At 42.0% G+C, this 351,905-nt stretch carries 321 protein-coding genes, 12 tRNA genes, 1 pseudogene and 1 riboswitch (1 of these 335 running past the window's edge); of the genes and pseudogenes, 152 read left to right on the forward strand and 182 right to left on the reverse strand.

The features are described 5' to 3' along the window. From ACFSJY_RS11465 to ACFSJY_RS11480, 4 genes are all read right to left on the reverse strand, one after another. Positions 1–273, reverse strand: the 5' portion of a protein-coding gene (locus ACFSJY_RS11465; protein ID WP_386034351.1) for a PilZ domain-containing protein. The gene continues 27 nt to the left of window position 1, outside the view; 273 of the gene's 300 nt are visible here — the first part of the coding sequence; it begins with the start codon at positions 271–273; its stop codon lies beyond the left edge, outside the window. Positions 274–369: 96 nt separating this feature from the next. Beyond that, a complete protein-coding gene (gene hrpA / locus ACFSJY_RS11470; protein WP_386034353.1) occupies positions 370–4,260 on the reverse strand; it encodes an ATP-dependent RNA helicase HrpA in 3,891 nt (1,296 codons plus the stop codon). A 175-nt stretch (positions 4,261–4,435) separates the two neighbouring features. Then, positions 4,436–4,858 carry a CBS domain-containing protein gene (locus ACFSJY_RS11475; protein ID WP_386034355.1) on the reverse strand — a complete coding sequence of 141 codons (423 nt, stop codon included), beginning with the start codon at positions 4,856–4,858 and terminating at the stop codon, positions 4,436–4,438. Positions 4,859–4,974: 116 nt separating this feature from the next. Further along, positions 4,975–6,003, reverse strand: a complete 1,029-nt coding sequence (locus ACFSJY_RS11480; protein WP_386034357.1) for an isoaspartyl peptidase/L-asparaginase family protein — start codon at positions 6,001–6,003, stop codon at positions 4,975–4,977. Positions 6,004–6,153: 150 nt separating this feature from the next. On the opposite strand from ACFSJY_RS11480, the gene ACFSJY_RS11485 reads away from it, so the two are divergent. After that, positions 6,154–6,957, forward strand: coding sequence for a crotonase/enoyl-CoA hydratase family protein (locus ACFSJY_RS11485; protein WP_386034359.1), 804 nt, complete (start codon positions 6,154–6,156; stop codon positions 6,955–6,957). A 184-nt stretch (positions 6,958–7,141) separates the two neighbouring features. Here ACFSJY_RS11485 and ACFSJY_RS11490 read toward each other — a convergent pair whose 3' ends face one another. From ACFSJY_RS11490 to ACFSJY_RS11535, 10 genes are all read right to left on the reverse strand, one after another. After that, a complete protein-coding gene (locus ACFSJY_RS11490; RefSeq protein WP_386034361.1) occupies positions 7,142–7,831 on the reverse strand; it encodes a hypothetical protein in 690 nt (229 codons plus the stop codon). Between the two features lie 134 nt (positions 7,832–7,965). Beyond that, positions 7,966–8,463, reverse strand: a complete 498-nt coding sequence (locus ACFSJY_RS11495; protein WP_386034363.1) for a hypothetical protein — start codon at positions 8,461–8,463, stop codon at positions 7,966–7,968. Between the two features lie 734 nt (positions 8,464–9,197). After that, positions 9,198–9,704, reverse strand: a complete 507-nt coding sequence (locus ACFSJY_RS11500; RefSeq protein ID WP_386034365.1) for a nuclear transport factor 2 family protein — start codon at positions 9,702–9,704, stop codon at positions 9,198–9,200. A 6-nt stretch (positions 9,705–9,710) separates the two neighbouring features. Beyond that, positions 9,711–10,553, reverse strand: a complete 843-nt coding sequence (locus ACFSJY_RS11505) for a substrate-binding domain-containing protein (protein ID WP_386034367.1) — start codon at positions 10,551–10,553, stop codon at positions 9,711–9,713. Positions 10,554–10,736: 183 nt separating this feature from the next. Further along, positions 10,737–11,123 carry a VOC family protein gene (locus ACFSJY_RS11510; RefSeq protein ID WP_386034369.1) on the reverse strand — a complete coding sequence of 129 codons (387 nt, stop codon included), beginning with the start codon at positions 11,121–11,123 and terminating at the stop codon, positions 10,737–10,739. A gap of 69 nt (positions 11,124–11,192) precedes the next feature. Next, entirely contained in the window at positions 11,193–11,714 is a 522-nt protein-coding gene (locus tag ACFSJY_RS11515; protein WP_386034371.1) for a DUF3087 family protein, read from the reverse strand. A 46-nt stretch (positions 11,715–11,760) separates the two neighbouring features. Continuing rightward, positions 11,761–13,770, reverse strand: a complete 2,010-nt coding sequence (gene recD, locus ACFSJY_RS11520; protein ID WP_386034373.1) for an exodeoxyribonuclease V subunit alpha — start codon at positions 13,768–13,770, stop codon at positions 11,761–11,763. Continuing rightward, complete coding sequence (gene recB, locus ACFSJY_RS11525; protein WP_386034375.1) at positions 13,770–17,357, reverse strand: exodeoxyribonuclease V subunit beta; 3,588 nt, start codon at positions 17,355–17,357, stop codon at positions 13,770–13,772. The genes recD and recB overlap by 1 nt, the downstream gene beginning before the upstream one ends. Beyond that, entirely contained in the window at positions 17,354–20,641 is a 3,288-nt protein-coding gene (gene recC, locus ACFSJY_RS11530; protein ID WP_386034377.1) for an exodeoxyribonuclease V subunit gamma, read from the reverse strand. The genes recB and recC overlap by 4 nt, the downstream gene beginning before the upstream one ends. 123 nt (positions 20,642–20,764) lie before the next feature. Continuing rightward, a complete protein-coding gene (locus tag ACFSJY_RS11535; protein WP_386034379.1) occupies positions 20,765–21,091 on the reverse strand; it encodes a hypothetical protein in 327 nt (108 codons plus the stop codon). Positions 21,092–21,210: 119 nt separating this feature from the next. Between ACFSJY_RS11535 and ACFSJY_RS11540 the strand changes: the two genes are divergently transcribed. Then, positions 21,211–21,879 carry a DUF2982 domain-containing protein gene (locus ACFSJY_RS11540; RefSeq protein ID WP_386034381.1) on the forward strand — a complete coding sequence of 223 codons (669 nt, stop codon included), beginning with the start codon at positions 21,211–21,213 and terminating at the stop codon, positions 21,877–21,879. Between the two features lie 14 nt (positions 21,880–21,893). On the opposite strand, the gene ACFSJY_RS11545 is transcribed toward ACFSJY_RS11540, so the two are convergent. The 5 genes and pseudogenes from ACFSJY_RS11545 to ACFSJY_RS11565 all read right to left on the reverse strand — a co-directional run bounded on the left by ACFSJY_RS11545 (position 21,894) and on the right by ACFSJY_RS11565 (position 28,034). After that, positions 21,894–22,883, reverse strand: a complete 990-nt coding sequence (locus ACFSJY_RS11545; RefSeq protein WP_386035027.1) for a transglutaminase-like domain-containing protein — start codon at positions 22,881–22,883, stop codon at positions 21,894–21,896. A gap of 39 nt (positions 22,884–22,922) precedes the next feature. Continuing rightward, positions 22,923–23,903, reverse strand: a pseudogene (locus tag ACFSJY_RS11550) (TgpA N-terminal domain-containing protein); the annotation flags it as partial. Between the two features lies 1 nt (position 23,904). Beyond that, the gene (locus tag ACFSJY_RS11555) at positions 23,905–24,870 is read right to left on the reverse strand and encodes a DUF58 domain-containing protein (RefSeq protein WP_386034383.1); all 966 of its coding nucleotides are present in this window, start codon (positions 24,868–24,870) and stop codon (positions 23,905–23,907) included. A 14-nt stretch (positions 24,871–24,884) separates the two neighbouring features. Then, the gene (locus ACFSJY_RS11560; protein WP_386034385.1) at positions 24,885–25,814 is read right to left on the reverse strand and encodes an AAA family ATPase; all 930 of its coding nucleotides are present in this window, start codon (positions 25,812–25,814) and stop codon (positions 24,885–24,887) included. 165 nt (positions 25,815–25,979) lie between these two features. Continuing rightward, entirely contained in the window at positions 25,980–28,034 is a 2,055-nt protein-coding gene (locus ACFSJY_RS11565; RefSeq protein WP_386034387.1) for a trypsin-like serine protease, read from the reverse strand. 305 nt (positions 28,035–28,339) lie between these two features. Here ACFSJY_RS11565 and ACFSJY_RS11570 point away from each other — a divergent pair, with 305 nt between their 5' ends. Together ACFSJY_RS11570 and ACFSJY_RS11575 are read left to right on the forward strand one after the other, a co-directional pair. Then, positions 28,340–28,696, forward strand: a complete 357-nt coding sequence (locus ACFSJY_RS11570) for a hypothetical protein (protein ID WP_386034389.1) — start codon at positions 28,340–28,342, stop codon at positions 28,694–28,696. Positions 28,697–28,732: 36 nt separating this feature from the next. Continuing rightward, a complete protein-coding gene (locus tag ACFSJY_RS11575; RefSeq protein ID WP_386034391.1) occupies positions 28,733–29,197 on the forward strand; it encodes a YchJ family protein in 465 nt (154 codons plus the stop codon). A 10-nt stretch (positions 29,198–29,207) separates the two neighbouring features. Here the strand turns inward: ACFSJY_RS11575 and ACFSJY_RS11580 are convergent, their stop codons facing one another. From ACFSJY_RS11580 to ACFSJY_RS11590, 3 genes are all read right to left on the reverse strand, one after another. After that, a complete protein-coding gene (locus tag ACFSJY_RS11580; RefSeq protein ID WP_386034393.1) occupies positions 29,208–29,717 on the reverse strand; it encodes a VC2046/SO_2500 family protein in 510 nt (169 codons plus the stop codon). Between the two features lie 62 nt (positions 29,718–29,779). Then, complete coding sequence (locus tag ACFSJY_RS11585) at positions 29,780–31,075, reverse strand: ATP-binding protein (protein WP_386034395.1); 1,296 nt, start codon at positions 31,073–31,075, stop codon at positions 29,780–29,782. A 65-nt stretch (positions 31,076–31,140) separates the two neighbouring features. Further along, on the reverse strand, positions 31,141–31,857 hold the full coding sequence (locus ACFSJY_RS11590) for a winged helix-turn-helix domain-containing protein (protein ID WP_386034397.1): 717 nt from the start codon (positions 31,855–31,857) through the stop codon (positions 31,141–31,143). A gap of 338 nt (positions 31,858–32,195) precedes the next feature. On the opposite strand from ACFSJY_RS11590, the gene xthA reads away from it, so the two are divergent. Together xthA and rlmA are read left to right on the forward strand one after the other, a co-directional pair. Then, the gene (gene xthA / locus ACFSJY_RS11595) at positions 32,196–33,005 is read left to right on the forward strand and encodes an exodeoxyribonuclease III (RefSeq protein WP_386034399.1); all 810 of its coding nucleotides are present in this window, start codon (positions 32,196–32,198) and stop codon (positions 33,003–33,005) included. Positions 33,006–33,059: 54 nt separating this feature from the next. Further along, the gene (gene rlmA, locus ACFSJY_RS11600) at positions 33,060–33,878 is read left to right on the forward strand and encodes a 23S rRNA (guanine(745)-N(1))-methyltransferase (protein WP_386034401.1); all 819 of its coding nucleotides are present in this window, start codon (positions 33,060–33,062) and stop codon (positions 33,876–33,878) included. On the opposite strand, the gene yfbV is transcribed toward rlmA, so the two are convergent. Then, a complete protein-coding gene (gene yfbV / locus ACFSJY_RS11605) occupies positions 33,871–34,293 on the reverse strand; it encodes a terminus macrodomain insulation protein YfbV (protein WP_386034403.1) in 423 nt (140 codons plus the stop codon). The genes rlmA and yfbV overlap by 8 nt on opposite strands. Positions 34,294–34,444: 151 nt before the next feature. Here yfbV and ACFSJY_RS11610 point away from each other — a divergent pair, with 151 nt between their 5' ends. From ACFSJY_RS11610 to ACFSJY_RS11640, 7 genes are all read left to right on the forward strand, one after another. Continuing rightward, a complete protein-coding gene (locus ACFSJY_RS11610) occupies positions 34,445–35,644 on the forward strand; it encodes an acetate kinase (RefSeq protein WP_386034405.1) in 1,200 nt (399 codons plus the stop codon). Between the two features lie 2 nt (positions 35,645–35,646). After that, the gene (pta, locus tag ACFSJY_RS11615) at positions 35,647–37,758 is read left to right on the forward strand and encodes a phosphate acetyltransferase (protein WP_386034407.1); all 2,112 of its coding nucleotides are present in this window, start codon (positions 35,647–35,649) and stop codon (positions 37,756–37,758) included. A gap of 419 nt (positions 37,759–38,177) precedes the next feature. Further along, a complete protein-coding gene (locus tag ACFSJY_RS11620; protein WP_386034409.1) occupies positions 38,178–38,570 on the forward strand; it encodes an ACT domain-containing protein in 393 nt (130 codons plus the stop codon). A 5-nt stretch (positions 38,571–38,575) separates the two neighbouring features. Then, a complete protein-coding gene (locus ACFSJY_RS11625; RefSeq protein ID WP_386034411.1) occupies positions 38,576–38,920 on the forward strand; it encodes an ArsC family reductase in 345 nt (114 codons plus the stop codon). 2 nt (positions 38,921–38,922) lie between these two features. Further along, positions 38,923–40,053, forward strand: a complete 1,131-nt coding sequence (gene dapE / locus ACFSJY_RS11630; protein WP_386034413.1) for a succinyl-diaminopimelate desuccinylase — start codon at positions 38,923–38,925, stop codon at positions 40,051–40,053. After that, on the forward strand, positions 40,047–40,727 hold the full coding sequence (locus tag ACFSJY_RS11635) for a M15 family metallopeptidase (RefSeq protein WP_386034415.1): 681 nt from the start codon (positions 40,047–40,049) through the stop codon (positions 40,725–40,727). Before dapE ends, ACFSJY_RS11635 begins: the two co-directional genes overlap by 7 nt. Further along, positions 40,727–40,909 carry a hypothetical protein gene (locus ACFSJY_RS11640; RefSeq protein ID WP_386034417.1) on the forward strand — a complete coding sequence of 61 codons (183 nt, stop codon included), beginning with the start codon at positions 40,727–40,729 and terminating at the stop codon, positions 40,907–40,909. Before ACFSJY_RS11635 ends, ACFSJY_RS11640 begins: the two co-directional genes overlap by 1 nt. An 84-nt stretch (positions 40,910–40,993) precedes the next feature. On the opposite strand, the gene bamC is transcribed toward ACFSJY_RS11640, so the two are convergent. Then, positions 40,994–42,076, reverse strand: coding sequence for an outer membrane protein assembly factor BamC (gene bamC, locus ACFSJY_RS11645; RefSeq protein WP_386034419.1), 1,083 nt, complete (start codon positions 42,074–42,076; stop codon positions 40,994–40,996). Next, positions 42,063–42,965 (reverse strand): 4-hydroxy-tetrahydrodipicolinate synthase, encoded by a 903-nt coding sequence (gene dapA, locus ACFSJY_RS11650; protein ID WP_386034421.1) that lies wholly within the window; start codon positions 42,963–42,965, stop codon positions 42,063–42,065. The genes bamC and dapA overlap by 14 nt, the downstream gene beginning before the upstream one ends. A gap of 181 nt (positions 42,966–43,146) precedes the next feature. Here dapA and ACFSJY_RS11655 point away from each other — a divergent pair, with 181 nt between their 5' ends. Beyond that, a complete protein-coding gene (locus ACFSJY_RS11655; protein ID WP_386034423.1) occupies positions 43,147–43,659 on the forward strand; it encodes a glycine cleavage system transcriptional repressor in 513 nt (170 codons plus the stop codon). Between the two features lie 14 nt (positions 43,660–43,673). Continuing rightward, positions 43,674–44,144, forward strand: a complete 471-nt coding sequence (gene bcp, locus ACFSJY_RS11660; protein WP_386034425.1) for a thioredoxin-dependent thiol peroxidase — start codon at positions 43,674–43,676, stop codon at positions 44,142–44,144. A 46-nt stretch (positions 44,145–44,190) separates the two neighbouring features. Here the strand turns inward: bcp and ACFSJY_RS11665 are convergent, their stop codons facing one another. Continuing rightward, on the reverse strand, positions 44,191–45,279 hold the full coding sequence (locus ACFSJY_RS11665) for an AI-2E family transporter (RefSeq protein ID WP_386034427.1): 1,089 nt from the start codon (positions 45,277–45,279) through the stop codon (positions 44,191–44,193). A 9-nt stretch (positions 45,280–45,288) separates the two neighbouring features. Next, positions 45,289–45,510, reverse strand: a complete 222-nt coding sequence (locus tag ACFSJY_RS11670; protein ID WP_386034429.1) for a sulfurtransferase TusA family protein — start codon at positions 45,508–45,510, stop codon at positions 45,289–45,291. Between the two features lie 98 nt (positions 45,511–45,608). Between ACFSJY_RS11670 and ACFSJY_RS11675 the strand changes: the two genes are divergently transcribed. Genes ACFSJY_RS11675 through ACFSJY_RS11690 form a run of 4 tightly spaced genes read left to right on the forward strand, consistent with a single transcriptional unit; the run spans position 45,609 to position 48,449 of the window. Continuing rightward, positions 45,609–46,247, forward strand: coding sequence for a hypothetical protein (locus tag ACFSJY_RS11675; protein ID WP_386034431.1), 639 nt, complete (start codon positions 45,609–45,611; stop codon positions 46,245–46,247). 5 nt (positions 46,248–46,252) lie between these two features. Continuing rightward, positions 46,253–47,701: a beta-barrel assembly-enhancing protease gene (bepA, locus tag ACFSJY_RS11680; RefSeq protein WP_465323547.1), complete on the forward strand. Its 1,449-nt coding sequence runs from the start codon at positions 46,253–46,255 to the stop codon at positions 47,699–47,701. Positions 47,702–47,715: 14 nt separating this feature from the next. Continuing rightward, positions 47,716–48,054, forward strand: coding sequence for an arsenate reductase (glutaredoxin) (gene arsC / locus ACFSJY_RS11685; RefSeq protein ID WP_386034433.1), 339 nt, complete (start codon positions 47,716–47,718; stop codon positions 48,052–48,054). A 2-nt stretch (positions 48,055–48,056) separates the two neighbouring features. Then, a complete protein-coding gene (locus ACFSJY_RS11690; RefSeq protein ID WP_386034435.1) occupies positions 48,057–48,449 on the forward strand; it encodes a DUF2069 domain-containing protein in 393 nt (130 codons plus the stop codon). A 104-nt stretch (positions 48,450–48,553) separates the two neighbouring features. Here the strand turns inward: ACFSJY_RS11690 and hda are convergent, their stop codons facing one another. Then, positions 48,554–49,255 carry a DnaA regulatory inactivator Hda gene (gene hda / locus ACFSJY_RS11695; RefSeq protein WP_386034437.1) on the reverse strand — a complete coding sequence of 234 codons (702 nt, stop codon included), beginning with the start codon at positions 49,253–49,255 and terminating at the stop codon, positions 48,554–48,556. Beyond that, the gene (locus tag ACFSJY_RS11700; protein ID WP_386034439.1) at positions 49,252–50,364 is read right to left on the reverse strand and encodes a DUF2066 domain-containing protein; all 1,113 of its coding nucleotides are present in this window, start codon (positions 50,362–50,364) and stop codon (positions 49,252–49,254) included. Before ACFSJY_RS11700 ends, hda begins: the two co-directional genes overlap by 4 nt. A 131-nt stretch (positions 50,365–50,495) precedes the next feature. Between ACFSJY_RS11700 and purM the strand changes: the two genes are divergently transcribed. From purM to ACFSJY_RS11715, 3 genes are read left to right on the forward strand one after another with little or no spacing between them, the layout of a single operon-like run. Further along, positions 50,496–51,536 (forward strand): phosphoribosylformylglycinamidine cyclo-ligase, encoded by a 1,041-nt coding sequence (gene purM, locus ACFSJY_RS11705; RefSeq protein WP_386034441.1) that lies wholly within the window; start codon positions 50,496–50,498, stop codon positions 51,534–51,536. Positions 51,537–51,544: 8 nt separating this feature from the next. Further along, the gene (purN, locus tag ACFSJY_RS11710; RefSeq protein WP_386034443.1) at positions 51,545–52,192 is read left to right on the forward strand and encodes a phosphoribosylglycinamide formyltransferase; all 648 of its coding nucleotides are present in this window, start codon (positions 51,545–51,547) and stop codon (positions 52,190–52,192) included. Between the two features lie 24 nt (positions 52,193–52,216). Then, the gene (locus ACFSJY_RS11715; RefSeq protein WP_386034445.1) at positions 52,217–52,951 is read left to right on the forward strand and encodes a DUF3108 domain-containing protein; all 735 of its coding nucleotides are present in this window, start codon (positions 52,217–52,219) and stop codon (positions 52,949–52,951) included. A gap of 437 nt (positions 52,952–53,388) precedes the next feature. On the opposite strand, the gene ACFSJY_RS11720 is transcribed toward ACFSJY_RS11715, so the two are convergent. Next, positions 53,389–54,207 (reverse strand): class II glutamine amidotransferase, encoded by an 819-nt coding sequence (locus tag ACFSJY_RS11720; RefSeq protein WP_386034447.1) that lies wholly within the window; start codon positions 54,205–54,207, stop codon positions 53,389–53,391. Between the two features lie 173 nt (positions 54,208–54,380). On the opposite strand from ACFSJY_RS11720, the gene fadE reads away from it, so the two are divergent. Continuing rightward, complete coding sequence (gene fadE, locus ACFSJY_RS11725; protein ID WP_386034449.1) at positions 54,381–56,843, forward strand: acyl-CoA dehydrogenase FadE; 2,463 nt, start codon at positions 54,381–54,383, stop codon at positions 56,841–56,843. Positions 56,844–57,075: 232 nt separating this feature from the next. Next, positions 57,076–58,023, forward strand: coding sequence for an acyltransferase (locus tag ACFSJY_RS11730; protein ID WP_386034451.1), 948 nt, complete (start codon positions 57,076–57,078; stop codon positions 58,021–58,023). 102 nt (positions 58,024–58,125) lie between these two features. On the opposite strand, the gene ACFSJY_RS11735 is transcribed toward ACFSJY_RS11730, so the two are convergent. The 7 genes from ACFSJY_RS11735 to dnaQ form a co-directional block, all read right to left on the reverse strand. Next, positions 58,126–58,878, reverse strand: a complete 753-nt coding sequence (locus tag ACFSJY_RS11735) for an SDR family oxidoreductase (protein WP_386035031.1) — start codon at positions 58,876–58,878, stop codon at positions 58,126–58,128. 115 nt (positions 58,879–58,993) lie between these two features. Further along, positions 58,994–59,070: transfer RNA gene (locus ACFSJY_RS11740), tRNA-Asp, on the reverse strand. Between the two features lie 42 nt (positions 59,071–59,112). Then, a tRNA-Asp gene (locus ACFSJY_RS11745) sits at positions 59,113–59,189 on the reverse strand. Positions 59,190–59,215: 26 nt separating this feature from the next. Next, a tRNA-Asp gene (locus ACFSJY_RS11750) sits at positions 59,216–59,292 on the reverse strand. Between the two features lie 27 nt (positions 59,293–59,319). Continuing rightward, positions 59,320–59,396: transfer RNA gene (locus tag ACFSJY_RS11755), tRNA-Asp, on the reverse strand. A 148-nt stretch (positions 59,397–59,544) separates the two neighbouring features. Next, complete coding sequence (locus ACFSJY_RS11760; protein WP_386034453.1) at positions 59,545–60,891, reverse strand: TIGR03503 family protein; 1,347 nt, start codon at positions 60,889–60,891, stop codon at positions 59,545–59,547. Beyond that, positions 60,879–61,604, reverse strand: coding sequence for a DNA polymerase III subunit epsilon (dnaQ, locus tag ACFSJY_RS11765; protein ID WP_386034455.1), 726 nt, complete (start codon positions 61,602–61,604; stop codon positions 60,879–60,881). The genes ACFSJY_RS11760 and dnaQ overlap by 13 nt, the downstream gene beginning before the upstream one ends. Positions 61,605–61,733: 129 nt before the next feature. Here dnaQ and rnhA point away from each other — a divergent pair, with 129 nt between their 5' ends. Continuing rightward, positions 61,734–62,198: a ribonuclease HI gene (gene rnhA / locus ACFSJY_RS11770; RefSeq protein ID WP_386034457.1), complete on the forward strand. Its 465-nt coding sequence runs from the start codon at positions 61,734–61,736 to the stop codon at positions 62,196–62,198. A 103-nt stretch (positions 62,199–62,301) separates the two neighbouring features. Continuing rightward, positions 62,302–63,168 carry an MBL fold metallo-hydrolase gene (locus ACFSJY_RS11775; RefSeq protein ID WP_386034459.1) on the forward strand — a complete coding sequence of 289 codons (867 nt, stop codon included), beginning with the start codon at positions 62,302–62,304 and terminating at the stop codon, positions 63,166–63,168. A gap of 29 nt (positions 63,169–63,197) precedes the next feature. Here ACFSJY_RS11775 and ACFSJY_RS11780 read toward each other — a convergent pair whose 3' ends face one another. Continuing rightward, the gene (locus ACFSJY_RS11780; protein ID WP_386034461.1) at positions 63,198–63,686 is read right to left on the reverse strand and encodes a DUF2919 family protein; all 489 of its coding nucleotides are present in this window, start codon (positions 63,684–63,686) and stop codon (positions 63,198–63,200) included. A 9-nt stretch (positions 63,687–63,695) separates the two neighbouring features. Next, positions 63,696–64,412 (reverse strand): DUF599 domain-containing protein, encoded by a 717-nt coding sequence (locus ACFSJY_RS11785; RefSeq protein WP_386034463.1) that lies wholly within the window; start codon positions 64,410–64,412, stop codon positions 63,696–63,698. Positions 64,413–64,671: 259 nt separating this feature from the next. On the opposite strand from ACFSJY_RS11785, the gene ACFSJY_RS11790 reads away from it, so the two are divergent. The 3 genes from ACFSJY_RS11790 to ACFSJY_RS11800 all read left to right on the forward strand — a co-directional run bounded on the left by ACFSJY_RS11790 (position 64,672) and on the right by ACFSJY_RS11800 (position 70,340). Further along, entirely contained in the window at positions 64,672–67,032 is a 2,361-nt protein-coding gene (locus tag ACFSJY_RS11790) for a carbohydrate binding family 9 domain-containing protein (RefSeq protein WP_386034465.1), read from the forward strand. Positions 67,033–67,163: 131 nt separating this feature from the next. Next, positions 67,164–69,518 (forward strand): carbohydrate binding family 9 domain-containing protein, encoded by a 2,355-nt coding sequence (locus ACFSJY_RS11795; protein ID WP_386034467.1) that lies wholly within the window; start codon positions 67,164–67,166, stop codon positions 69,516–69,518. Positions 69,519–69,575: 57 nt separating this feature from the next. Continuing rightward, a complete protein-coding gene (locus ACFSJY_RS11800; protein WP_386034469.1) occupies positions 69,576–70,340 on the forward strand; it encodes a substrate-binding periplasmic protein in 765 nt (254 codons plus the stop codon). 38 nt (positions 70,341–70,378) lie between these two features. On the opposite strand, the gene ACFSJY_RS11805 is transcribed toward ACFSJY_RS11800, so the two are convergent. Genes ACFSJY_RS11805 through ACFSJY_RS11820 form a run of 4 tightly spaced genes read right to left on the reverse strand, consistent with a single transcriptional unit; the run spans position 70,379 to position 74,178 of the window. After that, entirely contained in the window at positions 70,379–70,909 is a 531-nt protein-coding gene (locus tag ACFSJY_RS11805) for a hypothetical protein (RefSeq protein WP_386034471.1), read from the reverse strand. Between the two features lie 2 nt (positions 70,910–70,911). Then, on the reverse strand, positions 70,912–72,126 hold the full coding sequence (locus ACFSJY_RS11810; protein WP_386034473.1) for an RDD family protein: 1,215 nt from the start codon (positions 72,124–72,126) through the stop codon (positions 70,912–70,914). Positions 72,127–72,156: 30 nt separating this feature from the next. Further along, the gene (locus ACFSJY_RS11815; RefSeq protein WP_386034477.1) at positions 72,157–73,329 is read right to left on the reverse strand and encodes a vWA domain-containing protein; all 1,173 of its coding nucleotides are present in this window, start codon (positions 73,327–73,329) and stop codon (positions 72,157–72,159) included. A 3-nt stretch (positions 73,330–73,332) separates the two neighbouring features. Further along, positions 73,333–74,178 (reverse strand): AAA family ATPase, encoded by an 846-nt coding sequence (locus tag ACFSJY_RS11820; protein ID WP_386034479.1) that lies wholly within the window; start codon positions 74,176–74,178, stop codon positions 73,333–73,335. Positions 74,179–74,340: 162 nt separating this feature from the next. Between ACFSJY_RS11820 and cysK the strand changes: the two genes are divergently transcribed. Both cysK and ACFSJY_RS11830 read left to right on the forward strand, forming a co-directional pair. Then, complete coding sequence (gene cysK, locus ACFSJY_RS11825) at positions 74,341–75,309, forward strand: cysteine synthase A (protein ID WP_386034481.1); 969 nt, start codon at positions 74,341–74,343, stop codon at positions 75,307–75,309. Between the two features lie 108 nt (positions 75,310–75,417). Further along, complete coding sequence (locus tag ACFSJY_RS11830) at positions 75,418–75,846, forward strand: hypothetical protein (protein WP_386034483.1); 429 nt, start codon at positions 75,418–75,420, stop codon at positions 75,844–75,846. A gap of 62 nt (positions 75,847–75,908) precedes the next feature. On the opposite strand, the gene ggt is transcribed toward ACFSJY_RS11830, so the two are convergent. Beyond that, positions 75,909–77,675: a gamma-glutamyltransferase gene (gene ggt / locus ACFSJY_RS11835; protein WP_386034485.1), complete on the reverse strand. Its 1,767-nt coding sequence runs from the start codon at positions 77,673–77,675 to the stop codon at positions 75,909–75,911. A 9-nt stretch (positions 77,676–77,684) separates the two neighbouring features. Further along, positions 77,685–78,275: a tRNA-uridine aminocarboxypropyltransferase gene (locus ACFSJY_RS11840; RefSeq protein WP_386034487.1), complete on the reverse strand. Its 591-nt coding sequence runs from the start codon at positions 78,273–78,275 to the stop codon at positions 77,685–77,687. A 67-nt stretch (positions 78,276–78,342) separates the two neighbouring features. Here ACFSJY_RS11840 and rrtA point away from each other — a divergent pair, with 67 nt between their 5' ends. Both rrtA and ACFSJY_RS11850 read left to right on the forward strand, forming a co-directional pair. Beyond that, on the forward strand, positions 78,343–78,924 hold the full coding sequence (gene rrtA / locus ACFSJY_RS11845) for a rhombosortase (protein WP_386034489.1): 582 nt from the start codon (positions 78,343–78,345) through the stop codon (positions 78,922–78,924). Positions 78,925–78,930: 6 nt separating this feature from the next. Beyond that, positions 78,931–79,704 (forward strand): substrate-binding periplasmic protein, encoded by a 774-nt coding sequence (locus ACFSJY_RS11850; RefSeq protein ID WP_386034491.1) that lies wholly within the window; start codon positions 78,931–78,933, stop codon positions 79,702–79,704. Here ACFSJY_RS11850 and ACFSJY_RS11855 read toward each other — a convergent pair. The 4 genes from ACFSJY_RS11855 to ACFSJY_RS11870 all read right to left on the reverse strand — a co-directional run bounded on the left by ACFSJY_RS11855 (position 79,667) and on the right by ACFSJY_RS11870 (position 84,758). After that, a complete protein-coding gene (locus ACFSJY_RS11855; RefSeq protein WP_386034493.1) occupies positions 79,667–80,380 on the reverse strand; it encodes an LrgB family protein in 714 nt (237 codons plus the stop codon). The genes ACFSJY_RS11850 and ACFSJY_RS11855 overlap by 38 nt on opposite strands. Further along, a complete protein-coding gene (locus tag ACFSJY_RS11860; protein ID WP_386034495.1) occupies positions 80,373–80,735 on the reverse strand; it encodes a CidA/LrgA family protein in 363 nt (120 codons plus the stop codon). The genes ACFSJY_RS11855 and ACFSJY_RS11860 overlap by 8 nt, the downstream gene beginning before the upstream one ends. A gap of 212 nt (positions 80,736–80,947) precedes the next feature. Beyond that, positions 80,948–83,425: a S9 family peptidase gene (locus ACFSJY_RS11865; protein ID WP_386034496.1), complete on the reverse strand. Its 2,478-nt coding sequence runs from the start codon at positions 83,423–83,425 to the stop codon at positions 80,948–80,950. A 118-nt stretch (positions 83,426–83,543) separates the two neighbouring features. Continuing rightward, positions 83,544–84,758: an EAL and HDOD domain-containing protein gene (locus ACFSJY_RS11870; RefSeq protein WP_386034498.1), complete on the reverse strand. Its 1,215-nt coding sequence runs from the start codon at positions 84,756–84,758 to the stop codon at positions 83,544–83,546. A 235-nt stretch (positions 84,759–84,993) separates the two neighbouring features. Here ACFSJY_RS11870 and ACFSJY_RS11875 point away from each other — a divergent pair, with 235 nt between their 5' ends. Next, on the forward strand, positions 84,994–87,279 hold the full coding sequence (locus tag ACFSJY_RS11875) for a YgiQ family radical SAM protein (protein ID WP_386034500.1): 2,286 nt from the start codon (positions 84,994–84,996) through the stop codon (positions 87,277–87,279). An 88-nt stretch (positions 87,280–87,367) separates the two neighbouring features. Here ACFSJY_RS11875 and ACFSJY_RS11880 read toward each other — a convergent pair whose 3' ends face one another. After that, positions 87,368–87,742 (reverse strand): hypothetical protein, encoded by a 375-nt coding sequence (locus ACFSJY_RS11880; RefSeq protein ID WP_386034502.1) that lies wholly within the window; start codon positions 87,740–87,742, stop codon positions 87,368–87,370. A 641-nt stretch (positions 87,743–88,383) separates the two neighbouring features. Here ACFSJY_RS11880 and ACFSJY_RS11885 point away from each other — a divergent pair. Then, the gene (locus tag ACFSJY_RS11885) at positions 88,384–89,997 is read left to right on the forward strand and encodes a putative bifunctional diguanylate cyclase/phosphodiesterase (RefSeq protein WP_386034504.1); all 1,614 of its coding nucleotides are present in this window, start codon (positions 88,384–88,386) and stop codon (positions 89,995–89,997) included. 88 nt (positions 89,998–90,085) lie between these two features. Next, positions 90,086–91,672: an ABC-F family ATPase gene (locus tag ACFSJY_RS11890; RefSeq protein WP_386034506.1), complete on the forward strand. Its 1,587-nt coding sequence runs from the start codon at positions 90,086–90,088 to the stop codon at positions 91,670–91,672. Positions 91,673–91,744: 72 nt separating this feature from the next. On the opposite strand, the gene ACFSJY_RS11895 is transcribed toward ACFSJY_RS11890, so the two are convergent. Then, the gene (locus ACFSJY_RS11895) at positions 91,745–92,392 is read right to left on the reverse strand and encodes a DsbA family oxidoreductase (protein ID WP_386034508.1); all 648 of its coding nucleotides are present in this window, start codon (positions 92,390–92,392) and stop codon (positions 91,745–91,747) included. Between the two features lie 24 nt (positions 92,393–92,416). After that, positions 92,417–92,965, reverse strand: a complete 549-nt coding sequence (locus ACFSJY_RS11900; RefSeq protein WP_386034510.1) for a carboxymuconolactone decarboxylase family protein — start codon at positions 92,963–92,965, stop codon at positions 92,417–92,419. A 288-nt stretch (positions 92,966–93,253) separates the two neighbouring features. Here ACFSJY_RS11900 and ACFSJY_RS11905 point away from each other — a divergent pair, with 288 nt between their 5' ends. Together ACFSJY_RS11905 and ACFSJY_RS11910 are read left to right on the forward strand one after the other, a co-directional pair. Further along, positions 93,254–93,841, forward strand: coding sequence for a TetR/AcrR family transcriptional regulator (locus ACFSJY_RS11905; protein WP_386034512.1), 588 nt, complete (start codon positions 93,254–93,256; stop codon positions 93,839–93,841). A gap of 130 nt (positions 93,842–93,971) precedes the next feature. Further along, a complete protein-coding gene (locus tag ACFSJY_RS11910) occupies positions 93,972–95,969 on the forward strand; it encodes a winged helix-turn-helix domain-containing protein (RefSeq protein ID WP_386034514.1) in 1,998 nt (665 codons plus the stop codon). 121 nt (positions 95,970–96,090) lie between these two features. Here the strand turns inward: ACFSJY_RS11910 and ACFSJY_RS11915 are convergent, their stop codons facing one another. The 6 genes from ACFSJY_RS11915 to ACFSJY_RS11940 form a co-directional block, all read right to left on the reverse strand. Then, the gene (locus ACFSJY_RS11915) at positions 96,091–96,546 is read right to left on the reverse strand and encodes a DUF7919 family protein (protein WP_386034516.1); all 456 of its coding nucleotides are present in this window, start codon (positions 96,544–96,546) and stop codon (positions 96,091–96,093) included. A 52-nt stretch (positions 96,547–96,598) separates the two neighbouring features. Then, complete coding sequence (locus tag ACFSJY_RS11920; protein WP_386034518.1) at positions 96,599–97,153, reverse strand: hypothetical protein; 555 nt, start codon at positions 97,151–97,153, stop codon at positions 96,599–96,601. Positions 97,154–97,455: 302 nt separating this feature from the next. Further along, positions 97,456–99,165: an SUMF1/EgtB/PvdO family nonheme iron enzyme gene (locus ACFSJY_RS11925; RefSeq protein ID WP_386034520.1), complete on the reverse strand. Its 1,710-nt coding sequence runs from the start codon at positions 99,163–99,165 to the stop codon at positions 97,456–97,458. Between the two features lie 477 nt (positions 99,166–99,642). Then, positions 99,643–100,452, reverse strand: coding sequence for a thioesterase family protein (locus ACFSJY_RS11930; protein ID WP_386034522.1), 810 nt, complete (start codon positions 100,450–100,452; stop codon positions 99,643–99,645). A gap of 63 nt (positions 100,453–100,515) precedes the next feature. Then, positions 100,516–101,349 carry a hypothetical protein gene (locus tag ACFSJY_RS11935; RefSeq protein WP_386034524.1) on the reverse strand — a complete coding sequence of 278 codons (834 nt, stop codon included), beginning with the start codon at positions 101,347–101,349 and terminating at the stop codon, positions 100,516–100,518. 285 nt (positions 101,350–101,634) lie between these two features. Further along, positions 101,635–103,659 carry an AMP-binding protein gene (locus tag ACFSJY_RS11940; RefSeq protein ID WP_386034526.1) on the reverse strand — a complete coding sequence of 675 codons (2,025 nt, stop codon included), beginning with the start codon at positions 103,657–103,659 and terminating at the stop codon, positions 101,635–101,637. Between the two features lie 102 nt (positions 103,660–103,761). On the opposite strand from ACFSJY_RS11940, the gene ACFSJY_RS11945 reads away from it, so the two are divergent. Further along, a complete protein-coding gene (locus tag ACFSJY_RS11945; RefSeq protein ID WP_386034528.1) occupies positions 103,762–104,688 on the forward strand; it encodes a LysR family transcriptional regulator in 927 nt (308 codons plus the stop codon). On the opposite strand, the gene ACFSJY_RS11950 is transcribed toward ACFSJY_RS11945, so the two are convergent. Continuing rightward, positions 104,685–107,048 carry a TonB-dependent receptor gene (locus tag ACFSJY_RS11950; RefSeq protein WP_386034530.1) on the reverse strand — a complete coding sequence of 788 codons (2,364 nt, stop codon included), beginning with the start codon at positions 107,046–107,048 and terminating at the stop codon, positions 104,685–104,687. The genes ACFSJY_RS11945 and ACFSJY_RS11950 overlap by 4 nt on opposite strands. Positions 107,049–107,494: 446 nt before the next feature. Between ACFSJY_RS11950 and ACFSJY_RS11955 the strand changes: the two genes are divergently transcribed. Then, a complete protein-coding gene (locus ACFSJY_RS11955) occupies positions 107,495–109,702 on the forward strand; it encodes a DUF5916 domain-containing protein (RefSeq protein ID WP_386034532.1) in 2,208 nt (735 codons plus the stop codon). Positions 109,703–109,745: 43 nt separating this feature from the next. Here the strand turns inward: ACFSJY_RS11955 and ACFSJY_RS11960 are convergent, their stop codons facing one another. Together ACFSJY_RS11960 and ACFSJY_RS11965 are read right to left on the reverse strand one after the other, a co-directional pair. Then, positions 109,746–111,731, reverse strand: coding sequence for a winged helix-turn-helix domain-containing protein (locus ACFSJY_RS11960; protein WP_386034534.1), 1,986 nt, complete (start codon positions 111,729–111,731; stop codon positions 109,746–109,748). Positions 111,732–111,821: 90 nt separating this feature from the next. After that, complete coding sequence (locus ACFSJY_RS11965) at positions 111,822–112,958, reverse strand: BaiN/RdsA family NAD(P)/FAD-dependent oxidoreductase (protein WP_386035033.1); 1,137 nt, start codon at positions 112,956–112,958, stop codon at positions 111,822–111,824. A 191-nt stretch (positions 112,959–113,149) separates the two neighbouring features. Here ACFSJY_RS11965 and ACFSJY_RS11970 point away from each other — a divergent pair, with 191 nt between their 5' ends. The 9 genes from ACFSJY_RS11970 to ACFSJY_RS12010 all read left to right on the forward strand — a co-directional run bounded on the left by ACFSJY_RS11970 (position 113,150) and on the right by ACFSJY_RS12010 (position 118,696). Continuing rightward, on the forward strand, positions 113,150–113,668 hold the full coding sequence (locus ACFSJY_RS11970; RefSeq protein WP_386034536.1) for a methyltransferase family protein: 519 nt from the start codon (positions 113,150–113,152) through the stop codon (positions 113,666–113,668). Between the two features lie 72 nt (positions 113,669–113,740). Next, positions 113,741–114,301 (forward strand): type II secretion system protein, encoded by a 561-nt coding sequence (locus ACFSJY_RS11975; RefSeq protein ID WP_386034538.1) that lies wholly within the window; start codon positions 113,741–113,743, stop codon positions 114,299–114,301. After that, complete coding sequence (locus ACFSJY_RS11980; protein ID WP_386034540.1) at positions 114,291–114,923, forward strand: sulfotransferase; 633 nt, start codon at positions 114,291–114,293, stop codon at positions 114,921–114,923. The genes ACFSJY_RS11975 and ACFSJY_RS11980 overlap by 11 nt, the downstream gene beginning before the upstream one ends. A gap of 54 nt (positions 114,924–114,977) precedes the next feature. Beyond that, positions 114,978–115,550 (forward strand): MiaE family protein, encoded by a 573-nt coding sequence (locus ACFSJY_RS11985; RefSeq protein WP_386034542.1) that lies wholly within the window; start codon positions 114,978–114,980, stop codon positions 115,548–115,550. Positions 115,551–115,588: 38 nt separating this feature from the next. Further along, positions 115,589–116,419, forward strand: a complete 831-nt coding sequence (locus tag ACFSJY_RS11990) for a penicillin-binding transpeptidase domain-containing protein (protein WP_386034544.1) — start codon at positions 115,589–115,591, stop codon at positions 116,417–116,419. An 8-nt stretch (positions 116,420–116,427) separates the two neighbouring features. Then, positions 116,428–117,267 (forward strand): 23S rRNA (adenine(2030)-N(6))-methyltransferase RlmJ, encoded by an 840-nt coding sequence (locus tag ACFSJY_RS11995; RefSeq protein WP_386034546.1) that lies wholly within the window; start codon positions 116,428–116,430, stop codon positions 117,265–117,267. 142 nt (positions 117,268–117,409) lie between these two features. Next, positions 117,410–117,787 carry a hypothetical protein gene (locus ACFSJY_RS12000; protein WP_386034548.1) on the forward strand — a complete coding sequence of 126 codons (378 nt, stop codon included), beginning with the start codon at positions 117,410–117,412 and terminating at the stop codon, positions 117,785–117,787. A 40-nt stretch (positions 117,788–117,827) separates the two neighbouring features. Next, a complete protein-coding gene (locus tag ACFSJY_RS12005; RefSeq protein WP_386034550.1) occupies positions 117,828–118,226 on the forward strand; it encodes a VOC family protein in 399 nt (132 codons plus the stop codon). Further along, positions 118,223–118,696: a nuclear transport factor 2 family protein gene (locus ACFSJY_RS12010; RefSeq protein ID WP_386034552.1), complete on the forward strand. Its 474-nt coding sequence runs from the start codon at positions 118,223–118,225 to the stop codon at positions 118,694–118,696. The genes ACFSJY_RS12005 and ACFSJY_RS12010 overlap by 4 nt, the downstream gene beginning before the upstream one ends. Before the next feature lie 69 nt (positions 118,697–118,765). Here ACFSJY_RS12010 and ACFSJY_RS12015 read toward each other — a convergent pair whose 3' ends face one another. Then, positions 118,766–121,234 carry a TonB-dependent receptor plug domain-containing protein gene (locus tag ACFSJY_RS12015; RefSeq protein WP_386034554.1) on the reverse strand — a complete coding sequence of 823 codons (2,469 nt, stop codon included), beginning with the start codon at positions 121,232–121,234 and terminating at the stop codon, positions 118,766–118,768. Positions 121,235–121,455: 221 nt separating this feature from the next. After that, a complete protein-coding gene (locus ACFSJY_RS12020; protein WP_386034556.1) occupies positions 121,456–121,704 on the reverse strand; it encodes a hypothetical protein in 249 nt (82 codons plus the stop codon). 47 nt (positions 121,705–121,751) lie between these two features. Between ACFSJY_RS12020 and ACFSJY_RS12025 the strand changes: the two genes are divergently transcribed. Next, entirely contained in the window at positions 121,752–122,192 is a 441-nt protein-coding gene (locus ACFSJY_RS12025; protein ID WP_386034558.1) for a VOC family protein, read from the forward strand. A gap of 34 nt (positions 122,193–122,226) precedes the next feature. After that, the gene (locus tag ACFSJY_RS12030; RefSeq protein WP_386034560.1) at positions 122,227–122,646 is read left to right on the forward strand and encodes a DUF1801 domain-containing protein; all 420 of its coding nucleotides are present in this window, start codon (positions 122,227–122,229) and stop codon (positions 122,644–122,646) included. A gap of 32 nt (positions 122,647–122,678) precedes the next feature. Here ACFSJY_RS12030 and ACFSJY_RS12035 read toward each other — a convergent pair whose 3' ends face one another. Continuing rightward, a complete protein-coding gene (locus tag ACFSJY_RS12035) occupies positions 122,679–123,572 on the reverse strand; it encodes a DUF2306 domain-containing protein (protein WP_386034562.1) in 894 nt (297 codons plus the stop codon). A 115-nt stretch (positions 123,573–123,687) separates the two neighbouring features. Then, a complete protein-coding gene (locus ACFSJY_RS12040) occupies positions 123,688–124,812 on the reverse strand; it encodes a helix-turn-helix domain-containing protein (RefSeq protein ID WP_386034564.1) in 1,125 nt (374 codons plus the stop codon). A gap of 348 nt (positions 124,813–125,160) precedes the next feature. Between ACFSJY_RS12040 and ACFSJY_RS12045 the strand changes: the two genes are divergently transcribed. Next, a complete protein-coding gene (locus ACFSJY_RS12045) occupies positions 125,161–125,364 on the forward strand; it encodes a hypothetical protein (protein WP_386034566.1) in 204 nt (67 codons plus the stop codon). Positions 125,365–125,439: 75 nt separating this feature from the next. On the opposite strand, the gene ACFSJY_RS12050 is transcribed toward ACFSJY_RS12045, so the two are convergent. The 3 genes from ACFSJY_RS12050 to ACFSJY_RS12060 all read right to left on the reverse strand — a co-directional run bounded on the left by ACFSJY_RS12050 (position 125,440) and on the right by ACFSJY_RS12060 (position 129,005). After that, complete coding sequence (locus ACFSJY_RS12050; RefSeq protein ID WP_386034568.1) at positions 125,440–127,428, reverse strand: methyl-accepting chemotaxis protein; 1,989 nt, start codon at positions 127,426–127,428, stop codon at positions 125,440–125,442. Between the two features lie 256 nt (positions 127,429–127,684). Next, positions 127,685–127,978 (reverse strand): DUF1330 domain-containing protein, encoded by a 294-nt coding sequence (locus ACFSJY_RS12055; protein ID WP_386034570.1) that lies wholly within the window; start codon positions 127,976–127,978, stop codon positions 127,685–127,687. Between the two features lie 55 nt (positions 127,979–128,033). Beyond that, a complete protein-coding gene (locus tag ACFSJY_RS12060) occupies positions 128,034–129,005 on the reverse strand; it encodes a threonine dehydratase (protein WP_386034572.1) in 972 nt (323 codons plus the stop codon). 152 nt (positions 129,006–129,157) lie between these two features. Between ACFSJY_RS12060 and ACFSJY_RS12065 the strand changes: the two genes are divergently transcribed. Together ACFSJY_RS12065 and ACFSJY_RS12070 are read left to right on the forward strand one after the other, a co-directional pair. Then, positions 129,158–130,534 carry an aminotransferase-like domain-containing protein gene (locus ACFSJY_RS12065; RefSeq protein WP_386034574.1) on the forward strand — a complete coding sequence of 459 codons (1,377 nt, stop codon included), beginning with the start codon at positions 129,158–129,160 and terminating at the stop codon, positions 130,532–130,534. Between the two features lie 209 nt (positions 130,535–130,743). Further along, the gene (locus tag ACFSJY_RS12070) at positions 130,744–131,376 is read left to right on the forward strand and encodes a CPBP family glutamic-type intramembrane protease (protein ID WP_386034576.1); all 633 of its coding nucleotides are present in this window, start codon (positions 130,744–130,746) and stop codon (positions 131,374–131,376) included. Here ACFSJY_RS12070 and ACFSJY_RS12075 read toward each other — a convergent pair. The 4 genes from ACFSJY_RS12075 to ACFSJY_RS12090 all read right to left on the reverse strand — a co-directional run bounded on the left by ACFSJY_RS12075 (position 131,269) and on the right by ACFSJY_RS12090 (position 135,875). Beyond that, the gene (locus ACFSJY_RS12075) at positions 131,269–131,877 is read right to left on the reverse strand and encodes a hypothetical protein (RefSeq protein ID WP_386034578.1); all 609 of its coding nucleotides are present in this window, start codon (positions 131,875–131,877) and stop codon (positions 131,269–131,271) included. The two genes, ACFSJY_RS12070 and ACFSJY_RS12075, sit on opposite strands and share 108 nt — an antisense overlap. Before the next feature lie 5 nt (positions 131,878–131,882). Next, positions 131,883–133,229: a DEAD/DEAH box helicase gene (locus ACFSJY_RS12080; RefSeq protein WP_386034580.1), complete on the reverse strand. Its 1,347-nt coding sequence runs from the start codon at positions 133,227–133,229 to the stop codon at positions 131,883–131,885. A 106-nt stretch (positions 133,230–133,335) separates the two neighbouring features. Beyond that, complete coding sequence (locus tag ACFSJY_RS12085) at positions 133,336–134,295, reverse strand: Gfo/Idh/MocA family protein (RefSeq protein ID WP_386034582.1); 960 nt, start codon at positions 134,293–134,295, stop codon at positions 133,336–133,338. An 11-nt stretch (positions 134,296–134,306) separates the two neighbouring features. After that, a complete protein-coding gene (locus ACFSJY_RS12090; protein WP_386034584.1) occupies positions 134,307–135,875 on the reverse strand; it encodes a sugar porter family MFS transporter in 1,569 nt (522 codons plus the stop codon). A gap of 276 nt (positions 135,876–136,151) precedes the next feature. Between ACFSJY_RS12090 and xylB the strand changes: the two genes are divergently transcribed. The 3 genes from xylB to tal are packed head-to-tail and all read left to right on the forward strand — an operon-like array spanning position 136,152 to position 139,934. Then, positions 136,152–137,609, forward strand: a complete 1,458-nt coding sequence (xylB, locus tag ACFSJY_RS12095) for a xylulokinase (RefSeq protein WP_386035035.1) — start codon at positions 136,152–136,154, stop codon at positions 137,607–137,609. Between the two features lie 42 nt (positions 137,610–137,651). Continuing rightward, positions 137,652–138,968, forward strand: coding sequence for a xylose isomerase (gene xylA, locus ACFSJY_RS12100; protein WP_386034586.1), 1,317 nt, complete (start codon positions 137,652–137,654; stop codon positions 138,966–138,968). Between the two features lie 24 nt (positions 138,969–138,992). After that, the gene (gene tal, locus ACFSJY_RS12105) at positions 138,993–139,934 is read left to right on the forward strand and encodes a transaldolase (RefSeq protein WP_386034588.1); all 942 of its coding nucleotides are present in this window, start codon (positions 138,993–138,995) and stop codon (positions 139,932–139,934) included. A gap of 95 nt (positions 139,935–140,029) precedes the next feature. Here the strand turns inward: tal and ACFSJY_RS12110 are convergent, their stop codons facing one another. Next, entirely contained in the window at positions 140,030–140,542 is a 513-nt protein-coding gene (locus tag ACFSJY_RS12110; protein WP_386034590.1) for a nuclear transport factor 2 family protein, read from the reverse strand. A gap of 52 nt (positions 140,543–140,594) precedes the next feature. Beyond that, positions 140,595–141,587: an alpha/beta hydrolase gene (locus tag ACFSJY_RS12115; protein WP_386034592.1), complete on the reverse strand. Its 993-nt coding sequence runs from the start codon at positions 141,585–141,587 to the stop codon at positions 140,595–140,597. A 247-nt stretch (positions 141,588–141,834) separates the two neighbouring features. On the opposite strand from ACFSJY_RS12115, the gene ACFSJY_RS12120 reads away from it, so the two are divergent. Continuing rightward, positions 141,835–142,734, forward strand: a complete 900-nt coding sequence (locus ACFSJY_RS12120) for a helix-turn-helix domain-containing protein (protein WP_386034594.1) — start codon at positions 141,835–141,837, stop codon at positions 142,732–142,734. Positions 142,735–142,909: 175 nt separating this feature from the next. Next, a complete protein-coding gene (locus ACFSJY_RS12125; RefSeq protein ID WP_386034596.1) occupies positions 142,910–144,271 on the forward strand; it encodes a glycerophosphodiester phosphodiesterase family protein in 1,362 nt (453 codons plus the stop codon). Positions 144,272–144,366: 95 nt separating this feature from the next. Here ACFSJY_RS12125 and ACFSJY_RS12130 read toward each other — a convergent pair whose 3' ends face one another. From ACFSJY_RS12130 to ACFSJY_RS12150, 5 genes are all read right to left on the reverse strand, one after another. Then, the gene (locus ACFSJY_RS12130; RefSeq protein ID WP_386034598.1) at positions 144,367–144,807 is read right to left on the reverse strand and encodes an acyltransferase; all 441 of its coding nucleotides are present in this window, start codon (positions 144,805–144,807) and stop codon (positions 144,367–144,369) included. 66 nt (positions 144,808–144,873) lie between these two features. Then, positions 144,874–145,233, reverse strand: coding sequence for a VOC family protein (locus tag ACFSJY_RS12135; protein WP_386034600.1), 360 nt, complete (start codon positions 145,231–145,233; stop codon positions 144,874–144,876). 182 nt (positions 145,234–145,415) lie between these two features. Then, positions 145,416–146,459 carry a LacI family DNA-binding transcriptional regulator gene (locus tag ACFSJY_RS12140; protein WP_386034602.1) on the reverse strand — a complete coding sequence of 348 codons (1,044 nt, stop codon included), beginning with the start codon at positions 146,457–146,459 and terminating at the stop codon, positions 145,416–145,418. Positions 146,460–146,563: 104 nt separating this feature from the next. Beyond that, on the reverse strand, positions 146,564–147,595 hold the full coding sequence (locus ACFSJY_RS12145) for a LacI family DNA-binding transcriptional regulator (protein WP_386034604.1): 1,032 nt from the start codon (positions 147,593–147,595) through the stop codon (positions 146,564–146,566). Positions 147,596–147,671: 76 nt separating this feature from the next. Beyond that, positions 147,672–150,626, reverse strand: a complete 2,955-nt coding sequence (locus ACFSJY_RS12150) for a TonB-dependent receptor (protein WP_386034606.1) — start codon at positions 150,624–150,626, stop codon at positions 147,672–147,674. A gap of 518 nt (positions 150,627–151,144) precedes the next feature. On the opposite strand from ACFSJY_RS12150, the gene ACFSJY_RS12155 reads away from it, so the two are divergent. The 4 genes from ACFSJY_RS12155 (at position 151,145) to ACFSJY_RS12170 (ending at position 155,093) form a co-directional block, all read left to right on the forward strand. Continuing rightward, positions 151,145–152,365: a glycoside hydrolase family 26 protein gene (locus ACFSJY_RS12155; RefSeq protein WP_386034608.1), complete on the forward strand. Its 1,221-nt coding sequence runs from the start codon at positions 151,145–151,147 to the stop codon at positions 152,363–152,365. 8 nt (positions 152,366–152,373) lie between these two features. After that, positions 152,374–154,014, forward strand: coding sequence for a glycoside hydrolase family 43 protein (locus ACFSJY_RS12160; RefSeq protein WP_386034610.1), 1,641 nt, complete (start codon positions 152,374–152,376; stop codon positions 154,012–154,014). Further along, a complete protein-coding gene (locus ACFSJY_RS12165; protein ID WP_386034612.1) occupies positions 154,011–154,730 on the forward strand; it encodes a phytanoyl-CoA dioxygenase family protein in 720 nt (239 codons plus the stop codon). Before ACFSJY_RS12160 ends, ACFSJY_RS12165 begins: the two co-directional genes overlap by 4 nt. A gap of 99 nt (positions 154,731–154,829) precedes the next feature. Continuing rightward, positions 154,830–155,093 (forward strand): hypothetical protein, encoded by a 264-nt coding sequence (locus ACFSJY_RS12170; protein ID WP_386034614.1) that lies wholly within the window; start codon positions 154,830–154,832, stop codon positions 155,091–155,093. A 53-nt stretch (positions 155,094–155,146) separates the two neighbouring features. On the opposite strand, the gene gltX is transcribed toward ACFSJY_RS12170, so the two are convergent. Continuing rightward, complete coding sequence (gene gltX, locus ACFSJY_RS12175) at positions 155,147–156,559, reverse strand: glutamate--tRNA ligase (RefSeq protein ID WP_386034616.1); 1,413 nt, start codon at positions 156,557–156,559, stop codon at positions 155,147–155,149. A 256-nt stretch (positions 156,560–156,815) separates the two neighbouring features. On the opposite strand from gltX, the gene ACFSJY_RS12180 reads away from it, so the two are divergent. The 9 genes from ACFSJY_RS12180 (at position 156,816) to ACFSJY_RS12220 (ending at position 159,711) form a co-directional block, all read left to right on the forward strand. Then, positions 156,816–156,891: transfer RNA gene (locus ACFSJY_RS12180), tRNA-Val, on the forward strand. 47 nt (positions 156,892–156,938) lie between these two features. Next, a tRNA-Val gene (locus tag ACFSJY_RS12185) sits at positions 156,939–157,014 on the forward strand. Positions 157,015–157,044: 30 nt separating this feature from the next. After that, positions 157,045–157,120 (forward strand) — tRNA-Val (locus ACFSJY_RS12190). 42 nt (positions 157,121–157,162) lie between these two features. Further along, positions 157,163–157,238 (forward strand) — tRNA-Val (locus ACFSJY_RS12195). 440 nt (positions 157,239–157,678) lie between these two features. Then, positions 157,679–158,038: a hypothetical protein gene (locus tag ACFSJY_RS12200; protein ID WP_386034618.1), complete on the forward strand. Its 360-nt coding sequence runs from the start codon at positions 157,679–157,681 to the stop codon at positions 158,036–158,038. A gap of 163 nt (positions 158,039–158,201) precedes the next feature. Further along, positions 158,202–158,495: an ArsR/SmtB family transcription factor gene (locus tag ACFSJY_RS12205; RefSeq protein ID WP_386034620.1), complete on the forward strand. Its 294-nt coding sequence runs from the start codon at positions 158,202–158,204 to the stop codon at positions 158,493–158,495. 11 nt (positions 158,496–158,506) lie between these two features. Then, positions 158,507–158,872, forward strand: coding sequence for a rhodanese-like domain-containing protein (locus tag ACFSJY_RS12210; RefSeq protein WP_386034622.1), 366 nt, complete (start codon positions 158,507–158,509; stop codon positions 158,870–158,872). Continuing rightward, positions 158,854–159,282: a YeeE/YedE family protein gene (locus tag ACFSJY_RS12215; protein ID WP_386034624.1), complete on the forward strand. Its 429-nt coding sequence runs from the start codon at positions 158,854–158,856 to the stop codon at positions 159,280–159,282. The genes ACFSJY_RS12210 and ACFSJY_RS12215 overlap by 19 nt, the downstream gene beginning before the upstream one ends. A 9-nt stretch (positions 159,283–159,291) precedes the next feature. Further along, positions 159,292–159,711 carry a DUF6691 family protein gene (locus ACFSJY_RS12220; RefSeq protein WP_386034626.1) on the forward strand — a complete coding sequence of 140 codons (420 nt, stop codon included), beginning with the start codon at positions 159,292–159,294 and terminating at the stop codon, positions 159,709–159,711. A 102-nt stretch (positions 159,712–159,813) separates the two neighbouring features. Here ACFSJY_RS12220 and ACFSJY_RS12225 read toward each other — a convergent pair whose 3' ends face one another. After that, complete coding sequence (locus tag ACFSJY_RS12225; RefSeq protein WP_386034628.1) at positions 159,814–160,164, reverse strand: DUF3718 domain-containing protein; 351 nt, start codon at positions 160,162–160,164, stop codon at positions 159,814–159,816. 73 nt (positions 160,165–160,237) lie between these two features. Beyond that, a riboswitch (cyclic di-GMP riboswitch) is annotated at positions 160,238–160,320 on the reverse strand. Between the two features lie 181 nt (positions 160,321–160,501). Between ACFSJY_RS12225 and ACFSJY_RS12230 the strand changes: the two genes are divergently transcribed. Further along, positions 160,502–160,960, forward strand: a complete 459-nt coding sequence (locus ACFSJY_RS12230; protein WP_386034630.1) for an RNA-binding S4 domain-containing protein — start codon at positions 160,502–160,504, stop codon at positions 160,958–160,960. 11 nt (positions 160,961–160,971) lie between these two features. On the opposite strand, the gene ACFSJY_RS12235 is transcribed toward ACFSJY_RS12230, so the two are convergent. Then, entirely contained in the window at positions 160,972–161,457 is a 486-nt protein-coding gene (locus tag ACFSJY_RS12235; RefSeq protein WP_386034632.1) for a GNAT family N-acetyltransferase, read from the reverse strand. A gap of 49 nt (positions 161,458–161,506) precedes the next feature. On the opposite strand from ACFSJY_RS12235, the gene ACFSJY_RS12240 reads away from it, so the two are divergent. The 3 genes from ACFSJY_RS12240 (at position 161,507) to ACFSJY_RS12250 (ending at position 165,428) form a co-directional block, all read left to right on the forward strand. Next, entirely contained in the window at positions 161,507–162,490 is a 984-nt protein-coding gene (locus ACFSJY_RS12240; RefSeq protein ID WP_386034634.1) for an ion channel, read from the forward strand. Positions 162,491–162,503: 13 nt separating this feature from the next. Next, positions 162,504–163,577 (forward strand): Kelch repeat-containing protein, encoded by a 1,074-nt coding sequence (locus tag ACFSJY_RS12245; protein WP_386034636.1) that lies wholly within the window; start codon positions 162,504–162,506, stop codon positions 163,575–163,577. Positions 163,578–163,715: 138 nt separating this feature from the next. Continuing rightward, entirely contained in the window at positions 163,716–165,428 is a 1,713-nt protein-coding gene (locus tag ACFSJY_RS12250; RefSeq protein WP_386034638.1) for a proline--tRNA ligase, read from the forward strand. A gap of 82 nt (positions 165,429–165,510) precedes the next feature. Here ACFSJY_RS12250 and ACFSJY_RS12255 read toward each other — a convergent pair whose 3' ends face one another. The 3 genes from ACFSJY_RS12255 to ACFSJY_RS12265 are packed head-to-tail and all read right to left on the reverse strand — an operon-like array spanning position 165,511 to position 169,012. Then, the gene (locus ACFSJY_RS12255; protein WP_386034639.1) at positions 165,511–166,593 is read right to left on the reverse strand and encodes an ATP-binding protein; all 1,083 of its coding nucleotides are present in this window, start codon (positions 166,591–166,593) and stop codon (positions 165,511–165,513) included. 12 nt (positions 166,594–166,605) lie between these two features. Next, entirely contained in the window at positions 166,606–167,046 is a 441-nt protein-coding gene (locus tag ACFSJY_RS12260; protein ID WP_386034641.1) for a response regulator, read from the reverse strand. Continuing rightward, a complete protein-coding gene (locus tag ACFSJY_RS12265; RefSeq protein WP_386034643.1) occupies positions 167,036–169,012 on the reverse strand; it encodes a PAS domain S-box protein in 1,977 nt (658 codons plus the stop codon). Before ACFSJY_RS12265 ends, ACFSJY_RS12260 begins: the two co-directional genes overlap by 11 nt. Before the next feature lie 148 nt (positions 169,013–169,160). Between ACFSJY_RS12265 and ACFSJY_RS12270 the strand changes: the two genes are divergently transcribed. Beyond that, positions 169,161–170,849, forward strand: a complete 1,689-nt coding sequence (locus ACFSJY_RS12270) for a two-component system response regulator (protein ID WP_386034648.1) — start codon at positions 169,161–169,163, stop codon at positions 170,847–170,849. An 87-nt stretch (positions 170,850–170,936) separates the two neighbouring features. On the opposite strand, the gene ACFSJY_RS12275 is transcribed toward ACFSJY_RS12270, so the two are convergent. The 5 genes from ACFSJY_RS12275 to ACFSJY_RS12295 form a co-directional block, all read right to left on the reverse strand. After that, positions 170,937–171,314 carry an SgcJ/EcaC family oxidoreductase gene (locus ACFSJY_RS12275; RefSeq protein ID WP_386034650.1) on the reverse strand — a complete coding sequence of 126 codons (378 nt, stop codon included), beginning with the start codon at positions 171,312–171,314 and terminating at the stop codon, positions 170,937–170,939. A 130-nt stretch (positions 171,315–171,444) separates the two neighbouring features. Next, positions 171,445–171,870, reverse strand: a complete 426-nt coding sequence (locus tag ACFSJY_RS12280) for a GNAT family N-acetyltransferase (RefSeq protein WP_386034652.1) — start codon at positions 171,868–171,870, stop codon at positions 171,445–171,447. 50 nt (positions 171,871–171,920) lie between these two features. After that, on the reverse strand, positions 171,921–172,241 hold the full coding sequence (locus ACFSJY_RS12285) for a hypothetical protein (protein ID WP_386034654.1): 321 nt from the start codon (positions 172,239–172,241) through the stop codon (positions 171,921–171,923). A gap of 33 nt (positions 172,242–172,274) precedes the next feature. Continuing rightward, positions 172,275–173,549 carry a hypothetical protein gene (locus tag ACFSJY_RS12290; RefSeq protein ID WP_386034656.1) on the reverse strand — a complete coding sequence of 425 codons (1,275 nt, stop codon included), beginning with the start codon at positions 173,547–173,549 and terminating at the stop codon, positions 172,275–172,277. A 148-nt stretch (positions 173,550–173,697) separates the two neighbouring features. Further along, the gene (locus ACFSJY_RS12295) at positions 173,698–174,300 is read right to left on the reverse strand and encodes a hypothetical protein (protein ID WP_386034658.1); all 603 of its coding nucleotides are present in this window, start codon (positions 174,298–174,300) and stop codon (positions 173,698–173,700) included. Between the two features lie 200 nt (positions 174,301–174,500). On the opposite strand from ACFSJY_RS12295, the gene ACFSJY_RS12300 reads away from it, so the two are divergent. From ACFSJY_RS12300 to ACFSJY_RS12320, 5 genes are all read left to right on the forward strand, one after another. After that, entirely contained in the window at positions 174,501–175,718 is a 1,218-nt protein-coding gene (locus ACFSJY_RS12300) for a pyridoxal phosphate-dependent aminotransferase (protein ID WP_386034660.1), read from the forward strand. Then, positions 175,715–176,320, forward strand: coding sequence for a 5'-deoxynucleotidase (gene yfbR, locus ACFSJY_RS12305; protein WP_386034662.1), 606 nt, complete (start codon positions 175,715–175,717; stop codon positions 176,318–176,320). Before ACFSJY_RS12300 ends, yfbR begins: the two co-directional genes overlap by 4 nt. Before the next feature lie 187 nt (positions 176,321–176,507). Beyond that, positions 176,508–177,233, forward strand: coding sequence for a TetR/AcrR family transcriptional regulator (locus ACFSJY_RS12310; protein WP_386034664.1), 726 nt, complete (start codon positions 176,508–176,510; stop codon positions 177,231–177,233). Positions 177,234–177,255: 22 nt separating this feature from the next. Continuing rightward, complete coding sequence (locus ACFSJY_RS12315) at positions 177,256–178,377, forward strand: efflux RND transporter periplasmic adaptor subunit (RefSeq protein ID WP_386034666.1); 1,122 nt, start codon at positions 177,256–177,258, stop codon at positions 178,375–178,377. A 2-nt stretch (positions 178,378–178,379) separates the two neighbouring features. Then, complete coding sequence (locus ACFSJY_RS12320; protein ID WP_386034667.1) at positions 178,380–181,487, forward strand: efflux RND transporter permease subunit; 3,108 nt, start codon at positions 178,380–178,382, stop codon at positions 181,485–181,487. Between the two features lie 7 nt (positions 181,488–181,494). On the opposite strand, the gene ACFSJY_RS12325 is transcribed toward ACFSJY_RS12320, so the two are convergent. The 3 genes from ACFSJY_RS12325 to ACFSJY_RS12335 form a co-directional block, all read right to left on the reverse strand. Further along, the gene (locus ACFSJY_RS12325) at positions 181,495–182,820 is read right to left on the reverse strand and encodes a GAF domain-containing sensor histidine kinase (protein WP_386034669.1); all 1,326 of its coding nucleotides are present in this window, start codon (positions 182,818–182,820) and stop codon (positions 181,495–181,497) included. Positions 182,821–182,826: 6 nt separating this feature from the next. Beyond that, positions 182,827–184,371: an HD domain-containing phosphohydrolase gene (locus ACFSJY_RS12330; protein ID WP_386034671.1), complete on the reverse strand. Its 1,545-nt coding sequence runs from the start codon at positions 184,369–184,371 to the stop codon at positions 182,827–182,829. A gap of 137 nt (positions 184,372–184,508) precedes the next feature. Beyond that, a complete protein-coding gene (locus tag ACFSJY_RS12335; protein ID WP_386034673.1) occupies positions 184,509–185,081 on the reverse strand; it encodes a DUF4136 domain-containing protein in 573 nt (190 codons plus the stop codon). 595 nt (positions 185,082–185,676) lie between these two features. Between ACFSJY_RS12335 and ACFSJY_RS12340 the strand changes: the two genes are divergently transcribed. The 5 genes from ACFSJY_RS12340 (at position 185,677) to ACFSJY_RS12360 (ending at position 189,549) form a co-directional block, all read left to right on the forward strand. After that, positions 185,677–187,401, forward strand: a complete 1,725-nt coding sequence (locus tag ACFSJY_RS12340; protein ID WP_386034675.1) for an acetolactate synthase 3 large subunit — start codon at positions 185,677–185,679, stop codon at positions 187,399–187,401. Further along, the gene (gene ilvN / locus ACFSJY_RS12345) at positions 187,401–187,898 is read left to right on the forward strand and encodes an acetolactate synthase small subunit (protein ID WP_386034677.1); all 498 of its coding nucleotides are present in this window, start codon (positions 187,401–187,403) and stop codon (positions 187,896–187,898) included. The genes ACFSJY_RS12340 and ilvN overlap by 1 nt, the downstream gene beginning before the upstream one ends. 148 nt (positions 187,899–188,046) lie before the next feature. Then, complete coding sequence (locus ACFSJY_RS12350; RefSeq protein ID WP_386034679.1) at positions 188,047–188,763, forward strand: substrate-binding periplasmic protein; 717 nt, start codon at positions 188,047–188,049, stop codon at positions 188,761–188,763. Positions 188,764–188,788: 25 nt separating this feature from the next. Then, positions 188,789–189,109 carry a putative signal transducing protein gene (locus ACFSJY_RS12355; RefSeq protein ID WP_386034681.1) on the forward strand — a complete coding sequence of 107 codons (321 nt, stop codon included), beginning with the start codon at positions 188,789–188,791 and terminating at the stop codon, positions 189,107–189,109. Next, positions 189,106–189,549 carry a GNAT family N-acetyltransferase gene (locus ACFSJY_RS12360; RefSeq protein WP_386034683.1) on the forward strand — a complete coding sequence of 148 codons (444 nt, stop codon included), beginning with the start codon at positions 189,106–189,108 and terminating at the stop codon, positions 189,547–189,549. Before ACFSJY_RS12355 ends, ACFSJY_RS12360 begins: the two co-directional genes overlap by 4 nt. A 23-nt stretch (positions 189,550–189,572) precedes the next feature. Here the strand turns inward: ACFSJY_RS12360 and ACFSJY_RS12365 are convergent, their stop codons facing one another. From ACFSJY_RS12365 to ACFSJY_RS12375, 3 genes are all read right to left on the reverse strand, one after another. Further along, on the reverse strand, positions 189,573–190,271 hold the full coding sequence (locus tag ACFSJY_RS12365) for an SIR2 family NAD-dependent protein deacylase (protein ID WP_386034686.1): 699 nt from the start codon (positions 190,269–190,271) through the stop codon (positions 189,573–189,575). A 131-nt stretch (positions 190,272–190,402) separates the two neighbouring features. Next, on the reverse strand, positions 190,403–190,984 hold the full coding sequence (locus ACFSJY_RS12370) for a cohesin domain-containing protein (protein ID WP_386034688.1): 582 nt from the start codon (positions 190,982–190,984) through the stop codon (positions 190,403–190,405). Positions 190,985–190,996: 12 nt separating this feature from the next. Continuing rightward, positions 190,997–194,113, reverse strand: coding sequence for an ExeM/NucH family extracellular endonuclease (locus ACFSJY_RS12375; protein WP_386034690.1), 3,117 nt, complete (start codon positions 194,111–194,113; stop codon positions 190,997–190,999). A gap of 435 nt (positions 194,114–194,548) precedes the next feature. Here ACFSJY_RS12375 and ACFSJY_RS12380 point away from each other — a divergent pair, with 435 nt between their 5' ends. From ACFSJY_RS12380 to ACFSJY_RS12390, 3 genes are all read left to right on the forward strand, one after another. After that, on the forward strand, positions 194,549–196,015 hold the full coding sequence (locus tag ACFSJY_RS12380; protein WP_386034692.1) for a methyl-accepting chemotaxis protein: 1,467 nt from the start codon (positions 194,549–194,551) through the stop codon (positions 196,013–196,015). Continuing rightward, complete coding sequence (locus ACFSJY_RS12385) at positions 195,999–196,535, forward strand: DUF6436 domain-containing protein (protein WP_386034694.1); 537 nt, start codon at positions 195,999–196,001, stop codon at positions 196,533–196,535. The genes ACFSJY_RS12380 and ACFSJY_RS12385 overlap by 17 nt, the downstream gene beginning before the upstream one ends. 61 nt (positions 196,536–196,596) lie before the next feature. Next, a complete protein-coding gene (locus tag ACFSJY_RS12390; RefSeq protein ID WP_386034696.1) occupies positions 196,597–197,166 on the forward strand; it encodes an SOS response-associated peptidase in 570 nt (189 codons plus the stop codon). A 34-nt stretch (positions 197,167–197,200) separates the two neighbouring features. On the opposite strand, the gene ACFSJY_RS12395 is transcribed toward ACFSJY_RS12390, so the two are convergent. The 8 genes from ACFSJY_RS12395 to ACFSJY_RS12430 form a co-directional block, all read right to left on the reverse strand. After that, a complete protein-coding gene (locus ACFSJY_RS12395) occupies positions 197,201–197,818 on the reverse strand; it encodes a bifunctional 4-hydroxy-2-oxoglutarate aldolase/2-dehydro-3-deoxy-phosphogluconate aldolase (protein ID WP_386034698.1) in 618 nt (205 codons plus the stop codon). A 324-nt stretch (positions 197,819–198,142) separates the two neighbouring features. Next, positions 198,143–198,808, reverse strand: coding sequence for a PEP-CTERM sorting domain-containing protein (locus tag ACFSJY_RS12400; RefSeq protein ID WP_386034700.1), 666 nt, complete (start codon positions 198,806–198,808; stop codon positions 198,143–198,145). Between the two features lie 346 nt (positions 198,809–199,154). Then, the gene (locus ACFSJY_RS12405) at positions 199,155–201,761 is read right to left on the reverse strand and encodes a DUF3857 domain-containing protein (protein WP_386034702.1); all 2,607 of its coding nucleotides are present in this window, start codon (positions 201,759–201,761) and stop codon (positions 199,155–199,157) included. Positions 201,762–201,831: 70 nt separating this feature from the next. Further along, complete coding sequence (locus ACFSJY_RS12410; RefSeq protein ID WP_386034704.1) at positions 201,832–202,059, reverse strand: DUF350 domain-containing protein; 228 nt, start codon at positions 202,057–202,059, stop codon at positions 201,832–201,834. Positions 202,060–202,062: 3 nt separating this feature from the next. Then, positions 202,063–203,151, reverse strand: coding sequence for a hypothetical protein (locus ACFSJY_RS12415; RefSeq protein ID WP_386034706.1), 1,089 nt, complete (start codon positions 203,149–203,151; stop codon positions 202,063–202,065). 122 nt (positions 203,152–203,273) lie between these two features. After that, the gene (locus ACFSJY_RS12420; protein ID WP_386034708.1) at positions 203,274–203,501 is read right to left on the reverse strand and encodes a glutaredoxin family protein; all 228 of its coding nucleotides are present in this window, start codon (positions 203,499–203,501) and stop codon (positions 203,274–203,276) included. A 185-nt stretch (positions 203,502–203,686) separates the two neighbouring features. Continuing rightward, positions 203,687–204,199 carry a hypothetical protein gene (locus ACFSJY_RS12425; protein ID WP_386034710.1) on the reverse strand — a complete coding sequence of 171 codons (513 nt, stop codon included), beginning with the start codon at positions 204,197–204,199 and terminating at the stop codon, positions 203,687–203,689. Positions 204,200–204,411: 212 nt separating this feature from the next. Further along, on the reverse strand, positions 204,412–206,442 hold the full coding sequence (locus tag ACFSJY_RS12430) for a TonB-dependent receptor (protein ID WP_386034712.1): 2,031 nt from the start codon (positions 206,440–206,442) through the stop codon (positions 204,412–204,414). A 279-nt stretch (positions 206,443–206,721) separates the two neighbouring features. Here ACFSJY_RS12430 and ACFSJY_RS12435 point away from each other — a divergent pair, with 279 nt between their 5' ends. Beyond that, on the forward strand, positions 206,722–207,147 hold the full coding sequence (locus ACFSJY_RS12435; RefSeq protein WP_386034714.1) for a hypothetical protein: 426 nt from the start codon (positions 206,722–206,724) through the stop codon (positions 207,145–207,147). An 87-nt stretch (positions 207,148–207,234) separates the two neighbouring features. On the opposite strand, the gene ACFSJY_RS12440 is transcribed toward ACFSJY_RS12435, so the two are convergent. The 18 genes from ACFSJY_RS12440 to ACFSJY_RS12525 form a co-directional block, all read right to left on the reverse strand. Then, positions 207,235–207,663, reverse strand: a complete 429-nt coding sequence (locus ACFSJY_RS12440; protein ID WP_386034715.1) for a hypothetical protein — start codon at positions 207,661–207,663, stop codon at positions 207,235–207,237. Positions 207,664–207,925: 262 nt separating this feature from the next. Then, positions 207,926–208,013, reverse strand: a tRNA-Ser gene (locus ACFSJY_RS12445). A gap of 243 nt (positions 208,014–208,256) precedes the next feature. Continuing rightward, the gene (nadA, locus tag ACFSJY_RS12450) at positions 208,257–209,297 is read right to left on the reverse strand and encodes a quinolinate synthase NadA (protein ID WP_386034717.1); all 1,041 of its coding nucleotides are present in this window, start codon (positions 209,295–209,297) and stop codon (positions 208,257–208,259) included. A gap of 221 nt (positions 209,298–209,518) precedes the next feature. After that, a tRNA-Lys gene (locus ACFSJY_RS12455) sits at positions 209,519–209,594 on the reverse strand. 33 nt (positions 209,595–209,627) lie between these two features. After that, positions 209,628–209,703: transfer RNA gene (locus tag ACFSJY_RS12460), tRNA-Lys, on the reverse strand. Positions 209,704–209,748: 45 nt separating this feature from the next. Next, positions 209,749–209,824: transfer RNA gene (locus ACFSJY_RS12465), tRNA-Lys, on the reverse strand. Between the two features lie 146 nt (positions 209,825–209,970). Next, on the reverse strand, positions 209,971–210,744 hold the full coding sequence (gene ybgF / locus ACFSJY_RS12470) for a tol-pal system protein YbgF (RefSeq protein WP_386034719.1): 774 nt from the start codon (positions 210,742–210,744) through the stop codon (positions 209,971–209,973). A 15-nt stretch (positions 210,745–210,759) separates the two neighbouring features. Beyond that, the gene (gene pal, locus ACFSJY_RS12475; RefSeq protein ID WP_386034721.1) at positions 210,760–211,299 is read right to left on the reverse strand and encodes a peptidoglycan-associated lipoprotein Pal; all 540 of its coding nucleotides are present in this window, start codon (positions 211,297–211,299) and stop codon (positions 210,760–210,762) included. Positions 211,300–211,344: 45 nt separating this feature from the next. Beyond that, positions 211,345–212,712 (reverse strand): Tol-Pal system beta propeller repeat protein TolB, encoded by a 1,368-nt coding sequence (gene tolB / locus ACFSJY_RS12480; RefSeq protein WP_386034723.1) that lies wholly within the window; start codon positions 212,710–212,712, stop codon positions 211,345–211,347. Between the two features lie 16 nt (positions 212,713–212,728). Beyond that, complete coding sequence (tolA, locus tag ACFSJY_RS12485; RefSeq protein WP_386034725.1) at positions 212,729–213,628, reverse strand: cell envelope integrity protein TolA; 900 nt, start codon at positions 213,626–213,628, stop codon at positions 212,729–212,731. A gap of 3 nt (positions 213,629–213,631) precedes the next feature. After that, positions 213,632–214,054 carry a protein TolR gene (gene tolR / locus ACFSJY_RS12490; protein ID WP_386034727.1) on the reverse strand — a complete coding sequence of 141 codons (423 nt, stop codon included), beginning with the start codon at positions 214,052–214,054 and terminating at the stop codon, positions 213,632–213,634. A 13-nt stretch (positions 214,055–214,067) separates the two neighbouring features. Continuing rightward, a complete protein-coding gene (tolQ, locus tag ACFSJY_RS12495; protein WP_386034729.1) occupies positions 214,068–214,745 on the reverse strand; it encodes a protein TolQ in 678 nt (225 codons plus the stop codon). Continuing rightward, the gene (gene ybgC / locus ACFSJY_RS12500) at positions 214,735–215,145 is read right to left on the reverse strand and encodes a tol-pal system-associated acyl-CoA thioesterase (RefSeq protein WP_386034731.1); all 411 of its coding nucleotides are present in this window, start codon (positions 215,143–215,145) and stop codon (positions 214,735–214,737) included. The genes tolQ and ybgC overlap by 11 nt, the downstream gene beginning before the upstream one ends. A 554-nt stretch (positions 215,146–215,699) precedes the next feature. Then, positions 215,700–216,704, reverse strand: coding sequence for a Holliday junction branch migration DNA helicase RuvB (gene ruvB, locus ACFSJY_RS12505; RefSeq protein ID WP_386034733.1), 1,005 nt, complete (start codon positions 216,702–216,704; stop codon positions 215,700–215,702). An 11-nt stretch (positions 216,705–216,715) separates the two neighbouring features. Beyond that, a complete protein-coding gene (ruvA, locus tag ACFSJY_RS12510; RefSeq protein WP_386034735.1) occupies positions 216,716–217,336 on the reverse strand; it encodes a Holliday junction branch migration protein RuvA in 621 nt (206 codons plus the stop codon). Positions 217,337–217,417: 81 nt separating this feature from the next. Continuing rightward, the gene (gene ruvC / locus ACFSJY_RS12515) at positions 217,418–217,948 is read right to left on the reverse strand and encodes a crossover junction endodeoxyribonuclease RuvC (RefSeq protein ID WP_386034737.1); all 531 of its coding nucleotides are present in this window, start codon (positions 217,946–217,948) and stop codon (positions 217,418–217,420) included. Positions 217,949–218,083: 135 nt separating this feature from the next. Further along, positions 218,084–219,862 carry an aspartate--tRNA ligase gene (aspS, locus tag ACFSJY_RS12520; protein ID WP_386034739.1) on the reverse strand — a complete coding sequence of 593 codons (1,779 nt, stop codon included), beginning with the start codon at positions 219,860–219,862 and terminating at the stop codon, positions 218,084–218,086. Between the two features lie 149 nt (positions 219,863–220,011). Beyond that, positions 220,012–222,858 carry a transporter substrate-binding domain-containing protein gene (locus ACFSJY_RS12525; protein ID WP_386034741.1) on the reverse strand — a complete coding sequence of 949 codons (2,847 nt, stop codon included), beginning with the start codon at positions 222,856–222,858 and terminating at the stop codon, positions 220,012–220,014. A gap of 114 nt (positions 222,859–222,972) precedes the next feature. Here ACFSJY_RS12525 and cmoA point away from each other — a divergent pair, with 114 nt between their 5' ends. Then, positions 222,973–223,707, forward strand: coding sequence for a carboxy-S-adenosyl-L-methionine synthase CmoA (gene cmoA / locus ACFSJY_RS12530; RefSeq protein WP_386034743.1), 735 nt, complete (start codon positions 222,973–222,975; stop codon positions 223,705–223,707). Further along, on the forward strand, positions 223,704–224,669 hold the full coding sequence (gene cmoB / locus ACFSJY_RS12535; RefSeq protein ID WP_386034745.1) for a tRNA 5-methoxyuridine(34)/uridine 5-oxyacetic acid(34) synthase CmoB: 966 nt from the start codon (positions 223,704–223,706) through the stop codon (positions 224,667–224,669). Before cmoA ends, cmoB begins: the two co-directional genes overlap by 4 nt. Positions 224,670–224,673: 4 nt before the next feature. Here the strand turns inward: cmoB and ACFSJY_RS12540 are convergent, their stop codons facing one another. Further along, entirely contained in the window at positions 224,674–225,420 is a 747-nt protein-coding gene (locus ACFSJY_RS12540) for a substrate-binding periplasmic protein (protein ID WP_386034747.1), read from the reverse strand. Positions 225,421–225,558: 138 nt separating this feature from the next. Between ACFSJY_RS12540 and ACFSJY_RS12545 the strand changes: the two genes are divergently transcribed. After that, positions 225,559–226,896, forward strand: coding sequence for an anti-phage deoxyguanosine triphosphatase (locus tag ACFSJY_RS12545; protein WP_386034749.1), 1,338 nt, complete (start codon positions 225,559–225,561; stop codon positions 226,894–226,896). A 57-nt stretch (positions 226,897–226,953) separates the two neighbouring features. On the opposite strand, the gene ACFSJY_RS12550 is transcribed toward ACFSJY_RS12545, so the two are convergent. The 9 genes from ACFSJY_RS12550 to seqA form a co-directional block, all read right to left on the reverse strand. Then, positions 226,954–227,331 (reverse strand): VOC family protein, encoded by a 378-nt coding sequence (locus tag ACFSJY_RS12550; RefSeq protein ID WP_386034751.1) that lies wholly within the window; start codon positions 227,329–227,331, stop codon positions 226,954–226,956. A 4-nt stretch (positions 227,332–227,335) separates the two neighbouring features. After that, positions 227,336–229,165, reverse strand: coding sequence for a protein kinase domain-containing protein (locus tag ACFSJY_RS12555; protein WP_386034753.1), 1,830 nt, complete (start codon positions 229,163–229,165; stop codon positions 227,336–227,338). 376 nt (positions 229,166–229,541) lie between these two features. Beyond that, complete coding sequence (locus ACFSJY_RS12560) at positions 229,542–231,122, reverse strand: dihydrolipoyllysine-residue acetyltransferase (protein ID WP_386034755.1); 1,581 nt, start codon at positions 231,120–231,122, stop codon at positions 229,542–229,544. A gap of 12 nt (positions 231,123–231,134) precedes the next feature. Then, entirely contained in the window at positions 231,135–232,112 is a 978-nt protein-coding gene (locus tag ACFSJY_RS12565; protein ID WP_386034757.1) for an alpha-ketoacid dehydrogenase subunit beta, read from the reverse strand. A 2-nt stretch (positions 232,113–232,114) separates the two neighbouring features. After that, positions 232,115–233,296 carry a thiamine pyrophosphate-dependent dehydrogenase E1 component subunit alpha gene (locus ACFSJY_RS12570; RefSeq protein WP_386034759.1) on the reverse strand — a complete coding sequence of 394 codons (1,182 nt, stop codon included), beginning with the start codon at positions 233,294–233,296 and terminating at the stop codon, positions 232,115–232,117. 320 nt (positions 233,297–233,616) lie between these two features. Next, complete coding sequence (astE, locus tag ACFSJY_RS12575; protein WP_386034761.1) at positions 233,617–234,672, reverse strand: succinylglutamate desuccinylase; 1,056 nt, start codon at positions 234,670–234,672, stop codon at positions 233,617–233,619. A gap of 180 nt (positions 234,673–234,852) precedes the next feature. Continuing rightward, on the reverse strand, positions 234,853–235,185 hold the full coding sequence (locus ACFSJY_RS12580) for a hypothetical protein (protein ID WP_386034763.1): 333 nt from the start codon (positions 235,183–235,185) through the stop codon (positions 234,853–234,855). Continuing rightward, on the reverse strand, positions 235,185–236,831 hold the full coding sequence (gene pgm / locus ACFSJY_RS12585; RefSeq protein WP_386034765.1) for a phosphoglucomutase (alpha-D-glucose-1,6-bisphosphate-dependent): 1,647 nt from the start codon (positions 236,829–236,831) through the stop codon (positions 235,185–235,187). The genes ACFSJY_RS12580 and pgm overlap by 1 nt, the downstream gene beginning before the upstream one ends. Positions 236,832–236,856: 25 nt before the next feature. Beyond that, a complete protein-coding gene (gene seqA / locus ACFSJY_RS12590; RefSeq protein WP_386034767.1) occupies positions 236,857–237,405 on the reverse strand; it encodes a replication initiation negative regulator SeqA in 549 nt (182 codons plus the stop codon). A gap of 171 nt (positions 237,406–237,576) precedes the next feature. On the opposite strand from seqA, the gene ACFSJY_RS12595 reads away from it, so the two are divergent. The 4 genes from ACFSJY_RS12595 to fldA are packed head-to-tail and all read left to right on the forward strand — an operon-like array spanning position 237,577 to position 239,464. Beyond that, positions 237,577–238,347, forward strand: a complete 771-nt coding sequence (locus ACFSJY_RS12595) for an alpha/beta fold hydrolase (protein ID WP_386034769.1) — start codon at positions 237,577–237,579, stop codon at positions 238,345–238,347. 56 nt (positions 238,348–238,403) lie between these two features. Further along, complete coding sequence (locus tag ACFSJY_RS12600) at positions 238,404–238,625, forward strand: DUF2788 domain-containing protein (protein ID WP_386034771.1); 222 nt, start codon at positions 238,404–238,406, stop codon at positions 238,623–238,625. Between the two features lie 2 nt (positions 238,626–238,627). Then, the gene (ybfE, locus tag ACFSJY_RS12605) at positions 238,628–238,909 is read left to right on the forward strand and encodes a LexA regulated protein (RefSeq protein ID WP_386034773.1); all 282 of its coding nucleotides are present in this window, start codon (positions 238,628–238,630) and stop codon (positions 238,907–238,909) included. 27 nt (positions 238,910–238,936) lie between these two features. Then, the gene (fldA, locus tag ACFSJY_RS12610; protein ID WP_386034775.1) at positions 238,937–239,464 is read left to right on the forward strand and encodes a flavodoxin FldA; all 528 of its coding nucleotides are present in this window, start codon (positions 238,937–238,939) and stop codon (positions 239,462–239,464) included. A 67-nt stretch (positions 239,465–239,531) separates the two neighbouring features. On the opposite strand, the gene ACFSJY_RS12615 is transcribed toward fldA, so the two are convergent. Both ACFSJY_RS12615 and betI read right to left on the reverse strand, forming a co-directional pair. Next, entirely contained in the window at positions 239,532–240,746 is a 1,215-nt protein-coding gene (locus tag ACFSJY_RS12615; protein WP_386034777.1) for a BCCT family transporter, read from the reverse strand. A 34-nt stretch (positions 240,747–240,780) separates the two neighbouring features. Next, positions 240,781–241,386: a transcriptional regulator BetI gene (gene betI, locus ACFSJY_RS12620; RefSeq protein ID WP_386034779.1), complete on the reverse strand. Its 606-nt coding sequence runs from the start codon at positions 241,384–241,386 to the stop codon at positions 240,781–240,783. 232 nt (positions 241,387–241,618) lie between these two features. Between betI and ACFSJY_RS12625 the strand changes: the two genes are divergently transcribed. The 3 genes from ACFSJY_RS12625 (at position 241,619) to ACFSJY_RS12635 (ending at position 247,721) form a co-directional block, all read left to right on the forward strand. Beyond that, positions 241,619–243,892, forward strand: a complete 2,274-nt coding sequence (locus ACFSJY_RS12625; RefSeq protein WP_386034781.1) for a TonB-dependent receptor domain-containing protein — start codon at positions 241,619–241,621, stop codon at positions 243,890–243,892. Positions 243,893–243,953: 61 nt separating this feature from the next. Further along, positions 243,954–245,003 carry an alkaline phosphatase D family protein gene (locus ACFSJY_RS12630; RefSeq protein WP_386034783.1) on the forward strand — a complete coding sequence of 350 codons (1,050 nt, stop codon included), beginning with the start codon at positions 243,954–243,956 and terminating at the stop codon, positions 245,001–245,003. 189 nt (positions 245,004–245,192) lie between these two features. After that, positions 245,193–247,721, forward strand: a complete 2,529-nt coding sequence (locus tag ACFSJY_RS12635; protein WP_386034785.1) for an EAL domain-containing protein — start codon at positions 245,193–245,195, stop codon at positions 247,719–247,721. Positions 247,722–247,779: 58 nt separating this feature from the next. Here ACFSJY_RS12635 and ACFSJY_RS12640 read toward each other — a convergent pair whose 3' ends face one another. Beyond that, complete coding sequence (locus ACFSJY_RS12640; RefSeq protein ID WP_386034787.1) at positions 247,780–248,250, reverse strand: DUF4442 domain-containing protein; 471 nt, start codon at positions 248,248–248,250, stop codon at positions 247,780–247,782. 161 nt (positions 248,251–248,411) lie between these two features. On the opposite strand from ACFSJY_RS12640, the gene fur reads away from it, so the two are divergent. After that, positions 248,412–248,855, forward strand: coding sequence for a ferric iron uptake transcriptional regulator (gene fur / locus ACFSJY_RS12645; protein WP_386034789.1), 444 nt, complete (start codon positions 248,412–248,414; stop codon positions 248,853–248,855). A gap of 75 nt (positions 248,856–248,930) precedes the next feature. Here the strand turns inward: fur and glnS are convergent, their stop codons facing one another. Together glnS and ACFSJY_RS12655 are read right to left on the reverse strand one after the other, a co-directional pair. Then, a complete protein-coding gene (glnS, locus tag ACFSJY_RS12650) occupies positions 248,931–250,595 on the reverse strand; it encodes a glutamine--tRNA ligase (protein WP_386034791.1) in 1,665 nt (554 codons plus the stop codon). Positions 250,596–250,788: 193 nt separating this feature from the next. Continuing rightward, positions 250,789–251,253, reverse strand: a complete 465-nt coding sequence (locus ACFSJY_RS12655; RefSeq protein WP_386034793.1) for a VOC family protein — start codon at positions 251,251–251,253, stop codon at positions 250,789–250,791. A 118-nt stretch (positions 251,254–251,371) separates the two neighbouring features. Between ACFSJY_RS12655 and ACFSJY_RS12660 the strand changes: the two genes are divergently transcribed. The 3 genes from ACFSJY_RS12660 (at position 251,372) to ACFSJY_RS12670 (ending at position 253,139) form a co-directional block, all read left to right on the forward strand. Beyond that, complete coding sequence (locus ACFSJY_RS12660) at positions 251,372–252,127, forward strand: type 2 periplasmic-binding domain-containing protein (protein ID WP_386034795.1); 756 nt, start codon at positions 251,372–251,374, stop codon at positions 252,125–252,127. Between the two features lie 51 nt (positions 252,128–252,178). Next, positions 252,179–252,409 carry a diguanylate cyclase gene (locus ACFSJY_RS12665; protein ID WP_386034797.1) on the forward strand — a complete coding sequence of 77 codons (231 nt, stop codon included), beginning with the start codon at positions 252,179–252,181 and terminating at the stop codon, positions 252,407–252,409. Between the two features lie 73 nt (positions 252,410–252,482). Continuing rightward, on the forward strand, positions 252,483–253,139 hold the full coding sequence (locus ACFSJY_RS12670; RefSeq protein ID WP_386034799.1) for an NAD(P)H-binding protein: 657 nt from the start codon (positions 252,483–252,485) through the stop codon (positions 253,137–253,139). Positions 253,140–253,165: 26 nt separating this feature from the next. Here ACFSJY_RS12670 and ACFSJY_RS12675 read toward each other — a convergent pair whose 3' ends face one another. Next, positions 253,166–253,567, reverse strand: coding sequence for a hypothetical protein (locus tag ACFSJY_RS12675; RefSeq protein WP_386034801.1), 402 nt, complete (start codon positions 253,565–253,567; stop codon positions 253,166–253,168). Between the two features lie 245 nt (positions 253,568–253,812). Between ACFSJY_RS12675 and ACFSJY_RS12680 the strand changes: the two genes are divergently transcribed. After that, positions 253,813–254,004, forward strand: a complete 192-nt coding sequence (locus ACFSJY_RS12680) for a hypothetical protein (protein WP_386034803.1) — start codon at positions 253,813–253,815, stop codon at positions 254,002–254,004. A 252-nt stretch (positions 254,005–254,256) separates the two neighbouring features. On the opposite strand, the gene ACFSJY_RS12685 is transcribed toward ACFSJY_RS12680, so the two are convergent. The 5 genes from ACFSJY_RS12685 to ACFSJY_RS12705 form a co-directional block, all read right to left on the reverse strand. Further along, complete coding sequence (locus ACFSJY_RS12685) at positions 254,257–254,469, reverse strand: hypothetical protein (RefSeq protein ID WP_386034805.1); 213 nt, start codon at positions 254,467–254,469, stop codon at positions 254,257–254,259. 186 nt (positions 254,470–254,655) lie between these two features. After that, positions 254,656–254,913: a DUF2999 family protein gene (locus ACFSJY_RS12690; RefSeq protein ID WP_386034807.1), complete on the reverse strand. Its 258-nt coding sequence runs from the start codon at positions 254,911–254,913 to the stop codon at positions 254,656–254,658. A 182-nt stretch (positions 254,914–255,095) separates the two neighbouring features. Further along, positions 255,096–255,398, reverse strand: coding sequence for a hypothetical protein (locus ACFSJY_RS12695; protein WP_386034809.1), 303 nt, complete (start codon positions 255,396–255,398; stop codon positions 255,096–255,098). A 242-nt stretch (positions 255,399–255,640) separates the two neighbouring features. Next, complete coding sequence (locus ACFSJY_RS12700; RefSeq protein ID WP_386034811.1) at positions 255,641–256,858, reverse strand: DUF418 domain-containing protein; 1,218 nt, start codon at positions 256,856–256,858, stop codon at positions 255,641–255,643. A 113-nt stretch (positions 256,859–256,971) separates the two neighbouring features. Then, positions 256,972–257,727, reverse strand: coding sequence for a substrate-binding periplasmic protein (locus ACFSJY_RS12705; RefSeq protein WP_386034813.1), 756 nt, complete (start codon positions 257,725–257,727; stop codon positions 256,972–256,974). Positions 257,728–257,930: 203 nt separating this feature from the next. On the opposite strand from ACFSJY_RS12705, the gene ACFSJY_RS12710 reads away from it, so the two are divergent. The 4 genes from ACFSJY_RS12710 to ACFSJY_RS12725 all read left to right on the forward strand — a co-directional run bounded on the left by ACFSJY_RS12710 (position 257,931) and on the right by ACFSJY_RS12725 (position 260,499). Beyond that, positions 257,931–258,368 carry a hypothetical protein gene (locus ACFSJY_RS12710; protein ID WP_386034815.1) on the forward strand — a complete coding sequence of 146 codons (438 nt, stop codon included), beginning with the start codon at positions 257,931–257,933 and terminating at the stop codon, positions 258,366–258,368. 90 nt (positions 258,369–258,458) lie between these two features. Beyond that, complete coding sequence (locus ACFSJY_RS12715; protein WP_386034817.1) at positions 258,459–259,091, forward strand: flavin reductase family protein; 633 nt, start codon at positions 258,459–258,461, stop codon at positions 259,089–259,091. 139 nt (positions 259,092–259,230) lie between these two features. Next, the gene (locus ACFSJY_RS12720; RefSeq protein ID WP_386034819.1) at positions 259,231–259,659 is read left to right on the forward strand and encodes a VF530 family protein; all 429 of its coding nucleotides are present in this window, start codon (positions 259,231–259,233) and stop codon (positions 259,657–259,659) included. A gap of 117 nt (positions 259,660–259,776) precedes the next feature. Continuing rightward, positions 259,777–260,499, forward strand: a complete 723-nt coding sequence (locus tag ACFSJY_RS12725; RefSeq protein WP_386034821.1) for a sulfite exporter TauE/SafE family protein — start codon at positions 259,777–259,779, stop codon at positions 260,497–260,499. A gap of 25 nt (positions 260,500–260,524) precedes the next feature. On the opposite strand, the gene ACFSJY_RS12730 is transcribed toward ACFSJY_RS12725, so the two are convergent. Beyond that, a complete protein-coding gene (locus ACFSJY_RS12730; RefSeq protein ID WP_386034823.1) occupies positions 260,525–260,722 on the reverse strand; it encodes a hypothetical protein in 198 nt (65 codons plus the stop codon). Between the two features lie 634 nt (positions 260,723–261,356). Here ACFSJY_RS12730 and ACFSJY_RS12735 point away from each other — a divergent pair. The 3 genes from ACFSJY_RS12735 to ACFSJY_RS12745 all read left to right on the forward strand — a co-directional run bounded on the left by ACFSJY_RS12735 (position 261,357) and on the right by ACFSJY_RS12745 (position 265,209). Continuing rightward, entirely contained in the window at positions 261,357–262,037 is a 681-nt protein-coding gene (locus ACFSJY_RS12735) for a PEP-CTERM sorting domain-containing protein (RefSeq protein ID WP_386034825.1), read from the forward strand. A 192-nt stretch (positions 262,038–262,229) separates the two neighbouring features. Next, positions 262,230–263,036: a hypothetical protein gene (locus ACFSJY_RS12740; protein ID WP_386034827.1), complete on the forward strand. Its 807-nt coding sequence runs from the start codon at positions 262,230–262,232 to the stop codon at positions 263,034–263,036. A gap of 115 nt (positions 263,037–263,151) precedes the next feature. Then, positions 263,152–265,209: a S9 family peptidase gene (locus tag ACFSJY_RS12745; RefSeq protein WP_386034829.1), complete on the forward strand. Its 2,058-nt coding sequence runs from the start codon at positions 263,152–263,154 to the stop codon at positions 265,207–265,209. A gap of 49 nt (positions 265,210–265,258) precedes the next feature. Here the strand turns inward: ACFSJY_RS12745 and ACFSJY_RS12750 are convergent, their stop codons facing one another. Then, positions 265,259–266,905: a SulP family inorganic anion transporter gene (locus ACFSJY_RS12750; protein ID WP_386034831.1), complete on the reverse strand. Its 1,647-nt coding sequence runs from the start codon at positions 266,903–266,905 to the stop codon at positions 265,259–265,261. A gap of 687 nt (positions 266,906–267,592) precedes the next feature. On the opposite strand from ACFSJY_RS12750, the gene ACFSJY_RS12755 reads away from it, so the two are divergent. Continuing rightward, positions 267,593–268,348 (forward strand): substrate-binding periplasmic protein, encoded by a 756-nt coding sequence (locus tag ACFSJY_RS12755; RefSeq protein ID WP_386034833.1) that lies wholly within the window; start codon positions 267,593–267,595, stop codon positions 268,346–268,348. Positions 268,349–268,523: 175 nt separating this feature from the next. Here ACFSJY_RS12755 and ACFSJY_RS12760 read toward each other — a convergent pair whose 3' ends face one another. Next, positions 268,524–269,258, reverse strand: coding sequence for a substrate-binding periplasmic protein (locus ACFSJY_RS12760; protein ID WP_386034835.1), 735 nt, complete (start codon positions 269,256–269,258; stop codon positions 268,524–268,526). 289 nt (positions 269,259–269,547) lie between these two features. Here ACFSJY_RS12760 and ACFSJY_RS12765 point away from each other — a divergent pair, with 289 nt between their 5' ends. Further along, entirely contained in the window at positions 269,548–269,865 is a 318-nt protein-coding gene (locus ACFSJY_RS12765; protein WP_386034837.1) for a DUF6172 family protein, read from the forward strand. A 123-nt stretch (positions 269,866–269,988) separates the two neighbouring features. On the opposite strand, the gene ACFSJY_RS12770 is transcribed toward ACFSJY_RS12765, so the two are convergent. Both ACFSJY_RS12770 and ACFSJY_RS12775 read right to left on the reverse strand, forming a co-directional pair. Continuing rightward, positions 269,989–270,789 (reverse strand): substrate-binding periplasmic protein, encoded by an 801-nt coding sequence (locus ACFSJY_RS12770; protein WP_386034839.1) that lies wholly within the window; start codon positions 270,787–270,789, stop codon positions 269,989–269,991. 21 nt (positions 270,790–270,810) lie between these two features. Next, positions 270,811–271,539 carry a substrate-binding periplasmic protein gene (locus ACFSJY_RS12775; protein WP_386034841.1) on the reverse strand — a complete coding sequence of 243 codons (729 nt, stop codon included), beginning with the start codon at positions 271,537–271,539 and terminating at the stop codon, positions 270,811–270,813. A gap of 825 nt (positions 271,540–272,364) precedes the next feature. Between ACFSJY_RS12775 and ACFSJY_RS12780 the strand changes: the two genes are divergently transcribed. Continuing rightward, on the forward strand, positions 272,365–273,498 hold the full coding sequence (locus tag ACFSJY_RS12780; RefSeq protein WP_386034843.1) for a hypothetical protein: 1,134 nt from the start codon (positions 272,365–272,367) through the stop codon (positions 273,496–273,498). A gap of 64 nt (positions 273,499–273,562) precedes the next feature. Here ACFSJY_RS12780 and sucD read toward each other — a convergent pair whose 3' ends face one another. The 8 genes from sucD to sdhC all read right to left on the reverse strand — a co-directional run bounded on the left by sucD (position 273,563) and on the right by sdhC (position 283,390). Then, complete coding sequence (gene sucD / locus ACFSJY_RS12785) at positions 273,563–274,435, reverse strand: succinate--CoA ligase subunit alpha (RefSeq protein WP_386034845.1); 873 nt, start codon at positions 274,433–274,435, stop codon at positions 273,563–273,565. Then, positions 274,435–275,601, reverse strand: a complete 1,167-nt coding sequence (gene sucC / locus ACFSJY_RS12790; protein ID WP_386034847.1) for an ADP-forming succinate--CoA ligase subunit beta — start codon at positions 275,599–275,601, stop codon at positions 274,435–274,437. Before sucC ends, sucD begins: the two co-directional genes overlap by 1 nt. A gap of 153 nt (positions 275,602–275,754) precedes the next feature. Then, the gene (gene odhB / locus ACFSJY_RS12795) at positions 275,755–277,251 is read right to left on the reverse strand and encodes a 2-oxoglutarate dehydrogenase complex dihydrolipoyllysine-residue succinyltransferase (RefSeq protein WP_386034849.1); all 1,497 of its coding nucleotides are present in this window, start codon (positions 277,249–277,251) and stop codon (positions 275,755–275,757) included. A gap of 43 nt (positions 277,252–277,294) precedes the next feature. Further along, positions 277,295–280,102 (reverse strand): 2-oxoglutarate dehydrogenase E1 component, encoded by a 2,808-nt coding sequence (locus tag ACFSJY_RS12800; protein ID WP_386034851.1) that lies wholly within the window; start codon positions 280,100–280,102, stop codon positions 277,295–277,297. Between the two features lie 76 nt (positions 280,103–280,178). Further along, positions 280,179–280,889 (reverse strand): succinate dehydrogenase iron-sulfur subunit, encoded by a 711-nt coding sequence (locus tag ACFSJY_RS12805; protein WP_386034853.1) that lies wholly within the window; start codon positions 280,887–280,889, stop codon positions 280,179–280,181. Positions 280,890–280,901: 12 nt separating this feature from the next. Then, a complete protein-coding gene (gene sdhA, locus ACFSJY_RS12810) occupies positions 280,902–282,674 on the reverse strand; it encodes a succinate dehydrogenase flavoprotein subunit (protein ID WP_386034855.1) in 1,773 nt (590 codons plus the stop codon). Continuing rightward, positions 282,675–283,022 carry a succinate dehydrogenase, hydrophobic membrane anchor protein gene (gene sdhD / locus ACFSJY_RS12815; RefSeq protein ID WP_386034857.1) on the reverse strand — a complete coding sequence of 116 codons (348 nt, stop codon included), beginning with the start codon at positions 283,020–283,022 and terminating at the stop codon, positions 282,675–282,677. Then, complete coding sequence (sdhC, locus tag ACFSJY_RS12820) at positions 283,016–283,390, reverse strand: succinate dehydrogenase, cytochrome b556 subunit (RefSeq protein ID WP_386034859.1); 375 nt, start codon at positions 283,388–283,390, stop codon at positions 283,016–283,018. Before sdhC ends, sdhD begins: the two co-directional genes overlap by 7 nt. Positions 283,391–283,759: 369 nt before the next feature. On the opposite strand from sdhC, the gene ACFSJY_RS12825 reads away from it, so the two are divergent. Together ACFSJY_RS12825 and ACFSJY_RS12830 are read left to right on the forward strand one after the other, a co-directional pair. Further along, positions 283,760–285,046, forward strand: coding sequence for a citrate synthase (locus tag ACFSJY_RS12825; RefSeq protein ID WP_386034861.1), 1,287 nt, complete (start codon positions 283,760–283,762; stop codon positions 285,044–285,046). A 140-nt stretch (positions 285,047–285,186) separates the two neighbouring features. Then, complete coding sequence (locus ACFSJY_RS12830; RefSeq protein WP_386034863.1) at positions 285,187–286,692, forward strand: response regulator; 1,506 nt, start codon at positions 285,187–285,189, stop codon at positions 286,690–286,692. Between the two features lie 12 nt (positions 286,693–286,704). On the opposite strand, the gene ACFSJY_RS12835 is transcribed toward ACFSJY_RS12830, so the two are convergent. Next, entirely contained in the window at positions 286,705–287,694 is a 990-nt protein-coding gene (locus tag ACFSJY_RS12835; protein WP_386034865.1) for a GlxA family transcriptional regulator, read from the reverse strand. A gap of 97 nt (positions 287,695–287,791) precedes the next feature. On the opposite strand from ACFSJY_RS12835, the gene ACFSJY_RS12840 reads away from it, so the two are divergent. Both ACFSJY_RS12840 and tcdA read left to right on the forward strand, forming a co-directional pair. Beyond that, positions 287,792–288,058: a hypothetical protein gene (locus ACFSJY_RS12840; protein ID WP_386034867.1), complete on the forward strand. Its 267-nt coding sequence runs from the start codon at positions 287,792–287,794 to the stop codon at positions 288,056–288,058. Between the two features lie 68 nt (positions 288,059–288,126). Further along, complete coding sequence (tcdA, locus tag ACFSJY_RS12845; RefSeq protein WP_386034869.1) at positions 288,127–288,912, forward strand: tRNA cyclic N6-threonylcarbamoyladenosine(37) synthase TcdA; 786 nt, start codon at positions 288,127–288,129, stop codon at positions 288,910–288,912. Here tcdA and ACFSJY_RS12850 read toward each other — a convergent pair. Continuing rightward, positions 288,909–290,552, reverse strand: coding sequence for a SufS family cysteine desulfurase (locus ACFSJY_RS12850; RefSeq protein WP_386034871.1), 1,644 nt, complete (start codon positions 290,550–290,552; stop codon positions 288,909–288,911). The two genes, tcdA and ACFSJY_RS12850, sit on opposite strands and share 4 nt — an antisense overlap. Before the next feature lie 145 nt (positions 290,553–290,697). Here ACFSJY_RS12850 and ACFSJY_RS12855 point away from each other — a divergent pair, with 145 nt between their 5' ends. Beyond that, complete coding sequence (locus ACFSJY_RS12855) at positions 290,698–290,910, forward strand: hypothetical protein (protein WP_386034874.1); 213 nt, start codon at positions 290,698–290,700, stop codon at positions 290,908–290,910. On the opposite strand, the gene ACFSJY_RS12860 is transcribed toward ACFSJY_RS12855, so the two are convergent. From ACFSJY_RS12860 to pnp, 3 genes are all read right to left on the reverse strand, one after another. Beyond that, positions 290,907–292,319, reverse strand: a complete 1,413-nt coding sequence (locus ACFSJY_RS12860) for a tetratricopeptide repeat protein (protein WP_386034876.1) — start codon at positions 292,317–292,319, stop codon at positions 290,907–290,909. The genes ACFSJY_RS12855 and ACFSJY_RS12860 overlap by 4 nt on opposite strands. An 8-nt stretch (positions 292,320–292,327) precedes the next feature. Continuing rightward, positions 292,328–293,206 (reverse strand): lipoprotein NlpI, encoded by an 879-nt coding sequence (gene nlpI, locus ACFSJY_RS12865; RefSeq protein ID WP_386034878.1) that lies wholly within the window; start codon positions 293,204–293,206, stop codon positions 292,328–292,330. Between the two features lie 98 nt (positions 293,207–293,304). After that, complete coding sequence (gene pnp, locus ACFSJY_RS12870; protein ID WP_386034879.1) at positions 293,305–295,440, reverse strand: polyribonucleotide nucleotidyltransferase; 2,136 nt, start codon at positions 295,438–295,440, stop codon at positions 293,305–293,307. A gap of 265 nt (positions 295,441–295,705) precedes the next feature. Here pnp and ACFSJY_RS12875 point away from each other — a divergent pair, with 265 nt between their 5' ends. After that, positions 295,706–296,566 carry a hypothetical protein gene (locus ACFSJY_RS12875; protein ID WP_386034881.1) on the forward strand — a complete coding sequence of 287 codons (861 nt, stop codon included), beginning with the start codon at positions 295,706–295,708 and terminating at the stop codon, positions 296,564–296,566. Positions 296,567–296,633: 67 nt separating this feature from the next. On the opposite strand, the gene rpsO is transcribed toward ACFSJY_RS12875, so the two are convergent. The 6 genes from rpsO to rimP form a co-directional block, all read right to left on the reverse strand. Further along, the gene (gene rpsO / locus ACFSJY_RS12880; RefSeq protein WP_386034883.1) at positions 296,634–296,903 is read right to left on the reverse strand and encodes a 30S ribosomal protein S15; all 270 of its coding nucleotides are present in this window, start codon (positions 296,901–296,903) and stop codon (positions 296,634–296,636) included. A gap of 115 nt (positions 296,904–297,018) precedes the next feature. Then, complete coding sequence (gene truB / locus ACFSJY_RS12885; RefSeq protein ID WP_386034885.1) at positions 297,019–297,960, reverse strand: tRNA pseudouridine(55) synthase TruB; 942 nt, start codon at positions 297,958–297,960, stop codon at positions 297,019–297,021. 3 nt (positions 297,961–297,963) lie between these two features. Beyond that, entirely contained in the window at positions 297,964–298,359 is a 396-nt protein-coding gene (rbfA, locus tag ACFSJY_RS12890) for a 30S ribosome-binding factor RbfA (protein ID WP_386034887.1), read from the reverse strand. An 89-nt stretch (positions 298,360–298,448) separates the two neighbouring features. Further along, positions 298,449–301,112 carry a translation initiation factor IF-2 gene (gene infB, locus ACFSJY_RS12895; protein ID WP_386034889.1) on the reverse strand — a complete coding sequence of 888 codons (2,664 nt, stop codon included), beginning with the start codon at positions 301,110–301,112 and terminating at the stop codon, positions 298,449–298,451. 22 nt (positions 301,113–301,134) lie between these two features. After that, positions 301,135–302,631: a transcription termination factor NusA gene (gene nusA / locus ACFSJY_RS12900; protein ID WP_386034891.1), complete on the reverse strand. Its 1,497-nt coding sequence runs from the start codon at positions 302,629–302,631 to the stop codon at positions 301,135–301,137. 29 nt (positions 302,632–302,660) lie between these two features. Then, a complete protein-coding gene (gene rimP, locus ACFSJY_RS12905) occupies positions 302,661–303,116 on the reverse strand; it encodes a ribosome maturation factor RimP (protein WP_386034893.1) in 456 nt (151 codons plus the stop codon). A 454-nt stretch (positions 303,117–303,570) separates the two neighbouring features. On the opposite strand from rimP, the gene ACFSJY_RS12910 reads away from it, so the two are divergent. The 8 genes from ACFSJY_RS12910 to nth all read left to right on the forward strand — a co-directional run bounded on the left by ACFSJY_RS12910 (position 303,571) and on the right by nth (position 312,353). Further along, the gene (locus ACFSJY_RS12910) at positions 303,571–305,445 is read left to right on the forward strand and encodes an EAL domain-containing protein (protein WP_386034895.1); all 1,875 of its coding nucleotides are present in this window, start codon (positions 303,571–303,573) and stop codon (positions 305,443–305,445) included. Positions 305,446–305,599: 154 nt separating this feature from the next. After that, positions 305,600–306,181 (forward strand): electron transport complex subunit RsxA, encoded by a 582-nt coding sequence (gene rsxA, locus ACFSJY_RS12915; protein ID WP_386034897.1) that lies wholly within the window; start codon positions 305,600–305,602, stop codon positions 306,179–306,181. Continuing rightward, positions 306,181–306,735, forward strand: coding sequence for an electron transport complex subunit RsxB (rsxB, locus tag ACFSJY_RS12920; protein ID WP_386034899.1), 555 nt, complete (start codon positions 306,181–306,183; stop codon positions 306,733–306,735). The genes rsxA and rsxB overlap by 1 nt, the downstream gene beginning before the upstream one ends. Before the next feature lie 9 nt (positions 306,736–306,744). Continuing rightward, positions 306,745–309,303, forward strand: coding sequence for an electron transport complex subunit RsxC (gene rsxC / locus ACFSJY_RS12925; protein ID WP_386034901.1), 2,559 nt, complete (start codon positions 306,745–306,747; stop codon positions 309,301–309,303). A gap of 3 nt (positions 309,304–309,306) precedes the next feature. After that, positions 309,307–310,368: an electron transport complex subunit RsxD gene (rsxD, locus tag ACFSJY_RS12930; protein WP_386034903.1), complete on the forward strand. Its 1,062-nt coding sequence runs from the start codon at positions 309,307–309,309 to the stop codon at positions 310,366–310,368. After that, a complete protein-coding gene (rsxG, locus tag ACFSJY_RS12935) occupies positions 310,368–311,009 on the forward strand; it encodes an electron transport complex subunit RsxG (RefSeq protein WP_386034905.1) in 642 nt (213 codons plus the stop codon). The genes rsxD and rsxG overlap by 1 nt, the downstream gene beginning before the upstream one ends. Continuing rightward, complete coding sequence (locus tag ACFSJY_RS12940; RefSeq protein ID WP_386034907.1) at positions 310,996–311,700, forward strand: electron transport complex subunit E; 705 nt, start codon at positions 310,996–310,998, stop codon at positions 311,698–311,700. Before rsxG ends, ACFSJY_RS12940 begins: the two co-directional genes overlap by 14 nt. A gap of 20 nt (positions 311,701–311,720) precedes the next feature. Continuing rightward, a complete protein-coding gene (gene nth, locus ACFSJY_RS12945) occupies positions 311,721–312,353 on the forward strand; it encodes an endonuclease III (protein WP_386034909.1) in 633 nt (210 codons plus the stop codon). A gap of 133 nt (positions 312,354–312,486) precedes the next feature. Here the strand turns inward: nth and arsH are convergent, their stop codons facing one another. The 3 genes from arsH to ACFSJY_RS12960 all read right to left on the reverse strand — a co-directional run bounded on the left by arsH (position 312,487) and on the right by ACFSJY_RS12960 (position 314,477). Continuing rightward, complete coding sequence (gene arsH / locus ACFSJY_RS12950) at positions 312,487–313,215, reverse strand: arsenical resistance protein ArsH (protein ID WP_386034911.1); 729 nt, start codon at positions 313,213–313,215, stop codon at positions 312,487–312,489. 69 nt (positions 313,216–313,284) lie between these two features. Continuing rightward, positions 313,285–313,824: an RNA polymerase sigma factor SigZ gene (sigZ, locus tag ACFSJY_RS12955; protein WP_386034913.1), complete on the reverse strand. Its 540-nt coding sequence runs from the start codon at positions 313,822–313,824 to the stop codon at positions 313,285–313,287. 128 nt (positions 313,825–313,952) lie between these two features. Beyond that, positions 313,953–314,477, reverse strand: coding sequence for an RNA methyltransferase (locus ACFSJY_RS12960; protein WP_386034915.1), 525 nt, complete (start codon positions 314,475–314,477; stop codon positions 313,953–313,955). 501 nt (positions 314,478–314,978) lie between these two features. On the opposite strand from ACFSJY_RS12960, the gene ACFSJY_RS12965 reads away from it, so the two are divergent. The 5 genes from ACFSJY_RS12965 to ACFSJY_RS12985 all read left to right on the forward strand — a co-directional run bounded on the left by ACFSJY_RS12965 (position 314,979) and on the right by ACFSJY_RS12985 (position 321,414). Beyond that, complete coding sequence (locus ACFSJY_RS12965; protein WP_386034917.1) at positions 314,979–315,566, forward strand: cohesin domain-containing protein; 588 nt, start codon at positions 314,979–314,981, stop codon at positions 315,564–315,566. A gap of 115 nt (positions 315,567–315,681) precedes the next feature. Continuing rightward, complete coding sequence (locus ACFSJY_RS12970) at positions 315,682–319,485, forward strand: M4 family metallopeptidase (RefSeq protein ID WP_386034919.1); 3,804 nt, start codon at positions 315,682–315,684, stop codon at positions 319,483–319,485. Positions 319,486–319,623: 138 nt separating this feature from the next. Further along, on the forward strand, positions 319,624–320,028 hold the full coding sequence (locus tag ACFSJY_RS12975; protein WP_386034921.1) for a hypothetical protein: 405 nt from the start codon (positions 319,624–319,626) through the stop codon (positions 320,026–320,028). Positions 320,029–320,161: 133 nt separating this feature from the next. Then, positions 320,162–320,917: a substrate-binding periplasmic protein gene (locus ACFSJY_RS12980; RefSeq protein WP_386034923.1), complete on the forward strand. Its 756-nt coding sequence runs from the start codon at positions 320,162–320,164 to the stop codon at positions 320,915–320,917. An 80-nt stretch (positions 320,918–320,997) separates the two neighbouring features. Continuing rightward, positions 320,998–321,414, forward strand: coding sequence for a VOC family protein (locus tag ACFSJY_RS12985; RefSeq protein WP_386034925.1), 417 nt, complete (start codon positions 320,998–321,000; stop codon positions 321,412–321,414). 145 nt (positions 321,415–321,559) lie between these two features. Here the strand turns inward: ACFSJY_RS12985 and ACFSJY_RS12990 are convergent, their stop codons facing one another. Beyond that, positions 321,560–322,684 (reverse strand): pyridoxal-phosphate-dependent aminotransferase family protein, encoded by a 1,125-nt coding sequence (locus ACFSJY_RS12990; protein ID WP_386034927.1) that lies wholly within the window; start codon positions 322,682–322,684, stop codon positions 321,560–321,562. Between the two features lie 200 nt (positions 322,685–322,884). On the opposite strand from ACFSJY_RS12990, the gene ACFSJY_RS12995 reads away from it, so the two are divergent. Together ACFSJY_RS12995 and ACFSJY_RS13000 are read left to right on the forward strand one after the other, a co-directional pair. Next, positions 322,885–324,204, forward strand: a complete 1,320-nt coding sequence (locus ACFSJY_RS12995; protein WP_386034929.1) for a M28 family metallopeptidase — start codon at positions 322,885–322,887, stop codon at positions 324,202–324,204. Further along, positions 324,204–325,244 (forward strand): 2-dehydropantoate 2-reductase, encoded by a 1,041-nt coding sequence (locus ACFSJY_RS13000; RefSeq protein WP_386034931.1) that lies wholly within the window; start codon positions 324,204–324,206, stop codon positions 325,242–325,244. The genes ACFSJY_RS12995 and ACFSJY_RS13000 overlap by 1 nt, the downstream gene beginning before the upstream one ends. Here the strand turns inward: ACFSJY_RS13000 and ACFSJY_RS13005 are convergent. Further along, the gene (locus tag ACFSJY_RS13005) at positions 325,225–325,674 is read right to left on the reverse strand and encodes a GNAT family N-acetyltransferase (RefSeq protein WP_386034933.1); all 450 of its coding nucleotides are present in this window, start codon (positions 325,672–325,674) and stop codon (positions 325,225–325,227) included. The two genes, ACFSJY_RS13000 and ACFSJY_RS13005, sit on opposite strands and share 20 nt — an antisense overlap. Positions 325,675–325,898: 224 nt before the next feature. On the opposite strand from ACFSJY_RS13005, the gene ACFSJY_RS13010 reads away from it, so the two are divergent. From ACFSJY_RS13010 to ACFSJY_RS13025, 4 genes are all read left to right on the forward strand, one after another. Further along, positions 325,899–327,749 (forward strand): DUF885 domain-containing protein, encoded by a 1,851-nt coding sequence (locus tag ACFSJY_RS13010; protein ID WP_386034935.1) that lies wholly within the window; start codon positions 325,899–325,901, stop codon positions 327,747–327,749. A 120-nt stretch (positions 327,750–327,869) separates the two neighbouring features. Then, positions 327,870–328,472, forward strand: coding sequence for an AAA family ATPase (locus ACFSJY_RS13015; RefSeq protein ID WP_386034937.1), 603 nt, complete (start codon positions 327,870–327,872; stop codon positions 328,470–328,472). Between the two features lie 39 nt (positions 328,473–328,511). After that, positions 328,512–328,991: a GNAT family N-acetyltransferase gene (locus ACFSJY_RS13020; RefSeq protein WP_386034939.1), complete on the forward strand. Its 480-nt coding sequence runs from the start codon at positions 328,512–328,514 to the stop codon at positions 328,989–328,991. Between the two features lie 44 nt (positions 328,992–329,035). Then, on the forward strand, positions 329,036–329,221 hold the full coding sequence (locus tag ACFSJY_RS13025) for a DUF2986 domain-containing protein (protein ID WP_386034941.1): 186 nt from the start codon (positions 329,036–329,038) through the stop codon (positions 329,219–329,221). A gap of 329 nt (positions 329,222–329,550) precedes the next feature. Here ACFSJY_RS13025 and ACFSJY_RS13030 read toward each other — a convergent pair whose 3' ends face one another. Further along, positions 329,551–331,773 (reverse strand): xanthine dehydrogenase family protein molybdopterin-binding subunit, encoded by a 2,223-nt coding sequence (locus tag ACFSJY_RS13030; RefSeq protein ID WP_386034943.1) that lies wholly within the window; start codon positions 331,771–331,773, stop codon positions 329,551–329,553. Next, positions 331,770–332,393: a (2Fe-2S)-binding protein gene (locus tag ACFSJY_RS13035; RefSeq protein WP_386034945.1), complete on the reverse strand. Its 624-nt coding sequence runs from the start codon at positions 332,391–332,393 to the stop codon at positions 331,770–331,772. The genes ACFSJY_RS13030 and ACFSJY_RS13035 overlap by 4 nt, the downstream gene beginning before the upstream one ends. A gap of 222 nt (positions 332,394–332,615) precedes the next feature. Here ACFSJY_RS13035 and ACFSJY_RS13040 point away from each other — a divergent pair, with 222 nt between their 5' ends. Next, positions 332,616–334,064: a winged helix-turn-helix domain-containing protein gene (locus tag ACFSJY_RS13040; protein WP_386034947.1), complete on the forward strand. Its 1,449-nt coding sequence runs from the start codon at positions 332,616–332,618 to the stop codon at positions 334,062–334,064. 215 nt (positions 334,065–334,279) lie between these two features. On the opposite strand, the gene ACFSJY_RS13045 is transcribed toward ACFSJY_RS13040, so the two are convergent. Continuing rightward, the gene (locus ACFSJY_RS13045; RefSeq protein WP_386034949.1) at positions 334,280–335,473 is read right to left on the reverse strand and encodes a PQQ-dependent sugar dehydrogenase; all 1,194 of its coding nucleotides are present in this window, start codon (positions 335,471–335,473) and stop codon (positions 334,280–334,282) included. Here ACFSJY_RS13045 and ACFSJY_RS13050 point away from each other — a divergent pair. Both ACFSJY_RS13050 and ACFSJY_RS13055 read left to right on the forward strand, forming a co-directional pair. Continuing rightward, positions 335,458–335,895 carry a hypothetical protein gene (locus tag ACFSJY_RS13050; protein ID WP_386034951.1) on the forward strand — a complete coding sequence of 146 codons (438 nt, stop codon included), beginning with the start codon at positions 335,458–335,460 and terminating at the stop codon, positions 335,893–335,895. The genes ACFSJY_RS13045 and ACFSJY_RS13050 overlap by 16 nt on opposite strands. Before the next feature lie 313 nt (positions 335,896–336,208). Beyond that, positions 336,209–337,231, forward strand: a complete 1,023-nt coding sequence (locus ACFSJY_RS13055) for a patatin-like phospholipase family protein (RefSeq protein ID WP_386034953.1) — start codon at positions 336,209–336,211, stop codon at positions 337,229–337,231. 90 nt (positions 337,232–337,321) lie between these two features. Here the strand turns inward: ACFSJY_RS13055 and ACFSJY_RS13060 are convergent, their stop codons facing one another. Then, positions 337,322–338,782 (reverse strand): MBL fold metallo-hydrolase, encoded by a 1,461-nt coding sequence (locus tag ACFSJY_RS13060; RefSeq protein ID WP_386034955.1) that lies wholly within the window; start codon positions 338,780–338,782, stop codon positions 337,322–337,324. A gap of 316 nt (positions 338,783–339,098) precedes the next feature. Here ACFSJY_RS13060 and ACFSJY_RS13065 point away from each other — a divergent pair, with 316 nt between their 5' ends. Beyond that, a complete protein-coding gene (locus ACFSJY_RS13065) occupies positions 339,099–339,431 on the forward strand; it encodes a hypothetical protein (RefSeq protein WP_386034957.1) in 333 nt (110 codons plus the stop codon). Between the two features lie 21 nt (positions 339,432–339,452). Here ACFSJY_RS13065 and zigA read toward each other — a convergent pair whose 3' ends face one another. Together zigA and ACFSJY_RS13075 are read right to left on the reverse strand one after the other, a co-directional pair. Further along, the gene (zigA, locus tag ACFSJY_RS13070) at positions 339,453–340,661 is read right to left on the reverse strand and encodes a zinc metallochaperone GTPase ZigA (protein WP_386034959.1); all 1,209 of its coding nucleotides are present in this window, start codon (positions 340,659–340,661) and stop codon (positions 339,453–339,455) included. A 67-nt stretch (positions 340,662–340,728) separates the two neighbouring features. Further along, a complete protein-coding gene (locus ACFSJY_RS13075; protein WP_386034961.1) occupies positions 340,729–341,181 on the reverse strand; it encodes a TraR/DksA family transcriptional regulator in 453 nt (150 codons plus the stop codon). 222 nt (positions 341,182–341,403) lie between these two features. Here ACFSJY_RS13075 and ACFSJY_RS13080 point away from each other — a divergent pair, with 222 nt between their 5' ends. Further along, on the forward strand, positions 341,404–341,778 hold the full coding sequence (locus ACFSJY_RS13080) for a PH domain-containing protein (RefSeq protein ID WP_386034963.1): 375 nt from the start codon (positions 341,404–341,406) through the stop codon (positions 341,776–341,778). A 155-nt stretch (positions 341,779–341,933) separates the two neighbouring features. Here ACFSJY_RS13080 and ACFSJY_RS13085 read toward each other — a convergent pair whose 3' ends face one another. Next, positions 341,934–343,583, reverse strand: coding sequence for an electron transfer flavoprotein-ubiquinone oxidoreductase (locus ACFSJY_RS13085; RefSeq protein ID WP_386034965.1), 1,650 nt, complete (start codon positions 343,581–343,583; stop codon positions 341,934–341,936). A 298-nt stretch (positions 343,584–343,881) separates the two neighbouring features. Here ACFSJY_RS13085 and ACFSJY_RS13090 point away from each other — a divergent pair, with 298 nt between their 5' ends. The 4 genes from ACFSJY_RS13090 (at position 343,882) to ACFSJY_RS13105 (ending at position 346,805) form a co-directional block, all read left to right on the forward strand. Next, positions 343,882–344,634 (forward strand): electron transfer flavoprotein subunit beta/FixA family protein, encoded by a 753-nt coding sequence (locus ACFSJY_RS13090; protein WP_386035037.1) that lies wholly within the window; start codon positions 343,882–343,884, stop codon positions 344,632–344,634. Continuing rightward, entirely contained in the window at positions 344,634–345,560 is a 927-nt protein-coding gene (locus tag ACFSJY_RS13095) for an electron transfer flavoprotein subunit alpha/FixB family protein (RefSeq protein WP_386034967.1), read from the forward strand. Before ACFSJY_RS13090 ends, ACFSJY_RS13095 begins: the two co-directional genes overlap by 1 nt. A 97-nt stretch (positions 345,561–345,657) precedes the next feature. After that, positions 345,658–345,987 (forward strand): SUI1 family translation initiation factor, encoded by a 330-nt coding sequence (locus tag ACFSJY_RS13100; protein ID WP_386034969.1) that lies wholly within the window; start codon positions 345,658–345,660, stop codon positions 345,985–345,987. Between the two features lie 20 nt (positions 345,988–346,007). Continuing rightward, positions 346,008–346,805 (forward strand): response regulator, encoded by a 798-nt coding sequence (locus tag ACFSJY_RS13105; RefSeq protein WP_386034971.1) that lies wholly within the window; start codon positions 346,008–346,010, stop codon positions 346,803–346,805. A 99-nt stretch (positions 346,806–346,904) separates the two neighbouring features. On the opposite strand, the gene ACFSJY_RS13110 is transcribed toward ACFSJY_RS13105, so the two are convergent. Beyond that, the gene (locus ACFSJY_RS13110; RefSeq protein ID WP_386034972.1) at positions 346,905–348,371 is read right to left on the reverse strand and encodes a sigma 54-interacting transcriptional regulator; all 1,467 of its coding nucleotides are present in this window, start codon (positions 348,369–348,371) and stop codon (positions 346,905–346,907) included. A gap of 312 nt (positions 348,372–348,683) precedes the next feature. Here ACFSJY_RS13110 and megL point away from each other — a divergent pair, with 312 nt between their 5' ends. Further along, the gene (gene megL, locus ACFSJY_RS13115; RefSeq protein WP_386034973.1) at positions 348,684–349,904 is read left to right on the forward strand and encodes a methionine gamma-lyase; all 1,221 of its coding nucleotides are present in this window, start codon (positions 348,684–348,686) and stop codon (positions 349,902–349,904) included. A 7-nt stretch (positions 349,905–349,911) separates the two neighbouring features. Here the strand turns inward: megL and ACFSJY_RS13120 are convergent, their stop codons facing one another. Further along, positions 349,912–350,334 (reverse strand): HIT domain-containing protein, encoded by a 423-nt coding sequence (locus tag ACFSJY_RS13120; RefSeq protein WP_386034975.1) that lies wholly within the window; start codon positions 350,332–350,334, stop codon positions 349,912–349,914. A gap of 3 nt (positions 350,335–350,337) precedes the next feature. Continuing rightward, complete coding sequence (gene ylqF / locus ACFSJY_RS13125; protein ID WP_386034977.1) at positions 350,338–351,285, reverse strand: ribosome biogenesis GTPase YlqF; 948 nt, start codon at positions 351,283–351,285, stop codon at positions 350,338–350,340. 128 nt (positions 351,286–351,413) lie between these two features. Between ylqF and ACFSJY_RS13130 the strand changes: the two genes are divergently transcribed. After that, positions 351,414–351,905 (forward strand): acyloxyacyl hydrolase (locus ACFSJY_RS13130; RefSeq protein WP_386034979.1); only part of this gene is annotated, 492 nt, incomplete at its 3' end.

Below are 351,905 nucleotides of genomic sequence, written 5' to 3' on the forward strand. Positions count from 1 at the left end.
GACTAGGTATAAGTCTGCTGATTCCTCATCAACTCTCACCACTTTACCTGATACGTCAAGTGATTGTACTGCTGAATTCGCCGACTCTACTTTTGCCTTTAATCGAGTGCCAATTTCCAAAGGATGAGCAATTTCAATCGCCATTCCCGTTGCACTTAAATCTCGACATGTAGCTAAAAACTCACTGTTAATTTCTTCATCAATAATGGTCACTTTTACTTCACTGTTTAACAACATGCGATAAAAGTTTCGTTTGTCATCAAAACTAACCATCTTTACTCCCTAGATGTAACGACTAAGACCGTTTTCCTGTTTATTTATACTTGTTATTTTACGGCACTGTCAACGCATCAACAGTATCCCCCTGCTTTACTCGCTAAACGCCTTCAAATGATTTTGAATACGCTTAACAGATATAGGATAGGCAGTACCAAGGTTTTGAGCAAATAAGCTTACTCTCAATTCTTCTATCATCCATCGACAGGCTATTAAATCGGCAGGCATTGGTAAATCTTTACGCTGTTTTAGAATTAAATCCTGTAACGCACTGTCAATTTTTTCTACTTCCAGCATTTTAAGTCTATCTTGGTTTGGATCTATCGGCATCTTTTCGAGGCGTCGAATTATCGCTTGAAGGTAGCGGATAACGTCATCAAGTTTATCGATTCCTGATGCGGTAACGAAGCCTTTAAAAATCAATTTGTCCAACTGCGCTTTCACATCACCTTGATTTTGAATCATGTTTAGCGGTACCGAGCCTTTTAACTTTTTACGGATATCGTGATGTAAATTAAGTGCCCTTTCCACTTTTATAGCAGCCTCTAGCACGCAATCGGCGATTTCTGCCCGCACGTGGTCTCGTAATTGGCTAAACGCTTGCTCATCACGTGGCAGTTCACCTTGTTTGATAAGGTGCGTTGCCGCCGCGTTTATGCAGTCATTAAGTAGATCATTAATCGCTCCAAACGGATTAAAATAGAGACCCAGCTTAGCTTTATTCGGTAACTTTTCTTGCAGGTATTTAATAGGAGACGGAATGTTAAGCAACACTAAACGAGCGCTACCTTGCAGCATAGCTTCTTTAGCCACACTTTCTTGTTCAAATAATTCTATTGCTACGTTGTTTTTCTTATCGACCAAAGCTGGAAACGCTTTGACGGTAATATTCGCCATTTTCTTTTCATAACCAACAGGAATGTCACCAAAATTCCATTCCGTTATGTTTGTTTGCTCTATTCCCTTGTCCGCAACTTTTTTAATCGTTGATTTTACTTTGCCTTGCAACGCTTGTTGAAGCGCTGCCAAATCTCTTCCCTGCTTAACCAACTTATTTTTTTCATCAAACACCTTAAAATTCATGGTTAGATGAGTCGGCAAGTCAATGTCTTCCCAAACATTATCTTCCAGTCGAACACCTGTGATACGCAACAGTTGTCTAGCCAATGCCTGAGTGAAACTGCCGTCCTGTTCATTCATTTTTGCAAGGCTCGCCTCTGCATAATTCGGCGCAGGAACGAAATTACGACGCAGCGTTTTGGGTAAACCTTTGATATACGCTATCGCTAGCTCTTCTCTTAATGCAGGAATTAACCAATCAAACCCTTCAGCCTCTACCTGATTGAGAATGCCGATAGGAATATGCACAGAAATACCATCATCCTCGTCACCAGGCGCGAAATGATAGGTGAGCGGTAATGTCAAATTAGCTTGTTGCCACAGGTCCGGATATGCTTGTTTACTTACTTTTGCCTCATCTTCTTGAAGCAAAAATGCTTTCGTGAAGCTCAGTGTATTCGCATCTTGTTGCTTTTGCTTTTTCCACCAAGACAAGAAACTTCGCTGACAGATGACATGCTCAGGAATGCGTTCTTCATAAAACGAAAACATCAATTCTTCGTCAATTAAGAAACCTTTAGTTCGCGCTTTTTGCTCCAACGCTTCAACATCGGCTACAAGAGCTAGGTTTTTCTTCAAAAACGCTTCTTTTATCGAGCTGTCACCATTAACGAGTGCTTCTCTAATGAATATCTCTCGACAGGTATCTGGCTCTATTTGGTTAAAATTAACTTTGCGCTTGGGCACTATAATCAAACCGTACAAGCTAACTTGCTCATACGCCATTACAGCACCTTGTTTCTTCTCCCAATGAGGCTCGCTGTAACTCCGTTTAACTAAATGCTTAGCCATGGGTTCCAGCCATTGGGGCTCTATACGTGCCACCATACGCGCGAATAATCGGCTCGTTTCTACTAACTCGGCAGCCATAATCCATTTAGGTGGCTTCTTCGACAACGGGGATCCAGGGAAAATAAAGAACTTACTACCACGTGCACCTTTGAATTCACGATTTTCATCTATTTGGCCGATATGACTGAGCAAACCAGATAACAATGCGTGGTGTACAACCGCCATTTGCCCTTCTTCCTCTTCGTCAATTGATGACATAGGAATATTCATTTCGCTTAGCGTTAATTTAAGCTGCGCAATAATGTCTTGCCATTCCCGAATACGGATATAACTGAGATACTCTTTCTGGCATAGCTTTCTAAACTGATTGTTGGACAACTCTCGCTGTTTTTCTTGGATGTAACGCCACAGATTTAATAGTGATTTAAAATCTGAGGTTTTATCTTTAAAACGACTATGCTTTTCATCTGCCGCTTGTTGCTTTTCATGTGGGCGCTCACGTGGATCTTGGATACTCAGCGCACTAACAATAATAAAGACTTGTTCAATACAACCTAAATCAATAGCCGTTAACGCCATCTTCGCGAGTCGTGGATCTATCGGAAAACGTGCTAATTGCTGGCCAGTTTTCGTCAACTTTCTTGCATCGTCACCACGCGATGACTCTGTTATTGCGGCAAGCTCTTCCAGCAGTCGAACACCGTCGTTGATATTCCGGTTATCCGGCGCCTGAACAAAAGGAAACGCTTTGATGTCGCCCAAATCCAAAGCAAGCATCTGCAAGATAACCATCGCCAAATTGGTACGAAGAATTTCCGGATCAGTAAACTCTGAGCGCGAAAGAAAATCTTCTTCTGAATACAGGCGTATACAAATACCTGAAGATACACGTCCACAGCGCCCAGCCCTTTGATTCGCGCTGGCTTGAGAAATCGCTTCAATTGGCAGTCGTTGCACTTTCGTCCGATAGCTATACCGAGAAATACGCGCTGTACCTGGGTCAATGACATACTTGATGCCTGGCACCGTCAAACTGGTTTCCGCTACGTTAGTCGCTAAAACAATATTTCTGCCAGTATGTGACTGAAAGATTCTGTTTTGTTCCTGGACACTCAAACGGGCATACAAAGGTAAGATGTTAGTGTTACGGTAATTCTCTTTTTCTAACGCGGCGGCCGTATCGCGTATTTCTCGCTCACCATTGAGAAAAATAAGGATATCGCCTTGGCTAATGCCAGATAACTCATCAACGGCCTCAATAATACCGCTTACCACATCCACGGTTTCTTCATCACGAGCAAGCGGCCGATAGCGCATTTCGACAGGGTATGTTCGACCTGAAACTGAGATAATTGGCGCATTATTGAAATGCTTTGAAAATCGTTCAGGATCTATGGTCGCAGACGTGATAATCACTTTTAAATCAGGACGTTTTGGCAATATCTGCTTTAAATAACCCAAAATAAAATCAATATTTAAACTGCGCTCATGTGCCTCATCAATAATGATGGTGTCGTACTGACGAAGTAATCGGTCGTTTTGCATTTCCGCCAGCAAAATACCGTCTGTCATTAACTTGATATAGCTATTTTCTTCTACTTGATCGTTAAATCGAACCTTATAACCAACGGCTTTACCCAGAGGTGATTTCAACTCTTCGGCAATACGGTTTGCTACCGTTCTTGCAGCGATACGCCTAGGTTGAGTATGGCCAATAATGCCGTCAATACCGCGGCCAAGTGCTAAACAAATTTTCGGTATTTGAGTGGTTTTACCTGACCCCGTCTCACCAGCAATAATCACCACTTGATTATTTTCAATAGCATCGGCAATTTCAGGTACACTTTCAGAAACAGGTAGGCCTGGCGCGTACGTTACGTTGGGAATATTTTGTTGTTTAGCTATTTTGCTAGCCCTAGAGCGCTCAATAGCCTCTTCTATCTTGGCAAAAGCTTTTTCACGTTTGCCACTGTCTTTGATTTTCTTTACGCCAAGAATGCGTTTTTTCAAACGTGCCTTATCAGCTTGTTTAACTGCCGTTAAAAGAGAGAATAAATGTTGTTCAGATGCCATAAAAACTATTGGAGAATGCGGTTTTGAATAAATCGCAACAGAATACGAAAAATAAAGTGGATGGTATCAAAACTAAACAGGAATTGCTTTACAAAACAAAGACGCAATATATGTTGGCTTATACCTATCAATAAAAAAGGGCCACAAAAGGCCCTTTTCCCGTTGAACGGCAAAACTATTGATTACTGACGTTGTAAATAACACGGAGGTGCCTATCTACCGCCATCAATACTTCATTACGGCTAATCGTGCCAACCAAATGACCAGAGTCGTCTACAACAGGATAAATTTTTGGTTTTTCACCTAACATTTGTTGAGCTAGGGTGACAATACTTTCATACGGCTTAACCGACAACACATCTTTTCGCATCACATCAGCAACACTGGCAATGTGTTCTCGATGATAGGTAGAAGCTAACATAGTTTTCAATAAATCACTTTCTGACAAGAAACCTACTAACTTCTTATTTGCATCAACAACCGGCCCACCTAGCTGTTTGGTTTTGAGTAAGCGAAAAGACGCTTCTTCAATAACCATGTCAGGCATAAAGGTGACAGGATAGTGGTTCATATATTCTTCTACTTTTACTGATTCCATGTTGAGCCTTATTTTATCTAAATACACGCACTCTCAATTTAACTCTAGACGCAATTGTTAAATTTTTCATAACTTTAATTGCGAATTTTTTGCTTCCTGCTCGTAAATAAATTCAGCTAATCGTCCGCAAAAATTGCCACTTTCATGTCTTGCTTGTTCGACATACTCGCACGATACATGCCCTTACTGTTAAACGGCATAGCAATATTACCTTGAGTATCAATTGCAATAACGCCACCGGAACCACCAGCGCTAACAAGCACATCATTTACCACAGTATCCGCAGCCTCAGCTAAAGATTTACCTTGATACTCAACCCTAGCGCAGATATCAGCAGCAACATGATAACGAATAAAGTACTCGCCATGCCCGGTTGCCGAAACAGCACAACTATTGTTATTCGCATAAGTTCCAGCGCCAATAATAGGTGCATCACCTATTCGACCGTAACGCTTAGCAGTCATTCCACCAGTAGATGTTCCTGCAAACAAGTTGCCATTTTTGTCTAGGGCTACCGCGCCAACAGTGCCGTATTTGTATTCGTTATCAAGCAACTGATGAGCTGCTTGAAAGTCTTTCAACTCGCGCTCTTTTTCGGCGAGTTTTTTCTTGGCGCGCAATAATGCTTCATAACGACTCTTTGTATTGAAATAGTTGTTGTCGACCAACTCAAGGTTTTGCTTTTTCGCAAATGCTTCAGCGCCCTCACCGCTTAACATCACGTGAACTGAGTTATTCATTACCTCTTGCGCTAATGCGATTGGACTTTTAACCGTTTTAACACCAGACACAGCACCTGCATTTAACGTTTTACCATCCATAATGGAAGCGTCTAATTCATGGTGACCTTCAAAGGTGTACACCGCGCCTTTACCCGCATTAAACAAGGGGGACGCTTCTAAAATTTGGATAGCGGCTATAATAGCCTTCTCGCTTGACTCACCTTTTTCCAGCAATGCATAGCCAGCGGTAACCGCTTTAGCTAATGTTGCCTCATAATTAGCACGTTTATCTGGCGTCATTTTCGCTTTATTAATAGTGCCTGCACCGCCATGTATCGCAATACCAAAAGCTTCTTCTGCTGACGCTACATTAACGTTTAATGCAGCGCCAATACATAACGCTGCTGCGAGTAAGTTCTTCATGCGTAAACCTGTTTTGTTCTTATTTGTGTATTTTCACATCCAATGTAGATGGCTTTAATAGTGGTGTAAACCGAAACACGGTTTACATTAGCCGTTAGTTACCTTAATGTTACTGGTCTTACCACAAGAAACCGATATGAAAGGATAAACATGTCTGCGCCTGTAGTGACTCACATTGAAAATGACATAGCCTATGTCACCCTAAACCGCGGCGATAAGCATAATGCACTGAATATGGACATGTTCTTTGCCATTTCCCAAACAATCAAATCACTCAAAAAAAACAAGCAAATTCGCGCAGTTATCGTTCATGGAGACGGTGTTGATTTTTGCACTGGCCTTGATGTGAAATCGGTAATGAACTCTATGGGGAATGCTGTTCGTTTGTTATTTAAATGGCGTCCAGGCAAAGCGAATTTAGCGCAATATGTGTCTACTGGTTGGCAAGATATTCCAGTTCCCGTGATAATGGCTCTGCATGGTCGCGTTTGGGGAGGCGGTTTGCAAATAGCGTTAGGGGGAGATTTCAGAATTGCGCACCCTGATACTATGTTATCTGTCATGGAAGCGCGCTGGGGTCTGTTGCCAGATATGGGTGGCACCATCTCTCTAAGAGAGCACTTACCCACAGACAAAGCGAAATTATTAGCCATGACAGGCAAAGAGTTAACCGCTGAGGAAGCACATGAATTTGGCTTATTAACCGAGATATCAAATGAGCCCTTGCTAGCAGCAAAGGCACTTGCACAAGAGCTGCTTGAACAGTCTCCAGATTCCAACGCTGCTGTCAAAAAACTCTATTCCAACGCATGGTGGCACAGTAAAGGCTTTGCACTGGCAAGAGAGTCTTGGTATCAAATCAAAATTATCTTGGGGAAAAACCAACGAATTAAAACCTATAACCAGCTAAACCCCGAAAAAGAGAAATCATTTAAGCAAAGAGTTAACTGGTAAAGGAAAGTTTTTGTAGCATGTAGGGAATTTATGAGGTTAGAGCATCTAGGACAGTATTAAAATTGGTGCGCAATTTTGCCTACAGTGGGGCTCGTGACCTAACGCCCAACTAAGGGGCTGATAATTGTTGGCAATAATGTGAAGCGAAGCGAAACCGAGCCAACTGATAGCAGTCCCGCTTTAGTTACTTGTTAGTTTTACCCAACTCCATCTCTAAATGTATTGAACCTTTCAGAATAACACCTTTAGGTGAATTGTTGCTGTATACATTTACATTAACAAAGTCATCCGTTTTTACTTCAGTAGAGAACCTTTTTACCAATGAAAAGTCATCTATTCTCTTAGAAAAGAAATCTGGCACCCAAAGCAAATTAAAAATCTTTGTTTCTCCTTGGTTTAAACTTTGACACTTCACAGACAATCGGAAATGGTCTTTTCCGTCATTGTGACTGCAGTCTGCATAAGCATATTGTAGGTTTTCCATATTTCCACGCATCAAACTTCCAGCTGGAGTTGTGATTTCAATAACTAAGTCTTTCGCCGTTAGGTTACCAGCGTTTTGAATTTGAACAGCTATTAAAACAGGATAGTTTACTAAATGATCTTCGAGGTACATTGTTTCCCCTAAAATCTTATCTCCGTCTTTAACTAATACATTTGTCAAAGTAACAGTTTTATTTTTTGCATATTCTTCGGGTAAAAACGCGTGAACAACAGTACCGAAAATACTTGGTTCTTTCTTTTCTATCTCAGCTTTATGTTCGATTAAGGACTTCTGTGAAAAGTGGCTAAAAATAGTAGTTAAAATTAAAACTACTAAAGTCGCAATCTGTAGGTATAAAGTCCATTTAGTATTACCTTCATTTGAAGACATTTGCAGAGTATCCTTTTGGTAAAACTAACGCCCGCTTAATGGGCAAATAATGCTTGGCTAAAATATTGAGCGAAGCGAACAAAACCAAGCATTATTTGTCCATTTTTTAAAGCGCTTGTTAGGCATTCTTTATATTATGTCTTTGAAATTAATTCGATTTTTAATATACATTGATGTCCTGATTGTCCATTTACAAATGCAATAGATATATTTTTATTTACATATCGTTCTAAAGAATCACCTATAAAACCGCTATAACAACCTGAACCACCATAATTTAACCTAGGATTTACCCGAATAAATTCTGTATTTTCAAATTTTATGGTTTCAATATCAGCGTGATGGACTTCTTTTCCTCCTCGATGTATTTCTAGCCCTTTTAACGTTCCTGAAGCTTCCAAATAGTTTCTTGATTGAAGTTGCTCAAAGCGCATATTTACAATAGAAAAATCATCCAAAATTTTACTGAGTAAAAAAGAAAAAAATACAAATGGAATAACTAGAATTAGCTTATAACGACCATTTAAATAAGGTATCCCCTTAATGACACCACCTGACATTCCTAATACACATATAACCAATAAACAGATCGGTAGATATTCACTTAGATATCCTATTTCATATATAACCATTCGAAATCTATCACCAATCCTTTAGGAATGCCTAACGCCCCAATAAGGGGCTGATAATGCTTGGCTAAACTCGTGTAGCGAAACGGAACCGAGCCAAGCTTTAGCAGTCCCGCACTTAATTGGCTTGTTATAAGGCAATTACTCTTTAACTACCATCTTATGAAGTAGTAAATATAATTTAAAAACAGCAGCATAAAATAACATATTGAACAAAATAAGAACGGCAATAAAGATATAATCTGAAAACCCCGAAATTTTGCCGCCTAAAGCCATCGCAAAAAAACTAAAAGGCCAAAGCAGAATAGTGGCCCCAACAAATAATGATGGAAAACAGATTATAAGAGCAGGAAACAAGAAACCTAATAGTAATGCTAATTTGGTTGATTTTTTTAGATGCATTCCTTTGCCTTATAACAGTATATTATGTAGACGTCTTAGTAATATCCGTCCACGATTGTCCAGCTAAACTACCAGAAATAGTAAATAATTCAATTCGTTATAAATGAATTTTGTGGTCGTTATTGAAAAGAAAGGGGAATTACTGAGACTTCATAGAAATATCCGATAGCAACTATCTACTTTTATTTAATTTTTTCAATACGTTACATGTTTTAATATGGGGGCCTAGGGGATTTACTGAGAATTCTCAGTAATATCAAATTCAATGTCAGTTAATCGCTTATAGCTGTGTATCAGATAGGAGCTGAAACTGGCCCCCTATTAAACTATGCAACTCACTTAACTTTATTCTTTAGCAATAAATGATTCATATTCTTACCACCTAAAAAGTGCTTTCTTGGCGTGTAATTTATCCAATCTTTTTGCGATATTATTTTATTGTCAGCATTGAACTCTTGCACAATAACAAACAACCACGGTCCCAACTTTTGGCCATCGTAGCTAAACGCGTTAAAATAGCCCTCGGTAACTACAGTGCGCCCAGAAATAGTTTGGCCTGTTACGGTTAAGATGTTATCGCCCGAGATAAGCTGAAAATCCCCCTTGTCCCAAGCCAGAAATGCTTTAATTTCAGCTTTATTGTTTAGCTGATTACCATAAATGATATCGCTTAGGGTTGCCTTTTCATCGTAAAAAGACATCAGTTTTTTCAAGTCTTTTCGCTCTGCGTACACGTCAAAATACGCTTTGGCCGTCTCTGAAAGTGAACCTGAAGGTGAATTCGTAGTGGTTGATGCACAGCCTGCAATAAACCAAACAATGACAATAACTAAAAAGCGCATTTCTCTTTACTCCGCAGGAATAGCATTGTTGTTGATAATAATGTCTGTACCAACAGCACTGCGTATGTAATTCAAGAACGCTGTAACGCTCTTGGAAGGAAATTCATGTGTAATAAGAAACAGATCTCTTGTCAACGCATAGTCACCGTTAAGCAAATTTTCTTTACTGGGCGCTATGTGGTTTAGTGATAAGGCTTTTATTCTATTGTTACTTTGCGCCACTCTCACCTGAGTTGTCATACCAATACTGCCAGGCGTTTTTGCTAGCGCCTTTGCCATATGGCCTGACTTTTTCTTTATTTTGATATGGTCTGCCACTTGGACATGTTTAAAGCAAGGTATATGAGCAAGTATAACTTCAGTATCCACTTCATTTTTGGGTCTAATAAGAGGTAAAAGGTTTAGACTGCTATCGCCTAGAATCTGCCAAGTGGTAAGCTCACCACTGTAAATCTTGCAAAGCTGCTCACTAGAGATATTAGATACCTTAACCTCACTATTTACCCCTATAACAACCGCTACTTTGGCAATTTTATGAACGCTAAGACCTTGGCGAGTGATTTGTTCAACATCGATACCGTGACTGGCCATAGCAATATTAATGTCGTTTTTTATGAGTGCATCTATACGTTTTTTAGGGTTCAGCCCTTCCCCTATCGTTATTCCGTTATCTGGATGTTGTTTAACAAATTCTTTCGCTAGTGCTTCTACCAGTGGCTTTACGCCTGTTGAGCCGTCAATTGAAATGCTACTGGCCAAACTACCGCTTGAAAAAACAACCAACGTACAACACTTAACGAGTAAAACGAAGATTGAAAGGGTCATTGAAGAGTTTAACGATGTATTCATAGTGTTTTTGAGGCCTAGGGATTTTAAGGCTTAGCAGGTTTATTGGTGAATTTACTTTATTGTGCAGTCTAAGCAGTGAGATTTAGTGATGTATCCGCATAACTGCAGGTGACAAATTATGCGGAAAGTTAAACCTCGCTGATAGCTGCGACTTCAGGCTAATATGCTTAATATAAAATTGGCCTAGGCTTGGGGTGCTTCCATACAAAAAGCATTGAATTTATTACCATCTAAGTCACGGAAGTAACCTGCATAAAAACCAGATAATTCACCTCGTGGTCCCGGTTTTCCCTCATCAGTAGCGCCAAGCTCGATAGCTTTGTTATACAGAGCATCTACTTTTTCTCGCGAGTCGAGTACTAGCGCAACCATAACGCCATTGCCCACTGTCGCTTCTTTTCCATCATAGGGAATTGTAACGCTCACACCTGGTTGTTCAGGTGAAACAGACCAAGCAACAAATTGCTCTGATTCAATAAAACGACCCGCCCCAACGGAAGCAAACAACTTATCAAAAAACTCTACAGCTCTTGGTAAATTATTTGTACCTACAGTGACATATCCAATCATCTTCCTCTCCATTTAATTTTGCTTTAGCTTTAATTTTTTCCGATGGTTAGTTAGCAACGTTGTTACTAACTAGATAGAGGCTAGCATGGTTTTATCGAATTGATTCGCCTTATTTTCAAATTCTTCGACACCCATCGACTGTTGAAGCTTGTTAATTTCCATATTTACGTTATTAATGGTCAATGTGTTGTTATCTAGCTCATACACCATTTTTAGTGTTTTATAATAAAACGCTAAAATTATCAGTGCATTATCATCGCCCTCTATTTGTTTACCCTTAATTTTTACCAGCTTTCGATAAATACTGTTGTGGATTTGTTTAAGTTGCCAGATGTAATAAACTTCATGTAAATATTTGTGTCCCTTCACCGAATTCGCGATCATCGCCATTGTTACCAAGGCTAAAATGACACCTAATAAGTTGAAGCGAAAATTGCTCTGCGTTTCAGGGTCGATAATCGGTTCTCCGAACGCTGCAATAAGTAAAGTGCCGAAAAGTAACGCAAAGGCTGCAAAAACTGCCACAAAAGCCACAGACACGTTGTTAAGTTTTTTGCGATAAACAGTTTTATCAATGTTTTCTATTTTCATTTGTTTCGTCTTTTTTGTTGGCTAATCAAGGGCCTGTTGACCCTCGTTAAATACTTAGGTGAGAATGTCTTTCTACTCGTGCTTCAACGCCTTGATACCACGACGACTCTGTCGCGCAAATACTGATTTTTTGCTTAGCGCGAGTCACCCCCGTATAGATAAGTTCTCTGGATAATAATTGATTTTCATGGCTCGACGGTAACACTAGGGCGACATGGGAGAACTCTGAACCTTGTGTTTTATGAATAGTCATTGCATAAACAGGCTCAAACTGCGGTAAACGGGACGGAATGATATAACGATAACGATCGTTTAACGAGTCACTAGTCATAGCAGATTGTCCATTTTCTGATTGAGCATTGTCTGGTTGAACACAGTCCGGTTGAGCATTGTTCGATTGAGCATTACTTGATAGCGAAATGTTGGTTTCATCGCCCTCAAATACGGCGAATAAATGGCCGTCCTGATTGCGCCAAATAATACCGACATCACCATTATATAATTTCAACCCGTAGTGATTTTCATTGACCATGATCGGCATACCATGGAAAAGCATGTCTTCACGGTAATGGCCTTTCAATTGCTCAATAACACCTTGGTTAATTGCCTGAACACCTTCGTAACCCACACGTGTTGCACACAGAATTCGGTATTGGGTTAATAATGCAAAAGCATCGTCGAGGTTTGGACAATGCATTAATGGTTGATAATAGTTTTTTACATGCTCTGCCAACCATGACTTATCGACAGGTAGCTGACTAATATCATCACGCTTATTACTGTGCTGTGCAATGTACTGCCAACTTTGCTCTGCATTCCCTGCGATAACGGCTAACGCTACGTTACCAATAGCGCCTTCACCATCAAACCGTCTACTTTTCATTAAAAGTGACAAATGGTCCGAGCTTGGCGTTCTCCCTCGCACTTTAGGTAACTGACTCACCTGTTGTGTCGACAGCTCTGCAATTGTCGCTAGATAGTCAGCATTGCTTTTTGAATAGCCCAAATGTGGTCTATGAGCAATATCAGACAATACGCTACCTAAGCCAACGGAAGGTAGTTGGTCTGCATCGCCTAACATAATGACCTGACAGGTATCGGGCAAGGCTCTAAACAACCGAACCATTAGGGCAAGATCTACCATAGAGACTTCATCAATAATCAATACATCTAAGGCCAGCTGATTATCTGCGCCATGTTTAAAGTGGTTTTGATGCGGAATTACGCCTAAGAGTCGATGAATGGTTTGCGCTTGTGTCGGAATTTTTTCAAGCACATTTTCGTCAATCTGCCCCTTGAAGCCTGCAATTGCCTTTATTAAAGATTCCGTTAATCGCTGCGCCGCTTTACCCGTAGGTGCAACAAGTCCAATGTTTTGTGATGGATGAAAGCCGTTTTGCATCCCGTCATTTGGCCCAGCAGCATTAACTGCGTCATCCTGCAAAGACACTAGAGCGGCCAAAAGTTTAGTGACCGTATAAGTTTTACCCGTTCCAGGGCCGCCCGCAATAATACTGAAACGCTTGTTGACACTATTGCTTACCGCAAGCAATTGCCAATCGATTTCTTCTTGGCTGCGTTGCGCTTTCGGAAACAACCGCTGAATGACGTTAGCGACTTTGTTCTCATCGTAAGCGATGGTTGAAGACAGGCGTGTTTGAAACTGCTGCTGAAGTTCTCGCTCAAAACAATAGTTTCTGCGCATGTATAGACTGTTCTGAAAGCATTTGACCAATTCATGGCTGTCATTGTGTAAGCGATCAGCCATTGCCTCTAGCACTTCTCCAGGTGGAAACTGATACCCTTGATGGGTAACAACATCGTTTTCAACTTTGCGGCCATAGATATGATTACCAATTAACCCCAGTGGTAAACAGGTGTGTCCTTGCCGAGCAGATTCACTTAACGCAAGCATCATATGGCCAACAGTAGAAGCCCATTCAGGGTTTTGTTCAAATCCCTCAATGGAATACAGCACTTCTTTCGCAAAGAAATAATCTATTGGTTGTATGTCATCTATAGCTTGCATTGCATGTTTAAAGGAAGCGTAAAACACTAGTACTTGCCCTCTTCATCAGACATTGATGCGCAACTTATGTCAGGGTTTTGTTCTTTAGCTGCAAAAATATTGTCCAGTCTATTAAGTTCTTCAGGCTGAACGTCTGCATAATAAACGCCACTTGTTCCATCACCATTCATGCCACGTAAGTACAAATAAAAAATGCCGCCAAAGTGAGCCTCTGGTGAGTAATTAGCGAGTCTATTTTTTAATAACCTATGCAACGCCAAGCTATACAATAAATACTGAAGATCGTAGTAGTTATCTTCAATATTTTTACGCATAGCATGATGAGAATAGTCTTGAATGCTTTTGCCCAAATATGTCGATTTATAGTCGCTTACATAGTATTTACCGTCCATTTCAAAAACTAAATCTATAAAGCCGTGCATCATACCTTTTAATTTTTTGTACTCAGGTAACCGGATCGTTTTGCTTGCTTTTTCGGGGTTTACTCTGCGTCTATGCGAAATAAGTGCAGCGGTAAGCTTTTGACTATTGGCATCGCGCATAGGGAAGTAAAATTCGGCTTCTTTTAATACCTTGGTGTCACTTATTGACGACAAACAGTTAGCGCTAGGTACGTTGCCAGCTAACGCCTCGTTAGTTCCTTCTTCAGCTTCTTTAGCCACTTCTGTAGCCATTAATGGCGTATTGATTATTTGGGTTAGCCATTTTTCTAATTCATCATCTCGCCACGGTTCTAGCACGTCGGTATATTTGGCACGATAACGAGTTAACAATTCTCCCCATTGCGGCTGGTCAAACTGACAGTGTTCCATCAAGTCGTGCAACAAATTACCCGTTTGTGCGCCCTTCGCCATATCAAACCGAATATTTGTGGCCGCTTTTTCTGTGACGGTATTATCATCGGTATCGCGATCAGGTGTAGAAACACCGCCGTGACGCATATTTTTACTTAACGCCGTAAATGAACTTAACCACCAGTCTCGCTCGATATTGCCATGAAATTCAGCGGCACTTGCTAACTCAGATTGGGCGGGTAGCGTTTGACTATCAACTGCTATTGGCTCTACGTCGAATACTTCTGTTAGGCCTATGCTATCTGGCTGTTCAGCAGCTAACCTAGTTAAAAAGTCATGTGGAACGATGCCCGATTGCCAGCCTAATGTTTTACCTAAAGGAGAAACATGGCTTTGTTCAAAATTAGCGACTAACACATAGCATCGTTGTACGGCACGAGTAACTGCAACATACAAAAGACGAATAGTTTCAGCGTAGGCTTCCTCAGCCATTAACGCTTTTTGCTGTGCGTCACCTTCCAGTGAGCTAATCAGTTGGCCTTGCTCATTGTGATACTCGATCACAGTAACGTTGCGATTCGCCACTTTTAATGGATTTTTCGTTCGCGTTGCAAACGGCACAAAAACAACAGGATACTCGAGGCCTTTTGAACCATGCTGCGTAACAATTTTAATCAAGTTTTCGTCACTTTCTAAACGCAGTTCAGCTTCACTATCGGCAAGTTCTAGCTGCATTTGTTGTTCAAACCAAAACAGTAGCTCTTGCGGTTGATGATGTTTTTGACTCGCTTGCTGAAGCAATTCAAAGAGGTGCAATAAATTTGTTAGCACTCTTTCCTTATTATCGTCGTTCACTTTCATATGATGATGAAGTAGCTGCAGTGCGAAAGAGATGAAGCCGCGGTAATGCCAGTCATCGCGTAACGCTTTAAATGACATTTTAAGGGATTGCCACTGATACTCGTCTTGCTGCAATGCCACTAGGCTTGCTTGTTGAAAGCCCAACAGACCACTGGCAAGTGCAGCATTGAAATAGCGATCTTGTTCTAGTAGCAAAACACCTTTAAGTAACGTGAGTAATTGTGACGCCTGTTCACTGTGCCATAAATTGTTCCGGTTACTAAGGTAGACGGCACTCAAATTAAGGGCAGTAAAGGCTTTAGTAATATCGTTTGCTTCGGTGCCGTCACGCACCAGTATGGCAATGTCTTTAGCGGCAATATTGGCAGAATCATCGTTGAGCAAGCGTTTAACTTTTTGTGCTGTCCACGCTGCCATCTCACTTCTATATGCTGCCTTAACCGATTTAGCGGGTTCGTCGGGGACAAACGACACAAATTGCAATGCTTTGTCGCCATCACTAAATTGCCCAACGTCCACGGTATTTGACGGACTAACAGGTAAATATGGAATGTTATAGCCAAAGGTATCTTTGCCTTTACTGTCCAAGCTGTCGCCGTAAAACAAACGATTATAGCCCTCGATCATAGGTTTTGTTGAACGCCAGTTCGTGTCCATTACCCACTGGCAATGACAAAAGTCGCGTGCATTTAGGTAGGTGAAAATATCACCGCCTCTAAACCCATATATCGCCTGCTTAGGATCGCCGATAAGAAACAACCCAGCTTCAGCCTGATGTTGGTAAATCGATTGTAGAATAGTAAATTGATGCGGATCAGTATCTTGAAACTCATCAACCATGGCGACAGGATATTGCTCAAACAACTTCACCGCCAATGCATTACGTTGAAGTTGACTAACCTCTGATTCAGCCAGTTTTTCCGCCAATACAGAAATCAAATCGTCAAAGCTTAACAAACCTAACTTTTGCTTTTTCGCCGTAATGTTCGCACGAATATGCTCAATGCCACATTTAGCAATGGCAAGAGCATCTACTTTTCTCAATAGCCCAACACTATTTTCCAGTTGTTTTTGGAGCGCTTTAACCTGTGTGAAGATTTCATTGAGTTCAGCCTTTACCGGCGATGTTCTGCCGATGCGACGCCCGTCACAAAAAGCTGCTGGTATAGATGAAAGCGCATCTAGCGACTTGACGTCTTCATCAAACCATCGAAGTAAGGCAGTAAATTCTTCAATCCGTTGCTGTTTTTTCTCTCCTTTTTGTTTATCCACTAAGTGCTCAAACAAAAACGATTGTTGGTCTTCAAGCAGCATTTTTACTGCTTGAGATTGAGTAGTAAAACTCGCTTTAAGTGAAGATGCATCAAGTAATTTAAGGGGGTTTTGCCCCGTTAACACCCTTCCAAACACATCCAAAAATTGACTTGGTTCAGGCCAGTATTGCGCAATGGTTAACATATCTTGCGGTGATTGCTTTGCTGTCACCCGGTACCAATCTTGGACGGCCTCAATCGTTTGTTCTTGGCAACTGGACTCCATCTGAAGACTGAAAGATAAACCGCTGTCAAAAGCGAATTGCGATAGCACACGTTTGCAAAAGCCATGAATAGTAAAGATTGCCGCTTCATCTAAAAACAATAAGGCTTTTCGCATCAGTAGCTTTGCTTTATCAGGCGCTACTGTTTTGGCAATTTGCTGGTAAAACGGATCTGTCAGGATGAGATCATCCCACTGCGCCAAACTTGTTCTTAACCTGTCACCAATGCGGCTCTTAATTTCTTCGGTCGCATCTTTGGTAAAGGTCATGATCAGAATATTTTCGATCGGTAATTCTCGCTCAAGCAATAAGCGTAGGAATATGCGGGTAATATTAAACGTTTTACCCGTACCGGCGCTTGCTTCAATCAAGTGTCGGCCAGTAAGTGGCATTGATTCAACAACTAATGGCGTCATGTTCATAGTTTTACTGACTCCATGTGTGTATACATCGGCTCAAAAATGGGCGCCAACTGAAGTTTGAGTTCATCGAGATTAGGACATTCCGACCAAAAGAACTTGATGTAAGCATCAAAACCCAACGCATCAAAACTATTGGTGTCGAACCAGTAGTTCTCAAGTTGCGTTTGGCTATCAAACTTGCGCGCAGTGTAGATTTTGTCTGCTATCGTCGCGTTGAGTAGTAAAGGTTGCGTTTGCCCTTGTAAAAAGAGATCGATGATCGCTTGTAAATGTTCAGCGGGGTTAACACTGCTTTTATGCGAAAAAGCACTGACTTTTTGGCTTTTGGTATCGAAATAAGCGCCAATTGCGCCGTTAGCAACGCAGTCTGGTAATGCAAGCTGTCCAATCAAAAGACTTAGGTATTGTGTCAGCACATCTTTCGCTTTTCGCGTTGAACTGCGATAAAACACCAATCGATTATCAGCAACAGGCAATGTGGCGCTGACTGTAACTTTGGTACCACAGGCAGAAACCAGATTAACGTTTACTGGCATTTCTTGTGCGGTAGACAAACCAAGCGACATGATGGCATCCGAAAAAATGTCATTGTCACTTTGCCATTTTTCGAACAATTCGTCAGTTAACGGGCTGTCAGCAAAACGACCTGATAAACGAGCTTGAGTCAACAGAAGGTTCATTTGAGTGTCAACGTCATGTCCGGATAAGTTCATCGCTAACATATCTTGTTTAAGCTGATAGCTGGCCAGTCGGTCATAACTGAAGGTTTCAACATCATTGGGGGTTTCGTTGTGCTCATCAAAAAACAAGGACAACGCTTGCCTCGCATACCAGCGGCTTGGATGCATCAAGAAACGAATGAGATCATCCAAGGTGACATGAATATCATCCTGTAGCGTATCTGTTGTCATGACAAAAGGTTGATGCGCTTGTTGTGACTGTAAGGCAAGGTTTAACCAATGCCTATCAAAACTCGCCAAAGGCGGCTTATAATTCGACAAGCTGAACGGTTGAAGTGGCAATTGCCTTATTTGACCGCCTGCTTTGCTGTCAATTTGCCATCCGTAACCTTCCGACAAATAATCAAACAACTCTTGCAAAACGATACTAGGCTCACGCGTTTTATTGTTTTGGACACTTCGACCTTGATAGCTCAAGTAAAGCTTGTCTCTCGCAGACAGCAAAGCTTCAAGAAATAGATACCTGTCGTCACCGCGTCTTGAACGATCGCCTAGTTTTGCCGGTGTCATTGCCATCAGATCGAATGCTAGTGGCTCACGTTGTCTTGGATAGTCGCCATCATTAAGGCCCAATACCGCGATAATTTTAAAGGGAATACTACGCATTGGTAGCATAGAGCAAAATGTGACTTGCCCTACCATAAACTGGCGCCCTGCATCTGGCGTAGAAAAATGCCCCGTTAAAAACTCTTTAACGACAGGTAAGGCCAAAAGTCTGTCGTACTCTGCGTCATGCGTATACTCGGACAGTAACCCTATTGCTTGAAGGATAACGTTGACACTGTCTTGATCAGTTTGTTCAAAGGTCGACAAGGTCATTTCGTTGAGAAATTGATGCCATTGCTTGGCTGTTTTTTCACTCGCTAACGCTATGGAGCTCAATTGCAGATGCTCCAAAAACTGCATCAATTTGCCCAATAACACAGCCTGCATGCCTTCAATATTGGGTAAATACAATTGTTGCTGAACAACTTCTGCTTCGTCGCCATAGGCAAAGCCTCGCATCAACTTGCTTAGCCCTTGCTTCCATGTGAATACGTCAGAGGTATGTGGCGTTCCCAAGTGATCTTTTTTATGGGCTTCATCCAAACCCCAGTGTATAGCCGCCGCCTCAAGCCACTGGCATATCGTGCTGACGTCTTCATGGCATAGTTCAAATTTACCCTGTACAGCTTCTAACCTTAATAGGCCAATAACAGTCGACACTTGAAAACGGCTATCGGGTAATGAAAGTAGATCGATAAATGCGCCAACGATAGGATCACTGTTTTGCGCTGTTCTATCGGCGATTGAGCATGGCAGCGGTGGAATTGTCTCATTAATATCCTGCCAGCCACGGGTGAAAACAGCGTTTACGTATGGGGCATAACTTTCCACTTCTGGACACATAACTAATACATCTTTAGGTGTTAGCGACGAGTCTTGATTAAACTGATGAAGCAACCAATCATGCAAGCCTTGAACTTCGCGAAACGCACTGTGAGCGCTAGTGACCATGATTGAGTCATCCACCACCGTTTGTTTTGTTTGTCGCTTATCCTGCAGGGATAAGATGTCCATTTGCACCTGTTGCAACAATGAAGCATTTGCCTGTTCTTCTAATGAGAGTTGCTCAAACACTTCCACATTCAAGGTGCTGATATCTTGCAATAGTGCAAGAAACTCTCGCCCTTGTTGCCCCCAATTTGCTAGCAATGGGTTGCCGACCATTGCCGTTAAATCTTCTGCATCATCTGTCCAAGCGTTTATCTCTTGAAACGCTTGTTTTTCCGTTTTGATATCTCCCCAGTAATCAGCACAGGGATTCAAATGGAAAAAGTGAATATCAATATGTTCGCCTAACGCTTGCAAGAAATGCAGCCACATGGGTGCCATGGCATTTATGCCAAAAAACGTTAGCCGTTTAGGTAAAAGATGGCGTTTTTCAGGTAGACGACTCACTGCATCTTTAAGCAGTTGTTCTGGGTCGTAACTCTGCCTTTGTTGCAATGACTGCCACAATAGCCCCTGCCAAACAAAGTGTTCTTGAACATTTTCAGGTAGCGCTGATATATGTTCAGCACTTTGCCCAGAAGACCAACAGGCAATCCATTCAGGGCGAAAAATCAAATATTGCTCGTATAAATCCGCTAACTTTACAGCAAGTTGGTAGCGCTTGTGCGCTTGCTCTTGCACGCTGCTTGCTGATTGCCAATATTGGGTAGGCTTGTCAAATAGCGTGTTTTCGCAAACACGGTCTGTGGCAAGCAATTCATCTATACGCCAAACAAGGACTTCTCGCGCATATAACGTTTGCTCGGGTACTGCTTCATCGCTAGCAATTTCCCTGAGTAACTTCCATAAATACTGTGCGGGTAAAGAGAAAGCAGTGTTCATAGAGACTTGCTGTTCATTGGCAACTGACATATTTAGCCAATGCTGCATGCCAGCATTTTGTACGATGACCTGCTCGGTATCGAATAAACCCAGCGGTGAGACTTGCTGTACCTTATTGAGAAGAGCAACCAAGTGCTCCATCTTGTTGGCGGGATAAAGAAAAATCACTAGTTAACGATTAAAAGCGTGTTTGTGCCATTTAAGCACAACCCTTTTGTTAACACTAGAAAATGGGACTTAAGTGTTTAAATTAAAACCGGTTTACACCTTTGCGCCAAGCGCTGGTGCTCGTTAAGCAATAAATCGAAGGTGCGTTTGAAAGCTGATACCAACCAAGGGGACCGTGTAGTAGTCACCTTTAAACGCATGCACTACGCTTATTAGCCAAAATACAGCAACGACTAGGTTAAGTAACCAGCCAATTAGAGGAATAAATGACAGTAACGCAGCAACAATGATCAAGCCCAAAGACTGTCGTAAATGAAACCCCGCAAGCGAGCTTTTGTAAGAGCCGTACAACACAATTCCTGCAAGCCAACCTACAATTGTTAGGTAACTAAGCACAGAAATAATCCGAGCATAATCATGTTCCGTATGTGTACTTGTTTGAGAATGCATCTTCACTACCTTTCCAAACATCCATACATTAAAATTAGTTGTAAATTTGATGTTCAACAAGCGAAACTGATAACAAAATTGATGTAATTTTGGTTAGTTTTTGATTTGCGAAGAAATTTATGCAAGCGATAAAAATTAAACCTGTAGCCAACCATAACGGTCAGTTTTTGATCCTAACGGGTGTAGCCCTTTTGGTGACAACGATAGCGCTAAGCCACCACTTTTGGGAAACCATCAGGCTACCATTAATCTTTTTATTATTAGCAAGTTGCGTCATTATCTTTATTGGTGCCATGAAAAAAATGGAACCGAGATTTAGCTACTTAATGACACCCGAATTTTTGGAGTATACGCACAAATACGGAACATGGCGTATAGATTGGCAGAATATTCAACGCGTTGGCGATATCCGATTAGCAATAGGCATTGATCAAAAGACGCTGCCCTACATTGGCATCAAGCTTAAAGACCATGACGCGATGGTAACCGCAATGAGTAAACGGTTAGCCAGTCGTCTGCCACATGAACAACGTCCATTAACTACAGCGGCAGTACAACAGTCATTATTGAGCTTTGAGCAAGCACAAATTAATTTTGAGCCTTATATCACTTCAGGCAACACAACAATCAAAGGGCCAAATGCCTTTTATATGCATCACGCTTCAGCATTAGCAATGGCGTATGGATATCATTTGTTTTTGCCTTATTCCTCGCTAGATAGGTCTGCAGAAGAATTTATATCGCTGCTTAGAGAGTGCCAAACCCACTCTGCTAGCTATCTTAAATGAACGCTTCGACCCCATTATTTTGGCAAAGACATCAAACGCTTTTTAAATAGCTTTGCTTGGTGCTGAATTTGTTTCGTTAACTGTTCTTCTAACTCGTTAGTCGTAGCATGATAAACCAACTTTTGATGGAGATGGCAAATCAACTGGTAATCCGAAACGAGTGTCGGTAATTTATTTTTTATAGACGGAACAAGTGCTTGAGGTGTCTGGCTTTTACCACGTTCTATTCCCTGTTTTTCTAGCGCGTTGAAGACACTGTCTAGTGCAACTCGCCAAGGTGCTGCTCTCTTACGGTTTTTACGCCATTGATTACGCAACCACTGAAAAACAAAAGTTAGCGCCATCACACAGACAATAATAAGCATGCCCTTCCAAAAATGACCGTGGCCGAAAAGCTTAGTCAGCAATTGATATTGCTTTTCCAAACTAAAACCGACGACTAAGCGGTTCCATTGGTAGTCTATTGCCTCTATTTGCATGCGAAGTTCTAACATAAAATCAGAGCTTGTAAACGATGCCCAACTGAACGCACCAGCCAAACTAATGCGTTCTCTGCGCAAGATATCAGCCATAGAGTTACTCACCCTTTCAGGACTTACTGCCGATGTAGGATCAACGGTCACCCAGCCTCTCTCAGGCAGCCAAACTTCTACCCATGCATGGGCGTCAGACTGATAAACACTGTAATAATTGCCCTGTTCATTGTACTGGCCACCTAAATAACCAGCCACCAACCTAGAGGGTATACCCGCTGCACGCATGATAAAGGCAAACGTACTGGCGTAATGCTCACAAAAGCCTTGCTTAGTATTAAAGTAAAATTGATCCAGACTGTTATTACTAAGCAATGGTGGTTGTAACGTGTAATAGAACAGTTGATTTCGATATTCGCTTAATACGAAGTCAATGATTTGCTGCGGTTCTGCAAAACGTTGACCAAGCTCTTGCCCTAATTCCGTTAATCTAGGGTTACTATCTTCTGGAAGATAGCGATGAAATGCCAAATAACGCTCAGTTGCGTCTTTTGTTCGTTGCGCTTGAGGGTAACTAGATACTTGGTAACGAATAGTTTGTGTTATTGGCTTATTGTTTAGCAAACTCGTATCAGCCAATTGTGTGATGTGGCTTGCACTAGACACGGGTGTGTCTAACGCAAATAGCCAGTGTCTATAACTTGGCTCAGCCATCACTTGATAATCATATCGCAATCCTTGCATGTTAGAAATTCGAGGTGCGCGCAGCAAGTAATTTGCATTACCAGTGCGACCGGCCCGAGACCATTTGCGACCGTCATAAAACGGCATTGTCATTGCTCGCCAATACATTTGATTTATTGGTGGCACTGGTCCAGAAAATTCTATACGAAATGCTAACTCATCTGATTGCGCCAAATTAGCTATGTCGCCCGGCTGTACATCACTGCCCAGCCCTGTTTTCGCACTATTCGCCAGAGGTACTTGCCAAAAAGGCGACAAGCGAGGGAAAAATACAAACAGTGCTATTGCCAGCGGTATACTGAGAACAACGAGTTTGGCGGTATCGACAACAGCTGACGACATTGTCGCCTGACCAGCAATAAAACGATAGAGTAATGCCAAATTTGCACAGATAAATGCTACAACGAGAAGTGAAAACCACAAGCTTTGAACAAAAATAAGCGAACACGCTTGCAAAAAGACACCTATCAAGACCAATTGATAAAAATCTCTTGGCCGCCTTATTTCCATCGACTTTATGGCGTAGGCAAAACATATCAAGTGGATCATGCTATTCAGCAAGCCTAGCGATCGACTATTTACCGCTATTAATGCACCGCCCCCCAGTGCCAGTGCAATAAGCAAAAGCCGAGGCGTGTTTGTAGAATTTGACAATAGTTGTGTTAGTTGCCAAAGAAAGCTGAGTCCAATAAGCCCTAACATCCAGCTTGCGAGTTCCGGAGAGAACAAAAGAATTGAAGCTGCTTGAATAACCAGCAGATGAAGATGCAAACGCTTATTTAGCTCAAATGGTTTCGATGATTGCATGCTAATGACCTTGATAACGTGCAAGCATAGTTAAACAATTATCTCGATGAGATTGACCTTTCCCAACAGGTATATCAACCCCAGGAATCGAAATGCCGAAACTTTTATCAGCTTGAGAGTACTGCAATATTAAATAACAAAGTTGTTCGAGTCGGGTTTCTAGTGGGCCCGGCGGCAACATATCGAGCGTAAGCGCTTCAATATCACCCTCTTGCTGCACATAATGTTTACTCAGCTTCCCTTGGCCTCTTGCCATATGCTTCCATGCGACTCGTGCTTGTGACTCACCGGGTACATAAGCCTTTAACTCATAGAACTCATCTCCATCTTTTTTATTCAGCTGTGGCGATTGTTGGTGGTCACCATGATGGAGTGCAGAACTTATGAATCGCTCAGCTATTGGGCGCGGTTTGGGGTAGACAAGAATTTCATGTCCAAAGTCTAACCATGACCATACCCGAAAAAGCCCAAAAACATGATGACTTTCCAACTTTACCCGACCTGGACGATAGACTCCTCGCTTTTCACTTTCAAACACCATGTCTTCTGTCTGGACACCGAACAATTTGGCTATTTTCGTCGCTCTATGTGTTTTAAAGAGCATCGTGATATCGTGTTTACCTTTCTTCGCCGTCAGTTGGATTGAGATAGGGATCAGCTCTCCAGCAAATCCGCTAGCCTTGCTGCCAGATTCGACAACAAGCCCCTTCATATTAAAAAATGACGCGTGCATTGCCGTCACAAAAAAGCTTGCCAACAAATAGCTTATCAACATGATGACGTTATTCTGGTAATTGGTGCCTAATAAAAACAACAACAACACCAACAACAAATAACTAAAACCAGCAAGTGTTGGGAAAATAAATATATTTCTATTAGTGAGTTCAAATTCACGGGCGGATGGGACGCGACGAATCAACCAATTAGAAAATTTGGTATCAATATAGGAACGGATAGCCTGCTTCATTTCGCTTAAAAAATTTATGACAAAGGCGCCAATACATCGACTTGTTCAAGTATTTGCGCAGAAAGGTTGTGACGATTCTTTTCAAACTGAGATACACCAGCATCAATTCTATGCTCAGCAACTGCATTAAAAACAGACTGCACATCCTCAGGAATGACATAGTTACGTTCATGCACCAATGCCCAAGCTTTAGATGCTTTTAAAATAGCCTTTCCAGCCCGTGGTGACAGAGGGTTGCCGGTAAACTCTGAGTTACGCGTTACCCTACATAATGCGATAATATATTCGAGCACCTCGTCAGATACGTGAATATCCATGACTTGCTGCTGGATTGCTTGCAATTGTTCTGTCGTTAATACAGTGTCGACTTGCTGCACTTTATCGTACAACTCTTGAGCAACAAGAATCTCCTTTTCAGCCTCCACATCCGGAAATCCGAGAGACAAGCGCATCATAAAGCGATCTAATTGTGATTCAGGCAGTGGATTGGTACCGGCATGAAACAATGGGTTTTGTGTGGCAATAACAAAAAACGGATCCGGTAAGCGATAGGTTTCTCCATCAATACTGACTTGATGTTCTTCCATTGCTTCTAATAGAGCACTCTGCGTTTTTGGGCTGGCCCGATTGATCTCGTCTGCCAGAATAAGTTGACTAAAAATGGGCCCCTTGTGTAACACAAACGTTTTCGTCTCTTGATCGTAAATGGTGATACCTGTGACATCTGCTGGAAGCATATCACTGGTAAATTGCGTTCGTTGAAATGACAACCCCATCGCTTTAGCGAGCACTTGAGCAAGCGTTGTTTTCCCCATGCCTGGCAGGTCTTCGATAAGAATATGGCCATTCGCAAGAATACAGGTCACTGCCAGTTTTACTTCCGTTGGTTTACCCAAAACAACTTTACTTACCTGGCCGATTACGCGATTGACTAAATTTTCCATATATCAAACAACTTATTAGATTTAATAATTAAATTACAAGGCAACCCTAACACATTTCATTACTTTGTTAACTAGTATGAGATGGTAAACGTTCATAACGAGTAAATGGTTTCCTTCACATAAAAAAGCCAGCTACATGCTGGCTTTTTTTGAGACTTACACTTGTTAAAACTTGCGTTTTTGAAAAAACACTAAACCCAACAATACGGCCAGCCAATAAATGGTTCCCCCACCACCACTCGAAGAACTCGATGCAGTAGTTGGCGAAGTTGGGGTAGTTGGTGTCGACGTTTGTTGAGGCGTAAAAGTTACGTTCCTAACATATCCCTTATCATCACCTTCGGTTGCCGCAGGGTCTTTGCTGTAAACCCAAGTCAAACGATGCTCACCTTCTGGCAATTCTAATCCATACTCAGTGAAATCTACTTCACCAGAGATAAAATCAAATTGTTGGCCATTTACGTACAAATACAGTGCATCAAAAGGATCGTTTGCATCTTCCGTATTTTCTTCAGAAGAGACAGACCATTCGAAGGTAAATTGGCCAGCTCCTGATACAACTGCCATCAAAATGCTATCTTGCAAGTCGGTTATTGCCCCACTGGCAAGGCTCTCTTTGGTCTCATCATAAGACCAATTGGCTGCTCCACCTGTATGCCATGTGACTTCGCTCGGCGTACTTACGTCATTCGCAATAGCGTTTGATTGCCCTATGGTTCTAGCCGTTAATTTCGCACTACTCGCTAACACATCATTGTCAGTTTCAATCACCAGCTCAGCATTACTTTCTTGGGCATTTGCACTACTGTAACGAACGGTCAACTCACACTCTTCACCTGCTAACAAGGTATTACACTGGCCTTGCTCGACACTAAAATCATTACTTCCTGAGATGCTAAAAGATAATGCAACTGTTTCATTGCTGTTATTGCTCAAGGCAACACTAGTTTCATACGCTTTGTCTGTTTCAAGTACATGCAAATCAACAAGCTGGTCAACAGCAACACCCTTATATATCGCACTCAGCCAGTTATCAAACTCTGCAACACGCGCATAGACACCAGGGTAACCAGCTGCCGCACAACCTATGCCCCAGCTCACAACACCAACTTGCTGCCATCCTTCATTGGTGTTTATAACAAGCGGGCCTCCACTGTCACCTTGGCAAGAGCTTTTCCCACCACTTGGAACGCCAGCACAAATCATTACATCTGTTACACCAACAACAGACGGGCTTGCGCCAAAGGAATCTGCGAACGTTTGCCTACATTGTTCATTTGTCATCAAATCAAGTTCTACTTGATGAAGTACGTCTGGGAAGTCACCTGTTGGCCCTTCCCCTGGAGCATATCCCGTTCGACCTCCCCACCCCATAACTGTAGCCGCCTGGCCTGCTGCTGCAAATTGGTCAGTTGTGGCTTTAGTCGCCAGTTGAACGACTTGCCCCTGAACTTCCTCAGTTAACTCTAATAACGCCATATCATTATTTAACGTAGGCGCGTCATAGTCTGGGTGCATATATATATTGGCCACATTGATCGCTTCATCAGCACCATTGGACAGGTCATATTCACCGACATTCACGCGAAAAGTGCCAGGAGACTTATCATCCACACAATGTGCGGCCGTCAGTACCCACTTTCCTCCTAGGAAAGTAGCACCGCAAAAAGAGTCTTGGGCCAGGCCAGCCTCTGCAGATACTGTGACCGCAGCCGTTTTACCCAAATCATTTTCAATAAATGCGAGCCCCAACTCCCGTGTCACAGAAACTGCTGGAATAGTGCCGCTAAAGTCCTCACCCAACGTACCGTTTATCGGGCCATCAACATTGTTGTATATAATTGCCGCCAAGCCACCGCTTGCTTCGCAGTTATTAACTTTCACGGAAAAGTTTATTTCGCCGCGCTCAATAAGACACACTTTTCCACTTGCATCTTCACAAGTACTGTCACCAATGCCACAGTTAACTAGTTCTCCTTCGGCGCTACCAGATGGGCTATAACTGAAGGGTTGAGAGCTGTAAGGTTGTCCTGCAATTGACAAATCTGTAGAAATAACTTGACTAGTAAATACCAATGCCGACATCCAAGGCCAACGACTTTCTTCCGCTGGTTCTCCCCCAACTATTTGCGGTTTGATGAGGTCATTCGTGTTCTTTGCATAAACCGCACACGATGAAGCAACCGCCGCAGCTATGACTGCGTAATAAAATCTTTTCATCTACTCTTCCTCTGGAAAAAGCTAAAAGGCTTTTATAAAGATAGAACCTTTAATCAGTGGTTTTAATTCAAATATATACGACAACAACCTAACACTGTATCAACAAGTGTAGCAAGCAAGCAGAATTCAAGAGGCAGGAAAAGCCTTTAAATATAGGTGTAAAAATTAACCAAATAATACTTGCAATTTAAACAAATCAGCGATACTGTACATTCATACAGTATTTAGGTGGATGCATAAACATGTTCAACAACCAAGCTACAGAAAAAAACATTTTTTCAAACAATATCAACAACGTATATCAAGTGAATTCTTGGTTTGAAGTCAATTCAATTGACTCAAACCATACAGCAGCACAGAAAATCAGACTTATTCAAGAGCGTTTTAAGGAAACAAAAAAGTGGGTTCTTGTGATTACAAATGACCAAAGCGCGGGTATAAATTTACCGTCATTTGAACAGGCCACGTCAAAAATACTGCGTGTACATGCGAACAAAGTTAGCGTTAAAAGTCATAACATCACAAATACATTGCTAAAAGGAAACTGTTCAGCCGTAGTTTTATGTGATGCTTCATTAAGCGAAAGTGAAGTATTATCTATTGAAAAAAGTGCGAACGAAGGCAAAACACTTTGTGTATTAATGCAAAGTAAAACCCATTAAACTAGCAACCTTGTTTGATAATAAATAAACCTGTTTATGCTGTGTCCATGTTGCTCAGGAAATGCTTACCAAAATTGCTGTCTTCCCTTTATCTCTGGAGATAGTGTTCCTGATACACCTGAACAACTCATGCGTTCACGATTTAGTGCCTATGCTAGCGCAGAGGCAAAATATATAATAGATACTTACTCTATAGAACAACGCGCTGCTCATACGCTAGATGATATTTCAGCATGGGCAGAAGAAAATAAATGGATAAAACTCATCATTCATTCGACAGATTATTTGTCTGCTCCTTCAACAGTAGAATTTTCAGCATTTTATATTAACCAAGGTAACTTAATTGAAATGAGAGAATGCTCGAATTTTGTGAAGCAACAAGGTAGTTGGCGATATCAAGATGGAGATATCATAAAGCATGATATTATTCAGAAGCTCGCTAGAAATGATGTTTGCCCATGCAATAGCGGCAAAAAATATAAAAAATGTTGTGGCAAGTAGTTTTTAAGTACTAGGCGACTAAAGCAGGCTGATCTTGGCGTTGGGATTTAATTGCTTTAAGCCAAGCATTTGCGTTCAAATCCATCTTATCGACACTTACCCCTCCCTTGAGTCTTCTTTGGCAATGAAGGCTTGTGTTCTCAATTATCTGACTATTGATAAAGTTGCTATCATCTCTAAATGACAGTGGGTTCGGTGAAAGCACTTGTGTTAAGCGAACGGTATCTAAGAATTGATTTTCAACGAGTTCAGCTTGATTGAAACGACCAATGTGTTCTGGCGACTTTAAACCAAGATCTTGTGGTGCAGGAACATCGAATGCTTTTCTCAAAGACGACGTTGTCTCGTCATCTGTTGTATCTGGTGCATGCTCAGGTAACAAAAACTCACTATGTTCACGAATATCATCAGTCAACATCGCCAGCATTAAGCTGAAATCTGCACGCCGTTCTTGATGTATACATTTACTCAGCGTTTCGCCAAGTTGATGCTCGTGAATTAAGAGGTTATTTTCTAGCAAGATAATATGAGGATAATTACAACTAATTACCTTATCGACTTACCCTGTAAAAACTTGAGTATTTATTTTATTGGCCAGCGAATACCAAACTTAGCACCACCTAGTTCACTATCCTGAATAAATGTTTCACCTTCATGCCATTCTAATACTCTTTTTACGATGGCTAACCCTAGACCAAATCCACCCGTTTCTTTATTACGGCTCTCATCACCACGAGAAAATGCATCGAAGACTCGGGTTTTCAAGTCACCCTCAACACCACAACCATCATCTTCAACAATAACGGTGCAGTATTTTTCATCGCTTGCTACACTAATTTTAACTTTGCCTTTTCCATATTTAATGGCATTAGAAATATAGTTGCTAAGCGCCCTCTCTATAAAATGCCTATCACATTTCGCGAAGACCGCTTTATCTGGCATATCCGTGGTTATCTCGTCACAAAATTCATTATTTAGCGAGACTTGATGTTCAACTAATTGGCATACATCCGTCTGTTTGAAGTCTAACTCTGGCCTGTCGCAATCCAGCGCGGCATAAACTAATAATTCATTGACCAGCGATTCAAGCTCATGAATATCTTCATTAATATGAGTAATGTACTTTTGACGCTTTTCAGCATCGTCCATTTTTCCCAGCATTTGTAATGCGAACTTAGTCCTTGCTAACGGTGTCCGTAACTCATGTGAAACCGCATTGGTTAATTCTTTATGTGCATCTATAAGGCGCTTAATCCTGACAGCCATTATATTGAAGCCTGACATGAGACTTGCCATCATTGACGATTTTGCTTGCGGGATTTCAAGTTCAAAATTTCCATCACCAAGCTTGTCTGTTGCTTTCTTAAGTTGATCTAAATCGCGTGATATTGGGAGAAGCCATCCTAAAATAATGAGTGCTATTGCAAGTAACACAAATACTCGCACTAATGCTTCTGCTCTAGGTCTGGTTGGCAGCTTAGTTGGCCCCAGCGTAATAATGGTATTGGTTCCAGAGATAAGATGATGAAGCTCAACGTCATTGTCATCGTAATACACGTAGGTATTACCTTTTCTAAGTTCTCTTCGTTCGGTTTTGTCTGCCGTATCTCGAATTGAATCTATTGACTCTAACTTTAATGGTAATTCATAACGTTTAGCTGCGTTTGCTAGCAACTCCTCCCATTCTTCAGCAGGGTTTCTAGCAAGATAGTCTTCTATGGCATGAAGCATAGTTTTATAACCAGTATAAGACTCAATATCTTGTTCTAGATATTGGCTCCAAACTTCATCCAGTAACCAAGACGCACTAATAAATGTGAGTATGAGAAGAAAATATAAACTTAGAAATGAGCGACTTTGTCGAATAACGGTTTTCATTCGCCACCTGAGAATCAGAAGTAAAGTAGACGTTGCCCACTAAGGGGCAACAACGTTGGGGTAGACTACTCCCAAGCGTCAGGTACAAATAGGTAACCTTGCCCCCAAATCGTTTTGATTCGGAATGGGGTTTCGTTACTGTCATGCAACTTTTTACGTAAACGAGATATTCTGACATCAACACTGCGATCCATGCCGTCGTACTCTCTGCCAACGACTGCTTTATATATATAGTCGCGGTTTTGCACCTCACCTGCTCTACTAGCAAGTAACCATAACAAATCAAATTCTTGGCTGGTCAGCTCAATGTTTTCATCGTGAAGCACGACTTGTCGGGAGCCTCGGTTAACGTATAACTTGCCTATGTTTAGCTCAGCTTTTTCTTTGCTGTCTTGTGGTAATTCACCACGTCTCAACAACGCATTTACACGTGCAAGTAATACGCGGGGTTCAACCGGTTTAATAACATAGTCGTCAGCCCCTATTTCTAAGCCAAGTACTTGGTCAAAATCGGTACCTTTTGCGGTCAGCATTAAAATAGGTCCTTTAAATGTTGGACGTATATCACGACAAACAGCGAAGCCATCTTTACCTGGAAGCATAATGTCAAGAATGATCATATCTGGCGAAAAATTTTCGATGCGCTTAGCTACGGTATCGCCTCGAAACTCTTGCTTTACATGAAACCCTTCGGTTGTTAGAAAGTCCGTGACTAAATCTGATAGCTGACGATCATCTTCAACCAAAAGTATCTTTTTAACCGATGACATGTTCTCTGACATTTTACACTCCACTCTATTTACACGCGTATTCAATTGGTACGCAATTTCGACGCTTTAAAAAGGCGACAATCGTAAAGCTATTAATTAAACGCTAAGCTCTACATCCTTACAGATAACTTTTCGTCGTATTGACAGTTATTTAGCTTAGATAAGTTACCTCCATTTAACAACCGTTACTACATGGTGTTACGCAAAAACTACACTTAGTTACAATCTTGTTGCGTTTTTCTAACCCTTTCATTTACGTAATAAAATCAAATCTGTTTAGCGGAATACTCTGTCAATGTTATGATTACGCACTGACTGTTTAGAAAAACAAAAGAAGATTCAGTAACCTTATGAAAATCATCTCGTTCAATATTAATGGCCTTCGCGCTCGCCTGCATCAACTTCAAGCCCTTATCGATAAGCATCAACCTGACATTATCGGTTTACAAGAAATCAAAGTTCACGATGAAGCCTTTCCTCTCGAAGACGTGGAAGCGATGGGCTACCACGTCTATTTTCATGGTCAGAAAGCGCACTACGGTGTAGCGATGCTTTGTAAAAAACCGGCAGATGTCGTTATCAAGGGTTTTCCGACAGATACTGACGACGCTCAACGTCGGATGATCATGGTGGAAACAACGAATGTTCAAGGTGAAAAAGTTACCGTCCTTAATGGATATTTCCCTCAAGGTGACAACATTAGCCATGAAACAAAATTTCCATATAAAAGACAATTTTATAAAGACCTGATGACGTACCTAAATAACCATTGTTCACCTGAAGAGCATGTTGTGGTAATGGGCGATATTAATATTTCACCAACAGATTTAGATATTGGAATCGGCGAAGTGAATCGAAAACGTTGGTTAAAAACAGGGAAATGTAGCTTTCAGCCTGAGGAACGTGAGTGGCTGTCAACGCTATTGAACTGGGGATTTGTTGATACATTTAGAGCACTGCACCCAAACACAGAAGAAAAATACTCTTGGTTTGACTATCGCTCAAGAGGTTTTGACGACAATCGTGGTTTACGAATTGATGTTGTTCTTGCTACAAAAGCAATGGCAAGTAAATGCGTTGAATCCGACGTAGATTATGAATTGCGAGGTATTGAAAAGCCTTCCGATCATGCACCGATTTGGTCTACCTTTAAGTTCTAATAGCCTATATGACAGTCAGCAAGGGGCTTCGGCCCCTTTCTTTTTGATAAACGAATGAACACTATGACAGCTCAATACATTTGCCCCATTTGCCAAGATAACTTAGTGCAAGAAACACATCGCTTCGTATGTAATCAAAATCATAGTTTTGATATTGCCAAAGAGAATTACGTTAACTTACTTCCGGTTCAGTTTAAACGATCTAAAAACCCTGGTGATAATAAAGCAATGGTAAACGCACGACGTGAATTTCTTGAAAAAGGTTTTTATAAGCCACTCGTTGATAGGCTATTAACACTTTATACAACCTACGGTGATAATAGCACTACTATGCTTGACGCTGGCTGTGGAGAGGGATACTACACACATCAACATAAAACCAACACGAATACGGTTTACGGCGTTGATATTGCAAAGGAAGCAATAAAAAAGGCAGGTAAAAAGTATAAAGAATGTCATTTCAGTGTAGGAACCCTATCAAAGCTCCCTTTTAGTGAAGGAATGTTTGATTGGATTGTATCGATTTACGCCCCGATATTAGAGCAAGAATTTACACGGGTACTAAAGCCGGGAGGGTATCTCATCACGGTTACCCCTGCTAAGCAGCATTTATCAGAATTAAAGCAAGCAATTTACCGAGACGCGTTGGAACACGACGAAGAGAGAGAGCCAATAGAAAATTTACGTGCAGTACATGAAGAAAAATTGAGTTATGAAATGCTATTAGCGGATGGTCAAGACGTGCTTAACTTACTTTCTATGACACCATTTGCTTTCAAAGCAAGTGAAGAGACCAAGCAGCAATTAAAACTATCTACAGTGTTTCCCTGTCGAGCGGATTTTCTAATCAAGCTATATCAGCGCCCTATTTAGTGCGCTGATAGGTCATATTTAATAAGGTTGCCAAATCAATGTATCTTGGCTTATGAAGTGAGAGCTTTATATTGCCCCCTTGCTCGTTGTACCTAGCCACGCCTTCCTTGTACCAAGCTGACAAAGATGGAGGCAACACTTTATCTGCTTGTACACCTAACATCACCATTGCCTGCACAGGCAAAGACCAAAAAAACACCGCATAAAAAATGCCCTGTACTAAAGGCGCATGTGTAAGTAACGCAAGTTGCGCTACCAATGCTAACAATCCAATTGCAGGCGCGTAATTAAACACCAGCCTTGCAAGTTGAATGGGGCGATAGTCGGGAAAATATTGGGCTAGCTCAGCTCGTTTTGGCCAGAGCTGCATATAGCGGTAACCCAACTTTATTAAAGCTACTACACTTAGGTTCATAGTTATAAATGTAATCTAAACTCTCTATAAAAAACAGGAAAAATTGTAACAGGTATTTAAGCTATTCTTTTGCAATAAAATTTTGATTAAAAGCAAATTTTTGCATTAGGATTATTGGTATTATCACTCAAACAGTACAACGTTTTAACTTATGAATTCTAAAAACCATATTTTAGTGATTAATTGCGGAAGCTCTTCTTTAAAATTTGCATTAATTAATGTTGAATCTCGTCAGCAGCAAATTACAGGGATTGCTCAATGCTTGGCTACCAAAGACGCCAACATTACTTTTAAGTTTCAAGGTAGCAAAAAACAAGTCTCGTTGAGCGCACCTTATAATCACCAATCTGCACTAGATGCGTTGATAGAGTTTCTCTCAGAAAATCAGTTATCAGAAAAGTTAGGTGCCATAGGGCATCGCGTCGTACATGGTGGCGAAACCTATCATTTGCCGACAAGAATTGATGAACACGTGCTAGAAACACTTGAACAGTTAAGTACACTAGCCCCACTTCACAATCCTGCAAACATTATGGGAATTAATGCTGCACTTGATGCTTTCCCAGATTTACCCCAAGTCGCTGTCTTTGATACAGCATTCCATCAGACGATGCCACAACATGCATACACATACCCTATTCCCGCCAGTTTATATAAAGAGCATGGCATTAGAAAATACGGGTTTCATGGCACAAGCCACTACTACGTGAGCCACAAGTCTGCTCAACTACTTGGCAAAGACGTATCAGAAGTGAACCTAGTGACAGCTCATTTGGGGAACGGTTGCAGCGTAACGTCTGTTAAAGGTGGTAAAAGTATCGATTCTAGCATGGGATTCACCCCACTAGCAGGTGTTGCTATGGGGACACGCTGTGGCGATATAGACCCAGGGATTATTTTTCATCTCACCACGCAACTAGATTACACCGTAGAAGACGTTGAAAAAATGTTGAACAAAGAGAGCGGCTTATTTGGTATGTCTGGTATCAGCAATGATTGCAGGACATTAGAAGAGCAAGCACTCAATGAAAATAATGTTGATGCACAACGCGCGCTCGATGTTTTTACCTTTTTAATTGCCAAATCAATCGCAGCTATGGCAGTCAGTTTACCAAGCTTAGATGGCATCGTATTTACGGGCGGTATCGGTGAAAACTCTGATTATGTCAGGCAACAAGTCACTCATCATCTCTCGATTCTCGGCTTGGAAATCGACCCTGAGAAAAACAAACAGGCAAGATTTGGTGCAGCACTTGATATATCAGCTTCATCAAGCCGTTCAATCATAGTAATGCCGACCGATGAAGAGTGGGTTATTGCTGAACAAACGAATCAACTTGTTAGAGGATAATTATGGCTCATCAAGTAATGTTAGCCCCTGTTGGCTTTGGCGTAGGTCTCACTAGTGTCGTCGTAGGTTTAGTGCATGCTTGCCAACAATTAGGACTAGACGCTGTGCACTTTAAACCAATTTCACAACCCTCGAGAAATAGTCGCAAAGACAATGGTCCAGACACTTACTTTTCAACGTCTAGCGGATCTATACCTCTTAGCTACGTTGAAGAAAAAATGGGCGATGGTGAAATGGAAGTAGTTCTCGAGCAAATCGTAGGCAATTACACCGAGCTTGTAGAAAAACATGATATTGTTATCGTTGAAGGCCTAGTCCCGACTACTCGCCAGCCATATGCAGGTCGAATTAACAGGGATGTAGCAAGTGCATTATCTATCGATGTTGTTTTGGTCGCCGCACCTGAGAGCGACTCTTTAGAGCAGTTTGAAGATAGGATAGAAGTCACGTCTGAAACGTATGGCGGTATAAAGAATAAACGCTTAATTGGCTGTATCTTGAATAAAGTTAACGCACCTGAACTCGATGAATACGGTTTGCTACCGCGAGATATCGAAGAAGAGCGCCCTTATGACGCCAACATTTGGCACTCATTAAAACTCTTTCGACAACCAAGTTTTAGGCTGTTGGGCGCGGTACCTTGGGAACAAGAGCTTATCGCTCCGCGAGTAAAAGATATCGTGAGCTACTTAAATGCAGACATCATCAATGAAGGCGATCTAGAGCATCGCCGTATTCGCTCAGTGACATTTTGTGCACGCTCTGTAGCTAACTTAGCAAGTCACCTTGTGCCTCATCGCTTAATTGTCACCCCAGGTGACCGTATAGATGTAGTTATTGCTACCTGTTTATCGGCACTCAATGGTACAAAGGTTGGTGCCCTACTTCTAACCAATGGGTTTGTACCCAATGAACAAGTATTGGCGTTGTGTAAACAGGCCCTCGACGCTGGCTTACCAGTGCTTTCTGTCAAATCTGATACTTGGCAAACATCACGTCACATTGCCAATTTCAACCCTGAAATTCCACAGGATGACATTCAACGTATTGAACGTGTTAAACAGTTTGTTGCTGATAACCTCGATGGAGACTGGTTATCAAACTTTAGGGAGAAAGCGGATAAAAACATTCTCCTTTCGCCACCAGCATTTAGGCATAAGTTAACAACTATGGCTCAGCGTGCAGACAAGCTAATAGTGTTACCCGAAGGAAATGATGTACGCACGATAAAAGCTGCTGCGATTTGTGCTGAACGTAAAATTGCACGCTGTCAGCTGCTCGGTGACAAGGAAGAAATTTTACGAATTGCTGATCAGCAAGGCATTGCCTTACCTTCAGGTCTGCTAATCACCGATCCTGCAGAGATTGTAGAGAACTACGTTGGCCCTATGGTTGAACTTCGCAAACACAAAGGTCTAACTGACGTTGTTGCAAGGGAGGAACTTAAAGATAACGTTGTCTTGGGTACCATGATGTTACAACTGGGCCAAGTGGACGGCCTAGTATCGGGCGCTGTGCATACAACTGCCAATACTATTAGACCAGCACTACAACTTGTCAAAACCGCGCCAGATGCAAGCTTAGTTTCTTCAGTGTTTTTCATGTTGTTGCCAGATCAAGTCCTGGTTTACGGTGATTGTGCGATTAACCCAGATCCAACCGCTGAGCAACTTGCAGATATTGCTATTCAGTCTGCCGATTCAGCTATCAAATTTGGCATTGATGCACGAGTAGCCATGATAAGCTATAGCACTGGTTCTTCAGGTACTGGGGCAGATGTAGAGAAAGTTGCTAAAGCCACTGAAATAGCAAAAGAAAGACGGCCCGATTTAGTTATTGACGGCCCCTTGCAATATGATGCAGCCATTATGGAAAACGTTGCTATCAAAAAGGCACCAAATAGCCCGGTAGCTGGTAAAGCAACAGTATTTATATTTCCAGATTTGAATACAGGTAATACAACATACAAGGCAGTACAACGTTCAGCAGATTTAATTAGTATTGGCCCGATGTTGCAAGGTATGGCAAAACCAGTCAATGATTTATCGCGAGGCGCGTTAGTTGAAGATATTGTGTATACAATAGCCCTTACCGCTATTCAGGCGAAAAATTAATTATACTTTCATACATTTAAGTTTGTACCTAGAGTTCAATAGCATAAACTGGTTCAAATTATGCTATTGAACACAAACCCTTCAAATTTGAAAGTTTTGTGACAATCAAGGTGTGTTATTAATTAAACAAATTTTATTCCGTTATTAATTTCTTTAATATACATACACTTAAATAAGTAACCAAGGTTTCTTAACAAACATATCCACAGGTTTTGTGGATATCATTTTTAACCAATTATTAAGTACTTGTCTAATATCACCCTACTTTTCGTGAGTATTAAGCTGTTTTTTCACAGTACTCATCTAAAAAACCACCCAAATTACGTAAAAAGATACTTTTATTAAAAAATGCACTAGGTTAGTCAACAGAAGTAATTATTGATAACATGGCCACAACTACTCGCTGTTTAGGCAACATCATGAAAGAAAGGCAACTAACACTTCGACTGTTGAAGCAGACATTTGCTATTCACAGTCTTCCCCCTGAAAGTGCTATACCCAATGAACTTTTTAATGCGCCTATTTATTTTCTTGCGAAGACGTATGACGAAGTATCACTCGTTTTACCCCAAGACATTTCCATTGCCAGCGAAGATGTTGAGAAAGACTGGCGAGCCCTCGAAGTCGTGGGCCCTTTAGATTTCTCACTAACAGGTATCATGTCGCGAATTTCATCAACTTTAGCGAATGAAAAAATTAGTATTTTTGCCATTTCAACATTTGACACTGACTATGTGCTTGTAAAAGAAAACACAGTTGAACAGGCGATTAACGCGCTAACGAACAACCAATACAAAATCATTAGAGACTAATATTTATGACAATAATCTACGGTATTCCAAATTGTGACACAGTGAAAAAAGCACGAAAATGGCTAGATGCAGAGAATATCGACTATACCTTTCATGACTTTCGAAAAGATGGATTAACAGAGGCGCAACTAGACGGCTTCATAGCACAAACATCATGGGAAACACTGTTGAACAAACGCAGCACAAGTTTTAGAAACCTGCCTGACAACATTAAGAACAATTTAACTGAATCTACGGCAAAAGCAGCAATGCTTTCGGAACCAACGCTAATTAAGAGACCAGTCTTGGTAAGCGGTGAAAGTACCTTGGTAGGATTTAAAGCGTCAGAATATGAGAGTAATGTAAAATAGTCATGACCGATAACGTTCTAGAGCTCACCAAAGCGTTAATTTCGAGAGAGTCTGTTACACCCGAAGATGCAGGCTGCCAAACGTTAATGGGCCAGCGTTTAGCTGCCTTAGATTTTACTATTGAAACCATGGTGTTTGAAGACACGACCAATATGTGGGCTCGCAAAGGCACTAGCAAGCCCGTTTTTTGCTTTGCGGGCCACACTGATGTAGTTCCGCCTGGTGATCTTTCACTGTGGAATACACCACCTTTCGAACCCGTTATTCACAACGGTATGTTGTATGGACGTGGCGCTGCCGATATGAAGGGTAGCCTTGCTGCCATGATAATCGCTACCGAAAAATTCGTGAACAAGCACCCCAATCACAACGGTTCAATCGCTTATCTCATCACGAGTGACGAAGAAGGCCCTTTTATTAACGGTACAACACGGGTAATTGATACACTTGAAGCTAGAAACGAGAAAATTGATCATTGTATCGTTGGTGAACCGTCAAGCTCTCATCATGTAGGAGATGTCGTAAAAAATGGACGTCGAGGCTCGATATCTGGAGAATTGACGATTAAAGGCAAACAGGGTCATGTGGCTTATCCGGATCATGTAAAAAACCCCATTCATTTGGCATCTCCCGCTTTAGCTGAACTCAGTAGTCAAGTTTGGGACCAAGGCAATGATTACTTTCCACCGACCAGTTTTCAAATCACCAATATAAATGGTGGAACTGGCGCTACAAATGTTGTTCCTTCACATGTCACTGTCCTTTTCAATCTTCGATACAGCACTGAACTTTCAGATGAACTTATCATTGAAAAGGTAAACACAATTTTAGATAAACATCAGCTTGAGTATGATATTAAGTGGACGTTTAATGGAAAGCCTTTTATCACTGAACCCGGTGTACTATTGGATGGCGTTGTAAAGGCAATAAAACAAGAAACTAATCAAAGCCCTGTATTGTCAACGTCAGGTGGAACATCAGACGGCCGCTTTATCGCGCCAACGGGGGCTGAAGTGGTAGAGCTTGGACCATGTAATGCAACCATCCACCAGATCAATGAATGCGTCGCTTGTGAAGATTTAGAAAAGCTTGTCGATATTTATTATCAATCCATGGTGAATATTTTATGTTAACCATTTCTGATGACATGTTATTTGGTTTATCGTCTAATCACTTAACACAAATATCGGATAAACATGCTCTACAAAAAGAGGCGCTGAATGCTTGGGTTGCCATGAAAAAATCAGCAAACAATGCAGGATTTGATTTAGCGTTAGTGAGTAGCTTTCGTTCTTTTGAACGCCAAAACCACATTTGGCAGCGCAAATTTTCTGGTGAATTATGTGTATTAGATAAATCTGAAAAGCCAGTTAATTTACATTCGCTTTCGGCGTTTGAGCAAATTAAAGCGATCATGCTTTTTTCAGCATTGCCCGGTGCAAGTAGACATCATTGGGGAACTGATATTGATGTTTATGCGCCTAACTTACTCAGCGACGGGCAGTCGTTTAACCTAACCGTTTCAGAATACAGTAACAGCGGGCCATTTTACGAACTGTCGATGTGGCTTAAGGAAAATGCAAAAGACTTTGGTTTTGGCTTTCCTTATGACCGTTATCGGGGCGGTGTATCGGAAGAGCCTTGGCATTTATCTTACATGCCTATTGCTGGAAAATTGTTGCCTAGCTTATCTCCCGAAAAGCTCGCATCGGTAATAGAGCACAACCGTATTGCAGGTTATGAAACGGTTATCGAACATATAGAGGAATTGTTTACGACGTTTGTAAGCAATGTAGGAGCACATTAATGGATAATCAATGGGTAGTTTGGCTGATTATTGGTGCCATCATTTTTTTTGTAATAGGTAGCTTTAGCACATTGCACAAAACAGCCAGCAAACCTATGCGCAAAAAAGGGTTAAATGATCTCGAGGAAACCTTGCCCCGCGCAGGCCACTCACAAAACAACAAACAAAGCCAATCTGATTAAAATCTCTAGAGAGTGCATGAAAGATTGGCAGATATAAAAAAGCTCCTTATTAAAGGAGCCTTTTTATGTAGTACGTCAATTTCGCTATAAATCTCTAAATGATAGCGCGGGTTCCATGACCGGAAATATCTGCTCTAATGACGATTGAGGAATAGCAACACCTTCGCTGTTATATATCGTTAAGGCGGTCGAGTCATTTTCAACGTCAGTTAAATCAAAAGTATATCTCTGTTCATCAATTTCAATAACAGGTACGTCGTCACCCCAAATTTTATCCCAGATACTGATGTCTGGTGCGGTAAAATCAACATAGTAGATTTTTTTGTCTTCATTCAGATCCGCAATATCAAATCCATGTCTTTCGAAAAACAGTGGCAAGTTAGACCAAAGCAGATCTGATTCCATCTCGATAATATACGCGGCTTCGCCTTTAGGGTTTTCGCCAACAGTCACTATCTTTTGGCTTGCGCGCATTAATCTGTTTTCACGCTGTTGTAAACGGTACTTATAGTCTACTTGGCTTACAACTTCATTAAGTAATGCCATTTCTGCACGGTGTTGATCGATTGGATCAGCCGTTTTTGTCCCGCCACGTTCGTCAGTTTTCATGTAATCGATCATCGTTACTTGCAGTGACACACTGCGGCCATGTGGCTTTTGGGTTAAATCAAATCGAAAACGCATACTTTCACTTGACGTAATTTCAGTGAACACCCAACCTTCTTCATCTTCACTATGGAACCAGTCCGACTCTAATTGCGACATGTCCTCGTTTTCACTGCGAATCGCTACGTCATTCTCTATCAGTAGGTCTTGTACAGCAGTATAGATAAATGCTTGTAGATCTCTATCTTCCAGCACCTTATCAAACCAAATAATCGCTTCACTGGTTTCTGGAATCACTCTTGACGATGCAGCCACAGGCAACACAAGTGATGGTGCACGTACGTCAACACTGTCACCTATGGGGCCGCCCACAGTAGATTTATCAGCCACTTTAAAGTCGTCTGCTTGTTCAGGTGTTGCGAGCGAACCAGGAATGCTCAGTGGCTTGGCTTCTGTTTGCTTAACATATTCGAAATCGCCCAAAGCACGGTTATTAGTCCCCGAGGTACATGCTGATATAGCGATGGCCAATGCCGTGACAATAAAACTACGATGATTCATTAATACTCCATAAATGCTGAGGAAGTCGCTGCAGTATTGGCGTTAACAAGGTTTTACCCGCTTCTGATAAAGGTGTTAAGGGTAACCTCAACGAGTCAGCGGCTATCTGCCCTAAATACTGCATTGCCCATTTAACTGGAATGGGGTTAGATTCCACAAACAAATTGTTATGTAATGCAGAAAGCATATTATCTAACGCTTGTGCTTCTACATATTGTTGTTCTTTTAATAATGTTTGAATGTCTGCCATCGCTTTTGGCACAACATTCGCGGTGACCGATATTACACCGTTGCCACCCAGTTTACAAAACTCCACGCCAGTTTCGTCATCACCACTGAGTAAAGTGAAGGGCTGACTGCATTTTTCATGATATAAAGCCACTCTTTCAAGATCAGCGGTAGCATCTTTGATGCCGACAACATTGTTTAGTTCCGAAAGTTTTGCGACGACATCAATATTCATATCACAGTGCGTTCTGCTAGGCACATTGTATAAAATGATAGGTAGCTCAGTCGCTTTTGCGATAGCAGTAAAGTGAGCATACAGCCCCTCAGGCGTAGGTTTATTATAATAAGGCGTCACCGTCAACAACCCATCTATACCGGTATCGTTGAGTTGCTTTGTCAGTTCAATGGCGGTTCGCGTACAATTGCTACCATTGCCAGCTAGCACTGCCGTACGCCCTCTCACTTGTTCTGCTGTGAACTTGGCCAACGACACTTTTTCTTGAATTGACAATGTAGCTGACTCACCTGTCGTTCCTGCGATCACAATGCCACTTGTGCCACTTTTAATATGCCACTCAATCAGCTTAGCTAACTGCGGAAAATCAATTTCTCCATTGTTACTAAACGGCGTAATCAGCGCCACCAAACTGCCTTCAAACATATAGTATTCTTAATGGTCATTAATCTGCGCACATGGTACTTATGAGCCTATGTAAACTCAAGTAATGCAAGCTCTAACTATCAATAATTAAGCGATTTGTTCAAAATTCAATTTTATCACTAATAATGGTGGTACATTTGCGTTACAATGCGCGGCTTTTAATAACGCGGAATATGAGTTGATGTCTCAGTATCTTGTATTAACAGCTATGGGCGCTGATCGTACGGGCTGCGTAAGTGAACTTACGAATTTAGCCAGTGAATGTGGCTGTAATATCTTAGATAGTCGCATGGCCATTTTTGGTCAAGAGTTCACTCTGATAATGCTTCTACAAGGTGATGCCAGAGCCATTAATCTTATTGAAGCTCGTATACCAAAAACAGCTGTTGAACTTGAACTCATTACCATGATGAAGCGTACATCAGGTTATTCAACACTAGAAAGTGCGCAGCAATACGTTGCGGAGTATACTGGCATAGACCAGCCAGGTATTCTAAAAGCCGTGACAGCGTTTTTTGCACACAGGAATATCGATATTTCATCGCTTAAATCTGATATTGATCCCGTTACTAACAACATGAGCGCAAGTGTGCAGTTTACTGTAAATGGTGACAGCGGTGTTGAAGACATTGAAAATGATTTCTTGCAACTTTGCCAACAAATAGATGTGCAAGGTTGTATCACCAAACAATAACAACAGGTAATAATATGAATACATTATCAGTCGGCGATAAAGCCCCTTTGTTCACATTGCCCGATCAAAACGGTGAAAACGTTTCGCTTGGCGACTTTATCGGTCAAAAACAAGTATTAGTTTACTTTTATCCTAAAGCAATGACACCTGGCTGTACGGTCCAAGCACAAGGGCTTCGAGACATCAAGAGTGAACTAGACGCGTTAAACACAGTAGTTTTTGGCATAAGCCCAGATGAGAGTAAAAGGCTTGACAAGTTTTGCCAGCGAGACGAACTTAACTTTACCTTATTGTCTGACGTCGACCACAAAGTTGCAGACGACTTTGGTGTCTGGGGCCTAAAGAAGTTTATGGGCAAGGAGTATGACGGTATTCATCGCTTGAGTTTTCTTATTGGCCTTGATGGTAATATCAGCCACGTGTTCAATAAGTTCAAAACTAAAAACCATCACGAGGTTGTTTTAGAAGTACTTAACGAACTTTAATATTAAGTAACACGAATAAAAAAGCCCGCTTTAATCGCGGGCTTTTTTATTCAACAACACACTTCGCTTTCGACTCAATAGCCTCATCAACACCGGCAGGCCAAGCATTCATTACAGCTTTAACTAACGTCGCTAACGGGATAGCGAAAAACACTCCCCAAAAACCCCATAGACCACCAAAAAAGATTACTGCGATGATAATGGTTACAGGGTGTAAATTAACCGCTTCGGAAAACAAGATAGGCACCAGTAAATTGCCATCAAACGCTTGAATAATACCGTAAGCGAGCATGACATACCCAAACTCGGTGCTAAAACCAAACTGAAATAGCGCCACTAACATAACAGGGAGCGTCACTAGTGTTGCACCAACATAAGGTACCAAAACAGATAACCCCACCAATACACCTAAAAGCACCGAGTACCGCAAGTCCAGGAACATAAAGGTAACAGAACTGATGGCGCCTATAATCAAGATCTCAATCAATTTTCCTCGCACATAATTAAGGATCTGCTGATTCATTTCTTTACCCACTTTGGAGGCCATACGACGCTCTTTTGGTATAAAGCGCGACAACTCAGCTAACAAGGCTTTCTTATCCTTCAAAAAGAAATAAATCATGATTGGAACCAAAATAAGATAGATGATAAGCGCGACTAGATCAGACAAAGAGTTCAGCGTGGCTTCAATGGCAAACTGTCCCCATTCCAGCAATTTTTCTTGCGTCAACGATATAACATGAGCTATTTGTTCCGCCTGGACTAAGTCAGGGTATTTGTCTGGCAACGTCATTAAATAACTTCTGCCTTCGGTCACCATATTAGGTACTTCTTGCAACAAATTTGAACTCTGCTGACTCACAATTGGCATTAACCCTAGAATAGTTAATAGTGAAAACCCAACAAATGCAGTCATTACCACAAGCACCGACCAAGTATGAGTTAAACCAAATGCCTTCAATCTATTCACTGGTAAATCCAACAAAAAAGCGATAGCGATAGCAACAAAAACAGGCATTAATAAGCTACTTAAAAAGTAAACTGCTAAAAAACCTGCAAGCAAAATAACCACTAAGCTCACCGCAGAGGGATCGGAAAACTTCCTTGTGTACCAGTCTTTGAATAACCTAACCATATTAAGTATTTACCTGATTTGAATAATAAGTTCTTGCACATCATTGTCACGCTCTTTAATGACAACGTGATGGCCGAGTTTTTGTAAGAATTTGGGAATATCGGATTTTGAACCTGAATCGGTTAATAAGAGTTGACAGCAATCCCCTGCCTTCATTTTTTTTAACATGACACGCAACTTAACCAACGGCAAAGGACATTTTTCGCCACTGGCGTCATATTCGTATTTCATTATAAAATCTGGAACAACTCTTTTGTTTGATTATCTAATTTGCGACAATCAAATACAACTCGGATCAATGACCTCGCAGGAATTAAATCGGTATTTTTATGTCTTTAAACTCTCCTACTCCCGGTTTAAAAGAAATAAACGCATTAAAGAAGAAGTTAAATTGGGGTGAAGTGCCCGCTATTTATCATATGGTAGCCACTTCAGCTGGTGATCTAGATGGCATTTTGACGCATGGGTTTGAGAGTGGCTACAAAAGTCTTCTCAATAAAAACAAATGGAACCTCCCTAAGCTCGGTGGCGAAATAGACGAAAACGGACGAATTCATGTGAAATACAAACCTAAAATTTCATTGAGGCATGTATACAATGAAATGGGTTATGAATTGCACTGCTACCCGATGGTTAACGGAGAACGTTTGAATCGTTCCCTTGAAAATAGCCCACACTGTCCATTCAAAATATGGATACCTGAAACGATGAGACGGTTGTTTCGTGTAAATAGTTTCGTGTCATTTGTTTTCTTCATTGTGCAAAATGGTGATGAAGCGGATATGCACCTCATCAAACATTTATATCGTAGAGTAGAAGAGCTGATTGATATATTAAGAGAATCTTTTGATGTAATCGATGTCAGAGGATATAACATCGCTGAGTTCTATCAAGAAATTGACAAGCGTGGCGGTGATATTCTTACAACCAATCATTTGGTAGATCAGGTAAACGACGAAAAGAGTTAACACTGTTGAAAATAAAACTATTAGCTACATCAGCAATTTTTGCGTCATTGCTCGCGACCGTCGCAGTCGACGCACAGCAGCATAATCGCAATGAACTTCCAGACATCGGCGCCGCTGGTTCGAGTATCCTATCAATAGATAAAGAACGAGTCGTTGGCAACGCCATGATGCGTCATTTACGCGCATCCCAACCCATGTTGCAAGATCCGGTGATGACAGAGTACATCAATGATTTAGGTAATAGGCTCGTACGCAACGCCAATGATGTGAATTATCAATTTACATTTTTTCTCATTGATAACGACGAAATTAACGCATTCGCTTTTTTTGGTGGCCATGTCGGCATTCACACCGGTTTGATTACGACAGCAGATACAGAGAGTGAACTCGCCTCCGTGTTGGCTCACGAAATTTCTCACGTCACACAACGCCACTTGGCAAGACGCATTGAAGCTCAATCAAAAACACAACCACTTACCACCGCAGGGATGCTAGGCGGCATATTACTCGCCCTAGTCAATCCTACTGTTGGTATGGCTACCATTAGCACCAGTATGGCTGCTTCGCAGCAAGCATCGATAAACTATACACGTGGAAATGAGAAAGAAGCTGATCGTGTCGGTATGAACCTGCTCGTAAAAAGTAATTTTGACCCGATGGGGGCACCGAGCTTTTTTGGAAAGATGGCAGAACGGTTTAGATATAAATCAAAGCCTCCTGCGATGCTATTAACTCACCCATTGCCCGAATCACGTATATCAGATGCTAGATTAAGAGCGCAAAACTACCCTAGAATTCAATTACCACCAAGTTTACCTTTTGAATTAACAAAAGCGCGTATACGTGCACGTTACCAAAAAGAAGGTAAAGCCAACGTAGCGCACTTCAAAGGCGTAATTGATAAGCTACAATATGCGTTAAAACCAGCCGCACAGTATGGTCTCGCGTTGTCCTATTTTGAGGTCAAACAATATGACGAAGCGAGAGAAATTCTGGAAATGCTTCATGAAGGTGACAAAAAGAACCTTTTTTATGTCGATGCGCTCACAGATGTTTATATCGCGACTGACGAACATGAAAAAGCCATTGCCATGTTGTCCAAGTTAAGCAAGTTTATGCCACATAACCAAGTGGTAGCCTTAAATTATGCAAATGCATTGCAAGAACACAAAGAGTACGGAAAAGCTGCCGAGGTATTACAAGACTTCCTGCTAATTAACCCAGGGCACTTTTTAGCCTATGACCTACTAACAACTACCTACCGAAAAGCAGGAAAGAAAGCATTGATGCATTCATCCAAAGCAGAGGTACTAGCCTTGCTTGGCGCCTACCCTAAAGCGATAGACGAACTGCAATCAGGTTATAACTTTGCCGACGATTCACTTATGCAAAAACGAATCAAAGCCCGCATCATTCAGTTTGAAGATGAACAAAACAAGTTAAAACGTTTATAAATAGAGAAGTTTACATGCTAACTATACTACACAACCCTCGCTGCTCGAAGAGCAGACAAACACTTCAGCTAATCGAGAATGCAAACGCAGAAGTCGAGGTCGTTGAATACCTAAAACAACCATTGTCAGAGCAAGAATTACGTGATGTTGCCAGTAAACTTGGGGCGGCGCCATTAGAGATGATGCGTACTAAAGAGGCTGAATTTAAAGAGCAAAACCTAAAAGGCGCAGATGATGACACGTTATTCTCAGCAATGGCAACAACGCCAAAGTTAATGGAACGTCCAATTGTCATTAAAGGTGACAAAGCCATAATTGGCCGTCCTCCTGAAAACGTAGAGGCCCTGCTTTAATCATGCAAAGGTTAGCTACACAGCAATACCGCACTATTGCACTAGTAGGCTATTTTGGTTTACTCGCTTTTATGCCAATTTGGCTTTTAGTGTTGGAACCTAGCACTTTAGGCACAGCGTTAGTCATCACATTATTCGTTGTACCTTTGCTATTTCCACTAAAAGGGATGCTTGCAGGAAATCCATATACATTTGCCTGGTCAAACTTTGTCGTAATGATTTATTTTTTGCACAGTTTAACCAGCCTTTGGGTGTCGGAAAGTAAACTGTATCCCACCATAGAACTCATTTTTGCGACATTAATGTTCTTTGGTGGAACTTACTACGCTAAATATCGTGGACAAGAGCTAGGGTTGAGTATTCGTAAGAAAAAAGAAGAAGAAAGTGAAGAGTAACCAATCTTTACCCGCTTAATCTGAAAATAAAAAAAGCGCCTTTAGGCGCTTTTTTTATTTTAAACATTCATTGTAGCTACGTTACAGAAAAGTACAGTTTCGTGCTATCTCTCCAATGCTTCCTTTATAAATGGAATCGTAATCTTGCGCTGTTCTCTTATCGATAATTTATCTAGTGTATCTAAATAATCGATTAGTTTTGCCATTTCGCGACTGTAATGGTTTAACAAATAACGAATTGCTTCATCTTGAACTGTTAACCCCCTCTGTGCCGCCCGCCTCTTCACTGCTGCTACTTTTTCTTCATCTGACAATGGTTTAATTTGCTCAATTAAACCCCACGATAAACGTGACTTTAAATCAGGTAATGACAAACCTAAGTCGTTAATAACAGCATCACCAGTAATAATAATGCGCTTTCCAGCTTCGTTAACTCGATTGTATAAGTCAAAAATTGCTTTCTGCCATTGGAGAGAAGATGAAATCGACTGCACGTCATCAACACAAATCACGTCAATTTGTTCAAGGCCATCGAGCACATCCACTGACATATCTTTTAAGTCTGTCATAGACAAACATAACGACGAAAGGCCATTTTCATCAGCCAGATTACAAGCTGCATGAATTAGATGAGATTTACCAGCTCCTTGCAAACCAAACAAATAGAAGCTGTTTGCGTCTAACTTCCCTTCTACAAATTCTGACAGGATTGCAATAACATGCTGATTGCCTTCACCATTGAAACTAGTGAACGTCTCGTCATCCGGCAACTGCACGGCTAATGCTAACTGCGCGTCTTGCTTCATTTTCCTCTCCAGTAAAATACTGGATACAATTGAGGTTCAGCACCTGCAAGAGGATCTACATATTGTTGTAAAACATCATTGAGTTTTAACGAAGCAAGCAACGCCTTCTTTGAACCTAGTAACGATAGTTTATAGGTATATCGCTCCTGCTCCGCACTCACTAAACTTACCGATTCAACCGCAGATAACTCACTTAAAAAACGTTGTACATCAACATAGGTTTTTAACGAATCAACATTAGCTACCTCAATCAATAACTCATTAGTTAAATCGGTAGAAGATGCATAATCTTGATAAATTACTTCAGCAACATCGTCCAACGCGTTTGCGAGCAATTCATTTTGATTATTCCCCTGATAAACTTGTCCAAACTGTTGACGCTCAGCAATAAGACTCCAGTCTAACGAATACGTTTCAGGAACCTCCTCACATAAAATCCCTTCGCAACTTTCGTCATGACTCGCGTCGTTGTTGTCACGTGAAATTCTTATAATAAGCGATGCGTCTACAAGGTAACGCTGAGAGTACAATTGGGTTTCTGCAGAAAACCTACCCCACAAATCAGTGATATTAACGTTTACAGTGTCTTCTAAATCCATTAGCGGTAAAACTAAAGGTAGCCCTCTTACTTGCGAGAATTCAACAATCTGTTTAGGTAAGGTTGAGTCACTAGACTCTGCAAGCACTTGTCGAGAAAATCGATCTTCCTCGACCAACCAAACTAATATTTGCGGGCGTAAACGTCCCCATATAGGTAGGTTAGCTTGTTGAAACAAGCGGTTGATTTTATCTTCATTAAATTCAGCAACAACAAATAGCTGCTGTTCAATTCTCTCGTATTGGTACTTTGACAAGTACTGGTTGAACTTAGCGATACCCTGTTTGACCAGCTGATTGTCGAGCACGCTGGGTTGTCCACCAACCTTTATCATAACCGCCGCCATTGCGTTTTTAATGGCTTTATTTCGTTCACTATTAACTTGCGAGTCCACAGGTACCGTTGCCTGATATAAATCAGTCACTTCAATGGCGTTGGCGTAGCAGTTAAAAACAAGTGCGCACACTAGAACGAGACGTTGAATCATTTTGTCTAAATTAATCAAATTCATAGTGCCGATCTTATCACAAAGCCTGTGAAAAAATTCAGTGAAAAAATATTTTCTTTTAAAGATTTTATCGCGCCGCACTCGCTGGTAGAATATGCACCTTTAAAAATCCTTTGAACACTTTGAGGTTTCACGTGAGCGATCAAAAACAGTCCCTTAGTTATAAAGATGCCGGCGTAGATATTGACGCAGGTAACGAGTTAGTTGAAAACATTAAAGGGGCAGTAAAACGCACAACACGCCCAGAAGTTATGGGTGGTTTAGGCGGTTTTGGTTCAGTTTGCCAATTACCAACAGGCTATAAAGAGCCTGTGCTTGTAGCGGGTACTGATGGCGTAGGTACTAAATTGCGTCTAGCAATTGATTTAGCTAAACATGACACTGTTGGGATCGACCTAGTGGCTATGTGTGTTAATGACCTGATTGTTCAAGGTGCAGAGCCATTATTCTTCCTTGACTACTACGCTACTGCAAAGCTTGACGTTGAAGTTGCGTCAAACGTAGTTGCTGGCATTGCCGAAGGTTGTGTTCAAGCGGGTTGTGCATTAGTAGGCGGTGAAACTGCTGAGATGCCAGGTATGTACCATAAAGGCGATTACGATATTGCAGGCTTCTGTGTTGGTGTTGCAGAAAAGTCAAAAGTATTAAGTGGTGATAAAGTCGCTGCCGGAGATCAACTGATTGCACTAGCCTCTTCTGGCCCTCACTCAAATGGTTACTCTCTTATCCGCAAAGTGTTAGAAGTAAGCAATGCTGATACTAACGAGTTACTTGACGGCAAAGCTTTAGGTGAACATTTATTAGAGCCGACAAAGATTTACGTGAAGTCTGTTCTTGAGCTTCTTAAAAACGTCGATGTACATGCATTAAGCCATATCACTGGTGGTGGTTTCTGGGAAAACATCCCACGCGTACTACCAGAAAATGCTCAAGCAATTATCAATGAATCGTCATGGAATTGGCCAATTATCTTTAACTGGTTACAAGATAAAGGCAACATCACTACCCATGAAATGTATCGCACATTCAACTGTGGCGTAGGTATGATAATTGCGGTTCCAGCCAACGCATTGGAGCAAAGCTTAGAAATTCTAAAAGCGAATGGCGAAAACGCTTGGCATATCGGTGAAATCAGCGATAAAGCTGATAATGAAGAGCAAGTAATTATCAAATAGGAATAACCATGTCCCGCCGAATTGTTGTTTTAATTTCTGGCAGCGGTACTAATTTGCAGGCAATCATAGATGCCTGCAAATCTAATGATTATCCGGGGAACGTTGTTGGCGTAGTGTCCAATAAAGCTGACGCTTATGGCTTGCAACGTGCTCAAAACGATAACATTGATACAACGTGCCTTTCACATAAAGATTTCGAATCGCGTGAACTTTATGACCAAGCTTTAGTCAAAGCGATAGACGCATACGAACCTGACTATGTTGTACTTGCAGGCTTTATGCGCATCTTAACTCCTGCTTTTGTACAACATTACTTAGGAAAACTCGTTAATATTCACCCATCCTTGTTACCTAAATATCAAGGCTTGAATACTCACCAACGCGCTATAGATGCAGGTGATAGCGAGCACGGCGTTAGTGTACATTTTGTTACCGAAGAGCTAGATGGTGGCCCTGTTATATTGCAGGCAAAAGTGCCAATATTTGATGGTGACACCGCAGACGTTTTAGCAGGCCGTGTACACGAACAAGAACACCGTATTTACCCGCTAGTAGTTAAATGGTTGTGCCAAGATAGGCTTACCATGACAGCGGAGAAAGCAATACTAGATGGTAACGTGTTACCAGAAAGTGGCTATGCGAGTGACGAAGAGTAAGTAATATTGAGGTAAACGCAGTACATGGTTAATAAAATCGCCTACACCCTAACAGCATGTTTAGTATTTATTAGTGCAAATGTGAGTGCTGATCATGTTGAAGTTACAAAGCAGATAAAACCATTTACTGCCACATATAACGTACTGCGTGATTCAGAGCCTGTTGGCAAAGGGGTGCGCCAACTCAAGTATTTAGAAAATGGTACAGCTGAATATAGCTACCATACTGATATAGAATGGCTTATCTTTTCGGATAAACGCGCCGAAACAAGTGTAATTGAACTCACTAATGGTCATGTGACTCCTACACATTACCTATATAAACGTGAAGGAACAGGTAAAGATAAATATTACGAATGGACCTACGATGTAAAAAACGGGGTCGCCACAGATCTTAAGAAAAAGCGCGAAAAGCAAATAACGTTTCCACCCAATATTCAAGACAAGCTCAGTTACCATTTTCAACATAGATTGAATTTAATGGCTAACCCAAAGCAAGGACATTTTGTTTACCCCGTTGTTTCAACCAGTGGTAAAGTTAAAAATTATGTCTATCAGTACGACGGCGAAGAGGAAGTCATGCTGCCCTATGGATTAGTCAAAACCATTCGTTTAAAGCGAGAAGTGGTAGATAAAAAACGTATAACCTACGCTTGGTTTGCACCTGAACTAGATTATTTAATGGTAAAACTCTATCAAACTAAAGGTGGCGTGGAGCAATTTGAGGCTCAACTTACCAAGGTTGAAATCCAAGAGTAACAAGAACCGTATAGTTTTAAGAATTATGGAGTTAGTAGCTCTGATAAAAAGGCACCTGAACTGGTGCCTTTTTAATACATACTCAAACAAATATTGACACTTATGCAGCGCCGCTTTTCGTTAAACAGTGATTACATAACCTTTGCTGACAAAAAAGGCCCAAACGCCATAGAATAGCCAAATTAGGGAGCAATGAGTAACCAACGCCCTATTCAACCGCTTTCGATAACTCGCTTTGGCTAACATGACAATTGTGTACAACCATAGCGAAACAAAAAGCGTAAACCACACAAGCCAAGCCATACTAATTAACACTGAAAACCATTGGCCAACATGAAAATCGACCATAAACGGCAGAAAATAACTTAACGTAGCCGTACCGAAAACCATCGGTAAAGTATAGTGTTTCAATGGGCCGTCAGCCATCATCATATAGGCTATATCTCAGCTGTATCGTTGGGGCTTCCAGCACAAGCCTCACTGCCAGACAGGGCAGATTCTCCCAGCTTGAAAAGTTGCCACTCACGTGACGTCATCTTGTGCCAACTTTCATTATTGGTAAGAGGTTGCGTCGCAATTACCGTGACAATATCTTTGTCTGTCGTCTCTTGCTTAAAGTCGACTTCAACTTCAGCGTCAATCAGTTTGGCTTCGCCGAAAGGCGCTTTACGGGTAATCCAATGTAAATTATTTGAGCAATAAGCAAATAAATAATCACCATCAGACAAGATAAGATTGAAAACACCTAGCTCATTTATCGTTGACGAAACTTTTGCGATAAACTTATACAATGTTTCACTGCTTGGCTGTTTTGACCCAAACTCAAAATGTAGCTGATCGAGTAAATAACAAAAAGCATGCTCACTGTCTGTACTACCAACGGGTATATGTACACTTACAGGAAGCGCGTCTTTATACCCTGCTAGTTGGCCATTATGAGCGTATGTCCAGTTTCTCCCCCACATTTGACGTGTAAATGGATGGGTATTTTCCAAACACACGGCACCAGAGTTCGCTTGTCGAATATGACAAATGACGGATTCACTTTTGATGGGATATTCAGTGACTAGCTTAGCGATTGGGGATTGTGCACTTGGCATTGGATCTTTGAAGCTACGACATCCTTTACCCTCGTAAAATGTGACGCCCCAACCATCTTTGTGAGGCCCTGTATTGCCTCCACGCTGCATTAAACCAGTAAAACTAAACACGATATCTGTTGGCACATTTGCGCTCATTGCCAGTAACTCACACATGCTTAAAAACGAATCTCCAGAAGGCGAACTATAATTAGGAAAGGATCAAGTTGTACCTTTTATCCGTAGTAAAAAGCAATAGCTTAACGGCTAGGGGTAAAAATAATGTTTGAAATTGTTAAAGGTTCGATCTAAATTATTGTGGTCTGACCTCTTACAAGTAAGGAAAGAAAGTGGATATGTTAATTTGGTTAGCTAGCGCATTAGCAGTTAGCTGGTTCATGGCTTATACAAGAGCCTCTTTATCTGCCTACACATTAGTATTTGGTATTTTAATGATTGTAGGTTCTGTTTTTCAGGTAGTAAGTCTTTTAGGCTGGATCGTATTTGCGGCTATCGCACTACCTCTAAACATCACAAGTTTCCGCAAAGAATACATTAGTAAGCCTTTGCTAAAAATGTTCAAAGGCATCATGCCAGAAATGTCTCGCACCGAAAAAGAAGCAATCGACGCGGGTACAACATGGTTTGAAGCAGATCTTTTCCGTGGTAACCCGAGTTGGCAAAAACTTCACAGCTTCCCAAAACCTCGTTTGAGTGCAGAAGAACAAGCATTCTTAGATGGTCCTTGTGAAGAAGTATGTAAAATGGTTGACGACTGGGATACAACACACGAGCGTGCTGATTTATCTCCAGAAGTTTGGCAATACCTAAAAGACAACAAGTTCTTCGCGATGATCATCAAGAAAGAATATGGTGGTCTAGAGTTCAGCGCATACGCACAATCGCGTGTATTGCAAAAGTTAACAGGCGCAAGTTCAGTATTAGCCAGCACAGTAGGTGTACCGAATTCTCTAGGCCCAGGTGAATTACTTCAACACTACGGCACAAAAGAACAGCAAGACTATTACTTACCTCGCCTTGTAAAAGGTGAAGAAATTCCTTGTTTCGCACTTACAAGCCCTGAAGCGGGTTCTGACGCTGGTTCTATCCCTGATTTCGGTATCGTGTGCAAAGGCGAATTCGAAGGTAAAGAAGTACTAGGTATGAAGCTAACATGGGACAAGCGTTACATTACGCTGGCACCTGTAGCTACAGTACTTGGGTTAGCATTCAAAATGTACGATCCAGACGGATTATTGGGTGATGAAGAAGATTTAGGCATCACTTGTGCTCTTATCCCAACTCACCTTGACGGTGTTGTTACTGGTCGTCGTCACTTCCCACTGAACGTACCTTTCCAAAATGGTCCGACACAAGGTGAAGAAGTATTCGTACCGTTAGATTACATCATCGGTGGCCCTAAAATGGCCGGTCAAGGCTGGCGTATGCTAGTTGAATGTTTGTCAGTAGGTCGCGCAATTACCCTACCTTCAAACAGTGCAGGTGGTGTTAAATCAATCGCTATGGCGACAGGTGCATATGCCCGCATTCGCCGTCAATTCAAACTGCCAATCGGTAAAATGGAAGGTATTGAAGAAGCGCTTGCACGTATTGGCGGTAACGCTTACCTAATGGACGCGGTAACGACTATGTCTACCGGCGCCATCGACTTGGGTGAAAAGCCATCGGTAATTTCAGCAATCGCTAAATATCACTTAACGGAGAAAATGCGCTCGTCAGTAACTGACGCTATGGATATTCACGGTGGTAAAGGTGTTTGTATGGGCCCTGCTAACTATTTAGCGCGTGGCTATCAAGGTGCACCAGTCGCAATAACGGTTGAAGGTGCAAACATTTTAACACGTAGCATGATCATTTATGGTCAAGGTGCTATCCGTTGTCATCCATACGTACTTGCTGAGCTGCAAGCTGCGGGTAACCCAGATTTCAAACAAGCGCTTGATGATTTCGACCACGCTTTATTTGGACACATTGGTTTCGCGGTAAGCAATATCTTCCGTAGTTTATGGATGTCATTGTCTGGTGCTCGCTTCGTTAAAAAGCCTTACCAGGACAAAACTGGCCGTTACTATCAATTAATGACACGCTACAGCTCAAACTTAGCAATGCTTTCTGACATTGCAATGTTGACATTAGGTGGAGATCTTAAGCGTCGTGAACGTATTTCAGCGCGCTTAGGTGATGTGTTAAGTCACTTGTACTTAGCCTCTGCTACACTGAAGCGTTTTAATGATGAAGGTCGTATTGCAGAAGATTTACCACTCGTGCAATGGGCAGTAGAAGACAGCTTATACAGCGCTCAGCAAGCGATGGATGAACTTATTAGCAACTTCCCTAACAAAGCAGTTGCGATTGCATTACGCGCTATCATTCTACCATTCGGCTCATGGTTAACTAAGCCGTCTGATAAGCTAGACCATAAAGTATCGCGTATCTTACAAACGCCTTCTGAAACTCGTAATCGTATCGGCCAAGGCCAATACTTAACACGCGAGCCAGAAAACGTATTGGGTATGTTAGAGCAAACACTAGATGATATTTTAGCGGTAGAGCCTGTCTACGACAAAGTATGTCGCGCTATCGGCAAGAAGCTTCCATTCTTCCGCTTAAACGAAGTGGCAGAGCAAGGCCTGGCTGCAAAAGCGATTACTGAAGAAGAAGCTGAATTACTTCGCCGCGCTGAAGTAGGCCGTAAAGCTACTATCGATGTTGACGATTTTGATCCAATGGATTTACCAGCTAACCACTCTTTGTTCGAAGAGCAAACAGCTAAACAAGAAAACGCTGCGTAGTACATAAAAACGTAGTGCAAAAAACCTGCTCCGGCAGGTTTTTTTATGCCCAGCGTTCATCTCACCTTTCTTACCTTGTTGTATTTATTATAACTTTTTAAATTTTACAGGGAATTCAGCGTACACTTGTGACAAACATAGTGGTATATGTTTAATAAAAATGACGCTAAAATGTCATTTATATTAAGATTTTTCTATCAGTTTTCGTTACACGCAGAGGTGTCTTGATTTCATGCTCTCAGGTTTTCCAAGCTTTGTTTTAATGCCCATTTCGTTTGTACTGTTCTGTATTAATTTAGCAGTATGTGGCACGCTGGTTTTCTTAGGTGGAGTATTAAAGTTCATCGTACCTTCAAAACGTTTCCATCGATGGCTTTACCAGCCTATGCACACTTTCTATCGCCGTTGGATCAGCACCAATATGGACATCCTAAAGGCAGTAAATAATGTCGAAATCGAAATTTCTGGCGCGGAGAATTTAAAGAAAGATGGCTGGTATTTGCTTCTGGCTAACCACCAAAGTTGGTTAGATATTTTTGTGATAGCAGGCTTTGCTCACAACCGTATTCCAGAACCCAAGTTTTTCTTAAAAGACAGCCTCAAGCGTGTGCCGTTTCTTGGTATGGCTTGCTGGGCACTAGATATGCCCTTTATGAAACGTTACAGCAAAGCGTTTATCGAAAAACACCCTCACTTGAAAGGGCAAGACATCGAAACGACAAAGAAATCTTGTCAGTCATTTAAAACCAATCCAACAACGATAATTAACTTTGTTGAAGGGACGCGTTTTACAAAACAAAAGCATAACCATCAGAAAAGTCCATTTAGGAATTTATTGACACCAAAGGCTGGCGGTATTGCCTTTACCCTTGCAGCATTAGGGGATAGATTCGATAAAATTCTTAACGTAACGGTCTTATATCCTGAAAACCCTGGGCATGTAATGAAGGACATGCTTAAAGGAAAGCTCACAAAAATTAGAATTCACGTAGAACAGCTACCCGTCACAGAAGATTTAGTGGGTGACTATTTCCATGATACTGAGTTCAAAGCAGGCTTCCAAACTTGGTTAAATGAATCGTGGCAATCAAAAGACACGCTTATTGACAAACTTCATGAAGCGTCAGCACGCGAAGCATCACTAAAATCTAAAATGAAAAACCCTACTTCAGCCCATTAAAACCAAAGCAGACGGTAAACGCAGCAAGCAATTTGAACTTAATATAAAACGGTACCATCTAAGTACCGTTTTTTACTTCTCAGTGAGACACAGTATTGGCCTTTAAAGCCCTCCACTCACATCCAGCATACTCCCTGTCGTGAAACTTGAATGCTCACTCGCTAGCCAAAATATTGCCTCAGCCACTTCTTCGGCAAGCCCCGCCCTTTTCAATGGTAACTGTTTCGCTAACCGCTCGGGTCTATCAGGCTCTCCTCCATCAGCATGTATATCAGTTGCAATAATGCCTGGTCTAACAGCGTTCACTCTTATGCCGTCTTCTGCGCACTCAACAGCTAGCCCTTTAGTAAAGGTATCGATAGCTCCCTTACTCGCAGCATAATCAATATATTCAAACGGAGAGCCCGTACGAGAAGCAACAGATGACACATTGACGATACAGCCACCTTGTCCTCCAAAAGAATGCCCCATTCTCTTTATCGCGTGCTGTGAACACAACATATGACTCAGTATATTCGTTTGTAAAACATTGGAAAGGCGATGCAAGGGCATATCAACAAATCGTTGTTGCGTATTCAAAATCCCGACGTTATTAATCAATACATCCAATCGACCAAAGTATTCATCAATTTGATTGAATAGCGAACTAACTTCTGCTTCGTCGCTAACATTTGCAGGAATCGCAACAGCGTGTGAACCAAGCTGTTTTATTTGAGCTACAACATCGAGTGCCGCTTTCTTGTTAGATTTGTAATTAACAACGACGTCATAGCTATGTTTAGCGAAAAGTAACGCTGTTGCAGCACCAATGCCACGACTGGCGCCTGTTACTAACACAATTTTCTTCACGGTAATTTTAACTCATTGAAACCAATGAATTTATTGTAGCAAAAGAGAAACGTTAGAAAAACGTCGTAAAAGCGTAATGAAAATTAAATATAGAAGCGTTTTACTAGGAATAGTAGAGAATTGGCGGAGTGGACGGGACTCGAACCCGCGACCCCCGGCGTGACAGGCCGGTATTCTAACCAACTGAACTACCACTCCGCACAGGGATACAATTTAACAGCATACTTAATTCGACTAAGTTGGCGGAGTGGACGGGACTCGAACCCGCGACCCCCGGCGTGACAGGCCGGTATTCTAACCAACTGAACTACCACTCCACTGAGATTAGTCGCATCAACATGATTGGCGGAGTGGACGGGACTCGAACCCGCGACCCCCGGCGTGACAGGCCGGTATTCTAACCAACTGAACTACCACTCCGCAGACATGTTTTTTGCAAGATTTAATTGGCGGAGTGGACGGGACTCGAACCCGCGACCCCCGGCGTGACAGGCCGGTATTCTAACCAACTGAACTACCACTCCGCGTGTAAACCTTGCGTTTCAACAGTATGTCGTTGAATGCGGGCGGAATAATACGAGTATGTTCGCTATCCGTCAACCACTTTTTTTGAATTATTTTTCAAGTGCGCATTTGCTGTACAAAGCGAATGAATTTACAACAAATATTGGATTATCCATCACTTTTCGACGCTTTTTTCTTGTTGCGCCACCAATAACCACCATATATCGCTAACGCCAGAAAGATAACAACGCCATTACCTATTCCGATAAAGACGAGGGCCTCTTCCTCTTCTTTCTCTCGCGCTTCTAATTGTTGTTGCTTTAAAATCTCTAACTCATCAGCATAGCTCATTGCATCACTGGCGTCTGCGTCAGCGAAAGTCTCACTCGCTACCTGCTGGTCAACTTCTACAATTTCTCCGTCTTCATTAATAACAGCGACTGTATCTTCAATTTTTCGCTCTACATTAAATGAGTACATTGGCACAATTAATCGAAACTCTCTTCCATCAACCGTTTTTCCGTAGGCACTGACCTGTACTCTGTGTATGCCAGGTTCGGTGTAACCAATCTCATGTATGCGTTGCGGTCCGCTACCTTCCATAACAGAAAAAGGCTCAACTGTTTTGTCAGGAAAGGTTATCTTTCCTTGAAAAACCATACTGTCTGGTTGAACGAGCTCTGCATTAATACTGAGAATAAGTTTATGGAACTCTTCCGCTTCAAGTGTGGGTTCAGCATCTAACGTAACAGGGTTGGGATGGACGATGACTGGGGTTTGTCTTAACTCACGGCTGGCCATCGGCAATTTGATATGATAAAGCGGCACCCATTCGCCAGGGGCAAACGTTAATTCGAACTCGCCTGTGAATATACTGTCTCCCGCATACTCGTCTAAGTTTCGGCCATCGTCTCTGAACGACGTCAACTTAACTGGCTCTGCGCCAAAGTTATCAAAGGCTGAGTTGTTGGTGCTAAAGAAATCGACATCTAAACGCACTACGTCACGGAACGCAGGGTTATCAATGGCTAAATCACCGTTAAAAAGCTCGCCGGTAATTTTTAAAGTTTCACCAGACAATAAGATTTCAGGAAGTGGCTCAACCTCAATTCGAACGTCAGACATCACCATAATATGGCTGCCCTTTTCTACTTGCCCAACAACTTGCCAGGGACCAACCATAGGTTTTTTAATCTTAACCATATCGAAGGAGCGATCGTCAAACCATTGTACCTTCTCTTTATCTAGCTGGTTGATTTTTAGTTTGCTGCCATCCGGGCGGACAAGAATAACGGGAGGCGAACCCGTTTTGCGATAGAACAATAACGTTATCTCATCAACTTGCGCATCTATGCGAAATCGATGATCAAAATAAGGTATTTGGTTGGTCGCATTATCAGCTTCGTAATAATCTATTTTACCCTTTGGTAATTTGCCGTCGGAATTTTGCGCGTATGCATTATGTCCAGCTATTGCCAAACTACATAACAGGCTAATCCACCCTATTTTGGCCATATAGGTGCTCCCCCTTTTTTCTCGACCACTGCCAATCTTTCTTGATGTGCAATAAGTTCATCGGCAGAAGCACGCACAACCTTTAATGCTGGTCGATCGGCATTTAATCGACGAATTGCATTAGCATCCCCGCTTCCTTGGCCGTCATCAGCACTTAAATTGAACGTCGCCTGCTTGCGTGTCATCTCTATATAGACATATGCAAGCAACTGAGCATCAATTAAAGCGCCGTGATAAGTACGATCAATTAGACCATCTACACGATAATGTTTTGCGAGAAAATCGAGGGTCTTAGGCGAACCGAATTCGTCTTTGGAAACGAATAATGTATCCGTTACCTGGCAAATATCTGCCGTCATTGGCAAGCCACGTTTAGTCATACCAAACTCGTGATCCATAAAGCCAACGTCGAACTTCGCATTATGTATGACAAGCTCAGCGCCACGAATGAATTCTATAAATTCATCGGCAACTTGATTAAATAACGGTTTATCCGCTAAGAATTCATTGGTTAGGCCGTGGACATCAATAACTTCTTGTTCCATTTGGAACAGTGGATTGATGTAGGCATGATAGGTTTTGCCCGTCAACTGACGATTTATCATTTCCACACAACCTATTTCAACAATACGGTGTCCTTGTTTTGGATCTATACCCGTTGTTTCCGTATCCAGTACAACAATGCGTTCTTCTTGATTTATTTGTGCAGTCACGATTTACCTTAAGAGCTGTAACACCAATTTATTGTGGCATTATAAAGAACATTAATAGGATAATGAAAACGTTACACATTAAATTGCCAGATGTCACCTGCAATTAACGCTTCACAAACGGAAAAACAAATGCAAAAAGAAGTACATATATATACCGACGGTTCATGTTTAGGGAATCCAGGGCCAGGCGGATATGGTGCAGTAATGAAGTACGGAGAGCATGACAAAGAGCTCTCTGGAGGGTTTAAAGAGACAACAAATAACCGAATGGAGTTATTAGCGCCAATCGAAGCACTGAATGCTTTGAAACAGCCTTGCAGAGTAATCCTTACGACAGATAGCCAGTATGTTAAGCAAGGCATCAACAGCTGGATTCATAATTGGATCAAGAACAATTGGAGAACCTCAAGTAAACAGCCTGTTAAAAATGTCGACTTGTGGAAAAGGCTTCATGCAGCTGTCCAAAAGCATGACGTAGAGTGGCGCTGGGTTAAAGGTCACAGTGGCCACCCAGAAAATGAACGATGTGATGATTTAGCAAGAAACGCTGCCATGGGCAAAAACTTAGCCATAGATAAAGGCTTTTCCAAGTAGCAGAAACTATTTACCCCATCTAAGTTGGGTCAACATATTTACTTGACCCAACCACTTTATTACGGAAAAATATATCTAATAATTTTTAGTTATTAATAGATGTATGCAACCGGTCATTCAACACTTCTTCCATCCTGCTTCTTATACACTCACATATGTAGTGCACTGCCCAAAAACAAGACAATGTGCCATTATTGACCCTGCGCTCGACTTTGACATTTTTTCTGGTGAACTAGATATAAAAGCCATTGAAGAAGTACTTGCCTACATTGAAAACGAAAACCTTTCGGTAAAGTGGCTGATGGAAACCCACGCGCATGCAGATCATGTAACTGGCGCAACAGCATTAAAAAAACGAATTGGTGGCCAAACAGTGTGTGGAAAGAACATTGTTAGCGTGCAACACACGTTTAAGTCTTTGTTTAATCAAGATGACTTTTCAGATGACGGTAGTCAATTTGATCAGTTAGTAAGCGAAGGAGATAAGCTATCTCTTGGTTGTTTAGACATCTCGATTATAGACACTCCTGGCCATACACCGGACAGTGTGACATATATAATTGGAGACAATGCTTTTGTAGGCGACACTTTGTTTATGCCAGATTCAGGCTCTGCGCGATGTGATTTTCCAGATGGGTGTGCTAAACAACTCTACCAATCTATTCAAAAAATTTATGCCCTAGGTGAACACATCACGCTTTACATGTGTCACGACTATCAACCCAACAAGCGCGAGCTACTTTACTGCTGCAGTGTAGCGGATCAAAAAGCGCATAATGTGCACGTAGCTTCAACCGTTAGCGAACATGAGTACGTTGAAACGCGTGAAACGCGCGACCGCAAACTTGCAGTGCCAAGGTTGATATACCCTTCTCTTCAACTCAATATTCGTGCAGGAGAGCTTCCAGCTGCCGAAAATAATGGTGCGCATTACCTTAAATTGCCATTAAGTGGCGTCGAACGCATCTAAAGCCATAAAAAACAAAAACTTAACAGTTATTACTTTTCTGGCACAGGTTCAGGAAACTCCTGTAAATTATAGGCTAAACGTTTACTGAAGTAGCACATAGCGACGCAAAATAAAGCGACAACAGCTTGAAGCAACAAACTCGTCATATCGCCAAGTTGCAGTAAAAGGTAGGCACCAGTTAACACCCCAATATCCAGTAAACAAGCAATGGCAATTAGTGTGCGGGTATGAGGCCAAACCCTTTTCACCCAGTGAGATGCGTTTGGTCTGCGTAGACTAATAACAAACACCAAAATAACGCCCATGAACCCAGATGCTAAGTTTAAATAGAATAATTCAGGATCGGGATATATCCATGATATAACACCAACCCTGTCTTGCATGTTGGTCACAGACATCAACCACACTAAATACCCTCTCAGTAAAAAAGCGAGTGCAAGGTAGATGGTTTTTGATAATTTAACACAATCAAAATTATCAAAGTCTTTTACTGAGTATCTACTAAACGCCTTATTCATCTATCTAGGTTACTCTTTAGCATTGCGTTCTTGCCACAATAAGTCTTGCCCAACGGTGATAGCACGAACAGCTTTTGATTGAAATTCTCGAATATATAATGTGTAAACGACAAGAATACTGGCACCAGCAAACACGAGAGGGTGAAAAAACCAGCAAATCGCTGCTAGCGAAAAATAATAAGCACGTAATCCATAGTTATAGGAGTGCGCGGCTTGGTCTTGCACTACCGCCATTTGTTTAGCGTAACGTTTTAGGTTTTCATTGGTACCCGCTAAATCAACTGGCGCAGCACCTATCATGACATTTAAGAATCCATACTGACGCATCGACCATGTAAAGTGGAAAAACGCTAGAACAAAAATAACGGCCATTAGCGCCAATTTTAGCTGAATACCCAAATGCGTTGATAAGTCGGCATAAGGTAAAGATTCAATCACGCTTTCTAATTTCTCTACCTGTGCAAATAACGTCAATATACCTGCAATGACCAGCATGGTGCTTGAAGCAAAGAAAGCAATATTACGTTCTAAATTGGCTAATAGCGCTGCTTCACTTACCCGGATATCGCGCGTAATGATTTCTAACATCCAGTGGATTCGGTGCTGATGGAGGCATCTTGCGATACAGTCAGTCGTTTTCGCTTTTTTTCGGGCAAATGCGGTATACCCAACCCAACAGACAAAAAACACACTCAAGGCAATAATATCAATCAAACTAAACGGCATCAGGTAAACACAACCTCATCAGGCTTGACAACAAAGCCATAGATTATGACAAATACTGGATGATGGAAATACATTGATGCATGTAAAAATCTTATTGCTCTATTTACCAGCGGTTAACATAAATTTTTACGAATTGTCAGTTGCTTACCTTTTATCTTACCTAAGTGTCTATTGGTCGTATTCACTTTGACTGAAAATGTCTCATTAATCAGGATATGCGTAATAATTTGTAATGCTAACTATTTTTTCGAGTTCATTTATGTCGTTTTATCGTCAAGCGAAACGCAGTATTGCCGCCGGTTCATTGGTCGCTTTTTCGCTTTTGGCTCAAGCAGAGTCCATCTCACCGATAGATATCCCTCGCATCAATGGAGAAATTTCCATTGATGCTAATTTAAACGAGCCGCAGTGGGAACACGCTAAGCGTGTATTGGTTAATAACGTTACCCGCCCCTATGACAATATCCCTAGCCCCATAGAAACCGAAGCTTATCTTATGGAGGATGGCAGCAACTTTTACATCGCATTTGTTGCAAAAGACCCAAACCCTGAGCAAATTCGCGCATTTTTGAAAGACCGCGATCGTAGCTGGGGTGACGACATTGTCGGTATCAAAATTGATACATATAACGATCAACGTTCTGCATATCGCTTTATGGTCAATGCACTAGGTGTTCAAATTGACGGCATAGAAAGCGAAGTGACTGGCCGCGAGAGTGATTCTTGGGATGGCATATGGCCAAGCGCTGGCAGAATTACTGATGATGGCTATGTGGTTGAATTTGCTTTGCCGTTACGTATGCTTAATTTCAATGAGAATTTGGAAGAGCAAACATGGGGCATTGAACTTGTTAGGTTTTATCCTCGCGACGAGCGTTTGCGTATTTCTAACATTTATCTAGATCGCGGTAACGATTGTGAGATATGCCAGCACGCGCCAGCAAAAGGTTTTATCGGTGCCAAGCAAGGAAACAATTTAACCATTACGCCATCACTTGTTTTGGGGAAAGCGGAAGAGCGAGATGATGACGGCATATGGCAAGATGATGAAACGTCAGAAGCTTCTCTTGATATCCGTTGGGGCATTACTCCAGATATCTTATTGAACGCGACAATTAATCCTGATTTTTCAACCGTAGAAACTGACCGCGCTCAACTTAACATTAATAACAACTTCGCATTATTTAATGAAGAAAAGCGCCCTTTCTTCTTAGATAACGCCGACTACTTCGATTCAAACTATAACCTAGTATACACCCGCAACATTAACGCGCCCAATTACGGCGCAAAGCTAACGGGGCGTCAGGATGACCACTCATTTGGTTTGTTCGTCACTGATGATCAGGACACTAATATCCTGATCCCTGGTAACCGTTCTTCCAGCGTAGCGGAAATAGATGATGAATCTCAATCTGCTGCCTTTAGGTATCGAAACAGCTACAACGACGATTTGACCTTAGGTTGGATAAGCACTATGCGGACATCAGAAGACTACCACAACCATGTCCACGGTGTAGACGCTAGGTATCGCATGAACCAATATGACGTTTTTCGAGTGCAACAACTATATTCAAACACCGAGTATCCAGAAGATTTATTTGAACAGTTTTGTGATGCCGAAGATGTAACCGAATGCCAAGAGGAAAATATAACACCATGTGAACTGGGTGACTGCAACGTCAACGAGCGTGTACTTCGCACACAAAAGGACGGTGACTTTAGCGGTAACGCTTTTCGCTTTAGTTATCGCCATGATGACGAAAACTGGCATTACCGTGCAACCTACGATCGCCAAAATGCTGGATTCAGAGGTGACTTAGGTTTTATTCCCCGTGTTGATCATAATAAAGCGGTGCTTGGTGCAGAACGTACTTGGTATGCAGAGCCAGGCGAGTGGTGGACACAAGCACGCGCATACTCTGATTGGGACATTACACACAATGATGACGGTGAACTGATCGAAAAGGAGTTTGAAGGTAATGTTCAGCTGCATGCTACCTACGAGTCTTACTTCCGCCTCTCTTACAAAACGCGAGATTTAGTAGGAAAGCGTCTAGACGAGAGTAACTTAGCCATCGACGGCAATACTACCCTGTTTAGCGAAACTGAGTATGATTTTTTTGCAGAGATTAAACCCATTTCAGGTTTATATTTGAGCACTCGATTCGAATGGGGCGATGATATTGATATCAATAACAACCGCCTTGGCAAAAAGAAATACGTGCGCCCTGTTATTAACTGGAATGTCAATCAGCACTTGGAAATGAAACTGCGTCACACCTATCGCGAACTAGACGCTGATGGTGAAATCGTTTTTATTGCCCGCCTAACTGACTTTAGAACAACCTACCAGTTTGACGTGCAAAGTTTTGTTCGCTTAACCGTAATTTATAATAATACGAGCAGAAACCCTGCAAACTACCCACTATTTGACCCGACAGACATCGATGCCGACTTTAAAGACTTCTCTGCAGAATTACTGTATGCCTATAAAATTAACCCGCAAACAGTGTTCTACCTCGGCTATTCTGAACACAGAGATGGTGAAGGAACATTTGGTGACCTTGAACAAGACTTAAGAAGTGTTTTCATGAAGTTCAGTTATGCGTGGTTAAAATAGTGTTACCACCATAACTATCTATTAAGCAAAAGGCCCCTCAAGGGCCTTTTTAATTCAATTGAGAATGTGTCTATTTTTTGACAGAATACAGCGCTTTAAAAAAATAATAATAAGTTAACAAGGTCGTTACGATGTCAACGCTAGTTCGCCGCAGTATAGCTACAATCGTTGGATTAACATTTTTCTTTCCATACGCTAGTATCGCAAATGAAAACCAAGCCAATACGCTTGTTCATATTCCGCATAGCACAAAAGGCTATCAAATTGATGGCGACTTAACTGACCCTGTTTGGCTAGACGCCAAATCAATTGCTGTAAATACCGTTACCAGCCCTTTAAATAACACCCCTAGTCCTGTAGATACCCAAGCAAAGCTAGTCGATACCGGTGAACATATCCTCATCGCTTTTATAGCCAAGCACCCTAATCCACAAGAAATTATCGCGACTTATGGTGAACGAGATAGCCGCTGGAGCGATGATATTGTTGGTATCAAACTCGACACGTTAAATAATCGACGAACCACATACACTTTTCTAGTCAATGCTTTTGGCATTCAACACGACGAGATTTATAACGAAATCACAGGCAACGCGAACGATCTTTGGGATGGAATTTGGGATTCGTATGGCAAAATAACGAATGACGGCTTTCAAGTAGAAATGGCAATTCCGTATTCAATTATGAATTTTGAGGAGTCTGATAATGTCAAACAATGGCCATTCGAACTTGTGCGTGTTCATGCCGATCAAACAAGACTACGCATATCCAACATTGAATTAGATCGCAACAATGCGTGCTGGCTATGCCAATATCCGCAAGCAACCGGTTTTGAAAACGCCCGAGCAGGCAGCAACCTTCAACTGACACCTGCATTAGTTGCAAGTTACGATGAACAACGTGACATTTATGACACCGATAGTGACTGGGACAGTGATAGCGACATTGAGCCAAGCTTAGATGTAAGGTGGGGTATTGACCGCCAAACTCTGTTGAATGCAACGATAAACCCGGATTTTTCAACGGTTGAAGCTGATGCCGCACAGCTTTCAGTAAACAACAAATTTTCATTGTTTTTTCAAGAAAAACGTCCCTTTTTCCTAGAAAACAATAACTTTTTTGAAACCCCTACCAATCTTGTTTACACGCGGAATATTGCTGATCCTGATTATGGCGTAAAACTTACAGGCACAAATCAAGCACATAGCTATGGTATTTTTGTTAGCCACGATACTGAGACTAATTTTATATTGTCAGGTAACTTAAGTGCTCGTATTGCTTCTTTGAACGAAGAGAGTCATTCCTCTGCAGTGCGCTACTTGTACGATATCGACCAAAACAAGACTATCGGTTTGATTGCAACTAACCGAACTAGCGACGATTACCACAATAGTGTTTTTGGTATTGATGGGCGATATCGCTTCACTGATACAGATAGAATCAACGTACAATGGATGTTCAGTGACACCGAATACCCAGAGGCACTTTTTCAAGATTTTTGCGATAGCGATTGCGAGCCACCTAGCGAGCCATGCTCCTTTGGCAATTGCAACTACAACGAACAAGTACTGAGAAGTAAAAAAGATGACAGCTTTGATGACGCTGCCTACTTAATTAGCTATCTGCATGAATCAGAAGATTGGATTATCGATGCAGAGCGTCAGTATTTTGGTGAGGACTTTCGAGCAGATTTAGGCTTTATTAATCGCATTGATTACGTTGATGATCGCTTTTATATCAGGCGTAAATTCTTTCAAGACGATGAAAAAGCAATGATTCCAACATACGGAGTGAACGCCGCTTTTTCAATTCAACACAATGATAATGATGAGCTCATCAGTCGAGAGAATCAGCTTGGCTTTAGCTTAGATGGTCCTTTGCGCTCTTATTTGGAGCTCACCTATGTCGATGCAACTAAAGTGGGCCTCAGATTAGACGATACAAACCTTGCCATTGATGAAAACACTGAACGGTTTAATGAAAGGCAATGGGTACTTTATGCAGAGTCGCGGCTAAATCGCGAGTTTTACGCTTCATTTTACGGGGTTTTGGGAGACAAAATTGACTATGACAATAACCGCCTAGGCGATTACATAGAACTAGAAACAAATGTCACCTGGTACCCTAAGCCAAACACTGAAGTCGATGCAACCCATACATTCAGTGAATTAGAAGCCGAAAACAAAAACGTATATACGGCCAATATTATGGACTTGCGCTTACGATACTATTTTGATGTGCATAGTTCTTTAAAACTGAGCTTGGTTTACGAAGATATTGACTATAACCCGGACAACAATCCATTTAGTTTTTATAGCGAGCAAGTTAATACGTTATCTACTCAGTTAATCTATTCATACAAGTTAAACCCGCAAACCGTATTTTTCTTGGGGTACTCTGACAACAGTTTTGAAGATGATTTTGTCGGTAACCTAAAACAGCAGCAGAGAACTTTATTTACAAAAATTAGCTATGCTTGGCGCTAGTAGACATATACTGAATAAGGAAGCGTAAAACTTTTTTAAAGTTAAGGATAACATCAGATGTCTAAATGGATGGTGTTACATAGGCAATTCGTCACATTGGCCGCATTGGTATTAGGATTCAATTGCGCGCCATTATTGGCTACAGACCAAGTCACCATCGCTAGTGACGATGGTCCACCTCATATGATCGCAGATAATAATTCTGGAATAGACCTAGATATTGTTAGCGAAATAATCAAAGAGTTGGGCTATTCCACCCATTACATCTACGCGCCACTTCATCGCGCTAAACAATTAGTCATCGCTAAAAATGCGGATATAGTTGTACCGACATTTCTGCAAAAGGACACACCAGAACTCTACTATTCTGCTCCTATCATTCGCTATAAACCCACTATTTTTAGTTTACGTAGCGATAACATTGAAATTAATGATTTTACCGACCTAAAAGGCTTGCGTGTCGTATCATTTCAAGGAGCTACGGGTTATTTTGGAACAGCATTTGAGGACGCTGTAAAAAAAGCGAATTACAGAGAGTTGCATGATATGTCGACTTTTCCGTCTTTACTCGTTAACAAGCGGGCAGACGTTGTTGTATTGGACTACTATATATTTTTCTATTATTTCAACCAATATCACCTTGACCTAGAACCAACGCTCATCTCTACACACGCAGTCATTCCTGAAGTCAATGCTTATGCGGGCTTTGCTTCTAAATCACTAAGAGATCAGTTCAATCATAAGCTTACGCAATTTCTCGCAAACAATGGTGATAAAAAAGTCATAAAAAGGTATCTAGGAGAGGCGATAGTCAAGAGGTAAGCAAAGCTTTATCAGCCAAGCCCACCTCTTCGTTGCGTTTATTTGAAGGTCACTGTTTTCTCACTACGGACATAAATACGCGCTTCAGGTTTCGTCCAGTTGCCTTTTTTAAAATAACTGGTTTCAACCGTAATCTTATTAGGCGTTAAGGTGCTTGTTGATTTGACTTGCGTGATACCGTCTTTATTCCCTGAGACATCTTCATAAGCAACAAACGCATTGTCAGCAATCTGCTCTATCCAACCCTGAGTGTAAAAGCCAGCAGTAGTAAAGTAATAAAAAACCACCTTGCCTTTCTCTTTGTCAAAGAAGATCAGTGATTCGCCACCATACATTCCGTCATTTATTGAATGGAGTGTTCTAACTGTGGTGCCATTTAATGCCCTTTCCCACTTGGACACATCCACCATTTTTGGCTGACCTTCTTTTGGGTCAAACTCCGACTCCCAGCTCCCAAGGTATTGCTCAAATATAGCCAGCTCTTTGGCCAGTTTTAAGTCCTCTGCATATGCTTTCAGAGACATCACTGTCAGGGCCATCGTAATCACTATTTTGGGTATTATTTTCATTGTTATCCCTCAAATTGTTGTTTAGCTTTTCTTGTATCAATAACGACAGTTGCTGATATTTGGTCGTGAATGGCTTGTCTATTGGCGTCCCAAAATATTTGTATAAAACCAAGTAAACCCGTCGCTATACCAGCACCGTAGCCACCATAGCGCCCAAAACTATCCCACATTGATAGCGGAGTGCCGTCTAGTTGAATTACGCGGATACCAAACAACTTTTTACCAGGTGTTTTTCCATGATAGACAGACGTAAACACAGTGAAATAGAATGCGGCCCAACCAAAGCCTAAACCAAGATCCTCAATCAGGGCCTTCGCGAGTTCAATCACTGAATAAACCGGTTTGTCAGATTTTTCAGTGGCTTCACTTGTAGCTGCTATTGCCGGCTCCACATTATCATTTTCAGTGTCTTCAGCGGGCGTTGAAAATCCCTCTTCGCTCGTTTTTGTGCTGGTTTCAGGTAATTCAATTAACAAAGCTGAAAGTCTACTGGCCAGTTCTTCTCTATCATTAGAGGATAGGTCAATTTCACCCACGGCTTCTTCAACAAGCCCCTTTCTATCTTTAAGTGGCAGCGACAACTCGTTCAAAGTCAAAGCAGCCGGTGTTAAGTCTTGATACCAACAATCGACAGTTTGGCAGTCACTCTCGTCAATTTTAGCGACAGCTTTAGAAAACGCGACACTAAACACGATTGCTTCAGCCGCCGTTTTTAAAGACGTTTCAATATCACCTTCAATGGCATCCCTATCATCATTTCGACTGTACTGACCGCCATAATTATATGGGCCGGACCAACCAAGGTCGTTGAAGGTTTTAGGCAGTATTTCAGCGAGTACAACAAACACAGTGAATGCACCAACTAAACGCATCAGAAAACGACGCTTACGGCCGCGCTCTCGCCCCATTTGCTCTGCGCGTTTATTGCTACCAAATCGAAACAACGCAATGGCAACGAAGATCGCCAAAATTTCACCTGGTGTGCTACTCAACATTGCCACTAGCAAACCATCTACAGCGATTGCCGCCGCACGTTTATAAGGTGACGCCAATGGAAGACCAAATAATGATTTATCAATTTCAAACGCAAATGGCGTCAGTATTTGACGCGTTTCGTCTTTCGACAGTGATATCGCGTCTTGTGCCAACTCTGCATTAACGCTGTCAGCGACAGCGAGTGTGCTGTCAGTTGTTTTTATCTGATGTTTCGCGTCCAAGCGACAATCCTTCGTTTATTTTTTACCTAATTACAATAATGCTTTAATGCCTTCGCTTAAACCTGAAATGGTCATTGGATACATTTTTTTATGCATTAATTGATGAATAATTTGAATCGACGGGTAGTAATGCCACGCTTGTTCAGGTTGAGGGTTCAACCAAATAACTTTATCAAAGTGTTCGGTAACCCGCTCTAACCAAACGCTTCCAGCCTCTTGATTCCAGTGTTCTACACTGCCACCTGGGTAAGTAATCTCGTACGGCCCCATCGTAGCATCACCGACAAAGATAACCTTATAGTCACGGCTGAATTTGTGTAACACATCCAGCACATCATGATGTTCATTGTAACGACGCTCGTTCTCTTTCCAAACATGCTCATATAAACAGTTGTGGAAATAGAAAAACTCAAGGTGTTTAAATTCAGTGTGAACTGCTGAAAATAGCTGTTCACATACGCGAATATGGTCATCCATAGAGCCGCCCACATCGAAAAACATCAACACTTTTACGGCATTATGGCGCTCAGGCTTCATTTTGATATCTAAGTAGCCCGCATTTCTTGCTGTTGCTGAAATCGTATCATCAAGGGCTAATTCATCACTAGCGCCACTTCGCGCAAACTGTCGAAGCTTACGTAGTGCCACTTTGATATTACGCGTCCCTATTTCGACTTGGTTATCTAAATTGCGGTATTGACGTTTATCCCACACCTTAACGGCTTTACGATGGCGTGACTCTTTCTGGCCAATGCGAACACCTTCAGGGTTGAAACCATAGGCACCAAATGGAGACGTCCCCCCCGTACCAATCCATTTATTACCACCCTGATGTCGTTTTTCCTGCTCTTTCAAACGTTCAGCTAGTGTTTCCATAAGCTTATCAAAACCGCCCAACGCCTCAATTTCCGCCATTTCTTCCGGAGACAAGGTTTTCTCGAGTTGCTTTCGGAGCCACTCATCTGGAATTTGAGATAAATCCAAATCAAGTGACTCGACACCTTTGAAATAGTCGGCAAATGCACGATCGAAACGGTCAAAGTAACTTTCATCTTTGACCAACAATGCACGGCTAATTGCATAAAATGCGTCTATGTCGGCATAAACAACGTTTTTTTCAAGCGCCCTTATCAAGTCAAGCAACTCGCGTATTGTACAAGGCACACGATATTCGCGGACCTTGTAGAAAAATTCGATAAGCATGGCTTAACGACCTGAGCGATTCATAAACGCCAGCTTCTCGAACAAATGCACGTCTTGTTCATTTTTAAGCAATGCACCGTGTAATGGTGGAATGGCTTTACTCTGCTGCGATTCGCGAAGTACTTCCGTTGGTATGTCTTCAGCAAGCAGTAGTTTCAACCAATCAATAAGCTCAGACGTTGAAGGTTTCTTCTTCAAGCCAGGGATGTCTCGTAGATCAAAAAACGATGCTAGTGCCTGGTCGAGCAATTGCTTTTTAATACCAGGGAAGTGAACTTCAACGATGGCTTGCATCTCTTCTGCATCAGGGAAATTGATGTAGTGGAAAAAACAACGACGTAAGAATGCATCGGGTAATTCTTTCTCATTGTTTGACGTAATAATCACAATAGGACGTTGCTTTGCTACCACGCGTTCTTGTGTTTCATATACAAAGAACTCCATTTTATCGAGCTCTAAAAGTAAATCGTTTGGAAATTCGATATCGGCTTTGTCAATTTCGTCAATCAACAGTACTGGGCGTTTACCGTGGGTAAATGCCTGCCATAACTTACCTTTGACAATGTAGTTACTGATATCTTTTACTTTTTCGTCGCCTAACTGACTGTCTCGTAAACGTGAAACCGCGTCATATTCATATAAACCTTGTTGGGCTTTGGTGGTTGATTTAATGTGCCATTGAATAAGTTCTGTATCTAACGATGCGGCTAATTGCTCCGCCAACATGGTTTTACCGGTGCCTGGCTCACCTTTAATAAGTAATGGACGCTCCAAGCTAATAGCCGCGTTAACAGCCAACTGTAACTCTTTTGAAGCGATGTAATCTGAAGTACCGGTGAATTGCGTCATAAAATTTCCAATCGTTAGAACTAAATTAGACAGTCGTTATTCCATTTTTGCATATAAGATATAACGAAAAGTCACTTCTTTTTTTTCTTTTAAAAGCTAATCTTTACAATGTAATTTTGACAATTCTATATTGTTTATCTGAATAATCTACAGGATTAGGTAATGACTACTATATTTGAAGACAACTCAACCAGTATTGGCCGCACGCCAATCGTTAAACTAAATCGCGTAACTGGCGGTAATGTTTACGCAAAAGTGGAGGCACGTAACCCTAGCTTCAGCGTTAAGTGTCGTATTGGTGCTAGCATGGTATGGGATGCTGAAGAAAAAGGTCTTCTTGGTGACGGTAAAGAGATCATCGAACCAACTAGTGGTAACACAGGTATCGCACTAGCATTCGTTGCTGCGGCGCGTGGCTACCCTATTACATTGACAATGCCTAACACAATGAGTCTTGAGCGTCGTAAGCTTCTTGCTGCACTAGGTGCAAAGCTTGAGCTAACTGAAGGCGCTAAGGGAATGAAAGGTGCTATCGAGAAAGCACAAGAGATTCGCGATTCAGACCCTAGCAAGTATGTGTTACTTGGTCAGTTCGAAAACCCAGCAAACCCAAAAATTCACGAAGAAACAACAGGTCCGGAAATCTTCAAAGATATGGACGGTAAAATTGACTTCTTCGTAGCAGGTGTTGGTACAGGTGGTACTATCACAGGTGTAAGCCGCTACTTGAAATTAAAAGAAGGGGTTGCACTAACATCTGTGGCTGTTGAGCCAGTTGATTCACCTGTAATTACACAAGCGAAAGCAGGTGAAGAGTTAAAACCTGGACCACATAAAATCCAAGGTATCGGCGCTGGCTTCATTCCAGGTAACTTAGACCTAGAACTTGTTGATGCTGTTGAGCAAGTATCAAACGAAGAAGCGATGGAAATGGCACACCGCCTAATGAAGGAAGAAGGTATTTTAGCTGGTATTTCTTCTGGTGCAGCGGTTGTTGCAGCAAAACGTCTTGCTGAAAAGCCAGAAAATGCAGATAAGAACATTGTGGTTATTTTACCAAGCTCAGCAGAGCGTTACTTATCAAGCCCGCTATTTACAGACAGCTTCTCAGATAAAGAGCTAGTTCAATAAGCTATTCTTGCTTTATTGATTAAAAAAGGCGCATTCAGCGCCTTTTTTCGTGCAAGTTATTCTTGCTTATGCTTAAAATAGGGACAAATTTTCAGTTTGTTCTACCTTATGAAATTACTTAAAGGATTAGTTCTCTTACTCTCCATTTCTCTTTTCGGCTGTGAAAAAGAAGAAGACATTACCGAAATTCAAAACCCTGAATTAGTTGCCGTTGCATTTTTTGATGCGTTGTATAACCAGAAAGATATTAAAAAAGCAGCATCGGTTTGTGGACCTAAACTCGCTCGTATTCTTCTTCACTACAACTCAACAACCGCAGTAGCGCGACACTTGTTCAATATGCAGTATGATTCGGTAGAAATTAAGCCTGATGACAGTGGTGTTAAAGTGCGTGAGCAGTTCAAGGAAAAAGCTGACATCACGATTTATTTTGATGGTAAATACTTAGAAGACCGGGTAAAAGACGTAAAGCGCTTGCGCCTCATTCAACAAGATGGTCGCTGGATCATCGATAAAATCTTAAAAGACCCATTCTAAGTAATTAATGAATAAAAAAAGCGGCTTAATGGCCGCTTTTTTTATTGTCTAATAGTCAGGCGTTACTTTGCCATCACCTTGCCTTCCCGGCGAGGATCTGCACCGCCTAACAATTTACCATTCTGCACTTCAATAGCGTGAATGCCGCTGTTTAAATCTCTCACAGAGACTTTGTGGCCTTTCGCTTCTAGCGCTGACTGAAGGTTCGCAATTGGCGTGCCCTTCTCTAACGTTGTAACTTTGTTACGGTTTGTCATCTTCGGTAGGTTGATCGCTTGCTGAGGGTCCAATTTCCAATCCAATACGCCAATCATGGTTTGTGCTACATAGTTTATAATGCGGCTACCACCAGGCGATCCGACAACTAATTTAAGCGAACCATCTTCATTAAATACCATCATAGGTGCCATAGAACTGCGCGGACGCTTAAATGGTTCAACACGATTGGCAACTGGCTTGCCATCACGCTCCGGTGATAATGAGAAATCAGTCAGCTGATTATTCAAAATAAAACCGTTAACCATCAGTGCAGAACCAAACGCCATCTCAATACTCGTCGTCATCGATATCGCGTTACCGTCACCATCAACAATTGACACATGGCTGGTGGAAGGTAACTCGTAACTATCATCATTCGCTCTTGCTAACAGTGTTGCATTGCCAGCAGTAGCCTTACCCATGTCGGTATCGGTATTGATAAGTTTCGCACGGTTTGCCATATAGCTTGGCGAGACTAAGGTCTGGGTCGGTACTGATACAAAATCTTCATCGGCGATGTATTTGTCGCGATCTGCAAACGCCAATCGAGAGCTTTGAGTAAACAAGTGAACTGCTTCAACATCTGTTGGTTGAAGTTTATCAATCGCAAAACCTTCTAATTGCCCAAGTATTTGAATAACCGCAACACCACCAGAGCTTGGCGGCGCCATACCACATACTTTAAACACCTTGTACGGCCCACAAACTGGTTCACGCCATTTAGCTGAATAGCCAGCCATATCATCCATGCTTAACACACCAGGCTCTATCGATGCTGTATTGACTGCATTGACGATATCTTTTGCTATCCACCCTTTATAAAAAACATCTACGCCCTGCTCTGCAATAGCTTTGTATACCTTAGCTAGCGGTTTATTCACTAAAACGTCGCCAGCCTTTATCGCTTTGCCTTTAGGAAAAAAGTAATTGTTTATCGCTGGCATTTTGACAATACCAGGGTTGAATTTCATTCCGACAAGTTTTTGTAAGCGCGGCGATACTACAAAACCTTTTTCTGCAAGTGTAATCGCATCGTCAAACAACGCCTTCCAAGGTAGCTTGCCGTGTTTATCGTGGGCTTGTTTAAGCGCCATCAATACGCCGGGAACGCCAACAGAACGACCGCCAACAACTGCATCAATCCAACGCGCCGGTTTACCATCCGCGCCAATAAACATATCCGCTGTTGCTTTTGCCGGTGCTGTTTCACGCCCGTCTAACGTTGTTAGCTGTTGATTCTTTTCATCCCAATGCAGAATGAAAGCACCACCACCAATACCTGAAGACTGAGGTTCAACAAGTGTAAGAACAAGTTGAACTGCAATAGCCGCATCAATAGCGCTGCCACCGCGCGCTAACATGTTGTAACCAGCTTCACTCGCGTAAGGGTTGGCTGCTGCTACCATGTACTCTTGGCCGACAACGACTTGATTAACGCTTCTTCCCGTCGCTGCTTCAGGCTCTCTTACTTCACGTTTTTGCACAGACGCGCCTGTTGTCTGGGCGACTGCTAAACTCGTCGTAAAGGCTAAAGCTATTGAACAAGCTAACTTGGCAATATTTTTCTGCATATTCTCGAATTACTCTTGAAGTGATGGTCTAAACGATAACTGAAATGCATTGAACTGAGCAAAGCTTTTTAACAGAGAATGATATTTATTTTCGTTTTGTTCAATTACTGACAATGCATAGCAACAGGCTTCGAGAGTCGACAAAGCGTTTTCTTTTTTAGTTTTGCGAATGGCGTAGTTGCCTTGAAGCCCCTTTGGCAATGTTACCGCTGGCAAATTTTGCAGAGCGGATGATATTTGGTACATCTTAAATGCTTTACGCCATGTAGCATCAACCACTATTAAATTTGTAATTGGCTTTGAGTCAGCTTTTCCCAACGTTAGCTCTTGGGCATTATCACTTGGATAAAGTAACGCAGTTTGTGCTTTATGACTCGCTAACCAACTAATAAACGCCTCATTTTTATCGAAGTTCTCTGCTATAAAAGTGATAGTGTTAGACAGTGAACCTTGTAGCAATGGCGCGCTGCCTTTTGGGTGATTTTGTTCTTTGGGGTGCTGCAATATCACCAACGTACACTGATTGTCGATATTTGTCATGAACTGGCATATGCATGCACGTGGTGGTCGCTGACACTGTGCACAAATGTCTCTGGTCATTAAAGTTTCTGTTCTATACACTTATGTACCTATTATGCAGGATATTATTTTCCACCACTATTAATCCGTGATCACATTTCAACAACATTCCCGTTTTCTCATACCCGTTATAGTTGCGCTGTTAGCTTTGCTGGCCTTTGTTTTCAACAATCACGTTGCCTTTTTTGATTACGACAAAGTGAAAATATTGAACGGTGAACTATGGCGTATTGTTACAGGGCATTTGTTTCATACTAATGGTTATCATTTGTTGCTTAACTTAGCTGGTTTAACGCTACTTACTGCCATTCATAAACAGTTTTATACAATAAAAAGTTATGTCTTACTGTTTCTGGGTTGTGCGGTAATAATCAGTATCATCATGCTCTACTTTTCGTCTCTAGAGCGGTATGTCGGGCTTTCTGGCATTTTACATGGGATATTTGCCTGGGGCGCTTTAAAAGATATTCAGCATAAAGAGAATACCGGCTACCTATTATTTTTAGGGCTATGGGTTAAAATAGTTATGGAACAGATCAATGGCGCATCCAATGACGTATCGTCATTAATCGAAGCAACGGTTGCGATAGACGCGCATTTATATGGCGCCGCCGTTGGTAGTTTATTTTTTCTATTGCAAACATGGATGTTGAAGAGGACGAAGGAGTGAAAATTGGTGTTCACAAGATGGCTAGCAGTACTGCTCGCATGTAGTTGGTTTTCATTTACAACTTCAGCGGCACAACCACATATACGCTTTGTCACAGAGCATTTACCACCGTATCAAATTGCTGATTCACGAGGTGGCGTGTCAGGTTTTGCTACTGAAATTGTTGAAGCTGCAGCCAAGCACGCAAAGATTGACTACTCTTTTACTGCATACCCTTGGATGCAGGCCTATGAAATAGCGCAAAAAGCACCAAATACCTGCATATTTTCAATCGCTCGAACGCCCGTAAGAGAAGCACTATTTCATTGGGTGGCTCCAATCGTTGAAACTAACTCATCATTTTTTGGATTAGCGTCTAGTTCAATAAAACAAATCCAAACTATTGAGGAAGCAAAAAACTATAAAGTTGCGGTACTCAGAGATGACGCTTCACATCAGGTATTGCTAGACAATGGATTCGAAGAAGACGTAAATCTCTATATCGTCGACAATACACAATCTCTCCTTAAGCTGCTGGCACACCGCGAAGGCATTGATTTAATTGTATCGGACATTATGACCATAAGGCATAGAGCTATTTACGACAAAATCGATCCCAATATTTTTAAACAATTTCTCACGTTACACGACAAGCCACTCAGTTATTACTTGGCCTGTCATCAAGAGACTAATGCTGAAACCATCGATGTGCTCAATCACGTTATTATGCGAATGAAGCAATCTGGTGAAGCAGAACAAATTATTAATGATTGGCTAGAAAGCTTAATATCGTCGGAATAACGAAAGGTGTTATCAGTGCAGTTAACAACGCTGACAGAATCAAAGCCAGAGACGAAAAAGCACCGTGCTGGTAACTGACAGGTGTTATACAGGCTGTACCTAACGCATGGCTTGCACAGCCAACGCCTAATCCTTGTGCTTTAGCATCGTCAATGCAACATAGTTTCAATATCGACAATCCATATACCCCACCAACAATTCCAGCAATAATGATAGCAACTGCGGTAATTGCTGCGATACCATCAAACTGGTCAGTGAGTGCCAAGCCTATCGGAGTGGTGACTGACTTAAGCGCAAGTGACACCGCAATAGCATCTTGCTGAAACAGCAAAACGGCAAACAAGGTGTTTACTACCAACATGATGATAATTGCGACAACTAGCGCTGTGATAACTTCGAAAAGCTCTGTTCGTATCACTTTAAATTGCAAATAGAGCGGATAGCCAAGTGCAACTATGGCTGGTTCAAGCAACATGCTGAATATATTAGTGTATTGATAATAATGCTCGAAGCTTGTGCTTGTAAAAAGTAACGCTGGAATGATGACAAACATGCTCATCATCATCGGGTTCAACCACGGCCAGCCTGACTTTTGTTGGATAAAAGCAAATACCTGATAAACGCCAACAGTAAAAAGGAAAAAACCAACAAAGCTTAGTGACAGCCACTCAATCATGGTTCACCCCTGTCTTTTTCCTTGTTTGCAATCGACTGTACGACCACGAGACCAATATCATGAGTAAAACGGTAGTCACAACAGTAAATAGGAAAATAGAAATCCCGTGAGTAACAACTAAATCTCCATAATTCATAATACCTACGCCAGCTGGCACAAAACATACGCCCATGTGCTTAATAATCCAGTTAACGGTCGCATCCATTTTTTTGGCGTTAAAAAGCTCAAGCTGCAAGCCAATGGCAAGGTAAAACATGCCATATAAGCTGGGCGGAATGATGTCGACAAATGCATGCGTTGCATACCCTAGCCCTAGACAGAAAAAAATCAGAAAAAGAGAATAAACTGCTGTCAACGTTAGATAGATTGCTAAGAAAAGATGTGAAAAGCTTATACAGCCGCTACAGCATTGTCACCTGTAATTTACATTTTATCGACTAAAGTCTCGATGCAGTTGAGGATTTGTGCTGATCGAGCATCAGTTTATCAAGTGAGCAAAAAGCACGGCTATTACCGTGCTATTCGCTCGACTTACGTTTACGGCTGAACAACCTTTATATTGAAGAGTTAAAGGTTACTTTCAAATAGTTTGTATATTCGACGATATTCATCCAGCCAAGAACTGGGTTGTACAAAACTGTGCGGTTCGACAGGATAAATAGCCGTTTCGAAATCTTGCTTTTCTAGCTCAATTAATCGCTGTACCAAACGCACAGTATCTTGGAAAAACACGTTATCATCTATCATAGGCGCGTTAATTAACAAGGGTTTAGTCAGTCCCTCAGCAAAGTAAATCGGCGAACTACGTTCATAAGCGATAGGGTCGTCACCTGGCGTATTCAATATGTTTGAGGTGTATCCATGGTTGTAATATGCCCAATCAGAGACTAATCGCAATGCAGCGCCAGCCTGAAATGTTTCAGGCTCAGTAAAGAGCGCCATTAAAGTTAAAAAGCCACCATATGAACCACCGTAAGTGCCGATTCTATAGGGGTCTACATTGGCATTTTCTACTAACCAATCTACCCCGTCTAGCATGTCCTGCACTTCAGGTTTTCCCATGTGGCGATAAATAGCAGTACGCCAGTCTCGGCCGTACCCTTTTGACGCTCTAAAGTCCATGTCGATAACAACATAGTCTTGTTGTACCAACATAGAATGGAACATGAACTCTCTGAAATAATTTGACCACCCTAGGTGCGCGTTTTGAAGATACCCTGCACCATGGTTGAACATAACAGCACGCAGTTTTTGTTTGCGCTTATCGTAGTCCTTCGGGAAGTAGATACGCGCATATATGGGCTGCTCTTGATAACTAGAAGGAATTGCAACTACCGTAGGTATTGACCATGGCATAGCTTTAAATTTGTCACTCACAGTACTCGTTATTTGAGTAACGTCATTACTACCGATTTTTTTCGTATATAGCTCTGTTGGTTGCGTGACTTTCGAATGAGCAAGCAACAACGACTGTTCATCAGGGCTCAACACATAATCCACCAACCCATCAAGATCTGTGTGTTGCTCAAGGTTCTCACCGCTAGCATCTATTGAGTACACCTCGTAAATCCCAGGGTGTTTGATGTTAGCTTTAAAATAGAAGCGCTCATTGTCGTTGCTCAGTGCAATGTCACTGACTTCAAAACTCCCTTGTGTTAACGCGGAAGCCTTACCTTTTAACGATTTGGTGTATAGCTGGGAATAGCCAGATTCTTCAGATAAATAAAACAGTTTCCCTTGGTTTCCTATCCAACCAAATTGATTAAAGGTGTAACCAACCCATGCTTCATCGTGCAACCGATGCTGACTTTGTAGTTTATTCTCTAATAAATTAACCGTAGCAAGCCATCTGTCTTTGTTATCCCAAGCTTCAAGCATTACCGCCACTTGCTTGCCATCTAGTTGCCACTTTATTGGCTGCCACGTATTCATTACATGGATATGTCTTAGGCTCTCAGATGGTGTATATGTCTTGCCTTCCCTTTCATGGTTTTCTTGTTTTACTTGCGCTAGTACGTCGTCAAATGCGCCAGGAAGTACATCAAAGCTTAATGGAAAAACACCACCTGACTTAAGGTCTAGCAACAACAGCTGCTCTTGGTATTTACGGTTATTTGCTACCCGGTATCGAACTCTCTCCGCCCAAATATCACCGTTGTCTGTTACATAATTTGGCATGATGTCCGTATCAGCTCGGCCGTTACCTTTATCAGCAATACTGACGACAAGTTTGTCACCATTCGGTGACAACGAAGCTTGAACGATGCGCTTGTTTTTCCCTAAATAGAATTCAGTGGTGGTAACCGTGCTGTTTTGAGCTTTTAAGCGTTGTTGGTATTGCTCTTTAAGCGCGCTATTTCGTTGCTGCAAGGCAATATAATCAATGAGTTCTCGTTGCTCTTGCGCCAAGTAACTCTCGCTCGACGCAGCCCCTCCTGGGTGTGCAACCATTTTCAAGCTAGCCAGTTCAACTACACCATTGTCGGACAGTCTATGTTGAAAAAACTTATTTCCCACTCGATAAGCCACATCACCACTACTGAGGAACATCGCCTGACTTTCTTTGGCCGACGTATAGGTTAATTGTGTCACCTTTCCCGTCGCTAATACTTTTACAAAGACATTACCTTTAAAGACATAGACCTCTTTACTTCCATCCTTGTTTTTCTGTGCAAACCTATCTGCCACCACATGCATTTCTGCTAAAGGTACACGCTCCGTTTGCTTACTCTGTTGATTGACACGATAGAGGTCGCGGATTGGATTACCTTCTTGCTTTTGCTCGAAGTACACCGTCTCACTGTCATCCCCCCAGTACCACCTTTCCGGTGCACGACCGATCCAATCAGGATCTGCCATAATTTGCTCTAATGTAATTGCTTTGTTAACAACTTCAACGTCAGTATGTGCCTTAGTTGGCGACATTACAGTAATAGGCTTTTTTTGTTGAGTGGTATTACTTGAGTTGATTACTTGTTGTGGCTCATTGCTAACACAAGCGACCGTTAATGCGGTCACCGCAATAGCAAGCACATGATGTTTCATAGGTTTTCCATTACACACGTTATTTCGTTATTTATTTCAGTGTAATGGAAATTTTGTGTAGGGAAAGGTGTGTTGCGACTAACATACCATTAGTCGCGTTTAACTAGGCGCTAGAGGCTTAAGCCTCCGTAAGTGATTTACACCATTCGCTGGCGGATACGAATCTCTCATGCATAAAGCTTGGATTGATGTCATACGACGACAGCTTATCGTTCATTTGGTCATTTTGGCCGAGTATGTATTCAGTTGTGAGAATTAGAAGCTCTCCAAGTAAACCATTTCTTCCAAGCAACGCCAGCTCTATATTTTCAGCCAATGGCATATGTTTTACGATCTCTTCCATAGACTGACCAAGCAGTACCTCAATAGCGCTAAGAAGGCCTGTAATAAAGGCATATTCTTTAACTGATGAAAATGTCGCTGTATCTGCCAAAACATCCATCAACCTAGCCGTTATTAGTGCTTGTTTTGCCGCTTCATCAGTTTTCTCGGTAGACATCTTAGACAAAGCTAGAATAGACACAAATTGCCTAAGCTTTTCTTCACCTAAATAAGCAGCAGCTTGTTTCAGTGAGGTAATTTCAACACGTGTGCCTGTTGCAACATTATTCACCATCTTAAGCAAACCAACACTCAGTTGAACGTCATGACTAATAATGTCTGCAATCGCATCAAAATTCAGAGGTGATTTAAATGCTTCCCCCATCAAATTCAGCATTTGTGCTTTCATTGGGGCAATCGTTTGTCCTTCAACAATCTCTGGTTCGTGATAGAAATACCCTTGATAAAAATTAAAGCCCACTTCCACGAGCGACAAAATTTGGTGCTTACTTTCAACTTTTTCTGCCACTAATTTCACATTGTGATCGCGAAATTGTTTGGCAGTGCCAATAAGACGTTTCGGGTTTATTTTATCAATATCAACTTTGACATAATCAATATATGGAAATAAGGAATACCACTTTTCATCCATGTCATATTCAGACAACGCTATTTCATAGCCTCGCTGATGATAGAACTGAATTATCTTCGTTAAACGTTCATTGGTTGTACTGTGACCAATCAACTCAATGACGATAGATTTCGGGTCGAATAACAGCGGAAACTTATTAATCAAATACTGTTCAGTAAAATTAATAAACGCTTTCTTTCCCATAGTGATAGCTTCTATATCACCATGAATATGATTTTGAACAATTAATTTAGAACTGGCGATGTCAGGATCGATTTCAGGAAACTTATTTTCAGGACTGTCTCTAAATAAGAGCTCATAGCCCATAGTGCGAGCCTCGCGGTCCATTATTGCTTGGCGAGCGATATAAGTACGATACATAGTGTCTAGTTAAAAAATGGTTAATATGATTATTTGGACATTAACATACCCGATTTTACTGTCCTAGAAAACGATTAACTGCGTTACTCGACCATTTAATCGTTTAGCGACTAACCTTTAGTCTAGGCTATTTCGCCAAGTAAACTAATGCGTTTTAATTGATTAATTTGTTATAATCGCGCGCCCCTGTTTCAGTTAACGAACTTGGGCTAGCAAGATAAACAAGGCGAGCTGAATGATACCTGTACCTAAAGTCACACTCTTTGATTACCCCAAATATTGGGCGGAATGCTATGGCACTGCGCCATTCTTGCCCATGTCGCGTGCAGAAATGGACGAATTAGGTTGGGACAGTTGTGACATTATATTGGTTACAGGTGACGCTTATGTGGATCACCCTAGCTTTGGTATGGCCGTTATCGGCCGCATGCTTGAATCACAAGGTTTCCGCGTTGGTATTATTGCGCAGCCAGACTGGCAGTCAAAAGACGCCTTCATGGAACTTGGTAAGCCAAATCTCTATTTCGGCGTAACTGCCGGCAACATGGACTCCATGATCAACCGCTACACCGCAGAAAAGCGACTTCGCCATGACGACGCGTACACGCCTAATAATGAAGGTGGAAAGCGTCCTGACCGTGCAGTGATGGTGTATTCTCAGCGATGCAAAGAAGCATACAAAGGTGTGCCCGTTGTCATCGGCGGTATTGAAGCCAGTTTGCGTAGGATAGCGCATTACGACTATTGGTCAGAAAAAGTGAGACGTTCAGTTCTGTTTGATGCTAAAGCCGACATTCTGGTTTATGGTAATGCTGAGCGCCCGCTCGTCGAATTAACACACCGCATTGCTAATGGCGAAGACATTAGTAGCCTTACCGATATTCGAGGCACTGCATTTTTAACGAAACAAGCCCTGCCTGGCTGGAAAGGTATCGACTCTCGCTCTATTGATAAACCAGGGAAAATAGACCCTATTCCAAGCCCGTATGTTGATACTACAGCAACGGAAGCTTGTACCAGCGAGAAAGAAGCCGTTCAAACCGTCGACGCGACGAAAGACGTCACTAAAACGGCACAACCTATCCAAATATCAGATTATCAAAATAAAACCTGGGAAAAGAAGTTAAAGCCATGGGAAACCACCTATATCAACCTGCCTACTTTTGAGCAGGTAAAAGACAACAAGGTGTTGTACGCCCATGCGTCTCGAATTTTTCACCAAGAAGTTAACCCTGGTAGTGCTAAACCTTTAGTGCAAAAGCATGGTGATAGAATTATTTGGCTAAACCCTCCTGCCTACCCACTTTCTGAAGAAGAAATGGATGGCGTGTTTGGTTTGCCTTATCAACGTGTGCCCCACCCTGTTTACGGCGACGCAAAAATACCTGCCTACGACATGATCAAAACGTCGATTAATATTATGCGCGGCTGTTTTGGCGGGTGTACTTTCTGCTCTATTACCGAGCATGAAGGACGTATAATTCAATCGCGTTCTGAAGAGTCAATTCTGCAAGAAATTGAAGACATTAAAGAAAAAGTCCCAGGTTTTACTGGCGTAATTTCTGATTTAGGCGGTCCAACAGCAAACATGTACCAGCTGCGCTGTAAAAGCCCAAAAGCAGAGGCAACGTGCCGTAAACCAAGTTGTGTATGGCCAACGATTTGTGGTCATTTAGATACTGATCACACGCCAACGATCAATCTTTATCGCAAAGCGCGAAAAGTAAAAGGTATCAAAAAAGTCCTTATTGCATCGGGTGTGCGTTACGATTTGGCTATTGAAGATCCTGACTATGTGAAAGAACTAGCAGAGCATCATGTCGGCGGTTATTTGAAAATAGCTCCAGAGCACACCGAAGAAGGCCCACTCAATAAAATGATGAAGCCAGGTATGGGCAGCTATCATCGTTTTAAGGAACTGTTCGATAAGTACTCGAAAGCCGCTGGTAAAAAACAGTACCTAATACCTTATTTTATTTCGGCTCACCCGGGTACAACCGACATGGACATGGTGAACTTAGCGCTCTGGTTAAAAGAGAATGACTTCAAGCTAGATCAGGTACAGAACTTTTACCCATCGCCGTTAGCTAACGCTACAACGCTATACCATACAGAAATTGATTCTCTGCGAAACGTGAAAAAGAACAGTGAAACGGTTGCTGTGCCTAAGGGTGGACGTCAACGACGATTGCACAAAGCCATCTTGCGTTACCACGATCCAAACAATTGGCCGTTAATTCGTGAAGCACTTACCAAAATGGGTTTAGCGAAAAAATTAATTGGCAGTAAACCAGGTTGTTTAGTACCTGCTGCAGGTAGACAAGAGGGTTCATACCAGCATTACAAGAAAGGTGGTAAAGGGAAAAACAATGCCCAAGGCTATAAAAAAGGTGAAGGTATTAAGCGCCCTAATCGTTCAGGTAAACCAGCGGCTAAAGGCAAACAAGGCCTAACCCGTTTCTCGGATAACCAGTTTAACGACCGAAAACCGAAGAAAAGCCACAGTAAAAAATCACGATAGATGTAATAACGACTCAAGTAAAAAGGCTCCCGAATGGGAGCCTTTTCTTTATTATTGTTTTATATCCAAGTAGCAGCTTAGATCTTGGTTACAACTGAATAGCAGTCACTACACCATTTTCGGTGTAAACATGCATAAACTTACTTGGGTAGACATCATTACCCGTTTGGTTATAAGCCGTTGTAATAATGTATTGCTTATATACACCAGTTTGCGTTTGAACCAGCTTGTGAGCCGCATTAGGAGCAATAAGATCTACACAAGCTTCTGGCTGACCTATATTAATCCAACCGCGGTTTAGTTCGCTTGCTGCAACTTGACCTTGCCAATTGTCGTCAAAACTCACATTACACACATTCGCGAGTTGCTCATATCGCGCCTTGTTAGAGGCAGTCGTTTGTTCGGTTGTTGCACAACCCGTGGCAAGCGTTGCTACGACGCCTACTGTCATTAGTTTTTTCATCTCTAGTTCCTGACTTTATTCTGTTAAATTCGCTGTTAGACTTTTTGAACGAGACAAATATTCACAGAGCCTCTCTGTCAATTTGGGTTCAAAATATAGTGCTCTGAAACGAGCTATTGCGCGAATTGTTAATTTACGTAGCCATTGTGAACAAAGGGTAACCAGATTGTTAGATTGATATTGTCAACCAGATGTAACTGAATGTAGCTACATTTGCGAGGCCGTTACATGTATTTCATGGTTAAAAATACAAACTCACCATTAGATAACAGATACTTAGCGCAAAGATATGTTTCACTACTGTACTCAAAAGTTGTAAAAATCAGCGCTGGAAAGCTGTTCTATGCCTACATTACTGTGACAAATATCTCTTCTTTTTTGCGCTATTAACAATAAAAACACAATTAAACACGTGTAAAGTGAGGAATATTGGAGTACCACTTAACACACTCCGAAGTTTTGCAAACAACCTCAAAACAGCCTATCTAGAGGGTATACAGCCCGAGTTAACTAGCACCAATCCAAGATTGCCAGTTACAAGCTATACTTCTTAATAGTGGCTAGGTTCGGCATGAGTTGTGCGGTTAAGGATAATGGCGAAATAGCATTCCAATAATATTGCCAAACTTCACAAAACATTAATGAAAAAACGCATAAGCCAGTTTCTCGATGAAATAAAGCACACCTCTACTGAGCAGAAACGCTTAGTCATTGACATCGCGTTGATCTTAACGGTCTGCCTTTTAGGCTTTTATTTTGCCAAAGAACATGACGTCTTTGAGCTTTTAGTAGAAGTAACGAGAGACTATGAAGCTTGGGAACTAGATGAGCTATTTACACTCCTCATGTTTTCTGGTGTTGCACTTTTTTCCATCACTATTCGCAATATTAAATTCCTCAAAAAAGAGATTACGCGAAGACAAGACGCCGAAGATGAAATTAAGCGTCTTGCGTTTTTCGATGGCTTAACAGGGCTACCCAACCGCCAGTTGTTTACTAATCGGCTCGAACACTTCATCAGCTATGCAAAGCGCACCGACGCCATAGCAGGTGTAATGTTTATTGATCTCGACAATTTTAAAGAGGTCAATGACACCTATGGACACGCCATAGGCGATGAACTACTCGTGCTATTTAGTAAGCGCCTCAAAGGACATTTGCGTAACGACGATACCTTGTCACGTTTTGCTGGCGATGAGTTTGTCATCCTCTTAGGCTCAATTAAAAACACCCAAGACTTACCACTCATTGCCAGTAAAATTGTTAACTGTGTTCGCCAACCGTTTGCGCTTGCGGGTAATGAAGTACATGTTGGAATGAGTATAGGTATTGCCACCTTTCCCAATGACGGCTGTGTCGCTGAAGATTTGTTTAAGAATGCAGACACTGCTATGTATCATGCAAAAAGCGAAGGTAAGAATACCTATCGCTTTTTCTCTAGCGAACTCGACGCTGTCGCTAAATACAAATTAAGTATCGCCAACCAATTAAGAAAAGCATTAGAAAGAAAAGAGTTCACCCTGCACTATCAACCTATCATTGATAAAAGCACAAACTTGGTCAAAGGTGCTGAAGCACTATTGCGTTGGCATAATGAAACACTAGGACATGTTTCTCCTGCCGATTTTGTTCCTATAGCCGAAGAAGTTGGCATCATTCAAGCGATAGGTGATTGGGTAGTAAAAGAAGCGTGTCAGCAAGCCAAACAATGGCATAGCTTTGGTCATAAAGAGTTCGTCATGTCGGTCAATATGTCTGCCAAACAACTCGCTAACGATGCGTTTGTCGCTTATGTGAAAAAGTGCTTAGAAAAGATACAACTTCCCTCTCATGCATTAACTCTCGAGTTAACAGAATCGACCGTGATGTATGATGTTGATGGTGCCGCTAGCCGACTTCGGCAATTAAAAGCACTTGGTTTATCTATTGCCATCGACGATTTTGGTACTGGCTACTCTTCCTTGGCGTATCTACATGCCTTACCTATTGACCGCATTAAAATTGACCGTAGCTTTGTCATGAAGTTAACGGAAGATAAAGACAGTGTGCTGATGGTTGAAACCATGATAATGCTAGCCGAAAACCTACAACTAGCGGTCACCGTAGAAGGTGTTGAGACCCAACAGCAAAAAGAGTTCTTCAACGATACCTCTATCGATAAACTCCAAGGTTTTTACTTCAGTAAACCCGTTAGTGCTGAAGAATTTGAACAACACTTTCTATCAAATCAATTAGTAGACTCAATTACAGCATAAATAAATCTATTCTTACCGTTTCACTAAGTGACTGCGCAGCGGCTGCAAGGTATAATCGCGCCAATTTTTTATAGCTCGCTAACTTTCTATGTTAATTGCCAACAATATTACGCAACAGTTCGGCGCTAAGCCGCTGTTTGAAAACATTTCACAAAAGTTTGGTAACGGTAATCGTTACGGCCTAATCGGTGCTAACGGTTGTGGTAAGTCTACCTTTATGAAAATTCTAGGTAGTGACCTAGAACCAACAGGTGGCAACATCTCGCTCGATCAAAACGACCGAATTGGTAAGCTTCGCCAAGACCAGTTCGCGTTCGAAGATTACTCAGTAGTCGACACCGTCATCATGGGTCATACCGAACTGTGGGAAGTGAAAGAAGAGCGTGACCGCATCTATGCATTACCTGAAATGAGTGAAGAAGAAGGTATGCGTGTTGGTGATTTAGAATCACTTTACGCGGAAATGGACGGTTACAGTGCCGAAAGTCGCGCTGGTGAGTTACTCATGGGTGTGGGTATTCCTGTAGAACAACACTACGGTAAAATGAGTGAAGTAGCACCAGGTTGGAAACTACGTGTACTTCTTGCTCAAGCACTATTCTCAGATCCAGATGTATTGTTGCTTGACGAGCCAACCAACAACTTGGACATTCACACCATTAAGTGGTTAGAAGATACGTTAAACGAGCGTGAGTCTACCATGATCATCATCTCGCATGACCGTCACTTCTTAAACTCTGTGTGCACGCACATGGCTGACTTGGACTACGGTGAGTTACGTGTTTACCCAGGTAACTACGACGAGTACATGCTTGCAGCAACTCAAGCTCGTGCCCGCCTAATGGCAGACAACGCAAAGAAGAAAGCACAAATTGCCGAATTACAATCATTCGTTGCTCGCTTCTCTGCTAACGCTTCAAAAGCAAAACAAGCAACATCTCGTGCGAAACAAATCGACAAAATTCAACTTGAAGAAGTAAAAGCATCAAGCCGTGTGAATCCGTTCATTCGTTTCGAGCAAGAGAAAAAGTTATTCCGTAACGTCATTGAAATTGAAAACCTTAACAAAAACTTTGACGAGTTAAGTGTTCTACAAAATATCAATCTGATGGCTGAAGTTGGCGAACGTATTGCCGTTATCGGTGAAAACGGTGTTGGTAAAACCACGTTTTTACGCACACTTATGGGTGAATTAACACCAGATTCAGGTGAAGTAAGATGGTCTGAAAACCACAACATCGGTTACTACGCACAAGACCATGCACACGAATTTGAAGAAGACATGAACTTGTTTGACTGGATGAGCCAGTGGCGAAAAGAAGGTGACGACGAACAAGTGATTCGCGGTTTCCTAGGTCGTATGCTGTTCTCTGCTGACGACATCAAAAAATCAGTTAAAGTGCTGTCTGGTGGTGAGCAAGGTCGTATGTTATTTGGCAAGCTAATGATGCAAAAGCCAAATATTTTAGTGATGGACGAACCAACAAACCACTTAGATATGGAGTCGATTGAATCGTTAAACATGGCGCTAGAACAGTTTGAAGGTTCACTCGTATTTGTATCGCACGACCGTGAATTTGTATCAAGCTTAGCGACACGCATTATTGAAATTAAAGCTGATGGCTATGTTGATTTTGCTGGCACCTATGATGAGTACCTAGCTTCACAAGCGTAAACTATTCATCTTCTTTAAAAAAGCCAGCTTTCGCTGGCTTTTTTGTTTACTGCACTGCCAAGCATTATCTCGCTAACTTTCTTCCATCAGCTCTAACAATACTTGCTTAAAGGCTTCTTGTGGTTGCGCCCCCGTCAGCCCCGTTTTACGATTAAACACAACGGTAGGCACACCTGACACACCCATTTGTTGCCATTGCAATTCTAAAGACTTAACACGCTCCAACGCCGTATCATCTGCCCAAGTTTGTTCAACAAGCCCCCTTTCGATGCCTACACTTTCAGCTTCAGTTAACAGCACCTCTCGGTCTGAAACATCTTTCTGCTCGGTAAAAAAGGCAGAAAACAGTCGCATCTTCATCTCAGTTTGTTTACCTAATTGATGCGCTAAATCTAACAACAAATGTGCATCTAAAGTGTTAACTATCTTCATGCCATCGAAGTAGTTAAACGTAAAACCATATTCAGCACCATGTTGTGTAATATTACTGCGCGCTCTGTCGCTGTCAGCTTTAGACGAACCGTACTTTCTGGCAACGTGAGCTCTTAGCCCCTCTCCTTCAGGTGGCATATCAGGGTTTAGCTCAAATGGCTGCCATTCGATGTCCACCTGGTCTTGAATACCCAATTCATTAATTGCTGCCTCTAGGTGTTTGTAACCAATAATGCACCACGGGCAAACAACATCCGAAATAATATCCAGTTTAATTTTCTTGCTCATACGTTCTCTTTAATAAGACTAGGACTATTTAGTCCAAGCGAATTTTTTAAACATATCGTCAACCGGCGTCTCGGCAACGTGATTCACATAGTTACTGATCACTTTTTGCGACAAGCCGAGAATAATTTCTAACACCTGTTTTTGCACGTAGCCTGCGTCAAAAAATGCTGTCATTTGTTCTTCTGTCACATTGCCACGTTGACGCACAACCGCAAGCGTAAACTCATGAAGTGCTTGAAGCTTAGCATTAGGCATTGGCTGACTGTTGCGCAACGCCTCAGTAATTGCAGGGTCAACTTTCATTGAATGCGCTATGCCCGTATGCGCAGGAACGCAGTAGTGACATTCATGTTCGACATTAATCGTTTGCCATACAACCGTTAGCTCTTCTGCGTTAAACGACGTTGCAGTGAATGCCTGATGTAGCTGCATATATGCTTTCAAAATTTCAGGCGACTCGGCCATCGCCGCATATAGATTTGGTATTGCGCCCATCTGCTTTTTAGCGCCTTCTAGAATCGCTTTACTGTCTTGCGGTGCTGACTCGATAGTATGAAATGTAAATTTGCTCATTGGTTTGCTCCAAGTTTGAATCATTTAAATCAATTTAACTGTAGACGGGAAATACGGCTTTGCCCCGTGAACGATGCAAACTATAGAACAACATGAACGATCGTTCAATTATTATTTTGAACGATCGTTCACTTAATTTGTAACCTGTTGAATTTATTAACAACTAAGTTAGCAATAAAGTGAGTAAAGCGTTCTCTGCGTAGCTCACATGCCAAAAAACCTGCTTTACGGATGTATAAGACAGCCATATAATTGAACAAATGTTCAAAATATTCATACGCAGTTAACATGGCAAAACCCGCTAAATTTGATCGTGAAGACGTTATCGATAAAGCCATGAATCTTTATTGGCACAAAGGCTTTCACGCTACGTCTATGCGAAACCTTCAAGACGCCATTGATATGCGCCCAGGTAGTATTTACGCAGCTTTTGGCAATAAAGATGGATTATTTAAAGAAGCGTTAAAGTGCTACACCAACATGGGTATTCACGTGTTAAGCCAATGCAAGGCAGAGCAACCTTCAGCTTTGGCAGCGCTGATTGCGTTTGTAAAAATACAAGTGATTGAAAGTAAAGCAAGTGGGCCTAACGGCATGTGCATGCTGACAAAAACGTTAAGCGAACTAACGTCAGAAAACCAAGAACTGATCGACCTAACAAAATCCCATTTAGCTGAGGTTTCTAGTGAATTTGCTAACGTCATAACGCAAGCACAAGCAGAAGGTGACATCAGCAAGTTAAAGTCAGCAGCCGAGTTAGCCGACTACCTACAAGTTCAAATTGCAGGCCTTCGTACCTACGCAAAAATAAACGATGACAGTGATAAGTTATCGTCGATGATAGAAGATATTTTTGCACACTACCCTTTTGCCTAGTCTTCAAAAGCTCACACACGCCATGTGAGCTGCAACATTCAAAAACACAATACCATTCACCTTAGGTGCATAAATCAGGTAGACTGTTGAGCAATATGGATATTCTCGTCAACAAATAAAAATTATAAAAATGCGCTACCAAATCAACGACTTCGTATTTGACGCCACGAACCTCGTACTCACCAAAAACGGTGACAACCAAGAAATTAGGCACAACGAAGCGAAAGTGCTCGCCTTATTGCTTAGCCAGCAATACAACGTTTTAAGTAAAGAAACGATACTGGCTGAGGTTTGGCGTGAAAAAGTCGTGTCTGAACAGGCGGTATTTCAAAATATCAGCCACCTGCGTTCAGTGTTTGGCAACAGTGCCATTAAAACGTTTCCAAAACGCGGTTATCAATGGCAACTAGAAACAACAATAATTACTGAATCAATCGATGACGCAGTAACTCCAGAGCAAAATACTCATCAAACCAATAAGCAAACAAATGACCTGCAAGATTACCTGCCGAATGCCCAGCCAATTATAAAAGAAAACGAACAACCTAGCGCATCACAGAGATCAAACAACATAGTAAAAGCAAACAATAATCCCCGCCTTCAAAAGCCACTTTATATAGGCATTGCAACAATGTTTTGTATGCTGGTGCTAAGTTTTTTCTTGTTAGATTTCAGCGAACAGGCACCACATCAAAGTGTTGCTTTTAAGACCGATAATGACGCGCTTTCAGGCAAAGAAGACATACTGACCATTGGCTATTTGCCTTTGCCCTCTGTGAACGAGACCAACCCAATTGAAGGGATTGATAAGGCTAGCGAGGATGCCTATCTTCCTGTACTTCAAGACAACGCAACAATCAATTTTGTTGAAGTAACAGGCTTATCGACATCGTCATTTTTAGCATCAGCTGAACTTGAATACCCTAAGCTAGCCAAAGACTTTCCTTTTATTTTAGCGACTGAAGTCAGAACGCACGGTCAACAATACTTCGTAGATTTTCAACTAAAAGGTCCACACAATACCTGGCAAGGGCAAACATCGGGTAAAACCTACCAAGAAGCTATCGACAAATTAACAACCCATATTCAACGACCAGTAGTGAATACCCTTATATCGTCGGCACTGCCCCCACAAGTAAGGTTGGCGAATTTGTCGATTGCGCATGAAGAACAAGCGTCTGATTTAATCGTGCTTACAGAGCTTATTCAAAGTTACATAAAAACCAATGATTTAGACAAAGCCATGGTGCTCGCCGAAAAAATGGAAACGCTTGCCTTGGCAAATAACGACACCTTCTATGCAGGCCAAGCCTTATTAAAACAAAGCCAAATACTGACAAGTAAGAACCTGATTGAGTTAAGCGCCAACAAGCTTGTCAGCGCATTACGTTACTTTGAACAGATGGGTGATTTAAAAAGGCAAAGCGATGTGTGGAATGCCCAGTCATGGCTAGACCATCAACATAAAGACTACCCTGCACTCAAACAAAGCTTGTTAAAAGCTGCCAGCCTAGCGCTTGAAGCAAACGATATTGGGCGCGAACTAGGCGCACTTACTTACCTATCCGTTATGGCACACAAGCACAGACAGCAGCACGACCAATACCTGTATTTGCAGCAGGCAGAGCAGAAAATGAATGCGTACCAGTTGCCTCAGTACCACTATGCGAAAGTCCCTTTTCACTATGCCATTTTTACTAAGCACATCGCTGACAAAGAACCACATTTAAAACAAGTGCTGGTATATACAGAATTAACGCCCGATCACTGGGTTGCCCAGTCAAGCCGTAAACAGTTAATAGAATACTATGTTTCTGAGAATCGTTTAGATGAAGCGCAAACATTGGTTCAAACGCTAACCTCTGATAACGCGCAAAACAGTTACTTAAAAACTTTGTTTGCTCAAGCAACGGGAAACATGGATGACTATACCGAACACGCGCAACGCGCGTTCGAGCAAGCTCAACTGTCTGGCAACCAGTGGTTAAGCTTAGACATTGCATTGCTAATGTTGGAATCAAAAAGCGATAAAGTTAACGTCGACTTTTACAGCCAGTTTATTGAAAACAATGCCATAGACCGCTGGCGAAAGATTAATGAAGTGAAATTGCTGGCGTTAAATGAATAAAGCGTAACGCCCGATTAAGGGGTTGATTAATGTTTGGCTAAACTTTGTAGCAAAGCGGAACCGAGCCATGCTTTAGCAGTCCCGTCACTTTATTGGCTTGTTATATGCCTAACTTCAATTGCTATCGACCTAGAAGCATTTTATAACTAACGTCTTGCCCATTAAAGTCAGTATTTAAGTCTATCGACATAACTGCTTCAATATATTCAGCAGGAGGACAATAACCGTGCACTTCAATGTAATGAATTAGCAATGAAGGAGAGGCGTAAACAATTCCTCTTTCTTTTTCAGAAGGTACCCAGATTTCACTAGAACCAAGACTTTTAGTCTTTCCGTTTAATTCAACTTTAAAACATTCTCCACACAAGTTACATGGATGACTGGGTCCTCGGATTAGATTTGTATCAGAACAAAAGCTAGAGCTACCAAAAAACAATTGTAGCAATTTAGTTTTGAACTCATCACTAACTATACCTTGGGAAAAAGGCTGGTCTTCAACAATCCAACCTACATTTTTTACTTTTCCAGAAATATCTGGGAAAAAATAATTATAGTTTGATAAGTCTTCGCAATACATCTAACTTCTCTTGAACCTTCTTTGGTATATAACGCCCAAAGCAGCGGTGCGTTTACGCGTCCGACTGCCTTTGCTTGTTAGCTGCTATTTCTCTGATTCTAGAAACTACATCTGTACATAACTCTACATATGAAGAAGCCTGCTCTTGCGATATCAAATGCTGTCGATTTCTCATGATCATTGCTCGAACATTTTGTATCTTTTGGATCTCTTCTTGAAGCTCTTGATCAAAGCCAAGTTGCTCTCTGACTATCCTCGCATCCTTAACCTTGAGAGGGCGCCGCGCTTCACCTTCCAAGGTGTCGTTGTATAGGGCTAGCAGTTCTCTATCCATTAACGCATAAGCTTGGTGTATTACACTGTTTGGAGAGAAGTCAATGTAATTTAGTAAGCGCTCTTCTTCTGCCTCTAAATCGCCAGGAATTAATTTACCTTCTTCCTCAATTTCAGCAGCCTTTTCAACCACTTCACTCATAGCTTTTGAGAAGGCAATTTCTGTGTCTTTATGCTTGAACTTTTCTATTCGAGGCAAGATATCATTAACTTTATCTTTTAATAGAACTAGAGATATCAGTACAGTGGTAGGCCAAGCTATTTGAGTGGTCATCTGTACTATAAATTCTTTCCAGGTCAATTCGATACTCCCTAAGTTGCTAACAGTATATTATGTAGACGTCTCAGTAATATCCGTCCACGATTAGCCAGTTAAATTACCAGAAATCTACAGTAATTCAATCTGTTAACAACAAAACACAACCAATGATTTGTGTTTTTCAGGATATTACTGAGACTTCATAGTAATGTCCGCAGCTAAAAGTAGTATTTACTTAATAATTTCAAACAATTAAAGCGAAAGAATAAAATAACTCCGCCCTTCTCAGACGGAGTTATTGCTTGAGGTAAGCAAGTTTATTGAGGCGTAAACGCCAGCCAGTTAAGTTTCCAATTATTGTCTAGTGACTGTAACGTCAGGGTTGTTTCACCTTCTTCAAGATATATGGTTTCACCTTGTTGTGTTTCCCAGTCGTGGTAACCACCCGTTTTCGTTACCAGTGCTGATGTTTTTTCTTCGCCATTAATCAACACTTTAAACCCTTTGGTGTCTCGTGGAGTGGCAACACGATAGCTCAGCGCGTAATGCCCTGATTTTTTAATATCAACCGCATATTCCATCGTCGCTGCTTCACCAATACCGCCAAAGCCGGTTAAATTAAACTTGCCCGTAGTATCTGAAGTTCTAGTAGCTTTAGTACTAGAGTCTCCGTCATCGATAATAGACGCAGTTGATTCCGCTTCTAATCGCCCAGGTAGTGATGTTGTTGGTGCATTTGTGGTTACCGTATCGCTGTAGTCACTTTGTTGATGGCGACGTACAGCAACTACTGTGTATTCATATTTTAGCGGGTCAACATTCGCATCTTTAAATTGCGTGCCGATAATATTGTCGGCTAGTAATTTAAACATGCCATCTTCAGACACATTTCGGTAAACGCGGTAACTCTCAATGTCTTTTTCTGGGTTTTTGTCCCAAGTTAGCGTAACCACACTGTCGTCTTGCGAAATGTTCAGGTTTTTAACGGTTTCAGGGTATGGTAACAATGCATCACGTCTTGCTTGCTCTTGTTGTTGCACGTTTGTTAACTCATGCTCAAAACGCCTAGTCGACAGTGGTTTCCTGTGGTCTGTGTAGTGGGCTTTTTTATCGGCTTTACCGTCTAATGCAACTCGAAAACCTTCTACGCCACCTACAAAGTCATCCATTCCACGGCGGTTGCTTATTGGAAAAGTATTCCAATGCCAACTACCGCCACGTACCACATGGCGTTTACAGTCACCTTCTAACCATGCTGACCCGTCAGTAGGTGCGCCCTCATAGTTTTTCTGATAGCAATCAGCGAGAAATTCCACAACGTTGCTGACCATATCATGTAGGCCAAAGGCGTTAGGTTTATACATACCAACAATACTGGCATAACCAGAATGGTCGACACAGTTCGATTTGCCGTTAAAGAAGTTAACGTAACTGGTGTTCGAATCGCGCTGAAGAATGTTCTCGCCTGCTAAGTCAGCGGTATTTTCGTATTCACAAACCAGCGTTTGCTCTTTGTCATCACCAAAATAAAACTTAGTTGATGTTCCCGCTCTTGCTGCGTATTCCCACTCTGCCTCGCTGGGTAGGCGATAAGGTTTACCCGTTTCTTTAGCTAACCATTTTGTGTAGGCATCAGCTGCTTTCCAACCAATACATACCACTGGTTGTAAGTCATTCGTTGTAAGGTCGTTATTTTGCCAATTACCTTTGGTTGTTCCGATAAACCAACCATTGAGCTGATGGGTACATTCTTCTGGCATTTTGTAGCCCGTCGCATTAATAAACTGACGAAACTCTTTTACCGTGACTTCATATTTCCCCATGCTAAATGCCGGTACAGATACTTTATGAATGGGCAGTGTTTCCTCACCATCTTTATCGCCCATGTTAAAGCTCCCAGCCGGAATGTTAACGAGTATCGGCTCAATAGGCGCATTGAAATTTTCGCTATCAGGCAAACCAAACGCGACGGATGTATAGCTTGTTGTCGCCAAACACACTGCAAGAAAAAGTTTATTAATTTTCATATTGTCTTCCTGTAATAAAACACGTCGACAGAGTGAAATGTACTAAGCAGAAATTCTTATTAAAAACCTAGAAAAAGCAAAAAATAGAAAAATTATAGAAAAATAAGGATAGTAAAAAATAAAGGTATTTTATTAAATTTCATATAGTTAAACGAAAATTCATAAAATTTAAGCGTTAACTACAAATATTCTGAGGTGAACCCGTAATCAACGCCAATTTTCAATTATTTTGGGTATCTCAACAGGTATTGGGCTTTAGCCGCTTCATTATATCGCTCAATCAATAATCGATGACATTGATAAGTTATCATCGATGATTGAAGATATATTTGCACACTACCCTTTTAGTGACTGATAAAAGTCGCTAGTTCAAATGACTAAACTTTTCATTACTTAATAAAAAATTGAGCTACCAGATACTCAAACGGCACCATTAGATGCCTTCTTCAAAATATAAAATTTTAAAAGGAGTTGTGACTAACCAAACACCGTAATGGTTTGGTGGCTTTTTGCGATAATATCTCCAGCCTTATTCCAAATGTAGGCATCGGTATATCCATAACCACCTTTGGCATAACTTGCATCGCACTGATATGCAAACCAATCATTGGGTTTACACGATACGTCGGTATTAACAAATTCAATATACCAACTCATGGTACTAAGTGGTGCGGGGTTATCAAGTTGCTGGGCAACAGTGGGCGGCCAAGTATCAACCAAACAAATGATATGCGCGTTGGTAATCGTTCTAGGTTCATCTTTGAAACGCATCCAGCCATGAGTATGAGAATCTTTGCTTCCCGAAAACGGCAGACCACTTTGTTGAAAATCCATATCAAAATTTCGCACAAAGTTTGGCACCATAGCTCCGTCAGGCGCATTCATGATTTCGCTGTCAGGCTTTGCCATATTGTGTGTTGGCAACTTATTTAACGCTATTTTGCTGTCACGCTTTGCTCCATAGCTAACTTGTTGAAGAACCGCTACTTGTCCATTTTGAATCGCTTTACTTTGTAACTGAACTACGTTTTTACCTTCTCGCAATACGTCGACCTCAACTTCAAATGGCACATCAGCCAATAAGGGGCCGATGAAACTCGTATAAACCGAGTGTAATGATTTGTCGTCGGATACTTTTTGCTCTGTTGCAGCTAAAAGCAAGCCTGCAGATAAACCACCAAACCCTGTCCTTCCCTGTGTCCACTGCTCTGTAAACTCTGGTTTGGCCGACTTCCCCTCCGATGCTACATATGCTTTGGTAACATCGATCAATTCATCAAACGTCATTTATATTTTCCATCACCTTAATTTTATTAAATAAAATTCAATAGACTTTTTATTTATCACTTACTATTGGTTGGGGTATCGAAGCTTGTATTGCACGTTGGCTGCACGGTTGTACTTCTCAAGTAAGCTGCTGTTTTCTTTACGCTCATGAAGTTTAACCAGATCTATTTTTAATTGGCCTGCGTTTCCAAATTGGCTAGCAAAAGTGCCCATCATTGGTGATTCAAATGTGCCATCAGTGAGTAGTTCTAATACATGATTACCAAATTGAAATGCTTCATATTCGTTCAGCAAGGTTAAAAAGTCGCTAAACGATGCTCCTTTTAGATTGCTTTGGGTTTCAAACGCGCTTTTATACCCTTGGGCAAGTATTGAAGTTTCGCTATACGCTAACTGGAATTGATACGCGTGACGTGTTTCATGAAGCAAAAAGGCAAGTGGCGCGTACACGTCCATTTCTTTAAGCAATTTAGGGTTTAAGTACACTAGGCCACTGCCTGGCGAGCGCACATCAAATACAAAATTTACCGCGCGTTTTGGGTAAAGCGTATTGTTGATAACCAATTCAGGAGGTGTAATCCCCATCGTTCTGCATTCAATCTCAAACACTTGAGGCAAAAGTGCCATGCGCTCTTCAAAACTTAGCGTTTCCCATGCCTGCAGTTGTTTAAACAATTCGGTATTGGCTTTAAGCGCTTCAAAGACGGCTTTAGCATCTTGCTCTCGTTTCTTGTGAGCTTGCTCAAGCCATGCCTGATTTACATCTGACACGGCATACGCTGACGGGTTTTCAGCTTGGAGAGTTGGATTTGCGTAAAACTTTTTAGGATCTGCCTGCGTTACAACCGAAAAGCTTGTTGCGCTCAGCAGGCTAAGCCAAAAAACCGCTTTGTTCATGGGTATTCCTTGGTACTAGTCAATTTAACGTTATGAGCCTATGTGACGCATTTAAACATTGCGCATTACTCGGCATAACGACATGCTTCGAATTTTATCGCATCAACTGGTTGGAAAGCTAATGGTTCCGTGACGTATTGAATGATGCTGACCTGACCTATCAGACCTAAGCGTACATATTAAAATACACACTGTTATTGGTGGGTAGAGTCGCAGTAGCAACAAACCAAATAGGTTTGCTACTACTGCTTTGGGGAGACGTTTACTAGGTATTTGAGCGCTGTGTTAACTTATGTATTCAATGCAGTAATGTAGTGCAAAGTTAGCTAATGCGTCGTCTATATCGTTTTGCACCTTATCAGGCTGGTTGTAAACGTTAATTGTTGCCAATATGCCATGCTGTTTACTTGGGCGAGCCTCTACACCAGCTATATGCTCAACATCGGTCAATGCCGTTTTAATAACAGACTCTACTTGAAAGCAATTTAACTGCGGCTTGAAGATTTTCCCTATTGCTGTTGTTGGCATATCATCAAGAACAATGACTTGTTTAGGGGTCGCAGCGCGCTCTTGAATATGCTCTGTCACAAATGAGAGTACGCTTTCTCCGCTCACGTTGTGATTCTCTTTTAATGTGACATAAAGCACCGGAACTTCGCCAGCGTATGCATCTGGGCGCCCTACTGCCGCAGCAAGCGAAACATCGGGGTGCTTTGATGCCGTATCTTCGATCATTTTAGGGTCGATATTATGGCCGCCACGGATAATGAGTTCTTTTTGACGTCCTGCCAACGCTAGATAGCCATATTTGTCGAGGCGACCTAAGTCACCTGTGCGGAAATAACGTTTGCCTGTCGAGTCTACTAGCCAACTTTGGTCGTTGTGGCTCTGCTCAAGATAGCCTTTAAAAATATTGGGGCCAGAAACAACAATTTCACCCACTTGATCGGTATCGCAAAAGCCAACTAAGTTTCCTGATTCATCAATGTCTGCAATCTGTAAATCCAACAATGGCAAAGGCAAACCTACCGACTGCCGCACAGCATTATCTTTAATTGGCATCAACGTGCTTACTGCGGTTGTTTCTGTCGCGCCATAGCCTTCAATAAGGGGAACTTTAGTCAGCTGACTAAACTTATGCTTGAGCGCTGGAGATAAAGGCGCTGCACCGCTGATTGCTATCTTCAGCGAAATATCCAAGTCCTTTGTATCTGACATTTCACTGAGTTGCTCAACTATGCTGGCATATACGGTTGGCACTGCCATCATGATTGAAACATTAAAATGATTCAAAAGTGTGAGTAAATTGGGCACCACTTCCGCGCTACGAAACCCTGCTGGCCCAGTCATTAAAATGGTTGCACCTTTGGTGATGGATCCAAGACCGGTCGCATTAGCAGCATTGACGTGAAATATCGGTAAGCCAACGAGCATGGTATCGCCCTGCTCAGTTGGCAATACCAAGTTAACTTGAGCGGCATTGCTTAACTGGTTTAAATGACTTTGCATAGCAAGTTTGGGCAGGCCTGTTGTGCCGCCTGTGTGAAAGTATGCCGCAGTATCTTGCTGCGACGGAGGCTCACACGCTAGGTGATTACTACTGACCTTTTCCAGGAGCTGATGAAAACCATACACAGGCACACTTCCTGAGCTATGGTCGTCATCGCCGAACAAACTAATGACCGCTTTTAGACTCGGTACTTTATCCTTAATCGCCATCACTTTCGGCCAGATATCGCTGCCCGGCACAGGGCCAAGCGCTATAAGTACTTCACTTTGCGCGGAACTCATTATTTCGGCAATAATATCTGATTCCAACATCGGGTTTATTGGGTTCGCAATACCTGCGGTTTCCGCCCCCCACAATGCACTGTAGGTTTCAGGGAAATTAGGGAGTAATAAACTGGTGACACCACCTTGGCTGAGTGACAGGTGTTTAAGCGCATTGGCTACTTGTGTTACCTGCGAAGCAAGCTGTTTATAGGTGATTTCACGGTAAGGTTGTGCAAATGTTTTGCCCTTTAGCAACTTGATTGCTTGATGAATAGCACGTTGCTTAAAAGGTATATTTTTCGGACCTAAAGCGTTGCCGTTCAATATGTATTTTATCGCGACACTGTCACCAAAACTTGTGGCTGCTTGCTGAATGGCGTGGTAAACCGATGGTGGCAATTGGTCTGCATTAATTTGACTGGCATCTATTGAGGGCCTTGCTACTTCATCAGTGAGGTTGTCGGCTGGCTGATCAGTTCTTGTGGCGGACAGCTCTTTTTCTTGGCTGCTTTTTAAAGCTTCAGATTGAATCTGCACTACTGTGTCCCTCTTCCATTTACTATTTTCTAAACAATTGACTTCAGTCTACAAAGCCATAATATAAACTCAAATGATGCTAAATAATCAACATATATAAATATGCTTCATAGTAAAATCGACTTAAATTTATTTACCGTGCTGCTAGAAGTTTATCAGCAAGGTTCAATTACAGCGGCAGCTGAAAAGCTACATATTACACAGCCTGCAGTAAGCCATTCGTTAGCAAAGCTGCGAGAGAAATTTAACGATCCCTTGTTTATTCGGCATGGACGCAAAATGATGCCATCGCCAACCTGCCAAACCATTATGCCGCAAATTATTGAGTCGCTGGCTAACCTTGAGGCAACGTTAGTGCCCAATACAAGCTTTGATATCACACAGCATCACAAAGAGATAAAACTGGGGTTGAGAGATATTCTGGAATCACTTTTCTTCCCACCTCTTGTCACCGATTTAGTCACGAATACACCGAATATAAAAATACGTAGTCGGCAAATCAGTCACCTTGAAATGGAGCAATTACTGACTGAGCAGGCAATAGATATTGTGATTGATGTGTTGGTACCCACCAGTGAAAAAATTAACAGCAAATTCGTGTGCAACGAGCACTTCTCGCTGGTTTGCCGGCCCGACCACCCTATTCTTAAAGCACCAACAATAGAAAACTATCAACGATACCCTCACGGAATAGTGTCATTAAAAGGTTCAACCGTAGATATTGTGGATATGGCCTTAGCCAAGCATGGTGTGTCGCGTAATGTCGCGCTTAGGTGCGAACACTACTTTGCCGCGGCCAGCGTTGCATGTCGTTGTGACATGTTATTGACCATGCCGAATGCTTACGCAAATACTTTGAAAGGAAAACTGCCGATTGTGGTATCACCCTTGCCTTTTGAAGTGCCATTGCTACCGGTGCATATGTATTGGCATCAACAAAACGATGATGATCAAATTAATCAATGGATGCGGGAAAAGCTGTTCAGCATTGCTGATCAACTTTTCCCAATGAACACAACAACTAACTAGAAACGATAACTCGCTTGAATGTGGTATTCGCGTCCTCGCTCAGTTAAAAAACGATGTGCGTAGCTGATCACCGGTACATCATTCGCTTGCGAGAAAGTTTGCTCGTTGGTAAGGTTTTTCGCTAGGACAGCGACCTGCCAAGTTTCATCAGGGCTGCTTATTGCAATACGCGCATTGAATTTTTCATAACCCTCTTGCAGTGCTATCGGGTCAAGATCCTGCTCTAGATATTGTTCATCAACAAAACGAGCACTCAAGGCACCATCAATCCAATAGCCACCCAACACTTCATTTTGATAGTTAAGCTCAATGTTTCCAGAGTAGTCTGGCGCAAAAGCCCCTGTTTTTCCGCTTAAATCCTGCGTTGCCATGCCAAGCAGCTCCGCTTGTCTTACCGTGGGTGATGCTGATTCGTATGACTGATATTCAAAGTCAAGCAACGCCAATTGGGCATTCAGGCTCCAATACTCATTAATTGCCCAGCGCGTTTCAAGCTCTATCCCTTTTACACGAGTGTCTGCAGCGTTAGCCACGACGAACGCATTACCGTTGAACTCAGATACTTGTAAATCATCGTAATCGGTTAAAAACGCGGTGGCATTTAACTCCCATGTGTTCTTAATCAATTCTGATTTAAAACCCACTTCATACGCTGTCGCTTTTTCATCCTCAAACTCAAAACCAGAGCTTGGATCAATTTCACTGCCTTGAGAACTATTGAGGCCCGAGCCATCAAAACCACCACCTTTGTAACCGATGCTTGCGTTAGCAAACACCATGGTGTCTTGCCAGCCCCAATATTGTAGGCTCACGCTCGGTGATAGATGTGATTCATCGCGTTCTGCAGCCAAGTCATTCGCGTATGCGCCAGACAAGCTCGCCGTAAGCGCAGGTGCTGCGGCTTGGGCAAACTGTTTCACTGGTTCTGGGGTTATGTCGCTAAATTCAGTATACAAATATTGTCTATTGGTAACGTCCTTCTCTTCTTTTTGATATCGCAAACCGACATTTAACTGCCAATCTGGCGAAAAGCGCCAGTTACCTGCACCAAAGACAGAGTATGAAGTTTGTTCTTGTTCATAGTCAGCACCAATGCCCAACGACGTGCCGACTAAGTCAGGAATTAAAACCGAGGCGCCTAACAAAATATCATTTGGATGGCTCAAATCTGCAGTCTGAAAGTAAATACCTGCTAGGTAGTTAAAGTTGCCAGACAAATTAGAACTCAATCTCAATTCTTGGGTAATTTGCTCGAACTCTTCAATGTAGGTTTGCTTGATTAAGCTCAGTTCAGAGTAGTCAGCATCAAAAACACTATCCCAGTCGTATTCGCTGTAAGTAGTGATAGCTACTAGCTCATGATTAGCCATTTGATAGGTAAATTGAATCATGGCATTGTTAACGTCAGTTTCACTTTTTTCATCCAAACCACCGGGGTGACCCGAACCATCGACCATGCTGGTATAATCTAGCCCAGAATCATCTTGCAACAGTAAACTGCGGTAACCCACATTTCCTGGGTTTGTTGGATCGCTCGCTATTTGTTCGTTTCGACTGTCTTCGTCAATAATATATTGATAACGAGAGCCTTCACTTTCAAATTGACTATATTCAAACTGCGCTAACACTTCTAGCGCGTCGGTTGGCTGCCAAAGAGCACTAAGTCTAAAGCCGCTGGCCTCGGTTTCAACTTCTTCTTTATTTCGAGCGACGTTATTCAAGTAGCCGTCTGCTGATTCAGTAAACCCTGCAAACCTAATGGCGAACTCGTCGCTGACGGGAATATTGGTAATAGCAGTTAATTTCGTCTGTTGATCAGTACCGTAAGATACATCGACACTACCTTCAACTTCATCGCTGTCTAGCGCTGGTTTATGCGTACTAATACTGATGGCACCAGCCGTTGCGTTTTTGCCAAACATAACGGCTTGCGGCCCCTTTATTACCTCTAGTCGTTCAACATCGAGTAATGGAAATTTAGCTTGATGACCCCGCCCCATGTAGATGCCATCTCGAAAAAGCGCTACAGACTGTTCAAAACCACTGTTAGTGCCAGAACCAATACCACGCATGAAAATTCGCTTGCTGCTGGATGTTTCAGTGAGATGCACATTTGGCAAGGACTCTGATAAATCGAGTAAGTCATTGGTTTGCTGTTCTTTTAAGTCGTCACCTGATACTGCGGTAATCGAGCTAGGAATTTCTTGAATAGACTGGACTCTTTTTTGTGCCGTAACCGTTATACGTTCAAGGCCACCGTTATCTGGTTCCTCTTGTGCCAGTGCTGGCGTATTAATGGCTGTTGCAGCCAATACTGCTAAACAAATTCTATTTTTACTGAAACTGTTTTCTCTGAACATAAACTCTCCCCATATCTTTTCAGCGCGTTTATATTGTTTTTATGTGGTTAACCTGCTGGTTATGTACGCTGTTTTTTTGTTCAGTTTCAGTGTGCGTTGAGAGTAAATGAATTCATAATGATGGTTAATCATCTTAAATCATAAATAGCATTTATGGTTTAAAAGCTAATGGATTAGATGTAGGAATACCCACTGTCGCCAATAGGATTGTGTTAACGCGGAATTTAGCCTCTCTTTTAGTTATCTGTTTATCTATCTTTATAGTTATCTATTTAGCTATCTGTCTAGTTAACGCGTTAGCCCGTTTGCTCAAATGCGTAAGAGGTGAAAAGTAAGCTACACGCCTTGCCCGTCATATAATTTCAGCTAGACGTCACCTTTTGGTCACCTTTTTCTGCTGCATTTTCCGCACAGTTTCTGCAAGCAAATTAATTGAGCAGAACGACATGAAAAACACATTGATAAAGCTTGCCTGTTTATTGGCAATCTTTGTAACTTTCAACCTAAAAGCCAATTCAGATATTGTTATTGATGGCAATATTGAAACAGCCGAGTGGCAGAACGCCCAAGTGTTTGAAAGCTTTATTCAAAGTTTCCCAAATACGGGTGAAAAGCCCAAATACCCAACAACCACCTATTTAACGACAGACGATAAAGGTATTTATGTAGCCTTTAAGAACTTTCAACCTGAACGTTCACGCAAATACAGTGGTCATGACCAATACACCAGCGCAGATTTCAACATGGTATTTGTCGACTTTAACAATGATGGCGATACGGCATATGAATTTGTCGCCACACTTGGCGGCGGCACCATGGATGGCACTTACAGCAGAGGCAATCAATCAAGCAGAGATTGGGATGGTGATTGGCAAGTGAGAGTCAGTGAACAAGGCAACTATTGGTACAGTGAATTTTTCATTCCTTGGACAACGGCCACTTACCAAGAACAGTCAGGTACTGAACGAGAAATTAGTGTCTTCTTTCACCGCTTCAATGTAATAGATAGCCAAGCTTATTCATTTCCTGATACCAACCGAGGAAGAAAAAACTTCACCTACGAGTTTTTTCCAGTAACGGTTAACAACACCCAAAAACAAAGCTTTCGAACCAGCGCTTACCTCACCAGTACTTTTGATCTTATTGATGATGACCAAGACAACAACATTGGCGTTGATTTAACGTGGAAGCCAAGTGCAAATCAGCAACTAATAGCGACAGTAAAGCCTGATTTTGGTCAGGTTGAATCTGACGAACTCATTGTTAACTTTACCGCGGTAGAAACGCTACGAACCGACAAGCGCCCATTCTTTACGGTTAATCAAAGCTTGTTTGATGTGCAAGGGCCAAACAGTTTAAAGCTTGTGAATACACGGCGAATTGGCGCAAATGCGGAAAGTGATTCGGAGCAACTGCACGACATCAAAGCCGCAGCAAAATATGTGTATAACGGCAGCAATATTAACTCGGGTGTATTGCTTGCAAAAGAAGACGATGTGGTTAAAAACGATGGCAAAGATTTCGCGAGTTTTCGTTGGTATTCGTTTTTGGATCAGCTCAGCATAGGTCAACTGTTTAATTACGTATCCAACCCAATCAATAACCGTCATTCCATGGTGATTAATCAAGATATTAGCTACCGTTTAAATGAACAGTTTAACGTTTCTTCAAATTTACTCTATTCGAATAACGACGATGATATTGGAAAAAACATTGGTAAAGGTGCTACGTTCAAAGCGAGCTATGTGCCAGTGAGACACTGGGAAAACAATATCGAATGGACGTATTTAGACAAGGATTTAAACATCAATGATTTTGGTTATATGCAGCGGAATGATATTTCAACTTTAGCCACCAATACGAGATTTAACAACTACCAGTTCGACGCCGAAAGTGCATTGAGACGCGAACAGTTCTATGGAGAATACAAGTACCAGCGCAATACAACCGGTGTAACCTTGCGCGATAATGTTTATTTAAGTTATTTACTACAGCTCAAAACCAAACACTTATTTCGAGCGGGGTTTGAGTACACCAGCGAAGGCAATGATGACTTAATTACCAGACAACTCGGCGTCGCTGAACTACCTGCACAGCAAGAATATCACGTGTATTACAGCTCGCCTTCACCTGCCACCTTTTCGTTTAACACTCGTGCCGATTATTACCAAGAAGGTGAAAGTGATTGGGCGAATAAGTATGAGATGAATACCACCACGTACTTTACCGACAGTATCCGGTTAAATGCCAATTACACGTATATCGACAGTGATGATTGGCTAATTGGCAATAGCGACGGACAGGTCAAGCGCTATCGCAGGTATTTAAATAAAGTGTACGCAAAACTAATCGCCCGTCTCAGTGACTCGTCGGATATAACCATGACCACACAATGGTTTGGATTAAAAGCAACAGGCATAGACGCTAAAAACAGTGAGTTTGCAGCTGGTGATGATTTCAACATGAGCCAATTTGCATTGCAGGCAAGATATCGCAAAAAATTTGATAACGGCTCGCGATTTTATCTGGTGTATTCACATAACGGCTTCGACGACACACAAGAGGAAGACATCAGTTTCACTGAGTTAGCGTCAAATGCAATTGCAAACCCGATACAAAAAAGCATTATCGCCAAAATTAATTGGGTATTTTAATCTGACGATATTCTCGCTTCGTTTACGACAACTTGATTTCAACTTACTGTAAACGAAGCTGATAGATATTGGTTTCACTGCTGCTCATTCGATGAAATACCAGCGTGCCTGATGTTGTCGTTGCCAGTGAATACGGATTAAAAGAGCCTGAAGTAACAACCTCTTCTTCACCATCAACTAGCTTTACAAGGCTCATTGGCTTGTCCTTAGCTCGATTCACTACGTGCAGTTGTCCGTCAATGACAATCCAATGACGATTATCTAATTGGCTTGATATCAGCGTCTTGTCCGCTAGATTTGTGTCCAGCAGATATAGCGACTCACCAGAGGTGTCTGACACAAACCATTGTCCATCGGCATACTGTGCGTTTCCAACATTGGCGAATAAGAGAGCTGAATGATTTCCCGTTAATTCAACGCTAAAAAGCGAATTAGACACCTGATCGACATAGGCTACTTTTTCGTTTGATAGCCACTGCCAATCCACTTTGTTTTTGGCATCTATCGGTAAAACGCTCTCTTCTTTAGACTCTGGATTGATGATGTGGATACTGTCATTGCGTTTGACGAGTAGTTGGCGTTCATCAGGCGACCAAGCCAGATCATATATATAGCTCGCCCTCTCAAACTGGCTCAACTGCGTTAACAACGCGTTTTTATCTTCAAGCCACACTTGAGCCGACCCTGTGCGTTTCGACGCGAATGCTAGCTTGTAGGAAGAGTTAGATAGCGCGGGGTTATAGTCTGCAAACGGTGAATTTATTCTTTTTGTTTCTTCGTTTTGCGTGATTTGATGAATGTCGAGATCGACAACACTAATCACAAATTCTATCGAATCTTGTGATTGCACATCACTAATACTTGTCATTGTGCCGACAGACGTAGAGGCAAGCAGTGTGCGCTTGCCTTCTAAAGATAGTTGATAAAGCTGATTCGCAGGATGCTCGCCTAAGTGATAGAGCGCATCACTCGCTTCTGACCACCTAAAGTGCGCGATATTGTATGGTAGCTCGTGTTCTAGTACCACGCGTTTACTGTTGATCTCGTATACAACAAGTGTTGACAGGTCGCCGACATCTTTAAGCACTGCCCACAACAGGCCATTAGGCGATGGCATTTGAAAACGTACACCTCTGCTGTCATAAGGTAACGATTGTCGACTCCCCTTCGATATATTTTGTTGCCACGAACCCGCATCATCAGACCAAACAAAACTGCCTGTTTGATTTAACACGAACACCTCAACGGGTGACTCTTGTATACACGTAGCAATGACTTCTTTCTTTGGAATATGGATACTTTCTAGCCGGTATATTTGGCATTGCCCCGTTTCATCGATATCACTATAGACGATCGATGAGCCCTCTGGTTGCAGCCATTTGGGGTAAACACTTCTGGCACTTACCGAAGTCAACAATTGGGCATTGGCATCACCAATTTGTTTTGTATAAATGCCGTAGCCATCACCTTCATTACCAATAAATACCAATTTATGTTTATCTGCATGTAGATGGGCATTAAGCTCTATACCCTCTCTGAAGCTTATCGGTTGTGGCACTGAAACTGGTATTGGCTGAGTAACCGCCGTTGGCGTGCTTTCTTTCTGCATTTCTGGCAGCAATATAAATAAGAGGAACGCGACAGTTAACGCTGCCGTAGCTTTGTACCCTATGCTTATTTTTGACGATAAGCCAACGTCGACGTGCTCTTCTGGGGTCTCTGTAACCTCTTCAAGTTCCGCAATAAACTGGTAACCCTTTTTCGGGATAGTTTTAATAATTGAGGATGATTTAGCACTATCGTTAAGCACTTTTCTCAGTCGAGTGATGGCTTTACTTATGGTGTTATCTTCTACAATGACACCCTGCCAAATTTGCTCTGCAATTTGCTCTCGAGATACGACTGTGTCTTTGTTGTCGATAAGGAAATTTAGAATTTTTGCCTGCTGGTGTTCCAAATGGAAAAATTCTTCGTCGCGGCTTAATACGCCTTGTTTTCTGTCAAACAAGAACCCACGAAACTTTACCAAGGAAGCCTGCACTAAACTACGACCTAACTATATGAATAAATTGTAAAATTAGCATAGCACATCAAGCACATTGATTGTCGATTGAAATACTTAACATGCTTGCCCGCAAGCCACACCAGAACTCCAAGCAAACTGGAAGTTGTAGCCTCCTAGCCAACCGGTGACATCAATCACTTCGCCGATGAAAAATAAGCCTGGCACTTTTTTACTCTCAAACGTTTTGCTGGATAACTCATCAGTATTCACGCCTCCCAGGGTCACCTCAGCGGTGCGGTAACCTTCGGTACCATTGGGTTTAATTTGCCATTGGTGCAGGTATTGACCCAGATATGTCACTTCGTCATTGCTGATTTGGTTAATCGCTTTATCGCTAATTTCTTTGTTGCTCACCATGGATTCAACTAAGCGTTTAGGCATGATAGTCGCCAACAGGTTTTTCAACGACTTTTGCGGGCTCGTTTCACGCCATTCTTTTACTAAGCCGTCAATCGGAGAATCTGGCAATAGATCAATTGTAACGGCTTGCCCTGCTCGCCAGAACGAAGATATCTGTAATATTGCAGGCCCAGAAAGACCACGATGCGTAAACAAAATATTCTCTCTAAACTGCGTGCCGTCTTCCGCGGTTACTACAGTTGGCAAGCTGATACCTGATAAACCATCAAAGCGCTGCTTATCGTGATCATGTAACGTAAATGGCACTAACGCCGCCATTGTAGGTAAGACGTCTAAATCAAACTGCTCAGCAATCTTGTAGCCAATTGGTGTTGCACCAAGTTTTGGCATGGTTAAACCACCTGACGCTACAACTAACGATTCACACTCGTAGCTCTCATCAGTTGTTTTGATAAGGTAACCACTCTCTTGTTTTGCGACCGATAATACTTCGCTTCGCAACGCAACTTCGACACCGGCCCATTCACACTCTGTCATTAACACGTCAACAATATCTTGCGCGCCGTTATCGCAGAATAACTGCCCAAGCGTTTTATGGTGAAATGGCATCGCGTGACGTTCAACTAACTCAATAAAATCCCGTGCTGTATATCGACTTAATGCTGACTTCACAAAATGTGGGTTTTGGCACAGATAATTTTCAGGACTGGCGTTTTCATTAGTAAAATTGCAACGACCGCCGCCACTAATCAATATTTTTCGCCCAGGCTTTTTACCCATATCAACAACAACAACAGACTTACCGCGATAGCCTGCCGTAGCCGCGCACATTAAACCTGCAGCGCCTGCACCGATAATGACAACATCTGTCTTTTTCAAAACGTAATCTACCCACACACAAAAAGAGGCAGAATTTTACCAGTTAGTCATCTGTATTTAAATTTATGAATATCGCTAAAAGATAAAAAGTTTATGTAGCAGGCATTTTTTAACCACTTGAGTCGGTATGTATATGAATTTACTTGAATATCTATGCAGCCCTAAACGATAATCAGTGTACATACCCTTTAGTCATCAATATCGCGATGTTAGCGTTAAAAATTCCACCTGTCGTATTAGTATTTATTTGCTGCCTGTTGATGTGGATAGTTCAAGCAGTAACACCTGAACTTCTCTTTCAACCACCACAACCTATTCTTTTATTTTTAGCGTTTTCAACACTAGGATTCGCCTTCGCGTTAGCGGGCGTGTTGTCATTTAAGCGCGCGCAAACAACCGTTAACCCAATGACACCAGATAGCTCTTCATCCCTTGTTGTTTCTGGCATTTATAGCGTTACGCGTAACCCAATGTATATTGGTTTTCTGTGCTTTTTAATAGGATTCGCTTTCTTTTTAAGTCATTACCTTGCTTTTATTTGGTGTGCGGGCTTTATTTGGTATATGAACAAGTATCAAATTGCTCCGGAAGAGCATGCGCTTACCAAAATTTTTGGTGAAGAGTACAAGGAATACTGTCTAAAGACTCGCCGCTGGCTTTAACAACATTGTTGTTTTTAATGACGCTTTTCACGTACACTGAGCCTAAACAACTGGTCCAATCAGAGGTGTATTATGCGTAAGAACGGTTTTACGTTAATAGAATTGGTTGTCGTTATTGTCATTTTAGGTATTCTAGCGGCAACGGCGTTGCCAAAGTTCATCGATCTTCAGAAAGACGCAGTTCAAGCAAACATGAACGCAATGAAAGGCGCACTTAAATCAGCTGAAACGCTGGTTGCGAATCAAATCATTCTAGATCAATCTCGCTTCAATAATGCGCGAAATCAATACACACTCGATACAGGTGAAACTATTCGTGTACGTGGTGAATTACCTGATGGACGCTGGAATAACACGTTCGCTTTTTTAGTCGATTTTGAAGACATTGGTCAGGTAAACAATAACAACTGCAATGATCCAGATCTTAAATGGTGTGTTCGCCAGCGTGGTCAGAACTGGTTTAATTCTCGCGGTTATTCTTCACTAGGCACAGGCCGTGGATTCGTTATTTTTCCTAATGGCTACAACGTCAACCAAGACCAATGCTATGTCTACTACATGAATCAAAACGCAAACGCCAATCCAGATCCTGTACAACCTTCTATTGTCGGCGTAGATTTTAGTGAGTGTTAATAAGGTTTGGATTATTGGTCTACCGCGAACAGCGACTACCAGCGTATGCGTTGCCAGTTTAGGTTTAGGACTAAAAACAGCGCATACGGCTTATACGCAAGACAGTATTAAGGACAGCCAAGTTGTAGCAGATACGCCTATATTTGCTGATTACCAAGCATTGGACAAGTTATACCCTAACAGTAAATTTGTTAATTTAGTGCGAAATACAGAATCTTGGGTACCCTCAATTCGACAATTGTTGCTTCGAATGTTTGACAATCTTCAGCGAGATGATGGTGGCTTTAACCCCTATCTGAAACGCTGTTACAACCAAGTATTTGCCCCCCTAACAATTGACAATATTCATGATGATAGCTTCTTAATTGACTGCTACAACCGACATCAAAAACATATTGCCCACTATTTTATTGGCCGCAACCAAGACCTGTTAACCATTGATATTAAAGATAAAGATAGCTTTGATATGTATTGTGCTTTTCTTGACGTTATCCCACCTCATGACCACCCTGGTTTTGAACGTATAAATATTGGCGGTAAGGTAACTGCGTGGAATAAAATCAAACATCCGCTAAAAATTGCATCAACACGCAATGGACGCATAGATAGTGCTTTGTACTAGGCCGATAGGCTGGTAAAATCGCCGCCTTTAACTTTCTAGGCAAAATTAATCACTATGTTTGAATTGAAGTACCAAACACCGTTCGAGTGGACTGAAGCGGTAATGGCAGATTTTGATAGCTTTTTGCAAGACCATGCAGCTGCTGAGAAAAAAGCATCGGGTATGGCTATGTCGATGTTGTCTCACTACCCCGATCGTATCAAGCTTGTAAAAGCAATGACTGATCTGGCACTAGAAGAACTCATCCACTTCAAACAAGTGTTAAAACTACTTTTAGCGCGTGATGTTCAGTTAGCTGACGACAAAAAAGACACTTACATTAAAGACATCCGCAAACTTTTCAGAAATGGTCGAGATGAGTTCTTAATGGACCGACTATTAGTAGCTGGTGTGATTGAAGCGCGTGGTCACGAGCGTTTTTCTTTGGTAGCAGAAGCGCTTCCTCAAGGTAAAGATAAAGACTTTTATGTGGGTATCGCTAAATCGGAAGAGAAACATAAAAACTTGTTTGTGGAACTTGCCTACGAGTATTTTGACAAAGAAGACGTAGATCAACGTTTAGAAGAGATTTTGATCGCAGAAGCTGACATTTGTGCGAAATTACCATTCCGTGCAGCGCTTCACTAATACACATATGCGTTAAAACAATACGTACAGGGTTTTCTATGACATCAGGGAAGATTTTATCAAGCATCGTCATTAGCTTATGCATTTTTACCGCTTCAGCTATTACGGCAAGCGCCTCTGCAAATGAGTCGCTACCTTGCGAAACCCAGACTGACGCATGTAGCTTTGTATTTCTAAACGCGTCAGGCGAACTGTTTAAACACAACCCTAAACGCGCAGATACCCGCTATCGCCCTTTTTCGACATTTAAGATACCTAACTCAATGATTGCCCTTGATACGGGCGTCGTTAATGACTTGTCGCAGACCTTTAGCGCAAACACGAACATGTATCCGCCCGAATCGTGGTGGCCTTCATCATGGACAAGTAAGGCACATACATTGCGAAGCGCTTACCAAGTATCAGCGGTGCCTTTATATCGTGAATTTGCGACTCAAATTGGCGAGCAACGTATGGTGAAATATTTAGCTGACTTTGATTACGGCAACCAAAATATCAGCTCAGGTCTCGATAATTTCTGGTTGGAAGAAAGCATTAAAATTTCAGCAACCGAACAGGTATCATTTTTACGCAAGCTTTATCATCAAGAGTTACCGTTAAAAAACGAAACTTACGCGTTGCTCAAGCCATTAACTGAGCACCAAACTCACCCAACACATGTCATTTATGCCAAAACAGGTACGGGGACATTAAGTAATACACTCGCAGAAGGCTGGTTTGTAGGTGCTATTGAAGATAACGGGCAATGGCACATTTTCGCAGCACATGCCAGTGAAGGGTCGTTCAGAGATGTCGTAAAAAAACGAATGATTATTGCTGAAAAATACCTGTCCCATTACGGTTATACGCTGCATCATAAATATCAATAGGAGCTCTCTTGCTAAGCTATCGTCACGCCTTTCATGCTGGAAACTTTGCTGATGTTTTAAAACACAGTGTATTGGCCTACGTATTGGAATACATGGCCAAGAAAGAAAAAGGCTATTGTTATTTCGACAGTCATTCCGGTGCTGGCATGTATCAGTTGGCAGATGACTACGCCCAAAAAACAGGGGAATACAAAGACGGCATCGACAAGCTGTACCAAAAAAACAATTTACCTCCCTTGCTTGATAGTTATGTAGACCTTATTCAATCGCTGAATAATCGTGCGGAGTTATCAGTTTACCCCGGCTCCCCCGCTATTGCGCAAGCATACGCACGTAAACAAGATACAGCCCGACTGTTTGAAATTCACCCGACTGACTTTGAACTGCTAACTGAATTTACAGACACGTGGAAACAATGCCGTCTACAGAAAAAAGATGGCTACAAAGGCGTGGTCAGTCAAATGCCGCCGACGACAAGGCGCGGTGTTTTACTGATAGACCCGCCTTATGAAATCAAAGACGATTATCAAAAAGCAGTCGATACAGTCGTTAAAGCGCATACAAAATTCGCTACTGGAACCTTTATAATTTGGTATCCCGTTGTGAAGCGTCACTTTATTGATGCCATGGAAAAAGGCCTTACAGACAGCGGTATTCGAAATATATTGCAAACAGAATTGTGTTTGCTAGCCGATAGCGAAGAATACGGTATGACAGGGACAGGATTATTTATTGTTAACCCGCCGTGGCAACTTGAAGCAGAATTAGAAACTGCACTACCTTACCTAGTTAGTACGCTTGGTACACAAAAAAGTCAGTTTACTCTGCGCCAACTTGTAAACGAATAGACATACTTTGAGGGCGCTATATGCCCTCTTGTCCCAAACTTTCTGCCACTGAAACATTTTCTTATACCTTTCATACAAACTGTAACGCAGAATTCGAATTAAATTGGCTATTATATCGTCAGCTTAATCAAATATTCTGTGTATGCCGTCAATTACTAAATTATTATTGTTTGTTATCACATTAGCGACTCCGACCTTTACTATGGCTGGTGAGTTAAGTGGGTTAATGATGATATTCTTGCCAGGCTTTGTCTTTTTAGTCTGTGGCGTTGTTGCCGTCACGTATGCACTGACCTCATCAATCGAACACTATTGGTTGAAAACCTCAATTCGCTTCTTTGTTGTACTTTTAGTGGTCACACCAAGTCATATCAGTGGCTCAGCCGCGTGGTGGCCAAATGGCATTGCCATATTTTTTGACGATACCGTCAATGTTATAAATGCTTTTGCCTGTACCTCAGGGCTTACATTAATCATGCTATTTTCTTGGTGGTTGCTCAAAAAACAACGTAAGGTATAAACAGTACTTTTCGTCACTGGCAATTATTGCCTCATTAGCTATGTCTTCTTCAAACAACCCTAAGTTACTCGGCGTAGAGCAAATTGCTATTGCGATATCAGATTTAGATTCAGCAGTGGATTTTTACCATAGAAAGCTTGGCATACCCTTAGCGTTTGATGTACCGCCGAATCTCGCTTTTCTCCTGCTAGGCGACAACCGGCTGATGTTAACAACCTTGCAGGGGGAGCCGAAAGACCATCACACTTCCGTTATTTATTATCAAACCGTCGATATCGAGGCGTATTTTTCGTCGCTTTCTTCAATGGGTATAACAATCGAACGCGCCCCTCAGTTGGCCGCTAAAATGCCAGATCACGATTTATGGATTGGCTTTATCCGTGATCCTGATGATAACCTAGTAGGAATAATGGAAGAAAAACAACCAGGTAACTCATGAATTCACTCTTCAAAATAATTAAAACGACCATTGTATCAAGCTTATTGATTGGGCTATTTACAGTGCAAGCGAATGCTCAGCCAGCAGACAAAGCAGTGCTAGAGCAATTGCTAAACGACTTTTTAGCCAACAGCGTGCAAGACGATAAAAAGAACCACGATAGATTTTGGGCAGACGATTTAATCTATACCAGTTCTTCTGGCACTCGTTTTGACAAAGCATTCATTATGAAAGGCATTAATGACTCGGCGAGTAAAGACGGCCAACCCGTTCCACATTATTGGGCAGAGGAAACAGATATTAGAGTATATGGCGATACCGCTATTGTCGCGTTTAAGCTGATGCATAAGGCACATAAAGACGCAAAAGAGATGCAACAAACCTATTTCAATACCGGTACTTTTCTAAAGCGTGACGGAAAATGGCAAGCGGTAGCATGGCAAGCGACAAAAATTCCTACAGAGAAGTAATTTATAACAATCACTCATTAAAAAAGCCGCGCTAAAGCGGCTTTTTTAATGTTGAAGTTCAATAGTTTTCTAGAAAGTAAACGTCGACGTAATAAAGAACGATCGCCCTACAACGTCATATATACTCGGCTCAGTATCCATGTCCGACGCACCAGGTATAATCTCTGGTTCTTTATCAAACAAGTTGATAATACCTGCATTTATTCTTAGCGCCTCAGATGCCTGAAATGATAGTGACATATCATGATATGCAACACTTGCTGTATTGAACGCTTCACCAAACCATTCACCTTCCATACCTTTGATAAACTGAATGCTGTATAAAGCGCTTAAATCGTCGCTAATATCGGCTTCCACGTCTAAGTTTGCACGTAGTTCTGAATAACCGCCGTAGTAACCATCAATTGATCCTGCGTAGTCGATGCCCTCTTCTTCAAACTCAATCATATAAGTAGAATTTAAAGACACCTTAAACAGATCGCCTTTGTACTGAATTTCCCAATCAATACCTGAGATTTTCTGGTCTGCAATATTGATCAATGGCGACTCCATCATAGTTAAGTCACCATCGGGTGTAATATTAATTTGCTCACACGCAGTAGTGTCGCCGGCAAAACACTCATCGATTGAGCCTTGTAAATCAGGCGAACCAATGGCGTTCGTTGTTTCGAAGCGCCAGTAATCAAGCGTCGTTTCAATATTGTCTGTAATGTCCCACACAATACCAAACGTGAATGAATCGCTTTCTTCTGGCTCTAGCTCTTCAGCACTGGTGTACGTTACTAACCCTTCATATTCCTCGTCATACCAAGGATCGTAAATAAAAACGTAACTACCAAAAGCACCGCCAAACAGTTCATTAATGTTTGGTGCTCTAAAGCCCGTTGCTCGCACTGCCCTGAACATTAAATCGTCGTTTACACGATACGTTGCACCAAGTTTCCACGTTAGCTCGCTGCCAAAGGTAGAGTAGTCATCAAGTCGCAATGCTGAATCTAAGGTAAAACCATTTTCAAATGGGTATGAGGTTTCTACAAAAGCCGATTGCACGTTGTAATCGCCATCGGTCGGCAAAATTATCGCCCCTGTACTCAAACCTTGTTGGCTGACTTCATCGGGCGTGTAATAGCCCTCTTCCCAACGACTCTCTGCACCAAACACGTAACCTAAACCAAACTCAGTTTCACCACTATAGCCCGCTGTAATCAGTGTTTGCTCGTTACCGCCTTTACCATCGTCGGTATAAATCACACCTTCCGAAATTAAAAAGTCTCTGTCTAACTGCTCACCGCTAAACCAAAGTGCTTGGTTCGCATAAATACTGTATTCCATGTTGACGGCATGAATACCATTTTGCATGGTTTCGTCAGCTTCATTTTTTGCATACGTGACAGAGACATCCCAGCTATCTCCGTTTTCTAAGTGGCCCTTTAGTTCTGCAGAAATACGGTAAGTATCGGTTTTTTGTTGAACCTTTCGATTACCTGCATCGGTAAATCGACGCGTATACTCTAGGTAATAAGGTACGCCGTACTCAGGGTCTTCAAAATATGCGAGATATTCAGGGTCAATGTAGTAAGTATCTAAGTACCAAAGCGCTGGCTCTGGTGCCAATAGCTGCTTTGAATCACGATGTGTATAAAAGGCATCAACATTAAGTGCTAAATCATCCGAAAGGTCTTGATTGTAACTCGCGAAAATACTGTACAAATCATTTGGCGTTTGCGCGTAACTTTGCTCAGTGTAGTCATAACATACATCTTGGTATTCAAAGCCGCCATTGCCATCAGGCACTAAACCGTCAACTTTACCGCCAGGCACGTAATATGAGCAAGCCGGTGATACGAAATCACGATCAGATTGGATAATATCTTCACGACCTGAATACTGAAGACCAACCGCTAATTTGCCATCAGCAAAGTCAAAACCATGCAGTAAGCTAATATCATAAGTTTCACCATCACCTTTGTCGGTCGTCGCAAAATCAACGGTTAGTTCAGTATCATCAAATGACTTGTGCGTAATGATATTAACGACACCTGCAATGGCATCAGACCCGTATACGGCCGACGCGCCGTCTTTGAGAATTTCTACCGATTTGATCATCGAAAGTGGAATTGTATTTAAATCGACTGATGCATCGGCGCCGATACCTGAAGGCACCATTCGGCGACCATTTAACAGAACAAGTGTGCGATTTTCACCCATACCACGCAGGTTAACGGTAGCAGAACCACCACCGCCATTGTTGCTATGACCGCCAAGGTTAGTGCCTGCAACAACGGTTTGTGCAGAAAGTACGTCTTCTAGCGACTGAAAACCGGCTTTAACAATATAATCAGAAGAGATTACAGTAACAGGGCTTGCTGTTTCGATATCAGCACGACTAATACGAGAACCCGTTACCACAATGCGTTCTACCTCTTCACTTGCCGTCTCGTCAGCAACAGCATGTCCACTGAATAATGGCAAAGAGAAAAGTGTCGGGGTTATAACAGCAAATGAAATTGCCTTACAAAGTGGCGATAAAGCGCGCATGTAATGTAAACCTCTCTATTAAAGTCAAATACGTGCTTATTCTTGTTGTTATATGCAGATTACATTTTGACACATTTGGTAAGAGTGGTCTGTTACATCAATGTAATTAGCTAATTAATTCAATAGGTTAAAAACTTGTTAACACCGTTAACATGACGTTAATACTGGTATGACCAGAGCGTTATTTGTACACTTATAGGTACATAAACGCCTATTTGCTGTTACGAAACAATTACGTTTACAGCAAGCTCCATACCATCCACCGTCCAACGTTCGGCTAGTTTGTTATAAATAACGCGGCCAATCAGTGTTTTCTGGCTACCATCGTCATACTGCACTTGCATATGACAGATATGGTTATGTTCCAATACGAAGTTGTCGATACTGACTTGGCTGGGTTTGCGTTGCGGTAATGAAGGGCTGCGTCGTTTGTACCAGTCCCTTGGAATGATCTCAAATTGATAAGTCATAATTTCCTATACTAGTTATATGATTTCCTTTATTGAAGTGTATGTTGATGATAAGTCTAACTCACATTGCTTTGCATGTCGCCGATCTCGAAGCCTGTGTTGGTTTTTATCAGCAGTATGCTGGCATGTATATTATTCGCGATCGAAGACCTCATGGAGAAAAAGGAAAGCGAATCGTTTGGCTAGCTGAACGCGGCAGAGAAACCTCTTTTATAATGGTTGTGCTTCCAGGAGGACCAAAAAAACAGCAAGCCGACAATGACTTTTCCCATTTGGGTTTTGCGTTAGAAAGTAAACAGGCTGTTGATGACATTGCAGAGCAAGCAGACCGTGATGGTATTTTGGTGTGGCCGTGTAAACAAGAACCCTATCCCGTGGGATACTACTGCGGCATAAAAGATCCAGACGGAAACTTCGTTGAGTTTAGCTATGGCCAGCCACTAGGGCCCGGCGCCGAAGACTGCCCTAATATGGTTAACTTGAAATAAAGATCAACACTATACCAATAAAAAGGCGAGACAAATGTCGACATTGAAAACACAAGAAAATGATGCGAGTGTTGAGGACTTTATCAACAGTATTGACCATCCACAAAAAGAGCATGATGCACGAACTCTTGTCTCCTTTTTTGAGGCAATCACCGGCAAACCGCCTCGAATGTGGGGTAATAGCATCATTGGTTTTGGCAAGTATACCTACGAAAATACCGCTAAAGGCGGACAATGGCCAGTAACGGGTTTCTCTCCTCGAAAATCGGCGTTAAGCGTCTATATCATGCCTGGTTTTGATAGTTTTGAGGAAGAGCTTGCAGCTCTGGGCAAGCACAAAATAGGCAAATCTTGCCTTTATATTAATAGGCTGGACGACATTAACATCGATGTCCTCGAAGTCATTGTCGCCAAGTCTATTGCTATAATGAGCACTCGATATCCGTTAGAGTGAACGCGTCAAAATCGGTAAATATGGTCGCTTTACTAAAATGAAATTGGCTCCCCACTTAGTATTTGCATGAGAAACGGCGTTAAACCAAATATCCCAACACACATTAGGAGCGTTAAAGTAACCAAGACGCAGCTTGTTAGGTATTTAATACTAACACTGCTCTTAGAGCTACCATAAAAATATAACTGTGCGGCAGCCAATGGAATGATGAAACAGCCGAATGTCCACATAGCAAAGAAAGGATCACCAAATCCTGGAGTGGCGCCGACCATGGTACCTGTGATCAAATAACTGAAAACACCCACTCTCAAAAACCACTGTGCATTTGAGACTAGAAATAGCCTGATAGCCCACTTTTTATGGTCAGCAAGCTTTCTGTTTCTTGCTGTTTTAACGGTAAAATAAGCAAATCCTAGAATAAGAAACCCATTGATACTTGTGCCTATCGCAGCGGTGGTATCAGGGCTAGCACCTCGAACCCAGGACAAGTAAAAGCCAGACAACGCCAATAGAAATACTGTAATCAGATATACATAGCCGTTGATTTTATGAAATTTTGGAGCAGCTGTTCTTACTTTTGGAATGAGCTGTAACGCGCCGCCAAAAGCCACTATACCAGCACCTACCGCATGAAAAGCAAACGCCAAATTACCCGCTGAGTCGCCCTCTTCATAAGGACGGCTTCCTAATGGTTCCCAGCGATTCCATATTTCCATATTGTTTTCAATCACTGAAAAACCATAAAACGCCATGATGTAGTAAAAGAATAGCCATTGACCAACTAAGATAGCCAAAAACCAAAATAGCGCCGAATATTTTAATACCGAATTTGCTAGCGCCAACTGTGACTTTTTAGCGTGGTCGATTGAACCCGAACGGTTTCCAACGTCTTGCGATAAAGCAGCGTTTTTAGATATGTTTTCCACAACACATTCCTTTCTAAAAGTAAAACTTGTCAGGAATAGTATGGAATTACCCATTTTGTAGCGTCCGAATGGGCATATTTGGACGAATTAAACACTTAATTGCCTATTATTCACCCTAATGTGACGTTTTATAGGCTGTTGGCGTTTCGCCAACTAACTTCTTAAAAGCAGAATTAAAAGTCGACTTGGACTTGAAACCCACCTCATAAGCAATTGAAGTCACCAACATGTCACTGTTTAGAAGCAAGTCTTTTGCATGTTCAATTCGATAGGTATTTACGAACGAAAAGAAATTGGTGTGCATATGTTGAGATAATGTTTCTGATATATGATTTTCTGACTCAGTAATTGCTTCTGATAACTTATTCAGTGACAGATCATCTTGCAAGAACAGCCTCTCTTCTTTCATAGCGAGCTCAAGTTTAGTGGAGATCGCTTGCATTTTTTCATCACTTAATAGTGCAGTTCTTGGTTTAACCTCTTTAGGTTCTCCCTTGTCACAAGCTTTAAGTACTTTTTGGTTTAGTGCCCTTTTGATGAAAACGGCAAGAGCAAATGCAGTAAACAAAGGCAAGACTATACCTGTTCCAAACCATCGAACGCCGAGTGCTCCAAGTGAAAACTCTGCAGCATACAATAACCATGCTCCCCCCCATAAAAATAAAACCCCTCTAAACCAGCCCAGTGATTTATTTTCAATGTCGGAGAATCGCTCCATTAGTTGTTCGAGGTGGGAATTATGAAGTTTAAGTGCCATACCCAAAAATAAAAGAGTGTAAAAAATAAAAATCGCAGTTGTCGATAAACACGTCATTACTGCAATTTTCCACAATTTTGGATCCCGTGTTTCAGGGCTAGCCAACGCTAATTTTTCCGCAGGGCTTATCAATAGAATAAAAGGTAGCATTACTATAATGACAACAAGAGGCCCAGAAAAACTGAGTAACTTTACCCGTTTATCAATTTCGGCCTCCGGCGACATAGTTGCGTGGGCGTAAAAGTATAGTGCAGGCCCAAGTAAGACTTTGAAGGGCAACTCTAACCCCGCTATGCCTGGGGCATAAACATACACAGCTGATGAAATATAAAGTTCACCAACCAGATGTAGCATCAATAAAAGTAAAATTCCCTTGAGAAACAGGTTTTGCCGCTCATTTGATCGCGTAAACACGTCTAAAGACGCAAGTATGACCATTCCCATCATGCAGGAGTACAAAACGGTTGGAAAAACGCTGACCATCAAAGTTCCGAAGTTAGTTGTAATGAAGCAGCGCTCACTATAAAGCTGTCTCCACTATGCCGTCAACTAGGTAAAAATGTAATCAAACATACTGGTTAACGTCTGTAATTATTACACTTTTTATAACATTTCATGTTCATATTTTCCTAACGTATAAACATGAGCGGCGTTCATCAAAAAAATGTTTTTATCTGATTTACTATCTATCTTTAAGTAGTCACTGTGTGAAACTTTCTCATTTTCTCAGACCTATAAAGCATTAAAGGTTACATGTATAAAAGTGTCAAAACGGTGAACCAGAAAAAGTGTTTTTTGTCTTACCTTAATAAAGAGTAAGGAAATTCATCAATGAGATTACTAACAGTATTAATACTTATCATCGCCAGCACGGGGTGCACAAATAAGCAGTTGTATCAAGTTGGCCAAAATTACGAGCAAAGCGAATGTATCCGCAACGCCCAATCCGCCGAAGAGCACCAAACTTGTTACCAAAAGCGAAAATCATACAAAGAATACAAAAAGGAACGCGAAGCGGTCATTGATAAGTCATAAATCGGTTAACACGCGCCAGTTACGTGATAACCGACATTTGCAAAGTGAACACAACCGACCAATAAAATCACGAACCTATTTAAACCGGAAGTTTTGCATCGTTTTTTCTAGCGTGTCTGAATTAATGCTTAAATCGCTAAATATATCTTCCAATGCTTGAGAGGCTTCAAGTTCATGATTTGCAAGATCTAGTACATTAGATGCATCACTTGCAATGGTTGACGCTACGGTTGATTGCTCTTCTGCCGCAGAAGATACACTCATGGCAAGCCCCTCTACTTGTTTACTTTGGTTGTGGACTTGTTCAGAGGCTTCTCGTGCCTTTTCAAATTGCTCTAACGCCATTTGAGATTGTGAAGAGCTGTTATTAATTGACTGCACAACACCAGCTGTAATGGTTTGTAATGTACTTAACAATTCAGCTATTTTCTCTGATGACTCTTTACTATTTGCCGCTAAGCTGCGCACCTCATCTGCAACAACGGCAAAACCTCTGCCGTGGTCTCCCGCCCTCGCCGCTTCAATTGCTGCATTAAGCGCCAACAAGTTGGTTTGTTCTGCAATGCTGCTAATGGTATCCAGAATTGAAGATATACTAGCCACTTGTTGTTCCATCTGATCTGCTTGAGCTTCAACTTCATTCATACTCGAAGACAGTGCCGAAATAGACTGCTGACTGCTTTGATTTTCTTCAATTAAACGTTGCGCACCACTGTTTAATTGATCACTGGCATCTAACGTTTGTGAGGCTGATTCTGCTATTTCACGGCTTGTCACCGCCATTTCTTCAATTGCACTTGCAATGTTAGTTGCCATCGCCTGTGTTTTAACGGCGTCCTCAAGTACAGTTTGCGTCGCATCATGCATATTGTTATTTAAGCGAGTTCCTGATTGGACAGACTTATCTACCCCAAGCAGCAGCACTTTGAATGCGTGAATAGTGTTATGAATAGCATTGGAAATAGCGCCGAGTTCATCTTTAGTGTCTAAGCGAAGTTCAACCGTCAAATCACCCGACTCTGCCTGCTCTAACATCTGTGTCAATTGGCCTAACTCTTTTCTCAGTTTTGCGATGAGATAGGTGTTCAGCAAAATAATACCGCCCAGTACAACGACAAATAAAACAACGGTGAACGTAAGATCAAAATGCGCGGCATCCAGCATTTCATCGCCTTCCGTTTGAATCAGCTCCCACTGCTTATCCAACAACCCTTTTATACTGCCAATTTGCTTGGTTGCTAATGGGAACCAAGCAGATGGTTCTGGTAAAGAACCAAAATCTGGCGACGTAGACTGTAATAATGTGCTCGTTATATTGGCAATGTTTGCAGAGTCAGCGCTTTGCGTAATAGTGTTAAATGCAGCAGCACTGTCGCCTTGCAAACTTACTTTGAGAAAATCAGTGAGTAAACCAACCTCACGACTATACAATGCAATATCTTTTTGTATGGATTCACTAATGGACTTGCGCGCCAATACACCATTGATTTTCCCACGATTCTGACCAAGTCGTTCTTTAAACTGCGCAAATTGAAATGCTGCACTGAGATCTTTAGCAAGTATCGGGTGCTTTATACGGTTTTTGAGATTGTTTGCGATATCTAACGCTATTTTGTTCAGTGTACTGTAGTATTCAAATGCGCCTTTGCCATTGCGTTGATCTACTTGCCGTCTTAAATTCGCTTTACCTTGTTCATGGCTATAAAGTACATTGAGGTAGTTTTGGATTTTTTCATCTTTAAATTCAAAGGAATTATAGGTGGCACGCAAATGTTGCATGGCAGCATCAGCTTTACCACGTTGCTCAGTCACCTTTGCTTTGGCTGCATCTGTACCACTACCCAAGAAGCCAGCAGTTAATCCCCGCTCTACCGCATGATTATGGGCAACTTTCTCAAGCGCATCTAATAGAGATACTAAGGCAACATCTTGTTCGATGGTTTTTGACTCTTGCCATTTATAGCTAATGTTTTGAAACAGTAAAGTGACAATAAACAATGTTAGTATGGCCGAGCTCACCAAAGAGAGCTGGACGATAGACAGTTTGCTAAGTAGGCGCTTCATGCGTATTTCCTTCCAACAAGTGCATCCCCACCCTTGGATATAAGTGGGTTATTATTCTTAAAACTACATTTGAGGTAACAACATCCTCTTCACAGCTTCTACTCTATTGTAGTAAGAATTTAAAAATGAATAATATTTAATTATTTTATATGCATAAAAAGCCGAAAAAACAAATGTATAGCGTCATTTATTAAATTGTTATGCATTTTCATGGTGATTTAGAGGATTAGCGACGGGTAAATGGTCTTAATAAACGTTAAGTACCCTCAGTCAGAATGACATTCACGTCGGCACAAGACTGCCGCAGTTGTTTCCAAGGCTGGTATTCATCTGAGTAGTACCATGCTTTAAATCGTTCAATGCTCGGGAATTCATGCACCACAATGAAGTTGCTTGGCCAATTGCCTTCAAGCACTTCACCGGAGTACCCTTTTATTAAAAAGCGTCCACCATACGCCTCAATAGTAGGTATATGCCCTTTCACGTATTCACTAAACTTTTCATCATCATGGATACGCAAGATATTAACAATATTGTAAGCTTTTGACATGTGAGCCTCGACACTGCTTTTTAGTTCAGTGTAGAGGCTTTTTTAGTGTGTGCCACTAAAGTTGATTGTCGATAACCCCATCGATGTGATGCTTAAAGGTAACAAAATCAATGTTGCCACCGGAAAGCACAACACCCACTCTTTTGCCCGTCATTTGTTGTCTTTCCTTCATCAAGCCTGCAAGCGGCACAGCGCCTGCCCCTTCAGCCAAGTTATGAGTTGTTTTGAAGTAGGTAAACATAGCCTCTGCAATTTCCTTATCAGATACTGTAATCACCCGCTCTGCGCCATTTTTTATAATATCAAAAGCTTCTTCCATAGGCGCCCTTGTCGCCACGCCATCAGCGATAGTATTGGCATAGTCAGTATTAACCACTTTTCCAGCGTCAAACGATAGCTTAAAGGTAGGAGCTCCCTCGGAGACCACTCCTACAATGTTCGTTTTTAGGCCCAATAAATCTCGTGTTTTTATTAATGCGCAAATACCCGACCCCATGCCAATGGGCACATACACTGTGTCTAAATTTGGCTGCGCAGTGAAAAACTCCAATGCGTATGTCGCAACACCTATAACTAACTCTCGTTGAAATGGCGCAATGATTTGGTGACCAGTTTGCTGTTGCAGACTTACACTGTGCTTACGTGCCGCTTCAAAGTCTTCACCATGGATCACTAGATTTGCGCCGAAACTTTTTATCGCGGCATTTTGGTCAGCGTTGTTGCACTCTGGCACTACTATAGTTACCTGCAAACCCGCTTTGTTTCCTGAGTAAGATAAGCTCTGTCCATGATTTCCCCTCGTGGCGGAAAGCACACCTTTGGGACGGTTTTTACTTCGTATCAGCTCATGCATCAAGTACAACCCTCCACGTACTTTAAATGCAGTTGTTGGCGTGTGATTCTCATGTTTTACCCATACCTCTGTGCCGATAAGTGAGCTGAGTTGTGGCCAACTATATTGTGGCGTAGCAGGCATCGACTGGTAGACAACGTTCGCAGCACTTTCTAATTCAGGTAAAGAAAACATAGGGTAAGCCTTTTTGTAATTGTTAAAGCAACATTGACAACTAGCTTAGATTAGCGAATTGTATGGCTCAATGAATATATTGTATGGCAGATAATATAATTTGAATAATACAGTTCAGCGCATAAGTCGCTATGAAAGATGGGCGCAATAACATGTGGGCTCCATCGCTATCTGACAGTGACAAACCGCTTTATCAACAAATAGTCGATGCCATGGCAGCAGATATTGCGTCAGGAAAATTAGCCATAGGTGAGAAACTTCCACCGCAGCGCCAACTCGCTTGGCATTTGGATATCAACTTAAGTACGGTGACTAAAGCGTTCCACTTGGCCGCACAGCAACACCTCATTGCTGGTGAAGTTGGGCGCGGTACATATATTCTAGGGCAAAGCGTAGAGGCAGAGCTGTTTTTACTGAACCAAGCTAAACAGCCAAAAGGCGATACTCATGACACTAGTGCAATAATCGATCTAAGCACACACATACCCGCCACTAAGGTGCATGATCATGATTTAGAGAATGCCATTTCCGCAATAACCAAAGCTCATAATGGCCTATCTACATTTCTTGATTACCACTCTCCATCCTCTCTAGCTCACCTACAAATGGCTGCGTCAACTTGGCTGAACCAGAACCAATATAAGATTCCCGCAGACAGGTGCGTTATAACAAATACTGCACAAAATGCGTTAATGGTCAGTTTAATGGCCTCCTGTCAAAAAGATGATGTTGTACTTGTTAATGAACTGACTTTTCCGGGCATGAAAGCGATTGCCAAACAGCTGCACCTTAAACTTTATGGCGTAAAGACCGATCAGCAAGGTATCATTCCTGAAGCATTAGATTTGGCAATAAGAAGTACAGGTGCCAGGGTGCTAGTTTCCGACTCAACGTTCCAAAACCCCACTGGTGCTTGCATGTCTGCTGAGAGACAAACCGCCTTTATTAATGTATTGAAACGACATAACCTGCTTTTTATTGAAGAGTTTGTCATGGGAATGTTGGCTGGCGCTCCTCCTGTATCAGGTGCAATTCAAACACAATCAATACTTATCTCAAGTTTTGCCAAAACCGTCTCGCCTGGTATTCGATTTGCCACTATTGCCGGTAAACACCCTATTTTAGAAACCGTTGCTCAAGAATCGCACGCAACCAGCTGGCAAATGAGTCCATTAATGGCGGAAGTAGCACGTCACTGGATAAACGAAGGTATAGCAGAGCAACGAAAACAATGGCAAATAAACGAAATAGCAAAGCGTTATCGAATATTTAAACAAGTCATGCCTGAATTATCTTTGCCAACTGATAGTAATGGCTGCTCACATGTTTGGTTACCTACGTTAGGCGATGCAAAGGAGGCTGCCATCGTGCTGGAAAAGAAAGGAGTACGTGTAGTGCCGTCACACTACTTTGCGGTTAACCATCAGTTTATTCAAGCTGTTCGAGTCAGTCTAACGGCTGCAAAATCAAGGCAGCAATTAAAGATTGGCTTAGAGCGAATTAAAGGCTCGGGTGTACTCTGTTTATGATAATAGACGTACTTGTGACAACAGCCAGCCACTGGTTGATACTTTTTGCCCTACTGCTACCAAGCATAAAATCGGGCGCAATACATAAACCATCTTTACTGATAGCCTTGTTAACTTATTTAATTGTCAATTTGTTATTTACCCTTGAACTAAAACTTTTCACACAAACACATATTCATTCAACAATAGATTGGCCTTGGCTTAACTACATGGCGGTTTGTATATTTAGTGGGTTGCTAATTTGGAGGCTGAAAAATACCCCCTATTTTGTATCTCACCAGAAAAGCCTTAAACACCTGAGAACCAATACGCCCCAAACTACAACCTACACATTCCTAAAAATTACAGGATTACTTTTAGCAACCAAATTTGTAGTTGCCGCGCTATTTGGTGGCGACGATGGCGTATACGATCCAGAAGAATTGTTGTTTTTAGGGACAATGCATGGACTTGCATACGAGCCCTATTTTCGTGGAGTGCTTCTCCTATCATTATTACATGCACTAGAGAATAATCAGCCAAAGTGGAAAATGCCTAAGGTATTTATTGGGCTCCCATACCTTGCAACCACTTTATTATTCGCCTTGCAAATAAGCCTTTCATTTAGTGGTGGGTACTGGCAGTTTTATCCCTTGAGTTTTCTCACCATGCTTATTTATGGCTCAATGCTCTGCTGGTTGAAAGTAAGAACCAACAATTTGTTGTTGGTTATTCTGGCCCATAATGCGGCTGTGCTATTTAGCCAATTTCTCCAGATGTTCTGGGAAAGCCTGTATAAACGCGTCATAACCCTGCGCATCAAAATTTGCAGAGAGTTTATTCATAAAGCCGTGCATATATGACACCTGAAACGAATTTACTCGCTTAGTCTGATTTAAAGAACGCGAAAGAGACGTTACGTCGAAATGGTTTTCGCTTATAGGAAATATGAGCGTAGTAGGAACAGAAGGAACAAGCTCAGCCGCATATCTAATTTGGCCGCCATAAACACCGATAAAGCGATCTATATTTATGTTTTCGATGAAAGACTCATTCACAACTTGCCAAAGCGCTGAAGCCCCTGCACTAAAACCTAACAGGGTTATAGGATGTTCACGATGGAAAAGTTTGGCTTTTAAGGCCGTAGAGATAATCTGTACATAGTTTTCTATGCCGACATTAGTTGTAAAATATTGGTAGGCAGATCGCTCCGACTCAAACGTAGGGAGCGCACCATCGTAAGGGTCGATAATTACAGGGAATTGGTGCGCAGCGCTTGGTTCAACTGAATGTTGTAAAGCTGATGCAAGCGCTTTAAGCGGAGCTGTTTTACCAAAAATGTCACTGACAATCACAAGCGACATTAAATTTACGCCTCTTCGTCGTCCGTATCTATATCTGTAGGCGCAAGTTTTGGCCCTTTTCTCAAGATAGGCATATCACCCGCATCTTCAGCCATAAACTGCATTTTCTTATTAATGCGTTTCGCTTTAATCGGTGCTTTTTTAGCAGCTTTTGCATCTTGTTTTTTCGCAGGCTTAGCCTTTTTCGGCTTTTTAGGTTTTAAGCCTTTAAACTTAGCTTTTAAGCCCTCAATTTCATTGAAACTGATTTTTTGCTGTAAAAAGCCTTCGATATTTTTGAAGCTGATCCAATCTTTCGGACCAACAAAAGAAATAGCATCGCCCTTGTTACCCGCACGACCAGTACGACCAATACGGTGGACAAACTCTTCCGTATGCTTAGGCATATCAAAGTTGATGACGTGAGACACGTTCGCCAAATCTAAACCACGTGATGCAAGGTCTGTAGTAATGAGTATTTGTTCTCGACCTTTAGAGAAGCTGTCCATAATTTGGTTACGCGTACTCTGATTTAGCTCCCCAGATAAGGCAATAGCTGAACGACCTGACTCTTTAAGCTTCGTTGCTAAACGCTCGGTATCACTGCGTGTTGCAGTAAATATTATCGTCTGTTGCATCTCTTCATTTTCTAAGAAATGCATTAACAACGCCTCTTTGTGATCAAGGTTATCAACTAAAAAGAAACGCTTGGTAATGTCTTCATGCTCTGAATGGCCATGCTCAATTGCGATGCGTTTGGGGGATTTTAATAACTCGACGGCAAAATCATTCACCTGTGCGTGATCTAACGTCGCTGAAAACATCAAGGTCTGACGTTTACGATGGTCTGCTGCCTTATTGATTTTACTTAGCTGCTCTGCAAAACCTAAATCAAGCATACGGTCTGCTTCGTCTAGAATTAGCAATTCAAGGCCTTGTAAATAGAAGTGACCATGCTCTAAATGGTCTGCTAAACGACCCGGTGTTGCGACAATAAAATGAGGGTCTTTCGATAAGGTTTTGTACTGGTCGTTAAAGTTTTCACCACCTAAAATCAGCACTGCTTTAAACTGGGTGTTGGCAAGCATACCGCGCAGTTCGCCATATACTTGTTTAGCTAGCTCTCGCGTAGGCGCAAGAATAAGTACGCGAGGGTCTTTTTTTGATAAAGCACGCTGTGTAGATAAACGTTGAACCGCAGGCAAAATAAACGCTAACGTTTTACCTGAACCCGTTTTAGAAGACGCGATTATGTCATGGCCAGCCATGGCGACAGGTATCGCTTGCATTTGAATTTCAGTCGGTTCAGTAAAGCCTTTATGTTCAATGGTTTCCATCAAGCGTTTGTCTAAACCAAAATCTTTAAAATTCAATATGTTCTCCTAAAAGTATAACGAGTGTAATAAAACCCTTATTATAACCGGAACAAGATTGAATTGAGCAGCAAATTTTATCGGAAAGAAGATTTAATGGTGATTTCTATAAAATAAAGCCTTTCACACGTTCCATTTGTGTTTGTAACCAAAGGCTTCGTGCGTGTGTCACCACCTCGGATTCTAATTTACCGCTCAGAATGTCTTCACCAACAGTCTGCGCTTCATAGTTAAAGCCAAACGACTCGCGCCCGTCTTCAAACTTTTCGACTTCTTCATCCAAAACAAATAGCGAGCAGCTGTTTGCACGCCAGAAATCATGAATAGCAATATAACCTTTGTCACCAATAATGTAGGCAAAATTATTCAACTTACACTGAAACGAGGTTGCCAAGGTCGCCTTAGCATCACCTAATTCAGCTAGCATAATCACGTCGTCCTCCACACCATTTGGCGCGATATGTCCGTTAACATGCCAGTAATCGATGTCTCTATTAAGAAAATATGCAGCAATAGCAATGGGATAAATACCCATTTCGAGTAAACAACCACCGGCGAGTTTTTTGTCGTACTCCCGTAAATTTGGGTCATACGGTATGGGATAGCCAAAGTCCGCCTTTACATGCTTTATATTGCCAATACGGCCTTGTTCTACCCACTCTTTTGCCTTAACGATTGCAGGAAGAAAATATGTCCACATCGCTTCCATAATGTAAACACCACGGGTCTTTGCTAGCGTGGTTAATTGGCGGCATTGCTCTGAAGACACGGTGAATGGCTTTTCACATAAGACGTGTTTACCCGCCATAATGGCAGCATGCGCATGTTGGAAGTGCAAGGTGTGCGGTGTTGCAATGTAGACGACATCAATGTCTTTATCAGCAAACAAGTCGTCATAACGACCATAAGCGCGTTCAATATCATGCATATCAGCAAATGCTTGCGCATCCGATTTTTTACGTGCCGCAACCGCTAGTACCTTACCGTTGTTTACAAGCGGCATGTCAGAAACAAATTGTTCTGCAATACGCCCTGTGCTGACAATGCCCCAATTTAGCTGCTTCATAAAAACCTCGCTTACGCTGCCCTAGCATGATGAAACACTTGCTCAATCTGTTCTAACGATTTGCCCTTAGTTTCAGGCAACATTCGATACACTAAAACAAACCCAATAAACGCGAATACGCCATAAATTAGGAAAGTCATTGCAGTACCTAAATTAGCGAGCTCCCACGGGAATACCAACTGCACGGTAAAACTAACAGCGCTATTGATTAGTCCGGTAAAGGCAATACCGATGCCACGTAGATGGTTTGGGAAAATTTCGGCCAGTAATACCCACATAACAGGCCCTAGCGATATAGCAAATGAAGCAACAAATCCTAATATGCCGACAAGAATTAGCGTCGCATTAATATTGGCTGCTGCTTGAATTAAGCTTGATTGATGATCTCTAGCGAGCTGCTCTCCAAGTACTTCCTTTAGTGCAGCCTTAAAAGCAAGGTCATCACTAAACTGCTGATTAATCAATGGTATTACTTTTTGTTGAATATCTTTTGATTCAATGAGAAGAACTGATTCGTTTGTCAGCTTATAAGTGGCCTGATGAAAACCGATAGCCGCCACAGACATACTCACCACAACACCAGCCAGGCCTATCAACATAAGTGGCTTACGTCCCAATTTGTCAATAAGTAACATAGCGACAATAGTAAATACGACATTAATCACCCCTACCCATATTGCTTGAGAAAACGCCGCATCCTGTCCCACGCCACTTTGCTCAAAAATACTAGGGGCATAAAAGTACACAGCATTGACGCCGGTAATTTGCTGACAAATACCAACGACAATTCCTACTGCCAATACATAACGCATTTTCCCTGAGAATAATGCCTTTAAGCGTTGCCAAAGAGGTGGCAGCGAATCATTAGCGGTTTTTTCAATATCCTCAATCAACTTGTCGTTACTTTCATTTGGAAAAAGTTTAGCAACAACACGTTTCGCTGATTCTTTTTGTCCGTTGACCACCAACCAACGGGGACTTTCTGGAATAGTGAATAGTAAAAGCAGATAAGCGAGAGCGGGGATTATTTCTATACCTAGCATCCAGCGCCAAACATTTTCCGTGATCCCTAAGCTCTCAGCTAAACCGCCAGCACCTCCACTGAGCTTTAAAAGGAAATAATTAGCAAAATATGCAGCTGAAAAGCCAACAACAATATTAAATTGATTGATAGAAATCATTTTGCCGCGCAACTTCGCTGGCGAAATTTCTGCAATATACATTGGCGCTAACACAAGCGAAGCAAATGCAATCCCACCAATAAAACGAGCTGCGACCAGCGTTTCGTAGTTGGGAGCGAAAGCCGAGAAAAACGCCGAAACGACATAAAGGAATGCAATCGTAATAATGACGCGCTTGCGACCAAATCGGTCTGCGCATGGCCCCGCGAAGAAGGAACCAAGCACCGCTCCAAGGGTTGGAGAGCTGACTACAAAACCTTGTTGCCACTCATTTAACGCAAATTCAGTTGTGACGAAGCCGACAACACCAGATATGACAGATGCATCAAAACCAAATATAAATCCACCAAGTGCTACTACCGTTGCAAAGTACACATTGGCCGACAACCACTTACTCATTTGAAACTCCCCTACCTGTTATCTATTTTTATTTGGGGTAATGACTGATACTTAAACACACTGTTAGCGCTAACACAAGCTCAATTAATACCATTTGTTTGAGTATAACGATTACTTTAAACGCTATGAAATTATATTAAATATAAAAAACAATAACTTAATAATATCACCCTCAGAAACAGGCGTAATTTCGTACAAATACTGTTGCCTGTTTCAAATGTTATTGATAATGTTAGCGCTAACATTAAATAAGAATATTAAATGGAGCGAATGATAATGTACCTAGGAATCGACTTAGGCACGTCAGGCGTCAAAGTAGTTATCTTGAGCGAACGAGGTGAACTTGTTGCTCAAGCAAGCAGTCCACTTAACGTTTCTCGTCCAAAACCACTTTGGTCAGAACAAGATCCAACTCATTGGTGGCAAGCAACAAACAACGCTATTGCTCACATCAAAGCAATGCACCCTGAGCATTTAGCTGATGTAAAAGCAGTTGGCCTGTCTGGGCAAATGCACGGTGCTACCCTGCTTGACGCCAACAACCAAATCATTCGTCCAGCCATTTTATGGAATGATGGACGCAGTGCAGCAGAGTGCGAAAACATTGAACAGCGTGAGCCAAAAAGCCGCGAGATTACCGGCAATATTGCCATGCCTGGCTTTACTGCCCCCAAACTCGTATGGCTAGAAAAACACGAGCCAGAGAATTTTGCACGAGTCGCTAAAGTCCTGTTACCCAAAGATTACTTAAGACTATTAATGACTGGGGACTTCGCTTCAGACATGTCAGACAGTGCAGGTACCCTTTGGTTGGACGTTGAAAAGCGTAGCTGGTCCGAAAAAATGTTACACGCAACAAACATGCGAGTAGCTCAAATGCCCAAGCTTTATGAAGGTACTGAAGTCACCGGACACCTTCTTGCTGATGTGGCTGAGAGCTGGGGAATGGCACAAGTGCCAGTTGTGGCAGGTGCCGGAGACAATGCTGCTGGGGCTGCAGGCATTGGCGTTATCAATCCGCATCAAGCGTTTTTATCGCTTGGTACATCCGGTGTTTATTTTGTCGCAAACCCAAGCTTTCAGCCAAACCCAGCAGGCGCAGTGCATGCATTTTGTCATTGTATTCCAGATACATGGCACCAAATGTCAGTGATTCTGAGTGCTGCTAGTTGTTTAACTTGGGTAACAGAGCTAACAGGCGCTGAAAACGAAGCTGCGCTACTTTCAGAAGTTGCAGAGCTTGATTTTTCAAAGCCTGGCAGCGTTATCTTCCTGCCTTATCTATCTGGCGAACGCACCCCGCACAACGACCCAAATGCCAAAGGCGTATTCTTTGGCTTAGGTCTCAATACAAACCGCGCCGAACTGGGGCGAGCTGTGCTTGAAGGCGTAGCCTTTGCCTTTGCCGACGGACAACAAGTGCTTAAAGACGCTGGCACACAAATCGATGAAGTGTCGGTGATTGGCGGCGGTGCTCGCAGTGCGCTGTGGGGCAAAATTCTCGCAAGCGTTTTAGATATGACATTGACCTACAGAGATGGTGGTGAAGTTGGTCCGGCTTTCGGCGCAGCGCGCCTAGCACAAATAGGTCATTCCAAGGTGCCTGCATCTGATATCTGTTTGCCAGGCAAAGTTAAACAAACGATAGCACCAGATAGCCAAATGCAAAGCTACTACATCGGGCAATACGAAAAATTTAAACAGCTTTATCAGGCCTTAAAAGGCCAGTTTTAGTGAACATACAAAAAATAGATTGATATAAATCAGGGGAAAATCATGAGCGAATTTTTTACAAACGTAAGCAAAATAAAATACGAAGGTGAACAGTCAACAAACCCGCTTGCTTTTCGTTACTACGACGAAAACAAAGTAATACTTGGCAAGACCATGAAAGAGCACTTACGCTTTGCAGCTTGTTACTGGCATACCTTGTGTTGGCCTGGCAGTGATATTTTTGGCGCAGGCACATTTGAGCGTCCGTGGATATCACCGTTTGGCGATCAAGTAGAACATGCTGAGGCAAAAGCAAAAGTCGCGTTTGAGTTTTTCGAAAAGCTTGGCGTACCTTACTTCTGCTTCCACGACACAGATATTGCACCGGAAGGCGAAACACTCCAGCAAAGCCATGACAATGTGTCTCGTATTGTTGATATTTTTGGTCAAGAAATGGAGCGCACAGGTACCAAATTGCTATGGGGTACTGCGAACTTATTCTCAAACCCGCGCTTTTGTGCAGGTGGTTCGACTAACCCAGACCCTCAAGTATTTGCATATGCTGCAGCACAAGTTAAGCATGTTTTAGAAGCAACTCATCGCCTTGGCGGTGAAAACTATGTCCTTTGGGGTGGTCGCGAAGGTTACGAAACACTGCTAAACACTGATCTTAAACGTGAAGGCGAACAATACGCACGTTTCTTAAAAATGGTGATCGAGCACAAACACAAAATTGGATTCAAAGGCACAATCCTTATTGAACCTAAGCCACAAGAGCCAACAAAACACCAATACGACTATGATACTGCTACTGTCGCGGGCTTCCTTCACAAGCACGGCTTACAAGACGAAGTAAAAGTTAACATTGAAGCAAACCACGCAACACTCGCGGGCCACAGCTTCCACCACGAAATTGCGCTTGCTTGTGCAGAAGGCATTATGGGTAGCGTTGATGCTAACCGAGGTGACCCGCAAAACGGTTGGGATACAGACCAATTCCCGAACGATGTGTACGAGTGCACATTAGTGATGTATGAAATTTTAAAAGCTGGAGGTTTAACAACGGGTGGCTTCAACTTCGACACTAAAATTCGTCGTCAGTCTTCTGAGCGTGATGACCTATTCCATGGTCACATTGGTGGTATGGATACCATGGCAAAAGCGCTAATCAACGCCGCTAAGTTGATTGAAGAAGCACCGTTGTCAAACTTTGTCGAACAACGTTACGCTGGCTGGAACGATAATTTAGGTCAACGCATTTTGGCGGGCGAAGAGAGCTTAGAAAGCTTGTCTCAATACGTGCACAGCAACAATGTGAACCCAACACATGTGTCAGGCCGTCAAGAGTTATTAGAAAATATCTTGAGCCGCTATTTATAACCTCCTGTGATTCATGAGTGAGTTATGAACTTATTAGAACAACTGAAACAAGTCACCACTGTCGTCGCAGACAGTGGTGACGTGGACTCGATTAAGGCGTTAAGCCCTGTCGATGCCACCACCAATCCATCACTTATCTTGCAAGCGGCAAAGCTTGAGCAATATCAATCGTTGATTGATGACGCCATCAACACCGCTGGTAGTGATATCGATGACATTTGCGATCAATTGATTGTTAATTTTGGGCGTGAAATTTTAAAACACATTCCTGGCCGTATTTCGAGCGAAGTAGATGCCCGTTTATCTTTTGATACACAAGCATCAATCGAAAAAGGTAGAAAGCTTATCGCGCTATATGAAAAAGCAGGTGTTTCGCGCGACCGCGTACTGATAAAGCTTGCGTCAACATGGCAAGGTATCAAAGCTGCAGAACAACTTGAGAAAGAAGGCATAGCGTGCAACTTAACGTTGCTTTTTTCAATGGCACAAGCGGTTGCCTGCGCAGAAGCTAAGGTAACACTGATCTCGCCGTTTGTGGGTCGTATCCTCGACTGGTACAAAAACAAAGATGGCAATGACTATCAAGGCGCAAACGACCCAGGTGTGCAGTCTGTCACCCGTATTTACCAATACTACAAGCAGTACGACTACAACACCGTTGTTATGGGCGCGAGCTTTAGAAACATTGGTGAAATCATCGAATTGGCAGGTTGTGACTTGCTGACCATTTCGCCTAAGTTGCTTAGCGAACTACAAGAAAGCGAGGGAGAATTAGTCACTAAATTGTCTCGCGACATGGTAAGCCCTAAACCGCAAAGTGATATTACACCACTCACAGAGCAAACCTTCTTATGGCAGCACAATGAAGACGCCATGGCGGTTGAGAAACTCAGTGAAGGTATTCGTAACTTTGCTAAAGACCAAGTCATTTTAGAACAGCTAGTGAAGCAACGTATCGCTGATTAGCGCTAGTTACTCAAGGTGGGAGTTAACGGTTGATGCCACACTCCCCGGTATGTCGACTCCCACCTTATTTATTTTCATGAAGTGTAAAGCACCATTTATTTCGTGTAGTTAACGAGTTCTGCTTGTGCGCTCTTTAGGTTCTGCTCTGCAAATTGTGCAACTTCTCCCAACATTTCTCGGCTGCCCTTCTCATTCTCGCCAATAGTTTTTATTGACGAAATTTTCCATGAATTATCTTCCTTTGAAAGCTCAAATTTATAGGTGCCGAATATTTGCCAATAACCTTTTTCGCCAAGCCAATGACTCGCCGTAAACGCTACGTTAACTGTCGCTTTGTTTTGACTCATCACAACTTGTGGGTCTTCAAGCTCATGAAAGGTGGTATCAAACCCTGGTAGAAATCCCGCCCAACGCTTCATTAGTTGTTCACGAGTCAGGATTTCAGCGTCTCCGCCAAATAGAGAGGTGTAGTCTACAACCACGTTTGTAGTTAGAAGTCGGCCCAAATACTCAAACGCCCCTTGATCGGCAAGTACAGAAAAACCATTTACAGTACGTTTTATTTTTGCCTCGTCCTGTGTCATTGCGTTTACTGACATTGACATCATTAGCACCCCACATAGCAAGTAAAAAAAGGATTTAGTCTTCATTACACGCAACCTATAAGTTAGTTTTGAAGTGTTGGTCGATAGCATTTACAGCGTCCGATACGGCATTGGCTTGGTCATAAAAATCAAATTGAGAGTACCCATCAAACCAAACTGCTTTAACATTATCTTGTGCTTTCTCAAGGTATTGCTCTGCGCCTGCAGGTAACGCCATGTCCTTTGATGCAACCATCAAAACAGGCTTGTCTATAGTTGCTGCACTTAACTGGGCGTCATAATTCAACCAACCGTCCCAAGATGCTACATTGAATTTATTGTCGTACTCAGGTATCAGGCCGCGGTCTTTTTCTGTGTAATATGGCGCTTGATACATCAAAGCGCTTTCGTTTGTTAAGCTTGCCGCCTCAATATACACCGGCTTATTGCTCACTTTTGCCGATGCTGATGCAGCCAGTAATTGTTGCACGCTCTGTTCGCCACCGTATATTGCAGTCGCCATTGCTTTGTCATGCAACCAAGGAGCAACAACGGCAACAGCTTTAATGCTATCGCTATTCAATGCAGCATCGAGCATATAGCCAGATGATGCGCATACTGCAACACCTGCAATACGCGTATCGTCAACAAAGGGCAAACCAGAAACAGCTTCAATAACCGCGCGAATGTTTTCTGTTTTCCGTACCGGATCTTCTAGATATTTTGCGACTTGAGTATTTTGTTTACCGCTCTCTCCCCAGCCTTCGAAATCAAACGTCAATGCAGCATAACCTTTGTCAGCTAGTGCTTTCGCGTAAACCGCTGCCATTTGCTCTTTTACGGTTGTCCAAGCACCTGTGACGACAACGACAGGTAATTTTTCACTTGCGTTGCCAGAGTAGCCTTCAGGTAAATATAGGTTTGCGGCTAATGTACCTGCGTTCGTGTCTAGTTGAAGTGCTTGCATGGGTGTAACCTCCGGTTGATTTGATTGATGTGCTTCGTTTGCTAACGCCACTGATGACAGTGACAGTAAACCGAGTATCGAAACAAGTAGTTGTTTAAACATGACTGCTCCTAGCATTGTTTACCATTGTAGTCAGCGCGTTCATGTCTTTGTTAAACGCCTGACCCGTTTTAAGTAAGTACAGGTTATCAACCACTTGTTTTTATAAATTGGAGATTGCTGCTTTGGTTTTGGTAGATTATTGCTATTGAAGAGAAGTGCGTTGCACAACACTGAAAAATGCCGATACACTAAAAAGTACCAAAGCCAATAAAAGCCAGAACGTGCAAACGAAGAGGAACGCAAAGTAATGAAGTCTACGCTCAAGTTTTTTGACTTTGACAGCGATCAAATATCAAATTGTGGCGACGTTTTGGATATTGAGTTCTCAAACCATGCACTAGACTGGTCAGGCATTGTCTTAGAGAAAGGAACATCGCCTCATTTTTATCCGCAAAATGTTTATACGCCCTACTTCTATTTCGCGCTGGCATTAGAAAAAGACTTACATTGGAATATTGAGAAAGACGGCGATATCGTCTCTCTCAGCACGTCACCCGGGAATATTTGGATAAACCCACCTAAAACCCCATTCACGCATGATATCTCAGAGCCTTGCTATTTTGTCATTTTGGCCATAGAAGAGTCTGAATTCTTAGCCGCTTGCCCGCTCGACATTCGTGACAAGAAGCTGCACTTTTTAAATAACTACAACGTCGTTGACGATACTATTAAAGGCATTATTGAATTGTTTATGCTGGAAGTTAATGGCAAAGGCAGAAATGGCAATCTGTACTTAAAAAACCTAGTCTCTTTGTTAGCCACGCACTATGTACAGAACTACTCAAATTATCTCGATCTAGTCAATTCGCAACATATGGCATCGAAATTTGACCAAGGGCAAGTAGACGTCATAGAAAACTATATAAATGACAACATAGGAAAACCTATATCGGTTGATGATTTGGCAGAGCAACTGCATTGCAGCAAGTTTTATTTTCTACGAGAGTTTAAGAAATTTACTAGCGTAACCCCCTACCAATTCTTAATGAACAAGCGGTTATTACAGGCTAAACAGTTGCTTACTGGCGATAAACCAAATATTGCCGCCATTAGCCATGACTTAGGCTTTAATGATCAATCGCATTTTACACGTGTATTCAAAGCACATTTTGGCATGACACCTGGGCAATTTAGCAAGCAGCAATAACCACCTTAAGTTACTAGAGGTCAACATATTCAACGTCACGATTCTTCAATATTTCTGCCATAAAACTGTCGTTAAAATTCAAGAATAACAGCACAAATAGTTCATTTTACAGACAAATAATTGTCATCTTCCCTCCGTAGTTTATGTCGTTCAATTTTTAATTTACGGATGAAACATGAACAAAATAACCAAAATAATGATCGTGAGTAGTGCAGTTTTAGGATTAAGCGCGTGTGATGACGACGATGTTGAAATAAAAGAAGTACAAACACAAGTTGTCGTCAAAGAAGTTGAAACTATTGAAGTGCCTGTAATAGTTAAAGAAATAGAAACTGTTGAAGTACCTGTTCTAGTGCAAGTTCCAGCGGGCGATGCTTTAAACATTCAGCTAGGCAGCCGCCCCTTCTTCCTTGTTGATGATATGGATGGCGGTGAACTAAAAGAAGCCATGCAGGCCTGTGCTGAAGGCCCTTTCTATAAAACTGACTTCTCTATTGGCCACCGTGGCGCACCAATGCAATACCCTGAACATACAAAAGAATCATACGAAGCAGCTGCGAGAATGGGTGCCGGTATACTTGAATGTGACGTTACCTTCACCCAAGATAAAGAATTGGTATGTCGCCATTCGCAATGTGACTTACACACCACTACCAATATTCTCGAAACCGAACTAGCGTCGAAGTGTACAACGCCATTTGTTCCAGCAAACCCTGCCACTGGCACGCCTGCACAAGCTATGTGCTGCACCAGTGATATAACGCTTGCGGAGTTTAAAACGCTTAAAGGAAAAATGGATGCTGCCAATTCAAACGGCACAACTGTAGCAGAATATATGGACGGCACAGCGGGCTGGCGCACGGACTTGTACTCCAGTCGCGGCACGCTGCTAAGCCACGCAGAAAGCATTGAGCTTTTTAAATCGTTAAACGCGAAAATGACACCAGAGCTAAAATCACCGAGTGTTGAAATGCCATTTGATGGATTTACACAAGAAGATTACGCACAAAAAATGGTAGACGAATACAAGGCAGCTGACGTATCGCCGGACCAAGTATGGGCACAGTCGTTCAATTTAGCCGACGTGCAATACTGGATAGCTAATGAACCTGCATTTGGTGAGCAAGCGGTATATCTTGATGGCAGATATAGTGACCCAAGCTTTAACGTGGCAGATTCAGCAACGTGGTCGCCAACCATGGAGGAACTCGTCGAACAAGGTGTAAAAATTCTTGCACCGCCAACATGGATGCTCGTTACAGAAGAGAACGGAGGCATTGTGCCTTCTGACTATGCTAAAGCCGCAAAAGACGCTGGTTTAGGCATTATTACTTGGACATTAGAACGCTCTGGCCCACTCGCTTCAGGTGGCGGATGGTATTACCAAACCATTGGAAACATAACCAATAACGACGGTGACCAGCTTAAACTGTTACATGTACTAGCAAAAGATGTTGGTGTACTAGGTGTATTCTCTGATTGGCCAGGAACAACTACTTACTACGCTAGCTGTATGGGAATGCCTGCGAGTATCTAATTACAGCCTTTAAAGAAACGCTATAGCCTGGCTAAATCTCAGACTATGGCGTTCTCTATTCTAAGTAGAGCATTTTCTCAATCTGTTTGCATGACCTACAAGGTCATAAACAGTTTTGTCGTGAAAAAAGCGGATACTATCCACGCTATATTAATTAACGAACGCGCGAACCATGGTAATTTGCTATACGAGATTGAAAAATATTTGGAGACAACCACCATTGCCCCCATCAACGTAAACCACGGGGTAAAGAAAACAAACACCTGCCATTTCACCAGTGCTATAGCCAAATCATGTAACGCACCACTAATAAAAAAAGTGACAATAACAGCTAGCCACGCTGGTAAAAACGAGGATGACGGTTGCATAACTTTGCGATAAAGATAATAACCCCAAATAGGGTTCCAATATTGCCAAAACACAGGGAATGACCCAGCACCAAGCGCGCGAGTTAACATATTCCGTAATGAGTGTTTAGCCCCCAACGGCACCCCGTTTCGTTTTTTAACGTATTGAGCCAACGACGCTACAGTCATATTTTTTCTATTGTTCATCAGTAAAGCTTATATTAGTGTTTAGCGCAGTAAAAATTACATACTTACCTACTTAGTTTTCAACTCACTATTTAGCTCAGTAATATGAAGCAATTCGCCTACTGGGCCCCAAACAAAGAATACCTTGCCCCACCTCTCGCGTTGGATGGGGGAAATTTTGGTTTTATGCGCAGACTTTTCGCACAGGTCAAACGCTGCATCAATATCAGCCACACATACTTGCAACATAAAATTTTTGGCTAGTTCTTCATTATAAAATCGTTGGAGAAAGAAAAAACATTTACCATTTTGGAACAACGTGAGGTCTTCAGAAGCATCTTCAGGAGTAAAGCCAATTTCTGTATAAAAAGACTTAGAGACGTCAAAGTCCTTACAGGGTATAAATGTTCTTATATCAATTACATCCATTTTTTAACCTCAAACAATTTAGTTCACTCGACTAAAGCGAAAATAAATAATATTACCGAGAAGAAGTAAGGTAATAAGATAATCGAATCGGCAGGAGTGAATATTTATAAATAAACAAGAGGCTTTCCATCCAATACAGCAAATTTATCGCCAAGCTTTCTCCCTACAGATAGGCCTTAAACTTACCCCTTGCGCTTAGCACTAGACTCTCGTTCGATAATCTCAAAATCCAGAATATTACGGCAATCGCGAGGCTTTCCTTTTTCTGCCCCATCGACTTTACCAGAGGCAAGCAGTTCAATGGCAAGTTCTGCCATTTCTTGAATTGGCTGTCTGATAGTGGTGAGATGTGGCGATATGGTTGTCGCAAGTTGTGCGTCATCAAAACCTACAACGGATATATCTTTAGGTACTTGCAAGCCCTTCATGTGAGCGACAGATATTACTGCTGCTGCCATTTCGTCATTTGCGGCAAAAATGGCACTTGGTAGTTGCTCGCTCTCTTGGCTAAGTAACTTTTGTGCCGCATCAATACCCGATTTATAAGTAAACAAGCCCTGTTCGATATAGCTAGGCGGCACAGAAATTTGGTTAGAACGCAGCGCATCTAAATAGCCTTGATAGCGCATTCTACTCGCCCCTTGGTTTGGGTTACCAATGATATGGGCAATGTTAGTGTGTCCCTGCTCTATCAAATGCTGAGTAATCTCAAATGCCGCTTGGTAATCATCAATGCACACGTATGGTGATGCCTGTAAATCTGTGTCTGGTGCAATACGCACATACGGTACGCTATATTCGTTGAGAATATTAAGTACTTCGGGTTGGTCACTTACTGGCGGTAGCAATATCATGCCATCAACCTGTGTAATGTTGATCAGGTCTTTTACTGACTCTAATGACGTATCGATGTTTTCATCAATTTCGTCAACGACCAAATGGTAACCACTGGCACGGCATCGTTTCAGCGCGCCAAGTAAAAATTTGCTGACGTACGACGCATTTAAATCGAAATAAAGAAGGCCCAAGAAAAATGACTTATTACTGGCAAGCCGACGGGCAGAAACATTCGGGCGATAATTCAGTTCACGAACAGCTGCCATGACTTTAGCGGTTTTGTCTTCGCTAACCTTACCGTCGTTATTTAACACCCGCGAGACTGTCATTGTTGATACGCCGGCTTTTTCAGCCACGTCTTGTATTCTGGCTCGCTTGGTCTTAGTCATTGAATTTTGGTTCTTTTAAACGATAGGTATCGCTCAATTACACCAATAAAGCGCGCGCTTTTCAATGTTATCGTTAACTTGTGACGAGAAAGCGTGAACAGGCGCTATGTTAATTTGCTAGATTCGCGTTCCATTAATTCAAAATCTAACACATGCCTAAAGTCGCTTTTGCTGACCTTGGATAGGTCGTCATATTGTCCTGACGCAAGCAGCTCAACAGCCATTTCTGCCATTTCTTGGATTGGTTGGCGGACCGTTGATAAATGCGGCCACACTGTCACCGCCAGTTGTGCATCATCAAAGCCAACAATGGCTAAATCGTCAGGCACTTTTTTTGACAACATGTGAGCCGCTGTCAGCGTTGCTGCAGCCATATCATCATTACTAGCAAATATTGCTGTTGGTGGTTCCTCTAAAGCTAATAGTTTTTGCGCAGCACTCAGACCCGATTTGAAGTCGAAAAAACCTTGTTCAATAAATTCCGGCGGTACAGAAAGCTTGTTGGAACGCAACGCATCTAAAAAGCCTTGATAACGCATACGGCTCGCCCCTTGGTTCGGGTGGCCGATTATATGTCCTATTCTCGTGTGCCCTTGCTTGATAAGCGCTTCGGTAACATCAAACGCTGCTTGATAGTCGTCCATACAAATGTAGGGAGAATTGTTGATGTTGACGTCGGGTGAAATGCGAATGTAAGGCACATTGGCCTCTTTCAACATGGTAAGAATTGAGTCTGAGTCACATAAAGGTGGCAGTAGAATCATGCCATCGACTTTTGTGATGTGAATTAAATCAGCAACCGAATCTAGTGTTTTGTTGATATCAACGTCAGCTTCATCAACCACTAAGTGGTAGCCACTTGCTCGACATTTTTTAAGCGCGCCAAGTAAAAATTTACTGACGTATGAGGCACTAGGGTTATCGTAAATAAGCCCAAGAAAGAAAGACTTGGTACTGGCTAAACGGCGGGCAGAAACATTCGGGCGATAGTTCAACGCTTTAACCGCTGACATCACTTTTTCCCGTGTAGTTTCACTGACTTTGGCGTCTTGGTTCAGTACACGAGATACCGTCATCATGGATACGCCTGCACTTTGTGCTACGTCTTTGATTTTTGTTCGTTTAGCGGTAGCCATAATCTCCCAAAATTCAGTTAAGTAAATAGAAGGAGCTAACGTCGATTTTCGCCGTCAGCTCCCAATGATTAGCGGCCTAGAAAGTACCGCGGATACCTACGTTATAGCGTGCACCAAATTCTTGCGCACTAACCAGTTGGTTTGAGAAACGACCGTGTTGACGAAGTGATTCCTCGTTTAAGTTCAACCCTTCAATGAATACCGTAAAGTTTTCATTAATGTCGTAGCTCATGTTCGCATCAAGCTGACCGTACTCTTCAGTAAATACCGGCTCATCAGGCGCACGAAGTTGATCCGTTGCAGCTAAGAACTCGTCACGCCAGTTGTACGCAATACGCACTTGGAAGCCGTCTTTGTCGTAGAAAGCAACAAGGTTAGCTGAGTCACTCAACCCAATTAATGCAGTTTGCTCTTCCACTTCACGTACGTCGTATTCAACGTCACCATCAACAAATGTCGCATTCGCTTGAACACCAAAACCTGTGTCACCGAAAAGATGTTGAACTGCCAGTTCTATACCATCAACACTTGCCGAGTCTTTGTTAACAGGTGTTGTAATTAGCCAGTCAATATCTGGTGAGTTTGGTACCACTGTTCCGTCACACACTGGCGCGTCAGTACCATTAAGTGGACAGTCATTTGGACCTGTACCTAAGTCACCTTGGCTAGGGTCTGTGTATGCGACACCATCAGCGTTGTATAACTTGCCAGACGTTGTGTTATTCGAAATGTAGTTGTCTACCCACTTCTTGAAGTAACCCACTGACGCATAGCTACCTTCGTCGTAATACCACTCATAACTCAAATCAAAGTTATCAGAAACGTATGGTTTCAGATTCGGGTTACCTTGATACGCAAGGTAAGGACCTGCTGGACGAGAGTTAGCAATGTTAGTCGCTGGACGAAGTGCTGTTAAGTCGTTACGCGTTAAGCTGCGACCTGCCGATAAACGGAAGATCATATCTTCTTGGAACTCAACACTGATGTCCAAGTTTGGTAAGAAGTAGGTGTAATCACCTGACAACTCAGTAGTCCCGTATACTGGCTCTGCATCAAACTGGCTGCGAAGCTCAGTTAAACTGACATAGCGCAGTGCATATGGCGTTACTTGTGAAGTTTTACCTGTCACATCAGTGCTTTCGTAACGAGTGCCCGCAACGATATCAATTGGCATACCTTGGAATTCAGTTTCAAATTCAAACTGCACATAAGCTGACACCGTTTCTTCTTGTACTTCGTTGAAAACATTCGGGTTGTAAGTAAAACCTACTTCGTCATCGACACGGTTAAGTAGCTCGTTTACGTCAAACTCAACTATGTAGTCAAAAAGAGAATCACTGCCGCTAAACTCTGAACCTAAACCACCACGATCAACATAGGTTAAGTCATCCACATTTGGGTTCCATGCACGGCCAAGACCAGTAAAGTGCATGCGCCATGTGGTGTCGTAGTTAAAATCAACATAGCCAACACCAAATCTAATAGCTGCTAACGCATTGTCTGAATCATTCAACCAGGTAAAGTCTAGCTTCACTTGGTCAATGGTATTTTCGACTTCGTTACCACGGCCAATCGCTAAGTTACCGCCCACTAATGATGGGTCATATTGGTCTGTGCGCACTGTACCGTCATACAACCAGCGAACGTCACCGTCAAACCCGTTAGCTGCCATTGAAGCTGGATCGTTAAGAATTGGTAAGTCTGAACTACCGTAATCAAGCGTAAATTGGCCTGCATAACAGACTTCATAAGCAAAACATGCAAAATCAGAGTTTGTTAGTAGCAATGAATTTTCTGAAATAGTGCCATCTGGCTGTGCATGCGATTCTGAGGTATGTGCGTCAAACTGCATGCTCAGATTATCAGTAATTTGCCATTTTACATTGATACCAACAGAGTCATTTTCGGTTTCAATTTCGTCATAGTAACCGAGGAAATCCGTACCACCAGCGCCATTAGCGATATTAGCTAACACACCATTTTCATCCGCTGATGCTGATACCCAGTTGCCAATCCAGTGAGCGGTTTGGTAACGCTCAATGGTGGTTTCATATTTTGAATAGAAGTAATCTACCGCCACTTCTACATCATCATTTGGCTTAAACTGAAGTACTAATTGACCATTGGTGCGCTCACGCTCATGGTGAGAAACATCCATATTAAAGTTTTGCGGTAACCAAATATTGCCATTTGGGTTTTTACTTGGGTCAATCGCGCTAACATCAACAGAACCGCCAGAGCCGCCACAATCAGGGCTAAATGGCGTGTTGTAACCCAGTTCACAGTTACCACCTGTTTGACGCAACCAGCCGTCGGTCGCGATAATTTCTTGCGAGCTATGACGCTCACTGTATGAAACGGCCGCTAGTACGCCGAACTTGCCATCCATAAATTTGTTAGAGATCATACCTGACACTTCCGGTGTCACGTCATCGCCCTTTTCAACACTTGTATCGTTAATACCTTTAACACTAAATGCTGATTTAAAGCCGTCGAAATTAAACGGTTTGGCAGTTTCAATATTAACTGTTGCACCAATACCACCAGAGGCAACGTCAGCGCGCGCCGTTTTGTAAATTTGTACACCGCTCACCGACTCAGCGGCAATTTGTTCAAAATTAAAACTGCGGTTTTGCGTACCACCTGCGCCCTCTTGCTTTGGTGAGTCGGCAAATGGCATTGAACGACCATTTAATGTCACTAAGTTAAAGCTCGGACCAAAACCACGAACGGTAATTTGGTTACCTTCGTTGTTTTTACGGTCGATAGAAACACCCGAAATACGCTGGAGTGATTCAGCTAAGTTAGTATCAGGAAACTTACCAATATCTTCGGCAGAAATAGCATCGACAACACCTTGTGAGTCACGCTTAATGTCCATCGCTTTAATCACTGAAGAACGTATACCACGTACCTCAATCACCTCCGTTTCATCAGCTGCCGTTTGCTCTGCTAATGCAGGTGCCATAGAAAATGTAGACGCAATTGCCAATGACAAAACACTGGGTTTTAGCAAGTCTTTCTTGTTCATGTTATCCCCCCCCAGGGCATAGTGTTATTTATACTTATAATCTTGGTATTCACACATTTTGTTTAACTTGCATCTGCCAAACCTTAAAATGTTAACGCTAACAAATACAATGTTTAAAATTTAACCTAGCACTGTTAACACAACATTGCAAACGAAATAGTAAAGTTTGTCTGTGTTTTTATCTGGTCCTTTATTTGTAAGGGATTCATGCCGTTCAAAAAGCTTTCACAGCACTTAACACCAATAAATTCGCAGTGCCTATAAGAAATGTTTATATGAGGTATTAGAACAATGTTATAGCTCTACTTATTAATGTAAAGCCGATGTACTTCATGTATAGCAGATAGAATAAGCACAATGACAAGACTAAGTAGCCTTGTAAAAACTGGTTGACAAGCGTTAAAAAAAAATAAACCATGTTAGCGTTAACATTTATACATAAATAAAATAAAGCAACGGTTTACAAGGTTAGTGAAGTAAACACTCGTTTAACTAAACAACAAGATACAGGCTTGGACATGACGACGCGCAGAACAACATCCAGTAATAAGCAACGCCGTAAGCATTTTTTAATGGGCATACTCGCGACATGTGTAATGTCGGCATGTAACGATAATAGTTCTCAAAAATCAGTCGATATAAAACAAGAAACAACGTCAAGTTCGTCATCAACCAAAAACTTACTCCCACCAGATGGGAAAACACTGATGATCATCGGTCAAGACTCTGACACCATCAGTGAATACGTTGCCAATATGCCAGAAGATAATATAGAGGGTGTCACTCTATATTCGCAGCTTAAATCAAATAGCACTGACACTACCCTATTCGGCATTTTCCAATCAGCAAACTGGCAAGCCGGTGATGTATCGTTTGAAAAAACACTACTAGAATCACCTGATGCCGCCTTAGCACTAGGCTTATCGCTCGATCAATGTAACCAAGCGCCTCATAGTCAAAACCTTACTGATGGAAAATATGACCAAGCATTAAAGGAGCTTGTTAACTACTTAACATCATTAGCACCACGAAAAGTGTTTTTGCGAATAGGCTATGAATTTGACGGCCCTTGGAATTGTTACGAACCAGCAAGTTATAAAACCGCTTTTCGAAAAATAGCCTTGGCGCTAGACGAAGCCAATGCAAATAATGTTGCAACGGTTTGGCAAGGTGCGGCATGGCCGGATAGCTATGGTAATGACATATACAATACGGCGAACCCTGACCATCTAGATACGTGGTACCCCGGTGACGACGTTGTTGACTGGGTGGGTGTGTCTGTATTTTATCGTGATTTATCGCAATGGAATTATGTACCGCCAACAACGCCAGATGCAGGACAACAAGCATTGTTAGAATTTGCGCGTAATAAACAGAAGCCGGTGATTATTGCTGAAGCCGCGCCTCAGGGTTATCGCATTGAAGGATTAACCCAAAGCCCTATTCAAGAAAACCTGCCTACAGCCACAACTGCAGAAGCTATTTGGCAAAATTGGTACCAGCCGTTTTTTGATTTCATCGACGATAACAAGGACGTTATCCGTGCTGTTGCCTACATCAATGCAAACTGGGAATCACAAGGCATGTGGCATTGTTCACCAGGCATTGCAGCAGGTCAGCAAGGCTGTAATCAAGGCAACTGGGGCGACAGCCGAGTGCATGTTAATGACTATATAAAGCAGCGCTGGCTAGAACAAGTGAACAATGCACAACGCTGGGTGCAATCAGGAAATTACTAGAGGTTGTTATGAGTAAACAAAAAATGATTCAAAACCCAATATTGAGGGGCTTTAATCCAGACCCTAATATTGTACGTGTTGAAGATGATTACTACATAGTCACTTCAACCTTTGAGTGGTTTCCTGGTTATCAAATTCACCACTCGAAAGATTTGGTCAACTGGCAGCTAATAAACCGCCCACTTGACCGTGTATCACAGTTAGATATGCGCGGCGTGCCCGACTCATGTGGCGTATGGGCACCCTGCCTCACTCATCACGAAGGTGTTTTCTACTTACTGTATTGTAATGTAAAAAGCTTTAATGGCGATTGGAAAGATACGCCAAATTATTTAGTCACAGCAACAGATATTAATGGTCCTTGGTCTGAGCCTACGTTTTTAAACGCAAGTGGCTTTGACTCTTCACTGTTTCACGATGACGACGGAAAGTCATATTTCGTCAACATGTTGATGGACCATCGTAATGGCAAGTTTTTCGGAGGTGTTGTTTTACAAGAGTTCTGCAAAGAAGAAAAAAAACTTGTTGGCAAAATACACCATATTTTCGAAGGTACAAAGCACGGTCGTACCGAAGGCCCACATATCTATAAACGCAACGGCTGGTATTATCTGCTGACCGCAGAAGGCGGCACAAGCTATGAGCATTGCGTCACCCTCGCACGCTCTCGCAGTGTTTTAGGCCCGTACGAAGTACATCCCGAAAATCCAATTATTACGGCAAAATACAATCCAGAGGCCTATCTTCAAAAGCTCGGCCATGGCGACTTAGTAGAAACACAAGATGGCGATTGGTACGCTGTGTTTCTTACTGGCCGCCCGTTAACGGAACTAGGGCGCTGCATTACAGGCAGAGAAAGCGCGATTGAAAAAGTTGAATGGCGTGATGATGACTGGCTTTACTTAGCGCATGGCGGCAACATTGCGCGGGAATTTGTCGAAGCCCCTGATTTACCCGAACATACGTTTGAACAAACACGCTCGTATATCGAGTTCAACGACCAAGCACTTGATATAAACTTTCAATCTCTGCGCATTCCTATGACGTCTGATTGGGTTAACACCACTGAACGCAAAGGCTATTTGCGTTTGTACGGTAGAGAATCTCTTAGCTCGTGTTTTGAGCAAAGTATGATCGCACGGCGCGTACAAGCGCATGAAACCATGGCGAGCACCTGCCTTGAATTTGAGCCGCAAAACTTCCAGCAAATGGCAGGGTTAGTCTGTTATTACAATACGTTCCATTATCACTATCTGCATGTATTTGGTGATGACTTTGGCGAATATTCAGGTCGTAAGTTTTTAACCATTCTGACCTGTGACAATCACGTCACTACACAGCCAAACGTGGATCCTATCGAGATTACAGGTTGTGAAAAAGTCTACTTAAAAGCAGAGTTTTTTGGCGCCAACCTACAATTTTATTACGCATTGAGCCAACAAGGTAATGGCCACGGTGGCTGGCAAAAAATAGGACCAATTCTCGAAGGTAGTATCTTGTCTGACGATTATGTTGAACACGGTGAAACCCGTTTCCACCCTTGTTTTACAGGCGCATTCTACGGTTTAGCCTGCCAAGATCTTTCTGGGCAAAAGCTACACGCCGACTTCGATTATTTTGAATACCACGAAAAAGAGACAGACTCATGACTCAAACACTAGACTACGACGCACTAGCAAAGCAATTTTGGCGTGATGGTTATATCGTTATTGAGAACTTTTTCGACGATGCATTGATGGAACAATATGACCAACTGATCCTCGATCAATTTGGCTATTCACCAGAGTTTTGGCATACCGATGAATTTTTAGAAACAACAGGTGTAGAAGTCGTACCGTGGTTTCCGCAACGTGAAGGTTGTTTAGCTTTTAATACGGTATCTGAAGATGAGCGTTTCAAAGCGCTTACACAAGCTATTTTAGACGACGGCTGGTACGAGCAATACTCGATGGTAATGTTCTCAAAGCAAGGCACAAAAGGCCAAGCTTGGCATCAAGACTGCCCACCTGATAATAGCCACTTCTTTAATATGAACCGATTAGTCTACACCATGGATGTCACAGAAAAAGGCACCGGCGGTCAAACACTCGTGATGCCAGGTTCGCATTTAAAAGGTATGCTCCCTTCGCTAAGTGAATCATTCCCAGAGCAAGATAAAGTCGTGCTCAGCCCTAAAAAAGGCAGTATTGTGTTCTTGCATGGTCATTGTTGGCATAGCGTATTGCCTGTGACAGGTAAATACCGCGTCAGTACCAATTACCGTTGTGCTCCTCAAGGAACGCCAGAAAACATTACCGATATTGGCATCTATCGTAATATTCGCTACCAGTTTTCAACAGAATCCATTGTTGAGGAGCGTGATTAGTGCATTACTAATGAACTTTAGTTGAAAACACTTTGTAACAGCAAAGTTCACAAAAAGGACTATGATGCATTCACCAAAACCAACCTTGGGGAGGTTGCGATGAAACCAAATGCGCGAGACGCAATGCAGCTCCTTATCAACGAAGTGAGAACGGTTTTCCCTTTCGAGTTACCTGAAGCACAGATATGTGCAGGTAAATGCATAGGTTGCCCGAAGAAATTACTAGAGCTAACAGATACTGAGCTCAGCGAATGGCAAAGTCGATTAGACAACGGTGAAACACCGCTACTAGGTGATGTTAGTCGCTTAGGTAAGCTGTGTAAGAATATTCGCCGCGGTTTAGAAAGAAACCAACTTATATAAAAAAGGCCGTATATTACACGGCCTTTTCTCTTATTTATATGTCGTATAAGCCATTAGCTATTGGCAATACGCTCAGCAATTACCGCTAATGCCATATCGATACGTGCCAACACTTTATCTTTAGGTAAGATTTCAAGCGTCACATCTAACGACGGTGAGTTACCCGCACCTGTCGCAGCAACGCGCAGTGGCATACCCACTTTACCCATACCTAGCTCTAACTCTTCAGCTGTAGCGTTAATCGCTGCGTGAATATCTGCTGCTACCCAGTTATCTAGCGCTGCTAGTTTTTCTTTGACAAGTTCTAGTGGTTGCTGTGCTACCGGACGTAGATGTTTTTTAGTCGCTGTTGCATCGAACTCAGAAAAGTCTTCATAAAAGTAGCGAGAAATTTCTGCCATTTCTTTTAGTGTTTTCACACGATCCGCTTGCACTTTAACGATTTCTTCTAACGCTGGACCATTTTCCGTATTAATGCCTTGATCAGCCATGTGCCATGCAAGGTGCTCTGCTACATAGGTTGGTTCAAGCGTCTTCATGTAGTGTTGGTTAACCCAAATAAGCTTGTCAGTGTTAAATGCAGACGGTGCACGGTTACACCCTGTAAGGTCAAACAACTCAATCATTTCATCAACTGAGAAGATTTCTTGGTCGCCATGTGACCAGCCTAAACGAACTAAGTAATTTAATAACGCTTCAGGCAAGTAACCTTCATCACGATATTGAATTACACTTACGGCGCCGTGGCGCTTTGAAAGACGCTTGCCGTCGTCACCTAAAATCATAGGAATGTGCGCGTATTGCGGTACTTCAGCGCCAAGCGCTTTAAGAATATTAATTTGCTTAGGCGTATTGCTAATATGGTCATCACCACGAACCACATGTGACACTTTCATATCCCAGTCATCAACAACCACAGTTAGGTTGTACGTTGGGCTGCCGTCAGAACGCGCGATAATTAAGTCATCAAGTTGTGAGTTGCTAATAGAAATGTCACCTTTGACAATGTCATTAATAACAACATCACCCTCAAGTGGGTTTTTAAAGCGAATAACGTAAGGCTTATCTGCAGGATAGTCTGTGCGGTCACGCCACATACCGTTATACTTTTCAATTTCACCTTTTGCCTTTGCTTCTTCACGCATCGCTTCCACTTCTTCAGGCGTACAGTAACAGCGGTATGCGTTGCCTGATTCAATCAATTGTTGAATCACTTCTTTATAGCGATCAAAACGCTCAGTTTGGAAGTAAGGGCCTTTTGTCCAATCTAACTTCAACCAGTTCATACCGTCCATAATGGCATCAACAGATTCTTGTGTTGAACGCTCTAAATCAGTGTCTTCTATGCGAAGGATAAAATCGCCACCGTTCTTTTTCGCGTATAGCCAGCTATATAAAGCAGTACGTGCACCACCTACGTGAAGGTAACCCGTCGGGCTTGGCGCAAAACGTGTTGTCAAAGTCATAATATTCTCACCAAATGAAAATTGAGCGATTGCTCTGAATTCGTCTATAAAATTGCGCGGTATTTTACCAGCGCTATGTTTTTTATGACAGCTTTTGTCTAGAACAAATCATTGGATTTAACGGGAAAAGTTCGCAAAACCAACATTTTGTTGAAAAAGTCTGCAGTTAAACTGAAATGCGCTAATTTTTGGAAAAAATCCCCTATTTTGTGTTGACAGGTTTTTAGAGGTGCCTATAATACGCCCCCACAGAGACGGACGGTTAGCTCAGTTGGGAGAGCACCGCCCTTACAAGGCGGGGGTCACTGGTTCAAGCCCAGTACCGTCCACCACTTCTGTCAAGTTATTGAAAGAAGTCGCGTTTCTGAAGATATAATCTGGACGATTAGCTCAGTTGGGAGAGCACCGCCCTTACAAGGCGGGGGTCACTGGTTCAAGCCCAGTATCGTCCACCACTTCTTCTTAGATTATATCGTTTATGACCTGGACGATTAGCTCAGTTGGGAGAGCACCGCCCTTACAAGGCGGGGGTCACTGGTTCAAGCCCAGTATCGTCCACCACTTCATCTCAAGTGGGTTCAGGTTGTGAAGTCTATTATATATGGACGATTAGCTCAGTTGGGAGAGCACCGCCCTTACAAGGCGGGGGTCACTGGTTCAAGCCCAGTATCGTCCACCACTTTTATTATCCTTGTATTCATCCTTATAGTTTTCAATTAGATATCACTGCGTTATAGCGGTGCGAGCACCTTCTACTCTTTACAATGCCCGAACCGACACTGGTTCAAGCCCAGTATCGTCCACCACTTTTATTATCCTTGTATTCATCCATATAGTTTTCAATTAGGTATCACTGCGTTATAGCGGTGTGAGCACCTTCTACTCTTTACAATGCCCGAACCGACACTGGTTCAAGCCCAGTATCGTCCACCACTTTTATTATCCTTGTAGTTTTCAATTAGATATCACTGCGTTATAGCGGTGCGAGCACCTCCTCCACTTTGCAATACCCAATCCGATAGTGATATTAGCCCTCTATTGCTTGAATCCTTCAAATACAAACGGTTAAATTGGATTTGTAGATATGTTCTTCCACAAATAAAACACAACGGATATTCAATGCGCTTACTGACTGTTCCCTTTATCGCACTACTTATTAATGCATGCACGAGCGGCGAGTTAGTTTATTTTGATGGCGAAGGGAAGAGAAAAACTGCCTGCCAAACGGAATATTCGTGGGCGCCGAGTGTCGACAAATACGCGGTAGAATACATTCTTGTCCATTGTGCAAAACAAGCAGTAGCGAAAGGGTATAAAATAGAGGACGAAACTCTGCTTAAAGTAGACATCGCTATCCCCTCTCCTCCAGCAAATAAAGTTTGGACCTTTGAATTAGCAACGGCATTGCATGAGGATGGCAAACTGACGGACAAAGAATATGGCTACGTCATCGCTCATATCGACTTAAATGCTGCTTAGTGTTAGCCCTTCTCCACCTCATTGTGGCATATATTTCACCTCCATAATTTATCGTATATAAATTTCAGATCTAAATTTCCGAAACTTCTATTCCATCTTTATATTAGAAAACCCTAATTTAGACATTTATAATTTAGTAACTCCTAATATTAAAGATAGTGCAATGGATAAAGCATTTAGACAACAAGCTAGCGAAGCAAGTGATTATCTTAAACGCTTGAGCCATCCTGTGAGGCTCATGGTGCTTTGCGCTTTGATAGAGAACGAGAAATCTGTGTCTGAGTTGATTGAGATTTCACAAATCAGTCAATCGGCATTATCACAGCATCTCGCTATTTTGAGACAACATCGCCTAGTTTCGACAAGAAGAGAGGCACAAGTCATTTACTACCAACTTGCTGACAAAAACTGCATCAAAATTATCGATGTGTTACAGCAACTTTTTTGCCCTAAATAATTGAGGTTTCCGTGATAAGACCAGTATCAGATCTTGTTAGCGATGCACAGCAACATGTATCTACGGTGAGTGTAGATGAGTATTTAACAGCGACAACACACTTCACCATCATCGATGTGAGAGAGAAAGAAGAAGTGAACCAAGGTATGTTGCCAAACGCGACTCACATGTCTAAAGGCATGTTGGAATTTCAAATTGCTAACCACCCCGATATTCAAGCCAAACCAACTGAAATAGAAAAAAGTGACACGAATATTCTTCTATATTGTCGAAGCGGACAACGCTCGATATTGGCAGCAAAGTCGCTAATGGATATGGGTTTTAAGCAAGTACACTCACTTACGGGAGGCTACACAGCATGGCTGGAGAAAACATAACGTCGATTATCTCCTCTGCAACACTTGGCGGTATATTGATTGGTGCGAGTGCTGTTTTTCTTATGGCACTACTAGGTCGTATAGCAGGCATAAGTGGCATTTTTGCGAACATGTTTCAACAACAATGGCGCGACAACTGGCACCTCTTTTTTATAACTGGAATCGTCCTTGGTAGTTGGCTAGCGTATTCACTGTTTGGCTTTACCTTTGAAGTGCGGGCTGACTTTTCAACACCGCTACTTGTTGTATCTGGATTACTAGTGGGCGCAGGAACCCAATTAGGTAGCGGCTGTACGAGTGGTCATGGCATTTGTGGTATTAGCCGTTTTTCAAAGCGATCCATTGTCGCAACTCTTGTCTTCATGACAACTGCGATATTCACAGTGTTGCTCGTCAATATCGTGCGTTAGGTGATACTGATGAAAAAACTATCCGCTTTATTTGCAGGAACCCTTTTTGGCCTAGGTCTCACTATTTCACAAATGACTAACCCTGAAGTCGTTATTGCCTTTCTCGATATCACAGGTAATTGGGACTGGCGACTTATTATTGTCATGGCGTCTGGTCTAGTCGTCACAACAGTAGGCTATCTCGTGATATTCAGAACACAAAAAACGCCGGTGTTTAGCAACAGTTACCACCTTCCAGGAACAACCAATATAGATTTTCGACTGCTGTTAGGCGCTGCGCTGTTTGGCCTGGGCTGGGGGCTTGCCGGATATTGTCCTGGACCTGCCATAGCTGGACTTACCATCAATCCGACAGAATCAATTACTTTTTTAGTAAGCATGGTTACCGGCACGGCAATGATGCGGTTGTTAACGAAACAGCGAAGCTAGCAGGAAAACAGGTAGTGTTGTAGTTGATTTTTTCTAGACAATAAAAAAGCGAGCATTAAGCTCGCTTTTTTACAGGGAAAACAATGTATTTACTCGTAGCAATTAGCCGTTAACACGCTTGTTTGCTTTTTCAGCTAGTTCAGCTGAAGTGATTGAAGCAATAGTGTCAGCAACTTTAGATTTAGGTAATTTGTTGATCATTAGAGAACCTGTTTTGATTGCATTTTGGCTTGATGCAAACTCAAGAAGGTTTTGACCGTTACACTGAACACCGTCAAATACCGAACGGATTTTTAAGTTGTTGCTTTTTAGGAAAGAACGAAGACGCTTTTTGTCGTCTGCAGATACATACTCACATAGGCTTTGTGCTAGGTTAGTAGAAGCATTAGCTGATGGAGCAACTGTGAAAGTAGAAACCAAAGCAACTGCAGAAACGATGAAGAACTTTTTCATTTAGATAGACCCTTTTACAACAATTTAAAATTAAAACGTTAAACATTGAAACGCGCAAAAGGTGCCTGCTGCATTAGGTAGCCCCGCTGTCGTAGTATTCACCTTAGACCGGTAGCTTTGCGTAATACCCTTTCAGGTACCTTGCCGTTTCTTGCGAGGCGCATTATACGGATTACATATTGATACACAAGCAATAATTCTGGCTACAGTGTTACATAAATGTAAATTTGAACTCACAAAAGTGTTCAAAAAACGCCCCATCCCTTATGGGCTCTAGCGATGTAAAATTTCAGACTTTATGATAAAATTTTTTAAATTTTTTAATTAAATTAAGTTTATGACCGCTGTTTACCTCGTAGAGATAGATGAACAACCTATCGAACTATACAAATTGTTGAAATTAGCTGACTTAGTTTCAGGCGGTGGGGAGGCGAAGGTAATGATCGCCGAAGGATATGTGCTACTTAACAACGAAGTAGAGTTTCAGAAACGTAAAAAAGTTTACGATGGTGACTATATTCAGTTTGGTGACAATATTATTGAAGTGCAATTTGTTGGCGATGAACAAAGCAATGAAAAAGAACAACCATCAACAGAGATTGCCCCTGAATTCGAAGTAAACGAAACTATCGATGCGCCAACGCCGAGAATGCGTGAGCCAGGCCAAAACCCGCATTTAAAGGGTAACTCCAAGAAATCAGCAAATAACGTTGCTAAATCGTCAAACAAAAAACAACCGAAGAAACAATCAGGCAACGCGACCAAAGAAGGTAAACGTCGCCCTATTTCGTTTTAGTATATACAGCGTTACGTGAGCTTCTTTTCCCAAAATTCAGCTTTTCCCATTGCAGGATCTAATTCATAGCCATCAAAGCCAAATTTTTTGTATGCATTGATGGCTACTATATTTCCTGAAAGCACCTCCAATGTGACCTTAGCACTGCCCTTTTGCCTCGCTATCTTTTCAATACCTGATAACAACGCTTGGCTAATACCGTGGCCCCGAAACGCTTTATTTACCGCCAAATCATGGATATTAATAATAGGTTTACAAGCAAATGTTGAGAAGCTTTCAATACAATTAGCCAAGCCTGCTGGCTTGCCATCTACATAGGCGATCACACTGAATAGAAAGTCTCTTTCAGCCAATGCTCTGGGTAAGTTTTGTCGTGTTGCCTCAGAAAGCGGCTCCCCGCCCCCCATAGGATCTCTTGCATAGCCATCCAGTAATTCTATAAGCTCTTCAACTTGCTCGGGATTATCGTAATCCACTAGTTCCACTGACACTGTCATTGTTGTCTCTTGTTTTAGCAAATTATTTACTCACAACTATACTTGAAATATGAGTAAAAATAACTCGTTATGCCAATATACCGATGAATCTGGATGCCAGTGTCGAGAACCTGCCAATGACACTGGCTTTTGCTATTGGCACGACAAAACTGCAGATAAGTCAGGCGACAATGTCAAAGATGACTTTGAAACATACGTAAAATCTGGAGGCTTGCTCAGAGGTGTCATCTTAAAACGTGCGAACCTAGCGAATATAGACCTTGTTAACCACCGTAAAAAGAACGGCTATGACTTCACTCATGCCGATTTTTATCGGGCAGATTTGCAAAATGCCCACATGTTTAACATTAACTTAACGAACGCTAGTTTAATGAAAGCGGATTTACGTTGCGCCAATTTGAACTGCGCAACCTTGCAAGATACCAACCTGCTTGGCGCCAGATGGGCTGATAGCAAAATAGAAAACATAAAAATAGGTAAGCGACTTCGTCAAGAGCAACAAGCTCGTCAGGCTGTTAAAGCGAGAAAGAATGAAGAAGCTATCGATCTATTTGAGCAAGCAGAAGAGATATATAGAGATCTACGTAAACACGCTGAGCACGAAGGTATTTTTATGCTGGCTGGTCGTTTTATCCAAAAAGAGTTGACCATGCGTCGCATGCAACTTCCCAAATACAGCATTAAACGTATAAGCTCCAAAGTCGTTGACTTATTTTGCGGCTATGGTGAGGCTCCGGTGCGTATCGTCGGTATTTCCATTTGCATGATTATTGTTTGCGCCTTCTTGTACCTATTCACTGGGCTCAACTATCAGGGAGAAATTCACTCTTTCAACCCTGATGCGACATTAGCAGAGAATGCAAAACTCTTCCTGGGCTGCCTTTATTATTCCGTTGTTACTTTTACTACACTGGGTTATGGCGATTTTGCGCCAATTGGCTTTTCAAGAGCGATTGCCGCTATGGAAGCGTTTACAGGTAGTTTTACCATTGCTTTATTCGTGGTAGTGTTCGTGAAAAAGATGACCCGATAACCCCGCTTTATTTATGAAAAAATATAATGTGCTTGCAACACTATCGTTGTCTGTCAGCCTATTTGCCAATGCCGAAGCATTGCCCCCCTTGCCAGAACCTGTCGCTAACAATGCGGTTACTTCCGTATCCGTAAATGGCGATACTTATCTCTTCTCGTTTAATGGTTTAGGCAAAAATAGAGACTACAAAGCGGTGCACAATAAAGCATTTATGCTGAAAGTAGGTGAGCCTAAATGGCAAAAAATTGCTGATGTTCCTATTCAGCAACCAGTTACAGGGTTAACTGGAAGGTTGGCATCTGTTGCCACGTCAATCAAGGACAGCGCATACGTGTTTGGTGGTTATACCGTTGCCAAAGACCATAGCGAAGTATCTGTACCTGATGTGTACGCCTATAATGTGACTAGTCAACAGTATAAGTTGTTAGCACCAATGCCAGTGCCAGTAGATGACAGTGTGGCACTGCCATATCAAAACAGATACATATACCTTGTTAGTGGTTGGCATAACGACGGTAATGTCAACTTAGTGCAAGTATATGATGTTGAAACCAACACCTGGCAACAAGCTAGCCCCTTTCCAGGCAAACCAGTGTTTGGTCAAGCAGGCGCAATTGTAGCCAACCAGATGGTGGTTTGTGATGGTGTACGAGTTGATGTTCACCTTAACAAACGCCGCAGTTACGGCGCTGAAACAGCTTGCTATATCGGCACTATAAGCAATACCAACATTGCCAGAATTGACTGGCGTAAACTACAGCATCCAACCCAGGACTCTCGTTATCGCATGGCTGCCATTGGTGATAGCCAAACAAACAGTATGTATTTTGTCGGTGGCAGTGACAATCCGTATAACTATAGCGGCATTGGTTACAATGGCATTCCCTCTGAGCCAGATGCTAAAGTATGGCGACTAAACATGCGCACTTTAGAATGGTCTTTGTACAATGCTAGCGAACCAACAATGGACCATCGTGCACTTATTAAGCTTAATAATGCCCTCATCACCTTAGGTGGAATGACTGCTAATCAGGAAGTTTCTGACAAGGTTATTACTCAATTTAAAACAGATTCTAACCTAAAATAATTCTCCCTTTTCACACGTTTTTAAATGTGATTCCTAAAAAGCGTAAAATCAGTGAAAAACCCTGATTTTACGCTTTTTTGTATGCAACACCCTTGCTAGAATAGTGCTCTTTTTTTCACTCGCTTTTCGGAAGATGTAATGCGTACCAGTAAATATTTGCTTTCAACATTGAAAGAAACGCCTGCAAGCGCTGAGGTTATTAGTCACCAGCTAATGCTTCGTGCAGGTTTAATTCGTAACTTAGCTTCAGGTCTTTATACGTGGTTACCCACTGGTTTAAAAGTATTGAAGAAAGTCGAAAACATCGTACGCGAAGAAATGGAAAAGGCGGGTGCAATTGAAACCCTTATGCCAATGGTTCAACCTTCTGATCTTTGGGAAGAATCAGGTCGCTGGGAAGACTACGGTCCAGAGCTATTACGTTTGTCTGACCGTCACGAACGCCCATTCGTACTTGGCCCAACACACGAAGAAGTAATTACAAGCCATGTTCGTAACGAGATTTCAAGTTACAAGCAGTTACCGCTCAATTTATTCCAGATCCAAACGAAATTCCGAGACGAAATTCGCCCTCGCTTTGGAGTAATGCGTGGTCGTGAGTTCTTGATGAAAGATGCATACTCATTTCATACCACTGACGAGTGTTTGAAAGAAACTTACCAAGTGATGTATGACGCGTACTGTCGTATCTTCGAAAGATTAGGCTTAGATTTCCGCCCTGTAATTGCTGACAATGGCTCTATTGGCGGTGAAGGCTCACATGAATTCCATGTGCTTGCGGACAGTGGCGAAGATGACATCGCCTTTAGTGACGCAAGTGATTTCGCTGCAAATGTTGAAAAAGCAGAAGCATTAGCGCCAGCTGGCGAACGTCCAGCGCCAAGTGCAGATATAGAAAAAGTAGCAACGCCAGACGCGAAAACCATTGCAGATGTTGCTGCCTTCTTGAAGGTTGATGCAACGACAACGGTAAAAACGTTGCTTGTTGTTGGCCATGCTGAAGAAGGTGAAGAAGCACCAGTAATCGCACTTGTTCTTCGTGGCGATCACGATCTAAACGAAGTCAAAGCGGAAAACTTACCAGAGATAGCATCTCCTTTAACATTCGCCAGCGATGAGCAAATCAAGGCTGCTGCAGGTTGTAATGCCGGTTCAATTGGCCCTGTCGGGCTCAATATTCCAGTGATAGTTGATCGAAGTGCTGCACATTTATCAGACTTTGTTTGCGGTGCAAACGAAGATGGCTTCCACTTCACGGGAGCAAACTGGGATCGAGATGCTACTGAATACAGCGTAGCTGACATTCGTAACGTTGTTGAAGGCGACCCAAGCCCATGCGGTTCAGGCAACATTGTTATCAAGCGTGGTATTGAAGTTGGACATATTTTCCAATTGGGTAAAAAGTATGCTGATGCCATGAACTGTGGTGTATTGACTGAGAACGGTAAACACGAAACATTAACGATGGGTTGTTATGGCATCGGTGTTTCACGAATTGTTGCCGCAGCTATTGAACAGAACCATGACAAGTTTGGTATTAAATGGCCGAAAGCCATTGCACCATTTGACGCAGCGATAGTACCAATGAACATGCATAAATCTGCGCGTGTTCAAGAAACGGCAGAAAAGCTATACACACAACTGCAACAAGCAGGTGTAGAAGTGTTATTTGATGACCGTAAAGAGCGTCCTGGTGTTATGTTTAACGACCATGAACTCATTGGCACACCATTGTTGCTTGTTGTTGGTGAACGAAATCTTGATAGCGGCGAACTAGAAGTGAAAAACCGTATTACGGGTGAAAAGTCGATGATTGCTATCGATGACGTGATGACGCTTTTTAACGCCTAAGTTTTTGAGCTTATGTCTAATAAAAACGCCTGCAATAGCTGGCGTTTTTATTGGTTTAGATAAAAGTTAAGTATGCTAGATGCTAGACATCATATGTACTACCCTTCGCTATAGAAAAGCGTATCAACGCACCGCCTTTGCTGCCAGAATGGATACTGATATCTCCATTATGTTTGTCGACGATTCGTTTCGCTGTCGCTAAACCAAGACCACTCCCTTTGAAGCCTTTATCGTCATGAAGTCTAACCATAGGCTCGAAAGCTCTTAGCCTATCAGCTTCAGGGATTCCAATACCGTTGTCGTCAACATCAATGATCCAGTGACCGACCGTCGATGTAGCGGATATATGAATACAAGGGACTTCTTCGCAATAGATGATGGCATTGTCTATCAATATTTGTAGTATTTGCACCATAAAACTTGGCACAGCATAAATTTTCGGTAATTCGTCATAGCTGATTTGCGCACCAGACACGTTAATTTTCTCTGCAAGGTTACTTAGCACTATGCCCATACATTTGTTTAAATTGACAGCCGCAAAGAAAGTTAGCGATTTTTGATCTAACTTTGTGTATCCAACCAGTGCCTCGATAAGTTGATACATCTGCTCTGAGGTATCGACAAGTAGATGCAACTTATCACTAACCTCATTTGGCAAGCTATGGCTGTATTTTTGAATAATCAACTGCACCATGGTTTTCACTGCATAAGATGGCTGTTTAAGATCATGAGCGAGCACACGTGCAAATCTGTCTAGCTCTATGCGCTGCTCCTCTACCTGCCGCTGGAGGTGATTTGATTTAATGGCATTATCTACGGCTTTATGAAGCAAGGCTGGTGATAAATTGTTTTTTTTAAGGTAATCGGCAGCACCATTTTTTAGCGCTGAAACGGCAACAACTTCATCCCCTTGACCAGTAAGGATAATCACTGGTACGAAAGGCAGCATGGTTTTAATTTGCACAAGCGTGCTCAGACCATCAACACCTGGCATATAGTAATCTAAGAAAATAACATCAGCACGGCCCTGCGCCAGTACATCGATACCGGCCTTACTAGATGAGGCTTCTATAACTTTTGCATTAGCATTCGACTGCTTTAGATATCGTTTCAATACGTATCTATCGTCTTTTGAATCATCTATTACAACAAAGATTCTATCCATGACAATACCCAATTACTCCGTTTTAGGCAAAATCGCTATTTGAAACCAGTACTCTCTAAGCTTTTGAATTGCATTAAAAAAAGCATCTAGCCTCACGGGTTTTTGTATAAATGAATTAGCACCAAGGTCGTAACACGCTTCAATATCTTTCTCATCATTAGATGTCGTTAATACAACGATGGGAATATTTTTAAGACGCGGCAAGACTTTTATTTCCCGAAGCACGGCTCTTCCATCAATACCGGGCAAATTGAGATCCAAAAGAATTATCGCAGGTTTGGGCCTCTCATCTGTCCACTCACTAGTCAAATAATTAAGCGCCTCCTGACCGTCTTCACAACGAACAATTGGGTTGGATAAATTTCCATCTTTTTTGAATGCCCTCAATGTTGCGTAATAATCGTCATCACTATCTTCCACTACCAAAATTACTTTACTGTTATCAATCATCATGTTGAATCCTTGCTACCGTAAAATAAAATCGCGTTCCTTGTCCTAGTTCTGACTCAAACCATAATTTGCCGCCATGTTGCTCAACAATTTTTTTCGCAAATGTCAGGCCTGCGCCACTTCCCTTCCCAAATTTTTTCTCGCTATTTAGCCGTTTAAATATTTTAAAGACATCATATTTAAATTGTTCACTGATACCGATGCCGTTGTCCTGAACACAAAACGCGCCGGACTTTATGGTTGCATCAAAGAGTATGCGAATAACCTTTGGATCAGATAAATTATACTTGTAAGCATTGGTAATGAGGTTATAGAACAGTTCCGTGATACGAGTTCTATCACCCACGATGTTTGGTAATTTGCCGACTTGGATATTTACATTATTTTCTGAAATCCCCTCTGCAAGCCTGTCTTTGAGCTCTTCTATGACTGAGTGTAGATTAACAGAGGCACTTGCTGCCTCTTCTCTGCCTAACCGCGAGTAATACATTAAGTCAGAGATAAGATGTTCCATTTTTGAGCTTAAATGCACCAACCTGTTAAGTTGATGTACCCCCTCTTCATCCAAAACACCCTCATAGTCTGCTTTAAGAAAATCCGCATAGTTTTGAATAGCGCGTAATGGTTCCTTTAAATCGTGTGATGCTATATACGCAAAACTATCAAGCTCTTCGTTAGATCTGATAAGCTTTTTAATGAGCTTTTCTTTTTCAAGCTCTAATGCAGTTTGTTCCGACGTATCGCGCAAAATGCCGCAGTAAAACGTTTCTTCATTAATAGAAAAGTCCGTAACACCTAAATCAAGCGGAAATACCTCGCCGTCTTTCCTTAGCCCTTGTACTTTTCGACCAGCACCTATAATTTTTTTGGTTCCTGTTTGGTGATAATTTTCCAAGTATTGATCATGCTGGCTGGTAAAAGGTTCTGGCATTAATATTTTAATATTTTGCCCTTTCAACTCTTCGCGGCTATAACCAAAAATTCGCTCTCCAGACTTATTAATACTGCGAATCTGGCCTTTTTTATTGATAGTAATGATGCCGTCAATAATGTTTTCTAATGTTGCATTGTGCTCCACGTCTTTTGCCCGTATCAGCTTTTCAGACATCAAGCTTTTCAACAGAAAAAACAGAGCAAACCCTGCTAAAACAGAAATAACAATACCATTGGCCAATGCCACCAAATGTATTGAAGAACGCTCAGAATATACCGTTTTAGTTTTAGGCCATAGGGCGATTTCCCACTCAACATCATACATCGCAAACTTATGTCGATAGCCGGATTCTTCTCTATATTCAGCACCAGGCTCTATTTGCTGGAACATTAGTTCTTGCTCAGCAAATACTTGAATATTGTGCTTATCTATTGATTGATAAGGTAACAGGCTATTGATCAGTTGCGCTATATCGAACACACCAAGAATGAAGCCATCAAAATGTTCATCAATATAAATAGGGAAATAAGCCAAAAAACCCTTGCCTCCCTGCACTAATTCCACTGGTTTACTGACTGAAGTACCACCTGTATTTTTTGCATTATCTAAGGCCAATTTTCTTCGTGGTTCGAAGGTAAGATTAAGATTGACTGCAGATTCATTCCCCTCTAAGGGTACTATCCATTTTACGATGTACTTATCATCTACCCATTCGACTACGCGCAACCCAGCGAAGTCTTCGACGTAATCATTCGCATCTTTTTGCCACTCTTCTAATGGAGAACCATTGCGCGCTTCCCAGCGGTTCCTCATACGCTCCAGTGCAGTTAAAATCGTGGGAATAGACTTAGTGAACTGATGCTCAATAAGTTGAGACTTTGCTTCAGACGTGTTTTTCATGAGATGCTGTTCTTGCTTTTCAGCAGCATCCCATAACCAGACAGAAATACAGATACTCAGGGCAACACCCGTACCGACCACCCAAAGCGCCAAGTAAAACTGCCTGCTTGCTATTTCGTCCAATGAAATACTCAAAACAGATTTCCTTACAAATAAATACCGGTTTTCTTGATAAAAATCGATGTTTAACTATCCATGTACTATTCTGAATATAGACTACCTTGACCACGGCTTGTCAAGGTAACGGAACAAATTACGGCGATTAAAATGGAGTTTGCAAGGAATGAATGTATTACTCGTTGATGATCAGGAAATTGACCGTGAGCTAGTAAAAGAAGCACTTCACTGCTCTGGCTGCATCTTTGATATTAAAGAAGTTAATAATGCGCATGACGGCTTGTCAGAAATACAAGCATGCAAATATGACGTGGTATTACTAGACTATCAAATGCCGCGCATGAACGGTATGCAATTGCTTCAAGAGTTACAATTAGCTAACCAAGATATTCATTCCACCGTCATCGTTATCAGCAATAACAAAGACGAAGATGTCATGTTGAGTTGCATTAATGCGGGCGCCCAAGATTTTATTTTAAAGCAAGAACTTACCTCTACCCACCTAATTCGGTGTATTAAACAGTCACAACAACGACTTGATTTACAAAACAAGCTAACACAAAGCTATAACGAGGTTAAAAGACTTGCCGAAAGAGACGCCCTAACGGGTTTGTTTAATCGCCATTATTTTGAAGCAGCACTGACATCATTGCTGTATAACGCTCGCGCGCTGGACGGCCTAGTCGCCGTAATGTTGCTAGACATTGATGGCTTTAAAATGGTTAATGACAGCCTAGGCCATAGCGCTGGGGATATGGTACTTCAAGACTTTGCTGGCCGGATTCAAACAGGCTTTAGAGAAAGCCAATTATTCGCTCGCATTGGTGGTGACGAATTTGCCTTTGTGTTTTCTGGTGTCAAAGGGCTAAACGCTGCCATGACGATTGCTAAACGCCTGCTGACCATATTTGACTCCCCATTTGACTACGAGAGACACCAAATATTCAGTTCAGCAAGCGTAGGCATTGCTATTAGCACATCAGATTCAACGGCATTAGAGCTCATAAAGCAAGCTGACATTGCCATGTACAAAGCCAAAAGTTCAGGTAAAAATCAGGCCTGCTTCTATGAAGAAAGCCTGGAACATGAGTTTTTCCGATCATTCAACATTGAAAATGAACTTCGCGAAGCGATAAGAAATGAAGCATTCAAAGTATTTTTCCAGCCTATATTCAATTGCCAAACAAAAGAACTTGCCGGTTTTGAAGCCCTTGTTCGCTGGCCGTCTGGTAAGACAACACAAAATCCGGAAGAGTTTATCCAAGTAGCAGAAAACTGCCAATTAATTGAACCGCTGGGTAGATGGATCATTCAGGAAGCTATTTCGCTGTTTGCTGAATTAACTTCCTATAGTGCGAATTCTCACTTAAGTTTGTCTATAAATCTTTCACCCTTGCAAATGCACGATTTAAATTTACCTGGATACATTACCGAATTAACAAGGCTTTATGGAGTTGATTTACATAACATTATTGTGGAAGTCACTGAAACAGCCTTACTTGAAAATAGCCAGTCGACGTTAGAAACACTGGAAGCATTTAAACACCTTCAGTGTAAAGTGGCGTTAGATGATTTCGGTACTGGTTTTTCATCAATTTCTCATTTACTTAATTACCCCATTGACGTTGTCAAATTCGATAAAAGCCTTATTGTGAGGACCGTAGAAGATGAAAAAGCGAGAGCTATGCTGCAAGGGTTGGCGTCTATGCTGCACTCAATAGGCATTGAAACAGTGGCAGAGGGAGTCGAGTATAACGAGCACGTCGACATTTGTGAGCAATCAAGTGTATCAAGGTTGCAGGGGTACTTGCTCGGCAAGCCTATGCCAAAATCAGATTGTCAAAAGCTGATTTAACAACCGTATGTTAGTCGGCAAAAAGCAATTAACCAAAAAACGATGCGGCCTATAAAAAACGCCAACAATAGTTGGCGTTTTTATTAATTACCCGATCGCGAACTCCGGCAACTGGGACGAATGGTGCTCTATTATTTCCCATGCACCACCATTTAATTGATAAACGAAAGTAAATCGCGCGGTAACAGACACATTATCTTTAAGGGAAAACGTATACACACCGGAATGAATCACGATTTCGCCCAACACACGTATATTTGATTCATCAAGCTTACCCATTGGTTCACGCTGAATAAAAGACACAAAGTAATCTTCAATTTCAGCGTGGTTGTGACGCACTTGATTAGATACTGTTGGCAGTAAAATAGCATCAGACGCATACAGTGCTGTCACTTGTTTGGCATCTTTAGTTTGTAAAGCAATGTTCCACTTATCAAATAGAGAAACAACATCAAATTCGTTCATATGTCGACTTTTAAAGTTAATTAAGTGATTTTTAATCAGGCAATTAAGAATCTTGATAACACACTAACACCTTACCTAATACAAAACGACAGAGCATTTTTTGTGCGATACCGATGTTACGTTTATTTCGCTATAGCTTTTTTATTAAACAATAGGTTGTATGCCCTTTAGGATAATCGGGCAACTCGCCAAAAACAGTATACCCGCGTTTTTCATAAAATGGTTTCGCTTGAAAACTTAAGGTTTCAGTTCGCATATATTCAAATCCGTTGTCTCTGGCACACTTTTCAACCGCATCCATTATTTTCGTACCCGCATGTTGGCCACGTGACTCTTCCGATAACCATAACAACTCCAAGATACAATAGTTCCAAAAGGCTGTCGCTCTTGCGCCACCAATAACATTATCGTTTTCGTCTTTGGCAAATACCGCGAATTTAGTATCTGGCTCATACACGATTACATCATCCAAATACCGTTGATTAAATGACTGGATACCTTTACTGATAGTGTTGAGGTCGCATTCCTTTGGCGACATAGTCACGGTTATTTTCATGTATTTCCTTCCCCGTACATAACTTTTTATTATGCTATTGTGTTACAAGGTTATTGAGGTAGTCGACGAACGGAGTCTGCTATCTCATCTTCATTAAATGAGATGATGCACTGCTCAGTAACCCAAAAAATGTTACTCATGAACACAATTTCACTACCATGGCGATGACGAGTAATTTCATAGTGAGACAGATTTGCAGTATCTAATTGCCTAATGACATTAGCTTTGTCGATTCCTTCGTAAAAATTGCCGCACAGATAAAAGATCTCATCGTGTGCCGCTTTCCAGTAAAAGCTAGCAACCGCTATGACAAATGCCACAATAAACCCTGATATCAGCTTGATTAATGTTGTTTTTTCAATCACCATCATCCCAACGTCTTTAAGCTCGCTATTGGATAATAGCTAGCGCCATGCGAACTGATAAAGCGGCAAACTTTTTAAGCGGCTATCTATAGTTTGTACCATTTGTTGATATTGCCTTGATTCAATATCACCGTACGTTGTTGAAAACTCTCGCTGATTTACCCCTTCAGCAAGCCCCTCAATCGTAGGTAATAGATCCCCATCACTGACTCTCGCTAGTAACGGCTGAACTTGTTTTGCTTGTGCTTCAGAATGGGTCGCTATCATGGCCATTCGCGTTCCAGCGCGGTCAGCCATTAAATCAGCAAAACTAAAGCCGCTGCCTCCTTGGTTCGTATCCAAGAACTCTTTGAATTCGCCTAGAGCATCACTAGTTGCATTATTACTGAGTAATTGCAAAGCAACCGAGTAAACAAAATGCTTCATTAGGTCGTTGCGACCACCTAGCGTAACGAGGTGTTTCTGGTTATTGCGCGTTAAATGTTCAGCCAACGTCATTGAACGAGGCTTGGGCGTGATCATGCCAAACCGATCGCTACCAAAATATAAAATAAGGGCTGCCAATATCGCTTTATTTTGCTCTACATAAGAATGTTCAAGGCTTGGTGCCCGTTGCAACGCAACGTTTTGTTGGAAAAGATGGCGGACAAATAGTGAGATATCCGCATCACTTCTCTGGGTTTGTGCGAACTCAACAAGCCACTCGTAATTTTGAGCGACTTGCTCTTCATCCTTGGCTAAGCCAAATTCACCCCGAATTTTGCTGAGCAGCCCAGTAGAGGTCGCTTTATCCAGTAAGTTTGTATCAACATTTAAGTTAGCAACGACATACTGCTTGGTTGGTTTTATTGAAGAGAAGCTACTAAGCAATGACTGACCGGTACCTTCCCCTACATATAAATCAAGAGCCATCGTCAGCCAACTAAGCGCTCGTTCGCCGCTGATAGATACATCGCCAATATCTATTGCAGATAACTCTATGCCGGATTCAGACGGCAATACCGTCCCTACAATATTCACATAGCGAGAAATCGGTAATGGCAGATCAACACTGCTTTGTATGACCACTCCGTGCTCGGTGAGTTTTACATCGATAGATAGTCTAGATATCGCTCTATGCGCCAACGCGGTTAAACCATCAATTTCTTTTTGCGTCAGAAAAATAGTGGGTGAGCTATTCGTAGATTTGATAGTGCGATACAAACGTGACGCCAATGCCTTGCTTTGAGCTGCGTGCTCTGCACTTATTTGATGAACCCGTTGGGTTTTAGCAGTACTGTCGGTTAACGCTAAAAATAATCCTCCTACGCTCAATGTGAGAGCAAGAGTAAAAAGAAGAATAATTCTAAAAAACAATCGAATAAATTAGTTTAGGAAGATTGATTGATGTTATACGACGATAGCTTACATATGTACAGACATAACTGGCTAATGTTAGTTGCATTTCCCTAACTTTTGCACACTAAAGCAAAGGGTCGTCGAGTTCACATAAATCCCAGTAAACCTGCTTATCGTGCAAACGCGCTAGTCGCTTGTTAAGTTCGCGAAACGTAGTTAATGGTTCATCATTAGGTTGTATACACTGCCAGATAAACTGATGACAGTTATTATCAAATAAATGATAATCGCGATACTGATAAATTTGCTGTATCGCTCTCTCTGCGGCGCCTTTTGTTGCTAAAGGAGTGGCAGTTGAGTCACAAGCAACGAAGATTCGCTTCCCTGAGCGCTCATTGGTAAATCGTTTAGATGATAAAGGTTTCACCAAACCGTTTCCGTCTAACTCGACAATGGTATTGTCGCCCACCCATATACCTGTGTGGTCAAGCACGCCACCAATACCACAGCACACAATACTGCCAATGGCAGGTTTAGCGGCTTGTTCCACGTTGAATAAATCAGACGGATAAATGGCAACTTCGGGCTCATGACTTTCTTTGTCTGACAGTCGCTCTGGCATGTACCTAGAACGATTCTTTTGCTGTGTTTTTCGGTCGTCCGCGAGTTCTTTCACTGCCAACGCAGATACTGCAGCAGCACCCAACCAAAATAATGGAATAGGCATAGCTTACCTCTATTTCGTTGTTCACATCACAAAACCACGATTACACTCGTGTTTAACTTGTCATATAAGGAGAATAACCGCTAATACCGTTTTTCGTATAAAAAAGTTGCAAGTAACTGTTTCCAAAAGACGAAAAAGATGCACAATAGAATTTTTATTCTAATTTAACTACAACCTACAAAATAAGGCAGAAAACGACCATGAACACCGTGACTAAATCCTCTAAACTCAACAATGTCTGTTATGAGATCAGAGGACAAATAGCCGCGGAAGCCCGTCGTTTAGAAGAGGAAGGTCATAAAATCCTCAAATTGAACATTGGGAACCCTGCCCCTTTTGGCTTCGAAGCGCCAGATGATATTGTTAAAGACGTTATTCACAACCTCCCAAGTTCTCAAGGCTACAGTGACTCACAAGGCATTTACTCTGCGCGCGTTGCTGTCATGCAATACTTTCAACAACAAGGCATTTTGGGTGTTAGCGTAGACGATATTTTTATCGGTAATGGCGTCAGTGAACTGATAGTGATGGCGATGCAAGGTTTGCTAGAAGATAACGATGAAGTATTAATTCCTGCTCCTGATTATCCATTATGGACCGCTGCTGTTTCGTTGTCCGGCGGGAAGCCCGTTCATTATCAATGTGATGAAGATAATCAATGGTTTCCTAATATCGCTGATATGGAAGCAAAAATTTCCAAGAAAACACGCGCTATCGTATTGATAAACCCGAATAACCCGACAGGTGCTGTTTATTCAGAAGAAGTATTACTCAACATTTTAGAGCTTGCGCGAAAGCACAGTTTGATTGTATTCAGCGATGAAATATACGACAAAATTTTGTATGACGGCGCTACGCATGTACCGACTGCCCGTCTAGCTGAAGACGTATTGATTCTTACTATGGGGGGGCTATCAAAGAACTATCGCATCGCAGGGTTTCGCGCTGGGTGGATGGTTATTACTGGCCCTAAACTGTTGGCAGAAGACTATATCCAGGGTTTGAATATGCTGTCTTCTATGCGCCTTTGCGCAAACGTTCCATGCCAGCATGCAATACAAACTGCGCTGGGCGGATATCAAAGTATTAATGAGCTCATTAATGGCGATGGGCGTTTAAAAAAACAACGCGATATTGCACATGACATGATTAACGCTATTGATGGATTGTCTTGTCAACCAGCAATGGGCGCACTTTATCTGTTCGTTAAAGTTGACCGAGAGAAGTTTAATATCCAAGATGATGAAAAGATGATTCTTGATTTACTTAAACAGGAAAAAATTCTTTTGGTGCACGGTAGAGCGTTTAACATTAAAGAAAGCAATTATTTTAGACTAGTATTTCTACCGCATGTTGATGAGCTTATTCCTGCAATTGAACGAATAGGCCACTTTTTCAAAACCTATAGGCAACAATGAAAATAAAAAGCACTTTTCTCGCCTGGATATTGCGCATGCCGCTTATAAAGCGGTGGGCGCTGATGCATTCAGTGAAAGAAGAGAACATTGCAGAACATTCGCAGCAAGTAGCGGTTATCGCCCATTTACTGGTGGTTATCCGTAACAAATATTTTAATGGTGATTTGAATCCAGAGCGCGCTGCTACCATTGCCTTGTATCACGAAGTCTCTGAAACAAAACTACAAGACATTAATCATGTGACTAAATATCATAACCCTGCCCTTACAAAAGAATTTAAGAAGCTAGAAGAGTTGGCCGAACTTGAATGCCTGAATAGCTTGCCGGAAGATCTTCGGGAAGAATTTCGTCCTCTCCTTGTACAATCTCAAGTCTGTCCAGAATACAAGAAAGTCGTTAAAGCTGCGGATCTTATTTCGGCCTATCTAAAAGCAAGTGATGAAATATCATTTGGCAACCGTGAATTTTTTCACGTGAAAGAGCGACTGATGGGTATGTTAGACGCATTCAAGGCTGATATGCCAGAAGTTGAGTATTTCCTAAATACCTTTGAAGATCATTGCTTTGTCAGCGTTGATCAATTATCTCTAGACGACCACTAGTCTTATCGCCCCCTCTCTACATAACGCTTTCAGGCCAATCGCCACTCTTAAACCTCGTTAACAATCAGTTTTACACTGGTTGATCTTTTACATTTTAAAACATAGAATAACATTATTCGAACATAATTCGAATGCATTTCGAATTAAGTAAGAATAGCGTTCATGAGTAATTTAATGAGGTAATAATATGGCTCCTGCACCTAAATACAGCCCACAAGAGCAAGAAGAATTAATTCTAAATGCTGCTGCAGAATGTATTGCAGAAACGTCAGTTTTAGATTTCACTATGTCGGCAGTTTCTAAGGCTGCAGGCTTATCAATGGGATCTATATACAAGCATGTGCAATGCAAAGAAGACATTATTTTTGCATTGGCATCTCGCATGTTTAGCCGACATCAGGAAGTGTTTAGCCAAGTTCTTGCTTCGGAGCTTACAGCACCGGAAAAAATTGTCGCACTTACACTCATGGACCCCAAAAAAATAGAAGTATACCCCTTTGATGCCCACCTAGAAGGTTTTGCCACGAACGAACTCATTATCAGTCGCACTTCACAGCGTTGGACTGAGCGAATGATGCAGTCACATGAAAAATGCGAAACCATTTTCAATAAATTTATGCACCAAGCAGCATTTAGTGGCGAGTTAACGCTCAACGGCAATATCGACGAAATGGTGGAAGAAATTAATTTAGGTAGTTGGGCATTGATGGTGGGTTATCAATGTATCGATCGCGTTTTCCAAATGCGAAACATTTCCGAAGGTACTGACTCATTGCATGAGCCTGTTGCAACTGACGCATTACGTGTAAAAAGCTTAATGCGCTTACTTGATGGCTACAATTGGCGTAAACCAATTGATAATGAAGGCGTCGAACGTGCAGCGGCAAAGCTTGTTGAGTTAGGTTTACGATAAAAATTAAGCGCTGGAGAGTATAATGCACATCAAACGATGGTTCGTTGCCCTATTTATCATTTCCGTCACCATAGGCGGGCTGGGCTTTTTCAAATTCCAACAAATTCAAGCAGCAATGGCGATGGCTGCTTCTTTTCCTGAGCCTTCTGCAACGGTCAAGACAGAAGTTACCGAGTTAAGTCAGTTTAATCCAAGCTATCAAGTTAATGGTCAAATCGTTGCAAAACGCATCGTAACCTTACAAAACGAGTTACCAGGCGTTATCACACAACTTGATATGACACCTGGCTCGCAGGCTACAAAAGGCCAGCTGCTACTATCACTCAATGTTAGTGAAGAAACTGCGCAGCTAGACTCTGCAAAAGCACGTCTAAAGTTAGCAGCTAATAATTTCGATCGAATGGCGGCATTAATCAAAGAAGATAAAGTAAGTCAGCAACAATATGACCAAGCCGAAGCAGACTATTTCGTGGCAAAGGCAGACATAGCCAATCTCGAAAGCATTATTGCCAAGAAGCAAATTACAGCACCTTTTTCGGGGAAAGTTGGATTGGAAGCTCATCAGTTGGGGCAATTCTTATCGGCAAACTCTGCCATAACAACATTAGTCGGTGATGACAGTGATATTTGGGTCGACTTTAACTTACCGCAAACCCAGTCACAGCCCAATATTGGTGATCAAGTCATCATCAATGCAATAAGACAAGGTAAAAAAGTTGTAGAATTAAATGCGACTGTTATTGCACGAAAGGCCGCAATGCAGGTCGAATCGCGACACATTACCTATCGTGCAGAAATCAAAGGCGGATCTGAATCATTTGTGCACAATGAACTTGTTAAAGTCACTGTGGGTGGACAGAGCCAGCAAGTGGTTGTTGTGCCCAACTCAGCTGTTATCCGAGATGCAGCAGGTGCTTATGTCTATACGTTAGAAGAAGATAACAATAAATCTCTACGAGCCAATAAAGTAGCGGTTACGCTCGGTAAACGATTTGACGACAACCTCGTAATAACTAGTGGTCTTGCACCTAATTTGCTGATAGCGACACAAGGAGCATTTAAATTGCACCCAGGCTTGTTAGTATACGTCGAACATCTGCCGACTAATTCGCTCAGCGCTCAGCTTCTGAAAGAGGCGCTGTAACCATGAGTGCTCTCCACGAAAACAAACCATCTATGATGGATATTTTTGTCAACAGACCAGTGCTTGCGATAGTCCTCTCTCTACTGATAGTGTTAGCGGGCTTGAATTCAGCATTTAACATTTCTGTGCAACAGTACCCTCAAATCGAAAGTGCATCTTTAGAGATAAATACAACCTATACAGGGGCTTCCGCGGAGATAGTCAAAGGTTATGTAACTGAGCCCATAGAACGTGTCGCTTCAACAGTACCAGGTGTAGACTATGTTGACTCCCAAACACTCTCGGGAAGCAGCAAAGTAACGGCTTGGTTACAGCTAAATCATCCGACAACAGAGGCTCTTGCTGAGCTTAACACTCGTTTAAGCCAGATTAAGTTTGAGTTGCCTCAAGGTGCAGAAGATCCGTCCGTGTCAGTTGTTAGAACAGACAGCCCGTATGCACTTTTCTATCTGAATGTGCATTCTGACAGCCTGTCACGAAATCAACTCACGGACTACCTTGCTCGCAATATCAACCCGGTAATCAGCGATATTCCGGGCGTACAGAAAGTGACACTTGAAGGTGGAAGAAATCCAGCGATGCGCGTTTGGATAGATTCTGACAAATTAGCGGTATTCAATCTTAGTGCCTCAGATGTATTTAACGCATTAGAGACCAACAATACCATCGCAACGTTAGGTTACAGCGAGAACTCACGTCAACGAATCGATTTGCTTGCCAACACTACATTGCAAACCGTTGAAGACTTTCAACAATTAGTCATAAAAGATGAAGATGGCGCTACCATTCGTCTTGCCGATGTTGCAACAGTTGAACTGGGAGAGGAAGAAGGCTTTGTTACTGCGAGATTAGATCATCAAGATACAATATTCCTCGCCGTTTGGCCGCTGCCGGGTTCGAACGAAATCGATATAGGCGATGCGCTATACAAAAAGTTAGATCAAGTAAATGCTTCGCTACCTAAGGGCACTGCTATTGATATTGGCTATGACGGTACCCTATACATGCGTGACGCCATCCAAGAAATATTCTCAACCTTGATAGAAACCGTGTTACTCGTTGGTATTGTCGTCTTGGCAATGATGGGGTCATGGCGAACGGCCTTGGTGCCACTTGTCACCATTCCTATTTCAATACTTGGCGCTATCGCCGTTATGTCAGTGATGGGCTTCTCGTTAAACCTGTTAACTATTCTAGCTATAGTGTTGTCTGTTGGATTGGTGGTAGATGATGCAATTGTTGTTGTGGAAAATGTTGCCCGCCATATGCGTGAGGGTAAATCACGTTTCCATGCAGCGTTAATTAGCTCAAGACAGTTATTGGTGCCAGTTGTTGCTATGACGTTAACACTCGCTGCTGTGTACGCACCGATTGGTTTTTTGTCAGGATTAACAGGCTACCTGTTTAGAGAGTTTGCTTTTACTCTCGCTGTAGCAGTGCTTATTTCTGGTGTGGTGGCAGTCACATTATCACCCATTATGAGTGCCTACGTTTCTCCAAAAGGTGGAAAGGAAGAAAAACTAACCACCAAAGTAAACGGTGTATTTGACCGCCTACAAAACTTTTATCTAAAAGCTCTCGACCGAATTTTTGCGTGGAAAGCCCAAGTAATTTTCGTCGCCCTTATTTTCTCTTTATTGGTTGTGCCCTTTTACCTGTTTTCTCAAAAAGAGCTTGCCCCTGTCGAAGATCAAAACAGTATCAATGTTGTCGTAGAAGCCCCACCGGAGTCATCACTGAGCTATACAGCGAAAAATATGAATCAGGCAGTAGATACGTTAAAAACTACAGATGGTGGAAAGTTTGTTTGGCAAATCGTGACGAAAAATGCAGGTTTTGGTGGTATTGAACTGACAAAATATGAAGATCGCGAGAAGAGTGTGCATGAGTCCTTACCTGAACTTTACGGTAAGCTAGGACAGGTTTCTGAGCTCAAACTTCTGCCTGTATTACCCGCAGCATTGCCTACTGCCGGTCAGTTTGATGTTGAAGTAGTCATTCGTACCAGCGATGACTACCAAGCCATGCAAGCGTTTGCTCAACAAATTATTGGTAAGGCCTATCAATCAGGTAACTTTATGTTTGTTGACACTGACTTGAAAATTGATTTACCACAATCAGAGTTGCTGATAGACAAAGGGCTTGTCGCAGACTTAGGGCTTAATTTAGCAGACGTCAACGACCAACTAAGCGTTTTATTGTCTAACAACTATGTCAATCGCTACAACGACAAAGGTAAGGCATACCGCGTTATTCCGGTAGTCGATGGCTTACAAAAATTTAATCCTGAAGATATTTTGGACATGCAAATAGCAACGCCTTCTGGTGAGCTAATTAAAGTATCTAGCTTTGCGGAAATCAAAGCCGTTACAGCACCACGTGTATTAGGTTCATTTAACCAACAAAAGTCTTTCAGAATTTTTGGTGGTATTTTACCGCACGTCACCAAAGAGCAGGCATTAAGTAGTATTGAATCAATAGCATCAGAGCTATTACCAAGTAACTATTCTATAGATTATGCAGGAGAGTCGCGTCAACTTCGTAAAGAAGGTAATACTATGGTGGGTGTGTTATTGGTTTCTATGGTGGTCGTGTACTTCGTATTGACCATTCAGTTTAATAGCTTCCGTGATCCATTAGTGGTGTTACTTGGTTGCGCACCACTTGCCCTCTCAGGCGCATTAATGCTGGCATTTATTGGGCTTACTTCAATCAATATCTATTCTCAAATTGGCCTCATTACATTGATTGGTCTCATTGCGAAGAATGGTATTTTGATAGTTGAATTTGCAAATCATATGCAGCTTCAAGGCTATAACAAACTTGACGCAGTCAAAGAGTCTGCGAAAACCCGACTTCGCCCTATTTTGATGACAACTGCAGCGACGGTGCTAGGTCACTTCCCACTTGTTCTTGTTACCGGTGCAGGTGCTGAATCTCGCAACAGTATCGGTATCATACTCGTCGCTGGTATGTTAATAGGAACATTCTTTACTTTAATTGTACTGCCTATTTTGTACACATGGTTTGCAAAAGACCATCGTAATGAAGTAACAACGGAGCAAAAAGCAGCGAATCAAGAAACACCCATTTTGGCTGAAGTTAGTTAGATTTCAATTAGCGACTAATTAAGTCAATTGGACTAAAACAATATTCGATATGTGCGCCCTGCTTGCTAGGCTTTACCAGAAAGCTTCCATGCAGGGCGTTTGTCGCTAGATTATGACAAATAGCCAATCCCAAACCTTTAGAGCCGCTTGCACGATTAGTCGTGTAAAAAGGTTCAATAACTTTGCTAACTGAATCGGGGCTTATACCAATACCATTATCTTTGTATACAACTTTAAATGTGGTTTGATCAATTTTTGAAATGGTAATATTGATTGTATTTCCCTCGCTCTGCATAAAGCCATGTTGCACACTGTTATTGACGAGTCCTGTCAATATTTGCGCATGATATCCAGGGTACGTGTTGACAATTTCATCGCAGCTCTCAATAGCAACATTGACATTCTTTTGCTTTAACAGTGGCGTAAGTGTTGAGATAACGCGGCGATAGTATGGGTGAAGTGCAATTTGCGCTGACTTAATGTCCATTTGCTCGGCGGCAGTACGTTTAAAGTCATCGACCAGCTCTTTTGAACGGTACAAATTATGCTCAATCAGCGGTACGGTTGACGACACGCTCTCCAGAAACACATCGAGATCACTGCGTGATATACCGCCATTGTCGAGCTTTGACTTGAAATTTTGATATTTTTCTTTCAACACACTCGTCGCGGTGATAGATACTCCTAGAGGTGTATTCACTTCATGCGCAACCCCCGATATCATGCCGCCAAGCGCCGCTAACTTCTCCGATTCAATTAATAGGTCATGCGCGTTTCTCAGATCTTCAACCGTTTGCGCTAGTTCTGCTGTTCGCTCTTCAACTTTTTTATCTAGTACATGATTTAAGTGTTGCAGGTTTGTTTCATGTTTTTGGCGTTCAAACTCTCCCGCAATGCGTCCGGAAAACAATTCAAAGAGTGCTTGTGTAAGCTCTTCATCTTTAATTGGGCGTTGATACAACGCAACGACCAACCCCATGACATGCCCTTGATTATCATGTAATGGTGCCCCTAAATATCCAGAAATCCCCATATCAATAAGTAACTGGTCTTGAGGAAAATGAGCGGTTACCCCGTCTCGATACAGGCACAAACTGTCGTTGGCAACATCCTCACAAGGAGTATGCTGTAAAGCGTATTCAAAATTTTCAAGTAATTTGCCCTTTGAAACCAAGGTAACGGTTTGTGAAACACGTTTTTCTAAATCAAGTTTCGCGATAAAGGTATAGTCAGAGCCAATCACTTTATCTAACGCAAGCGTTATCTTTTGGAAAAAGTCATCTCCATAACAGTGCGAAATTTCTTGCGCTATTTCAGCGAGTACCTGTTGCATGGAGTGCTACTCAGGATCAGGGTGATTGGCTCTAATAGCGACGAAATCTTGGTAATGCTCAAACAATAAATCGACCAGTTTCGGCTCAAACTTCACACCACGCTGCGCGGTAATAAAGTCTTTAATATCATTCTCCTGCCACTTTTCTTTGTAGCAACGCTTAGAGCCCAATGCATCGAATACATCTGCAATAGCCATAATGCGTGCTTCAAGTGGAATCTCTTCTCCTTTAAGCCCATCTGGGTAACCCGAGCCGTCCCAGTTCTCATGATGATAATGTGCCAAGCGAGAGCCTAATTTAGAAATACTTGCTGTTGACTTCGATAACAGCTCACTACCTACGGCAGCGTGTGTTTTCATAATTTCCCACTCCTCTTCATCTAACCTTCCAGGCTTATTCAAAATACGCTCTGGAATAGCAATTTTACCGATATCGTGGAGAGGTGCTGCTAATTTAAGCGCATCAATATATTGTTCACTCAAACCAAGCTTTTGACCAAACAACTCACAAATAAGAGCAACACGTTGAACATGTGCACCCGTTTCTTGGCTTTTTGCTTCAATAGCTTCGCCAACAATATATAGCAACTCTTTTTGCGTGCGCTCTACTTCGTGCTGACGTGTTAGCCCTTCTAGAATAAGTGCAACATTTGTCGCATAAAGCTCTGCTAAATTAGCCTTAAAATGCTCAACATCATTTTCAAACTCTATGTAAAGCACACTGGCCGAATTACTGGTTGTTTCGTAATAGCCAATAAAGCATGACTCATCTGAGTAATGCGTTTTTCGTACAAACGTTTCTTCAATCAGTTTTTTAACGTTTGAATCTATTTGTGAAGATTCAAGACTGTCAGACTCAGATACATATTTGCCAGTGCAGGCTATGATCATATTTGTCATTTGTTGATCGAAGTCGATTTGATTGCGAGCAATGTAAAGTGCAGAGCTTTCTACGTTCATCAATGACAGCAAGTGATTTAAGGCAGCAGACCCAAAGGACCGGAGATGATTAATGCGCAGTAAGTCGTGAGTCGCTGAAATCAGCTTTTTGAACGCATCGAGACTACGTTGAATCGTCATGATGTCCCGATATGCTCGTATGCCAGCGTAGACAGTGGTAACCATTTTGCCAGATGTGAAATCTGTTTTTTCTTTATAGTCGTTTATATCAAAGTCTTTAATAACACGTGCTTCAGGAGCACTACCCGCCTGCCCTGTGCGTAAAACCAATCGGATAGCCTGATTCTTTAAATCGTTTCGAATCCATTCTACAAGCTCTAACCCAGCATGGTCTGTTTCCATCACAACATCGATAAATGCAATGGCAAACGAATCGTCTTTGGCCAACAGTTCTCGGGCTTCGATAGAGGAATATGCAGAAATTAGCTCTAGTTTTCTCCCTTCAATTTCGGCATCAGCGAGCACAAGACGAGTGACCTGGTGAACAGATTCATCATCATCAACAATTAAAATACGCCAAAACTTTTGTGCTTGTTTTGGCTTGGTTTCTTCTAACTTGCTGTCTTCTTCCTTAAAAATGAATGTATTCATCGCTACCAGCACACCACCCAATAATGAATATAAGTGTAATATACACTGTCACAGTTTGCGTAAAAATACATTAAAAATTAACGCAGTAGCGACAAAAAAGGCGCCATAATGGCGCCTTTCTGATGGTAACTATTTTCTTAGTAGAATTGCGATACAACCGAGTCGACGATTAACTTGATCGTTGCTTTTGGATCTTCTTTGTCGGACTCTCGCACGCGCTTAACTGCAACACCGTGCCAAGCTGGTTGTTTACTGGCTACATCAAATACGTCTACTGCAAGCTTTCCTTCAGTATATGAACGTACACGCGTTTCAGTACCATAAGCTACCCCATAGTGAGGGCCGTAGTAACCATGGCCCCATCCAAAACCAGTTCTATAGGCAGTTGGGAAAGAATCTACTTTGATTTTGTCTCGACTACCTACCGTATAGCTAATAGCAAAGTCAGCTTTCTCAGGAGCGTCAACTAGTTGATAACCTTTGGCAGTGAATGCAGCCTCGATAGCATCATCAATACGTATTTTCATCACCGGATTCATGTCAGCCGGCGCCGCTAAAATTTTCGTTTCTTTTAACCACGCAAATGTTTTGTATTGTGATGTGTTGACCTGTTCATTCTTGTCAAAATCAACTTTAGGTGCGCTTGTCGATGCACAACCGACGATGATAGAAAATAACGCGACTATCGAAAATAATCTGGACTTGTTCATCACTTTACCCCTGTGAAATTATCAACTCTTCAAATATAGACCGAGCATAAGCTATTTTAATTTACCGGTCTGTTACAAATTGTGATGCCGACTATCAGCTTCACAATACCTATACTGGCTATTTCTAAAACGAATATAACCTTGGCCTAGTTCACTCAATCAATATAGGTGTTTTGGCGCTAAGAAACGAGATAAATTTAAATTAATTAACGATTTACAACAGAAAAACAATAATTAATAAAGATAAAAGTAGTTCATGTAAAAAATGTGAATTCAAATTCAAACCTAGAATATTGGTACCAATGTCAATACTTATGGTTTTTTGGAATTTTATATTTTAGTTAACTTTGTATTTAAAGGTTGACATGCTTTGCTAAACCCCTTAAAACTTAAGCAACTCAAACGAAAAGAATAAACAAATGAACACAGTTTTAAACCTCAACGTCGTGCTCGTGGTCGTGGTGATTGTCAAATCTCTGCGGGGTTGGTGCTGTGTTTAAGAAAAAGTAAGTTAAGAACCAATAAAACCCCCGCTCTGAAAAGACCGGGGGTTTTTTATTTTCGAATTAATAGTTAGGAATTTTAAGGGCTAATCATGACAACGGAATTATATACCGGCGCAGAAATGGTGGTAAAAGCACTATCCGCGTTAAAGGTAAAATATATCTTTGGCTACCCAGGTGGCTCCGTATTGGATATTTACGATGCTATCTTCAATCAAGAAGATGTAGAACACATTCTTGTCCGACACGAACAAGCAGCCACACACATGGCAGATGGTTATACGCGTGCCACAGGTGAAGTTGGGGTTGTGCTTGCCACGTCAGGCCCTGGTGCAACCAACTGTGTTACAGGTATTGCTACAGCATACATGGATTCAATCCCTATGGTTGTGCTAGCAGGTCAGGTAGCCACGAGTATGATTGGTGACGATGCGTTCCAAGAGACTGACATCATCGGCTGCTCTCGCCCTATTGTGAAACACAGCTACAATTGTCGCCGACTTGAAGATATTCCTAATATCATTGCCAAAGCATTCTATTTAGCAAAAACAGGGCGACCTGGCCCCGTTGTAGTAGAGCTACCTAAAGATATGTTGATACCGCAAAACAAAGGCGAATTTCATATCGAAACAGATGTCAAAATGCGCTCTTATAACCCATCGGCAAAAGGTCATCCTAAACAGATTAAAAAAGCAGTGAAAACCATCAAAGAAGCGAAAAAGTTGGTGGTTTATACGGGGGGCGGTATCGTTTTAGCGGATGCATCAGAGTTATTAACCAAACTGGTTGAGAGACTAAATGCCCCAATCACCAACACGTTAATGGGATTGGGCGGCATTTCGGGGCTTCATCCTAATTTTATTGGCATGCTTGGCATGCACGGCAGTGTAGAAGCAAACAAAGCGATGGCAAATGCCGATGTAATATTAGCCTTGGGCGCACGGTTTGATGATCGCGTTACTAACAACGTCAAAAAGTTCTGCCCAGATGCAACGATTATTCATGTAGATATTGACCCTACTTCGATTTCTAAAACGATAAATGCACACGTTCCCGTGGTTGGTTTAGTCGATAAAGTGATGCAACAACTGCTAGAAGAGCTCGATGCAACAGACTACCAGCCAGATCAAGCGAACTTAGATTCGTGGTGGGCAGAAATAAATGAGTGGCGAAAGCTAAACAGCTTCAGCTACCAAAAAGATGATGTAAAAATTAAGCCGCAGCAAGTTGTGGAAGCTATGTATGAATATACAAATGGCGAAGCCTATGTTTGTTCAGATGTAGGCCAACATCAAATGTTTGCTGCGCAGTACTATCCATTTGCTAAACCAAGGCAATGGATCAATTCAGGCGGCTTGGGCACCATGGGTTTTGGCTTACCTGCAGCGATGGGGGCAAAGATTGCTTTTCCTGACGCGCACGTTATCTGTATAACCGGTGATGGTTCCATTCAAATGAACATACAAGAATTATCAACTTGTCTGCAATATAACCTTCCTGTCGTTATCGTGTCGCTCAACAATCGCTCGTTGGGGATGGTTCGACAGTGGCAAGACATGATCTATGGTGGTCGTCACTCCTCCTCTTACATGGAATCACTGCCTGACTTTGTAAAATTGGCGGAGTCTTATGGCCATGTAGGTATTCAAATCAACCATGTTAATGAGTTACAAGAAAAAATGAAGGAAGCGTTCAGCATTCGCAATCGACTGGTATTTGTTGATGTATTGGTAGACGAGACAGAGCATGTTTATCCGATGCAAGTGCGCCATGGCGCAGTAGACGACATGTGGATTAGAAAAGGAGAAAAAGCATAATGCGTCGTATATTAGCTATTTTATTGGAAAACGAGCCAGGAAGTTTGTCGCGCATTGTAGGTCTTTTCTCTCAACGTGCTTTCAATATTGAAAGCCTAACCGTTGCCCCAACTGAAGACACCAGCCTGTCGCGTATCACTATCGCAACAACGGGTGACGACAAGGTACTTGAGCAAATTGTTAAGCAGGTAAACAAGTTGGTAGATGTGATCAAAATCACTGACTTAACAGAGCGAAGCCATGTTGAGAGAGAATTGCTACTCATTAAGCTGTTAGCCATGAATGACAAATCACGCACTGAGGTAAAGCGCATTACTGATATTTTCAGAGGATCAATTATTGATATCGGAAAGCAGGTATACACAGTTCAATTAACCGGTGATGCAGATAAGCTCAATGCATTTATTGACGCAGTGTCGAATGAAACAGAAGTCATTGAATCTGTTCGCTCTGGCACAGTAGGCATTGCGCGGGGTGAAAAAGCGCTTCGCGTTTAGCACAAGTGACACCGCGTAAAAAGCCACCTTTACTGGTGGCTTTTTTATGCAGATTACAAATTAAGACAAAGTCTTTACTTTGTAACTAAACTTTATTCGCTATACTAAAAACCAATCATAAAACAAGATGTTAATAGGACGATACGCAATGAAATCAATTTGGGCTGGACTCCTTTGTTTACTGATAGTTACCTTACCAGCAAAAGCATCTGACTTAACCATGGCATCTATTGATTCTCTAAAAGAACAAGAAATAGCTCGCATTGTGGTACCACAACTTTTTGCCCGCATTCCAGTATCAATTTCTGTGCAGCCACTACCCGCCAATAGAGCACTAGTCGATGCGATCTCAGGCCGCGTAGATGGCGAAATAATGCGTATTCACTCTTATGGCGAAAACAACAGAAATGTTGAGCGGGTAATGACACCCTACTACCAGTTGCGCACGGCCGCGTTTATTCGTGTAGACAGTGACATAAAAATACGTTCAACCTATAACTTGTCAAATTACAAAGTAGGTAAGGTTGCAGGGGTCCAGCACACTATAGATATCACCAAAGGACTTGTACGCGTCTATGACAGCCCAAATACAGCTAAACTTTTCCAAGATTTAGCTGCTGGCAAAATAGACGTAGCCTTAACTAACCTAGCTGACGGTATGCCATACGTGCAGAAGAATACCAAAGAAAACGGTATTGTCGTTGCGCACAGTAATTTAGCGACCCATAATTTATATGTCTATTTGAATAAGAAACATCAGGACATCGGTCTACAACTTAACAGAGTTATCACTGAGTTAAAGCGCACAGGTGAACTTAGCCAAATGGTTCAACAAGCAGAAGAGCTAGTTTATATTGCTGACTGATGAGTAGTATGAGGGAGAGATAGGCATGGAACTCGTTTTTAGTCACGAAAACCTCATGATTGTCACCAATATGAAAAATATTCTTGAGCAACACCGCATCGAGGTATTACTTAAAAATGAATTCGCCAGTGGTGGTATGGGCGAGTTACCAGTATTTGATACTTGGGCAGAGATATGGGTGATCGACGAAAACCAGTTTTCTATTGCGCAACACTTGGTGAAAGAGGCACAACAACGCCAAGGTGATTCCGATTGGTTCTGCCAACAATGCAAAGAGCCTAACGATCCTTCCTTTGAATTTTGTTGGCATTGTCAGTACCCTGCGCCCGCAATCAACAACTCATGAATGGTGTTACTTTCCTTGAGTGTAATGATAAAAAGCTATGGCAACCTTTTTACAAAGCACAAAAATATCGGGCAACATTAAAAGGATATGATCGCGTTTTTGCAGCCTATCTTTCCGGTTCTCTAATCGCCTGTGTTATTACTAGCCGACTTTTTAAAAATAGTCCTCACCTACTCTTACATGGGCTAGTCGTTGCAACCAATCATCAACACAAAGGAGTTGGACATCACTTAACACGCTACGCACTGCAGCAAGTTTCTGAAGAACCAGACATTAAAGATATCACTTGCTTCTGTGATGCAGCGTTGGCAGGGTTCTATCATGCTCTTGGCTTTGAGCCAATCTTACCTAGCAATTTAACCACAGAACTAACCGGAAGATTCAAAACCTATCAGCGTTACCAAGCATCGTTGGTTGCCTTGCAGCTAAACTTGCAATAAGCCTCTAAAGCGCTTCTGCAAAATTAGCTAAAGTGCTCAGCCAATAGCTGTTTAACTTTAACCAAACCAGACGATGCAGGTTCTGCAATAACCGTTAAATCATCCAATACACTCACTGCTTCATTTACCGCAGGGCGTTTATCAACATAATAAATTGGGCACCCAGGTGATGCATATTGCGCTAGACTTGCCGCTGGGTATACCTGCATAGATGTACCCACGATGATTATGGCATCAGCGTCGATTACTTCCGGAATAGCCACTTCTAGCATAGGTACCATTTCGCCAAACCAGACGATAGCAGGTCTTATTTGGCTGCCTAAATCGCACAAGTCACCAAGATTGATATCAGTTTGGCAATTGTAGACAAGCGTTGAATCTGCACTGCTTTGTGATTTAAGCAGTTCACCATGAAGATGAATAACATCTTTGCTTCCGGCTCTTTCATGCAAGTCGTCAACGTTTTGAGTCACGACAGTAACGTTATATATGCGCTGTAGCTCAACTAATAATTGATGTCCCGCGTTTGGTTCAACCTCAAGCAACTGGGCTCGCCGCTGATTATAAAAGTCGAGCACTAAGCTAGGATTTGCCTGCCAACCCTCTACTGAGGCTACAGTCATCACATCATGCCCCTCCCATAGGCCGTCAGCATCCCGGAATGTTTGTAAACCACTTTCAGCACTCATTCCTGCGCCGCTCAACACAACAACTTTTTTCATAACGCCCCCAGTTTTCTTCATCTTTTGATTCTACTCGATACCGCTTCAATTGAGGTACTTTATTTAGGACAAAAAAAAGCCCCTACATGCTGGGGCTAAACCATAATGGTTTCAAGGGCAGTAGCTAAACGCTACTGCCTAGTGCGTCTAACTAAAAACGCTGCGGGAAGTAACGCTAACAATAATGTTGTTGGCGCAGGTACTTGCACAGTGTTGCCCAGTGTTAAAGAGCTACCCTGTGTTTGTAAACCATTGAAAGATGCGCTTGTGCTGTCCGTCAAAGCAACGTTCGAAAAGCCAAAATTTGCTTGACCCTCGGCTAGCACCTCAAACGACACTGTTGCCAATACAAATGATGACAATAAAGATTGTTCAAATGCTAAAACAAAGCCAGGTAAAAAAGACAATTCGCTTATAAAAGCACTAGTACCCAAATCGAAACTCGTTTGAATACTCATCCCTGCATTTTGGTCAAGCTGGTTACCAAATGAGATACCTGCAAGCGACAATAACGTATTGTCGAAATCTAGGTTTAAGTTGAAGCCTGCGACTTCGCGTTGAAACCCTGCTACAAGTTCGATATCTGACACGACAATTTCAGCGGTTACTGTGTCGCCAACATTGTACAGTTGCTCATCGATATTGAGTGATAATAGTGTTGCTTGCGCATTTAAAGACAGCATCAAGCCTAAAGTCATAAGTAATTTTTTCATTGTTATTCCTGTTTATTCCGTAGCACAGCCTGCACGAGTGCAGCGTTGCATTAAAGCGCGCGCGTCAGAAATATTTACTGCGCCGTCATTGTTAAAATCATGTTCGTTAACATCGGTTTGGTTAGTATAAATAAGTGTTACCAATACACGGATGTCATTCATATCAACGTCTTCGTCTCCGTCTAAGTCACCTAACAAGGCTTCTATAGCACTGCTCAGAGACATCGATACAACAACTGGATCGTGGTCTGATGCACGATAAGCATCACTGCCATAGTAATCGGTTAGTTGATCTGTCGACTTAAACTCTACGTTGTAATCGAAGGCACGCGGCTCATCGGCATTAATATGCCATGCTGTTGCAGAGTTGATTTGAGTAGCTAGAGATGTAGACGCTAAAGCATGGTCTAGGTAACCCATTTCACCACCAAAAGCGTAAGTGTATGCGGTAGGACCCGCAAACGTTGATAGCAAGTTTTGGTAGCCAGCACCTACAATAGTCGTGATTGGATCTTCCATACCGTAGGCATTTAAATCACCAATAATGAGTATATCGTCATCTTCTACGCCGGTAGGATACGTGCTTAACCATGACGTTAACGCGCTCGCAGCTTGCGTACGCAGCTCATTCCAACAACCTTGACCGTCACCTAAGTCAGCATTATTGCCCGATGCACTTCCACAGCTTCCTTTCGATTTAAAGTGATTAACTGCTACCGTAAACTGTTCACCAGTCGCTACGTCAGTGAACGACTGCACAAGTGGTTGGCGATTACCAAAATCAAATGGCGAGTTGTTCGTTGTTACCGCGCTGCCTGCCAATGAAACTTTTGCAGGCTTGTAAAGCAACCCTACGGTAATGTCGTCAGAACCAATGCCAGCTGTTTCCATATTCACATAAGCATAGGTGTTTTGCCCTAGTGCTTGATTTAACAAATCTGTCAACTCTGCAATAGCAGATTCAGCACCAAAGCCATCGTTTTCAATTTCCATCAAACCAACAACATCTGCATTGATTTCGCTCAACGCTGCGACAATTTTTGCTTGCTGACGCTCAAACTCTTCAAATGTGTCTGCGCCACGTGAAGTTGGGAAGCCAGCGCCTTGTCCATCACCATTAAAGAAGTTAAGTACGTTAAAGCTTGCCACGGTAACATCGCCAGCTGCCACGTCCATAGATAATGGTGTACGAGGATTAGTTGATGTAAATGTTGGCGCAGATACTGGGTATACCTGATAGTTGCTAAATGCAAAATCAAGACTACCAGCTAAACCAGTAACTTGGTCACCCAGTCGAACAGTATTATTGTAAGATAACTGAGGTGCTGGATATGGCACTACATCAGGGTTTTGTTGACTATTCATGTCATCAATCAAAATACGGTTACGCGCGTTTTGATCTGCCATTGCTATCGCTTGAGCGCTATTAGGCGCAAACACATTGGTTGGCTTCAATAATCGACCATTTGAAACTTGCATCTGGCCGTAACGAGCCAAGTTGTATGTGTCAGTTACTGATAATGCTTGTGGGAAACTGACGTACATCCCCTCTAAAGACTCAAGGTTTGATAATGCGTCTACAGGTAATGTTAGCGTAACAGCTTCCACTGCCTCACCTTGTCCGCAGTCTATTGCTGTATCGGTCAATGAAAGTTGAGTGCGATTGTAGAATTCACTTACGTCACCACGAACACGCATTACCTGGCCAACTTGAGGCGCTGCCGTTTGATTATTGATGTAAACGAAAATACCTTCTGATGTCGTCGCATCAGCATCAACATCACCTTCCTCTTCTTGCATAAAGAAGCCTGACAGCCCAGGCACTACATTAGTAACAACACCCTCGATGATATGTTGCTGACCAACATAAGGCGATGCATCACTAGGACCTTGGATGGCACTGATCAACGTTGCGGTATCACCACATTGGCCGATATCAACAGGCGTTGGATCACCACCGTTGTCTCCGCCATTGTCTCCACCGTTCCCATCACTGTTATGGCTACCCAAGAAAGTGAATGTATCAGATGGATATTCATCCCACTCAACACTTGTATCAAATGTATCATCAACGATAGTATCACCTTGCGCCACCGTAGATTTGCGAACAAGTGTTTTATTTGAACCCCATGAAGAGCGCACGCCCTTTTGACCAAAGGAATCAACTACCTGCCCAGCTTTTACGATTTCAAAATAATCGTCACCGTTAAAATTGATCGCGCTGTCTTGTAGGTCTACATATGCTAACAATTCGCTATCGGAAGCAATTTGACTACTACCTATAACAAGTACATCGCCTGGTAAAATTTCACCGTTCAAGTTCAATGTACCCGTTGCAGACGTATTGCCGTTTGAGTACAACTTAAACTGATAACCGGACAAGTTAATGGCGTCAGATGTGGGGTTGTATAATTCAATCGCTTTGTTAAAGCCACTGCCTTCAACGTACTCAGAAATAATTAAGTCTGCGCCTGAAGGTGTTTCACCACCATTATCACCACCATCTTCGCCGCCTGTTGAAGCATTGGCCGTGACAGTAACATCATCAAATCGGATGTACTCACTGCCAGCACCATTGTTCAGTGTTACACGGATTACTAAGCTGTTGCCTTGCGGAATAGCTTGACTCACGGTTACGGAGCCAAAGTCATCTATCAGCGTATGATCGTCGCTGCCAAGCGCTTGCCAGTTTTCTACGCGAACAAATTCACCGCCATCAATAGCGTATTCGACGTCAGCAAAATCATCGCTTTCATGAGTACCGTCTTCTGTGATGACTAATGAAAAAACGACATCATTAAACGTTGAAATATCGATGTCTTCTGTCTGCCAAACTGATGGACCATCGACATCACGCGCTTCAAATGTTGCATTGGTCACTTTGAACCAGTCAGAGTCCGCCGTTAATGATGCACCGGAGACATCAATTGACCATTTGGTCACATCTAGCATATCTATAGTACTATTTACCGCGCCTTTGTTTTGTATTTCAGCAGCATTGAAATCTTCTTGCCAAACGGTTTCTTCCGCTATGGCTGTAGGCATCATTGCAGCTGAAGAAAAAGCAGCTAAAAGCACTGTTTTTATTGGGTTAAAAGTAAACCCTTTGTTGTTATTTGCACCTAACATAACTGTCTTAACTCCCTCATATAGGATCGTTGTGGATCTTAAATCACCACAAGTGTGATAGCTTTTTGTTAAATTTTTGTTAAAGCGGGATGAAGAATAGATTATTTTTGACCGATTGGACAGATGTTAATCAGTTTTTTAGCAAATATAGAGATATCTTCTTAACCCATTATTAACAAAGGTCATGCTTGGCCTGTATAACGAAGCCTTCTCGAATAAAAAGAAAAAAACTTACCTTTTAGTCAGAAGCTAAGAAGTTAAATTTAGGGAGCCACAAGTAAGAAAAACCATCTCCCCCAGAAATCAGCACTTTAATTTGTTGAATATCACAGTGTTAGTGAGCGTTTATAAAAATTGCGTCTATAGTAAATAGACAAGGGGGCAAATGGAGATGACCTCAATGTCTAACCCTTAATTTCTGAGGTAGAGATAACGATGGGCAATAACGTAAAACTATTTAACTATCTATTTATCGCTCTATTTATTGAAAGCATTGCATTAGCGTTCATTTACAAGACTTTTGCAGCCGCTTTCATCATCGGTTTACCCGCTTTACTCGTACCGTTATATTTTTTTAGCACTGCGCCAAATGCTGCGTTAACGCGACATATTGCCGCCATGTCGGCAATGATCTTTGCATGCCTGCATATTCACCAAACCTACGGACTGATCGAAGTCCACTTTGAAATCTTCATTTTGATGGCGTTCTTAATTATTTTTAAAGACTGGCGAGTCTTTGTCACGGCCATTGCGATAGTAGCGGTGCACCATCTCAGCTTTTACTTCATGCAAGTGAATCAGGTTGGTGTATATATTTTTGATGAAGACAGATTGATGTTTACTACGGTCATCATTCACGCGGTATATGCGCTTACTGAAGCATGCATTGCGGGTTATATGGCGAACCAGATGAAACAAGATAGCAACACGGGTGAAGAGCTTTCGCGTGTTGCTTATGCCCTTACCCATGAAGATGACGGCATTGATTTGCAGCTTAAGACTGACGCAAATGGAAACGAAACATTGATGTCATTCAACAACTTGCTTGACCTCTTAGATTCATTGATAACAGGGGTGAAGCACCAAGTGCAAGAGCTAAACACTAACGCAAACAATTTGATTACGGCAAAATCCGAACTGGAAGCCTCATCAACTGAACGACAGCTTGAAACAGAAGTTATTGCCACATCTGCGGAACAAATGGCTGTTACTGTTGCGTCCATCGCCAAGGAAACCAATCAACTAAGCGATCAAATGCAAAACGCTAATGAATTTACCAAGTCGACGAATGACGACATTTTGGAAATCAACCGTCAGAACGAAGCATTAACCCAAGCACTTGAGAACACAAGTGCACAAGTCACTGAACTTGCTAACTCTACAGACGCCATCTCAACAGTTCTTTCAGAAATTACAGGTATTGCCGATCAAACCAATCTTTTAGCTTTAAATGCCGCGATCGAAGCAGCGCGAGCAGGCGAACAAGGCCGCGGCTTTGCTGTTGTTGCAGATGAAGTTCGTGCCCTAGCCAACCGAACAAAAGAAAGTACAGATAAAATTGGTGAAACACTTGCTTTGCTGCAAAGCTATTCCCGTTCAACGACTGAATCTATGACACAAAGCATCGACGTGGTTCAGGGAGTTATTGAAACCACAGACAAAGCGCGAGAACAAATTGCGGAAGCCAGTGAGTTAGTTGAGCAAGCGAGTGCGATATCTGTGAATGTTGCTGCTGCGGTTGAACAGCAAGCGACAACAACCGACGGAATTGCACAAAGTACTGAAACACTGAGCGCGACAGTACAGTCTGATATGCAAAAAATCGATCAACTGGCTATGGAAGCAACAGCGATAGGAGAAGTTGCCCAAAACTTGGAATCAAGTATTGCGAAATTCAAGTAACCAAACAGCATCAGGGGTAACAACACTTCAAATTGCGATATGTAGTATTTGGCTGATTTTCACCATTATGGCGTTTGCTGTTTTGGTTGATGATCAGCTAGTAGAGTTTGATGGGGAAAATAAGCTTACCGAAATCACACCTAACGCACTTCAGCAGCAACTAATCGGTTTAGTTGGCTCGCCGGTTGATACTCCGGAAAACCAAGTGATTCATTTTCAACGAAATGACTGTCACTGCAACCGTGTAACGGCAACACATGTACAAAGCCTTGCAAAATTAGCCGAATCTCATGGTTTCTCTGTCAACACGGTAGAACTTGAAGACACAGAGACTATTGTTCCCTCATCCCCTGCTGTAGCCATTATCGAAAGCGGAAAACTTCTCTATTTTGGGCCATATGGCCAAGGTGTCTCTTGCTCAGAAACCTCTGGATTTGCACAAACTGTTTTTGAGAACGCGCAAAAAGGCTATAAAGATGAGATAATTATGCGACAAGCAAGTGGCTGTTATTGCGCATAGTGATTAAACAGCGCTTTACCTCGTTCTACATACATAGCTCTACAAGTGAAGGATCCCTAAAATGTGTGGTCGTATGAATGTTATTGATGATGCTGTCTGTCAATTCATTAGCAGCATGTTAGGGATCGAATTTTCCACCCTATCGAATCCTGATTTGCGTCCCACAAACACAGTTTCAACGGTTATTCGACCACCTGCTGGATTTCAACAAGTTGACGCAAGCTGGGGAATTAAACCCGATTGGTCAAATAAGTTATTAATTAACGCGCAATCAGAAACAGTTGATATCAAACCGACATTTCGCGACGCATTCGATCATAGCCGCTGTCTAGTCCCAGTAAATAGTTGGTTTGAATGGAAGGCTGAAGGAGACAAAAAACAAAAATACGAAATATCTCGCTTGGATGAATCGCCAATGTTTATGGCGGGTATTTTATATAACCCTGAACATCCTCAGCTTGTTACACTGACAGCAAAACCAACCGGTCATTGTGCCGATATACATCATCGAATACCTGTCATTGTTCAACCGGAAAATATAGCAGACTGGTTTGATACGCCAAGCCATTCGCTCATTCACTTAATGAGTAACACGCAAGAGAAAACGCTCAAAGCAGTAAAGTGTTCATAAACGGCTGCTCAATAAACGACTAGCGCGAGAGTTTTTATAGACTAACTTTAGCTAATATCGCTTTGCAGCGCTCTGAAAAATCATAGCGTTCTTTATCTGTAAGCAGAGGTCGAACAATACTTCCTCCAATCCCCACACCAGCTGCACCAGCCTCCAGCCACTCCTGTATATTGCTCTCACTTACCCCGCCTACCGGAAAGAATCTTGCTTCATTAAATGGTCCATTCACGAGAGACTTCAGGTAATTTGATCCCAATGCGCTGCTAGGGAAAAGTTTAATAATGTCAGCACCAAAGCCTAAAGCATCAGCAATTTCTGTTGGTGTTAACGCCCCCATCAGCACAGGAATGTCATTGCTGTGGGCAAGCTCTACAATATGTTGCGACGTATTAGGCGTTACTAAAAAGTCAGCGCCCGCGTCTATCGCTTGTTGAGCGATGTCGCAATCTACAACCGTGCCAGCACCAATGAGTACATTTGGGTAAGCTAGCTTGCTTTCTTTTATACCGCTTAAGTAACCTGGCGTATTACTGGTAATCTCAATAGCTTGGATACCACTATCGACCGCCTCTTTAACAACAGCGGCAATATCTTCAAACGTACCTAATCGAACGATAAGCACTACACCATGCTCCACTATCTTGGAGACCACAGTATTTCTTGAAAACTTATTGTGTTTTGGGAGCATAAACCAGATTCAAAAAATGTTTCATAAAGATTAACTAACTACACCACAATTCTGAAAGCATTTATAGCAATATCAAAGCTCTTGTTTAAAGGAGCGAAGGTGCCTGTAAACAGATTCCTCTACTTAATAAAACGACGACATACTTGAAATTGCTCAGGCGGTTATTGGTTGAAGTGTCTCTCCGATTGCGCATGTACAACTTGAAAACGCTTAAACAACCTATCGTAACCATAAGAAATAAAAAAGGCCTGACGAAAAACGACAGGCCTTCTTTTAAATACTTTGGGCTTACTTCGCTTTTCTGCGCGCTAAACCAATGAATCCGAGAGCTAAAATGGCTAACGTAGAAGGCTCTGGCACTTGCGTGATATTAGTAATGGTTGCGGTTAAAGCATATCGTGAACTTGCTTCTGAATAGTCAACAGCACTATTTGAGTTACCGCCGTAGCTGCGGAGAAACTCACCAACAATATTATCCAAGCTCCCATAAACGCTTACATCGCCAACTTGAAGATCTTCTATGTTGATGACGTCAAAGGTAAAATCGAATTGGTTGCTTAAAGCTGTCCAAAGCCTGATCGTTTGCCCTTTGTTTGACGTTACATTGCCAAACACGTTGTAATTCGTGCCGCCATTAGACTGAGATAAGTCGATATCCGTATATAGAATTTCTGCCCAGTTTGCCGTATCACGACGAGTGCCGTTGCTAAATGCCATTAAACCCGAGCGCTCTGTGTTATAGAGAACACTTAGGGTAAATGTACCATCTAGGTAGTAATCAATTAACGCTTGGTCGTCATATCCCGCAGGAGCACCATTTACCCAAGTTATATGGCTATTGTCTTCATGGCCGGTAAAATCGATTTCATAGTCAATTTGGATCATCGTAGCGTGTGCAGACTGAATGAAAGCTGTGACTACGAAAATCGCGAATGCAAACAACGTTTTCTTCATTTATTTTCAATACCTTGATGTTGTTGTTATCTATTTTCAACCGGCTACAGCAAGCAAAAGGCCAACATTAATATATTCATAATTATCAATGCATTAGAAAAAATTAATTCGTCACCCAAACTGATGTGTAAAATATATTTACAACACATGTTTAAAAATCAAACATCACACGTAATCTTATTAAGACATTGCTGACGGCATATTATTGGTGAATAAACAGAAAGGTGCTTCTAGGCTTTTTGAAGTACGAGATAACTTATAAAATACGGGCTGCCAATAGCGTTTAAATCGTACTGTATTCATAACGATACAAAGAAAATAAAGGGAGGTGATACCTCCCTTGGTATTATCTAACTAAGGTATTTTTCACTTGCTTTGAACTAGCGAAATAAATGAGCAATGCAAGTTGAATGGCAGCGAAAAGAATAACGGTATCAGATGGAAAAACTATCATCTTCGTCAATTCATTCGAAACAACACTACTCTGCTCTATTTCTATGGCGAGAAAATAAGCAATAGCAAACATACATAGTTTAGTTACCTGTAATATTAAAAACAGTCTTATGGCGCTATAACGCTTTTTGAAAAACAAATAGGTAAAGGTCAATGTGCAGTACAAAATAAACAACTCAGCCATTACCCACAATGGCAAGTATGCACTCCATAGCTCATGATACATGTCATTCGTCTCATCCATAAACATCGCCCATACACTTTGGTTAAACAGTGGTAATACACGTACGTCTATAACAATAGTCAGCAAGCAACCAATACCTAATAAAATAGCTACAAAAAATAATGCCCCTTGGAATCCTTGCTTGTATTCATCAATTTCAAATTGGCCTTTAAACGGCTTTTGACTAAGCTTTTTGATCCCCAAAATCATGCCTATTGACGCTAAAAAGCTCATGATAAAAAGGCTCCAATTAAGCTTGAACCCAACGCCATTTTTCATCAACGAGGCGTATTTTTCTGTTGTAAACGATTCATCGCTCTCCTTTTCTATACCTGGGTAAGTAATGAAATAACGCATACCAATCGTGTCTTTAAGTGATTTTAACTCCTCATTGAAAGCGCTGAACTCACTTGGATAAACCGTGTATTCCTTAGCGTAATAACTCAAATTAATGTCTACTTCGTTATTTGTTACGGTAAACAATTGTTGATAAGAAAACGTCTTCCCCTCCACTTTGTGAGTGGGTAACTTGTCTTTAATAGGAAAAGGGAAAATAACTTTTGTGTGTTGCGAAAATTTGAGTGGCGCAGGTACATAAAACGGCAGCGTTCTCTCACTGTTAATGAAGTCACTCGGTATGTGCGGCGACAAATACATAGGTGCTAGTTGAACCGCTCTTTGCGTTTCCGAAGCCCGCCATATTTCGCCTGGTTTTGCATATAGACGTCCCTTGACGACAACCTGCTGCGAATAGTTGTCTAACTCGTAAGTGAAGTCATCAACTAACTTAATTTCAGGGTATAGCTGCTGATAATTTCCAAGGAGATCATTGTCCAACGCTTCTTTATCGTAGATCAGCATATTGCGAACATAATCCGCACCAAAAGACATCAAGGTAAGTTCAACATCAATATAAACGTTACCATCTAACTTCTCGGTTAAATCAACGGTTTCCTTCACCTGCATATGTCTCTCTGGCGAAGGCTCATAGAACATTGGGTAAAGGTCATCTACTTCAGATTGCAGGATCAAAGCATAGCCATAATCTGGTTGTGTTTGATTTTGAATATTTTCAATATATGTCGTGATTGTTGGATCAATCCACACTTCTTTATCGTCATAGGTTTGATACAAAACAATTGCATGATCAAATGCAGAAGGTGTTGGCAGCCACCCATTTAACTTATTTCCAAGCTTTGTATTGACCAAAACAGGAAACGCACGTTGTTTAAAAGAACTATTCTCATGAGCAAGAATCATGTTGACCTTGTCTTTACAGTCTCCGTACCCTCTGTTCACAATGGCGGTAGGTGAATGCGCTAAATGGCTGTGAACGCCTTGCGCGTTCATGGTATATCGCAAGTGATTTCTAACTGAAAACAACAGTTTATCAATGTTAATTTCTGCGCCTCGTAACTGCGTACCGTTAACATTGTTGTACCAATCCATGATCTGCTTGTCATAGTCAGCCTTCTCAAAGCCACCAAGAGTTTTCCCGTCAACAAATAACTCGTTTGCCCAATCTCTCACTTCCTTCCAAGACGAAAACTCTGAAATTTGCAGCCAAGGTGACATAAACTCGTCTTGAGGCACATTCTCCTCTTCAACGTAACCTTCTGCATTTTCAACTAACCATACACTTTCATTTGCACTGATTTTTTGGTGTATCAGCGCGGTAGGTTCATTGTGAAGTTTTGACTGGTAGTTTCGCTCACTCAACACTCTATAGTGAATTTTGTGTGCAAACACAGGTAATTTAAGCGCCAATTCCTTAAAGAAATAGCCTTTAAAAATCGGGTTTTGACCAACTATAGAATATTCAACATGTACTTGGTCGCCCACTCTTAATTGCTCAAGTAAAATATTAATACGCTGCTGTCCCGTATAAATATTCTCTTCTAACTGGTTCTCTAGGCTAAAGCTCCTAATCACGCGCGAATTAAGCTGATTCGTTACTCCTGTCGCCCCATGAACATCAAGTTTATGAATTACAACCGATTCATAACTGGGGTCAAAATCAATATTCAGATGGGTGAAATTTGACAGCCCAGCAAGCGAATTTATCGAGTAAACTTGGCGAACAAATCGTTCCTGCTGAGAAGCTACATTAAATTGATTCTCATGCAGTATAAAACTAATATCTTGGTCACTTTGGCTTGTTTTTGTTCTGCTATCGTACTCTTTATCGCTCACCCAACTCGGCTTTTCAGCGATTGTATAATCTTGTGCCAGCGCGCTTTGAGCAAGCAACACTAACACTATCAATATACTTCTCATTTAATTTTTATCTCCCTTTAGCCATGCATGGCTTGGTAATCCACTACTGCTTGTCTTCGTGCGTTGACCGTTATGACATCGCTGACGAAACTACGATGCCGATAAACAGCAAAATGACAGACTGGAAAACAGCAACCGCCATATTTCCTTTCTTTATTTCTTCCATAAAATCAATGTCTTTAAAAACAAACTTATCAATAAGGACTAGCGATACAACACCAATAAATAAACTCAATACGGCATATGCTAAGTTGATAAGCATTAAAGTAACGCTTTGATTAAACAAGGTAACTTCCATTTTTTACTCCACACTAAAAGGGGTGACAGGCTTTGGCTGCCAGCCAATAGCCCAAGCCGTTATCGGCTCTATGGTTGAATAGGTTAAATTACTGCTGAAATAGTTCATCACATCAGTAACGGCGTAATCTTTTGCGTCAGAAATATTGTAAAGATCGGCTGCGCCAAACAGATGTAAAATTTCATGCGCCTGAACTTGAGGTATTACCCAAGCAAACTTTTTACGGGATACATCTTCTGTCAACATTGCGTATTCATAGTGGCACCCTACTGCCACATCAGCACTATGACATCGCGACGCATAAGATCTGTCTTGATAATTACTATGAAAAACTAACGCGACGCTGTCATTATTACCGCGCCCGCGAATAGAACGTGTGAAACTGCTGATATCTGAATGCTGTGTATGCTTTAACAATAAGTTGGTGAGCTCACCAAACGTAGCCCGCGTTCTGAGCATGTGCTTTTCAATGCCACGTGGTGAATGAATCAGAAAATATCGAACATTAAATTCTGGCGGTGCTATGCCATATTTCTGCGCTTCACGTTGATACCATTGAGTCACTTGATCGATAGACACTTTATTGGCTAACCGGCGTTTACCTGTCCACTTTTTATTGTAGCCATCGTCGATGTATACGTAGACGATATGCACTTTATTTCTGAGTGTTCGAGACATACCATTGTCTAACCCTGGCCGATAACTTTGGTATAACGTACGTTCAGATTGCTGGCGCTCTATTTGCTGCTGCCAACGTTGCATTCGCTCTACATTGCGATTGTTGGGCTTTAAGGTATTTGCCTGTTCAAGCGCTTGAATTGCATAATGAAAATGATAACTGCGAGCATGAACTTCAGCCTTTTGGTTTAACAACCACACTTTGTCCTCTGTCGCATCGCCCATCGGCGGCAGTTGCTTTAATTGAAATTCAATTTCAGCAAGCGCTTTGTCAAATTGCTGCTCGCTAATTAATTGACTGATAGAGCTAAACGTGGGGTTATCAGGTGTGCTAGGGTTGCGAATATCATCGCTTACCACAAAAAGAAAAAGCAGGAATACTGCCCAAAGAAAAGAGAAAATCCGTTTCAACATCTACTGCAATTGTTATTTTTATTCTAACTACCACGTTGATGTTAACAGAATTGTTACAAATATCGAGCGCTAACTTATTTACGACAATGAACAAATTATGAAGCGAAAACTAACGACAGTTGCTAGCCACCGTATAACTTTTTAAAGTTTTTAACGTTCCAGCCAATCATAATATCATTGCCAATTTTAAGGACAGGTAATGATCTTGCACCAATGGCATCAAGCTCTTTCCTGCCACGTTGCATTTTGGCATTGGTCAGACGGTATTTAATACCGTTACTGTCGAGGTATTTTTGGGCGTCCCGACAATGTGGGCATTTATCAGAAATATACAAAACAACGCGTTTCATTAATTAATCTCGCTGTAACGGAATGGTTATGTAGAAATGGTTAACACCCGGATTTTACAGCAAGTGCGCTTTTGGTGTTAATAAAATTAGGCTAAAAGGAAAAAGCATTAAGTCCACTCATAAAATATGGTCTATACACCCCGCATAAACCATTTAATTTGACTCTGACGGCTTTTATTTTTCTTTTATTTGTTTTTAAACTCTTTTCTTATCCAAACTTCTATTGCAATTAGTGATAATACTAATGGAGTTAATCCATAAAGCCCAAAGTAATAACCAAGCATTCCAGTTATAATTGGCGCAGCTAAAAAATAAACCCAAAGCAACCTACCATGTGTTTCATATTTGTTACTTTGTCTATTACCACTGCGATAATAAGCCAATATTTCGGTTTGTATAGGAATACTTTGAAAATACAGCTTTAAGGTTTTTGCAGTAACAAACCAACATATTAAAAATAATACGGATGACGGGGCTAAAGGATTGTATTTCCCACCTTTTACATATTCAGGATGCCAGATACTAAGAATATAGGCCCAAAGACCCGTAACAAAAAAAACAAGTAACGACAGCACGGTAAAAAATATAGCTAAAGGAAAAGTTATATCTTTTAAGGCCTCACGATGCGGTTCTTTCTGAGGCGAGTTTTTTTTAAAGATCTCAAACCCGGTATAATAAAAAAAGGTTAATATTTTCACGTAATATATTTTTCTTTGAAAAGCGAAACGCCATAATTTAGCGTTTCACTTGAGCTTTTCATATCAATATTTTGGACCGACCCATTTTGTACTATTAACCACTTTTGGGGTTTAATCATCTAGAGCCTTGCAGCAAAGTCCAGACCAATCATTTTTATGCTTACCTACGCAGAATAAAAGTGGTCAGATTCACTTTTTCAACGCACATTACTCTAATCAAACAGATACCTAACCGACACAAACACAGACCTTGGCTCGCCTACAAAGTAACGGTAACTACCAAAACCGAAATCAGCGCGTTCTGCGTAATCTTTATCGGTGATATTCAATACACGCACGCTAGCTCGAAGTTGCGGTGTAACGTCATAGCTCGCTCGCAGGTTGAACAAGTCGTGCCCTTCATACTTTGCGGTATTTTCAGGGTTTATATAGTAGTTACCCATATGTACCCATTCTAGCTCTACTTGTTGTCCGTTCTTGTTGTTCCAACCCAGTTGTGCACTGCCCATGTGCTGTGGCGCGGTATCTATTTCATTACCCTTTATATTTTCACGACTTAAAGTAAGTTCTGAGTCATAACGATGGTTAGCAATTGTGCCATTTACTGTAACATAGAAATTAGTTGGCAGTGATTGATGAACACTGAACTCTACGCCGTAATGTGTGGTTTCACCATCACTGATATTCTGTCGGTTAGCGTCTTGGAAAATAAAGTTCTCTTTTTCCATCGCAAATGCTGATACTTCAAAAAACTGTGTGTTAGAACTGCCGCGAATCCCGAGTTCAAGTGATTCAATATTTTCAGCATCAAGATCTGCCACTTGTTGCCCCGCTTGCAGCCTGAAAAGCTCAGTGGCTTGCGGCGCACGATAGCCCGTAGACCATTGGCCAAAAAAACCTAAATTGTCGTCCAGTCGAAAGTTAGCGCCCAACTGGTATGAGACTTCGTCATAATCTACTGTTTGATCACTAGGTCGCATAAAACGACAGTTCTCAACCTCTGGCGCACACGCACTGCCGTCTGTTAGGTTATTGTTGTAGTCATACTCTGTTGCGTCATAACGAAGACCTGCAGTCAATGTGAGCTGTTCATTGGCGAGCCATTCAACTTTTGCAAACGGAGAATACACTGTTGCATCTACTTCGTAATCGTAGTGTTCTCCTGCTGGGATTGTGGCAGAGAAGGGTTCAGCTTGCGTTTCTCTTAACTTGCCTTCCGTAACGTCGATATCGAGCCCCACTAACCAGTTAAGGCTATCTTGCTGGATAACATATTGCGCCTGAACGCCAACGCTTTGCTGTTCGTTCTCTTCAAGAGCTTTCCAAGGAAGGAAATGTTGAAGGAATGTCATCTCGGTAGAGCGAAAATATGGTGTAACTTGCAGCGATTGGTTGTCTGCTACTTGATAGAGTATTTGGCTATAGGCGCGCAGCGACTCACTGTCTCGAAACGCTTCGGGATTGGGGTTATCTTTTTTCAGGCTTTCGTCTTTGTAAGCTTCAAATCCCGTAATAAAACCCGCCGTTTCTTGATTAAGGTTACTACCTGATACAACCGACTTTATCGACCAATTGTCAGCTTGATATTGATGAATAAAATTTAACTTTTGCTGGTCAAATCCACTGTCATCTTTATAACCGCCATCGGTTGTGCCATTGCCATATAAAGCAAAGCTATGCTCTTCACCAGAAACGCCTGCCACAAACTGCCCATTAATGTAGTCATGAGGACCGCCCGTCAGCTCGATAAGTGGCTGAACACCATCGGCAGGCGAAGGCGTCAAAACATTAATGACACCGTGAACGGCATTAGAACCATAAAGTGTGCTTGCAGGCCCTTTTAGCACTTCTATTTGCGCTGCTTGCTCGGTATTCGCATCAAACAATTGATTGGCGTTACAAAAGCCTGGTGCTCTCAATGAGATACCATCTTGCGCCATGAAAAAAGCACCACAACCACCAGCTCCAGTTAACACAGGAGAACGAAGCGCGGTTAAATGTTCTTGACCATTACCACGACTAACCCAAGCCCCTGCGATTCGAGTGAGTGACTGATTAACATGCTCATGCTTGATTAGGTCTAATTGATCAGCGTTTATCACGCCAATACTTTGTGTATTTTCAAGTGATGTCGACGGTACACGCTTACCCGTTACAGTAATTTGCTCAAACAATTCATTTTGCGTTTCGGCTGCTAAAGGAAAAGCAATTAACATTGCGGCAGCAAGTAGGCTCTTATTCAAAGTAATTCCTTGGTATTTTTATATTCATTCAACACGTTGCGCGCTTGAGGCAACACTATACACATCTGTTACAAGTATCGAAAACTGAAATGATGGATTTGCGTTAAAGATGAAACTAGTTACGACGAATAACGCTACGTTAATGGTTGATTATCGGATTAATGCTAGAGCAAACTCCATTTTTATCGCGTTGTCTCTCACCGTAAAGAAAAGTAAAAATTGACGCATAAGACAACGAATTCGTTATGATAAAGCCATGTCTACTATCAGGAACAGATTATGAGATTTACCTTATTAGCATCAACACTACTACTCACTTTCATTTGGAATAGCGCCTTTGCTTTGCCACTAAACGGCGAAGGTAAACGCCAAAAAATGGAGCAAAAAATTGAACAAACTGCCGAACAGCTCGGGCTTACTGATGAACAGAAAGACGCAATAAAGCCCTTGCTAGAAGATGCAAAAAACAAGCGTAAAGCAACAATGGCAGAGTTTGGTTTGGAACGCGGCAAAGGCCGAAAAAATCTAAGTAAAGAAGACCGTAAAGCGCTTAAGGCAAAAATGAAAGAAATTGATGAATCACTGAATGCGTCATTAGCAAATCACTTATCATCTGAGCAACTAGCAGAATATAAAGCACTAAAACAACAAGCACGCGACCAAAAACATGCGTTCAAACGAGAAAAACGAGAGCAACATAACTAACTTTTGAACCTGATTTCCTTTGTTTTGATATCAAGCAATAAAAAACCCCGTTAATACGGGGTTTTTCATTTAATTTCAGCGTAGAAATCAGTGCTCAAACTGCTCTGCAAAATAATCATTGGTAAAAAACGCTAAATAAGCCAATAAACTCAATGAAAAGTATAATGCAAACATTACACTTAGCGCTTTAAAGAAGATATGTGCTGACGAAGGTACCGTATTGACCGCTATTGAAACAAACAGCACGGTGAATATCACATTGGTAATAGCTTTTCCTAAATTTGTATTCTCACAAACAGGATCTGCTTTACCCTCGAATCGCTCGTTCGTGTAATGCGATAAGTAAGCTAGCGTCGTTAATGAAAACAGTAACGCCATTACCACAAATATAACATTAAGTACTATTGGCCCTGAAGACATCACCCATTCAGCCGCCATTAACGCGAAAAATACAGCAACAGGCGCACATATCAGCGCTCGAAATAAGTTTTCATTGTCAAAACTCACTTTCCCCATAACCTTTCCCTCTATCAATTCACTTTTTATTAATTATCGTTATTTTAATTTGGTCAAGAATAAATCACACTGACCATTATTTAATCATTTTCACCTAATATGCAATAAGAAATGCGTAATTTATTAGAGAGTTACGAGAGAAACTATGGAGTAATTAGTCTACTTGTAGGCTGAACAATATACAGAACTAAAGAGGAATTAATAAAAATGTGCTGGAAAAGAATAGAAAAGAAAAACCCCGCAAAAGCGGGGTTTTAGTATATGGCGGTGAGAGAGGGATTCGAACCCTCGATACGTTTCCGTATACACACTTTCCAGGCGTGCTCCTTCGGCCACTCGGACACCTCACCTATATATTCAATTTCATCACTTGGCATAAACACATCCATGATGATCGGCACCCAAGCCATTCATCCATGAATGTCTGCCCTTACCTGAAAAAGCATCGCTTTTTCCGGACGGTAAGGCCCCACTCGGACACCTCACCGTATTGATTACGCTTAAAAAAGCTGCGCTATGGTAGAAAAAAAGCCTTGTTATAGCAAGGCTTTCTTACGATTTGCGAATCAACTGGTTACGCTTTCATCAACTGACTAGCGTTTGAGTGATGCTGAGAACTCCAACATTCTATTTGTTGAGCGCAATGCTCCTTTTCGAAGTTCCATATCAACGAAAACTTCTTTACCACTTGGGTCAATCAACGCTTCTTCTATTGCCTTAAGACCATTCATTGCCATCCAAGGACAATGGGCACAGCTTCTACATGTTGCCCCTTCACCAGCAGTTGGCGCTTCGAAAAACTCTTTCTCTGGACAAAGTTGCTGCATTTTGTAGAAAATACCGCGGTCTGTCGCGACAATAAATTTTTGATTAGGCATTTCTTGCGCCGCTTTAATCAGTTGGCTAGTTGAGCCTACAGCATCCGCTAAATCCACAATGGCTGACGGCGATTCAGGGTGCACTAAAACAGCTGCATCAGGATGAAGGGCTTTCATATCTTCTAATGCTTTGGTTTTGAACTCATCATGAACAATACAAGCCCCTTGCCACATCAACATGTCCGCACCAGTTTGCTTCTGGATATAGTTACCTAAATGACGATCTGGGCCCCACAAGATTTTCTCACCTTGTTCGTCTAAATGCTCAACAATTTCAAGCGCGCATGACGATGTGACAATCCAGTCAGCACGTGCTTTTACTGCTGTAGATGTATTTGCATATACCACAACTGTGCGATCAGGATGTTCATTACAAAACTTATCAAATTGTTCAATTGGACAACCAAGATCAAGAGAACAAGTCGCTTCCAACGTTGGCATAACCACTGTTTTTTCAGGGGTAAGTACTTTAGCGGTCTCACCCATAAAGCGAACGCCTGCTACAATCAATGTTTCTGCAGAATGTTGATTACCAAAACGCGCCATTTCTAGTGAATCAGCAACACAGCCACCTGTTTCTTCAGCCAATGCTTGAATCTCAGGGTCTGTGTAATAATGCGCAATAAGCACAGCGTTCTTTTCTTTTAGCAGTGCCTTGATTCGTTCTTTGTATTCAACCTTTTCGTCTAGAGACAACGGCTGAGGTTTGGCAGGGAACTGAAAATCAATTTCTACGGCTAAATTTGATTGCGACATGTGCGACTTTTCTCTATTCATCGAACCTAACTAAATTGGGCGGCAATTATACGCGAAGCCCAAATAAATGTGTACTTTGCGTCATACAAATGTCATTTAGCAGGCATATACTCGGAAATATTTATGTAATCCAAAAGCAGAACTACGAAAACATTAGACACGCAGATTCAAATGTGACTGAAAAGTATAAGAAGATGATTGTAGTGAACACTGTAAAGAAGTGGTCGGTCGTGAAGGATTTGAACCTTCGACAAATTGGTTAAAAGCCAACTGCTCTACCAACTGAGCTAACGACCGATATATAAATTTTTACTGAGTAGTTTAAGAAAGTGGTCGGTCGTGAAGGATTTGAACCTTCGACAAATTGGTTAAAAGCCAACTGCTCTACCAACTGAGCTAACGACCGATATATAAACTACTTTCGACAAATAACACTTCTGGTAGAAAGAAGTGGTCGGTCGTGAAGGATTTGAACCTTCGACAAATTGGTTAAAAGCCAACTGCTCTACCAACTGAGCTAACGACCGACATTTGTTTTTGCGTTGCCCTCTCGTTCAACGCGCCGCATATGATACTTATAAATTTTTCGAGTGCAACAACAAATTTGAAGTTTTTTAAGAAAACTTGTTTGTTTGCACAAAAACACAACAAACAGAACAAGTTATCATCAAATCTATTGAAAACTCTGTAAACGAGGTTGTGCTAACTGTGCCGCGGTTGACTCTGGATACTCTTGAATCAGACGTTGGTAAATAGATACAGCTCTCGCTTTGTCATCCTGTTTTTGTGCCACCATGCCAAGCTTAAGCATAGCATCAGGACGTTTGTTTGACGTAGTATGCGTATCAACAACAATTTTAAATTCTGTTGCTGCTTGCACCAGGTCACCTTTATTGAAAAGCAACTGACCTAACCAATAATGCGCATTAGGCGCATACGAAGAATTAGGAAAGTTCTGATTAAAGGCTTGGAACTCAGGAATCGCTTTTTCATACTGCTTTTCTCTAAGTACCATATTGACCGCACGATCGTATGCTTCATTTTCCGTTAAATTAGCACTGTAATTAACGTCGCCACCACCTTGTTGAGGTGCAGCAATAGACGAAGGTACAGATGCAGCTGGCGCTTTTAACGCTTCGCTGACTCTACGTTCAATTTCTTGATATAGTTCACGTTGACGTTCTAGCACTTGACCAAGTTGGTGAGAATGCAACTCGGTAACACCGCGCAATTCACTCACTTCAGTTTGTAGATCGTCGAGTTGACGTTGAATATTGACTTGCGCACGGTTGCGCGCTTCAAGTTGACGTTCTAATGCAGCAAGTCTGTCGGTAGTAGAACCTGTCGCCTGACCGCTAACGTCGATGACTGGGGCTGGTTGTTGAGCCAGTGCATGAAATGCACTGGCAGAAAAAATGAGCCCAAATAAAACTTTATTGAGTTTCATTTCCGTCCTAACAAATTAGTAAACTAATACAGCGCGACGGTTTTTGGCAAATGCAGCTTCTGTGCGATCTTTAACCATAGGCTTCTCTTCACCGTAGCTAACTACGCTAAGTTGTGAAGGTGAAACACCCATGTTTTCTAAGTAGGTAACTACCGCTTTTGCACGACGCTCGCCTAGTGCAATGTTGTACTCAGGTGTACCACGCTCATCTGCGTGACCTTCAACAAGCACTTTTACACCACTGTTAGCATTAAGGTATTTAGCATGCGCATCTAATAAAGCTGAGTATTGGCCGCTTAGTGTAGATGTATCGAAGTCGAAGTATACGATGTGCTCTGAACGAAGACGCTCAAGTTCTTGGCGCTTTTGCTCTTCAATTTCCGCTTGGCGTTGTGCAGCTGTTACTTCAACATTGTCTTGTGTTTGAGACGCAGTTTGTGATGCGTTAGTGTCTACTTGGCTTTGACCGTCTGTGTCAGAGCTAGAGCTACAAGCTCCAAGAGCGAACAAAGGTAATGCAATCGCTAGGCTCTTCATCACTTTATTTAAGCGCATTTTTATTTTTCCTTATTCATGTCTAATTTAGTTAACTAATCATTATTATTGAAACGGTGACCAAGCCGGCGCTTTCACCTGACCATTTAAGGCAGGTAAGCGAGCTTTAAATCGACCGTCTACAGATACTAAGCTCAATACTTGGCGGTTATTGTGCATAGTACTATATATAATCATGCCACCATTTGGTGCGATACTTGGTGATTCATCTAAACGTGTTTTTGTTAACACTTGGAATAAACCAGTGTCTAATTCTTGTTTAGCTAAATGGTACTGACCACGTGTTCGGTTCACCATAACCAACTGACGACCATCAGGTGTTAAACTACCACCTAAGTTCATTTCGCCGTCAAACGTCAAGCGTCTTACTTTCCCATCGACTAAATTTACGCGATAAAGCTGAGGTTTTCCACCCCGTTCTGAACTAAAAATCAAGGAATTACCGTCAGGACTCCAACTTGGTTCAGTATCAATTGCTCGATGACGTGTTACTCGACGTAATTTATTAGATGCTAAATCTAACGTATAAATTTCAGGGTTACCGTCTTTAGACAATACTAACGCCAGTTTTTTACCATCAGGCGAAAAACGTGGTGCGCCGTTAATGCCTGGATAAGACGCTATTAAGCGGCGCTTTCCGGTGTAGATGTCAATGATATAAACTTGGGCTTGGCGGTTTTCAAATGTCACGTAAGCCAATTGCTCTCCACTCGGGTGCCAAGCAGGTGACATTAGTGGCTCTCTCGACTTCAAGATAACCTGTTCATTGAAACCATCATAATCAGCAAATACTAATTGGTAAGGAAAGTCGCCAGTATCCCTCACGATGACGTATGCAATCTTCGTTAAGAATGCACCTCGATCGCCAGTGAGCTTTTCATATACAGAATTACTGATTTGATGCGCGAATCGACGGAATTGGCTGGCTCCAATTTGTGCACCACTATCGAGTAAAAGATGAGATTGATCTGCAATTAATCGCCCACCACTCAATAACTGCTGTTGTCCACCTGTAATTTGACCACGAATAACATCTACTAGTTGGTAGTTCACTTGATAACGACCAATAGTTGTTTCAGTCACTTCGCCGACAACAATGGCTTCAACACCCTCTCCGGCCCATGCAGCATAATCAACTTGCTTATCTGAACTTGGTAGTTGAGGAAAACGAGAAGCGTCTATGGGGCTAAACTTGCCACTACGTAGTAAATCGTCGCTGATAATTTTAGCCACATTTTCTGGCATTACACCGCTGCCATTCCATTTAAACGGGAGAACCGCAATCGGGCGTGCACTGTCGATACCTTCGGTAATAACAATTTCTAGCGTTGCATTCGCGCTGGTGGAAACGAGGCCTAATAGACCTACACAAAATGAAGACTGTCGGATAAATCGTTTAATAGCTTTGATCATTGTTATCTTTCAATTTTTAGTTAAATTCTGGAACTACCGTTAAGCTGATTTTTTGCATTTTCTTAAAGACTTCTGGGTCTTTAGACACTGGTAACGTACCAGCTTTATATACAGCATTTTGAGCAGCGTTACATACAACTGCTGCACCTTGCCCCGTCTGAACATTGGTAACAAAGCCCGATGGTGCAAGAGTTATTGTCAATTTACAAGACTTTCCTTCCATGGTACTTCTGTCTGTAATCAGAAATCGCTGAATAGTCTGCGTTATCAAAGCCGTGTAACGACTAATTTCAGACTGAACTTGCTGACCTCGAGCTCGCTGCCTTGCTTCCATCTCTTGCGCCATTTGCTCTGCTAACATACGCTCTTGTTCGGCGCGTTCATTCGCTTCTTTTGCTTTGCGCTTACGCTCAGCTTCTTTTCTCTTGCGTTCGGCTTCTTCACGCTCGCGCTTTTTCTTAGCTTCAGCGGCTGCTTTCTCAGCTTTCTTGCGCTCCTCTTCTTTGCGCTTACGCTCTTTTTCAGCTTTTATTGCCTGCGCTTTTGCCTTTCTAGCTTTTTCGTCAGCTATACGTTTTTCTTTCTCTTTTTGCTTTCGCTGTTGTTCAAGCTTTTTAATTCGCGCTTCTTCTTTAGCTCGTTTGCGCTTTGCTGCAGCAGCCTTTTCCTCTAATTCACGAATTCGCTTTTGCTCAGCAGCTTTGGCACGTGCTTTTTCTTGACGCAACTTTTCTGCTTGTTTTTCTATAATGGCTTTATCGAAGGCAACCGCTTCAATGGGATTCGGATTTAAATTGACTTGCATCACCGTTGGCTTAGGAGGATGCGACGTAAAATTACCAAAAAAAAGCACCACAGCTAAAGCACCGTGTAATACCACACTTAGTACGATTGGGAGAGAATACTTACCCGACACTCACTAATTCTCCGGGTTGTCCGTCATTAAGCCTACTGATGGCACGCCCGCTTTTTGCAATAACACCATTAATTGAACAATCGCATCATATGAAACTGCACCATCGCCATTAACAACGACCGGCTTTTTAGGATCTAATTGCAATTGCGCCGCCACCTCGATAGCAAGTTGTTCTGCCGTAACCGACTTATTTTTTCCTGCGCCTTCTGCAATATAATAATTACCCTCAGCGTCAACTGAAGCTACGATGGGTGTTTTACTGTCTTTATCCAATGGCTCAGCTTCTGCCTTCGGCAAATCAACTTTTACACCTTGAGTAATCAAGGGCGCAGTTACCATGAAAATAATAAGCAATACCAGCATTACATCTATGTATGGTACGACGTTTATTTCAGCAACTTTTCTACGTCTAACGCGGTTATACATAACCCGACCTACCTTAGTGCTCTACTGCAGTTTGGCGATGTAAAATTGAAGAAAACTCTTCCATAAAGTTACCGTAGCTGTTTTCTAACTTTTCAACTTTATGGCTAAAACGGTTGAATGCCATAACCGCTGGAATCGCTGCAAATAACCCCATTGCTGTAGCTACAAGTGCTTCTGCAATACCAGGCGCAACCATAGCTAAAGTTGCTTGCTGAACAGCACCCAGCGCAATAAATGAATTCATGATCCCCCACACTGTGCCGAACAGTCCAATATAAGGGCTAATTGAACCAACAGTCGCCATAAACGGTAAGTGCGTTTCTAAACTATCGACTTCGCGGGACAGTGCGACTCGCATTGCTCGATGAGTACCATCAACAATAGCTTGAGGTGACTGGATGTTGCTCTTACGTAAACGAGCGAATTCTTTGAAGCCCGCGACAAAAAGGCTTTCAATGCCTTGAATATGCTGGCGAGAAGATATTTCATTATAAAGCTTAGTTAAGTCTGCCCCGCTCCAAAAACGATCTTCAAAACTCTTTAGTTGAATAGAAGCTTGATCTAATGCCTTTTTGCGTTGAAATATCATCGCCCAACAGATGACAGAAAATGCCAGCAAAATCAGCATTACAGATTTAACAAGTAAACTTGCCTGTAAAAATAAGTCAAAAATAGAAAGTTCAGCTGACACCTTTTAACGCTCCTAATATGTTTTCTGGAATTGGGCATGGCTTATTGATATCAAAATTTACACATGCCACCAGCACCTCAACTTTGCAAAGTTCCGTTTGGTGCTCATTCGTTATTGTTTGCTGGAAGGTAATACTTGCACGTTTAAGTTGTTTAACTTGGCTAGTCACCGTAATAAGATCATCCAATCGTGCTGAAGCAAAATTATCCATTTCAACACGTCTGACAACAAAACCTATCGATTGTTCTAAAAATTTAGATTGGTCGATACCTAACGCGCGTAACCACTCGGTTCGAGCACGCTCAAAAAACTTAAGATAGTTTGCATAATATACAATGCCGCCGGCATCTGTATCTTCATAATATACGCGAATGGGGAATTCAAAGGACGGAAGCGTCATTTAACTAAATCTAGCTTTTTGTTGTTTTGTCTAGTATGACGCTTATATTAAAGATTCGAGCAATCTGTCACAAGAGAAAAACAGGTCAAATTCATTAAATAATTGTAAACATTCTCATCAGTAACTTTTTTGCTACATTTTCGATACAAAAAGTAACCTGACACGCTTATGCATTTTATATGATTATTTATGCATAACATGTTTAAAACCCCAGCATAGCTATGCAAAAGTTCATTCAATTGACACACTTTGACATATTTCACATTAGTTTTTTTAATCCGAAAGCAAAATTTAATTAGTTTGTTACTCTTTTGCTCCCTGTATAAAATACTCTTGTTTTCTGAGCTAGCGCAGTGAGAAGTGTCTCACAAGCCCAGATACTTTAGAAAAGGTGATACGTTTATCATCTCTTCTCTCTGACATGTTTCCTGGAATTTTTAACTTCCTTCTATCAACTTTATATAGTTGGCCCGTATCCTTGATACGGGCTTTTTTTTATCTAAAGAAAAATAAACATGTCAGCCAATCTGCAAATAACTGGCTGTATTATGAATTTAAGAAGGCTTAACTAGCCCAAAATGTAGGTAGGTGCGTTCAGTGACAATACGCCCTCTAGGCGTACGTTGTAAAAACCCCTGTTGGATAAGGAAAGGCTCAAGCACATCCTCGATAGTTTCTCGCTCTTCACCAATAGCCGCAGCAAGATTATCAAGACCAACGGGGCCGCCCATAAACTTTTCGATAATTGCCAACATCAATTTACGGTCCATAATGTCAAAGCCTTGATTATCTACCTCCAGCATATCAAGTGCATTGGCCGCACAAGTTTTATCAACTATGCCATCTGTTTTAACATCTGCATAATCTCGAACACGTCGTAAAAGACGGTTTGCAATACGTGGGGTGCCACGTGAACGACATGCAACTTCATATGCCCCTTCGTCATCGATGGTCAAATTCAGGAAATGCGCTGACCGCTTAACAATATCGGTAAGATCTTTGCTGGAATAAAACTCTAAACGTTGAACAATACCGAAACGATCGCGCAGTGGCGATGTCAGTGCACCTGCGCGTGTCGTTGCGCCAATAAGTGTAAATGGTGGCAAATCTAATTTGATTGAGCGCGCCGCTGGCCCCTCACCAATCATAATATCTAATTGATAATCTTCCATGGCTGGGTACAACACCTCTTCCACCATAGGGCTCAATCGATGAATTTCATCGATGAACAGTACGTCATTTTCTTCAAGGTTGGTAAGCAATGCAGCTAAGTCACCCGCTTTCTCTAGCACAGGCCCAGAAGTCGTACGAATGTTAACGCCCATTTCATTCGCTACAATATTTGCGAGCGTAGTTTTACCTAAACCAGGAGGGCCAAAAATCAATAAATGATCCAGTGGTTCACCACGATTCTTCGCAGCAGGAATAAAGATTTCCATTTGCGATTTAACATGATCTTGTCCGGTGTAATCGGCAAGCATTTTCGGGCGTATTGCTCTATCTACACCCTCATCTTCTTGTGTAGCTACTGGCTGTATAAGTCTATCTGCTTCAATCATACGTTATTCTTTTACAACATTGCTTTGAGTGCTTCTTTGATAAGCACTTCGCTTGTTTTGTCTTTACTGTACACCGCTTTGACTGCTTTATCAGCCTGTGCTTGCGTATACCCCAATGAAACAAGCGCGTTCATTGCATCGCCCTTCGCGTCAGATTGAATAAACGCGTTTTCTGAAACCAAATCCAGAGGCGCCGCATCCGTTGCTGGCGTTTGACTTTCAACTTGCCAGTCTTTGATGCGATCACGCATTTCGATAAGTAGTCTCTCTGCGGTTTTTTTACCAATACCCGGAATTTTGACGATAGTAGATGCGTCATCATGAGCGACACAGCTAACAAATTGCTCGGCGGACATGCCAGAAAGAATTGCCAATGCGAGCTTAGGACCCACACCGCTTGCTTTTATCAATAGGCGAAATAGCTTGCGGTCTATTTTATTGGCAAAACCATAGAGTAGTTGGGCGTCTTCTCGAACCACAAAGTGAGTATAAAGCAATGTTTTTTCATTAACTTCTGGTAGCGCGTACAAAGTTGTCATAGGAACTTGTACTTCGTAGCCAACACCGTTGCAGTCGATAACTATATCTGGTGGCTGTTTTTCTAATAATACGCCGTGTAATTGACCAATCACGAGAAATTCTCAAATAAAGTGATAATAAAATACTATCACTATATATTTATACAGTAAATGAAGATTTTGGAAAATAGGTGGTTAGCGACGTAATCGACCACGGACTGTTTTGGATGCTTGACCTGCCATTTTTTGCAAGGAGTCGTAACTGTGGCCATGACATAAAGCTACCGCCAATGCATCCGCAGCATCAGCTTGTGGCGTACCCGGCAACTTCAACATAGATTTCACCATGTGCTGGACTTGCGTTTTGTCCGCAGCTCCAGTGCCAACTACCGATTGCTTTATTTGCCTTGCTGAATATTCTGCTATGTCTAACCCTGCATTGGTTGCAGCCACAATAGCAGCTCCCCTTGCCTGACCTAGTTTAAGTGCAGAATCAGGGTTAGTCGCCATAAATACTTGCTCAATGGCAAACATATCGGGCTTAAACTGAATAATAAGTTCTGATACACCTGCAAAGATAGTTTGCAAACGACTACCTAAATCTTCGCCAGCAGAAATAGCTTTGATACAACCACTTCCAAGATAAGTAAAATGTCTACCCTGCTGCTCTACAACACCATAACCTGTCAATCTAGAGCCTGGGTCAATACCTAAAATTACGGGCATTGATACCTCAACATTTGTTACACCTCTTTTGCTTTATTAGGTTCACATGCAGTTTGCAGGCAAACCAATGGATAGAGCAATTGAGGCAATACATACAAAAAAGCGCGCTAAATGCGCGCTTTTATCGTTTAGCTACTATGCTTCGCTTTCGCTGTCATCTTTAGCCAGCGTTTGAATATTTAACTCTTCCAACTGCGTTGGGTTTGCTTCACCCGGCGCATTGGTTAATGGACACGCCGCAGTCGTTGTTTTCGGGAACGCCATTACATCTCGAATTGAGCTTGCGCCAGTCATTAACATTACTAGGCGGTCTAAACCGAACGCTAAACCTGCGTGCGGTGGAGCACCGTACTGAAGTGCGTCAAGTAAGAAGCCAAACTTCTCTTGTGCTTCTTCATCGCTAATACCTAGAATTCTAAATACCGCGGCTTGCATTGCTTGATCGTGAATACGAACAGAACCACCACCTAATTCACAGCCGTTTAATACCATGTCGTAAGCGTCTGACAATGCACCAACTGGGCTAGCTTCAAGCTCTTCTGGTGTCATGTTGCTTGGCGCAGTAAATGGGTGGTGAATCGCATGTAAGTGGCCATCAACTTCTTCAAACATTGGGAAGTCAACAACCCATAATGGTTTCCACTCATCAGAAACAATACCCAAGTCTTCCCCTAGCTTAAGACGAAGCGCACCTAATGACTCAGTAACCACATTGTATGTGTCTGAACCGAAGAAAATAATGTCGCCAGATTGTGCTTCAACACGTGCTAATAAAGCAGTTACTGATTCTTCATTTAAGAACTTAAGAATTGGCGATTGAATACCTTCAAGGCCAGCATCAATATCGTTAACTTTCATCCAAGGCATGCCTTTCGCGCCATAGATACCAACAAACTTGGTTAAGTCATCAATGTTCTTACGTGAGAATTTCGCTGCACCTTCTGGCACTTTAATTACTGCAACACGACCTTTTTCATCATTTGCAGGGCCTGAGAAAACTTTGAATTCAACATCTTTTAAGATGTCAGCAACATCAACAATTTCTAATGGGTTACGTAAATCTGGCTTATCTGAACCAAAACGTGTCATTGCTTCTGAGTACGGCATACGAGGGAATTCGCCTAAATCTACATTCAATAGTTTTAGGAATAACTCACGGATCATCTTCTCAGTAACAGCCATGACTTGGTCAGCTGTCATAAATGATGTTTCGATATCGATTTGCGTAAATTCAGGCTGACGGTCAGCACGTAAATCTTCGTCACGGAAACATTTAACGATTTGGTAGTAACGCTCCATACCCGACATCATCAACAATTGCTTAAACAGCTGTGGTGATTGTGGAAGCGCAAAGAATTTGCCTTTATGTGTACGACTTGGTACTAAGTAGTCGCGCGCACCTTCTGGTGTTGCCGCTGTTAAAATCGGCGTTTCGATATCCATAAAGCCTTGAGACTCTAAAGATTCACGAACAGCAGATGTAACTTTAGCGCGGAAACGTAAACGCTCTGTCATTTCAGGACGGCGCAAATCTAAGTAACGGTACTTCAGACGATTTTCTTCTGAGTTCTCTTGGTTGGCATCAAGTGGAAGTGGTGCAGCTTTGTTCAAGATTGTTAGCTCTAAACCTAATACTTCGATGCCACCTGTTGCCATATCTTTATTCACTTGGCTTTCAGGGCGAGCACGCACTTTACCTTTTACTTGCACACAAAACTCATTACGTAGTGTGTTGGCTGTTTCTAATACTTCCGGTAAATCTGGGTCAAATACCACTTGCACGATACCTTCGCGATCACGCAAATCTAAGAAAATTACCGCACCTAAGTCACGACGACGGTTTACCCAGCCACATAATGTGATTTCTTGTCCAACGTGAGATTCGTTCACCTCACCACAGTAAAGACTACGCATGTAGAGTTATCCTGAAAAGAAAAACCCGCAAATTGCGGGGTTAAATAAAACTGCCGATATTATATAGAAAAAGGGACTAATGTCACCCGATGTTTAGTGGAATTGCACAATGCCTGTGGGATGTGAATATTTAGCAAACAGCAAAGCAATTATTGACGCAGTAAATAACCATTCTTGCCTGACGATTTTACCCGATACATAAGGGTATCAGCCATTTTCAATAAGTCTGACTCCCTATCACCGTCATCAGGAAAAATAGAAACACCTATGCTACAACCTAGCTTTGCCAGACGCCCGTCAATGTCATATGTTTTCGCAATAACTGACACTATTTTTTCAGCGATGTAAGCTGCCTCTTCTTTACTGTGAAGCTGTGTAAGTAATAGCACGAATTCATCGCCGCCAAAGCGGCACACTGTATCCGCTTTGCGCACACAGCCTTTAATACGAGTAGCCACTTCCTTCAAAATATCGTCACCAAAATCATGGCCAAACTTGTCATTGATGCCTTTAAAACCGTCTAAATCGATAAACAAGACTGCTAGCTTATTCAATTGACGTTGGTGTTGGGCAATTGCGGTTTCCATTTGCGACTTCATTAAGGTGCGATTCGCCAGCCCCGTCAATTCATCATGGGTCGCTAGGTGTTTCATCTGAGATTCCAGCACTTTTCTACGGGCTACTTCTTTATGCAATCGCCGGTTCCATAAACTCACAAAAGCAACAATCACAACAATAACAACGCCTATCAAGGATGCAATTTTAGTGACAAACCGCTTATCAAGCCCAGTTAGGATATTTACATTGAACCATTTATCGAACACCTGCTGACGTGTGGTATTGTCAATAAGCTTTAATCCTGAGTTGATCACCGCCATCAACTCTTTTTCCCCTTTTCTGACCGCTATACGGTTATCTTGAGTTGGTATTTCATCAACAACTGACACGGCAAGCGGGATAATATTTTCTCGTTTAGCAAGTTTTGAAGTAACGGGCAACGCCTCAACGAAACCATCAACAAGCCCCTGTTCAACAGCCACAACCCCCTCGTCCACCGTATTAACAACATTGATCTGAACTTTAGGATGGTTTCTGCGCACATAGTCGGCTAACTGATAGCCTTTAACGAAGGCAATTTGCTTACCGTACAAATCAACAATTGAATTGATTTGCCCTTGAGATTGTTTGTGCAAAATACTCCATGGCATCTGCCAATATACGTCAGAGAAATCAAATTGTGATTCGCGTTCTTCTGTTAACGATACACCGAGAATGACATCGATTTCCTGACTATCTAACGCCCTCACTAATTCAGCCCAACTTTCATACCCTTTAAACGATAAGTTAAGCCCGACATTGTCGGCGATAATTTGAATAATTTCTTTATTTATCCCCTGAGCTTCACCGCTTTCGTCAAAGAACTCTAAGGGCTCCCAATCTCTCGCCATACCGACAACAATTTCGGGATTATCAAGTAACCATTGTGTTTGTTTCTGCGTTAGCGATATGTCTTCTTTTTGTTGACTAAAATACGCGTCTTCAGGCTGCGAAAGCCATGCTTTCTCTAAAGCCTTGAGTTCTTTTAACGGAATTTTTTGAAAGCCTTTTTGAATGGTATCTGCTAACTGCGTATTGTTTGGCGGCACAAGAGTGAACATATCAACGTCAAATATAGGCTCATCCACCATCGTGTATTGCGATTGCATATTGGCGTTAATAAGCTTTATCTGCATATTCTCAATTTCTGAGACAAAGCCGTCTATTTCACCCAATTCCGCGGCCTTGAGCATATTCTCGTGTCCGACGTAATACCTAATGTTGGCCTGCGGAAATAACTTTTTAAAAGTATCGATATAGGGAGCAGTTTTAAACAAGCCGATATTCTTTCCTGCCAACTTACTTTCAGATGTATCTTTGGCTAATTCGTTTTTCAAATACAACTTTGAATGCAGAGCGTAGATTTTTGCAGCTTTAGCAAGGCCTGTTGAAGACGGATCTTGCTCTGGATAAGCAAGATGTGCGTCTAAGTTTCCAAGTTTAACTTGTTCAACACCATGCACCATTGAATTACCTACAAAGTGCACATCAATATTGCTGTACTTAGACCAAAGTCGCCAAATATCAATATAAAGGCCTTGAGGGTTCCCTGTAGACGAGTAGCCCATATAGGGTGGTAGGTTGACTGAAAAGGCAAGTGATATTCCCTGCTCTGCCTTTTTTTGGAACATCCATTTATTAGCAATAAGTTGTCTTTCGGCTACCGATATTTTAGCCAAGCCCTCATTAATAAAGTTAAGTAACTCTATATTGCCTTTGGCTACAGCTGCAGAATAGTCACCACCGTAATAGTTTATCCGTCGATAAGTCGGAAACAACGCCTGTAACTCGTTTAGCCTCTCATAGCCCTCTAACAAACGTTCAAGTTCGGCAAAAGCTAAGAGTTCACCATTGAGCGCCGCTTCATACATTTCCACTCTAGACGCGAAAACTTTTAGTTTTATTTTAGGGTTCATATTCGTCACTGTTGTTATGTGACTTGAGCCTGCGACAACGCCTACAGTGTATGGAGAAAGTTGCTTTATATCGGTAATTTCACTGATCGACTCACTGATATACACAAAACTGTATTGCGGGTATATCACTTGAGAAAAATCTAGAAACGCTTCTCTTTCAGGAATTCTTGAAAGGCCGGCATGAAAGTCTAGTTGGCGCTCTCTGACGCTTTTAATTGTTTGCTGCCAAGGTTGCGGTACGAACTCTACCTGAACTTGTTGCTTTTCAGCCCAAAGTTCCCATAGTTCCTTCATAATACCATTTGGCTTCTGACTAGAATCAACGTATTGCTGAGGATATGAATGCTCGCTCAATGCAACAGTGAAAGTGCGTCCTGAAAAGTCATGACCAGAGGAAGATCCAGTATTGTCTTGCGCGTATGAAAGCCCTGTTATCAACACAAGGCAACATGCTACAGCCAAGCTTAATAATCGAGTCAACATCTACTCACACGCTCATCATTGGGTAATATACTCTCAAACCTTGCAATATTATCTTATCAAGATCAATCAGTTCAGCTAAAATATAACGCAGTTTTATTCAGCGCCGCGGATATTATGCAACGCTCAGATACCGATCTTATTTATTCGAACCCTCATAGCCAGGTAAAAGATTTTACTTTTGATGCACAAGTCGTCGAAGTTTTTCCAGACATGATCAGTCGCTCCGTACCAGGCTACAACACCATTATCGATACCATTGGCAGACTCAGTAAACAATACGTTCAAGACAATAGTAACGTTTATGATTTGGGTTGTTCACTTGGTGCAGCAACACTTGCCATGCGCAGAGCCATTACCGCTAAAGATGTACACATCGTAGGCGTCGACAATTCCGCTGCAATGGTAGAGCGCTGTAAAATGCATGTTTCAGCGTTTAAAGGCGACACACCGGTAGATATCGTCCAAGACAATATCGAAACAATCGAGATAAAAGACGCGTCACTTGTAGTCCTTAACTTCACATTGCAATTTATCGCGCCTGAAAATAGACAAACCTTGATGGAGAAAATTTATCACGGGTTGAAGCCTGGTGGGTTACTCGTGATTTCAGAAAAAATTCATCACCAAGATGACACATCAAACGAAGTGCTAATTAACCTTCATCATGACTTTAAGCGAGCTAATGGATATAGCGAGCTAGAAATTGCGCAAAAGCGCACAGCACTGGAAAATGTTATGAAACCCGATGCGTTTGAAGATCACTTAAATCGCTTGACGGCAGCGGGTTATAAAAACATTACCCAGTGGTTCCAATGTTTCAACTTCCTTTCTTTGGTGGCCTTTAAATGAGTCAATATAACTCTTTCTACCAAGCGATAGCCGCTAACCGCTTAAGTCACTGGCTTAACTCTTTGCCGGCACAACTTACTGAGTGGCAAAAAAATCATTTGCATGGTGAGTATGCACAGTGGCAAAAAGTATTAGACCAATTGCCAGTAACAAATACAGGTTTCGTTGAGCTTAAAAACAGCGTTACAGTGGGTAAGCCAGAAGAAATAGAGCCTGGACAACTAAAGCGCCTAGAGCATATGCTGAAGAAGCTCAAACCGTGGCGCAAAGGTCCTTATCATATCCATGGGCTTCACATCGACACAGAGTGGCGTTCTGACTTTAAATGGGATCGACTTGCTCCGCACATTAGCGATCTATCTAATCGATACGTGTTAGATATTGGCTGTGGCAGTGGCTACCACCTTTGGCGAATGAAAGGTGCGGGAGCAAAGTTTGTTGTAGGTATTGATCCAACACAGTTATTTGTCATGCAATTCAACGCTGTTCAGCACTTTATCAAAGATAACAGTGTTCACCTATTACCCTTGGGCGTTGAACAACTGCCAGAGTTAAATGCGTTCGATACCGTGTTTGCAATGGGGGTTTTGTATCACAGACGTTCGCCAATTGACTTTCTATACCAATTGAAAGCACAACTCGTGAAAGGTGGGGAGTTGGTGCTAGAAACTCTGATCGTTGATGGTGATGAAAATACCGTTCTGGTGCCTGGTGAACGCTACGCAAAAATGCGGAATGTTTGGTTCTTACCAAGTGGCAAAGCGATGTGTGCATGGCTGGAACGTTGCGGATTCAGCAATGTTCGTATGGTGAATACCGATATCACAGATTTTGAAGAACAACGTAAAACAGATTGGATTGACACCGAATCACTCAAAGACTTCTTAGATCCAGCGGATCCAAGTAAAACCATTGAAGGCTACCCTGCACCTCAAAGGGCGATTTTTATCGCCAATAAATAATCACTTAATGGTACTTACTGATTAAAGCTTGGTAAGTACCGTTCTCTTTAATTTTTTCAACGCCTGCATCAAAAATAGATTTAAGCTCCTCTGACTTAAAGCCTGCCGCATATGGCCTTTTAGGGAAAATAGGATGAACACGCACCGCCTTCTGATAAATAGCTTCGGGGTGCGTTTTTACAAAGTAACGAAAAATATCACGATCAAGAATAATCACTTCTGTTCTACCACTAAACAGCATTTTTATTTGCTGCTCTTGGTTTGCTAACTCACGATACTCAAGCAGATAAGAGACCGTTTCTTTGTATTCATCCCCCAAAAACTTTTTCGCATTTTGAAAAGCAATAACGCTTCTTCCCTGCAAGTCTTTGACGTTGTTAATCGAAATATTCATGTAGTCGAGGCTTACTGCAACGTTTTGGTAGTCGATGTAAGGTTCAGAGATATACATGCCAGGATAACGGTAATTTACAGGTAATGTAATAACACCATCAATATGCCATTGCTGAAATGCAGTAATGTTGCGGGAAAGCGGAACATGAGAAAAAACAACCTCTTCACCTTGTTCTGCAAATGCAGCGCTGATGATTTCAAGTTGTATACCGGTCTTCCCTTCCTGGATGATGAAAGGCGGTTTTGCCAAGCCAGCAACAAGTTCAATAGGGCCTTCTTTTTCTTCAGCAACAACAGCGGTCGCTATACAACATAAAAAGCCAAAAATGATGTGTAATTTGGGTAACAACTGAAACACTCTATATCCCTGAAAAGACCAACAATCTGTTGCAATTTAGCTAATAAAGCAGTAAAGCTATTGTTATAAAAATTTGCTCCATGCTAACGGAATTGTAGCAGGAAAATTGATAATCGACAGTAGTAATCAAGGTATATAATGTCAGACGTTTGGTTAGAACGCAGGTTAACAAAACTCAGTCAGCGACAGCACGACCATCGAAGCCCATTTCAGCGAGATCGCGCACGAATACTTCACTCAGCCGCATTCAGACGTTTACAGTCCAAAACGCAGGTTATTAGCTCGGGGCAGAGTGATTTTTATCGTACGCGTCTGACTCATTCGCTTGAAGCCGCACAAATAGGATCTGGCATTACTGCCCAATTACGCTCTAAATACCCAGACCTTACCGAGACGCTTTTTCCAGAAGAGGACACCTTAATTGAGGCACTATGCTTAGCTCATGATATTGGTCACCCCCCCTTCGGACATGGTGGTGAAGTAGCTTTACATTACATGATGCGAAAGTACGGTGGCTTTGAAGGAAATGGTCAAACCCTAAGAATTGTCGCTCGACTAGAGCCATTCAGCGAAGGCCACGGTATGAACCTGGCCCGAAGAACACTGCTAGGTTTAATAAAATATCCACAAGTATTGGATACACTAACCCATAAAAAGCCGAACTGTTCACCCGTGCATTACCGCCAATTGAAAGCAAGCGATTGGCATCCTCCAAAAGGGTTATATGCAGACGACAACGATATTATAGAGTGGGTATTGTCGCCACTTTCTGAACATGATCGTACTTTATTTCAGTCATTCACACCTCGGGATAACCAACACAGTAAGACGCGATTTAAGTCGTTAGACTGCTCAATTATGGAACTAGCTGACGATATTGCCTACGGTATCCATGACTTAGAAGATGCTATTGTGACAGGCGTTGTCAACAGAAATGATTTCGATGAACATGTTATTAAACCGTTGCTTGATATTGACGACAAGTGGCTAACCCATTTTTGCCAAGGGCTAACGGATAAATTATTTTCAGAACATCACCACCATCAAAAAGATGCTATTGGCGGACTAGTCAACTACCTTATTACATCGATAGAGCTGCTTAAGGTCGTCGATGCTGATTTCGAAGAGCCGCTATTAGCCTACAATGCAAAACTACCAATACAGCCAGCCCAAGTGCTGACTATATTAAAGCACTTTGTCTATCGATTTGTTATCAAGCTTCCGGCAATTCAACGCCTTGAGTACCGGGGGCAACAAGTCGTTATGGAGTTATTTGAAGCACTTTCCTCCGACCCACTGAGGCTATTACCAACTAGCACAGCCAAACGCTGGCAATTAGCTGCAGACAATGGCGACAATCATCATCGTGTTATTGCAGACTATGTCTCTGGGATGACAGATGGCTATGCAACCAGGCTATATCAAACACTCTTTTTACCCGTAGGTAGCGGTGATAGCTATGACGTCCATTCATAATGGACAGTCGATATCAAATCAAAGGGCTGATGTTTATCAGCCCTTTTGGGTATTCAACTAGCCTTTTTCGTATAAAGCACATGCTGCGCCAGCTGGGTCTTTAATCACCGCAAACTTATCACTTCCCATCGATTTAATTTCTGTATATAAACTACCACCATTTGCTTTTACTTGTGCAACAGCAGCCTCAACATCTGCGACTAAAAAATAGGGAAGCCACATCGCGGGTAGCTCAGCATTAGGACCGCGAGCATGGCAAATACCACCGGCAGGGTTATTCGTTTCACTCGAAATCATCGAAAAGTCTGAATATTCGCCCATATTCACTTCTTGGGCAGTCCACCCAACAACGCTCTTATAAAAGTCTCTGATGGCAGGTGCATCCTCTACAGTTAAGTCGAGCCAAGCAATTTCACCAAGTTTTGCGTTTTCCATATTCCTACTCCTTTATTAGTTTTGGATTTTTTGGGTAGTATTTTTCAGGTAACTGGTTAATGTGCTCGAAAAAACGCGTATCTTTGTACGGCAATTTCATAAACCCAGAAATACCAAGCCCTTTTATCGTGGGCAGAAACTGAATTATATTCGCTAAGCACTGTTTAAATTCTGATTCTTTTTCATGATTTAGCAACATCAAGTAACTATGAATCTTCAAGTGGGTAGGCAAGACTTCAAAAATAATGCAGCCCGTGTGATGAATTAAATTTAATTTAGCCAACTCCATCATAATTTCGTCTGGCAAATGTAAGTATTCGTCAGGATCTTTACCGTCTTCAAAATAAGAATGCAATTTCGTCACATCGTCCATTTCAGGCACAACACTGACATCAAAAGGTATTCTCTGTTCTGGCTCTGCTACGAAAGGTTGGCGGGTTGATTTTCGCTCAACATGGAGGGTATTTCTGGCGTTGAACAAACAGCTTTTAAACATACCGACACGAAAAATACCTTGCGCCAGGTGAATCATATTATTCACCGCACTTTGGAATGACTTTTTCAAACTAGGATCAAACAAGGTAACATTGGAATCAATATAAACGCCCTCCTTCTCCCATCTAACGGCCAGTCCGCCAACAACAGGAAAATTACCCAAACGACTGACCGCTGCTACAAACGCTTTCTCTGTGTCACCCATGCCCATTAAGTAGTTTTTGTAATATTTTTCTAGCTGTACGTCATCTACCGAAGAAAGCTCTCCATCTGTACTTTGCTCCCGTAAAAACGACTTTCGGGATCCATACACCACGGTATCTATAGCTTCTTGTTTGTCTTTTACCCACACAGGTATTAATGGCTCAACAACCGTTTCCGTCTCAGCAGGAGCGAGTACAAGTTGTCTGAATAAGTGTTCGTTGTTGACAAAGTAGTCACCAGCGCGTTCTCGCGTCGAGGGTTCATCACTCAACATTCCATCTATGACTTGTGCTAAAGGCTTTGGTAAACCCAAACTAGATGCGGGAATTACTTTTTTTCCATAACGACACGATTGTCCTGACGCCAGCGCATACAGTGTTGCTGCCGCACCTTGTTCGTCAAATCTTGGACTAGACATGCCACCACTGATTTGTTCGGGCCCGATAAAATAAACATCGCCCAATCGAGCATTGGTATTTTGTAGGTCACTACTCATCAAGTCCATCACATTACTGGCGGTTGTTTGACCCGTCGCGTCTATTTGAGCCATAACAGCAGACCCCCAATCAACCAACTGAACCTTACCAGACGAGGTGTCAAATACGAGATTGGATGGTTTGATATCGCCATGCACAATAGGCTTTCCACAAGGATGATTTTTTGCCGTGCGAAGATATTTCAATAAAGCAATCAGTTGTATTGCTAATTGAACGACTTGCTCTGGTGGTAATGGTCCCATTAAGTGCGAGTATTGGTCTAAGTCAATACCTGGAGCGCGTGTCATCTGAAGAATAGATTGGCGTTTAATTTTGCGATATTCACGTACTTTAGGAATTTGAACATGTGTCAATTGCTGCTGAATGTCAGCTTCTTCCTCAAGCCTGTCCTGCACATGCTGTGGTAGCGTAATGCGCGAGAATTTGAAGACATATTGCTGAAATTCATCGTCGGTACCAGAAAACACGAAACTGTATGCGCCCTTTCCTACCAGTTCGATATCAGAATAACCAAGTAAAGAGAGTTGCTGCTGACAAAGCTCCACCCAAGTCTTCAACTTAGTGGCGTCTTTATGGCTCAACAAATAAATAGATTGTTCTTCAGCGATATAAAAGTGCTGTAATTTTTTTTCTGCCACGCTTTTATCATTTCTCACTAACTTCACAATACAGGGTCGATTGTAACGTTAATCTAATTTTAAGCGACAGTATTTGTCACAATATCTTAATAAACCATGTCATTAGATTGTCATATATCCTATCTACTATAGGCTTCGTTGGATGAACAATTGCTATCCCGACCTCAAAGAAGCTTGTTAGTTGTTGTTTTACTACGGTTCTTTCTGGACATTAATCCCGATGATATACACGTTTCGGTTGATTCACGCTCTACAGATGTAGGGCGTTTTTTTTGCCGAGAGAAAAGTAACCAACATAAATACAGGCAATAAAAAAGCCCGCAATTTGCGAGCTTTTTTAACCATTAACTGTCACATAACTGTCATAAATAACTTCTTATGACATAGACACCAACATATTTGTTGGCTCCTCTAAATATGACTTCCAAAGGTTACTAAAGCGAGCAATCGTACCACCATCAATAACGCGATGGTCACCAGACCAGCTCACTTGCATGATAGAACGTGCTTCTACTTCGCCTTTATCATTGAAGCGAGGCAATTGCTGCACTCGGCCTAACGCGACGATAGCGACTTCCGGCTTATTGATAATCGGCGTAGCTACCGTTCCACCAATAGCACCAATATTAGAAATTGAAATAGTACCCGCTTTCAAATCATCAGGTGATACACGGCCAGAGCGTGCATCTTCTGTTAGACGCGTAATATCTTGCGCTAAGTCTAAAATAGACTTGGTTTGTACCGCTTTAACATTTGGTACTAACAGGCCAACTTTAGAATCTACCGCCATACCAATGTTATGATCGTCAAAGTAAGTAAGCTCTGAACAATCATCATTTACTTGCGAGTTGACGATTGGGTACTCTTTAATTGCAAGCGACATGGCTTTCATAAAGAAAGGCATCATCGTCAGTTTAATATCTTGCTTGGCGTACTTTTCTTTAAGCTGCTTTCGCAATGCAATCAGGTCTGTTAGGTCAATTTCTTCACAGTAGGTAAAGTGAGGAATGGTCGACACGGAGTTAACCATGGCTTTTGCCATTGCCGCTTTAACACCGCGAATTGGCTCTACTCGTGTACCACCAGAAACAGGTGCTACTGTTTGTGCAGCTTGAACTGGCGCTGTAGCAGTTTGACCGCCTTCATTGAAGGCGATGACATCTTCTTTATAAACGCGACCTTTTTTACCCGAACCTGGTACTTCGTGAATATTCACCCCTAACTCTCGAGCAACACGGCGTACTGCTGGACTAGCTATTGCTTTACCACCAGCTGGTAACGCTCGTTCAACTTGTGGCGTTGATTTCATAGCCGATTGTTCTGCTTTTGCAGGAGCACTTGCCGCAGGCTGTTCTGAAGGTGCCTCAGCTTTTGCTGCTGGTGCTGCGCCATCGGCCGCACGTTCAATCGCAAATAACGGCGCATGGACTTTAGCAATTTCACCTTTTGCATAATGAAGCTTAACCACAGTACCGGCATGCATCGCTGGGATTTGGACGAGTGCTTTGTCTGTCATTACATCTGCAACAGGCTGGTCTTCTTCAATGACATCACCCTCAGCGACAAGCCACTCTACAATTTCACATTCAACGATACCTTCACCAATATCAGGCAAGATAAAGTCTTCAACGACTGTTCCCGAAGCTGTTGGTGCTTCTGCAACTGGCGTAGACGTAGTCTCGGCTGCTGATGCTTCCTGCACAGGACTTGCTTGCTCACCTTCTGGTGTCATCGCAAACAATGGCGCATGCACTTTAGCAATATCGCCTTTGTCGTAATAAAGCTTATCTACAACACCAGCGTGCATCGCTGGAATCTGTACGAGCGCTTTATCTGTCATTACGTCACAAACCGGTTGATCTTCAGCGATAACATCGCCTTCTGCGACTAACCATTCAACGATTTCACACTCTACGATACCTTCGCCGATATCCGGTAAAATAAAATCAATACTCATAATCGGCAGTCCTTAGAAGTTAACGCTACGCTTGATAGCTTCGTAAATCTTAAGATGGTCAGCCATATGTTCACGTTCAAGTGAAAGTGGATATGGTGTATCGACACCACACACGCGCTCAATTGGCGATTCAAGATGTAAGAAGCACTCGCCTTGAATAGTCGCCGCAATTTCACCAGCAAAACCGGCAGTAATTGGCGCTTCATGGCTGATAAGTAAACGACCTGTTTTCATAACAGAATTCGCTACCGTTTCCACATCCCAAGGAAGAATGCTACGCAGGTCAATAATCTCACATGAAATGCCATCAGCCGCCGCCATCTCAGCTGCTTTTTCAATCATTTCCATTTGAGCGCCCCAAGCTAACAAGCTAATGTCAGTACCTTGAGTCACGACTTCCGCTTTACCAATGGGTAACTGGTAATCATCTTCAGGTACTTCACCCACTGATGCACGGTATAAACGTTTCGGCTCGAAGAAAATCACAGGGTTGTCGTCACGAATTGACGCTAACAACAAACCTTTTGCTTGATATGGGTTACGAGGCACCACCACTTTCAAGCCCGGCGTATGCGCGAAGTAAGCTTCTGGGGATTGACTGTGGTACAAACCACCTGCGATGCCGCCACCGTATGGCGTACGAATTGTCATACGGCCAACGTTAAACTGGTTACCACTGCGGTAACGGAATTTAGCTGATTCGTTTACGATTTGGTCAAACGCAGGGAAAATGTAGTCAGCAAATTGGATTTCTGCGATAGGACGGCTGCCCTGTGCAGCTAAACCATTAGCAAAACCGATAATACCTTGCTCAACTAGCGGTGTATTGAAACAACGCGCTTTACCGTACTTTTCTTGTAAACCGCTTGTTGCGCGGAATACGCCGCCAAAATGACCAACATCTTCACCAAAACAAAGCGTTGAGTCGTCTTCGGCCATGGCAATATCAAGCGCATTGTTGATCGCTTGTAGTAAATTCATTTGTGCCATGATTAAATTCTCCCCGCCGTGAATGGATACGCTTCTGGATACTTCTTGATATGTTCTTTTAATTCATCCAGTTGTTTTTGAAGATGTACAGGCACGTCGTCATAAACGTCAGTCACTAAATCTTCTACCGGCGGCTTGTCGATTTTCTCAGCCACTTTCACCGCTGCTAATACTTGCTCGCGGTATTCTTCATATAATGCTTTGTCTTGCTCTTCGTCCCACCACTTCTGGTTCAACATCCAGGCTTTGTAACGAGAAATTGGGTCGTGCTCTGTCCATTTAGCTTCTTCTTCTTTGGTACGGTAGCCTGATGGATCATCAGACGTTGAGTGTGCACCTAAGCGGTATGACATAGCTTCAATAATTACTGGCTCGCTGTGCTCTAACGCATGAGCACGTGCAATTTGAACCGCCTTCATTACTGCGAGAATGTCGTTACCATCGATACGAATCGTCTTAATGCCGTAACCGACGCCACGTGAAGCGATACCGTTGCCGATGTATTGTTCATCTGATGGTGTAGAAATTGCGTAACCATTATTACGACAGAAGAAAATCACAGGCGCTTTGTGCACAGCAGCCATATTAAGGCCTGCGTGGAAGTCACCTTCAGATGCTGCACCCTCGCCAAAGTAACACATAGTTACTGCATCTTGGCCTTTCAGTTTTTGGCCGTACGCGTAGCCTGCCGCTTGCGGAATTTGCGTACCCAATGGCGATGAGATCGTCATATAGTTCAACTCGTTTGAACCATAGTGAATAGGCATTTGACGACCTTTACCTAAATCTTTTTCATTAGAGAACATTTGGTTCATAAAATCTTCAAGGCTAAAGCCACGGAAAATTAAGCACCCTTGTTCACGGTATTGCGCCATGATCATATCTTGACCGTGTAAAGCAGCAGCACCACCAACGGTTGTTGCTTCTTCACCTAACGCTGTCATATAAAAGCTAATACGGCCTTGACGTTGAGCGGCTATCATTCGCTCATCAAGTACACGATGAAATGCCAACGAACGGTACACTTGCTGCGCAAGCGCTTCGTCTAACTCTGGTAACTCAGCACCCTCGTAGACGTTTCCGTCTTGTTGAAGAATTTTTAAAGTAGGAATTTCAACCGAGTGACCATCTATAAACGCTGGCGAGTGAACCACTGGCCCTTCTTTATATATATCAGTGTTCATAACGTTCTCTTTGTCTGGCGAACAACTATGTTGTCGCACTAGCTCAATTATTTGCTGTTGATGTCCTTAACGCTCGCGTCAATTACGTCGAGCTCTGCAGACTTAGTATAGTAATTCAGCAAACTTTTGAGATGTTGCTTGTTGTATTGCGGACTGACTTTACCTTTACGTAAACTGAGATTCAAGCAAGCCCAATTTGACACCTTTATTAAAGCGTTTGAAGTGCTCAGAAATGTTTACAAATGAAGTGAATATCTATCGAATATGCATAAAAAAGCCCCAATTCTGGGGCTTCTTTACATGATTATGCAAAACACCGACTAATCGATAGTCGTTGGTTTTACCGTCAAAATTGCGCGTTGACCAAGCGCGACATTAGCATTTGGAAAGACAATAGCTTCCCCTTCGGTTCGAACCTTATGCTCAATATCACCGTCAGTTGCTAGTACGTAGCCAACTGGATAGTCAGTAAAGTTTTTTGCATCATCAGGGAAGTTGAGTGCAAACGCTTCGGTTTCTTTATTAATTGTTTGATCAATTTCAAAGATATTAAAATCGTCTTCGTTAAATTCGCCAAACGCAGGCAAGTTACCACTGACAAAAGCCGTTAATGTCGCTTTTGCTGCCGCAAAGTCGGCCATATTATTTTCACCAAATGGGCGAACTTTACCTAGCTCAACCGTAAAAGCGTCAGCGCCAAACTCGTTCGACGAAAAGTAGCTAAACGTCGTGGTTGGTGAATGCGATAACAAAATAGTGTTTACGCCACATGCCGCTAAAAACTGTAACTGGGACTTTTTCCAAGGCTTACCATGACGGAACGGATATACCGCAAATTTGTCGTACTTGGCTTCACGAATAGCGGTATGTAAGTCGTAATGGAAACGCTCACGTCCCTCACTAATTGAAGCGCCCTCTGCGAAGAATTCTCGAATCGCATCTTCTAATGCTTTCGCTCGTGTTCTTTCTTTATTTTTTGTATCGCCCTTACTGTGTGCCCCAGAGAATAAACGGTTCATATTTTCTTCAACAAATCGTTCAGCAATATTCATTGCTGCCGGGTTGCCAAATAAAAACAAAACACGCTCTGCAAGAAATAACTCGCCTTTAATTAGCTGTTGAACCAACTCGTCACATATTTCGATAGGTGCTGTTTCATTGCCATGCACTGCACAAGACAGAACGATATCCTTGTGGGTGTCACGATTAATAGGTTCAAAAGCGATAATCCCTGTATCGAGAACTGATACTTTGCTTTCTGAACCTGACGCTTGATGAGTAACCGTAAATGAGAATGTTTCTGGCAGTGACCACTCGTTCTGGCGAGTAATAGTAAGAAAGTCACCTGTTTGTTGAAGCTGTTGTAATAAAGACACGTGTTTTGATTTTGAAATGTTTGAGTTGTGGCGCCATTTTACGCTAAATAGAACCAGAGGAGAAATGCGAGACAAGATAGCCCCGCGAACTTTTGCTGATAAATATTTACGCAAGCATCGTTTTTACGCAATCATTTGCATAGTTGCTTGCATAGTCATTTATGTTCACTGCGTATTTATCTAATTTTCAGAAACTAAAAAATAATTCTCAAACACGGTAACGACAGTATCGATGTCGAGTTCTTCAAGCGTAAAATGAAACTTCTTGAAAATATCACCTTCGCGATTTCCAAGGGCGACTTCTACACCATCAGGTAAAGAGTCAGGCAATAAAAAAACGATTTTTTTGTCTAACTCCACCGCGTCTATGGTAATTGCGTCAGCCGGCATGCCTTGATTACGAAGGGCTTTATCAATAATCCCCATCAGGGTATCAACCAGCTTATGTTTGTCCATAAACTGGTCATTTGCTTTGGCGATAACTTCAGCGAAGGCGTTTAGTTTTGGTGTCATTAAATGCCTGCCGCCGCGAATACATCGCTCACAATAGCCTGTGCGTCTTCGATAATGTTGGCTAAGTGTGCCTCATCAACAAAGCTTTCAGCGTAAATTTTATAGATTTCTTCAGTACCAGAAGGACGCGCGGCAAACCAACCATTGGCGGTTTCAATTTTAAGACCACCGATGGCAGCGTTATTACCCGGTGCGTGACTCAGTACTTTAGTGATCGGCTCGCCTGCTAATTCTGTAGCAGTGATCATATCTGGCGACATATTAGTTAATACGCGCTTTTGGTCAGCAGATGCAACCGCTTCGACGCGACCATAACTTGGTGTGCCCAGTTCATCAGCTAATGCTAAGAAGTGCTCATACGGGTCTTTGCCTGTCACCGCCAAAATCTCTGCGGCAAGAAGCGCCATAATGAAGCCATCTTTATCTGTCGTCCAACAGCTGCCATCTTTGGCAATAAATGAGGCACCTGCACTTTCTTCACCACCAAAGCCGTAAGTTGCACCTTGCAAGCCATCTACAAACCACTTAAAGCCCACTGGCACTTCGGTAAGCGGCTTTTCTAGTTTGTTTGCTACGCGATCAATCAATGAACTAGACACCAGTGTTTTCCCGATCTTGGCAGTTTCAGGCCATTTACGGTGTGACATAAGATAATTAATCGACACGGCAAGGTAGTGATTCGGGTTCATCAACCCGCCCGCTTTGGTCACAATACCATGACGGTCAAAATCTGGGTCATTACCTACGGCAACATCAAATTTATCTTTAAGACCAATTAAACCCGCCATCGCATAAGGTGAAGAACAGTCCATGCGAATTTTGCCGTCTTTATCCAGCGGCATAAATGCAAAACTTGGGTCGACTTCATTATTCACAACGGTAATGTCTACACCGTATTTCTCCGCAATCACTGGCCAGTAATCAATACCTGAGCCGCCTAGCGGGTCAACACCTATTTTTACTCCAGCATTGGCAATCGCTTCCATATCAAGCACAAGCGCTAACTGGTCGACGTATTCACTAATGAAATCACGTTTAGTCACTAAATCAGAGGCTATGGCTTCTTCAAATGCCATATCCAATACATCTTCAAGCTCTGCAGCTAGAATCTCGTTAGCTCGCGCTTCAATTTTCTTGGTAATCTCGCCTTCTGCAGGTCCACCATGCGGTGGGTTATATTTAATTCCACCGTCTTGGGGTGGATTATGAGACGGCGTAATAATTAATCCGTCAGCAACAGAAGTCTCTGATTTATTATGGCTAATGATTAAACGAGAAATAACGGGAGTTGGCGTATAACCGAGATCTTGCTGGACCACGACAGGAACATCATTAGCAATAAGCACACTAATAGCTGTGTTAAAAGCAGGCTCAGATAATGCGTGTGTATCTTTTCCTAAGTACAGTGGCCCATCAAATCCCTGTGCTTTTCTGTACTCAGCGACCGCCTGAACGATTGCAAGAATATGATATTCATTGAAGCTTGTTTTTAGCGAAGAACCACGGTGTCCCGAGGTGCCAAAGCTCACTTTTTGAGCAGAATTACTTGCATCCGGCTGTAAAAAGAAATAGTCACTTACAACTTTCGCAATATTTACCCTATCTTCAGGCTGTGACACCTGCCCTGCACGCTCATGAATAGCCATACTCTGTCCTTAAATGGATTAATTTTTATAAAAGTTCGCGAATCTTTTCTGCTTGCTGGTCACTGTAACCAAGTGCTTTTGATACTTCTGTCAGCATCATTTTCTTACGTGTTGTATTCGAATTAGTGATTACCCAATAAGGGCTATCCGGAATTTGTCGAGGTTTTGTACTGCTGCCACTTTCAGCCAATGCTTCTTCATTATTGGCGAAGTACAAACGATCGCGACCTCGAATAGTGCATACAACATCAAAGCGCTTCTGATGAACGCGATACAACGCTTGCAGAATCAGTAAAAAGCGTCCAACAGCGCCGCGCTGAATGGCTAATTCTTCTTTATTGATATGGTCAAATACTGAGCCAATAACTTCTTGGCTTACAGGTTCTTCTACAACCTCAGTTTCAGCTTGCTCAACAGTTTCAACTGTTCTCGCAGGGTTTTCTTGACGCTGAGCGTCTTGAAGCTCAGGGAAAGCAAGGAGGCGACGTAAAATGGATGAGGCGCTTTCACCGATAAATTGGGTATTACTAGCGATATATTGATACAGCTCTTCGTCTATTTCGATAGTTTTCATTCAGTTTCCGTAAAATTTTTTTTGAGCCAAGCGATTATACTCACCTATAAAAAATCTCTCTAGCGCTAAAGGGCTAATTGCAGATTTTTTTGCCACTGCTTGCATCAATTCAATAAGTTGAGCAAAATTCTCGCGCAATCTTCTGGAGGTGTTCTTACGAACAAATATGACATGACTAAACTTCTTAATTATCAAATTCGTGGCGAAGGACAGCCAGTTATTCTCATTCACGGTTTATTCGGCAGCCTCGAAAATTTAGGCATGGTCGCCAAACCTCTGTCTGAAGATTATATGGTTGTCAGTGTTGATGTGCGAAATCATGGCCAGTCATTTCATCAATTAGGAATGGAGTACGGTGAACTCGCTGCAGATGTTATTGCGGTGCTCGATCATCTGAATATTTTTCAAGCAGACTTTTTAGGACATTCCATGGGAGGCAAAATTGCTATGCAAATAGCCTTGAACTTCCCTGATAGGGTCAAAAGACTCATCGTCGCAGATATCGCTCCTGTTGCTTACCCTGCCCATCATCAACGTATAATAGAGGGGCTTCAAAGTCTTGACTTTAATACTATTAAGTCAAGAAAAGAAGCAGATGAACAACTAAGCGCTTACGTTGACGAGCAAGGTGTTCGTCAATTTTTGTTACGTAATTTGAAAACCACGGACGATGGAAAGTTAGCGTTTAAGTGCCACGTTGATTTTATTGCAAATAGCTATCCACAAATCATGAAGGCTTTTGATGAAAGCCTCAGTTTTGAAGGTGATGTATTATTTATCAAAGGTGGAAACTCTAACTACATTACGCAAGAGCACCGTGACATTATTGGTCAACACTTCCCAAACAGTAGCGCAAAAATTATCAGCGGCGCGGGCCATTGGTTACATGCGGAAAAAACCATAGCCTTTAATAAAATTGTTAAAGATTTTTTAAACAAGTAAGTCGATTGGCTGAAACTGTTATGGTATAGTGCCGCCAGATTTTTTGGGGTGGTTTTATGCTAGCAGAACATTTTGAACTTATTGAGGCAATTGGTCTCAACTTGTTCTTTGCTTTTATCTTTATTTTCATAGGCTTATCGATTCACGATATCATGAAAAAAAATGATGTCCCCAAAATGGGACAATTCGTTGTCTATTTCGTATTGTTTTTAGGTTGTGCTGGCTTCATTGCTAAAGGTGTTATTCAGTTCCTGTGGGAGAGCCAAGGGGTCGGGTAATCATGGCAAAGGAAGCATCAGATTTAACAACCATTGACTTATTTAGCGACGACAAGCGACCGGGGCGCCCTAAAACTAACCCGTTACCGCGAAGCGTCCAAATAAAAATAAATAAGCGTAATCAAGTTAAGCGTGACAAAAGTCGAGGCTTAAAGCGTGTGGAATTTAAAATCCACGAAAGCTTGTTTGAGAAACTTGATGATATAGCGAAAGACAAAGGCGTAAGCCGAGGCGAATTAATCGAGTCATTGCTTACAAAAGCATTGGCTGACGAAAATTTATAGCGATTCATTGAAAGGTTAATAGTTAACATGGCAATTGTAGGTTTATTTTTCGGTAGCGACACCGGCAATACAGAAGCTGTCAGCAAAATGATCCAGAAGAAGCTGGGTAAAGCGATGGTGGAAGTACGAGACATTGCAAAAAGCACCAAAGAAGAAATTGCAGAGTTTGACCTGATCATTCTTGGTATCCCAACGTGGTACTACGGTGAAAACCAATGTGATTGGGATGATTTCTTACCTGAGTTAGAAGAAATCGATTTCAACGACAAGCTAGTTGCAATTTTTGGTTTAGGCGACCAAGAAGATTACGCAGAGTACTTCTGTGACGCAATGTTACCATTGAAGGAAATTGTTGAAGCAAAAGGCGCTATCCTAGTCGGTCAGTGGTCGACGGAAGGATACGAATTTGAAGCATCTAAAGCGCTTATCGATGACAATACGTTTATTGGTTTGTGTGTTGATGAAGACCGTCAACCAGAACTGACTGAAGAACGCGTAGACAAGTGGGTTAAGCAAATCTACGACGAAATGTGCCTTGCAGAACTAGAAGACTAGCTCGCAAGTCCTATGTAAAAAACAGATTAAAAAAGCCGGCTACTGCCGGCTTTTTTATTGCTATCAATCAACGCAGTTTTATTAACTCGACTTTCCGAATCAATTCATTGATATAACCTTTTTTTAAAACATATCTATCGGTTAAGCCTATTAAAATCGCTAGGATTAATATCGTAATCACGAACGCACCTATCCACTCAATTAGCATCACTTGCTGATAAAACAGTATCGTCACTATCAACAACAAAACGGTATGAAGGCTAAGGTATTGTTTTCGCCCTAGCCGCTCGATATTCACAGACAAGTTTTCAGCATAACGGTTAATCATGAAGTCTAATGAGTTGATAACAAACAACGCTGCAATGACCACAAGCGCAATAGAGAGCCACTCTGGCATGTTAGAAGCATTTTCCACAAACAAGTAACATGCAGCTAACCAGCCCAATATGGGTAGGCATGGCATGAACATCATGACAACAAACAAGCGAGCTATCGACATACTAGCAACAAATTTCGCCATAAACTGCCCCATCATAATGCTCCACGAAAACCACCAGGCAAGATAAAAAGCGTGATAATCATTTAACGGTGTAATAAACCCATACGCATTTGCAAAAAAATCTGTTAGCCCTTCTGCAAGATCCGTAAACTGATTCAAATTAGGTGAAGCTATTGCCAGTAAAAGAAACATAATCATGCCAAAAAGGTACATGCTAACTTGGCTCAGTTTCGTGATGTACTTAATTGAAAAGCTTGCGGCAACTGCAGTAACGATAACGGTAAATATGAGGAGCACTTCCAGCCAACTATTCCCCCTTTCGTTAACGTTCCCGGTCGTCTTTGACGTTAATGTTTCGGGTAAATATGCGGGTAAATATTGCCAGAACAATGATAAAGTAAAGGCTGCTGTTGTCAGTATCAGAACACCATGAATGCACTTAACTGCAGGTTTATTGAATAAACCCAACCGAGGTTCTAGAAAACAGAAATACGCTGTAGCAACAAAGTAACTAAGCCAAACCAAAGGGCCCCAAAACGCAAACTCAACAGCTAATGGGTGAAATGATACAAACGCAGGCCATTGCGCTAATTTCATTGCTTTAAAATCTTGCAAAGGCAAAAATATTAAGCCGCCATCTAGTCCAGCGGTAAACAGCAACGCGACAAAACCAATAACTGTCATCGGTTGCTGCCCTTGAGGAATTTTAGGGCTCGATATAACAAAAAACACAGCCAATACAACCATCGCGATTGCACCTACTGTAATGACACCGATACTCATAAACCAATATCATAAAATCGTGTTGAGCAGATACTTATACCAGCGTTTCTTTACCGAATTGCGAAACGAGGCTTGCCGCTAACTCTCTACATTGCATAGCAGCTGACTCAAATTGTTGTTCATTGCCATGATCAAGTGCGCAACGAAGCCATTGACCATCAATTTGTGATGCCAGCATAGTTGCTGCTTGCTCGACATACTCCGGTTTTAAAAGTTGGCGGAATGCGAAGCGTAAGTTTGCGGCCAAACGTCGGTTATTAATCTTTTGCAGTCGTTGCCAATTTTCATCGTGCATCGACTGTACCCAAAAAGATAACCACGCTATTGCAGCTTTATTGCTAATTTGAGACAGGCTAAAGTTAGCGTTGATAATGTAATCTATGCGCTGTCTCGCGTCTGGTTTGCCATTGTCAAACTGCGCAAGAAAATCTATTTTTAGTTGGTCTAGCAGGTATAAAAATGTACTTTGCAGTAACTCAGGTTTACCACCAAAGTAATGACTTATAATGCCGGTTGATACCCCAGCCAGCTTACTAATGCTCGAAATGGTGGTGCCATGCAACCCGTTTTGCTCAATAGACGTCAATGTTGCTTCGATAAGCTGTTGCTTACGAATTTTTTCCATGCCCACTTTCGGCATTTATTCACCCTTTTGTCGCTGGACTAGCTCACCATTTCACTATGCTAAGCTCCGCTCTCCAGTGCAACTTCTCTGTATTAACTTGCTTAAAACTTTAACTTACCTTATTGAATATTCAAGTTAAATTTTTATTAATTGAACGTTCAATATAAATTAAAAAAAGTGTCACATTTCCTCTTTAGACTGCTCCCCGTTTCTCGTTACAAATCATTTACAATAAATTGGAACTATCATGTCACACATTAAAAAGTCGTTATTAGCGACGGCTGTTAGCCTTGCATTTGCCCCTTCAGTATTTGCTGATGATGCAGTGTCACAACAAATAGAAGAAATTTCTGTCATTGGTAAAAAGGTGACTTATGCAAATAATGCCGTAAGCACTTCAATGATCGACCAACAAGCACCAATGACGAGTGTTTTGGCCGTAATTGATAATTTACCAGGGATTAGCATTAACGAAGGTGATGCCTTCGGTGGTGACGATTGGTCAACGTCCATCACGATGCGTGGTTTCACGATCGACGGCAATCAGCAACAATTGGGTATGACAATAGACGGCATTCCTAATGGAGGTTCAAATTACGGCGGTGGTGCTAAAGCTAACCGTTATTTAGCAGGTGAAAACCTGCTGACTGTTGAGGTTATGCAAGGTACCTCTGACATTTCTTCTGCGTCTTTGGAGGCGTTAGGCGGCACGTTTAACTTTGTCAGTAAAAACCCAGAAACAGAACAAAACACCACTATTGCTTACACGTCAGGTGATCATGATGCACGCCGTTACTTTGCACGCTATGAAACGGGTGAAATTTTAAAAGATACATTCGCTTATTTCAGCTATTCCGATACGGAAAACAGCCGCTGGTCGGGTTCTGGTTCAAATGGCGGCATGGAAAATCAACATTACGAGTTTAAATTTGTGTCAGACATTGGTGACTTGTCACTCACTGGCCGAATTTCGTATGACGATGTGGAAGAAGACAACTACAACAGCGTGAGTATCGAGCAGTTTGAGCAAACGCCAGATTGGGATCAACTGACGTGGAATTGGACAGGTATTCCACATTATGACCAAATGTTTGCGGAAGGTTGGTCTACCTTGCGTGAAAACACGCTCGCATATTTAAAATTTGACTATGCTATTTCAGACGTGACAACCGTGCAGTTCACGCCCTACTACCATAAAAACGAAGGTCGTGGTGACTGGATTCCGCCTTACTTAGTTGCAGCAGTTGACGCCAATGGTAACCCGACAGACCAAGGTGGCAGTATTGCTGCAAGATATGGTTTTACTGACCAAGCAGGTAACCCATTAGCGCCAGCAGAAGATTGTACGGCTAATTTCACTTGGCCTTGGAATTCTGGGCCTGGTTTACACCCGTCTTGCTATCCAGATGATGCAATTCCTGTGATGTCATACCGTCATACCCATTACGAGAAAAACCGTACTGGTTTTACAGCACGTGGCGAAACCACGTTTGGCGCCCACGATATTGCAGTCGGCATGTGGTATGAAATGGCTGAACGTGATGAGCACCGAGATTGGCACAAAGTAATTGATGCACAAGTTTATCATCACTTTAATAAAACGCCTTACTGGACGCAATATGACAACACGTTCGACACAGACACCGTTAAGTTATATCTGCAAGATACAATTACGTGGGAAGATTTCACGTTTAATGTAGGTGTGCAAAAGTTCCTCGTTGAATTAGAGAAAACTGATCATTACAACCCAAACAATAACACTAAGCTTGATAGCGACTCAGACACATTATTTAGTGCAGGTGCTTTGTACCAATACAGCGAATCGCTTGAATTTTTCGCCGGTTATTCAGAAAACTTCTCAGCAATTAAAGATGGCGTGCTTGAAGATGATGCCTCTACGTTAACGGAAATTGAGCCAGAAACGGCAGAAAACATTGATTTCGGTTTACGATACAGTGACAACAACTTGAGTATCTCTGCAACATTATACACCATCGAGTTTGACAACCGTATTACCTTTATCGCGCCTGGCAGTGATACAGGCGGTATTGACTACACGGTTGGCACTAACGGCACTTACTTAAATGTTGGTGGTATCGACTCAGAAGGTTTCGAGTTTAGTGCCACTTATCAAGTCAACGACAATTGGGAACTATACGCGTCGTTCACCAAAAATAACTCTGAATATGTTGGCAATGCACCTGGTTTTGAATCAGGTGATGATGTCATCGATTCAGTTGATGATATGTGGGTATTGTCTGCTAACTATTTCGCAGGCGACCTTCGCTTTGGCGCTTCAACCAAATACACCGGCGAGCGCGGCGATGCAGATGACTACATCGTGACAGATGTGAATTTAGGTTACAGCATCCCATTTGATGGTATGCGCAATGTCGACTTAGCCTTCGTTGTCACCAACTTGTTTGATGAAGATTATCTTGCAACAGGCACAGGTAATGGCACAACATACTTTATCGGCGCGCCTAAAACAGCAACCTTCACGGTAACTGTCGATTTATAAGTCATTAGATGACGTTTGAAAGCGGGCTTTCGCCCGCTTTTATCGTTAGTAAGGAAGGTCAATGAAATACTATTATCCACTGTCTGTAACTGCTCTTTGCACACTAGTCCTCTTGGCTATAGCCCCAGCAAAAGCAGAGGTCAGTAAAATTTATTTTGGTTCGTGTGCAAAACAGTACAAACCCATGCCTATTTTTGACGCCATAAACAAAGACAAACCTGACGTTTTCGTTTTCCTCGGTGACAATATATACGGCGATACGGAAGATATGAGCGAACTCCAAGCCAAATATGACATGCTGGGCGCCCATAAAGGATTTCAACAACTTCGCGCCCAGTCAGAAGTTGTGGCTATTTGGGACGATCACGATTTTGGTGAGAATGACGCAGGTAAAGAGTACCCGCAAAAAGAAGCGTCCCGAAAAATCATGCTCGATTTTTGGCAAGAGCCTTCGGATTCAAAACGCTATACACAACCTGGAATATACACAAGCTATTGGTTTGGCGAAGGTGAGAATCAAATACATCTTATCTTGCCAGATCTTCGTTGGAATCGAGATAAACTCCATGAGGTAGGCAAGTTTTCCTACATCACCAGTAGAATCCCTAAAAATATGGGGCCATATAAAGTGTCTCCCAACGCTGGCGCCTCAATGCTAGGTGAAGAGCAATGGCAATGGTTAGAGGCTGAACTAAAAAAGCCAGCGAAACTGAAAATCATTGGTTCGAGCCTGCAGTTACTGCCCGAATTCACCGGATGGGAGTCATGGGCAAACTTTCCTGAAGATAGAAATCGTTTATTGCAGTTGATAGAAAAAGAACAGATCCCTGGCGTGCTTATGATTAGTGGTGATACGCATTGGGGAGAAATGTCAAAACTCAATGCCGGTAGTTACCCATTATGGGAAGTTACAAGCTCTGGCTTAAGTGAAAAATGGAAAGACGTTAGCCCGAATAAGCACCGTGTTGGTGATTATACCCATGACGTGAACTATGGCTTTATCGAAGTGGACTGGAAAAAAGACGACCCTAGTGTATCTTTCGGCCTAAAGAATGTAGTTGGCGAAGTGACACACCATCAACAACTCTCACTTTCCGCGCTGTCATTCTAGAGTGACATTCAAGGGCTGGACGAACGTTCAGCCTCTCAACTTGTAAGCAATATGTTAACTCGACCATAGCTAATCGTAACTAATTGTTAACCAATCGTTTTACTCTGCAAATCTTGATATATATCAAATTATCTCCGTAACAGCTTTGTTATAAATCTGCGCGATTTTTTACGTACAAAGAGATAGCGTGTGACTGAGCATAACACCGTCATTGCAGGTGATATTACCCAACCAGACATTCTTCATTGCCCGCCAGATATCCCTATCGCACATGCAGCAAAATTAATGCGCGACAAAAGAACCAGTTCTATTCTTGTCAAAGAAAACGAGACGATTATTGGTATCTGGACGGAATCTGATTGCACCAAATTAAACTATGACGACCCTACCCTTTTTCAGCGTCAAATCCACGATTTCATGAGTACACCAGTAATTTCAATTCCGGTATCAACACCATTTGCAGATATTATAAGAGCCTTTCATCGTCACAAGGTTAGGCACCTTGTTGTATTAAATGAGAACGGCTCTACGAAAGGTGTTATTAGTCAATCCGACGTTATCAAGCGACAAGGTATTCAGCACTATTTACAATTACGAACCGTAGGGGAAAGCTACGACCAGCAGCTAGCGACAGTCGACGCGTTAGCGTCACTGACAGAAACCGCTAAATTAATGAAGCGTGAAAAACAAAGTGCGGTGCTCGTAAAAAATAAAGATGAGGATGCTTCAGGCATCATTACCGAGCGCGATCTCCTTAAAGTCCTCGCCAGTGATGAATATGAACAGCCTCTTTGGCATTATGCAAGCAAACCCTTAATTACCATTGAAAGCAGCCAAGCATTACTGAGTGCTTATCTAAAGCTTCAGCGATATCGGATTAGACACCTTGCCGTTACCTCACCGCAAGGCGATGTTATTGGGCTACTGTCAATGCAGAACATTCTTGCCGATATCGAACACTCATATTTTCAGCGACTTGAAGCGCTAATATCAGAACGGGATCATGCGTTGCATGCCTCGCAAGAGCACTTATTTTTAGCGGAAAAAATTATCGAATCTTCTGTTGATGCCATTATGACAACAGACCGAAATGGTGTAATCATTTCGGTCAATCCTGCGTTTACCCAAGTAACTGGTTACAAGGCGCGTGAAGCTATTGGTAAGAACGCTAACCTGTTAAATTCAGGTATCCATGACAAGTCTTTCTATCGAAAGATGTGGAAACAAATAGACACTGAAGGAAAGTGGCAAGGTGAAGTTTGGAACCGTCGCAAAAATGGTGACGTGTATCCAGAATGGCTAACCATTGTAAAAATTGGTGGCGATACGGTTAGGGATATTCACTACACAGGCATATTTTCAGATATAACCGAGCGCAAGCTGTACGAAAATCGCATAAAGTCACTCGCGTTTTATGATGACCTTACAAAGCTCCCTAACCGTCGACTATTTAACGACAGATTAAACATCGCTATCTCGACCGCTCATCGTAACCAACAACTAGCTGCAATACTCTTTGTTGACCTTGATAGGTTCAAACAAATCAACGATACATTGGGGCATAGTATTGGTGATGAGGTACTGCGCTCTGCAGCTAAGCGGATTTCAAGTTCAATCAAAGAAGGCGATACGGTTGCCCGTTTTGGTGGTGATGAGTTTGTCATTCTGTTAACGGAAATGAGCTCTGTTGAAGATATCGAGTCCGTCATATCACGAATCTATCAGCAATTTAATAAGCCATTCGTACTCGACAACAAAGAAAATTATGTGACCTGCTCCATCGGTGCCTCAATTTACCCATTTCATGGAACTGAACCAGAAGCTCTTCTTAAATATGCTGATATCGCCATGTATCAAACAAAAAAAGATGGCAGAAACGGCTATTTATTTTATCAACAAGACATGCATGCTTCACTCGATGACAAATTGGTGATGCAAAATAAACTGCGCACGGCACTAAAAAATAACGAGTTTAAGTTAGCTTACCAACCACAAATATGTAGCACTACTGGTAAGTTTATTGGTGTAGAAGCACTACTTCGCTGGGAACTTCCAAACACCGGTATGGTATCACCTGCTAAATTCATTCCTATCTGTGAAGAGCTCGGCATTATTGTAGATATTGAGCGCTGGGTACTTTCTCAAGCTTGTCGACAGCGAAAAGCATGGCTTCAGCAAGGGCTAGACGTTGGACGCATTGCAGTTAATGTGTCCCCTATTCACTTTAAAAATAACTTGATGAACTCAGTGTTAGCAGCATTAGAACATGCAGACCTATCGCCAGTACTCTTGGAAATTGAAGTAACCGAGTCTTGTTTTATCGAAAACACACGTGACGCACAAATCGTGTTAGAGCAATTAAAAAAACTAGGAGTCGAAATAGCCTTAGATGACTTTGGCACGGGATACTCAAGTTTAAGCTACTTAACGAAGCTTGCTATCAACACCCTCAAAATTGACGGCAGCTTTATTCGCAAAACGCCAACTAACGAAGCGGATTGTCAAATGGTGAAAACCATTATTAATATGGCACAGAGTTTATCACTTAACATTATCGCTGAAGGGGTTGAAACCGATGCCCAAAACGCTTTTCTGACTGACAATGGCTGTACACAACATCAAGGGTATTTCTACAGTAAACCTATATTTGAAGACGAATTTACATCGCAGTATGAGGCAATTATGAACGATGCTAAGGCGAAGGAATTGACTGAATAACGCCGATAAGAAGAGGAGCCGAGCGAGTTAGGCATGCCCACTCGCTCGTGATAAAAGCTTAGTTGCGAAAACGTTTCTTGCGGCGGATATATAAGGTGCGGTTTACCTTAGCAACAACCTCACCTTGCTCGTCTTTAATATAGGTAACCACTTCCGGAAGATACTTCTCACCATTTGCAGTGTGTGTTTTGATATCTTCTAGCATTTGGTCAGTGATTAGGAAATCTGCAGTGACCTTGCCTCGACCCGGTTTGATAAAGTCTATATCAGCACTTTTGTCCCAAATAATGTATTCATCACGCATTCGTGCCATTAACATCATCATGTAAAACGGATCTGTCATCGAAAAGAGTGCACCACCAAAAATGCTACCCACACCGTTTCGGTTCCACGTACTTAACTTCATAGAAACATGGGCCTCACGAAAATCGTCACTTATTTTCTCTAATTTAATTCGCGCGAAAAATAGCGGAGGCCATATATTGATAAAAATGCGAAAAAGCCATGCGCGGGAAAACATTAAATTCATTCTTTACTCTCAATCAAATCCATATAAACTCATCGTACCAGTCAATTATCGCAATTAAAGTCCCTAAAAAGCAAAAAAATTACTTGAGTAATTAACTAGGGCTTTCAACCGGATGAATAAACTTCTATAATTTTTGCAATTAGATTTGATAGATGAAGTTTATGTCGCAACAAAACGAAGAACTAAAACGCGCTGGCCTAAAAATTACCCTGCCTCGAGTTAAAATTCTCAGCATTCTCCAAGATCCCAACAATCAGCACATCAGCGCTGAAGATGTTTATAAGATTTTGTTAGAGCAACAAGAAGAAATTGGCTTAGCGACTGTTTATCGTGTACTTAACCAATTTGACGATGCGGGTATTGTGACGCGTCATCACTTCGAAGGTGGTAAGTCAGTATTCGAACTGTCACATAAAAAGCATCACGATCACTTAGTCTGTTTGAAGTGTGGGAAAGTTGTCGAGTTTGAAGATGACATTATCGAACAACGTCAGTTAGATATTGCCAAAGAAAACAATATTAAATTGACTAACCACAGCTTATACCTTTACGGCGAATGTGAAGATGTAGAGTCTTGTGAAAGCTATCGCAAAGCGAACCAGTAAGCCTAAATAGCAAATGCAGAATATAAAAAAGCCGACTTTAAGTCGGCTTTTTAGTGAGCAGAAGAAAATTAGCGACTAGTCGCCAATTTTCGCCCACGTATCACGTAAACCAACGGTGCGGTTAAACACGAGTTTGTCATGTGGCTTGTTGTCTAAACAGAAGTAACCTTGACGTTCAAACTGGAACGCTTTCTCTGGCTCAGCTTCTGCGAGTGACGGCTCTATCTTAGCTCCGTCTAATATCACCAATGAATCAGGATTAATAACTGAATGGAAATCCGCTTCTGCCGCCGGATTAGCTACCGTAAACAAACGATCGTATAAACGAATTTCCGCATCAATAGCATGCGGTGCACTTACCCAGTGAATAACGCCCTTAGGTTTTGTGCCGTCGGTTGGGTTCTTACCCAATGTTTCAGGATCGTAAGTACAGTAAACCGTTGTCACATTGCCATCTTGGTCTTTGTCACAACGAGTTGCAGTCACCACGTAAGCACCACGAAGACGTACCGCTTTATCCAAAACTAAACGCTTGTACTTTTTGTTCGCTTCTTCGCGGAAATCTTCATCTTCGATCAAGATTTCGCGGCTAAACGGTACAATGCGCGAACCTTGCGATTCATCACTTGGATGATTCTTCACCGTTAGCTCTTCTACCTTGTCTTCAGGGTAGTTTTCAATAATCAGCTTAATAGGTTTAAGCACCGCCATTGCGCGTGGTGCGTTGTCATTTAAGTCTTCACGAATAGCTGACTCAAGCACGCCCATCTCAATGGTGTTATCCATTTTCGTTACACCAATACGCTTACAGAATTCTCTGATTGACGCAGGCGTATATCCACGACGACGGAAACCAGCAATGGTTGGCATGCGTGGGTCGTCCCAGCCTTCAACAAGGTTTTCTTCAACTAACGCATTAAGCTTACGCTTACTCATTACCGTGTATTCAAGATTAAGGCGTGAAGACTCATACTGACGAGGCGTCGTTTCAATAGAAATGTTTTCAATAATCCAATCGTAAATACGGCGGTTATCTTGGAATTCCAACGTACACAATGAGTGCGTAATGCCTTCAATGGCATCCGAGATACAGTGGGTAAAATCGTACATTGGGTAAATGCACCACTTATCACCCGTTTGATGGTGATGTGCAAACTTAATTCGATAAATCACTGGGTCGCGCATACACATGAAACTAGAGCTCATGTCTACCTTTGCACGTAACGAGCACTCACCTTCTTTGTACTCACCGTTTTTCATTTTTTCAAAGTGCGCTAAGTTTTCTTCTACGCTGGTATCACGATACGGGCTATTTTTACCTGGCTTTTGCAACGTACCACGATATTCTTTCGCTTCTTCCGGTGAAAGAAAATCAACATAGGCTAAACTTTTTTCGATGAGCTCTACAGCGTAACCATGTAAGCGGTCAAAGTAGTCAGAAGAGTATCGAACGTCACCCGCCCACTGAAAGCCTAACCAGCTCACATCTTCTTGAATAGAATTTACGTAGTCGATATCTTCTTTTTCAGGGTTGGTATCGTCAAAACGAAGGTTACACAAACCGTTATAGTCTTCTGCAATGCCAAAGTTTAAACAAATTGCTTTCGCATGGCCGATATGAAGGTAGCCATTAGGTTCCGGCGGGAAGCGGGTCTGCACATGATCATGCAACCCTTCTGCAAGATCCTTATCGATAATTTGGCGAATAAAATTAGTTGGACGGTTTTCTGCTTCCGACATCCAATGAGACCTCTAAAAATGGTGAATACGTTGGTATTTGTTAATCCTTAGGGTTTAGTTTTACAACCGTTTAGGTCACGTAAAAGAACAACAAACCCTAATAATAATGGCTGGCATTATAGCAACAGGATTTGGGTTTAAATAGCCGAAATCCTGTTAATTTAATAGAAATATGGCACTGAAATTATTGAAATCAACTCTCTTCGCTAAAATAGGCCATCATACGTTGATGCAGCTCTTGTTCAGTTAAATCTTCGACATGAGTTGCTAACGTCCATATATGTCCAAATGGATCTTTTAATGTGCCTGCTCTATCACCATAAAATTGATCAATAACAGGGCGCACCTCTTCGGCTCCTGCCGCCAAAGCTTTTGCAAACGCGGTATCAACATTGTCTAAGTACAGCATTAAACTTACGCCAGCACCTCCCAATGTTTCAGGACTCAAAAAGCCCATATCAGGATGTTCTTCGGCTAACATAATATGAGAACTACCTACCTTCATTTCAGCATGAGCAACACCGCCATCAGGTGTATTTAATTCAAGGGTTACCTCAGCATCAAATGCCTCGCTATAAAAGCCGAGCGCCTGCTTGGCATTTTTTGCTACAAGGTAAGGAGTAATTGAGTGAAATCCTTCAGGAATAGCTTTTACCATGATTGTCATGTCCTTTTGTTATACTTACGGTATCATTGTAGCTGACTATTATCGTTTTCATCTTCAACAACCTGTGATTTTCACATAATGTGTAGAAGTAACAAATGAGCTGAAACGAATGCCAAAAGTGTTTAAGAGCGCCCTACTACTGCTTACCTTATCGCTATCCTGGATATGCAATAGCGAAGAGAAAGTTATTACCTTGGGGGTCGGGCCTGATCACCATGAAATGCTATCCCAACAGTACGATATTTATCGCGCCAACTGGGAATTCATAGGCACTAGTCTTGCTGAATTAGGTTATACCGTGGAAGCATCACCACTGCCTTGGGCACGAGCAAAACTCAAGGTGCAATCAGGTGAGTTGCATGGGCTGTTTATTGCGGCAAAATTTGTGGGGCGTGACGCATGGGCAGCATATACCCAACCGATAGGCTATGAAGTTTACGGCTCTTTTATTAATACAAAGAGCAATAATACGTCAAAAACTGGCGGTGCCGTTCGACTCGGCGGACAAGATCGCGTAGTCTCTCACAAGGCACCTGAAGACCTACTTTACGTTCCCACAGCACAACAAGGGCTGAAGCTCCTGGCTGAAGATAAAATCACCCATTTTTACATGGCAAAAGGCTATGGCCGTTATTTGCTCGCCAACGAGTTAAAGCCCATCGCAGATAACTTAGTTTTTAGTCAGGACAAAATAGAACCGAGAAGTTTACACATCGCCGTATCACAGAAGCATGAAGAAAGCTTGTCTGCGTTAGCTTTATTAAACAAAGCTATCAACAATGGTGTAAATAACGGTTCTTATCATGTATTCATGGCTAAATACTCTGTGCCTAAAGATATGCAGCTGCCGAAACTTTCAAAGTAATCACTGCAACAAAACTATGCACAAGGTGGCGGCAAATCAGTTACCTCACTATTGCATCCGCGGCTCAGCTATGTCCCAAACGACAATAAAGAGGGTCTTCAGATAGTTGCAGTTGTCAAACGAATTACCAATATACTGCAAGAGACTATCCGTGTTAGCGACAGCCAAGAGCGGTATGGTGGCGAAGAGTTAGCTTTGTTACTACCACAAACGGAACATGCACAAGCACATGAGTTAGCGGAGCGCCTGCGTGCTTTAGTTGAAGCATCTTCAATTATGTAAGTATAGCTTCATAGCAGGAGAAAGCGTTACACTCCCCATTAATAGCTAGAAAACGAAACAGTGTTAAAAAACAATGGACAACCGAGTTAAGCAGGTAAGAAAAGCGATTGTCGTTGGGGCGACAGGTGCTATAGGTGAAGCATTAGTAAAATACCTTTTAGCGTCGCCAGAATATGATGAAATCACTGTTTATGCCCGCAAAAAGTGTTCGTTCAATAGTACGAAATTGGTCTGGCACACTACAGATTTTACTGCATTGAGTGCACTGACACTCCCCACTGATTACTCACACTATTTTTCATGCTTAGGTACAACCAAGAAACAAGCCGGTTCAATTGAAAAACAACGACAGGTTGATGTCAATTTGCAAGTCGCACTTGCTTCAAAAGCCAAAGAGGCAGATATAAAACACTGCTTATTGGTCTCTTCTTATGGTGCTAATCACCTAAGCAAAAACTCATATTTACAGATGAAAGGAGAAGTAGAGCGATCTCTAGAACAACTTGAGTTTAAACAACTGACGGTTGTCAGACCCTCCTTGCTACTTGCCAATCGAGATCAATGTAGAGTTGGGGAAACACTGGGTGCATTAGTGTTGCCTTGGATTTGCAAATTGCCCTACTTAAGCAAATACCGGCCTATTAAAGTAGACGTAGTTGCTCATAAGTTAATGACGCTGGCCCGCTCAAATAATCGCAGACAAATCCTTGAACTCGATGCATTGTTTTAGCCGTGGCGGCTTTGTAGTTTGATATTTTACGTTAACGACCAGTTACTATTTTCTATATAATTAAATACTGCTTCTGAACTGCTAAATACTTGAATGTTAAGGGCTGTGTGCGAAATAAATCGATGCATCATGTTTTGCTGCAATTGGTTACTACAACAGACTAATACACCACCACAATTATTTTCCACACTTGACCATTTATACGAATCACCAATGACTTTCATCACTTCTGGGCAACCAAGCGTTTCCTCATCAAGAAAATCTACACGATACCAATGGTCGAAACCGGCCTCTGCCACGCTTTGTTTTATATCGTCAAAAGAGCGCTTCACACCTTCCACATTAAATGGGCCTTGCGTGTAATTGAGCAAAATATTTCGACGCCATGTTAAAGCTACAGTGCCGTGGGGTCTCATAATACCGATCATATAACGCAACCAACCTATAATCGTACAACAGAATTCATTTATAACACTATTTGCTCGAGAGAAAAGCAAAGTTCTGGTATTTCGTAATATTTGACGCGACCTCTTCGCTCAATTGTACACATTTTAACCGTAAACTATGTCTATGGTCGCCTATATCACCATCCCAACTTCTGAGCTTAAGGCTAAAAGGGTAAGAGGTTAAAAGGGTAAAGTGTTTATACACTATCGAATCACTGAGTATTTATATGAACGTTTCATGCATACACTGCTTAACCACTAATCGTATTCCCGAGCACAGACGTCACGTGGACGCAATATGTGGTAACTGCAAACATCACGTTTATTCAAGCAAATCGTTCAATCTATCTGATGAAAATTTTGATGCGTTTGGCATTCGTAATGACTTGCCTATCATCATTGACTATTGGGCAAGTTGATGTGGGCCGTGTGTCGATCTCGCCCCCGTTTTTGAAAAGGTGTCTCGTTAGAATACGTCAGTGCTCTTTGGAAAAGCAAACACCTAAAAAGCTAGTCGAGTAAGTGCTTTGGCTAAGGTTCGCAGTATCGCTATAATCGGCTTTTACTTTGAAGGTCAGGAAGTCGACAGACTGTCGGGAGCACTTCCTGAGCCTCAATTAAAACAATGGATTACGCAATGTATGACCAAAATATCAAACTCCTAGTTGGATTTAGTTGTACCCCAATAAATAGTTAGCATTGTCTTCAAAATGTTCTTCACAGCTACGTGCATGCAGTAAGTTTGAAACATCATCAACTTTTGTAGTAAAACCGTTTCCCTTGATATGTGCATAATGTTCAACTAACTGCTGTACATTTGGAGTGATAGCGCGTGAGTAGTGTAAGTATTGATAAAGCATGACAGAATCTCCTCTTATCTTCATGTCATCTTTACTACTGCAGATTATTTGCCAACTCACAAAAAAGTTGTAAACAATTGATTTTTATATATTTACAAAATTTTCTAATCAAGAAGGAGAAAACGTTTGCTGCAACCTGCAATGCGCTTTTGCAAGTTGCAATGCTTAATGAATAATGCAAACGCTATCGTATTTACCTAGTGACGATAACTATGACGAGCTATCCAATTGTTGTTTCGCTTTTTCAACCGCTGACATATCCAATCCCAGCTCTTCGACCGCGTCTTTAATAAGCTGAGGGTTAGCCATTACCTGCATCATTACTGGTTGAAGCTGCTCAGGTGGAATGCCTAAATTACCGATAGTGGCCATCGCCATTAACGGGTTTTCAGTGAGTTCTTTGAATATCGCAGCAATTTGCTCGTCTGCTATGTTTTGTGCTTTCAGAAGTTGAATAATTGGATTCATAAATACAACGCAAATCAAAATAAAAAGCGCATTATAATGTGGCTTGGTTTGAGATAAAAGAATGGTTTAATTGTGATTAGTGCATCTGTTATGCGCTTAGTGCTATTTTGTCGAATAATAGAAATTGATTATAAGAAAGCCACAACATTTGAGGTTATTGTGGCTAGTGTTTAGCGGTAATACTACTTGTTTGCCGCGAGTAAGGTTTCAGACTCAGCTTCAATAGACTTAACAACAATAAGGTTTTGCGCAGGGAAGCGTGTTATCGTCGCGAACGCGTCTGTTTTTGGCTCAAAAGTTTGTTTCGCCAGTTGGTCGAAAAATGCGTCGCTTTCAGTATGCTTTTCAATAGTCGCCATCATGCAGTTTTCATTAACTACTTCAGTTGCGGTATTAACACAGTTCCATATTTCAGTACGATCCGCCGCAAGTGAAGCTTGGCTCAAACTTAAAACGGTAACCACTGCAAGTATACGTTTATACATAATTTACCCTCTTTAAGTAACGTTAGAGTAAGTCTAGCAAAACACACGCAGAATCAGCTAACACATTTTTATTACATGTTTATGACAATAAATAAAATACAAAAACTTTTTCCCAAAGAGCATGCTTTCCTATTGTTTTATATTAATTTTCACATTAGCACTCCATAAACACTCACGGAGCAACAATAGCCCTTTGGGCGCTGACCATCGTTATGGTCAAAAAAATAGTGTTCGCATGACGATCAGTTGTGCCATTTCTTATAGGTGGCATAGCGCCATACCCCCTCAAAAGGTCCATAGCTATAATATTTAAGCCAAAACGCCGAAAAACTAACAAGCAACAGCCAAACAGAAACAACGATGAACATTTGTTCAACGCGCTCAGTAGCACCAAACAAGCCAAGCCCCCAACCATAGAAAAGCCCGCAGCCTATAAATGACTGCAGCAAATAATTGCTCAAGGCCATCTTGCCCACATTAGCGAGTAACCTTTTTATTGTTTTTGCAAATTGTTGACGGTAAAACCAAATTAAAAAGCAACAATAGGCATATGCCACTGCAATACTCCCCCAATAATTGTACTGGGACGTCAAAAACAAGCCGTCGATATGCCAATTTTCATTAAAATTAAGATACGTTCCAAACGCGGTTACAGTTATACCAATAACAAATGCTACAACGCCATTCACTAACAACGCTTTATTACTATAAAAATCGCCAAAAAATCGCAGTTTGTAGAGTGCCATACCAATCATCATTAAGCCGATAATGCGAGGCAAATAGATAAACAAGGCAAATAAAACATCACCCAACCAGATAAGTCGAGTTTCGGATTGCTCAAACCATCCTTGCAATACCATTGCTGTTTCGTCTGAAATTTGCTGTTCAGTCGGCTGCCAGATAACCAAAAACTCTGTTAATGCGCTTGCAGGTAAATAGCTGATAAGCAAACCAAATGCGAGTAATATTAATGAACATAGCGCAATGCAAAGACAACCTTTGATGATAAGTTGCGTCGGATTCTGATGTCTCCACCGGTAAACTATCATCCCTGCGATAGCATAAGAAAACAGTATATCCCCCCACCACAATATATAAGCATGGAGCAAGCCAATAACGGCAAGAATAACCATGCGCCTGTAATGAATTGTGGTCGCTTGAAGACCCTTGCGCTCTAGCTTTTCTGACATCAACACTATACCCGCACCAAACAAGGCTGAAAAAATCGTCATAAACTTTTGATCAGCAAAAAGGTTGGAAAATAGATAGGCCACTAAATTAACGCCAGATAAGTCACCATATGCAGTCGGGTTCGCATATGCTGCTTGAACCATTGCAAACGACTGAATGTTCATGATGAAGATACCGAGTACGGCAACACCGCGAATAACATCTAGGACGACTATTCGTTCTTCACTTTGTTTGATATCCATATGCTTATTAATGTGATTGTTAGACAAAAGAACTTTTACGTATGCTACGAATAACGGCGTTGTTTACAAAGCAAGAATTTGTCTAATTTTGTCAAAAACGCCAAAGGAAATACATGAACTCTGAAGACGTTAGCAGCACATTAAGGCTGCCAATCCTGAAAAGGCTGATGAATATGTCTAGTAATATTTTGCAACTTCCCGTCCTTTTTTAGCTGCTTAATCAAAATATTTAATATTGCAGCTGTACTTTGGCCCTGCTCACTTTTAGGGACAATAATGGACGAGTCATAGCTTGCAAAGTATTGGCGTTTTATTTGTGTTAAGCCATGTTCACGTATGAAACTATCAACGGCTTCTTGCTCAAATATAAAACCGTCGCTTCTACCTTTTAGCAACTTATTAATGCCCATTTCGACACTACCCACTTCGTGTATAGCGAAGTCAAACATCGCTTTGTGGCCTCTATGGGTATCAACGTCATAATCTGCAGCATTCTCAGGTGTAATGTCAGACAATGTCTTCAAGGAATACAACACGAATGTCACTTGGCAAATAGGTTCAGAAACATAGTCAAAACCCAACCCATTTGTAATTTTTTGATTGGGTCTTATCAGTGGCAAATGAAAGTCGGCTTTGCTTCCTTCGATATTGGCAATAGAGCGAGCGAAAGGATAGAGACGATACTCAATACGGCCTTCTCGATAGGTGTTATCGAGCAACTTAACCACTTCAACAAAACCACCCTGTGGTTGACCGTCAATCACTTCTGCATGTATCGGGATTAGAGCAATGCTGGCGTTTAATGTTTCTGCATACAAAAAGTGAGCATTCAACATCAACAAACAGGATACAAACCAACATAAATTTCGTCGGCTTTTTAAAGTGACATCTTCCATAACTAACTTTGTATTTATCGGCCAACAATAATTGTTGTATATATTTTAGAAAGGTAGCAAAGCAAACCAATTATCTCTAATAAAGAGCTGCTATTTAACGTTGTCGACATCCCCCTCCAATCATTAACAAATTAGGTACATTTCGCTCAAGTTTTTTCTGTCATCGTCGATTAAGAGTTACGCGAGCTACATTTATTTACACGATGGATATCAATTTAGGCACTTCTTACTATGTTAATGCTGTCACCCGTTACTCTAGTAACAATACTGCAGCACCCGAAAAGATATCGGCCACATCGTATAACACCCCCTCTCTTAATATATCGTCCGAAGCACGCGAAAAACTCAAAGAAGAACAAGCTAGCCTTGAAAAGAAAGCCGTTGAGGGGTTACTTCAACAAAGTACTGAAGAAACCAAAAGTACAGCAAAAAGCGACGCTGAAATAGATAAACTTGATGAGCTTATCGAACAGCTGCAAGAACGAATCAAAGAGGTGCAGCGTAAATTAGCCAAGATTCGTAGCGACAACTCTGAAGAAGCAGAGCGTGAGCGCAGAATGTTGGAAGGTGAGCTAATTTCATTGAATGCTTCATTAATTAACATACTTGGCAAAAAAATGGATGCGCTAGCTGCGGGCTAAAACGAATATCATAGTAAATATCTCGCTAAAAAAATCTTACACAACGTGCTATAAAACCTATTCTTATTTCAAACTGCTTTACGCTTTTTTATGATCATTGATTTCGATGCATTTAGTGCTTCTCAGCGCTATCATTTAATGACCCAAACCATTATTCCACGCCCTATTGCCTGGGCATTAACAAGCTCTACTGCAAAAACAGGGGAAACTACCTACAACCTTGCACCATTTTCTTATTTTACGGCTGTATCGAGTGATCCTGCTGTTATGATGATCTCTGTTGGCAAAAAGCCTAATGGAGACTTCAAAGATACTTTAGTCAACGTTAAAGCGAACAAAAAGATGGTGATTCACATTGCAAGCGAGAACCAAGCAGACATTGTCACTCAAACAGCGGCATCACTCGCGCATGGAGAATCCGAAATAGCCGATGTTGCAAGTAGTCAATTATCTACGGTTGAATTTGATGGTTTTGACCTGCCCAGAGTCGAACAGTGCGATATCGCATATGGTTGTGAATTATATGAAATAAAAGAGCTTGGTGATGTTCCTCAATCACTAATTTTTGTAGAAATAAAAAAACTTTACGTTAACCCTGACGTTGCAACGACAAGCGAAGATCGCATAAAAGTACATGCAGATCGTGTAAACCCGTTAGCCCGATTAGGTGCCAGCGAGTATTCAGGAATAACAGCACCTTTCAAAAAAGCCCGTCCAGCATAGGCATTTAGTGGCGCTTCCAGCGAAAGCCTTCTTTGCAAGCTTTGCAAATCAATAACTTTTCTCAGCGCTGTACTTATATGATTAGTCAGCGCTATTCGCTATAATACACTTCTATTTGCTCTCCTCGATACAGATCTGAATGACTAAAGACAACCCATATCTCAATAATCCATTACACGGCACGAGTCTGGCGACTGTACTTAGTGAAATTGTTGACCAATACGGTTTTGAGTTGCTTTATGCCTATCTAAATATCAATTGCTTCAATAAAAACCCGAGTATTGCATCAAGCATTAAGTTTTTAAAAAAGACAGATTGGGCACGTGAGAAAGTAGAAGCTTTTTACCTTTACCAATACAAAAGCCTTCCTAGGGCCAGTCAGAGTGAGTTTGAAAAACCACCGCGCGAGCGCATTATCCCTGAAGGTGTTGTGCCTAAAGAGCCCGCAGAATTAAGTTTTGAAGATGCAGAAAGGTTGCGAGTAAAGCGTGCAGAGAAAGCAAGACAGCGCCAAAACCGTAAGGTGGTTAGAGACAAAAACGGAAAAGTGAACCCCTGGGGACAATAACGTATTGCCCGTTTTGTCCTGGTCTGCGTTTACTAATAACCTTTAACCCACTAAAAGCACGGAATTTTTCCGTTAAATCTATTTTCAACCAGATAGCAACAGCGAGAACCAACAACGTTGGAATATTCATTTTTCACCATTATTTTAATTAATGTCATTGTGTTGCTTGGTAGCCTTTTACAAGGATTAATTGGCTACGGTATTGGTATGTTTTGCGCGCCACTGCTCTTTTTGATAAACCCTTCATTGGTACCTGCTCCACTTATTCTGTGGTCAACAGTGTTGACAGTTATCATGCTCCGCAGAGATCGAAGCCATTTACAATTTAATCAAATAAGGTGGGCGATGAAAGGCGGTATGGTTGGCGTTATTTTAGCTGGCTTGCTCCTTAAGGTAGCGACTCGCGATCAATTTGAATTAGTGTTTGGTTTGGTCATACTTGCCGCTGTGGCGATCTCTGTATTAGGCATTACACCTAAGGTGAATAAACGCACCAACACGATAGCGGGTTTTACCTCTGGTTTTATGGGAACCCTTACTGCTGTGGGAGGTCCACCTATTGCGCTTTTATACCAACGTGGCGATCTAAACAATATTAAAGCGAATCTAACCGCATTTTTCTTGTTTTTAAACTTTATTGCGATCGCCACCTTTGTCGCTATTGGCGAAATTACGCTAAACACTCTCGGTATTGTTGCGATGGCAACACCAGGTGTAGTGCTCGGCTTACATCTATCGACAAAAATGCAGGGCATTGTTAAAGCTCATTTAGCGCGCCGCTGGATTCTCGCATTAAGCGCAATAACCGCTGTCATTGCCATTATCAGGGCACTCACCTAAGACTTTAGTGCCCACAACACAAACGTTAGTTGTAACCAAGCACAAACGAAAAAGAGTCTTCTTCATTACTATCGGCTGAGTTATCAATCGCGTCCAAATCCAATTCCAATGACATTAGCATTGCCATTGTTGCCAAATCTTGTGCAGATTCAAAATCTAGGTTGTCTAAATCAGAAGCACTGCGGCCAAGCATATGATGAAAGTTGCTATTTAACGTTTTCATAATATCTCTCCTCATTTCAATCCATTTTCCTCTCCACTTTAATCTTTGCAAAGAACTGGCCAATTTCAGAGATTGATACTGCATTGTATTATTTAGGATTTTTCGCATATCTCCTGCGTCAAAAAGTGTACGTTTGCAAAATGCATTAGCAAATCTTGAATAATGCAATGCAACTAAACCATATTAAGTCGAACGTATTAATCGGATTCTGGATTCCTACTGATTCACAGACTAACCTGTCCTCCCCCTTTATCTGCTAAAAAGAGCGCTATAAACCACCTTGTATATCTGATGACATAGCGATAACTACAAGTTTTATGCAGACTTGGAATCCTATTATAAAAACCTCTCCACAAGATCCATCGTTAAATATTCCAAACCACGAAACATCATTTACATATGAGCGACTCTGAATTAGCGGTAAAAAGTATCAAAGAAATGATCGCTGATTAGTGCCAGAATTTCTCATTCTGCTTTATTAATCATATTGTTAATTATTTTTACACCGGTGTTCTATAAATTTACAAATCAACCCAATTGAAAACCTAAGCTTTTGTATTTATTAACATAATAAATACAGGCACTCTACTTGCTATGCGAGGACAACAAGAAAAATAGGGATTTAGTATTACTCATGAATAAATTGTCACTAAAGCTGGTTTTAGGATTAGCATTGGGGCTCGCCTCTCATTTCGTTTCTGCAACACTTATTTATAGTGATCGCGGAATGTTTGAATCAGAACTCGGTGACTTTTTAGTGGATGATTTCTCGAGCGCAGGTTACTTCGCTGGCGATGGCTTTGATGGAAGTGGTTTTGATAGCCACACGAATACTCATATATCTAACATACTTGGCGAAACACGCTTTGAGTCGACAGGTTTTAATGATAACAATCTAATTGCAGGTCAACGTGCTGGTGATGCCTACTATTGTGCAGGCTGTAACGGATCATTTTTACTCGACTTTAGCGACACATCGTTCGGAACTGGAATGGGAGTATTCGGTGTAGGATTCGATATACGTGGTGTTAGTGAAGGCGTGTTTGGTACTTTTGCCTTTGTGACGTTTGGCGATGGTAGCACTGAAAATTACTTTTTACCTGAAAGAGTAGATGCATTCTGGGGGATTACATCAGAGCTAGCCATTAGCACAATTCATTTTGGTTTAATTGATGGTGCGGCGAATTCAGATAACTCAGTGCAACGAATGGCACTAGATAACTTAACTATTGGCACCCAAATACCAGAACCAAGTTCAGCAATTATTGCTCTTGGTCTTGGCTTACTCGGTTTTAAGCGACTTTCACGTAAATAAAATAGCGTTTTCTGCTAACGTCAAAACCGGCTTACTAGCCGGTTTTTTATTTCTCGACTAGTGAGCCGCAAGTGTTAACCACACATTTAATGTGTTCAAAGGGGACATTTTCCACCTGTATGTTTCCAACGTAAAAATGACATGCTACTTTAGCGTCTCTGACAATTATCTGTATGACGCTTTATCCCCATTATGTTGTTATCACTTTTCAAACAATCCCCTTGCTTAGATGAATCCACTACATTATGGATTTTAGATACTTTTGAATGGGCGATAACGAACTTAGACTGTGAAGAGTTTAAACATAACGCCCTGCTCGTTCTGCCTACAGGTGACTTTTATCCAGGCAAGGTATCGAGTATTGAAGAAATGGCACAGTCGGTGTTTGATAAGACGCTCGAGTACGCGGGTCTTAAAAACTGGCCTATCAAGCTCGTTTCTCCCGCACTGTATCACCAAAACCCTCAATACCACAAAATGCCAAAACTGGAATATAAAGCGGCATTACGTGGAGCAAAAGCAGACGTATTTAGTACTGATTTTACGCCAGGCGCCAGTAATACGATTTATGTGAGTTATAACCCTAACCAAATTAACCAACCACAAGACTTAATTGCTTCTTATGCACAAGCATTTGCAGCAATTGTTATTGCACAAAAAGGGATTCAGCCACCTGGTGGAAACGAGTTTATGCCGCAGGCCATAGACCTTGTCGCCAGCTTTATGGGGTTTGGTATCATGTTCGCAAACACTGCCTATCAATTTAAAGGTGGCTGTGGCAGTTGCTATAACAAATACGCCAATCGTGAAGTCGCATTACCGGAGAATGAGATGGTTTACTGCTTAGCTCTGTTTAGCGTATTAAAAAATATTGCAGTTAAAGACGTCACACCTCATTTGAAATCTCACCTAAGAGGCACGTTCAAAAAATCTGTTAAAGAGCTCACTTCCCAAAGGAAGACGGAGCAATTCAATATGTTAAGTTCAAACCCGAATTAGTATCGAAATAACCGATTATCTGAACTAACCTACAAACTAACGTGTTCGCATTGCAGGCAACTTAATTTATCGGCATATTTTTATGCCGTAAAAACAATAATTTTCGGAGTCAAATATGATTAAAAAGCTAGGCAAGTTGGCCTTAGCCTTGTCGATTCTCTCTTCACAAAGTGTTCTAGCGAGTAACACCTTTACTGCTGAAGATATTTTCGCGCTTGAGTATGCAAGCGATATTCATGTATCACCTGATGGCGAACAACTTGTTTATGTCCGCAACTCGAATGACATCATGACTGATGGTAAGAACAGAAATTTGTGGCTAATTGATATTGACACCAATACACAAATCCCACTGTTCTCTGACAACAATCAATACTTCTCACCCACCTGGTCACCCGACGGAAAGAGAATTGCTTTCATCAGTAATCTGTCTGGCTCTAGTCAAATCCATGTGCACTACCTTGAAGAAAATCGCACAGCGTTGGTCAGTCAAATTCAAGGTAATATCAGCAATCTAACCTGGTCTCCGGATGGTAAGTGGTTTGCCTACCACCATAAAATAAAAAACAAAAGAACATCGCTGGTCAAAATGCCTAAGAAACCTAAAGGCGCCAAATGGTCAGAGCCTGTGACCGTTATCGACCAAGCATACTATCAAGCGGACGGCAGAGGACTAGTTGACCCAGGCTATCAGCACATCTTTGTTATCCCTGCAGAAGGTGGAACACCGCGACAACTAACTAGTGGAGATTTCCACCACGGAGGAAAGTTAGAGTGGAGCCAAAATGGTAAACAAATTGTTTTCTCTGCAAATAGAAGTAAAGACTGGGAGTATGAGCGCTTAGAGAGTGATCTTTATGCTGTTAGCGTTGAAAGTGGAGAGCTTAGTCAACTTACTAATGCACCGGGTAGAGAATTCAACCCCGAGTTTTCTGGAAATGGCAAAAGCCTAGCGTTTTTGTCGACTTCAAACGCGCTAAACCCTTACCGTAATGCCAAATTGAATATTATGGATTGGTCTGATAAATCGAGCAAAATGATTGCAGAGGAATTCGACCGCTCTATCCGCAACCCGAAATGGATTTCCTCATCACAACTTGCCTTTGCCTACGATGATTTTGGTAAGCGAAAAGTCGCTACCATTACCACAAAAGGTAAAATCAAGGATTTAACAGATAGTGTTACCGGTACGACATTAGGCCGTCCGTACATCAGCGGTGCATTTGATGCGAACACATCAGGCACCATTGCATTCACGCATGGCTCGGCACAGCGCCCAGCGGACGTAGCCGTCGTTTCAAAGAAAGGTAAGGTTAAACAACTTACCCGTTTAAACGAAGATTTGTTTGCGCATAAAACACTCGGTGAAGTGCATGAAATTAACTACACCTCATCGTTTGATGGTGAGCCTATTCAAGGCTGGTACATTACACCACCAAATTTTGACCCTGCTAAAAAATACCCGCTTATTATTGAAATCCATGGTGGTCCTCACTTAGCCTACGGACCTCACTTTTCGGCTGAACTCCAACGCTTTGCCGAGCAAGGCTACGTTGTATTTTATGATAACCATCGTGGTAGTAGCTCATACGGTGAGCGCTTTGCTATGTTGTTGAAATACAAGTACAGCTCTAAAGAAGATTTTGCCGACCACAATTCCGGTGTTGACGCTATGATTGATCTTGGCTTTGTTGATGAGCAAAACTTGTTTATTGCAGGTGGTTCTGCTGGCGGTATTGCTACTGCGTACGCGATTGGTTTAACAGACCGTTTCAACGCAGCACTCGTTGCCAAACCCGTTATTAACTGGTTGAGTAAAGTCTTAATTGCTGACAGTGGTTTGGGCCAAATCCCAACACAGTTCCCGGGGATGCCTTGGGATCACGTACAACATTACTGGGAACGTTCGCCACTTTCATTGGTTGGCAATGTAACGACACCAACAATGTTGATTACTGGTGAAGAGGACTTACGTACACCAATGGCAGAAAGTGAGCAGTTCTACCAAGCACTTAAGCTCCGTAAAATAGACTCTGTATTGGTTAAAGTGCCTGGCTCGTCACACGGTATTGCGGGAAGACCATCACGTATGATAGCCAAGATTGAACACACCTTAGCGTGGTTTGAGAAATATAAAAAATCTACCGATGCACCTACCGTTGAACCCAAATAAACCTCAATAAAAAAGGGAGCATTAGCTCCCTTTTTTATTACTAACCCGGTTATGCACCAACGGCTTTTTCTAAGGCGTGCATTCGAGATTCAACCATATTCACTTCGCCAACCAAATCGGTTAACCCCATTCGACGAAATGTTTGTCGGGTATCGGTCGACGGGCATGCAATATACACATCTTTATTTTGTTCTACTGCGTTCTTGACCGCGTTCTCGATTGCTAATGAAACCGTCGCATCTATCAACGGCACATCCGTTAAATCAAAGACCACCTTATCGAACGAGTGAATATTTTCATGCTCTCTGGCAATAGCACGCGAAACACCAAACATCATAGGTCCACTGAAATACATCAACATAACCTTGCCGTTGCCCTTAGCTAGCGTTTTACGTTCCTCGTCAGTTAGGCGTATAGAGTCGTCCGTATCGCTTATGCGATAAATATTTTTGGCTTGTAAGCGACTTAGCTTTTCAATCGTTAAAATATTGGCGATAAACACACCGATTCCAACCGCGACAATAAGGTCGACAAAAACCGTAAGTAGCATAACGCCATACATAATAAACGTTGCTGATGAAGACACCCTGTGAGCACGTTTTAAGAAACTCCAATCAAGGATATTCAATCCCACCTTTATAGCGATAGCAGCAAGCACTGCAAGCGGGATATAAGCCGTTAACCCTGCAGCAAACACCACGAGTATGAGCAATACGAGAGCGCGAGTGACTCCAGACAACGCAGTCTTTGCTCCTGATTGAATGTTAACAACCGTTCCCATGGTTGCACCGGCACCTGGCAAGCCACCACAAAGTCCTGACACCATATTGCCAATCCCCTGCCCGATGAGCTCTTTTCTTGAGTTATGCTCTTTTCTCGTCAAGCTGTCCGCAATCACGGCAGTTAATAAAGCGTCTATACACCCCAAGGTACCCAACACAATACCATCGAAAATCATTTGTGTTATTTGCTCAGGTGTAAATGTTGGAAATATTAACGTAGGAACGCCAAGGGACACTTCGCCAATGGCACGTATGTCATTGCCGCTAAACGCCGTAACAGCAATGATTGAGCCGACAATTAAAGCAATAAGTTGAGGTGGAATTCTTACCGCAAACTTTTTTGGAAACCAAAAAAGAATAGCAAGTGTGATCATACCTAGCGTCACTTCTGGCCAACTAACTGCTGTCAGTAGTTCAGGGAGCGCCATTAAATTCCCAACAACACCCCCTCCTGGATTCTCATGGCCCAATAACGGTGGCAATTGCAGTATGATCAAAATAAGGCCAATACCTGACATGAAACCGGATATCACGCTGTAAGGCATCAGTGTGATGTACTTACCAAGGTTTAAGAGGCCGAGCAATATCTGAAAAGCACCTGCAATCATTACCACCGTAAACGCCATCGCCAAGCCATTCTCGGGGTTATTTGCAAGTAAAGATGTTAATACAGCGGCCATCACAACTGTCATTGGCCCAGTCGGTTCAGAAATAAGTGTTGGAGTGCCACCAAAAATAGCAGCAAATAGTCCGATAAGAATGGCACCATATAACCCAGCTTCTGCACCAGCACCGGACGCGACACCAAACGCAAGAGCTAACGGTAACGAAACTATCGCCGCTGTCACACCACCAAAAAGGTCGCCGCGGATATTCGAGAGATTGATTTCGTTAAACCAGCTAGTTTTCACCATATTTTCTTTTCCTAACTCTGAGACCAGAACGTGATTTCTAACAAATCAAAGCACGCCGTCATGTAAACTGATTGCTAGTCATTGGTACTTAAATAATCCTTAACTTAACGCTTACCCTAGCGAAAGTAGACAAAGATTTCAGCTAAATCAGGTTTTCGTAACAAATAGGCGCTAGGATAAGGAAATAAGCATCACTATTCCACAATTTTTATTCAGGTCAGATCACTTAAAACACTAAATTTTAAGCGACTTTTAAGGAAAAAAAGAAAAATTGACGGCCAATGTGTGGTGCTTTACAGATTAACTCTACGACACATACAAACAATACTCGAATGGCGCACGTTACCAGAAGTTAGCGACAATTAGCTACGAAATAAACGCACTAAACCTCACCTTTCCAAATATGTCATTTGAATTTTGTTCTAAGGTAAGGGGCATTAGCCGCATTACTCACCGAATTAAATAGTGTAAAAAGTCCTTCACCTTTGCTCGAAAGTTATTTCTAGTCATTATGATGAACAGGATAAACACCCTTATACAAATGAATGCGTTGAAACAGCCCGTCATTTTCTGCTTCATAAGTTCAATAGTAAACACAAAGGTCTTCAAAGAAATAAATGTGTTCACGCTTCGACAATAGAGAAAATAGGGCGTACTATTAAAATAAGGTTTCACCAGAAGTACAGCATGCCTTATTTATTACTCCGAGTCATTACGGTATTTATCCTGCTCGTATCCTTTATGAGCAAAGCCGAACAACAACTTAATGTTGTTATAGGACTCGCAAAGCCGCCTTATGTCGTAAAAGAACCGCTGACAGGGTTTGAAATTGAATTGGTTAACCATGTATTCGAGAAAATGAATACCTCAGCTAACTATATTTTTGTGCCTTTTGGCCGTACTCCAAGGATGCTTAAGAACGAGGATATTGATGCCATTCTGACGGTCAACAAACAAGTAATGCCTGACGAACAATTGCTAACTGATGTGTATATCAATTATCAGAATGTAGCGATTTCATTGGCCAAGAATAATTTCGAAATTAATAGTATTCGTGAGCTTGAACAATTCACTCTCGCTACATTTCAAAATGCTCACAAAATCCTTGGCGAAGCGTTTGCAGACACAGTCCAAAAAAGCCCTTTGTATTCTCAAGTAGCCAATCAGAAAATTCAGCTAGAAATGCTTTTTAAAGAACGTGCAGAAGTAATCATAATGGATATCAACATTTTTAATCACTACCTTAAGTCCTACGAAAAGAATCCATTAAATCAAGCATTCACCGTTCATGAAATATTTCCTCCGAGTGCATACAGAGCAGCGTTTAAGGATACAGATAACGTGATGAGATTTAATAAAGCGCTAGCAACAGTGCTGGAGTCAGACGAATATCGGGCACTAGTGAGCAAATATCAAATTGTTCGCGAACACAAAAAGCAGTAACCCCCCTCTCAATTCAACAGGCCTTTCGACAGCCTAACGCCTCCTCAACCACATGTTTCGACATGTCTAAATTTTGTTTTGACGGCATTATTCTAGATAAGGTAAACAACCTGTAACTCTTCTAATCTCGCCTAAGCAATTGTCTATGTAGCTAAAGCACTCAATGTGAAAAGCGCTAATCCAAGCCCCAACGCGTAAGGATTTGGTGATACTCTCCATTTGCCTTAATAGAATCCAACGCTTGTTTCAGCTTGTTTGCTATAGACGGATCAAGTGCTAAATTGCCAGCTAGATGCAATTGATTAGGAAAATCTCTTAACTCTAATCTACGTTCAATTTCGTCAACACTATAGCCAAGTTCACCTAACTCTTTGTTGAGAGACACCGCATTTGTTAAAACGAAATCTGTACGTTTATTGAATAACATTTGCCAAAGGGATTGATACTTAACACTTAGTGATAAATTTTTTCCTTCTTCAAAGCCAGCGTTTTTAAGGTAACGCTCGCTGTAGTAACCTCTAATTGTACCTACTGTACTGTTTTTAGCTTGGGCTAGATTCGCTAATTCAGCGTTATTTTCTTTTAATGCCACTAGAAACGCCTTGTTATGTATTAGCTCGCCTAGCCAAAGAAACTGATTCTCGCGACTAGGGCTTTTCAATAATGAAAACATTAAGACATTAGGTTTGGCATTTAACAGTTTGAATGCTCGAGCAAACGGATAGAGCTCTATGGTGTATTCAATATCAGCATGCATTGCCAAAGCGTTGACTATCTCAACCAAAGCACCGTTTGCTTTGCCAGATTCATCGATGTAGTGATACGGCGGAAGATCTTCAGCGACAAATGTTAAGGTTTCAGCTTTTAATAAACACGAAAATAATGCAAACAATGCTACAACAATTTTCACTTCAATACCTTTACAGCTATAAAAAGTAGACGTTTTATCTATTCATCATTTACTCACAGAATGTCTTAACAAGCAAACACGTCTGTAGAACCCTATTTTCTGGATTTTATAGCTTACATAAGCTTTATGAAGGAATTGTGGAAGTTCTTACGGCAAGCATATGTTTTTATTGAGATGTTCTAGAATAAGCCAATTGATAGAAAACTATCACACGAACACTAATGGTTCCGTGATAAACTAGCGGCAATAGAAGCAAATTTGCTTCTCTCCTCATCACATAAGGCACATCATGAGAAAAACGTTTTCCTTAACTCACCCCAAAATTAAAAAACCACGACTCGTTGACGCTATTAAGCATGAAGTTAAGAAATACTTAAAACGCGAGCGTAACAAGGCGCTACCGGAAGGTGCAGACTTTTGGGACTTTGATTGCAAATATGGCAAGACCGCTGAGACTGCGGATGTCATTCATGTTTCTGCACTGAATAAATCAATCGATGACGCCGCGAGTAAAGAACTGGATAGCTTTTACATAGAAATATTGGCTAAGACAGGTCATCGAACGCCTAGAAAAGTCGAACTAGACGATGAGGAATTGTCAGAATAAAAGCGTTATTCTCTGCGCTTTGAATACATTAAATAGGGGCTATAGCTGCAACAACAATGTAGGTATGGGTGGTGAAGTTAAAGCATATTTACTTCACCCCAACTTGCCCCTTCAATTCTACATTCAATCTATTTTATTGAGTTCATAAAGCTGTGATATTTCTTCATACTCACCGCTTTTATGGAGTGCTTCCAAGGCGTTGTCAAAAACCTCTACTTGCTCAATTGATACTCTTTTTTTAGAAAACATAAGCTTACTGCCTACTTCGTTATCAGGAGCAATCCGAATAAGAGGGACGATTTTTTCACTGTATTCAGGTTGAGACAACAAATAATATTTACCCTCTAATTCAGAATCAATATAACCATCAGCTCTTCCTTTAAGCACAAAATTAAGCATGCTTAGTTCTTCGCTGATGTAAGTTATTCTCTTCGCAAACTCTTTGTTATTTAACAAAGCGGGGTAAGATTCGTAATATATAGCACCGCGTAAAGCCGCAATAACCACATCAATATCGGTTAAATCGGATAACTGCTTTACCGACTCAAACAGCTTCAATTTTGCTTTGTTCACAAAAAGCATATGGTGGCTATAGCGAAAGTTATTCTCAGTAAAATACGCAAACTTTTTTCTTTCAGGCAAAGGTGTTGCCGCGACTGTCATATCAATAGCACCTTTTTTAAGGCCTTCTATCACCCTAGCCCATGGCATAGCAATAATTCTATATTGATAAGGCGTGCGACGAAAAACAGCCTCTATTAACTTTATGTCTTTCCCTGACCAATTACCTTCTGCATCCTTGTGACGAAAAATATCTCGTTCGTTGATTCCAATCACAAACTCTTTACTAAGGAGTGAAAAAGGCGCAAACAGCAAGCTGAGCATTACCAATTTCAGAACAAACATCTGAATAGATTTACCCATTATAAACACTCCCAACGCCGATCATTTATTTTGCTCAATCACTATCTGTTCGGCTTGTAAAATCAACTTCGCTAACAATCCATTGTTCTTGACTCTCAATATTTCTTTATCAATAACTGGCACCAACTCTTTATTTTTTTGATTGATATAATGATACAAAGGAAGCGTTGCTAATGGTTTACTACGGGTAATGATATGTTCTAAACCAAGCCTCTTTGAAACCAATTCACCATCTAACGCATTTGTTAAAATTGCATCAACTTTACCATCCAATAGTACTTTGAACATATTTTCTGTGCTATTCATTACATAGACATCAGAGAAGCCTTTGGTAATGTTGTTAGTGTGCTTAACCCCTCTTATCTTAGCCAGTTTATATTTTTTTAAATCCTCTTTTGTTTCAATTTCAACGTGACTTTCTTGTAGTGAGAAAGCGACGGTCTCTAAAAAATAGTATGGAGTTGGAACCCTAATACTTTTCTTATTTTCTTCTCCATAAGTCCAAATACGCATAATCTCACCATCTCTATTCCCTTGATTTGCTTCAAACTGAGCCCGCTCCCCCGGAAAAGGCGTGATGTTTATTTCAACGCCAATATTTTTATATATTTGAGGTAAGACGATACGGCCAATCTCTTGTTCAATAAGATATTGGATAGAGGCATATTCGTATTTTTTATTAGGAGCAGGCTCTTGCGACAAAGCCGAAGTAGTAAGCAGAGTAGAAATTAAAAGTACGAGAAACTTCACTTTAATTAATAACCTAAGAGTTTAGTTTTATAGTCCCTTATTTATTAAAAATATTTAACAGTCAATTTTAGTATACGCCTAAAACCATAAAACCGCACACACTATATTGGAGTAGCCTTACGGCACTAAAACTAAATTTTGTTATTACAGTATTGTTCTAGATAAATACTAAATAGCTCCATTAAGCTTTCTAAATCTAATTGTCGCAGCGGCGACTACACCCAAAGGGGAAAACACAGTTGTTTCCCCATTGGAATTCCCTTACTGCCCTGCAAAGCATACTGCCTCAAATGAAATTTAGGCGATTATGACGATACCTTGCGATAAGATTTCCTGCCTTAGCTCAAACGCTCGATGTCCTATCTCGCGTCGCCAAATCAGGTTCTAAATTTCATTTTCGATGCTGAAAAGAGATAGGTATTTAATTCAGGGCTCTCTTCTTTTTCAAAGAACCACATGTAAGTACTGCGATATAAATCACAAACCTTAAACGAAGCATAATTCTGCTTTAGGAAAACTCTGAATTAACTAACTTTTATCAGTACTTGTTTTCATGGATGAAAACAAAGTGAAGCAGTGCATGGACGCACTGTCTGAACGTGTACTCGATATAAAAGTTCGTAAATGAAGACTAAATTTTCCGAGCAGTGCTATGGGTCCCAGGGGAGCTGCAGTGCAAGCGCTCCTTTTGGTGCTGTTAAGCACCTACGAATATCAATAGTCTAGTAAATTACTTTTTCCACTCTATAAGGAGCACTTTAATAATATTCATGGATATGAAAAAATATCTAACGATTTTAATACGATGGAAATAACAAATAAAAAATGAAAAAAGGAAATTTAACCTTAGCAATACTCTGTGCTTCTATTCTCTCTGGCTGCCAAACTATTTACAAACCTAAAACCTTTATAAGTAACAATATTACAAATCAAAAGCCCTATGCTTTCGAAAGTAACATTCAAGAGTTTGGAACTCTCTCTGAGTGGACGGACGCATCTGCCGGAGGACTGCAAGGGGGACTAATAGTTAATGTCATGCAAAATGACATAAATGCTAGATATTACGCCGACTATTCAACAATAATGTCACCTCTTTTCAAGGTAATAAACCCAAAGAACTTCGAGAGTAAATTTAATTCTAGTTTAGGCTCGAAATTAAATGAATTTCAGTGGATAGACTCAGAGTCCGAAGACAAAAAAAATTACGTAAAATTTTACACTACATACTATCTCAACCTCGAGCTCACTCGGTTACTAGTTTCAACCGATGCCTACATTTATAGTGATCAGATCAATAAAGAAACTGAAGAGCCAATTCTTGTTTATAAAAACTCGTTTAACTACGTATCTTCAGACATAGGCGCACCTGAAGAAGTTAAGAATGAGTTGTCCTATTTAAAAAGTAAAATGAATGATGAAATAGAAAGCTTGAAAGCGGGATGGAGTGAATATGCGAAAAAGAAAAGGTTAAACCATAAGAAATCTATTTCTGAAAGAAATAAAAAAGTCAGACGGATTAAGCAGAGATATGAGAGAGTGGCAATACTTCAGGCCCGAGCGAAATATTGGGCTCATAATGACGGCGAACTTATAAATAAAAAACTACAGGAAGCCCGCACTGAGATTAGTACTCTTATCGGGTTAGGTTTCCAGGTAAGAGACGCGCATCCCCATGGAAAAATAGACAAAAAAGATAAAGCAAAGCGAAAGCCAGCAGTTGAGACTTTGTTATTAGAGGGAAAAAGAGTGTATGTAAGAGCTACAGAAGGTAAAAGAAATATTGGTAGCTATTGTTCTTTTGACGTAGACGAACAAGAAACATTCTTAACATTGGCGGGATCGGCTAACTTGAATAATAACCTTAAAGCTCCAAGATGTATGCAAACTGAAATGTACCGAATTAGACCATTTACCATTAGTGATTATAAAAAATACCAGAAACTAACAAGTAACACTTAACATTAAGCAAAAAAACCCGCCTAAAGGCGGGTTTTTTCAAATTACTTTCAAAAAGAAAAGTCGATTACCAACCAGTCTTCTCTTTAAGAGCAACGCCGATATCAGCTAATGAACGAACTGTCTTAACACCAGCCGCTTCAAGCGCCTTGAATTTATCATCAGCAGTACCTTTACCACCAGCGATAATCGCACCAGCGTGACCCATACGCTTACCAGCAGGTGCAGTAACACCAGCGATGTAAGATACTACAGGCTTAGTAACGTTTGCTTTGATGTACTCAGCAGCTTCTTCTTCAGCAGTACCACCGATTTCACCAATCATTACAATTGCTTCAGTTTGTGGGTCGTTTTCGAACATTTCTAAAACGTCGATGAAGTTAGTACCTGGGATTGGGTCACCACCGATACCAACACATGAAGACTGACCGAAACCAGCATCAGTTGTTTGCTTAACTGCTTCGTAAGTTAGTGTACCTGAACGAGATACGATACCTACTTTACCTGGCTTGTGGATGTGACCTGGCATGATACCGATCTTAGATTCGCCCGGAGTGATAACACCTGGACAGTTTGGACCAATCATGCGAACGCCAGTTTCTTCAAGCTTAACTTTAACGTCAAGCATGTCTAACGTTGGGATACCTTCAGTAATCGTAACGATTAACTCAATACCTGCATCGATAGCTTCTAAGATTGCATCTTTACAGAACGGCGCAGGTACGTAGATAACTGTTGCTGTTGCGCCAGTTGCTTCTACTGCTTCACGTACTGTGTTGAATACTGGAAGACCTAAGTGCTCTTGACCGCCTTTACCTGGTGATACACCACCAACCATTTGCGTACCGTATGCGATAGCTTGCTCTGAGTGGAAAGTACCTTGACCACCAGTGAAACCTTGACAGATAACTTTAGTATCTTTGTTAATTAATACAGACATTATTTGCCCTCCGCAGCAGCTACTACTTTCTCAGCAGCATCTTTTAACGATTCAGCAGCGATAACATTTACGTCAGAGCTTGCTAATACTTCACGACCCGCTTCAGCGTTTGTACCTTCTAGACGTACAACAACTGGCACTTCAACGCCTACTTCTTTAACAGCAGCGATGATACCTTCAGCGATCATGTCACAACGTACGATACCACCGAAGATGTTTACTAGTACTGCAGACACGTTGTCGTCAGAAAGGATGATTTTGAATGCTTCAGCAACACGCTCTTTAGTCGCGCCGCCACCAACATCAAGGAAGTTAGCTGGCTTACCGCCGTGTAGGTTTACGATGTCCATTGTACCCATTGCAAGGCCAGCACCGTTAACCATACAACCTACGTTACCGTCTAATGCTACGTAGTTTAATTCCCACTGTGCAGCATGTGCTTCACGCTCATCTTCTTGAGATGGATCGTGCATTTCACGGATTTTTGGTTGACGGTAAAGAGCGTTTGAATCTACGCCGATTTTGCCGTCAAGACAGTGAAGGTTACCTTCATCAGTGATTACTAGTGGGTTGATTTCTAATAAGTCGAAATCGTGATCAACAAACATGTTACCTAAGCCCATGAAGATCTTAACGAATTGCTTCATTTGCGTTGGGTTTAAGCCTAGTTTGAAGCCTAACTCTCGAGCTTGGTAAGCTTGAGGACCTACTAATGGGTCGATAGCCGCTTTGTGAATTAAGTGAGGAGTTTCTTCAGCAACAGTTTCGATGTCAACACCGCCTTCTGTTGATGCCATGAATACTACGCGACGAGAACCACGGTCTACTACAGCGCCAAGGTATAATTCGTTAGCGATGTCTGTGCAGCTTTCTACTAAGATTTTAGCAACTGGCTGACCGTTAGCGTCTGTTTGATAAGTAACAAGGTTCTTACCTAACCAGTGTTGTGCAAACTCTTTGATTTCTTCTTTGGTTTTAACTAGCTTAACACCGCCAGCTTTACCACGGCCACCGGCGTGAACCTGTGCCTTAACAACCCACATATCGCCGCCGATTTTGTCAGCAGCTTCAGCAGCTTCTTGAGGTGTATCGCAAGCGAAACCTTCAGAAACTGGTAAACCATATTCAGCGAATAGTTGTTTCGCTTGATACTCATGCAAATTCATGGTGCTTTTCCACTTATCTGTAAATGATAATGGCAGTCACCCCGAAGACTGACTGCCAGTTAAAAGTCGACCAAGTATAGTATAAAAGCTCTAGCGAGAATAGACCCATTTATACCGACTTAAGTCGAGTAGTTTTGTTTAGTTAGCCACCAATTAGATGTCTAACAATAAACGTGTTGGATCTTCTAGTAACTCTTTGATTGTTACTAGGAAACCAACAGATTCTTTACCATCGATTAAACGGTGATCGTAAGACAACGCTAGGTACATCATAGGTAAGATTTCTACCTTACCATCTACCGCCATTGGGCGATCTTGAATCTTATGCATACCTAAGATAGCTGTTTGCGGTAAGTTAATGATTGGCGTTGATAATAATGAGCCAAATACACCACCATTAGTGATAGTGAAATTACCGCCCTGCATATCATCCATTGTTAGCTTGCCGTCACGACCTTTAATCGCTAAATCACGGATACCTTGCTCGATACCTGCCATTGAAAGCTGGTCAGAATCACGAAGTACTGGTGTTACTAGACCACGTGGCGTTGATACCGCAATCGAGATGTCGAAGAAGTTATGGTAAACGATATCGTCACCATCAATTGACGCATTCACAGCAGGGAAACGTTTCAATGCTTCCGTTACTGCTTTTACGTAGAACGACATGAAACCTAAACGCGTGTCATGTGTTTTCTCGAATACGTCTTTGTACTGCTTACGCAAATCCATAATTGGCTTCATGTTAACTTCGTTAAATGTCGTTAACATTGCAGTAGAGTTTTTCGCTTCAAGTAGACGGTTAGCAATGGTCTTACGAAGACGTGTCATTGGAACACGTTTTTGGCTACGCTCGCCTAATGCTGCTGCTGCACCTGCAGAAGCTGCTGCCGTAGCTGCACTTGGTGCTGGCGCTGCTGCAGGCTTGTTAGCTGCTGCTTCAACGTCTTCTTTAGTAATACGACCGCCTTTACCTGTACCTTTTACATCAGCTACTGTTAAGCCTTTTTCTGTTAGTAGGCGACGAACTGATGGAGAAGCAATGCCTTCACCCGCTGACTCTTCAGCCACTGGTGCTGCCGCTGCAGGAGCTGCCGATGCCGTAGCGCCAGCATTCAGTTCACCAATTTTTTGTTCGCCTAATACCGTGTCACCTTCAGCGTGGACGATTTTACCAATCACACCATCTTCTTGGGCAACAACTTCTAATACGACTTTGTCTGTCTCAATATCAACAAGCTGTTGATCACGGCTTACTGACTCACCTTCAGCTACATGCCATGTAGCGATTGTCGCGTCTGCTACAGACTCAGGAAGCACTGGTACTACAATGTCGATAACTGTTGCATCGCCGCCAGCTGCTGCTGGAGTCGCCTCCGCTTTAGGTGCTGGCGCTGCATCGCCTGCTGCTGCACCTTCAGAAAGAATTGCAATAACTTGCTCGCCTAGAACTGTAGCGCCTTCAGCTTCTTTTATTTCTGTGATTACACCGTCAGCTGTTGCAGGTACTTCAAGTACTACTTTGTCTGTTTCAATATCAACAAGTACTTGATCACGCGTTACGCTGTCACCTGCTTGTACGTGCCACGTTGCTACAGTCGCGTCTGCAACTGATTCTGGTAAAACTGGAACCTTAATTTCGGTTGTCATTAATTTATTCCTTACTCACAAACTCTTTTAATCAACAATGTGTCTATTCGACAGTAAGCGCATCATTGACTAGCGCTTGTTGTTCTTTTACATGGACAGACATATAACCTACCGCTGGCGCTGCAGACGCCTTACGACCGGCATAAGTCAAATAGGTACCTTCAGGGATAGCGGCACGGAAATGGTGCTGCGAGCAATACCACGCACCTTGGTTCTGAGGCTCTTCCTGACACCAAACAAATTGCTTCACATGCTGATATTTTTCAATTTCGGCAGCCAGCTCTTTCTCTGGGAATGGGTATAGTTGCTCTACACGAATGATGGCAACATTGTGCTGTTCATTCTTACGACGTTGCTCAAGTAACTCGTAGTAGACTTTACCGCTACAGAAAACGACACGTTCAACGTTTTCTGGTTTAATGTCTTCATCAACTTCACCAATAACATTGTGGAATACACCCGACGCTAGTTCGTCAAGAGATGATACAGCTAAAGGATGACGTAACAATGACTTAGGTGACATGACGACTAGTGGACGACGCATAGGGCGAACCACTTGGCGGCGAAGCATATTAAATACTTGCGACGGCGTTGATGGAACACATACTTGCATGTTGTGGTCAGCACAAAGTTGCAAGAAGCGCTCTAAGCGAGCCGATGAATGCTCTGGACCTTGGCCTTCATAGCCGTGCGGAAGAAGCATCGTTAAGCCACATAAACGGCCCCACTTCTGTTCACCAGATGAAATGAATTGGTCAAATACCACTTGTGCACAGTTCGCGAAGTCGCCAAATTGTGCTTCCCAAATAGTTAAACCATTTGGCTCAGCTGTGGTGTAGCCATATTCGAATGCTAAAACTGAAACTTCAGATAATACTGAATCATGCACGTCGAACGGACCTTGTCCTTCGCGTACATTTTGAAGCGGTAAATACGTGCTAGCATCATTTTGGTTATGAAGCACCGCATGACGGTGGAAGAAGGTACCACGGCCAGCATCTTGTCCGGTAATACGGACACGATTGCCATCATCGACGATTGACGCATACGCTAAGCTCTCTGCAAAACCCCAGTCGAGTAATTTCTCGCCTGACGCCATTTTCTTGCGGTCGTCGTATACTTTCTTCACACGAGATTGAACCGGGTGATCTTCTGGATACGTAGAAATAGTATCTGCGAGTGCTTTTAGCTTCTCGACAGGCATTTCGCCAGGATATTCGTCGTCCCATTCGTGACCTAAGAACGGTGTCCAATCTACTGAATGTTCAGTCATTGGGCGCCACTGCTCTACAGTACATTGACCTTCATCTAATAGCTTACGGTAGTATGCTGTTAACTCTTCCGCTTTTGCCGCTGGAATTGAGCCTTCTGTATTTAGCTTGTCTGCGTAAATTTGACGAGGTGTAGGATGCTTTTTGATCTTCTGATACATCAACGGCTGCGTTGCATTTGGCTCATCAGCTTCGTTGTGACCATGGCGACGGTAACACACCAAGTCAATAACCACATCGCGCTTAAACTTATTACGGAAGTCTAATGCAATTTGTGTTGCAAGAATAACAGCTTCTGGGTCATCAGCGTTAACGTGGAAAATTGGTGCCTGAACCATCTTAGCGATTTCAGTACAGTACTCACCACTGCGCGTATCTTCTGGGTTTGACGTTGTAAAACCAACTTGGTTATTTACCACGATACGAATTGAACCGCCGACCTTAAATGCACGTGCTTGCGACATATTAAAGGTTTCTTGAACAACACCTTGGCCAGCAATTGCCGAGTCACCATGGATGGTAATCGGTAGCACTAGGTCACCAGCATCACAGTCACGACGATCTAAACGCGCGCGCACTGAACCCATAACAACCGGGTTAACGATTTCTAAGTGAGACGGGTTAAACGCTAATGCTAAATGGACATTACCGCCTGGCGTTACGAAGTCAGACGAGTAACCCATGTGATACTTAACATCACCAGAGCCAACTAAGTCGTCATGCTTACCAGCGAATTCATCGAATAACTTTGACGGGTTTTTACCCATCACGTTAACAAGAACACTTAAACGGCCACGGTGAGCCATACCCATGACAACTTCTTTCGTGCCATGTGCGCCAGCGCGAGTAATAAGTTCTTTCAGCATTGGAATTAGCGAGTCACCACCTTCAAGTGAGAAACGCTTAGCACCAGGGAATTTAGCACCTAAGTACTTTTCTAAACCGTCTGCTGCAATTAAACCTTTAAGGATTTCTTCTTTTTCGGCAGTTGAAAACTGACCTTGTGACTGAACAGATTCTAAGCGACCTTGTAACCAGCGCTTCTCTTCTGTTGACGTCATGTGCATGTATTCTGCACCGATTGAGCCACAGTATGTTTTCTTCAATGCTTTATACAGGTCACCTAGTTTCATGGTGTCCTGACCGGAAGCGAAAGAACCTACGTTGAATTCTTTATCGAAATCATTCTCAGATAAGTCGTGATGAGATAATTGAAGGTCTCTAACTTTGTCACGCTTCCACAACCCGAGCGGGTCGATATTGGCATTTTGGTGACCACGGAACCTAAAGGCATTGATAAGCTGCAACACTTTAACTTGTCTTGCATCAGAACCACCAGAAACAACAACGTTGCGAGCAGGTTGTTTTGCTAGTTCTTTGAATTCTTCGCGAATCGCTGAGTGTTTATATTCAACATCAGCACCTTCAATTTTTGGGAGAGTATCGAAAACGGCACGCCATTCGTCTGAAACAGATTGTGAGTTTTCTAAGTATTGTTCGTATAGTTCTTCAATATAAGCGGCGTTAGCTCCGCTTAAATGGGAAGACTCTAACCAAGCCTTCATTACACCTTCGGGCATTAGCTGTTCCTTTACCAGGTAAAAGCAACCAATAAAAAAGTTTAATCAGGGTGGGACTTACGCCCCACCCTTCCGATTAAACGGCTCTTTGTAAAAGCATTGACTTAATATGGCCAATAGCTTTCGTTGGGTTTAATCCTTTCGGACAAACATCAACACAGTTCATGATGCCATGACAACGGAATACGCTGTATGCATCTTGTAAGTTATCTAAACGCTCTTCAGTCGCCGTATCACGGCTATCAATTAAGAAGCGGTAAGCGTGAAGTAGACCTGCTGGACCAATGAACTTGTCAGGGTTCCACCAGAACGACGGACAAGACGTTGAGCAACATGCACATAAAATACACTCGTATAAGCCGTCTAACTTATCACGGTCTTCAAGCGATTGAATATGCTCACGTGCTGGTTGGTCTTTACCATCATTGATCAAGTACGGCTTAATCTTCTCGTATTGACTGTAGAATTGCGACATATCAATGATCAAGTCGCGAATTACAGGAAGACCTGGTAATGGGCGTAAAACAATCTTTGTCGCTTTCAGCGCTGACAAAGGCGTAATACACGCAAGACCATTTTTACCATTCATGTTCAAACCATCAGAACCACATACACCTTCACGGCATGAGCGACGGAATGATAATGTTGGATCTTGTTCCTTCAGAAGAATAAGTGCGTCAAGCACCATCATATCTGAACCTTCAGGAATCTCCAGTTCATAATCCTTCATGTATGGAGCGTTATCAACATCAGGGTTGTAGCGATAGATAGAGAAAATCTGTTTCATCTGTCTGGCTCCTTAGTATGTACGAACTTTCGGTGGGAAAGCTTCACGGTGAACTGGCTTCATATTAACGTCACGCTTAGTCATTTCTTCGTTGCTAGGCGTGTAAATTGTGTGACACAACCAGTTTTCATCATCACGCTCTAAGAAATCTTCACGAGAGTGAGCACCACGAGATTCCGTACGGAAGTTAGCCGCTTTAGCTGTACAGTATGCCGTTTCCATCAAGTTGTCTAACTCAAGACACTCGATACGCTGAGTATTAAACTCTGAAGACTTATCTGAAAGGTGTGCATTTTGTAGACGCTCACGAATTTCAGTCAATTCTTTCATACCTTGCGCCATTGCTTCACCTTCACGGAATACCGAGAAGTTAAGCTGCATACATTGTTGTAAGTCTTTACGAATTTGGAATGGATCTTCGCCACCTGTTGAGTTTTCCCAACGGTTATAGCGTGCTAGTGCTGCATCAATATTATCTTGACCAGCGTCACGACCACTCTCAGTTTCAGCTAGGTATGTACCTAGGAAGTTACCAGCCGCTCGACCAAATACCACAAGGTCAAGTAACGAGTTACCACCTAAACGGTTTGCACCGTGAACAGATACGTTTGCAATCTCACCTACAGCAAATAGACCTTCAATAATTTTGTCTTCACCTGTTTCAGGATTAAACTCAATTGCTTGACCATTAACATTACAAGGTACACCACCCATTTGGTAGTGACATGTTGGGATTACTGGGATTGGCTCTTCAGCAGGGTCAACGTGAGCGAATGTTTTCGATAAGTCACATACGCCAGGAAGACGAAGATTAAGTGTTTCTGCACCTAAGTGATCAAGTTTAAGCTTGATGTGCGGACCATATTGCGGATGATCACAGCCGCGGCCTTCACGAATTTCCGTCATCATTGAACGAGCAACAACGTCACGACCTGCTAAGTCTTTAGCGTTTGGTGCATAACGTTCCATGAAACGTTCGCCATCTTTATTTAGAAGGTAACCACCTTCACCACGACAACCTTCGGTTACAAGCGTACCAGCGCCAGCAATACCTGTTGGGTGGAACTGCCACATTTCCATGTCTTGCATTTGAACGCCAGCACGAAGTGACATACCAACACCGTCACCCGTGTTAATGTGAGCATTCGTTGTTGATGCATAAATGCGACCTGCACCGCCCGTTGCTAATACCGTTGCACGTGCTTTAAAGTAAACTACTTCACCTGTTTCAATACAGATTGCTGTACAACCAACCACGTTGCCGTCATCGTTTTTAACAAGATCTAGTGCGTACCACTCTGAATAAACGTTCGTTTTGTTTTTAACGTTTTGTTGGTACAAGCAGTGAAGCAATGCGTGACCTGTACGGTCAGCTGCAGCTGCTGTACGCGCCGCCTGCTCACCACCAAAATTCTTTGACTGACCACCGAAAGGACGTTGGTATACTTTACCTTCTTCTGTACGAGAGAAAGGTAAGCCCATGTTTTCCATTTCGATAATCGCTTCAGGACCTGTTTTACACATGTACTCGATAGCATCCTGATCACCAATGTAATCAGAACCTTTTACCGTGTCATACATGTGGAATTCCCAGTTATCTTCGTGCGCATTACCTAGCGCTACAGTAATACCACCTTGAGCAGATACTGTGTGAGAACGAGTTGGGAAAACTTTAGAAATCAGCGCACAAGACTGGCCTGATTCTGAAATAGCTAATGCCGCGCGCATACCCGCGCCGCCTGCGCCAATTACAATGGCGTCAAATTCACGTACTGGAACGCTCACTTACACACCCCATACAATTAGAAAACCAGCAACAAAATATGCTAGTAAGGTTACAGAGAACAAAAATTGCAAAGCACCGCGTAAAAACGCTGGTTTAATGTAGTCAGACAGTACCTGCCAGATACCAATCCAAGCATGGATTAACAATGCAAATAAAGAAACGAGTGTAAATACTTTCATGCAAAGATTCGAAAACAAACCTTTCCATGCTTCATACGTTACTTCTGGTGTTAACAGGAAGTAACCGAACATGAATAAAGTAAATGCCGCTAGGACAAGCGCGCTTGCACGCAAAAGGATAAAATCATGTACGCCGCTACGGCCTACAGTTGCTGCGTTATTTACCATAACCAAACTCCTACAAGTGCTGTTAATACAACCCACAACGCAATAATGAATTTAGCGCTGGCATTACCAGATACTTTTTCTTCGAAGTGACCTAAGTCCATAAGAAGATGACGAATACCGCCAAGTAAGTGGTAAAGAATTGCTGCAGAAATACCGATAATGATTAGTTTAAAGAATGCGCCGTCAAGCATTGCTTTGACGTTGGCGAACCCTTCCGCAGAAGATAAGGATAATGAAAGTGTCCACAATAAAATACCAATAGCAAACACCATAATCACACCAGAAATACGGTGCATGATGGATGCATTAGCAGCAGGGTGCATCTTTATTGTAGTCAGGTCTAGATTTACAGGACGTTCTTTTTTCACGATTGATGCCTAAAGAGCTCTGAGAGCCTTCAACTTTTTTTATTGTTACTCATGAAGTTTGCGTATGAGCAACCCCCCAACGAATATTTAATTCGCCGCCGCATTGCATACGATTGCACGACGAAATAAAGATCTACATGATTATATAGTTCAACTAGGATAATTACAATTTTCGTTCCATTTTAACGAGTTGCGATTAATTTTTAATCTACTTTACGGATTACCATTAGACTTTAGTCAATTCAAACACACATTTGAATTGACTTTATGGGGTCACTTTGAAGTAGAATACCCGCAGTTTTATATTCAGAAAAACTGATTAACTAGTCATTTTTTAATCAGTCGAAAAAATTATAGGGGATAAAACATATGGCTGACTCAAAAGCCTCTCTTAGTATTGACGGTAAAGAAGTTGCCGAATTGCCAGTAGTTTCTGGTAGCGCTGGTAACGACGTAATCGACATCCGCACATTAGGTGCATCTGGCTACTTCACCTACGATCCAGGCTTCTTAGCAACAGCTTCTTGTGAATCAGCTATTACTTTTATCGACGGTGGTAAAGGTATCCTTCAGCATCGCGGCTACCCAATTGACGCGTTAGCAAAAGAAGCAGATTATTTAGAAGTGTGTTTCATCCTTCTAAATGGCCACGCGCCAAGCAAGAAAGAATACGAAGAATTCAAAAACATCATCACGAACCACACAATGGTTCACGAAAAATTAGTGCAATTCTTCCAAGGTTTCTTACCTGACGCTCACCCAATGGCTATGCTTTGTGGCGTTGTTGGTGCAATGTCTTCTTTCTATCACAGTGACTTAGACATTACTGATCCAGAACAACGTATGCGTTGTGCGCACCGTCTAGTAGCAAAAATGCCTACTATTGCGGCTATGGCTTACAAATACAGCATCGGTCAACCGTTCGTTTACCCACGTAACGATTTAACGTTTGCAGAGAACTTTTTACACATGATGTTCTCTGTTCCAGCAGAAGAATACAAAGTAAGTCCTACGCTAGCTAAAGCAATGGATCGTATCTTCACACTTCACGCTGACCATGAGCAAAATGCGTCAACATCGACAGTACGTTTAGCTGGTTCTTCTGGTGCTAACCCATATGCATGTATCGCAGCTGGTGTTGCATCTTTATGGGGCCCTGCTCACGGTGGTGCTAACGAAGCATGTCTTACGATGCTAGAAGAAATTGGCGACGTATCGCGCGTTGACGAGTTCGTTGCGAAAGCAAAAGACAAGAACGATCCATTCCGTTTAATGGGCTTTGGTCACCGTGTATACAAGAACTTTGACCCTCGTGCGACAGTAATGCGCGAAACATGTCATGAAGTTCTGCAAGAGCTTGGTATCAACGACCCACTACTAGACGTAGCAATGGCGTTAGAAAAAGTAGCGTTAGAAGATCCTTACTTCATTGAGAAGAAGCTTTACCCTAACGTAGATTTCTACTCAGGCATCATTCTAAAAGCAATAGGTATCCCAACAAGTATGTTCACTGTAATTTTTGCAATGTCACGTACCGTTGGTTGGTGTGCACACTGGGACGAGATGCTATCTCAACCAGGCCAAAAAATCGGTCGCCCACGTCAGAAGTATACTGGTGAAATCAACCGTGACTTCACACCATTAAAAAACAGATAATCGTTTTCTAGTGTTAGAAAAAGCAGCATTTATGCTGCTTTTTTTATGCCTATTTTTTATGCAAACTAACGCTATACAATGCAAAACTTCTTTTATATGCTTTAATCTAATTAAATAAAAAGAATTATTGGGTTTTCAACTTGTTAAAGAAAGTTCTTATCGTTGATGATAGTCGTTTGATTCGCGAAGCTATTGCCAAAATACTGCTCAGTTGCGGCTTGAAGAAGTCATCAATTGCAGGAATAGAGAACGGACGCGATGCACTCGACTATTTAGAGCTCTACCCTGCCGACCTGATTATTTGTGGCGATAATTTAATGGATATGTCTATCCAGGTGCTCTTTCGCCAACTTTCTGAACTCAAAGAGCTCGACAAAATGGCTGCTATTGTCATGCAGCCATCAGACCGATTACTTGGCGATTTATCGTTCCTGAAAAAGCGACGAAATCGTGTCATACAAAAGCCTTTCAATAAACGTACTTTGCTCTCGACCCTGCTAGAAATAACTAAAGAGCCGATGTTCAAGGTAGAAGAAAAGCAATCCGAAGAAAGCCAAATTCACACACCAAGCAATAGAAAACATAGTCAACCGACGGTACTCATTGTCGATGATGAATCAAGTAACATCGACGTTGCTGCAGGTTATTTGCGCGGTATTTATCGGATTATTGCGGCGAAAAGTGGTCGACAAGCACTTCAACTAATCAATAGCCAATACAAGAATATTGACTTAATACTGCTCGATATCATGATGCCTGAGATGGATGGGTACCAAGTATGTCAAGCAATTAAGAGCAACAATAAGAGCGACAAAATTCCGGTTATATTTTTAACGGCAAAATCTGAAGTAGCAGATATTACAAAAGGCTTTTCTGTAGGCGCTGTAGATTACATTACAAAGCCGCTGCAAGGCGATGTACTTCTAGCGCGCGTACAAACACATATTACACTCAAGCAAAATCAAGAGCAGCTTGCAGAACAAGTACATACTTTAGAAGAGACAGCAAAGCTTCGAGAAGATATGGAGAAAATTACTCAGCACGATTTAAAAGGTCCGCTAGCTAGCATTCTCTTTCATGCGGATAAAATTAATGAGCCTAATACTGCTTCCGCAATAAAAACGACAGTAAACAATGTTATCAGTATGATTAATCGCTCACTCGAATTGTTTAAAATTGAGCAAGGTACTTACACATTATCACCCGTAAAAACCGATTTATCACCTTTGGTGAGCGACGCTATTAACGCTTGTATGGTAGATGGCGTGAAAAAGGACATTCAAATTAAGTCTATTGGCCTTGAAAAGCCTATGATTGCGAGTGCAGAACCTCTGCTTTGTATATCAATATTTAATAACTTATTGAAAAATGCTGTAGAAGCCGCTCCTGAAAATACCGAAATCAACGTTTCTTTGAAGGAAACTGCCCTTAGTATTCAATTCACTTGTATCAATCAAGGCGCTGTGCCACTTCATTTAAGGGATAATCTTTTTGATAAATACGCCACTGGAGATAACAAAAAAGGCTCAGGACTGGGTGGGTATTCGGCCAAACTGATGGTTGAGGCGCAAAATGGCAACATTTCTTTTGATATCATTGACGAAAAAGCCACGATTTTTAAAGTAGATTTGCCTAAGTATGAATAAATTGTTCTAAAACTAGGCAAATTTTTGGCGATAGTCTTTAGGCGTTAGCCCAGTAAATCGCTTAAAAAGCTGTCTAAAACTCGAAACGTCTTCATATCCAACCGACCAAATGATCTTGTTGATGCTATCTGTAGTTTTCTCTAGACGTTGTTTTGCTGTTTCAATACGAATTCGTTGTAGATAATTCAATGGATTTTCACCCGTAGCTAGCTTGAAGCGGCGCTTGAACGTACGAGACCCCAAACCCACTTGCTCTGCAAGTTCCTCCATTGAAACGTCTTTATGGAAATGTGACTCTAGCCATTCTTGGGCCTTGAGCACTGCTTGGTCTTCATGCTTTTTCTGCGCTTTAAAGGTTTCATAAGGCGACTGGCGCTCCCTTACTGGGTCAAAAACAATTAGTTTTGCGGTATCGGACGCAATTTCGCGACCAATATATTTTTCGATGATATATAGCACCATATCGATATAAGACATTGAGCCACCAGAACAGATTATGTCTTCGTTATCAATCAACAAGCGATCTATATCAAGTCTTACATATGGAAATATTCGTCTAAATAAATCAGCACTACGCCAATGTGTGGTCGCAGTTTTCCCTGCCAATAAACCCGCTGATGCAAGCAAAAAACTGCCCGTACAGAAGCTAGATATGATTGTGCCCTCTGCTTTAAGTTGAGTTAGCCATGCTTTAATTTCTTCTTTGTGCTCGAGTTGAATGTCGTCGCCACAACAATCAACGATAACCTCTACTGTCGCAGAAACAATCACTATGTCAGGTTTAAAATCCGCTCCAATTGGTTTAGTCGGACTAATTTGGATGCCATTGTAACCAAATACTGGTTTGTCATTGACGGTTACTATATGGCAATCTATTTTTTTATTTGACTCTGGTCCATATCGCTTATCAATACAGTAATTAGCCGCGTAGACCGCATCTAACACGCCGTATACCGCAGACACCATACATCCATTTGTCGCTAAAACCGCAATTCTCATCATCAGAACCGTCACTTTTGACATCTTTGATGGCAAATATGCCACTATTTAACCAGCCACGCAACTACTAACATAGCCTTAACTTTCACGGAGGTGTCCAATGAAAAATTTACTTTCGCTATTTTGTATTGTTCAGTTGTTACTTACTCTACTTGGCCTTAGTGCTATTGCTTTGTCACCTTTTTATATCGCGCTAGATACCCAGTACGCGCTGATTACTGCCCCTGTTTTATTCATAATGATGGCTATATTTTGTATCTACTTTGACCAGAAAGTAATTCAATGGCGAAAACAACTTCTTAGTGAGCGCAAAGCCATCGGCAAACGCAAAAAGTACAGAACGTGCTTATTGCACGGCGCGCACTAATATTTTCTACACGTACCATTGAAATTTGCTAAAATGCCGCCGCTTTTTAATCTCAACATGTAAGTAGTATGTCGGAATACGATCTAAGATTTGGCGGTATAGCGCGGCTATATGGCGTTCAAGGTGCAGAAGTTATCAAAAATGCGTCTTTCTGCGTCATTGGAATTGGTGGTGTTGGCTCGTGGGCGGCAGAGTCGCTCGCACGAACCGGCGTGGGCTCTATTACGCTGATAGACTTAGACGACATTTGTACGACCAATATCAATCGTCAAATACATGCAATGACTGACACCGTCGGTGAAAGTAAAGTCGATGTCATGTCTGCACGTATTCAGCAAATCAACCCTGAATGCCAAGTCAATGAAGTTGAAGACTTTATCACGCTTGAAAATATCGCTTCTCTCATAAGCAAAGAATTCGACTACGTCATTGATGCAATCGATTCAGTTCCAGTAAAAGCGGCGTTAATTGCCCACTGTAAGCGTAACAAGATTCCATTGATTACTATTGGCGGAGCTGGTGGGCAGACGGATCCGAGTCAAATTCAAATCACAGATTTAAGCCAGACTTATCAAGACCCCCTGCTTGCGAAAGTTCGCAACCAATTGCGACGTCAGTACAATTTTCCACGCAATACTAAGAGAAAATTTGCCATAGATGCAGTGTTTTCAACACAACAGCTAGTCTATCCGGATGCGGAAGGTAATGTCTGCCATGCAAAGCAAACGCAAGATGGCGCAATAAAGTTAGACTGTACAAGTGGCTTTGGCGCGGCAACACATGTTACTGCGACTTTTGCTTTCTTCGCGACAGGCCGCGCCATTGACAAACTACTGCGAAAAAAACTCAGTTAGCCTGCTGTTGATTGCTTAATACGGTTTACAATGGCAACAACACCGTTGCCACGAGACGGGCTGAGCTGTTGCATTAGCCCAAGCTCTTCAAAATAGCTATCAATATCAAAAGACCGAATAAAATCACTCGTTTGATGTTGATAAACCGCAAGAATAATCACCAGTAAACCGCGTATAACCTTGGCATCACTGTCTGCTGAGAAATGCCAAACTCCATTCTTATTCGTTGCTTTTAACCAAGCTGCACTCTCACATCCATCTATAAGCAGCTCGTTCGATCTCTCTTCTTTGGGCATTCTTTTTAACTCTTTTCCCAAGAGCATAATAATGCGATGACGCCCGTCCCATCCTCTTGCGTCAGAGAACTTATCAATGACAGATTGCGACGCGTTTGGAGTTTGTGCTTTCTGCTCATCTGGAGTTTCAGCGTTAAAAAAGCCTTTAATTAAAGAGAGTGTAGCGTCTACCTCCTCCAATGTATTGTAGGGAGAAAGGGATAAACGCACACAACCGCTGAGGCCCAAATATTCCATCAATGGCATTGCACAATGATGCCCTGCCCGACACGCGACGTTATGGGCGTCTAGGTAACTCGCTAAGTCTTGATGATGATGGTCTGTTACCGTAAATGAAAATACCGGCACACTAGGTACTCCATCAAATATCAGATTAATTTGGGGAATCTGACTTAACCCTGAATGCATTCGATTCAATAAGATTTGCTCATGACTTAAACCGCCTGAAGCGATTAACGTCTCAACCGTTTCAATAGCTTTCGCCATAGCCACGACGCCTGCAATATTGGGTGTACCGGGTTCAAATTTAAAAGGGAGCTCTCCAAAACTAGTACCAGAAAAGCTCACTTTTTTAATCATTTCACCACCAAACTGATAGGGTGACATCTTGTTTAGCAGCTCAGCTTTGCCGTAGAGCACTCCCACACCTGTTGGGCCAAACATTTTATGCGCTGAAAACACCAAAAAGTCACAATCAAGCGCTCTAACATCCACTTTTTGATGTGCTACCACTTGAGCAGCATCTAACAAAACTTTTGCATTCACACTTTTTGCAAGCGCTATCAGTTCGGTGACAGGGTTATGTTTACCAACAACGTTAGACACCATTGCGAAGCTAACCATTTTGGTTCGTGACGAAATTAAAGTCTTAGCAACGTTAAGGTCAATCTCTCCGGCAGTATTTAATGGCATCACCTTTATTAAAGCACCTGTTTGTTCCGCAACCTGCTGCCAGGGAACGATATTGGCATGATGCTCACTATGAGAAAGCAAAATTTCATCACCTGCAGTTAAATTATCCATTCCCCAACTACTTGCAACGATATTAATGCCCTCAGTAGTTCCTTTGGTCCAAATAACCTCTGCACATGAGTTTGCATTGATAAAACACTGCGCTGATAACCTTGCCGCTTCAAATTTCTCTGTCGCTAGAGCACTGAGTTGATGTGAGGCTCTGTGCACATTGGCATTTATTGACTGATAATACAGAGATTCAGCTGTAATAACGTCACTCGGCTTTTGCGTTGTCGCTGCGTTATCAAAATAGATTATATGGCGATTTGGGCTATCATTAGAAAATATAGGAAATTGATTTCTAAAGGTATTTACACTGAATATTTTCATCAATTAAATGACATAAAAGGGCAATAAAACTTCCACAATTATAACCTACCATTTGCGCCCAATTCAGGAAAAAAGTATCGCGCGCGTTGTTATTTTTCCATTTTGTAGACTATACCTATAGCAAGCTAAAATAAGGATGATAAGAATGGCATTATTTTCGTGGTTTCATAACGCCTCTGATGTACATCACACCAGCACTAAAAGAATGAAGTCTAGACAATTAAATCAATCAATGTGGCCAATTGCACAAGTTAGAGAACCTCTATTAGCAGCACGGAAACCGATTAAAAAACTCACGGTAGAACCCGCAGTTTCACTAGATAACGAGCAAGACATTAATTTAGCAGGTGAAAACTAAAATCCGCCTCTGAGCGTTTTAGTTTGTATATCAGGCGATTGAAAAAAGGTAGCAGATGTTACTAGCCACTCCTTCGCCTGCTCAACTTTCCCTTCTTGATACAAAGCCAAAGCAATGTTGTAGGTAAATGGGGGCATTAAGCTCGTTTCTTCGCTTTGGTCCAACAGCGTAAGATACTGGTCTGGGACTGGCAAATTGTAGTTTCGCATAAACCCTCTTTCCCTAAGTGGTTTTAGTGCAATATTTTCCTTATTCGCTGAACATGTCTCGCTTATGAAAAACCCTAATCCTTGTTCTGTTAGAGCCTCTCCAATAGGATAGGAATCGCGTACAGCAAGCCCTTCATTTCTCATTGCTTTAAACCAAGGTACTTTTTGTGCGTTCTTCAGTGTAACCATATTGCCGTTAATGTCCTTGCGCGCCAACAAAGAAAAATTAATGTGTATTTTATCAATCCCCCCATTACAAATGTTATGAGTCGCGGACAACGTATATTCATCAGCGAAGCCAACCAAATGAGCAACCTCATGTTGGAAAACCTGTGCTGTGTCTGTCCTGTCTAGGTATAAAATACCAAAATGTACATTAGCCCCTCCTTTTGGCCTCAATACAGCAATATATTTAGATGTAATCAGGTGTGCCCATTTTTTCCAAAAACTTTCACTACATTGAATAGCCTTTTCAATATCATGCTCACACACCAAATCAAGCAGTGGAATATACTGAATTGCTTTTACACACACTTGCTCAGCTAAAGGGCTATTATCATAAGCGGCTTTAATATGCTGCCAGTGGCGTAAATCTTCATAGTTGCCTGCTACTAAGGTTATGCTATGTTCGCAACGATTCATAACTTTGGCAGGAACAATCGCTTCAGGTGCATAGCCAAATAGGGAAAACTTATTGAGGTAACGATCGTTCTGGCTAACAATTGACGATAACTCCGAGCCTACAGCTAGTGAAGCCCTTGCCATCAGCCATTGCTTATTTTCATTTATGTTGTCTAAACGCGCTTTAGCTAATAGTTGCCAGGCTACATCGTACTTCTCTTGTAGATAATAAAAGGACGCTAATTCGTAAACAGACTCATCATTGCCAAGCATAATGGACTGCTGCCAATATGAAACAGCGTTTTGATAATCACCTTTTTGTTCATATATTTGCGCAAGCTGATTAGCGATATCTGCGTCAGATATTGCTACAAATTTTGCACTATTGAACCAAGCGTTCGACTCAATAGGAAAGCGCTCTACCACAAATTGATGAGCTGATGGCGCGTTATGTTTTAACGCAAACCAGACAAGATTATCAGAGGGCGAGGCAACACTATTAATGTATCGCTCAAACGAAAAAGAGCTTGTTGCCAATACCAGCAACAAGCTCAATACAACCGTAACCCGAATGAACATAACGAACGTTAGAACTGCTCAGCCGCTTGTCGCGCTAGGTCTAATTCTAATTTAGCGTACCTATGCTCAACAAACTCGTAAACATTGGTGCTCAACGCTAATTTAAAGAAATTGATAGCAACTTTATCATTGGCATTAGCTTGCGCGTACTTTCCAAGATAGAAATATGCCTCACATAGTCTGTCTGTCAGTTCTTTATTTGAACTCACATCATTTGTCAGATTATCAATAAATTTATCTTGTGATAATTCGCCTAAATACAGTGAAATTATTTGCTTCGCCCATACAGCGTCATTAACCGCAACAGCACGCTCTTTTAACTTAGCCAACGCAGCTTGTTTGTCTACTGACTGCTCAGCTAGGTAGAGCCACAACACGCGGTAAGGGTCATTTTCCTGCTTGCTCAAAAACACTTCAAAATCGTCAACAGCCAACTGTGGTCTGCCGCCGTAATAAAGCGCTATTCCCCTGTTTAAATAGGCGAACTCATGATTTGGCTGAAGGTCAATTGCAGAATCAAACTGATCATAAGCTTGATTAAACTCTTGCATTTGCGTGAAATGAATACCTAAAAAGTTATATGCATCAACAAGATCGGGCTTTAACCGAAGAGCTCGATTAAAGTCTAAGCGAGCCAAATTTCTTAAGCCCACAGAGTCGTAAACAACACCGCGATCATAGTAAAGCTGAGCTTTCTGCATGTCATTGATCTCAGCACGTTGAATCACTTCAGTTAAACGCGCTAGCGCTATTTCACTTTTATAGTTAATTGGTAATGGCTCAGCAATAACTAAATTACCAAGGGATGATTGAGTCGATGAAGTTGTGGCGCAGCCCTGTGCTAGCAGTAGAACACCCATCGCACACAGGTGAGATAATTTGATCACTAACGAAAATGCCTCAAGAAAAATGCAAGGAAAAGTGCGTATTTGTCGAGTATATAAAAAAGGGAGCCTTTTGGCTCCCTTTATTTCATTCAGACTGATTAGTCTTCAGAGCTTTCAGCAGCCGCTTCTGGTGCTGCTTCTTCAGCCGGCTTTTCAACCGCTTCTTTCATGCTCAAACGAACGCGACCTTGACGGTCTACTTCAAGTACTTTCACCGTCACTTCTTGACCTTCGCTTAGTACGTCAGCAACCGCATTTACACGCTCTTCAGAGATTTGAGAGATGTGAACTAAGCCGTCTTTACCTGGTAGAACATTAACGAATGCACCGAAGTCAACAATACGAACCACTTTACCAGTGTAAATTGTACCCACTTCGATTTCAGCCGTTAGTGCTTTGATGCGGTTAATTGCATCTTCAGCTTGTTTACCATCAGTCGCTGCAATTTTAACTGTACCGTCGTCTTCAATCTCAATCGTCGTACCCGTTTCCTCAGTAAGTTGACGGATTGTAGCGCCACCTTTACCGATAACGTCACGAATCTTATCTTCTGAGATCTTCATTGTGTGGATACGCGGAGCAAATTCAGAGATATCATCACGTGCTGAACTAATTGCTTGGTCCATGACACTTAAGATGTGAATACGTGCAGCTTTCGCTTGGTTAAGCGCAGTCTGCATAATATCCTGAGTAATACCTTCAATTTTGATATCCATTTGAAGTGCAGTAATACCGTTAGTTGTACCTGCTACTTTAAAGTCCATATCACCTAGGTGATCCTCGTCACCTAAGATGTCAGAAAGTACTACGTGGCTGTCGCCTTCTTTAACAAGACCCATCGCAATACCAGCAACAGAATCTTTAATTGGCACACCAGCATCCATAAGCGCTAAAGAAGTACCACAAACAGAAGCCATTGACGATGAACCGTTTGATTCTGTAATTTCAGATACTACACGCACTGCGTACGGGAATTCTTCAATCGTTGGCATAACGGCTAAGATACCACGCTTCGCCAAACGACCATGACCAATTTCACGACGCTTAGGCGAACCAATAAAGCCAGTTTCACCTACTGAGTATGGAGGGAAGTTGTAGTGCAACATGAAGTTGTCAGTCTTCTCACCAAGAATAGTTTCTACACGTTGTGCATCACGCTGTGTACCTAACGTTGCCGTTACTAATGCTTGCGTTTCACCACGTGTAAACACTGCACTACCGTGAGTTCTTGGTAGTACGCCTGTCATCACGTCAAGTGCACGAACCATTTCAGGATCACGGCCATCAATGCGCGGGTGACCTTGTGTAATACGACCACGTACTACTGATTTTTCTAGATCGTGGAATAAATCTTTTGCTTCTTGAACATTTAGTTCTGCATCTTCAGCGAGTAATTTCTCAACCACTTCATTGCGAATTTCAGCTACTTTTTCGTAACGTGCCGCTTTTTCAGTAATTTGATAAGCTTCATTAACTTGGCTTTCAGAAAGCTCAGCAATTTTAGCAATTAACGCTGCATTCTTAACTGGTGCTTCCCAGTTCCAAGATGGTGTATTTACTTCTGAAGCGAACTCTTGAATCGCTTTGATAGCGGCTTGAGATTGCTCATGGCCGTATACAACAGCACCAAGCATGACTTCTTCAGAAAGCACTTCTGCTTCTGACTCAACCATTAATACCGCTGATTCTGTGCCTGCTACCACTAGGTCTAATTGGCTAGATTCTAATTCAGACTGTAAAGGGTTTAATAAGTATTGGCCGTCTTTGTAACCAACACGAGCAGCACCCACTGGGCCGTTGAAAGGTGTACCTGTAATCGCTAACGCTGCAGATGTACCTAACAATGAAATGATATCTGGTGAAATTTCTGGGTTAGCAGAAACAACCGTAATAATAACCTGAACTTCGTTAGTAAACCCTTCTGGGAATAACGGGCGAATTGGACGGTCAATTAAACGCGCAATAAGTGTTTCTTCTTCTGAAGGGCGACCTTCACGCTTGAAAAAACCACCTGGGATTTTACCCGCTGCATATGTTTTTTCTTGATAGTTAACTGTTAATGGGAAAAAGTCTTGACCTTCAACAGCTTCTTTCTTAGCAACAACTGACACCAACACACTAGTATCATCCATTGATGCCATCACGGCAGCTGTTGCTTGACGAGCGATAACGCCCGTTTCTAATGTTACGGTATGTTGACCGTATTCAAATGTTTTTGTTACCGGAGTAAACATTTATTTCATTCCTTATTTAAGACACTAATTTACCTATTTAAATTAGCTCTACTTTCTTTACTTTAATTTGCACGCTAATTATAACGACAAAGCACGTTAATACTAGGGCGAATGCAAATTAAAACAGGATTGTCACAAAAAAATATATTCAGGCGATATTTCAACAAAAATTTACAACGAGTGCCGGCAGTTGGGCTACAAAAAAGCAGGTGTTATAGTGAAAAACACGACGATTGATTCGCCTTTTTAATGATGGTGCTATGACATGATAACGCGCACAGTTGCAAATTTTTCAGTTCTATTTTTTATCGCGGTATCGGTATGTAAAGCCGAAGAGAAAAGAACGATTGTCTACCCTGGCCACGAGCGAAATGATTACATTATTTTATTGTTGAATGCGGTATTCAATACGCCACCAAATACGAACAAATATCTCATTCGCCCCTATGGTGAAGATTTACCAAAAGGTCGGGCATATGAAAAAATGGCTAACAATGAAGGCATAGATATCGTTATGGGGGGTTCTACTCCCGAGCGAGAATCAAAGTATCAGCCTATCAGGTTTCCTCTTCTTAAGGGGTTACATGGCTGGCGAATCCCCTTAGTGCATGAAAAAAACGCAGAACTATTTGCGCATGTATCTGATATTATTTCATTCACGTCCCTTGTTGCTGGGCAATTTCATACTTGGTCAGACACACAAGTATTAGAGAGTAATGGCATTAGAGTTTCTAAAGGAACCGACTATGCCGGCCTTTATGCGATGCTACACCAGCAGCGATTCGATTATTTCCCTCGCTCCATAGTAGAGGTCGATCGGAATATTGAACAATTTAATCATTTTGATATAGCAAAGGATAAGCACATCCTTATCCACTACCCTACAGCATATTACTACTACGTCAGAAAAGGCGACAATGAATTAGCAGCTGACATCAAAGCAGGGCTCGAATACTTGCATACTAGCGGGGAATTACAGCGCTTGTTTATGGCGAGCTATGGTGAGCAAGTCGAGAAAACAGCTAAGGAAGGGCGCCATGTGATAAGGCTAACGAACACAAAACTTTCACCACTTACGCCCCTAGACAGAGAGGAATTATGGCTAAACCTAGAGGAAGCAAGGTAAAGTCGATACAACCTTTTAAGCACAAAAAAAGGCGCTAAACAGCGCCTTTTTTCTGATAAGCATTGGATTAACGACGTAAACCAAGCTTACCGATAAGAGCAGTGTAACGCTCAACATCTTTACGCTTCAAGTAATCTAGAAGCTTACGACGTTGGCTAACCATGCGTAAAAGACCACGACGTGAGTGGTGATCATGGATGTGCTCTTTAAAGTGACCTTGTAGATGGTTGATTTGTGTAGTTAACAATGCAACCTGTACTTCTGGAGAACCAGTGTCACCTTCTTTAACTGCATATTCAGCAACGATAGCTGCTTTTTGCTCAGTTGATAAAGACATAATAAATACCTTATATATTTTAGTGTATAAAAATCGCGTCTAGCCGAACACTAAACCAGCAAGACGTTCTAGCGAGCGCGTATTATAGCGACTCGCCCTACTTTTGCAAGTTGCGCTAGCTTTCTTCTGGCACAACCACAATGCGTTTGGGCGCAACTAAGCCATCATCATTGATTTGGCCAACACCTAAGAATTCACCTAGTTCATCGTAAACTTGAACAAAACCATCTGCTGGAGCGCCAGATGCTTGTACTGGATTACCGTGTCTCAGATATTGAACACTGGCCATATCCACTTCAACGGAAGGCATACCTTCTAAGGCGGTTTCCATTGGAAGCAATACATTATCCAAATACGTAGATGGCAACGTGTCTTCTGATTTTGCTTTGTGCAGTAACTCTTCAAGCGCTTCAAGCGTCACCATTTTATCACGAGGATAATGACCAACACTGATACGTCGTAGCATGCTGACATGTGCACCACAACCTAACAACTCTCCTAAGTCGTCAACGATAGTGCGAATATATGTCCCTTTTGAAACGTGAAGTTCTAAATCGACTTCATCACCCTCATAGCGCAAAACTTCTAGATTAAAAACTTCAATATCACGTGCTTCTCGCGGTACTTCAATGCCTTCTCGTGCGTATTTGTATAACGGTTGCCCTTGGTACTTTAGCGCTGAATACATGGAAGGTACTTGTTGTGACTTACCACGGAACTTATCAAGTGCAGCCATCAATACCTCTTCAGATATATCTACGGGCTTTTCACTAACAACATCACCATCAGCGTCACTTGTCGTTGTACGAATACCGAGCTTAGCAGTAACAACATAGGTTTTATCCGTATCTAAAAGAAACTGAGAAAACTTTGTACCTTCACCTAAACAAACAGGAAGCATGCCTGTTGCCAACGGATCTAGTGCACCTGTATGCCCTGCTTTTTGTGCGAAATACAAGCGTTTAACCTGCTGAACTGCGCTATTTGATGATATTTCTAATGGCTTATCCAGTAGTACAATACCGTTGACTGGGCGGCCTTTACGACGTCTAGCCATTAACTAAGCGTCCTCATCATCTTCAGATTTACCAGCACGGCGCTCGTCTTCAGCTACGGCTTGGTTCACCAAGTTTGTCATTCGTACACCTTCTGCAAGTGACTTGTCATATACAAATCTCAGCTCGGGCATAATGCGCGCTTTAATGCGTTTAGCCAGTAGCGTTCTAATGAAACCTGCTGCTTCATTGAGAATTTTGACTGACTCTTCTTCACTTTGACCTTCAAGTGTGAAGAATGTGACAAATACTTTCGCGTAAGCCAAATCTCTGGTTACTTCAACGGCATTCACTGTCACCATACCTAAGCGTGGATCTTTCACTTCACGCTGAATTATAGTGGCTACTTCTTTTTGAATTTCCTGAGCAACTCGGTCAGTACGAGAAAATTCTCTGCTCATAGATACTCCTAAATATTTTTCAATTGAGATAAAAACGGGGGCAAAGCCCCCATTTAAATTTACTCAGATGAGTCTGTCGTGGTGAGCGCTTAAAGCGTTCTCTTCACCTCAACTGTCTCAAATACTTCGATTTGGTCACCAACTTTAACGTCGTTGTAGTTCTTAACACCAATACCACATTCAGTACCGTTACGAACCTCTTGAACGTCATCTTTGAAGCGACGAAGTGACTCTAGTTCACCTTCGTAAATAACAACATTTTCACGTAATACGCGAATTGGGTTGTTACGCTTGATAAGACCTTCAGTAACCATACAACCAGCAATAGCACCAAGTTTCGGTGACTTAAATACGTCACGTACTTCAGCAAGACCAATAATTTCTTGCTTGAATTCTGGCGCAAGTAAACCGCTCATTGCTTGCTTAACTTCGTCGATTAAGTCGTAGATAACGCTGTAGTAACGTAAATCTACACCTTCGCTTTCGATAACTTTACGCGCAGACGCATCAGCACGAACGTTGAAACCAACAACAATCGCATTTGATGCAGCAGCAAGTGACGCATCAGTCTCAGTTATACCACCTACACCTGAACCAATGATTTTCACTTTTACTTCGTCAGTCGATAATTTCACAAGCGCATCAGAAATCGCTTCTAGTGAACCTTGTACGTCAGACTTAAGTACCACGTTAACTTCTGATACATCGCCTTCAGCCATATCAGAGAACATATTCTCAAGCTTAGCTTTCTGTTGACGAGCTAGCTTCACATCACGGAACTTACCTTGACGGTATAGTGCCACTTCACGCGCTTTCTTCTCATCTTTAACAACAGTAGCTTCATCACCTGATTGAGGAACACCGGAAAGACCTAAAATTTCTACAGGAATTGAAGGGCCAGCTGTCTTGATTTGACGACCTAGCTCATCACGCATCGCACGAACACGACCGTACTCAAGGCCACACAGTACGATATCGCCTTGCTTCAATGTACCTTCTTGAACAAGAACAGTCGCTACTGGACCACGACCTTTATCAAGTTTAGATTCAACAACAACACCGTTAGCCATCTTATCAACAACTGCTGTAAGCTCTAATACCTCTGATTGAAGCAGTACAGCATCAAGAAGTTCATCAATACCTAAACCGGTTTTCGCAGACACGTGAACAAATTGTACGTCACCACCCCAGTCTTCTGGGATGATATCGTGTTGAGAAAGCTCAGTCTTAACGCGATCTGGATCAGCCGTTTCTTTATCCATTTTGTTAACCGCGATAACAATTGGTGCTTCTGCTGCTTTCGCATGCTGAATAGCTTCAATTGTTTGAGGCATTACACCATCATCAGCAGCAACAACGATAATAACAATATCAGTCGCTTTAGCACCGCGAGAGCGCATTGCCGTGAATGCCGCGTGACCAGGGGTATCTAAGAAAGTTACCATGCCGCCGTCAGTTTCCACATGGTATGCACCAATGTGCTGAGTAATACCACCTGCTTCGCCTGCCGCTACTTTCGCTTCACGAATGTAATCTAGTAGTGATGTTTTACCATGGTCAACGTGACCCATAATTGTTACTACTGGCGCGCGAGTTACCGCTTCACCTGCATCACCGCGATCAGATAATACCGCTTCCTCAAGCGCATTTTCTTTAACAAGCACAACCTCTCGACCCATTTCTTCAGCCACTAATGCTGCAGTTTCTTGGTCAATCACTTGGTTGATAGTTGCCATTGCGCCCATTTTGAACATCACTTTAACAACTTCTGCACCTTTAACAGCCATCTTGTTAGCTAGGTCTGCAACCGAAATTGTTTCACCAATGCGAACTTCTTTGTTCTTTGTTTCAACTGGCTTTTGGAAGCCATGCTTCAAGCTTTGAGGTGCAGATAACGTTTTCTTCTTACCTTTACCCATTTTAACAGGCTTGTCTTGTTGCTTTTTCTTCTTGCGACGACGACCGCCACCTTCATCTTGAGCATCAACCTGATCTTCAGCTTCTTGTGCATAAACAGAAGACGTGACATGAACAACATCGTTTTCATGTGCTTTACGCTCAGCTTCTTCTGCTTTCCAGCGCGCTTCGTTTTCTTCCGCTAACTTACGTGCAGCTTCTGCTGCTGCTTTAGCTTCTTCTTCCGCTTTCTGCGCCGCTTCTTTTTCTGCAGCTAGACGAATACGCTCAGCTTCATCAGCTTCAGCTTTTTCTTCTGGCGTCATTGAAGCTTTCGCTTTTTCAATTTCTTCCGCCTTTGCTTTGGCTGCTTCTTTTGCTTTTGCATCTGCTTCAGCTTTGGCTTTTGCGTCAGCTTCTGCTTTTGCCTTAGCCGCTGCTTCCGCTTCTGCTTTAGCTTTTGCTTCCGCTTCTGCTGCAGCCTTAGCTTCTTCTGCTTTAGCCGCAGCTTCTTCTTCCGCTTTGGCCGCTGCTTCAGCGATTTGTTGTTCTTCTAGCTCGCTACGTTTTACGTAAGTACGCTTTTTACGTACTTCTACTTGAACTTGTTTTGCCTTTGAGCCACTACCTACAGACAAAGTCGTTTTCTTTTTACGACTCAATGTCATTTTGCTAGGTTGACCGTCTGAATCATCACCGTGTTGTTTACGTAGATAAGTAAGCAACGCTTCTTTTTCTGATTCAGTTACCGTGTCTTGAGCACTTTTCTTCACACCAGTTTCTTCAAACTGGCTGATTAAACGATCTACCGGAGTGCCTACTTCACTGGCAAGTTCTTCTACTGTTACATCTGCCATCTATTTAATTCTCCCGGCCTTACTATTCTTCATTAAACCAACAAATATTACGAGCAGCCATAATTAGCTCACCCGCTCTGGTTTCATCAATTTCTTCAATTTCAACAAGGTCATCGACACCTTGCTCCGCTAAATCTTCTAGCGTGATAACACCCTTGCTTGCTAAAACAAATGCAAGGTGACGTTCTAAACCTTCAAGTGCTAGTAGGTCTTCAGCAGGTTCTGCATCTTCAAGCGACTCTTCACTTGCTAGTGCTTGAGTTGTTAGCGCAGCTTTAGCTCGTTCACGAAGCTCATTAACAATATCTTCGTCCATACCATCAATATCGAGTAATTCATTGACAGGAACGTACGCGATTTCTTCTAGAGACGTGAAACCTTCGTCAACAAGCACTGTTGCAAATTCATCGTCGATATCAAGCTTCTCTGTGAATAGGTTTAATACCTTGTCATTTTCCGCCTGATGTTTCTCATTCATGTCATCAACAGTCATTACGTTTAATTCCCAGCCAGTTAACTGACTCGCTAAACGAATGTTTTGACCATTGCGACCAATTGCCATTGCTAAGTTGCCTTCTTCTACAGCAATATCCATTGTGCGCTTATCTTCATCAACGATGATTGAAGCAACTTCTGCAGGAGCCATGGCGTTAATAACAAATTGTGCAGGGTTATCATCGAATAACACGATATCAACACGCTCACCACCAAGCTCGCCTGATACCGCTTGTACACGAGAGCCACGCATACCTACGCATGCGCCAACAGGGTCGATACGCTTATCATTACTCTTAACTGCAATCTTTGCACGAGAGCCTGGATCGCGAGCAGCACCTTTGATTTCAAGCATTTCTTCGCCAATCTCTGGTACTTCAACACGGAAAAGCTCAATAAGCATTTCAGGTTTTGTGCGGCTCACAAATAATTGTGCGCCACGTGCCTCTGGCTTGATTGCATAAAGAAGACCACGAATACGGTCACCCGGACGGAACACTTCACGTGGAAGCATGTCATCACGGTACACAATAGCTTCTGCGTTGTTACCTAGGTCAAGAATAACACTGTCGCGGTTAGCCTTTTTGACCACGCCAGTAATAAGCTCACCCACTTGGTCTTGATATGCTTCTACAATTAACGCACGCTCAGCTTCACGTACTTTCTGAACGATAACTTGCTTGGCAGTTTGCGTAGTAATGCGATCAAACTTAACTGATTCGATTTGCTCTTCAACATAGTCGCCTACATTTAGCTCTGGATCTTCAAATTGAGCTGCAGCTAAGCTGATTTCAGCAAACGGGTTCTCCATTTCCTGCTCGTTGTCGTCAATGACTAACCAACGACGGAAAGTGTCGAATTCACCGGTTTTGCGGTCGATTGAAACACGAACACTGATGTCACCTTCGTACTTCTTTTTTGTCGCAGTTTCTAGCGCCGTTTCCATTGCTTGGAAAATGCTTTCGCGCGGCACCGCTTTTTCGTTTGATACGGCATCTACGACCAGTAAAACTTCCTTACTCATGTTCTATAGCCTTCTACATACTCAATAAATTAAAACTGTGGAACTAAATTCGCTTTATCAACTGCACTATGCGGCAATTCAAAAGCTTCTCCGTCAACAACGACAATTAAAGTTTCCCCTTCAATTGCCTCTAGCTGACCTTTGAATTTGCGTCTGCCGTTTAAAGGCATTCCCAACTTCACGTCAACGATTTCGCCGATGACGGCTTCAAAATGGGCTAAATCAAACAGAGGTCTATCTAAGCCCGGAGATGATACTTCTAGGTTATATTCGCTACTAATTGGATCTTCAACGTCCAATATTGCACTCACCTGACGGCTCACTTCTGCACAATCATCAACCGTAATGCCGTTTTCTGTATCTATAAACAAACGCAGCGTGGAATGCTTACCTGCACTGATAAACTCAATACCTAATAAGTCTTTGCCAAGTTGTTCGACCGATGGACGAAGCATTTCAGTTAGTTTTTGCTCAAATTTTGCCAAACTAGAATTCTCCAGATATAAAAAAAGGGCATAAAGCCCAGCGATTGATTTGCTGCTGTTTGCCAATAAACTCGACAAACAAAAAAGCCCCAACACAAGGGGCTTTAATTTCACTGAGCCCATTGTGTTCACTGACCATAACTTCAGTGAAATAACCGCGTAATTAAAACAAACAGCGTGGTGTTCATCTCTCAGTGCAATTATGCGGTTGTTCGATGGGGCGAATTATATAGTTTGCCTACATCATAAGCAAGTCTAAATATAGAAAAAGCATGGATAACACTTCAAACAAGACAATAGGCCTGAAAGCGCCAAAAATCGTTACAAACTGTCGGAGTTTTTTACAAAAATGACCAAATATTATTATTATTTACAATAGGTTAGAATTAATACAGCTTTCGTGTTATAAATAAAAATAGCATCTAGTTCTAATCGTAGGAATATCGCGCGTATTATGTATACCTTCTCACAACTATTGGCGAGAAATATATTATTGGGCATTGTTTTTATTTTGATAACGACAGTGTTCTCTGTGTTATTGCTCGCAGAATACACAGATAGAATGAAAGCGCAGCACCAGCAAACTGTCTCAGCCATAGCGAAGCAGATGGGTAACAACAAAGAGTTAGCCAACGTATTGCGTAAGGGTGCGTCATATAATCAGTTAGTCATTAACACGTTTAGTGGCGACAAAATTTATACCTACACTAATCCAAATCCCGGCTTTACCTTCCCAATGACTCAACCGGGAAATGTTAAGATCTCGCTAAAAGCAGAAAACCTTTCGATCAATTTCACGCTTGATACGTCACGAGAAACCCTTTTAATAGCGAAGTTACTTGGGGCTATTGCAGCGCTAATCATCGTTTTAGTTGTGTTAGCGAGTGTTATGAGCACCAAACGCAATGCAAAATTTATGGCGATTATCAGCCATCAAATTAAGAAAGATTTGTCACTACTCTCTGAAAAAGAAGAAAGTGACTACGATGATGTTATTGATATCCCTGAGTTAAAAGACGGCATTCGCGAGATTAAGCAACTTATAGAGTCGCAAGTCGCCTCGTCTACAGTACTTGAAAAAGAAGCCTATACCGATCACCTAACTGAATTAGATAACCGAAATCGTTTCGTCCAGTTCTATGAATCAACAATGAGCAAAAAAAGCTCTGTAAAATTTGGTGTACTAATCATTACTCGCTGTAGCGAGTTGCAAACGGTCAATCAAATTCATGGGTATAACGAAGGCGATACTTACATCAAGAACGTTTCAGGTCTTATTAAAGAAGCTGTAAGTAGTTATCGCTCTGGCCGCCTATTCCGTCTAAACAGCTCTGATTTCGCAACAATTCTGCCAAACATTACGTTGAAAGAAGCAGAGAATTTCGCCGGTGATTTAACACACCGTTTTAATGGGTTTCAACAAGGTTCTGATCTAGACTCTGTTGCCTACACAGGTATGGTTTATTTCGATCAAACAAAACCTTTAGGCGAATTATTAGCACTAGCCGATACGGCTATTAGTATTGCCCAAACGCAACACATCAATGCATGGTACGTGCAAAAGGATGTTGATGCGCTGAAAAATAATGATTTCAATCAAGGTAACCAAAACTGGCGACAAGAAATTGATAATGTCATTGAAAATCAACGTGTTAGCCTACTCCTTCAACCTATTCAACCGACAACACGTAATGCAAAAGTATACGGTGAAATACTTGCGCGTTTCTTAAATGCCAATGACGAAATGTTGCCGACAGCATCGTTCATTGCGATGGCAGAAAAACTCGATAAGATAGCGGCTGTCGACAAGCTGATTATCGAAACCGCAGTTAACGAGATTGTTTCTAAGAACCTATTAGAGCAAAGTTTCGGCATCAATATCAGTGCCCGTACAATATCAGATGAGCATTTCCTTATTTGGTTGGAAAGAAAGTTACTGCGCGAGCCAAAGGTAGCACCTCGCTTAGTATTTGAAATTACCGAATACGGTTTACAGCAGAATATTAAAATCAGTAAACGCTTTATAGATATGGTCCATCGTGCGGGAGCGCGAGTGACGGTTGAACGGTTCGGTGTTGGCTTGACCTCATTCAAGTTCTTTAGGGACTTAAAACCAGATTTTATAAAGATGGACAGTACCTACACGCGTGACATCGATGAAGACAAGAACAACCAGTACTTCTTGCGTTTGATGGTTGATTTGGCACACCGCCTCAGTATTCAAGTTCTCACCGAAAGCGTAGAAAGCCAAGAAGAGAAACATACCCTAGAGCGATTATTTATCGATGGCTGTCAAGGTTTTTACATCGGTAAACCCAAACCTCTGTAAGTTACTACTTTCAAAAAGGCCCGCAACAGGCGGGCTTTTTTAATTTTAGTTTACACGTGTCACATTTTTCATAATAACCCTACCCTTCATAAGTTGTTAATTTTCTTGTAAACGACGATAATATGGCGAATTTGTCTGAATCTATCTCGTTTGTATGACCGAATATTTGCTGCTGCTCATTGGCACAGTACTAGTGAATAATTTTGTATTAGTGCAGTTTCTGGGACTCTGCCCATTTATGGGGGTATCGTCGAAAACAGAAACCGCTATTGGCATGTCATTAGCGACAACGTTTGTTATGACGTTGGCTTCGCTACTAAGTTACATCGTCAATACCTATATACTGTCGCCGCTTGGCCTAGAGTATTTAGAAACAATGGCATTTATTTTGGTTATAGCTGTTGTTGTACAGTTCACTGAAATGGTCGTGCATAAAACCAGTGCAAACTTATATCGTTTGCTAGGCATATTCTTACCACTTATCACAACAAACTGTGCTGTTCTCGGAGTTGCATTACTCAATGTTATTGAACAACACAATTTCTTTGAGTCCATTGTTTATGGTTTTGGTGCTGCTATTGGCTTCTCACTTGTACTAGTGATGTTCTCAGCCATGCGAGAAAAATTAGCAGACGCCGACGTCCCTACTCCATTTAAAGGTTCAGCAATTGCCATGATAACCGCAGGCCTGATGTCTCTCGCATTTATGGGTTTCACGGGGCTAGTAAAACTATAATGAGTATTTTAATCGCAATTATAGTGCTGGGCGTAATATCAGCATTGTTTGGTGGATTGCTTGGTTTCGCCTCAGTTAAATTTAAGGTTGAAGGCGACCCTCTTGTCGACCAACTTGACGCCCTGCTGCCACAGACACAGTGTGGTCAATGTGGCTACCCTGGCTGTAAGCCTTATGCAGAAGCCGTAGCAAATGGTGAAGCAATCAATAAATGTGCGCCTGGTGGTGATGACACCATCAAAAAAATAGCAGATTTAATGGGTGTTGACCCCGAGCCTATGGATGCAAATCATGAGGCCGATAACTCGCCGAAAGTGGCATTTATCATTGAAGAAGATTGCATCGGCTGCACGAAATGTATTCAGGCATGCCCAGTAGATGCCATTATCGGTGCCGCAAAGCAAATGCACACGATTATTGCTGACGAATGTACAGGCTGTGACCTCTGTGTAGCGCCTTGCCCAGTAGATTGTATTGAAATGCGTCCAATCCCAAAAACCACCAAAAACTGGCAATGGGATTTAAACGCCATCCCCGTAGTAGAGCTTGATTAGGTATTTTGCGTGCAAGACATCATTCAACGAATCGACAATAATCAGTTCTGGAAATTTCATGGTGGTATTCATCCGCCAGAACAAAAGTTTTTAACGAACGATAAACCCATACGCCCTTTGCATTTGCCAGAGCAACTAGTCATCCCTGTGCAGCAGCACATTGGCGTGCCAGGTGATTTATTAGTAAAACCTGGTGATAAAGTATTAAAAGGTCAAGCATTAACAGCCCCTTCGACACCTATGGCTGTGCCCATTCATGCACCTACAAGCGGAAAAATCGACAAGATTGATTTGCACGTTATCGCACATCCCTCAGGGCTGAGTGAGTTGTGTGTTTTCATGACCCCGGATCATGAAGAGACCTGGCGAGAACGCCACATATGCCAAGACTTTACCGATTTATCTCGACACGACATCATAAAAAGAATCGCGAACGCAGGTATTAGCGGCATGGGAGGCGCAGGCTTCCCCACACACATCAAAGTCGACAGTAAACCAGATTTAAATTTTCTGATCATTAATGCCGCCGAATGTGAGCCCTATATCACTGCCGACGATTTATTGATGCAAGAACACAGTGTCACTATATCGCAAGGCATTAGTATTCTGAGGCACTTACTTGAACCGAAAGTTATCCTTATTGGCATAGAAGACAACAAGCCAAAAGCAATAGAAGCGATACGTGAAGCAACAAAACATTTAAAAGAAGTTCGTGTTTGTGTTACGCCAACTCAATACCCAATGGGTGGTGAGAAACAGCTGATCAAAGTCCTAACAGGCAAAGAGATCCCAAGTGGCTCCTTGCCAAGCCAGCACGGTATCGTGATGCAAAACGTTGCCACGTGTTTCGCGATAGCGGAGGCCGTTATACATGACATTCCGCTGATAAAACGTGTTGTGACCATTACCGGCCAAGGCCTAGATAAACCTCAAAACATGTGGGCCGCATTAGGTACACCAGTAAAAGACCTAATTAGCTACTGCGGCAACAATCAATCGACGTCTCAAAAGGCAGTGATAATGGGAGGCCCGATGATGGGCTTTACTTTGCCAACTGACAGAGTTCCCGTAGTAAAGATCACAAACTGTGTGCTTGTACCAAGTAATCGAGAGCTCAACCTTAACAATAAAGAGGTTGAGTGTATCCGCTGTGGTCAGTGTGCAGAAGTATGTCCAAGCCAGTTACTACCTCAAGAGCTACAGTGGTCAGCAAAAGCGAAAGATCACGACAAGTTAAAAGCACTTAATTTGTTTGATTGTATTGATTGTGGTGCATGTGCGTATGTTTGTCCGAGCCATATACCACTGGTGCAATACTACCGTGTAGCGAAAGCAGAAATCCGCGAACAAGAGTTAATGGATGTTAAAGCGGAGAAAGCTAAAGCGCGCTTTGAAGCGCGCAAAGCTAGACTCGAACGTGAAAAGCAAGCGCGTGAAGAAAAACAACGCAAGGCCTCAGAGGCGCGCAAAGCAGCAATGAACTCGACCCCTGAAGGACAAGGTGCAAAATCTGCGGTCGCTGCGGCACTCGCCCGTGTTAAAGCGAAAAAGGCACAACAGGACGAATCAGAACCAACAAACACTGCGCAACCTGTTTCTAATACTAAGTCGGCTGCAGCAGCTGCAATTGCTCGAGCAAAAGCTAAAAAAGCGGCTAAAGCTGCAGAGCAAAATAAAGTGTCTGAGAACAGTGTTAACAAAGAACAGTCTGAGCCGTCACAAGCCGCTGATGTTTCTGATAAAGCAGGCGTCAGCAAAGATGATCGTGTTGCGGCCGCAATTGCACGTGCAAAAGCAAAAAAGGCAGCCAACAAAACAGCAGCTGAAATCGAGTCGCGCGACAGTAATGCTCAGTCCACCGCTGTTCAATCAAACGTTGAAGAAACACCTACCAAAGAAAAGCGAGTTTCAGCAGCGATAGCCAAAGCAAAAGCCAAGAAGGCCGCTCAGAAAGCGAGTAAAGACGGTGAAACTGATACACAGTCAGCGACGGCTGCTGAAACTGAAAAATCAGAACAAACACCGACAAAAGAAAAACGAGTTTCAGCAGCGATAGCCAAAGCAAAAGCCAAAAAAGCGGCACAGAAAGCAAATGTCGACGCTAACCCAGACGAACAAGCAACGATAAAGGCTGACGTTGATAAGTCAGAGAACTCAGCGTCTAAAGAGAAACGAGTAGCTGCAGCAATTGCCAAGGCAAAAGCTAAAAAGGCAAACAAAAGCGCTAAAAGTGAAGTCACAGAACAAGCCAGTAAAGGCTTAAACGAAACTGTGGCTGCAGAACAAACACAAACGGGTACAGGAAATACAAACGCCACAGTGAAGCAAGTAGATACTGAAAGCTCAGATGATACGGCTGCAAAACCATCTGATAAAAAGGCTAGAATCGCTGCTGCCGTTGCAAAAGCGAAAGCAAAAAAACAAGCGCAAAGCCCTGAAGCTGTCTCTGAACCTGCCACTACCGAGTCATCAGATGTAGAAGATACTCAATTAGCGAAAAAAGCACGTATAGCCGCGGCGGTAGCCAAGGCGAAAGCAAAGAAACAACAACAAACAGAGTCAAAATAATCTATGGCATTTTGGATAGCGAGCTCGCCACATAATCATATTCAAAAGCGCACTTCTGCCCTTATGCGCTTGGTTATTTTTGCAACAGTGCCTGGCGTACTGGCTCAGTGGTACTTTTTCGGTTGGGGCAATTTAATTCATATTGGCTTGGCAACGTTAACGGCACTGCTTTGCGAATTTTTTGTTTTATCGATTCGAAATAAAGAGATTAAGCCAGAACTTCTCGATGGCAGCGCCATTTTAACGGCGGTATTGCTGGGTATTTGTTTGCCTGCTATTGCACCGTGGTGGATATCGGTTCTCGGCAGTATGTTCGCTATCGTTATCGTCAAACATTTGTATGGCGGGATTGGACATAATTTGTTTAATCCAGCAATGGCAGCGTATGTGATGCTGCTCATCTCTTTCCCCGTTCAGATGACCACCTGGTTACCGCCAGCACCACTTATGGCAATGGAGCTAAGCTTGATGGATACAGTTGCGATGATATTTACTGAATCAACGCAGCTAGGATATTCAGCAGAACAGTTAAGAACGCATATTGACGGGTATACCATGGCTACGCCTCTTGATACGCTAAAAACCTCATTAACTACAGGGTTAACTGTGGCAGAGTCGTGGCAATCCCCTGTGTTTGGCGATTACTTTGCGCTTGGCTGGGAATGGGTTAACCTCGGTTTTTTACTTGGCGGCATCATATTGTTGATAACTGGCGCTATCCACTGGGCAGGGCCTGTTGCATTCTTAGCTTCGCTGTTTGTATGCTCACTTATTGCATACACCATTAGCCCTGATTTAAATCCTTCAACCATGTTTTATTGGTTCTCAGGTGCAACCATGTTGGGCGCTTTCTTTATTATCACTGATCCTGTTTCAGGCGCTACGAGTGTAAAAGGACGTATTGTCTTTGGTGCGTTAACGGGTCTACTGGTATTCCTTATTCGTAAATTTGGTGGTTATCCTGATGCGGTGGCATTCGCCGTATTACTTTGCAATATGGCTGCCCCGTTAATCGACGTGTATACCCGCCCGCGCACCTTTGGTCATCAAGCGAGGGCAAAATAATGAAAATAGCCATTCAAAGTAATGCCCAAATTCTTGCGTTATTCGCCATGGGAGCAACGGCCCTAGTAGGTATAACCCATGCATTAACGGCAGATAAAATCAAAAGCCAAGAGCAGAAAGAACTGCTTTCCACTTTACATGCTATCGTGCCAGATGAAGCGCACGACAACGACATGTCATCAACGTGTACGATTATTAATGACCCGCTATTAGGCACAAGCGAAGATCAAATTGCCTATCTTGCAACGATGCAAGAAAAGCCGGTTGCAGCGGCAATGACAACGGTTGCTCCAGATGGTTACAGTGGCAAAATTTATCTTATTGTTGCAATGAACATGGATGGCAGCGTGTCAGGTGTTCGAACACTCAAGCATAAAGAAACACCGGGACTTGGCGACAAGATTGAAGAACGCAAAAGTGACTGGATAACACTTTTCTCTGGGCAGCCTGAATCATTGATTGAAAGCCCACGTTGGGCGGTTGAAAAAGACGGTGGTGTGATAGACCAGTTTACTGGCGCCACCATTACCCCAAGAGCTGTCGTAAACGCGATTAAAAACACTGCACAATATTTCAAACAAAACAAAGACAAGCTATTTGATTTAACTAACGCGTGTGGAGTATCAGATGAAGTTGAATGAAGAATATCGCGAGTTAGCATGGCAAGGTCTTTGGAAAAATAATCCTGGCCTAGTTCAACTGTTGGGGTTATGCCCTCTTCTCGCCGTAACATCGACAGTCACTAATGCGTTAGGTTTAGGCTTAGCTACGTTACTTGTACTCGTGTGTTCGAATACAACCGTATCCGCAATACGTCAATGGGTACCGAAAGAGATACGTATCCCAATTTTTGTATTGGTTATTGCCGCATTTGTGACTTGCGTGCAGCTTCTTATGAATGCTTACACCTTTGGTATTTATCAATCACTAGGTATTTTCTTGCCATTAATTGTCACTAACTGCGCGATTATCGGCCGCGCAGAAGCATATGCGTCAAAGAACCCGATGAAACAAGCCGCTTTTGATGGCTTTATGATGGGGTTGGGTTTTGCCGCTGTACTTGTTGTCTTGGGGGCAATGCGAGAGGTACTTGGTCAAGGTACACTATTTGATGGCGCGCATTTACTGCTTGGTGACTGGGCAAAAGTGCTTCGCATAGAAGTCATGACGTTAGACAGCCAGTTTCTGCTCGCTATTTTGCCACCAGGTGCCTTTATCGCTATGGGTCTTTTAATCGCATTCAAGAATGCCGTTGATGCAAACCTCGAGGCTCGTCAGCCGAAGCAAGAAGAGCAAGCAATTGAGCGTGTACGCGTAAGTTTTGATTCATAAATAACAACAAACAAAAAACAATGAACAAAGAAAAAAGACTAGAGATACTGACACGATTACGTGACGATAACCCTAACCCAACAACAGAGCTAAACTTTTCGAACCCATTTGAGCTGTTGATTGCAGTTTTACTCTCAGCGCAAGCGACGGACGTTGGCGTGAATAAAGCCACAGGGCCTTTGTTTGCAGTTGCCAATACGCCGCAAGCCATCCTAGATCTCGGTCTAGATAAACTAAAAGACTACATAAAAACGATAGGGCTATTTAACACTAAGGCCGAAAACACGATAAAAACGTGTCAAATGCTAGTCGACTTGCATGGCGGCGAAGTACCAGAAAACAGAGAAGCATTAGAAGCACTTCCTGGCGTGGGAAGAAAAACCGCTAATGTTGTCTTAAACACAGCATTTGGCTGGCCTACAATCGCTGTTGATACCCATATCGACCGCGTATCAAACCGTACAAAATTCGCCATGGGTAAAAACGTGGTGGAAGTAGAAAACAAGCTACTTAAAGTTGTACCGAGGGAATTCAAAGTCGACGTGCATCACTGGTTAATTCTTCATGGCCGATATACCTGTACGGCACGCAAACCTAAATGTGGCGCTTGTATTATTGAAGACTTGTGTGAGTACAAAGATAAGACAGAATAATGATTCAAGTGTACAGCTGGCGACGAACTATCACTAGCTGGACACTTGTTAATATCGGCACGTAAAATTAAGGCCTTTTGAATGTCGCTTCAACGTTACTTGCTAACGCTATATATCCATTTCAATGTTTAATTTAGCAACATGAGATCATTTGCGGTGTAGACTCAACCACATTGGATTGCTGGACTTTAGCGTCCACAGATTGCTTAACATCCTCTTGCCTTTCGCTGTAACGATTGACCAACCAATCTAAATTGTCTCTGGTGAGTAAGGTAAATTTGAACAGTTCTTCCATTACATCCACTACCCTAGCGCGGAACGGTGATTCTTTCATAGAGCCATCGTCATTAAACTCTTGCCATGCTTTGGCAATTGACGATTGATTAGGAATAGTAAGCATCCGCATCCAGCGGCCAAGTATGCGCATATTGTTGACTGCGTTGAAACTCTGTGAGCCTCCAGATACTTGCATAACCGCTAACGCTTTTCCTTGCGTTGGCCGAACTGCTCCATCCGACAATGGAATCCAATCAATTTGATTCTTCAATACCGCTGACATGTTGCCGTGAATTTCAGGTGAAGACCAAACTTGTGCTTCTGACCAATTAACAAGTGACCGTAATTCTTGCACTTTTGGGTCATTCGAAGACTCACCATTGTCAAACAAAGGTAACCCTTTTGGGTTAAAAAGTTTTACTTCAGCCCCTAAATGCTCAAGGATAAAAGCGGCTTCCTTGGCAGCATTGCGGCTCATTGATGAATCTCTGAGTGATCCGTAGAGAATTAAAATTCGCGGTTTATGCGCACTAATGACAGATTGAGGAGGTGTTACGATAAAGTCATTTCTACTTAAATAGTTCATTATATTTTACATCTAGGTTAGTTATATTCACCTATACAGACGTAATGAATCACGAAAAGACGAAATTATTTAGCAATTATTTTTGTTTGTTGGTTTTCGCTGATATTCAATGAGATTTCCGAATTTGTCTGTTTTAAAATCACAGCATAAATCGAAGAGTAACTTTAGTTCAGCTCGACTTTTTTGGAGCCGAGATTTATAGGTAGAGTAGCTTATGCCTAACTTTGCTGCCGCTGACTTTTGCGACTCCCCTTCTAAGTCTATTTTTCTTATTAAGTCTGCTTCGTCTGTTGGCATAGCAGATAAAAACGGGTCAATGCACTTAATTAAATCTGATTGAATTGAATATTCAGGTTCATCAATCACATCAACGAGTTCAATTGCTTCAACTTTGCCCGTTTTACGATAGAAATCGATTACTGCATTATTGGCTATTTTAAATAACCACGCTTTTACATTTTCCTTATCTTGTAAATGAGGAAGGTTTAAATGCGTTTTCAAAAGAATATCCTGCAATAGCTCCTCCACATCGCCATGATTGGAGATTTTGGCGTGTAAAAATGCTTGCAGGTTAGTTTTATAATCAGCCCAAATCTGTTCTATCGACATAATGTAAACTGAACACTTCTGAAAATTGATAAGAACTTAAACCACTCCAATACATTTTGAAAGTGACTTTACTCGACATTTAGTATTTAAGACGTGTTTATCGCACTATACTTTTGCGCACATAAAGATCAACAATGTTTTACTTTCAAGCGGTTATTTGTATCACGGCTATTCTTAATTAACTCATCACCTTGATTGACGACTGGCGATTTCGCGAGTCTATCATATAGGACTACATTGGCTGTTGCAGCCAAGTTTAAACAGTCTGTTGTTGGCACATAAACCACATGATCTGCTTGGTCAATAATGTCTTGGCTAATAGAGCCGTCTTCGGGGCCAAAAATGTACAATGCTTCTTCCGGGTGCACAAACTCTGTCAATGATGTTGCACCGAGACAAAGCTCCACACAAACCACTTTCATGTTTGTCGTCTTTTTACTGAGTAAACATTCGACTTGAGTCAATGGAATGCGATTTCTAGATTTGTGCGTATCGGTATTGGTTTTTACTTCATATTGAGCAGCTCGGGCATAGCGAGTTCCGGTATATAAGACTTCGTTAGCGTTAAAACAGCCTGCTGCACGCATTACGGTGCCAACATTGCTTGGCCCTTTGGGATTAACTAGACCAATAATTACGTGTGATTCACTCATATTAAGCTATAGGTATTTAACCTTCATTTAGTTTTGCCGGCTAGCATACGTTAAATATTGTTCGGTTCAACCAAATCTTTAAGGTTCCCACTCAACACGTTACAACAGGCAGTATGAGCTCTAAAAATGTAAGGCTGCAGCGCATTAAAACTCGGCGATATTGCAGCGAAAGTTTCTGAATCAGACAAGTTAAAAACATTCTGCTACGCAGAAGATTTCAGGCATATAGTTAAATGACTTCTGTACGCTTCACATATTTTAAAGAATAAATTTACACATAAATGGCGAGCTTAGTATCGCGTGTCTATACTCAATTGGATCATGATGTGTAAGTTTGAAACATGTTTCATTCTTACTTACAAAAATGATCGTTAGATGGAGCTAAAAATCATAACTCGATGTAAATCAATATATTTTTAGGCAGTACAAATATGGATGAGTAATGGTCTGAAACAAAGTTTCCATCACTACTAAAAATACTAACAAATAAAGGAATTATTTATGAAAAAAGTAGTATTCCCTCTCCTCCTTATGTTCAGTTTACTGTTCGCAAATGTATCAAAAGCCAACGTCATTTTGACGCTCGATACCCCCGCACAAGATGCAGCATTGGGTGATTTGGTCGCTGTGAGCCTTATGATTGATGGCTTAGGTGACGGTGTCCCCTTATCACTGTCTTCATTTGATGTGAACATTGCTTTTGACAGCAGTTCTTTATCATTTGCTGGCTATAACCTGTTTGGCGGCCTGGGTAACTTAGATTTTTTTGAGGCCTTTGACACAAGTTTTGGTGATCTGGGCGGTGGTCTTGTCAATATTTCGGAGATTAGTTTTCTGTCTAATGTTGACTTATGGAGCTTTCAACCAGGTAGCTTTGCTTTAGCTGAGCTATTTTTTACTGTTGACGCTGTTCCATCGGCAAGCAACGTCTCAATAGACGGTGCTGTACTGTTTGACGTCAACGGAGATCTAATCAACATAACAGGCGTTAATAACACCTCTATTACAGCGGTTCCTAACCCAGCTATGTCCATGCTAATGGGGCTTGGCTTGCTCGTTTTACTCACTAGGAAAAAGATGGGGCACTAGCACCTCACAAACAAACATTATAGTAAGAATACTATAAACCTCCCTTTAAGATTGCAGTCGTTGTTTAGAGAGTTTTGGGATTTATACATTTCAAATTCTATATAAGGAAATTCGCATGCAACACGTTGTAAAACTTGCAGTAATAGTGTGTTTAACCTTAAACACATCTATGGCTTTCGCCGAAAAAACCAAAGGGGCTCAAAAGCTCATTGCCGACACCAATGGTCGCGCAAAAATCACGACAGACAAGGCCTCTGGCTTGGCTAAATTTATTCGTTTAACACCAAATTCACAGCTAGGGCCAGTTAAGTCACAACCGAAAAACCAAACTCGGAGTAAAAGTACTGTTGTACACGCAGCAGAAACGCAATCTGTTTCATTCCTTAAGGAATACGGCAGCGCGTTTGGCATAAGTAACGTCGATACTGAATTGACGTTAGTACAAACCAACCAAGATAAGCTCGGTTCTTCACACAGTATTTTTAAGCAAAACTACAAAGGCATTCCCGTATTCGCTGGGGAATTACGAGCTCACTTTAATCGCAACGGCGAAATGATAGCGGTCAACGGTAATTTCATCGCTGACATTAAAGTGACCACCAAGCCGGTTATTACGTCAGAGCAAGCTGCCAATATTGCGTTTCGCAAGGTGGAGCAAGATCCAACGAAGGACGTAGTAACAGACCAAAGAAACAAAGAGGAAAAGCTAGGTACACCAGAAGCTTTATTCTCTAACTCGGTAACACTTATGGTGTTTAGAGCAGGTCTTATTAAAGGCACACCAGGTAGAGACCACCTTACCTATGAAGTTGAAGTCGTAAATAGCGTAGGTAACGTCAGAGAATTTGTTTATGTTGATGCAATCAATGGCGACATTGTGGACCAAATTACCGGTATTCATGATGCACTTGATAGACGTGCCTTTGATGCCGAAGGAGCACCTCACCCTGGTCCAAATTATGACACCAACCCATTTTGGGTAGAAGGTGATCCCCTCCCTACTTCAAGCACTGAAGCCGACAATATGATTTACGCTTCTGCTGAAACCTACTCGCTTTTCGACTTGGCGTTTGGCAGAGATTCATTTGACGGTGCAGGAGCGACGATGGATGCGATTTTCAATCGCGGTGACTCTTGTCCAAATGCATCTTGGAACGGCGTTTATATTTCATTCTGTCCTGGTGTTACCAGTGATGATGTAACGGCACATGAATGGGCTCACGCATATACGCAGTATACAAATAACCTCATCTACCAATGGCAGTCAGGTGCGTTGAATGAAGCCTATTCAGACATTTGGGGTGAAGTTGTTGATTTGCTTAATGGCCGTGATGACTTAAATGCGCCAGACAGTTTGCGCAGTGATGGTAGCTGTTCAATTCAAGGTAACGGTACCCCTAGCGTTGACAACAGCGTTCGCTGGTTAATGGGTGAAGATACGTCTGGTTTTGGTGGTGCTATTCGCGATATGTGGAACCCTACTTGTTATGGCCATCCGGGTAAGGTCACTGACAACGAATATTGGTGTGGTACAGGTGACAATGGTGGTGTTCATATTAATTCAGGTGTTCCCAATCATGCATTTGCTCTAATGGTCGATGGTGGCACTTATAATGGTGTCACTGCCGCCGGTTTAGGTCTTGTAAAATCAGCCCATATTCATTGGGCAGCACAAAATATTTTAACCCCGTCTAGCAACTTTATCGATCATGCCGATGCACTTGAAACAGCGTGTAGCGCACTTGTGGGCGTTAATCTAAGTGGCTTAGAGGATGGTTTACCAACAGGCGAAATCATTTCAGTCGCTGACTGTGGACAAGTGACCGACATTATCGCTGCAGTAGAGCTAAGAACGCCACCAACGCAATGTGGTTTCGAACCATTACTCTCTGCGGATGCGCCAGCGCTTTGTGAAGCTAAAGGCCAAGTCCAAACATTCTTTAGTGAAGATTTCGAAACGAATGCTATTCCGTCTGGTTGGACTGCAAGTTCACACGACGTTGCTAATCCATCCACCTTTGATAGTCCTGGCTGGTCAGTCATTGATAACCTACCTTTCGGTGCAAACGGTAATTATGCGGCATTTGCGCCTAACCTAATTGCTGGTAACTGTGGCGCCGATACAGAAGCCGGTGTAATCAACTTAGACAGCCCAGTCATTGAACTTCCTGAAGGTGTTGTACCAAATGTCGCGTTCGACCACTGGGTGGCTACAGAAACAGGCTGGGACGGCGGTAACCTCAAAGTCAGTGTGAATGGTGGTCCGTTCGTATTAGTACCAGCATCAGCCTACACCTTTAATAGCTACAATGGTGTCGTCAATAACAGTGATAATCCACTATCAGGTGAACAAGCCTTTACTGGCACCGATGGTGGCAGTGTGAGTGGTAGCTGGGGCCAATCTCAAGTTAACTTATATGGTTTAGCACTTCCAGGTGACAGCGTTCAGCTGCGTTTTGATTTTGGAACCGATGGCTGTAATGGTGTTGCTGGCTGGTACGTTGACAATGTAGAAGCCTACTCTTGTTCAGCTGAACCACTACCCATTTGTGGCGATGGAGAGTTAAATGCTGCTGAGATGTGTGATGATGGCAACCAAGTATCTGGCGATGGATGTTCTGCAAGTTGTCAGGTAGAAAGTGGCTTCTCATGTTCGGTACCAACTAGCCCAACCAACAGCACAAATGTTGTAGGTGATTGGAGCTTTGAAGCAGGCGTTCCTAACCCTAACTGGCAACCAAGTTCAACATTTACCGGCCTAGAAGGCTTCCCTATTTGTGGCCCTGGCAATGGTTGTCCTGCAGTTCCAACTAAATCGGGCAGCTGGGTTGTATGGATAGGTGGTTTGCCTAACGGCGTCACCAGTTATGTGACCCAAGAGGTAACTATACCACCTGCAGCTACAGAATTGACTGTAAACACCTTACGCGGTCTGTGTGACGCACCAGATGACTTTATTGAAGTCACTATTGATGGAAATGTTATTGGCACCGTGGTTTGTGACACAACAGAAGGAAGCTACGTTGAGCAGTCTTTCCCTGTTTCCCCTTATAATGACGGCCAAGTTCATACCTTAGCTATAGGTGGAACAGTAGGCGGTACCAACGGTACTCACTCAAACTTCTTTGTTGATGACGTTGCTATAGAAGACAATACACCGAAGCCTGGTATGCCTAGTGTCTGTACCCCTGTCGCCTCTGAAATAGCGTGTAATGCCGAGCCTGTTGGATTTGACGATGGTCTGTCACCAGACTGGACAGTGATTGACAATGCAGGAACAGGCATTGTGTGGTCGAATGTTGCAGGTTCAGGTATTGGTGGAAACTACACGGGTGGTGATGGTGATGCAGCTACAGCAAATAGTGATGCTACACCGGGTGAATTCGATACTGAATTACACTCAAACTCATTTAGCCTAGCCGGCTGGGATGGCGTTACATTGCAATACCTTGTTGATTACCAGAATCTAGCAGCGTCAGATTTCTTAAATCTCGACATCAGTACAGATGGTGGCAACAACTGGACCAATGTACTAAGTTGGAATGAAGATCACCCTGCTGGCGGCTTGTTCAATACGAACGGAGAAATAGTCTCTGTCGACTTATCTCATTTCTCCGGTGCTGATGACGTGAAACTTCGTTGGCATTACTTTGATCCAAATACAGGCGATTGGGATTGGTATGCACAAATTGACGATGTATCACTTACTTGTGATAACGAGCCACAAGTGCAGCGATGTGATGTTAATCTAGATACCTTTGTTGATAGAATTGATATTGGCCTCATCAGTGCGGCACGTAATCAGCCTGCACAACCAGGAGACCCTCGCGATTACGACGAAGATGGCATTATTAGCTTAGCGGACGCTCGCCAATGTGTTCAGCTTTGTACATTGCCAGGTTGTGCACCACAGCCGTAACGCTAGTCCATTTTCACTAGCATGTTAGTATCGTAAGCTCGGCAAATGCCGAGCTTACTTTTTGGTGGTCAACAGAGAGAATATTATATGTTTGGTTTTAGGTTTCTTTACATCGCCTGTATTTTACTCACGGGTTGCATGACTAGCAGCCCCTCTCAAAGTGCAACAAAAGCTCCCTCACAACCTTTACCGGACGCAAAAATTAATGGCTCTAGTTATGCCTCTACTTCCTCATCAACCCTTACCTTCATGGCATCAGAAACGGCTCAGTTTGAATCGCTAACGCTCAGTGTCGTAAATATTGAAGATTCCAGGTGCCCTACAGGCACTGCATGTATTTGGGCAGGGCAAATGATTGTTACCCTTGCAGTTAACAATGAACTTAACGAAAAACGACAAATAGATTTATTGACGAAGCGAGAACCTAAACCAATATCTGCACTCGGCTACACATTTTCCCTGCTAGACATTACTCCTTATCCTAAAGAAGGCCAAAGCATCCAACGTAGCGATCAAAAAGTTACGCTACATATTGAGAAGTAGCTTATTGATATTGATTAATTTTTGCTGAAAGTCTTATCCAAAGAGTTTACAGTAAACATTCGCTATAGATGAGTTATGAATTGAGTTAAAAGGTTCTACTACTCTATTACATTCCCTTTAGGTAGGTTTTGTATTGAAACATTGCATCGGCAAGTTATTTATCATTGTTTCCCTCGTTTTTCATATCAGCAGTTTCGCACATACGTGTGAAAAAACACTTACGGTGAGTGCCGCAACCAACTGGCCACCACTATCCTCTTTAGAAAACAACAGATACCAAGGGCTAGATATTGAAATTTTGGAATACGTTTTAACGAAAGCTCACTATTGTTGGACGTATGTTGCGTATCCTTCATCGAGCCGAGCATTTAACGAGCTAAGCAAAGGTCATGTCGATGTGATATTTGCTGCTAGCTACAATGAAAAGCGTGCATCTTATGCCAAATTCACGACGCCGTATCGATATGAAATTATGCAGCTGTTCACACATGCAGATATAGCCGAGAATGCGCCGCTTTCAAAACAAAGCACCATCGCCATCAATCGAGGCAGTTATTACGGTGCAAATTTTGAGAAATATAGAGCCGAATGCCCGTCCTGTGTTGTAGAAACCAACTTAGTTTCCGAAAGACTTAACTTAGTAAAACTAAAAAGAGTGGATTTTGCAGTTGAAGAATTGCTTTCAGGTAACCATCTTATAAACAAACAAGGCATTTCAGCGCTGGTAAGAGCAACAAATACCACGGTGAACAGCAATCCTGTTCACTTGATGCTTAATCCTCAAATATTTAATGAGGAAGAACTGGCAAAACTAAATCGCGCCATTGAACAAAGCGATTCAAAAATAGTAGAACTGGTTGAAAAATATCACAACCAAAGTCTGCGATAGAAAACATCATTCCGACAGTGTCGGAATTAGCTATATTTTTTAAGCTAGCAAGCTTATGAAGAAATGAATCAGAGGGCATTATGAAACTTTTACACACTATGGTTCGCGTACTCGATGTTGACGCGTCTCTACACTTTTACTGTGATTTATTGGGATTAGAGCAGACCTCTCGCCGAGATTTCGAAGAAGGTCGTTTTTCATTGATTTTTTTGAAAGCACCACAAAGTGAACACGAAATAGAGTTAACCTGGAACTGGGATCAAAAGGAAGCTTATACGGATGGTCGTAATTTTGGCCATATTGCTATGCGAGTAGAGAACATCTATGAAACGTGCCAAAAGCTTATGGATGCTGGCGTTGTAATAAATCGTCCACCACGCGACGGTCACATGGCATTTGTTCGTTCTCCCGATGGCATCTCTATCGAGCTGCTGCAAGAAGGTTACCTGGAACCACAAGAACCTTGGAAAAGCATGGAAAACACTGGTAGCTGGTAGCTGGTAGCTGGTAGCTGGTAGCCTAAAATTTTCAGGCTTAAACAAAGCTAGTGTAAAAAGGAAGCATACGCTTCCTTTTTTAATGCAATAAAAGCTATTGCTATGGTTAGTTCATCGAAGCTTGGGCATTAATGCAGCGCAAATTTTACGTATTCTGCATCGCTTCTTGTAACGCGGTTAAACATAGCGCCACATTCTCTTTTCTTGCTGCATAACCCATTAATCCAATACGCCATGCTTTCCCAGCAAATTGCCCTAATCCCGCACCAATCTCTAAATTAAACTCATTAAGCAAATAACTGCGTATTTTCGCATCGTCAAATTGCTCAGGAATAGTAACCGCATTTAACTGTGGCAAGCGCTCAGCTGCTGGAACGATAAAGTGAAGATCTAACGCTTCAAGACCTGTCGCTAACAGATCATGCATACGCTGATGCCGACGCCAGCTATTTTCTAAACCTTCTTGGTGAAGCATCACTAGCGATTCATGCAGCGCATATAGAGAGTTTACTGGCGCCGTATGGTGGTATGCGCGTTTTCCGTCGCCAGACCAATATCCCATCACCAAAGATTGATCCAAAAACCAACTTTGAACCGGCACATTTCTCGCTTTTAATTTATCAATGGCCTTGTCGCTGAAACTAATTGGCGAGATACCTGGTACACACGACAAGCATTTTTGACTACCAGAATAAATCGCGTCTATTCCCCACTCATCAACTTTTAATTCAATACCACCAAGTGACGTTACTGCATCAACAATTGTTAAACAGTCATACTGTTGGGCGATTTGGCATAATGTCTTAGCATCTGATTTAGCACCTGTTGATGTTTCCGCATGCACAAAAGCAACAACCGTCGCATCACTGTGTTGCTTTAACGCATCTTCCAATTGCTGTGGGTCAACCGCTCTGCCCCACTCACCATCAACCACTACCAGCTCTGCGCCAATGCGTTGCACGTTTTCTATCATGCGGGCGCCAAACACACCGTTGCGGCAAACAACCACTTTGTCTTCTGCAGATACTAAATTCACAAAACACGCTTCCATACCGGCTGAGCCTGGTGCGGATAAAGCGATAGTATATTCATTCTGTGTTTGAAAAGCGTATTGAAGGAGACCTTTAACCTCATCCATCATGGTAATGAATTGCGGATCCAAATGGCCGATGGTTGGTCTTGCCAAAGCAGACAATACGCGCGCGCTAACGTCTGACGGACCTGGTCCCATTAGCGTGCGCTGTGGTGGAATAAATGAAGAATAGCTCATATCAGTTTCTCTTAAGCTTTGTGGCTATTAGCGTTTTAGCGAACTCTACCATGAAGACAATCATCACATAAATTAATCATAGCTATACAAGCTATCAACCAAATTTATACTAAATATCAGAATAATTGCGCTCACCTCTTGTCGGCTACCCGCAAAATAAGGACAATGGCATTATCTACAGGAAGAGAAAAGAATAATAAATGCGTAAACGTTCACTCGTCTCTTTTATCGCTGCCCAGTGTATTGCAATGTCCGCTGTCGCAGCCACTATCCCGCTTAAATCCATTGAACAAGATATCACTGTCCTCGCTGGTGATGAATTCAAAGGTCGTAAAGTATACACACCTGAATTAGATCTCGCTGCTGACTACATCGCCAGCCGCTTTAAATCTATTGGGTTGAAACCGTTTAAAGGAAGTTTCAAACAAAACTTTTCTATTTTCTTTATTACGCCTTCTAACGCCACATTAAAAATTAATGGCGTTGATATTGCGCCTGAAAAAATTGCGTTGGCAACAACCAGCAGAAGCTTTGACTGGGATGAAGAAAGTGATGTTACACAACACCTTGTTGGAGAAAATGACGACTTACGTAAAGTCCTCGCAAAATTAAACCTGCAAGGCGGTGACCACTTTGTTGTCGTGCACCACAAGCATGAAGAATTGTTCAAACGCTACAAGCAACATTTCGAACGCGGTTTAACCAAACTTGACGACGGTAACACTGGTACAGTGATGATGGCACTGAACAACAGTAGCACGGTCAAGAATTTTAGCGCACACGGCCAATCAAGCATTTCTAATAAAGCGCTGTCGAACGTGGTTGGTGTTCTACCTGGTGCAACCAAACCGCAAGATGTCGTGCTTTACACGGCACACTATGATCACTTGGGCACAAAACTTACCAAAGGTCAGACTGAAGACGGCGACATTATTTATAACGGCGCTGACGACAATGCTTCAGGCGTTGCTGGTGTGATTAACCTTGCACAATATTTTGCGCAAAAGCGCAACAACGCTCGCACATTAATGTTTGTTGCATTCACAGCGGAAGAAGTGGGCGGTTATGGCTCTAAATATTTTTCAGACCACGTACCGGCAGACAATGTTACCGCTATGGTTAACTTAGAAATGATTGGCAAAGAGTCTAAGTTTGGCCCAGGGAAGCTTTGGATGACAGGTAAAGAGCGCTCCTCACTTGGCGACATTATGAACCAAGCTCTAAGAGGTAAAGCGAGTCCGATTCAGCCAGATCCTTACCCATTACAGCGACTATTTTATCGCTCTGACAATGCGACACTTGCACGTTTAGGCGTACCTGCTCATAGCTTTAGTACAGTACAGCTTGAAACTGACAGGCACTACCATTCAGTCACTGATGAAGCAGGTACCATTAATCTGACATCGTTAAAGCAAGTGCTGGAAACACTTGCTGAAGGCTCTCAAACACTCGTGAACGGCACGGCAACGCCTACGCGTGTTGACACCAGTAAGGTTACCGCAGACGGTAAAATTTTCTAATGTCGTCACTCCCCAGTGTTGGCATATTAGGCGCGGGATGTATCGGTAGCTATTTAGCTGGTGCCCTGCTTCCCGCCTATAAAAGTGAACCTAATAAGTTGTCGATTTTTGTCAGAGACCGTCAGCTAGCAAATATCGCTCAGCACGGTTTAAAAGTGACTGACTACAACGGTTTCGAGTCGAATACCGCAGAAAACATTTCTGCACTTACAACCAATAACACAACACTCACAGAACTGTCGCTAGATGTTTTGCTAGTGACCGTTAAATGCACAGCTGTGTCTTCATCAGTTGATGACATAAAACAAGTGGTAAGCCCAAACACAATTATCGTTGCCTTACAAAACGGCATTGGCAGTGAGAATGCAATTAAAGACGCATTGCCCAACCATACAGTAATTACGGGCATTGTCGGCTTCAATGTTACCGAAGAAGCCCCAGGACATTTTCATCGAGGTACAGAGGGTGAAGTAATCATTGAAGCTCATGAAAGAGAAGATTTAGCAACGCTGGTACGCTTGTTTAACCAGCATCATGTGCCTGCAGAACTTCGAAGCAATTTTGAACAAGTGCGCTGGGGAAAACTCTTACTAAACCTCAACAATGCGGTTAATGCCCTTGCCGACGTTCCACTGAAAAAGCAGCTGAGCGACCGCGGCTATCGCCGAGTACTTGCCAACTTAATGCAAGAAACACTCACCATACTCAAACACGCTAGAATCAAGCCTGCAAAACTGACCAAAGTGTCGCCCAATATCGTACCGCTGATCTTAAAGTCTCCCAATTGGCTTTTTACGCGTATTGCTAACCAAATGTTGGCTATTGATCCCTTAGCGCGATCGTCGATGTGGTACGACGTATCGAACAATAAAATGACCGAAGTTGATTATATCAATGGCGCCGTGGTTACCTTAGCAAAAGAGTTGGGTCTTGAAGCACCGTTAAACGCGCATATTGTTGATACGATTAAGGAGGTTGAAAAATTAAACCAAGGCAGCCCTGGTTTGTTGCCAGCTGAACTTACGCCGTCCAGCGCATAAAATGTTGCAGGTCGTCTGATTGCTCGACCGTAAAACCATGATTAAGATATAACTGTTTAGCGGGGTTTTCCAACAGTACATTCAGCGTCAAGTCTACACCTTTTTCTACTGCTTTCTTCTTACATAAATCGATCACTTGCCCGCCAATTCCCTTGCCTTGGCATTCAGGTAGGATCTGAAATTGACGAATATGTAACGCCAGATTCTCAATGCCTAGTTTGATTACACCTACAACATGGTCATCCACTTTGATGAGAAAACTTTGTTCAAAAAACTCCAATATTCTCGCCTGGTGCTGCAAATCATTCATCACAATGCCAGCTTTCGCTAGGTGCTCATCCATTGTAAGTTTCCTTAAAAACACCAAGAAACCAACATCTTGATAACTGGCTTGTTGAAAGTGAATTTTAGGGGGCTGTGAAGAAGACAACTGAAGCTTCCTTTAGTGAATTTTCCAAGAGAACATTTGAACAGTTTTTACACCAGTTAACGCCACATTGTTACATTATAACAACAGTTAGCTGCACGTTGATTAACTATTTACATGACGAGCACAACCACTTATCGTAGCAAACCTACCATTTATCGACACAGCATTGAAAAGTTTTATCGAAGCAATGCAATATCATTCGGTTAAAATTATAAGGAAGCCGTATGCACATTAATAAATCAATCATCGCATTAGCCATTTCAGGCGCAATTTTAGCGGGTTGTGGCAAAGAAACAACAACGAATACAGCAGCTACTGCAGAGCCAGCTGCGCAGCCAGCACAAGAAGTTAGCGCGCAAACTGAATCGGAAAAAGCGAACGCATTATTCGACCAGATCTTTGATGAAGGTATCGACCGCAGTCCAATGATGCAGACCTTCCTTGGAATCAAAAAAGACTACGACAAGTGGAATGACTTCTCAGAAGAGAATGAATTAAAAGAGCATGAGATTGCTAAAGCTGACCTTAAGCGTATCCAAGCGCTTGACGTGAGCAAGTTAGATAAGCAAACGGCAGTGAGCTACGCCCTTTTCGAGCAAAACTTGAAGCAAGAAATTGAAGACTACAAGTGGCGTCATCACAACTACCCTGTCAACCAAATGTTTGGTTTACACTCGCAAGTACCTGCGATGTTAATCAACCAGCAAAGCATTGCTGATGAGAAAGAAGCCAACGACTATATTTCTCGTGTCAATGGCACAAATAAGCTAATCAACCAACTAATTGAACAGCTTAAAATTCGTGAGCAAAAAGGTATTATCGCTCCTAAATTTGTATTCCCTCATGTTATTCGCGACTCAGGAAACATCATTAAAGGTGCACCTTTCACTGACGGTGAAGACAGCCCAATCCTTGCTGATTTCCGAAAAAAAGTGAACAAGCTTGAACTTGACGATGCGAAAAAAGCGGCACTTATTGCCGACGTTGAAAAAGCGCTTACAGAGCAGCTTCAACCTGCATACCAAGATCTAGTCGCCTACCTAACTGAGTTAGAGAAAAAAGCCGACACGCGTGACGGTGCTTGGAAATTCCCAGAAGGTGAAGCCTTCTTCAACAATGCACTTAACCGCACAACAACCACTGACCTTACGTCGGATCAAATTCATGAAATTGGTTTAAGTGAAGTTGCACGCATTCACGATGAAATGCGTGAAATCATGAAGAAAGTGAACTTTGAAGGCGACTTAGCGGCATTCTTCGAGTTTATGCGCAACGACAAGCAGTTCTACTACAACAGTGACGAAGAAGGTCGTGCACGCTACTTAAAAGAAGCAACCGCCTACATCGATACAATGAAAGAACGCTTAGACGAGTTATTCCTAACGAAACCTAAAGCGGGCTTAATTGTTAAAGCGGTAGAACCATTCCGCGAAAAGTCTGCAGGTAAAGCATTCTACCAGCAGCCAACACCGGACGGTTCACGCCCAGGTATTTACTACGCAAATCTTTACGATATGGAAGCTATGCCGACTTACCAAATGGAAGCACTGGCTTACCATGAAGGTATTCCAGGCCACCACATGGAAATTGCAATGAAGCAAGAACTTGAAGGTATTCCTAAGTTCCGTAAATTCGGTCGCTATACTGCTTACACCGAAGGTTGGGGTTTGTACTCTGAGCTTATCCCTAAAGAAATTGGCTTCTACCAAGACCCATATTCTGATTTCGGTCGCCTGGCGATGGAATTATGGCGTGCGTGTCGCCTGGTAGTTGACACAGGTATCCACGCGAAGAAATGGACACGCGAAAAAGGTATCGAATACTACGTAACTAACACCCCTAACGCGAAATCTGATGCGGTTAAAATGGTAGAGCGTCACGTGGTTATGCCTTCACAAGCAACAGCATACAAAATTGGTATGTTGAAGATTGTTGAGTTACGCGAAATGGCAAAAGAAAAGTTGGGCGACAAGTTCGACATTCGTCAATTCCACAACGTTGTCTTAAGCCAAGGTCCTGTACCGTTGAACGTGCTTGAAGACATGGTTAACGAATACGTAGCGAAAAATAGCTAATCGTAACGTTAAACACAGATTACACGATCTATATCAAAGGCCTCTATTGAGGCCTTTTTTATTATCTAAGCCTTTCAGATTATTGCTAAACTTGTGAAGTAGCCTAGAGTTAATAATGACATGAACAACCTTAATATTAAAAAAAGAATAGTATTAACCGGTGGACCCGGTGGTGGTAAAACAACAGCCATCGATCTCATTCGCCGCGAGTTTGCAGGAAAGCTAGCCATTGTGCCGGAATCTGCCACCATGATGTTTAGTGGCGGTATTGAACGTGCCGAGAATGACAATGTGTTAAAAGCACAGCAAACCGCTATTTTTCACCTGCAGAAACACCTAGAAGACGTGCAGCGTGCCACCTACCCCGAGTGTGTGATCCTTTGCGATCGTGGCTCTCTCGACGGCCTGGCCTATTGGCCGGGCGATGAACAAGACTTTTTCACACATATGGGGACAACGTTAGAAGAAGAGCTTGCTCGTTACGACGCCGTTATTTTCTTTGAAACAGCCGCTAAATCTGGTGAAAGCATTCGCAGCAATAACCCCGTACGAAATGAATCAGAACAAGCAGCGGTCGAATTAGATAATAAGTTGCAAGCGGTGTGGTCTAAACACCCTAACTTTAATCTTGTGGGCAGTTCAGAGTCTTTTATTCGTAAAGTCATGTTCGGGATCATGACCGTCGAAAACGTCATTGGCCAGTACCGCCCCAATAGAAATTAACCCAACAGCGATACCCTTTACGCAAAAAGGAACCAATTTATGTCATTACACATTCGTTCAGCCAACAGAGAAGACGCCCCACTTATTCACCGCTTTATTGTCGAATTAGCGATATATGAAAAAGCAGAACATGAAGTGAAAGCCATGGTTGACGATATCGCAGACTCTATTTTTTCTCATGAGTCGGCCACCCAAGCCTTGATATGTGAGTTTGACAACGAGCCTATTGGATTTGCCGTGTACTTTTTCAATTACTCTACTTGGCTTGGAAGGCATGGCCTATTCCTTGAAGATTTATATGTAACACCCTCACAGCGTGGAATAGGCGCAGGCAAAGCAATACTCAAACATTTAGCGCAAATTGCAGTGTCGAAGAATTGTGGCCGGTTTGAATGGAATGTACTTGACTGGAACACACCAGCCATAAAGTTTTATCAGTCTATCGGCGCTACACCACAAGACGAATGGGTGGGTTACCGCTTAACTGGCGATGCGCTAATAAAACTTGCTGAAAGTTGAATTATTCATGAAAATATCGCGCTCAAATCGCTAAGAGACAGACGATGAACCGTAAAAAGAAAATCAAGCAAGTGCTAACTAAAAAATTAAAAAAGAAGAATGCAAAACTGCACAACAGCAACAAACCGAAATACATCTCCAAAGCCGAGCGCGCTAAATTAGCAGCACAAGAAAGCGATGCGCAAGAAAGCATATCTGAAGAAAACACTTTTCAAGAAACCAAAGAATAATAAGCTAAAGCCGAGTCATCCCGCTTGAATGAGTTGGAGTAAGTTTGGCCTGGCATGGAACGCAAAGCCTCCCTCTGCCATTTCCTATACTCCCCTGCTTATTTAAAGGAAATAAAAAGCACGCTAATTTGGCAAGGCTATAAATATCGTTTTACCGACTCTATTCAGTTGCAAAATAGTACACCTTGCTATTTAGATAACGAAGACTCTCCTTTGCGCAGGAAAAAAGTTTAATCAAACTAAATATTAGATGAATGAGTTCAAACAAGACTTGATAGCTCATTGTCAATTAACTTACTGTGTTTCTCCTTGAAAAATTCTCTCAATAATTAACCCGTGACTTGTACTCTGTCTCTCTCACCTGCCAAAGCGGTTAAATCCCGATAACGTTTACCGGTCAGCGAGAACACTGCGTTCAACACAGCTGGCGCAACCGTCGGTACTGCGATTTCGCCGACGCCACATGGTTCTCTCATTTCAACATCGACGAGTTTGGTATGAATATTTGGCATTTGCTGCATACTCAATAAAGACAGATTATGGAAGTTGCTTTGCTGGCACTTACCTTGTTCAAACGTGACGCCGCCGTGCAATACAGGTGTAAGCCCCCAAGCAATTGAGCCTTCAATTTGCGCTTTAACACTATTTGGGTTTATCACAAGGCCACAATCAGCAACCGTATAAACATCGGTCACGACAATTTGATCATTATCTTTCTTAACTACAGCAACCTGTGCACAAAATGATTTATCGTGAAAAGCGCTTAATGCGATGCCCATTCCTTGGTCTTTAGGGTTATTTTGCCAATTGGAAAATACCTTTATTTCTTGCAATACACGTATGAACATGCGCTGTAAAAACATCACGTTCTTCATGCGTTCCGCTCGGTCTCCTTTATATTGATTTTTAGTTAGCCCTTGAAGAAGTTGAAATCTGTAATCTAACGGGTTTACGTCACATTTTTCTGCTAATTCGTCAATAAAGCACTCACGCGAAAAAACATCTAAATGGGCAACCACAGCTCGCCATGGGCCAGTTTGCACAAAGTGCGGGCGATGGAAGTGACTCTCAATAGACAGCGCTTTATGATCATAAGGAAATGTAATCTCTCCACCGCCCCATTGTTGTGTAGAAACAGCGCTGCAAGAATATTGTTCAATATTTCCGTTTTCATCAAGCTGAGCGTGCATTTCATCAGAGCGCATAGGATGGAATCGGTCATAGTGTATTTCGTCTTCTCGTGTCCATTGAAGCTTGATAGGCATCCCTATTTTTTCTGAAATGGTCGCAGCTTCAATAATAAAGTCTGCATAATAACGTCGACCAAATCCTCCGCCCATATGTAATACGTGTATTTTTATCTGTTCTTTGGCTACCCCAAAGTGTGCAGCCAAATTGGTTGCCGTATGCTGTGGCGATTGAGTGCCAGCCCACACTTCAATTGCACCCTGTTTGTAATCGACAACAGCATTTAGCGGCTCCATCAGCGCATGGGGTAAAAGCGGACTATGGTATGCTGCATGAATAGTGTTTTGAGAACTAGCTATATGATTTGGCTCATAATTAAGACTTCGTACTCTTATATGGTCATTTTTATTGTGGAGAGTTCGCAACGTTTCCGCTAACTTTGATGAGCTCGCGTCCTCTGCATAACCCTGTTTCCAAGAGACTGATAGCCTCTTAATCGCGCGTAAACATGCCCAAGTTGAGGTACCTACAACAACAATTCCGCCAAGGATACCGGTATCAAACAACCCAGATTTGATTTCTGTATCAAGCGCATAAACATCAATAACACCCTCGATTTTCATAGCTTGCGAGGCGTCAAACACATCAACACTAGCCCCGAGTGTAGGAGGGCGAAGAATACTTGCATAAAGCATATTATCTACTTCCATATCAATGCCATACACTAGCTCTCCACGCACGATTTGGTTTACGTTGTTAGTCGGCGTTGACTTTCCTACTAACGAATAGTTGATGCGTGATTTATAAGGCATGTTGTCAATAACATGCGCAGGCAATGTAACATTGGCCGCATCACCAATGAGTTGGGCAAATAACAATGACTTGTTGGTTGATTTTTGATGTACTGCACTGTTTCGACAGATGCAGTCAGCAATATCACAACCAAAACGTTTCGCCGCAGCGATAAGTAGAACCTGTTTTATACTCGCTCCTGCCTTACGCAAGATTGGCCACTCTGAAGGGATAGAGGTGCTGCCTCCCGAGTTTAATCGGCCAAACTCTTCATGCATATTCTCTATCTGACGAGAAAAATTCTGATGAAATACCGATACCGTTGACCAGTCAGCATCTAACTCTTCACAGATAATCATTGCCAGCGCATTCAACACCCCTTGCCCCATCTCCTGTTTATAACTATGGACATGCAGGCTGTTATCGGGATTTATATGGATATAAGGGTATAAATCCATGGTTCCTGACGTGCTTTCATCGCTTTCTTCTGCTAAAGATTGAGGGACATGTATACCGATAAACAAAGCACCCGATGACAAGACACTGAGCTTTAAAAATTGACGGCGTTTCAATGGTTTGTCTCCTGCATATCATTCTGCGGTTGGTCTCGTTCCTCTATAAGCGTGTGTCTCTTGACCAATTGCATCTGCCGTAGCTCCTCTACTTGTAATGCCTTAGCAGACGCGACAGATTTAATGGCCGCTTTAATGCGCAAGTAGGTGCCACAGCGACAAATGTTGACCATGTGGGTGTCGATTTCTTCATCCGTCGGGGTTGGATTACTGGACAGCAATGCACTGGCAGCCATTAATTGCCCCGCTTGGCAATATCCGCACTGTGGCACATCATGTTGAACCCAAGCCTTTTGCAGCGGGTGCAGATCACGGCTAGAATCGCTTAGCCCCTCAATAGTGTTAACAGCATGCCCTGCAGTGTCGGAGATGGGGATCGAACATGCTCTTGCCAGCCTGCCATTGAGATGAACCGAACATGCCCCACATCGGCCAATACCACACCCATACTTTGTGCCTTTCAACCCAAGCTCGTCTCGCAAAATCCAGAGAAGTGGTGTGGTCACATCTTTAGTTTTAAGGACAACCGGTTTGCCGTTTAGCGTAAAGCTGATATTGACTGTTCCTTTCGTTCCTGTATATGCAGAGAGATTCTTTTGTTTACTTGCGTGTTCACCCATTTACATTTCCTTGAGAGTCATCAGTACAACAGTTTCATTTATCAACTGCATATCACCGTAGCTGCTAGATGTAATAAAAACTTGTTTCTGCTATGACAAAAACCTGACAAATGTCTGACATCGATAAGTTCGGTCTACCAATTTCAAAATTTGCCATGTAATGCTTTTATGTACATAGTTAGACGGCGTGCGGAAATTCGGTAGTAAGGAAACTTATCTCATATGATTCAACTTGGTGACGTGTGCTTTCAGCCTGAACAGCTATTAATAAGCAAAGATGGTAAGACGGTGAGTTTGGATAAACAAAGTCGAGATATTTTGCTACTGCTCTCGGCGCAAACGGAGCCTTTAAGCAAAACACAATTAATCACGGCAATATGGCAAAACAGAGTTGTCACCGATGCCGCCATTACTAGTGCGATTCGGCGTATTAGAAAAGCATTAAATGAAATAGATAGTTCAACCGAGTACATAAAAACACTGCCCAAGGTTGGTTATCAATTATCCGTCCCCGTTGATTCAGCAGCTCACATTATCGAAACACATACGTCAGCGCACATGTCATCTGCAGCATTGCCTTCTCAACATAGCGTAAAGCCAGAATTAACAAGCCTAGCCTTTTCACCAAGTTATCTTATTTTTTTTATACCTGTTGTTTTACTCTTAACTTATATCGCCTATTTGTGGCGTACTGCACCAGCGCCAAAACTTCCGCCACTGTATATACAAGCCCAACATATCTGGTCACAAAAACAAACAGATCAAATTACTCAAGCAGTAACCTTACTCGAAAAAACGCTCGATACATTGCCAACTTTCGCGCCTGCACACAGTATGCTCGCACAAATATATACCTACAAAATGAGTCGATATTTAGGGCTGAGTGATGAAGAGTTAATTGCGCGAGGTGATTATCATTTAGCCCGAGCAGAGAAATTAGGTGCACCTAAAGTAGACGTGGCGCTAGCAAGGGCAACCCAAGCATTCTTCTTCAAACGCAACTTAGCTGTGGTTGAAGCATTTGTTCAAACCTACCAAGCGCATGATGACTGTCACGCCGATTGTCATTTCTTTATCGCCTATGCATCACCTGTTATCAATCGTTCAGATCTAGCTGTTTTGCACGCCGAATTGGCCTTTGAGATGATGCCTGATAGTCCGCTGTTTGTGTGGGAGCGCGCATGGGCACAGTTTATGTCAGGCAACTTTGATATTGCCCATGAGCGCAGACGCGAAGCAGAAGCATTTACTGGCGAGAACAATACCATTATGCAAGCGATGATCGCTCAAGCCAATAATGATCAGCCAACCGCTATTCGCTACTGGCTAATGCACTTGGTATCTGCAGGATACCTTACAAAAGCACAACAAGCTGACTTGCTAAGTCAAGCGCAAAACGCCAACCTTAATATGCCTCTTCAGCAAGCTATTGCTGACTTTGCCGTCGAGCACCCATCACTGCCAATTGACCAACGCGCCATGCTGCTATTGCTAGCCAAGCAGACAGAAGCAGCGTTTACACTAATCATCAAAGAAACTTCGCTTCAAAATCAAACACATTTGCTTTGGGCGGCCGACAATCCCGTATTTAAAAGCTCAATGCCTTCAAAACACATTCACGCAATTAAACAACATTTTTGGCAATTATCAGACACGACAACGTCCAAATAACAGGCTTATAAAAATGGCCTATTGGTTGAAAAGTTTAATGTAACGGGGGGAAAAGCTGTAAAATGTTATGTTCGCTTATCAAGGGTACGTTGTTCATATCTAGTAAATACGTCATCAAACAATCAAACATAAACCTATGAAGTAAACTTCTAGCTATGGCGCAAGTGTGACGATTGCCCTTTCCTCATTCCTATTCACTCTACTTGCAATTCAAATTAACGCGTATTAACACTAGCGTTAATTAACATCAGCTTTGCGTCTTTTCCATCAGTTAACACCGCTATGTCGCCTTCAGGTGTTACATACACATCTCTTAGCCTTCCTGTCACTTCTGTAAAAACATGGCTTTGATTAAACGCTCCATCAGCCAGGTTCACCGAATAAAGCTTTCTCTCAACAAGTGTTGTCACCAAAGCATGGCGCTGTAAAGACTCAAATCTTTTGTGTGTCGAACTGTAATAGGCCATGCCTGATGGTGCAATGGAAGGAGTCCAATCTACGCTTGGTTTCTCCATCCCTTGGTACTCGGTAAAGGGTGAAATTCGAGCTTGAGAGTAGTCTTTCCCATAGGTAATCACCGGCCAACCGTAGTTGTTGCCCGCAACTAAGTAATTTAATTCGTCGCCCCCCGCGGGGCCATGTTCATGACTAACAATTTGCTGGCTGTCTGTATCATAAATCAGCCCCTGTGGGTTTCTGTGGCCAACTGAAAATACCGCATGAGCAACGGCGTTTTCATGCGCTACAAAAGGGTTATCTTTAGGGATGCTACCATCTAGGTTGATGCGCAAAAACTTACCCAGTTGACTCGTTACTACTTGCGCCTGCTCTCGGTAATCAAAGCCATCACCACTGGAAAACAGTAATGTATCGTCAGGCAAAATTAAAATGCGACCAGCATAATGCTGCGGTGTGCCTTTGTCGGTAGCAACTTGATAGACAATGTCAGGCTTTGCAAAACCTTCGCCGGTAAATTTTGCTTTCGCGATCACTAACCGATTTGCAGACAATTCACCTTGCGCATAACTGAAGAACACTTCATTTGTTTCATCAAAGTGCGGTGATAACACAACATCCAGCAAACCACCCTGCCCAGCCACATACAAGCCGTCAAACGCTAACTTAGCTCTTGTTTGCTCATTACCGTTGACAATAACCACATGCCCATCACGCTCCGTTATTAACCATTTGCCTGAAGGCAGTTTCACCATGCTCCAGGGTGACTGTAAATCGGTTGCCAGGGTTGTTATGTTGTAAGACTCTTTAAGAGCTATTGAGTCGGCAGATACAGTAAATGACGCTATGAAAGCTAATGCAAATGAAGGGATAAATTGTTTACATAGCAAGCCTTTGGTAGGGTATGACAAAAGCTTCTTTTTAAATTCCAATAACCATGCAATTTGTGACACGTTTCCTACCTTCATTTTTCGTTTCTTGGTTGCTTACATTTACGCTAGCTAGCTTGTTTCATAGCCAATACGTTGTCAATCAATTAGTTAACGTTGGCGTTGTAGTAAAATTCAACGACAGGCTCAACTTAACGTTGGATGACTGGCTGGGTTTATTGCCGACCTACGGTAGCATTATCGCCATTGCATTTTTAATTGCCTTTCCGCTAGCTGGCTTAGCGCTTAAAAAGCTGCCAACACAGCGAACCGCGCTTTTTGCACTCGCTGGCTTCTTTGCATTCATTACGGTGTTGACCATCATCGAGTCCATCATGAATATTCATATCATTGCAGGAGCCAGAGGCTGGGGCTTTTATGCGCAGCTATTCGCTGGAACAATTGGTGGCTATGTTTTCGCTCAAATGAGCAGGTCAACACGCTAATTGCGTAACGCTATATACGCTGCGTTGTTAATGTGACGCTGACGACTATGGTTTTTCGAGAATTACCAACAACAAGTGTTTAAAGCGAAGCCAAATCGTCACCTAAAGCCACTCAAACTTCATTCAAGCAAACTGGAAAATTTCCCTTAACCTCCTATTCTCTATATGAGCTGTCTCGATGTAGGGAATGATTGAGCACGTTTATATAAACCTTTTGTTCCCGCCTTAAAAATCACATGGATTTGCTGTTTAGAGTCGTTGTCCGAGACGATGAGCTAACACACAAGTAAATAACTCAATCAAGGAAAGAGTCATGAGAAAGCTAATTCTATCACTTGACGGCGGTGGTATTCGCGGCGCCGCCACCACACAATTTCTTACCCATGTTGAAACTGAACTAAAAAATAACGGTAAATCACTAAGAGACTGCGTTGATTTTTACGCAGGTACAAGCACGGGAAGCATAATAGCTCTGGCATTAGCCACGACTGATATGACCGTTACTGATATCAACAGTTTGTATAGTGTAGGAACGGCCAAAAAAATATTCACAGAGAATAAAGGCCTGTTTGAAATAGACGGTATTAACGCCCCGAAATATGAGGCCAAACCAAAGCATAAGGTGTTATCTGACAATTTTAAAACCGCTACGTTGGGCGATGTTGCAGATGATAAACATGTACTCGCCATGGCTTATGATATTGAAAAGCGAAAGCCGACTATTTTTAAATCGACGAAAAAGAACCATCTGACCATTAAATCTGCGGAAGTAGCAGATGCCTCTAGCGCGGCACCGACATATTTTCCAACCAAAGAATTAAAAATACCCAGGATAGCTAATGAGTCATGGTTAATTGACGGGGGCGTAATTGCTAACAACCCAACCATGTGTGCGATAGCGGAAGCCAGACGAAACTGGACATCGTTGACGATGAAAGACTTCCACGTACTATCAATCGGAACAGGCTATAAAACCCGAAAAATAAATGGCCCTAAATCCCAAAAATGGGGTGCCCTCCAATGGATGACGAAAGGCGATATTTTGGACATTCTTGGTGACGAACGCGTTGTTGCCTACCAAGGAATAACCATGATTGATAACGGTAATTATATTCGTGTAAATTCTGAGCTTAAACAAACCTCATGGCTCCCGAACCCACCAGACGATGCAATGGATGACATTAGTAAAGGCAATATCAATAAACTTAAATCGCTGGGTGATTATTGGTTTAAGGTATACGGAGATGCTGTTGTTCAATTATTGCTTGATAGCTATCAAGGTGACTCGCTCGATTATATAGACCCGATTACTGGCCTGCCAAGAACATTTCCGTAACCATGTTATCGCTTGAAAGCAATAAAGCCATTCCTAGGCCTTATTGCTTTCATTTACTCATCATTGTGTAGCAAGCATTCTCGATGTGAACTACATCAATGCATCATAGGTTTTATTCATGACCTCTACGGTAATATTGTTGTTTTTATAATTACTAACAATCCGCTTTATATTAAGCTGTTTACTACGAACAAAATCGATGAAGGTGCGCGTGTAAGTCGGAATGACTTTCGGGATAGTGTTATCAGTTGCAATATTCAAAAAATCGGCCTGAAAGAGAATACCGCTATCTTCGAAGTAAGCAAAACTTTGACGTTTAGCATGTAAATTTTCTAAAACATAAAAATGCGTTCCATCGATGATTTCACCGCTGGTTATTGTGCGGAATGTAAACTTGCTGATACTTTCAGCAAACTTTGGAAACGCCTTAATTGCTGCTATTGTGTAGTCGTCTGCGAGTATGTCTGCGCCAAGCTCTACATAAGGCATTATACCCGCGATATCAGCTGCTTGAGGGTGCGTAATATGTACCGCAGTAATTTTCTTGTCAGGGAATTTATCCTGAATAAGCGTTATCGTTTTCTCCGCCAGCGAAGTGTACCCTGCTCCACCAAATACGGTAACCGTGTTGCCATTAACTTTAAACACACTATTTCGCCAAGCAGATGAATCGGTGACCAAGTAAAGGTCCTTCCCTATTTCTGTTGCTGTTAACACACCGTCACCCGGCTTAAATTCTGGTCCATAACCGGGTGGCAGTTTTAGCTTGGATGCGTCAACTTCATCAATAATGGCAAATTTATCGTTAAAGCTAATGTAGGCGGGTACTGCCGAACCGTTGTAGAATTTATTGACTGAGCGAGCAAACGTTAAACCTCGTGTGGTTTGGTAGTCGTCATATATGTAAAGCGCTTGTCGAGTGATATTGTGAAGTGACACCAATTGCAACGGTGCATCTTGAAATGCATATTCGATAACCTGCTCATCACCTTTTTTATGTGTGAGTATGGTGGTGCCTGCTTGTTTGTCTTTTCGAAGCGAAATATTTTCCGAAACGTTTTCTTCTTCAAGTAACGGTCTTACTGCGAGAAAATCAATATTCATGATGTTGTAACTCATGAAGCGATCAAAGTTTCCCATCCCTTCATTAAAGAATTGTTTTCCTAAATAGTTGCCGTTATTTTCGTAATAATAACTGTGAGTATCATTTTGAAATTGCGCCCTATCGAGAATCTGGCCACCAGCAGTGTAAAGAATATCGTTGTCATAGAAGTGCTTTTTGTCCATGTCTACTTCCACCATCCTGACCGATAACACTCTATTGGGCGTTTGGTAATCCCAAAAGTTATGAGAGCGATACTGCTTATTTAGGAAGTGATAATTTAATGAGAACTTGGTTATCGAGCGTGTGCTCTCATAGTGGGCTTGGATTTTTTCAAAAAATTGTTGTGCTTCATTCGCCCAGACTGGTGTCGCGCAAAGAGTGAAACTAGCGGTGAGACTAAAAATCAATGCTTTAAAACGGTGTGATGTCATAGAGAGTGTAAACATAAATGTTATTTTCCTCTTCCCTTGAGTAGAAGTGTAAATTCCTTACCTCAACCTATACAAAATTTAACCAACGTGCCGCCGATATCCGACAACTTGCCAGTTTTCTAGGTTAAATGACTAACGCCAACTAAAGTTGCTAAACCAAGCAAGAAAAGTGGATACTAAATCTGCCACTAAAATTAAATTATTCTGTCCATTTGTGGTATTGTTGGCCGCTGTTTGTAAGTGTTCAAAGTGAAAGAGCAAGCCGCATGGTGCGATTATTACCGTAAAGCCTGTAATTGCTCGTTAAAAGAATTCGGAGTTGAGAATGTATATGAGAGTAACTAAAGGACTTATGCTTCTTTTCGTTAGCTGTTCTTCTATGGCTATGGAGTGCACTCGCCCTGTCCTTACTGTGTTTACAGGTTATTCAACATCAGATTCAAAAATTCATGTTGAACATGGTGATGGCTACTCTGCCAGTATTGTAGATTTAGAGTTTGTAAGCAAAGACGCAAAAGCAGCAAATGATATTTTGGCGACATTGTTATTAGCGCATAAAGACGGCAAGCCCGTAAAGTTTAAGTACGCACAGCGCAAAGATGGCAACGAGCTTAGCTGTAAACCTAAAAAAAGCCAGCAAGTGTTGGCAGTCAGCATGATATAAATGCACCTGACTGCCTAACATCTACTCTATTCCCCATACAGGAAATGGGTCCTCCAACGCTTTCCAAGCGTCTTTACCCTGCAACAGCTCGTCTTCTGAGAGTAAACAACTATCTAAGCGATTGATAATGTCATGTTTATCCAACCCTTGCCCAATAAACACTAATTCTTGTCGCATATCGCCAAATGGCTCAACCCACTGTTCCTTGATAGCCGCTAGATACTCTGGATCTTGTGGCCATTGGTCGCGAGGCACAGCATACCAAAACAAACCAGCTGCGCCGTAACGAGCAATCCCCCCGGCTTGGCTCCAGCTACCGGCAAAATGAGGTCTTGTGGCTAGCCAAAAGAACCCTTTTGAACGGATTAGTTTGCCTGCAATATCCTTACTGTGCAGGAAGTCGTAAAACTTTTTCGGGTGAAAAGGACGCCTAGCAATATAAGAGAAACTGCTAATGCCAAACTCTTCTGTCTCAGGCACATGTTCACCACGCATTTCTTTTAACCAGCCTGGCGCTTGCTGTGCTTTTTCAAAGCTAAACTTATTAGTATTTAACACTTGTTTTAATGGAGCATTGCCATGTTGTATGGCAATTTGCTCTGCTTCAGTGTTCAACGTTTTTAATATACTTTTAAGGCGTTCTAATTCGTTGTCAGATATCAAGTCGGTTTTACTGATTAACAACACGTCTGCAAACTCAACTTGTTCAACAAGCAAGTCAGCGACACTGCGTTCATCCTCTTCACCTAAACTTTCGCCAACTTCATTTAACGATTTGGCTTGGTCATAATCATTTAGGAAGTTGACCGCATCAACAACCGTAACCATAGTATCTAAGGTGGCGATGTCTGACAGACTTACCCCGTCTTCGTCGGCAAATGTAAACGTTTCGGCAACAGGTAGTGGTTCTGAAATACCTGTCGACTCTATAACTAGATAGTCATATCTACCCGCTTTTGCTAAGCGATTTACTTCTTCGAGTAAGTCCTCTCTCAATGTGCAACAAATACAGCCATTGCTCATTTCAACGAGCTTTTCTTCTGAACGATTCAAATTTACTTCATTTTGAACGGTTGCAGCATCGATATTGATTTCACTCATATCGTTAACAATAACGGCAACTTTTAGCCCTTCACGGTTGTTAAGAATATGATTTAAAACTGTCGTTTTTCCTGCACCCAAAAAACCGGAGAGAACGGTAACCGGCAGTCTATTAGACTTGTTTAACATTATTGTGCCCTTTGTGCTTTATGCGTGTTGTTTATAGGCGCTTTTACCGATCAGACGAAAGTGGTCGCTAAAGCTCCCTGTGTTTGGCGTAGTTGTGCTCTTGTAATTCTTGGCAAAGTTTTACATCGGCGCAAAATTCTGCAGTTGGCCTTGCCAGTAGCCTTGGTATGCCAATAGGCTCTCCGGTTTCAACACAGTAGCCATACTCACCAAGTCGAATTCGCTCTAAAGATTGCTGAATTTTAGGCAATAGCCTTTGCTCTCTATCGACGATACGCATCAAAATTGCGCACTGCTCTTCCCACGTTGCCCTGTCACTTATATCGCTTAAATCAGGTGGGCTTAGCATTTGTTCTTTCGCTTCTCTGATGCGTTCACGTGTTGTGTCGTGTAGTTCAACCAACAATTCTCGAAAATAAGCCAACTGCTCATCATTCATATAGTCGGATGGTGGCGACTCTAAAATTTTTTCACGCAAAGATGGCGTTAACTCTACTTTTTGTGCCTGCATGTTCGTCATCTATATCAGCCAACGTTATTTGTTATGTTATAACATAACAAATAACGTTGGCAATGAATTCACGATAATGAACTGGGTGTTATGGAGTAAATTGACTTCATCCAGAGGTATGAGCCTACTCAGAGCAACTGATAAGCGGGAGGCTAGCCATGAAACTCTTTATTGCCTTCCGAAGCAAAAGCGCTATAGTCGGCCATAGACTTATAGATTAAGGAAATGAAAATGGGTTTATTAGACGCGGTAATGGGTAATGCTTCTGAAATTGATCCGTCAGAAGTCAGTGAGGAGTTATCAGTCATTTTGGCAAGTAGTGAAGACATTAAACAAGTGTTCAAAGAAGTACGTGATATGTACGTATTTACCAATAAACGTTTAATTTTAATTGATAAACAAGGACTCACGGGTCGAAAAGTTGAATATCACAACATCCCTTATAAATCGATTACACAGTTTAAAGTTGAAACGGCTGGTCATTTCGACATGGATGCCGAATTGAAAATCTGGATTTCAGGGCAGTCATCGCCAATAGAAAAAGAATTAAACAAAAAAACGGGGATTGGTATTCAGCGCTCTCTTGCTGAATATATGTTCAGTTAATAGTGAGACAGCTGTGGCTATACGTTGACTTATATTTTTGTATATAAATCATCACATTGCATAAAACTCATGCTCAAATCGTCTAGCAATAACACAATACATACAAAAAAGCCGCGATTAACGCGGCTTTTTTATTCTTATGTCCGAGCAGACAATTACATGTTTGGATAGTTAGGTCCGCCAGTACCTTCAGGCGCAACCCACGTAATATTCTGGCTTGGATCTTTAATGTCGCAAGTTTTACAGTGAATACAGTTCTGTGCATTTATCACAAACTTCTGACCTTCTTCAGACTCTTGAATTTCATATACACCAGCCGGACAATAACGTTGTGCAGGCTCAGCGTATTTTTCCATGTTAACAGCCAAAGGAATCGACGCATCTGCCAGTCTAAGGTGACACGGTTGCTCTTCTTCATGGTTTGTATTTGATAAAAATACTGAAGACAAACGGTCGAAACTTAATTTACCATCTGGTTTAGGGTAATTGATAGCTGGTACTTCACTTGCCAATTTCAGTTGAGCATGATCTAACGTTTCATCTTTTAAGTTCATTGGGAACTTACCACCAAAGATGTTTTGATCCATGGTGTTGTATGCGCCCCCCCAGAACGTACCAAACTTATGCATAGCAGGGCCGAAGTTACGGGTATTGTATAGTTCGTCGTATAACCAAGAATACTTGAACTTCTCTTCAAAACTTGTCAATTCTTTGCCGCCTTCACAGCCAGCAGACAAAGCGTCAAAAATAGCTTCGGCAGCCAACATACCTGACTTCATCGCAGTATGATTACCTTTGATTTTCGCAAAATTAATCGTACCAGCGTCACAACCAACAAGTAGACCGCCCGGCATGGTTTGCTTAGGCAGAGAATTATAACCGCCTTTTGCAATTGCACGTGCACCATATGAAACACGCTTACCACCTTCTAAATACTGTTTAATAGTTGGGTGATGTTTGTAGCGTTGGAACTCTTCAAACGGGCTTAAGTGTGGGTTTGTGTAGTTAAGATCGATGATGATCCCGACGAACACTTGGTTATTTTCTGCATGGTATAAATAGCCACCACCAGTTGTGTCACCTTCCAAAGGCCAACCTGCCGTGTGAACCACTAAACCTTCTTGATGCTTCTCCGGGTCAATGTCCCAGATTTCTTTGAAGCCAATACCGTAATGCTGCGGTGATTTGCCTTCATCAAGCTTGAAATGGTTTATTAGCTCTTTACCCAAGTGTCCGCGGCAACCTTCTGCAAATACTGTATATTTTGCGCGAAGCTCCATACCTGGCATAAATGAGTCTTTCTCGTTACCTTCGCGATCTAAGCCCATATCGCCAGTAATGATGCCACCTACACTGCCATCTTCGTTGTAAATAATTTCTTGTGCTGCAAACCCAGGGAAAATTTCTACACCGAGTTCTTCAGCTTGTTCTGCCAACCAGCGACAGACGTTACCCATACTAACAATGTAATTACCTTCATTGTGCATAGTTTTCGGTACAGAGAAGCCTGGTAACTTAGTGCCCTTTTCTTCACTTTTTAGCAAGTAAATATCATCACCCGTGACAGGTGTGTTCAGTGGAGCACCTTTTTCTTTCCAGTCAGGGAAAAGTTCATTCATAGCACGCGGTTCAAATACCGCACCAGATAAAATATGTGCGCCGACTTCTGAGCCTTTCTCGACGACACATACCATGAGCTCTTGCTCTTTTTCCTGTGCTTGTTGCATTAGTCGACACGCAGTTGCAAGACCAGATGGACCCGCACCAACGATGACAACATCAAACTCCATCGATTCGCGTTCCATGTTTCCCCCTTTTAATTCTTAGTGTTTTTGCGAATTTCAAACGTGCGTTTGAAATTCAAACATGCGTTTGATAACATCAACTCATTATAGATATTTTGGCGACAAATACTATCCTGTAAATAACAATTTACTTCGAGTGATTGATTTTGCGCAAAGGCACGAAAGGTTTCGTGCGTATAACGTTGACGTGAGCGTAAACTAAAAGTAGTCTGTCGAGCCATTATTAGAAACAGATTCTGAATGCTGAATATCGGCATTTTTGGAAAATTATCATTACAAGAAACAAGCAGAGGCGATGATGAAAGTATTAGTACCCATCAAGCGCGTAATTGACTACAACGTCAAGGTACGTGTTAAACCTGATAACTCAGATGTTGATTTAGCGAACGTAAAAATGGCAATCAACCCTTTCTGTGAGATCGCTGTAGAAGAAGCAGTTCGTCTAAAAGAAGCAGGCAGCGCAACAGAAGTTGTAGTTGTTTCAATCGGCGACAAGAAATGTCAGGAACAAATTCGTACGGCTTTAGCACTTGGTGCAGACCGTGCTATCCACATCGAGACTGAAGAAGCATTAGATTCACTAAATATCGCTAAGCTTCTACAAAAAGTGGTTGAGGAAGAAGCGCCGCAGTTAGTTATCCTTGGTAAGCAGTCGATCGATTCAGACAACAACCAAACAGGTCAAATGCTTGCTGCATTAACTGGCATGCCGCAAGGTACCTTCGCTTCAGAAGTGAAACTTGATGGTGACAAAGTTAACGTTACGCGTGAAGTAGACGGTGGTTTAAACACGGTAGCACTTAACTTACCAGCTATCGTAACTACTGACCTTCGTTTGAACGAACCTCGTTACGCAAAATTACCAGATATTATGAAAGCGAAACGCAAGCCGCTGGACGTTAAAGCAGCTGCAGATTTCGGTATCGACCTAAGCCCACGTTCAACACTTATTAAAGTAACGCCTCCTGCAGAACGCAGCGCAGGTATTGTTGTAGAAAGTGTTGACCAACTAGTGGACAAGTTAAAAACTGAAGCGAAGGTGATTTCATAATGGCTATTTTAGTATATGTAGAACACGACAACGCTAGTGTAAAAGCGGAAACATACAAAACAGTTGCAGCTGCACAAGCTATTGGTGGCGACGTTCACCTATTAGTCGCTGGTAGCGGTTGTGGTGCAGTGGCTGAAGAAGCAGCTAAAGTAGCTGGTGTTGCTAAAGTACTTGTTGCGGATAATGCAGCTTACGCTAATCAACTAGCGGAAAACGTTAGTTTGCTTGTTAAAGACTTAGCGGCTGATTACGACGTAATCATGGCTACAGCATCTACTACAGGTAAAAACTTTATGCCTCGCGTTGCAGCGTTATTAGATGTTGCACAAATTTCTGACATCATCGGTGTTGAAAGTGCTGATACATTTGTTCGCCCAATTTACGCGGGTAATGCAATTGCCACAGTACAGAGCTTAGACGCGAAGAAAGTAATCACTGTTCGCGCAACAGCATTTGATGCGGTTGCAGCAGACGGCAGTGCAGAAGTTGTAGCGTTAGATTCTGCGACAGACGCTGGTATTTCTAGCCACGTATCTGATGAATTAACAGAATCAGAGCGCCCAGACTTAGGCGCAGCACCCGTTGTTATCTCTGGTGGTCGCGGTATGCAAAACGGCGACAACTTCAAATTACTTGACGGCATTGCAGACAAGCTTGGCGCTGCGATTGGTGCGTCTCGTGCTGCGGTTGACGCAGGCTTTGTACCGAACGACATGCAGGTTGGTCAAACAGGTAAAATTGTTGCACCAGACCTTTACATTGCCGTGGGTATTTCAGGCGCTATTCAACATCTTGCGGGTATGAAAGACTCGAAAGTGATTGTAGCCATTAACAAAGACCCTGAAGCGCCAATTTTCCAGGTTGCGGATTACGGCTTAGTTGCTGATTTATTTGAAGTATTACCTGAGCTGGAAGGCAAGCTGTAATACTTTATATTGCATACAAAAACCGGCGTTTACGCCGGTTTTTTTTGGCCTGAACTTTCTCTATAATGCCCTTTCCATTCATCGAAAGACTTCAACTATGTCCTGGCAAGATCAACTCTCTCAATTAGTGTATTCCACAGAAAAAGGCAAAATAAGCCAAGAAAAAGAAGAAGTGGTAACACCCTCAGATGGGTTTGCCAAAGTGCGAAAAGAAACTAAAGGTCGAAAAGGAAAAGGCGTGATTACCATTTCTGGATTAGGCTTAAACAACAAGGAATTAAAAACACTAGCCAGCAAGCTAAAAAAAGTATGTGGCTGTGGCGGTTCAGTAGTTGATGAAACTATAGAGATTCAAGGAGATAAGCGCGACATCATTAAAGCAGAGCTAGAAAAAGCAGGCTTTAAGGTGAAGTTCATCGGTGGGTAGTTGTAGATAGGAAGTAGTATATGACGCACATTACACCTGCAGACTTATCCATTTTATTGGTTGAGCCTTCAGATACACAACAGAAAATTATAGTAGGCAAACTTGCTAAAGAAGGCATAAACCAAGTGGTTACTGCCAAAAGCATTACCGAAGCGTTTGACATGATTGAACGCCACCCGCCTGATTTGGTGGCAAGTGCGATGTACTTTGACGACGGTACTGCCCTAGATTTGCTAAAAAAAATCAAATCAAACGAAAAGCTAGCTGAAATCGCTTTTATGCTAGTGACTAGTGAATACAAGCGACAAAACTTAGAAGAGTTTAAACAGTCAGGTGTTGTCGCCCTTCTGCCTAAGCCATTTACTCCAGAGCATTTGGGCAGTGCAATTAACACTACTATTGACTTACTCTCGCCTGATGAGATGGAATTAGATTATTTCGACGTGCATGAAATTCGAGTCTTACTTGTGGATGACAGCAAGCTCGCACGAAATCATATTCGACGCGTACTTAACAATCTAGGCCTTCAAAAAGTGACGGAAGCGGAAGATGGCAAGCAAGCAATTGCTATTTTAGAAGACCAAATGTTTGATTTAGTCGTTACTGACTACAACATGCCTGAGGTAGACGGTCGAGAGCTGACAAAACATATTCGCGAAGAAAGCCAGCAATCGCATATTCCTGTGCTTATGGTGACAAGTGAAAGTAAAGACACCCATTTAGCAAACATCGAACAAGATGGCGTTAATGCACTATGTGACAAGCCGTTTGAGCCCAAGTTCGTTAAACAATTGCTATTTCAACTGCTTGAACACTAACAACGCGTAATGGTTCAAAAAAGGCAGCGATTTATTCGCTGCCTTTTTTATCCCAAGAGTACACAAGAAACGTATTATAAATTCTTCATAGCGATTGAATTAAAGACTTTTATACTGCCTGAGCTTCATCGCTATTTTATTGTGGGAAACTTTTAAACGTTCGGCTAACTTTCGTGTACTTGGGTATTTTGGCCAAAAAGATTCAATTAATTGCTTCTCAAATATTTCCTGCGCCTCAGACCAGCTGTTAACGCCTTCAAAATTTAATCCAGCCAAAGGTGTTTCATTATCAATAATTGAATCTACCTCGATTGAAGATAGCGCTTTGTTAACATCTGAGAGCTCAATTTCGCTCCCTTCAAGTAAGGCAACTAATCGAAACATGACATTTTGAAGCTGCCTTACGTTGCCTGGCCATGCGTAATTGCATAAACAGGCAATTGCGTCACTGCTAACATCAGGAATATTTTGATTTACCTGTGCCGCCGCATTTTCAATAAAGTAGTAACACAGTTCAGCGATATCTTCTTTTCGTTGACGCAATGCCGGTATCGACAAGTTGAGTACATTGAGTCGATAAAACAAATCTTCACGAAACCCTTTTTCTTGCACAAGTTTGTCAAGCGGTTGATGGGTCGCTGAAATAATACGGATATTGGCAAATAGTTCTTTAGTGCTACCAAGACGACGAAAGCGATAGTCTTGCAAAAAACGCAATAACTTGGCTTGCAAGTAAACAGACATTTCAGCCACTTCATCAAGGAAAACGGTACCGCCATCTGCAAGCTCAAATAAACCGGGCTTGCCACTCGCCTGAGCACCGGTGAATGCTCCAGAAGCATAGCCAAATAACTCACTCTCGAGTAACTGCTCAGAAAGCGACGCACAGTTAATAGCGAGAAACGGTGCATTTTTCCTTTGGCTGCTGGCGTGAATTGCTCTAGCAAACAACTCCTTACCAGTGCCTGTCTCACCTGCAATAAAAACAGGCATATCAAGTTGTGCTAATCGAGCTGCTTGCTGCTTTATCGCTTTAATAGGCGCAGAGTCACCAACAATGTCATCGATGTTTACGATTTTGTGCTCGGACTGCAACGCTGTTATGTGCCGCCCTAATGCGTTAGGCGAGCGCAACAGAAGCACAGCCCCCTGAAATGTGCCCTCAACCCATAATGGAGAGATATCACCAAAATAATGTTTATCTTGGTAGCTGACTTCAATGCTAGTAGCGGATGAGGTTTTGATATCACGAAGCGATAGACTGGTAAAATTAGCAATGCTACGGCCAATAAATGTAGCTTCTAACTGATTCGTTGATATGACTTTGCCGTCTTTATCCAAATCAAAAATTGGGTCGGGTAATCGCCTAAGTAGCGCATCCAAATGTTGCTCTCTAGACTCTGTAGGTAAAAGTTCGATAACTTCAATTCGTTTAATGCCAGCAATCCCCTCTAAAGCAGCCGATACAGAATCAACGCTTTTAGGTCCTTGTAAATGCAAATAAAGTGCTTGGCTCACAACCTCTAAAGCCAAAACATCCCATGCTTGATTCGCTACGCTGTGCAAAATCTCCTGACTAATACCAAGTCGATCTGCACAAGAAACCTTTATCTTCACATTGCTCATGTAATATTTTTATTACTTGTAATAAACTAATTACATTTCAGCAGATCTCTTCATTAAAGTCCAACACGCTCTTAATTTATGTAAAACAAACAGTTAAATAGTATATGAACGTAATATTTTTATTACACACCAAGACACAATCAAACCTAACCTATTGTTTTTAATATAAATAAATACTGGCAACCTAATTGCTATGTTGAATTAAATACATAATAAAAGCACGATTTAACGTGCAGAACGGTTGAGAGAAACATGGCAAACAGCAAATTTATTGAAACTCAGGCTATTCACGCAGGTCGCATTCACGACGAACAATTCGGCTCTTTAGCGACTCCGCTGTATCAAACATCTACATTTATTTTTGACAACGCACAACAAGGTGCAAATCGTTTTGCAGGTGAAGAAGACGGTTTCATATACAGCAGACTAGGGAACCCAACCACAAGACAGCTAGAGCAACGCGTTGCTGCGATGGAAGGGATGGAAGATGCAGCAGCGACCGCAACAGGTATGGGTGCTGTGTCCGGTGCACTATTGGCTAATTTAGAGAGTGGTGACCATTTAATCGCATCAAAAGCAGTGTATGGTTGTTCATATGCACTCATGGCACATCAACTAACCAAATGGGGTATTGAAGTCACTTTTGTTGATATGACAGAGCCAGAGAACATTGAAAAAGCGATTCAACCTAATACCAAAGTGATGTTCTTGGAGACGCCTATCAATCCAAACCTTGTTGTATTAGACCTTGAAATGATTGCCAGCATTGCCAAAAAACACAATATCATTTCAATTGTAGATAACACTTTCCTAACGCCAGTTCTCCAAAAGCCTGCTGAAATGGGTATCGATATTATTATCCATAGTGCGACCAAATACTTAAACGGACATGGAGATGTCGTTGCAGGTATTATCTGCGGAACATTTGAGATGATAGGCCATATCAAGATGACTATCCTTAAAGATATCGGCGCAACAATGAGTCCACATGACGCTTGGCTAATTTTACGCGGTATTAAAACATTACCTATCCGTATGCAACAACACTGCAGTAATGCACAGCATGTAGCTGAATTCTTAGAGCAGCACCCAATGGTAGAAACGGTTTACTACCCAGGTTTGAAGTCTCATCCAGGAAACAAATTTATCGGCACACAAATGAAAGCGGCTGGTGGTGTTATTGCATTTGAAATAAAAGGTGATTTGCAGCAAGGCACAGAGTTTATTAATCGGATGCAATTATTCTCAATTGCTGTAAGCCTGGGCGATGCAGAGTCACTGATTCAACACCCAGCCTCCATGACACATTCACCATACTCGCAAGAAGAACGTTTAGAGGCCGGTATTAGTGACACATTGATTCGCGTCTCTATCGGCCTTGAAAACGCAGAAGACTTAGTGGCTGACTTACAGCAGTCTCTTGATCAAATAAGCACATTAGAATCTGACAATAGCGCGCAAAAAGTGGCATAAGTCGCGTTTACTTCGACAGTATTGCCTTAATCGCAGGCACTACTGTCGATTTAATTTCCTCAACTTTAGACCCTTCATACGCTTTAACAGGATGAACACCCCAGATAGGTTTAGGCCAAGCCGCATCATTTTCAAATCTAACAACGTGATGAATATGTAACTGAGGACAGACATTGCCCAGAGCCGCCACATTCATTTTTTTGCCATTAAAAAGCTGCATTAGCACTTCACTTAGCATACTTGACTCATTCAGAAACTGTTGCTGTTCATTCCAGTCTAGCTGGTAAATATCTTGAACATCCTCAACTCTTGGTACCAAAATGAACCAGGGATACTGACTGTCGTTACACAGTAATAACTTACATAATGGTAAATCCATCAGTTCTATACAGTCAGCTGCTAATTGCGGATGCAAAGCAAATGTAGTCATCTTTTATCTCTTTTTCTTTTTGGGTTTATTTTTTCGGCCACGGCCTCGAGCTTCTTTACGAGCTTCTCGCTCAGCAATTTTCTTCTCTTCTAACTGGGCAAAATGCTCGATTTCTTTCTCTACCATTTCAGGTGTTTCAAAGGTGATTTCACCGAGCGTTTTATCCCTAATTTCATTTATTAAAATAGCCGACGCCTTGTGAAAATCAACATAGCCCCCACTCTTCACACAGCCTCGTTTTCTGCCTATCTCTTCAATAAGTTCAACTTCTGTGTGTGGTAGCGTCTCTATTTTATAGCGCTCAGATAAACGATCTGGATAAGCCTCCAATAAATACTCTGCTGCAAAACAAGCGATTTCATCGTGATCAAACGCAGTATCTTTTACGGCACTGGTTACGGCCAATCGATATCCACTGTTTTCATTAACTATTTTGGGCCACAACATACCTGGTGTATCGTATAAATATAAACCGTCATCTAAACGAATACGTTGCTGTCCTTTCGTAACAGCAGGCTCATTACCCACTTTAGCTTTAGCTTTACCGACAAGTGTATTAATCAACGTGGATTTACCAACGTTAGGTATTCCCATAATGACGGCATTAATTTGTTTACCGGTTTCATTTTTAGACGGTGCCAACTTACGAATAAGCTCAGGAATTTGTTTCGCTATCGAAGGTTGTTCCGTCGTTAACGCAATTGCTTTTACATTTTGCTGGGCATCAAGATACTCAAGCCATCGTTTCGTTAAGGCAGGATCTGCTAAATCACTTTTATTCAAAATTTTGATCAAAGGTTTATCACCCCTGATCTCAGTGATCATTGGATTTTCACTACTAAAAGGAAGGCGAGCATCACAGACTTCAATAACCACATCTATGGTAGGTAATATCTCTTTAATTTCTTTTTGGGCCTTATGCATATGACCCGGAAACCAATTAATCGCCATGATAAGTTTCTAAAAATAAATAAAAATAATTTTAACAAGTTACGCATTTTAATGCTGTAATTATATTGGTAACGGTAGAAAAACCTAATAAATAGAATTGCTTCCCTCTTCAATGTAAGGACAACATTATGATTAGAGCATTACTGTGTGTATTAATGGGTCTTTTTCACTTGCCAGTAACGGCGCAATATCATATTAGCTTTGAAAAAGGAGAATCTACATCACGTGCATCACCTGGCGCTAAAAAATATACGGTCGGTTACGTTCACAACAAACCCTTCTATCAATTCTCTAACGTCAATGTATATCTCGGTATCGATGCAAGTTATTGGGACTGGGATAATCACTACGGTAACGACATTACCGGGGGCGCTATGACACCCACACTGACTATCAATGACACCCTCTTTGGTGTCGATGTCTTTTATCGAATAGGTATCGGGTTAACGTATGTCGATGCCATTAAGTGGCACAACCGTGATTTAGGTGACAACTGGCTCTTCGAGAATAAAGCTGAATTTGGCATCTCCCCTCTACAACATCACACGATAAAACTCGCAGTGAACCATTACTCGAATGCAGGGCTAAACCAATATAACGATGGAACGAATTTGTTGTAT

Source organism: Thalassotalea euphylliae (assembly GCF_042682785.1).
Classification (GTDB): domain Bacteria; phylum Pseudomonadota; class Gammaproteobacteria; order Enterobacterales; family Alteromonadaceae; genus Thalassotalea_F; species Thalassotalea_F euphylliae.

Coding starts and splice junctions, on each gene's coding strand:
- ACFSJY_RS11890 (WP_386034506.1), top strand. CDS start 90,086: ATGTTAATTGCCAACAATATTACGCAACAGTTCGGCGCTAAGCCGCTG.
- rnhA (WP_386034457.1), top strand. CDS start 61,734: ATGCAAAAAGAAGTACATATATATACCGACGGTTCATGTTTAGGGAAT.
- ylqF (WP_386034977.1), bottom strand. CDS start 351,285: ATGGCGATTAATTGGTTTCCGGGTCATATGCATAAGGCCCAAAAAGAA.
- ACFSJY_RS11585 (WP_386034395.1), bottom strand. CDS start 31,075: ATGAAAACCGTTATTCGACAAAGTCGCTCATTTCTAAGTTTATATTTT.
- ACFSJY_RS12985 (WP_386034925.1), top strand. CDS start 320,998: ATGAAACTTTTACACACTATGGTTCGCGTACTCGATGTTGACGCGTCT.
- ACFSJY_RS11610 (WP_386034405.1), top strand. CDS start 34,445: ATGAATTCTAAAAACCATATTTTAGTGATTAATTGCGGAAGCTCTTCT.
- aspS (WP_386034739.1), bottom strand. CDS start 219,862: ATGCGTAGTCTTTACTGTGGTGAGGTGAACGAATCTCACGTTGGACAA.
- ACFSJY_RS11620 (WP_386034409.1), top strand. CDS start 38,178: ATGAAAGAAAGGCAACTAACACTTCGACTGTTGAAGCAGACATTTGCT.
- ACFSJY_RS11505 (WP_386034367.1), bottom strand. CDS start 10,553: ATGAATACATCGTTAAACTCTTCAATGACCCTTTCAATCTTCGTTTTA.
- ACFSJY_RS12995 (WP_386034929.1), top strand. CDS start 322,885: ATGCGTAAACGTTCACTCGTCTCTTTTATCGCTGCCCAGTGTATTGCA.
- ACFSJY_RS11690 (WP_386034435.1), top strand. CDS start 48,057: ATGCAAAGGTTAGCTACACAGCAATACCGCACTATTGCACTAGTAGGC.
- rsxA (WP_386034897.1), top strand. CDS start 305,600: ATGACCGAATATTTGCTGCTGCTCATTGGCACAGTACTAGTGAATAAT.
- ACFSJY_RS11515 (WP_386034371.1), bottom strand. CDS start 11,714: ATGAAAATAGAAAACATTGATAAAACTGTTTATCGCAAAAAACTTAAC.
- ACFSJY_RS12435 (WP_386034714.1), top strand. CDS start 206,722: ATGAGATTTACCTTATTAGCATCAACACTACTACTCACTTTCATTTGG.
- megL (WP_386034973.1), top strand. CDS start 348,684: ATGGCAAACAGCAAATTTATTGAAACTCAGGCTATTCACGCAGGTCGC.
- ACFSJY_RS11480 (WP_386034357.1), bottom strand. CDS start 6,003: ATGAAGAACTTACTCGCAGCAGCGTTATGTATTGGCGCTGCATTAAAC.
- ACFSJY_RS11905 (WP_386034512.1), top strand. CDS start 93,254: ATGGCAAAACCCGCTAAATTTGATCGTGAAGACGTTATCGATAAAGCC.
- ACFSJY_RS12360 (WP_386034683.1), top strand. CDS start 189,106: ATGAATGGTGTTACTTTCCTTGAGTGTAATGATAAAAAGCTATGGCAA.
- ACFSJY_RS11900 (WP_386034510.1), bottom strand. CDS start 92,965: ATGAGCAAATTTACATTTCATACTATCGAGTCAGCACCGCAAGACAGT.
- ACFSJY_RS12415 (WP_386034706.1), bottom strand. CDS start 203,151: ATGTTGAAACGGATTTTCTCTTTTCTTTGGGCAGTATTCCTGCTTTTT.
- cysK (WP_386034481.1), top strand. CDS start 74,341: ATGACTACTATATTTGAAGACAACTCAACCAGTATTGGCCGCACGCCA.
- ACFSJY_RS12765 (WP_386034837.1), top strand. CDS start 269,548: ATGAGAAAAACGTTTTCCTTAACTCACCCCAAAATTAAAAAACCACGA.
- ACFSJY_RS12230 (WP_386034630.1), top strand. CDS start 160,502: ATGACCGCTGTTTACCTCGTAGAGATAGATGAACAACCTATCGAACTA.
- ACFSJY_RS11590 (WP_386034397.1), bottom strand. CDS start 31,857: ATGTCAGAGAACATGTCATCGGTTAAAAAGATACTTTTGGTTGAAGAT.
- betI (WP_386034779.1), bottom strand. CDS start 241,386: ATGCCGAAAGTGGGCATGGAAAAAATTCGTAAGCAACAGCTTATCGAA.
- ACFSJY_RS12975 (WP_386034921.1), top strand. CDS start 319,624: ATGACTAGCAGCCCCTCTCAAAGTGCAACAAAAGCTCCCTCACAACCT.
- ACFSJY_RS12015 (WP_386034554.1), bottom strand. CDS start 121,234: ATGCGCGCTTTATCGCCACTTTGTAAGGCAATTTCATTTGCTGTTATA.
- nusA (WP_386034891.1), bottom strand. CDS start 302,631: ATGAGTAAGGAAGTTTTACTGGTCGTAGATGCCGTATCAAACGAAAAA.
- ACFSJY_RS11625 (WP_386034411.1), top strand. CDS start 38,576: ATGACAATAATCTACGGTATTCCAAATTGTGACACAGTGAAAAAAGCA.
- ACFSJY_RS11915 (WP_386034516.1), bottom strand. CDS start 96,546: ATGTATTGCGAAGACTTATCAAACTATAATTATTTTTTCCCAGATATT.
- ACFSJY_RS11670 (WP_386034429.1), bottom strand. CDS start 45,510: ATGAAATACGAATATGACGCCAGTGGCGAAAAATGTCCTTTGCCGTTG.
- ACFSJY_RS11475 (WP_386034355.1), bottom strand. CDS start 4,858: ATGGAATCAGTAAAAGTAGAAGAATATATGAACCACTATCCTGTCACC.
- ACFSJY_RS12805 (WP_386034853.1), bottom strand. CDS start 280,889: ATGAAACAGATTTTCTCTATCTATCGCTACAACCCTGATGTTGATAAC.
- ACFSJY_RS13095 (WP_386034967.1), top strand. CDS start 344,634: ATGGCTATTTTAGTATATGTAGAACACGACAACGCTAGTGTAAAAGCG.
- ACFSJY_RS12220 (WP_386034626.1), top strand. CDS start 159,292: ATGAAAAAACTATCCGCTTTATTTGCAGGAACCCTTTTTGGCCTAGGT.
- ACFSJY_RS12320 (WP_386034667.1), top strand. CDS start 178,380: ATGAGTGCTCTCCACGAAAACAAACCATCTATGATGGATATTTTTGTC.
- fur (WP_386034789.1), top strand. CDS start 248,412: ATGTCGCAACAAAACGAAGAACTAAAACGCGCTGGCCTAAAAATTACC.
- ACFSJY_RS11675 (WP_386034431.1), top strand. CDS start 45,609: ATGTCTTTAAACTCTCCTACTCCCGGTTTAAAAGAAATAAACGCATTA.
- ACFSJY_RS12390 (WP_386034696.1), top strand. CDS start 196,597: ATGTGTGGTCGTATGAATGTTATTGATGATGCTGTCTGTCAATTCATT.
- ACFSJY_RS12110 (WP_386034590.1), bottom strand. CDS start 140,542: ATGATGTCAATGTCAGTAAACGCAATGACACAGGACGAGGCAAAAATA.
- ACFSJY_RS13050 (WP_386034951.1), top strand. CDS start 335,458: ATGCAATTTGTGACACGTTTCCTACCTTCATTTTTCGTTTCTTGGTTG.
- nadA (WP_386034717.1), bottom strand. CDS start 209,297: ATGTCGCAATCAAATTTAGCCGTAGAAATTGATTTTCAGTTCCCTGCC.
- ACFSJY_RS13120 (WP_386034975.1), bottom strand. CDS start 350,334: ATGACTACATTTGCTTTGCATCCGCAATTAGCAGCTGACTGTATAGAA.
- ACFSJY_RS11785 (WP_386034463.1), bottom strand. CDS start 64,412: ATGCCGTTTAGTTTGATTGATATTATTGCCTTGAGTGTGTTTTTTGTC.
- ACFSJY_RS12780 (WP_386034843.1), top strand. CDS start 272,365: ATGAAAAAAGGAAATTTAACCTTAGCAATACTCTGTGCTTCTATTCTC.
- ACFSJY_RS12075 (WP_386034578.1), bottom strand. CDS start 131,877: ATGTCGCTTGTGATTGTCAGTGACATTTTTGGTAAAACAGCTCCGCTT.
- ACFSJY_RS12045 (WP_386034566.1), top strand. CDS start 125,161: ATGAGATTACTAACAGTATTAATACTTATCATCGCCAGCACGGGGTGC.
- ACFSJY_RS12750 (WP_386034831.1), bottom strand. CDS start 266,905: ATGGTGAAAACTAGCTGGTTTAACGAAATCAATCTCTCGAATATCCGC.
- sigZ (WP_386034913.1), bottom strand. CDS start 313,824: ATGTCGATAGAACAGATTTGGGCTGATTATAAAACTAACCTGCAAGCA.
- ACFSJY_RS12675 (WP_386034801.1), bottom strand. CDS start 253,567: ATGATCGGTATTATGAGACCCCACGGCACTGTAGCTTTAACATGGCGT.
- ACFSJY_RS11790 (WP_386034465.1), top strand. CDS start 64,672: ATGTCGTTTTATCGTCAAGCGAAACGCAGTATTGCCGCCGGTTCATTG.
- ACFSJY_RS11655 (WP_386034423.1), top strand. CDS start 43,147: ATGTCTCAGTATCTTGTATTAACAGCTATGGGCGCTGATCGTACGGGC.
- ACFSJY_RS11780 (WP_386034461.1), bottom strand. CDS start 63,686: ATGAATAAGGCGTTTAGTAGATACTCAGTAAAAGACTTTGATAATTTT.
- sdhD (WP_386034857.1), bottom strand. CDS start 283,022: ATGGTAAATAACGCAGCAACTGTAGGCCGTAGCGGCGTACATGATTTT.
- ACFSJY_RS11985 (WP_386034542.1), top strand. CDS start 114,978: ATGTTTGAATTGAAGTACCAAACACCGTTCGAGTGGACTGAAGCGGTA.
- ACFSJY_RS12835 (WP_386034865.1), bottom strand. CDS start 287,694: ATGATGAGAATTGCGGTTTTAGCGACAAATGGATGTATGGTGTCTGCG.
- ACFSJY_RS13020 (WP_386034939.1), top strand. CDS start 328,512: ATGTCATTACACATTCGTTCAGCCAACAGAGAAGACGCCCCACTTATT.
- ggt (WP_386034485.1), bottom strand. CDS start 77,675: ATGCAGAAAAATATTGCCAAGTTAGCTTGTTCAATAGCTTTAGCCTTT.
- ACFSJY_RS12285 (WP_386034654.1), bottom strand. CDS start 172,241: ATGATGGTGATTGAAAAAACAACATTAATCAAGCTGATATCAGGGTTT.
- ACFSJY_RS12960 (WP_386034915.1), bottom strand. CDS start 314,477: ATGAGTGAATCACACGTAATTATTGGTCTAGTTAATCCCAAAGGGCCA.
- ACFSJY_RS11950 (WP_386034530.1), bottom strand. CDS start 107,048: ATGTTCAGAGAAAACAGTTTCAGTAAAAATAGAATTTGTTTAGCAGTA.
- pta (WP_386034407.1), top strand. CDS start 35,647: ATGGCTCATCAAGTAATGTTAGCCCCTGTTGGCTTTGGCGTAGGTCTC.
- ACFSJY_RS13010 (WP_386034935.1), top strand. CDS start 325,899: ATGCACATTAATAAATCAATCATCGCATTAGCCATTTCAGGCGCAATT.
- pal (WP_386034721.1), bottom strand. CDS start 211,299: ATGCGCTTAAATAAAGTGATGAAGAGCCTAGCGATTGCATTACCTTTG.
- ACFSJY_RS12150 (WP_386034606.1), bottom strand. CDS start 150,626: ATGAACAAGAAAGACTTGCTAAAACCCAGTGTTTTGTCATTGGCAATT.
- ACFSJY_RS11920 (WP_386034518.1), bottom strand. CDS start 97,153: ATGACCACTCAAATAGCTTGGCCTACCACTGTACTGATATCTCTAGTT.
- sucC (WP_386034847.1), bottom strand. CDS start 275,601: ATGAATTTGCATGAGTATCAAGCGAAACAACTATTCGCTGAATATGGT.
- pgm (WP_386034765.1), bottom strand. CDS start 236,831: ATGGCTATTCATGAGCGTGCAGGGCAGGTGTCACAGCCTGAAGATAGG.
- ACFSJY_RS11945 (WP_386034528.1), top strand. CDS start 103,762: ATGCTTCATAGTAAAATCGACTTAAATTTATTTACCGTGCTGCTAGAA.
- ACFSJY_RS12000 (WP_386034548.1), top strand. CDS start 117,410: ATGCCGTCAATTACTAAATTATTATTGTTTGTTATCACATTAGCGACT.
- ACFSJY_RS12570 (WP_386034759.1), bottom strand. CDS start 233,296: ATGAACACTGATATATATAAAGAAGGGCCAGTGGTTCACTCGCCAGCG.
- ACFSJY_RS12625 (WP_386034781.1), top strand. CDS start 241,619: ATGTCACACATTAAAAAGTCGTTATTAGCGACGGCTGTTAGCCTTGCA.
- sucD (WP_386034845.1), bottom strand. CDS start 274,435: ATGTCTGTATTAATTAACAAAGATACTAAAGTTATCTGTCAAGGTTTC.
- arsH (WP_386034911.1), bottom strand. CDS start 313,215: ATGAACTATTTAAGTAGAAATGACTTTATCGTAACACCTCCTCAATCT.
- ACFSJY_RS11775 (WP_386034459.1), top strand. CDS start 62,302: ATGCAACCGGTCATTCAACACTTCTTCCATCCTGCTTCTTATACACTC.
- ACFSJY_RS12280 (WP_386034652.1), bottom strand. CDS start 171,870: ATGAAAATAACCGTGACTATGTCGCCAAAGGAATGCGACCTCAACACT.
- ACFSJY_RS12910 (WP_386034895.1), top strand. CDS start 303,571: ATGTATACCTTCTCACAACTATTGGCGAGAAATATATTATTGGGCATT.
- ACFSJY_RS11490 (WP_386034361.1), bottom strand. CDS start 7,831: ATGTCTTCAAATGAAGGTAATACTAAATGGACTTTATACCTACAGATT.
- ACFSJY_RS12730 (WP_386034823.1), bottom strand. CDS start 260,722: ATGAAAACGTTAAATAGCAACTTTCATCATATGCTTGGCCGCAGTGCT.
- ACFSJY_RS11830 (WP_386034483.1), top strand. CDS start 75,418: ATGAAATTACTTAAAGGATTAGTTCTCTTACTCTCCATTTCTCTTTTC.
- seqA (WP_386034767.1), bottom strand. CDS start 237,405: ATGAAAACTATCGAAATAGACGAAGAGCTGTATCAATATATCGCTAGT.
- ACFSJY_RS12255 (WP_386034639.1), bottom strand. CDS start 166,593: ATGGATAGAATCTTTGTTGTAATAGATGATTCAAAAGACGATAGATAC.
- ACFSJY_RS12660 (WP_386034795.1), top strand. CDS start 251,372: ATGCCAAAAGTGTTTAAGAGCGCCCTACTACTGCTTACCTTATCGCTA.
- ACFSJY_RS12405 (WP_386034702.1), bottom strand. CDS start 201,761: ATGAGAAGTATATTGATAGTGTTAGTGTTGCTTGCTCAAAGCGCGCTG.
- ACFSJY_RS12580 (WP_386034763.1), bottom strand. CDS start 235,185: ATGACACCAAAACTAAACGCCTTCGCTGAAGTTATCGCCAAAGCAAAT.
- yfbV (WP_386034403.1), bottom strand. CDS start 34,293: ATGAACCTAAGTGTAGTAGCTTTAATAAAGTTGGGTTACCGCTATATG.
- ACFSJY_RS12085 (WP_386034582.1), bottom strand. CDS start 134,295: ATGAAGCAGCTAAATTGGGGCATTGTCAGCACAGGGCGTATTGCAGAA.
- ACFSJY_RS11880 (WP_386034502.1), bottom strand. CDS start 87,742: ATGAAAAAACTAATGACAGTAGGCGTCGTAGCAACGCTTGCCACGGGT.
- ACFSJY_RS11635 (WP_386034415.1), top strand. CDS start 40,047: ATGTTAACCATTTCTGATGACATGTTATTTGGTTTATCGTCTAATCAC.
- ACFSJY_RS12365 (WP_386034686.1), bottom strand. CDS start 190,271: ATGAAAAAAGTTGTTGTGTTGAGCGGCGCAGGAATGAGTGCTGAAAGT.
- ACFSJY_RS12140 (WP_386034602.1), bottom strand. CDS start 146,459: ATGACTAAGACCAAGCGAGCCAGAATACAAGACGTGGCTGAAAAAGCC.
- ACFSJY_RS12600 (WP_386034771.1), top strand. CDS start 238,404: ATGCTAGCAGAACATTTTGAACTTATTGAGGCAATTGGTCTCAACTTG.
- ACFSJY_RS12050 (WP_386034568.1), bottom strand. CDS start 127,428: ATGAAGCGCCTACTTAGCAAACTGTCTATCGTCCAGCTCTCTTTGGTG.
- ACFSJY_RS12310 (WP_386034664.1), top strand. CDS start 176,508: ATGGCTCCTGCACCTAAATACAGCCCACAAGAGCAAGAAGAATTAATT.
- ACFSJY_RS12690 (WP_386034807.1), bottom strand. CDS start 254,913: ATGAATCCAATTATTCAACTTCTGAAAGCACAAAACATAGCAGACGAG.
- ACFSJY_RS11800 (WP_386034469.1), top strand. CDS start 69,576: ATGTCTAAATGGATGGTGTTACATAGGCAATTCGTCACATTGGCCGCA.
- ACFSJY_RS12005 (WP_386034550.1), top strand. CDS start 117,828: ATGTCTTCTTCAAACAACCCTAAGTTACTCGGCGTAGAGCAAATTGCT.
- ACFSJY_RS12205 (WP_386034620.1), top strand. CDS start 158,202: ATGGATAAAGCATTTAGACAACAAGCTAGCGAAGCAAGTGATTATCTT.
- ACFSJY_RS13055 (WP_386034953.1), top strand. CDS start 336,209: ATGAGAAAGCTAATTCTATCACTTGACGGCGGTGGTATTCGCGGCGCC.
- ACFSJY_RS12640 (WP_386034787.1), bottom strand. CDS start 248,250: ATGAATTTAATGTTTTCCCGCGCATGGCTTTTTCGCATTTTTATCAAT.
- ACFSJY_RS12440 (WP_386034715.1), bottom strand. CDS start 207,663: ATGGGGAAAGTGAGTTTTGACAATGAAAACTTATTTCGAGCGCTGATA.
- ACFSJY_RS13100 (WP_386034969.1), top strand. CDS start 345,658: ATGTCCTGGCAAGATCAACTCTCTCAATTAGTGTATTCCACAGAAAAA.
- ACFSJY_RS12245 (WP_386034636.1), top strand. CDS start 162,504: ATGAAAAAATATAATGTGCTTGCAACACTATCGTTGTCTGTCAGCCTA.
- ACFSJY_RS12400 (WP_386034700.1), bottom strand. CDS start 198,808: ATGAAGAAAACGTTGTTTGCATTCGCGATTTTCGTAGTCACAGCTTTC.
- ACFSJY_RS12745 (WP_386034829.1), top strand. CDS start 263,152: ATGATTAAAAAGCTAGGCAAGTTGGCCTTAGCCTTGTCGATTCTCTCT.
- odhB (WP_386034849.1), bottom strand. CDS start 277,251: ATGACAACCGAAATTAAGGTTCCAGTTTTACCAGAATCAGTTGCAGAC.
- hrpA (WP_386034353.1), bottom strand. CDS start 4,260: ATGGCATCTGAACAACATTTATTCTCTCTTTTAACGGCAGTTAAACAA.
- tal (WP_386034588.1), top strand. CDS start 138,993: ATGAACTTATTAGAACAACTGAAACAAGTCACCACTGTCGTCGCAGAC.
- ACFSJY_RS12240 (WP_386034634.1), top strand. CDS start 161,507: ATGAGTAAAAATAACTCGTTATGCCAATATACCGATGAATCTGGATGC.
- ACFSJY_RS12565 (WP_386034757.1), bottom strand. CDS start 232,112: ATGGCACAAATGAATTTACTACAAGCGATCAACAATGCGCTTGATATT.
- dapE (WP_386034413.1), top strand. CDS start 38,923: ATGACCGATAACGTTCTAGAGCTCACCAAAGCGTTAATTTCGAGAGAG.
- ACFSJY_RS11925 (WP_386034520.1), bottom strand. CDS start 99,165: ATGAAAATTAATAAACTTTTTCTTGCAGTGTGTTTGGCGACAACAAGC.
- ACFSJY_RS12340 (WP_386034675.1), top strand. CDS start 185,677: ATGACAACGGAATTATATACCGGCGCAGAAATGGTGGTAAAAGCACTA.
- ACFSJY_RS12025 (WP_386034558.1), top strand. CDS start 121,752: ATGATAAGTCTAACTCACATTGCTTTGCATGTCGCCGATCTCGAAGCC.
- ACFSJY_RS12755 (WP_386034833.1), top strand. CDS start 267,593: ATGCCTTATTTATTACTCCGAGTCATTACGGTATTTATCCTGCTCGTA.
- rsxD (WP_386034903.1), top strand. CDS start 309,307: ATGGCATTTTGGATAGCGAGCTCGCCACATAATCATATTCAAAAGCGC.
- ACFSJY_RS12260 (WP_386034641.1), bottom strand. CDS start 167,046: ATGATGATTGATAACAGTAAAGTAATTTTGGTAGTGGAAGATAGTGAT.
- ACFSJY_RS12840 (WP_386034867.1), top strand. CDS start 287,792: ATGAAAAATTTACTTTCGCTATTTTGTATTGTTCAGTTGTTACTTACT.
- ACFSJY_RS12070 (WP_386034576.1), top strand. CDS start 130,744: ATGGCGGTTTGTATATTTAGTGGGTTGCTAATTTGGAGGCTGAAAAAT.
- ACFSJY_RS11875 (WP_386034500.1), top strand. CDS start 84,994: ATGATACCTGTACCTAAAGTCACACTCTTTGATTACCCCAAATATTGG.
- ACFSJY_RS12370 (WP_386034688.1), bottom strand. CDS start 190,984: ATGAAAAAATTACTTATGACTTTAGGCTTGATGCTGTCTTTAAATGCG.
- purN (WP_386034443.1), top strand. CDS start 51,545: ATGTCCCGCCGAATTGTTGTTTTAATTTCTGGCAGCGGTACTAATTTG.
- ACFSJY_RS11540 (WP_386034381.1), top strand. CDS start 21,211: ATGCAAGCGATAAAAATTAAACCTGTAGCCAACCATAACGGTCAGTTT.
- rsxG (WP_386034905.1), top strand. CDS start 310,368: ATGAAAATAGCCATTCAAAGTAATGCCCAAATTCTTGCGTTATTCGCC.
- xylB (WP_386035035.1), top strand. CDS start 136,152: ATGTACCTAGGAATCGACTTAGGCACGTCAGGCGTCAAAGTAGTTATC.
- ACFSJY_RS11795 (WP_386034467.1), top strand. CDS start 67,164: ATGTCAACGCTAGTTCGCCGCAGTATAGCTACAATCGTTGGATTAACA.
- ACFSJY_RS11855 (WP_386034493.1), bottom strand. CDS start 80,380: ATGATTGAGTGGCTGTCACTAAGCTTTGTTGGTTTTTTCCTTTTTACT.
- ACFSJY_RS11535 (WP_386034379.1), bottom strand. CDS start 21,091: ATGCATTCTCAAACAAGTACACATACGGAACATGATTATGCTCGGATT.
- ACFSJY_RS12685 (WP_386034805.1), bottom strand. CDS start 254,469: ATGAAGATAAGAGGAGATTCTGTCATGCTTTATCAATACTTACACTAC.
- ACFSJY_RS11895 (WP_386034508.1), bottom strand. CDS start 92,392: ATGAGCAAGAAAATTAAACTGGATATTATTTCGGATGTTGTTTGCCCG.
- ACFSJY_RS12850 (WP_386034871.1), bottom strand. CDS start 290,552: ATGAAAATATTCAGTGTAAATACCTTTAGAAATCAATTTCCTATATTT.
- ACFSJY_RS12295 (WP_386034658.1), bottom strand. CDS start 174,300: ATGCCTATTCCATTATTTTGGTTGGGTGCTGCTGCAGTATCTGCGTTG.
- ACFSJY_RS11910 (WP_386034514.1), top strand. CDS start 93,972: ATGCGCTACCAAATCAACGACTTCGTATTTGACGCCACGAACCTCGTA.
- ACFSJY_RS11865 (WP_386034496.1), bottom strand. CDS start 83,425: ATGAAACATCATGTGCTTGCTATTGCGGTGACCGCATTAACGGTCGCT.
- ACFSJY_RS12410 (WP_386034704.1), bottom strand. CDS start 202,059: ATGGAAGTTACCTTGTTTAATCAAAGCGTTACTTTAATGCTTATCAAC.
- ACFSJY_RS11575 (WP_386034391.1), top strand. CDS start 28,733: ATGCTGTGTCCATGTTGCTCAGGAAATGCTTACCAAAATTGCTGTCTT.
- ilvN (WP_386034677.1), top strand. CDS start 187,401: ATGCGTCGTATATTAGCTATTTTATTGGAAAACGAGCCAGGAAGTTTG.
- ACFSJY_RS12705 (WP_386034813.1), bottom strand. CDS start 257,727: ATGGAAGATGTCACTTTAAAAAGCCGACGAAATTTATGTTGGTTTGTA.
- ACFSJY_RS12940 (WP_386034907.1), top strand. CDS start 310,996: ATGAAGTTGAATGAAGAATATCGCGAGTTAGCATGGCAAGGTCTTTGG.
- ACFSJY_RS12040 (WP_386034564.1), bottom strand. CDS start 124,812: ATGGTCAGCGTTTTTCCAACCGTTTTGTACTCCTGCATGATGGGAATG.
- bamC (WP_386034419.1), bottom strand. CDS start 42,076: ATGAATCATCGTAGTTTTATTGTCACGGCATTGGCCATCGCTATATCA.
- ACFSJY_RS12060 (WP_386034572.1), bottom strand. CDS start 129,005: ATGTTTTCTTTACCTGAATTAGAAAGTGCTGCGAACGTTGTCTACCAG.
- ACFSJY_RS11720 (WP_386034447.1), bottom strand. CDS start 54,207: ATGTGTGAGTTACTGGCAATGAGCGCAAATGTGCCAACAGATATCGTG.
- ACFSJY_RS12270 (WP_386034648.1), top strand. CDS start 169,161: ATGAATGTATTACTCGTTGATGATCAGGAAATTGACCGTGAGCTAGTA.
- ruvC (WP_386034737.1), bottom strand. CDS start 217,948: ATGCCCGTAATTTTAGGTATTGACCCAGGCTCTAGATTGACAGGTTAT.
- ACFSJY_RS11510 (WP_386034369.1), bottom strand. CDS start 11,123: ATGATTGGATATGTCACTGTAGGTACAAATAATTTACCAAGAGCTGTA.
- truB (WP_386034885.1), bottom strand. CDS start 297,960: ATGGCTAGACGTCGTAAAGGCCGCCCAGTCAACGGTATTGTACTACTG.
- ACFSJY_RS12020 (WP_386034556.1), bottom strand. CDS start 121,704: ATGACTTATCAATTTGAGATCATTCCAAGGGACTGGTACAAACGACGC.
- ACFSJY_RS12055 (WP_386034570.1), bottom strand. CDS start 127,978: ATGTCAAAAGCTTACAATATTGTTAATATCTTGCGTATCCATGATGAT.
- ACFSJY_RS13000 (WP_386034931.1), top strand. CDS start 324,204: ATGTCGTCACTCCCCAGTGTTGGCATATTAGGCGCGGGATGTATCGGT.
- ACFSJY_RS12325 (WP_386034669.1), bottom strand. CDS start 182,820: ATGCAACAGGTACTCGCTGAAATAGCGCAAGAAATTTCGCACTGTTAT.
- ACFSJY_RS12720 (WP_386034819.1), top strand. CDS start 259,231: ATGACTAAAGACAACCCATATCTCAATAATCCATTACACGGCACGAGT.
- zigA (WP_386034959.1), bottom strand. CDS start 340,661: ATGTTAAACAAGTCTAATAGACTGCCGGTTACCGTTCTCTCCGGTTTT.
- infB (WP_386034889.1), bottom strand. CDS start 301,112: ATGGCAGATGTAACAGTAGAAGAACTTGCCAGTGAAGTAGGCACTCCG.
- ybgC (WP_386034731.1), bottom strand. CDS start 215,145: ATGACGCTTCCGTCCTTTGAATTCCCCATTCGCGTATATTATGAAGAT.
- xthA (WP_386034399.1), top strand. CDS start 32,196: ATGAAAATCATCTCGTTCAATATTAATGGCCTTCGCGCTCGCCTGCAT.
- ACFSJY_RS11990 (WP_386034544.1), top strand. CDS start 115,589: ATGACATCAGGGAAGATTTTATCAAGCATCGTCATTAGCTTATGCATT.
- fldA (WP_386034775.1), top strand. CDS start 238,937: ATGGCAATTGTAGGTTTATTTTTCGGTAGCGACACCGGCAATACAGAA.
- ACFSJY_RS13060 (WP_386034955.1), bottom strand. CDS start 338,782: ATGTTTACACTCTCTATGACATCACACCGTTTTAAAGCATTGATTTTT.
- ACFSJY_RS12420 (WP_386034708.1), bottom strand. CDS start 203,501: ATGAAACGCGTTGTTTTGTATATTTCTGATAAATGCCCACATTGTCGG.
- rbfA (WP_386034887.1), bottom strand. CDS start 298,359: ATGAGCAGAGAATTTTCTCGTACTGACCGAGTTGCTCAGGAAATTCAA.
- ACFSJY_RS11500 (WP_386034365.1), bottom strand. CDS start 9,704: ATGCGCTTTTTAGTTATTGTCATTGTTTGGTTTATTGCAGGCTGTGCA.
- ACFSJY_RS11700 (WP_386034439.1), bottom strand. CDS start 50,364: ATGAATTTGATTAATTTAGACAAAATGATTCAACGTCTCGTTCTAGTG.
- ACFSJY_RS13085 (WP_386034965.1), bottom strand. CDS start 343,583: ATGGAACGCGAATCGATGGAGTTTGATGTTGTCATCGTTGGTGCGGGT.
- ACFSJY_RS12355 (WP_386034681.1), top strand. CDS start 188,789: ATGGAACTCGTTTTTAGTCACGAAAACCTCATGATTGTCACCAATATG.
- ACFSJY_RS12200 (WP_386034618.1), top strand. CDS start 157,679: ATGCGCTTACTGACTGTTCCCTTTATCGCACTACTTATTAATGCATGC.
- ACFSJY_RS12135 (WP_386034600.1), bottom strand. CDS start 145,233: ATGGATGTAATTGATATAAGAACATTTATACCCTGTAAGGACTTTGAC.
- ACFSJY_RS12680 (WP_386034803.1), top strand. CDS start 253,813: ATGAACGTTTCATGCATACACTGCTTAACCACTAATCGTATTCCCGAG.
- rpsO (WP_386034883.1), bottom strand. CDS start 296,903: ATGTCTTTATCAACTGAGCAAAAAGCAGCTATCGTTGCTGAATATGCA.
- ACFSJY_RS12560 (WP_386034755.1), bottom strand. CDS start 231,122: ATGAGTATTGATTTTATTTTACCGGATATCGGCGAAGGTATCGTAGAG.
- hda (WP_386034437.1), bottom strand. CDS start 49,255: ATGAAGCAAGACGCGCAGTTAGCATTAGCCGTGCAGTTGCCGGATGAC.
- ACFSJY_RS12120 (WP_386034594.1), top strand. CDS start 141,835: ATGAAGTCTACGCTCAAGTTTTTTGACTTTGACAGCGATCAAATATCA.
- ACFSJY_RS11555 (WP_386034383.1), bottom strand. CDS start 24,870: ATGAAGCAGGCTATCCGTTCCTATATTGATACCAAATTTTCTAATTGG.
- recB (WP_386034375.1), bottom strand. CDS start 17,357: ATGAACATGACGCCATTAGTTGTTGAATCAATGCCACTTACTGGCCGA.
- ACFSJY_RS12800 (WP_386034851.1), bottom strand. CDS start 280,102: ATGCCCGAAGGTGTAATGAAGGCTTGGTTAGAGTCTTCCCATTTAAGC.
- ACFSJY_RS12630 (WP_386034783.1), top strand. CDS start 243,954: ATGAAATACTATTATCCACTGTCTGTAACTGCTCTTTGCACACTAGTC.
- dapA (WP_386034421.1), bottom strand. CDS start 42,965: ATGTTTGAAGGCAGTTTGGTGGCGCTGATTACGCCGTTTAGTAACAAT.
- ACFSJY_RS11935 (WP_386034524.1), bottom strand. CDS start 101,349: ATGAACAAAGCGGTTTTTTGGCTTAGCCTGCTGAGCGCAACAAGCTTT.
- ACFSJY_RS13025 (WP_386034941.1), top strand. CDS start 329,036: ATGAACCGTAAAAAGAAAATCAAGCAAGTGCTAACTAAAAAATTAAAA.
- ACFSJY_RS12160 (WP_386034610.1), top strand. CDS start 152,374: ATGAGTAAACAAAAAATGATTCAAAACCCAATATTGAGGGGCTTTAAT.
- ACFSJY_RS12330 (WP_386034671.1), bottom strand. CDS start 184,371: ATGAATACATTCATTTTTAAGGAAGAAGACAGCAAGTTAGAAGAAACC.
- ACFSJY_RS11495 (WP_386034363.1), bottom strand. CDS start 8,463: ATGGTTATATATGAAATAGGATATCTAAGTGAATATCTACCGATCTGT.
- ACFSJY_RS11840 (WP_386034487.1), bottom strand. CDS start 78,275: ATGACCAGAGACATTTGTGCACAGTGTCAGCGACCACCACGTGCATGC.
- ACFSJY_RS13105 (WP_386034971.1), top strand. CDS start 346,008: ATGACGCACATTACACCTGCAGACTTATCCATTTTATTGGTTGAGCCT.
- ACFSJY_RS13035 (WP_386034945.1), bottom strand. CDS start 332,393: ATGGGTGAACACGCAAGTAAACAAAAGAATCTCTCTGCATATACAGGA.
- rlmA (WP_386034401.1), top strand. CDS start 33,060: ATGAACACTATGACAGCTCAATACATTTGCCCCATTTGCCAAGATAAC.
- ACFSJY_RS11665 (WP_386034427.1), bottom strand. CDS start 45,279: ATGGTTAGGTTATTCAAAGACTGGTACACAAGGAAGTTTTCCGATCCC.
- ACFSJY_RS12010 (WP_386034552.1), top strand. CDS start 118,223: ATGAATTCACTCTTCAAAATAATTAAAACGACCATTGTATCAAGCTTA.
- tolR (WP_386034727.1), bottom strand. CDS start 214,054: ATGTATAACCGCGTTAGACGTAGAAAAGTTGCTGAAATAAACGTCGTA.
- ACFSJY_RS12090 (WP_386034584.1), bottom strand. CDS start 135,875: ATGAGTAAGTGGTTGTCGGCCAATGTGTACTTTGCAACGGTAGTAGCA.
- ACFSJY_RS11815 (WP_386034477.1), bottom strand. CDS start 73,329: ATGCTTATCGAATTTTTCTACAAGGTCCGCGAATATCGTGTGCCTTGT.
- ACFSJY_RS13080 (WP_386034963.1), top strand. CDS start 341,404: ATGGGTTTATTAGACGCGGTAATGGGTAATGCTTCTGAAATTGATCCG.
- ACFSJY_RS12615 (WP_386034777.1), bottom strand. CDS start 240,746: ATGAGTATCGGTGTCATTACAGTAGGTGCAATCGCGATGGTTGTATTG.
- ACFSJY_RS13015 (WP_386034937.1), top strand. CDS start 327,870: ATGAACAACCTTAATATTAAAAAAAGAATAGTATTAACCGGTGGACCC.
- ACFSJY_RS12250 (WP_386034638.1), top strand. CDS start 163,716: ATGCGTACCAGTAAATATTTGCTTTCAACATTGAAAGAAACGCCTGCA.
- ACFSJY_RS12855 (WP_386034874.1), top strand. CDS start 290,698: ATGGCATTATTTTCGTGGTTTCATAACGCCTCTGATGTACATCACACC.
- ACFSJY_RS12375 (WP_386034690.1), bottom strand. CDS start 194,113: ATGTTAGGTGCAAATAACAACAAAGGGTTTACTTTTAACCCAATAAAA.
- ACFSJY_RS12225 (WP_386034628.1), bottom strand. CDS start 160,164: ATGAAAAAGTTCTTCATCGTTTCTGCAGTTGCTTTGGTTTCTACTTTC.
- ACFSJY_RS12125 (WP_386034596.1), top strand. CDS start 142,910: ATGAACAAAATAACCAAAATAATGATCGTGAGTAGTGCAGTTTTAGGA.
- ACFSJY_RS12380 (WP_386034692.1), top strand. CDS start 194,549: ATGGGCAATAACGTAAAACTATTTAACTATCTATTTATCGCTCTATTT.
- pnp (WP_386034879.1), bottom strand. CDS start 295,440: ATGTTTACTCCGGTAACAAAAACATTTGAATACGGTCAACATACCGTA.
- ACFSJY_RS12315 (WP_386034666.1), top strand. CDS start 177,256: ATGCACATCAAACGATGGTTCGTTGCCCTATTTATCATTTCCGTCACC.
- ACFSJY_RS12715 (WP_386034817.1), top strand. CDS start 258,459: ATGATCATTGATTTCGATGCATTTAGTGCTTCTCAGCGCTATCATTTA.
- ACFSJY_RS12695 (WP_386034809.1), bottom strand. CDS start 255,398: ATGTATAAACGTATACTTGCAGTGGTTACCGTTTTAAGTTTGAGCCAA.
- ACFSJY_RS11640 (WP_386034417.1), top strand. CDS start 40,727: ATGGATAATCAATGGGTAGTTTGGCTGATTATTGGTGCCATCATTTTT.
- ACFSJY_RS11485 (WP_386034359.1), top strand. CDS start 6,154: ATGTCTGCGCCTGTAGTGACTCACATTGAAAATGACATAGCCTATGTC.
- ybgF (WP_386034719.1), bottom strand. CDS start 210,744: ATGAAACTCAATAAAGTTTTATTTGGGCTCATTTTTTCTGCCAGTGCA.
- ACFSJY_RS12770 (WP_386034839.1), bottom strand. CDS start 270,789: ATGGGTAAATCTATTCAGATGTTTGTTCTGAAATTGGTAATGCTCAGC.
- cmoA (WP_386034743.1), top strand. CDS start 222,973: ATGCAACGCTCAGATACCGATCTTATTTATTCGAACCCTCATAGCCAG.
- gltX (WP_386034616.1), bottom strand. CDS start 156,559: ATGACTTTGACAACACGTTTTGCGCCAAGCCCGACGGGTTACCTTCAC.
- ACFSJY_RS12655 (WP_386034793.1), bottom strand. CDS start 251,253: ATGGTAAAAGCTATTCCTGAAGGATTTCACTCAATTACTCCTTACCTT.
- ACFSJY_RS12335 (WP_386034673.1), bottom strand. CDS start 185,081: ATGAACAAGTCCAGATTATTTTCGATAGTCGCGTTATTTTCTATCATC.
- ACFSJY_RS11965 (WP_386035033.1), bottom strand. CDS start 112,958: ATGTGCGCGGCTACGGCAGGCTATCGCGGTAAGTCTGTTGTTGTTGTT.
- ACFSJY_RS11930 (WP_386034522.1), bottom strand. CDS start 100,452: ATGACGTTTGATGAATTGATCGATGTTACCAAAGCATATGTAGCATCG.
- ACFSJY_RS12735 (WP_386034825.1), top strand. CDS start 261,357: ATGAATAAATTGTCACTAAAGCTGGTTTTAGGATTAGCATTGGGGCTC.
- ACFSJY_RS12145 (WP_386034604.1), bottom strand. CDS start 147,595: ATGGCTACCGCTAAACGAACAAAAATCAAAGACGTAGCACAAAGTGCA.
- ACFSJY_RS12030 (WP_386034560.1), top strand. CDS start 122,227: ATGTCGACATTGAAAACACAAGAAAATGATGCGAGTGTTGAGGACTTT.
- ACFSJY_RS13075 (WP_386034961.1), bottom strand. CDS start 341,181: ATGACGAACATGCAGGCACAAAAAGTAGAGTTAACGCCATCTTTGCGT.
- cmoB (WP_386034745.1), top strand. CDS start 223,704: ATGAGTCAATATAACTCTTTCTACCAAGCGATAGCCGCTAACCGCTTA.
- ACFSJY_RS11955 (WP_386034532.1), top strand. CDS start 107,495: ATGAAAAACACATTGATAAAGCTTGCCTGTTTATTGGCAATCTTTGTA.
- ruvB (WP_386034733.1), bottom strand. CDS start 216,704: ATGATTGAAGCAGATAGACTTATACAGCCAGTAGCTACACAAGAAGAT.
- ACFSJY_RS13065 (WP_386034957.1), top strand. CDS start 339,099: ATGAGAGTAACTAAAGGACTTATGCTTCTTTTCGTTAGCTGTTCTTCT.
- arsC (WP_386034433.1), top strand. CDS start 47,716: ATGCTAACTATACTACACAACCCTCGCTGCTCGAAGAGCAGACAAACA.
- ACFSJY_RS12300 (WP_386034660.1), top strand. CDS start 174,501: ATGAACACCGTGACTAAATCCTCTAAACTCAACAATGTCTGTTATGAG.
- ACFSJY_RS12130 (WP_386034598.1), bottom strand. CDS start 144,807: ATGACTGTAGCGTCGTTGGCTCAATACGTTAAAAAACGAAACGGGGTG.
- nth (WP_386034909.1), top strand. CDS start 311,721: ATGAACAAAGAAAAAAGACTAGAGATACTGACACGATTACGTGACGAT.
- ACFSJY_RS11560 (WP_386034385.1), bottom strand. CDS start 25,814: ATGGAAAATTTAGTCAATCGCGTAATCGGCCAGGTAAGTAAAGTTGTT.
- ACFSJY_RS13040 (WP_386034947.1), top strand. CDS start 332,616: ATGATTCAACTTGGTGACGTGTGCTTTCAGCCTGAACAGCTATTAATA.
- ACFSJY_RS11975 (WP_386034538.1), top strand. CDS start 113,741: ATGCGTAAGAACGGTTTTACGTTAATAGAATTGGTTGTCGTTATTGTC.
- ACFSJY_RS12545 (WP_386034749.1), top strand. CDS start 225,559: ATGTCAGACGTTTGGTTAGAACGCAGGTTAACAAAACTCAGTCAGCGA.
- ACFSJY_RS11885 (WP_386034504.1), top strand. CDS start 88,384: ATGAAAAAACGCATAAGCCAGTTTCTCGATGAAATAAAGCACACCTCT.
- ACFSJY_RS12525 (WP_386034741.1), bottom strand. CDS start 222,858: ATGTTGACTCGATTATTAAGCTTGGCTGTAGCATGTTGCCTTGTGTTG.
- ACFSJY_RS12155 (WP_386034608.1), top strand. CDS start 151,145: ATGACGACGCGCAGAACAACATCCAGTAATAAGCAACGCCGTAAGCAT.
- ACFSJY_RS11870 (WP_386034498.1), bottom strand. CDS start 84,758: ATGTATCGTACTTATATCGCTCGCCAAGCAATAATGGACCGCGAGGCT.
- rsxB (WP_386034899.1), top strand. CDS start 306,181: ATGAGTATTTTAATCGCAATTATAGTGCTGGGCGTAATATCAGCATTG.
- ACFSJY_RS12275 (WP_386034650.1), bottom strand. CDS start 171,314: ATGAACGAATTTGATGTTGTTTCTCTATTTGATAAGTGGAACATTGCT.
- ACFSJY_RS12235 (WP_386034632.1), bottom strand. CDS start 161,457: ATGACAGTGTCAGTGGAACTAGTGGATTACGATAATCCCGAGCAAGTT.
- ACFSJY_RS12825 (WP_386034861.1), top strand. CDS start 283,760: ATGGCTGACTCAAAAGCCTCTCTTAGTATTGACGGTAAAGAAGTTGCC.
- tolB (WP_386034723.1), bottom strand. CDS start 212,712: ATGATCAAAGCTATTAAACGATTTATCCGACAGTCTTCATTTTGTGTA.
- ACFSJY_RS11565 (WP_386034387.1), bottom strand. CDS start 28,034: ATGAAAAGATTTTATTACGCAGTCATAGCTGCGGCGGTTGCTTCATCG.
- ACFSJY_RS12170 (WP_386034614.1), top strand. CDS start 154,830: ATGAAACCAAATGCGCGAGACGCAATGCAGCTCCTTATCAACGAAGTG.
- ACFSJY_RS11760 (WP_386034453.1), bottom strand. CDS start 60,891: ATGGCCAAAATAGGGTGGATTAGCCTGTTATGTAGTTTGGCAATAGCT.
- ACFSJY_RS12710 (WP_386034815.1), top strand. CDS start 257,931: ATGGATATCAATTTAGGCACTTCTTACTATGTTAATGCTGTCACCCGT.
- ACFSJY_RS11715 (WP_386034445.1), top strand. CDS start 52,217: ATGGTTAATAAAATCGCCTACACCCTAACAGCATGTTTAGTATTTATT.
- ACFSJY_RS12970 (WP_386034919.1), top strand. CDS start 315,682: ATGCAACACGTTGTAAAACTTGCAGTAATAGTGTGTTTAACCTTAAAC.
- ACFSJY_RS12595 (WP_386034769.1), top strand. CDS start 237,577: ATGACTAAACTTCTTAATTATCAAATTCGTGGCGAAGGACAGCCAGTT.
- ACFSJY_RS12165 (WP_386034612.1), top strand. CDS start 154,011: ATGACTCAAACACTAGACTACGACGCACTAGCAAAGCAATTTTGGCGT.
- ACFSJY_RS11730 (WP_386034451.1), top strand. CDS start 57,076: ATGCTCTCAGGTTTTCCAAGCTTTGTTTTAATGCCCATTTCGTTTGTA.
- ACFSJY_RS13090 (WP_386035037.1), top strand. CDS start 343,882: ATGAAAGTATTAGTACCCATCAAGCGCGTAATTGACTACAACGTCAAG.
- ACFSJY_RS12965 (WP_386034917.1), top strand. CDS start 314,979: ATGAAAAAAGTAGTATTCCCTCTCCTCCTTATGTTCAGTTTACTGTTC.
- ACFSJY_RS12860 (WP_386034876.1), bottom strand. CDS start 292,319: ATGTTCATTCGGGTTACGGTTGTATTGAGCTTGTTGCTGGTATTGGCA.
- yfbR (WP_386034662.1), top strand. CDS start 175,715: ATGAAAATAAAAAGCACTTTTCTCGCCTGGATATTGCGCATGCCGCTT.
- ACFSJY_RS12875 (WP_386034881.1), top strand. CDS start 295,706: ATGATAACGCGCACAGTTGCAAATTTTTCAGTTCTATTTTTTATCGCG.
- glnS (WP_386034791.1), bottom strand. CDS start 250,595: ATGTCGGAAGCAGAAAACCGTCCAACTAATTTTATTCGCCAAATTATC.
- ACFSJY_RS11820 (WP_386034479.1), bottom strand. CDS start 74,178: ATGACGCAATTCACCGGTACTTCAGATTACATCGCTTCAAAAGAGTTA.
- ACFSJY_RS12115 (WP_386034592.1), bottom strand. CDS start 141,587: ATGTTTAAACAACTACTTGTTTCGATACTCGGTTTACTGTCACTGTCA.
- tcdA (WP_386034869.1), top strand. CDS start 288,127: ATGTCGGAATACGATCTAAGATTTGGCGGTATAGCGCGGCTATATGGC.
- ACFSJY_RS12215 (WP_386034624.1), top strand. CDS start 158,854: ATGGCTGGAGAAAACATAACGTCGATTATCTCCTCTGCAACACTTGGC.
- xylA (WP_386034586.1), top strand. CDS start 137,652: ATGAGCGAATTTTTTACAAACGTAAGCAAAATAAAATACGAAGGTGAA.
- ACFSJY_RS12670 (WP_386034799.1), top strand. CDS start 252,483: ATGGACAACCGAGTTAAGCAGGTAAGAAAAGCGATTGTCGTTGGGGCG.
- ACFSJY_RS12990 (WP_386034927.1), bottom strand. CDS start 322,684: ATGAGCTATTCTTCATTTATTCCACCACAGCGCACGCTAATGGGACCA.
- ybfE (WP_386034773.1), top strand. CDS start 238,628: ATGGCAAAGGAAGCATCAGATTTAACAACCATTGACTTATTTAGCGAC.
- ACFSJY_RS12550 (WP_386034751.1), bottom strand. CDS start 227,331: ATGGAAAACGCAAAACTTGGTGAAATTGCTTGGCTCGACTTAACTGTA.
- ACFSJY_RS11805 (WP_386034471.1), bottom strand. CDS start 70,909: ATGAAAATAATACCCAAAATAGTGATTACGATGGCCCTGACAGTGATG.
- bcp (WP_386034425.1), top strand. CDS start 43,674: ATGAATACATTATCAGTCGGCGATAAAGCCCCTTTGTTCACATTGCCC.
- ACFSJY_RS12350 (WP_386034679.1), top strand. CDS start 188,047: ATGAAATCAATTTGGGCTGGACTCCTTTGTTTACTGATAGTTACCTTA.
- ACFSJY_RS12065 (WP_386034574.1), top strand. CDS start 129,158: ATGTGGGCTCCATCGCTATCTGACAGTGACAAACCGCTTTATCAACAA.
- ACFSJY_RS12740 (WP_386034827.1), top strand. CDS start 262,230: ATGTTGTTATCACTTTTCAAACAATCCCCTTGCTTAGATGAATCCACT.